Below are 461,373 nucleotides of genomic sequence, written 5' to 3' on the forward strand. Positions count from 1 at the left end.
CTGTGTTGTTGTCGTTAATGCTGACACTCTTGTAATTGGCATCGTAGTAAGTCTCTTCGTCCAGGGCACCTTCACTCTTCGCCACCACACTACTTACTACCGCATCACCGGTAATATTGACCGCCGTGCGCACCATATCCAACAGGCGATCTACGCCGATCACAATGGCAATCCCCTCGAGTGGCAGACCCACCTGCTGCAATACCATACCCAACATAATCAGGCCGACGCCGGGCACCCCAGCAGTACCAATAGACGCCAGAGTTGCTGTCAGGATCACCGTCAGAAAGCCGGTCAGGCCGATCTCAATTCCAAAGAACTGGGCAATAAAGACCGTAGCCACACCCTGCATAATCGCGGTGCCATCCATATTGATAGTCGCACCTAGGGGAACTGTGAATGCAGCAATTTTATTATCCACACCCAGGCGCTTCTCTACCGTCGACAAAGTCACCGGGATAGTGGCAGCAGAGGAAGCGGTACTGAAGGCAAATAACATGGTCGACCACATTTTCTTCAGTAGCTCTAGGGGATTGAGCCCACTCAGCAGCTTCAGAATCACCGAGTAAGTACCCAATGCATGCAGAAGCAGGGCACAGACCACGACCAGGAAATACTTTCCGAGTTGTATCAAGCCTCCTAACCCAAGACCGGCAAAGGTTTTCGCCAGCAACGCAAAAACGCCATAGGGGGCAAAAACCATCAGTACACCGACCATGCGCAAAACAACGGTATTGAGGTCATTAAAGAAAGCGGCAATACGTTGACCCGGCTCCCCGCAACGAGAGATCGCATAGCCCATCAACAGGGCAAAAACGATAATCTGCAGCATATTTCCCTCAGCCATAGCGGCAACAGGGTTGGTCGGGAATATATTGACCAGTACCTCTGAAAGAGGTGGGGACTCCTTCGGCACAAATGTTGAAGCGGCTTCAGCTGCAGCTTCATTAACACCAACTCCAGGCTGGAAGATTAATGCCAGACACAGTGCCAGAGTAATGGCAATGGCCGTTGTCGCCATATAAAGCAGGACGGTTTTACCCGCCAGCGGCCCAATTCGGCTGCCTTCCGATAGGGCACAGGCGCCACTGATCAGCGAGACCAGAACCAAAGGTACCACCATCAACTTTAGTGACGCGATAAAGATACGGCCGATAACATCGAACAGGCCTTCGGTCAGGTAAAGATTAATAGCACTGTTCACGCCAGCACCGAGCAGCTGGGTCTCATTCAAGGAGTTGATTAACCCCCCAACGGTAATGCCCGCAAACATTCCCACTAAAATTTTGGTCGTAAGCCCCATAACAAGCTTCTCTTTATGAATCGTTGTTTTCATTGCAGTGAGCACTATATCCATTGCCGTGCTGGGGAGCAAAAATGCAACAGGGAGAGACCTGTTGCCACCGACCGGGATACAATGGGGCCTTTATCCAGACTGCGGAGTTATCGTTGCACCAATCACCATTTGTGCCCTCTGGCGATTGGCAGAGTTTGCCTCTTGAAACCCAGCAGCAACCACCCAAAAATCTGGTGCCCTGGCTGACCTATTCCGGATCACTCACCGCCGCTCTCAAGCAGCAAAGTGACGGAGACTTTTATGTTCGCGTGCTGTATCAGGGGTGGCAGACACCCCGCCCTGAAGAATGCCTTGTACTGGGGTTACACAATGGCAACCGGGCCCTGATTCGGGAAGTACTGCTCTACGGCTGCGGACAACCCTGGGTGTACGCCCGCAGCGTTTTACCCGAGCGCAGCCTGCAGGGAAAATCTCGCAATCTGCGCAGCCTGGATACTCGCCCGCTGGGGGAGCTGCTGTTTAGTGAACCGGGTATTCGCAGAGGCGAGATCGCCCTAAATTTACTGCAGCAATCCCCTGGCTGCGCCGATCGTGAACTTGGGGATAGAGATTCTGAAGTCTGGGGTCGCCGCTCGGTATTCTGGCTGCGGGATAAGCCCTTACTGGTGTCGGAGGCTTTTCTTCCCAACTTCACACCGACAGGTGACCCCATAGCGCAAGAAACTGCCAAAACTATCGCAACTGAGGATTCACTGTGATCAGCCAACAGATCTCACAACACTGGCCCACAGCGCTGCCCTACTGGCAATTGGCGAGGATGGACAAGCCCATAGGTTCACTGCTGTTACTCTGGCCCACTTGGTGCGCACTATGGCTAGCCGCTGAGGGATGGCCGGGCTTTCACTTGTTTATCGTATTTACACTTGGGGTGATCCTGATGCGAGCGGCTGGCTGTGCAGTCAATGACTTCGCCGATCGCAAAATTGACGCCCATGTAAAACGCACCGCAGAGCGCCCCCTGGCCACCGGCGCACTGACGCCAAAGTCTGCATTGGCGCTTTTCGCCGGGCTCAGCGCTGCCGCCTTCCTACTGGTACTCACCACCAACACACTCACGATTCTCCTCTCGTTTTTAGCTCTGGCCCTGGCATTCGGTTATCCCTTTGCAAAGCGCCACACACACCTACCCCAGATGGTCCTGGGCGCCGCCTTTAGTATGGGAATCCCCATGTCTTTCGCAGCGGTTACAGGAGAAGTACCAGCAGAGGCCTGGTTGCTCTATACCGCCAACCTGGTTTGGACCCTGTGCTATGACACTTTCTATGCGATGGTGGACCGCGATGACGATCTTCAGATCGGCGTTAAATCCACCGCCATTTTGTTTGGGGAAATGGACAAGGTCATCACCGGAACCTTACAACTTTTAGTTCTAATAGCCCTGCTGCTTATTGGATCAAGGTTCTCACTCGGTATTTTTTACTACTTGGCGCTATTGCCGGTTTGCAGTTTATTCGTTTATCAGCAGTGGCTGATTCGGGACAGAGGGCGAGAGGGCTGTTTTCAGGCTTTTATCAACAATAATTGGGTAGGGTTTGCCATTTTCGCCGGCATATCGCTGCATTTTCTGCTGAATTGAAAGATGAGTGGGCCCCAGAAGTGGAGCGTCATATATTTGTCATATAAATCCCGTTTAATCCTCGGCCATAACTGGGGAAACCCTGACAACAGAGCGGGTATGGCAGGCAAATGCACAGTAAAACGATCCTGATTGTCGATGACGAATCCGCAGTGCGCGATATGCTGCGGGTCGCACTGGAAATGGCAGATTACCGCTGCCTTGAGGCGGAAAACGCCCAGGAAGCTCACGCCCTGATTATCGACGAGAAGCCAGACTTAGTGCTGCTCGACTGGATGCTGCCGGATGTTTCCGGGGTAGAGCTGGCAAGGCGCCTCAAGCGCGATGAACTCACCACCTCGTTGCCAATCATCATGCTCACGGCAAAAGGTGAAGAAGACAATAAAATCAAAGGGTTAGAGACCGGGGCCGACGATTACATCACCAAGCCTTTCTCCCCCCGGGAGCTGGTTGCACGCTTAAAGGCCGTACTGCGCCGCGCGGGCCCGGCAACCCCGGAAGAACCGCTCAGTGCCGGCGCACTGATATTGGACCCACTGAGTCACCGGGTCACTATCAAAGGGCAGCCGGTAGATATGGGGCCAACAGAATTTCGCCTGCTTACCTTCTTCCTCTCCCACCAGGAGCGCGCCTATACACGCACCCAACTCCTCGATCATGTATGGGGTGGGAATGTCTATGTAGAGGAGCGCACCGTGGATGTCCATATTCGCCGTCTGCGCAAAGCCCTGGCCATTGATGGCCACGACCGCTATATCCAGACAGTTCGCGGCACCGGGTATCGGTTTTCTGTGCAAACCGCAGAAAAAGTGTGACAATCCTCTCTGGATCGGTACCGATCCCTGCAGAATCAAACCTCCGCACTTAACGGGTGCGGGCCTGGTTCCATGAGGTATTGAATGTGGGCGGAAGAGGCTGTGCCACTGCCGCCATCTATCAGGCAACACGGCAACTCTATGTTGGATCGCAGTATTGGCGAGTTCTCGCGTTTCGTAATTATCGCCCTGGGGTGCACCATTCTCGGTGTCACCTCCGGCAGCTGGTCTCTCGCCCTGATTGCGGGATTGGCCAGCTACCTAATCTCAGTGCTGTGGCAACAGCAACGTTTCAACCGCTGGCTGGCAAACGGCAGACGCGGCCCAGCCCCAACCGCCTTTGGAATTTGGGGCGAAATCTACGACGACTTTTACCGTATGCAGCGGCGCCACCGCCGCGAGAAGCAGAAGCTGCATGTGATGTTGCGCCGGGTACAGGACAGTACCAGCGCACTGCGCGAGGGCATTGTAGCCCTGGAAGACGGCGATAACCTGGCCTGGTGGAACCCTGCTGCCGGTGAACTGCTCGGGTTACAGGCCAGTGACTCCGGCCAGTCATTAGTCAACTTTGTCCGCGACCCTGGCTTTGTCAGCTATATGCACAGTGACAACAACGGGGAACCCCTCACTCTGCCCGCACCTGGCAATGAAGCCCGCATGTTACAGCTGGAAGTCACCCGCTACGGTAAAGATGAGGCATTGGTCATTGTTCGCGACATCACCCGTTTACACAATCTCGAGCAGATGCGTCGGGATTTTGTCGCCAATGTTTCCCATGAGCTGCGCACCCCCTCACGGTAATTGCCGGCTACCTGGAAACACTGCAAAGCAGTGATATGGCACCACCTCCCTGGAGGAAACCCCTGGCTCAAATGGAGGAGCAGACTGGCCGCATGAGTACGCTGGTCAATGACCTGCTGCTATTGGCTCGCTTGGAGACCTCTGAGCGCAAAAGCGGGGATATGGCTGTGGCAGTGCCAGAACTGATTGAGAGGGTGGCCCAGGAAGCGCGCAGCTTCAGTGGCGATCGGCATCATCATATCGAAGTTGATTGCAAAGGGGATTGCTACCTCAATGGAGACCCCGGCGAATTACACAGTGCTTTTGCCAACTTAGTATTAAATGCAGTGAAATACACCCCCGAAGAGGGCGGAATTCAATTGCGCTGGTGGCAGGATGACAAAGGCGGGCACTTTTCCGTAGAGGACAATGGTATCGGTATTGATTCGATCCATATTCCCCGCCTGACTGAGCGCTTCTATCGAGTTGATCCAGGCCGCTCACGGGACAGTGGCGGCACAGGTCTCGGGTTGGCGATCGTTAAGCATGTGTTGCTGCGACACAATGGAGAAATGAGTGTAGAAAGTACGCCCGGGCAGGGCAGTCTCTTCACCCTTCACTTTCCACCAGCAAAGCTGGCTCAAAAGCCAGCACCCAGATTGAGTTCTGAAGCCGCTAATTAAAGCGGCTTTCAATTACTCCAGTTCCTGCAGTTCTACTTCTTTACCGTCTTTGACATAGCTGGCCGTGCCCTCTTTACCCAGAGCGTTTGCTTCCCGGCGCAAAACCAAATGGTGCAACTGCAAATCCCCATCGCGCAGCAGTAGGTGCTCATTGCCCTCATCATCGGTAGGCAGGGCCTTAGCACCAATGAGGGCATCTCGCAGAGCGCGCAGCTTGGGCACATCGCGATAGCGATTCAAGTCATTCGACAAACGGGCTTTCATGCGCTCACTCTCATGCAGTGCCGCCGCTGTCTCTCGGTATTTGGCAAAAAAGAATACCGCTCCAATGGCAAAAGCCACAATTACCACTATTTCAAACCACTCAGGCATAGTTACTCCTTATTATCATTTTTGCGCCAAACCATTAATTGATTATTGGCTGGCAGGTAATTTAGTTCTGCGCGACTGAGCCCCGCACTCTCCGCCACCTGATCGAGCCATTCGAGATCGCGAATCCCCCGCTTGGGATCACGCTCCTTCAACTCGAGATCAAAGTCAGCATTAGAGGGACCGATAAACTCGCCTGCAATCTTCACGGGGCCATAGACAAGCAGCAAGCCTCCGGGCTCCAGAATATCGGCACTGTGCAGAAAGAACTTCTGCACCAGTTCAGCGGACATAATATGCAAGGTGTTTGCGGTGAAAATAGCATCAGCCGAAATCTCAGGCCAAGAATCGCCAACATCGAGCGCCAGCGGTTGCGGCAGGTTGCTACTGGGTATCTCCGCCAGCCAGGACTTTACTGCCTCCAGCTGTTGCGATCGCTCTGAAGTTTGCCATTCAAGATGCGGTAAATGCGGAGCAAAATATACTGCGTGTTGACCAGTACCACTGCCAACCTCAAGCACTTTACGACTTGAAGCCAGCAGGCGAGTCAGTTGCTGGAGAATCGGCTCGCGATTGCGCCCGCAGGAGGGCGCATTGGGCAATTCAGTGCTGCTCACTGCGGCTCATCCCGGGTAAATACCCAATCCCACTCAGTGGACAAACCTAGGTTAAAACCATAACCAGCCACATCAAAACCTTTCAGCTCTTCCGCCTTCTTTACCCTCTGATCAATCGCCCAGCGACTCATCATGCCTCTGGCTTTCTTAGCGAAGAAGCTGATCATCTTATACTGACCATTTTTCAGGTCCTTAAAATGCGGGGTGATCACCTGAGCATCAAGCTGCTTGGTTTTGACTGATTTGAAATATTCATTGGAAGCCAGGTTTACCAACTCGCGACTCTTCACACCCTGCAACTGCGCATTCAATGCTTCGGTAATCTTATCTCCCCAAAATTCATAGAGATTCTTACCCTTGGCATTTTCAAATTTAGTGCCCATCTCGAGGCGATAGGGTTGCATCAAGTCCAACGGGCGCAGCAAACCATAAAGGCCAGAGAGCATACGCAAGTGCTTTTGCGCATAGGCAAAGTCCCGCTTACCCATAGTCTCCGCCTCCAATCCAGTATAAACATCACCTTTAAAGGCGAGCAGGGCGGGGCGGGCGTTGTTATCGGTAAACGGGCGCTTCCAAGTGTGGAAGCGATCGTAATTCAAGACTCCCAACTTGTCTGAAATCTTCATCAGGCTGGAAACCTGCTGCGGGCTCAGTTCGCGCAACTCTTTGATCAGGGCTGCTGACTCTTTCAAAAAGTCCGGCTGGGTGGTTTCCAGTGAGGGAATATCACTTTCATAGTCCAGGGTTTTCGCCGGTGAAATAACTATTAACATCGGGTGCCTTCTCAATTCGCTATCGCCTCAACCACACACTACCAAGCTATTGTGGGTGGCCCAAATATATCGCGGATGTTTACTCCGGCTTTAGGACGTCCTGCCACCAGTTGAGCGGGGTCTGCCCATCTTTGGGGTCATAAACATTGCCGTAATACCAAACGCTATTAGCCCCATCGCAGGCACTGTTGAGGATCTCCTCAATCTTATCGAATCCACAGCTGACATGAATGCTGTAGACCAATACGCGCGGTGCCTCGAGATCCAACTCACCCCCGAGTTTTTCCAGCTGTGGGGTTAACTTATCAGACAGTTCCGTGCTATCACCGCGACAAAAAATACGCACCGCCAAATTGCCCGAGCGCTTTACCAACTCAAATTGCTGGGTGTCTTTATCGACCTTAATGTAATCCCCACTGGCGATTCCTTTTATAAAGACAGGGGATCGCACCAGCTGGCAGCTATCATCCTCGCTCACACGAACCTGTAGCCGTTCCACCACGGGCTCACCTTCGGGGTTGTTGCCCGCAAATAACTCAATGACTTGAAGTGCCGTCATAAACCTCAGTTCCCGTACTGTGTACAATGAGTAACCATTCTAATGACTCAACATTATACAGGGAGGGAGGTAATGATCTCGCGTACCCAGGCGCTTACGGCATGTGTCGCATTTCTGACAACATCCATTCTCGGCGGGTGTGTTGTCAACCCAGTCACCGGTGAGAAACAGGTTTCGCTGATATCTCCGCAGCAGGAGGTTCAACTGGGGCAACAGCACTACGCTGCCAACCAACAACAGCAGGGCGGCCAATACACCATTGATCCGGCCCTGCAAAACTACGTCAGCCAGGTTGGCCAAAAGCTGGCGCGGGTCTCAGACCGTCCCCAGCTACCTTACGAGTTTGTAGTTCTGAACAACTCGGTTCCCAACGCCTGGGCCCTGCCCGGCGGCAAAATCGCTATCAATCGAGGCCTGCTGGTGTTACTCGATGACGAAGCTGAGCTCGCTGCCGTACTGAGCCATGAGATAGTTCACGCTGCTGCACGACATTCCGCAACTGCAATGTCCCAACAACAATTACTAGGCGCAGGCCTGGCAATCGTGGGAGCTGCCACCCAGGACTCTGGCTACTCTGACTTGATTGCCACCGGGACTCAACTGGGGGGCTCCGCCTATATTGCCCGCTACAGTCGCGGCAATGAGTTAGAGTCAGATCAATACGGTATGAAATATATGGCCGCTGCGGGGTATGATCCCCAGGGGGCCGTACGCCTGCAAAGCAAATTTGTTGAACTGTCGGAGGGGCGGCAAGCTGGTGGACTGGAAGCGCTCTTTGCCAGCCATCCCCCTTCACAGTCTCGTGTCAGCGCTAATATCAAGCACAGTCAATCTCTACCCCAAGGGGGAATCACCAACCGGGCCTCTTACCAAAAAGCCATAGCGCAATTAAAGCGCGATGCCGATGCTTACAAGAATTACGACAATGCGGTTGCCGCAGCCAATAATAAAAAGTTTGACTCTGCACTAACGCTGGTAAGAAAAGCTCAAAAACAGCAACCCAAAGAAGCTGCCTTTTTTGCGCTAGAAGGCGATTTACTCAGCCAAAAGAAACAATATAAAAATGCCCGAAAGGCATACGACAGTGCCATTCAAAAGAATCCGGCGCTATTTTCGTATTGGCTAAAACGGGGAGTCACTAATATCCAATTAAAAAATTACAGCTCTGCAGAGGGCGACCTAACCAGATCACTACGCTATCTTGATACAGCTTACGCTCACTACTACCTCGGCCAGACCTATGAGAGACAGGGAAATAAGCAAAGTGCTTACAAGCACTATCAGGAAGCTGCTGGGGCTGGAGGAGAAATTGGCACCATGGCACAAAACCGAATAAAAGCCATCACCAACAAAGGGTAAATAAATTCGATTTATAAATAAAAAGGGCCGTCTCAGACAGCCCTTTTTTAATTTTGCTTATAACTGAAAAATTACGCTAAGTTCGAACTTTTCTACATCAAGTTCAATAAAGGGAGTCAAAAAGCTAAGCACGGTATCATTTTCAAGATCCGGCATTACATCAAGCGTTGAGGTATATCCAGCACGATAGGTATCACTACCAAAGCTGCGAATATTAATATTATCATCTGCCTCCATAGTGCTATAAGCAGCCTCTAAGGCAATATTCCGACTAAAGAAGTGAGTGAAAGCCAGCTTCATATCGTCTTTCTCGTCCAGTTTCATACCAAACGAGGTGCTTTGTGAGAAGAAATAATCTGCACCGATCTGCCAATAATCGTCATCACCTTCATAGTCGGCATAGGAAAGTTCAGTGGTCAAATACCTCCCACCTCCCAGACTTGTGAAATATTTAGAGGAAAAGACAGCCACATCGAATCCATCGTCACTGACAAAATCAAAACCAATATAATCAGTACCGCTCAACGGGTGATTGTATCGAAACTCAACATAAGTCTCTTCATCAGACTCAAAATCAGTATGGGAAAGTTCTAATAAAAAGTTCGGGGTGAATAAATAGCCAAGAGCAACCGTGTTAATATTGCGATCATTAACTTCGGTCAAATCAACACCGAAAATCAAACCATTTTGAGAAAAATACTCTCCGGTCACGGCGTAATTATCGGCATTATTATTATCTACCTCATTGTGGAAAAAGGCAGCCGACACATTGCTTACTTTGTTAATATATTCAAACTCTTTTAGAGGGCCTAGAGTTTCTTTTCCAGAAAAGTAATAAGTAGTTTCAGCCAAAAACTGATTACCATCTAAATCGAACTCACCACCCAAAACATCTAGATCATAATCCAAGCTAGAATAGCCAGCTGTAGTAATTGAATTATATTTCTCAGCGTCAGCTGTTACAGAGAGAAGTAACAGGGGAAGAATAGCGAGACTGAATCTCATTTCCAAAACCTTTCGTTAACATAATGACCTAAATTGGGGTGCGAATTCTAGCAAGAATTTTTTACTGCGCAACAAATACTATTTGTATGAGATAAAAGCAGAATCCACATATAAATGAACTATTCGGTAAATATGCTATTATCACCAAACCTTGATAATTCAATTCACACAACAGGTTCTTTATGCTTCCACTGCTCATATAGTTCTACTGAACTGACAAGCAACCTTTCGCCTGGAGATACCTATCGATGAAAGTTATTCACCCACAGGTTTTTACGAAACATTCGAAGCGACAAGCTTTCATTTAGTAAGCCCGCATAAGAATTAAGCTAAATTTCGGAAGGATTATCTCTCGATAGCGAGAGATCTAAAGAGATTTCAGATTTATTTAGAGTTCGTTAATAAAAAGGAAAATCAGTAAAGTACTCCAACCATTACATAAAAACAGCTGGATACAGAAGAAATCTGGCACCAATGTGCCAAGCAGGATTGAAGCAGTACAGCTAAGTTGCTTTGAGCTTACCCAAGCTATACATACAAAATAAAGGGCTATCAATGATAGCCCTTTATTTAATCTAGCTTACAATTGAACAGTTAAGCCCAACTGATAGATATCAAGGTCACCCTTAACATCATTGTTAGAAAGATAAGCTGCTTCAACAGCAATATTGCGGTTAAAGAAGTGAGTCATACCCAGCTTATAATCTTCTTGTTCGTTATAGTCAAACTCAACAGAAGTGTACTGATTGAAGAAAAACTCAGTACTCAGCGTCCAGAAATCATCATATTCCTTGATGCTATTGTAAGCCAACTCTGCAGTCAGGTACTGCTCTCCACTCAGGTGAACGAAATACTTAGAGGACAAGACGCGATTGTCAGACTCCTCATCCACATAAATATTAAAACCAACATAATCAGTTGAGTTCAACTGGTGGTTATAGCGAGCTTCCACCGAAAATTCATTATCACTATCGTTATCAACATGGTTCAACTTAACCAGAAAATCTGGAGAAAAGAGATATCCGATAGACTGATAATCTAAATTAGACTCCCAAAGGTCATATATACCGGCACCGATAACGACCCCATTGGATGCAAAATATTCACCACTTACCGCGAAAATATCAGAGTCATAACTACCACTGTTAGAGTGCGAGAAGCCAGCAGAAACATTACTCACCTTGTTGATATATTCGAACTCTTTCAAGGGGCCAAGAGTTTCTTTACCACCAAAATAGTAAGTAGTTCCAAGACCAAAATCATCTGCATCAGAGCTAAAATTAAAACCATCCCCCTTATAACCATACTCGGTATTAGAGTATGTAGCATTAGTAAAAGAATTATATTCTTCAGCGCCTGCAGTTGCGGCGACAAGCATCAAGGGAAGAGCAGCAAGCTTGAATCTCATTTGATAAATCCTTCGTTAACGTAGCGATCCAAATTGGGCTGCGGATTGTAGCAAAAGTTTTTTGGTGCGCAACAACAGCAAATTACACGATAAGCAATTAGAGCCAAATTTGCGGTAAAGCGAATATTTTTTTCGATAAAAGAACGTATCAACCAGAAAAAACAAACGCTGTAATTGGCTGTAATGCACCAAACAAATAAATTCCAGCTAAAAAGAATAAAATAAAAAGTTTTATTTTAATATTCGAACATATATTTATTCAGGCTGTGTTCAGGTTGAATTGATTAACATCAATCGCTATTAATATTTACAACCCATTGCGGGTCATAAAACTCCCCTATTAGATTAATTTTTACAAAAGGGGCCACACTGGCAATGATTTCATCAATTTTTTTACTGTGCTCAGCTTGCATAGCATCCCGATCTTTTTTACATCGCCAGCTAGCAATGGCTATCAACACATTGGGGTCATCAATTTTTTGATGAAGCTCTGTGCCCATCGCTCCCGGGGAGCGCTGGATAATCTCAGAAGCGCGCATCCAGGCATCGGCATAATCCTCAGCTTTAAACCCATTTTGTAGTTGAACCTCGAAGATAAATTTCATGCTCTGTATTACCTAACGACTAACAAATAGTTTTCCGTAAAAAAAAGGCCGCACTAGGCGGCCTTTTTAAATTAGCAAATCCCTTTAGGACTTGCGCAGATTTTCCTGGTGCCCGTGCCGGATATCAGCACCCTCCACCAAGTAAACAACCTGTTCACAAATATTCTTCGCATGGTCACCGATCCGCTCCAGTGAGCGCAGGGTCCACAACACATTAATGACCCGGGAAATACTGCGCGGGTCCTCCATCATGTAAGTTACCAGTTCACGTACGGCCGTACGGTAATCCATATCAACCTGCTGGTCCTCAGCAAGAGTTTGCAGAGCCGACTGCACATCGAAACGAGTATAGGCATCCAGGGCGTCATTGAGCATTTTGCGCACAGCATTGGCAATATGACGGATTTCGGTATACCCGCGCGGCGACGTACCTTCATCTGTCAGCGCTATGGCCATCTTGGCAATCTTGCTCGCCTCATCTCCAATTCGCTCCAGGTCGCGGGCAATTCGAATGACAGACAGCACCATACGGAGATCGGATGCCGCCGGTTGGCGCTTGGCTATAATTAGCGTGGCGTGCTCATCCAGGGCCATCTCACTCTTATCGATGACTTCTTCAATACGCAGCACTTCCTCGGCCAACTCACTGTCAGCATTAGCCAGGGCATCAACCGCATCGGCAACCTGGCGAGCGACCATGCCGCCCATTTCCAGCATCTCTGTCTTTAGGCTTTCCAGGTCTTCATTAAATTGGCGTGAGATATGTTGATCGAAATGCATTTCCATAGTTTTCCCTCCGAGCAGGAACCTTAGCCGAAGCGGCCGGTGATATAGGCTTCAGTGAGTTCGTGCTCGGGGTTGGTGAACACCGTTTCAGTATCGTTAACTTCCACCAAATGCCCCAAATGGAAGTAAGCTGTACGCTGACTCACCCGCGCAGCCTGCTGCATCGAGTGAGTAACGATTGCGATAGTGTAGTTCTGGCGCAGCTCATCAATCAGCTCTTCGATTCGCGCCGTCGCAATTGGGTCCAGGGCAGAGCAGGGCTCATCCATCAGGATCACTTCCGGACTCACCGCAATTGCGCGGGCGATACACAGACGCTGCTGCTGACCACCGGACAGACCCGTGCCCGGCTTGTCCAAACGATCTTTAACCTCATTCCACAGACCGGCGCGGCGAAGGCTGTTTTCTACGATCTCATCCAGATCGGCACGGCGGCTGGCAATGCCGTGGATTTTTGGGCCGTAGGCCACATTCTCGTATATGGACTTGGGAAAAGGGTTTGGTTTCTGGAATACCATACCGACGCGGGCGCGCAGGGGTACCACATCCACTTTGGGGCCATAGATGGGGTCACCATCCAGACTTAACTCGCCCTCGACGCGACAACCTTCAATGGTGTCATTCATGCGGTTGAGGCAACGCAAAAACGTCGACTTACCACAGCCGGAAGGGCCGATCATGGCAACCACTTCATTTTTTCCAATATCGAGGCCGACCGAGTGGATCGCCTGGGTTTCACCATAGAAAACATTCACATTGCGCATACGCAACTTGGCGGTGTCACAGAAGGGTTGGCCAACTGTTTCTCTAACATCAGCCCGATCATTCATCATTTGCCTACCCGCAACATCGGATTGCGCCGCATCAGTTTGGCTGGCGGCATCCAGGGTCATGGTACTCATATAATATCCCGCTTTCTGATAATCCGCGCTCTGTTACCAGCGGCGCTCAAGTTTCTTGCGCAGCAATACCGCGCTGGTATTCATCACAATCAACACACTCAGCAACACCATAATGGCTGCGGAGGTGCGCTCGACAAAGGCGCGCTCCGGGCTGTCTGCCCACAGGAAAATCTGCACAGGCAGCACGGTGGCCGGGTCGGTTACCCCAGCAGGTACGTCGACAATAAAAGCGACCATACCAATCATCAATAGGGGCGCCGTCTCACCGAGGGCCTGGGCCATACCGATAATCGCGCCGGTCAACATACCCGGCATCGCCAGGGGCAGCACATGGTGGAAAACCACCTGCATACGTGAAGCCCCCATACCCATTGCCGCCTCGCGAATTGAGGGTGGCACCGCCTTCAAAGCCGCGCGGCTGGAAATAATAATCGTGGGCAAGGTCATCAATGTCAGTACCAAGCCCCCTACCAGGGGTGCCGAACGCGGTAACTCAAAGAAATTAATAAATATCGCCAGGCCCAAAAGACCGAAAACAATAGAAGGCACTGCCGCGAGGTTATTGATATTCACCTCAATCAAATCGGTCCAACGGTTTTTGGGCGCATACTCTTCCAAGTAAATCGCCGCCGCCACACCGATAGGGAATGACAGTGCGAGAGTTACCAACAGGGTAAACAGGGAGCCCATCAAGGCTGCGCGGATGCCCGCCTGCTCTGGTTCACGGGAGTCGCCATTGGTAAAGAAGATGGTATTGAACCGCTTCTTCAGTTCACCGCTGTCCAGCAGCTGTTCAATCCAACCGGCCTTCTGGTCCGAGGTACGACCACGGAATCCCTCTTTGGAGTCCTTCAGGCTTTTGACGAAAGTATCCACATCGTCATCGACTGACAGCCAGACTTTCTCGGATTTACCCAACAGTTCCGGATTCGCAGCTAAGCGATCGCGCAGGGTAAAAGGTGCTCCCGAGGAAACCAGGCTGTAGAGCTCGCGCTTGTCACTGCGACCAGTCACAGTGGGAAAGCGTTCGCGCAGGGATTGGCGAATAACACCGGTGAAGTTTGCCCAGGTCAGACTTTCATCATCGACCTTATCGATGCCCAGAACCTGTTCGTCGTAGTGCACCTCCAGTTGGATAGCTGTCTGTACAAAGGCACCACTGCCTTTGCTGATAATGTCAGTGAACAAAATCAGTACAGCGAGTACACCAAAGGCGATACTGCCAATACCCAACCCACGAAACAGCTTTTCTTTGCGGTGACGGCTGGCGAGGCTTTTTTCTATGCGCTCGCGAACCTGCGCCTGAGTAAGATCAGTCATACTGCTCCCGGTATTTTTTCACTACGTGCAAGGCAATAAAGTTCAGCACCAAAGTGGAGATAAACAACATCAGGCCCAAAGCAAAAGCGGCGAGGGTCTTGGGACTGTCAAATTCCTGGTCGCCAACCAACAGAGTCACTATCTGCACCGTCACAGTCGTGACCGATTCGAGCGGGTTTGCGGTGAGGTTTGCCGCGAGCCCGGCAGCCATCACCACAATCATGGTTTCACCAATTGCGCGGGAAACGGCCAACAATACACCGCCGACGATGCCGGGTAGTGCCGCAGGAATCACAACTTTGCGCACCGTCTCGGACTGGGTGGAACCCAAACCCAGGGCGCCATCGCGCAGGGACTGGGGCACCGCGTTGATCACGTCATCGGACAGAGAGGAAACAAAGGGAATGATCATGATTCCCATCACCAGGCCAGCGGCCAGTGCGCTTTCACTGGAGGCCTGTAGGCCCATAGAGGTGGCCAACTCGCGAATAAATGGAGCAACGGTTAAGGCAGCAAAAAAGCCGTATACCACGGTGGGTACACCGGCGAGAATTTCGAGTACTGGCTTGGCCAGGGAACGCACGCGCTTACTGGCGTACTCCGCCAGATAAATAGCCGCCATCAATCCCACAGGTACCGCCACAAACATGGCGATCGCGGACACCATCAGGGTTCCGGTAAACAGCGGGACAGCACCAAAAGCACCGCTCGATCCCACCTGGTCTGCGCGCAGGGCCATCTGTGGGCTCCAGTGCAATCCAAACAGGAATTCACTCACCGGCACGGACTGGAAGAAGCGCAGGGATTCAAACAATACCGATAACAAAATACCGACAGTGGTTAGAATCGCGGCGCTGGCACAGGCAATCAGCACCGTGCGCAGCACTTTTTCAACTTTTTCGCGAGCGCGCAGCTTGGGAGAAAAGCGCAGCAGTGTGAAAGCGGCAAGGCCGCTGGCCAATACCAAGCTCAGGAAGGCCTGTAAATTATTAGAGCTGGAACGCAACTGACTGAGGTAGTCCGCAGCACTCTGCAATTGTGGGGACTTTTCACCTATCAGGTGGCCCGCCGCGAGATTCTGGATCTGCGCGTAGAGAAGGTTCTGCCCGGAGATGCTCTCCGGCTTATCGGCAATACTATTCATGACCATCGCACGGATGATCGAATCGTCAAACACCAACCAGCCACAGAGTAATATCAGTGCTGGCAAACCACACCAAAGGGCGGTGAGTAATCCGTAGTAACTGGGCAGGGCGGCCAGATTGCGAACGCCGCCAAGACTGCGAGCAGCGTTCACTGCACGGCGAAAGCCAGTGCCGTAGGCCACTAATATCAGGAGCAGCAAAAGTGCGAACAGTGTGGGGGTTTGCATTGAATTACCGTACTAAAAATATCGTCGCTGGCATTATCCAGACTTTATCCCCGCGCTCCATCACAGGGGGGGCGACAATTTGTGAGTCTTCTTATAAAGAACGGCCAAGCCCTTTCGAGCTTGGCCGTCAATTCCCTTTGACAGTACAACTCCAGAATTTTTTTACTTGGCTGCGAGATTACTCAGTGCGTTCAGCTTGCGCACATCAGTAGCAATCTTTTGACGCTCCTCGGTGGGCAGAGGAATCATGCCTTTGTCAGCCAGGTAGCCATCTTCACCCCAGGCGCGCTCATTGGTGAATTCAGCCAGGAATTGCTTAACACCGGGAACCACGTCAGCGTGCTGCTTCTTAACGTAGATAAACAGCGGACGGGAAACCGGGTAGCTCTGGTCAGCGATGGAGTCGAAAGTAGGGGCCTGATCTTCGATCAGGGAGCCCTGTACCTTGTCAGCATTCTGGTCGAGGAAACTAAAGCCGAAGATACCTAGGGCGTTGGGGTTGGCAACCAGCTTGTTCACGATCAGGTTGTCGTTCTCACCGGCTTCAACATAAGCACCGTCTTCGCGAACGTTGTGACAGATCGCTTTATAAGCGCTCTTGTCTGTTTTCTTCATGGCTTTGATCCAGCCAAACTTCTTACAGCCACCTTCCATTGCCAGCTCGGCAAAAGCATCGCGAGTACCGGAAGTGGGGGGCGGACCCAAAACTTCGATTTTGGTGTTGGGCAGAGCTGGGTTTACGTCCTTCCAGGTCTTGTAGGGGTTGGCTACCAGAGTTTCAGAACCGTCTGGGTTAGGTACTTCCTTAGCCAGGGCCAGGAAGATGTCCTTACGAGTCAGCTTAAAGGGAGCTGCTTTCTTAGCATTCGCAAGAACGATGCCGTCGTAACCGATTTGCACTTCAACAACATCAACACCGTTGCTGTTACACATTTCCAATTCGGATTGCTTGATGCGACGGGAGGCACCGGTGATATCCGCAGTGCTTTCTCCAACACCCTGGCAGAACAACTTCATGCCACCACCAGTACCAGTGGACTCAACGACTGGAGTTTTAAACTGGGTTGCGCGGCTAAAACGCTCCGCCACAGTCGTAGTAAACGGGTAAACAGTAGAGGAACCTACAACACTAATGTAATCGCGCGCTGCCATAGCAACCTGTGAAGTTGCCAGGGTCAGGGCTGCCAGAGAAGTCGCCAGAATTTGCTTGTTCATTGTGTAACTCCGATGAGTGTTTTTATTTCACGCGGCGATGCTAGGAACAACGGGTGACGATTCTATGAATAAAAGATTACAAAAAGGTTACAGCTGTATTTTTACCCTGCTGGCATGAGAGCGGGCAAAGGGTTAACCTTCGAGCAACATAAATAACAATAAGATGTAAAGAGAGAAGCCCCCATGCGTTTTCTGCTGTGCAGCGCGCAGGCACTCGAGCGCCTGACCAGTCATACCGGGCAACTGCTGTCCTGGTTCACCTGGGCCATGGTTCTGTTACAAAGCTGTGTTGTGGTGATGCGCCACGGCTTCAATACCGGTTCTATCGCCCTACAGGAATCCGTGATTTACCTGCACGGTGCCGCCTTTATGCTGGGGCTGGCCTATGCGTTGCAGACCGATGCCCATGTGCGAGTGGATGTCTTCTACCGCAGGATGAGCGCCAGGGCCAAAGCCTGGATCAATGCAATTGGCTATCTGATATTCCTCTTACCGCTTTGCGTCTTTCTATTTGTAAGCAGCTGGCACTTTGTACTGAATAGCTGGTCAGTTTTTGAAGACAGTGCGAACGCCGGCGGCCTGCCTGGGGTATTTTTACTGAAGAGCCTGATTCCTCTGTCTGCGGTCACCTTGGCTCTGGCGGGGCTGGCTCAGTTTATTCGCGCGCTGGTGCAATTGATGCTGCCCCAACAACAATCCATTCCAATGTCGTCGTCAAAAGCAGTACTGAAGCAGGTAGAAGGGGCCGAAGTGTGATTGAGCTAATCCCCTTTCTGATGTTTGCAGCCGTCTGCGCTCTGCTTATGTTCGGCTACCCAGTAGCTTTTACCCTCGCGGGTACCGCCCTGCTATCAGCGGGCCTGGGTATTGTGTATGGCGTATTTGATGCTGAGTTGCTGCGCGCCTTCCCCGATCGCCTCTACGGCATTATGCAAAACGGCACTCTGGTTGCCGTTCCGCTATTTGTGCTGATGGGGGTAATACTGGAGCGAGCCAAGATTGCCGAAGATTTGCTGGTTAATCTGAGCAAAGCCTTTATGGGGGCTCCCTCAGGACTCGCCATTTCCGTGGTAGTAGTGGGCGCGCTGCTCGCCGCCAGCACTGGTATTGTCGGTGCAACTGTAGTCACCATGGGGTTGATGTCACTGCCCACCATGCTAAAAAATGGCTACTCCCCCAAACTGGCCACCGGCACTATCTGCGCCACCGGTACCCTCGGGCAAATTATCCCTCCCTCTATTGCCTTGGTTCTACTGGGTGACACCCTCTCCAATGCCTATCAACAGGCACAACTGTCTGCGGGCATTTTCAATCCCAAGCCAGTCAGCGTAGGGGATCTGTTTGTAGGGGCAATTATTCCCGGCTTACTGCTGGTGGCCGCCTATATCATTTATCTATTATTTATCGCCCGTCGCCCCAAACCCACAGAGAGCAGCGAGCCTCCAGAAGTGGATAAGGCCCAGCTGCTTCGCAGTCTTTTGCCCCCGATTGCCTTAATGCTGATTGTGCTCGGATCAATCATCGTTGGCGCTGCCACCCCTACAGAAGCGGCCGCCGTCGGCGCACTGGGGGCGGCGTTACTGGCATCCAGTCGCGGAGCACTAAGCTTTAAGCGCGCCGGGGAAATCGGCCGCAGTACACTTCAGGTCTCGGCAATGGTTTTCGCCATATTGATTGGCGCTTCATTATTTTCTCTGGTATTTCGCGGTTACAACGGTGAAGAATTGGTGACAGGATTTTTCCACAGCTTGCCCGGAGGGGTAATCGGCGCGACCCTGTTGGTGATGCTGGTAATCTTCCTGCTGGGCTTTATCCTCGACTTTATCGAGATCACCTTTGTAGTGGTACCAATTGTGGGGCCGGTACTGCTGGCAATGGGCGTCGATCCAGTGTGGCTCGGCATTATGATTGCCATCAATTTGCAAACCTCTTTCCTAACGCCTCCTTTTGGGTTTGCCCTCTTTTACCTGCGCGGGGTGGCCCCCAGTTCTGTGGCCACATCGGCCATCTATCGCGGGGTAGCACCTTTTATTGCCATTCAACTTTTACTGCTCTGCCTGCTGGCGATTTGGCCGGCCCTGGCCACTTGGTTGCCGGGGGTGGTTCAGCAATAGTGATCTGCGACACGTGGGAGCCGTCCATAGACTGAGAGGCGGCACCAACGGCCAAAAACGCGTCTGCGGTCGACTAAAGGCCGAAATTTATTCTGGTCAATTACTGGCCAAATTGTGCTAGAATGCGCCACCATTCCAGTAGTGGAAACCAATAACTCTAACAATCTGTGAGTACCCGATGTCCGCACTGTCAGCTCTCGATGAAGATCCGCAACCCACAGGCACGCTAACCCTGCAAACCCTGGCTATGCCCCGCGATACCAATCCGCAGGGGGATGTTTTTGCCGGTTGGCTGATGTCGCAGATGGACCTCGCTGGCGCCATTCTCGCGCAAACCATGGCGCGCGGCCGTGTCACAACTGTTGCGGTGGGCAGCATGGTTTTCCTGCGCCCGGTTCCGGTTGGCTCAACAGTCAGCTGCTATGCGGAAGCCATTGAAGAAGGGCGCTCCTCAATTCGTACCATGGTTGAGGTTTGGCTGACACGGGTGGATTCCGGTGAGCAGGTCAAGGTTACCGAGGGTGAGTTTGTATTTGTCGCGATCGACGATGCCGGCCGCACCAGGCCGCTGCCCTGATTGTAGATTTCGAGTTCGCCGGCTGTAGAGCAACACAGCCGGCAATATCATCGGCCCAGTAGTTGGGCGCTAATCTTCCTTTAACTCTCTCGCCTGGTAGTAAGCCTCTTCACTGATCTCGTGGTAGGGCTTCACATCCCGTTCAAATTCCTTAAAGGCTTTGTAAACACGGGCAAACTCCGGGTCCCGCTGCGCCGTCTCCTGCATAATTTCGTTGTTGATCTTCTTCAGGTGAGACAGAACATCCTCCGGCAAGCGCTCCACTTTTACCCCGTGCTCTTCTACCAGCTCCTTGAGGGCCCGGTTATTGCGTGCCGTGTATTCGTCCAGCATATCCTGGTTAGCTTCACGGGCGGCGACTCGCACTATTTCCTGCAAATCAGCAGGCAGTTTTTCGAACGCCTTTTTATTAACGATAAATTCCAGGATAGAGCCCGGCTCATGCCACCCGGGGTAGTAGTAATACTCAGCGACCTGGTGGAAACCAAAAGCGAGATCGTTGTAGGGCCCCACCCATTCGGTAGCATCGATCACTCCAGTCTGGAGGGCGGTGTAGAGTTCTCCACCGGGAATGGTCACCGCAGTGCCGCCTGCGCGGTTTAAAACCTCACCACCCAGGCCGGGAATACGCATCTTTAGGCCCTTTAAATCCTTCACCGACTCAATCGGTTTGTTAAACCAGCCCGCCATCTGCACGCCGGTGGAGCCCCCCGCAAGTGGAATCAGGTTAAAGGGCTCGTAGATCTCTTCCCAGAGTTCGAGACCACCGCCGTGATGCAACCAGCCATTCATTTCCTGGGCATTCAAGCCAAAAGGCACCGCAGTAAAAAACTGGGCTGCAGGCACCTTGCCTTTCCAGTAATAGGCAGCACCGTGTCCCATCTGCGCGGCGCCTTCCGATACAGCACCAAATACGCCCAGGGCAGGTACCAATTCACCGGCACCGTACACTTTGAACCTGAGACGCCCGGCTGACATCGCCTCGACTTTCTTGGCAAAACGCTCCGGCGCACTGCCGAGGCCAGGGAAATTCTTGGGCCAGGTAGTAACTAATTTCCACTCGAACAGCTCTTTATTGCCCTCTGCGGAAAAGTGCTGGGCAGGGCCCATTTCTGCACGGGAAGCTACCAGGGCGGCGAAGGTTATGGCGAGCAGGGCTAAGAGCCCGAGAATGATAGCCGGGTACCAATTGAGTTTTTTCATTGCTACTAATTTATCGTTATTTTTGTATTGTACAAATTATCGGCAGACGCTTTGGTCGCCAACTTAGGTCTTCAGGGGAAGTCCTCTGTGATCTGACCCTGGTATTTTGGATGGATTCCCGCTATAGCTGGAATCCATTCACCACTATCTAACTTTCAATTCTGCATGCCTCTCAGTACCGACATGCTCCGGCACTCAGTATTTAATGCTTAGTGCCAGCTCAAGCCATCACTTAAAGCGGCTGCAACTTGGCCATCGAAAGTATCAGCCTCTTGTCGCCAACATCGTCAAAATTAACCAGCACCCGCATTCGAGGACCCGTTCCCTCAAACTCAATGACAGTTCCTTCACCAAACTTGGCGTGGTCCACTCGCCCGCCCAGGACCAGCGGGGGCAAATCATCAAAGTCTGGCGCCGGGTCGGAAAACTGGCCTACCTTGCCGTAGTCCGCCTGATAGAGAGGACGGGAAATTTCGGTCTTCAGGCGCACTTCTTGCACCAAATTAGGTGGAATTTCGCCGATAAAGCGGGAAGGGCTGTTATAGGTTTCGCTGCCAAACAGACGCCGGTTTTCCGCGTAGGTAATGTATAGCTTGCGCATGGCGCGGGTGATACCCACGTAGCAGAGGCGTCTCTCCTCCTCCATGCGGCCGGGCTCCTGCGCCGACATCTTGTGGGGGAACAGGTTTTCCTCCACACCCGCCATAAATACCAGGGGAAACTCCAAGCCTTTGGCGGAGTGCAGGGTCATCAGCTGGACGGCATCCTCAAACTCATCCGCCTGACCTTCACCCGCATCAAGGGCAGCGCTGTCGAGAAACTGGTTAAGAAGCGGGATTTCCTCCTCTTCTTCCTCTCCCTCGGGCAGGCCTGCACCGGTAAAGCCGCGACAGGCAGTGACCAGTTCCTGCAAGTTCTCCACCCGTGTTTGGCCTTTCTCGCCTTTCTCTTTGCCGTGAAACTCCAACAAATCGCTGTTTTCGATCACATCCTCAGCAATAGCATCCAACTCTTTATCTTCTGCATTCGCTGCCAGCTGGTTAATCAGGTCCAGGAAACTCTGCAGGGCATTGCCGGCGCGAGCAGCCAATACCCGTTGCTGCAACATCAGCTTGGCCGCCTGCCACAGGGAGCAACCCTGCTCCCGGGCATAAGAGCGCACCATCTCTACAGTGCGCGCACCGATGCCACGGGTGGGTGTATTCACCACCCGTTCAAACGCAGTGTCATCATCGCGGTTGGTAATCAGGCGTAAATAAGACAGGGCATTCTTGATTTCCAGGCGCTCGTAGAAGCGCTGGCCGCCATAGATACGGTAGGGAACCTGCTCGCGCAAAAGCCCCTCTTCAAGTACCCGGGATTGGGCATTGGAGCGGTAGAGGATGGCGATGCTGTCGCGGCGATTGCCGTCGCGCACCCAGTCATTGATACGTTCGACAATAAAGCGCGATTCATCCTGTTCGTTGTAGGCCGCGTAGACGGCGATGGGCTCACCCTCTTCACCCTTGGTCCACAACTCCTTACCCAAGCGACCACTGTTATTAGCGATCACCGCATTAGCCGCGTTCAGAATGGTGGAGGTGGATCTGTAGTTCTGCTCCAGTCGCACCGTCTGCACTTCTCGTAAGTCTGTGGAAAAGTGCTGGATATTCTCGATCTTAGCACCGCGCCAACCGTAGATAGACTGGTCATCGTCACCCACGGCGGTGATATGGCACTGCTCACCGGCAAGTAAGCGCAACCAGGCATATTGAATCGTGTTGGTGTCCTGGAACTCATCCACCAGGATATGGGGGAAGCGCCGGCGGTAGTGGGCCAGAATAGCATCGTTATTCAGCCAGAGCTCGTGGGCGCGCAACAGCAGCTCGCCGAAATCCACCAATCCACCGCGCTGACAGGCCTCTTCATAGGCGAAGTAGATTCGCACCATGGTCTGCAACCAGGGATCGGCGCCGGCATTGATATATTGCGGGCGCAGGCCTTCATCTTTCTGCGCGCCAATCCACCACTGGGTTTCACGCGGTGACCACTTTTTATCATCCAGACCCAGATCTGCCTGTACCCGCTTGATTAGGCGAAGCTGGTCGTCGGAATCCAGGATCTGGAAGTTCTGCGGCAACTTGGCTTCTTGCCAGTGAGCCTTGAGCAGGCGGTGAGCCAGGCCGTGGAAGGTGCCCACCCACATGCCAAAAGTGTTCACCCCCAGCAGCTCTTCGATACGGGCGCGCATCTCGCGGGCCGCCTTGTTGGTAAAGGTTACCGCCATAATGGAGTAGGGCGAGGCGCCCTCCACCTGCATCAGCCAGGCGATGCGGTGTACCAACACCCGAGTCTTGCCCGAGCCGGCACCGGCCAGAACCAATTGATTGCCGGGCGCGGCAGCTACTGCTTCGCGCTGGGCGTCGTTGAGGGGGTCTAAAATCTGAGATACGTCCATGGGCGAAGATTGTACCAGAGCTGATGCACAAGACCTGTGTAAATAAACAGGATTTTGTCCCGCCTGACAATGTAATGTGATGTCGCTCGCCAGCAGAGGGCACAGCGGCTAAACTGCGCCATCTGGCATAGAGAAGGAAGTCCTGTGAAACCGGCGGAAGTAACGCAACGAATCAGTGAACAACTGTCATCCATGCGCAAATCAGAGCGCAAGGTGGCGGAGTATATTCTCGCCAACCCCGATGAAATCATTCATATGCGCATCGTCGACCTGGCCACTGAAGCCCAGGTTAGTGAACCGACCGTGGTGCGCTTTTGCCGCGCCGTGGGCTGCTCCGGATTCCAGGAGTTCAAGCTGAACCTGGCGCAGCAGCTGGCTTCCAGCCCCAGCTTCGGCCAGATTGCGGTTACGGAAACGGATACCATTGCCGAGTACAAGCGCAAGGTTTTCGACTCCACGGTGGATACCCTGCTGAAAGTCCGCGATAGAATTGACGACCGTGCCCTCGAGGCCGCTGTCACTGCGATGGCCGCTTCCAAGCGGGTGGAATTCTTCGGTTTTGGTGCCTCCGGTGCCGTCGCCGCCGATGCCCAGCACAAGTTCTTCCGCCTACAGTTGGCCACCGCTGCTCACTCGGACCACCACATCCAGAATATGTCGGCCATGTCCATGCAAGCGGGGGATGTAGTAGTAGCTATCTCCCAGAGCGGTCGCACCAAGGCGTTACTTCGCTCCATGAGCATGGCAAAAGAGCAGGGCGCTCTGGTGGTTGGTTTGGCACCCAGCGGCTCGCCGGTAGCACAGCAAGCCAGCATCCCACTGGAAGTGGATGTGGAAGAGGATATTGAGATCTATACGCCGCTGTCCTCGCGCATCGCCCACCTGGTGGTAATCGATGTTCTCGCTATCGGCGTAGCCCAGCGCAAAGGTCCTCAGCTACAGGAGCACCTGTTGAAACTGAAACAGGGACTGTACACATTGCGGGAAGACAAGCACTAAACTCCCTGATATCCAAAGCGGGCAAGGGACAATGTGCCCGCCCGTTTCTACCAAAGCCATTTCCCGCCAATTGGGCTTTGCCGGGAAGATCCTTCCAGGCTGTACCTGAGCAACATAATGACACCCATCGCTTCTAACCCAGACGAGAAAGCCCCGCGCTGGCTAGTGGTGTGGCTGGCCGCACTCGTTTCTCTGACACCTTTTTCCATCGACAGCTACCTGCCGGCCATTCCGGCGATGGCGGCGGCCCTGGATACAGAAGTCGAGCGGATGCAGTACTCCGTGTCCAGTTTTCTGCTGGGCTTTGCCCTCGGACAACTATTTGGCGGACCATTATCAGATCGCTGGGGACGGCGCCTTGTAGGAACCATCGGCCTCAGTATCTATATAGCCAGCTCCCTGTTAGTCCTGTTTACCGACCATGTAGACCAACTGATTATCCTGCGCTTCTGCCAGGCAGTTGGCGGCGGCTTTGCCACAGTAATATGTGCTGCAATTGTGCGCGACCTACACAGTGGCCGTGAGGCAGCAAAAATTATTTCCCTGATTAGCACCATCATGCTGATTGCACCGCTGATCGCCCCGGTGATCGGCTCTGCACTACTAGCCGTTGGCGGCTGGCAAAGTATTTTCGTCTTTTTGTTACTGTACGCTCTTGCAATGCTCGTTCTAGTACAGCTGCTGCTACCGGAGACTGTCTCCCGCTTTACCCGCGCACGCCGCCAGATGATGCCGCTGAAGTCTCTCGTGGGCAGCTACGGCCAGGTTTTGCGCAATCCCCGCGCTATTGGGTTCCTGATTGCACAGGCCTGTGTCAGCGGTTCGATGTTTATCTACATCACCACCGCGCCCTTTGTGTTTATGGATTACTTCGGTGTTAGCGCGAATCAGTTCCCACTGTTTTTTGGTATCTGCGTGCTCGGGCTAATTTGCATGGTTCAGGTGAATATCCGCTTACTGAACTTTTTTGAGCCGCGCAATATCCTGCTGGCGGGTATTGTGTTGCAGCTATTGGGTTGCGGCCTGCTGCTGCTGGGAACTATGACAGGTGTCAAAGAACTGACCCTGTGGATGATTCCCCTGGTACTGGTGATGAGCTGTATCGGTATTACCGGCCCCAATGCCGCCGCCTGTTATTTGGAGTTCTTCCCCAAAATCAGCGGTAGTGCCAACGCGCTATACGGCGCCGCTCTGTTTATTACCGGGGGGATACTGGGTGGAATGGCGAGCAGCCTGCACACCGGGACCCTGACACCTATTGCAGGGTCTATGGCGGGCTGTGCTTTTGTGGCACTACTCTCTGCACTATTTGTCGCGAAGGTTCGCCAACCGATCGAGTCCGATATCCCTGCGACCCGGCGCTTTACCCCGCGTTAATGGCAGCTCTTTACACCGGCTCTAAACTTTCCTCCTGAAGCGCCCTCTGCACTGCGGGCCTTTCTTCCATTCTCTTTTGGAATGCTTGAAGCCGGGGCCACCGGGGCATATCAAACTGCTGATGTTTCAGCCAGCGAGAGAGAACATACAGGTAGGCATCGGCAACCGTGAAACCGTCTCCCATTAAGTAGTCTTTATCAAGCTGTCCTTCGATATAGTCAAACCAGCGGATAAGCCTAACCCGGGAATCCTCCTGTTCTTCTTCTGTACCATGCCAAAACAGTGGTTTGAATAGCTTGTGGACTTCAGCACTGAGGAAGTTGAGCCATTCGAGAAGCCGGTAATGGGCCAGGGTGCCCACTGGTGGCACCAGTTGCGCGTCGGGCTTTTGCTCCGCCAAAAACTGGACGATTGCCGGACCTTCTGTCAGTACTTCTCCGCCTTCCAGTTGCAGTGCCGGCACGTACCCTTTAGGACTAATCCTTGTAAAGTCGTCGCCGTTTTCCAGCTCGTGGGTTTTTAGATTGACCTTTTGCAGGCCCAGATTGATCCCTGCTTCACAAGCGACAATATGAGGCGATAGAGAGCAAACACCCGGTGCATAAAAAAGCTTCATGGTAATCCTGTTGAGTCATTACCTATATCCAGGCAGTATAGGCCCGGCTAATTTCTCCCCACTGAAGCTCGACTGAAACTGGCTTGAATTCCTCTCTACAACTGTTGCTGAAATCTACTTACCGCGTATCCAATGGTCCAGGCTAAAGCGACCGGCACCGGCACAGGTCAGAATCAGGAAACCACCGGCAATCGTGATATTTTTCATAAAGCTGGTCATTTCTGTTGCATCACCAGGGGACAGGTGTACCAGGAAGGCCGAAGCGAGACAGAACAGGAAAAGGACAAAAGCAGAAATCCGGGTGAATATCCCCAGTAACACCGCGAGTCCTCCCACCAACTCTATAACGATGACCAGGGGCAAAATGAAGCCGGGTATCCCCATGGAAACCATAAAGGCCTCTGTCATTTCGTAGCCGCCAATTTTATTCCAGCCGGCAAATATAAAGATCAGCGACATCAGCACCCGACCGATCAGCTTTGAGGTGTCGCACAACATCGAATGCTTCACTACTACTTCCTCAATTGCGCATTTATGGGTATGGACTATCTACCAGTGTAGACACTGTCGTGAAAATTCATGAGATAGTCGGTAGCTGCCTTTACTCAAGAGGGATAAAAACCACTAGATTGGCGTGACAATCATCCTTTTTATTTTCAATAGTCAGTAGGAATCTACTAATTGGCAGTTAGAAAGTAATGAAGTAATGTTTAAAAAGCTAAAGCATTAATGAATTTTAGTGGGTAGGGGAAGTCGATCCGTTTGAGCGCAAAACTGAAAAATGCAGTTGTGTGGCGCCCTAGAGCCGCTACAATTGCGCGCCCATATAAAAGGGAGTTGGCCGCTTGTGCCTGCGCGGTCCGCCCCGGTGTAATCCTGTTGCCCTAGATCCACTCCAAGGGAAATCGAGCAGCCTCTGCACGACTACAATAACGGCACACTCACCATCATATAAATTGCCACCGGGGCGCTCCCCAAAATGGCATTAAACCATCCGAGAATATTTCAGCGCTGGAGTCCACACACGGCATGGAAGTTTATTACACCTTTTGTTTTCTTGCCGCCGTATCAGTTTTTCTGGGCTTCTTGAACCAATACGTATTGCGCGCCCAAACCACAATCGCTATTACCGCCGGTGCCCTGGCCCTATCACTATTGGTCACCGCCCTGGGCAAGTTGGGGGTGGTGGAGTTGCGCACCTGGGCAGATCAGCTTCTGCCGCTGCTCAACCTTGAGGATATTCTGCTCAAGGGAATGCTCGGGTTTCTGCTTTTTGCCGGCAGTTTGCATATCGATCTGTTGGAGCTGCGCAACCAGAAACTGGAGATCGGTCTTCTCGCCATTGTCGGTACCCTCATTTCCACCTTTGTGGTCGGGGCCCTTCTTTACTGGTTCCTGATGCTGATCAATATGCCGGTGGCTTTTGTTTACTGCCTGTTATTTGGTGCATTGATCTCTCCCACCGACCCTATCGCCGTACTGGCAATTATGAAAAACCTGAAGGCCCCGGAGCAGGTTTCCATTCAGGTGGAAGGTGAGTCCCTGTTCAACGATGGCTTCGGTATCGTGATCTTCGCGGTGATTTACGCACTCGCTTTCGAAGGCGGCCAACCTACGGTACCGGCAGTGGCTGAGCTATTCGCCATCGAGGCACTGGGGGGCATATTGCTGGGACTGATCATTGGTGGCGTTTTCCACTGGGCTATTTGTTGTACCAATGATCACAGCCTGGAATTGATGCTAACCATGGTTATTCCCACCGCCGGTTTTTCCCTGGCCAATGTACTCGGAGTCTCCGGCGCCCTGGCAATGGTGGTGAGTGGCATTATTATTGGCAACTTTACCCGCGAGCGCGGCTTTTCCCGGGTGAGCCAACACGAGTTGGATAATTTCTGGAGCATCACCGAAGATTTCCTCAACGGTTTGCTCTTCCTGCTGGTGGGCCTGTTCCTGATTACTATCGACCTGCGCCCCTCCGACTACCTGCTGATGGCAGTGGGCATTGTCATTGTTCTCACCGCCCGGGTTTTCGCTGTCGGCATCCCCTTCCTGTATTTAAAAAGTCGTCGCAAGTACCACCCCTATACCAACCGGATTTTGATCTGGGGAGGGCTGAAAGGTGGTCTGGCATTGGCGCTGGCGATGTCTATTCCCGCCGGCAGTGCCTTCGTCCAGGGACAGGACCTTCGCTACCTGTGGGTGGTCATGACCTATGGAGTGGTGCTCTTTTCTATCGTCGTACAGGGCTCTACCATAGCGCCATTGATTCGTCGCAGCCGGGAGTTTTCTGAGCCCGAACGCGACGAGCCCCAGCAACCGACAGCCAAATAGCGATAACGATTAAATGGAACACTCCGGCTTCCTTATTGAGGCAGTAATTTTCATGGCTGCTGCAGTGATTGCGGTACCCATTGCCACCCGCCTGGGCCTGGGCTCAGTCCTCGGTTACTTACTCGCCGGTGTGGCCATTGGCCCAAGTGCCCTAGGCCTGGTCGGCGATGCCAGCGATGAAATGCACGTTGCCGAGTTTGGTGTTGCACTCATGCTGTTCCTGATCGGCCTGGAACTGCAGCCGAGGAAGTTGTGGAAAATGCGCGGTGCTATCCTAGGCACCGGTAGTGCCCAACTACTGTTTTCCGCTGCGGCCATCGCTGGGTTGGTTCTCGCCTTTTCCGAGATGGATTGGCGCTCTTCGGTGGCTATCGGGCTGATCCTGGCACTATCCTCAACTGCGATCGTATTGCAATCCCTCAGTGAAAAGGGCCTGTTGAAAAGCCAGGGCGGGCGCGCTGCATTTGCGGTACTTTTGTTCCAGGATATCGCTGTTATTCCCATCCTCGCGCTATTGCCACTGCTGGCAGGTACCGCTGCCAGCCCCCATGAAAGTGGCTTGAGTGGTTGGTATTACGCATCGGCGGTTATCGGCACCATGCTGGCTTTTATTTTCGCCGGACGTTACCTGCTCGGTCCCTTGCTGCGTCTAATGGCAGGCAGCCAAGTTCGCGAACTGTTTACCGTAAGCGCGCTACTGATCGTATTTGCCGCAGCTGCGGTAATGACCTGGCTGGACCTATCGCCGGCACTGGGTACTTTCCTCGCCGGGGTACTGCTGGCCGAGAGCGAGTTCCGCCATGAGCTGGAAGCGGATATACAGCCTTTTAAGGGCCTGCTGTTGGGTCTCTTCTTTATCGCCGTGGGTGCCAGCCTGAATTTCTCCCTGATCGCGGACAACCCGCTGGTGCTAATCGGATTAGCATTGGCGTTGGTGCTGGTAAAATTTACCGTGCTGTTTGCCCTGGCGCGCACCTTGCGAATGTCAAAGGGCGAGGATTGGTTGTTCGCTCTGTCATTGGCGCAAGCCGGTGAATTCGGTTTTGTATTGGTAGCGTTCTCTACCCAGCTTCAGGTCCTGAGTGCGGACATCGGCAATCTGTTAGTAGCTCAAATTGCTCTGACCATGGCCCTGACACCAGTGCTGCTGCTGATCTACGAACAGTTTATCCAGCCGCGGTTTGTCACCGGCCCAGAGGTTCCCGCCAACATAGATACATCACCGCCTGTGGATTCCGGCTCACCGGTAATCATTATTGGCTACGGGCGCTTCGGGCAGATCGCCGGGCGACTTCTAAATGCCTGCGGTTTCAATACCACTTTACTCGAACGCAATGCAGAACAACTGGATCTGGTGCGCCGCTATGGTATCAAGGCTTACTACGGGGATGCCTCGCGAGAGGATCTGCTGCGCGCCGCCGGAGCCCAAAATGCAAAGCTGGTTATCCTGACCTTGAGCGACCAGGCCGCCTGTTTGGAAATTGTGGCCCAGCTGCAAAAACACTTCCCCAATGTGACCATCCTCGCCCGGGCCCGCAACCGTATGCACCAATATGCTTTGATGGAAGCCGGGGTCCGCTATATCTTCCGCGAGACTGTGGACTCGGCCCTGACCATCGGCGAAAAGGCGCTGGAACTATTGGGACTCAGTCCCATACAGGCGCGCCGCGCCGCCTTGAAATTCAAGCAGCACGACCAACGTATGCTGGAGGCACTTTTCCCCTACTGGCGCGATGAGTCCCAGCATATTGCGCAAAGCCGAATCTATCGCGAGCAGCTTTTACAGGCGTTACAACAAGACCGCCGCGATAAGGACCTGCATCTGGATCACTACTGGGAAGAAGCCAAGCCCGAGATGGAAAAACAGTAAGCCGGTTATTGGTCCCAGGGGCTGTCATTAAGCACGACAATGGCAGCCCTGCCCGGACTCAGACTCTCGCTGATATGCCCCTCTCCGTGTAAATCATTGGCTAATAAGATATCTCCGGGAGCAAAGGTATATTGTTCACCGGAGCTGGTTGTGAGCTTCACCCTGCCTTCAAGATAAAGAATAAACTGCGCCTGCGGGGCACAGTGCCAATCAAAACGCTGTCCCTCACTAAACTCCCGGAACTGCACCTGCTTGGCGGGATAGGGGATTGAGTAATTACCCAGGGGCTCGCGCTGGGGACTGTCTATTTTTCTTTTCTGAAAAAGGGAAACCCCATTAACTGAACACAGCTCTACAAACTCCATATCAAGTTTTCACCAATTTAAGCGTGTCTATTACAAGAGAAAATTTATTCTTTGTTAATTAAGCTCGCCTCTACCAGATCAACCTCCAAAACCAATTTGCGGTGGAGTTCATCATCAATCTTCCTGGAGACACGCAATTCCAACAGTTGTTCGCGCTCAGCAGAAAGTGCGGCAAGGTGATAATGACGCTCAACCCTGGAACGCATCCAGATAATATCCTCGCTTTCATCTTCTCCTAGGGTTATGCGCCGCCGATAAATAGCTAAAAGGTGATCCACCGCCTCAAAAGCGAGATCGCGATCTTTTTCACCTCGATCAATATCATGACGCATATTCATCAGCTGATTCACTGCCGCTGTGGCAGCAGATATTCGCGCACCTTTTTCATCACCGATAGCGGCAAAATTGGGGGCTTCGGGTAAACGGCGCAGTAGAACAGGCAATAAAAAACTTGCCAGCAATAAGGAGAGTAAGATAACGCCCATTGCAATAATCAGGGCTAAATCACGACCGGGCAACGGCTTTCCATCTGTCATAGCGAGGGGAAGGGAAAAGGCTCCCGCCAATGTAATCGCCCCTCTTACCCCGGCGATGGTCAACACGCTAACCAATAAAAAATGGGTACCAAAAGATTCTACTTTCTGCCCAAAACGTGAGAGATATAGGGAGACCCATACCCACACAAATCTCAGGAGAAGTAGTACAACAAATATTGCCAGGACATAAAAAATAATTGTTAAGTCACCAGTGTGGCGCGCGCCGGAGAAATCCGCTCCGGTAATTCGAACCAATTGCTCTCCCAACAAAACAAAAATAATACCGTCAAGAACTGCTTGTACTGTTTTCCATACTGCACGGCGGTCCATCCGTGTAGTCGACATTTCCGCGCCGTGTAAGGTGGTATAGTGAGTCGCAATTCCAGCACTGGCAGCCGCCAAAATACCCGATACCTGTAAAGTATGGGCGGCGATATATGCCGCAAAGGGCACTAATAAGCTCACTAGAACTTGTACAGTAGTGTCCTCACCGCCAATTCTGACCAGCAGACGCAAAATATATCCACAGGCAAATGCCGCTCCAGCACCAATAACCACACCGCCGATAGCGACCCAGAAAAAACCAGCCAGTGCGTGGGGAAATGAAAAGGTCCCCGTGAGGGCAGCAATCACTGCAAAACGGAAAATATCCAATCCCGAGGCATCATTAAACAGGGACTCTCCGGCGAGGATATGCTCCAGCCGTGGTGGCATAGAAGTTCCACCGTGGACCACCGATACCGCCACGGGATCGGTCGGTGCCAAAATTGCCGCTACTGCAAAAGCCACCGCCAGTGGCATGACAGGCACCAACCAGGAAATAAAATATCCCATACCCACAACGGTAAAAAGCACCAAGCCAATAGCCAAGGTAACAATGGCACCGATATCACGAAACAGGGCGCCTTTCGGTATTCGCCAACCGGCAATAAACAATAAGGGCGGAACAAACAGCAGGAAAAAAATTTCTGGCTCGAGGGGTATTTCTATTCCCAAAAAGCTACCCAGTATTGCTCCCGCAGCAATTTGCAATAGAGGCAGTGGAATAGGTAAAGGCAACAGGCGCGCAATAACCAGGGTAATGGCCACAACTAACAACAGCACCAGCGCAATAACCAGATAGTGCATTACTCGCTACAGTTCCCTGTGACGCCTTATTGAAATAGATCTCTATCGAGCAACTATTGCTGCTCACTCAATATCAGGAAGTTTATGCTAGAATAGAAAACAGGGAATAAATTCTGAGAAAAAGTGCCGGCGCTTTGCAGCGCTCCAAAAAATTACTCTGCAAATTTGGCAGAGTTTTTGGAGTTTCTTTACTCAAACATATCCGGCTGTTCTTTTGCAATTACATTGTAAAGAGGCTGAAAGCTAAATAATCCCGCCAGTTCAGTTCCCACAACCGCCCGGGTTCGTATTGCCACCTCTGGATCGATCAAAATAGGCTGCCCAGCTGCTTCCGCCAGTAACTGAGCCTGGCAGCTTTTTTCCATAGTGATATACCACCAGGCAGCTTCATCAACGGATTTACCCACCGTCAGTAAGCCGTGATTCTGCAATATCAGTGCTTTGTGGTTACCCAAGGCTTTAGCAAGGGCCGCACCTTCTCCCATTTCCAATACCACGCCGGAAAAAGTATCCAACAAACCGTGGTCCTGATAAAAGGCACAAGCATCCTGGGTAATGGGATCCAGAAGGCGCCCGAGAGTAGACCAACTTTTCCCATAAAGGGAATGAGCGTGCGCAGCGGCTACCACATCCGGGCGGGTTTTATGGATGTGAGAATGAATAGTAAAGGCTGCGCCATTAAGGTAACCATCCCCCTCAACCACCTCTCCTTGATGATTGACCAGCAACAGTTGTGACATCGTCATCTGTTTAAAGGAAACCCCCATGGGGTTGACCCAAAAATGATCGTCATATTCTGGGTCACGGACAGTGATATGACCGGCTACGCCTTCATCAAAACCAAATTTTCCAAACAGCCGAAAAGCCGCCGTCAGCTTCCTCTTACGCTCTTCACGAACTTGTTCTGGCGGCTGGGTTGGCTCGCCAAGCAACATATTGATGTCGCCATTCATAACAGCAGCATCAATACCGGTTTTTGTTTTATTTTTTTCTGTTGTAGCCACCTAGCGGCCCTCTCATCTTTGGAAAATGCCGAGGCATGGTTATAGCATGACTTTTATTTTCTATGCGAGGATTAATAACTTAATAAAATGGTGACTGCTTAATGCGGAAAAATATAAAAGTGACTTTGATGTCTTTTCTATCAGTTTATTTTCGCGCGGTAGAAATATAAGCAAAAATTTACTGCCAAATAATGAAAATTTAGTATCTTGCACTTAGTTTCTTTTACTGAATAATTAGGACTGTTTACTCAAAGTAAATTCCCACCCAGATGTCATAGATATGACTCTGAGTAGGAGAGAGTTTACTCTATCAAAAACCTTCCAGGACTATCTTTCCTTTTGCAGCCTGGGATTCGATAAGCTGATGTGCTTTTAAAAGGTTATTTGCATTTATTTTCCCAAAATTCTGCCCCATAGTGGTTTTAATTAATCCCTGGTCAATTAATTCCGCAAGTTCATTCAACAGAACATGCTGGGCAACCATATCCTCGGTAGAAAACAGCGCGCGAGTAAACATAAACTCCCAGTGCAGGGACAGACTCTTCTGCTTCAGTGCCACAACATCCAAGGAGGTGGGGTCGTCAATCAAACCAAACTTGCCTTGAGGTCTGATACTTTTGATAATTTCCGCCAAGTGCTCTTCGGTATTAGTGAGGCTAACAACATAGTCGACGCCATCGATACCCTCGCGACTTAACTGTTCACTAAGAGACTGCCGATGATTGATCACATGGTGGCTTCCAAGCTCTTCAAGCCAGCTTTTGGTTTCGGGGCGGGAGGCAGTGCCTATCACAGTCAAATTGGTCAGACGACGGGCCAACTGGACCATGATCGAACCCACGCCACCAGCGGCACCAATGATCAGCAGTGACTTGTTGTTTGCCCCTTTACCCACCGCAACTTGCAGGCGGTCAAATAGCATTTCCCAAGCGGTAATCGCAGTGAGAGGCAGCGCCGCCGCCTCGGCACAGCCAACCGTCTTGGGGGCAGTACCAACGATTCTCTCATCCACCAGCTGGTACTGGGCATTGCTGCCCGAACGGGAGATATCGCCCGCATACCAAACCCGATCGCCAACCTTAAAGAGTCCCGCTTCCGGGCCTACCGCCTTCACTATGCCCACAGCATCCCAGCCAAGTACCTTCCACTGACCGGTGTCCGGGCTAGCCCGCTGCCTCACTTTAGTATCTACCGGGTTAACCGAAACGGCCTGTACTTCTACCAGCAGATCCCGGCCGGAGACTTGCGGTATGGGGAGGGTTATATCCTGTAGCGCTTCTTTATCACTGCTTGGCAGAGACTGTTGATAACCGACGGCCTTCATCATCAATTTTATCCTTTTCCAATGGGGTAACGGGTGTGAAGGTATCTTAAAAAGGAATATCCACAGGAAAAACTGCCTTCTCGCAGAAGCTGTTTCAATTATTTTTTTAAATTCCAGTAACTATGGATAACTCTATCCACAGTTATCCACAAAGCTGAACTAGGGCACGGGGAAATGGCTATCTGTGGAAAACTTGAGAAGAAATTTACTCACCAAGGCATTAAATCTTTGCGCTGCTTCCAGAAACAGGAAATGGCTTCCTCCTTCCGCCACATCAAAGATCTCAAGCCTGGAACCCGCAACTTGCTGGTGAATCCACTGCTGGCACTCTATCGGGTGTGGACTGGCACGACCGAAAGCCACTAGCGTCGGCTTATCAATCCTGGGGATAAAATCCCGCCAGTCCTTTGTTATGTTATCCACAAAAAGCTTTGCAGCCCAGCGACGGGGACACTGCAGGTTAACCGCAACCAGCTCATCCCGTTGGGTTTTCCCCATTAAAGGCGTGACCATAGACATAAGAATTTGGCGGGTGGCCTCAGCACCTTTTTTTCCAACCAAGTTATCCACAAACTGGAAGAGGCTCTCCGGGGTCAGTATGCCTCCAGCGGCCAATCGCTCCGCTTCACTCCAGGCGGGATCTGCCAGTAGACAGGGGGGTTCATCAATTAGCACTAGTGCACTGACCCTATCCCCACCAAACATTTCCAGGTAGCTCCATATCACCGAGCAGCCGGCGGAGTGGCCGAGTAAATGAAGGGGTTCCTGTTGCAGACTTGAGATCAGCTCTTGCAAGTCCTTGGCGAGGCGGGAAATTCGATAGCCATGATTGGGCTTGTCAGACTGACCATGACCACGCATATCCAGCGCGATCACACGAAACTGATCGCTGAGCCCAGTGAGCTGATGTTTATACAACACCGCCCCCTGGGACCAGCCGTGTAGCATCAATAATATGGGGCCGCTGCCGGCCTCTAGATAGCGCAGGGTGACGCTATCAGAGGTAGTAAATTCACACAGCTTTACTCGCTTGTGCATAAACCTTTTGCGGCAGGTGAACAGTTATTCAACCGTGACTGATTTAGCCAGGTTTCTGGGTTGATCCACATCAGTACCTTTCAGCAACGCCACATGGTAACTCAATAGCTGCAGCGGCACGGTGTAGAGAATCGGCGCCAGACTCTCTGGGGAATCTGGAACTTCCACCACGGTAATACCTTCTTCACTGGTAAATCCGGCCTTGGGGCTGGCGAAAACAAACAGTTGCCCACCCCGTGCACGCACTTCCTGCAAATTGGATTTGAGTTTTTCCAGCAGCTCATCATTGGGGGCAACGACAACCACGGGCATATCGCCGTCCACCAGTGCCAGGGGGCCATGCTTCAATTCGCCGGCGGGATAGGCCTCCGCGTGGATATAGGAAATTTCCTTCAGCTTTAGAGCGCCCTCCAGAGCAATGGGGAATTCGACACCACGCCCCAAGAAAAGCGCGTGGTTCTTCTCTGCAAAGGCCTTGCTGGTGTTTTTAACCACCTTATCCAGACCGGTAAAACTCTCCATTAGCTCAGGTAACTGGTGCAAGGCGCTGACCAGCTCAGCTTCACGCTCCGCCGACAGGCCGTTGACCTTGGAGAGGGCGATACAGAACAGTTGTAATGCTACCAATTGGGTCGTAAAGGCCTTGGTCGAGGCCACACCAATCTCAGGGCCCGCCTCAGTCATTAGCGATAGCTCAGACTCTCGCACCAATGAGCTGTTGGGCACATTGCAGATGGTCATGGAGGCCAGGTAGCCCAGGTCCTTGCCCTGGCGCAGGGCGGCGAGGGTATCAGCCGTTTCCCCGGATTGGGAAATACTCACAAACAGGGTTCCCGGGCGCACCACTTTCTTGCGGTAGCGCAGTTCACTGGCCACTTCCACCGAGCAGGGAATACCGGCCCAGTCCTCCAGCCAATAGCGGGCTACCATTCCCGCATGGTAACTGGTGCCACAGGCTACTATCTGTACCTGCTGCACCTTGGGCAAAATCTCCTGGGCGCGGGCACCAAGGGCCTGGGCCAACACTGAGCGCTCACCGATACGGCCCGCCAGAGTGGCTGCGACCACCTGGGGCTGCTCGAAAATCTCTTTCTGCATAAAGTGGCGGTAGCGCCCTTTATCGGTAGCTTCATGACCGCCGGTCAACTTGTGCACCGGGCGACTGACTTCCTCTCCCAACTTGTCTCGAACTGCGATGCCACCGCGACGCACTTCCGCCACATCGCCCTCTTCGAGGAATATAAAGCGATCAGTCACCTGGCGCAGGGCCATAGGATCAGAGGCAATAAAGTTCTCTTCAATACCCACTCCAAGGACCAGCGGACTACCAGAGCGGGCACAGGCCAAAACTTCCGGCTCTTCATGACTAACCACCGCGAGGGCGTAGGCACCTTCCAGTATATGCGTGGCTTCAGTCACAGAGTCGACCAGGCTGCGGCCCTCAGAACTTAATGAGTGAATAAGGTGAACCACAACTTCAGTATCGGTTTCAGACTCAAACTCATAACCTTTTCCCTGAAGCTCTGAACGCAATTCCTGATGGTTTTCGATAATGCCGTTGTGAACCAGAGCGATATGGCCTGACAGATGGGGATGGGCATTTTCATCGGAGGGAACACCGTGAGTAGCCCAACGGGTATGGGCAATGCCAATATGGCCCTCGGCGCTTTCCTCACTTAATTTGGCTTCCAAATCTGCGACCTTGCCCAGGCTTTTGCGCAATTGCAGCTGGCCATCTCCACTGCTTAAGCAGACTCCGGCTGAGTCGTAACCGCGATACTCCAAACGGCGCAGCCCTTCCAGAAGAATCCCCGTCACATTGCGCTGTGCCAGCGCACCTACGATTCCGCACATAATTATTTCCTCATTAACCCGGGAGTCTCGCCGCCCATTAACATTTCAGGCTGAGCGCCTCTGCTCCTGTCTTCAGCGGCACAAATGAGCTGGATACCCAGCTGCTCCAGTTTTTGGCCCACGGCGTCCGCCAGGCCATCATCAGTTACCAAGATATCGACCTGCTCCCAGGACAATTCCAGATTGGGAATCCGCTTCCCCACTTTACTGGACTCCGCCAGTACAACCACTTCCCGCGCAACTTCCGCCATTACGCGGGAGAGGCCAATTTGTTCATTAAATGTACAGGTGCCGCGTTGCAAATCGATTCCATCGGCACCAATAAAAGCGCGATCGAAGTCGTATCCTCTCAGTACCTGTTCTGCAACCTGCCCCTGGAAGGCCTCAAAGTGTGGGTCCCAGGTGCCTCCGGTCATCAACAGCGTCGGTTCGTTTTCAAGTTCGCGCAGTGCATTGGCCACATGCAGCGAGTTAGTCATCACCACTAGGCCGCGCTTGCTTTCAAGCTCAGGAATCATTGCCGCCGTGGTGCGACCGTAATCGATCACAATTCGGTGGTGATCCGGTATCAGCTCAGCAGCGGCTCGACCAATGGCCCGCTTACTCCCAGAGGGCCCTTCTTCATTGACCAACTCCCTCGGCACCGGGATAGCACCACCGTGGCGGCGCAGCAACAAGCCGTGATTTTCCATTGCCGTCAGATCCTTTCGAATCGTAACTTCCGAAGTTCCGAACTGCCGCGCCAATTGCTCGACACTGGTCTCTCCTACTTCATTTAGCAAGTGGAGAATACCGTGGCGGCGCTGTTGGGTGTTGCGTTTGGACATAGGCAGATAAGTTTCATTTCGAAACTTAAAGATAGCAAAACGAAACTAAAGTTCCCACAACTTTTATCAATAACCATTACTCAACTGATTAAATACCGGTATAGGACTCACTCAGGCTGTTAGAGGGACAAAGTTTCCAACATTGTCTGAAGAAAGCGCGCCAACTCTCCACCGGTAACGGCCCGGTGATCGGCACTGATAGAGAGAGGGAGTAAGGGGCGAAGTGCCGGCCATCGATTGACCACCACAACTCCCTGGCACACCCTCCCGGCACCGACAATGGCAACAGTGGGCGGCATGACTACTGGGGTGGCATAGCGACCGGCTATGGAGCCGAAGTTGGAGAGAAGTATGCTTGCCCCCTGAAGGTCTCGCTGGGCGATTCCGGTCTCGCGGGCCTGGTGCTTAAAGTCCGCCACCTGCTGGAGCAGATCTTCATCAGTACGCTGGGCGACATCCCTGAGTACCGGCACATAGAGTCCTCGTGGAGAATCCACTGCTAAGCCAATATTGATACTGCCCTGCGGCGCCAGCTTCTCATCCTGATACAGGGCATTGAGGGTAGGTTCCGCCTCACAAGCTTCCTGTACTGCACGAATCAATCTCAGCAGCGCCGGAGCACTACCCCACCAGTTGGAAATATCCGCATCGTCACACAGCGTTATCTGCTTTACCTCATCTCGCGCTCGGCTCATGGACAAACCCATTGCGCGACGTGCAGGCGTCATGACTTCGGACTCAGAATCGAATTGGGGTGCAACGGCTGTAGTTTGTACGGCAGAAGCGCGGGCAGGTGATGGATGCTGCCCCTTCGCCACAGTTTTGGGCTTTGTTCCCGGCCCCACCGCAGTAAGTACCTGGGCTTCCGTTACCAGTGCACCCGCTGGTGATATTGACTGTAAATCTACCCCCAAACGCCTGGCCAGGGCCCGTACTCTCGGGGTGGCCAGGCGCTTTAAGCCCACCTCCGGCCCCCGCTCAGCCCCCAATACACCTTGCCCTTGCTCTATTTTTCCCACCACCGTACCGCTGTCGGCCCGAGGACTAGTCTCTTGTTCCGATTCTTCAGCTTGAGTGGGCGGGCTTTCATCTGCGACTTCTCCCTCGGCCATAAATCCCACCAGGGGATCGCCAACATTCACGGTCTCATCCACTGCCGCAAATAGCTTCTCAATAGTGCCGCCCCAAGGAGCCGGCACTTCCACCAAGGCCTTAGCGGTTTCCACTGTCACCAGAGTTTCATGGGCAGCTATGGTATCTCCCTCTCTGACATGCCACTCCCGCACTACCGCATCGGGCAGACCTTCACCGAGATCCGGAAGGGTAAAAGTCTTCATTGTGGCCCTCCGTTGGCGTAGTCCAGCACTTCCTGTACGGCCGACAAAATACGCGGCACTCCGGGTAGATACTCATCCTCCAGTTGATAGTAGGGCATCACTGTATCGAAACCGGTCACCCTCTGTACCGGTGCCTTTAAAAGATCGAAGGCATACTCATTAATCTGTGCGATCACCTCGGCACCCAGGCCACAGAACCTGGCCGCCTCGTGCACAACGACACAGCGCCCGGTTTTCTCCAGGGAGTCTATTACCGTGTGGATATCCAGGGGTTTCAGGGTGGCCGGGTCGATAACCTCAGCCTCTACCCCTTCCTCTGCGAGCTGCTCTGCGGCTTGCAGGGTCTCTTTGAGGGAAGCGCCCCAAGCGATAAGCGTTATATCGCGGCCCTCCCGCAACACAAAGGCGCGATCCAGTGGCAGAGCCTCGCCAGTGTCGGGCACTTCCTGGCGAACGGCTCGGTAAATACGTTTGGGCTCCAGGAAAATGACCGGGTCCGGGTCTCTAATTGCCGCCAATAGTAAACCGTAAGCCCGTGCAGGAGAGGAGGGCACCACAAGGCGCAGACCTGGAATATGGGCGAACAGGGCCTCGGTGCTCTCGGAGTGATGCTCCGGTGCATGGATTCCACCTCCATAGGGGGCCCGATAGACAATCGGACAGGAGAGGCGGCCGCGAGTGCGATTGCGATAGCGCGAGGCGTGGCTGAGGATCTGATCGAGACCGGGATAGATAAAACCCATAAACTGGAATTCAGCCACCGGTCGCAGGCCCTGCACCGCCATACCGACAGCCATTCCGGCAATCATGGTCTCGGCCAGGGGGGTATCCATCACCCGGTCCCGGCCAAACCTGGCCTGTAACCCCTCGGTTGAGCGAAATACGCCACCGTTCAGACCAACATCTTCACCAAATAGAACCACCATCGGGTCTGCTTGCATCTCGTAAGCCAGAGCCTGGGTGACAGCCTCGACCAAAGTTATCTCAGCCATTAGCTATCTCCCTGCAACTGTTGATACTGCTCCAGAAAAGGCTCCGGCAACTTTGCATAGAGGTGGTCGAATATTGCTGTGGCGGCATCTCTGGGGGTTTCCCGGTAGATGTGGACCGCTCTCTCCAGCTTCTGTGTCAGCTCCCGTTGCATCTCTTCTTCCTGCGCATCATCCCAGGCACCGCAGTTTTCCAGGTAGGATCGCAGGCGCCGCAAAGGCTCTCGGGACCAGGCTTCACTGACATCTTTTTTGGGCTGGTAGCGGCTGGCATCATCGGCGGTGGTGTGGTCACACAGGCGATAGCTAATCGCCTCGATCAGAGCTGGGCCAGCACCACTGCGCGCCCGCTCCACGGCATCACCCACCGCCTCACGAACGGCAATCACATCGTTGCCGTCTACCTGCAAGCCGGGTATGCCGGCGGCAATAGCCTTCTGTGCCAGAGTCTTACAGGCAGTTTGCTCATCTCGCGGTAGGGAAATGGCCCATTGATTGTTGTTGATAACGATCACTAGAGGCAGGTGCCAGTCCCCAGCCAGGTTTATCGCCTCGTAAAAGTCTCCCCGCGAAGTAGATCCATCGCCGCCGGTCGAAACAGCGACGCGCATGGGTTCACCGAAATGCTCATGTTTATATTTCAGGGCAAAGGCTACACCGGCACCGTGCAACATCTGGGTGGCTATAGGCACACTCAAGGGCAAATCTTCGCGGCTATGGCGAAAGTTCTGCCCCCGCTCATCGCCCCCCCAGATTGCGTAGATCTCCTCAATAGTGACGCCCCGCTCCAGAAGAGCGCCTGTCTCCCGGTAATTGGGGCAGTAGATATCCTCTTTGGCCATGGCGGCTGCGAGACCAACACCAATAGCTTCCTGGCCGAGGCTGGAGGGATAGGTGCCAAGTTGACCGGTACGCTGCATTTTTACCGCGCGATCATCCACCATACGAGCCAACGTCATCTGGCGGTAGTAAGCAATCAGGGTATCCGGGGTGGCAAATTCCGGTAGGGCTTGGGTCGTCTGTCCCTGTTCATCCAAATATTGCAGCGAAGCAATATCAAAACTGGCAAGCAGCTGTAATCTGGGCTTGTGCATCGGGCCATTCCTTTTGTTCCCGAAGCGCAAGTTTAATGGATAGGGTGGCTATCAACAGGCGTGGAGAGGGAAGGCCCGCCGGAATTATAGTTTCCGAGGGGCAATCCAATTACGGTAAGGGTTATTTAGCTTTTCTTGGTCGGACGCTGCCAGCCGTTAATATTGCGCTGCTTGCTACGCGCTACCGCCAACTCTTTGCTCCCCACAGCCTGGGTAATGGTGGAGCCAGCACCCACTGTGGCTCCGGCGCCCACAGTTACTGGGGCTACCAGAGCTGTGTTAGAACCTATAAAGGCATTGTCGCCGATCTCGGTCAGGGACTTGTTCACACCGTCGTAATTACAGGTAATGGTGCCAGCACCGATATTGACCGCTTCGCCCACCAGGGCATCACCGACATAAGAGAGATGATTAACCTTACTGCCCTCACCAATTTTGGCTTTTTTGGTTTCGACAAAGTTACCCACCTTGGCACCAGTGGCCAGCTCTGTGCCCGGACGCAAACGTGCAAAGGGACCAATAGTACAAGCCTCACCAATCTCAGCGCCTTCGATAATGGAATTGGCCTCTACCTTGGTGCCATCTGCCAGGCGACAGTTTTTTAGCAGGCAATTAGGTCCAATTTGTACCCCCTTACCCAGTGAAACTGTCCCTTCGAAAATGCAGTTAATATCGATAGAGACATCGGTATCGCACTCCAGGCTGCCGCGAACATCTATACGCATGGGGTCCAATAAAGTCACCCCCGCATTCATAAGACTGGTCGCATGGTTATGCTGCAAAGCGCGCTCCATCTGTGCCTGCTGCGCACGGCTATTTACTCCCGCCACTTCCAGCGGATCACTGGCAATTACTCCCGTTACAGGAATCCCCTCACTGACCGAACGACCGATAATATCGGTCAGGTAGTATTCACCTTGAGCATTGTCACAGGACAACTCCGGTAACCAGCGAGCCAACAGTGCTCCAGGAGTCGCCAAAATGCCGGTATTGACCTCACGGATAGCCAGGGTATCCGCATCGGCATCCTTTTCCTCAACGATCGACTGCACACAGCCGCTGTTATCCCTCACAATACGCCCGTAACCGGCGGGATTGGCCATTTCAACTGACAGCAGGGCAGGTCCGTGATCCGCTGCCGATAGCAGTGATTGCAAACTGCCGGCCCTGACCAGAGGCACATCACCATAGAGCACCAAAACGGTGGCTCCTTCGCGGAAATAGGGCACCGCCTGGGCCACGGCATGCCCGGTACCCAATTGCTGTTCCTGCTCCACAAACCTGACACCACGATCAGCAAAGCGGTCACGTATCAGGTCTGCGCCATGCCCGATTACCACGGTAATCTGTACCTCTCCCAACAACATGGCGGTATCAATTACCCGCTCAAGCATGGGAATACCGCCAATAGGATGCAGCACTTTAGGCAGGTCAGAGTGCATGCGGGTGCCTTTTCCAGCGGCCAAAATCACAACATCGATAGTCATAACGGGTCGATATTCCAATCGTCTACAAAATTTGAGTGCATTGTGGCCACTAGACCCGGTTTACTCAAGCGAACAACAGTTCGCCCCGGGGCCCTGGTATTCAACGCATTAAGATTGCTGCGCCGCTTTGATCCCGGTAATTTACCCCCTGTGAAATCAACCGGTTACTCAACCCAACAAAACAAATATAGCCGCCAAACACAGAATCGGGCGGAGGGATATTTCAATGAACACCACCAAGCAGAACAAGCCGCGCCACCATTTGTTGGCTCTGGCTGTCCTGGCACTGACCCTGCCGATGGGTGCTGCGGCAGAAGCCGAAAGCGCTCTCGAAGCTACCAAAGAAAAGGAAGTAGAAAAGGCGGAAGCCCAATCCTGGGATATCAACAAGCCACCCTACGAATTCAAACCGATCCAGTTGGACACCCGCGAGACCACCTGGAGCAACCTGGATATCAGCCCAGATGGCAAAACCATCCTGTTCGATATGCTCGGCGATATCTACACAGTGCCGGTAGCAGGCGGCGAGGCGGTAGCCCTGACCAATGAAATCGCCTGGAATATGCAGCCGCGCTTCAGCCCGGATGGCAAGACCATCGTGTTTATCAGCGACCGTGACGGCGCCGACAACATCTGGTTGATGGATCGCAATGGCGACAACCTTCGCCAGCTCACGACAGAAAAGGAAAACTTGCTGCACTCGCCCAACTGGAGCCCCGATGGCCAGTACCTGGTAGCGCGTAAAGGCTTTATGTCTGGCCGCAGTATCCCCGCCGGTGAAATCTGGATGTACCACTACGGTGGGGGTGAAGGTCGCCAACTGAAAGAGCGCATCGGTGGCGATATCGCCCAGAAAAATATTGCCGATCCAGCTTTCTCTCCAGATGGACGCTATGTCTATTACTCCATCGATACCACCCCCGGCACCGTGTGGAAGTACAACAAAAACTCCACCCAGGAAATTTTTGCCATCAACCGCTATGACCTCCAGGATGGTGAAGAGGAGACCTTTGTCTCCGGTCCCGGTGGCGCAGTGGCACCTGTACCATCCCCGGATGGCAGTAAACTGGCCTTTATTCGCCGCCAGGACAACCAGACCTCCCTGTTCCTGAAAGATTTGGACACAGGACTGGAAACTCCGGTTTACTCCGGCCTCGAACGCGACCTGCAGGAAATCTTTGGGCCCCATGGCAACTACGTTCAATACGACTGGATGCCCGATGGTGAGTCATTGGTCGTTTGGACTGGCGGTAAATTCCTGCGCATCTCCATCAACGGCGACAGCGTCGCACCGATTGCGGCCCATGTGAAAGTTGAGAAACAGGTAGCGGATGCGGTGCGCTTCCCGGTAGACGTAGCGCCGGAAACCTTCGATGTGAAGATGATTCGCTGGGCGCAGAAATCCCCCAACGGCAAGCAGGTCGCTTTCCAGGCATTGGGCAAGATTTATATTCAGGATGTCGCCAGTGGTGAGCGTCGTCGTCTGACCCGCCAGGACGACCACTTTGAGTTCTATCCCAGCTGGTCCCGCGATGGTCGCGAGATCACCTATGTCTCTTGGGACGACCAAAACCTGGGCCATGTGAGGGTAGTTTCCGCTCGCAACGGTCGCGGTAAAAACATCACCAAGCAGCCGGGCCTGTACGTTGAACCAAGCTTTTCTCCAAGTGGTGACGCTGTGGCCTACCGTCGCTTTACCGGCGGCTATCTGCTCAGCCCCGAGTACTCCCTGGAACCGGGCATTTACCTGGCAGACGCCGACGGCGACTGGCAACGCCGGGTCGTGAAGTCTGGCTATGAGCCTCATTTCGGCGCCAGCGAAGATCGTATCTACTTCTCCGAGTACCAAAACGCTGACGGCGGCAAGCGCGTGCTGAAGAGCACCAACCTGGAAGGCAAGGATGAGCGCGAGCACCTGCACGGCGCTGAGATTACTTCCTTCCGCCTGTCTCCGGACGGCAAGTGGGTTGCCTTCACCCAGGACTTCAAAGCCTTTGTCGCGCCCTTTATGCATACCGGCAAATCCGAGGTTATCGGCCCCGATAGCAAAGCAGTCAAAGTCACCCAGGTATCCAAGCGCGCCGGTGAAAACCTGCATTGGTCTGCCGATAGCGATACTTTGGGCTGGGCACACGGCCCCAAACTGTTCGAGCGTGAACTGAAGGATGCCTTCGAATTTGTCGCCGGCGCTCCGGAGGAACTGCCAGAGCCAGTTTCTGAAGGCATCGACCTGAGCTTTGAACAGTCCTTCGACAATCGCGCAGGTCTCGTTGCCCTCACCGGCGGCAAGGTTGTCACTATGCGCGATGCGGAAAACACCCGTGAAATTATCGACAATGGTGTGGTTCTGTTCCGGGGCAACCGCATTGTCGCCGTGGGACCCGCAGCGGAAGTGGAGATTCCCACGGAAGCGAAGCGTATCGATATCACCGGCAAAACCGTTTTACCGGGGCTTATTGACGCTCATGCCCACGGTGCTCAGGGTCGCGAAGAAATTATCCCGCAGCAGAACTGGAACCTGTTCTCCAGCCTGGCATTTGGAGTGACTACTATTCACGACCCCTCCAATGACAGCAGCGAGATCTTCTCCGCCGCTGAAATGCAAAAGGCCGGCCTGATTACTGGGCCGCGTATTTTCTCCACCGGCACCATCCTCTATGGCGCCAAAGGTCCAGGCTACAAAGCCAAGATCAACTCCCTGGAGGACGCTCAGTTCCACGTGAACCGCCTCAAGGAAATGGGCGCCATCTCGGTGAAGAGCTACAACCAGCCCCGCCGCGACCAGCGCCAGCAAGTGCTGCAGGCAGCCCGCGAAGCCGGCATTATGGTAGTGCCCGAGGGCGGCGGTAAGTACCAGCACAATATGAACATGATTGTGGACGGGCACACCGGTATCGAGCACTCACTGCCGATCGCCAATGTCTACGGCGATGTGGAGCAGCTGTGGAGCCAAACCCAAGTGGGTTATACACCGACCTTCGTCGTGGCCTACGGCGGTCTCTGGGGTGAGGAGTACTGGTATGACCGCACGGAGGTATGGAAGAACGAGCGCCTGACCCGCTTTACCCCCGATTTTATCGTTAACCCCCGCTCTGTCCGTCGCCCCACTGCGCCGGATGCCCACTACAACCACTTTAATGTGGCCCGTCAGGCCAAGCAGCTGCGCGACGAAGGTGTCACCGTACATATCGGCGCCCACGGCCAGCGCGAAGGGCTTGGAGCCCACTGGGAAATGTGGATGATGGAGCAGGGCGGCTTTACTCCCTGGGAAGCCTTCCGCGCCGGTACCATCGATGGTGCCCGCTACCTGGGTATGGACGGTGATATCGGCAGCATTGAGGCTGGTAAGCTGGCTGACCTGATCGTGGTTGACGGCAACCCCTTGGATAACCTGCGCCTGTCAGAGAACATTACCTACACGGTAATTAATGGCCGTGTGTTTGAGGCGGAAACCATGAACGAAGTAGGGGCTGGCGAACGCTTGGCATTCTTCCACGAACGCCTGCCTATCAGTGCTATGCCCGCTCCTACGGCGGAAGCGGTACAGGAGAAGATGGAACGACACCACTGGGTACACTAACCTCAGGCACAAACTGAGATGCAAACAAAAGGCCGGGGACAAACCTCCCCGGCCTTTTTTGTATAAAGCCCTACCTGGTCCGGCGACGTCCTCCCAGCTTATGCCAGAGAATGGCGCGATAGATTGCGACAGGCAGTCTAAAGATTCCCGTAACCAGCCACCAAAATGACTCATAGATGGCAATCGTCTGATCCACTAATGGATGATCCTGGTCGAGCCTTTCTGGATAGTGATCGTGTCGCAATATGCCCCGATGAAACAGAAATCTGCGTAAAGGCCGGCTCAGTCGCCAACTAAAAGACTTGGTTATACGGTTTAAGTTATCGGCGAGAAAGCTCTCCGAGGCTATCTTTTGCTGTGTGAGCAGTTCGAAATAGTGGCTTTTGGACTTATTTTCATTCTGCCAATCAGTATCAAAATCCATCTTTGTTAGCCAATCGCTTTCCCCGAATCCATCTATCTTGCGCAGATCCGATGTGTATTGCGGGATAGTTATCTGATTTTTAATGATGGCCTTGGAAATGCGATATACATCAGCATTCATCCGGTCAGGGTTCTGCAATTCCCGACTAAGCCTTTGCTGAAAGCCGGACCGGAATTTGAAATGGAGAAGATGAGCGCAATTTTTACTGAGAGGAACCGGCGTACATGAGTGGGTTGAACGTAAATATTGAAAACCCGTCCGCCAATAAACCAACGGAATTTTATAAGATTTAACAAAATAATCAGAAATGCCAGATATTTGCGCTCTGGCTTTGGAGCGAATTTCAAAAAAAGGAAAAGCTAATATGCTTTTTTTCTTAAAGTTTTTATAAGATACATAGTTAGGCGTTGATTCCATTAACTCAGAAAGATTTCTTATGTCATATGCATTCCCTTGAAGGTTGTCACTAAAGAAATCTATTAGTGGAGTATATAGAGCAAAAGCTAATTCACTCTGCATAAGTTGAGTCGTAACCTTCAGTGAAGCTTTACCTAAAATTTCAGGTAACCAGAGAAATTCATCAGCATCTACCACAAGAGTCCATTTTCCCTGACAGTAGTCCCGGGCAACTCTGTTAACCCAATCTACACCTGCGTTTGCCTGGGGGTAGCCACAATCAACTTCGTATAGCTGGACATCATTCTGCTTCAGTAGATAGCTTACCGAGTTATCGCTACTTCCCGTATCCACCAGGTGGAAACATGTCACACCTAAAGACCGGTAGTGGTCGAGAAAAGCCGGGAGAATATCCAATTCATCACGGAAGATACAAATAAGGGGGAAGCGTGTTTCACTAGCACTTTCAATGTACTTAACTACTTTCAAACTTTCACCCTAGCGAATTTACGCAGCTTTCGAATCGTTCGCTTTAAAAACCCTGGCTTATATTTTTCCCCTTTATTTTTTTTGGCATCTTTTTGCTGTTTTCTTAGTAGTAGAAGGCTTTTCTCTTCCGAGTCGAGCCCTTCAAGGTAAGGACTTATTTGCCTGAAATCCCCTTCTTCTTGAAGGTGATTTCTGGATTTCATAGAGTTGTCACCGGTGCGATAGTAATATAAAGGATCAGGATAATAGGATACATTTTCCTTTGCTAAAATTAGCTTGCTATAGAATTCAATATCATCCTTACCTGTTCTATATCTCTCTGTATAACCTCCGTGATCTCTAAACTTAGAAGCTTTTATCAGACACGTCGCATCACCGACTATATTTACTTTCGTTGCCCAAGCTCTAGCTGGCCCCATAAAACGAATTTGAGTTCCGAGCTTACCTTCTGGAGTATTAGGTGCCCCCTTGCCGCTGAATCGGATAGAGCTACAAGTCAGGCAATCAATATCTGCAAAAGTTGCCGCGCTTACCAACTTATCTACCATTTCCGGCATCATGACATTGTCATCGTCAAAAAAAGTAGATAATCTCCACTTGCATTTTGTGCTGCAGTATTTCTAGCAGCCCCTACATATCGGTTTTCCTGGTATACAAACTGCCATCCATTCTTCTGATAGTGACTTTCTATAATTTCCAGCGCGTGTAGCGCTTCTTGTGAATGGCTACCATCATCAACCACAATAACTTCTATGTTCTTATAAGTCTGATCTTTAATGCTTTTTAACGCTTGATAGAGAAAGTCTGGACGCTCAAAATGAGTTACGCATATAGAAACCAAGGGATCATGTCTATTGGAAGATCGGGCGTTTTTAATAATTGAATGCTCTTGGCCATGCCATTTATTCCATACATCTAACGACTTCTTAAGCCTCTGGTGTTTTATACCCGGCGCAGGCAGTTTCTTTGCATGTAATTCTAACTTTCTCGCTAAAGCAATATGATTTGGCTTAAAGAGGATTTTTTTTCCATTTTCGTCATCAAGTAACTCTCGAGTACCACCAGTATCAGCAGCAATAAATGGTACTTTAGTTGCAAGGCATTCGTAGACAGAAATCGGGGAATTCTCTAACAAAGCTGGGATCACAGCCAAACGTCCTTCTCCACTCAAATACTCTACAGCCTGTATAGCATTACAATCACTTATAAATGAGACTTCTGTACTCCAATGCTTCTGGTTTTCCTCTATGAATTTTCGCGCATCAAATCGATAAGAGTGTCCTCCCAAAAAAGTAATCGATGGTAATCTAACCCCTCTTTTAGCAAGAGTGTTTAATGCATTCACAAAAAGAATAATCCCCTTACGAGGTTCAAGACGCCCGAAAAACACCCATTCTTTTGTCTCTAAGTTACTATTTTTTATGGCTTCATTATCAGGTAATAGATCGTCCAAAAATACATTTGGCCAATAGTAACTGCGCTCAGGCAGGCGGTATTTATTATTTTTCATCCAGCAGACTAAATGCTGACTCCCACAGATCAGAGTATCTGCCATCTCAGCACTTCTACGCTCCATAAATACCCACCCCAATTGCCGTTCCTCTTTAAGGAATTGTTGATTACCTTCGGCAGACCAGAGTGTTGGGGAAGAACCTTTAACAGCAAAATGTATATCTTGGAATGCAATACCAAGACTCTTGGCAAGTAATGCTATATAACCCATTCCACGCCATTCTGAAACATGGACAATATCAAAGCGATCATTTCTCTTGAGCCACTCATAGGCTGCATAGGGCATTGCCATAGTGCGAGCCATTGTCGTTTTAGCTAGTGCCTGCGGTGCAACACCATGAAATTCAACATTAAGTTTTGCAAAAAAATTTTTTGTGATTTTCATTTTCACAGGATTTTTTGCTAGACCATTAACGAAACAGACGGTGACTTTGTGACCAGATCTCTGTAGAAAAACAGCCAAATGAAAGTAAGCCGTTCCAATGCCACCATTTTTTATTGGACCAAACATATCCTCCGTTAGGATGCATATACGTTTAGGTTTCTGAACAGCTTCAAGGCGTAAATCCTCGTGAAGCTCTTTCATTATTCAAGCCACCTTAGATCGCAACTAGCATTTGTTTAAGATAACGCAATCGACCATTTCGTAAGACAAGTCCATTTTCCTTAACACGTACGGTAATCTCTGAGTTTTCCTGCTTTATTTCAGGTGTTAATGAGAACCGGAATCCATACCAAGCTAGTTTCGGGTTTCGAGTACCGAAACGTTCCACATAACGATTCGCCGTGGCTTCAGCTACAATGTTTCCGTTTACCTCTAAGACAATCACTAAATTTTTAGCTATATTGCTTCTATCCCATGCCCATCCCTCAAGAACCCGTGGATCGAGTGCAAAAAGCTCTCGTGGTGGAATTGACCCCTTAATAGGTGAGCCAGTATATCCCTTAAATATACGTTGCAAGGTAGTACCTGATTTTTGAATCACAGCCTGAAAACTAAACTTGGGTTTAAATTCAGTTTCATTGATTTTTCCCTGCTCATGGATAATTTTTGCAATATCATGTTCAGGCTCATCCTTACCTTCTACTGTATAATCCTTGTCTACAAACTCTCCTACCTCTGCGTGATCTTGCCCATATAAAGTGGTATCTTCGGTATCTATCCCTTGAATGTTTTCAGGTGTGTTATTTTCTGTTTTAGAGAAGAAACTCCAGGTATATTTTTGGTTAAATATCTCCTCAACAGCTACCTCATTAAGTATTGGACTTCCAGAGATAGCTGCAAATACATTTTTAGATAGTTTTATAACCCGTATAAAACGGGTGTAAGTCATTTCTTGATCTTCTAACAGAAACTTAATATTAAATTTTTCACCTTCTTCCCATTTATCTGGAATTGGGAATCTATGTAAAGTAAGTTCATTATCTTGTAGCTCCAAAGAAATTGATTGGGGCTCGCCATTAACAATTAATTGCCTATTTCCCGGACCTTTGGCTACACAGAGCAAATGGGAATTTCTCTCGTCCAAACCAACAACTACCCTCGGATTACGATTTTTCATTTTACGAGGCCGGTCGGCATGTAAAAGCCACACAGGTTCCTCATCCAAACGATTCTTATCCCGATAAAGTGCTGGTCTTAATTTAGCTCCAATAGGCTGAGCTGAAGGAAGAAGGGCTAGTTTACGATAGGCAATATTATCATTTTCAATCAACGACATTGAGCGAAGGTAGACAGAGTTAGCGTTATTTCGAGATTCTTCCAATTCCTCTAAATAGTAATCACTACGAAGATGGCACTCAGGAATAACCATCAATTCAAACCCAAATTCTTTGTTCGCCCTTAAAATATATTCTTGTACCAAACCGTAGCGAATATCATAAGGGAGTATTGACCCCACCTTGCTTGATACCAGTTTTGGGATACAAATAATATTTGTGCCTATTGCATTTCCAAAGCTGATCTCAGAGACGATATCTCCACCTATCGGCATTACCACCTTGTTTTCAGGTAGAGATAAAAAGCTAGTGATTATGAATTCATGATTTATTTGAAGAGTTTTGCGTAACTCACCACAAAATTTTCCACCTAATCGAGAGGATGTACCATCACAGAGAATGCAAGCATCTAGAGTACTTTCAGAAAGACTTTTTGCCAGTGCAATCCCTGCTGGAAATCCAATGAAATCCACCAAACTACAATTGAGACCGGCTTCCAATAGAAAGTTAGAAGCTCTCTCAGCAATATTTTCAAGATAGGGATCAATTAATAAAAATTTGATGGAGTCGGGTCTATCAACTAAAAGTGCCTCAGAAAACTCCATAACACTCTCAGTATCCCGCAATAGAACAACCACTTCTAGGGTCGGTAGCTCCATCTCATTAGAAGCTGTTAAGGTGGGAGAGCCTGTAATCTTGGTGATCGCTTCAGCGCCACTATACTGCTTAAAAAGATCTGCTAAGTAGGCATGAAAACCATACCAAACTTGAAGGTTATAATTGTTATCAAAACTGGAATGCGCAATCTTATGCCCATTCTTCAGTACCTCTTCTAGCCTTTTCGCAAGCTCAAAAGCGTAGGGTGCGATGAGACAACTTTCATGGTCTTCTTTTGCGATAAGTTCTGGAGTTCCCCCTACTCGCGTTGCAATAAAAGGAATATTATTCTCTAGTGTTTCATATACTGCCATGGTGGAGTTTTCAATCAGGGAGGGCATTACCGCTATCATATCCCTGGAACATAAAAACGAGAGAGCTTCCGGCTGGTTATAATCTGTGATGCAATTGACTTCAAAACTCCAGGTAGACGCTTTTCGCTCAATATAGTCCGCAACCTTCTCATTGTTTTGATTAGGTAAGGCTTCACCATATTTACCTAGGAAATTAACTCTGGTAGGACAATTCCCCGCCCGCTCAAGTAAATCCAGAGCGGTACAAAAGAGCTCCAATCCCTTCCGCATTTCCAAACGACCAAAGAAGGTCAATTCGTTAGTGCGAACTACATCACCAGGCTGTCGATTAATGCGTTTATCATCAACGGGAACTTCGGAAAAATCGAGAATATTTGGCTGAACATAAGTTGATGTTGGCAGCTTATAGCCAACATAGCGCATAAAGCAAAGTAGGTGTGCGCTACCACCAATTACCATATCGGCAAATTCAACACATTTCTGCTCAGCAAAACTCGCTGGTAACAGCTCCTTTTTACCAATGGCTGCATTTGATAATGACGATTCCAGAGGTGCGGGGACGATGTCTTTACAATAAATAATGTATCTTTAAACGCCAAACCCAACTTCTTAACCATCAACGCATAAATTAATCCACCTCGCCATTCGGAAGTGTGGATAACATCAAAACGTCTCTGTTCAATTAACCAGCGGTATGCCGCACTATATCGTCGCTGCCAACTCTGTGAGGGGCCGATTATTGTTTCATCCGTGTGCACCAAGTAGTGCAGTGAAACACCAAAATTGGAATATTCCTCAACCCAATACTCAGGTGTTTCATTCTCAACTGTTTCACCTTTTAAGTAGAGCACATGTACTTCGTGCCCATGTGCTGCCAGTCCTTTCGCTAAGTGATAGTAGGTTGAAGCAATCCCTCCATTTCTCACCGGACCTAGGATTTCTTCTGTGGCTATACAAACTCTGAGCTTCTGGTCCGACTCAAAACCTGCATAAGTATTTAAATCAGGGAATGATTCTACTGAAAATTTGTCAATCTGCATTCTGTAGGGCCCTCTGCGAGAGGCTAGGCTTCAGAACATCCTCCTTATTGACAAAGTAATCCCATGTAATTTGAATACCGTCCCTTAATGATGCCTCCGGCCTAAAGCCCAAGTACTGTTTTGCTTTAGTAATATCCGTATAGTTATGGCGCACTTCACCTGCCCTGAAAGGGTGGTTAGCTATTTCAAGATCGTCATGGCAGCCCGAGACATCCCTTAGTAAACTAATTACTTCGTTAATTGACGTCGGCTGGCCGCTACCCAGCTGAAATACCCCATTTTCTCTCTTTTCCAGCGCCCTAATTATTCCCTGGCAGAGATCGCCTACAAAAATAAAGTCTCTAGTCTGATAGCCATCTCCGTAGACATCACAGACCTGACCTTTCAGAATATTTTTAATAAAGGCTGCTATCACACTTCCTTTGTGAAAGGAAAGCGGACCATAAACATTAGAGAATCGTAAAGAGGTTATTGATAATCCATAACTTTGAGAATATGCAGAACAGTAGGCCTCTGCTGCAGCCTTAGACGCACCATAAGCCGATGCGGGATTCACTGGCATTAATTCGTGTACTGGTGGATCAGCTTCTCCAATGATCGCCCCACCTGTAGAAGCATTAATGAGATGTCCAACCTCATACCTTCGCATTGCTTCCAGAAGATTGACAGTCCCCTGTACATTTACTTCAAAATTATAGACAGGGTTATTTATTGAATTAATAACACGTGTATCTGCAGCTAAATGTATAACAGCATCAGCTTGCTTTACAGCTTCATCTACATCCCGTTGATTTCTAACATCTCCTCTAATAAATTGGTGAGGTATTCCGGCTAATGCTGCGGTAGTGCCAGTGACCTCATTATCTAAAACTAAAATTTCGTCATATAAACTCAAATTACTGAGATATTTGACTAAATTTGAACCTATAAATCCACATCCACCAGTAATAAGGATTCGCGTAGACATAGCTAAAGCTACCCACTAGGAAATGGTTTCAGTAACTTCACTAGTTTTTTCCCGATAGGAAATATCGGCAAGTTTATTACCTTTTGTCCAATAAGAAACGCAAGGTATTTTTGTATGATCAGCCCGATCTTGATATTGCATTGTTATATCTGTAATTTCTTCTAGAAGACTATCTTTAATAAGAATCGGCTGCCATCCGAATGAACGAAGTAAATCATTTTTTACATTGAGATCATTTCTCTCTGCCTCCTTCCTCGGGTTTGGCAGATAACTTATTTCACAGTCTGTCAGTGTTTGAACTAATTGTGCAAGATCGGAAAGTGTTTGCGTTTCCGCCATCTGATTGAGAATCAGTGGTCGTTCACCGAGCTCCGGTGGATGTAAAAGTGCCTGCTCAATACATTTGCAAGTATCAGAGATATGGATAAATGCGCGAGTTTGACCACCTGTGCCATGAACAGTCAGTGGGAAACCGACAGTCGCTTGCATTAGAAATCTATTTAGGACTGTGCCGTAGTCCCCGTCATAATCAAAACGATTTATCAGACGCTCATCCAAACTAGAGAGTTCAGTCTGCGTTCCCCAAACAATCCCCTGGTGAAGGTCAGTAATACGAAGCCTGTCATTTTTCGCATAATACTGAAACATCTGCGAATCCATCGTCTTGGTCATATGGTAAATGGAGCCAGGATTAGGCGGATAAACGATAGAGTCTGAAATTTGACGATTATCAATCGTCTCTATTTTTACATCCAAGTAACCTTCAGGTATTGGTATGGGCTCCTCATGGCCGTAACCATACACACCCATTGTACCGAGGTGAACCAAGTGAATATCAAGCTGCGTCTCTACAATCGCATTGAGAATATTATGAGTACCACAAATATTATTAGCGATCGTATAATTTTTAGTAGCACTGCTTTTCATCGAATAGGGCGCAGCGCGCTGCTCACCAAAATGAACTATACTATCTGGCTTTTCCTCCTCTAGGAGATTTACAAGATCGTTAAATTTCTGGGAAACATCCAACTCGACAAAGCGAATAACCTTTCCCGTTAATTCAAACCAGGTATCAATACGCTCTTTCAGTTCTCGAATCGGTGTTAATGATTCTACATTGAGCTCACTATCAATTTTTCTTCTAGAAAAATTGTCAATAATAATAACCTCATGACCTAAATTACTCAGATGTAATGAGGTTGGCCATCCACAAAAGCCATCGCCACCGACTATTATCAGTTTCAAAGAGCCACCTCCACAAGTTTTGCCAACCAGGCCGTTGGCAGATCAATTTATTCAGGATTGAGATGTTATCGTCTGCTGCTTAATTGGATAACGTGAATCTTACAAAATCCAATTTATAACACAGGCTTTCCGGCTTTACCGATTATACGAGTTAGCATCCGCGCCAACTTTTATAGATTGCACCTTGAATAGTTTTCTCAGAGAAAATAAATTTATTATTTGACAGCTCCAACTTTCACATTTATGAATATTTTCATAGCTTAAGAAAATCAGTGCTAGCTGCGAGCATGTACTCAATAATAAGCAATCTTATTATATTTGATTTAAATCGAGCGCAACTGCACCTATTTGCAGCATGCAAGTCAATATCCACGCCAAAAAACCTGGTTACCATTACTTGGAAAATTAAATGTCTACTTTAGAAATCAATCAGCTGGATAACTTTGAACAAGGGAAGCAAGCTGCATTAGCTGGAGAAATAGACCTGGCGAGAGAGTTATTGCGTCCAATTGCCGATCTCAACCCTTTTCATCCGGCTACTTATTTTCTGTGCTATGCCGAATCAAAAAATGGTTCGATTCTAAATTGTGATAAGTATGCGCTGACCTTCATTTCAAGACATCCACACCATGTAGGCATGAGAATAATCTCCGCTATGCTAAATATAGCTAAAGGAGACATAGATCAAGCTGAAAAAGATATAAAAATAGCAATCAAGTGCAACCCAGAACATAAACGAGCGCTGAAAGTTTTTGACCAAGTCAAATTGATACGTATCGAAAATAACGCCAGGGAAGCGATTGAAATTTTAGACACTTCCCGTTCTCACCCTGCATTTTCAAAACTTTCCCGCTCAAAGGCAGCAAAACAACTGAAGAAAATAGAACCTTTAGAAGATTGGGACAATCATGAATTGCAGGCTAAAATCGCATTTTTCCACAACTGCACTAATATACGCCACGCACTGAAGAATTTTGATTCGGATCTCATCACTAGTGCCGTTGAACTCGGCTACTGCTCATGGCCAAGAAAATTACATAAATATGTACAAGGGTGCAATGTTTTAGATGTCGGTTGTGGTTTTGGTGGCTATGCCATGGGCTACCTCTGTGCTGGAGCAAACAGTTATACCGGTGTAGACCCAGCAATGTCTTTAGACTCCAGGAGGGTTCGCAATAAAAGGATAAGAAAGTGGGTTAACGCTCCAATGTCCGGCCAGGACATCATGGATTTGATCCCGGATATTGATCTACGCCAGTGCTCTACCCGCGATCTCGTCGGTATAAAGACCTTTGATACGGTTTGCCTACACAATGTCACTGAGCACCTATTGGAAATTGAGGGTGTATTCGAGGATATTGCGGGGTTGTTAACCAAAGGAGGAAAAATTATATTTCTGCATCACAACTTTTATGGCTGGAGTGGGCACCATATGCCTCCTCATAATCCATCAGTTTTGGATGAAGGGAATCCAGATCATCTTAAGTTTTGTGATTGGAACCATATTAATATTGTTCGCCATTTGCCACATGACCACTATTTACACACACATCTAAATCGCATTCGAATCGATGAATTACGCGCATTAACACGTAAGTATTTTAATATCGAAACCTGGGAACTACAGCCTTCCCATAGTAATGTTTTAGAGCGTTTAACTCCGGAAATAGAGACCAGGGTAAGAGAAGAAATTCCTGATATTACACTGGATGAAATGAAGGCAAATGTTGTTTTTTGTGTAGCTTACGCTAAGTAATCAATTTTTTTCCGGAGCAAAATAATGTACGAAATTGATGATGCGGAAATTGCAAGGGGTTGTTATGTACACCCAGAAATTTCATTTTCTAAAACTGAAGTTCCACAGAGCGTATTTGAGACACCAGGAATGGTTTCGATTGCCGAACGCAAATTACTCTATTCATTGGCGTCAAAAAACTTCCAGCAAAAAGGGTATATTGTTGATGCCGGAAGCTTTATGGGAGCATCTGTGGTTTCTCTCGCACATGGGTTGATGAGTAACTCAGATTTTTCAAACAACAGAAACTCAAATATATTGGATAGTAAACCTATTAGTAGTTATGAATTGGGTTTTCTACCTAAACCTGCAAATGGTTCGGATCGTGTTTGGGAGTGTGACTCACTAACCTATAAGTTTGGTGAATCTTTTGTTCCAATACTAGAAAATAGTATTTCTCCATTTCAATCATTGATTGAACTAAATATCGGTGATTTTAATGAGTTTTCCTGGCCTGATAATCCAATTGAAATTTGTTTTATTGATGTATGTAAAACTCAGGACCTAAATAAACATGTTTCAGCAGAGTTTATGCCAAAGCTTATTGAGGGCGAATCATTTTTCATTAATCAAGATTTTTTCTTTGATCGTTTACCATGGATTAAAGTAACCATGGGATATCTTGAAGATTATTTCGACTGGTATGGGCAAGTATTCTCAAGCTCAATCTATAAGTGTAAAAAACCAATTCCTAAGGAAGTAGCTGAATACGACCCATTCACCGAAGCTAGCCTAAAGGAATGCTTGAAGCTCCACGATAATCATCCTAAAGAACATCTAACAGATGCTCACAAATTAAGAATGTGCTTGTCTCGCTCATATCTTATTGCAATGAAGGGGGATAAAGATGAAGCACTAGATTATCTCAAAGTAGTTGAAAGTGATTATGAGCATATGATGGATGAAAATACTTCTATAGACAGAAATGATCGTTTTCGATTCAACAGAGCTGTTCGGCAAATAAAAAGCGGAATTTTTAGTTAAAAACTAGTATTTGGGATAAATCAAAAAGGTCAGAAATATAGTTTCTGACCTTTTAGTTCAAACAAAATGTATTTATATTTAAGCTGGGCTTATATTCATGTCTTTTTCCAAAGCTGCATCAAGTTCTTGAGCTCGTTGAAATGCTTTACGTTGAGATAAACGATTTACATACTCCTGATACTCTTCACGTCCATCTATAGTTCCAAACTGTAACCCCCACCCCAGCTGTGCACCAATATATACATCTGCTGCTGTAAAACGTTCTCCAACAATATACGGGTTTGATTTTATTGCACTAGATAGCGTATCTAGTGCAAGTTTATAATTACCGTAACCCAACATTTGCTGTTTATCTTTAGCCACATCTTCATCAAAGATATATTTATTCACGATGGCAGACTCCAATGGTCCAGCTGAGTAAAACATCCAGCGGTAATAATTGGCACGCTCTTCGTTATTTATCGGAGACAAACCTGAATCGGAAAATACATCTGCCAAGTAGACACATATTGCTGCTGCTTCAGTTATTATTTTGTTGTCGTGCACTAGTGTTGGAACTTTCCCCATGGGATTCAAAGCAAGATACTCTGGCGATTTCATGTCTTCGCCATATTCAAGTACTTTGGTTTGATAGGGTACTGATATCTCCTCTAGCATCCATCGAACAATACAGCCTCTCGATTGAGGGTTCGTATAAAAGATGATTTCATTTGCCATGTCAATATCTCGAATTTATGTGGATACATAAATTTTAGCTAGGCAAGTATCATTTCTTCGAGAGATTTACATGTCAAGTTACTAAGTAAAAGTACTATCTATTTACTTGGATAGTTCACTCGGCTAATTCAACAGTTATATTCTCTGGCCCCAAGAGAAAAGCTAATTTTTTATCTTGATACTCCAATATTCCGCTTCTTGTACTAATTCCTTGCTTCGATAAATACTCTAAAGCTTCATTCAAATTATCTACCTTTAAACACAGATGGTTATAACCGGGCCTTGCCAAGTCAATTAGTGATGGATTGGTTTTAACCACTGGATTTCGGTAGTGAAGTAGCTGTATCTCAAATTTCGGAGATGACTGCTTTAGTACCATCGTAAAGTGATCTGCTTCTACATTATCCACCTGGAGATACCGTGACGCTTTCTCGCCAGTTAGAAAATTTTTGAGTAGAAGCTCAAAACCCAGCAATTCAAAAAAACTGACACTTTCCTCTAATTTCGTAACAACTACTGTTACGTGATCTGGATGTTTAAACATGGATTGAGAGCCTTCAATCTGGATTTAAGTACAAGTTTAGATGGAATTTATTAAGTTTTTTCCAAATACAAAATATACAAATCAAATTTCTGTATTTTTAAGTAGGTTATTACTCAATATATTAGTTAATTTGTTGTTTTGTATTCCAGTTCTTCTAGAGACAATCGAAATAAATTTGTCACATTATCTTTCAAATGCTAAATATGTAGGTTTGCTTATTATTTTAACGGAGTGAACTGGTGGTCGAATATTTATCCTTAAGCAGCAATATAAAGTCCAATATAGCTAAATTATTTCTATTACTCTCAACCTCTAGCAACTTTGTTTATGCAGAGACAACTATATTTCAAGGTGACATACTTCATTTTACTTCCGACCCGGCGAAGACTAATGATGCTTATGAGTATATTGAGGATGGCGGATTAATTGTCAAAGATGGAATAATTGCCGGGATAATTTCTGAAGAAGAAATTTCGGTAAAAAAAGAGGCGCAGAGATTGTAGATTATCGCGGCAAGTTAATACTTCCCGGCTTTATCGATTCTCATATTCACTATCCACAGACGGGAATGATTGCGGCTCATGGCGAGCAATTATTAGAGTGGCTTAAAGAATACACCTTTCCAACTGAAAGGAAATTTTCCGATAAAGAACATGCAAAGGAGGTTGCAGAGTTCTTTATTAGTCAGTTACTAAAGAATGGCACAACATCAGCACTTGTATTTGGTACCGTTCACCCAGAGTCTGTAGATGCTCTCTTTGAAGTTGCTCAACGGGAGAACATGCGACTAATTGCAGGTAAGGTACTGATGGACCGCAATGCCCCAGAATACCTGCAAGATACACCCGAAAGTGCCTATTCCGATAGCAAGAAGCTGATCGAACGTTGGCATAATAAGGATCGATTGAGCTATGCCATTACTCCAAGATTTGCCCCTACAAGTACTCCTGAGCAGCTTAAGCAGGCAGCTAAGTTACTAGATGAATATCCCGATGTGTATATGCATACCCATGTTTCTGAAAATAAAGATGAAATTAATTGGGTAAAATCATTGTTCCCAGAAGCAAATAGTTATCTTGATGTTTATAACATATATGGATTACATCGCGACCACTCAGTGTTTGCTCATGGTATTTACCTGGATGACCAAGAGATGGAAAGTATGGCTTCAGTAGGTAGCGCTATAGCTTTTTGCCCAACGTCTAATCTGTTTCTAGGGAGTGGATTATTCCCGCTTAATAAAACTGAAGAAATCAATGTTAGTCTGGGCCTGGGAACCGATGTTGGGGCCGGCACCAGTTTCTCGATGTTAGAGACTATGGATGAGGCCTATAAGGTAGTTCAGCTACAGAAGTCGATTGAAGATACCAGTAGTATAAAGACACTCTCTCCACTTAAAGCTTTCTATCTTGCGACCTTAGGATCTGCACAAGCACTGGATATCGATGAAAGAGTTGGAAATTTTGAAAAAGGAAAGGAGGCAGATTTTATTGTTATTGATTTAGAGTCAACTGATTTAATGAAGTTTAGAATGAAGTCTGTAAAGACACTTGAAGAAAAGCTATTTGCTCTTCAGGTTCTTGGTGATGACAGATCTATATACAGCACTTATATAATGGGTGATAAAAAATAGTTTATCTGGAATTTGATATCGCATGACCTATTTTTCGATATTCATCTTGCACTCGATTTAAGTTATCAACCCCAAGGTAGTACTCTTCACCATCGCCAAACATACTTTCCCAAACAAAAGGATAAATAGCGATAACCTTGGGGTTTGCTATCGCAAAATTGTAGGCTTGCTTTGCCTGATTAATTAATTGTGATTCTGAAATGCTACCGAAAGCTCTATTCGATGTTTTAAATGCCCTTGGTATTAAGTAATATTCAACATCTAAATGTGATGTTTTGGCCATTAGCTTTTCTACCAGTTGTCGTTGAAAACTCTCTCCTACATAGTAATTTACAGCAAACAAATTATATTTTTTTGGGATGATTTTTTTGAAGCTTGACTTCCTAACTGTTTCATTCATAAATGTAATTGCTCTTTTTGCTTTAGGAAAGCTTTCTTTTACTAATTGAGCAATCTCTTCAAGATATAGCTTTAGCGTTTGATTAGTTAATTTTGATCGATGGAAGGGTTCATCTAATGGGTCAAACGCTATAATTATATCACTAAATGGTTCTAATCGTTTCTTTGCTAGCTCCCACCGCTCCAAATAATCAGCTCGCTTCCTATAGGTCGGATAACCATCAAAAAATATCGGAGCTATTTGTATCCATACCTTTAGTCCATGGCTCCTTGCAGCCTTCATAATATCTATTTCATTGTAATAGACGTCAACAAAAGTTGTAAATTGCGACACCTCACTGATTTCATCTATGGTCCACCCAGAGTGAAAGAACCCAAATTCTGTTAAATGCTCTGGAACTTTAATGTCATTATATATTAACGAGGGAGTAACAATATTTCCATGTAAGAAAACGTGTCTCGGATGTTTTAAATCTTCAGCTAATGTGGCTTTACTACTGGATTTTATAATACCAATGGCGTAAGAGTTTTCAGGCAAGAAAATTAGAGTAATAAAAAAGGAGATCAATACGCCAGCCACTAAACACTTCATCGTATAAAACTTCTTAAACAAAGAAATAAGTCATTTCTAGTGATTATTGTAGCAACCGCCATTATTAAGTAGTAACTTATTCAATTGTCTAAAATAGATTCATGGCAGTGAAGTTGCCAATTCATACAATTAGGTATCGGCTTTCAAGGCCGATACCTAATTGAGATATTACTGTGATATCATCAAATATTGTTTTGTTTCGACATCAAAAATAGCTACACCACGATTGGGCATCGATATATAGAGAAGATCATTAGCCTGATCCACTGCAGGCGTAAGGGCCATCTGTTCATACTCCTGCTCAAATAAACTCAAGAGCTGGATCCTATTACCCGTTTCTATGTCTACAACCAACAGCTCAACGTTAATTGGATCATCTTCATTAGCTTTATCATTATAATCCTCTACAAAAAGTCGATTATTTTTTCTATCGACCGCAATATGGGTAGGTTCGTTTAGCTCTGGTCCACTACCCACTTCATCGCTGGATACAATTCTCGCTACTTCTGTCTCTAAATCAAACTCTACGATGCCTTTAAAAAGGTCGACAATGTAGACTTTTGAAGATTCGTTATTTATTGTGGTATAAGTAGCTAATGATAAAGATCCAATATCTGGGAATGAAGTAATTGTATTTCGGTCTCCAGACTGTAAATTTACTGAGATTAACGAACTACTAGAGATAGCTAGTATCCTATCTTTCATGGTATCTACAGAGAGTCCACTTAAGCCGTTAAAATCATCTCCTGTGCCCGTACCATCACCAGACACAATAGTTCTATTTCCCGTTAAAGGGTCAATTCTAATTATCGTATCCGATTCAAGCTCTTTAACATAGATATGTCCATCACGGTTATCAATCGCCATATAGCGCAAGTACCCTTGCACTATACCCCCTCCGTTATTGGGCCCGGATATAATTTCTCGATCTCCACTTACTGGATCTATTGCTATTATTTGATGGACTTTATCAAACTCAGAGTTATAGTCTCAAGAATCTGTATAGATATCATTAAGTATAACTGTTTGTTTGCGGAATTCATCATATACTAATTCGGAAGTGGTCGAGAGTAGGGGACCTTTTCCTCTTGTTTTCTTTGATATTAGTGCTCGACTACCATCTCTTTTATTGATTAATAATGTATGCCCAGTTAAAAAAGACGAGTTCACAATTAGCGACTCACCCACGTCGATAATTCCACTTAGTGCAGTGGAAAAAATCAAATTTTCATTATCGGATTCTAATCCTGACGATATTGATTTTCGATCACCACTTACCAAGTTGATCTCAAACACCTTACTATGAATATCAGTGGTATAAGCTAAATTATTAATTAAATCGATACTCAGCCCCGCTAAGCGTATAAAATCATCTCCTGAGCCGATGTTACTTCCCGATATTTCTGTTGCAAGCCATGTGTCTGGATTTAACTCGAGTAATCCGTCATCACTTACTAGAAAAAAGCGCCCATCAACAATTTCAATTCCTCCAATAAAATTCCCTACGGATCTTCCATCTTCATAGGTAATTGAGGATATTTTTTCTCGTTCTCCAGTAGCGGGATCGACCTTAATCAGATAATTTTTGTAGTAGCTTTGAACATAGATATCTCTCGTCCCATAATCTATCGAAATATGGGATCGACGTCCAAAAGAAAGGGATTGATCCTCTGTTGCGGAAATTACCTCTATGGTATTAAATTCACGATCTACTGAGAGTAATTCATCATTTTTGATTAAATAAAAATTACCAGAACCCTGATCAAATTTAGCTCCTTGCACGTCGGATAGTTCAGAATCTACATGACGTTCCTGCATCGTCTCAAGATTTAACTCTCTGGTGGGATTAAAGGTGTAGGCCAAGTTTCTGTCGGAATCGAATGCCAACGGAGTGTAGAGTCTATAACTATAGAAATCGTCATAGCTGTTAACGCCGATTGAGGCTGCATTTGCAGACGTATTTCCATTTACATCAGTAACCTCAACATTTATTGCGGTCGTGCTACCCTCCTCAAGGGTAATTTTTGCCTGCCATGTTTCGAAATCGTTGTCCGACGACGCCTCAATCCCATTAACCCGGACACTTACAACCTTAATATTGTCACTTGCGCTACCGCGTACAGTGAGCTGCTCTTTGTCGCTCCATAGCCCGTTACTCGAAGGAAAGGTTATATTTGCGGTGGGAAATTCATTATCGATTTCCTCCTCAGTTGTTGGAGCATCATCGCTCCCTGAAGATGCCCCACCTCCACATCCGGTCAGTAAACACAGCAGGATAAGTAGTAATAAATAGTTTCTAGATGGGGTTTTCAATGTAATTACCTCTTACACGGGATGGGGTGGGCTGTACTGATGTGCTCGTAAGACGTTTTCAACTATATGGGTAAGGGCGGCTTTAGAAGTGGTATAAAAAAAGCAGCCGAAGCTGCTTTTTTGTCGCCTGGAAACAGGCCTTACGAAGGCAAGAACTGTTTACTTACCGGCCGCCTTACGAATTGCCTGCAGGGTACGCAGGCGCGCTTCGGCTTCGGCCAGCTGGGCTGAGATGCGCGCGTAGTCGACTTCAGACGGTGCCTTGTGCAGGGCGTGTTCCGCTTCTTCGCGGGCCTTCTGCGCGGCGTCTTCATCGATCTCACGTTCGGCTACATCAGCGAGGATAGTCACCATATTAGGTTGTACCTCGGCGTAGCCACCGCTGACGAACAGTACTTCCTCTTCACCACCGGGCTTGATGATGCGCACCGGACCGGCTTTCAGAGCGGTGAGCAACTGGGCGTGACCGTAGGAGAGCCCCAGCTCACCTTCGATACCGCTCACAATCACCATCTCTACCAGCCCGGAGAAGAGAGACTGCTCGGCGCTGACAATGTCACAATGTACTGTCATGGCCATAGTATATGCCTCTCTCGATTAGCCCTTGGCTTTGTTGGCTTTTTCCACAGCTTCGTCGATGGTTCCCACCATGTAGAAGGCCTGTTCCGGCATGTGGTCATATTCACCGTTCAGGATGCCCTGGAAGCCACGGATGGTTTCTTTCAGGGAAACGTATTTACCTGGTGCACCGGTGAAGATTTCCGCAACGTGGAACGGCTGGGACAGGAAGCGCTCGATCTTACGGGCGCGGGCTACGGTCTGCTTGTCTTCTTCAGACAGTTCGTCCATACCCAGGATCGCGATGATATCCTTCAGCTCTTTGTAGCGCTGCAGTACAGACTGTACGCCGCGAGCCACTTCGTAGTGCTCCTGACCAATTACCTGTGGGTCCAGCTGACGAGAGGTGGAGTCCAGCGGGTCAACAGCCGGGTAGATACCTTTAGCGGCGATATCACGGCTCAGTACTACAGTGGAGTCCAAGTGCGCGAAGGTGGTCGCCGGAGACGGGTCAGTCAAGTCATCCGCCGGTACGTATACCGCCTGGATAGAGGTGATAGAGCCAGTCTTGGTGGAGGTAATACGCTCCTGCAGAACGCCCATCTCTTCCGCCAGGGTCGGCTGGTAACCTACCGCAGAAGGCATACGGCCCAGCAGTGCGGATACTTCGGTACCGGCCAGGGTGTAGCGGTAGATGTTGTCGACGAACAGCAGTACGTCTTTGCCTTCATCACGGAATTTCTCCGCCATGGTCAGACCGGTCAGGGCTACACGCAGACGGTTGCCGGGCGGCTCATTCATCTGGCCGTAAACCATCGCCACTTTGGAGTTGGCTTTGTTTTCCAGGTCAACAACGCCGGATTCAGCCATCTCGTAGTAGAAGTCGTTACCTTCACGGGTACGCTCACCAACACCTGCGAACACGGACAGACCGGAGTGCTCGGTAGCGATGTTGTTGATCAGTTCCATCATGTTTACGGTTTTACCTACACCGGCACCACCGAACAGACCAACCTTACCACCCTTGGCGAACGGGCAAACCAGGTCGATTACCTTGATGCCGGTTTCCAGCAGCTCGGTAGAGCTGGACTGCTCTTCGTAGGTCGGTGCAGCGCGGTGGATAGAGGAGCGCTCTTTCTCACCGATAGGGCCACACTCGTCAATCGGGTTGCCGAGCACGTCCATGATGCGACCGAGGGTTTCCAGGCCAACCGGTACAGAAACCGGAGCGCCGGTATTGCGCACGGACAGACCGCGGCTGACACCTTCGGATGAACCCATGGCAATAGCGCGTACCACGCCGTCACCCAACTGCTGCTGCACTTCCATGGTGAGGTTCTTGTCCTCAACCACCAGTGCGTCGTATACATTCGGAACAGAATCGCGTGGGAATTCCACGTCGATGACCGCTCCGATCACTTGCACAATTTGCCCGTTACTCATTTCCGGATCCTCAGCTTTAAATTCTTTCTAGGCTGACCATTACTGGCAGCGGATTAAACCGCCGCCGCACCGCCGACAATTTCGGACAGTTCCTGGGTAATGGCCGCCTGGCGCGCCTTGTTGTAGACAAGCTGCAACTGATCGATCAGCTCACCGGCGTTATCGGTGGCGCTCTTCATCGCGATCATACGCGCTGCCTGTTCACAGGCTTTGTTTTCAACTACTGCCTGGTATACCTGGGACTCGATGTAGCGAGCCAGCAATCCATCCAGCAATTCAACCGGATCCGGCTCGTAGAGGTAGTCCCACTCGTGCATGAGTTTTTCATCTTCGTCCTTCGGCAGCGGCAGCAATTGCTCAACCTGCGGCTTCTGGGACATGGTGTTGATAAACTCATTGGATACCAGGAACAGGCGATCGATATCGCCTTCTGCGTAACGGTCCAGCATTACCTTAACTGAGCCAATCAGCTGGTTGGCCTGGGGCGCATCGCCCAGATCGCGTACCGCTGCGACAACCTTGCTGCCGATGGCATTAAAGAAACTGGCCGCCTTGTTACCTACCGCACAGACTTCGACGTCGACACCCTTCTCGGACCACGCCTGCATCTCGCGAATAGCGGCTTTGAACATATTGACGTTCAAGCCACCACAGAGTCCGCGGTCAGTGGATACCAGGATAAAACCGACCCGCTTGGCCTCGCGCTCTTGCAGGTAAATATGCTGGTACTCGGCCGAAGCGTTGGCGACGTGGCCGATCACTGCGCGTATGCGCTGGGCGTAGGGACGCCCCAGTGCCATGCGATCCTGAGCTCTGCGCATCTTACTGGCTGCAACCATTTCCATTGCGGCAGTAATTTTCTGCGTGCTCTTGATGCTGGCAATTTTTGTGCGTACTTCTTTTCCGCCTGCCATAGTGATTTACCTTGTTCGCTGGAAGTTAGATTCCGAAAGAGCGGACACGCCGCTCTCTCGCGCTCTCCAGGGAGTTCTTACCAGCTGCTAGTAGCGACGAACTTCTCGATAGCGGCTTTGAAAGCTGCGTCGATTTCGTCGTTGTAGTTACCAGTGCTGTTCACTTTCTCCATCAGCTCTGCGTGTTCGCTGTTCATATAAGCGAGCAGGGCGGCTTCGAAATCGAGAACCTTGGCAACTTCTACTTCTTTCAGGTAACCCTTGTCGGCGGCGTAAACGGAAACAGCCATGTCCGCAATAGACAGCGGAGAGTACTGTTTCTGCTTCATCAGCTCGGTTACGCGCTCACCGTGATCCAGCTGGGCTTTGGTAGCTTCGTCCAGGTCAGAGGCAAACTGGGAGAATGCCGCCAGTTCGCGGTACTGAGCCAGAGCGGTACGGATACCACCGGACAGCTTCTTGATCACCTTGGTCTGCGCCGCACCACCTACACGGGATACAGAGATACCCGGGTTGATCGCTGGGCGGATACCGGAGTTGAACAGATCCGTCTCGAGGAAGATCTGGCCGTCGGTAATGGAAATCACATTGGTCGGTACGAACGCGGATACGTCACCGGCCTGGGTTTCGATGATCGGCAGGGCGGTCAGAGAGCCGGTCTTGCCTTTCACTTCACCATTGGTGAACTTCTCTACGTAGTCGGCGTTAACACGCGCGGCGCGCTCCAGCAGACGGGAGTGCAAGTAGAAAACGTCACCGGGGTAGGCTTCACGTCCAGGCGGACGCTTCAGCAACAGGGAGATCTGACGGTAGGCCCAAGCCTGCTTGGTCAGGTCATCGTATACGATCAGGGCGTCTTCACCGCGGTCGCGGAAGTACTCACCCATGGTACAGCCGACGTAGGGAGCCAGGAACTGCATCGCTGCCGGATCGGCGGCGCCAGCGGCTACTACGATGGTGTGATCCATAGCGCCGTGCTCTTCGAGCTTGCGCACTACGTTGGCAATAGAGGACTGCTTCTGGCCCACGGCAACGTAGACACACTTAACGCCGGTGCCTTTCTGGTTGATGATGGCGTCGATCGCCACAGCAGTCTTACCGATCTGACGGTCACCGATGATCAGCTCGCGCTGGCCACGGCCAATCGGGATCATGGTATCAACCGCTTTCAAACCGGTTTGTACAGGCTGGTCAACGGACTGACGAGCAATAACGCCAGGCGCTACTTTTTCTACCGCGTCGGTCAGCTTGTTGTTCAGCGGGCCCTTGCCGTCAATCGGGTTACCCAGCGCGTCTACAACGCGGCCGAGCAGTTCCGGACCAACCGGGGTTTCCAGGATACGGCCGGTGCAACGGCACTTCTGGCCTTCAGCCAGCGCCTTGTAGTCGCCCAGGATTACAGCACCAACGGAGTCGCGCTCCAGGTTCAGCGCCATACCGTAAACGCCGCCTTCGAACTCGATCATCTCGCCGTACATCACATCGGCCAGGCCGTGGATGCGGATGATGCCGTCGGATACGGAAACAATGGTGCCCTCATTTTGGGCTTCAGTGCTCACATCGAGATTTTCGATGCGGCTCTTGATGATTTCACTGATCTCAGAGGGATTCAGTTGCTGCATGCTCTGTTCCTCAAGTCCCCGCCGGCTAACGCCAACGGGGAGAGTAATTTAGGAGTTCATCGCCTCGGCGAGCTTGGCCAGACGGCCGCGTACGGTACCGTCGATGACTGTATCACCGGCGCGGATGATCGCGCCGCCCAGCAGGCTCTCGTCCACCGAGCTGTGCAGATGTATTTCGCGTTCAAACTTCGCGCTGAGCTTTTGGCCCAGTGCTTGCGCCTGTGCATCGCTCAAGGCGTGCGCGGAAACAACTTCCACCTCAAGGGTGGCTTCCGCTTGCGCTTTCAGCTCTTCGAACAGTTCGGAAATTTCCGGCAGCAGCTGCAGGCGGTTGTTTTCCGCCAGCAACCGGATGAAGTTCCTTCCGTGCTCGCCGAGTTCGTCTGAACAGATCGACAGGAATTTATCTGCGCGCTCTTCACTGGTGAGCTGGGGATTATCCAGCAGCTCACGCACTTTTTCGTTCTGGCTGACCGCTGCCGCAGTGCTCAGCGCAGTGCTCCAACCACCTAAGTGGGAGGCTTCCTGCGCATAAGAGAATGCAGCTTTAGCGTAGGGCCGGGCCAGTGTGCTGAGTTCCGCCATTGGGTTCCTCGCTTACAGCTCGGCTGCCAGTTTATCGATCAGGTCGTCGTGCGCCTTAGCGTCGATATTGACCGCGAGAATCTTCTCCGCACCCAGGACAGACAGGTCTGCCACACGGCTGCGCAGTTGCTCTTTAGCGCGATTCACTTCCTGGTCGATCTCAGCTTTGGCCGCAGTTTTCAGGCGATCGCCTTCAGACTGAGCCGCTTGCTTGGCTTCATCGAGAATCTGGTTGGCGCGCTTGTTGGCACCATCAATAATCTCGTTAGCCTGATCTTTGGCTTCCTTCAACTGCTCGGCAGCTTTGCGCTTGGCCAGTTCCAGATCTTTCTGTGCGTGTTCAGCGTCAGCGAGACCATCTGCGATCTTCTGCTCACGCTCTTTCATCACGCCCAAAAGCGGCGGCCAAACAAACTTCCAGCAAAACCAGACGAAAAACAGGAAAGTAATCGACTGGCCGATTAGAGTCAGGTTGATATTCACTCCGACACCTCTTGCTCTTTAAATAGGGTTAAGGGCAATTGGAACGGCGTAATTAAACCAGACCAGGAGCTACGGCGAAGATCAGGTACATAGCGATACCAACACCGATCATCGGAACCGCGTCAAGCAGACCAGCCATCAGGAACATCTTGCCCTGCAGAGCCGGAGCCTGTTCAGGCTGACGAGCGGAACCTTCCAGCAGCTTGCCACCCAGAGTACCGAAACCGATTGCGGTGCCCAGGGCGCCCAGACCGATCAGCAGTGCACTTGCGATGTAAACCAGACCTAATGCTTCCATTGTGTTCTCCAAATCAAAGTTAAAGAGTTGTTGTAAAGGTCGAAAAAAGGGTTAAAAACTTATTGATCGTGCTCGTGCTCATCGTCGCGATGGTGTGCCATCGCCATGTACACGGTGCTCAATACCATAAATACGAACGCCTGCAGCACGATTACCAGTACGTGGAAGATCGCCCAGCCCATGTGCAGGAGGCCCGCACCAATAAAGCCGAGAACGCCAACGCCAAAGACAATTGCGATCAGGATAAAGATCATTTCACCGGCGTAGAGGTTTCCGAACAGACGCAGGCCCAGGGAGATCGGCTTGGCGATCAGGGATACTGCTTCCAGCAGGAAGTTCACCGGGATCAGCAGGATGTCAAAGAACAACTTGCCGGTATGGAAAGGGTGCAGAGTCAGCTCTTTAAGGAAGCCGATGGCACCTTTTTCGCGAATACTGAAGAAAATCATCAGCGCAAACACCGCCAGGGCCATACCCAGAGTGGCGTTCGGGTCGGTGGTTGGGACCACTTTAAAGAAGAGGTGATCGTTGCCGGAGATCTTGGCGGCAGCCATCGGCAGCCAGTCCACCGGTACCAGGTCCATCAGGTTCATCAGGAACACCCACACAAAGATGGTCAGAGCCATCGGGGCAACCATAGTGTTGCGGTGGGGGAAGGTTTCCTTAACCAGCTTGTCGATAAAGTCGGTAACCAGCTCCACAAAGCTCTGGAAGCCTGTGGGCTTGTCCACACTGGCCTTCTTGGCTGCGCGGGCAAACAGGAAGCAAAAAATCAGACCGAGGCCGATAGACCAGCCCAGGGTATCTACGTGCAGGGCCCAAAAGCCCATATCCGCAGCTTCCTGGGAGGAATGCGCCATAGTCCAAGTAGACTCATTCAGCACAGTACCGTCGGCGCGGGTATACCCGGCCGGCAGCTTGCCATAAGTCATGTTTTGCAGGTGGTGTTGGATATACCCCGTCGCGGTTTGAGCTTCGCCTGCCATAGTTCCTCAACAATCGTAAAAGTAAGAATTCTTTTTTCTTATCCACCGGCTAGCGGACCATGCGCGCTACCAAGATCCACTGCACGATTACACAGAGGACGTAGCTGATAAAAAGCGCCGCGGCATTCAGTGGCTTGACGGTGGCAAACACCGCTGCAAAACCTGCCATGGTCAATATAAATTTGCCGGTTTCCGCGCGGTAGAAATTGCCTACCACGCGATGGGCCGCGCGCGCACCGCTATCGCGAAAGGCGCGCCTGCCAAAATATGCTCCGGGCAGTGCACACAGGGCACCGCCGATAAATACGGAGAGCGCAGTCACCGGTTTACCGCTCAAGTGCAGTGCCGCACTGGCCACCGATATCAGCAGAAGCTGTACCGCGGCTATTCGTAATACCGGGGGTTTTGTCATAGACGGGATAAGCCGACTTTTTTTGCGCTGTCCGCCCAAAATTTGGGCGTGCGAATTATGCGGCAACAGCATCGCCGATTCAACCGGCAAATGTCGTCAACTTATTTGATTTTCAGGAGGTTTTGCACGGAATTACTCGCCGCAGTGAGTATTTGCCAACAGTTATTGCGCGCGCCACTAGGACGCGCATTTCCCTGTGGCCTCAGTCCTCGGCGTAACCCAGGTGGGCCAGGATTCCATCCAGCTCTTCCAGAGTGGTGTATTTGAGTACCAGGCGGCCATTGCCTTTATCGTTGTGATCGATAGATACGGGCACTCCGACTTTTTCTGCCAGGCGCTCAGTCAGGCGACGGATATTGGGGTCGAGCTTCGGTTTTTCCGGTGCGGGGGCAGCCGGCTGTTGTAAACGGCGCACCAGCGCCTCTGTCTGGCGCACGGTAAGGCTGCGCTCGACCACTTGGCGCGCAGCAGAGCGCTGGGTGGCACCGGATAGACCGAGCAGGGCTTTGGCGTGCCCCAACTCCAGATCGCCACGCTCCAGGAAAGTCCGTACCTCTTCACTCAGACTCAACAGTCGCAAAAGGTTGGTTACTGCGGTACGGGATTTGCCCACCGCATCGGCCACTTCCTGCTGGGTCAGCTTGAACTCATCCTGTAAACGCTTGAGGGCTACAGCTTCCTCTACCGGATTCAGGTCTTCACGCTGGATATTTTCAATCAGCGCCATAGCGATGGCAGCTTCATCGGAAACGCTGCGCACCAGTGCCGGCACTTTCTCCAGTCCCGCCAATTGGGCCGCGCGCCAGCGCCGTTCACCGGCGATGATTTCATAGCTCTGCTCACCGATACCGCGCACGACGATCGGCTGCATAATGCCCTGGGCGCGTATCGAGTCCGCCAGCTCCTGCAAGGATTCCTGTGGAAAATCCCGGCGTGGCTGGTAGCGGCCGCGCTGCAAAAACTCTATCGGCAACTCCTTCAGCTCACCGTCGACCACGGCGGTTTCGGTTTCAGCTTCACCGGTAGCCTCGGCGATCGCGGTGCTGTTTTTATTGCTGATCAGGTGGGATAAACCCCGGCCCAGTCCTTTGCGTTTGGCGGCCATAGTAATTACCCCTTATACGGCTTCCGCCACAGGGCGGCTTTTCTTATTGGAAGATTGATTGGCGGGATGGCGGCGATTGATTTCGCAAGCCAGTGCCAGATAGGCAATAGCCCCTTTCGAATGGCGGTCGTAATCCAGCGCCGGCTTGCCGAAGCTGGGAGCCTCTGCCAAACGGACATTGCGCGGGATACAGGTTCGATACAGGCGATCGCCGAAAAACTCCTGCAACTGCGCCGACACTTCGCTGGTGAGGCTGTTGCGCGGATCGTACATGGTGCGCAAGATACCCTCGATTTTCAGGTCCGGATTGGCGGCCTGCTGGATCTGGGTGATGGTGTCCACCAGTGCTGACAACCCCTCCAGGGCATAGTATTCACACTGCATGGGAATCAATACGCCGTGAGCTGCACAGAGGGCGTTTACGGTCAGCATATTCAACGATGGCGGACAGTCGATAATCACGTAGTCGTAACGATTACTCACCGCAGCCAGGGCGCGGCGCAGGCGGGATTCGCGGCCCTCCAGATTCAGCAACTCCACCTCTGCCGCAGACAGGTCACCGTTGCCCGGGATCAAATCAAAACCGCTCTCTGTGGATACAATGGCCTGCTCAACGGGTAATTCAGCGGCCAGCACATCGTAACCGGACACCTCAAGGTCACTTTTATCCACACCGCTGCCCATGGTGGCATTGCCCTGGGGGTCCAGATCGATCAGCAATACGCGCCGCTTGTTGGCAACCAAAGATGCGGCCAGGTTGACGCAGGTAGTGGTCTTGCCAACCCCGCCTTTCTGGTTGGCCACAGCAAATATCTTGCTCAAGATTCTTGTCCTTTGTTGTTTCCGGGTGCGTTTGCCCCGACGCCGGCTCGGCTTCGGGCGGCAGCTGTTGTGCCCCACGATAGGGGAGCAGGATTGGGCGGGCGACAAACCCGCCAAACTATCATCTTACTCTGTGCGACAGAGCTGAATCATATGTCGCTCACCGTCGCAGCCGGGCACCGACAACCGGTGCACCTGCTCGACCTTAATGCCTTTTGGCAGAGCGCTCAACTCATCCTCAGGCAGCTTGCCCTTCATGGCATAAAAACGACCCCAGGGTGCCAACATGTGCTCACTGCCATTGACCATATCTTCGATGGAGGCAAAGGCGCGGGACACCACACCGGCAAAAGGCTGTTCTGGCACAAAGGCTTCTACCCGCTCATTGACTACCGTGATATTGGGCAGGGGCAGGGTGCTGGCGACTTGGAACAGGAAGCGGGTCTTCTTGCCATTGCTGTCGAGCAGGGTGATGGCGCGCTCCGGATGCACAATTGCCAGGGGAATCCCTGGCAGGCCGCCACCGCTACCCACATCGATTAAAGAACCTTCGCCACAGAGATTTACCACACTGAGGCTGTCGATAATATGGCGCTCCAGCATCTGCTCCGGGTCGCGTATGGCGGACAGGTTGTAGGCACTGTTCCAGCGGGCGAAAAGCGCCAGGTATTCCAGTAGCTGATCCTGCTGCCGGTCACTGAGTACCACCGACATCTGTGCCGCCGCCTCTAACAGGCGCGGACGAAACTGTTCCATTGAGTGAGAAATGGGTCTATCCCCCAGTAGTCCCGCGAAATTCAAACCCCGCAGGGCCTCGCGGGATACCCTGTGGAAAACCGATTTATACCGCTTTTTTGCGCTTCAGCAGCCCGCGCTTTTTCAACTGGATCAACAGCAGGGATATGGATGCGGGCGTCACGCCCGGTATTCGCGAGGCCCGCGCCAGGGTATCTGGGCGGGTCTCTCCCAGCTTTTGCTTAACCTCATTGGACAGACCAGAAATATCGCTGTAGTCGAAGTCCGCCGGGATCGGGGTATCTTCGTAGGCCTGCAAACGCTCAATTTCCTCGCGCTGGCGATCGATATAACCGGCGTACTTGGCCGAAATTTCCACCTGTTCGGCAACCTGCTCGTCGGTTACCGCTTCCCCTTTGAGGCCCGCCACATCCTGATAGCCCAGTTCCGGACGGCGCAACAGGTCCATCAGGCTATATTCCCGCGCCAATGGCTGCGGCAATTTGGTTTCTACAGAGGCGGCCTGGGGCGTCTTTGGGTGCACCCAGGTATCTTGTAGTCGCTGGGTCTCCCGAGCGATCTCCTCGCGCTTTTCACTGAACGCTGCCCAGCGGGTATCGTCGACCAGGCCCAATTCGCGACCTTTTTCGGTCAGGCGCAGGTCAGCATTGTCCTCACGGAGCAGCAAGCGATATTCCGCGCGGCTGGTAAACATGCGGTAGGGCTCTTTAGTGCCGCTGGTGATCAAATCATCCACAAGCACGCCCAGGTAGGCTTCATCCCGACGCGGGGCCCAGGCTTCGCGCTCCTGGGCCTGTAGGGCGGCATTGGCGCCAGCCAGGAGTCCCTGGGCAGCCGCTTCCTCGTAGCCGGTGGTGCCATTGATCTGGCCGGCAAAGTAGAGCCCCTGGATAAATTTGGTTTGCAGGGACGGCAAAAGGTCGCGCGGGTCGAAGAAATCGTACTCAATTGCATAGCCAGGGCGGGTGATATGCGCCTTTTCAAAGCCTTTGATGGAGTGCACCAGCTCAATCTGTACATCGAAGGGCAGGCTGGTGGAAATACCATTGGGGTACAGCTCGTTGGTGGTCAACCCTTCAGGCTCGATAAACACCTGGTGGCTATCTTTGTCCGCAAAGCGGTGCACCTTGTCCTCGATGGAGGGACAGTAGCGCGGGCCAATCCCTTCAATCACGCCGGAATACATGGGCGAGCGATCGAGCCCCCCTGGATAATTTCATGGGTGCGGGCATTGGTGTGGGTAATCCAGCAGCAGACCTGGCGCGGGTGCTGATCGCGGCTGCCCAAATAGGACATCACCGGTGTGGGGCTATCTCCCCACTGTTCCTCCAGCTCGCTGAAATCTACCGAGCGGGCATCAATACGGGGAGGGGTGCCAGTTTTGAGGCGATCGACGCGGAAAGGCAGTTCGCGCAGACGATCTGCAAGGGCAATCGAGGGCGGGTCTCCAGCGCGGCCGCCGGCGTGGTTATCCAAGCCGATATGTATACGCCCACCGAGGAAAGTCCCGGCGGTCAGTACCACTGTCTTGGCGCGAAAGCGCACCCCCGCATTGGTGACAACGCCCACAACCTGTTCACCTTCGACAATCAGGTCATCCGCCGCTTGTTGGAAGATCTCCAGGTTTTCCTGTGCTTCCAGGATTGAACGGATAGCGGCGCGATACAGGGCTCTATCGGCCTGGGCACGAGTTGCCCTTACTGCGGGGCCTTTGCGGGCATTGAGGACCCGGAACTGAATTCCGCCCAAGTCTGTTGCCGTTGCCATAGCGCCACCGAGGGCATCGACTTCCTTCACGAGATGACTCTTGCCGATACCGCCGATCGCCGGGTTGCAGGACATTTGTCCAAGGGTCTCGATATTGTGGGTCAGCAGCAGAGTGGAAGCTCCCATACGTGCCGCTGCCAGTGAGGCTTCGGTACCTGCGTGGCCTCCGCCGATCACGATCACATCATAGGTCTTAGGGAATTCCATAGTGGCTGCTACTGGTTACAACTGGGGGCGCACATTTTATAGGCAGTAGGTGTGAGTCAGCAATTGGCTACAAGCATATTCCTGCACTCTAGTTGGTAGACGCTTGTAAAGCTGTAAAAACTGAGACTATCCAGTTCCATGCTATTGGGACTCTCTCTCCAATGAAACTTTCTAGAGCTAGCTTTAGAGCAAATTATTTTTTGGCTCTCTTAAGTTTATATAAATGAATATATGTATTTCTTAGAGAGAGGTTTTTGATTTAGTTGTTTTTATTAGTGTCCGGCAAATCATGTATAAGCAAAAAAAAGTCTTATAAATCAAAAGGTTACACTGATGAAAACATGGGCAATAACCCCTTGGCTGAAGGGGGAGCAACCCCGGTAGACGATTGTGGAAAGCCGGGACAACTTTGCGCGCCTCGTGCTGGCGGGAAAGTTATCATCATAGCATTCGTTGCTTACGCAGGTGTTTATCCCCTTTTTTACTCACACCTGGCAATTTCAGGTTTTAGCTTGTGCGTAGAGGGTGATAAGACTTGGGGGTTAATTGTGCGTAAGAGTGAATATTGTATAAGTCTGTGAGTTTTGTTGCTGTATCTATGTGATTTATAGGTGATTGAAGCAAGTGAAAAGATATCCACGGGAAATCCCCGTGGACATGTATAACTCGATCGGCGCCATATCTTATTTTGCAGAGTTTTTTGCCAGATTTTTTCGCGAATCTATTTAATAAGATCGGGAAAAATTGGGGATTTAATTTACCCGCCCTGAAAGTCGGGGTTAAGCCTGTGTAAAAGAAGTGAGAAATATGTTGGGAAGCTGGAAGTAGAGAAGCGGGGGAGGATAAAGTAGCCTCCCCCTTGGGATAACTTGGAAGTTGGGATGGGGCGTTTACTTACCGATACAAAAACTGCCGAAGATCTTGCCGAGTAATTCATCGGCACTGACGGTGCCAGTAATTTCTCCCAGAGCCTGCTGGGCTTGGCGTAAGTCTTCGGCGAGCAGTTCGCCTGCACCGCTAGTGTGAAGTTGCCGCTGGCCCTGATGTATAAAAGCTTGTGCCCGGCCCAGTGCGTCCAGGTGTCGGCGCCTGGCACTGAATGTTCCCTCTCCAGCGCCGCTGAAACCAATACTCTGTTTTAAATGTTCTTTTAACGCATCGAGCCCGGCACCTGTTTTTGCACTGATGGCAATCACTGGCACGCCTTCAGTGTGTGCCTGAAGGCCAGCGCTGTAGTCGGTGAGGTCAATCTTATTCAGTACTAATGTCAGTTTGTTGAGATCTTTTAGCTGACTGGTAAATTCTGGCCAAACTTGTGTGGGGTCCAGGGAGTGGAGCTGCTCTGCATCCATGACAAGAAGTACCCTATCTGCGCCGTGGATTTCCTCCCAGGCGCGTTCGATACCAATTTGCTCGACTCTATCCGGGGCATCCCTTAATCCCGCAGTATCGGCAAACTGGAGGGGCATACCGTCGATATGAATATTTTCGCGCAGGATATCCCGAGTGGTACCGGCGATATCGGTGACAATAGCGGCGTCGTGTCCGGCCAGTGTGTTGAGCAGGCTGGATTTCCCTGCATTGGGGCGTCCTGCGATAGCAACTCGCATTCCTTCGCGCATTATCGCGCCCTGACGCGCCTGGGTTTCCACACCCACCATTTGTGCCTGTAGGGTTTCTATATCAGCTGCCACTTTGCCATCGGCGAGGAAGTCGATTTCCTCTTCGGGGAAATCAATGGCGGCCTCCACGTAGATACGCAGATGGGTAAGGTTTTCCACCAAGTCTTCGATTTTCTCGGAAAACGCGCCCTGCAGTGAACGCATGGCATTACGCGCTGCCTGGGCACTGCCGGCGTCGATTAAATCGGCGATCGCTTCGGCCTGAGTTAAATCCATTTTGTCGTTGAGGAAAGCCCTCTCGGAAAATTCTCCGGGTCGGGCTTGTCGAGCGCCCAACTCGATAGTTGCTTGAAGTAACTGATCGAGAATCACTGGGCCGCCGTGTCCCTGGAGTTCCACCACATCCTCCCCGGTAAAGGAGTTGGGGGCGGGGAAAAAGAGCGCCAATCCCTGATCGATTAACTGCTCTTTGTGGGTAAAGTTCCGGTAGTGGGCAGAACGGGGCTGGAGGGAATTTTCCCCGCAGATTTGTTGGGCAATTTGCAGGGCTCTTGCGCCCGACAGTCGGATAACGCCGATGCCGCCGCGCCCGGGCGCGGTGGCAACAGCGGCAATAGTGTCGCGATTGAGGCTTTCTTGTATCATCGGCTGAGTTTACTCGACAGAACGGAAAAGGGCCGCATTAGCGGCCCTTGTTTATTGTGTTGCTGCAGATCGGTACTGGTTAGTACTTACCGGCATCCACCTGTTTATTGATATACCAGGTTTGCGCAATGGTAATCAGGTTGTTGGCGATCCAGTACAGAACCAGACCCGCTGGGAACCACAGGAAGAACACTGTCATCATTACCGGCATCAGCTGCATGATGCGGGCTTGGGTTGGATCGGTGGGAGCCGGGTTAAGCTTTTGCATAAACCACATAGACAGGCCCATCAGTACCGGCAGGATAAAGTAGGGGTCCTTCGCTGACAGATCGTGAATCCAGAAGATCCAGGGCGCGTGGCGCAGCTCAACGGTTTCGGTGAGCATCCAGTAGAGCGCGATAAATACCGGCATCTGCAACAGGATCGGCAGGCAGCCACCCATCGGATTGATCTTCTCGCGGCGGTAGAGCTTCATGGTCTCTTCCGCCAGCTTTTGCCGGTTATCCTTGTACTGTTCCTGCAGCTTTTTCATCTGCGGCGCAAACTTGCGCATACGCGCCATGGATTTGGTGCCAGCGGCGGACAGAGGCAAAAGCAGCGTCTTGATAAATACGGTGAGCAGGATAATCGCCCAGCCCCAGTTGCTGACAATATGTTCCTGGATAAAGTGCAGAACACCGAACAGCGGTTTGGCGATCCACCAGAGCCAGCCGTAATCGACGGTCAGGTCGAGGCCGGGAGAGATTTCTTCCAGACGGTAGACATCTTTGGGGCCAGCGTAGAAAGAAGCGCTCAGCTCGCCTTGGGTGGCAGCGGGGATTTGCACTTGAGGTGCGGTAAAACCCATGCGGAAGAGGCCGTTGGATAGCTCCTTCAATTCAAAAGTATTGCGCTCGTCCTGGGGGGGATCCAGGCACTGATAAAGTAGTGCTGAACCATAGCTACCCAACCACCTTCGATGGTTTCGCGGGTGGGGCTTTCAGCAATCTCCTCGAAGTCCTGCTTGAAGTAGTTCTTTTCGTTGGTGCGGATGGCAGCGCCGAGGAAAGGCGACATACCGAAACCGGTGTCGGTTGCGGGTTCACTGGCATCGCGCTTAATCTGACCAAACATGGCCGCGGACCAGGGTTTGTCACTGGTGTTATCCACCAGGTAGGCCACTTGGATCAGGTAGTCTCCACGCTTGAAGGTGAAGCGCTTGGTGATATTGGCGCCTTCCTGTTGCAGAGTCAGGTCTACTATCAGGGTATCGTCGCCCTCAACCATCGCATATTCGGTTTTTGCCACCTTGAAAACCGGGCGGCCAGCGGCGCTGTCGGTCCCGTTTTTACCGATAAGACCACTCTGGGCAATATAAGTATGGTTGCGGGTCTGGTTCAACAGGATCAGGGGTTGGTCCGGGGTATCCAACTTCTCTTGCTGTTTGCGCAGCGCCACTTTGACGATATCGCCGCCACGAGGATTGATGAGCAGATCAAAAACGTCGGTGGTGACACTGATCAGCTTGCTCTCAGTACTGCTGCCTTCATTGGATGCGGGCACCTGGGAGCGAAGTTGGGGAACATCACTGTCGCCGGTGCTTGCGGGTGTTTCGGGGGTATTTGGCTGACAGTCTCGCCGCCAGTCTGCACGACGGTTTCGCGGTCGAGTTCAGGAGTGTGTTGCTCTTGAAATGCGTTCCACTGGAAGATAAGTGCCAGGAGAACCGCGAGAATTCCGCCGAGCAGCGTATAGCGTTGCCAATCCATCTTATTACCTAGAGCGTGTTCTTGTGTCTGGTGGGGGGAACCGGGTCCAATCCACCAGGGTGCCAGGGGTGGCATTTTATAAGGCGGCGCAGAGTTAAATAACCCCCTTTTATCGCTCCATGAGTTTCAATGGCCTCTTCAGAGTACCGGGAGCAGGTGGGGTAGAAGCGACATTGGTTGCCTACCCAGGGGCTGGCCAGGTAGCGGTATACATGGATCAGCTTGATCAGTATCCACTTCATGGTCGGGGTTGCGGCTGTCGAGCCCGCTTGGCCAGTTTACGCCAGAGTTTATTCAGTAGTTTCGCCAACTCGGCCTTATCCAGATCTGCGACCCCAGGGCGCGCGAGCACCACGGCATCCAGCGGCGGCAAATCGTATTGCTGCAGACGGAAGGTTTCCCGGGTTATACGCTTGATTTGGTTGCGGTCGGAGGCGTTGCGTACATGCTTTTTAGCAATAACGAGACCGAGACGCGGGTGTTCCAAGGAGTTTGGACGGGCGAGGATCAACAGATGAGGGTGTGCGGCGCGCACCTGGTTTTCATTGAATACCAAGCGATACTGCGCCGCATTGAGCAGGCGCAGCGTCTTGGCAAATCCGAAGCTGCTGCGCACCTGCTGCATAAAGAGATATCTCTAAAAGGGAAGAGATCTTATGCAGACAGTACTTTGCGGCCTTTAGCGCGACGGCGGGCCAGAATCTTACGGCCGTTTTTGGTTGCCATGCGAGCGCGGAAACCGTGAGTGCGCTTGCGCTTCAAGTTGCTTGGTTGAAATGTGCGTTTCATAGTCTTGCTACCTGAGACTTTGTGTTCAAAATTTCTCGGGACCTTTCCCGGCTGCGGCCTGGACTCCGGTCCGGCACAAAGCCGGTGCAGACGGAGCTACGCGCTGCGAAGGCCGCGGATTGTATAGAAAGCCAGCAGCGAAAGCAACGCGCTAATCAGGGAAATTCTTTTTATTGGTGCGCGAGTTTACTGTAATTTTTTACGCCAACTAGACAAGTCGTTGAGTCATCAGGGGTATCTCTGAATGCCCACTGATTGACCCCAAGATACCCACAGCCTCCTGTGGATAACTTTCGAAGGGTTTCCACCTCAATTGTCTAATTGTTGTGCAAATCCTTGATTGTGTGGATCTTTTTGCGCAGTTTTTTCAACAGATGCAGTCTTTCTTGTGGATAACCTAAAGGTGGAAAGGTATACTGCGCCGATCTTATTTGATGGCCCCGGGTGATTCCTAATCCGGCCTTGCCGTCTCTCCTTGGTCTTACCATTTTGGGGTTTTTTGGGGGGTTTCTTGACTGAATCCGTATGGAAGCAGTGCGCGAGCTGTTTACAGGACGAGCTGCCGTCTCAGCAGTTCAATACCTGGATCAGACCGTTGCGCGTCAATCCCGTCAGTGCGGAGGGCGAGTTGCGCCTGATCGCACCGAACCGCTTTGTGCTGGACTGGGTTGGCAATAAATTCCTGAACCGCATTCGCGAGTTGGTGCAACAGTTTGCACCGGGACGCCCTCTGCAAGTGGCGCTCGAGATTACCGCTCGCCGGCCGGCTCGCTTCCAGCGCGGCCATGTAACAAATAATGCCCCTCCGACACCGGTACCGACACCCGCGCCATCGGCGCCAATTCCGCCACCACCTCCAGTCCAGCCGGCAGTAGTACCGCCACAGGTATCTGTACCACCTGTTGCCACTGCGCCACCTCCGGTGACTTCACCGCTGGGGTCTGGGTTTGGTGCCAGCAGGCCGGTGCCTCACCCCGCGATGGCTGAGGAGGTTACTGCCGAGCAAATGACGACAGGCGAACTGGCCCTGACAGATCTGCGACCAACGGCTATGAATGGGATGGCTCGCCCCGTACCGGAGCAGCCGGCCAGGCAGGTTGAGGTGGAGGGGGCCATCAAGCACGGTAGCTCACTCAATCGCAACTTTACTTTCAAATCCTTTGTTGAAGGTAAGTCCAACCAGCTGGGCCTCGCTGCGGCACAACAGATTTCTGACAATCCGGGCGGCGCCTACAATCCCCTCTTTATATATGGGGGCGTGGGTCTGGGGAAAACTCACTTGATGCACGCGGTTGGCAACGCACTGCTGGAGCGCAACCCCAATGCTAAGGTGGTGTATTTGCACTCCGAGCGCTTTGTTGCAGATATGGTGAAAGCGCTACAGCTGAATGCCATCAGCGACTTTAAGCGCTATTACCGGTCTGTTGACGCCCTTTTGATTGATGATATCCAGTTTTTTGCCGGTAAGGAGCGCTCTCAGGAGGAGTTTTTCCATACCTTCAATGCCCTGCTGGAGGGTGGTCAACAGATTATCCTAACCTGTGATCGCTATCCGAAAGAGATCGACGGCTTGGAAGAGCGCTTGAAATCCCGCTTTGGCTGGGGATTAACGGTGGCTGTAGAGCCTCCGGAGCTCGAGACCCGGGTAGCTATTTTGATGAAGAAGGCTGAGCAGGTGGGTGTGGATTTACCTCACGACTCCGCTTTCTTTATTGCGCAGCGTATTCGCTCCAATGTGCGGGAGCTCGAGGGTGCACTGCGCCGCGTAATTGCCAATTCGCAATTTACCGGCCGCGCTATTGACGATGTCCTTGTGCGCGAAGCACTAAAAGACCTGTTGGCCCTACAGGATCGACTGGTCAGTGTGGATAATATCCAGCGGGTTGTCGCTGAATACTACAAAATTAAGGTGGCGGATTTGCTCTCCAAGCGGCGCAGTCGCTCGGTGGCCCGTCCCCGCCAAGTCGCTATGTCCCTGGCCAAGGAGCTGACCAATCACAGCTTGCCGGAGATCGGCGATGCCTTCGGTGGTCGCGACCACACAACAGTACTGCATGCCTGCCGCAAAATACGTGAGTTGCAGGAGTCCGACGCGGATATTCGCGAGGACGTTAAATTGCTGACACGGTCGCTGACCACTTAATCGAATAACTGACAAAACAAGGCGAAACTACCGATGAAATTCAATGTGAGCCGGGACGCCCTTCTGAAGCCGTTACAACTGGTGGCCGGTGTTGTTGAGAAACGCCAAACACTGCCAGTCCTGGCCAATGTGTTGATGCAGTTACAGGGCCAGGAACTCTCCCTGACCGGTACTGACCTGGAAGTGGAAATTGTCGGCCGTCTCGGTGTAGACGGTGTAGAAATGGAAGGTGAGGTGACCGTTCCCGCACGCAAGCTGCTGGATATCTGTCGCTCTCTGCCCGATGGTGCTGAACTAAAGTTTGAGCGCGATGGTGAGCGCCTGATACTGCGCAGTGGCCGCAGCCGTTTTCAGCTGTCGACTCTGCCCGCAGCGGACTTCCCGAACCAGGAAGAGGCCAGTGCACAGACCCGTTTCGATATCTCCCAGCGCGAGATCCGCCGCCTGATAGAAGCCACTAGTTTTGCTATGGCTCAGCAGGATGTGCGCTATTACCTGAATGGTTTGCTGCTTGAATGCCGCCCGCAGCAGCTGCGTGCGGTTGCTACTGATGGCCACCGCTTGGCACTCTGCGATCGCGATGCCCCCGGCCTGGATGTCTCCACGCCTATCCAGGCTATTGTGCCGCGCAAAGGCGTACTCGAGCTGGGTCGTTTGCTTGAGGACAGCGATGCACAGGCACAGGTGGTGCTGGGTAACAACCATATTCGTGTGGTTAGTGGTCAGTTTACTTTCACCTCTAAATTGGTAGACGGAAAATTCCCTGACTATGAGCGCGTGTTGCCGCGAGGCGCGGGCAATGTGGTTTATGCGGATCGCCAGGGATTGCGCCAGGCCTTCTCCCGAGCGGCGATTCTCTCCAACGAGAAATACCGCGGGGTGCGCCTTCAGGTTTCTGAGGGGCTGCTGCAGATTGTTGCCAACAACCCGGAGCAAGAAGAGGCGGAAGAGCAGATGATGGTGGATTACGTAGGTGAGCCAATGGAGATTGGTTTTAACGTTTCCTATCTGCTGGACGTCACTGGTGCTATTCACAGTGACCAGATCCGTATCAGTCTGGCGGATGCCAACAGCAGTGCTCTGCTGCAGCAACCTGAAGAAGGTGATGCTCTGTACGTGATTATGCCTATGCGCCTGTAAGGCAGCCCACCCATTGCTCTTTTTTGAATGGATTGAGGCTACCTCCCCGCTCGGTGGGGTAGCCGATAAACAAACCGATGCCTGTGCATCGCGCTCTTCACTCTGGGGGAGGTGTCTGTGGCGCTGACCCGTCTTCTCTTGTCTAATTTTCGAAATATCTGCTCTGCCGATCTCAAACTGGGTCCTGGCGTTAATGTGTTTTGTGGTGCGAATGGCAGTGGTAAGACTTCACTGCTAGAGGCGGTACATATGCTGGCAACCGGTCGTTCCTTTCGCTCTCGTCAGCATAAGTCAGTTATTCAGCATGATACTGGTGGGCTTACAGTTTTTGCCCAGCTCGATACAGGTTTTAACTTGGGGGTAGAGCGCCTCGCCGATGGCTCGGGCAGAATCAAGGTTAACCAGGCTCCTGCTGAATCCAGCTCACAGCTTGCTAGTTGCCTGCCACTTCAATTGATAAACAGTGAAAGTTTTTCCGCACTTGATGGTGGCCCCGGCGTTCGACGCCGGTTGCTGGATTGGACAGTGTTCCACGTGGAACATTTATTTGCCCAGGAGTGGAAAAATTATCAAATCGCATTGCGGCAGCGAAATGCTCTCCTGCGTCGTGGTAAAATCGATGAGGCCAGCATCGGCGTATGGGAAGAGCAGTTGGCCCTTAGTGGCGAGCGTGTAAACGATCTGCGATTAGCTCAGTTTTCTCAATTGCAGTCTGCCGTTTCACAACTGCTTGGTGAGTTACCACAGAGCCTATTGAGCCGTGTCGATATGAGTTACCGTCGCGGTTGGCGTAAAGAAGTTGACCTGCGTGGCGCTCTATCTGAATCACGGGAATCAGATGTTTCACAGGGGCATACGCGTATTGGTCCCCATAGGGCGGATATTCGTTTTAGCGTAGCCGGTGAGTCGGCTCACAATATCCTATCTCGCGGCCAACAGAAGATGTTGGTGTGTGCAATGCGCACTGCCATGGCGGAGGTAGTCTGTAGGCTGGGGGATATGCCAGTATTCCTGGTAGATGACTTGCCGGCAGAGCTGGATGACAGTAACCAACAGATTTTTGCGCATTGGGTTGGGCGTTGTGCCAGCCAGGTGCTTGTAACCGGAATTGAGGAGGGCACTACAAGTCGCCCCTGGCGGCAACTAGATGCCCCTTGGAATTGCCCGAAAGTGTTCCACGTGGAACATGGGAAGATCAGTGCCGAAGCTTCGGCCGCACAATAAGTTTAATGGAGCGAATAAATGTCAGAGCAGCAAAGCTATGACTCAAGCAGTATCAAGGTATTAAAAGGCCTGGATGCGGTGCGCAAGCGCCCCGGAATGTATATTGGTGATACCGACGATGGCACCGGTCTGCACCACATGGTATTCGAGGTGGTCGACAACTCCATCGATGAAGCGCTGGCCGGCCACTGTGATGAGATCCGTGTAACCATCCACCCGGATGAGTCCATTTCCGTCTCGGACAATGGCCGTGGTATCCCAACAGAGATTCACCCGGAAGAGGGGGTCTCTGCAGCAGAAGTGATTATGACCGTCCTTCACGCGGGTGGTAAATTTGATGACAACACCTACAAGGTCTCCGGCGGTCTGCACGGGGTAGGGGTATCGGTGGTAAATGCTCTGTCCAAGGAGCTGAAGCTGATTATCCGTCGCGGTGACAAGATCCACGAGCAGATCTACCACCACGGTGTGCCCCAGGCACCCCTGGAAGTCGTGGGTGACAGCGATACCACCGGCACCACGGTGCACTTCAAACCCTCAGAGGACACCTTCAGCAATATCGAATTCCATTTCGACGTGCTGGCCAAGCGCCTGCGCGAGCTGTCCTTCTTGAACTCCGGTGTGCGTATTGTCTTGAAGGACGAGCGCAGTGGTAAAGAAGAGGTCTATGAATACGAAGGTGGTTTGAGTGCCTTTGTGGAGTTCCTCAACCAGAACAAAACCCCGATTAACAAGGTTCTGCACTTCCAGAGCCAGCGTGAAGACGGCATTGCAGTAGAGGTGGCATTACAGTGGAACGATAGCTTCCAGGAAAGCATCTTCTGCTACACCAACAATATTCCCCAACGCGACGGCGGTACCCACCTGGCGGGCTTTCGTGCAGCCCTGACCCGTGGCCTGAACAGCTATATCGAGCGGGAAGGCCTGGGCAAGAAAGACAAGGTGAACACCACTGGCGATGACGCCAGGGAAGGTCTCACCGCGATTATCTCTGTGAAGGTCCCGGACCCGAAATTCTCCTCCCAGACCAAGGACAAGCTGGTTTCATCCGAAGTGAAACCCGCAGTAGAGCAGGAGATGGGCCACCACTTCACAGACTACCTGATGGAGAACCCACAGGAAGCCAAATCTGTCGTCACCAAGATGATCGATGCGGCCAAAGCCCGTGAGGCGGCCCGCAAGGCCCGCGAAATGACTCGCCGCAAGGGAGCGCTGGATATTGCCGGCCTGCCCGGAAAACTGGCAGATTGCCAGCAAAAAGACCCGGCACTATCTGAAATTTACCTGGTGGAGGGTGACTCCGCCGGTGGTTCTGCCAAGCAGGGCCGCGATCGCCGCACCCAGGCGATCCTGCCGCTGAAGGGTAAGATCCTCAATGTGGAAAAAGCGCGCTTCGACAAGATGCTCTCAAGTGCCGAAGTGGGTACCCTGATTACCGCACTGGGCTGTGGCATCGGCAAGAGCGAGTTTAACCCGGACAAGCTGCGTTACCACAGTATCATCATCATGACCGATGCTGACGTAGATGGAGCCCATATTCGCACCCTGTTGCTCACCTTCTTCTTCCGTCAGATGCCTGAGCTGATCGAGCGGGGTCACATCTACATCGCCCAGCCGCCGCTGTACAAGATCTCCAAGGGCAAACAGGAACAGTACCTGAAGGATGAGGGCGCTCTAACCCAGTTCCTCACCAACGCCGCCCTGGAAGGCGCCACGCTGTTTGTGAACCCGGACGCCCCAGGGCTTTCTGGTGCCTCCCTGGAGAGCCTGGTAGGCGAATACCGCAGCGTACTGGCGACAATCGACCGCCTGTCGCGTCTGTACCCCGAGGAAGTGCTGCGCAGCATGATCTACCTGCCCAGCTTGTCTCAGGAAGACCTGCAGTCCCAGGAGAAAGTTGCAGCTTGGAGTGAGAAGCTCCAGGAGAAACTCGGTGACGAAGAAAGTGGTGGAACCCGTCGTCACGAAGTGACGGTTCAGGAGAACACCGAGCGCGGCCTATTCCTGCCCCATATCCATATCGTGGCTCACGGTGTTGGCAGTGACTACCTGATTAACCACGAGTTTTTCGATTCCGCTGAGTACGCGTCTATCTGCGCTCTGGGTGAGAAGATGGTGGGTCTGTTGGAAGAGGGTGCCTTTATCCAGCGCGGCGAGAAGCAGCACCCTGTTGGCAGCTTCCCTGAAGTGATGGACTGGCTGATGGGCGAGAGCCGCAGAGGCTACGGTATCCAGCGCTATAAAGGTCTGGGAGAAATGAACCCGGAGCAGCTTTGGGAAACCACCATGGACCCGGAGAGTCGCCGTATGCTGCAGGTAACCGTTGAAGATGCCATTGCCGCGGACCAGATCTTTACAACTCTGATGGGTGATCAGGTAGAGCCACGCCGTGACTTTATCGAGACCAACGCCTTGGCAGTAGAAAACCTCGACGTCTAATTGCCATTTTTCTGAAAATCCCACAGTAATTCCCCAAAAGGGGAATTACTGTGGATATTTTTTCCGCTTAAAAATAACTTGCGACAAATTCGGTCTTTTTTCCCCCTATCAAAAGCGTCACGCCGATTGGGCACCTACCCTTCCTTTAAAGCTTAAAATTACTGACAAACCATTAAAGTAAACAGTAAAATTTTTAGTAAATTCTGGCCAAGCAATAATTTTGTTGTATTTTTAAAAAGAAAAAAATTTTAGGTAACCTTTCTACTTATCTATTTCTACGAAAAAATAAAACTAAACGGACCATAAGGCTTATGGGGAACCTAATCTCTTCTATTCTCGGCGATGCTCGTCGTTTGATAGTTACTAGTGGTGTGATTGCACTGGCTTTATACGGTTGCACAAGCACGCAGAAATTAGTGAATTCCGAATGGTATGAGATCGAAACCGAGCATTTTCGGATCGTTACCAATGACAACCCCAAGCAAGTTGAAAAGCTGGCAATAGACTTGGAACGATTTCGAATTTTCGCAAAACGATACATCAGGTATTCAGCAGATCAACAAAAGTTGACGATATACGCCCTGGATGATCGGCTCAGCTTTAAAGGAGTCAGCGGTAGTGAGTCGTCTAGAACTGTCATTGGACAATTCCATAATACTGCGTATGGGAGTTTTGCATTATTAAACCTAAACGGAAATCGCGTCCTTCCTGACAACCCGGCTCGCCAGACGTTGTTTCATGAATATACGCATTTTTTGACCTACAGCGGAAGCCAGCACCTCTACCCCTACTGGTTTAGTGAAGGTATTGCTGAAGTGTTTTCCACGGTAGATTTTGAGGAAAATAAAAAGTACAGCTTCGGAAAAATACCTGTTGATCGAGCGATTAGTCTTACTCGAGCGAGAGAGTTACCACTGGATAAGCTGCTTTCAGCCACTCCTGGTTCGCTGAATTCAAGGGATACCGAGGCACTTTATGCCAGTGGATGGATGTTAGCTCACTGGATGATTTTCGATAAAGGTAGAAATAAAGCCTTAAATAACTATTTGGAGGCTTTCAACGCCGGCGATGATCCAATTGCGGGCCTACCTGAAGCTCTGGGAATGACTTTTGACGAGCTCAATGAGCAGTATAAGAAATTGCCGAAAAGTCATTTCAATTATTATGAGGGAGAATTTTCCGATAATGGTATCGTTAAGTCCCCCACCGTTAACCTGATGGAAAGTAGTACCGCAGTCGCAGAACTGGCCTACTTTATGGCAATTTCAGAGCAGGGATCCGAAGCACTAGAGAGATATATTGCCTATGCAGATAAAAAGCAGGCTTCTAGCCCATCGTTAAAGTCCGCACTGGCCATTGCCTTGACAGGTGAAGAAAACTATTCCCGCGCTGAGGAAGTCTTGAACTCTATTCCGGCGCAGTACCAGGGAGAAACCTGGTATCTTGAAGCCCAGGCAAAAAATGATTTATCGGCAGCCTTGGCGGAGGAGGGACACCCCAGTCCCAGAAACATGAAACGTATCCGGGATAAATATGTTCAATTGGTAAATGCCAATGGGGAAGTACCGGCGTACTGGCATGAACTGGCGATCACAATGCAAGTTTTGGGGTATCCCCGCCAGAAGTATACGGAAATGTTGGAGCAGGCGTATCTACGCGCACCGAGAGAAACAGGAATTGCTTGGTGGTATGTGCTGGAGCTTTACCTGGACCGAGATAAAGATCTTTTCGCAAAAGTCTCCCAACCGCTATTCATGCAAATTGCAGAAGAGGGCTCGCGGGCACAGTTGCAGTCGATGCTGGATGAGTTGGAGGAGGAAGAGGGATTGGAGTTCGAGCCTGAGATCAGTGGTTTGGGCCAACTAATGTCAACTTACAGGAAGTACTCAGGAAACAAGGCCCTGGCAATGGCTGTGGACTATCGTGGCGCATTTGTGGCCGGTTTTAACGAAGATGGTGGAAGCACCCAAGCTGAGGCGAGTCAAAGTGCTCTTCAGGCCTGTGAGGAACAGCGAAAGCAGTACCAGATAAGGGATCGCTGTGAACTCTACGCGGAAGGTGAAGTATTGGTGAATTCAACTACGAGGATGTAATTATCCAGTGGGCGTTAGGTAAGGCGCAAAGTAGGCTGTAATAGAGCTTGCTTTGCGACAATATTAAGCTTGGTGATGAGAGTGGATGAGCCGATTACCCCATTACCAAGTATCCACTCTGACAATCAGCTCCCAGAAAATTGGGTATTGGTCGGCAAAAATTATGGCCAAAAAGCGTGTAAATCAGTATTGAGTTATCACTAAAGTCACAATACATCCCATCACTTTTAGAATAATATCAGTCGATGCAGTTAAGCCTTGCCTATTAACTTATCATTCAGGCGGCTAAACAACTTCACGATAAATTCCCTAAAAACCTTAAAACGCATAACATTGCGGTGCTCTGGGTTGGAGACTAGCCACAGTTCATGCAGGCTGGATGGAGCTGCCCCAGGGACCCGGATGACTCCTTCAGCACCATCTGCAAGAAAGCAGGGCAGCCTGGCCAGCCCCAGTCCACTCTTAACTGCCTCTAGCTGTATCAAGCCATGATTAATCTGGTGCTGATAAGGCATCTGCGGATAGGGCGTGTCTTTGGCCCAATTCAATGTGGCGTCATCGCCACTCCAGCCGAGCCAGTGGCCATCGTCAGGTACAGATTTCTCGATATACCTCGGAGAACCGTAACAGCAACTGGGTAGGTCGGCGAGCTTGCGAGCAACAAGTCGATCCGAAATATCGACGTCGCCTTTGGGGAGAATACGAAGTGCTATGTCGGCTTGGTGACTTTCCAAATCGAGAACGTGGCTAGTAACCAGTAGCTGTATGTTGATCTCTGGATACGTACGTGAGAAGTCATTTAGGTAGGGGATAATTAAGTGCGATGCGACTACATCCGGCATAGTGATGCGAACTTCCCCGGACAGCTGGTTACTCCCCCTGTAAATGCTTCTGCGCGGCATTTAGATACTGCTCTGCCGATTGGGCGTAGTCGAGCATCGCCTTGCCATCCTCCGTCAGCTGATAGCCTTTGGAGCTGCGATAAAACAGCTTGGCCTGGAGTTTTTCCTCCAGGGCATCAATACGGCGAGAAACTGTGGAATGGCTGACTTTAAAGTCGTCAGCAACGCTGCGAGCGCTCTTACTCCTGGCTACCGCGATAAAGAACTGGATATCTCCCCAATCGATGGACTCTTTATGCAACACATTGTCCTATTTTGCTGTATTCCGTTGCATATAGTGTCCAGTTAATCTGTCTCCCGTCAATAGCACTCCGTAGAGAAACCCAGGAGATCAGAGATGAAAGAAGCCCAAGTAAACCGAGAAATCGCAATTAACCGCCCAATTGATGAGGTCTGGAAAGTCCTCGCCGTTGATTTTGATACAGCTTACGAGTGGATGACGTTAATCCCTCACTCCTTCGCTAAGGAGGGAAAACCTGTTGAAAATGCGAGTGTAGAAGGCCGGGTTTGTGTGCTGACAAATAAGGGACCGTCGGGTCTTGTCGCAGATGAAACTATTACAAGGTTTGATGAGAAAAACTATGAACTGGATGTCTCGGTTGAAACAAAAAATTCGCCACCGGGATTCCCCGTTAAAAAGAGTTTATCTCAATTTAAATTAAGCCCCTCTGTTGGTGGAGGCACAACAGTGAATTTCACTGCAAATATGGAGTTAAATGCTTTAGGAGGCGTGTTGAGTCCTGTGGTGAAGAAGATGACTGGCTCTCAATTTGAGCAAATGCTGAAGGACCTGAAAATTTACATGGAAAAAGGAGGTCATCTTGCAAAAGGGGCAGTTGCCTAGCCTATCGCATGATAAGTAATTTAAAGACTCTTCTGGATTTACGCGGAAGTAAATAGAAGAGTCTCCTTTTTGAAAAAATACAGCGAGTCGAGGCTCGCCTTTTGTAATAGATTTTATTATTCGGTAAATACGCAAAAAGTATTCACTTTATAAACGGCTGGGATAGAAGGCCTTGTTAAAGAAATAGGCGAAGTACGCTAGTCCTCGCCGAGTATTCCACTCTATTTTTCCAACAGCAATCCGCACTCCCGGTGCTCCTCACCTTTAGTTGGATCAAAGTAAATATCGTTATCGGGGAGGTTATTCTCATAAACATACTCTTCCACATCGATTTCCTTGAGGTGGAACATCGGTGCCACTCGAATAGTACCGTGGTTGCCCTGGGTGAAAATATCCAGGTTTTTGCGATGCGAATTCTGATCGTGGCGGATACCGTTTAGCCATACATCCGGTTGCAATTCCTGCATAGCGCGGTTAAACGGCTCCAATTTAACGGTCCTGGAGAAGAAGTCATGTTCAGGGGTATCCAGCTGTGGGATTCCCCCGTATACAGCGTTGTAGTGGGCCGCGGACATCTTCGGTGAGTAGGTGCGCAGGTTCAAATCGAGAGATTTGACCACGTTTTCAATATGGCGATAGGTTTCCGGGGTGTTATAGCCGTGATCCACCCAAATTACCGGGATATCCGGTTTGGCGCGCGTAACCAAGTGAAGAAAAGCTATCGCCAATGGGCGGAAATTAGTAAAAACCACCGGGTTCTGAGCGTGTTCCATGGTGAACTGCATAATTTCGCTTGGCTTGGCGCCAGCGAAACGAAGGTTCATGGACCCCAGATCCGCATCGTGATGAAAGGTGCGTTCTGGAATAGGCTGTAAAGTTTGGCTGGAAGCGTTGCGTCCCATAAAAATTCAGCGCTCAGGAAAATTATGATGGGAGGCATGCTACCCGGTTCAAGAGTCGCGTAGAAACAATAAAAAGAAGTGATTCAATAAGCTTCAGTTATAAGGGAAAGTCTATTCAATGGGCATAGTGCGGCAAATTTTATCTTGCAGATGCCTTGGGGCACTGCATGGAGATTGAATGCTGGCCATACTCCACGTGATAGCTGCGCTCCACCTCCACAAAACCATGCTTTTGTAGAAAGTATCGAGTGCGAAGATTTTCACGAAGTACTTCAGCCTTTAGTGGATAGCGTCGGTCACGAATTGCAGAAATGAGGTTAGTGCCGATTCCACAACCGGTAAATAAAGGACTGACACAGAGGTGGGTGACGGTACCGTCACTAAGAAGCGTGATAAAGGCTTCCGCGACAGCGTTGTTGCGATCGGTATAAACCAGGCATTGAGTGGCGTTACGGCAGTCTTTACGAAATTGAGCTATACGGTCCACCCAAAACTGGCGGGGTATGGAGGGGTGGGAGTTCGCTGATGCATGTAGCCAAAGTTGCTCCAACCTGTCCAGCTCTTTGAGTTTTGCCTTTCTAATCATGGGCACACCCGAAGCGGATACGTGAGCCCAATGCTAGTCAGATCGAAGAGTAGATCCTAGAAAACATCTGCTTATAAGCAAAACCTTAAAGTTGCAGGCACCCCAGCGAAGTTCGTGACGCTAAACAACAAAAATAAGAGTGTAAATAAAGTGTAATGGGAATGTTAAAATACAATCATTCGTATTTATAAAAACAATGACTCAAGGTTACTAATAATCCTTGGAGGGTTCATGAAGCACATTCCATTTACACCCCTGGCCTTTACGATAGCCACTCTTAGTGCTGCGCCGACTTTAGCCGAGCAACAGCTGGAGAGCGTAACAGCAATCGGCGACTCCTCATCTATTTCCAAGTTGCCTGGCTCTGCACACTTGGTTGATGCTGATGAGTTAGCCGAGTTCGAGTTTGTTGATATCAATCGCATGATGCGCTCAGTTCCTGGGGTCTACATTCTTGAAGAAGATGGCTACGGATTGCGTCCGAATATCGGGATTCGCGGTGCCCAAGGGGGACGCTCCGCCAAAATTTCCTTGATGGAAGATGGAGTGTTAGTGGCTCCGGCTCCTTACTCTGCACCAGAAGCTTATTATTTCCCCAGTGCGGGCCGCATGAATGCAATTGAGGTGTTAAAAGGCCCCGGATCTCTGCAATATGGCCCATTCACCGTGGGTGGTGCAGTCAATATGTTGAGCACACCTATTCCCACTGCCAGTGAAGGTATGGTGCAACTAGAGGCCGGAGAATTCGGTGAGACCCGTTTGCATGCTCATTATGGTGCCAGTACAGAAAATACTGGCTGGTTGTTGGAAACACAGCAGCAGTATGCAGATGGATTCAGAGAAATCGATAGTGCCGGCAGCGCAGATATTGCTAAAGAAGACTATCTATTAAAGGGCCGTATCAGTTCCGATAGAGACGCAACTTATCGCCAGCAGTTGGATATCAAGCTTCAGTACTCCGAAGAGGAGTCTGGCATGAGTTATCTGGGCCTAACGGATGCCGACTTTAAGAAAGATCCGAACCGTCGATACGGTATCAGCGCCCTGGATGAAATGCAGAATCGCCACAGCACTATCCAGCTGAACCACAGTATCGAACTGAGTGACAGTTTTGCCCTGCATACCCAGGCTTACTACAACAAGTTTAAACGCGACTGGTTTAAGGTCAGCGAGGGTGACTTGATAGATGCTGTTAATACCGGCGGCAGTGTTGATGGAGTTTTAGACCCTCAAGCGGTTTTGGATGGCACTGAAGATTACACCTTCGGTGTTAAGCACAACAATCGTGAGTACGAGGCCAAGGGCCTGCAGATCAGTGCCGATTGGCGCTTTAATACTGCTTCCGTTAGTCATGAGCTGTCCTTTGGAGTGCGCCAGCATCGAGATGAGGTGGATAGATTCCAGCCTGTGGAAAACTATGAGCAGGTTGATGGCAAATTGGTGTATCTGAGCACAGATATTCCCGATACCGCTGAAGAAAGCAGCAATAACCGTGTTGAAGAAGCGGATGCAACTTCGTTCTTTATCTACGACGATATCCAGCTGAACGATAAGCTGACTCTCACCGCTGTTCTTCGCTACGAGGATATAGAGACCGAGCAGCAGCGTTATAACGACGCTGAGCGTACAGAGAAGGGCAGCTATCGCTCCAATCAGGTGGATGAATGGCTGCCAGGCTTGGGACTTGTTTACCAGGCAAGCGAACAGTGGAGCCTGCTGGCAGGTGTGCACCGTGGCTTCGCCCCTCCCGGCGCAGGTGCAGCCGATGGCCAGGGGCCGGAGTTATCCACAAACTATGAATGGGGTGCTCGCTTCGATAACGGAAGCCTGAATGCTGAATTGATCGCCTTCTACAGTGACTATGAAAATGCTGTGCAAAACTGCTCGGTGGCGGTGAAATGTCCCAATGGTGCCGAGAGTGGTACCTACCAGTTGGGTGAAGCAGAAATCAAAGGGCTGGAAGCTACGCTTGGAAGTGAGTGGGTGCTCACAAACGGTTGGATACTACCGGTGCGGGCAACCTATACCTTTACTGATGCAGAAATCAGTGAAGATAGTGATGGTAATGACCTGCTTGCCGGCGACAACCTCGAATACCTCCCAGAAAATGTCTTTGCGATATCTGCGGGTCTGGATAGCGGCGCTGCTTGGCGTTTGAACCTGACTGCAGCCTATCAGGACGAGATGTGTGTTAATACCCAATGCAACCGGGGAGATACCGACCAATTTGATTATACCGAGTCACTTTGGGTTGTAGATGCTGCTGCGCATTATGATTTCATGGCTGACCTGACCGGTTACCTGAAAGTGGATAATCTGTTGGATGAGCAGGTTATTATTAGTCGCAGTCCAGATGGCGCCCGTGCAAACAGACCCCGCACTGCCACTTTAGGCATGAAGTATGTCTTTTGACCTGAAGTAGGTTCATCGATCTGAGAACAAGGCCCCGGTCATTACCGGGGCCTTGTGGGGTTCATGAGCACCTACTTATTGGTGTTTCCCCCGAGATGTACAAAATGAGCTTTTAGGTAGTTGGTTTCCGGAATTGCTGGATGCATAGGGTGATCAGCCCCTTGACCACCACTGGCCAGAATTGAGGCTGGGCGCCCCAAGCGGTGAGCGGCGCCACGGATACAGTCGAGAAGCTCATCAGATTGCAGATGCATAGAGCAGGAAGCGCTTACTAACAGCCCATCCTTCGCCAACAAACGCATTGCGAGTTCATTGATATGGCGATAGGCCGCCAAGCCGGCTTTATGATCTTTCCTCCGCTTAATAAAAGCGGGTGGGTCGAGCACAATCGCATCAAACCTCTCCCCCTCTGCGACCAACCCTTTGAGGACATCCAGTGCTTTACCCTGGATGGTTTTGAGCTTGTCGGCGAATCCATTGTGATCCGCATTGAGCAAACACCAGTCCAAGGCCTGCTGAGAGGCGTCTACGCACACTACCTCTGCCGCACCATTGGCCAGTGCCTGAATACCCCAACCGCCCGCGTAGGAAAACAGATCTAATACTTTTTTGCCGTTGACCCAGCGATTCAACAGCCTGCGGTTTTCCCGGTGATCGTAAAACCAACCGGTTTTCTGCCCCTGGTGTACCGGGGCCAGAAGTGGAACGCCGTTCTCCTCGAACGGGACCATCTCGGGTACATCTCCAAAGGCCACGTTGTGTACCAGCGGCATATCTTCAACTGCGCGCCCCTGATGATCATTGCGCAGCAGGATGCCTTTGGGGTTAACCATCTCCACCAACTTATCCACAACCGTTTGTTGGTAGCGCTCCATTCCCCAATTGCTGACCTGGACTACTAAATAATCCCCAAACCTATCCACTACCAAGCCCGGAAGCCAGTCAGAGTCACCGTATACCATCCGGTAGCTGGGGTGGGAAAAGTACCGTTGGCGCTGTTCAAATGCAGTTTGTATGCGCTCACAAACAGTATCTGTGGAAAAGTCAGAATTACGGCTGACTATTCGTCCACAAATAAGTTGGCTCGGATTTACAAAGGCTGTGCCGAGCAGCTTGCCCTGGCTATCGTGAACTTGGCACTGACTACCCGCATCAATTCCCTTTAATGGAGAGCGCTTAGTGTCCACCTCATTGCTGTAAATCCATAGGTGGCCACGCTTGAGTCGGCGCTCTGCGCCTCGATTCAGTATTAACTCCACCAAAAGGGGATCTCCGTTGATGTGTACAAATTAGGGGCCAATTGTGCGGACAGCTAAGTGAAGGTCAAGCCTCAAGCTGATGTATGGCTCGTTCGGAGCTTTAAGAACCAATAGTCACCCGAGGGTTACTCATATCCGTCAAAGTTTATACGTCAGTACCGGAGAAAATGACTATCAATTTGGGGTAACAGGGTGTCTAAGATGGTTATAACTGGCAGAATCTGGCGCCTGTAAATCATTCTTATCCCCAGCCGTTGTGGAAAACTGCCGAGATGAATAAGCACCAACAAACACAAAATGGAGCTAGGAAAGTCGCCATGGTGGTCTGCCCGGGTGCAACTAGCCTGGATATCACAGGTCCCCTAGAGGTTTTTGCCTTGGCAAATGATCAGTTGCGCAAACAAGGGCGTTCCAACCAGGATTTCTATGATATTCAGTTGGTGGGACTTGAGTCTGGTCCGGTTACGACTTCGACAGGGGTTAAGGTTTTTATAGACCTCCCGTTTCATGAAGCTGAGGGGATTCATACCCTGTTAGTGAGCGGCATGCCACCGGACTCCTGTCAGCGAGCTTGTGCCAATAGTTCTGTTCTGGAGTGGCTGGCTGAGCAGCAGAAAAAAGTTGCTCGTATTGGTTCAATCTGTAGTGGGGCCTTGATGCTCGCCAACGCAGGCATTCTCAATGGGCGGCGTGCTACGACGCATTGGGCGGATGTTCCTGAGTTGCAGGGATTCTCCCAGGTAGAAGTGGATCCGGATGCCATCTTTGTCCGCGACGGTAATGTTTATACGTCGGCCGGAATTACTGCTGGAATTGATTTGGCTCTATCGATGATTGAGGAGGACCATGGGAGGGGCTTGGCACTCAACCTGGCTCGAATTCTTGTTCTCTACTTAAAGAGAGATGGAGGACAGCAGCAATTTAGTGTGCGATTGGAAAATCAGATAAACAGCGATCGTTTTGCAACTTTAATTGAATGGATGTACCAGAATATTAGGAAACCTTTAACGGTGGAGAGGCTGGCTCAGGAAGCCGCTATGAGCCCACGGAATTTTGCCCGGAGCTTTGTGCGAGAACTTGGTGTAACACCTGCTCGTTTTCTAGAGCAGATAAGAGTGGAACGAGCTTGCCAATTATTTTCCGAACAAAATCAGTCACAGGATAAAGTGGCAAAACTCTGTGGCTTTCAATCCCAAGAGCAATTGAGAAGAGCCTTTAAAAAGCACAAGGGTATTTTGCCGAGTGAATATCGAAAGCGTTTTCACTAAAAATATAATTATTAATTACTTGCAGCCAATTGTTAATATTTAAATTGGAAGATTTATATTTAGCCTAGTTAAAAAGTAAATGATTCTTTAAATCTCTCCCAAACGGCATTTTTAATAATTGTTTATTGAAGGTTAGTTTTCAACTTTAGAGAAAATTTACTGAGTTGGAGGTAAACCTATGAATACCCTAATGGCGCTAGAGTTTATTAGTTTGCGAATAAAATACTTCTTTATGGAAAAATCTAAAAATAAATTTCGATATTGTTCACCGCTTAGGAAACGTGGGAATAGAATAAAACTTGAGACCTAGGGCCGATCTAAAATCGTGTCGGAATTGGTCGTAAATGTGTCTCCTGCGACACTTTTAATTGTGTCAAGCTTGCTTTTAAATCGGGCAACAGACCTAAAGCTTAATTCGGAGGGGGTATGAGACGTAAGCTCATATTGATGAGCGTGGCCACACTTCTGTGTGGTTTTACTTATATGTTGTGGCCAGTTTATCAATTCTATGCCTGGTCACTAAATACAGTGCCGTTAAGTCCATTGGGGTGGCAGGCTCTACCTACAAAGGCGCCGTCCACTCAAGAGCTCTCCGATAGTGGATTGCAGCTTGCCGCAGGGCAATCGCTTAAAGCAATTGAAAATCATCGTGAGAAAATCGGTGCTCCGGCAATTTCTGCGGCAGTATCTGCTTGTGGTGCAGTAGTTTGGGCTGGGGCTGCCGGCTGGGCTGATTTAGAGGAGCAAGTACCTGTTTCTACAGAGACACGCTTTCGTATTGGTAGCACCTCTAAGGCTTTAACAGGAACTGCATTGGCGCGTTTGGTACAGAGGGGGGCTATTGATCTGGATAAACCTATCTCAAATTATCTGGAACCCTTACCAAACCCCGATTGGGCGTCAATGACCCCGCGCCAATTGGCTTCCCATATGTCTGGCTTGCCACATTATAAAAAGAACTCCGATTGGCTGGGGTTGTATCAAACTCTGGCACTGGATGTTCACTACGAGGATATGTATCGGGCTCTGGGAATTTTTGATGCTAGTGAATTACTTTTCGAACCGGGTACCGATTTTTATTACAGTACTTTGGGCACAGTTCTTCTGGGAGCCGTTTTGGCTGGTGCTGAGGACAAACCTTATCTGGAAGTGATGCATGATGAGGTATTTACGCTTAGCGGAATGAACAGCACAGAGGTATCGCCACTGAATGGTGATATAGAACGTAATATTGCTCGTTTCTACAAAAGTAATGGCTTGTCTGGCAGTGCCCTTCGCCTGCGGGAATGGCGTCCAGTGGATTTAAGTCATCGCCTGCCGGGGGAGGCTTTATTTCCACACCCAGTGACTTGGTGAGACTGGGTGCTCAGTTCCTGAAAGCAGACTACTTGTCCCCAGGAGTCCGGGAGATATTTTGGGCGCCACAAAAATTGGCCAATGGTGAAGTGAATGAACAAAACTATGCCTTGGGTTGGCGGGTGACTGAAGTAGAAATCCCTGAGGTAGGATTAACAAAAGTGGCCAATCACGGCGGAGTTAGTCGTGGCAGTCAGAGTTGGTTAATGATATTACCGGAATATCAGCTTTCTGTTGCTGTGAATATCAATCGAAAGACAAAAGATTTTTGGGACTTTGGTCGAGTATCCCTAGACATAGCGAGCGCTTTTATTCACCAGCAGGATGATCTTAAATGTGACTAAAAAACCGGCCAGATTCTGATCGGTTTTAATTCGCTCTTCTTACCACGAATGGCTAGCGGGTGAGTCCTACAGAGTATTTACTATAGTTTGGGTCTGCGAAAGTACTTTTTACCCGCCTTAGTGAGTCAAAGTCCCAGATGACGAGTGTTGGGGCAAAAATCATCCACTCGAGTGAAACCATACTAGCAGCACCGATTATGCCTGAATCGGTGCATCCCTGCGGCACACTATCCAGTAGAGATTAACCAGAAAAACTGGCTCATCGGAAGCCGCGTTACCGTTGGTGCTGACTTTAGGGTAGTCTGGGGCAGGAATGTAAACTGACAGATTCAGGTTATCACTTCCGCTACCGTCACCTACATCCGCATCAAACATGGCGATATATGCGTGCTCCGTTCCTGCATGGATATCAAAGAAAATCACCATCACCATCACCAGTGGCTGTGTTGATTTCACTTTCTGCCAAGCCAGTTAAGTCTACCTGGAAATTACCGTTGTAGCCGACGCCCATATTTAGATTGAGGTTGCCATCGGTGCCGTTGGCAGTTAGTCGAAGTGGAGCAGTCAGCTGAACAGGACGCTATTTATTACAAGTGTTGAAGGTTAGAGATTTATTTATTTAGGTTTTTGGAGAAAATGATTTTCTTAAAAACACTGTTCGGACAACCTTGGGATAATTTGTATACAAAATCTCTAGTCAATACCTATGTACCAACCACCACTAAATGTAATTTATGAGATTGATTATCTACGGTGAGCGAATAAGTATTCGCTAATGATAATTTATACAGAATGATTTAGTATATAAGGGATGAATTTTCATTTTATAGGGATTTTATGAAGGTTTTTATTAAAACAATAGTGCTAATTCAGCTTCTAACGTTAGTTGCTTGTGGCGGTAGCGGTAGCGGTAGCGGTAGTGGTAGTGATAGTAGTGGCGTATCCCCCACACCAACAACTTTAACTGTCACAGGAAAAGTTATTAGTGGAGTTGATGGAGCTTCAGATATTGAGTTGTTGGTGGGAGATGAAAGTTTTTCTACTGAATCAGAAAGCGATGGAACATATACTTTAAAAATTGAATTAGATAATGTAGTAGAAGATGATGTAGCTTATATTATAGCGAAACATTCAAGTGAAGAAAAAATAAAGTTTGTAAGTATTTTAGGTTCTATAGAAGAGTTAAAGCTCGCTGCTGGTGAAGATGAGTTGCTTGAAGCTTTCGAACTCCCAGAAGTAAATCTTTCGAGTTTGTCGACAGCTATCTCAGCGCAAATTACAGGTGGCTCAAACAACGGAATTGAAAATAGAGAGAGTTTATATACCTACTCTAAAAATATTGATACTCCATATGCTATTACAGTGGCATCAATTATTAACCTACTGATTTCTAATCCTTGGGAGCTTGAATCAAAAAATATAAAATTTCCCTCTGAAATCGAAGATACATACTTACTTGCAAGCAATGAATCGGTTATATCTAATTATCATAGTTTAATTAATAGCGATTTGATTGAAAGTACTACAGAAGACATAGTAAACAACGAAGATCTTGTTTTCTCTTCTCCAGGGAAGGGGGAGTTAATTGAAGATATTTATTATTTATCTTCCTCTGATTTCCACGGCGTGAAACTTCTCATAGGTTCTAGTAATGAGGGTAGTTTAAGCCATATTACAGGAGTTAAAAATTTTACCTGGCGGGAGACTTCAAATGGAATAGAGCTTGAGGGAGCAGAATTAATCGACTCAAAGAACGATGAATATGAAATTAAATTAGTACTTAATAAATTAAAGTGGATTTCTAGCAGAAAATCTATCGATTCCATCCTTGTCGAATACACTAAGTACAAAACTAATTTCGAATATAATACAATTACGAAAGATGAAAGTAGTGTACCATTAAATGCAATACGTAATTTTGGCCTTTTATCTGTAAGCAATGCGCTTGAAATAGGTAAAAATTATATTTTCCCATCCCCTTCAATAGAAAATACAACTAATTCACCTTATACCACTAACACTGAATCTCTAGAAATAAATTTTAGTGGAGATTTTGAAAATGGTGGAGTAGTGAACGTTGGTTATCCTCTGCTTTATTTATCGGGTGAAACTTCTACTTTATCCATAGCCGCCAACTGGTATGTTAACGATAGAGAACTAACAATTGAAATGCCGGGTGCGGAAAAACTAACATATGTTTTTTATGAAAAGCCCAGTAAAAATCAGATAGATACTTTCTTTTATACAAGTAAATTTCAGCATGAAATATCGTCCTATTACCCTCCTTTAATTTCAGGTGGAGATTATATGTGGGAGGAAGAGACCACTCCCGCCATATATCAGCGTGATAATTCTATTTACACGTTAAATAGTGATGGAACTGGTGAATTGGACTTAGATGGGTTTAACAGTCCTTTAGTATGGAAAATAACTACTAACGGAGATCTTGTTATAGGTTTTTATTATCTTCCATATGAAATGTCTGATTACAATAAGTGCATACCTGACTCATGGGACATTGGCCCATACGACAAATATGCTTCTTGCCAGCCATGGTTTTGGGAGGAATGGGATTTGAAGGAAATGCAAGAGCAAGGCAAATTTTGGGCACAAAGGATAGTTTATAGTCCTAATAATGGTGAGGTTACACGCCTTAACATTAATACCTATAACTTTACAAAAAAAGAAGAAACCGCCTTATAAAATTGAAAAGTATGCCCCTACTAGTTTTTTTGAGTAGGGGCCTCTGTCCCTGTTAGTCATCTATAGATGAAAAGACCACTAATTATAGACAATAAAATAAATAGGTTATCGGGTATGGATCATTATATTAGTTCCAGAAAATATTTTTTCACCATCCCCGTAAGTCAAAATACCAAGATGCCGAGTGTTGGGGGCAAGATTAATCCACTCCAAAGAAACTACTCCAGTTTCCCCAATCTGTGCTTGAGTTGGCGCATCCACTGCGGTATTTCCGTTGTCCCCGTTCAGATTAAAGTTGAATAAGCTGAAATTGGTGGGGCCGGCGGATGTCGCATAATCGACAACAACGGCTGCATATTGACCGGGAGAGGGGTTAGCCAGGGAAACTGACTCTGCGGAAGTGGCGCTGCCGCTGGTACCGACTTCGGGATAGTTTGGCGCTGGGCCATAAACTTCCAGGTCCAGGTCGTCACTTCCGCTACCATCGCCCACATCGGCATCATACATAGCGATATGCGCAAGCTCCGTTCCTTCAGGTATATTAAAGAAAATTACTTGAACATCGCCATCTTCAACAGTGGTTGTAGTGGCCTCACCCTCCGCCAGGCCAGTGACATTCACCTGGAAATCACCGTTGTAGCCGAAGCCCACATTGAGTTCTAGGTTGCCATCGGTGCCGCTGCCAGTTAATTGCTGTGGTGCAGCTAGAGGAACAGGCCGAATAGCAATTGGGCTGCGCACACTGATCTGGGAGCCTACGGATTGCCAGGTGAGGTCACCAAAGACCCAAGTATTCATTTCGGCGGACTCTGTGGCGGTGAAGGTCACCTCAAACTCAGCACTCTCTCCCTCCCTGAGGCGTAGCACTTTCGGGTTGATATCTACATCGATACCGAGTGGCGCGTTGATGGATGCCCAATACCAACGCTGGCCGGGGGCGACGCTAGTAACCCGGCGTTTGATGGTCTGGCTGCCGAGGAGGTCGGCGACCCCCATAGAAGCGAGGTTCAGGTCGCTGGAATCGCTAGAGTATCCCAGGGACGTCAAAGCATCACAGGTTGTGCTATCGACCATCTCGGGCTGGAGTTCAGCGCCACATAGGAAGGCGAGATAATCATTGAAGCCCGCATCGTAAACCAGACCCGGTTTAAAGGCGTCACGGGGCACTATGGCACCGGCACCAATATCAAATGGTGTTGCATCCGCTAGTCCGTAAGACTTGCGCAGGTCATTGCGTGCACTCGTCATCAATGCGGACTTGGCCATTGCCGGGCTCCAGTGGGGGTTGGCCTGTTTCAGCATGGCCATTACACCGGCGACATGGGGACTGGCCATAGAAGTTCCACTGAGGGCTCCGAATAGTTCTCCTCCGCTTAACACTGGAGAAATCCCCGCGATAATGCCAACCCCCGGGGCACTGATATCCGGCTTGATAATATCCGGAGCTCCGCCGTTCTGGCCGCGAGATGAAAAGTTTGCGACGCGGTCTTCCCTGGGGATCAATTGAGATGGATCGATAACCCCAGAAACTTCGCTACTGGCTGCGAGAGTTTCGCCCTCGTAGTACGAGATCATCATTCCGGGGATACGGGTATCAGGGGCTGACATGGAAATCGGGTTGATGCGATCGTCTGCAGTACCATCGTTGTAAACGACGATAGCCAAGGCTCCGGCATCGGCAGCATTGTTATATTTATCGGTAAAGGAGCAACCCCCACGTCTTACCAGAGCAATACTGCCCTCCAAAGACTCGCTGTTAGTGACTTCGCTACAAGCTTCTAACGGCTCGCTGAGAACAACCTCAGCAGAGACTGCTCCAACCTCTTCCAGACTTACTGTGCCGTTACCCTCGCGTCCTTCGTAAGTGCCGGAAACCGACTCTGGTGAGGATACTTGTAGGGCTAAGCCGAAGCTCTGGTCATCTTCAGAGGCGCCGACTGCGGTTATCCAAGGAACCCCTGAAGGGGTTCCCATGGTCTCTGGGCCTGGTCCGTTATTACCGGCAGATGTGGCGACGAAAACGCCGGCATCGGCGGCAAATAAAAATGCGATGTCATCGGCACCACTAAAGGTGGTACTGGCGCCACCTATCGAGAAGTTAATAACATCCACACCATCGGCAACGGCTTCATCAATAGCCGCCATGGAGTCGGCGGACGAGCAACCACTATCATCGGGGTCTGGAGCATCCCAGCACACTTTATACACCGCGATGCGGGCTCGTGGCGCCATTCCGGTAAGGGTTTTTCCATCCGGGGTAATAACGCCATAGTTACCGGCGGCAGTGGTCGCGGTGTGGGTACCGTGCCCGTCTGCATCCCTGGCTGACAGGAATTCGTAATCTGCCAATTCGTTGTTGGTCAGGAAGGCATCGGAAAATGACTTGGCCTTAATCAGCTTATTGTTACAGGTAAACGCAGCGTCGTTGGGGTTTTGGTCACTGTTACCAAATTCACAACCGTCACCAGTAAAGCTGTCGGGTATTGAACCGTAGGGAACTTGGGGCCCCAGGTTGCCCTGTAACGGTGTAGCTATATCTGCGACACTCTGGTGTTCAGGGTGGATCCCCGTGTCGATAACACCTACAACAATATCCTCACCCGTAATCCCCCAAAGCCATGGACTGGGCATATCTGTGATGCCGAGGAAGTCCGCAGTGGAGTCAGTATGGGGCTTTAGTATTTCATCTTCCCAAACACCTTTAACGTCGGCGCGACCGCGCAGAGCAGCCGCTTCCTTTTCACTCATTACGGCGGCGAAGCCATTAAAAGCGGTGTCGTATTCATGAACAGTGTGTGCGCTGGGAACGGTGGATAGAACTTGTTCCCGCCGCGACCGGAGGAAATTGGAATAGTGTTGGTAGCTACTGCTTTGGGGGTCGATTTTGCCACGCTTGGTCGGTTTGGTGGCCGATAAGCCGGGGATGGTACCGCTATAGGAGGACAGAGGTTCGCTGTCCAGTTGAACAATGTAAACTTTTTTTGGTTTTTCTTGACTGGGGGCGAACTTTTCCGCTGCTGACGCAGAAAATACGATGCTCGATAGCAACACTCCCGCTGTCAGGGCAGAAAAAATTTTTCTTTTCATTGGAATATCCCTTTTGTTATTTTGCGCAGGCGGCAACAAAAGGCCTAAAAGAGCTCGTCTCTCAGGGGCAATACTCCGTTTCCCCAGTAGAACTTCTCAGAGCTTCATTCAAGTCTTACCCATCCATGGCCTAGCACGAATCATTAATACAACAATGGGCTCACCTTCCCGCTAGTTGCTTTTATAGGAATGTGTCGTGCAACTCAATAACTTGGCGTGTAGCTAAACGTGTTGTGTCGAATATAGTGCGTGAAGCTCGGGATATGACGTCTTTTTGATTTTGTGGGGCTACATCTAAGAGTTGACTACTGGGTGAGAAAAAAATTAGAAAAGTGTGCCAGATCTGTGAAAACTGAAGTGGCGGTTAGGCGAGGATCCGGCTGCTCGATTAGGTGCTGCAAAGTCTGATCACCTGCACCAGTTTTTACTAGAACGGGTTTACACCCCTTCTCCAACGCCAGATAAAGGTCTGCCAGCTTGTCTCCGACCAAATAACAGTCGTGCAGGCTGGTATCAAATTCAGCCTCGATGGCATCCAGCAGACCCGCCAGGGGTTTGCGGCAGCGGCAATTATCTTCAGGGCCGTGGGGACAGTAGAAAATAGCGGCGATTTCGCCACCGGCATCTTCCACCTGAGCACGCATTTTGGCGTGCATTTCTTCCAGGTCATCCAGATCAAATTGGCCCAGCGCCAGGCCGCTCTGATTGGTGGCTATCACCAGTTGATGGCCGGCCTGACTGAGCGCTGCCAGCGCTTCAATACTGCCGGGCAGGGGTTGCCATTCGTCGGCGGATTTGACGAATTTATCGGGATTTTCGTTGATCACCCCGTCGCGGCCGAGAATGATAATTGCCATATTCGTATCTCCCTGATTTGCGAGGCGGGGGTTTAACACCCCGCCTCTGCAAGTCATTACTTGGCAGGAACCAGCAGGGAAATATCGGCAACTTCGAGGAACAGTGCGCGCAGCTGGGCTAATAGGGCCAGGCGGTTGTTGCGCAGTTGCTCGTCGTCACTCATTACCATTACATGGTCGAAGAAGCTGTCTACGGTTTCACGCAGGCCAGCCAGACCGGCGAGGCCCTCGGCGAAGAGCGCATCGCTATACAGGGGCTCGACTTCTGTGCGGGCAACCTGTACTGCGGCGAAGAGAGCCTTTTCCGCCTCTTCCTGCAACAGAGCTTCATCAACACTGCTGGGTACAGCACTGTCTAACTTGGCGAGGATATTGGAAACGCGCTTGTTGGCGGCGGCCAAAGCACCGGACTCCGGCAGCTGGCTAAACGCGTTGACCGCGTGCACGCGGTTGTCGATATCCAGCGGGCGCGACAGCTTGCGCGCGGCAACGGACATAAATACTTCGGTGGCGATACCCTGATCTTCGTAACGGGCGCGGAAGCGCTCCAGTACATACTGCAGAGTTTGCTCCACCACCTTGTCATATTCACCCAGGGCGGTGCGCGGGTAGTTGTCGCGGGCCAATTCCAGCAATTCGCGCAGGTCCAGGTCGAGACGCTTCTCTACGAGAATACGGATGATCCCCAGGCTGGCGCGGCGCAGGGCGAAGGGGTCGCGAGAGCCGCTGGGGGGTTGGCCTATGCCGAAGATGCCGACCAAAGTATCCAGGCGATCCGCCAGGGCGATTACAGTGCCGGTGTCGCTGGCGGGCAGCTCGTCACCGGCAAACTTGGGCATATACTGCTCGTACATGGCCTTGGCCACATCCAACGGCTCGCCGTCATTTTCGGCGTAGTAGTAGCCGGCGATGCCCTGCATATCGGCAAACTCGAACACCATCTCGGTAACCAGGTCCGACTTGCACAGGCGGCCGGCGCGCTCGGCCCAGTCGCCGTTGCTTCCGGTTTTCTCAGCGATGGTGCGGGCGAGGGTGGCTACCCGTTCAGTCTTGTCGTAGACGCTACCCAGGTGCTGCTGGAACACGATTTGGCGCAGTTTCTCGCGGCGTGATTCCAGGCTGGTCTTTTTGTCGGTCTCAAAGAAGAAGGCGGCATCCGCCAGGCGCGGACGGATTACGCGCTCATTGCCGTGGATAACCTGAGCGGCATCCTGGCTCTCGATATTGGACACGGTGATAAAGAAAGGCAGCAATTGGCCATCTTCATCTACCACATGGAAATATTTCTGGTGCTCCTTCATGGAGGAGATCAGGGCTTCAGCGGGTACTTCCAGGAAGCGCTCTTCGAAGCGACCGGTGAGGGCTACAGGCCATTCAACCAGTGCAGTCACTTCGTCGAGCAGATCGTCATCGATGACCGCTTCACCATTGACGTTGTTGGCTTCGGCGATCACCTGGGCGCGAATAGCTTCGCGGCGCTCGGCGAAGTCAGCCATTACGTATCCGGGTTCGCGCAGAACCTGTGCATAGTCGTAGGCGGAGTGGATCTCCAGCTCGCGATTGCAGTGGAAGCGATGACCACGGCTGGTGTTACCGGCTTTTAAGCCGAGTACTTCACCGTTGACTACCTTGTTGCCAAACAGCATGACGAGCCAGTGCACCGGGCGCACGAACTCCTCGCGGCGTGCCCCCCAGCGCATACGCTTGGGAATTGGCAGTTGAGCCAATGCTTTCTCGACAATGCCCGCTAACAGGGATTCGGTTTCAGCGCCTTTTTGCTCGCTGATAAAGGCCAGGCGCTCACCTTTGTCGGTCTCTTTGCGTCCCAGCTCTTCAACAGTTACACCGTTGCTGCGGGCGAACCCCTCAGCGGCTTTACTGGGCTTACCCTCTTTATCAAAAGCGGCTTTGACAGCCGGGCCCAGCTTTTCAATTTGTTTGTCTTGCTGCTTATCTGCCAAACCGAATACTGCTACGGCCAGGCGACGGGGGGCTGCGTAGGCTTTAACTTCGCCAAAAGACAACTCGGCGCCTTTGAGGCCCTGGGTAATACCATCGGCGAAAGCGCTCATTAATTTGTGTAACGCCTTGGGCGGCAGCTCTTCGGTGCCCAGCTCTACCAGAAAATCCTGAGCCATTACTGCTTCTCCTCTTGCTCGATGTCTTCCGCCAAAATATCTGCCCGCAGTGCTTTATCTGCCATGGGGAAGCCTAAGGCGCGGCGCGCATCGTAGTAAGCCTGTGCCACGGCGCGGGCCAGGGTTCGTACGCGCAGGATATAGCGCTGGCGCTCAGTCACTGAGATGGCGTGGCGCGCATCCAGAAGGTTGAAGGCGTGGGAGGCCTTCATAACTTGCTCGTAAGCGGGGAGCGGCAGGCCCAGCTCAATCAGGCGTGTGCTCTCGCGCTCGCAGTGATCGAAGGTCGCGAACAGGAACTCCACATCGGCGTGTTCAAAGTTGTAGTGGGACATTTCCACTTCGTTCTGATGGAAAACGTCGCCGTAGGTGACGGGGCTGCCATCCGGGTTGCGGGTCCACACTAAATCGTAGATAGACTCGACACCTTGCAGATACATGGCGATACGCTCAAGACCGTAGGTGATCTCGCCGGTAACTGGGTAGCACTCGAGGCCGCCAACCTGCTGGAAGTAGGTGAACTGGGTAACTTCCATACCATTCAGCCAAACTTCCCAGCCGAGGCCCCAGGCGCCCAGGGTTGGGGATTCCCAGTTGTCCTCAACAAAGCGAATATCGTGGACAGCGGGATCTACGCCCATGGCGCGAAGGCTATCGAGGTACAATTCCTGGATATTGTCCGGGGATGGTTTCATTACTACCTGGTATTGGTAGTAGTGCTGAAGGCGGTTGGGGTTCTCACCGTAGCGGCCATCGGTAGGGCGGCGGCAGGGCTGTACATAGGCCGCATTCCAGTTTTCCGGGCCTATGGCACGGAGGAAGGTCGCTGGATGAAAGGTGCCGGCGCCCACTTCCATATCCAGAGGCTGTAGAATGACGCACCCTTGGCGCGCCCAATAATCCTGCAGGGCAAAAATGAGTCCCTGAAAGGTACTGAGATCGTATTGCTTGGACACCGCTATCTCCGGATCAGTATCTGCTGTGGGCAAAGGGACGCAATTATAGCGGCAGCGGCTCCTGTGCTTAAAGCGCTATAGCCGCTTCGGAGGTGTCAATGTTCATTCTCGAACTAGATAGCCGTCTCAAAATGGCTTTTGTGGATAGGAAGTAATTCAGTGGATATTAAAGGGCGCCTTGCAGTAGGGGCACTGAAAATCATTGGCAAACTGCCGTTGTCTTGGTCGCGACGCCTCGGTTTACTCGTTGGCAAAATTGCTGTGTGGACGCGCTCCGAGGGGCTGCGTCTGAGCCGTATAAACCTGGAGTTGTGCTATCCGGCCATGGACCCAAAGCAGCGCGAACGGCTCGCCAGAGAGAGCGTGATCAGTACTGCAATGACCGGCTTTGAGATGGCGGCCCTATGGAACACCCCCTGGGCCAAAAGTAAGAATGCGATTGTGGGAGTGCGCAACCAGCACTTGCTCGACGGGAGTGAAGAAGGCAGGACCGGCACAATTGTACTGATGCCGCATACGGGCAATTGGGAAATTTTTGGCTTGCATGTAGGCACCCTGGCTCCCTGCACAGTGCTATACCAGCCTCCCAAAATTGAAGCCTTGGACCCGGTTATTCGCAATGGGCGGGAAGTGACCGGTGGCAAGATGGTTCCCACCAACGTACATGGGGTTCGCTCGCTACTTAAGGCTCTCAAAGCCGGTAATTTTGCCCTGATACTTCCCGATCAGGAGCCGGATATGGGCGGTGATTTTGCTCCTTTCTTTGGCCGCCCGGCCCTGACGATGACCCTCGCCCACAACTTGATTCAGCGCACCAACTGCCATGTGGTGTTTGGTTTCGGCAAGCGCGTTGAAGGTGGATTTGAGCTGGTATTTGTTCCTGCGGAAAAGGCCATTTATAGCGATGAGCAGAAAGTTTCCCTGGCGGCGATGAATCGGGGAGTGGAGGCCTGTATTGCCCAGGCACCAGAGCAGTATCAGTGGGAATACAAGCGCTTCAGGAAACAGCCGGAAGGCAAGAGTAAAATTTACCGCAAGAAAAAGTAGGGGCTCTTCATAGAAGCCCCCACATAAAATTATTTAAGTCGCGTGCCGGAAAGCGACCACAACCGGCATGCGTGCCGCGCGCCAGGCTGGGAAGAAGCCGCTGATAAAACCGATCACCAGCGCCAATACGGCGCCCTGCACAAACAGGTCTGGGGACATCTCAAAACTGAACACCACCTGGGTAAAACTGCCTCCCAGAGTTGAGGTGTTGAGACCGTCGAAAAACAGGTAAGCAGCCAGGGAACCCAAAAGCCCGCCGGCAAGGGCTAAAACCATTGCCTCAGCAATAGTGCCGCAGAACGCGGAGAAGTTGCTGAATCCCAACGCGCGCAGCGTGGCGATTTCACGAGCCCGGTCCGCTACCGAGGTATACATGGTGTTGAGAGCTCCGGCCAGTGCGCCTAGCGCCATCACAGAGCTGATGATCCAGCCAAAAGTAGCGATATATTGCAGCTGTTTACCCTGGCTGGCGAAGTACTCCTGTTCGGTTTGCGCTTCCAGGTTTAGGCGGGGCTCGCGTTTGATGGTTTCCTGAATGGGCTTGAGATCGCCGTCATTCTCCAATTGCAAACGGATTGACTGGTAGCTGTTGCCGCGGTTGTAGTGACTTTGGATAATTTTGATATCTGCCCACAGCTCGCTCTCAAATATATTACCCCCTGTGGAAAAGACCCCAACAACTGTCCACAGGTTTTTGCCAAAGCGCACTTCTTTACCGATTTCGAAACCATTAAATTCACGCAATACCCCTTCACCAACAATCATTTCGTTAGTGCCGGGAGTAAACATACGCCCCTCTACCATACGCATGTTATTGCGCATGGCCATGCCGGTTTCATTGAGGCCGCGCAAGGGGATATTGGCTTCGGTGCCGGTGGATTTCTTCAGGCCATCGACAATAACGTAGAGCTCCGGTGATACCAGCGGGCCGTTCGTATCCCTGGCAACACCGGCCGATTCCGCAATCAGGTTGACCTGGTCCTGCAGGATTACAGAGTTGATTTCACTGGCAGACCCCTCTCGCATCAGGATTGCGATCTGGCTGGAGCCGGCCCCACTCATGGTCGCCTCAAATCCCTTGGCCATAGCGAGAAACGCCAGCAGGATTACGACGACAACTGCCGAGGCAAATACCATGGCCAGTGACATCCACAGGCGCCGGCGCAGGCTGCCCAGATTCATCAGGGTTACCGAAACAATTTGAGCAATAAGAGAACCCATAATTTCTTCTCCTTTAAGGTTTCCCCAGTGAAAACCATTGTGTAGTTTCAGTGGGGCACCAGTTTATTGTTGTCGGTTAAATGCAGTTACTATGTTAAGTCGCAGAGCCTGAAAGGCTGGCATCAGCCCGGTAATCAGACCCAACAACAACATAAATAGAATGGCTTGCAGGGCGATATCCCCATCCAAAATCAAGTTGGGCAAAAAGCGGGCAAGGAAGGTTTTTACCCCTTCGACCAGCAGCCAGGCTGCGGCCAGGCCGGAAAGGCCGCCGACAAAGGCAATTAACAGGGACTCCGACAGCACCATTCGGAAAATACGGGTGCTGGAAAAACCCAGGGTTTTTAATACGGCAATTTCCCCGGTACGCTCGCGAATAGCTAGCGCCATAGTGTTGCCAACCACTACCAATATGGTGAAAAAGGCAGTAAACACCACAGAAAAAATAATTAAGCCAATATTTCCGATTTGTTCAATAAAGGCTTTATTAAAGGCTTTCTCGGTACTGGTATCGGTTTCACTCTGCGAGTTGGCAAAATTGTCATCGATAGTTTTTGCGACGTTTTCATTGATGGCGGGATCATCGGTTGTTAGTGCCATCCAGCCAATCCAGTCGCCACCGAAAGTCTGTGTCTCCATAAAATATTTATAATGAAACAATAATTGGCGTGTATCGTACTGTTCCGTATCCCCTTTAAAAATCCCGGAAATTACAAATTCCCAGGTGTAGCCACCTTCTTTGTGCGAAAAAATATTGGAGGATAAAGGAATCCTATCGCCCACTTTCCAGCCGTAAATCTGCGCGAGTTTTTCCCCAACCAAGGCCCCTTGCCGATTGTTAAACCAGGCCTGCTTTTGTTCCTCGGGAATAACAATTTCTTCATAGACTTTTAAATAGGATTCTGGATCTACAGCCATTGAAACGACCTGCCGGCTGGGTTCCTGAAAATAACCGCCAAACCAGTTGAGATGAGTTACATGTTTCACTCCCTCGACGGCTGCAACCTTTTGCACATAGGCAATGGGTAGTGACTGGGTAAAGTTAATTCTATTGAATACCACCAGACGATTATCAGCGGATAATTCCACGCTGGAATTTAATGCGGACTTGAGGCTGGTAACCGCACCGAAAATCAAGAAGGCGATAAAAATAGCAAAGCAAGTAAGGAATAGCCGCAAGGGCTTCCTTGTCATATTTTTAAAAACCAAATAAAAATCACTCATGCCACTATTTCCCTCTGCACAAATTGTCCTTTATCCAGATGCAGGGTGCGCTTGGCGTATCTTGCAGCCGCGGGATCATGGGTAACCATCACGATGGTTTTGCCGTGATCGCGGTTTAACAATTGCAGCATTTCCAGTATTTCATCTGCTGTGGCCCGATCCAGGTCACCGGTGGGCTCATCACACAGAATCAGTTTTGGATCGGAAACGATGGCGCGAGCGATGGCAACACGCTGTTGTTGGCCGCCGGACATTTCACTGGGCATATGTTTTGCCCGATCACTTAATCCCACCAGGGCCAGTGCGGTTTCCACATTGTGGCGGCGTTGAGATTTGGACAGATTTGTCAGCAGTAGCGGCAGCTCTACATTGCGCTGGGCATTGAGCATCGGCATTAAATTGTAAAATTGGAAAATGAAACCAATATTTCTCGCTCGCCAGCGGGTTAGGGCGCCTTCATTGAGGGAGTCAATGCGCTCGATGTCAAACCATATCTCTCCACCGCTGGGTTGATCGACGCCGCCCAACATGTTTAACAGCGTTGTTTTACCGGAGCCCGAAGGCCCCATAATGGCAACGAAATCACCGCGATCAATTTCCATATTCAGGGATTCAAAAATGGAAATGGTCTCTTTGCCCTTGGTAAAACTTTTGCTGACATCCTTCAGCTGAAACAACACTTCCTCTGACATCTCAAATTCCCTCTTATAAATACTGTTGTGTTTTTATTGGTGTTTGCTAGGGAGCTGCGGCCTCGCCTGCGAGGAAGCCCACCTTAACGCCCATATCCGGCAGGATTCGAGCATCTTTGTCGTCGATAGCGATTCGTACCCGGACAGTCGCCTTGGCTCGATCGGCCGTTGGAATGATGGCGATAACGGTAGCTGGAATGTCCCAGTTCGGGTAGGCATCCAGGTTGGCGTTAACTTTCTGTCCCTTGGCGACCCGGCCGATAAAGGCCTCGTTCACATCCACTTCGATTTCGAGTGAATTCATATCCACGATGGTACAGATTCCAGTACGGGTAAAACCTCCGCCGGCAGAGCTGGGGGCAACTATCTCGCCAGGTTGTGCATTTTTTGTAGTGACTACGCCGGCAAAAGGCGCGCGGATAATATGATCTGCCAGGCGTTCGCGCTGCCTCTCAGCTTCAAGAATGGCGACTTGAATATTGGCGCGGGCACTTTTTAAGTCTGCCCGTAACCCCTCTACCGAGGATTCACTTTGGGTGAGCTGCGCTTTGCTGGAATAATTTTTGTCTCGAAGTCCGGCAAAACGCCGATATTGGCGTTCAGCCTCTTTTAACTTCGCGTGAATACTCGCTTCCTTGGCTTGAAGCACTTGAATTTGTGCCTGGGCAAAATCCAGCGCGACCCGCGCTTTGGCATCATCCAAGCGGGCCAGAACCTGCCCCTCCTCGACCTGCATTCCTTCTTCGACATCCACACTACTGATCAGGCCCATTACTTCAGCAGAGACGGTAGCCATGCGCCTTGGTGTGATATAGCCGGAAGCATTGAGAATGGTCTCGTGAAATTTTTCCTCCCTGGGAATTAAGCTGAGAGTTTTGGCTTGAGGTTCGCTACTTTGGGGGAGCACTGGTGTACTGTCTTCTGCAAATAGAGAAGCGCCGGCAAGGCCTATAACTATGCCAGTAACTAGGCCGACAGATGCCGCCAATATAACTTTGCGCGATGGGGAACTGGGTTCGGGCGCTGTTTCCCGATCAATTTTGAGTTGACCGAGCAGCGCACTAGTATCTCTGCTCATACAGCCTGTTTTTATTAGTTACTTCCTGTAAACAGCAACTGTGGCAGAAATTAAAAAATATTGCCACGCGTTAGCGTGGCCATGACATCTTGTGTTGTTAGTGGCGCCAAAAAGCCGGGGTAAGTAGTACTAGCAGGGTAAAAATTTCCAAGCGTCCCATCAGCATCGCCAGGATGAGAAACCATTTGGCGACTTCATTAACCGCACCATAGTGGGCAGCGGCTTCGCCGAGGGCGGGTCCGATATTACTCAGGCAGGAGGCTACTGTCGTGACGGAGGTCACAAAGTCTTCACCGGTGGCGATGACTATAATGGCGAGGATAAAAAAGGATGAAACATAGACCGCAAAGAAGCCCCATACTGCGTCGGTAACTCGATCGGGGACAATTTTGCGGTTGATCTTGATAGGGATAACCGCATTGGGATGTACCAAGCGATTCAGCTCGCGCATGCCGGACTTCATAATCAGCATACCGCGCACCGCCTTAATGCCCCCTGAAGTGGAGCCGGCACAGGCACCGAGAATACCTAACAGCAAGAGGACGTAGGGTAAGAATACTGGCCAGGCTGAGAAATTTTCCGAGGCGAAGCCGGCAGTGGTGCTGATCGAGACCACCTGGAAGAAACCGTGTAGCAGGCTGTTACCGGGGGAGAAGATATTCAATATCCACAGGTAACAGCTGATCAACAGGCCGGCACCGAGAATCAGCATAACGTAGAAGCGGAATTCTGAGTCGCGCCAATAGTGGCTGAGGGTCCTGTTGCGAAATGCGAAGAAATGCAGACCGAAGTTAATGGCAGCAGTAAACATAAACACGATACAAATAATCATGATCGCACGGTTGTGGGCGTAGAACCCCATACTGGCATCGTGGGTGGAGAAGCCTCCATTGGCCACAGTGGAAAACGCATGGCCAACGGCGTCGAATACCGTCATGCCGGCCCACCAGTAGCCGATGCCGCAGAGGATTGTAAGAATCACATAAATAACAATTAGTGCCCGTGCTGTCTCGGCAATACGTGGGGTCAATTTGGTATCTTTTACCGGGCCGGGAATTTCCGCCTTATACAGCTGCATACCACCGATACCCAGCATCGGCAGGATGGCCAGGGCGATAACAATTACGCCGATACCGCCAAACCACTGCAACTGCTGGCGGTAGTAGAGAATGGCAGGAGGCAGTGAGTCCAACCCGGTAATCACCGTGGCGCCGGTGGTTGTTAGCCCTGAGATGGATTCAAAAATAGAGTCGGTGATACTCAAGTCAGGCTGTGGGCTGATAATAAAGGGCAGGGCACCGAAGCTGCCCAGTACCAGCCAGAACAAAGATGTCACTACGAACCCGTCCCGGGTGCGCAGGTCTTCGCGCAAATCGTGCACTGGCAGCCACATGAACAGGCCGGTGATCAGAGTGATGACGAAAGCTGCGACAAATGCGCTATGAGTACCATCTTCATACCAAAGGGATACGCCAATCGGCGGCAGCAGAGTCAGGCTGAACACCGTCAAGAGAATTCCAAAAACTCGCGCAATTACCGCAATTCGCATTGGCGCCTATCAGCCTATCGTTATTTGTTGCAATGTTATCTGGACGGCGGAGACCGTTATCGCCGGAAAACGAAAATATTATTTGCTCAGAAAAAGCCAAAACCAACTTGGAACAGTTGTTCTACATGGCGGGTCTGGCGGCGGTCGATAAGGAAGACAATCACGTGGTCATCGCTCTGCACAATGACATCATCGTGTGCCATCAAAACTTCGCTGCCATTTTCCGTTTCCCGTACTATGGCGCCAATCGAGGCGCCCTCAGGTAAGTCGATATCTTCGATCTTGCGCCCCACCACCTTGGAAGTGCGCTCGTCACCGTGGGCGATAACTTCAATGGCTTCAGCTGCACCTCGACGCAGGGAGTGGACGTTGACCATATCTCCTCGGCGCACATGGGTGAGCAGGCTGCCAATCGTATTTTGCTGCGGTGAAATGGCAATATCGATTTCACCGCCCTGTACCAGGTCCACATAAGCGCGGTTATTGATCAGGGTCATCACTTTGCGTGCGCCCAGACGTTTGGCCAATAGTGACGACATGATATTAGCCTCGTCGTCATTGGTAAGGGCAAGAAAAACATCGGTATCTTCGATGCTCTCTTCCAGCAGCAACTCCTGATCGGAGGCGCTGCCGTGCAGGATAATGGTGTGAGACAGCTCCTCGGATAAAAATACACAGCGCTTGTGGCTCTGCTCAATAATTTTTACCGAATAGCGATTCTCAAGCCGAGTGGCTAGGCGCAAACCAATATTGCCACCGCCGGCGATCACTACTCGTTTATAACCGTGTTCCAGTCGACGCAGTTCGCTCATTACCGCGCGAATATCTGCTCGCGCGGCGATAAAGAACACTTCATCGCCGGCTTCAATCACCGTATCACCCTGGGGAATAATTGGCCGGTTGCGACGATAAATCGCAGCAACCCGGGTATCTACCTTGGGCATATGCTCGCGCAAATAGCGCAGTTGGTGCCCAACAAGAGGCCCGCCCTGAACGGCTAAAACCGTTACCAGCTGTACGCGACCGCCGGCAAAATCTAACACCTGCAAGGCACCGGGATGTTCCATCAGGCGGGAGATATACTCTGAAACCAGTTGCTCCGGGCTGATCAGTACATCGATAGGGATGGCCTGAGTATCGAATAATTCCGGGTATTGCAGGTAGGAAGAGGCCCGTACCCGGGCGATTTTGGTGGGTACGCGAAACAGAGAGTGCGCAATTTGGCAGGCCGCCATATTGGTCTCATCGTTATTGGTGACTGCAACCAGGATATCCGCATCCTCAATCCCGGCTTCCATCAGAATATCCGGGTGAGAGGCGTGGCCCAGTACCACGCCGATATCAATGCGGTCGCGCAGTTCGCGCAGGGTTTTCTCGTCGCTGTCCACCAGGACAATATCATTGCGCTCGGAGGCCAGGGCCTCCGCCAGAGAGCCGCCCACCTGGCCGGCGCCGAGAATGACAATTTTCATATCGGATGAGACTCGCGACTAGCGACGCCGTTATTCAGCTTTGCTCAGCAGAGCGTAGTAGAAACCGTCACCGCCGCCGGTTTGGGGTAGAAGCTGCATACCGGCAACTTGTTTCTCACCCCAGGGCTTATCGTTTAGCAGTTCGGGGGTATTGTCGCTCGCATCCTCAGTCTCCGCAATGAACGCTGCGACGACTTCACTGTTTTCCGCCGGTAGGCTGGAACAGGTGGCGTAAAGCAACTGCCCACCCGGTTTAACCAGGGGCCACAGAGCGCGCAGGATCTTGCCCTGCAAAGCCACTAACTCGGCAATGTCTTCTTCCCGGCGCAATAGTTTGATATCCGGGTTGCGGCGAATTACCCCGGTTGCCGAACAGGGTGCGTCCAGTAGTATCTGGTCGTATTGCTGCCCGTCCCACCACTCATTCGGAGACGTGGCATCGGCACAAATAAGCTCGGCACTCTGCCCGTTGCGCTCGAGGTTTTCCTCGACCCGCACAAGGCGGTCCTCCTCAATATCCAACGCGCTCAGCTGAATGCTGGATTCCTGCTCCAATAAGTGGCAACTCTTGCCTCCAGGTGCCGCACACGCGTCCAACACCCGGGCATTTTCCTGCGGCTGTAACAGCAGCGCCGCTAATTGTGCGGACTCATCCTGAACACTGACCAAGCCCTCGGCAAAGCCCGGTAGCACTGTGACTGAAACCGGCTCAACCAGGGTGATACCGACCGGAGAAATAGTACAGGGCTCGGCGGAGAGGCCGGTTTCGTCGAGCTGTTGTAAATAATCCGCGCGCGAGATCTTGGCGCTGTTTACCCGCAAGGTCATGGGTGGGTTGGCATTGTTGGCGCGGAAGATGTCTGACGCCTTCTCAGGCCAGGCGGCTTTAATCCGCTGCTGTAACCAGGCCGGGTGCATAGAACTGAACTGTGGATTGCCGGACAGTTTGCGCTGAAGCTGCTCACTGTTGCGCAGGGCGTTGCGCAGCACCCCGTTGATCAGCCCGGTCGCTCTGTCCAGACCGAGGCTGCGTGCGGCATTGACGGTTGCAGATATGGCGGCGTGATCGGGTATGCGAGTGTACTCGAGCTGGTAAATGCCCAGCAGGATCAGTGCATTGATCTCAATATCCGAGACTTTTTTACGCAGCAACTTGGCGGCGATCAATTGCAGGCGCGGTGCCGTGCGGGCACTGCCGTAACAGAGCTCCCGCAACAGAGGGCGGTCGCGCTCCTCGACTTTGTCCTCGGCGGCAGGCAGAAGTCTTGCCAACGAGCCACGTTCTTCCAGCAGTGAGGCGATAACTCGGGCGGCCTCGGCGCGTACATCTCTGCTCATAATTATCCCAGTTTGGTACCCGGGGCGAACTGCTCCCGGTAGCCTTTCAAAATTTCTGCTGCGGGAAGCGCTTTTTTACCCGGTAGCTGTATTAATTGGAGGCGCAGGGCCTCGCGGCCGCAGGCCACTAAAATACCTTCGTCGTCACTGGAAAGAATGGTACCGGGCTGATCACTGTGGCAGCCCTGTTCGATGGCTGCGCTATAGATACGCAGGCGCTGCTCGCCCTTCTTATCCCGATAAGTGCTCCAGCACACCGGGAAGGGGTTAAAAGCGCGTATCAATCGATGCAGTTCAGCAGCGGGGCGCTGCCAGTCGATCTGCGCCTCTTCCTTGGTAATTTTGTTGGCGTAGTTAGCCTGGGTATCGTCTTGTACCTGAGGGTTGGCACTGTCACTTTCCAGTAGAGCCAAGGCCTGGAGGAGGGATGGGCCGCCGAGTTCCGCCAGCTTATCGTGCAAACTGCCACCGGTATCGGATTCGGTAATGGCGCAGCGGTTTTCCACCAAAACCGGGCCGGTATCCAGACCCGCCTCCATTTGCATAATGGCGACGCCACTTTCATTGTCGCCTGCTTCCACCGCGCGTTGGATCGGCGCGGCACCGCGCCAGCGTGGCAACAAAGAGGCGTGCACATTGATGCAGCCCAAACGCGGGGTATCCAGCACCACCTGCGGCAGTATCAGGCCGTAGGCCACCACCACCATAATATCCGCTCCAAGGGCAGCGAGCTCCGCCTGGGCCGTCTCGTCGCGCAGGCTCAGGGGTTGGTACACCGGGATATTGTGGGAGAGTGCCAGCTGTTTCACCGGGCTGGCGAGCAATTTCTTACCGCGCCCAGCCGGCCTGTCCGGTTGGGTGTAAACGGCAATGACATTGTGCTCGCTGTCGAGCAGCGCTTGCAGGTGCACAGCGGCAAAGTCCGGTGTGCCGGCAAAAATAATATTCACTGACTTGCTCTCAGGTAATGGGGGTGGGAGAGCTGCCGTAAGGCGGCAGCTCCAGGCTCCTGCGGCTGGCGCAGATCAGGCGCGGCGGCGCTGGGATTTTTCCAGCTTGGAGCGGATGCGGTTGCGCTTCAGTGGCGAGACATAATCCACGAACAGCTTGCCGTCCAAATGATCGACTTCATGTTGGATACAGACCGCCAACAATCCCTCGGCCTCAAGGGCAAAAGGTTCGCCATTGCGGTCCAGGGCTTTAACACGCACTTTGCGCGGGCGCTCCAATGTTTCGTAGAAACCGGGAACTGACAGGCAGCCCTCGTCGTACTGGTGGATCTCCGGGTCCAGCACTTCGATCTCAGGGTTGATAAACCCGAGTGGTTCATTGCCGTCTTCAGAGATATCCACCACTACAATGCGCTCCTGCACATTGACTTGGATGGCGGCGAGGCCGATGCCGGGCGCGGCGTACATGGTTTCAAACATGTCGTCGAGCAATTGGCGGTGGGCGTCGGTCACTTCAGCGACGGGTTTAGCGACCTCGCGCAGGCGCGGGTCGGGAAATTCCAGTATCTCGAGTTTAGCCATAACACCTGTGACAAACTTCTAGTATTCGTTGAACGTGCGCTGATAACATTATGATCGCGCTCAAAATTTACCGAGTGGACCCCTGTTTTTGCTGGCGCTATGCGCCCGGGTCCGGTCTCGCTCCCTTCACGGGAGTGGCCCGGCGCTGAGAATTATAGCGATAAAGAGCATAGGAATGCTTCCATGAAAAAAATTATCCTGGCCGCGATCTCGATGTTAGCGGTTGCCCTTGGTGTCGAAGCACAGGATCAGGTTCGCCTGAACCCCAGTCACCCCGACGCTTATGTGGTGCAAAAGGGCGATACGCTCTGGGATATTTCCAGTCAATTTCTGGTGCAACCCTGGTACTGGCCGGAGATTTGGCAAGTGAACCCACAGGTGGAAAACCCCCACCTGATTTATCCAGGAGATAGCCTGCGCCTTGTTTACATCAATGGCCAGCCACAATTACAACTGCAGCGCGGCCCCCGGGCGTATCAACTATCCCCGGGGATTGATGGTAATCGGTTGTCGCCCTCGATCCGTCGCGAGGCGGTAGAAGACGCGATCTCGGCGATTCCGCTGGATGCGATTAATGCTTTCTTATCCCGTACCCGTATTGTGGAGCCCGGTGCTTTTGAAGGTACTCCTTACATTGTTTCCGGCTCCGATGACCACATTCTGATGGGAGCGGGTGACACCATCTATGCGCGCGGTAATTTTGGTGCTCCACTGCCGTCTTATGGCATTTATCGCCCCGGCCCGGTCTATACAGACCCTGTATCCGGAGAAGTCCTCGGTCGACAAGCCCTCGGTGTAGGTTCTGTCGACTTGCTGCAGTTGGACCCAGACAACAACCCGACCTTTTCCGTTGCGACTATGGGCGTGCGCAGCACTGCCCGTGAGGTTCGCCTTGATGATCGGTTGATGCCGGTGGAGGAGCGCTCAATTGAAGCCCTGTTCCACCCCAGCGCGCCCACTATCGCTATCGATAGCCTGATTGTAGGAGTCGATGAAGGGGTTACTCAAATTGGTAAATTTGATGTCGTAATTCTCAATGTCGGTGATCGGGATGGACTGCTGCCGGGTAATGTCCTGGCGATATACAAAGCGGGTTCAACAGTGCGTGACCGTATTGCTGGTGACGTAGTGAAGCTTCCAGATACCCGTGCCGGTGAGCTGATGGTATTCCGCACCTTTGAAAAAATGAGCCTAGCCCTGGTACTGGACGCCCGTCGTCCGCTGGCAGTGATGGATATGGTGCGCAACCCCTAAGCGATCCCAGAAAATCTCGCGGCTGGTGTTGCTGTTTGCCCTGCCGCACAACCTTCAAAACAGAAAATGGTAAGTCGCATGGATGCATTGACCGCTACTATGGCGTTGCTGCGTCTCGAGGGAATTGGCCCGGCTCGCTACTGGCAATTACTGGAGCACTTTGCCACTGCCGAAGAGGCTCTCCAGCAGTTTCCTCAATCTCTTCTGCAAAAGTTATCACCGCGGGCCCAAAACCAGTGGCGGGAATTTTCCAGCCGATCTGCCGCCAGTGAGCTCGCTGATTGGGTTGAGCTTGAGCGAGCCCGCTGCGCAGATCTGGGCGTGCAGCTGATTTGTCACAGCGATCCCGACTATCCCGCCCTTTTATCGGAGACGTCGCGCCCCCCGCCTGTGCTTTATATCCGTGGTGAAAAAAGCGCTCTAAATCTACCGCAGGTAGCGATGGTGGGTGCCCGTCGGGCCACTGTGGCGGGTCTGGATAATGCCCGGGCCTTTGCCGCGGAATTGGCAGGTTCCGGATTTGCTATCACTTCCGGGCTGGCTCTGGGCGTGGATGCCGCAGCTCACCGGGGGGCGCTGCAGGGAGCGGGCTCCACGATCGCAGTTTTGGGTAGTGGAGTTGACCGCATTTATCCAAAACATAATCGCTCCCTGGCGGAGGATATTCTCTCTGCAGGCGGTGCTCTAATAAGCGAATTGCCTCTTGGCAGCAATGCTGAAGCGAAGAATTTTCCTCGGAGGAACCGGATTATCAGTGGCCTTTCAATGGGGGTATTACTGGTAGAAGCAGCAATGCGCTCAGGTTCTCTGATTACGGCACGTTTGGCGCTGGAGCAGAATCGAGAGGTTTTTGCGATACCAGGTTCTATCCACAATCCAATGGCCAGGGGTTGCCACTACCTGATTAAAGAAGGTGCGACACTGGTTGAAACCAGCGCAGATGTAGCCGGCCAGCTCGGCGGTTTACTGGCAGAGCCCACACCCACTGAACTCCCCCCGGTAAACCACTGCCCGAGCTTCAGCAACATATCATCAGAGCGCTTGCCGGAGGGCCTCGGAGTATCGAGCTATTGTCTCGTGATACCGGGATTGAGGCGGGTGAATTGATGGCTGTATTGATGGAGTTGGAGTTAGAGGGCTTGGTAGAGCAATTCACAGGGTCTTACCAGCTAACAATGAAGGGCAGCCGTTATACAGAAGGGAAAAAACTGGCTAAACCCCCTGCGGAGCCAGTGAGCCTCTAAAGGTCTTGCTCGGAAGTTACGGAAAGAATTAGTAAGAATCCCCTTGTTTGATGGTGTAGCCGCCGATCAATTCGCGCAGTTCTGGGACAGCGCTAATACTCAGTGGATTCCAAAAGTGGAGTCTAATTATGGCGGATAAACCCAAACTCACCACTGATGCCGGCGCTCCGGTTCCCGATAATCAAAATAGCCTTACAGCGGGGCCAGATGGCCCACTATTGATTCAAGATTATCAGCTTATCGAAAAACTGGCGCATCAAAATCGTGAGCGTATACCCGAGCGGGCGGTACATGCCAAAGGTTGGGGCGCCTATGGGGTTTTGAGGGTAACCGGTGATATTTCTAACTACACCTGTGCCCGGGTGCTGCAGCCTGGAGCAGAGACCCCACTGTTGGCTCGATTTTCAACTGTGGCCGGCGAGTTAGGTGCAGCTGATGCGGAACGGGATGTTCGTGGTTTTGCACTGAAGTTTTATACGGAGGAGGGCAATTGGGATTTGGTCGGCAACAATACGCCGGTCTTTTTTGTACGAGACCCCTACAAGTTCCCGGATTTTATCCACACACAAAAACGCCACCCCCGCACTCACTTGCGCTCCCCTACGGCCATGTGGGATTTCTGGTCGCTGAGCCCCGAGAGTCTTCACCAAGTGACCATACTATTCTCCGATCGCGGTTTGCCCATATCCCCGTTGCATATGAATGGTTATGGCTCCCATACCTTCTCACTGTGGAATCACAATGGAGAGCGCTTCTGGGTCAAATTTCATTTTAAGACTCAGCAGGGACATAGGTACTTCACCAATACGGAAGCTGAAGCTGTGATTGGACGCTCCAGGGAGAGTTACCAGGAGGCGATGTACAGCGCGATAGAAAATGGGGAATGCCCGAAGTGGACATTCCAAGTTCAGGTCATGCCCGAGGCAGACCTTGGCAAAACAAGCTACAACCCCTTTGACCTCACCAAGGTTTGGCCCCACGGTGATTACCCTCCCATCGAGGTGGGAACCATGGAGTTGAATCGCAACCCGCAAGACTATTTTGCAGAAATCGAGCAGGCAGCTTTCTCTCCATCCAATATCGTACCGGGTATCAGTTTCTCACCGGATAAGATGTTGCAAGCGCGTATATTTTCTTATGCCGATGCACACCGTCACCGCTTGGGGACTCACTACGAGAGTCTTCCCGTGAATGCTCCCCGCTGCCCGGTCCATAATTATTACCGGGATGGTGAAATGAATAGTACGGGTATCCGAAGCGGCAACCCGGATGCCTTTTATGAGCCCAATAGTTTTTCTGGACCAGAGGAGGACCCAAAAGCGAAAGAACCCCCGTTACCAATATCCGGTGCGGCAGATAGATATGACCACCGCAAAGGCAATGACGATTACAGTCAGGTTCGAGCGCTCTTTGATTTGTTCGACGATGAACAAAAACAGCGCTTATATAACAATATTGCAGAAGCGATGGCGGGTGTACCGGATGAAATAATTCAGCGACAATTGGCTGAGTTCCACAAAGTACATCCCAGCTATGCGTCAGGGGTAAAAATGGCGCTTTGAGGAGCTGTTCGCAGGCCCTGTTTAATATAAATTGCCACAGCCTTTGCTCAAATAGAAAGCTGGGCTGAGCAAGGCGGTTACAACTTGTGCGCAGTTGGGCAATCCGCTAGATTGCAGTGGTTTACCTCGCTCGGCAGTAAAGTAAGTCGAAAGAGAAGCCTTTTGGAGCGATCCTCGTGGATTTTGACTTCGATCTGCCTGTAGGAAAAGTTGCCTGGCGCCTTGGATAAATTCCATCTTCCGTTGCAGCAAGATTGGCAGCGGCCTAAAAATGAAGTAAGACCAGCTTAAAAATGAAGTATTCACCGCTTTCCGTAAAACAGGCTGCCCGCGCCCTGGCAGCGGGTGGTGTTATTGCCCATCCCACTGAATCTGTATGGGGCTTGGCTTGCGACCCCAATAACCTGCTGGCTGTCAGGCGCTTGCTACAACTCAAGCATCGCCCACTTGAGAAGGGTTTGATCCTGGTCTCCGGTGACAGAAGACATTTTGATCCGCTCCTTAGAAACCTTAGTGATCAACAACAGGAGCAGCTGGATTGCAGCTGGCCGGGACCGGTGACATGGCTCGTACCCCATCGGGGCTTAATTCCTGCCTGGGTCTGTGGAGTACATAAATCTGTGGCCCTGCGCTGCACCGATCACCCGTTTACTGCTGCGTTAACACGCGCCTTTGGCGGTGCTATCGTATCCACTTCAGCAAACCCGGCCGGGTCTCAGCCCGCCCGTAATAAGTACCAGGTACTACGCTATTTCGGCCGCGACCTCGACTTTGTCGGCGGCGGCTCGACCGGCGGCCGCAGCGCCCCCAGTGAAATTCGCGATCTGCAAAGCGGCCGTGTGCTGAGGGCGGGTGCCTAACCTCAAACAGAGACGTAGTTTTCGCCTATGAGTGATATCGATACCAAGGAAGTAAAGGCCTATCTACTCGGCCTACAAGACCGTATTTGCAATGCCCTGAGCGAAGAAGACGGTCAGTCATTTCGTGAGGATAACTGGGACAGGCCCGGTGGTGGCGGTGGTCGAACTCGAGTGCTGGAAGAGGGGAATCTGATCGAAAAAGGCGGAGTGAACTTTTCCCATGTTTATGGGGATGGACTCCCGCCTTCGGCCACGGCTAATCGCCCCGAACTGGCCGGTTGTTCTTTTGAAGCAATGGGCGTCTCCTTGGTCATTCACCCGCGCAACCCTTACGTACCCACTAGCCATGCAAACGTGCGTCTATTTGTGGCGAAAAAGCCAGGAGCTGAGCCCATCTGGTGGTTTGGTGGTGGCTATGATTTGACCCCGTATTACGGCTATCACGAGGATGCCGTACATTGGCACCAAACGGCCAAGCAGGCCTGTGAGCCTTTTGGCAGGGAGGTATACCCTCGCTTTAAGCAGTGGTGTGACAAATATTTCTACTTGAAGCATCGGGATGAAGCTCGGGGAGTCGGCGGACTCTTTTTCGATGATTTTAACGAAGGTGGCTACGACAATGCTTTTGCGCTTATGCGCGCTGTTGGCGATAGTTACTTGGAGGCTTATCTACCCATTGTGCAGAAGCGCAAAGAGGCTGCTTACGGTGAGCGCGAGCGTGAATTCCAACTCTACCGCCGTGGGCGCTATGTGGAATTCAACCTGGTCTTTGATCGTGGCACTCTGTTCGGATTGCAAAGTGGTGGGCGTACAGAATCCATTCTGATGTCCTTGCCGTCACTGGTGAGTTGGAAGTATGACTGGCAACCAGAGCCGGGATCTGCGGAAGAGAAGCTATACACTGATTTTCTGCCACACAGAGACTGGGTATAGCCAAGCAATTTGTCACAATGGAGGTTTGTTGTGCACCCATCGCGATTGGAAGGAATCAACTCCCTGTTTCTCGATTACAGGCGGCATTTTGAAACGGGAGATGTTGAGCAGATTGCTGACTTTTATCGTTTCCCACTGCACTACTACCGGGAAGATGGCGTAAAGCTCACCGTAGAACGGGATGAGTTTATCCAGCAGGTGGTTAAGCTCCTCAATGCTTATCGACGCCTTGGTGTCTGTCAGATTCTCGGCACTGTTACCGAGGTGATAGAGCTGAATAATTACAGCACCCTTGCGAGCTTGCGCTGGACCCTGTTACACCCGCAGGGGGAAGAAAAGGCGGTAGAGCTGTACAGCTCACAAACCCGCTATTTAGTCACCGAAGCTGCCGACGGCCTCAAAATTGACGGTTTAATAATTGTCGATGAAAGTGCCAAGATTCGTGAGGCAGCGAGAGAGCGCAAAAGGGCGGAATCATGAGTGACCGCTATGCGGTGGTGGGTAACCCTATAGAGCACTCCCTCTCACCGGAGATACACCGAGCCTTTGTCGCGCAAACAGGCGAGGATATCGATTACAGGAAACTGCTTGCCCCTCTGGATGGCTTTGTTGATTACGCGCGAACATTTTTTGCTGAGGGTGGTTGTGGCCTCAATGTGACGGTGCCCTTCAAGCTGCAAGCATTTGAGATGGCGGATAACTTGACCGAGCGGGCTGCGTCAGTGGGAGCGGTGAACACCTTGGCACTGGCCGAAGGTGGAAAGATTCTCGGCGACAACACCGACGGGACCGGCCTGGTATTTGATATTTGTACCAACTTGGGCTGGGAAATTAAGGATCGGAAAGTTCTCTTACTGGGAGCTGGCGGAGCCGCCCGGGGAGCATTGCTGCCAATCCTTGCGGAAAAACCAGCACATTTACATATTGCCAACCGCACCTCAGAAAAAGCGGTACAGCTTGCGGCAGAATTTTCCCAGTTGGGCGAATTAAGTGGTGGCGGCCTGGAGGAATTGAGAGGCTGCTACGACCTGATTATCAATGCGAGTTCCGCAAGCCTTGGCGGTGTGCTGCCGCCGCTTCCTGAAGGCTGTGTCGCCAGTCATGGTAAAGCTTACGACATGATGTACGCCGCCGAGCCAACGCCTTTTTTACAATGGGCGCGTGGACAGGGCGCAGAGAGTGCTGATGGCCTTGGGATGTTGGTAGAGCAGGCCGCTGAGTCATTTTTACTGTGGCGTGGTGTACGTCCTGAAACAGCGCCGATCATGGCCAAGTTGCGCCGGGCCCTCAATCAGACAACCGATAATTAAAAGAGAGAAAGCGTTGTGCGTGATATTGTGCGAAACCTGTCGATTTGTTTTGCTGTGGGGTGTTTCGGTGGGCTCTGCTATGCCGTGGGGCTATGGGCCATGGGGCGGTATGGCTTCACCCAGTTTCTAGGGGTAGATTTGGCGCCATCCCTGAGCAATGCCTACCTGTACCAGCGCGTAGTTTGGGGTGGAGTTTTCGGGCTGCTGTTTTTGTTGCCTTTGCGCAACGCCTGGTTAATAAGGGGCTTCCTCTTATCCCTGGTGCCGGCAGGGTTGATGCTGTTGTATCTTCTGCCGCAGAGAGGTTATGACTACGGTGCTCTGGTACTGGGACAAATGACGCCCCTGGTTATCGTTCTAGCTTGTGCCATTGGCGGCATAGGTGCATCGGCACTGCTGCGGCTACAGGGTAAATAGTGAGGAGGCCTTGGTTGCCAAGGCCTGCCACATCACTGTTTAAATTCGATCTCAACCAGGCTGCAGCTTTGGGTATATCCCATAGCCCGCTTGATTGTGGGGAAGACCGACGCGGTAGCGACGCTGACCCCCAGCTCGATTCTCTGTCGGTTATCCAGTTGTGCACCTATCCGTTCATTGAGAACAGGATCGATCGTTTTGTAGCTGGCCACGGCTGTTGCAAAATCAAAAATGTCCTGCAAGTTCTCAGGCAGGCCGCTGCCGCCTTGGATACAAGCTTTCACCAAGTGGGGTTCAACACCAGCCTCTAGGGCCATACGCACATTCAGTTGCAGGCACATGCCGCAATCAGCTACTTGCATTGCCGCTATCTTACTCACCCAAAAAACATCAATAGGTAAAAACTCCCTGTGCATGGATAGGGGCTGAAAATTTCTAAATTTTTCAAAGCCTTCAGGAGAGCCCTGAAGAAACTCGCGCAAGTAGTCCATGTCATAGCGGTATTTTTGGGAGAAGGCCTCCATTTCCTGGAGGTATTGCTCTTTCGACATAGTTTGGCTCCTAATCAAGTCGGATTGAGTCACAGACCATCGGCCTACAACGCCAAGTCTTATGTAAAAGCCTGATAGGTAAAAATTAGTTTCTATCGGATATTTCGATAGGTGGGCTGTAAAAGTTACCGTAGAGTCGCCGGGCCTCTCGGGCAAACCATTGCGCAGCTAAGCCTTGTGGCGTCTGCTTGGACCAGAGCAGATCCACACCGAGGCTCCAGGTATTGAGAGAACCGGTTAAGTTGAGCTCAACCAACCTGCCGCTTTTTAAAAAGGGCCGGGCCAGTTCGTAGGGCGCATTGACCCACCCAACCCCCTTACATGCCAGATCCAGGGCCTGTAGCAGAGAATCACTCCGCCAAGTCTGTGCAGAGAGCTGCCAACGGTACCTTTGGGATTCTGGTGCTGTGGTGATCTGTCGGTGCTGGGCCGCTTCATTCAATGAGGATTGTTTTTTCTGGGCAAGGGGATGTTCCGGGCAGGCCAGGCTAAGTACCCGCTGTTGTCCCAGGTTACTGGTATCCAGCGAGCTGGGATAGGAATCCCTTGAGGTGACAAAGGCAAAATCGGCTTCACCCAGTGTCACCTGCTGGACTGCTTCCTCCCCAGTAACACTGCCGAGCTGAAGCTCAGTATGCGGAAAGCGCTCGCTGAAAGTTACCAGCATATCGTTGAGTCGATCTGGCATTACCAGCTCTTCAAATAATATATTGAGCTGGGGCTCCTCTCCCCGCTGGAAGGAAATTGCCGCTTGTTGGAAGCGCTGCAACTGCCCCAACGATTGACGTGCTAATGGTAGTAATGCCAAAGCGGCGGCGGTGGGTTGGGGATATTTCCCTTCGCGGTTAAATAGAGTCAGCCCCAGGTCGAGTTCAAGATTTTGAATCAAGCTGCTTACAGAAGACTGAGCCCGGCCCACTTCGCGAGCAACCGCCGAAAAAGATCCGACTTCACAGGAGCGCACAAAAATATGCAGCTGGTCCATATTCAGGTTAAGCATAGCGGGGAGCCGGCTGTGACTATGGTTGCTGCTTAAGGAGATACTGATCTTTCAGTTTCACGTAGTTTTCAGCGGAATACTTAAAGAAAGCCTTTTCCTTGTCAGACAGGGGGCGCGCCTTTTTGCAGGGGGCGCCTACGTAGAGATAACCACTCTCCAGGGTTTTACCGGGCGGAACCAGTGCTCCGGCTGCCAGTACGACATCGTCCTCAATAATGGCTCCGTCGAGAACAATAGATCCGATACCAATTAAGATCCGGTTGCCGATGGTACAACCGTGCAGGCAGGCTTTATGACCGATAGTGACATCTTCGCCAATGGTCAGCGGCCAACCGTCGGCGTTGAATGGTCCCGCATGGGTGATATGGAGAACAGCCCCATCCTGTACACTGGTTCGCGCGCCGATGCGGATCTTATGCATATCACCGCGCACAACGGCCATGGGCCATACGGAGCAATCATCCCCCAGGGTAACGTCACCAATGACTGCGGATTGCGGATCGATATATACGCTGTCGCCAAGTTCTGGAAACTTCTCGCCGTGGGAATCATCGTGGCTGCGCAGTGGGGACATAAATAAGCTCCTGTACAATGAATCCTCTATCATAGCTTTATCCTAATTCGAGCACAGAGTCTTATATGTCCAATCCACTGTTGAATATCCCGCTGCTGCCGCCTTTTGATAATCTCGAGCCCGAGCAGGTGGAACCCGCCATCGCCGAACTGATTAAAACGTGTGAGCAAACCCTTCAACAGGGATTGGAGACCCCCAGCTGGGATAATACGCTGGTGCCTCTGGAGCAGGCGGAAGACCAGCTAAATCGAGCCTTCTCCCCAGTCAGTCACCTGAATAGCGTTCTAAGTGGCCCCTGGCGGGCGCCCTATGAGGCCGCTTTAGCCAAAGTGACGGCTTACTGGACAAAGCAGGGGCAAAATCGTGAACTTTACGACCTGTACCTCCAATTAATGCAGTCGCCCGAGTTTGTAAACTGGCCACAGGCACGCAAGAAGTCTTTGGAGCTGGGAGTCAGAGACTTTGAACTTGGTGGTGTAGGCCTTGAAGGAGAGGCCCGTGAAAAGTTTGCCGTTAACAGTCAGCGTTTGGCGGAGTTATCCAGCCAATTTGCCAACAATGTCCTCGATGCAACCAATGCCTGGACCTGGCATACAAATGATGAAGCTCAGCTTCAGGGGCTTCCTCAAACTGCTCTTGCCGCTGCACGGAATGCAGCTGAGGCAAAAGGCCTCGATGGGTGGCTGATTACCTTAGAGGGGCCCAGCTTTCTCGCTGTTATGACCCACGCTGAAAATAGATCTCTGCGTCGGGATGTCCATTTGGCTTTTGTTAGTCGCGCATCCGAAGTTGGTCCCCAGGCAGGTGAATACGATAACTCCGAAGTGATGGAGGCAATTCTCGCATTGCGCGCTGAACAGGCCAGTTTACTGGGAATGAACAGCTATGCGGAGTTGTCATTGGCCAGCAAAATGGCTCCAAATACAGAGCGGGTTTTGGAATTTCTACAGGATCTGGCAGAACGAGCCAGGCCAGCTGCCCAACGAGAAATGGCTGAGCTGAAAGCGTTTGCTGCAGACCAACTCAGTATTGAAGAGTTGCAACCATGGGATGTGGCCTGGGCCGCAGAAAAGCTCAAACAGCAGCGATACGCCATCAGCCAAGAGGAATTGAGGCCCTATTTCCCTTACGCCAAAGTCGTTGACGGCCTCTTTACTGTGGTGGATAAATTATTCGGAATCACAGTTGAAGAAGATACCAGCGTTGCTACTTGGCATGCCGACGTGCAGTTCTTTTGGCTGCTGAGAGATGGCGAAAAGATAGCTGGTTTCTATTTGGATGCGTTCGCGCGTGAGAAAAAGCGTGGCGGGGCCTGGATGGATACAGTAAGTAGTCGTCGCCACACGCTCAACGGACTCCAGTTGCCTATAGCTTATCTAGTATGTAATTTCAGTCCGGCTGCAGGTGATATCCCCTCACTTTTAACCCACACGGAAGTAACCACTTTATTCCATGAATTCGGCCATGGCCTCCACCATATGCTGACACAGATTGATGTGGCAGCAGTTTCTGGTATTAATGGTGTTGCTTGGGATGCGGTGGAAATGCCCAGCCAATTTCTGGAAAATTGGTGTTGGCAACCCCAGGCTATTTCCATAATTTCTGCACATTTCGAAACTGGAGAGGCCCTTCCCGAAGCTTTACTGAATAAAATGCTGGCAGCGAAAAATTTCCAATCTGCCATGTTTACAGTACGCCAGTTGGAGTTTGCACTTTTTGATTTTCGCCTCCATGCCAGCGAAGAGGCATTGACCGCCGATAAAGTTCAGGTTTTACTGGATCAGGTACGAGCAGAGATTGCTGTTGTGCCTATCGCCGCAGAAAACCGCTTCCAAAATGCTTTTAGCCATATTTTTGCTGGTGGTTATGCCGCAGGATATTACAGCTATAAATGGGCAGAAGTGCTTTCGGCAGATGCTTTTTCTCTATTTGAGGAAGATGGTATCTTTAATAGAGAGACGGGAAATAAATTTCTGCACAGTATTTTGGAACAGGGTGGTAGCCGTGATGCGTTGGAGCTGTTTGTTCAATTCCGTGGACGAGAGCCGCAAATTGATGCCCTATTGCGTCACTCTGGTATCGAGCAGCAAGAGCTGAATATCAGTCCTGTGTAACGGATAAGTCAGTCATGAAATATTGAGTAGTAGTCATGATGAAGAAAGAAGATTCGGCTGAGTCTGGTAAGATCGTTAAAAAACGCTTTATTGCAGGGGCTGTGTGCCCCCGCTGTAGCGAAATGGATAAAATTATTAACTATCACAAGGATGGGAAAAATTATAGGGAATGTGTTGCCTGTGGGTTTAAGGATGAAATTCGATTGCAGTCAGCGCCAACAGAACTGTCTACTCGTGTTAACCAAGATACAGAGAAAGATATTCACGAGGAGCCAGTGAAACTTATCCAACCCACAAGTAGCCGTAAAAAGTGAAAAAAATATTTTTTATACTGGTGGTTTTTATTACGGTTGCGATCATAGGTCTCTATGGCCTTGATCGCCATCGAAAAAATACAGAACGGCAGAGAGAACAAGTTGCCTATCTACTAACGAGCTGTGTGAATCAGGGGATACTTACGTTATTCCGTTTACAGGCTAATGACTGGAAAGCCCATCCAGATTTTTACATTGAAGAGGAAAATAGGTTGGGAGTGGCTGTAAAAGCTTTACCTGATCAAATCCTTAAAGGAGAATCTTTTGAAAAGTGGAGACATGCAATAAAGATTTGTGACAAGCTCACAAGGAATAGCAATTTGCAACATGTCACTATTTTTCGCCCCCTAGGCGATTTCTCCGAAAAGGAAATCTCCAATATATATACCTTGAAAGATCGCGGTGCTCTGCGGAAGCGGGAAAAGACTATTCACGCACTATATGAATCAGCAGAAGCTGCTGCTCGCTATATGAAAGACCTAAAGCGTGATATCAACACGCAATTAAAAGCCTTTCGTTTTTCAGATGAAGAGCGCGAATTAACTCTTCAAAGAATCAGTTCTCAGGTTTTAGATAATTACCAACAAGGTAATTTTTCCAAAAAGCAGGCAGATACCTATCTGGAAAGGGTATCTCTTTTTTACAAAACCATGGCCGAGAACCCAAAGTCCTACAGTGTCCGAAATGGCAGCCTATATTTTTATAGCCAAGAATTAAAGCAGAAGGTTGAAGACTTATATAATGCTGTCATCCAGGGAGAAGGAGCGTTTTATGGAAATTTTAAGCAAATTTTAGTGCAAAAACAGGTGCGGTCTTCAAGCTATTAAAAATGTGAGCGGGCTTTATTATTTGTTGCTTTGCCCGCTCATTATTTACCAACCTGAGATTATAGCTTTAAATGTGTTTGTAGCATCGTAAGAGATTTACTATTTTGATAGTGAGTAATCCTGACTGAAATAGTTAATTTCTCAATCGCAAAATTTGTCACATTCTGTTATTTATACATTAAAAAATAACTCTAAATATCCTGCCACAGTTTTACTGTAATTTACGTATCCAGGAATTGGTTACAATGTAGTATTGAAAATATACTATGAGTCCTAAAGATCGTGCTCCGATCCACAAAAACAAGCTGAACCATATGCCTGTATTCCCCCAATCCCTTGTAAACCACCAGGCGGGAAAGAAAACCAGTACTGAGGCTATAAACATAGTATTACGCATATCGCGACTTCTCCCAGCACCGATAAAAACACCATCGAGCTGATAGCTCCAAACCGCTAATAAAGGTAGTGCACAGAGCCACCAATATACCTGTTCCGCTTGGTGAATTACTGGTTTGATATCTGTAAATAAAGATAGAATGAAGGGTTTCCCTGAAACTAGAACCAGCGTAATCAGGACAGCGCTTCCCAGGGCCCACAAACCTGCACTGCGAACGGTATTTCTGAATAGAGCCGTTGATCTTTTTGCCATGGATTCCCCAACCAAGGCCTCGGTAGCATGAGCAAAACCATCCAGGGCATAGGAAGTCATCATTAATAACTGTATAAGAATAGCATTTGCAGCAAGTACATTATCACCTTGGGCTGCCCCTTGTGCAGTAAAAAAGTGAGTGTTAGCAAGAGCAAACAGGTTCTTATAAACAAGTCTGTATTTATCTTTAAAAGATTGATCCATGGGGATGAATCGATCCAGGGGAGAAGTTTCTTCTGCCCAATTTCTTTGCGTATATAGGACCAGATACCAACATGAACCCTGGAAAGAAGATAGAGACCCAGTAGAAATGCAAAAATATCAGCGAGTACCGTTGCCGCTGCTGCACCTTTTGCCCCTAGGCCCAGGCCAAGAATAAATAGGAAATCGAGGGCTATGTTCAGTAGATTGGCAGCGAAAAGTATATATAGAGGCGCACGGCTATCTTGTCGACCAATAAAAAAACCCAGAATGGCAAAGTTTGCCAGAGCCAGTGGGGCAGATAACAGACGTATTTGTAGGTAGGCCAGTGCGTGGGGTTGTGCTTCCTGACTGGCATTCATCCACTCAACGATATAGTAGATTAAAGGAGAGGCAACAATAAACAGAATGATTCCCAACCCCATGGCTAATACTAGTGCACGTACTAACCATTGAATCCCAAGATCTGTACTCCGAGCCACCAGTCCGGTAGTACCCATGCGCAGAAACCCAAATGCCCATAAAAGCATCGACATTACGCTAGCCCCGATAGCTACACCGGATAGGTACTCTGCAGATGGGAGGTGACCAAGAATTGCGGTATCTACTATCCCGAGTAAGGGCACTGAAATATTACTCAGTATCATTGGCCAAGCCAGATTCCAGACGCGAGACATGGGTTGGGATTCAAGTTTTGTAGAAGAAGGCATAAGTCATAACAACTAACGGATAGATTGGCTTCTAGCCGAAATCGGAAAAAGAAAAGCTGTGCAGGCGGATTCTACCAATGGTAACAGTACAGAGCTGATAAGATCCTTTTCCTAAATCGGTCTCCAAATACTGCTATTAGCAATTCATTTGGTAACGCTTACAAAATCGAAACGAAATATTTGGCGGAAAAATCATTTTGATTGAGTGTAGATAGTACAGGATTCTGTATTGATCTGCCTGATAATCCTCAAGCTTATTGAAACTAATCTGCCTTGGTTGTGTGAAGCAGTCAGAATTTAGTATTAGAGATTAAAAATCGTTGTCAACCTGTGTAAAAGCAATCAGGGGCACTTGAACCCGAGGATTTATACTTCTCTTGGCAGCATTGTTAATGCTTGATTAGTTGTCATCTTTCACCAAATAAATTGCCATGTCTCTATTTGGTGCGACTTTTTTCTGCTTGTGAAAAAGTATCCTATCAAAGTGGTTAAATTTATTTGTTAATCACCGAATTTTTTCACAAAGCGACAACGTTATTCAAAAATGATCCCGATTGACTTTTTCGTGTCGATGTGTTCCTTTTGTACCTGCAGTAGTTGCGACAAATAAAGAAACTGGTTGTTGGTTGTACCTTTCCGGACGACGGCATCTGGAGTAAAAAATCTTTTACTAAGAATAACAAGTTGCACTGACGGCAGTAACGCGAGGTGGTCTCCTCGCCCAGTGTATGTAGTCTTGTGTTACTACAGTATGTCCACAAATTTTGTGTGGAATTAATCCTGTTAGGCAGTTGATACAGGTAAAATTCGCTTATCCGTGAAGGCCAGTGGCCAAAATAAAAATTACGGGTTTCCCTGAGAGACCCGCAACCACGGAGATCTGTAGGCGATGTTGAAAGGCTTTGATCGGCTGTTCGCCTTGCTGGCTACTTCGCTATCTGCACAAGCGGTGTTAGCGAATGAGCAGGACGTTGAGCGCTGGGGGGTTAATATGCCCCAGGGGGTGACAGAAGTCGCCCAGACCACCTACGAGTTACACATGCTGATCTTTTGGATTTGTGTGGCTATAGGGGCATTGGTGTTCAGCATCATGTTCTACAGCATGTGGCGTCACCGCAAAAGTAAGGGATACCAAGCGGCCCAATTTCATGAGAGCACGGTTGTGGAATTGGTGTGGACTATTATTCCCACCGTCATCCTGATTCTGATGGCGATACCGGCCACCAAAACGCTCTATGATATTTACGATACTGAGGAAGAAGATCTCAATATCGTAATCACCGGTTATCAGTGGAAGTGGAAATATGAATATCGGGGCACTGATGTTTCATTCTTTTCCAGCTTGTCCACTCCCAAAGCTCAAATTGATAACCTCCAGCCTAAGGGTGCTAACTACCTCCTAGAAGTCGATGAGCCCCTGGTTGTTCCTATCAAGAAAAAAATCCGCTTCCTGATTACTGCCAATGATGTGATACATGCGTGGTGGGTCCCAGATCTAGCCGTTAAAAAAGATGCTATCCCCGGTTTTATCAATGATGCCTGGACGCGTATTGAGGAGCCGGGAATATATCGCGGGCAGTGTGCTGAATTGTGCGGAAAAGACCATGGATTTATGCCTATTGTTGTGAAAGCAGTACCACAGGCTGAATACGATGCCTGGTTGAGTTCTCGTGCAGCAGAAGCCATAAAAATGCGTGAACTTACAGCGAAGACATTTACCTTCGAAGAGCTTTTTGCTCAGGGTGAAAAAGTCTATACACGCACATGTGCCGCCTGCCACCAGCCGAACGGGCAGGGAGTACCCGGAGTATTCCCGGCAATTGCTGGCTCAAAAATTGCTACCGGTCCCCTCAATGGCCACTTAGATATCGTTATCGATGGTTCTACGGTAAACCCCGCAATGCAGGCTTTTGGTGAGCAGCTATCAGAAGTGGATCTGGCTGCGGTAATTACTTACCAGCGAAACGCTTTCGGCAATGAGATGGGTGATACCGTCCAACCCGTAGATATCCTCAACTTTAAGAATAAGCAGTAAGCGCCCGGAGGAATTTAAGAATGGCACATGGTCCTCAGCCCGGTATAAAGCGTTGGCTCTATACGACCAACCACAAAGATATAGGCTCTATGTATTTGTGGTTTAGTTTTGCGATGTTCCTGCTCGGCGGATGTATGGCATTGGTTATACGCGCTGAATTATTCGAGCCCGGTTTGCAAATTGTACAGCCGGAATTTTTCAATCAAATGACCACTATGCATGGTCTGATCATGGTATTTGGTGCCGTAATGCCGGCTTTTGTGGGGTTGGCTAATTGGATGATACCAATGATGATTGGTGCGCCAGATATGGCACTGCCAAGAATGAATAACTGGAGTTTTTGGATTTTGCCCTTTGCTTTCGCAATGTTGGCATCGACCTTATTTATGGAAGGGGGAGCGCCTAATTTCGGTTGGACATTTTATGCACCACTTTCAACGGAATATGCGCCACCCAGCGTAACCTTCTTCATTTTTGCCATTCATATTATGGGTGCCTCGTCCATCATGGGTGCGATCAACATTATCGCTACCATTTTGAATATGCGTGCTCCTGGTATGACCTTGATGAAAATGCCGTTGTTTGTATGGACCTGGCTGATCACTGCTTACCTTTTGATTGCTGTAATGCCGGTGTTAGCCGGAGTAGTGACCATGATGTTGATGGACATTCATTTTGGCACAAGTTTCTTCAGTGCAGCCGGTGGCGGTGATCCGGTTCTATTCCAGCATGTGTTCTGGTTCTTCGGACACCCGGAAGTTTACATCATGATTTTGCCGGCCTTTGGCATTATCTCTGCAATTATCCCCACCTTCGCTCGTAAGCCTCTTTTTGGATACAGCTCCATGGTATATGCCACCGCAGCAATTGCATTCCTGAGCTTTATCGTATGGGCGCACCATATGTTTACTGTGGGAATGCCGATTGCAGGTGAACTGTTCTTTATGTACGCCACAATGCTGATCGCTGTACCTACAGGAGTGAAAATCTTTAACTGGGTTTCCACCATGTTCCGGGGATCCATGACATTTGAAACCCCGATGCTTTTTGCAATTGCATTCATCATCCTTTTCGCCATCGGTGGATTCTCTGGTCTGATGCTAGCGATTGCGCCTGCAGACTTCCAATATCACGATACATACTTTGTGGTTGCCCATTTCCACTATGTGCTGGTTCCTGGTGCAATCTTCTCAATTACTGCTGGTGTTTACTATTGGTTGCCCAAATGGACTGGCCATATGTATAGCGAAGTTATGGGCAAGGTACATTTCTGGCTGGCATTTATTGGTCTCAATGTAACTTTCTTCCCAATGCACTTTGTTGGCCTGGCTGGTATGCCACGTCGGATACCTGATTACGCACTGCAATTTGCGGATTTCAATCAAATATCCAGTATCGGTGCCTTCCTGTTTGGCGCCGCACAAATAGTATTTTTGTTTAATGTGGTACGAACTGTAATGGGCGGGAAACAAGCATCCGATCAGGTTTGGGATGATCCTGAGGGACTGGAATGGACGGTTGCTTCCCCGGCCCCATATCACACGTTTAGTACGCCACCGGTTGTACGTTGACCTATGAAAGTTGGAGCAAATGCAAAGGTAACTATCAAGCTGCTGGCCGTGGCGACCAGCATGCTGGTATTTGCAATCTTCATTATGCCGCCTATTTACGATGTCTTCTGTGAAATCACAGGACTTAATGGTAAAACCGGTGGTCGTTATGAAGCTGTGCCAGCTGCGGTTGATAAAAATAGGCTGGTCACGGTGCAATTTGTGGCAAACAATAATGAAAATATGCCATGGGAATTTCGCCCGAGTGTAATGTCTTTGAAAGTACACCCTGGAGAAATTAAAGATACTGTTTTTATTGCAGAAAATAAGACATCTAGGGATATGGTTGGTCAGGCAATTCCCAGTATGGTTCCTTTCAAGGCTGCTGAGTACTTTCATAAAACAGAGTGTTTTTGCTTCAACCAGCAAGAATTAAAAGCGGGAGAGAGTGCAGAATTACCACTACGTTTTATTGTGGATCCAGATCTTCCCGCAAGTGTGAATACTGTAACGCTTTCCTATACGTTGTTTGATGTAACGGAAAGGTTTGCCAATAAAACCGATAAGAATGATATCGACCCCGAGCGAGAGGGATAAAAATTATGGCTAGTGAAAGCAGTTATTACGTGCCCGAACAATCCAGGCTGCCAATTTTTGCGACGATAGGTCTATTCCTAATAGCGTTCGGCGCAGCAAATTGGATTAATGGAGGAAGCTCCTATATTTTCTTCACCGGTGCGTTAGCGATGGCCGCAGTTTTGTGGTTTTGGTTTGCTGCCGTAATCAAGGAGAATATGGCAGGGCTCAATAGTGAACAGTTAAAGAGATCATATGTTTGGGGGATGGGCTGGTTTATATTTTCTGAGGTGATGTTTTTTGCTGCATTCTTTGGAGCACTATATTACATACGCAATTTTACAGTTCCCTGGCTAGGTGGTGAAGGTGATCGTGGAATTTCCAATATGCTTTGGGAGGGATTCGAAAGTAGCTGGCCCCTATATGTGACTCCTGACGCGGCAGCAAACGGAGAAACGGCAAAATTTATGGGGCCTAAAGATGTAATAGACCCATGGCACTTGCCACTATGGAACACCATCATACTTCTCACTTCCAGTGTAACTGTACACTTCGCACATGTTTTCCTGAAAAAGAATCAAAGAAAAAATTTCAATATATTACTGGCAATCACTGTGGCATTGGGTGGGGCGTTTATTTTTTTACAAGGTAAAGAATACTACGAAGCCTATCAACACTTGGGGTTAACACTTGAGTCAGGAATCTATGGTACAACATTCTTTATGCTGACCGGATTTCATGGTGCCCATGTCACACTCGGTACAATTATGTTGTTGATCATGTTGTTAAGGTCTGTGATAGCCAATCATTTTAGACCTGATGATCATTTTGGCTTTGAAGCAGCAAGTTGGTATTGGCATTTTGTCGATGTAGTTTGGGTCGGGCTGTTTATATTTGTATATGTTCTAGGTGCTTAATGTGGGCAAGGCTTTCTATCGTATTAATAGAAAGCCTTTGTTTTCTTAATATTTATCAGCCCAAGGTGCCGTTTTTGCCAAAATGCCACTTTCAAAGCCGTACCAAATGGCAAGAAGTAAGAGTGACGCTAGGAGTATTCTAATACCTAATGCGTAGAGTGTGCGCTTGGATTGAGGTGTTCCCATATCTCTAAGTAGAAAAAAAGTGCACTTGAAAGACTTGCAAGTACGGAAAGGAATAGGACAACAATAACAATCTTTAGCCACATTTTATTATTTTCCATTATTTATGTAGTTGCGCATGATAGTAGATATTCCATCAGCTTCTGCGAAAGATATCAGTTTACCACTGATTCGCAATTGGCCCATCACGATATTTTCTCTGGGTGCATTCATCCTTTTTATCTTTTTAGGATTGTGGCAGCTTGATAGGGCAAAGCAGAAAGTCGAACTTATACAAAAGGTAGAGAGTAGGCTCTCTCTGCAACCGCAGGAAATCTCAAATCTAAGTTCTTATCAAGAGTATGCGTCTGTAACTTTAGTGGGAGTTTTCCAGAAGGAAATATATTTTCTGGATAACAGAACAAGAAACGGTCGTGTTGGCTATGAAGTACTACAAGTATTCTCAACAGAAAGTACTGATTGGCTTATCAATAGAGGTTGGATTCCCTCTACTGGCGACCGAGATAGCTTACCTGAAGTAACAGCTTCACTTGATGTGAAATCACTTCAGGGCTACTTATACCCTATCGATACTGAAACCTCCTCGAGTGTTAGTCTAGACCCGGTTTTTAATAATAGAATTCAACAAATAAATTCAAATTTCATTGAGACTATAGGCTTAGTTAACAATGGATGGTCGATCCGTTTGTTTGCGGATTCAGGTGCAGCTTTAATTACTGATTGGAATTTTTTCAATAGTGGCCCTGAAAAACATCAAGCGTATGCTTTCCAGTGGTTCACGATGGCAATAGCTGTCTGGCTTTTATGGGCTTATTCAGCCACAAATATTATTTTTAGATTACGTCGTAGATTGAGTAGAAGTTTGAAAAAGGAGTTTTAAAATGAAATCAAATAGTCAGCCAGTTTCACCTGAAAGAAATCTGAGCAAAAGGAAGCCAGCGAATAAAATCATTCAAGGACTCTCAGTGCTAGCATCCGTCGTACTCCCAATTACAGCTGCCTATGTCGTTTACTATACGGGCTTAGGCATGCCTAAAGAGACAATTAATCAAGGTGAATTATTGCAGCCCCCATTTGATATCACTGAAATAAAAATCACCTTTCAAGGACAACAGCAATCCCTGGCACAAGAGGGAGAATCAAAATGGCGCTATCTAATATTAAGTGACAGTGATTGTGGTAAAGATTGTGAAGATCTCTTGTATATAAGTAGGCAGGTTCATATTCGGCTGGGGGAAAAAGCTCATAGGGTTGAGAGGCTACTGGTGGTTGGTGATAGTTTGGATGAAAAACGACAAGAACAAATACAAACTGAGCATCCGAAACTAAAAATAGTTAATTTGGATGATGAAAACTTTAAGCAGTTGGTACAGAAAACTGATCATGACGGTGTGACTTCAACCAAGGCATTGCTGGTTGATCAGGAGGGTTATGCAATGATGGCCTATGATCGGCAGCATAGCGGAAACCAATTACTTAAAGATATAAAAAGATTATTGAAGTACTCCTACGAGCAATAAGATTAGTATTCGGAGATTTTCAGTAGTGTCTAAACAAGAAACCCCTAAGAATTGGCGACATATCATTACCTGGGCGGCCTGTATTCTAGCTGTCGTAGTTGTTGTTCTAGGTGCATTTACTAGGTTGGTGGATGCCGGTTTGGGCTGTCCAGACTGGCCTGGTTGTTATGGTCATCTCACCTGGCCGAATGATATAAAAGAAATTAAAACGGCCAATATGATTTTTCCGGACTCTCCGGTAGATGTTAGTAAAACTTGGCCGGAAATGGTTCATCGATACTTTGCAGGAACTTTACTTTTATTCGTTGTATTACTCACTTATCTTGCTTGGAGAGATCGGCAAGCCCCAACCTTTAAGCAAACACATATTCTTTTAATTATTATTATACTGCAAGCTGCTTTTGGGATGTGGACGGTAACCTTGAAGCTTTGGCCGCAGGTAGTTACTGCTCATCTATTAGGTGGAATGGCAACATTATCTATGTTGTGGATTCTCTGTGAAAGGTTGGCTGATAAACCTAGACAATTACATGGGAGGTATTTGCCGGGAATAAGGCGATTACGGCTACTTGCTCTGACTGCAGTTGCAATAGTAATTCTACAGATTGGACTCGGTGGTTGGACCAGCTCTAATTACGCAGCTTTAGCTTGTCCAGATTTTCCAACTTGTCATAACCAATGGTGGCCACAGGCAAACTTTGTAGAAGGCTTTAATATTTTTCAACAAATTGGCCCAAATTATTTAGGTGGTGCATTAGAGAGTGATGCACGTACGGCAATACATCTTGCCCATCGTATTGGAGCACTGATTACAACAGCAATTGTACTCATTCTTTCAGTTTTAGCTTGGAGGTCTGGGTTGAGAGGTTGGTCATTATGGCTTAACGGGGTACTACTTCTTCAAGTCAGCTTGGGAATAGCAAATGTTGTTATGTCTCTACCATTAGGGATTGCTGTGGCACACAATGCTGGTGCAGCTCTTCTACTTCTTAGTCTGCTAACTTTTTGTTACCGAATATACACAATGAATGCTGTCATTATAAATAAACAAGAGGTAGTCGATGTGGAAGTAATAGAGCGGGGAGAAGGTTTAACTACCGTATCCAATCTTAATTAGATATTAAGCGTATATAAATATAAAAATAGGTGCGAATATGGCCATAAATTCCACGGGAATACATCAAATTCAATGGCGGGACTACTATGAGCTTACTAAGCCTCGAGTAGTTATGCTTATGCTGTTAACTTCTGTTATTGGAATGTTTTTAGCTGTTCCAGGAATGGTGCCGCTAGATATTTTAGTATTTGGTAATTTGGGAATTGCATTTTGTGCGGGTAGTGCTGCGGCAGTAAATCATTTAGTTGATCGTCATATTGATACAAAAATGGCTCGTACCAGTAATCGCCCGATTGCGAAAGGACGGGTTGAGCCAACTAAAGCTATTGCTTTTGCTCTTAGCTTGGGCGTGACGGGGATGTTTATCCTATTGGTTTTTGTAAATGCCCTTACCGCTTGGCTAACCTTAATATCTCTTCTCGGATATGCGGTGATTTACACCATGTTTCTGAAACGCGCCACACCACAAAACATTGTTATAGGTGGGCTTGCAGGAGCCGCTCCGCCCTTACTGGGATGGACTGCGGTTACTGGGGAAGTGCATGGGCATGCATTGTTGTTAGTATTGATTATTTTTGCTTGGACTCCTCCACATTTTTGGGCCCTTGCCGTACATAGAAAAGAAGAGTATGCAAAAGCTGATATTCCTATGTTGCCGGTTACGCATGGAATACCCTATACAAACCTAAATATAGTTTTGTATACCTTTATTTTACTGGCCGTTAGCCTATTGCCCTTTGCTACCGCGATGTTTGGGTGGTTATATTTACTGGGTGCTGTTGTACTTGGGTTTGGTTTTGTTTATTGGAGCTTTGTAATGCTCATTGGAAAAAACCCCAATGCTGGTATGGAGACTTTCAAATATTCGATAATTTATTTAATGGCACTATTTTTTATCATGCTATTAGATCATTATTTAATTGAAGTGTGAGGGAAAAGTGGAAAATCAATATTCTGCCATCGATAAACAGAAACGTGGAATTAGAATTACCGTTATTGTTCTTTTAGTATTGATTCTTGCTGTGCTTGCAGGATTCATACATAAGCTCGGACAGCCTCGTATTATTACTGATGAGGAGCTTAGAATTAATGGCGCTGTAAAACTGCAGAGACCAAGAATCATAGAAGATATACAATTATTGTCTGATGACAGTAGAGATTTCTATACCAAAGACTTTCAAGGTAAGTGGACTCTGGTATTTTTTGGGTTTACCCACTGTCCAGATATCTGTCCAACAACTCTATCTACACTTAATAATTTTTATAAAACTTTAGACGAAAGTACCAGAGCATCTACAGACGTAGTACTCGTATCGGTTGACCCAAGCAGGGACAAGCCGGAGCAGTTAGGGCAGTATGTCCGTTATTTTAATTCTGAATTCCGTGGTATTACCGGTGATTTTTTTAAGCTGAAGAAATTTGCCACTCAGCTAAATGTACCTTTTAATAAAGTTTCTCTTGCTGAGGGCGGTTATACTATCGATCATGGGTCTCAAGTTGTATTAATTAATCCTAGAGGGCATTATCACGCTTTTTTTAAGGCACCTTTAGATCCTGCAAAAATGAAGTTGACCTATCGTTCAATACGAGCGACCTTTAATGGATAGTGAAGGAATCGCATGAGCTATTGTTATCAAATAATATATTAATTCTGGGTCAATCGATGCAAAATGAAGTTGCTGCCTTAAGGAGAAGAGGAGATCAGACACCATCTGGTATGGTGAGTCCTTGGGCTGCGCCTATCTTGCTATCACTTTGTATAATTCCTTTTGGCTGGAGTGGGCTTATAGCCCCTTTAATCTGGATTTTCCTGCGAGCAATTGAGTCTACCAGCAGTTGGCCGAGAGCGCTGTCTTTTCTTTCTGTAGCAGTTTTAATGCTGGTATCGGGGTTAAATTTGCTTCCCGGTAGTGAACATATCCAGGTGTTGCCACCCTATACAGATGCAAGTGGTAATCTTATCTATGCCAGCATAAACAGCGGTAAAGCAGTTATTGCTATTGCTTTATTGGCTTTTATGTTGCGCATGAAGCAGACCTTCCGTTTTACGGACTTACCCTATCTTTTATTGGCTATATTTACTCCCGTTGCATTGGGTCTACTCCTATGTACGCCTTCGATAAAATTTACTGGCACTATCGCCGTTGCGGTAATGATAAACTTAGTAATTGTTTGCATTTCTGAAGAGGGGTTCTTCCGGTGGATATTACAGCGGGGTACCGAAGAACTATTAGGGCGCTGGCGCTGGTTATCCGTACCAGTTGTAGCTACGGTGTTTGTGCTTCTACATGGAGGGTGGTCAACAGATATCTCCGCAGTTCTATTATTGATAGTTGCCTCAATCTGTTATGCATTGATTTGGACATTGCGGCAGAATTTTTGGATATGCGTAATGACGCATTGGGGGGTAAATCTTTTGCATATGATCTTGTTGCCTTACCCGTTACCCGGCTAGGCCATATATCAACTGCTTTGGATCATTGTTTTATTGTTACCCCTAAGATTCAGCCAATCTGCAGTTAAAAGAAAGACAACGATTTAATCTTTGTAGATTAACAAATCAAAGTAATGTATTTAAGAAATGTGGTTCTAGATGAGCACCATCTACGGTAAATTTTCTAGATTTATTCATATAAATAGGGAGATTGTCATTTGAAAAATTATTTTTTAGTTGGGACATTATGTGCACTAACTTGCACCCCTGTATTTGCAGATGAAGGTAAAAGTCTGGCCCAAGAGCTGGTTCAAGAGTATTTGATTGTTGATGGACATGTAGATGTTCCCTATCGTCTCGAACAAGGTGAAGAAGATGTTGGACTTAGCACGGATAAGGGAGACTTTGATTACCCTCGAGCTAAAGCAGGTGGACTAAATGCGCCCTTTATGTCTATTTATGTACCTGCAGAAAAGGAGGACCAGGGTGTTGCCAAATCGTATGCAGATACTTTGATTGATAAAGTGGAGGCAATGGTCAAACAGCACCCGGATAAATTTGCAATACCTAAGTCAATAAATGATCTACAAAAGCAAGTCGATGCCGGCTTAATTTCCTTACCTTTGGGTATAGAGAACGGGGCTCCTATTGAGGGGGATCTTGCCAATTTAAAGTATTTCTCTGATAGAGGGGTGAGGTACATTACCTTAGCCCACTCAAAGAGCAATCATATCTCTGATTCCTCGTATGATAAAAACAGGCCCTGGGAAGGCTTGAGTGCATTCGGAAAGCGCTTGGTACGAGAGATGAATCGGATGGGAGTAATGATCGATATTTCCCACGTATCAGATGCAGCTTTTTGGCAAGTTGTTGATTTATCTGCTGTTCCTGTTATCGCTTCACATTCTTCGGCAAGGCATTTTACGCCGGGATTTGAACGAAATATGAATGATGAAATGATAAATGCGTTGGCTGACAATGGCGGCATTATCATGGTGAATTTTGGCTCTACTTTTATTAGTGGTGAATCACTGAATTCATATCGTGAAATAACTGATCAGGTTGAGAAATTTGCTAAAAAAAAGGATTTACCCAAAGATAGTAAGGAAGTTGAGGAGTACTCCGATAAGCTTTCAACTGAGAAGTTCATTTTTGCAGATTTGGAAGATGTTCTTGATCATTTCGACCATATTCGTGATTTAGTGGGAGTGGATCATATAGGCATTGGATCGGATTTTGACGGTGTCGGAGATAGCTTGCCCGTCGGCTTAAAAGACGTCTCTCAATATCCTAATTTGGTTGAAGGCCTGCTGAAGCGTGGGTATAGCAAGCAGGATATTAAAAAAATTCTAGGCGGAAATTTAGTTAGAGTTTGGCAAGCTAATGAAGATTACGCCAAGCGCAATAAAGGATGAGACTCACACTCCTCTAACCATCTGAGGCTGCACTATTCTGTCAATAATGTTAAAACGGGCAAATCCCGTTTGTTTTGTATTATTAATGCAGAAAATACTTTTGGCCGGTTATTTTCGATCTAAGAAAGTACGATTGATAGTGGGTTGGACTGGACTGTCGATTGCCGGTATTTTCTTTTTATGGGGAATTTTAGGATTTCTTTCATTTATTCCCTCAATGCTGGACGTTTTTGGCGTATTGTGGATGCGGATTCCAGCTGGTATTACAGTTTTTGGTTTGCTGATGGCGGCAATTGGATTCTGGGAATTTGATGAAGATTAGAGGATATGGTGCGTGCTCAAAGTATCAGATTTCTTTATCTTACTGGCAGTTTTAATCTCTTTGATATTATCCGCGAGTTTGTGGTTTAGCGGTTATAAGGAGCAAGGAATTTTTACCGCACTTTGGGTTCCCACTATTCTGACACTGGGCATCTATTTCAAAGTGACGGCTTTGCTAGCTCGCAGGAGATAGTTGTGCCTGAAATTTATCTGTTATTGATTGGAGTGGCGGTTTCGCTTTTTGAGTTAATAGGAATTCTACTGGGCATTCGTGAGTTTCGAAAGGCAGGGCAAGAATTGACTAAACAGCGTATTTCTTTGGAGTCGGCAGCAATAAGAGTGCGGAAGAATGGCGTAGAAAAATGATTGTCGTCCTTAACTACTCTTAGTTAGGAATTACAAAGGGGAAGCCTAATGCTTCCCCTTTGTAATTTTTATGGTTTACAAAAAACTTAGAAGCTATAAGTCATCTTGCCGTAGATAAAGCGACCACGGGGATCGTGTTGTGACTGTACATAACCATAGAGGTCTCCGTCGCCATCCCCGATAGCGAAGGGCGGTTCTTCATCGAAGACATTATCCGCACCCAGGCTCAACACCATATTCTCGAAGCCGGTATAACGGGCCTGCATATTCATGGTCAGGAAAGAGTCTACGGTGCGGGAGTTATTGCTGTCATAGTCGAGTGTCCCGTTGAAATCGATATCCGGAGTATCCTCGAACTCACCAATGTAGCTGAGCCCGGCACTAAATCCGAAGGTGTCAAAGGTCCAGTCAGCGGTAGCGTTCCAACGGTGTTGTGGATACTCATATTCACCGGCCAGATCGCGGGTGATAAATGCGTCGCCGCTGGAATTCAGTTCAACACGCTCAAATTCTGCCAGGTAAGAGTAATCCAGGCGCAGGCCAAGCTCTCCGCCCACTAGCTCAAATCCGCTGTAGACAATACTTAGGTCGACGCCCGATACGTCCTGTTCACCAATATTGGTGAAGCTGCTGTCGATAGATTGCAGGGCGCCAAGGGTTTCACCATCAATCGGGGTATCGCGGCGGCACACGGTGCTGTCTTGATCCCAGCAATAGAGACTGTAGATATAGCCGAAGGGGACCTCGTCAATCTTACCTTCCTGGGTGATATTCCAATAATCCAGAGATAGTCGCAGGCCTTCTATGGGCTCGTAAACAGCGCCGATGTTGAAGGATTCTGACTCCTCTGCATCCAGATCCGGGTTGCCGGAGAAGACAATGGTGTAGTCGGTCTTTGCACAGTAGGCATCGTTAACTTCACAGCCATAGGTATCAGCGAAGAATAAGGACTCTTGTGACGGGCCTAAGCCGACCTGCGCCAGGGAAGGCGCGCGGAAACCGGTACCCCAAGAGGTTCGGAAGGATAGCTGGTCGGTTACTGTCCACAGCAGATTTGCCATTGGATTGGTGGTGCTGCCAAAGTCGCTGTAATCATCGTAACGGGCGGCCACAGTCAGATCGAACCTGGCAGGAAGGGGGATAGCAACTTCCACATAAGCTGAGGAGATATCCCGGCTGGCACTGGCGGATACGGATTCGGTACCGAAGATCAAACCGCGCTGGAACTGGTCATCAGGGATATCGGAAGCCTTTTCCTCCCGGTATTCCAGGCCTGCGGCCATAGCGATGGTGCCACTGGCGGTATCGACTAAATCTCCATTGACTGAGAAGTTATAGCTGGTGAGGTCGGACTTACCTTGGCGGACCAGGCTGGTGGTGATGGCATCAATGACCGAGTCCGGATTTTGAACCCCGCCAAACGGATTGTAGTTACCGGCATTAATCTGCTCTTGTAACAGGTCCGTACGCACCCAGCCCTGGGAGCGGTCACCGGTCTGGGTTGTTTCACTGCGGGAGCGCTGCACAGAAGCCTCCCAGTCCCAGTCAGCGACAGAGCCGCGCAGGCCGAAGACACCGCGCAAGTTATCGGTTTCGATATCCCACTGGCGGGCGCCTGCATCCACGGTGCGATAGCGGTAAATATCCACATCTTCGCCGAATGGGTTATTTGGATGATCTGCCAGTACATAGAGACCCGCGTCGCCATCGAGGGGGTGGGTGCACCCTGGGCTACGGAGGTATTGTGCTGAACAGCGACCTCGCTAAAGAACTCCACGCCTTCGGCCAACTGGGTATGGCCAAGCATTAATAGGCCAGTGCGTTCGGCTTCGGGTGTGATCAAAGTCCAGGGGCCGTAATCATAGACACAGACTTCACCGGTATCGCGCTCTTCGGGACAGTTGGGGTCGGAAACAAAGGTACCGCCCACATTGAAGCTACCCGGATAGCCCCTGGAGGAGCGGAAGTCCATACCGCCACGGCTGGATTGGTTAGCGGTATCCAAACCACTGCGTTCGGTGCTGGATAGGCGGCTGTTTTTATGGTGGTCAAAAATAACAGTCAGGTTTGAGTCATCCCCATTGATGCCCCAGACGGCGGACATGGATTGCTCGTCATAGCCATCGGCACCGCCGTAATCTACGGATACCTCAGTACCTTCAAAGTCTCTACGCAATACCAGATTGACTACACCAGCAACGGCATCGGAACCGTAAATTGCGGAGGCGCCATCCTTTAGGACTTCGACCCGCTCAATCGCCGCAAGGGGCACACTGTTGATATCCACAAAGTTGGTAGTAATGCTCTCAGCAAATGCGCTGATAGCCACCCGGCGACCATTTACCAATACTAGAGTGGCGTCGGCACCCATACCGCGCAGGCTCACAGCGGCAGCCCCGTTTGCGGTAGAGTCCTGGTTGTTACCCCGGGTTGAGAAGGTGCCATTACCTGCGGCGGGGTTTTTCTCAAAAAGTTGCTGCAGATTGGTGTAACCGGACTTTTCGATGGCATCGCGATCCATTACCTGGATCGGGGTAGCTGTTTCAAATTCAGCGTTTCGACTAATACGGGAACCCACAACTGCAACTTCTTCCATCGCCTGATCCTCGGCGGCAAAGAGTGTTTGTGGGCTAGTGGCAGCGGTTGCCGCCACTATGGCTGTAGTTAATACCTTGCGACGAAGAGAGAACTTTTCCATATCGTTGTGAGTCCATTTTTTTGTCATTATTGGTGACCGGCCTAATACGGCTGGTCGTCGGGCAACACTAGCAACGACGGAAAATTGACACAATTAGCTAGCGGCTAACCATCTGCTTATTGCGATAAACGGTGACAGGTATCTCACCAATGGGTAGATTTAGGCGACAATGTGCGACAAATAACGAAATAAAATAAGAAATTAGGATGAGATTAACCGGCAGGCCACCTTTAGCTGGCTCGCAGTTGTGAAGTGAGGAAAAACAGTGCTGCGGCCAGAACAATGGAGGGGCCCGCCGGTGTATTCCACAGGATGGAGGCAAGAAGGCCGAGTACTACAGCTAAGCATCCCATCAATGAGGCCAGCACCGCCATACGCTCTGGAGTGTGCGACAGTTTTCGCGCGGTAGCTGCGGGAATAATCAGCAGGGCGGTAATTAACAGAACCCCGACAACTTTCATTGCGATCGCGATCAGTATTGCCAGCATCAACATCAGAGCGATTCGCAATCGCTCGATGGGGACACCTTCTACTGAAGCCAATTCCTCGTGCAGGGTGAAAGCCAGTAACTGTTCCCACAGGAAATAAAGCAGTCCCAGGATTGTGGCGGCGGCAATGGCCATTAGTACCAGATCCTGGCCACTGACTGCGAGTAAATCTCCCAGCAACAGAGATAAGAGGTCCACCTTTATCTTGAAGAAACTGACGGTGACAATCCCCAGTGCCAGCATGGAGTGGGACAATATGCCCAGCAGGGTATCTACGGCGAGCTTTTGGCGTTGCTGTAAATACATCAGTAGCAGTGCCAGTACACAGCAAGTAATGCCGACGGCCACCGTTGGCATAATTTGAAGTACAAAACCCAGCGTCACTCCGAGAAGGGCTGAGTGAGCCAGGGTGTCGCCGAAATAGGCCATACGTCTCCACACGGCGAAGCAGCCCAAAGGACCGCTGACAACAGCGACCATAAGGCCGGCGGCGAGGGCGTACCAGAGAAATTGGCTATGCAGTAATTCGCCGAAATCGACCACTTATTTTTGCTCTTTGTTTTTTGTATTTGTGTGAGTGTGTTGATGATTGCAGCTGCTTGCGGGCGCAATATCTCCACTTAATTTATGTTGGTGGTTATGTTGATGGGTATAGGGGGCGACCTTGTCCCCAAATAATTCCAGATAGGCAGGGTGGCGACTTACTTGCTCCGGATGTCCGTGACAGCAGATATGCTGGTTCAAACAAAGGACCCGGTCGGTTGCAGCCATAACTAAATGAAGGTCGTGGGAAACCAGTAACACACCGCAGCCGAGCTCGTCGCGCAGAGTGGCAATTAACTGGTACAACTCACTTTGACCACCGATATCGACTCCCTGCGTGGGTTCATCCAGGACAAGCAGCTGAGGTTTGCGCGATGCGGCACGGGCGAGTAAGACCCGCTGCATTTCTCCACCGGATAGATTTGCCAGAGAGGCGCCTCTAAGCTGCCCTGCGCCCACCCTGTCCAATGCCGACTGCGCTTGCTCGGGCTTCATGGCCGGTTGGCCAAGCTGCAAGAAGCGTTCAACTGACATGGGCATTGAGCTATCGATATGAAGCCGTTGGGGCATATAGCCAATACGCAACCCAGTTTGTCGCCACACGCGGCCCTGGGTCGGCTGGCTGAGCCCCAGCAGAAGGCGAAGGAGAGTGGTTTTGCCGGCTCCATTAGGGCCTATTAAGGTGACAATCTCCCCCTGGGACAATTCGACTGTAATATCTTTAAGTAACTGCCTGCCGCCCACTTGAAGGGCGATATTGTCAGCTGTGATAAGCGGCTGGGGTGGATTCAGAATTCAATCTCCGCAGGGAAGTCTTTAAGATGTTTGCTTCCATACCTTCTTTACCGGATATGGACAACCAGGCTGGCAGCTTGGCGCTGGTTGTGATTATATCGCAATTTTTCGCCGCCTAATGTCTCTGATGTATCCCTTCAAACGTCTTTTTACAATCTCCACGGTGCTTCTATTCGGGCTCTTTCTCCCGGCTTGTAGCAAACCGGAATCCGACAGTGGTGGAGAGCTGGTCGTCAGCGTGCGCCCTTTAGCCCTGATCGCCCGGGAAATAACCGGTGAGGATATTCCTGTTCGGGTGCTGGTTGAGGGAGCAGATCCTCACCATTATGCCCCTACGGTTTCCGATCGGGCTGCACTTGAGCGCGCCTTACTATTGGTGTGGCTGGGGCCGCAAATGGAGGGGGTGTTGGCAAAACAGGCAGCGCTGTTACCAGCGGGCCGGCAAATGCAGCTGCTGGATATAGAGACCCTTGAATATGAGGGAGCCAGTGCTACCGACCCCCACCTCTGGTTGCGTCCCCGCAATGCGGCAATAGCTGCGGCGCAGATCGCTGAGCGCCTGGCGCAATTACAGCCGCAGCAGGCGGAATTGTTTATGGGGCGTGCACGGCAGTTTTCCAGTTCGATGGCCAACTTGCAGAAAGTACTCGATCGGGCCTTGTACGGGTATCGTGAAGTTCCCATCGTTGTTACGCACGATGCCTATGGTCACTTTTTTGGTTCCGCAGGAGTGAAAACCCATGCCCTGGGCGATGGCAGTGGCGGGGGCTATGGTGCCAAGGCAATGCTGGATTTGTCACAGATTGGCGACGGCTGTCTATTTGGAGATATGCCGGCTAATGAACGAGATCAACAGTTGGCAGAAAATTTGGGGCTGCGTTACGCCGCTTTGGATCTGCTGGGAGATCAGTTGAGTGAAAATGCTGATTACAGGGAATTGATAGAGTCCCTCTTGTCTCAAGCCCGCACTTGCTTGAGTCAGGTTCCCGACCGCAACAAGGATAAATCAGAGGCTCCTTGAGGGCACCAAGTATCCCGCCTACCCAGGGAGGAGGCGGGACCTGGTAGGGTGGCTTCTAGGAACGATTGGTTATTTGCTGTAGTTTCTCTACCCGGGCAGCATCTCTTTCCGCTTGTTTTTGCAGTTTCTCCAGCTGCTGTTTTTGTCTCTCCAGCAAATCATTCTCTCTTTCACGGATAGCCTGCCTGAGTATTAATTCATGGCCTTCTACCTCAGACTGCTGTGAGTGTGTTTCATCAGTCGCCTCGGCTTCAGCGGTATGCTCTCCACTGCAATCCGAGCCGGCACTTGCCGAAATGGCAAAGATACTTGCGGCAAACAACAGGGTGGCGCGCATCACTCCTCTCATCTTTCGAATCCTTCCTTCAACATCGGGTGGCACAGTTTTTTGGAAATAAAAGATCCCTGACTGCCTGGGGGCAGCCTGTGACAATTTGATTTCCGGGGAGTAGCGAACGCATAAGGTCGCTACCGGCAAGACTAGCCAAGCCTGGGGATTTGGTGAGATCGATGCGCCGATAGTTTTAATCGGCGGGGTAAGTCGAGTGGGCTTTTGTGCAGAGGTTGCCTACGGTGTCTGGCGGGAAAGAATCAGTAAGCGGAAAAACAGAGCGAAGGGCGTTATCCTATCGGCCTGCCGCGCGTCCTGAACGCCAAACTAAGCAAGCAAGAATTCATCGTCTATGAGTAAACAAAACACCTCAGCCGCCCCGTTGATTTTGGTGGATGGTTCCTCCTACCTTTATCGCGCTTTTCATGCGCTGCCGCCATTGACCACCAGCCAGGGTAAGCCTACTGGTGCGGTGCGCGGTGTGATTAGTATGCTGCGCCGCCACCTCAAGGAGCATCCAGGCAGTCCTGTAGTGGTTGTTTTTGATGCCAAGGGCAAGACTTTTCGCGATGAGATGTTTGCCGAATACAAATCCCATCGCCCTCCTATGCCGGATGACCTGCGTGAGCAGATTCAGCCCATTCACGACATCATCGACGCTATGGGATTGCCGCGCTTGGTGGTCGACGGTGTTGAAGCTGATGATGTGATCGGCACCCTGGCGCTGGAGGCCCAGAGCCAGGGGCAGCAAGTCATAATCTCCACCGGCGATAAAGACATGGCGCAGCTGGTGCGTCCGGGCGTTACCTTGGTTAACACCATGTCCAATACCGAAATGGACAGCGAGGGCGTGACTAAGAAATTTGGCGTAGGTCCAGAACTGATTATCGATTTTCTCGCCCTGATGGGAGATAAATCAGACAATATCCCCGGAGTTCCTGGTGTGGGCGAGAAAACCGCTCTGGCACTGTTACAGAATCTGGGAGGCTTGGAGACCATTTATTCCGACCTGGATGCCATTGCACCGCTGGGGTTCCGTGGCTCAAAAACCCTCGGCAAAAAGATGGCGGAGCACCGCGAGGCGGCAGAACTCTCCTATAAGCTCGCCACTATCAAAACCGATGTGGAGATGCCTTATCACCCCCAGGAACTGCACAATTCAGAGCCCAATACAGAGGCACTGGTTGAGCTATTCACGCAGAATGAATTTCGCGGCTGGTTAGAAGAGCTAACCAGTGAAGAGGCTGAAGAAGCCATGGCGGAAGCCGTTGAGCGCGATTACGTCATCGTCACAGAAATGTCGGAGTTCGATGCCTGGCTGGAACAACTGAAGGGTTCAGACATCTTTGCCTTCGACACGGAAACCACCAGCCTCAATTATATGCAGGCAAAATTAGTGGGGGTGTCCTTCGCGGTGGAGCCCTATCGTGCAGCCTATGTTCCCCTGGCCCACGACTATATGGGTGCACCAGAGCAACTGCCGTTTGACGAAGTACTGGCCAAACTCAAACCCCTGCTGGAAGATCCACAGCAGAAGAAGGTGGGGCAGAACCTGAAGTACGACAGTCATATCCTGGCCAACTACGATATTGAATTGCGCGGCATCGCACGGGATACCATGTTGGAGTCCTATGTTCTGGACAGCACTGGCAGCCGCCACGATATGGATAGTCTCGCACTCAAGTACCTGGGGGAGAACACGGTTCACTTCGAGGATATTGCCGGTAAAGGCGCGAAACAGCTGACGTTTAACCAGATCGAGCTGGACAAAGCGGGCCCCTATGCGGCTGAAGATGCAGATATCACCCTGCGTCTCCACAATGAGTTGAGTGCGCGTCTTGAGCGAGAGCCAACTCTGGTAAAGGTACTCGATGAAATTGAGATGCCTCTGCTACCAGTTCTGGCCCGTATGGAGCGTAATGGTGCTTATATCGATGCCAAGATGTTGGCGGAGCAGAGTGCTGAACTTGAGCAGCGAATGCGAGAGCTGGAACAGCAGGCTTACGAAGTAGCCGGCGAAGAGTTCAATCTGGGCTCCACCAAGCAGCTGGGGGCGATCCTGTTTGAAAAGCTGCAGATTCCAGTGATCAAGAAGACCCCCAAAGGTGCGCCCTCTACCGCTGAGGCTGTATTGCAGGAATTGGCCCACAACCACGAGCTGCCCGCACTGATAATGCAGTATCGCGGCCTGGCCAAACTGAAGAATACCTACACCGATAAACTGCCAAAAATGATCGACCCGGGTAGCGGTCGTGTACATACCTCTTATCACCAGGCAGTAGCTGCTACCGGGCGCCTATCCTCCAGTGACCCTAACTTGCAGAATATTCCTATTCGTACAGAGGAGGGGCGCCGTATTCGTCGGGCCTTCACCGTTGACCCAAGAATCAATGGTGGCAGTGAGATCATCGCTGCGGACTACTCCCAAATTGAGCTGCGTATTATGGCTCACCTGTCTGGGGACAAAGGTTTGGTGGATGCATTTGCTCAAGGCGCAGATATTCACCGCGCGACGGCGGCAGAAGTCTTTGAAGTGGCTCAGGATGAGGTGACTGATGAGCAGCGCCGGCGGGCCAAAGCGATCAACTTTGGTTTGATTTACGGCATGTCGGCTTTTGGCCTGGCCAAGCAGTTGGATATCCCCCGGGCTGACGCCCAAACTTATATCGACCGTTACTTTGAGCGCTACCCGGGTGTATTGCGCTATATGGAGGATACCCGTGCACAGGCCGCAGAAAAGGGCTATGTGGAAACCCTGTTTGGACGCCGTCTCTATCTGCCGGAAATTAACTCACGCAATGGCATGCAGCGCCAAGCAGCAGAGCGGACCGCAATTAATGCGCCAATGCAGGGTACTGCCGCCGATATTATCAAGCGGGCCATGATCGCTGTAGACAGCTGGCTCAGGGAGAAGAAGCTGGCGACCCGGATGATTATGCAAGTACACGATGAATTGGTTCTTGAAGTACCCAAGGATGAGGTCGAAATTGTGGCCGATGGCATTATTGAATTGATGCAAGGCGCGGCAGAACTCCACGTTCCCCTGATTGTGGATCTGGGACAGGGCCGAGATTGGGATCAGGCGCACTAATTTGACTGAAGAAACCATCTAAGAATTGAGGGTAGGGCGCGCTGCTCGGAATGATTTGGCGCGCTCTTGTTGGTACGGATGAATAAAATGCCAATTTTTGTGTTTTGTTAGGCGTTTTTACAATCTTTTTGAAATTCCGTGGAACTGTTCCGGCGACAGCCCCTCTAAAAAGGCAAGATCGTTGGAATGCGTCATCATCCCCCAAGGAAGTCAGATGTTTGCCCCGGTACTCCCCCAAGTCCGGGGCATTTTTTTGCCTGTCTTTCAGCCCTGACCCTCCCTATCTACCCAAGCCGCAACAACTGCAACACCCGCAGTACTCCAGATCCTAAATTCCACTGTCCATACTTCTATTAAAACGTGGGCAAGGCGCTTAGCGAGTGTGAGGCGCCAGGCAGGGTACTGAGCTTATGAGCCGCATTAAGTTATTCAGTCTCGATGTGGGAGCAGACTTCGCAGGACGTGTCGCCGCGAGTCTCGGTGAACCGGTATCTCGCCATGAAGAGCGTCAATTCGATGATGGCGAACACAAAGTTCGGCCACTGGATGATGTGGAAGGGGCGGATGTTTTTCTGGTCCAATCCCTTTACACCGATACCAGCAGCTGTGTTGACCAGAAACTTATGCGCTGCCTGTTTTTCATTGGGGCGCTTCGCGATGCCGGTGCCGCGAGAGTGACTGCGGTCATCCCCTACCTTTGCTATGCACGAAAAGAGCGGCGAACCAAATTGCGCGACCCCCTGCCGAGTCGCTATCTGGCCAGTTTTCTGGAAGCCGCCGGAGTGGATGTAGTCGTGACTATGGATGTTCACTCCCTGGCGGCCTTTGAGAACGCATTCCGCTGTCGCACCGTTCACCTGGTTTCCAACCCCCTGTTGATTGAAGTGGCGCGAATGCGTCTGTCCGGAGACCCCGGTCCCCTGGTTGTTTTGTCTCCAGATGAAGGAGGGATAAAGCGTGCGGAAAAATTCCGTTTGGCCCTTGGGGATCAGTTGGGGGTACCGGTGGCTAGCGCATTTGTGGAGAAGTATCGCAGCGGTGCTCTGTTGAGTGGGGGAACTTTGATTGGGGAAGTTAAGGATGCCACGGTCATTATCGTCGATGACTTACTTGCTACTGGCCACACAGTTACGCGGGCAGTGGACGCGGTGATAAAAGCGGGAGCGAGGCGGATTTTGGTGTTTTGTGTTCACGGACAATTTAGTCGCGATGCCCATACAGCAATGGCGCGCTTGCCGGTGGAATCAATTGTGGTGACTAATTCTCTTCCTCAGTCGCAGCTGCGAGGAAACTGTGAGTGGGTAGATTGTGCGCCGTTGATTGCAGATTGTATTCGCCGCCTCCACAGCAATGGGCCAGTGGCTGAGTTAACAATTTGATAAAAATCGACCGCCTTTACATAGAAGAACGTATGAGGCGCCAAAACACGTATTTTGTTTACACTTATTTACCAAAGGGGCGGGAACCATCGGGCTTAAGAGCCTATCCAAGTAATCAGTTCATTGTTGCTCCCTAACCCCAAAGCGTTTAGCTTTTTCTACCCCGGATGGTCCCCAACTCCGGGGTTTTTTTATGTCTTTCATAGAGTTCTGCAGTTTCATCCATCGGGATACCTGTCCTTTCCTTTTTGAGCTAAGACCTTAAATCGTTTTATGAGCCGCTCAGCTACTTTAAGTTTTCGTATACGGCGAGCAGGCCCTTAGATTGGCTCTCCCCGAGACTCCCGCAGAGGTTTTTCACAGTTACCTCTAGGTCCCACGACTACATTGCCTGTTATCCACTTCCGGCATAATCGATTTTGGGGGCATGGCGTAGGGCTAACCCAAAGGCTCAAACATGCGCTTGGGAAGAATGAAAGTTCAGCCTAATATCGATGCAGGTAAAGAAATTTTGGGATGAAAAGAACCCTCAGGCGTACCCGTCCCCCTGGGTGCGTCTGACAAGTGCCCCACCCCAAGGGCACTGTCCCCTAGCCGGCAGCCCCCATCTGCCGGCTTTTTTTATTTCATTAAATGACTCCATCACAGAAGAAAACAAAAGTTGCTTGTGAATGCGCTTGAAAATGATAATGGTTCGCATTATCTTTAAGTTAAATCAAATATGGGGGGTTATCGGTGAATTTACGTTACTTGTGTGCCAACCATCGCCAATGGTTGACCGCTGACACGGATCGTGCAGAAAAGGCATGGCTCGATTGGATTGAGCGCGGCAAGCTTTTGCTTGAAGAGTGCAATTACGCCGAAGCAATACCTTATTTGGGATGCGCCTTCGATCTGGCCAGCTTTCTTCTGGAAAAGCAGTGGCCAACTTATGCCATTTCGGCAACGCGTTTTAGTGAAAGCGCTATCTGGTTAATGGCTGCCTACCGGGAGCTGGGTGATGAAAAACTTCGAAACTACATACTTGCCGGCGCCAGCTCAGTACTCGCCCGCGAGTTGGGCGATAGCCATAAGCAAAGGGTTGCGGCGGATTGCATCAGCTCACTCTACCCCGGAGAGACACAGCAGCAGGTACGCGAGTTCTCCACAGCCAGAATATCCGCCTGTATCAATGGCGGAAACAGAGTGCACTGAGGGGAATGAAACGATGAATGCCGATGGCAATTCCCGTCTGTTGACGATTGCCATACACGAAGAAACCCTTGCCGCTCTTCTCGCGCAGAGGTACTTACATGCAGAGGAATTGCATTGTTTAACTCCGGGGGCACGCCGACGGCTGCACCGGGTACTGCTTCGCTCCCTGATCCCCGAACAGAAGCGCAAAGCAGCGGCAACTGGTGTGCCCGGAGTTCACTTTTAGGAATTTTCTCCGGTGTGAGAAAAATTGAAGTGCTTGTGTTGCTCGGGGGCGCTGCCCCCGGGCTCCCAGCTCGTTCAATCGTCGGAGGGTGCGGCTTCCTCTGGGATTTCCAGCCACTCATTGAGCTTGCGCTCGAGTTTGTCCAGGCCTGTTTTTTTGGTCGATGAGAAGATCTGCAGAGTGACCCCGTGATTGAGTCCCTGCTCCTTGAGGGTCTTCTCCACTGCAAAGCGAGTGTTGTTGGCTGGACCGTTCTTCAACTTGTCGGCCTTGGTTAGCAGGATGTGCACTGGGAGCTCGGCCTCTACTGCCCAGGTGAGCATATGTAGATCGAATTCCTTGAGGGGTTGGCGAATGTCCATTAGTAACACGAGTCCACGCAGGCACTCTCGCTTCTCAAGGTAGGTGGCCAGATGGCGCTGCCACTCATCTTTCATACTGCGGGCGACCTTGGCAAAGCCATAGCCAGGCAGATCCACCAGGCGCTGCTGGTCGGAGAGGCGAAAGAAGTTGATCAACTGGGTGCGTCCCGGTGTTTTAGAGGTACGCGCCAACTTGTTGTTTTCCGTGAGCGCATTGATGGCACTGGACTTCCCCGCATTGGAGCGACCGGCAAAGGCCACCTCGGCACCAAAGTCCTCCGGACACTCAGTCAGGGTGGGGGCACTGGTGAGAAATTGTATGGAACGGTAGTTCAGTTTTGGTGGTTGGGCTTTAAATTCTGAATTTGACATCGTATAAGTCTGTTTATTCGGTACACTCGCTTGGCGCGCAAGTATATAATGCCGCCGTTTTCGCGTCGCAGGACTATCGGGGGCGGTGCGAAACGCCATCTCTCAGCGCGCAACGGGACGACGTATGAACAGCATTATCAAGAACACTGCTCTGGCACTCGGTTTAGTTTTCGGCTTGGGCGCCGTGCCCTTGGCGCTGGCTGCGGGTGACGCTGCTGCGGGCAAGGCAAAGGCCGCTCAATGTGCAGCCTGCCACGGTGCAGACGGTAACAGTATTGCTCCGGCTTTTCCAAAGATTGCCGGACTCGGTGAAAAATACCTGTTTAAGCAGTTACAGGATATCAAAAGCAAAACCCGCGATGTGCCGCAAATGATCGGTCAGTTGGACAACTTCAACGATCAGGACCTGCAGGATATCGCCGCTTACTTTGCCTCGCAGCCAATGCAGCTGACCGGATCTGAGGCTATTTCCGTGATGCTAAACAACGGTGAGAACGTCGACGGCCTGATGCTTGGACGTAAAATCTACCGTGGTGGAAATATGGAGACTGGTGTTCCCGCCTGTATGGGATGCCACTCACCTGCTGGACTGGGCAATGCACCGGCGGGTTACCCTCGTCTGGGCGGTCAGTACCCAGAGTACATCGAAGCCCAGCTGAAAGCATTCCGTGCGGGTACCCGCAACAATGACGGTGAAGTTCGCACTATGCGCACCGTGGCCAAGCAACTCTCCGATGCAGAGATCAAGGCGCTGGCCAACTATATCGCAGGCCTGACTGACTAATAGTCACAGGGTTTGAGTACACTGAGGCCGGTCTGCAACCGGCCTTTTTTGTGCCTGCAGTCTGAGCATAAAGCCGCTTTCCATAGACGTACTAGGCAGTTTTTGCAGTGTTCCCTTGCACGAGGGTCCGGGAACTTAAATAATCTGCGTTGTCTATTGTGTCCTCAGTGGCTCGACAGCCCGCCGCTAGATGGCGTTCGCACCACTAAATAAAAGTTGGAGAAGACTTATGAGAGCATTTCTCGCCCCGATCACGATGGTTTTTGCTGTAATGTTCAGCCTCGTTGCCTGCGCCCAGGAAAGTGGCGAGTTTAAAGCGGGCCAGCACTATGAAGTATTGCCGCAGGCTGTACCACAGAAGAGCAACGACAAGATCGAAGTGACTGAGATGTTCTGGTACGGCTGTGCCCACTGTTTCACTTTTGAGCCAACTCTGGAGCGCTGGAAAGAAAAGATGCCCAGCGATGTTGCGCTGCTGAAATTGCCAGCAATTTGGCAGCCGGTTATGGATGTGCACGCTCGCCTTTACTACGTAGCAGATTCCATGGGTGTTCTGGAAAAGATGCACACGCCTATCTTTAACACCATCTACACTCAGCGCCAGATGCTGGCTGTCCGCGAAGGTCGTAACTGGGTGCCTGACTTAAAGGCTATCGAGGCTCTGTTTAACAAGCATGGTGAAGATGGTGCCAAAGCTGCGAAGCTGATGAATTCCTTCGCTATCAACAGCAAAGTTAAGCAAGGCATGGCCAATCAGCGCGCTTACAAAATGACCGGTACCCCGGAAGTAGTTGTTGCGGGCAAATACCGCATCAGTTCCTCTTTCCCCGGATATAAAGGTAAGAGCAATGGCCAGGAGCTGATGCTGCAAGTGGCGGATTACCTGATTGCCAAAGAGCGAGCAGATCGCGGCTAAGCTTTCCGATTGCAGAAACCCCGCCTCGAGCGGGGTTTTTTATTTCTACCCTAAGAAAGGTGCCCCGCAATCTGTCGAGAGGCTACTAACATCGATCAACCTTGCCCGATCCGGAAGCCACTAATGGGATTCAAATGGATTTTACTGTTTACCCTCCTAGCTGGCTTAATCGCACCTGTTTCAGCCCAGGACACTTCAAGCAGCAATACTGTGGCCGCTCAGGCCAGCAATCTTCTCTCCTATATAGCGGTAGACTACGACGATGCTGTAGAGAACGGGCAGCGACTGGACACTCCTCTGTATGAACTACAGAAGCAACAGGTAGAAGAAGTACTGCGCCTGGTCACTCAGCTCCCCGATCGGCCTGGTCGGCAGGGGTTGCAGAAAAGCCTCTCGGACTTGCGTAAGGCGATTGAGAATAAGGATTCCGGCGCAGAGGTGCGCCGTCGAGCCAATGCAATCGCCGACCGCCTTGCTGCTTTGTATCAGCTGCAGCGGTCACCCAGTTACTCTTTGCCCTCGCCGGGTTTTATGATGCCTGTTTATCAGCAGCGGTGTGCCATCTGCCACGGTGTCGACGGTGAGGGTAGTAATGAAGGCCCAGCCCTCAATGATCTCGAGAGAATGGCGGGGTTCAGTCTCTATGATCTTTATAACACCCTGGACCCAGAAACTGACTCTATTCACACAGTCGACATTGATGGAGACTTGACCGGCCTACAGCGCTGGGCATTAGCGGTGACTGTCGCTGCTTTTCCAGTGGCAAATCAGTTGCCACCCTCTTCCGACTTGGCGACCCGTTACCCCGGCTTACTGGGACTGCCGGGAATGGCGACCACTAAACCGGCGGAACTTGATCCAACTCTGCAACAAGCATTGATGTGGTGGCGCGGAAACCCCCACCTTGTACGCACTCTGATCCCCCTCTTATCAGCGCAATTGGCTTGCTGCAGCTGGCGGAGACGGACTATCGAGGAGGAGATATAACAGCGGCATACGGTAAGTTAATGCTGGCTTATCGTGATGGGTATAGGCCGTTACGACAGGAGCTGCTGATTCGTGACAGGGTACTGGTGGAGCAGCTTCAGGTCCAATGGCAGCAATTACGGGGTGGCTTGATTGGTGGTGCCAGTTCTACAGAAGTTATTGCCGCGTTTCAAAATCTGCGGGCGGATCTCAATCTGGCCCACTCCAAGTTGGAGCCACCTGCGATGGGGGAGGAGCGATACCTATGGACTGCCGCTCTGTTTGCTTTGGCAATTGGTTTGGGGGCGCTGCTCTGGTGGGGACTGCGAAGACAAAAGCGAACTAGACTTTAAAAAGTTTTGTCCGCCATTTCCCGGCGCAGTAGTGAGGCCATACCATGTCAAAATTAGTTGCCACTGCCTTCATGTTGTTACTGGCCCTGGATTGCCACGGTTCTGAGCCTCTGGATGCATTTCCAGAGGAGGTTGATGGCAAGTTACGTCACGTTATCAAGCTGCCCAAGGTTGTCGATGAAAGTCGCTTTAGGGTTGAGTTGATACCGGGAAAAAGCCAAGTCGCGGAATGCAACTTGCAAAGCTTTAGCGCCCCATTGCGCAAGGACATACTCCCAGGCTGGGGTTACCCCTTCTATGTCCTGTCCGACTTGACCCCGACCACAGATACGCAAAAGGTCTGTGCCCAAGGCAGTGAATCCCGGCGATTTATCACCGTGCGCGGTGATGGCTTGATGCTGCCTTATAGCAGTAAGTTGCCAATGGTTATATATCTGCCACAGGGCGTGCAGTTAAAGTATCGGGTGTGGAGAGCAGACAAGAATTTTTCCGAAGCAAAATCCAGATAGTTGGACTACCGGTAAAAATGACTTGGCATTCTTTTTGTGAATTTGTCGTAAATTTGAATATTTTTAACGTTTAACCTGCCACCGTTGTAAATTGCGTCTAGCCTTACTTTTCGAGGGATGTGAAAAATAGCGCCGAAGCGTTTTTTCATGCCGATAAGTGAGGCTTTAGCCCCGTAATCGGAAAGGAAAATTGGCGACTTCCCCAGTCGTCTTTTGAATAACCCGCCCCCTGTAATGCACTGGGGCCGATACCGTAGGGCAGCGCATGAAGTTTTTGCGTCTTTTACCAAAGCGGCATTTTATCAAGCCGGTTGTTCCATTTGTCACAGCAATTTTCCTAGCGATACCAATGTGGGCCTCGGCGGAGTCCGCCCAGCAAAAGTGGGCGGGAAATTGGCTGGTTGTGAGTGAAGGCGATGATCAATTAGTGTGGCAACTGCATGCCGATGGCTCCGGATATGCCTATGGATTTAATGCCAAAGGCCTATTGACCCATGGTTTTGCCATTAACTGGCAATTGGATGGTGACCGGGTGCGAGTTAAAACTGGAACCTCGGTGCGCTGTAAGGGCGGGGTTGTATCTGTCGCATTTCGAGATTGGAGCCGTGCCACCCTCCTATTTGCAGTGATTGATGGCCGTCATTGGCTGCAGGCGGGCGGTGGACTTCTGAGCTTTCAGCGTCGGTTGGCTGATTGGCGAACCCCCAAGGCCGGTGCAAGTTGCCCGGATATTGTCAGTCGCTAGCAGCTTAATTCCGTGCGAACGCTATTTAATCCGTGCGTGGAAAAGATGAGTAGTGGGTGGGAATGGATAAAATTCTATCTCTTCCTGCCACTGCTAATTTTTGTCGTAAGTGCAAATGCCAGTGAAGAGAAACGAAAAACACTCAATGAAGGCTGGCATGCAAAATCACGCTACGATGCCAGTCAATGGGTTGGGGCCTGGCTGATTTCCCGCGATGGTGAAGCGCGGCATGTCTGGAGTCTCAAGCCCGATGGCACTGGGAGATCCTACGCTTTTTTAAGGCAAAATGGAGAGATGCAATTCGTATTTGGATACGATATTAATTGGTATTTTGATCCATTTACTCAAATGGCCAATATAAAGACCGGACGCAGAATTATTTGCAAGCGAGGGAAGATTTACCCCTATTTTCTCACTTTAAAATCCTACGAAAGCGACTATGCGGTAAGGGAAAGTTTGCCTGGCAAACAACATGGACAGAAGTGAGTATTGGGCGAAATCGCCTGCATAAATCCTACGTAGTTTTTGTAGCCCCCCTATCCGCATGGCATGATCCAGATAGAGATTCACCCTGCCCCAAATTTCCCCGTGTGCGACTGGAAAAGGATATTGATGCGGTGCTGAAGAGCTGGGAGGTTGAACAGGATTCCTCGGAAGTGGATACAACTCCCGCGCCCAATGAACCCGAATTTGATGGTGAAGAGCTGAGAAATCCGTAACTTCTCACAGTCATTGGGTCAACTTCTCTCAATAAGAAGTAATCCCATTAATATATTTTTAACTTTCCACCAGCTAAAATCCGACTTTTCTAAGCTTCAGGAAAACTCATAAAAAGATTTAGTTATTAAACTGCCAGCTCTGTTAGGAAAATAATTCTAAAAAAATGCGTGATCTTATTTTTTCCAAATTAAAATACTCTGCCGGGTAATAGAGAGCCCACAAAAAGTAGTTTTAGAGTTGGACTATTTTCACCTGAAAACAGGTATTAATCAGAAAGATTGATCCAAAAGCAGTGCGACCGTGTAGAAACCGGTCGTATTAATCAGGTTGGAGAAAACTTCCAGACGGCAAAGAAAGCATGAAAGCTGATCTATCCGTAGTGAGAGCATTGAGAACTTTGTATCCCAAGCTGCACGATGAAATCTATGTGTTTTGTCAGGTTTCAGATAGTCGGTTTACAGATATTTTGTCAGAGAGTTTGTGTTTCTTCCGAGAAGGTGAGGGAATGAGTGTGATACTGCCTCAACGTTCGGCTCGGCAATTAGATATTGCCGCAAGCGCCCCCTTTCGCCAAATCACTTTGCAGATCCTGGCTGGTCTTGATGCGGTGCGGGTTATTCCTGTGGTCGCCCAGGAATTAATGGAGGCTGGAATAGATACCAGCGTGGTATCCACACTACACCGTGACCACATTTTTGTCCCTGATGAGCGCGCGGAATTTGCAGTAAAAATTCTGCGCGGTATTCGAAATCGAGTTCAATATAGCTGATATGTAGCCTGCCAGTGCGTATCAACTATCCCCCCACAGAGCCCCACGGCGAGATTCGCCAACTGTTGCCTAATTTTTTTTATGTTCCCGGAACTATCAAACTAGCGCCGGGGGTCACTATCAATCGCAATATGGGAATCGCTCGCTGGCAGGATCACCTTACCTTGATTAATCCCATCAGATTGCGTCCACAGCAGGAGGAAAAGTTAAAAGATCTTGGGCGTGTGAGTCACGCGATACGGCTCGGCTATCACCATGGACGTGATGATCTCTACTACAGAGACCACTTTGATCTTACCTTTTGGACACAGCGCGGCTCAGATTTTTATCCGCCAAAAGCAGATAAGGTGTTGCGACAGGAGGATGTTTGTCCAATACCGGGGGGCGCTTTATTGTCTTTTCCCAAAGTCAGTTTCCAGAAGCCGTATTGTGGCTCCCGTTTAGTGGCGGACTACTGGTCAGTTGTGATGCCCTGCAGTACTGGCAGTCATGGAATGGATGTACCTGGTTTGGTAAAAACCTGCTGAGGTTTTCTGGTATCCGCCGAGGTATGCAGATTGCTCCCTCCTGGAGAGCAAGGGTGACACCAAGTGATAAAAATCCCAGGCTGTGGTTGAAGTACGACTTCGAACAAATCCTAAGGCAGCCATTTTTGCACTTTCTTGCGGCTCATGGAGATTTTTGTGCGGATAATGCCTACGAGAAAGTAGCTTATGCGGTTGGACAAGCGTTCCCCGGTTTGGGGAAGGCTGCATAGATGAGTTTAGCGAGTACAGTCAGGGCGCAGCTCACTGGGCCTCAGCTTAGATTGCCCTAAATCGTGGTAAGATGGGCAATTGCTCGACGGTCCACAAGCACCTGTAGTGGTGCGATTTCAAATGACCTGTCCGTATCAACAATCACGCTTTGTATTCCTGAGAAGTAGCACTCCCCATGAGAGTTAAAAGTCTATTGGGTGCCCTGGCTATGGCACTATTGGTGGCTTGTACCACCTCCAGCATTAACAGCACTGGCCCCATTGCAGATAGTGATTACATCCGTAGAGATATCAATTTCCTCGCATCAGCGGAACTAGAGGGTCGCGATACCGGTAGCGAGGGTTATCGCCAAGCGGCACAGTATGTGGCTGGCCAATTTAAAAAGATGGGGCTGATTCCAGCAGGGGAGCAAGGTTACTTCCAGGAAGTGCCTTTTCGCAGTGCCAGTTGGGATGGGAGTGATCCTGAATTTGTCTTAGAGGGCCAGAACGATGAAATCGCCATGCAATTTGGCGAGGACTTTCTAGCATCGCCCTCCGCACTGAGTGAGCGCTCGCAGATCAATGCCGAGTTGGTATTTGTCGGTTACGGTATTGAGGCTCCGGATTTTGGCATTAATGACTATCACGGCCTGGATGTACAGGGAAAGATTGTCGTTGTGTTAGCAGGCCGGCCGCAGAGCTTGCCCAGTGAAGTGGGGGCTCACCACTCCTCTCCTCGCACCAAACGCCAGGTTGCCGCAAAACATGGCGCTGTGGGTTTTGTTCGCCTGTATACGCCTGAGCGGGAGAAACGCCGCCCATTTGACTACTATGCGAAGCACCGTTTTGACGACACTTTTGACTGGGTGAAAAAGACTGGTATGCCCGGTAGTGCAATCCCGGGGATGCACCCGGGAGTTATGTTGAGCATCGCCGCAGGCGGCAAGCTGTTTGATGGCACTGAGCGCAGTCTTGAAAGTATTTTTGCCGATATCGAGCAAGGAAAAACTCCAGAAGGCTTCCCCCTTAGTTACCGTGCAAAAATGAGCAGCAGCTCTAACCACAAGCGCGTAACCAGCCCGAATGTAGTGGCCGTTTTACCGGGAAGTGATCCACTCCTGAAAGATGAATATGTTGTTTTTTCCGCACACCTGGATCATGTTGGAAAGAAAGAGGACGGCGAGATTTACTACGGTGCCCAGGATAACGCTGCCGGTATCGCGGTGATGTTGGAAACCGCACGTCTTTTTGTTGAATCTGGGCAAAATCCTCGAAGATCACTGCTGTTCGTTGCTGTTACCGCAGAGGAAAAAGGTTTGCTGGGATCGGATTATTTTGCTGAGTACCCCACGGTGCCACTGGAATCGATCGTAGCCAATATCAACCTTGATATGCCCATGCTGCTCTATCCATTCCGCGATATTATTGCTTTCGGTGCTGAACATTCATCTTTGGGGCGAGTTGCGGAGGAGGCTGCAAACCGTTCCGGGCTTAAACTCAGTCCCGATCCTATGCCGGAGGAAGTTATCTTCGTGCGCAGTGACCACTACAATTTTGTCCGTCGCGGAGTGCCCTCAATCTACTTGATTACCGGAAGGGAGGCAAAAGACCCCAGTGTGGATGGTACTGCTGCACAGATGGCTTTCTTCCGCGAGCGCTACCACAAGCCAGGGGATGCTGCGGACGAGCAGATTAATTATGAGGCGGCTGAGCAATTTACCCAGGTAAATTACCTGATTGCCCGGCAAGTTGCCGATGCCGACAGTCAACCATATTGGTACGAAGGTGATTTCTTTGGGGATTTATTTTCTAGGGATTGAGCGGTTTGAACACCCTGGGAGCAACCCTAACTGAAACCATTGATTGGCTTCAGGATAGTACTATCGCTTGTTCTCCCGCAGTGGCTAGCTCTAAATGTGCCTATTGGGTTTACGACAGAGGTGGCTTGATTGTGTTTAACCGCAAGGCTTAGGTAGGCTCCAGGCTTCGGCTGTCCTGTCCACAATAGGTAATTCTTGTACGGATGGTTCAATTGCTGAGGTCGGTTAATTACAGGAGCTGAGGCCAGCAGCTGCCCCAAATCGACACCAGAACATTTAGCTAATGCTTCTTTGGCGGTCCATTTAGTGAGGAAACAAGCAGCTACTTGCGATGTTGGGAGCGAGTTTAGTTCGGTTATCTCCGCCTTGTGGAAGTATTGCTTAGCCATGGCCAACCAATTCCTTTGGTGGGACTCATTTTCGCAATCAATACCTACTGGAGTTTCCGCTATTGCTACGGCAACAAAGTCATCGGAATGGCTTATGGAAATATGACAAAGGGGTTTTCCTCTAACCATAGCAATTGTCGGTGCTTCAGCCTCAACTGTAATTTCCCAAGGTGAATACTCGTATTGCTCCGCAATTAAAGTGCGCAGTAATATTCGCCCGGCCAGGAACTGGGCTCGGCGTTTAATACTGTGTATTTTCTCCAGCCGTGAGAGCTCAGTGCTTCCCAGCAGGTGAATGGAATCTCCCTGCCAGTTTCCTGACCAGCTATTGAAGGAAGAGCAGGTAAAGTAAGGCATTTGATAACCCCTAAGAATTTGTTCCCTTTGGAAGCGATGGAATCTGGTCGACTTAAAAAACCTTCACTTTAACGGCTGGGGGGCTGTGCAATACAAGTTTCCCATGGCAAATGTGTACCATAGTACGAGAGAATAAGTGGCCGGAAAAGCCCGTGTATTTCACTGTAATCTAAGGCCGCGCATCGACCTATAATTCAGCGCTTTTACTGGCGGCTATTGGTCATTTTGTGTACCATTCCCGCCCTGTCTCTGGTCGCGCAATACCTATTAGCCAACTAAAAATAATGGTGGGAAAGGCCAGCTTCAGCTTTTTGATTTTGGGGGATGGAGCTCTGCTTCAGAATTAATGTTTGGTTATGGAATTTGTTGTCAGTAATTGGCGAGCATGGTGCTCGGGAATATCAGATCAATCGGATTGGCAGGGTTGGCGTAGAGGAGAAAAGCAGCTTGGTGGAAATAGCCAGGCGGATGTGTCTTTTCTTCCTGCAATGCAGCGCCGTCGTTTGAGTCCGCTGGCTAAAGCCGTTTTTAATACCGCTTTTCCGCTATTAGAGCAGGAAGATATTCCTTTACTGCTTTGCTCAGTGCATGGCGAAGCAATGAGGACTTATTCCTTGTTACAAGGCGTTGCAGCAAGTGAAGACCTATCGCCAACTGCATTTGGACTTTCTGTACACAACGCAATTGCAGGACAGTTCTCTATTGCCTGTAAAACCAGGTCTCCAGCACTTGCGTTAGCTGGGGGAGATTTTCCTATGCAGTCGGGTTTTATAGAGGCTGCTGGACTACTCCAAGAGGGTGCTGAGGAATTGCTTTTAGTGTTCTGTGAAGAAACACTACCTGAGATGTACTATCCCAGCGCTGAGAGCTCAACATATATTTGCGCAACGGCTATGCGCTTGGCGAAACATAAATCTAGTGATACAGATATAAAACTATCGTTAACTGCCAGTGAATGTGCTGGAGCTGAGTCAGTATTTGCAGAGCCTGATTACCAGCTTCCGTTGATTAGATCTTTGATTGATCGCGAGGGGCGTATACCTGTTTCAGAGAGATGGGAGCTACAGATCAATGCCAGTTAACTTATTGCCGGCAAAGAAAAAAGACAAGTATTGGCTAAGGTTGGTCGCTACGGCGATAGCATTTAGCCTGTTCGGTATCGGTGGATTGATACTGCGGTTTGTTCTGTTCCCACCATTAAAGGTGATCTATCGGGACACAGAAGTTCGAAAATGCAAGGCTCGTTTGTGTATCCACAACGCTTTTCGATTGTTTATTGGCTTTATGCATATCACGGGAATCTACACCTATCAATTTCGTGATGAACAAAAGTTAGCTAAACCAGGCCAATTGATATTGGCAAATCATCCATCGCTTATTGATGTGGTATTTCTAATATCCCGAATACCGAATGCCAACTGTATTGTAAAAGCCAGTTTATTTAGAAACCCGTTTATGCGCGGCGCAGTAGTGACTGCAGGCTATATACCTAATGATGACCCGGAACAGATTATCGAACTGGCTTCGAAATCACTACAAAAAGGGGAATCAGTAGTTCTCTTTCCAGAGGGAACTCGCTCTGTACCAGGACAACCGTTTAGGTTTCAGCGTGGGGCAGCCTACATGGCGTTACGCTCCGGGGTGACCCCAACTCTGGTAACAATACGGTGTAATCCACCGATGCTGATGAAAAATATTCCTTGGTACAGTATTCCTCTGAGTCGACCACATTTTCAATTCGATGTGAATGAATCAGAGAGTTTTATTCAAGTAAAAGAAAAAGATGAAACACCACAAGTAGCCCGAGAGGTTACTCAAGAATTAAAAGCATTTTTTACCGAGGAGTGTGCTGCGTGAAAGAGTTAGTTGAAGAGCTTAAAGTTCTGATTATTGATGTATTAAATCTGGAAGATATTACTCCAGAAGAAATCGTAGCAGATGAGCCCCTTTTTGGAGAGGGCTTGGGGCTGGATTCTATTGATGCACTAGAGTTAGGTCTTGCTCTGCAAAAAAAATACAACATATCAATAGATGCAGAAAGCGAAGATACAAAATCGCATTTTGCTAATGTGAATAGCCTGGCAAATTTTGTCAGCAGCAGCCGCGCATAATAGAGGTATTTATGTTGAATAGCAGAGAAGAAATTTTACCAAAGTTGACCGAAATTCTGGTTGAGATGTTTGAGGTCGATGAGGCAGATATAACAGAAGAAGCCCACCTCTCTGATGATCTTGATATAGATAGTATTGATGCTGTGGACCTAATTGTTCGCTTGAAAGAAGTAACAGGAAAGAAAATTGCACCTGAAGAGTTCAAAAGTGTAAGAACTGTTGGAGATGTAGTTGGTGCAATTGAAAAGGTAATGGCAGAGAAGTGAGTCGATTCGCGCAGCTAATATTGGTCATTATTCTGACACTGTACCCTATGGCAATTTACTTTGGCATAGAATACTTGTCTTTAAGTAGTATTCTGTTACTGCTGTTGATAGTTGCGGTTTTAAGGGTATTGTTTGGCGGCGCGAATAAGGCGATTGGCACTAAGTTAATGGCTGTGGCCTTGGCTTTTGTTGTTGGGGTTTCCTGGTTAAGGGGCGACTCAAACGGACTTCTTTGGTATCCAGTTCTTTGTAATCTGATTCTATTTTCACTGTTTTTTTACAGTTTGAGTCAACCGCAAACATTAGTAGAACGGCTTGCTCGCCTTACGACTCCAGATTTACCACCTGAAGGTGTCCTATATACACGAAAGGTTACCAAGGCATGGTGTCTATTCTTTTTAATTAATGGAAGCCTCGCACTGGCAAGTGTTTTAAACGGCGATATGAAAGTCTGGACTCTTTACAATGGCCTTGTTTCATATGTGCTAATGGGAATTATGATGGGTGGTGAATGGCTACTGCGTCGTCGCGTCCAAAATAAGGTGTGAGTTAAGGTCGTGGACAAAGTACAGTTTGAACAGGTGTTTGGTTACTCGAATGACCAAGCAGTAGTTAGCTATTCAAGTCGTGGGGAAATTTCATTCGCACAATTTAAGCGTGAATTGGCATTTGTTGAGCGAAAGCTAAAAAAATCCCTAAACGAAGCTGGGATCAAAAAAGCTGCCATTTTCTGTAAAGATAGTTACGAGTTTAGTTTACTTTTTTTGCCGCTATGTCTTGTTGTGAAGTCGTTGTTATTCCGGCAAATAACAAGCGATTTACCCAGCAAAAACTGGGTGAGCAAACCCTATTACTGGGCAGCTGGGAAGACAGCTCGGCATTTAGTATAAATATTCCGGATCAATATAGCGAAGAGCTTTTTGTTCCCAGTTATTTTGATGCTGGTATTCAATTATTCACATCAGGAACCAGTGGTGAACCACAAATCGTTGATAAAACCTTATATCAATTGCTCAATGAGGTTCAGGCCCATAATCTGAAGTGGTCATCCCGGGTGGTTAATACAACTACTTTGGCAACAGTAAGCCACCAGCATATATATGGCTTACTGTTTAAATTACTGTGGCCGCTAGCCAGCGGGCGTCGATTTGTTAGTAAGACTTATGTGGATGTTGTGGGATTACTCCAAGACGCCCAGAAATGGGGGCCTGCCGTGTGGGTTGCAAGCCCTGCACAATTAAGCCGCCGTATTTCTTCCTGGCCATGGGAGTTAGGAAAGTCCTTAGTGGATATCTTTTCTTCTGGGGGGCCTTTACTGGAAGTAGATGCAAAGGCGATTGATCAGTTGTGTGGAATCCAGCCCATAGAGGTCTATGGAAGCACTGAAACCGGGGGGATTGCCTGGCGTAATCAATTGCGTCAGAAAAGTTGGAGTCCACTAAAAGGAGTGAACATTGCAAAAAATAGCGATGGGTTACTCAAAGTCTCTTCTCCGTGGTTACCCAAGGAGTTTATTTGTCAGGACAAAGTACAAATAAGTACAGACGGTATGTTCGAACTTAAGGGGCGGGCTGATCGCATTATTAAGATTGAAGAGAAAAGAATTTCTCTTACACAGGTTGAGTCCCTACTAGTTGGTAGCTCATATATTGTAAAAGCCAATGTACTTGTCCTGGAGCGTAAAAGAAAAGTAGTTGCCGCTGTTGCCACACTTACGGAATCCGGGAAAGAACTATTGCAAAAGAAAGGAAAGGCTTCTCTTGTTCGTAAACTTAGAGAAACCCTGGCCAAGGATCTTGATGGCGTGGCTGTGCCACGTTCTTGGCGTTTTGTTGATGAAATTCCCACTAACTTACAGGGAAAAATAACGAGAGACCTGCTAATGCAACTTTTTGATGAAATTCCGGCAGCAATGGTGCCACAGATTATTAGCAGCGAAATATTAGATAATACTCGTCAAGTTAATTTTACGGTTAATGACGATTTGCCTTGCTTGGATGGTCATTTTGAAGGCTCACCGGTAGTGCCGGGAGTGGTACAGCTGGATTGGGCTATGCATTTTGGCCGCCCACTTGTAAAAGCCGGCAGTACGTCTACCCAAATGGAAGTGATTAAATTTAAGCAGTTAATGATGCCCGGTGATGCTGTCACTTTATCTTTGGAGTTCAGCCAGGAAAAGAACAAATTAAATTATTCTTTTCGAAACACTCAAGATGGCAATATAGAATATAGCAGTGGTAGGTTGTGCTTCAGCCATGTCTAACTTTTGTTTTGTAATACCCGTTTATAATCATGAGGGGGCGATCGCACAGACGCTGGCATCTCTGGATGGCTTTGACCTGCCTTACATTCTGGTAGATGATGGCTGTGATAAACCCTGTAGAATTGAACTACAACGCTTAGAGCAGAGCTATGGTCCCCGGGTTCACTTGGTTGTTCGCCAGGCTAATGGTGGAAAAGGTGCTGCGGTAAAAAGTGGTCTGCGAGCTGCGAAAGAGCTTGGATATAGTCATGGAATTCAAGTCGATGCCGATGGTCAACACAGCCCAGCTGATATACCTCAATTCCTAGAGAAAAGCAGAAAGTGCCCTGATTCACTGATTTGTGGCTATCCGCAATACGATAAATCAGTACCTAAAGTTCGTTTGTGGGGACGCTATCTAACTCATGTATGGATCTGGATTAATACTCTTTCTCTGGAGATTAAGGATTCCATGTGTGGGCTGCGTTGTTATCCCTTATCTCGAACTGTAGATTTGTTAGATAATGAGTATACCGGTGATCGAATGGATTTTGATCCAGAGATCTTAGTACGGTGGTATTGGAGCAAAGGCGGTCTCTGCCAGGTACCTGTTAATGTGAGCTACCCAATAGATGGCGTTTCCCATTTCCGGGGATTTGAGGATAACTTCCTTATATCGGCAATGCACACCCGTCTATTTTTTGGCATGTTGGCCAGAACTCTGCGTATTTCGACAGTAGGGCGAAAAGCGTGAGTAATTTACACTGGTCAAAATACCGGGAACAAGGCTTTTTCCTGGGCATCAAGTTTTTATTCTGGTTGCATCACTGGTTGGGTCCGATTGCCTTTAAAGTTGCGGTATACCCGGTAGTTTTATGCTATTACCTAAAAAATCAGAGTGGCCGCAGTTCGATCCGTGAATACTTGGAATTATTCGCCAAACGCTACCCATCTTGCGGTATAGAACCGAATTGGAAAACCGGATTTAGAATTTTTCTTAATTTTGCTAACAGCGCTAGAGAAAAGCTTGAAGCCTGGTTTGTGGGTATCCCGGATAGTCAGGTAAATTTTCCAAAAAGAGCGGGTCTTCACCAGTTGGCGGCTAGTGGCCAAGGTGGATTAATAATTGGCTCTCATCTCGGGAACCTGGAGGTTTGCAGAGCGCTTGGCAGCCTGACAAAGGTACGGGTAAACGTGTTGGTGCATACAAAGCATGCGGTGAAATTTAATCGCATGATGAAAATGCTCAATCCCCTGAGTCAAGTACGGCTTATCCAGGTGACAGAAGTCACTCCCGCTCTAGCGATGCGACTCTCCGAGGCTGTTGAAGCCGGGGAGCTGGTTGTTATTGTCGGTGATAGAACACCTATTAACTCTATGGGGCGCACCTGCGAGGCAGAATTCCTAGGGCGAAAAGCGCCTTTTCCCCAGGGGCCATATATTCTTGCTGCGCTGCTCAAATGCCCGGTGTACACGCTTTTCTGTCTGCGCAGTACTTCCGGATACGATATTTATATGGAAAAACTCTGCGATCGCGTTGTGATGAAACGCGGTGACAGAGAGGGGCATATTCGCTCTCTTGTCGAGGAGTTTGCACGACGGTTGGAACGCTATTGTCATATAGCACCTTTGCAATGGTATAACTTTTACCCGTTCTGGGATCAGCAAAAATGAATTCAGCAGTACTACAACGAACCCAAATAGTCTTTGATGGTACAGATCTATCTATTGATCAGGTAAACACCATTGCAGCTGGCCGTGGCGATATCTCTCTATCTGATGAAGAGGGCTTTGTCGCAAGGATAAATCGCGGTGCCGAGTTCCTGGATAGCCTTTGGCAGAAGGAAGGTGTGATCTACGGAGTAACCACTGGATATGGTGATTCCTGTACCGAAAGTATTCCAGCAGACCTGGTGGAAGAGTTACCTCATCGGTTATTTACCTTCCATGGTTGTGGAATGGGGGAAGTCTTTACTCTTGAGCAGAGTAGAGCGATTGTTGCTGCCCGGATTGCCAGCCTTGCAAAGGGCAGTTCAGGGGTCCGATATCGGCTGTTGCAGCAATTGGTTTTGTTACTTCAGAAAGACATTATTCCGGTAATTCCCCAAGAGGGTTCTGTGGGAGCCAGTGGCGACTTGACCCCACTGTCTTATGTTGCTGCGGTTTTGTGCGGGGAGCGCAAAGTTTGGTACCGAGGCCACCAGAGAGATACTGCTGAGGTATTCGATGAATTACAGATTGAGCCATTGAAGCTATACCCAAAAGAGGGTTTGGCGATAATGAATGGCACCGCCGCAATGACTGGCTTGGCGTGCTTAGCCTACAAACGGGCAGAGTATCTAGCACAGCTGAGTGCTCGTATTACCGCCATGATGAGCGTTGCGTTGGATGGCAATGCCTATCATTTCGATAGCGCGCTTTTTGCAGTGAAGCCTCACCCCGGTCAAAACCAAATTGCAAAGTGGATTCATGACGATCTCAATGTTGGTGCCGCTCCAAGACAAAATAGCCGATTGCAGGATCGCTATTCACTTCGGTGCGCTCCCCATGTAGTGGGTGTATTACAGGACTCTCTGCCCTGGCTCCAGCAGTTTATTCATAACGAACTAAACAGTGCCAATGATAACCCGATCATCGATGGTGAAAACGAGAGGGTGCTTCATGGTGGGCACTTCTATGGTGGGCATATAGCCTTCGCCATGGATAGCCTGAAGAATGCGGTAGCAAACCTCTCTGACTTACTGGATCGACAAATAGCCCAACTGGTAGACGTTAAGTTCAATAATGGACTCCCGGCAAACCTATCAGGTGTAACCGGGCCTCGAAGATCGATTAACCATGGCTTTAAGGCTGTTCAAATTGGTGTGAGTGCCTGGACTGCTGAAGCACTAAAGCAGACCATGCCCGCAAGCGTTTTTTCCAGATCAACGGAGTGTCATAACCAGGATAAGGTCAGTATGGGCACCATTGCTGCCAGGGACTGTATCAGGGTATTACAGTTAACGGAGCAAACAACCGCAGCGGCACTGATGGTTGCTTGGCAGGGCATTCAGCTTCGAGTTCGTAGTGGAGGAGTGGATTTGGAAAAATTATCTACCGCTCTTAATACCACAATCAGGCAGATAGGAGATGAATTTTCTTTTCTGGAGGAAGATAGAGAGCTTGAACAGCCATTGAGAAAATTCGTTTCGTTAATTCAGCAAAGACATTGGCGCTTATATGAAAACTAATAAACCTATGCGCCCTGAAAAATGGACGGCACAAGTTGAACTACAAATTCCTTTCCACGATGTGGATATGATGGAGATAGCTTGGCATGGGCATTATGCAAAGTACTTTGAAATAGCCCGATGTGCATTGTTTGATCAGTTGGAATATAACTACCAACAGATGAAGGAATCAGGTTTTGCCTGGCCGGTCATAGATTTGCGCGTACGATATGCAAAGCCTTTACGATTTCAGCAGTGGATTGTTGTTCGCGCTGAGGTTTCTGAATATGAAAATCGATTTAAGATCAATTATACGATAACAGATAGAGATACCGGTGTACGCTTAACAAAAGGACATACCGTACAGGTAGCTGTCGAAATAAGCAGTGCCGAAATGCTGTTTGCATCGCCTCCAATTTTGCTGGAAAAATTGGGGGTAAATTAGTGATGACTGCCAAGCGCTTGGTTTTATTTTTTATTTGCTTTCTATTTCCCACAGTAACTTCTGCTTTGACTTCAGAGCAGCAGGCGGTTTTGCGGGAGATAGAGAAAAATATTGTGTCATCTCCACAGATGCTTGGCACTTTTTCCCAGACAAAGAGGCTGCCCCAGTTGCCCAGGCCTCTGGTTTCTTCAGGCGTCCTGGCTATTTCCGAAGAGTTAGGGTTAAGCTGGCGAATAGAGAATCCAATAGAATCCCATCGAATATTTAAACTAGATGATGCTGATTCCGGAAATCGGGTCAATAGCAATATTGTAGGAAATCATGTGGCTGATCCTCTATTAAAGATAATCAGTGGTGATTTTAGCGAGTTGGATCAGACTTTTACGGTGGGACCACAGATCGCAGAAGAGCAATGGCGAATTAACTTAATTCCCAAGCAAGAGGCTTTTAGAAAGGTTATTGAATCGATAGAAGTCGTGGGAGACAAAAAGATTCGGAAAATAGTACTAGCTGAAGCCAACATGGCAATTACTGAAATAGATATTTTTAATTTACATTCAGTTGAAGCTAATAACAGTCAACTACTGAGTGAATTCTCAGAAGATAACCAGAAATAATCTCATGTCACGTCGAGTTGTTATTTGGCTTTCCTTTGTTAGTGTAATTATTGGGATAACTGTATTACGCTATCAATCCAGCTGGCTACAAACAGATATTTTGTTATTAACTGATAATAACTCCGACTCGGTAAGTAGTGCTGGCATCCAGAAAAAAGTCAGTCAGCAATTACAGGGAAGTTTAATTTGGGTTTTAGTTTCTGAAGGAAAAGAATCACATCGTCTGGCCAGGCATACCCAAGAGTTGGCGCAGAAACTAAAGGCCGCAAAATCTTTAGAGTCTGTTGAATATCGTTGGGCCGATTCTGAAAGCTATAAAGAGGAGTGGGAGCTGCTCTTTCCTCTGCGCCAACAGCTACTCAGCCCTGAAGATAGGGCGTTATTAGACGTTACGCCAGAGGAACTTATACAGCGTCAATTGAGTAAATTATACGGGCCTGACGGCGCTGGAATTGATTTGGAGAAAGATACTTTCTCAACTTTTCGCAATTACTTTACCGCAGATATTGGAATTACTCCACAAGTCTTTGATGGAATTCCGGTACATACAGAAGGACATAAAGTTTTTACCCTGCTTTATACGCTGGCCGCACCAGTTGATTTGACTGGAGAGAGCGATATATCACTTCTTTCTTTACAGTCAGAATTAAAGCAATGGGCTCAAAAAAATGGTTATTCGCTGCTGGTAGCTGGAGCCCCCCTGCATACAGAGTATGCTGCTGCTATGGCACAGGATGAAATACGCCTGATTGGCTCCCTTTCGATCCTTGCTATTTGCTGTCTATGTATTGTTGTCTTTCGCTCATTAAAACCTCTACTAGCCTGTACATTCGCAATTCTATGTGGCGTGGCCAGTGGTATATCTGGTGTTATTATTATTTTGGGCCAAATTCATATACTGGCTTTTGTATTTGGTACAACGGTTTCTGGATTGGCGATTGACTACGCATTTCACTTTATTTGTAATAGATTGAGGCTGGGCAAGCCAAAAGATAAGGATATATTACCTGGGCTATTGCTGGGCTTGATATCAAGCTGCTTGGCATTTTTCTCTCTTGCATTAACACCTTTTCCGCTTTTACAACAAATAGGGGTTTTTGTCGGCTGTGGTTTAATAGGGGCTTGGTTGACTGTAATCCTGCTATTCCCAGGCTGGATTAATATTAAGCATAGGCCTTTATCGTTTTCCAGTCAGTTTCCTAAACTCAATATTAGGTACTACCTGTTTCCATTGGTTGGGCTGTTGATTTTTGGATCTGCGGCACTTCAGAAAATTCAATTTAATGATGACCTAAAACTGTTTTACCAGCCTCCAGAATTTCTTACACAAGATGAAATAGATCTAAATTCTTTGATTAAATCCCGGCCAGACTCCCGTTACTTTTTGGTTTTTGGTGAAGATGAACAACAAGTATTAACACGAGAATGGGAACTTAGAAATCAACTGGGCTATTTAGTAGAAAAGGAAATTATTAGTGGTTTTCAGGGGGTAACTAACCGGATACCTCCAAAAGAGGTTCAAGAAGCTGATTGGAAGTTATTGTCGAAGTTTTACAGTGGGGATGCTGTCAGGTCTTTTTATCAGCAATTGGGTTATTCTGAACAAGATATTAACCAGCAGTTAAGTTCTAAAATACAGCCATTCAATACCTTTAATTTCTCTGAATGGTTGCCAGTTGCAGGTCGGCAATATAAAGGATTATGGCTGGGTTGTGAAAATAATCACTGTTATTCTGTGGTACGTATTTATGGCTTAAAAGAAGATTTGTCATCTTTAGAGCTACTGCCTGGAGTAACCTATGTTGATACTACCAGAAGTATCTCTAATGTTATGTCACAACAGCGTGATCTGTTGCTGCAATTACTGCCATTAATATTCATTGTTGTATTTCTGGTAACTGCAACTAAAACAGGAATAAAGCAAGCCTTAAGTATAGTTTCACTTCCATCCAGCGCAGTACTAGGCACCCTGGCGATAGTGATTTTACAGGAATCAGCAATTAATTTATTTCATGTTGCGGCTTTATTACTTGTCTTTGGTATTGGTATAGATTACGCAATATTTAGCCATACAAGCAGAAAGGCAGAGCAGCATTATACCCTGCTGGCGATAGCTATGGCTGGGTTAACAACTTTTTTAGGGTTTGGTTTGTTAGCATTGTCTGGCACACCGGCGATAGCAAATTTTGGGTTAGTCCTGGCTGTGGGCACAGTATTAACTTTGTTGTTGGCATTTTTATTTTTTGTACACGGGGTAAGGGATATTAGCCAATGAAAGAAATTAAGTCTGACGTTGTTATTATTGGTGCCGGTCCTGCCGGAGCTATCGCAGGTGCGTTATTGGCTAAAAAAGGTTGGCAAGTTTCGATAGTTGAGCGGGAAGAATTTCCTCGCTTTTCTATTGGCGAAAGCCTACTGGCTCAATGTATCGAGTATCTTGAAAAAGCAGATATGTTAGAAGCTGTGAAATCAGCGGGCTTTCAATATAAAAATGGTGCTGCTTTTGAGTGGGATGGTGCTCGTACGTCATTTGATTTCCGGGAGAAGTTCTCCCCTGGGCATGGCACCACCTTCCAGGTACAGCGAGCTAAGTTTGATAAAATCCTGGCTGATGAAGCGCAGCGCCAAGGTGTTAAGGTCTATTATCGCCATTCTGTAGTGTCAGTTGATATTTCCGAGAATAACGTAAAGTTAATTGCCGAGAATGACGGCGAAAACCTGGTTTTCCAGGCGCGCTTTGTATTGGATGCCAGTGGCTTTGGCAGAGTTTTACCGCGATTACTTGATCTCGATCGTCCGTCAGAGTTTCCTGTTCGAGAATCCGTATTTACACATGTTGAAGACAATATTGATGATAGCCATTTTGACCGGGATAAAATCTTAATCACTGTGCATCCCAGTGAGCGGGATATTTGGTACTGGTTGATTCCCTTTGCAGATGGAAGAGCTTCTATTGGGGTTGTAGGTGAGAAAGAAAAGATTTCGACCTGGGGGCAGGATCCGGAACAGATATTGAAAGGGGCTATTGCCTCCGCCCCCGAGTTGGCAAAAACTCTGCGCAATGCCAAATTCGATACAGAAATACAACGTATTCGCGGATATTCCAGTGATGTGACCAAACTGGCCGGCCCTGGTTTTGCGCTTTTGGGGAATGCCGGTGAATTTCTAGACCCGGTATTTTCATCCGGTGTTACCATTGCAATGAAATCTTCAGAGTTAGCAGTTGAGTGCCTGCATCGCCAGCTCTCAGGGGAAGCGGTTGATTGGGATGAAGAGTTTATTGAACCCCTGAAGCACGGTGTGGAAGTTTTTAAAACCTATGTCAAAGCTTGGTATGACGGTCGTTTCCAGGATGTAATTTTTTATCAAACCGACCAAAAAGAAATAAAAGGCATGATTTGCTCAATCTTGGCTGGTTATGCATGGGATAAAAAAATCCGTTTGTTGCCGCTGCTGAGCGTCGATTGAATACGCTGGTAGAAATATGTTCCGCCAAGTAATACTGTTTTTGAGCTTTCTTACTCTGGTGGGGTGTATGTCCACAGGGGGAGGAAAGAAGAGCTGCAAAGTTGGCCTTTGGCCCCGTTATTGAGCGAGGGACCGCGCCAGCTCAATCAACATTTACGCATTGTCTATCAAGGCGATGAGTATGAATTGATGGCGGCTACTTTCCACACTATGGAGAGTTTAAAGCTATCTCTTCTCAGCCCTGAAGGGATAAGCCTGCTGGATGTTACATACGATGGTAATGAGGTCAGCACCCATTACCACATGAGTAGAGCAGAGAGAGTGCCACCAGAGAAATTGCTGGCAGATATCCAGTTTGTATACTGGCCAATTGCCCAGCTTCGTGAAGTATTGCCCGTAGGCTGGAATTTGGACGAGGCTATTGTCGAGGGAATTTACACGCGAAAACTCTCACGCAATGGTGAAGTGAATTCAGTGGCTCGCTATAGCAGTAAAGATATTTGGAGGGCCCAAATTGAGCTGGAGCACAAACTACTGGGTTATAGGTTAAGCATTAGGAATTTCTAAGTATGAAAAATTTCTATCTTAATCATATGGGGATCATCTGCACTCTGGGAAATACTGCTGAGGCAGTAGCTAATTCCTTGTTCGGTGATGAGAGTTCTCATATGCAGGTCGATGAAACCTATTTGCCACAATACAGAGGGAATCTGGGTATTGTACAGGGGAAGCTGCCTGATTTACCGAGTTCGTTGCAAGATTACCACTGCCGCAATAACCAGCTGGCTATGGCTGTGCTGACTCAAATTGAAAGTGCAGTCGCTGAACTAATAGAAAAACATGGTGCGGGCCGAATTGGCGTTGTGATGGGAACCTCAACCTCGGGAATAGACTCAGGTGAGGCCTACTTAAGTGGTGAGAAAGAGACCGGATATAATTATCGGCTTCAACAGCAAATGGCTGGTTTAAGTACCTTTGTTGCGAAGTACCTGGGAATCCAAGGCGTTCAGCTCACCGTCTCCACAGCTTGCTCGTCCAGTGCCAATGCTTTTGCCTGTGCCCGGCGCCTTATCTCAACCGGTACTTGTGATGCCGTTGTTGTTGGCGGTGTGGACTCCCTCTGTGGCATGACAGTCCGGGGTTTTCATAGCCTGGGGGCACTTAGTGCCGGCCAGACCAATCCTTTCAGCGTTAATCGGGATGGTATTAACCTCGGTGAAGCTGGAGCAATGTTTGTGCTTAGCAAAGAGCCTGGTCCTGTGGTTCTATCCGGTGTTGCTGCCACGTCTGATGCCCACCATATGTCGGCCCCAGACCCAGAAGGACGTGGTGCGGAAGCCTGTATGCGCGGGGCTCTGGAGAATGCTGGCTTGGATACCGCCGACATTGATTACCTGAATCTTCATGGTACGGGAACGCCACATAACGACTCTATGGAGGCTCTAGCCGTTGAAAGAGTGTTTGGAAGCAAGCTACCGTGTTCTTCCACAAAACCTCTCACCGGGCACACACTCGGTGCTGCAGGCGCTCTTGAAGCGGCTTTTTGTTGGCTTGCCTTACAATATGATCAATTTCCCCGCCATCAGTATGATGGCCACTATGATCCGGAGATAGTGCGACTGAACCTGTATCAAGGCCACGAGGCTCCTGGAAAATTGCGCTATGTAATGAGTAACTCTTTTGCCTTTGGTGGGAGTAATTGCTCGGTAATCTTGGGCAGTCAGAGGTAAAATAGATGCACAAATATACTGCTGAAGAACTGGTTCCACACAGTGGAAATATGTCACTCCTCGATGAAGTGATCTCTGTAGGCGAGGAGCAGCTACAGGCAAAGTTGCGAGTTCGTGATGATGGAATATTTTCCCGCAACGGTCGTGTTCCCGCTTACGTGGGCATTGAATATATGGCCCAATCCATCGCAGCCTTCTCCGGATATCATGCAAAAGAACAGGGTAAAGACGTTCGCCTGGGTTTTTTACTGGGTACTCGCAAGTTCCTGTCAAATATCGAGAGTTATCGCTGCGGGGAAGAATTAACAATTGATGTCCAGCGCATTCTCCAGGCTGAAAATGGCATGGCGACATTTGAGTGTGTGATAACCGGCTCATCTATCGAGCAGAGCGCGCGGCTTAATGTTTATCAGCCGGATAACGTAGAACAGTATTTGAAGGAAAGAAACTAAATGTCAGAGTGGGTTTTAGTTACCGGTTCCAGTCGTGGTATTGGCCGGGCGATTGCACTTCAGTTAGCTGAAGATGGCTACGATATTGTTTTACATTGCCGCAGCCGCCGTGATCAAGCAGAGGAAACAGCAGAAGAGATTGCTAAGTTAGGGCGAAAAAGCAGAATTTTGCAGTTTGATATTGCCGACCGGGAGCAAGCACGGGATGTCTTATTGGAAGATGTCGAGAGTAATGGCTGCTACTACGGCATTGTGTGCAATGCTGGTGTTACTGCTGACAATGCTTTCCCTGCGATGCCTGCAGAAGATTGGGATTCTGTTGTACACACCAATCTGGATGGTTTCTACAATGTTTTACACCCCTTAACCATGCCAATGGTCAGGCGCCGTGCGCCCGGCCGTATTGTCGTGATGACTTCTGTATCCGGCATTGCTGGAAATCGCGGCCAGGTAAATTACTCCGCATCCAAAGCGGGTTTGATCGGTGCGAGTAAGGCATTGGCGTTGGAGTTAGCCAAGCGAAAGATTACCGTGAATTGTGTTGCTCCGGGCCTCATTGACACCGATATGTTGGATGAAGACTTGCCCGTTGAAGAAATTTTAAAAATGGTGCCTGCCCGCAGAATGGGTAAACCAGAAGAAGTGGCGGCAACTGTAGCGTTCCTGATGCACGAACGTGCCGCTTACATCACCCGTCAAGTTATCTCAGTAAATGGTGGTCTCTGCTAATGAAGCGCGTGGTTGTTACAGGAATGGCCGGAATATCCCCTATCGGCCAGGGTTGGGACTCGGTTAGTCAGGCTTTACAGAGCGGTCTTTCAGGCATTTCCTACATGGAAGACTGGGATAAGTATGAGGGGCTTGAAACCCGACTGGGCGCGCCGGTAAAGGACTTCGAAAAACCGGCTCACTACAACCGTAAACGTGTGCGTAGCATGGGGCGCGTTTCATTAATGGCGGTTCGCGCCAGTGAGATTGCGCTTGAGGATGCGGGATTGTTGGATGACCCCATTCTCAAAAGTGGTGCTGTCGGAGTCTCCTATGGCTCGTCAGCAGGCACTCCGTCAGCAGTGGCTGATTTCGGCAATATGTTGATAAATCACCGCACCGACGGCCTCAATGCGACCAGTTATATAAAAATGATGTCCCATACGGCGGCGGTCAATATTGGGGTATTTTTCGGTTTGTGTGGACGGGTTTATACCACAAGTTCCGCTTGTACCTCTGGAAGCCAGGGGATTGGGTATGCCTATGAGGCAATTCGCAATGGTAGCCAAACCATTATGGTGGCCGGTGGTGCAGAGGAGTTGTGTGCAACTGAGGCTGCGGTCTTTGACACCTTATATGCGACTTCAACAAAGAACGACACCCCTGAATTGTCTCCTCGTCCCTTCGACCGCAACCGGGATGGATTAGTTATCGGCGAGGGCGCCGGTACACTTATCTTGGAAGAGTATGAGCACGCGATTGCCCGTGGAGCCAGGATTTATGCAGAGGTCGTAGGGTTTGGAACCAACTCTGATGGCAGCCACGTTACCCAACCTCAATCGGCAACTATGCAGGTGGCATTGCAGCAGGCAATAGCACAGGCTGGGGTAGAGACTAGCGAAATAGGTTATGTCAGTGCGCATGGCACAGCTACGGACCGAGGCGATATTGCGGAAAGCCACGCAACCCGTAATGCATTTGGGCGTGCAGTACCCATAAGTTCTCTTAAGAGCTATACCGGTCATACGTTGGGTGCTTGTGGCGCACTGGAGGCTTGGGCAAGCATTCAGATGATGCGTAATGGTTGGTTCCATCCCACGATTAATTTGGCTGAGATTGATTCTGACTGTGCGGAATTGGATTATATCCAGGGCAGTGGAAAGCACATCGATACTGAGTATGTGATGAGTAATAATTTTGCCTTTGGCGGAATCAATACATCTTTAATATTTAAAAGACGTATTTAATTTTCCTCTTAGAGAGCTTTAATCTAGGGATAGCATATGAAGTGGGTACTGGCTGTAGTTTCGACAATTCTTTTGGCTCAGCCAGTTACTGCTGATGAACTCCTAGTGAGTTTTGGCGGTGGCCCGCAGCCTGAATCAAGTCAGAATAATAAAACCTACGGGATAGATTACTCCTTTAAAACTTTTGAAAAGAGTTACCGTCAGCATATTGATATAGGTGTTAGCTATACAGAGCTAACTACTGATGCCGATGAAAATAAACGTATAAGAGCGTTTTCCATCTATCCTCAATTAAATTTATATCCCAGGCAAAGAAGTTGGGGGCAACCTTATTTCTTTGTTAGAGCGTTGGGTCCTAGCTATATTTCCAGCAACCAATTGGGAAACCGTCGTCAGGATAATAACTTTTCTTTCCAGGCACAGGTTGGATATGCTGCGCGAATTAACTGGAGAGGGAAAGAAGATCTGGTGCTAATGGTTTCCTGGAAACACTTCTCCAACGCCAACCTGTTCAGTGACAATGATGGAATAGATGTTCCGTTTGTTATTAATTTGGGCATGAAAATCTGATTTCCAGTTAAGATAGCTCCCCAGTAGTCACAGCTACTGGGGATATAAAAGCTATCAAATGGACAGTTCTTTTATAATTGCATCATTCAAATTTCTAACCCAGCGATTGTAGTTTCTGTGAATGGTGTAATATTTTTCACTATAGTCAAGCATATCGCTGTCTTTATAGGTGATACTATAACTACTAAGGCTATATATAATATCTGCTTCAGCATGATGCTTGCGAACGTTAATGGTGGCTAATATTTTCCCAGGAGCAACTTGTTGACAAGTCCAGTTTCTCGCGATACACCCTGCAATAATTGATGTTTTAATTGAATCTTGAGTTTGAGCTGACCCGTCAAGACGATCGGGAATTAGTCTACTTTCAATATTCATAACCGGATTACTTGTACAGCCAGAGACTATTAATGCAAAGGCTGCAATAGATATAGATTTAATAATATAATTCATGAAATTTCCTTATTGGGGTGAAGCTAAATTTTATGGTTTCTAGAGATCCACTTAGCTACGTCATTACCAAGGGTGTGAACACAACGTTCGAGAACACTGCAGGAGCTTTTGAATTTATAAAATAAACCTCCACTTGAATTTCTGGTGGTCTTGAGAGTATCTATCAAGTCGCCGTTTTTGTAGAGTTCAGCCTCAATTGAGACTGATTTTTGATGGCTACCTGAAATATATCTTCCGCTATATGCATTGAGAATTGTTAATTTAAGACTGTATCCCTCTGATTGAATATCCAACTCTGGGTCTAGTGAACTGGCAAATCCATGCTTACCAAGAAATTTCTTGGTTGAGCTAGCAAATTGATAACCAAGGTTGTTACACTCATTAACTATATTGGATGCAATTAATCCTTCATCGTGATATTCGGCTTTTTTATTGATGGAAATCAGGCCATCTCCATAAGCGGATAGTGAGAGGCTGAAAACAGCACCAAACAATAAAATTCCTTTAATCTTCATATAATCTCTTTGTAAGTAAGGAGCAGACCACTTAAATAAAAATAGATAAAACTATAAGTTGGGGAGGTCGTCTTAGGTTGCGTAATTTACCAAAATAAGTAGATAGGTAGTAGATCCTGGATTGATGGTAGAGGTGGATAAGAATTCATCATACGCAAAAAGCAGGGTTAGCCCATACGGCTTAAAGACTGAAATGATGTAACTTTACTGATTTCAAGCAAACTAGATAACCCTATGATTTAAATGCAAATTTTCTCAAATAATTAATCTTTTTTTATCCTGCTGAGTCACATAATTCCATCCATCGTTTAATTCCGGCGCTTCTGTATTTTTGTCGATGCAGGACAAAATAGAACTCTCGATGAAAGTCTCTATGTGGTACGGGTAGCTCAATAAGCGATCCGCGCTTTAAAGCATCAGTTAATGAAACACGGGAAAGGCAACTGATTCCCAGCCCCGCTTCTACGGCTCGCTTGATCGCTTCTGTATGTTGTAATTCCAATAGGATATGTAGTTGTGGCAATAGCCCTGCCATGGCTCTCTCAAAAGTCTGTCGCGTTCCAGAGCCCGACTCCCGGGTGATCCAGGTCGCACCGATCAGGTCTTTATCGGCGAGGCGCTTGCGGCTTGCCAGAGGGTGGTTGGGTGCACAGAAAACAACCAGCTCATCATGGCGCCAGGGAATGATTTCCAGATCCGGGTGATTGATCTCTCCTTCAATTAATCCCAGGTCCAATTCAAAATTGAGCACCCTCTCGGCAATCGCTGCGGTATTGGCAACTTCCAGTTGTACTTGAGTACCGGGCTGCTCTTCCATATAACGAGCCATCACGCTGGCTGTCAGGTAGTTGCCAATAGTTAGGGTGGCTCCGATCTTCAGGCTTCCCAGTTCCCGGTGAGTGGCCAGTGTCTGCTCAAGTTCCTGGGCTCGTTCCAGGAGTTCTTCCGCCCTTGGCCACAATTGCCGTCCCAGTTCATTGAGACGCAATCGCTTACCGGTGCGCTCGAACAGGCGCAATTCAAACTGCTGTTCAAACTCTTTCAGCGCTGTGGAGGCTGCGGACTGGGACATACTCAGGCTCTCCGCAGCACGACTGACATTCTCGTGATGGGCACAGGCAAGGAACACCTCTAACTGGCGGAGCGTGTAGCGCAAAGGGATATCTCCAGTTGATCGTTAAAATAGATAAGGAATATCGAAATATCCCACTTTGCCAATAGATCTTCTAGGGCTAAAATTCAACTATCAAGAGACTCGTGGAATAACCGGTTTTAAGTTTATGTCCAAATTGAATATAGAGAAGGTGTTGGAAGTCCATCACTGGAACGACACACTGTTTAGCTTCAAGACCACCCGGGATTCGGGTTTTCGCTTCGAGAACGGACATTTCACGATGATCGGTTTGCAGCAGGACAATGGCCGTCCACTGCTGCGCGCCTACTCTATTGCTAGTGCCAACTACGAAGATGAGTTGGAATTCTTCAGTATCAAGGTTCCCGATGGCCCCCTGACCTCCCGCCTGCAGAAGATTAAGCCGGGCGATGAGATCTACGTGAGCCAAAAACCCACCGGTACTCTGGTGGCGGACCACCTGCTGCCGGGCAAGCGCCTGTGGTTGCTGTCCACGGGTACTGGCTTGGCACCTTTCATGAGCATCATCAAAGATCCCACGGTCTACGAGCGTTTTGACCAGGTAATCCTTACTCACGGTGTTCGCTATGTTTCTGAGCTGGCTTACCAAGAGCAGATCGAGAACGAATTGCCGGAACACGAGTACTTTGGCGAGATGGTACGCGAGCAACTGCTTTACTACCCAACCGTGACCCGTGAGCCCTATCGGAATACTGGCCGCCTGACTGATCTCATGCTGTCCGGAAAGCTTTTCACCGATCTGGGTGTGCCCAAGCCGAGTGTTGAGGAAGATCGCTTTATGCTGTGCGGCAGCCCGGCAATGCTGAAGGATCTCACCAATATCCTCGATGACTGGGGATTCAAGGAGACCCGCGCAGGTGTACCTCACGAGTATGTGATTGAGCGCGCTTTCGTCGAAAAATAAGTTGGTCAGTCCACCCATAAAAAAACCACCCTCGCGGTGGTTTTTTTATGGGTGAAATACAGATTCCCGAAACTATCCTGATCTTGTGAAACCCCTGCCTTCTATTCTGACTTGAGGGGAGCTTGCTGGGAGTGGCTAGATGAAGCTGTTTTCACTGGGTGTATTACTGATTTCCTTTTTCTGGCTGGGTGCCTGTACCCGGGTGCCGGAGGGGGTTGAGCCTGTCCAAAACTTCCAGCTACAGCGATATTTAGGTCACTGGTATGAGATTGCTCGATTGGATCACTCATTCGAGCGCGGCCTGACCCAGGTAACTGCCGACTACAGTCTCAACCATGATGGTTCTGTCGCGGTGATCAATACCGGCTATTCAAAAGCGCGTGATGCCTGGCAAATGGCGGAGGGGAGGGCCGAGTTTGTCGGCCCGAAAAATGTGGGCCATTTGAAAGTCTCTTTTCTTGGCCCCTTTTACTCATCCTATATCGTGATTGCTCTATCGGATGACTACCAATACGCGATGGTATCTGGCTACGATAAATCCTATCTGTGGATATTGTCCCGCACCCCAACCATGCCCAAGGGTGTGTTGGAGCAGTTTTTACAGAAGGCCAAAGCTTTGGGGTATCCCGTCGACCAGATGATATTTCCCAAGCAAGAGGCTAAGCCCGGAAATAAGCCCTCGGTGCAGCCCTCAGGGTCGTGATCTGTTCAAAAACCTGCGTTCCCACCACCAGCTTATACACACTAGTAACAGCAATATAAGGGCCGGCCATTGGCGCCCCAACAAAACCCTGTTTGCCTGATTATTTGCTTCTGGCCCCAAACGTGCGGCAGCCATTAGTTGGGTTTCCCTGGCATTCAGGGACTGCTGCCATAGAGGCCAGTCCTCTTTGGCAAAGATATAGAAGTCTAGTACCGACTCCCCTTCCAATTTAGTCCAAAGCTGGTGCCAACCTGAATTTTGGGGCCAGAAGCTGTAGCACTGACCCTGGGAACTTCTGCTTGCGGCGATTCCTTTGGTAGAGCGGGAGCTATCTTGAAACTCTGATAAGAATGGACTCTGATCAGAAAAAAGTGGGCTGCATAGGGTGATGCGTTCTTGTGTACGCGGTAACTCATTGGAGAGGATTACTGGCTGCTGACTACCCAAATGCTTGAGTTGGTAATCAATAATGGACTTCCACAGGCTGGCGAATTCAGTAGTAAAGCCACTGGTTAGCCAGCGATGGCTGTCACTAAATAGGATAAATCCCAGGTGTTGTGTCTCAGTCGAACGCCCCCAGAAAAGCGGATTTTCTCTGTCACCCAGTAATAAGTCGCTGGAGCTGGGCTGCACGGCTAAAAGGCCTAGATTGCGAAGTGGGGGAATCTCCGAATTGTCCGCTTTTTGGTAGCCAAAGCCGGAATGTAAGTGGGTGGCTTCTTCCTTTTGTAGAGGCATGGATTGGGCAGCAGCGTACTGGAGAAACTCTTCAGAGCTATCGCTAGTGACTAACCACAACAGTGACTTTGTAGTGGCCAGCTCGTTGAGCTGACGCTTTTGCAGAGCGGAAAATTGTGGCCACAAACTGCTGTCGAGTATCACTAAATCGAAGGGACTTTCATTCGTGAATAAATCCGCAGACCCGGTAAGTCGAAGGCCGTTGAGAGTTTCTTTTCTTATGATTTCAGGTGCCAACTGGGTCATCACTTGTGCTGTTACACCGGATTGGCGCAGCCAGCGAGAGAGGGCTGCCGTCTCAAAAGAGGGGCGTGCCAGCCACAGTAACAATTTGGGTTGGAGCGGTTCTCGCACCAGGATGGGTAAAGGATCTGTATGGGTTTCGCCGGCTTCGCTTTCCGTCCGTACTCGGTATAGCTGGGGGCCTGCGAGTTTTGGAGTGGCAGTGAGTTGTGCCTGAATTGCTTCTCCCACTTTCAGCTCAAGACTGTCTTCAATATGGCCGTAGGGATTGAGCAGACTAATTTTTACGTTTTCAGTCAGTGGCTGGTTGTTGTGAACCTTTAATTTTAAAGAATCACCCAGGGTAATTCGCCGCTGCCAGTCGAATTCCCAGCGGCCATCAGATTCCTGGATATTCGATAGCTCCAGGCGCACCGGTGCCAGGTCCCGAAGTTTGTCGCGGCCGAGTGGCTCCCCATTGAGAGAGATATATTCCACACCATTGAGATTTATTGGATGTGAGCTCGCCAGCTGTTTGCTGTCGATAGAGATATTGCGCTCGGCGGGAATGATTGCCGGCGGCTGCCAGAGCATCCAGGCACTCAACCAAATGGTCAGTTGCAGGCCATAGTCGAACGGCTTGGCACCTCGGCGGCGCAATAGTACGAGTGATGCTAAGCAGGCCAACAGGCACAGGCCGGGTATCAAGAAATCAATCACAATGATTTCTCCCCTTGCTGGTGTAGCCAACGGCTGAAATGGCCGTCGGCCTCAGTTTGCAAAGGCAGTGAAGGCGCAGATTCCGGTGCTGGCAGTAGCTGATAGAGCAGCTGATTCAGGGAGTTTGTGCAATCAATGCAATTCGGTTGCTGGTGGCGCTGCTGGTATAAACGCAGCTGTTTGGACAGTTCCAGGCCGAGATCTAATGATTGCTCTGTGGCTAGCTCATTTATCTGCACCAGCAGATCGGTATCGAGTTCGGCGCCAGAGTCTACTTGGGCCATTAGGACGAGCACCTGTGCTCTTTGTTTTTGTTCAAAGGCACTGTCGACAGTTTCTGGCGCTACTTCTTCCCGTTCACCGCTAAGCCGACGGCTTTCGTCTATGGGCGGCGCCTCGAAGCCGACTCTCTGTAAGTAAATACGCGAAGCCTGCTGTACTTCTTTGATAAAGCGCAGAGCCCGGTGCTGATGGGGCAGGGAGGCTTGGGGCTCTATAACCGACAGGTCGCGCCAGGAACTCCACATGGCATTCAGTGCATTGCGCAGTAGCTCCTTGGTTTGGGGATCAAACAGGGTGGCATGCTCAGAGCTGTCATGCTGATGCCCGGCAGAAGCAGCTATGCGCTCTGCCTGTTGGAAATGGGAGTCTCGCTGTGCAAAGGGAGTGGTATTTTCTTCGCCATGTGCCTGGTGCTCACCTTGTTCTGTATGATCGTGGCCATGGCCGTGTTCGGCTTCTTCTTTATCATCGTGCTTCTCGCTATCTGCGCCAGAATGCTCCGCTTCCGAATCCTCTTCGCCGAGAAAGCGGCCGTAGCGCATGCGCAGCAAATTCTGTTCATAGGCTAAACCCTCGGAGCGCTTGCGAAACTCCTGTGGATGCAGCTGCTCTCGCTCGGCTAGCAAGGCCTCGGTGTCAATAATCAGCTGGCGTTGGCTGCGGAAGTACTCCGGTAATATCTTAATCGCCATCCCCTCGCTGTCACTCAGCCCGAAAATCTCTTCTTGCGGCCAGCGCAAGATAAAGTGTTGGCTTTTGGCAACGTTGGCGCTGGGCTCGCGGTTATCCCTGGCCTCCAGATACCAGTAGAGTTCATCTCCCGCTTCCATGGAAAACTGGTGGATGGGCAGGAGGAAATCGTAGCGAGCTGCTTTCTTATCTTCCGAGGAGTTTGTTGATAAAGCAGTGGATTGCAAACTGGTGAGTGCAATACGCTCTTCGCGAAAACGTAAATTTTCCCCGGTGCCGCTGGCGAGGGTGACCAATAAATCTGCAGAGCTCACCTGGTAATCATCATTAATGATTACTTTTACGGGAATACCCTGGGTGCTTCCTTGAATGGTATCGACGCGCAGGCTGGGTGCCTCAAAGGTAAACTCCGGAGCATTGTCTTTTTGCACCCGAATATTATGAATTTCCGGCAATAGCATTTGGCTCTCCGCGAGTTGCACTGAGAGCTGGTAAAAGTCTGCTTTAGCGATTGTGCGTTGTAATTGCCATTTTTTACTGGGTAGATCACCTAGTGGAGAAAAGGCGAAGCACTCAGTTTCGGCCAGCATTTCCAGCCCTTGCACCGGTTGATTCAATTCAAGTAGCCACTCGACCGCAGACTGCTCCGGCACATCGACTTGTAGGGATTGGTTGTTGGCTGTGAGCCCAGTGTAGGCGGGCGGCTGGATATGGGTTGCCGCGCGTGTTATGGCGAGCTTTTCGGCAACGGGAATAGCTGTATTTTGTTGCGTGGTCTCGGTTTTATCCCCAGTGAAGTGAGAATTGCTCAGCACAAATAACAACAGTCCCAGGCAGGCACCGAAGGCATTTGTCAGGGTACTGCGGAGTTTTTTGGACCGAAAGACGACCGGTCGCCACTTTCCAGCAGTTGTTGCAGCTCTGTTTCGATACGCGTGCGCTGTAATTGCTGCAATGGACTTAGGTTGGTTTTCTGTTGGCTAAGCAACTGGCTGCTGTCTTGCAGCTGTGGATATTGTCCATCCAACTGTCGACATAGGCTTTCAGGGCTAGGGCGCCAGCTGCGATCCAATAGAATTGCTACAACAGTAATTCCGAGCCAGGCGAGCAATAGCCACTGTGGCCAGCCGAGTACAAAAATGCCCAAGCCAGCCAGAAGGCTGAGGCCAGTGGCAAGCCAGAGATAGGGCCGCAGGGCTGTCAGTTGCCAGCGCCTGCGCACAGCGTTAAGGGTGGACTCCCGCTTATCCATGGTCGGCCTCCCCGTTACTATCGGTTGCCATGATGACTGCGGGTCGCGATAGGACAATTAGGCGTTCAAAAGCCAGAAGTAACAGTAGGGCGGCTATTAACCAGGGTTGCAGTTGTTCAATACGGCGGTTTTCTACCTCGCTGTCTTCTACAGGAAGGCCTGCCACTACTTTATTGGCAGACCAGTGGCCACGATTTTGGTGTTGCAGAGCCCAGTCTTGCCCAGACCAGTGCTGCCATAAACGTTCAGGTAAATCTGCGCGGCGATAAAAGGCCTCGCTGTACCAGTCACTTTCGTAGCGCAGCCAACTTCCCCGTCCCACTGAGGCCGCTTGAGCTGACTGGCTGTTATCCACAGCAACGAAGTTGAGATTATCGGCAGGGGGGATGCTGTTGTCGGTGATTAACAGGCTGCCATCTGAAACAAATTCCAGCACGGCTTGTGGCAGGGGAGCGGGGCCCGTGTAGATCAACCAATCTGCCTGCTCGGCATTGGGGGTCTCTTCTTGTTCCTGAATATGCACCGGTAGTCCCGGCATATTGCTGTGCCAGTCTTCCAGCACTGGCGCCCACCAGCTGGGCGGTTTGCCCATTAAAGCGATACTCGGTAATACCGGGCTCGGAGCTGTGGATGCTTTGTTGAGGCCGTGCCACTGCCAATGGGGACTGACTCTTAGTGCCTGGTGGGATGCTGGAACTCCGTTGTTTATCAACAGGATATGAGCCCTGCGCAAATCCGCCCGGCGTGATAGTGCTGATAGAGTTTTCCACAGGTCCACATTTTGTGGTGGAGGTGAGGTTACTGAGGGTGTTTCTGGGGATAACCACAGCACTTTATAACCTTCCCCGACAAGCTGTGGCAGTGAATTGTGGATAAATGTATTCGCTTCGCCCGCCCCAATTCTGGGGTCTACCAGTATCACGCCCTCTTGGGGATAAATTTCCCGTTTAATCAGCGGCTGTGCCAATAAACCTGCCAGCAGGGCGACGATTAGCAGGCGCAATAGCAGCAACCACTTGTTATCCACAATAGGGCGGCGCGCGCGACTCTGTGAATATCTTTGTACCCATTGCAGCGCAGCAAAGGAGATCTGCTGTGGATTACTTCGGCGCAGCAAATGAATGGCGATAGGGATAATCAGGGCTGTGAATAGCCATAGCCACTGTGGGGATTGAAATAAGTTATTTATCCACAACATCTCAGCACAACCTGCCGTGCAGTTGAATAAATTGGCGCAGTGACTTTTCCACAGGCTGCTCGATAAGGTCGGTCTGCAGTGAACACTCCTGTGTGGCAAAGCGTGCTTTTAACTCGCTCTGCGCTTGAGCAAAAGCATCCAGGTAAGACTGGCGTTGCCGCTCGGCGTCCACTTCTAAAGTTGCGGGAGTACTGGCGCTTACTTCTGGATTGAGCAGCTTTAGCTCTCCGACAAAAGGAAAAGTCTGTTCTGCCTCAATTAACAATTGCAGTGGCAGGCAGGGGCGGCCGGCGGCATGCAGGCGTGCGGCAAAATCGCCGATCTCATTACCCTGTTGAAAAAAATCACTCAGTAACACCACCTGACAGGGCCGCTCAAAGTATTGCCACAGCGGCGCCAGTTGAGTGTGATCTGGCCAGTGGTCGCTGGCGTCGAGTTGTTGTAGCTGAAGGGCGATTTGGCGCTGGTGGCCCTCGCCCTGGCCTTCGGGCACATAAACCGTCCGGCTGCTGTTAAATGCCAATAGGGAATAGCTGTCTCCTTGGGCGTTGAGCAGCCAGCAGAGGCTGGCAATCCAGCACTTGGCGTAATGCAATTTATTCAGGCTGGGCTCGACAAAGCTTGCCTGGCCCAGGGAGGCGCTGCTATCGAGCACAAAGCACACGTGCATACGGCTCTCCTGCTCGGTCTCGCGCACATAGTAGCGATCACTGCGGGCAAACAGTTTCCAGTCGATATGGCGGATGGAATCACCCGCTTGATAGCCTCGGTATTGATGAAATTCCAGGCCGGTGCCACGGCGCTGGCTGTGTTGCACACCGAGCATCACGCCCTCGGCGATATGCCGCGACAGCCACACCAGATCGCGACAACTGGCCAAGGTTTTGGGGGACAGGTATTCCACGCTGATCAGTCCCTGCCCGGTTCCGGCACCGCCGTCAGTAATTCGTCAATCAGCTGTGGCATCTGCACGCCATCGGCCTGGGCTTGGAAGCTGAGCAGCACCCGGTGGCGCAGCACTGGCAGTAACAGGCTGCGGATATCCTCGCGGGTGACGGCGAGGCGTCGTTGCAAAAGGGCGCGGGCCTTGGCGGCGAGAATCAGAGCCTGCCCCGCGCGGGGGCCGGCGCCCCACTTGATCCACTGTTGCAGGGTATCGCTGCCGCTGGTTTCCATACGGGTAGCGCGCACCAGTGTCGCCACGTAGCGGTACAAATCGTCGCTAACATGAATTTCCCGCACCAGTTGCTGCATTTCGCGCAATTGCTCCGCATCCAGGCTGGGACTGGGTTTGCCCCTGCTGACACCGGTGGTGGAGCGCAGGATTTCAACTTCATCCTTCTCATCGGGATAGTCGATATGAATATTTAACAGGAAGCGGTCCAGCTGAGCTTCCGGCAGCGGATAGGTGCCGGCCTGCTCTATGGGGTTTTGTGTGGCCAGTACGAAATAAGGATCGGGCAATTTCAGTGTTTTACCGCCCACGGTTACTGAGCCTTCCTGCATGGACTCCAATAGGGCTGCCTGGGTTTTCGGCGGTGTGCGGTTAATTTCATCGGCGAGCAGGATATTGGTGAAAACCGGGCCCTGCTGGAATTTAAAAAAGCGCTTGCCGGTGCTGTGATCCTCTTCGAGGATCTCACTGCCGAGAATATCTCCGGGCATTAAATCCGGGGTGAACTGTACCCGCTTAAAATCCAGCGCACTGGCATCGGCGAGGGTTTTTACCAGCAGGGTTTTACCCAGCCCCGGCACCCCTTCGAGTAGGGCGTGGCCGCCGGCCAACAGGCAGATCAACATCTGCTCCACCACAGGTTTCTGGCCGACAATCACCCGTGCAATTTCCTGTTGAAGATTGTCGAGGCTGTGCAGTTGTTCTTCGATACTATTTTCCAGGGTGGTCAGCATAATCAGCTCGTCAGTGCGTAAATAACAATGTTCACCGCAAATTTTGTGTTATCGATGGCGAGCCAGCGTTTGTTGCGGTAGTCGTAGTCCCATTCGCAGCCGAAATCCTTGTTGCTATAGAGCACGGCGATACGGCCGTTAACAACTATGGCTTTCAGGTAGTCGTGTACCAGATCATCACCCCAGCCATTTAATTCAAAGCTGGTTACTGGCAATTCGTCGAATTGGAAGAAGCAGCGGTAGAGGTCGTGATCATCCGGGAGCTTTTGCAGGCAGTCTTCGCCAAACAGCTCGGCCATTTGCGCTTCGAAGGATTTGGCAAAGAGACCGTCGATATCGTGGTTGCAGTCGTCGACAAATACAAAGCCGCCGCGATTGACGTAATCGCGAAAATTCTTTGCCTCTTCCGTGGTGAATTGCACCAGCTTGTGTCCGGCCAGGTAGCAGAAAGGCGCCAGCAGCATTTTCTTATCGGCCAGCGGCACTATGTGCTCTTTGGGGTCGACTCTGAGGTTGGTGTATTCCACCAGCGAATTGAGCACGTTGGAGGGCATGCGCTGATCTACATCCCAGTCACCGGACTCGTACATTAAGCGGGTGAAATAAAAATCGTAGTGCTCCTGCGCACTACCCGGTGCGGTATTTTGTGCGCGTGTGCCCAGCGGCAGCGCTGCGGCGCAGCTACCCAGGATCAGGCGCTGGAGAAAAGCCTTGCGGGTGAGGGACACGGGATAACTCTGTTACTGCGTTGGTTTTTATTGTTGAGAGCAAAGGAAAGAAGGTGCTTCGTTCGAGACTCGCTGTAAATACATCCCTGTACGCTCGTAATCGGCATCCATGCCTCATACGGTCTCGAACGGAGCACCTTCTTTCCTTCTACCCATTTATTTTCAATGCTGGGAACTGACTGGTTTGCTGGCCAGCTCCCGCCTGGATCAATGGCTAGCCCAGCTTGCGCTTGGTGTTAATCACATTGATACCGTCGAAGCGTGCAGTGGAACTACCGTGGGATACCGCACTGGTTTGCATCGGTTGTCCCTTACCGTCAAAGAAGGAACCACCCAGGCGGTAATCATCTTTGTCGCAGACCTGCGAACAGGCATTCCAGAATTCCTGGGTGTTGGACTGGTAGGCGACGTCCTCCACCATGCCGGTAATCTTGCCGTCTTCAATCTCGTAGAACAGCTGTCCACCAAACTGGAAGTTGTAGCGCTGCTGATCGATGGAGAAGGAACCGGCACCCACAATATAAATGCCTTTCTCCACATCCTTGATCATATCGTCGACGCTCAGCTCCTCCTTGCCGGGCAACAGCGAAACGTTGGACATGCGCTGGAATTGCACGCTGGACCAGCTGTCTGCGTAGCAGCAGCCGTGGGATTTCTTTTGCCCCAGCATATGTACCTGATCGCGAGTGGCCTGGTAGTTCACCAGCACACCGTCTTTTACCAGATCCCAGTTGCGGGTCTTCACGCCTTCATCGTCGTAGCCGACGGCGCCGAGAGAGCCGGGCTGTACCTTATCGGCAAACAGGTTGACCTTGTCGCTGCCGTATTGGAATTTGCCGCTGCGCCATTTATCGATAGTGGCGAAAGAGGTTCCGGCAAAGTTGGCCTCGTAGCCGAGCACGCGGTCTAGCTCCAGTGGGTGGCCGACGGATTCATGGATGGTGAGCCAGAGGTGGCTTGGGTCCAACACCAGGTCGTACTTGCCCGGTTTGACCGATTTAGCCGTGAGCTTTTCCTTGGCTTGTTGCGCCGCCAGGCGTGCGTCTTCGGCCATATCGTAGGAATCGCGATAGAGCACCGTCTGTGCTTGGATCTTGTCTTCGGCGCGGCCATCCAGGTATTCAAAGCCGCGTCCTACCGGCTGGCTGAGGCCCTGGCGGGTACGGAAACCGCCGGTTTTCTTGTCCACTGCGGTGACCGAGAAGGGCGCCCACAAACGGTGAACGTCCTGGTCGATATAGGAGCCGTCGGTAGAGGCAAAATACTTTTGTTCATTCACCAGGTACAACATGGAGTTGATATAGCTGGCGCCGGCATCCATAGCGGACTTGTTCACGTCCATTAACAGGTCCACCTTGTCGGCCAGGGGGATCTGCATAGCGTTTTTCTGGATGGGTGTCTGCCAGCTCACCTCGCCGTGGCCTTTTACCGGAGCCAACTGTACGGGCTCCTGCTGGTACTTGGAGTTGGCCTTGGCGGTAGCTACTGCCTGGCGGGTGGCGCGAGCGACGCCATCGGCTGTCAGGTCATTGGTGGCAGCAAAGCCCCAGGTGCCGTTGGCAATAACCCGAATCCCCATGCCGATAGATTCGGTGTTCACCACGTCCTGCACTTTCATCTCGCGGGTGATCACATATTGGTTCAGGTAGCGACCAATACGCACATCGGCATAAGTGGCGCCGAGTTTAGTGGCGGTATTCAGGGCGACATCGGCAAATTCTTTTTTTACCGAGAGATCAATACCGCTTTGCGTCAGTTTGCTCTCGGCGACCAGATTGCCGGACAGCGGCAACATGGAAACACCCAGGCCGGCACCGCTGAGCTGGAGAAATTTTCTTCTTTCCATTTCGTTATCCTCGATGGGTGCTGGCTGTTATACGGCGTCGGAAAGGCTGCTGAAGGTGAAGTCGCGCACTTTCAACGCGGGAATCATGGCGGACATGCCCCACATACCCACTCGCTGGGGTACACCCATATCTTCGATATTGTTGAGCATGATTACCGGGCTCTCGTTGAAGCGGAAGTTCTTCACCGGGTATTTGATCTTGCCGTTTTCGATATAGAAGGTGCCGTCGCGGGTGAGGCCGGTCAGGAGCATGGACTGCGGATCGACCATACGGATATACCAGGTGCGACTTACTAAAATGCCTCGGTGGGTATTTTTGATCAGTTCTTCGGTGGATTTATCACCGCCGACCATAATTAGGTTGTTGGGCTCAGGGACCACTTCGCCTTTGCTTTGCTCGGCCCAGTAGCGACTGCGCGCCAGGTTTTTCACTACCCCATCTTTCACCCATTCGGTGCGTCCCAGCTGCATAAAATCACCGCCGGTCCAGGGTTGAGCCGGCACATCGAGGCTGGTGGGGTCGGAGTAGAAATTTACTCGCTTGTCGAACATCTTCTCGCCGGTACGGTTGCCGCCGCCCTTTTTGCTCATAAAGCTGCGGCCCTCGTCGGCACTGCGCGCATCGAAGCCGCTCATCATGTAACCCACCAGGCCGGACACCGCATTGGGCTCCAGGATCACGGTGTACTTGCCCGGTTCCAGGGCACGGGCTTCCTGGGACAGGACCGCTTTGTCGATGGCGACAGAGGAGGTGCTGCCGGTATTCATTGCACCGAAATCGGTAACGTCACTTTCGGCCCAACCAGAACCCAGGCCATTCTCGGTGCGCATAGTTACAGTGAAATTGGCAGAGGTAGAAGCGTGGTAGCCGAACAAGCCTTTACTGGTGGCGACTGCAGCAAAAGAACGCTGGTCTTCCAGGTAACCTGCGGCAACCACTTTCTTTTCCTTGGCTGCAATAATGGAATCTGCCGCAGCCTTGGCGCGCTGGTCTGGAGTGATATCTGCAGTGGACTTGGCGAAGCCGTCTACGCTGACATATTTCTGCGGTCCCAGCATCGGCATGGCTTCCGGGTTTTCCGGAGATAGCTTGGCCAACTCTTCGGCGCGACGCATCACTTTTTCCAGGGAGGCATCACTGAATTCATTGATAGTGGCCACACCGGATTTCTTGCCGAAACGGGCCTCTACGGCCAGCTCGATATCATTGACGATACCACTGGTGGAAACGCTGTTGCGCGCGTAGCGAATATTGCCGGTTTCGCTGCCGGCCAGCTGCGCGCTGGCTTCATCGGCGCGGCTGTATTTTAAAACCTTGTCGAGAATGCGCTTCGCTTCACTTCTACTCAGAATGGCCATTGCCTTTTCTCCAATTACTTATTCTTGTGCGCCGCTCAGGAAATCTTGCGCTTGGTATTGATTACATTAATTTGGTCAAAACGAGTGGTGGAACAGCCGTGGGAGACCGCACTCACCTGGCTCGGCTGGCCCTTGCCATCGAAGAAGGTTCCACCCAAGCGGTAATCGCTGCTGTCGCATATCGCCGAGCAGGAATTCCAGAATTCCTGGGTATTGGACTGGTAGGCGACGTCCTCAACCTGGCCGACGATCTCGCCGTTTTTGATCTCATAGAAAAGCTGCCCGCCGAATTGGAAGTTGTAGCGCTGCTGGTCGATGGAATAAGAGCCGCGTCCGACGATGTAAATGCCTTTTTCCACATCGCGGATCATGTCTTTGGCTGAGTACTTCTTCTCGCCCGGAGCCAGGGAGACATTGGGCATGCGCTGGAATTGCACGCTGGACCAGCTATCGCCATAGCTGCAGCCGTGGGATTCCTTTTGGTCGATCATATGCACCTGATCGCGGGTAGCCTGGTAGTTCACCAGGATGCCGTCTTTTACCAAGTCCCAACGCTTGGTTTTTACCCCCTCGTCGTCATAGGCGACGGCGCCGAGGGAGCCCGGTTGCACCTTGTCGGCAAACAGGGTGACCTTATCGCTGCCGTACTGGAATTTACCGCTGCGCCACTTATCCAGGGTGGCGAAGGAAGTTCCCGCATAGTTGGCCTCGTAACCCAGCACGCGGTCCAGCTCTAATGGGTGACCCACAGATTCATGGATGGTCAGGCACAGATGCGAGGGTTCCAGTACCAAATCGTACTTGCCCGGATCGATGGACTTGGCTGATAGCTTGGCCTGGGCTTGCTCGGCTGCAAGCACTGCATCCTCGGCCATATCATAGGAAGCTCTATAGAGCGTGGTCTGACCAGGAATCTTGTCTTTGTCGTGACCGGCCAGGTATTCATAGCCTCTTCCCACTGGGTCACTGAGACCGTTGCGAGTCTTGAAAGCACCGCTCTGCTTATCAACAGCGGTCACCTGCATAGGTGCCCATAGGCGATGGACATCCTGGTCAATATAGGAGCCGTCGCTAGAAGCAAAGTACTTTTGCTCATTCACCAAATACAGGGAAGAGCGGATATAGCTGGCCCCAGCTTTGAGTGCCCCATTGTTAACATCCATCAGGAAATCGACTTTTTCACTGATGGGGACCTGCAGGGCATTTTGTTCGATAGGTGTCTGCCAGGAAACCTCGCCCACCCCTTTTACCGGTGCCAAACGCACGGGCTCAGTTTGGTATTTGGCATTGGCCTTAGCTACGGCAACTGCTTGGCGCGCGGCAAGGGCGACGCCATCCGCTGTAAGGTCGTTGGTGGCGGCGAAGCCCCAGGTACCATTGGCGATCACACGAATACCAGCGCCAAGGGATTCTGTGTTGACGATATTCTCCACGTTGGTTTCGCGGGTCATAACATACTGGTTCAGATAGCGGCCGATACGCACATCGGTATAACTGGCCCCGGCTTTGCGCGCGGTATTCAGGACTACATCAGCCAGGTGTCTTTTATGGGAGCTGTGCATGCCCTCATTGAGCAGCTGCTCCGCGCTGACCTGAATGCCCTGTAGAGGCAACAAAATACCACTGGAGCCGACGCCGGCGATCTTGAGGAATTTTCTTCTTTCCATTGGCTACCTTTACCCCACGAGAGCACGAGCACTCTCTGCGGGTACTTATTGTTATTACGACTGACGCTGGAGGCCTTGTGTGCACGGAGGTCAGACTTTGGATACGCACAACTAACAGGACCAACCTAAAGTTGTAAAGTACTCGCTCGGTAAAGTGAAGTTTCGTAGGGATAAGACGTTGTGAGGGTGGAACGGGAATCAGAGGGCAGCATTTCTTCGAACTTTGTCGAAAGTAATGTCCTTAAGCAGGAGACCGTTGCGGTAAACGGGCCTTAGCAGGCTAGCCCCTGATTTTAGATCGCTCTGCGCAATAGTTCGAAGTGCACCATCATCGCCGCGAATCAAGGCAAGGCGGCCACCCTTGGACCTTTTCTCGGGTCCGGTTCTCGGATTCTTAAAAATATCGTACCAACGGCCATTGATACAGATAGCGCTAGCTTTCATAGCAAATCCCATCATATCGCGGTCAACTTTTTGTAGTAATCCTCCGCCCATACCAAAGGTCAGATTTTCAGTGCTTTGATTGTTTTCTTTCATTGCTTGGAGAATTTTCGGGATTACAAAGCGAGTGATACCGTCTCCTTGTATGACGCGAATAAAGGGGGAGTAATCGATACCCTTTTTTATTCTTCTGCGAGCCAAATATCCGCATCAACCTTTCTATTGCTTCTATCACGACTTCTTCTGGGTTGCCGGAGTCAGGCCTTATTACTAATGTGCCGCCACTATGAGTAACTCTATCCTTTAATTTTTTTCCCCAGATATTCTCTATAGCATTCCATAAATCGTAGCTATCGCTGACAACAGCCACAGTTTTTCCTTCCCCAGAAAATTGCTCAAGTATATTACGGTAAGCATCTTCCTCATGCTGTTGTCCCCAAGCGATAATTGTGCTGTGTTCAGCGGCGGGAATGGAAGCTCCAGGTACAGCGGCGTTGTAAAATCTTTTTGCGGCTAATATTCCAGATATCGTATCAGTCCCCTTAAAATTAACTAAGTGAGCCATACCTCCCAGCATCGCTGTTTCGAGACTGCTGGCTCCCCGAGCCCCGAAATCATGTAAACGAAATTCCAGCGTATCCAGATTTTCCGCTGTTTCAAATAAATACTGTGAGATAATTTTCTTTATTTCGCGGCTCTGGGTAGCTACGGTTGATGGATACCAGATGCTCCGTAAAAGTGCAGTTTCAATATAAGTGGTGAGCCAAAAGCAGGAGGGGCAGGTATTAACAACCTGAGCTAAAACATTGGTTACTGGAATAACTTGTCCTTCTTCTATCGCTGTAATTTCAAGGGGCATTAAACCATTGTGGTCGTTTAAAATATGATTCCATCCATCACGGTTAAATGGCAGTCCATGGGGTTTTAAAATATTTTCAGCTTCATTAATTTGATGAAAACTGATGGGGGTGCTTAGGTATTGCTTGATAAACGCCTGCAAGCCAAAGAATACCGTCGACGCAAATTCACCGCCACGACACTCTACATAACTACTAATATGTGATGTTCCTGGGGGGTACTGCAGATAATGACTAGTTTTATAGCTATCGACATTGAGAATAGGATTTCCCAAGCACTCAAAGGATGAATTAGAGCCGGGCGCGTTCATATTTTCAAAACCATAAGTTGGCGTTGATTTTATGTCACTATTTTCCTGCTGTTATAGCGTGTAATTGATTTTTGAATTGTATACCAACCACAATGTTCAGTTTTACAGCGCTAATAGCTGCTACTTAAGCAAAGCATAAAAGCAAGCGACCCACGTTTAAAAACTTGTCATCCACTCATTTTACCTCCTATTGATTGACCTACTCTATTGGTATGTGTACATTTATATGCATGTGAGGCAAAGGAACGTCATGCTCAATGAACTCCAGTAAATTTCGGCGTGTTTACCGGCGGATGACTATGCCTACCATGGTGTCGATCGATCACAGTAGCGCTGTCACACAAAGTAAAAAATGCGTAAATTGGTTGCTGTAGAGAGAGGTTCGGCAGAGCAAAAAAATCTGCCCGGTCATAACTTTCCTGTGTAGAAGCGTTCCTTCCATTAATGACTTATTGTTTGGGAAAAAGTCATCGCAGTTTACTAATTTGAATGATATTGGAATTGCTCGTAGAGAATACGGCATTGATATAATTTAGTATTGATTCCAATCCTATTGCGCTACTTATAAAAACTCTGCTGCAGACTCGTAATACTTTGCGGAAAAATTGTCTTGCCGTCATAGCAGGAAAGCATAAACAGTATCTTTGGTGAGAGATTGGACACTGTTTCGACATCATTTGAAGTTTGTAGCCAATAATAAGGTGGATTTTTCTATTTGGGAGCAGGAGATAAGTTATGAGTGAAGGGTTTATAAAGCGCATATCACGTTTAATCTCTGTGTCCGCCAATGCCGTCGTGGACTCGGTTGAAGCCGCTGCACCAGAGTCAGTGATGGAGCAGGCAATTCGGGAGGTGGATGATGCAATTGCAGATGTGCGAGATCAGCTAGGGAAGGTGGAGGCATCCAAGTATCTAAACAGTAGAGCGTTAAGCGATGAAAATGCTCGTCATAAGCGTTTAGCTGAACAAATTGATATTGCTATAAATGAAGGTCGTGATGATTTGGCTGAAGTCGCCATTGCCAAACAAATGGATATTGAGGCGCAACTTCCAATTTTAGAAAAAGCGATCAATGAAAATGAGATAGAAATAAAGGAACTAGGTTCCTATATTCTTGCCCTGCAAGGTAAGAAACGTGAAATGCGTGAGCAGTTACAAGATTTTATTGCAGTCAATAAAAAGGTAAGTAGTAGAGTTACTGCGGATGAATATGGCAGGGATAGAAAGCCAAAAGCCCAGGTAGAACAAGCTACCGATGCATTTAATCGAGCAGTAGGTAATACAGCTATATCGACATTTGACTCTGGGATAGATGCCAGCAAATTAGCAGAACTTGAGGAGTTCGCGCGAAATAATCGTGTGAAAGAACGTTTAGCCAAGATTAAATCGGGGGCTGATGATATTTTTATTGCAAGACCAAAACCTGATCTTTACCGGTGCGCTGATTTTATTGTTTATGATAGCGCTTCTTGAAGGCATCATGACATTGATTGGTGTTGGTATTTCAGATTTACTGGATAATTTATTACCAGATTTTGATGTTGACGTGCCAGATACAGGGTTGTCTGGGGGGATGACTAAGCTGCTTGGGTGGTTGCGTTTCGGTGAAGTTCCTGCACTTATACTGTTAGTAACTTTTCTGGTTAGCTTTGGAGTGACCGGCCTAGTAGCCCAAATGCTCATAGAGTCTCTTGTTGGATATTTATTGCCAGGCGGTTTACTTGCTGTGGCAGTCTTTTTTCTTGCGCTACCTCAGGTACGTTTTGTTGGCAACATTATGCGGCGCTTTGCTGTGGGTGATGAATCCGAGGCAGTTGAGAGAAATTCCTTTATTGGCCGTGTAGCTATTATTACGATCGGTAAAGCAGAAATCGGTTCACCAGCAGAAGCACGTTTTAGTGATGAATACGGAACTACACATTATGTGATGGTGGAACCGGATGAAAGTGAAACATTTAATCAGGGGGATAAGGTGTTACTGGTTGAAGAGCTGGGAGCACATTTTCGAGTAACACGCCCCAGCAGTATACATCTTATGGAGAATAACTAAATGGAGAATCTAGAAGTGATAGGAAACCTACCGGTTATGGTATTTATTGCCGGGGCTGTATTAGTGGCCTTAATTGTTATTGGAACTATTTTTGCGCGCCTGTATACAAGAGCCTCAAAAGAGCGCTCATTTGTGCGTACTGGTATGGGTGGTCAAAAAGTCATAATGAATGGAGGTGCATTGGTACTACCGGTTCTACATGAAATTATTCCTGTAAACATGAATACTTTGCGCCTGGCGGTTTCCCGTAAAGAGCACCAAGCACTTATTACCAAGGATCGTATGCGTGTTGATGTACTTGCTGAATTTTATCTGCGTGTAAAACCGGATGTAGATGCGATAGCCAATGCTGCACAGACTTTGGGGCTGCGTACTTTAGACCCCGAAGCATTAAAAGAAATGATCGAGGGTAAATTTGTTGATGCGTTACGCTCTGTAGCAGCTGAAATGGAAATGGCTGAATTGCATGAGCAGCGCAGCCAGTTTGTACAAAAAGTTCAGCAGGTAGTTTCCGAAGATCTATTAAAAAATGGATTGGAACTCGAGGCTGTATCTTTGACCGGTTTGGATCAAACCCATAAAGAATTCTTCAATCAGGATAACGTGTTTGATGCTGAGGGCCTCGCCAGCATGACCCGCTCTATTGAGACGCGTCGTAAAGAGGTCAATGATGTCGAGCAAGAAACTATGGTACAGATCGAGAAGAAAAACCTCGAAGCTGAACGCCAAAAGTTAGAAATTGATAAAGAAAAACGTTACGCACACCTGGAGCAGCAGCGCGAGCTGGAAAATCGTGAAGCTGCTCAGAAGGCGGATATTGCCCGTGAACAAGCAGAGCAGGAACGCGCAGCACGCAAGGCTGAAATTGAAGCCCAGCGTGAAGTGAGTCAATCCCAAATTGCTGCGGAACAGGCAACTAAGTTGCTGGAAATCGAGAAAGAGCGTCGCTTGAAAGAACAAGAGATTGAAGGTGAGCGTATTCTTGATGAGCAGCGTATTTCCAAAGAGAAATCAGTGGAAATTGCCAAGCAGGAACGTGCAATTGCTGTTGCAGAAAAGTCCAAAGAGCAATCCCTTGCGGACCAACAGGCCAACGTAGCTCGAGCTGAAGCAGTAAAAGCCGAAGAGCAAGTTCGCACGGCTCAGGATGTTGAAGTTGCAGAGCGTGATAAGCGCATTGAAATTATCGAAGCTCAAAAAGTAGCGGAGCGTCAGGCCACGGGTATTAAGGTAATGGCCGATGCAGAGAAAGCAGCTGCAGAGGATAAGGCTGAAGCATTGCGCTTGCAGGCTGCAGCTGAAGCTGAGGCTATTCGTATTAAAGTTGAAGCTGATCGTGAAAAATATGCGGTGGATGCTGAGGGGCAGCGCCTGATGAATGAAGCTTTCAATAGCCTTAATGAGGCCCAGATCGCACTTAAGAAGGTGCTCAGTCTGCACGAAAATCTTCCCAATATTATCCGTGAAAGCGTTAAGCCGATGGAAAGTATTGAGGGAATGAAAATTATCTCTGTTGAAGGCTTAAATGGTGTTGATGGTAGAGCAAGCAGCGGCATTTTAGATGGCGAGGCTGAATCCAAAGGACAAAGCTTGCCTGAGGCTCTGGTGGGTAGTGCTCTAAAACACCGAGCTATGGCGCCGCTGGTAGACTCGCTCTTAAAAGAAGCTGGAGTTGGCGACCTCAATAAGACTACTGAGATTGATAGTTAAAACAACGTACATTTTTTAAATTATATAGTACAAAATTAACTATTGTTTTTAGAAATAAATGATTCTTATAGCCCGGTTCTAAATAGGTAGATCCGGGTTATTTTTTATTAAGGTACAAAATATGAAGCGCTGTACCAGCTGTAAAGATGGTGTTCTTAAACCAGGATCTATCGAAGAGTTATTTCGTGGATATACTTGTTCTTCCTGTGAGGGTAACTGGATTCTTATTGAAGATTACTTAAGCTGGAAAATACAAAATCCTGAATACAAATTTCCAGAAGATATTAGTAATCTGAATGATGTGGTCGCCGAAGATACTAAACGAGCTATCTTGTGCCCGGTGTCTGGCTCCATAATGCAAAAGATAAAAATTATTGCTAGTAGTGAGCACCGTATTGATTACAGCACTGTTGTCGGTGGAGTTTGGTTAGATAAAGGCGAGTGGGATTTACTAAAAGCTGAAGGACTTGCTGGCTCACTTAACTTTTTAGTTACTCATGAATGGCAGAAAAAGATCAGGGAGAACAAGGCCCAAGAGACTTTTTCTGAAATGTATCGGAGTAAATTTGGCGATGACTTATATGATAAAGCTAAAGAAGTTCGCAAGTGGCTTAATTCAACCGAACAGAAAGCAGATGTTTTGGCCTATTTAAATGCGGAAGATCCTTACTCTGCTGAACGTTAACGCCTAATCAATATGTCCTGTTCCAGGGAGGCTGACTAACGTGGCTTCCCTGAAATATTAGCTCCATTGTACTCTCATGTAAAAACAGATTTATTTTCAATCGATCATATCCGGAAAAATTACAGATTTAATTTGGTTACATTGTTTTTTTGAATTAATGGAATTTAATTGTCTTGATTTGATAACTGGTTAGCTTATTTTTATGGCGTATTTTTGGAGTCGTATAGGAAGCGCAACTGTTCAATGATAACCTCAATTTCGTTGTTTACTTAAAAAAATAATAGAGACATTTAAATTTAAGGTTAGGTATATGGATATCAAAAAATTATTACTGGCAAGTTTACTATTAGTGGGTGCATCTATTTCGTTGCCTGCGCTATCTGCTAATCTTGTGTGTCAGCTCAATGTAAAGTCTGGAGGTCAAGTTTTTGGCAATGGCACCTCTAGCTGCACGGGGATAGACTTTAGTTTTGGAAATTCCACCTCTGGTAAATGGACTATTACGAATATAACCAAGTCTATTGATCGAATAAATTGGATAAAAGGTTGTAGTTCAGGCCTCTCATGCAGTGTGACAGTAAGAGCCTATTCAACAAATCAAGGCCAAGCATATATTCACTATGTTGATGGCAGTATTGAGTATGTGAGTGCTGATATGTGGTATGAAACAGGTCATTAACCTGTGGTATTTGGCGCCGAATTTAATTCGGCGTCAAATATAATATATGTATTGCGGTATGCCTGCTGGACTTAAAGTATAAATGCGCCATATTGAAGTTTAATAATTATCCTCAGTGTCTTCACCCTAATGCTGTTTGTTCCGCATCCTAATGACTCTTAAATTAGGTTGGCAGATTTACTCATCACTGACATATTCTTCTGCTAGTTAATTAAATTATGCATGGCAAAATGGACCATCTTTGGCTTTTATTAAAGCCATGGAATACAAGGACTATTACAAAATACTCGGCCTGGATCGGAGTGCGGATCAGGCACAGATTAAGCGTGCCTATCGAAAATTAGCACGTAAATATCATCCGGATGTCAGCAAAGAGGAGGGCGCCGAAGAACACTTTAAGGAAGTAAATGAGGCCTATGAAGTATTGAAGGACCCAGAGAAGCGAGCTGCTTACGATCAGCTCGGCAGTGGTTTTCAGTCTGGCCAGGATTTCCGACCACCCCCAATTGGGACCAGGGTTTTGAGTTTCACGGTGGTGGATATACCGAAGCTGATCCTGAAGCTTTTAGTGACTTCTTTGAAAGCTTGTTTGGCCGCGGCGGGTTTCGTCAGGCTTATGGGCAAGGGCAGCGCCGCTCTTACAGTGCCCAGGGTGAAAATACCTATGCCCGCATCACAGTAGATCTCGAAGATAGTTATCGTGGCGGTACACGCCAAGTAACCTTAAAGCACTCGGTATTGGGTGCAGATGGGCGACCGCAACTGCGTGAGCGCACTCTTAATATAAAAATTCCCAAGGGGATCACTGAAGGGCAACAGATTCGCTTGGCTGGACAGGGTGAGCCTGGCATTGGAGAAGGTAAGCCTGGTGATCTCTACCTGGAAATTGCTTTCAACTCTCATCCCCTTTTCCATACAGAAGGTAAAACGGTTTACCTGGATTTGCCTTTGGCTCCCTGGGAGATAACGCTTGGAGCCAAGGTTCAGGTACCCACTCCCGATGGTCCCATTAAAGTGACCATTCCAGCAAACAGCACCAATGGTAAAAAACTGCGCCTCAAGGGCCGCGGTATCCCGGCAAAGCAGCCGGGGGATATGTATATAGTGATGCAAACTGTTACGCCGCCAGCCACTACTGATAATGAACGCGAGGCATACCGTCAGTTTGGCGACGCATTCAACTTCAATCCCCGCCAGTCCATGGGAGGATAATTGTGATGCCTAAAAAGGTTGAGCAGCTTAGCGGTGTTCTCCTGGATGAAGAGAGTGAGTTAACTTTGAGTGAACTGTGTCGGGCTTGTGGTGTACCGGCGGAGCGCATTATTGCCTTGGTTGAGGAGGGAATTATTGAGCCGCGTAGCAGGGAAGTGCAGTGGCGCTTTAGCGGAATTTGTGTGCGCCGTGTGCGCCGGGTTTACAGCCTGGAGCGAGATCTGGGGGTAAATCTTGCCGGCGCTGCATTAGCGATAGAGCTGCTGGAAGAAATAGAGCGTCTTCAGGCGCATCTGGCACGGCTGGAGAAAGGTCGAAAACGCTAAGGTTATCTATTGTCTTGATTTTAGATATGGGCCAATCAGCTCGATCTTCTCAATCCAAATAGCTCCGCTATATCCTTCGGGTAGAAAACTGAGCTCTTCCAGTGTGTAAATACCGGGCAAGCCCCGCTTGCCATTTTTATGGTCCACTGCCATCACCAAGCTATTGGCTTTGGCCACTCGTTCAGAGTAGCGATTGGGCCAGCCCCACAAAGCCCATCGCCAGGTATTGGGTGCAACAACAATACTGTTCCGGCAAGACTCGGGAAAGTAGCCACTCCAACCGAACAGTGCATATTGCAAAGCACATTGTTTGGCGCTTGTCTTGCTGAAGGCCAATGCATTTGGCCGCAGCTGCCGTATCCTTTTAATTGGGCGATCGCCGCCGTAGATCATAAGCCGGGAATTAATAGGCAATTGGTGTAGCCGAAGATAGTTATCCAATCGGTCTGCTTCTGTCGGATCATTACTCTTAATATTGATCAGAAACTGCTTGCTGGGAAAGTGCAGTAAGACTTCTTTTAAAGTGGGAAGTAAGCCCACCCCTTGGCCACGAAAGGGAAATGTCTTGCCGCCATCAAAGGTATAGCCGTAACCAATATCCAGCTTCTTTAAGTCCTTTATGGACTGTTCCCGGGTCACACCTGTTCCATCCGTGCGGCAGTCTATGGTCCAGTCGTGAAATACTGCGAAGTCGCCATCAATGGTGGGATGGACGTCGATTTCGACAATGTCCGCGCCATGGGAAAAGGCAGCTTCCATAGAGGGAATCGTGTTTTCCAGGTAGTGGTGTTGCGGGGTATGGATACGGACGGCGGTGCACTCGTCACGGGCTAAATTATCCCGGTTGTAAGTTTGGTAGACACCGCGATGGGCAATCAGGATCGGTTTTCCTTGCTGGGCTGTCGCCAGCCAAGAGGCATTGGGAAGGTAAATTGCACCGAGTCCAAATAGGGCCGTTAGCGCGACGGTTTTGCCAATGGTGCTTCTCTTCATCAAGCTGCTCAGCACTTTTCCTTGGAAAGTACTTGCAGATATTAGTCAGTTTTTGGGAAGAGAAATGGGCGCAGAGGTGGTGAATTACGGTGAATTCAGGCGGTAACTATGGGGTGGTGCGGCACCACCCCAAATATTATCAGAGTGCAGCTTTGGTAATGGTTCCCACTAGGTAGCCGGTATATACGAGGTATGCCATAAGCAGCGCGGAGCCTTCCCAGCGATTGATCCGGCCCTGGCCTTTGAAGCCGTAGGCAAAAATAAACAGGGCGATTGTGAGGCCCAGAACCATCGGCCAGTCCCGGGATAGCACCTCGTGGGGTACGTTGTTCATGGGAGCAATGGTGCCAGCAATGCCAACCACCGCCAGAAGATTGAACATATTGGAGCCGACAACGTTACCGATGGCGATATCGTGCTCACCTTTTCGTGCGGCCACTAAGGTTGCGGCCAGTTCCGGCAGTGAGGTTCCCAGGGCAACAATAGTCAGGCCTATTACCAGGTCACTAACCCCCAAAGATTCAGCAATGGTGACTGCTCCCCATACGAGAATTCGGGAGCTGACAATCAATAGCACCAGTCCCGCTACCAACCAAAATATGGCAGTTCCGAGTGGCATAGGGTTGTCTTCCAGCTCAGTTTCTACTTCTCCCTCAAGCTGGTCACCTTTATTGCGCATGGCAGAAAAGATACTCCAGCCGATCAAGGCGAAGAAACCGAATAACAGAACAATGCCCTCCCAGCGCTCCAAGCGGTCATTCCACAGGAAGGCACCACTGAGCAGGGTGATTGCCAGCAGCAGTGGCAGCTCTTTACGCACAATCTTTGAGTGGACCGAGAGGGGGATCAGTAGGGCACTGAAGCCGAGAATCAGACCGGTATTGGCAATATTGGAGCCATAGGCATTACCCAGGGCCAGGCCTGGGTTGCCGTTTAATGCGGCAATGGCTGAGACCACCATCTCAGGGGCAGAAGTGCCAAAGCCGACGATCACCATACCAATTAATAATGTGGGCATGCCGCAATGTTTGGCCGTGGCGGCAGCTCCATCCACAAAGCGGTCGGCACTCCAGACTAGCACAATAAAGCCGGCAATGATGGCAGCAGCGGCGAGAAGCATAGGGGGTCCTCAATAAATACATTCCTGTCGGGGCTTTTTACCCGACAAACGGGGGCCGATTGTACCGGCTCTGGCAAATACAAAAAGGTATTCAGCTATCTGGATGGGCTGTCAGGGGCAAATTAACGTAAATGTCCCGTCAGTCAGATGGTTTCGCTGCCAGTGTGGGCTACAGTCAATGCATGGCCCGGTAAATCTGCAGGGTGACAATGGGATGGCGCGCCTAATCGCAAAATCCCTGAGCTGGTGGAGATGTCGGGTAAATCTACGCGGGTCGCACAAAGCAATGCGCGGCAGATTCCGCGATATCCATGTCACCGGCCGCTAAGCCGGGTATTTAGGAGGCCTTAATGAGACTCAAAGCTTCAATTGGGATACTGGCCGCAGCGATGGTATTGACCCTATCTGCCTGCGAACAGCGCAAGAAAGATGAAGGTATGGAAGGCGGTAAGGGAATGGGTACCGCTGAAACTGGTTGCTGCCAGCATGCCGAAAATGCCTGTGCCGGAGATGTGAGCAAATCCCAGTGCGACCAGATGACCGGCAAGTTTCACAAGGATCATATGTGTCGTACCGATACCGGAAAATGCACGCGTAAATAAGGTCGGCTGTGCACGGGTGTGGCGCAGCCAATGTGTCGCACCCGGCTCCCGATTACTCTTCCGATCCTGTCCAAGGACCCGTTGCCAGCTGGTTATTCTCCCAGGCGCTAGCTTTGGAGGCTGGTGACTAAAAATACTCTTTTAGTACTCATTTGTTAGCTGATCCAGAGTTTCTTGACATTAGTTACATCTGCAACTAACTTCGTTTGCGCTTTAAATCCACAATCCGCAGCCCGGCTTTGAAGTGCTGCGATGATAAGAAATGGAGGACCGCATGGCCGACTTATTTGAAAACCCGATGGGACTTAACGGCTTCGAATTCGTAGAGTTTACAGCGCCGGAAAAAGGCATCCTTGAAACCGTTTTTACCGCCATGGGCTTTGAGAAAATCGCCCGTCATCGCTCCAAGGCAGTGGAGTTGTGGCGCCAGGGTGATATCAACTTCATCACTAACTACGAGCCCAACAGCCACGCCTATTACTACGCCCAAGAGCACGGTCCCTCCGCTTGTGGCCTTGCCTTCCGCGTAAAAGATGCCAAGTTCGCCTACGAAGAGGCCCTGCGTAAAGGTGCACAGCCTGTTCATGTGAATACTGGCCCGATGGAACTGCACCTGCCGGCAATCAAAGGTATTGGCGGTGCGACCCTGTACATGATTGACCGCTACGAAGATGGTGAGTCCATCTACGATATCGACTTTATCTGGGAAGAGGGCGTAGAGCGCCGCCCCGAAGGTTGTGGTTTCCACACCCTGGATCACCTTACCCACAACGTGTATCGCGGCCGTATGGATTACTGGGCCAAGTATTACGAAGACCTGTTCAACTTCCGCGAGATTCGTTACTTCGATATCAAAGGCGAATACACCGGCCTGCTGTCCAAGGCGATGACTGCACCGGATGGCAAGATCCGTATTCCGCTGAACGAAGAAGCAGCTGGTGGCGGCGGCCAGATCGAAGAGTTCCTGATGAAGTACAACGGCGAAGGTATCCAGCATATCGCCTTTGCTTGTGATGACTTAATTGCCTGTTGGGATCGCCTGAAAGAGCGCGGCATGGAGTTTATGACCCCGCCGCCGGACACCTACTACGAAATGCTGGAAGAGCGCCTGCCTGGGCACGGTGAACCTACTGAAGAATTCCAGAGCCGTGGCATCCTGCTGGATGGCACCACTGAGGGCGGCCAACCACGCCTGCTGCTACAGATTTTCTCCGCTAATATGCTCGGCCCGGTATTCTTTGAGTTTATCCAGCGCAAGGAAGATGAAGGGTTTGGTGAGGGTAACTTTAAGGCCCTGTTCGAATCCATTGAGCGCGACCAGCTCAAGCGTGGCGTCATTAAAGAAAAGGAATAATAACGGAGGCTTCAATGGGCATTAAGCGCATTCACCACGTGGCGTATCGCTGTAGGGACGCCAAGGAGACAGTGGAATTCTACCGCGATCTTCTCGGCATGGACTTCCAGCTGGCCATTGCCGAAAACGAGGTACCCTCAACCGGTGAGCCGGACCCTTACATGCACGTCTTTATGGATGCGGGTATGGGGAATGTGCTTGCCTTCTTCGAAATCCCCAACTCCCCGGAGATGGGGCGCGATGAGAACACACCCAAATGGGTGCAGCATATCGCTTTCGAAGTAGAGTCCATGGAAGAAATGCTTGAGACCAAAGCGCGACTGGAAGCGGCCGGAGTCGACGTACTCGGCCCTACCAATCACACTATCTTCCAGTCGATCTACTTCTTCGACCCCAACGGCCATCGTATCGAGCTGGCCGCCAATACCGCCAAGCCCGGAATGCATAAAGAGCTGAAGCGGGTTGCTGAGGATATGTTGGAAGAGTGGTCACGTACTAAAAAAGCCCCAAGGCACGCCGCCTGGATGCATGGGGAAGAAGAATTTGTGGAAAAAACTGAAGGGGAGGCACAGTGAAGTTAGCCAGCCTTAAATCCGGCCGCGATGGCCAATTGGTTGTTGTTAGCGACGATCTTACCCGTATGGTGCCAGCTGGGGATATTGCCCCCACCATGCAGAGTGCGTTGGACAATTGGGTATCTGTCAGCAGCGAGTTGGAGAAGTTACACGAGCGCCTGCAAAATGGTGAGATTCAAGGGGAAGCCTTTGACCAAACTCTGTGTGCTTCGCCTTTACCGCGCGCATATCACTGGGCCGACGGTAGTGCTTACGTGAATCATGTTGAGCTGGTGCGCAAAGCCCGCGGTGCTGAGGTGCCGGAGAGCTTCTACAGCGATCCGCTCATGTATCAAGGTGGTTCCGATACCTTCCTGGATCCACGCGAGCCGGTAAAGATGCCGCAAAGCAATGGCTTTGGCATCGACTTCGAGGCAGAAATTGCCGTGATCACCGACGATGTTCCTATGGGGGTGTCCGCTGAGGATGCACTGTCCCATATCAAGTTGGTAATGTTGGTCAACGATGTATCCCTGCGCGGATTGATACCTGCGGAACTGGCCAAAGGATTTGGTTTCTACCAGTCCAAACCCTCTAGTGCTTTCTCCCCTGTTTGCGTAACCCCTGAACAGCTGGGTGAAAACTGGAGCGAGGGTAAATTGCATCTGCCACTGGTTTCCCATCTGAATGGTGAGAAGTTTGGCGAGCCCAATGCCGGTGTGGATATGACCTTCCACTTCGGGCAACTGGTCGCCCACGCGGCCAGAACTCGTCCACTTTGCGCAGGCACCATTATTGGCTCTGGAACGGTGTCCAATAAGTTGGATGGCGGCCCCGGTAAGCCTGTAGCAGAAGGTGGTGTTGGTTACAGTTGTATTGCCGAGATTCGCATGATTGAGACCATCCAGAATGGCTCTGCAAGCACGCCATTTATGGACTTTGGAAATACCATTTCCATCGAAATGCTCGATGATCAAGGGCAATCTATCTTTGGACGTATTGAGCAGACTGTAGAGCAGGTTTAACACCGCTTAGCCAAACCTCGACCGGATTTCATCCCCTGGAGTTAACGACCTAGGGACAGAATTTGGTCGAGGCATCTTACCTACCACTTTGCTGTTGAATCATTCCTGCCTAAATTTTTCACAACTAACTTATAGTGCTGTATTGAGTGGCTAAAAGTGTGCTGGCAACGAGACCGGCACAGACGTTGTTGCTTAGTTTTTTATGCAATTTATTGCATAGCTTTTTACTTGCACACCTACTCTAGCAGTTTGCTGTTACAAGCCACCTTTTTAAACTGATGAGTTTTGTAAAAGTGTACTTTCTATAAATTGCTATGCGTCCTATTTGAGATTAAGAATGATAAATATTTATAAGTAAAAATATCTTCTTATCTTTATTTTGTCTTCGCAGTTGGAAACGGATAAATATTGTTTGTTGCCAGATTATTTTCGGCTAATAGATTTCAACAAAGTAGGATTCAGGCAAGATTAACGCTAGATAAAAAAATAGTGCCAGAGTCGATTTAAAAAGCGCTTTTATACTCTGTTGGCCCTGGAACTTTTCTGGTTCAATGCCCGCCCAATTCACAGGCGCTACAAATTTTCAGTTTTTAAAAAAGGATTTGTGCAGCGTTTTTATCTCATAAAATGAGGGATCGAATATGCCTATTTGGGTCGATAAAACCGTTCTCGCTGTAACTGGAACACGCGTAAACCCCGTACAACAATCTGTAGCCAATCATCGGGGTCAACTGACATACAACTTCAGCCAGTGTAAAGATCCGGTAAAAGCACAAATCACTATTCATGAAGATACTTCCGGTGGTGTTTGTGAAGCGCTTTCCGCTTTTTGGATCAAGCATCACTCTGATGGCGGGAGCTTGTGGGATTGGTTAATGCCGGCGGGCGCACTGGATGAACAACACTTATTTCATGTAATGACCCTGCAACAAGCGGGCACTCAGGACAACCAAGACAGAACTACAGAAGCCTGGCTGAGCACACAAAACATCTTCCCCACCAGCCAAAATGTATTTGGTGGCGCTTTCCCGAATGGCCGGGGAGGAAATACTATTCGAGGCATTCACAATCCTCGTAGAGCGCAAGGGCAGAGTGGCGTTTTCTCTCCCAATGCTTTGGCCAGGGAGATTATTTTGGATCAAACTGGCGGTGCTGGTTGCTATAAGAAGATAGGCCTTGATGGCACTTTCGCTGGTCATGCAATGGCTGCCTGGGTTGCGCAGGACATTACTTTCTTTGACCCCAACTTTGGTGAATTCTGGTTTGAATCCAGAAATTCCTTCTTTAATTGGTTTACCCAATCATTTTGGCATAACTCTATGTATTCAGTAGGGCTAAGCGGTGGCTATGAAGTTCGCTCTTACGCTCGCCGCACATAAATTGGCAGTAGCTGTTTTTAGTGGTTAGCAATCCACTACCAATTTTTTCCTCTTAGCCCTCCCCCATGGGCGCTCGGCAGCCGGGTTCACCCGGCTGCCTTTTTTAGTTGTCACCACTTCTACCTATTTCACTTCTTATCATTGACTCATTTTCAAGTCGCAATTATCTGGAGGTAATAAGCTCTATCTCTGGAAAGATAAAACCAATTGTCGCCAACTACAAAAAAACATTTCCATTTAGATAGTTTCCATGTCATAGGTCAATTTTTTGCACCAAAAATAGTACCAGAGTCGAATTAAAGGGCCCGTGTAATCTGACTGGCAAGCGTAGTTGGGTCTGTTCTAACATGGAATTAATAGGAAATAGTCATGATATTTCTACCCATAAAAAATAGTGCCAGAGTCAAATAAATACTTGCGCCTCAATCTATTTCGAGTTGCTATCTATGGCCTGATAAAAGAGTGCCAGAGTCGATTTTAAAAAAAAATGGACATCTATCTGCCCTGTAAATTTTCTGTTTCAATCTAATGCATATACCGGAAAGCACTTCTCAGAAGCAGTTAACTAATCGCTGAATAAGTGTTTCTACATTGTGAATATAGGGGAGATGGACATGCCGATTTGGTTTGATAAAACAGTACTTGCACTTACCGGGACAAGGGTTGGTCCTGTTCAGCGATCTGTGGCCCAGCACGGTGGCACACTTCAATATAATTTCAGTCAATGTTTGGATCCGGTGAAGGCACAGATCACCATACACCAGGATACTGCTGGCGGAGTCTGTGAATCCCTGAGTGCCCACTGGATCAAATTTCACGCAGAGGATGGAAGCCTTTGGAATTGGCTCTTCCCCAATAATACATTGAGTGAGCAGCATCTTTTCCATGTGATGACCTTGCACCAGATTGGTGGAAATGCACCAAACCAGGATCAGGTCTCAGAGACGTGGCTGCAATCTCACAATATTCTGCCTCTTCAGAATAATGGCGGTGTGGGTATTGCTGGGCCAAATGGTCAGCGCCAAATTCACGTGGTCACAGGCCCTCGGTTAGATCGTGGGCAAACTACTATGCGCAACTCTGCAGCGCTTGCTGATGAAATTATTAGGGAGCCGACGAGAAGCGCTGGCTCTTACAAGAAAATCGGTATTTCAGGTAAGGTGGGGGCCCACGCCATGGCAGCTTGGGTTGCGGAAGATGTGTTGTTTTTCGACCCAAATTTTGGAGAATTCTGGTTCCCAACCAAGAACGCATTCCGCAACTGGTTTGTAAACTCTTTCTGGAATACATCTATGTATGCCATTGGTCTGAGTGGGAGCTATGACGTGCGCTGTTATGCGCATGCCACCTGAGTCGCAAGCCAGCTGATTGACCGCTTGGTGGAGGAAATTATACTCCTCCACCCTGCTTGTGGCGGTATGTCTATTCCGCTGAGTCACTATTATCCATCCTTCGTGTATAGTGCTGGTACAAGCTTGCCACGCCTACTCTGTAGGGTAACTAAAAGAGCAAGCTCTGTTGTTCTTTTTAGATACCAACAGCACTACGGAGCCAAGGGTGAAATTCAAGAGATCACTTACCTACTACCTCACGTCCTTAACAGGACCGCTTATTGCCACTAGCCTATTGATGCCCTCAGCCTGGGCAGCAACTGCTACAGAAGAGCTTCAAAGTGTTCTTAACGATCACTGGCAATACACGCTGAGGGAAGACCCGATTACTGCCGGGCGAGTTGGCGTTTCCGATTACAATCGAGAACTGCCCGGGGTAACTGCAGAGGATCGTCAACGTCGTATAGAGGCTGAGCAGGCCTTTATCCGGCGCCTTGAGGCTATCGATCAAAGTAAGTTAAGTGCTTCAGACCGCGTCAATAGTGAGCTTCTCTCTTGGGTTCTTGCCAGCTCAGTTGAGGAAGAGGAACTGTTTCTCGACCGAATTCCCCTAAACACCTTCTCAAGTTTTTACGCAAGTGCGCTTGAGGCAAATAGTGGTTTGGCGATGAGGGATATCGCCGATTACGAGGACTATATTGCCCGTATCGGTGAATTTGGTCGCTATTTCGATGAGAACATTGCCAATATGCGCGAAGGTATTCGCTCTGGCTTTGTGTTGCCCAAAATCGTTGTAGAAGGTATTGCGCCAACGGTACGCGCTCAAGTATATAAAGATCCCAGTAAAAGCAGCTTGTATAAGCCTTTTGCTGAGATGCCGCAAACCATCGCGCCCGATGAGCAGAAGCGTCTGCGAGAGCAGGGTTTAGCTGTGATTAAGCAAGTAGCTATTCCCGCATTTGGACGAGTAGCGGATTTCCTTGAGGGCGACTACCTGAAGGCGGCCACAAAGACTTTGGGTGCTGAACAGATGCCTGGTGGTAGCGACTACTATCGCCACAACATCCGCTACTACGTGACCCTGGATCTGGACCCTGCGGAGATTCATCGCACGGGCCTCGCCGAAGTGAAGAGAATCCGTGCGGAAATGAAAGCCCTGATCAAGGAGTCAGGCTTTAAGGGCAGCTTTACAGAATTCACCCAATTCCTGCGCACAGCCCCCAGTTTTACGCTAAAACGCCGGAACAGCTGCTCAAGGAAACGGCCTATATATCCAAGCGGATTGACTATGTATTGCCGGAGTTCTTTAATTTATTGCCGCGTACTCCCTATGGCGTGGTACCAGTTCCCAGTGAAATAGCACCTAACTACACTACGGCCTCCTATAATCCAGCCGCCATTGGCGGTACTCGCGGTGGTGCCTACTGGTTGAATACTCACGGGCTGGACCAGCGTCCCTTGTATGAGCTACCTGCTCTTACCTTGCATGAAGCAGTACCGGGGCATCATTTACAAAATGCTCTCTCGCAAGAGCTTGAGAATGTACCGGACTTTCGTCGCAACCTTTATCTGAGTGCTTATGGAGAAGGTTGGGCCCTTTATTCAGAGCGACTGGGTAAAGAGATGGGACTGTACACCACTCCCTATGAGCACTTTGGGCGACTCAGCTATGAAATGTGGCGTGCCGCACGCCTTGTAATTGATACTGGCATTCATTCTCAGGGGTGGTCACGACAGCAGGCATTAAACTTTCTTTCCAATAATACATCCCTCTCTCCGGCTAATGTACGTGCAGAAGTAGATCGCTATATATCCTGGCCGGGTCAGGCGCTATCTTACAAGATGGGGGAAATTAAAATTCGACAGCTGCGAGCTCTTGCGGAAAAAGAGCTTGGCGATAAGTTTGATTTGCGATCATTTCACGATGCACTGCTAAGTAATGGTGCTTTGCCTCTTTCGATGCTGGAAGAGCGGATGCAGCGCTTTATTGAAGAGCAGAAGTCTGCCTAAGCCTACCCTGAATCCCATTCACAATCTGCGGGTGGGATTCAATCTTGTCAAGATGTCCTCTGTCGTAAGCAAAACTTTCTTTTAGATAGCTGAAAACACAAGCTCCTTTAGTGGCGTAAAATGCAATATTTTTGTCTCATATTCGGAGTGGAGGTTGTGTAGGCAATAAAGGTCTAATAATCACACAATAAGCATTCTTTTTAGATTAAATACCTGGTTATTCTTTTCTTTACATTTTTACGAGAGGTAAAATGAATATCTTTAAGTGCGTGATTTTTTTAGGCTTGTCACTGATAAGCCTTACGGCTTTTTCCTCAGCGAAAGTAACCGATAATATAACAATTGATTTTGAGAGTGCTGATAGATTAGTTGATATTTTATCTGGAGACAAAGTATCTGATGATCAATTAGATCAGCTAATGAGTTTGCAGGGGATACGAGCAACGATCCATCAAACCTCAAGATTTGACAATAAAGCCAATGCAGAGTCATTTCGGTCTAGTTTGATCGATGTTGTTGAAGGTAATCCAGTTAAAAATGATCCCTTTAGGTTTCAACAGTTAAATGAACGGTTGTCCGAAGTTGAAGATATACTCAAGATAATAAAGCGCAATCCTCAGCAATACTTAAACAGTGTAAAGAGGGGCGTTGGTGATTATTCTCCTAAAGATATTTTCTTTGATACTAATATTTTTATAGTAGTTGGGGGAACTTCTGACGGTTGGGCCCATGATGATAACTTTTATATTGCGCTGCAGTATTTTAAAGGCGATTATGAAGGTTTACTGACACTTTCAACACATGAGTTATATCACGTTGCGCAGTCAAATTTTTATGGGAAGGAAAAAAATCCAGACTCTAATTGTGAGAAAATCTTAAATCAAACCCGCCTGGAGGGGATAGCCTCTATTGTGGGTTCTCCATTAAGTGTTACAGACGGAAAAGAGTACACAGAATGGTTTAAGAAAAAATTTAAAAGAAATTTACAGCGAATAGATAGTAACTTTGTTTTATTTGAAACAGTGCTTTTTCGTGCATGCCGTGACTCAAGTTTAGACTTCAACAAAATCTATCATTTGGGTTTTTCTGCAGTATGGGATAGCCCGTTGTATTTTGTAGGTTTCTATATCGGCAATAGAATCGAAGAGTTAAAGGGTAGGGATTATCTGATTTCACTTTTGCAGGAATCACCTTCAGCTATGTTTAAAGCTTATATCAAGCTTTATAAGGATGAGAAAAATAAAGATTTAATAAAATTTGATAAGCCGATTGAAGACATTATTCTTGCCATATAGCACCTAATCAAAACTCTAAGAATTGGTTCTGGTAAATCTAGGCGCCTTGAGTAGGCGTCTAATTCTTTTGCTGTATACCTTAGCCTTCCCGAAATCATCTAGCTTAAGCAAATCATCGATCAATAAGTTTGAAAAAAGGTGTATAGCTGTCTACTTTAAGTGGTACAGCCTTTATCAGACTTGATTATATTCAAATTAATTTACTTATTGAATTTACATTTAATTCTGCTGCTTTGGGATAATTGAGAGAATTATAAAGAGAGTTTGTATGCCTAACAGTAAAGTTGGGGTGGTGATACCAACATACAATGAAAAAAATAATATTGTTAATACGTTGAACTCTATTGTTCATAATAATACGACTGATGTAAAAATTTACTTATCTGACGATAATTCCTCAGATACCACGGTTGGGTTGGCCGCTGATTTTCTTCAGAAAAATAGAATCCCATATAAAATTATTTTAAACGATGGAAACAATGGGGCAGGCTACTGTAGGAATAGTGCTCTCGATGAAATAGCTGAACCGCTGACTTTATTTTTTGATGCCGATGATCTAATCCTCCCAAATATGTTGGATCGAGCTGTTTCAATGGCTACAAAAGTTAACAGTGATGTATTGTTGATGGCCTATCAGTGTAGATTTCCGGGAAGCACTATTAATCTCGGTATGGCAGGTGATGACAATTTCATTTTCTATAGGGCGATTAGAACCTTTGGTAACAGGACTTTTTCCACTTTTGATCATGATAGCATTCTATGTTTAACACCCTTCCCTTGGAATAGATTGATTAAAACCAGTTATGCAAAAAGGGTTTCCCTTAGATTTTCACAAACGCCTGTACATAATGATGTGTTAGCACATTGGAATTTGCTTACAAATGCTAAAGATATTGCATTATTTGAATCCCCTTTTTGTACTCATAATGTAGATTCCACAGGAAATAGGCTGTCAAATATTTCAGATGCACGGCGTATATCTGTATTACAGGTTTTTGATGAGATTGAAGACTTCTTTAATAAGAATATTAATCTTAGAGATAGATTTTACCACTTGTATGTCAAAAGCAAGTTAGCATTGTTTAACTGGTGCTGGCGTAATCTTGACGAAGAGTATAGGGGGAGCTTTAAATCTCAGTTTACAAGATCTTTTCTATCATTGAGTAATGCGGATTTGAGAATGCTCTTTGACAAAGATCCAGATATTGCTAATTCTGTATTAGATTACCGAACTTCAGTGGTATACGCATGATTTCGATTGTCGTTATTTCAAAGTCTAGCGGTGTCTATCTCAATACCTGTCTACAGAGTATTATTCGACAGCAGTACAAGGGCATAGAGATACTTGTTCTTCATTTTTGCGAAAATGATGAGCGAAGCCGGATTAATAACTTTACAGGTTCAATGCCCAGAATTCGAAGTATTCATATTCCGAGTACTTCACAGATTGATGACCAGCTAATTTTTGAATTTGGAGTAAAAAATACTTTAGGAGAGTATGTTGGATTTATCGATGAGGGAGATTGTTGGTACCCTACATTGATTCCTAAATTACAGGATATAGTCAATAGTGAGAATCCTGATGTAGTATTTTTTAGCCATAATAAACCCCTACAAAAATTCTCAGAATCCATTGATGATAAATCCAGGTTTGTTTTAAAAATAAATTCTATAAATGTCAGGAGGTTTTATCGCAGGGACTTTGTTTGTGGAAATAAACTATTCGAATTTATTTTGGGTTCCTGCGTTAATGGTCACTCTCTACATTGGATAACAACCGTCAAGGCTAAATCAATATTAGTTTTACCAGATATTGGGTCGTATAGTTTAGTCAACATAGATGAAAAGAAAAGTGATCTAATGGTTCAGCGATTGGTGAATCAATACCACTATGTATTTGACTACTTAACAAAAAATGCTAGAGATGCGGATTATAAGAATGATCTTCTGGGATGTTGGTTGCTGTATTTGATAGAATTACGACCGCTTTATGGTGATAAAAAAGTAATTTCTCTATTAACCAAATCAAAATTAGTCGAAAAATATACAAAAAGAGAATTTAATGAAGCTTTGGGCAATCTGAAGTTGGACAGAGATAAGCAGAGTTTGGTGAAAGAGTGGTATTCTGACTGCAATAAGATGGATAAATATTTAAATCTATTTTATAGGTTGCTACCATCAAAGCTATCTAGCTATATACGGAAAAATGGTTTTAGATACTCCATGAGCAGAGGGTTTCAAAATACTTATTATCGACTGCCTGACTGGGTAAAGCCACTGATAAAATTAACCAGGAAACGAGCCAGGAGAAGAGTTTCCAATGATGAATTGCTAGAGAGATTAGAATATCTAATAAAACAGAGCCGGTTTGAGCAGTATATGTCGATAATCAATGAGGATTTTGAGAGCAAGCTATCGAATCAAATCACCGAGATCAAGAAGGAGTTGATGGAGCTTAAAAAGAAGTTCATTAAAGATCTTTTTAGATGCTCCATAAAACAATCCAAAGTCTCAATGTTTAATCTGATTTTTCTGAGTTCCAGCCACCTCCATACCCTTCAGAAGATATAATCTATCCATCCCATAGAGTGGATATATTTTATTAACATTCCACCACACATAAGAACTACCATTCCCCGTAAATAACCAGGATTAATTTTAAATAGAAAATGAGATCCCAGCCAGGCACCTATAACTTGTCCAATCATCATTAAGATTCCCGCAACCCATAAAATTTGACCGGCAAATAAGAATACGATTAAAGATGCGATATTAGTGGAAAAATTGAGAGGTTTTGCATTGGCCGTGGAGGTTAGTAAATCCTGTCCTCTACAGGCAACGCCTGATAAGGCAAAAAATGATCCAGTTCCGGGGCCAAACATACCATCATAGTAACCAATAAATGGGATTACGCCATATTGGTATTTCTTTCTTGAGACCTTGGGTTTAGTACTACTATGAGTAAGGGATGGAGAAACTATAAAATAAATAGCGATAAATAAAAGAACAGCAGGGATAATAAATGACAAAACATCAGTATTAATGAACTGTACTGCTATTGTGCCCATGGCTGCGCCAATAAAGGCAAATAGCATTAGATTTTTAATTCCATCCCAACTGATCTTGTTGTTTTTAAGCATCATGTAGGTAGCAGTTGCAGTACCAATACTGCCTTGTAATTTATTGGTGCCCAAGGCAGCTAGTGGCGGGACGCCACTAAGAATAAGGGCCGGTACAGTTATCAGGCCGCCCCCACCTGCTAGTGTATCAAGTAGGCCCGCAATAACAGCGACGAAAAACAATATAAACAATAACTCTACAGAGAGGCTAGCGAACTCCAAGAAGGTATCTCCTTTCGCTTGGTATTATGGTAGATAGTGAATAGTACCAAAAATAATTTTTTAGTCGGTTTGCACCGGAATTCCAAAATTAATAAATCGATTTTTTTCCATGCCACCACATTAGGAAATTCTCTCCCACTGAATATTGGGGCAGGGAGTGGCGGCTTCTTTTAATCCCCTGTTCCTGTTCCATCTCGGTTACTTTTAACTTGGCGGCTTCAAACCATGCCTCAGGATTATTCACTCCCTGATTGAGGGCTTCACCGTAAAGCGCGGAACTAAACCAGGTGCGCTCGGAATCATCGCTACATCCAAAGGAGCTGCGATCCGCAGCGGCCGAAGTAAAGATGACCCGATTGGGGCTATGTAGGGCTTCTACCCATTGACCGGAAAAGCAGGCTGAAACAACGATCCACTGGTACTGGGCGTTAATATTGTCCAGCAATCGTTGCCCATCTTTCAGTGAGAAATCATTTAGGGGAATCTCCCCCTCGGCAATTTTGAAATCTCCATTTCGAGCACCATGGCTGACCAGGTGTATGAGAAGTAAATCTTCTTTGGGGTCCATTAACTGATCAATTGCATTAAGGCTTTCCTGGATACTGGTGCGGGTAGCCAGGGGAAACCGTATCCGCCGCCGTTACTGAGGCGTAGCATACGTTGGTCAATGCTAAAGGCTTCATCGAGGCGCTCTGCCACCCAGTCCAGCTCCCTGGCAAATACTGGAGAGGTACCGTCACCACCTATCAGTAGGGTGTAAGTATCGCGTACGCCAGGTCTCTGTGAGGGGAGGGCTTCTATAGCATTATGTAAGCGCTCACTCTCACTGTAGAGCCTGGCTTCTGCTTGGGCACCGGGAATATCCGTCTGTGCGCGCCAGGCGTCTTCGCTGGGGTAATAAGTGCCATCGGAGAAATAACCAGGCTCTTCAATTTTGTTACCTTCAGCATCGGCAATAATTCGCATACCTTCACCTTCTGCTTCTCCATAGCGGAAAGTAGCACGGATAATCGTACCGTCGGGCTGTGTGAGTTCACCTTCGCCGGAATAGGAGCCGTATTCGAAATTGCCGGTATAACGATGACCATCGCTATCCGAATAGCTACCTTGTATTAAAAAACCGTTTTCAAAGCTGCCCTGATAAAAGCTGCCATCTTCTGCAGTGAGTTTGCCTTCACCGTGGGGATCAAAGTCTAAAAATTCACCATGATAGCTCCCATCTTCATCCCAATTTAAAGTACCGCTTTGCAGCTCCCCTTCATGGAATTCTCCCGCCCATTCGGTTTCATCACAGTTATAGCGGCCTTTGCCATGGAATTCTCCGTTTAGGAACTCCCCTTCATAGCTACAGCCATCACTTCCAGTTAACTCACCTTCACCTGTCATGCGACCTTCTCGAAAGTCGCCACGATAATGGCTGCCATTGGGCCATTCGAGCTGACCCTGCCCATGAAACAGACCGTTAAGCATCTCGCCTTTGTAAACAGAGCCATCTGGCAAGGCGGTACCACCTGCGAACTGGGTTGGCTCACAGGCGCTGAGTAAGAAAATAAACGGAGTCAAATAGGTGTATCTCATTCCATGATCCAGCGTCCGGCTTTTGGAATCAGACTAACAAAAAAAGATGCCAGAGGGCCTCTATGTTTTATTCAACTGGTCGAATTTAAGACCGTATTTATCTAAAAGTTGGCGTACCCGGTGTGAGTCGTTGTTGGATTTTTTTGAGGTGCGGCTCACTTGAAATAATTTGCGTCCGGCCTCTGCCATCGAATTGGAATCTGCACAAACCTGAATTAGCCCAGCTAGTTTGATTTGCTCGTAGTAATCCATCTGCTCGATGTGGTCACGCCCCAGCAGTGTTTCGATACGGGCAAGGGGTAGCGATGAATCTGTGAGTGGGTTTTGCCATTTAATTCGCAACCTATGGATTTCCTCTTCCACTACCTGAGTCGTGATACGCCCACCGTCGGCGAGGGTACCCATACGCAGGATACTGGCGTTAAGGTCGCGAAAGTTCGCAGACCAGCTGGCCTCGCGGGAGCGCCCAAAACTCAGGTACTTTTCCCGTGCTGCTCTATTAAAGCTGACAAGATGCCCGGATTTCCTGGAGAAAGCCTCCAGCTCAAAATCTATATTGGGTTCCAGGTCTTCAATACGCTCTCGTAGAGAAGGAAGTCGGTAGGTCCACAGATCGATACGGGCGAGCAGGTCCGCACGAAATTTACCTTCTTGGCAGAGCTGTACCAGATCCCGGTTGGTACCGGTGATCAGCTGGAAGTGACTGCTTACTTCCTTATCAGAGCCGAAAGGCATAAAGCGTTTATGCTCAATCGCACGCAATAACATGGCCTGCTCGTCCAGTCCCAACTCACCGATTTCATCGAGAAACAGCAGGCCCTTATCTGCTTCCATTAGCAAGCCTGGACGGTGGGTGGTGGCACCGGTATAGGCGCCTTTACGATGGCCGAACAGGGCGGACATGGCATTTTCGCCGCGCAGGGTGGCGCAGTTAACGGCTACCAGGCCACCTTCCAGCTTGCCCCGCTGCTTGCGTAGTTCAAAGACACGCTGGGCCAGCTGGGATTTACCTGCCCCTGTGGGACCGGTAATTAGTATGGGGGCGTCGGAGCGAATCGATACCTGCTCCAGCTGCTCGATCATCTGGTTAAAAGCGAGATTGTTGGTCTCGATTCCCCCTTCAGATAGGTGGTGCCCTCCTGGTGTTCCCTCTGGAAGCGCGAGGCAATCTGGTCGTATTTGGACAGGTCCAAATCGATGATTTGGTATTCGCCCGGCAAGCTACTGTTCTTTCGCGCCGGGGAAGTTTGCAGCAGACGCCCGGGGAAATACCCCGCCTCTGTTAACAGGTACAAGCAGATCTGAGCTACATGGGTACCGGTGGTGATATGCACCAGGTACTGCTCGTCATCCGGCTTGAAGCTATAGGCGCGGGCGAAATCCAGCAGATTGCTATACACGCTCTCGAAATCCCAAGGGTCATTGAAGTTCACCCGGTGGTGGACCACTTCGGTCTCTGGAGAGACCCGCGCAATATCTTCTGTGACCTGGTCAGCCAGGCTTCTCGAGTGGTTGTCGAAAAGGAGCTCCAGCCTATCGATCAATAGGTCATCGTGCTGGCACATGGAAATGTTTGGGCGCCACTTATCCCAGCGCTTGTCGCCTTTGCCGCGCCGGTCCTTACTGGTACCGAGAATACTGATAGCGATTGTCTTCATGCTATCTAAAATATGATTTAACTATCAAAAAAGATAGATATTTATGAATCCCTTGTCTCAAGAAATCTACTAAAAAACCCTGAGATAGAAAATAAATCGTTAAAAAACAATAAGTTACAAGTATTTTTCAGCTGTTTGCAAAAGTTGGCACCCAATTCGCTATATCAATAACTAAATGAAACACATGAATACCAAGCGCGGTTTCAAAAGGAGTGGAAGATGAAACCAATGCCATATGAAGTAATGCAGGCAGGTGGGGTACCGATTAAGTCCTGGACCCTGGGTGTGCCTTTTGAAGATGAAGCCAAAGCGCAGCTCAAAAATATCTCGCAGATGCCATTCGTCCATAAATGGGTCGCGGCGATGCCTGATGTACATCTGGGCAAAGGCGCCACTATTGGCAGTGTGGTCCCAACTCTGGGGGCAGTAATTCCCGCTGCCGTAGGGGTGGATATTGGCTGCGGCATGATGGCGGTTCGCACCAGCCTGACGGCGGCGCAACTGCCGGACAACCTGGCTGGAGTGCGCAGCGCCATCGAACGCACCGTGCCCCACGGCCGCACTGGCCGGCACCGGGGGAGAGGGCGGGACAAGGGGGCCTGGGAGAATCCACCGGACGATGCACTTGCCGGTTGGGCGCCTCTAGCCGCCCAGTTTGAACTGCTCAAAGAGAGGCATCCGGTATTAAAAAATACTAATAATATCAATCACTTGGGAACACTTGGTACAGGCAATCACTTTATCGAGATGTGCCTGGATGAACAGGGTAGCGTGTGGTTGATGTTGCATAGTGGCTCTCGGGGAGTGGGAAATCGAATAGGTACTTACTTTATTGAGAAAGCCAAGCGGGATATGGAGCGCTGGCATATCCACTTACCGGACAGTGACCTGGCCTATTTCCCGGAAGGTACAGAGCACTTTGATGACTATGTGCAGGCGGTGGAGTGGGCGCAGGAGTTTGCCCGTATCAATCGCGAAGTAATGATGGTGCGAACTATTAGCGCGGTGAAGCAGGCCCTGGGGATGGATTTTGAGGCACGGATGGAAGCGGTGAATTGTCACCACAATTACGTTTCCCGTGAGCATCATTATGGCAAAGATGTGTTGGTGACCCGGAAAGGCGCTGTAAGAGCGCGTGCCGGCGAAATGGGTATTATTCCCGGTAGTATGGGGGCCAAGTCATTTATTGTGCGGGGGCTGGGTAACGAAGAAAGCTTCTGTAGCTGTAGCCATGGGGCCGGACGAGTGATGTCCCGTACCAAGGCCAAAAAGCTGGTCTCCCTGGAAGAGCATCGCGCGGCCACCGCCGATGTGGAGTGCCGAAAAGACGAGGGTGTGATCGATGAAACCCCATCGGCCTACAAACCTATCGAAAAGGTTATGGCAGCACAGAAAGACCTGGTGGAAATCGTCTACACCCTCAAGCAAGTGGTTTGCGTCAAAGGCTGACGCGTTTTAGGCCAGGGATCGGCCGAACTAAAGCAATTGCCAAGCATGCAGGTTGCCGGGCGAATTTGCCGGGTTGCCGCAACCGAGTTTGAGGCCTTTAGCCCGTCAACGGAGCCGGTTCTGAATCCCGGCCCGGCACCACCGCCTATGGCGGCAGGTGTACCCACGGGGTAGAAGTTCAAACGCCTACTTTGTAGCTCATTTGGTAGAGCAGTCGATAACTTATCGATTTGTAGCAGGTTCGATTCCTGCCAAAGTCCCATCGTTATCCAAACGACCTGGAAAGAGGCGAGAGCCTGGGGTTCGACTCCCCATTAAAAATCTACCTGGGGCCCGATAGCCTCTCGATACGGTAAATAGGATTTAGCGATTTACTGCGGAGGCATTCTGGCAACTGTGTCGTTAATCGTGGGTCTGCCCTGTGCGATCCAGCGGCAAGATTTATGATTGTGTCTCCTGGCCAAGGATTTTGGCTGCAGGCTCAGGGGAGCTAAGTTGAGAAAATCGTAATTCCTCTGCCGCTGGGCTCCACTCGGCACAAACGGTTTACCACCTGTCGCTGGACGGGCCCCACCCATTGCGGTAGCGCAGTATGGAAACGGAATAAAAGATAAGAACCATGATATCTCTGTTCAAAATATGGAAGAACGTGGATGTTGCGGATAGCGAGCGAGTGTTGCTATTTCGCCGCAACCGTTTTGAAGGGGTGCTGCCACCTGGCAGCCATCGTATATCCCTATTGTCCGGTGATGTACGGGCAGAAACTTATGATATTACCGATGTGGTATTCGGTGAAATCAAAGCCAAATTTTTGTTAAACACCTATGGTGAGGTCCTTGGTGAATACCTGCAATCCTATGAATTGTCAGACCATCAGGTGGGATTGTTTTACCGGGATAATCACCTGGTCGATATTTTGCCACCGGGTACTTTTCGTGCTGTGTGGAAGGGCGGTGAATCCGTGCGGGTGGAAATCCTGGACATCTCTGAGGAATACGCCATCGATAAAAAAGTCCTGGGCTTACTGGGGCGAGGTGTACGTGCTGGACAAATGCGCACCGCCCTTCAGGCGGTAAGCTACAACGAGATTCCCGATGAGCACGTGGGCCTGTTAATGGTCAACGGTAAGTTGGAAAAGGTGTTACAGCCCGGCTGTTATGGCTACTGGAAATACAACCGCTCTATCGAGGTCAAGGTACTGGACTTGCGGTTGAAAACCATCGAAGTCAGCGGCCAGGAAATCCTGACCAAGGATCGGGTCAGCCTGCGTATCAACTTGACTGGTGCTTACAAAATTGCCGATGCAAAAAAAGTAGCGCTAAAGCTCAGCGATAGTACAGGTTTTATTTATCGCGAATTGCAGCTGCACTTGCGCGAGGCAGTGGGTACTCAAACCCTGGATAGCCTTCTGGCTGATAAGGACAGGTTGAATATTGTGATTGCGACTGGCATCCGCGACAAGCTGGCGAAATATGGTATCGAGCTTACCAGTGTCGGGGTTAAGGATATTATTTTGCCCGGCGATATGAAGATGATCCTTAATCAGGTTGTAGAAGCGCAGAAGGAATCTGAGGCAAATCTGATTAAGCGCAGAGAAGAAACCCAAGCAATGAGATCTCTGCACAATACCGCCAAGCTGATGGATAACAACCCGGTATTGTTGCGCTTGAAAGAACTGGAAGCTTTGGAACGGGTCAGTACCCGCATCGATAAAATTTCCGTATATGGCGGTCTCGATGGGGTGATGAATGAGTTGGTGAAGTTACGTCCTACGGCTTAAAGGCGCCATTCACCAAAAAAGATGTAAATTTTAAGGAATTAAACAGTGATTGAGATAGACGGCGCCCAGGGGGAGGGCGGCGGACAGATTTTGCGGACTTCCCTCACCTTGTCTGTTTGTTTAGGGGTACCGGTTCGAATTAAGAATATTCGAGCAGGTCGTAAAAAACCCGGTTTGTTGCGTCAGCACCTAGCCTGCTTGCGAGCAGCCAAAGCAATTAGCCATGCCGAAGTCAGCGGCGAACAATTGGGTGCTTCGAAAATTACTTTTGCACCGGGAAAAGTGCGTCCCGGTAAATACCACTTTCCTATTGGCTCGGCCGGAAGTACCAGTTTGGTGTTTCAAACCGTGTTGCTACCGCTGTTATTGTCCGATGGTGTCAGTGAGCTGTGTCTTGAAGGCGGCACTCACAATAAAAAGGCTCCTAGCTTTGATTTTATAGCCCAGGCATATTTACCCCTGTTGGCTCGTATGGGCGCTGGTGTGGAGGTGGCTCTGGATGATTATGGTTTCTATCCTGCCGGGGGTGGTTCATGGCGCACACGTATCCAGCCGCTATCGCAGTGGTCAAAACTGGAGCTGACAGAACGGGGTGAACTTCTGAATGCTGAAGCTGTGGCGACCTCGGCCCATATTCCTGCTCATGTGGCCCAGCGGGAGCTGGCGCAGGTACGAAAGAAGTGCGAATGGCGATCGGAGCGTCTGCATCAAAGGCAGGTGAAGTCCCAAGGGCCTGGCAATGTACTCTCCCTGCGTCTGCAGTCCCAGCAAGTGACTGAGGTGTTTGAGGCTATGGGGCAGCAGGGTGTTAGCGCTGAGCGCGTTGCCGATCGCGCGATTCGGCAGATGCAGCGCTATATACACGCTGGCGTACCTGTGGGCGAACATCTGGCCGACCAATTGATACTCCCATTGGTGCTGGGTGCCGGTGGAAGCTTCACTACCCTGAAGCCGAGCCTCCACCTCTTGACCAATATCGAAGTTGTGCGTCAGATAACAGGAGTGGCTATCGATTTGCACCAAGTGGGAGAGGGCCAGTGGCGAGTAGTGGTTGAGAACTGCTAAGAGAAAAGAAAGCCCGATGTTAGGTACAAGGGGCTGGGTTGCCCCAGCCCTGAGATATTGCCAAAGCCGTCGAAAAATTGTTTAAAAACAATAGGTTAGAGTTTTAGTGTTCTCTGTAGATGCAGCGGTAAACCGGAAGGCGATTAAAAGCCCTGTTTTCACACCTTTTGTTCCCCGCACCTGCGGGGTCCTCCTATCTCACTAATAGTTATTTGGTTTGCCAGTCCCATCTTTGAGGTAATCCTGAAGGCTTCCTGGCAAATAGTAATCCCATCCGCTTTTGCACATCTTCCAGCATTTCATCTCCGGTGAGAGACCGATATGGGTAAAGGTGAGGCGGGTACCACCGGGTTCGTTAGCAAATTCAAAGCGAAGAGTACTGCCTTGCCATTCTTGGGGATCATCAACCTGCTCAGAAACCATATTAGACTCTATACACTCAAGTTCGATTAACTTCTGCGGTACCAAAGCTTTGGCGCGAAACACCCAGTAGGACTCGCCACCAAATCCGGTCTTGGCGGTATCGCCCACCGCCAGGAAAGGGCCGCTAGTTGGCGTCCACCATTGGGACATCTTTTCAGCAACTGCCCGGTAAGCTTCTTCCTGAGTGACTGGGCTTAAGAAAGAGGTGGTGTAGTCAGGCATGATTGTATTTCCCTTTTGGTTATTATTGCTGGAGCTAATTTGAATATAACTTTTAGCAGCTGGCACTAATTTCACAAGTTTTTAAAGCCCATTAATTTGTCCGATAAATATGAAAACTTTTACGGTTTTTTTTGTTAGTAGCCGCCATCTTTGATTTATTTAACTTCGCTTAATCAATGTTATTTTCCAAAACAATTTTTTATTCAGAAACCTCTAGGAAATCTTTCTAAAAGCGAGGCATCAATCTGATATACATCAATAAATCGCTGGGTACTCCGCCTGCATAATGCACTCGCACTGGGATAACTGCTGTGATCGGGAATGGTTTCGATCATATTTGTGCAGTTGCCTTCCACCCAAAATATTTTTGCAAAGGAACGGCGAATGAAACAACAGAAATTGTCCACCGTAATCGCGGCCATCATCCTTGGGATTTCCAGCTACCAGACTATCGCAGCAGAGAATGAAAGCGCCACACTCACTGATGCACTGACTTCAGGAGAGGTGGGAGTGAATCTTCGTTACCGGGTAGAAAACGTTGACCAGGACAATATGGACGATGTTGCTATCGCCTCGACCCTGAGAACCCGCCTGAATTGGACCAGTGGCAACTACCGTGGTTTTGATGCGTTTTTTGAAGTGGATGACATTAGTGAAATTGGCAACGACAATTACAATTCCACAGTGAATGGCAATACCGAGCACCCCGTCGTTGTCGACCCCCAGGGCACTGAGGTTAATCAAGCCTATTTAAAGTACAGTGGTTTTAACTCCATGGTGGTTGCCGGTCGACAGAGAATTAACCTGGACGATCAGCGCTTTATCGGTGGCGTGGGTTGGCGTCAGAATGAACAGACATATGACGGCCTGCGTTACCAATTTGGCGGGGAAGGGGAGTTACAGCTGGATTACAGCTATATCTACAATGTAAACCGTATTTTTGGTGAAGACAGTGACTTATCGGACCTGGATGGGGATATTCAACTGTTTCATGCCAGCTATCCATTGGTAGAAGCGCATAAGTTAACTGCCTTCTTCTACAACTTGGATCTGGATAACGCTGAGAGCTTCTCATCCCGTACTTTCGGTGCCGCTTACCGGGGAGATTTTGGCCTGTTTGAAACTCAGCTGAGTTATGCCCGCCAGGAGGATATCGGCAATAATCCCAGTAATTTTGCAGCCGACTATTACCTTGCTGAAGTTGCCGCGCCATTAGGGCCGGTAAAAGGCAAATTGGGTTATGAAGTTCTGGGTTCTGACGACGGTGTGGGTTTTAGCACACCACTGGCTACACTACACAAATTCCAAGGCTACACAGATAAGTTCATTGAAACTCCAGCAGATGGTGTTGAAGATTTATATCTCGGTGCCAGCCTGGCGCTTGCCGGGGGAGATTTGGGGATTACTTACCACAGTTTTGAGGCCAATGAAGGTTCAGCAGATTACGGGACTGAGTGGAATATCAGTTACGGTCACGAGTTTAATGAATATTTCTCAGCGTTGGTAAAGTATGCCGCTTACGATGCAGATGAATATAGTGAGGATACCGATAAGCTCTGGTTGATGCTTACAGCAAAATTCTGATTTTTGTTAATTAACAATTTTCAAGTAGATATAAAAAAGCTGGGCTTGTACATAACGAAGCCCAGCTTTTTCTTGTCTCACCAGTAAACTCTGACTTATAGACGCGTCAGTAAATTTGTAATCTACTTATCCATTGTTAACAGGCCAGAAACCTCACCTTTGGGGTCCAGCTGGGTATGCAAGTTAACAAAGACCTTCCCATCCATTAGCGCCTTGCGATAGGGCTCCTCCACCATCCACTTGCCCATAATATATCCACTGGTGCCTTCAGCACATTTTTTTGCCAGGCCGTGCTTGCCCTTGTCAGTTTTAGTCTCGGGCCAGTCCGGGACCATACCCGGGTGATTGGGCATTCCGCAGATAGTCTGGATAATCGGGCCACTAGGTTTACCCGGCTTGCAAATAGGGGGCTCTTTGCCATCGCCTGTACATTGCATATGGAAGTGCGACATTGCCACCCCGCCCTTTGATAGATCGCTGTAGCCCACCATAAAGTGCAGCATATGTGACTGTTTGTCGTAGGCGCCAATAAAGAAGCCATCGGCATCTTTGGGGGTTTGCGGATTCACCTTCTTGCCGAGCATATTCTCATTAGCGGTGGTTAAGTCAGATTTAAAGATGGTGAACATCTTGTCATTGCCCGCTTTGGACCAGGCTTTCTCACCACCAGCCCCATGCTTGGCAGCTGATGGATCTTTCTCTTTTTTGTTATGGCTATCGGAAATCGTGAATGCAGAATAAGCCAGCAGAAATACTGCCAACATTAAGAAAGTGGCTCTGGGCAATGAACTCAGTTTCATAAACCTCTCCTCTCTATTAAATCGATATAGTCATTGCTTGATGGAATGGTTGGGTGCCAGGCCATCGAGGGGGCTGATATTCACCAATGTCATCGGTGTGAATCACGGGATAGGCTAGCGATAAGTACTTGTAGCATATGGGCTCGCTATTGGCCCTTGGGGGTCAATTTAAGAGTCAGTATTTTTGACGATAGCTACTTGGGTGTCGGAGAAGCTTCAGGATGGGAGAGCGCTTGGATAGGTAATAAGGTCGTTGAAGATAGTTACTACTAGGGTGGAAGGAAAGAATACACCGCACTCGAGACACGCAGTGAATACATCCCTGCAAGCTCCTAATCGGCATCCATGCCTCATAGGGTCCCGAGCGCGGTGTATTCTCTCCTTCTCCCTTTTTAGTAATAAAGATACTGGCGGATTTCGAATGATAGGGGCGGCACTAATGTGTTCGTTCCGAGTGACCTTTCATAAAGGTAGAGAGTTATCACCCCACGTCTTTCCACACCAATTCCCGCTCGCGGGCGTAGAGGGGAATAAAGTTGAAGCGCACTTCGGTGCCCCCTTCGTCGCGGCGGCGGATATTCAGATTGCCATTCAGGTTGCTGGCGCGCTCTTGCATGATCGACATACCGAAGTGATTGCGTTTCTCCGGCGCGTTGCTGATACCGATGCCGTTGTCGAGGATGCGTACATTGAGGGAGTGGTTGTCGGCTTGGGTCAGGCTGATCTGCACCATATCGCCCTGGGAGTGGTACACAGCATTTTGCGAGGCCTCGCGCACCAGTTGTAACAGGTGAATTTCCTCGTGGGGAGTTAGTGGTACTTCGTCCAGATGGTAGTCCAGCAGGACGTTAATCTGCGGGTGCTGCTCCCGGTAAGCGAGGATAGATTGCTCCAGGATACTGCGCAGGCCGCCGGGACCTATTTGCAGTCGGAAGGTGGTGAGCAGTTCGCGCAGCTGGCGGTAAGAGGAATCCAGGCCCTCTTTCAGCTCGGTAATAATCTCCTCTACCTTGGACTTGTCCACCTGCTCACTGCGATTGGCGCGGTTGAGTCGGGTAACCTGAATTTTCAGATAGGACAGGGATTGGGCCAGGGAATCGTGTAGCTCCCGGGCGATGATCGCGCGCTCGTCCAGTAGGGCAACACGGCGCTCCTGAGCCTCTCGCTCATTAATGGCGATGGCCGCAGTGACACTGTCGGCAAAGGTAGCCAAGCGTTGCTGCTGTTCTTCATCAAGGCTCTCACCTCGGGGTAGGGTGCAGGTGAGTACACCGTAATTGCGTTTGTCCACTTCCAGTGGGAATCGGTACACGCGCTGTTGGTCTTCATCAGAGGGGCCGCAGGTGTTTACGCAGATATGGCATTCACTGCCTGTGCACTGGGCATTACCGAGTCCTTGAACCAAATGTTCATAGGGCGCTTCCCCCTCCGGTGTCATCAGACATAGGTCGAGGTTATTCAAGCTGGCGACATTGGCGAACTCTCCCAGCCACTGGCCCAATTCCGCTCCCGAGAGTGGGCCTTCGCTGATCCGCCGAGCCAAGCGGTACTGGAAGTCCAATGCCTCATGGCTCTTCTGTAACTGTGAGGTTTTCAACTCCACGCGATGGGCAAGATCCCGGTGAGTCGCATGAATTTCATCGCTCATATAATTGATGGTGCGTGCTAAAACCCCCAGCTCGTCCTCGCTGTTAATCTCCAGGCGGTTTTGGTTGAAGTCTCCCTGGGCGATGCTCAGGGAGCGATTGGTCAGCTGCTTTAGAGGCTGCTCCACAGAGCGGTGCAATATGCACAGGGAGAGATACACCAGGGTTACAATGGCAAATAGTGACCCCACCTGCACCAAACGCAGCAGGCTTATTTTTTCCTCGGCGATGGTCTGATAATCAAACACCAGTGTGTCCACATCACTGATAAAGGGCTCCAGACGGTTGGCTAACTGCAAGGAGTCCATAGAAGTGCGCCCGGCGGCAATGGACTCCAGCAGTGGGCGGATTTCGCCCTCCCAGCTTTCGATTACCTTGCGGTAATTGCGGGCTGCGGGCAGGTTATCGCTGGCGGTGAAGTCGGAAATGCTGAGTACCCGGGTCAGGCGTGCGGTCACCTCGTCTGCCAACTCAGCTGTGGTTTCGACATCCCCGGAGGGTGCGGTGGCCGCAAGTCGGTAGCTCATAGCCCGCAATGATCCGGCGAGGTTAACGGCGGCGGCATCGTTTTCGGCGGCATCGGAGATAATATAGGACGCCACCATAGAGCTCAGTGCTACCAGCACAGTGAGCAGCATCAGGGTGCCGATGCGGTAGACGATGGACTGTCGAATTCGGTTCAGCATATCGGATTCACTTCGCCCTGGGGCGGTTGTGGATGGCTGATCTCTATTGTGCCGTCCATTGGCGCACAAAGTTGTGGGTACCACTAAAGATCGCCAGTTTTGCACATAATTTAACCTGACGCCTGTTTTTTGCACAGAGGCCCTGTTATTGCTGGGATAGGGCTCCACCATAGCGGCCCCCTGGCGTCGTTTCCCTACCCACTCGGGGGTAGTTCGTCGCTTTTCTACCCCTTTTTGGTCAGGTGATCCTGCCGTCCCTCCCTTTTATATTCCCGGTAAACCGATGCTTTAACCGCATGCCGATGCCCTGGGAGTACCGCATGAGCCATTTCCTGGACCGACTGAAATATCTGAAGAAACAAAAAGAGCCCTTTTCCGGAGGACACGGGGAAAAGACGAATGACGACCGCAGCTGGGAAGATGGCTACCGTCGTCGCTGGCAGTTCGACAAGATTGTGCGCTCCACCCACGGGGTGAACTGTACCGGCTCTTGCAGCTGGAAGATCTACGTCAAAGACGGCCTGGTCACATGGGAAACCCAGCAGACCGACTACCCGCGCACCCGCCCGGACCTGCCCAACCACGAGCCTCGCGGCTGCCCCCGTGGTGCCAGCTACTCCTGGTATATGTACTCAGCTAATCGCCTCAAGTACCCGAAAATCCGCAAACGTCTGGTAAAACTCTGGCGCGAAGCCAAGTTGAGACACAGTGATCCGGTGGAGGCCTGGGCCAGTATTGTCGAAGACCCGGCCAAGGCGCAGTCCTACAAAGAGCGCCGTGGTATGGGCGGCTTTGTGAGGATCAAGTGGGATGAAGTTAACGAGCTGATTGCCGCTTCCAACGTCTACACCACCAAGAAATACGGTCCCGACCGGGTGACCGGCTTCTCGCCGATTCCCGCCATGTCCATGGTCTCCTACGCTGCTGGTGCCCGTTATCTGTCTCTGATCGGCGGCAACTGCCTGAGTTTCTACGACTGGTACTGTGACCTTCCGCCCGCCTCACCGCAGGTTTGGGGTGAGCAAACCGACGTACCCGAGTCCGCCGACTGGTACAACTCCAACTACCTGATCGTATGGGGCTCCAATGTGCCTCAAACCCGTACCCCGGATGCGCATTTCCTCAGTGAAGTACGTTACAAGGGCGCCAAAACCTGTGTGGTCACACCTGACTACTCAGAGTGCTCCAAGTTTGGCGACACCTGGCTGGCACCGCGCCAGGGTACCGATGCGGCTCTGGCGATGGCCTTCGGCCATGTGATCCTGAAAGAATTCCACGTCGACAAGCCCAGCGCCTACTTCACCGAGTATGTGCGGACCACCACCGATATGCCGATGTTGGTGACCCTGGAAGAGCGCGACGGCAAACTGGTACAGGGCCGATTCCTGCGCGCCTCTGACCTGGCGGACAACCTCGGCCAGGATAACAACCCGGAATGGAAAACCATCGGTGTTAATCACGATGGCCAGCTGGTTTCCCCTCAGGGCTCCATGGGTTATCGCTGGGGAGAGCCCTCAGCGAAAGAAGGCCGTGGCAAGTGGAATATTGAGCAGCGCGATGGTCGCAGTGGCGAAGAGTTGGAGCTGAAGCTCAGCCTTAAAGACTGCGCCGATGAAATCGCCCAGGTCGCCTTCCCCTATTTCGGAGGCCAGACCCACGAGCACAATTACTTCCAGCACACCGAACACGATGAAGTAATCGACTACAAGGTGCCGGTGAAGCTTGTTCAAAACAAAGATGGCGAGATTCTAAAAGTAGCCAGCGTCTATGACCTGACCCTGGCGAACTACGGTGTTGAGCACGGTCTCGACGACCCCAACTGTGCTCAGAGCTACGACGAAGACAAGCCCTACACCCCCGCCTGGCAGGAAAAGGTGACCGGTTGTCGTCGTGAGAATGTCATCCAGGTAGCCCGTGAGTTTGCCAACACCGCCGACAAGACCCGTGGACGCTCCATGGTAATTCTGGGGGCGGGTCTCAACCACTGGTACCACATGGATATGAACTACCGCGGGATCATCAATATGCTGATGATGTGCGGTTGTATCGGCCAGAGTGGCGGTGGTTGGGCTCACTATGTGGGACAGGAAAAACTGCGTCCGCAGACCGGCTGGACCCCACTCGCCTTCGGTCTCGACTGGCAGCGTCCACCACGCCATATGAACGGTACCTCCTTCTTCTATAACCACGCCAGCCAATGGCGCTATGAGAAGCTGGAGATGGATGAAGTGGTTTCGCCGCTGGCCGACAAGAGCAAGTGGCAGGCTTCCATCATCGACTACAACAGCCGCGCCGAGCGCATGGGCTGGTTGCCCTCCGCGCCGCAGCTGGGGATCAACCCCCTGCAACTGACTAAAGATGCCGCCGCCGCCGGTATGTCTGCCAAAGACTACACGGTGCAGCAGCTCAAGCGCGGTGCGCTCAAATTCGCCAACCAGGACCCGGATAACCCGCAGAACTTCCCGCGCAATATGTTTATCTGGCGCTCCAACCTGTTCGGCTCCTCTGGTAAGGGCCACGAGTACATGCTGCGTCATCTGCTTGGTACCAAGCACGGTTTGATGGGCAAAGACCTGGGTGAAGAAGGCGGCAAAAAACCAGAAGACGTGGCCTGGCATGACGCCCCCAGCGAGGGCAAAGTGGATCTGCTGGTGACACTGGACTTCCGTATGTCTACCACCTGTCTTTACTCCGACATCGTATTGCCGACGGCCACCTGGTATGAGAAGGACGACCTCAACACCTCAGACATGCACCCCTTTATTCACCCGCTCACCAAGGCGGTGGACCCGGCCTGGGAGGCGCGAAGTGACTGGGAAATTTTCAAAGGCATAGCGAAGGAATTCTCCAACCTGACCGATGGCCACCTGGGGGTGGAAAAGGATCTGGTGACTCTGCCGATCCACCATGATACCCCCGGAGAAATCGCCCAGCCGTTTGGTGTACAGGCTTGGTGGAAAGGCGAGTGCGACCTGATCCCCGGCGTTACCGCGCCGAGCATGATTGAGGTGGAACGCGACTACCCCAACACCTACAACCGCTTTACCTCTATAGGCCCGCTGCTGGAGAAACTCGGCAACGGCGGTAAGGGCATCAGCTGGAACACTGACGAAGAGGTGGACTTCCTCAAGAAGCTAAACCGCACTTGGAAGGACGAAACTGCCCGCGATGGCCGAGCCCGTATCGACAGCGCGGTAGATGCTGCCGAAATGATCCTGTCACTGGCCCCTGAAACCAACGGCCAGGTAGCCGTGAAGGCCTGGGAAGCTCTCGGTGAGATTACCGGTCGCGATCACACCCATCTGGCCAAGCCCAAGGAAGACGAAAAAATTCGCTTCGCCGATATCGTGGCGCAGCCTCGCAAGATTATCTCCTCGCCCACCTGGTCTGGCCTGGAAGATGAGCATGTGAGCTACAACGCCGGCTACACCAATGTGCACGAGTTGATCCCCTGGCGCACCATCACCGGCCGCCAGCAGTTCTACCAGGATCACGAGTGGATGCGTGACTTCGGCGAGAACATGTGTGTGTACAAGCCGCCGATCAACCTGAAAACCGTGCAACCGGTGTTGAACCAGAAGCCCAACGGTAACAAGGAGATCCTGCTGAACTGGATCACCCCGCACCAAAAGTGGGGCATCCACAGCACCTACTCCGATAACCTGCTGATGCTCACCCTGTCCCGTGGTGGACCCATCGTTTGGATGAGTGAGTACGACGCCAAGTTGGCAGGTATTGAAGACAACGACTGGATCGAAATCTTCAACGTCAACGGCGCCATTGCTGCCCGCGCAGTGGTATCTCAACGAGTGCCCGACGGTATGGCCATGATGTATCACGCCCAGGAGCGCATCGTGAATACACCGGGAGCGGAAACTACCGGCACCCGGGGCGGTATCCACAACTCCGTAACCCGCGCGGTGATGAAACCCACCCATATGATCGGTGGCTACGCCCAGCAGTCCTACGGCTTCAACTACTACGGCACTGTGGGCTGTAACCGGGATGAATTTGTGGTGGTCAGGAAAATGAACAAGGTCGATTGGCTGGATGGTGAAGACGTCAAAGAGCCGACGCGAGAGGAGGTGTAGCAATGAAAGTTAGAGCCCAGATAGGCATGGTGCTGAACCTCGATAAATGTATCGGCTGTCACACCTGCTCGGTGACCTGTAAAAATGTGTGGACCTCCCGTGAGGGGGTTGAATACGCCTGGTTCAATAACGTCGAGACCAAACCCGGTGTTGGCTACCCCAAAGAGTGGGAGAACCAGGACAAATGGAACGGCGGCTGGACTCGCAAGAAGAACGGTAAATTGCAGCCGAAGATTGGTGGCAAGCACCGCGTACTAGCCAACCTGTTCGGCAACCCGGATATGCCGGAGATCGACGACTACTACGAGCCGTTCGACTTCGACTACCAGAACCTGCACAAGGCTCCGGAGCAGAAGCACCAACCGGTAGCCCGCCCGCGCTCGCTGATTACTGGCGAGCGCATGGAAAAAATCGAATGGGGCCCCAACTGGGAAGAGATTCTCGGCACCGAATTCGAGAAGCGTAAAAAGGACAAAAACTTCGAGCAGGTGCAGGCCGACATTTACGGTGAATTTGAAAATACCTTCATGATGTACCTGCCGCGCCTGTGCGAACACTGCCTCAACCCGGCCTGTGTTTCTGCGTGCCCCAGCGGTGCCATCTACAAGCGCGAAGAGGACGGCATTGTTCTGATCGATCAGGACAAATGTCGCGGCTGGCGCATGTGCGTATCCGCCTGCCCCTACAAGAAGATCTACTACAACTGGAAAACCGGTAAATCTGAGAAGTGTATCTTCTGTTACCCACGTATCGAGGCGGGTCAGCCAACCATCTGCTCCGAGACCTGTGTAGGCCGTATCCGCTACCTGGGCGTACTGCTCTATGACGCAGACCGCATTGAGGAAGCCGCTTCTGTAGAAGACGAAAAAGCGCTCTACCAGGCCCAGTGCGATATCTTCCTCGACCCCAGCGATCCCAAGGTCCAGGAAGCTGCCCGCGCTGAAGGTATCCCCGAAGCCTGGCTCGAAGCTGCGCAGAAATCTCCGGTGTACAAGATGGCCATCGACTGGCAGATCGCCCTGCCGCTGCACCCGGAATACCGCACCCTGCCCATGGTTTGGTATGTGCCACCCCTGTCTCCGATCCAGAACGCAGTGCAGGCCGGCCAAGTGGAAACCGTTACCGTGGGTCGCGGCGCCGAGATCCCCGATCTCTCCACCCTGCGTATCCCGCTGCAATACCTGGCCAACCTGCTCACCGCCGGCGACGAGAAGCCAGTGGCCCGTGCCCTGGAACGCATGATTGTGATGCGCGCCTATATGCGTGGCATCCATGTGGACGGCATTCAGGAGCGCGAATTGCTGGAAGAGGCTGGCCTGACCGTAGCCCAGGTAGAAGAGATGTATCGCTACATGGCACTGGCCAATTACGAGGATCGCTTCGTGGTGCCCTCAAGCCATAAGGCCTACGCCGAAAACGCCTACGACATGAAGTCCTCCTGTGGTTTCAGCTTCGGCAACGGCTGTAGCACCGGCAACGACAGCACCAATATTTTCGGTGGCAAGCAGCACGCAGTGCGCGAAGTAATACCCGCCAAAGTAGTCGACTAAGGTCGAGCGGAGAATACCGATGAAAGTACTAAACCTGATCGCCCGCCTGCTGGATTACCCGTCCGATGAGCTGGTGGCGCACCTGGATGAGCTGACCAGCTGGTTGGCTGAATCCGAGGATCTGGATGCTCCGTTGCGCGACAAGCTGCTGGCATTTATCTCCCATTACGAGCGTATGGATGCGCTCGATTGGCAGAGCGAATACGACGGTCTGTTCGAGCGCGGCCGCGCTGTATCCCTGCATATCTTCGAGCATATCCACGGCGAATCCCGTGATCGCGGGCAAGCCATGGTAGACCTGACCGCGCGCTATCGCAGCGCCGGCCTTGAGCTGAATGAGCGCGAACTGCCGGATTACCTGCCCACCTACTTAGAGTTCTGTGCCACCCAGGGGGAAGCAGCCTACGGCTGGGTTCACGATATTACCCATGTGATAGCCCTGTTGAGCGCGCGTCTGTCCAAGCGTGAGAGTCCCTATCACCTGCTGATGGATGCGCTCTTGCAGATGGCCGGGGTATATGTCGATCTGACAGCACTCAAGGAAGAAGTCGCCAACGAAGAACGTGACGATACCCCCGAGGCGCTGGACAAGATCTGGGAGGAAGAGGCCGTTAGCTTTAGCGGCGCCAACAATTGCGACCAGTCAATAACGCGGCCCAGCAATGCGCAGCTGCGCGACGGCCAGCCCCTTAACTGGGCCAACGCCGCGCAGAATTCTGCCCAGCCCGCACCACAGGAGTAACAAGATGAACTATCTGAATACGCTGCTCTTCGCCATCTATCCCTTTGTCGCCCTCACGGTATTTCTGGTGGGTAGCCTGATCCGCTACGACCGCGACCAGTACACTTGGCGCACCGGCTCCAGTCAGTTGTTGGAGCGCAAGCAATTGCGCATCGGCAGTTACCTGTTCCATATCGGGGTGATCGCCATTCTCGCGGGCCACTTTGTCGGCCTACTCACACCCAAAGCGGTGTGGCACTTCCTCGGCATTGAAGCTTCCACCAAGCAGATGATGGCAATGGGGATCGGTGGTTTCTTCGGGGTGATCTGTTTTATCGGTCTCACTATTCTGGTTAAGCGCCGCCTCACCAACAAGCGCGTACGCGCCACCACTTCCAAAATGGACTTGGCCATACTGCTGATGCTCTACGCGCAATTGATCCTCGGCCTGATCAGTATTGTGGTATCTGCCGGCCATATGGACGGTGCTGAAATGCTCAAACTGATGGCTTGGGCTCAGTCCATTGTCACGCTAGATGGTGCCGGTGCAGCTGCTGCAATCAGCGGAGTGAACATCATTTACAAGCTGCATATTTTCCTCGGCATGACCCTGTTCCTGCTGTTCCCCTTCAGCCGCCTGGTACACGTATGGAGTGTTCCAGTGCAGTACTTCCGCCGCAATTACCAGGTAGTTCGCGCCAAAGCCGCGCGTTAATCCCTGTAACTATTAAATGGCCCGCCATGAGCGGGCCCAGTGTGGAGTTGAGTCATGAATACATTACTGGCCACTGATGCTGCCGGCGGCGAATTTGAGATGGCCGAGGTAGTGGCCGTTAACGGAACTGAAATCCCCGCCGACCTGATCTACCAAGAGATGCAATACCAGCCTGCCGATTCTCCGCGTCAGGCGATTTACTGCGCCGCACGCGCTCTGGTTATCGGCTGGCTTTTACGAGATCGAGCCGCAGGGCAGGGGCTCTGCGCTGCCGACGAAGACTTGCACAGTGAGGCTTTCGATCGCGCAGTCTCAGATCTATTAAAAGGTGAGCTACAGGTGAACCCGGCAACCGACGCCGAGTGCCGCGCGTACTTCGAAGCCCACCCGTATAAGTTCCGCTCCGATCCCCTCGCAGAAGTACGCCATATCCTGATCCCGGCTGCACCGGATGACTCCGAGGCCTGCGCCAAGGCACGTACCGCAGCCGAGAATATGCTGGAACAGATTCGCGCCGACTCCAATCCGCTGCAATCTTTCGCTCGTTTAGCCCAATCCCACTCAGCCTGCTCCTCCTCCGAGGCCGGCGGTAGCCTCGGCCAGGTCGGGCGCGGTGACACCGTTGCCTCCTTCGAGCGCGCAGTGTTCGAGCAGGGCACCGGTTTGGTAGCGGAACCCGTGGAGACTCCCTACGGCGTGCACCTGATTTATGTGGAGCAATGCGAAGCGGGCCGCCCGCTGGAATACGAATATGTCTCGGAGCGCATCGAGGAATACCTGACCGAAAAACGCCGCCGCCAGATGACCAGCGATTACCTGCAACAAATGGTGCAGGCCGCGCAAATCTCCGGCCTCGATTTATCGGGGGAGGCTCACTGAGGTGGCAGAGATCCGCCAACTGTTCGCACGCAACCGCGCCTGGGCAGAGGATAGGACGGCGCAGGACCCGCAGTTTTTCCAACGCCTGAGCCGCCTACAGGTTCCCAAGTATTTATGGATCGGCTGCTCTGACTCCCGAGTGCCCGCCAACGAGATTGTGGGCATGGCACCGGGGGAGCTGTTCGTACACCGCAATATCGCCAACGTGGTAGTACACACAGACTTTAATTGCCTCTCGGTACTGCAATACGCCGTGGAAGTACTCAAGGTGGAACACGTGGTGGTGTGTGGCCACTATGGTTGCGGCGGAGTACAGGCCGCCATGGGCCACAGCGAATGTGGCCTGGTGGATAATTGGCTGCGCCATATCAAGGATGTCTACGCCCGCCACAGGCAAGAGCTGGAATCCCTCGATAAAGAATCACGCTCAGCGCGCCTTTGTGAATTGAATGTAATGGCACAGGTACAAAATCTGGCCATGACCAAGATAGTCCAACACGCCTGGGACCGAGGCCAACGCCTGAGCCTGCACGGCTGGATCTACGATATTCGCGACGGCCTGATTAGAGATCTGGGAATGCGGATGGACGACCGCGGCCAGGTGCCAGAGATTTATCATGTTTATGGTGAGGTGCAGGAGGAGGGGTGAGTTTATAACTGCTGAGACCATAAGTATAAATAGCGCAGTTGCATTTAAATATTTTTAGAAATGCAGCGTTTGATTCCACTTCGCTTCTGCTAAAGCCGACGGCTATCAGCATCAGCTGGGGCGGAGCGATACCGCCGTATCTTTCCAAACTGCAAAGAGGGTAACCATAAATACCGTTATCCTCAATCACAGGTTCGACTCATGCTTATCTCTATTTCTTCTAACTCCCAATACTGCACTGAGTGCAAGGCACAGCGATTAAATCCCTAATATGATAAATAAATAGCGGTTTATTACTGATATGGCCCTCAAATACCAGAATTACCCAAGCTGCGAAATAAAGCCAATGCACTCAAGATCGCGGGATACTGGCGTAATAAGAGCTAGAGATAGATTTTGGTGAGGAGATAATCCGTTAGCAAAAATTGAAGGCCAAACCCTAGAACGAGCTGAGTAACTTTTAGAAGTACAAAACCAAATTGATCATTTGAACATCAATTTGGATATGTGAGTTATACGCTAAAATCTCTCTTTCTCCTATTCTGCGCTTGCTGCTCCCCGTAGCACTCTGCTTTTCCTAAAACGCTACTTTCTATGCCACTTTATCGCCTGAAGTCTATCTGATTTTCGAACATCGATAGGAGACAAAATATTTATCTTAAAACCTTCGATTACTGAAAACTCAATATTTGAAAAATATTCAAATTTAGTAACAAGAAATTAAGGATAAGCAGACAAAGATAAAGAGTTTTGCGCCCCCAGATTGTGGCTTACTTATTATAAATAAATATATTCGCGAATAAATGAAAATCATTAAGTAATTTATAAATTCATAAAATTAATAAATATTCCCGATATTTATCCTCATGAAAAAAATATAACTAAAACTGGCATCAAATACCATGTTTATCAAAATTTGTATCCCTCCGAACTGACGAAGAAGAGCGTCTTATAGGAGTGGAGATAAGAGGACTTGGAAGTTGAATATTACTGCAGTTTAAGTGGGCCCAATTTTTTGCTTCTCCAGCGATGATTAATGTAGATGCATTACCCGTAAGGGATGAATACTCAGCGTATTCATGCTTCTACCTATTCTAATTACTAAAAATAGGAAATAATGAACATGAAAAAGATCCTTACCGCGCTCGCCCTGGCAATTGTTAGCACCGGCGCAGCCGCTGACACCTGGTCTCCCCAAGGTACCATTGGCCTGGCCAATGTCGGTGATATAAAAGTATCTAAGGGTATAAACCTTACTTGTGGTCTATCCGGTAGTTCTACAACAAATTCAGCAGGTAACGCCTCTGTGGGCAGCTTGTCACTGAATACTGGTTTCCTTTGTGGAGCAGTTAGCTTTACCAATCTGCCCTATACATTGGTAGGTAATGCAGGGAATACCGTTACCCTAAAAGATGTAACTGTTGCAGCTATTACCGGCAATTGTTTTGGTGATATTACCGGTAGTTTTAACCAATCTACCGGAGAAATTACTTTTAATGCCGCGGTACTCCCAAGCGTTGGTATTGGTAGCGACTGCAAAATAACCGGTACTATCTCCACAAATCCCCAGGCATCTTTCGTGCCATAAGTAACCTTTAAAAGGCCAATATCTAAAGTAGAGTAGTCAGAAAGTACTGGCTGCTCTACTTTTTCCCCGTCTGTATATTCATAAAAAACCAAGATATCTGTTTCTAAATATCAATCATTATCTGCAAAAAAATTCTTATCCTCTTTTTTTAATATGCCTGCCATTAGTTGACCCGCTCGCTTTATTAACTCGGCACGTTAATAATGTACCAAATGTACAGCTATATAGTTTTTACCCAACTATTTGTTTATAGATTGTATAAACTTGCATTTTTGGCTCAAAGTTACTTTAGGTCTTAATAAGAAGACAATGCAGAGAGACTAGGCTATTCCCAAAATAAAGTACAATTGGGAGGTGTGTGGCTAGTCCTAGCAAACAATCATCAACCGCCCGCTACACGATTGGTCGATGATTTATATGAGTGAAAAGAAGGTTAGAAATAGAGGTGTTTTCAGGCATAGCCAGTCTGAAAAACCAGTAAGACACTATAGAACCATTAGTGTCTTACTGGAAATATAAAAATTAGAAACGCTTATTTAGACTAAAGCCTATAATACGCGGATCCAGGGTGAATACATTGGTAGTAAGGCCGGAGTCATCACTATTGGTAAAGGCGCTTGTGATAGGCGTATCATCAAAGATATTTTTCACATATAACTGCACTTGCAATTCTGATTCCGGATGAGTAAGGGTCGCTGATGCATTGAAGTTATCCCAGGCTTTTAAGCGGTCATACTCGGTATTATAAACCCGCGCATAACTCTCAGACTGTCGATAGTAATCGGCACGTAAAGCTAATTCCCAATCTGAAAGGGGAATGACATGCTCCACTGCTAAGTTAAACGTTAACTTAGGAGCATTTGGTAGTTCATTGCCACTTAGATCAGCAGAAAAACCGCGCCCGCCATTGGGGGCATCAGTAAGTGGATTATATTCGCCCAGATCGTAACCGAAAAGAGCCAGCATTTGATCCCATCGGAAATTTGGATTTTCAATAGAATCAGAGTAAACGCCCCATTGCTGTGAGCCCGCACATAATGCCCAAAGGGGGACTACACCAAAAAATCCTTCCAAGGCAGTCATAGCAGCTTCTACATATTCTACCGGAGCAATACAGTTGGAAGGTACCTGTAAGCTAGGCCGCAGAACTGTCCAGTCTTCATTTCCCTGGGTGCGGTCCATAACATCTATAGATTCCTCCCCTTCTGCTATGCGGGTTCTCAAGTAACCCACATTCATATTCATCCTGGTGCTCTCTGTCATTTGCCATGCCAGCTCTAACTCCAGTCCCATACTTTCTGCATCAAAGTTTTCATTTAATGCGATACGATCAACAATCTGGGAAACCTGGTAATCGGTATAGTCGTAATAGAAAGCTGTTGCATTTAAGTTTAAACGGCCATCAAGCAAAACATTCTTGGTACCGAACTCAAGGGAATTTACAAATTCAGGTTCAAAAGTATTAGGTAAATCTTGGTATTGAACCCGCGCTGGATCAATCACCGCACGTGGAGGGTTAGAACCGCCTCCTTTATAACCGTGGGCAAAAGAAACGTAGAACATAGTATCATCGCTAAAGGGAGTATCTGCTCGCCAGTCTAGCACTGCCCGCCCGGTATACTCTTGCCAATCCTGAGAAAACTCCTCACCCTCAGGATATCCCATATTGGAATAACCACCTGAGCTGCGACCTGAATAAGTATCACCATCTTCATAATAATTACCAAGTAATAACTGGCTAGGTACAGGATTTGTGGTCTTTTCATCATTGGTATAACGTAGACCAGTGGTAAGTTTTACATCGTCAGTAATTTGCCAATATGCCTCACCAAATACAGCCCAGGAACTAGTTTCTACCAAATTACGGCTAAGAAAATAATTATGACCCATTTCATCAATATTGTTTAACGAATTAGGGTCTACATATATACAGTCATCCCCAGATAAATCTGTGGCGGGGTCAATGCAATTTATCGGAATGATATTGCCATCTTCATCGTATCCCCGACTGTAAACATATTCAGAAATCATGGTGAACATGTTATTAAAAACAAAGTAATCATCCTGGGTTTCAAAATTCAGGTAGTTTGCACCAACGGAGAAATTCCAGGGGCCATCAAAAGCTGTTTGCAAACGGAACTCCTGACTCCACTGTTCATTATCAGAGCGGCTTATATCTACTGCCAAAATACCATCAGAGTCACCGAGTTGTGGGTCGGTGTAAATTCCTCCAGGTGTAGGGCCTAATGCCCAACTATCACCAAGTTCTGCTGAGTCAGTAAAGACCGCGCCAGTTGTAAAACGATTATAGTCCTGAGAGGAGTAGTAATCGTCCTTAGCATAGGTAGACTGAGAATAAAATGTCAGAGTATCAGATAAAGCCCATTCAAAATTCAGTTGTACTAAATCATTTTCTGCACGAAATACTGGGTCAAAACTAGTGGATATTTCACGTAAATCACGTGATTGATCAACCCCACTGTAGGGATTTGGGAGGTTTGTGAGACTACCATCTTGAAAAAGATTTGGGTGGATAAGCATTGTCGGTGCAACTATATAAGCAAGGCCAGCCCCATTGGGTGCACTAAAAGCATCACTACTATATAGCGAGCTAGGCAAACAGCCCTGACTTGTCATTGCTTGAGTAAACTGTGTTGTTTCTGTATCACCGACCATTGCATCACCGGGGTCAGTAGTACAAAGCTGCTTACCGGTGCGGGATCGCTTGTCATCTTCATCAAAGTGTTGCCAAATCAAATTAGCATTAAACTTATCACTGGGAGTCCATTCAAAAATGGCACGCGTGGAGTAGAGATCCCGGTCGTTAACATCATTCTTGGTATAAGTATTGTAATCAAAGCCATCCCGCTTGGTCATGGCTCCAGAAAAGCGGAAAGCCATAGTTTCACCCAGCGGTATATTCAACATACCCTTGGTACGCTTACTATTATAATTGCCCACTTCAACCTCAATCTCTGAGGCGAATTCATCTTCCGGCATGATTGGTAACATATTAACCACACCAGCAGTGGCGTTACGACCATATAATGTGCCCTGAGGGCCACGCAGAACTTCTACCCGCTGTACATCAAAAAATTCCTGCTCAAACAGACGATTCCTGATTAAAGAAGCATTATTAAAACTTACTGCAACGGCAGGATCACTACTGGCAGAAATTGACTGAGTTCCCACTCCTCGAATAGAGAAATTGTATGAGCTAAAGTTTGTTTTGGAGAAGTTAACATTGGGAACGGCTCGCAACAGTTCATTGCCCCCTTCGATCTTTAAAGCATCCATGTTATCCCCAGATAGCGCGGAGACTGCAATAGGCACATCCTGAATGCTTTCCTCAATTTTCTGTGCTGTAACCGTAACTTCTTCAATAGCCGAACCAGAATAGTTACTGGGCTTGTCCCCTTGCCCATCCTGGGCAAATGCTGCCACAGATGCAGTATTTATTACCAAACAGGCAATTGCCACACTGTACCAGGGGGTTGAATAGTCGTTTGGGTTTGCGGCGGGGATTGCTTGAGCAATCAAATTTTTTTGTTTACGAAGGCGCATCATCATACTGAGTTTCTCTCTCTTATGCTCACTATTATTTTTTTTCAAGGCCAAAACTGCCTTCCTTGGGGCCCAACTAGATTGAAGACGTAAAAAAAAGATATTAGGGGGGATAAAAAAGAAGATAGAAGTTTAAAAATTTTACTTTTTCTAAGTAACGCACAAGAATTGGGCGCAATCGAAGTCTGAGCGTTGAAAACCGTGCCTAAATGGTTGGTGGGTATCTATATTAAATAGAACTTTTTCAACAAATAATTACCTTCAGGATCTCATATTTACATTGTAGATATAATGTAAGTCCTCACAGAATGTTGACGTAGAACAGAATTGTATAAAATATGAAAGAAAGAGCTTTTCATAGATATCATAAGGTTAATGTCTAGCTTGATTCAGCTTATTGTCCGTTAAAGAAGCATGGAAATTAAATGTGGTTACTATTTGGTAAACCTATGTCTTACTAGATAAGTATGCTAGTAGTGAGAATGGCCTTGTCTAAAGTAGGTTGAAAATATCAAAAAAATCATAAAACTCTAATATTTAAAAATTTTTAATTTAAATTCTGGCGTTTGTTTTCCCTCTGACAGATATTTTTCCAGGTAAGCTTATTCTATTAAAAGCATGTCATTCTGTTTGGTGAGTCTAGATATATATTCTATAGAACTTGATATATCACTTATCAAATAAATTTCTGTAAAAATTCTATCTATTAAATTTATAGCATTTTTCAGGTATGTGATTTTTATGCTCAGATCTGGTGCATGTCTTCCTTTCTTGATCCATCAGTAGGGTCCTAATCCAGTCTTTTTAGGAGGAACTTATACCGATATTTCTTAGCTCTTAGAGGATCAGCTTGAGTTCAAAATACTTATATAAAATCTTCAATCAACAGAGGCATAACAATGAAATTTATCACCACATTAATTGCTGCGGTAATTTATATATTACAGGCAACTATTCAAGATTATAAAATCAGAGAGCGAGAATATTCCCTTCCACTTTCAACTATGCCAGATAACGTACAGGCACTTGCAGATGAAATGTTTGAAGAAGCAACTAAAGATAAGCAGCTTACTGCAGAGCAAGCTCAACAGATTGAAGCTGGTATTTGGAAGATGTTAGGTGAGGGCGCTGTACTTCAGAGAAATCATGAGCTGAAAAAAACAAGAGAAAAAATATCTTACTTAGGGCAGCTATTGTCTTGGTTTATGAAGGCAAAAGGGCTGACCTATGCACAGATTGAAGAAAAATATAGAAGCGAATTTACTGAATCTGAAAAGGAGCTACATAGAGCAATTGTAGAATCTGCCTCTCGTTCCAATCAGGACCTAGTCGGCAAACTCTGGAAGTCAATCTGCAAAACCTTTTGGGGGCAGGCAAAGCTATAATCAGAAATTTGCCATGTAAATTTACTTAACTGACAATCTTATTAAGTCCCTAAAATATTAGGGGCTTTACCGGTCAAGAACTTTTAATCTGACTAAACTATGGCTCTTATAAAGAGCGACAATACCAGAGAAATTAGATTCTTATTCTATTTGGTAATTGCGAGCCAACATGTTGACCTCTTTCGGTGCGCTGAACGGTACGCACACATGAGCCATGTAATCTGTGCTAATTGCTCCTGAGTCATGCCATGTTGCAACCTTAACTTTCGTACCAGCAATACATTCTACTTTTATCTCAAGTGCTCTGTAGAACTGTATGACATAAAAAATTCAGTGTACTTGAGGGCTATTTAAGAGGTGTTGATGAAGATATCTATAACAATTAGATCTCTCTATCTATGGATAGAGGATACTGGCCTTTTATAAAAAAGAACGTAACCTAAACCGCTAGTGGCTCCAAAAAGGAGGCCTACTGTAAGTACATGCTTTAGGTAAATTAACCAACCCCAAAGCGTTGGATAGCCATTAATTGCTTTGATCACATCTATGCCCATTAAAGTATCTTCAACCTTACCAATGTAACTTCCATCAGGATACGGCCAAGCATTAACTCCAGGGTATAGTGAGCCAACAATTAGGCCTAGACAAATACATTTGAATAGATTTAACCCAAAGTATCTTTCAATGATTAATGCAAGTGGTACATAAATAATCATGTGTGCTAGTGATATAGAGATTGAAAAAATAAAAATAAATGCTGGGCCGGCTGAATTTATTTTAGAAAATCCTAATGTTCCGGCCATTAACAAAAGCACTATCGAAGGAATAAGAATTGCAGCAATTATTGATGGTATATGTCGCACAGGAATTAAATTTTAAATAAAATATAAGCTACTATTTTGTGCTGAAGCTATGTCGTTTATTGGCGCACTATATCCATATAGTATTTTCGTGACAATGGGTCGAATGATATCTATATGCATTAGTGTGACTGTCTTCGCAAAGACCACAGAGAAGCAATTATTACTAATCCACAAAAACCCAAATATATTATTTTACCGCTTAAATCTTCAACATTAACACATTTCCAGTTTTCACATTGACGGACTATAAAAACATTTCTCTGATCAATCCAGAAAATTATACTTGCCGTTATTGCGGAAAATATAACTGGGTAAGATCTTACTTTGGGGATAACTTCTGCCAAGAAGGCCGCAAGCCAAAAAGCGAAGAGTGAGGCTAAATATAACTTTAAGTAGCTCTCACCAGAGAAAATCAAGCTGGCGATTGTACTGAAAAAAGCACATAGCCCGATAAAGAAGCGGAGCCCACTTAATCTAGATAGCCCGCCATCATCTTTGGCGAATTTGTAGCCGTATCTTTTCATAATTTATATAACTTACTTGTAAGTGACTTAATCATAAAATGGTCAGCCACTAAATGCGAAGCTAATCTTAGTTTTATACTTACACCAGCTACCCGACCAGTTGAACTTCCAACTTCTTACAGCTTTTAAAACAGATCGATCAAAAAAATTATCTGGCACTGATTCTACAATGTCGATCTCTTCTAAGCCCCCATCCGGATTAAGCCGAGCGGTTAGAACTACCCAGCTATCTACAGGTTGACGGCTCTCTCGGATTGGATAACTAGGGTCATACCCTTCAATTCGTTGAAGTTGTTGGGGGCAATTGGTAATCTCTTCAGAATAGCTAAATGTAGCGAAAAAAAGCAATATAAATAATGTGGCTATTCTCATAACGTATTGATTCCTTCTTGCCTTATCGGAATGAAACCGTCCTGCTTCAGTATGGCGAAAAGAGTGTACACAATCGGATACAGGAACTCGCTATGCTACCGAACTTCGAAAATATATAGTTTTTTAGGCTCGCCTTCAATTGGGACCCAAACTTCTTTCACGCCCTTAAAATCCAATACTAAATCTGCTTCTTCTAGAATCTTTTGAGCATATAGGGACTCGTCCCAGTAAACTCCACCGCATGCATAGTAATTTGGTGCTTCCTTTTCTGGTATATTTACAGTGAATTCACCACCCTTTGGCCTGTTTATTTCTAATTCATACTCTTTAAATACATTTGCAGAAATGAAATTTTTACCTTCAATATTCATGATCTTCGGTAATAAAATTTCTCTCGGCTCTTGAGAAGCACAGCCGCAAATGGTAAGAAAGATAAGAATCAGGAGTAGATATTTCAATTTTCTTCTTCTTTAGTTTAAGGCTGATGTTAGTAATTGATTAATATCGCCACGTTCAGCTACGGACAGTTTTGGACGCTTTATGCACGATAATGGGAGCGCAGCGACTGGGTAAAAATGCACAAAGTTGGCCTTTGACATACAGCCCATTGTTATGCATTAGAGCCTGCTATATAGATAACTGATGGGGTATATGTTGCCACTGTAAGAACCCAAAAAATCAAAAAATTGGTTTTACTAACCCTATTGGGAGTTTCTACTCGATAGCATGAATACGTGATATACCAGTAGGCCATAGGACAAATCATCATCAAGCCAATCAATATAAACCCTACTGTATTAGAAACATTATCAGCTGACACAATAAAGTTAAAAGGAATGACTAAGAATATCAGCACCGACCACAAGAACGTATGAACAGATAGGCGGTACCAAATACTTAAAATGTATTCAAAACCACAATCTGGGCAGCGCGACTTAGAAAAACTAAAGGGGAATACTTCATCTACATTTTTCGACTTGCACTCAGGGCATTTTATTGCCATTCATTTCTTCCTACTTGATGCATAACTAGCTGTTCAATAGTTCCAGTTTTTTGGAATTTCTATTAATCGCGTTCATTGAAGTCCCACCATGTTACTTTAGTGCCGGCGACAACAACAAACTTTATGTGTTGGGTATCGGATTTATAAAGAAAGCTTGCTTGGCAACTGTTATTAGGATTATCTGTTGGAGTCAGATGTTTTATTGGCCAACCTTTAGATCCAATATGTTTTACAACAAGGGACTTTTGAAACTCGTAATCTGTGCTGCAGGCTATGGGGGGTGAAAAGAGAAACGCCCCCCAGCTGACAAAACTGTAAAGCAACTAACAAATGTTGATATTTTAAGCAGCTTTTTCATTGATACATATGACCTTTTACTTGGCTGCCCCTAGTAAGGAGCAACTATCTCATAAGTTAGCGAAAAGGGCAAAGCAAGCAGGAATGTAAACGGTCAGATATCAGATCAGCATGCTACCTACGAACTAGCGTTTTAAGCTGGATAGCAAACTAGAAATGATATTGTGCTCCAAAAGAGGCTGAGTAGGATGAATCGGCGGGGTCATTTAGAAGCCCTTTTATCATAAATAGTGTAGAAGTATTTTTGCTGAGATTGTGTTATCGATTTATAAACTATAAGTAAATTAACAATTTATTTCTTTGATGATCTTATTCATCTCCCTGTGATCTTAAAAATCATCTCTCCTACTTACTGTGTTATAAATTTTGTATTTCTTCTATTTCTGACCAAATGTTGTCACAGAGGTTTGGCCGATAGGCTGATCGACGAAAGATTTTGTACTCTGCTCGATACATATTAAGAAAATCTTTATCACCTGATCGAAGACAAGCTCTCATATTAGCTAGGCGGTCAGCGGCCTTTACTAGTAAAGCAAGCTCTTCTGATCCCGATACTTTGGCCATTTTTTGATATGTTGAAGATTTTCTTATTTTTCTGGTTTCTCCTGGCTCATCACTGAGTATGCACACACACCTGGATACCAGCTCGCCAAATATATCTTCAATCTCTTTAGCTGTTATATCGGTATCCTCAATTACATCGTGAAGATATGCTACCACTTCAGCCTCTTCACCATACTCGCTAGCGATTTTAGCTACTTCATCAAGGTGAACCGAGTATGGGAAGCTACCATACCGCTGGTCCCCATGTGCCTGAATAGCAAAACTACGTGCTTTATTTCTCATATTCACCTTATCGCTCAATGAATAAAACTGGTTACGTTAAAATCAAATTTATAGAAGATTCTGATGATTCTGTCTTATCTCTTGTAATGTACCCAACCATTAGAAACTTGTGATGGTCTAGAAATAGAGCTGATCTTAAACCGGAGGAATATAGTCTGGCTATGACAAATAGAGTAGCTATCCAAATTCCATAGAAAGTAGTAATGCAAACAACAAATCTATGGGGATCTGGGTTGCTACTCTAAATTACACAGCTATTTATTTTCATCGCTTAGGTCGATAACTTCTATTCTTACACCTTTATCAACCATCTCGGATAAATGGAATTTACCGTTAGGTTGTTTTACTATGGATTTTTCAATATCACCAGATACAAATTCCCATAGCTCAGGGTTCAGTGCATTTGGCTTTGGTTTATAAACTTCCGCAGTGAAACCACGTTTTGGCTCATTTTCACGTAAAATAACGATATCACCCTTGTAATCTGGAGCTGTTATTATCGTTAATGTAGTTGTTTCAATCTTATCGCCGAATCCTTTTTTGTTCCACTCTCGTAAAACAACATCAACTTGAGCTTTGTCTAGTTTAACATCATCCGTTTCCGTGCTGGCACAGGTGAAGGATGACAATGTCATTAAAAATAGTAGTAGGATTTTTATAGGTTTTAGCATAAATATAATTACTTACAGTTGGTGGAAGTAATAGTTAAAAGGTTGTGTGTGTCTGGCGGTACAACGATAATTCCTGAGAGCCAGGGAAACATTTTTAATTGTGTCTTAGTATATAATCCATCGCCAGCTTCTTTTTCCCAGTGTGATTCGTACACAAACTCTTTTGAATAAAGCCATACATGCCTACCGCCACTTGACATTCCCAGACCAAATGGAATATTTGCAAACGTGTTGTAATCTGCGTCTTTTTTCTTTGTTAGATTCAAGTAAGTAGTTACTTTATTTTTACTCGGATTATAGTTAATAAGAGTATTGCTTATAGGCACACGACTGACACTATAAGTACAGCTTTTCTTTACCTGGTTGTAGTAGCTTGCAATATGTTCACCCAGACCATCGCTTGGGTGGTTAATATCAGGATTATAATATACTCCTTTCCAGTTATGAGTATTAATCAAGTATTTTGCTAACTCGGTACCTTTTTCTCCAAGTCCACCCACTCGCTTGCTGGAATTAAGCTTTCCAAGTTTCTCAAAACTATATTTAAGAACCCAAATTGCCATTGTTATACAATCGCTAGAAATATGATTTTTATATTTTGTGGGGTTACCAATTTTAAGCTGGCTACCAACATGATTGCTGTGATCATTCATAATAGAATTAATCTTGTCTACAGCATGCTGTGAAAATGTCTTTGTCATACCTAACTTCCCAGTTGTTATTATTGTGGAATTTCCTTATCGAGAACGATTTGATTAGATGACAATAGCTAATTAGGGTCAAGGAAGTGAAAATAGAGATCCTGTACTGCTGAGTTTGTTATAGTATATTTTAGGCTGATAATATCGCTCTAAAAACGGAGCTACTTCACATATTCTATTTTTGATATTTATCAATCACCGACATAAATCATTAAGAATCAGAAAGTTAGTACGGTGAATAGTAGGTATACACTTGGAAGCCTTTTAACCTTGATGCTACTAACGCAAGAAATAACAAAGCATTACACCGAGTATAAGAAATACAAAAGTGGGGTGTGATAGATAATCTTCGCCCAAAGTTTTCTGTTAAATCATAGCGCGTGATCCATATTTGGAACTACACTTCTGCAAAGTGGACTATCGTACCGGATATACCTGGTATTAAGTGTTGTAGTAAACAGCCCTGCTATCTAAACCTTGTAATATTATCTTGATGGCTTGCTGGATACTTAGATAATTAAATAATCTACGGGTGTTGCGTTGAAGAGGTTTGTTCTGTGATTGCTGGGGCTTTAATACCTTCAGACTCCAATCTTATGCTCAATAATTTCTTTGCTAATGGATGTAAAATTGCTGTATCAATCTCCTTGAGTCTGCGCTTACCTAAACGCTTATCCAGTGTGGCTAGGGACTGAATCAATGGGTTCTCGGAGTTTAGAGCTTCATCAATTTTGAGGGTATGAACGAATTCCCAGCAGGCTTGATAGGCATCTTGCCGAGATAACTCTCCATATTCCATCTCACCATAGGATATTTTCTGCTTTTTACTTACATGCTCAGGCACTTCGGAATCAGTAACCCAGCGATTATCCTTTCGATAGTAATCGCCACTCGCTCTATTCCAAAAGGCCTTTGTACAGAAATTTGCTATGACTTCCTTATCAAGTGTCAACCAGGCATGTCCACATGAACAGTTTCCATAACTGGTACTGTTGATAGAGATACGGCCATCCAGGGATGGGGAAAATTTTTCTTCAACTAGAGATTTCAGCTTGCTCCATTTCATTGGGGGAAATTCCTACTCACATATAAATTCATCAGTTCACGGCTGTTGTGTAATTGATTGTTTCGTTCCAATATAGCAGCTACCACAAATTCAGGGGATGAGAAAACAGCAGATTCTCCGCACCTCCTATTCTAATTATTCGTTTACACCAGAGTGATTAAACAAATTATAAAGATAATACTGTTAGTGCAATGAGCTTTCGAAATAGGTAAAGGCCGACCCAATAGCCACCCCAAGGAGGATAGGTCCGGGAAAAAATCTGAATAGCTGCTTTATTTTACTGGGGGTTCGACCATTACGTAGGTCGCTAATTAATTCATGTTGTGCGTGAAAGGCACATAGATCTGATATCATGGCGACGACCAAAGAGAAAGTGAATCCTTCACTAATGGGTGTATCAATACCAAGAGCAGTTTTGAGAGTAACAATACCGCCTATAAATGCCATAGCGAATGTAGAAATGGACTTAAAAAATCGAACTCCAATTCTTGACTCAAAAGATAATGAGGGCTTTGCTCTATGGGTTTATCATTAATTAATTCTTGTAATTTTGCTCTCATTACTTACAACCGTTAACAGGATTTATTTGCATAATAATATCTTTATCAGTCCAATGGAATGCCAAAATTTACGGCAAGGCCTTTGTAAACAAAAGTGTTAGTATTTCTGCAGAAAAGGTTCGATGGTACCAATTTTGTTAGCTTAGGCCATCTGGAGCTATTTTTATAAAGTAAATTATTACAGGTATAAAACAGATCAAGGTTAAAACCAAGTTTGCGATATTCAGTAATCGCCTTCTCCCAAATATCAGAAATAACAATCCTGCTAATTGAGCAACGGCTGTATAAAGGAAATACAACCCTAGTGTTCTATAAAAATTTGCTAGTTCCAGGGTAATAAGAGCTGGAAATATCGCTACCAGCAAATATGAGATGAACCCACATAGCATCGCGATACTAAGTCTACATACTAAATAATTTGTTCTTCCCATATTAGTTTTTAATTTCACTTCTCGCATCATGAAGTGGGTCCGACATTAAAAAGCTCTATGACAGACTGGGTAGATTTATTTTCTAATAATACATATGTAGTATAAGGTCAAAACCTTTTATTGAAAATTTTACTCTTTCCATGTCTTCTGTATATTTGCCGAGGTTATTTCCATCAAGATCCCAGACATTTTCTTTGGCGAACCACGTATTTAATTCGTGATCATGACATTTGAACTGGCTTTGTGGGACTACCTTACCATTTTTCATGGTCGGACCAAAGTTTCTACATTCTGGGCCCCACCTCCACCACTTTAAGTCTGGCATATCTACCATGCCATCTCTGAGGGGAACGCTGAAAACTATAAATTCCGACTCATAATTTTTATAAATTATATATCTTATGTCTCGCGCCCTCTCGTAATGAACATCCCGAGTAAGTATTTCACCCGGCTCTAGATCAGCTATATCTATACTAGGAGATAGTTCACCAGCATTTGCCGGAGGCTTTAGGGCACTGCCAAACATACCAAGTATAAATCCGACTCCAATTAAAGAGACGGCAAAAAGGCTGAACCAAAGTAATTTCTTACGCTTTTTCATTTGAAGATCACAGAGTATTCAAACTAAGCATATCATATCACTTACTGGCAAATATCAAGAGTTTAAAAGCTGCCTGAATAGTGCGATATTGATTGTCATACTAGATAACAAGTACCAAATATAAGAGGTATTCATGTAGCTAAGCATTTACTGATCTATGGTTGTCCAGTAATGTTTCCATACTTGGAAGATATTTGTATAATCGAGCAATCTATGAGTGTACTAGATTGCTCTCAAATCTGTGTGCTAACTTACTTCTTGAAATTTCAGACCTGTAAAAGAATTCGCCTCATATGCAGTTTTAAATTCTTCAGTTACAAAACTAAAAGTCAGTTTATTTGTATAAGATTTAAATATACAGTGCCCCTCTAATTCTGAGTCAATGAACTTAACAGAATCTTGCCCCATGTGAACTCCTGAGTTCACCACTTCAACAGCATTAGTTGAGTCAACATACTCTTCTGGAATCACATATAGTGTATTAAACATGTGATATGTTTCATCACCAATTAGAAGTGGTAAGAACTCACCAGATGAATTTAGAATATCTTTTAGGGATGAAAATGCTCTAGGGCTTAGAACTATATTTCCTAAAGCCCATGTAGTAATGTCTGGTATAGATTCTTCTTTACCTGTGTAATTATCACTAGCGTAGAAGTGCGCTTTGGGAGCTACCCATTTATCTAGCCTCGGTTTTGCACGAAATCGCTGACTATAGGATGGCATTTTCTCTGCAAGATCTGAGACATCTAGTGTAAGTGAATAATAGTTTTCAAAATCACTATCTACTAAATAACTCATAAATAAGGACTCCATTTTGAAAGTGTATTATCTGTGCAGTACAAGCGTGCAAGAATCAGCCTGATTTTTTTTGACCGAATTCTATACATATCTGATACTTCTAGTTTCACATTATTCTAATAATGATATTTTTGATAATTGGGTCTCATATCGAGCTTACTAAGCTATTAAGTCCCTGGACTCACTTGTCGTGTCCATCGACAATTTAGCCATAGTTAAAACCACCTTACCGAGAAGACTGATGGAATACGACCACGGTAGACGTGTGACTCCCCATGTTTGGGAGCTCTCCCCACTAGACCTTTGCATTCAACAATATGAGAATCGTTGTAAGAACTATCACTATCGTAAGCTGAAAGTGGCGGGTGAAACCGAAGAGCAGCGGAAGGAGCGCTTGGCAGGTCTCAAGGTGGAAATGGAACAATTAAAGCATGAACGCCGAACCATCATGTCAATGGTTTCGGTTCAGAGCCAGCTTCAGCAGTACCGAGATGAGTTTCGGGGTATAGAGGACGATGAAGAGCGTATAGAAGCCTATGAGCAGGAGAGGCACCACCCTACTGAAGTTCTTGAAACAAACCTACGTCTAGTTGGTAGGGCCAAGCCTAGTAAAGAGTACACAGCTCACCATATTGTTGAAGGGAAAGGCAAGCTACCTGCTACCGCCGATGTCCGACTGACACTTTTCATGCACGATGTTAGGATAAATGATCCTGATAACGGTGTGTGGATGCCGCGCTCAAGCGAGCAGAACGGTCATTGGGCAATGCCTAAAGCAACTCCTCATAGTAAGATCCACACGCACAATTATGAACGTTGGGTTTACGGCCAAATCAATAACCTTAATAGTGAATCTGAAATACGCGCTAAGTTGACCATTATTCGTACACACCTGAAGAATGGTACTCAACCGGAGAAGGTGACAGCGCCTTCTGATAAGAATTGGAATGGGCAATGACTTATAGGATCAGTTTTAACCACGAAGACTTTTTGAATCTCAGTATTGACCTCAAGAAGCTAATGTTCACCGTGGGTAAACGAATGGGCGGTATGAAAGCCTTTAAGAATTATCCTTGGGACAATAAGTCTATCAAGGATATTTGGGAGGATCATGGAGGGGCTTTTATCCAGGTAGAAGGTTTAGATCAGAGCGTTAAACCTGATATCACTACTTGGAATGGAGCACACTTGGTGCTCTCATCCAAAGCCCACTCGGTGCTTTCTAAAGAGCTTGCGCCGTACGGGGAGTTCCTGCCTATTACCCTGGATGGTGAGCCCTATGTAATCTTTAACTGCTTGAATGCGGTTTCCGCTGACAAGTCCGTAAGTGAGGCTGATATTCAAGATGATCTTTGGATGGGAATTAAAAACATCGGCTTCACCGATGAAGATGTTGCTTCAAATTTAATTTTCAAGACTCGATTTGACCGCTGTGCGAATCTCTATTGTGGAGACCGCTTCAAGTCTCTTGTAGAAGAGGCTGAGCTGAAAGGGTTGAACTTCTCGGAGAATCTCGTAGCAGCATTCTAACTTGGGTTAAAACGACGTTGCTCTTTTATAGCAATATAACCTAGTGGGGCTAATAAGAAGCCCCACAATATCTTTGGTTACAGGGAGTCTCCTAAATTTGGGAAGTCTTATAATTAACGCTTTATCCTGAAGGTGTTTCTATTAGAATAGAAGAGTGCTAAATAAGTGTTAGTAAATACTAGTTTTTGGAGCTAAAATTTGGCTTCATACTTTTATTAAGTTTTTGTGATTTCAATGTTAAACGAACCATTATCATAATCCAGCCATTGCCCATTTATAAACCTAATTGACCACTCAGGATACTTCTTATCTGTCATAAATGTCAGTAACCAAAGGTCTTTGCTCAAGGATATTTCTAACTCGGGTATTCGGCCAAAGAGTTTAATCGTTTCTATCTTTCTCCCGACTAATAATGCTGGAAGCTGGTTAATTTCAGTCTGATCACTCCAACTCCCCAGTACTATTGATTGCTTGTCTTCTAGTCTCCATGACCATTCGATCATTATTGTTTGTTCACCGGAAGGGTTATTCCCTCGTTTCGGTGGTGTGAGCTCTCCCAATTCTAAAAAGATCGCACTTCCATGCCCTATCCAGGCATGAGATATCTTTGCTTCCTGAAGTTCTGCTAACCTTGCTTTTGCTTGCTGTTCAGATATCGGGATGATTTTCTTCATTTAATTACTTCTATGGTCGATTCGAGAGGATCATGCTTACCCTACAACCAATTCAGTTGAAGCTTGTTACAGAAAGGGAGATTGGGTAGTGAAGCGCCCCATTTATAAGTCTTGTATGCGTTTGGTTTAAACCTTTTTGTATGAATTGCATATTTCGTATACTAATTCAGGCTGAACAGGTGTGTTGGGGTGCCTTAACTTTTTCCAGTCGCTTATGCCAAACACTGGATTATCGTAGTAGCGTGTAGTAACTACCGTTCCAGTATCTTTTTCACAGTTAATCCATAGCTCGTTTATTTGGCCATAAAACCCATTTTGGTCGGGATCATCAAAAGTTACTTTCAACCAGGTGGAAATTTGAGGCCAGTTAATGTTGCTGTGCTGAAAACTTATACTTGCTGTACTGCCTTGATCTGAGCTTTTTATACCTTCCCACTTAATTTCATCTGCTTTTGTCTCAAACAAGTTCAGAATCAATTCCAATATACTGTCTGATTCTAGAGAGTCGGTATAATAGTAATCATGAAATGATACTGTGTAGAATTTACTGCCCAGATGTATTCCTTTGCTATATAGCCTCATTTCATTCTTTACATCTATGCCATCAAGCTCGTAATAAGCATTGCCGTTTTTTTCATAACTCTGCTCTTTTTGAAAGTCAAAAAGATACCCCGGCCTTGAATATTTTCCAGACTTAAGATGCTTAATCTCCTCGTTGCCCCAGGCTATGCTGGATGCAGATTCTGAGGCGGTATAAACCGTGATATAGAGCGCATATTGACCTTCTGGAGATGTGGCGATGATCATACCCTCACTATCCTCATAGCTCCACTTGCCCGGCAGTGAGACGCTCCAGTATTCATGATCAAGGTGTGTTCTTGCTTCTAAACCACTTAATTTTTCTACCGGTATCTTTGTAGCGCAGGCAGATACAAATATTAACGCTAATAACCCGAAGTACTTATACACTTTTACACCCTACCGAAGGTAAATCAGAATACTCAAAAGAAATCGCATCATATCATTTGGTCCACTGATTCCAAAAATCGGAAGCTTTTCTATCCAGAAAAAACTATCTACCAATAGGATCGTCCGGGTTGGAAAAATTACTTATGAGTAGAAAGGGACTTACGTACCGGATATTCATGCCTGAGGTACTTAATGGAAAGGGCATCGCCATTAAAAATATAGGCACAAAAATGATCTTATTGGATTTTATTCAGTTTGTTTTAGTGTCAAAGCTGCGTAAAATCGATAGATATTTATTGGTATTTTGGCCGGAATAGGGTGGCCTTTTGTAGGCCGATGACCAAGGACCAAAGGGATTCGAGAGAATCAAGACATCTAAGAGTTTTCTAAAGAACCATTTTCTCACAGGAGAACGGTAGCGTGACGTAAGAGACCGCAAAAGGCGCTGACCCAGGGTGCAGCAACACCAGGGGCCAGCTAACCAAATTGATAAATGACCTATCAAGATGGCTATATGGATCATACGCTAGAAACCCGCTCGTCTTCAATAAAGTGGAGTACATTCAGCGGCTTGGAGCGATTCCCCAAGCTCTGGAGGCGTTGTGCCTGCCTTTTCTTCTTCTATGCCTACCGTTCCCGCGCACCACCCCGTATTTCCTCACAACGTTACTTTCTCAGCCCTTCCATCAGAGAAGGTTTACCCATGGTTTGAGTATGAGTAGGAAATAAATATGTTGATCTTAAAGCGCCGGACAGGTGAAAACTTAAGGATTGGAGCTAATGTTTCAGTCACCATATTGGAAGTTAAGGGTAATCAGGTGAAGATAGGAATATGTGCTCCTAAATCTCTAGCTGTTCACCGTGAAGAAATATTTATACGTATTCGAAATGAAAGAAGACTAAGCAATGTGAATTGATGAAAATCTGGACGTAATCATGGGGTGTCGGATTCAGATACTAAGAGCCACTCCCCATTTTTGCCAAAAGGGGGAGTGGTTGAAGGTAGAAATGTAGGTTCTTTTTTACGGCTTTCAGATAAAGTCTTCTATAACAATTTGATTGTTAATAAAACTAATATAGGAATTTTTATTATAATTACTGCCTATAAAAAATGACTTTTTTTGTAAAAATAGGCGATGAGAGAATGATAGACCAAAGATACACCTTCTATTTCCATGACTATAAATCTTTGAGTTTGTAACTATAGTTAATGTTTCAATCAAGTAATGCGTTAGAAGTTTGCTGTATTTGATTTTTATGAGCTTTGTAAGCTTTCAATAATAGTTCTGTTTCACTTTCAGATTTATACTGGTTTTTATTAAGATCCAAACCGGATGTCTCAAAAATATCTTGAGTAGCTCTAAATATATTTAGAGACTGCTCCTCATCTAAAAGTAATTTCTTAAATTCTTCGCACTTATTTTCAATTTTTTTACTATTGAAAGGGGGTAAATTATCACCTATTCCAAGCAATCTAAGTATATATAAAAGATGGAATCTTGCTTTTTTATACTGGCTTCTCAAATCACCACTTCTGAAAAATTGCTCAACTCTATAGTAAGCCAATGAGCTAACATAGTAGCTTGCATATTTATGTTCCTCATTAAATATTTTTCCGGAGAAGCGTTTCACGATGGTTCCATAGTATCCAGACACAAGGTGAGGTGAGCTCAGAAACATAGACGCAAAAGCTTTGATTTGTATAGGTATTGAAATTACCTGTGTTTTCTTTATACGAGTGTCGGAGTTATATTGCTGAGACCTTCTTTCATAATACAGAGGAAAAGACTTTGCTTCAGCCTTATAATAGAGCTCAAGCTTTTTCTGGAATATATTTAGTGCTTCTAGCTGTTCTGTTCTAACTTCAGTTTGGTTGTTTGTAGCAAGTGTTATAGCTGTCTTGATATCATCATTTTCAGTAACAACAATTTTAATTGGAACATATACATTCTCGATACCTTCAATATTTTGACAGTCATGAAGTACATGACTTGTCTGGCAACCATTGACTACTTGGTAGTCTCGTATGGTAAACCTATTGCCAGCTGGAGTAAGAGTTGATGCAACAATTGTTACTCCATTGTTGAGAACACAGAAAAGATCAAATTTTCTATCTTCCAATGTACCTCTGATTTTTTTATTAACTGTATTGTTACCCTGGAAATCTCTTACATTGTCATCAAATATACTGTGAATTGTTCTGTTTTCATCTTGTATTAATTTTACGTACTCTTTAAAAGGAAGCATGCCAAGGTATGCTTCCTTTACTCCTTCAATATCTGGAAGGGTAATCCTGCTTTGGAAATTAATAGTAGAAGATAATTTGTTTTTAGTCTCATGGAATAGTCTCTGAATTTCAGATGCACCCAGTGGTTCCACGGTAACTTCTTCGAATATACCTATATTTTCTAATTCAGATCTACCAGAGTTGACAACAGCTTTTAAGTTTTGATCTTCTTGCCATTTTCCTGTGCAAACATAATATAGTTTGCAAATAGGTCGCCTATTAACCATGTATGAAGACATAGAGATTGTGGCTTCCCATACACCTTTCATCTTCTTAATTCTGTCGTTTTGAACTAGTTGGGGGTCGTCACTTAAAAAATCTTTTACACCATGAATAAAACTTCCTATTGCAGAGCCATCAAACGAAGATGTAGTTTTAGCTTGAATAAAGGCTATATCGGCATCTAGATGAGATGTTACTTCAACTACATCTCGTAACTCATCTTCATCGAGAATAATACGACCATTTACAATCATGGCTAGTCCGTCAATGCCGCAATCTCCTCCTGATCCAGAATGAATATCATCTAATTCAAAACTACCTCTAAATAACTTTGAGATAATAGAGAAATTTGAAAAATGTTCGAACCTAATGGATTCACTTGAAGATTCGATTTCATTTTGACTTGAGAAGGTCTCTAAAAGTGATTTAGTAATTTTATCCATAGTTTGCTTCTATATTTTACTAAACCTAACATCCCGTTAGGCTTACATGTAACTTATGGGTGAAAGGTCAACGATGTATGCTCACCTGGATTAACTTTGACAGCTTATTGAAAGTTAATTTTTTTTAGTGTCATGTTCTCATCAATAAATGAGCTTGGTCTAATCATAATTGAATTACTAAGCTCCATATATTCATATATGATTCCAACAAACTCAAATATATTTATCCCTGATGGCAGGGTCCTATTTAAAAAGACAGGACCGCCACTTAAACCACCAAAGTTGTTAGGAATAGAATTATGATGTTCGGAAAGAGTGATATGACAACCTTCTAGGGAAAATTCGCACCTTATATTTCTTTCTGTAACCTCAGACACCTCCATACTTCCTGTGCTTAGGGAGTCAAAAATCAAATGATTAACTTCTGGTCGTTCTCTCCAAACTCCAGGGTAGCCGCCAAATAGTATAAAATCACCTTTCGATACGTTTATTTTAGATAGCTCTTGAATTGGGTAGAATGTGGTGGGGATATTCCCGTTAGATCTGAATTCTTCTTCATCGTAATCATCTAGATTTAATATGCATAAATCTAGTTTTTCATCTTCATCCCTGACTAATCCTTCCAAGTTAATAAGAGCATTTCCAATGTAAAGCTCTAATTCTGGCTCTTCTTCTAGCCTTTGTCTAAAGGCTTCGATAACATGAAAGTTGGTAATTCCGTACTTTACATTTTTATACTCTATAAGTGTAACTGTTCCATTATTCACCTTCACTTCCTTATCTGAAGGTGACCCAAAATAGCAGGCCGTACAGAATTGCAATGAAAACTTTACCAACTCATTGGATAAGTCTTTTTCATCCTCAGTTAACGTAATATTATTCATTTATATATGATAGCGTTTTTAATGGAATTGATATTATATCACTTAATAACAGTCTGAAGAATGAAAGGGGAATTCAGGCAAGAATATTTTATATGATAAGTATATTTGACCAATAATTAGTCTGGTATATATGTTTCAGATGCATTTGCTCTTTGATTTTGATGGCATCATAAAATGTTCAAATATCTTTCTGTATATTAAAAAATAAAATGCTAAATATGATATCAGTTCAACGCGCAGCCAAGTCAAACTACTTTATGAGTAGCTAGTGCTCACATATTAAAAAATAGGCACTATTGTACTAACGGTTGTTATATCAACTACTAGACGAAAACAATGCCGCCACCGCCAATAAAGTAGCCACCCAAATCCCACAAAGAATCTTCCAGAAAAGGGAAGCATCCCCTTTCTCAGTAGGATCTTCACGCAAGTAATCCGGGTTGGGATTGGCGAGGTCGCGCATAAATTCCGTTAGGGTGGAGTATCGTTGTTCCAGGTCGATGCTGCATCCCCGTTCCAGGGCGCGGTCGAACCAGATGGGGACTACCGGATTAAACTGGCTGGCGGTGCGGTAGCGTAGGCGTTCGAAGTCGGCGTGGGAGCGGCAGTTTTCTATTTCCTCGCCGTAGGGCAGTTCGCCGGTAAACATTTCGTACGCAATAGTAGCGAGGGCATAGATATCGCCGCGAATACCGCTGTTGTGCCCGAGGATATAGTGGGGGTCGGAGTAGCTGGCGGTGCCCAGCGCTTCCGGGTGCTCCAGGGGGCGGAAAATCTCGGCACTGCCGGCTACGTAAACTGAGCCGAAGTCGATAATTTTTACCCGCCCGTCGCCGTCGATCATGATATTGGCCGGGCGCAAATCCTGGTGAATGGTTTCCTGATCGTGGAAGGCCTGTAGCCCGGTGGCAATCTCCTTAAGGATGCGAAACGCCTCTGCGGGTTTGGGGAAGCGGTTATTGGTGATCCACTGCTCCAGGGTACTGCCCTGTACATACTCCATCAGGTAATAGAGCGCGGTGCGCGGGCGGGTCTGGCGGTGCAGGCGCACCACCTGGGGGCTGCGAATACGCAGGCCTATCCACTCCTCCTGAATAAAGCGGTCGATATAGTGGATATCGTCCTCGTAATTTACCGAGGGGGTTTTCATTACCAGGATTTCCCCGGTGGCACTGTCGCGCACCAGGTACAGCTGGCTGCGCTGGGAGGAGAACAGCTCCCGTTCCACCTGGTAACCATCCAATACCATGCCCGGTTCCAATTCCGGCGGGAAGGGCAGGCGGGTAAGCTGGCGGCTGTAGTCGTCCAGGGTGGTTTGTGGCAATGCCTTTACCTTTACCACTAATGCGGAGAGGTTATCGTCACTGCCGTTTTCCTCGGCGAGGCGCACCAGGGTTTCCGCTGTTTCCTGTTCGCTTAGTTGGGACTCTGCCAGTAGCTCGCGCAGCAAATCCTGTTTGATAAAGTCGTGCACACCGTCGCTGGTAATCAGCAGCACATCGTCCTTAGCGAGGCTGAGCTGGCCGTAATCCACTTGCAGGCCGGTATCCATTCCCAGCGCACGGGATAGCATCTGCTGGCGGTGGGCCAGGGTGATGTTGTGGTCCCGGGTGAGGCATTTAAGGTTGTCACCGCGCAGGTGATAGATACGGCTGTCGCCGATATGGAAGTAGTGGGCGGTGCGGGATTTAAAAATCAGGGCTGAGAAGGTGCAGAGGAAGCCCTTTTCCTGTTGGGGAAAGTCATGGCTCTTGCGGTATAGCTTGCTGTTAATGGAGGCGAGGATTTTCTGTCCGGCGTGGGCCACAGACCAGGTATCCGGCACCTTGTAGTAGTCCCGCACAAACTGCTCGGTGGCGGTGTGGCTGGCGAGGGCGCCGGCTTCGGCAGAGCTGACGCCGTCTGCCAGTGCGGCGACTGCGCCCAGGTATTCCTGCAAGTGCGGGTTATCTGGCCAGTGATAGATTGCGGCATCTTCGTTCTGCGGTTTGATGCCGGCACTGGTGCAAAGGCCGTGGCTCAATCGCGGTGTCTGGGCTTCGGGGTTTGCCTCGGTTTCTGTTTGCACCCCGGAATTGGTTTCGCTCACAGCTTTCTCCTATCTCGTTTTGTCCCCTCAGACCAACGGCGAAAAACAAAGAAGGGCCATTGGCCCTCCTTTGCGTTTGTTGCTGGATAATTGCTTTCCGATCACTCCACGCTGATCAGCTGCACTGTGCCATCCGGTAGCACTTCGGCGATATTGCCTTTGGGCTCCTCCAGGAACAGGCAGGCGAAGAAGATCACCGCTGCTGCGCCGCAGATAATCAGGAAGAACTGGCTGTAGCTGACATAAGACAGGGCGGTAAGGAAAGTAACCGCACCCACGTTGCCGTAGGCTCCTGCCATACCGGCGATCTGCCCGGTCATGCGGCGCTTCACCAGGGGTACGACGGCGAATACGGCACCCTCACCGGCCTGCACGAAGAAAGAGCAGCACATGGTGGCAACTACCGCAGCGGGAATCCACCAGCCGCCGTTGATCTGGCTCAGCACAAAGTAACCCACTGCCAGGCCGCCGATCAGGAACATCAGGCTGCGGCGGCGTCCCAGTTTGTCAGAGAAGTATCCACCGGTTGGGCGAGCCACCAGGTTCATAAAGGCGAAGCCAGAGGCGAGCAGGCCGGCCTTCACCGGGCTCAATCCTTCAAAGGTTTCCAGGAAGAACAGGGGCAGCATAGAAACCACGGCCAGCTCTGAGCCGAAGGTGACGAAGTAGGCCAGGTCGAGGATGGCTACCTGCTTGAAGTTGTATTTCTCCAGCTCGGGCACACCTTCGCGCAGGTGGTCTTTGTTTACATTCCAGATCATGCGGGTCTGGAAGGCGAACAGTGCTACCAGCAGTCCCCACATTGCGTAAGTGGCATTCTGGCTCAGCAGGGCTACGCCACTGGGAGACAGTTTGTAAGCCAGCGCTGCCAGTGCCAGGTACATGGGCACATTCATCAGCAGGTAGAAGTAGAAATCCCGCTTGCTGGTCACTTCCAAGCCGCCGCTCTTTTTCGGTTTGAAGTAAGTGGAACCTTTAGGAGTGTTGCGGGCAACGCGGTAGTAGATGATGCCGTACAGGCCGGCGATGATGCCGGTGAGGCCCAGGGCATAGCGCCAGCCGTCTTCACCGCCGAACAGCAGGGCGATGGTGGGCAGGGTCATGGCACCGGCAGCAGAACCGAAATTCCCCCAGCCGCCGTAAACACCTTCTGCCAGGCCGACTTGTTTGGCCGGGAACCATTCACCCACCATGCGGATACCAATTACAAAGCCGGCACCCACAAATCCCAGCAAGAAGCGGAACAGGGCCAGGGATTCATAACTGTCTGCGGTGGCGAAGCCCAAACAGATTAAAGATGAGGTCATCAGCAGCCCGCTGTACACCAGGCGCGGCCCCAATTTATCCACCAGCATACCGATAATGATACGGGCGGGGATGGTGAGTGCCACGTTGAGGATTAACAGGGCTTTTACTTGCTGGCTGGTGAGGTCGAACGCTTCCTTGATAAAGACCATCAGCGGAGCGTGGGAGAACCACACCACGAAAGTCAGGAAAAACGCAAACCAAGTAACGTGCAGCGTCTTTATTTTGGGATCGCCCCAATTAAATAAATTGAGGCCGCTGGATTGACTCATGACTATTTTCTCCGGCTTCTCAGAAATTTTTAGAGGTGGATAGGGTCATGACCGATAGTATTTGAGCAGCGCCAGAGGGAAAGTGCGCAAAAGGGGTAAGTGGAAGGGAAATCGATTTGTAGTTGGAAGGGAGTAACCCCTTGGGGTTAGTAGCTCGGAGTGGGTAGGGGCGGTTTTTAGTGCGTTTCTACCCCTGTGGGGGTAGTTGGTGGAAATTGATAATGATTAAAAAGGGTTTTTGGGAGTAATTGTCGCTAGCCGATTTTTTGTGCATCTTGCCAATAGCTTGCCTCTGTAGATTTCTCGCCCCCGCTGTAATTCTGTGATCACTTTTCTGGGGCGGGGGCTCAATGCGGTGAATAACCGGGGTGGCAATTAATTTTCGACAGCCAATATTTTGGAGATGCCTGCCGTGCAATATACACAGCAACTCGCCGGGCGCGCGCTGATATTTGCCTCGGCCATGTTCGCCGCTAACTTCTCTGTTTGGACGCTTTATGCGGTATTGGGGGTAGAGATTCGCGGGCAACTGGATCTGTCTGCAACTGAATACGGGGTTCTACTGGCTGCGCCGATTTTGAGTGGGGCGCTGTTGCGTTTTCCGGTGGGATTACTGGTGGAATATTTTTCTGCGAAAAAGCTGATTTTATTGCAGATGCTGTTGTTGCTGCCTGTGCTCTTTTTGTTGCCCTTTATCGATAGCTACGGGGCTCACTTGCTGGCGGGGCTGTGGCTGGGTATTTCCGGGGTGTCTTTTGTTTTGGGGATTCGCTATATCAGCCCGTGGTTCGAAAGAGGGCGGCAGGGTACTGCGATGGGCATTTTTGGTGCAGGAAATGCCGGAGCCGCAATTACCTTGGCATTGGCTCCTGCCATTCAAAATTGGTTTGGGCGCGAGTGGATAGGGCCGGTTTATGGAGCCGGGATTATCCTGATGATGGTTTTATTCGAATTTTTTGCACCAGAGGAGACCCGCTATATGCGCAGCCGGGGAAAACCGGATCTGCGCAGTCATTTAAAGCCGTTAACGCAAATCCGGGTTTGGCGTTATGGGCTCTACTATTACTTTGTTTTTGGCAGTTTTCTCGCACTTTTATTGTGGTTGCCGAATTACTATCTGTCGGTGTACCAAGTCAGTACGCCGGTGGCAATGGCTCTAACCCTGTTGTTTGTGGCTCTTTCCAGTTCACTGCGCGCTTTGGGGGGTGGTTTGCCGATCGCTACGGTGCGCGCACCGTCAATTGGAGTGTTTTCTGGACCTGCCTGGTGTGCCTTTTCTTCCTCAGTTACCCGCCCACCAGTATGACCATTCACGGGGTGGAACGGGATGTGCATTTAAATATTGAAGTGGGTATTGAATTGTTCACTTTACTGCTACTGGTTATTGGTATCGCCCAGGGATTTGGCCGCGCGTCTGTTTACAAAGCGCTGCACGATAATTTCCCCGCGCATATGGGGAGTGTTGGCGGTACCGTAGCCACTATTGGTGCCCTCGGTGGTTTTACCCTGCCTGTTCTTTTTGGTATCGCTCAGGACTTAGTAGGTATCCACAGTGCGGCCTTTATGCTGCTCTACGGTGTGCTCGCTATTTGTATGTTGGTTATGTATTTGGCGATTCAAAGAGAAAATTATATGCAGCGTTTACAGTACGCACAGCAAAATAATTTCCTGCTTGAGGAAACCAGCGAAACCGAGGCTTTGCCGGATAGGTAGTGCCCACTACCAATAAGGGATTACGCCTGAGTAAAGGCTAGGGAGTAAAGATTAATTAAGCAGGAAAAAATATATGGTTTCAGTCGAGTCTGAAAAATTGTAATTTGTCACTGTTCACTCCGTTGTTGCAAAGGAAAAGCGTCATGACCGTTTCCAAATTCCCAAAAATTCTCGGTGCCTTACTGTTGGGGGCATGCAGCACTGTTGCATTGCAGGCCGCTGCGCAGGAAAGTGAAAATGCCACTCTGGTGGATGCGTTGAAATCCGGTGAAGTCGGATTGAATCTGCGTTACCGCGTAGAGACTGTTGATCAGGATGGTATTGATGATGAAGCAGTTGCATCCACTTTAAGAACCCGCCTTAACTGGCGCAGTGGCAGCTACCGTGGCTTTACCAGCTTCCTGGAAATGGATGATGTTACGGCAGTTGGCAATGACAGCTACAACTCCACCATTAATGGTAAAACTGACTACCCGACTGTAGTTGATCCAGAAGGAACTGAAATTAACCAAGCCTATATTCGCTACAATGGTGACAACTCCATAATTACCGCCGGTCGCCAGCGCATTAACCTGGACGGGCAGCGATTTGTCGGCGGTGTTGGCTGGAGACAAAACGAGCAGACCTACGATGGTGTTCGTTATCAGTATGGCAGTGCCGATAGCTTCCAGCTGGATTACAGCTATGTCTACAACGTTAATCGTATTTTCGGTGAAGACAGTGCTGGTTCCGATATGGGCGGCGATATCCAACTGCTACACGCGATTTATCCAGTAGCTGAAAACCATAAAATCAGCGCTTTTGTTTACAATCTGGATCTGGAAGATCTCACCGATAATGCCAGCCGCACTTATGGGGTAGATTACAAAGGTAAATTTGGTCCGGTAAAAGCTAACCTGAGTTATGCGCACCAGTCAGATATTGGTGACAACCAGTATGACTACAGCGCTAATTATTACCTGGCAGAGCTTGGCGCTGATCTGGGTCCAGTTGCGGCAAAACTCGGTTATGAAGTTTTGGGTTCCGACAATGACGTTGGTTTTAAAACCCCGCTGGCAACCTTGCACAAGTTCCAGGGTTTCACTGATAAATTCCTGGGAACCCCCGCTGACGGTGTCGAAGATCTGTATGTTGGCGGTTCAATGAAAGTGGCCGGTGGCAAGCTGGGTTTGACCTATCACAACTTTGAAGCGGCCGAAGGCTCCGTTAGTTACGGTGATGAGTGGAACCTGAGCTACGGCCACAAAATCACCGACGACATTTCTGCACTCGTTAAGTACGCAACTTATCGTGCTGATGAGTACAGCACTGACACCGACAAGCTTTGGATCATGGTAACCGCTAATTTCTAAGCGGCTGAAAGAACTCCTTAGCGAGGCCCCCGGCTTCGGCCGGGGTTTTCCCCGCACCTTGAACCTGTTTTTATAATTTAAAAATTTTAATCGACTGAAGCTCCACATTTTGATGTCTCCCCGAGGAGCATCAGTTCGAGCACCAAGGGAGTACCACCTTTGCCCCAAGCATAAATTAACCAGCTTGATACACTGACATCAGTTTAAACACCGAGTCCCGCTACCTAAACCGCGTCGTTTTTTATTGACGTTGCAAGGTGTCGGGACCGTGGCCGTACCGGCCACCAGGGTCTAGCGGGAAACTGCGCGGCCTCCCGACATTGGAAAGGCGTTTAATGTTACAAGACAATTTTGGCCGTAGGTTTTACTACCTGCGCCTGTCCGTGACGGACATCTGCAATTACCGCTGCAACTATTGCCTACCCGAGGGCATCGGTTGCGGACGTTCCCTGGAAGGGGAAAATCCTCTCTCAGTCGCTGAGGTGGGCACATTAGTGCGCGCTTTCGCTTCACTGGGTACGGAAAAGGTACGCCTTACCGGCGGAGAGCCCTCCCTGCGCAAAGACCTGGTGCCGCTGCTCGAAGCCGTGCGCGCTAGCGATAAGATTCGCCGCTTAGCCATCACCACCAACGGTTACCGCCTGCCCAGTCAGATTGACGACTGGCACCGCGCGGGCTTGGATCAGGTGAATGTCAGTATCGACAGCCTCGACCCAGCTCAATTCCACCATATCACCGGCCACAATCGCCTGGATAAAGCCTTAGCAGGGTTGGATCGCGCCCTGGCCTTGGGTATCGATACCAAGGTCAACGCAGTGCTGATGCGCCAGTACAACCTGGCCGAGCTGGATAATTTCCTCGCCTGGGTTCGCGAGACTCCGGTGACCCTGCGTTTTATTGAATTGATGCGCACCGGCGATAACCGCGAGTTCTTCGCCAGCAACCATGTCTCCGGTGGCGATATAGAAACCCTGCTGCTGCGGGAAGGCTGGGAGCAGGTGATCCGCACCCGCGATGCCGGTCCGGCGCGGGAGTATTTCCACCCGGATTACGCCGGTCGTATCGGCCTGATTACCCCTTACGGCAAGGACTTCTGTGCAAGCTGCAACCGCCTGCGGGTATCGGCCCAGGGCAAGTTGCACCTGTGCCTGTTCGCCGACCAGGGCTTTGATATGCGCGAAATCATCGCCGATGGTGATAGCGAGGCGCTGGCAGCTCATATCCGCGAGTTGATTGTGGATAAGACCGCAGGCCACCAGTTGCACGAAGGTTTTACCGGCGCTACCCGCAACCTAGCGATGTTGGGGGGCTAGGGTTATGGCCAGGGCTTTTGTTAGTAAATCGACAATCGGCGTGGTGCTGGCCGGTGGCCGCTCCAGCCGGATGGGCCGAGACAAGGCCCTGCTGGCCCACCCCCAACAGGGCAATTTTTTGCAGCATGCAGAGGCATTGTTGAGTGAGCTTCCGCTGGAAAAAGTCGTCACCAGCGGCGCCCGCCCCGGAGCGATTGAAGACCTGGTGCCAGAGCGGGGTCCACTGGGCGGCCTTTATTCGGTAGCCCTGGCAACCGGTGCCAATGCAGCCCTGGTGATTCCGGTCGATATGCCCCTGCTCGGGCGGGAGCACCTCGCAGAGTTATTGGCCGAGGGGCAGGCAAGTGGCCGGCCCTGTTATTTTGAAAACTTCTTTTTTCCCCTGTGGCTGCCTTTAAATGGCGATTGCCTGGATTATTTGCGCCGTGCCGTCGAAGGCAGTGCGCGCAATTCTGTCGGCGCGTTGCTGCGTCACCTGGGGGCTAAATCCATACCCATAAAAAGTGCTGGCGATTGGCATCGCAATATCAATACGCCGGCAGATTATCTCGGCTTGAGTACGCCGGATAAAACTCCAGAAAACAGTTTTTTGAGAGACCACTGATTATGTCCGCACACGCTAGCAAAGAATTTGTACCGCTCAATATCGCGGTACTTACCGTATCCGATACCCGCAACGAGCAGACTGATACCTCTGGCCAGTACCTGGTGGAAGCCCTCAAAACTGCCGGCCATCAGCTCGCAGATAAGCGCATTACCCCGGACGATGTTTACCAGATGCGCGCGGTGGTCTGCTCCTGGATTGCCGATCCGAAAGTGCAGGTGGTATTGGTGACCGGCGGTACCGGTTTTACCGATCGCGACTCCACGCCGGAGGCCCTGAGCCCGCTGTTCGACAAAACCGTCGACGGCTTCGGCGAGCTGTTCCGCCATATTTCCCTGGGGGATATCGGCAGCTCTACCGTGCAGTCCCGCGCGCTCGCCGGCTTGGCTAACCGCACACTGATATGTTGTATGCCCGGTTCCACCGGAGCCTGTCGCACAGCTTGGGAAGGCATATTGCTGGAGCAGCTGGATGCCCGCCACAAGCCCTGTAACTTTATCCCCCATGTGCGCTTTACCAGCGCGCCCTGCGAGAGCCGGGGGTAATTCGTGAGCCAATTAACCCATTTAAACCAGCGCGGCGAAGCCAGCATGGTGGATGTTACCGAGAAGGACATCACCGACCGCAGCGCCCTGGCCGAGAGCAGCATCTGCATGAGTGCAGAGGCTTTTGCACTGCTGAGCCAAGGGGCGCACAAAAAAGGCGACGTGCTCTCTGTAGCTCGCATTGCCGGCATCCAGGCTGCAAAGAAAACCTCGGATTTAATTCCCCTGTGCCATCCACTGGCACTAACCAAGGTCGCGGTGGATTTCGAATTGCAGCCGGAAAAACACAGTGTGCATATCACTGCTTTCTGTCGCCTGGCTGGGCGCACTGGGGTAGAGATGGAAGCGTTAACCGCAGCTTCGGTAGCGGCGCTGACCATTTACGATATGTGCAAAGCTGTGGACCCGGCGATGGAAATCGGCCCGACCCGTCTGCTGCAAAAAACCGGCGGTAAGCGCGGCCACTGGCGCGGCGATGCTGCGGACAAGGCGTAAAAATTTCAGAGGTGTAAAGCGATGGTAAAGGTTCTGTTTTTCGCCCGTCTGCGCCAGCAATTGGGCATGGGCGAGACTACCCTGGAGGACTTTTCCGGCAGTCTCAGCGAGTTGCGCAATACCCTATGTGAACAGCACCCGGATTGGAGCCCGCACCTGCAAAGGGATGATATTCGTATGGCCCTGAACCAGGAGCTGGCAGAAACCGGAGCCCAGGTGAAGGCTGGGGATGAAGTTGCATTTTTCCCGCCGGTTACCGGCGGTTAGTGGTGCCAATATGAAAGCCGTTGATCGTATTGAAGTCTGTGAAACGCCCCTCGACGTAGCGGCTGAATATACTGCGCTGCAAGGCAACAGTGGTGATGGTGCCTGCGCCCTGTTTGTGGGTTCGGTGCGGGACTTCAATGCGGGCAGTGATGTCTGCGGCCTGGCCCTGGAACACTATCCGGGCATGACCGAAAAAAGCCTGCAACAGATTATCAATGATGCCCGCGATCGCTGGTCCCTGGGCCGCGTGACTATCGTCCACCGGGTTGGCCCCATGCAGATCAACGACGAGATTGTTTTTGTCGGCGTTACCAGCCCCCACCGCCAGGCTGCCTTTGCCGCCTGCCAATACATCATGGATCGCCTCAAAACTGAGGCGCCTTTCTGGAAGCGCGAAGCGGTTGCGGATGAGTCCGGTAAGCCTTCAGAGCGCTGGGTCGAAGCCCGGGCCAGTGATGCTGCGGAGATGGAAAAGTGGTCCGCCGGCTGAGCCTGCTGCTATCCGCTTTACTGGTGGCCATCGCGCTACCGGTAAATGCGGATAACTGCACCTTGCGGGTGGCGGTAGCGGCCAGTTTCCGCCCGGCACTGGAGGAGGTACTGCCGGAATTTGAGCGTCGCCATGCCTGTGTGGTGCAAATCAGTAGCGGCAGCTCCGGGGTGCTCTACCAACAAATAGCGCACCGCGCGCCCTTTGATTTATTCCTGTCTGCGGATCGCGAGCGACCTGAACTGTTGGAAAAGCAGGGCGGGGCACTGGGCAACAGTCGTCAGACTTACGCCCTGGGTTTACTGGCCCTCTGGCACCCAAAATCGGAATCGAATATCGAGCAGTTACTGCAAACCTGGCCCGATAAAATTGTATTAGCCGATCCGAAAGTAGCGCCATTCGGCAGTGCCGCACGGCAAGCGCTGCAAAGCCTGGATTTGTGGAAAAAAAACAAACTCAATTAGCCCGAGCGCACAATGCAGGCCAAGCCTACTTAATGTTGGATTCCGGCAATGCGCAGTTGGGCTTTGTCGCCGCCAGCCAGATGCAAGCAGCCGGCCGCGATAACTACTGGTTGCTGCCGCAGCATTTGTATAAACCCATTGAACAGCAGCTGCTGATTCCCACCCAGAGTCGCCGACCTAAAGAGGCACAGTCCCTCGCCGACTATTTGCGTTCAGCGGAAGTGCAGGTGCAACTACAGCACTTGGGTTACGGTGTTTTGCCGACTCAATATCGAAGTAGAGATGGAGGGAGTGGCTTATGAATATCGCCGCTGCCGACTGGCAGGCCCTGTGGCTAACTTTAAAATTGGCCGGCTTAACTACCTTGCTCCTGTTTATTATCGGCGTGCCCCTGGCCTGGAAATTGAGCCAATGGCAGAGCCGCTGGCGCCATTGCATAGAGGTATTAATTACCCTACCGCTGGTACTGCCACCCACGGTGTTGGGTTTTTATTTACTGCTTTTATTTTCCCCTAACTATGCTCCCGGGCAGTGGCTGTCACAACTTTTTGATGGCCCTTTGGTGTTTTCCTTTACCGGCCTGGTATTTGCGTCAGTAATTTATTCCCTACCGTTTATGGTGCAGCCGCTGCTAGCCGCGTTTAATGCCAATGGTCAGCGTTTGACCCAGGCTGCCGCAGCACTGGGTATACCGCCCTGGGCGGCACTATTAAAAGTTCTTTTGCCGGCGAGTCGCGCCGCTATTGTGAGTGCCTGCGCTTTAACGTTTGCCCATACCCTGGGTGAGTTCGGGGTAGTGCTGATGATTGGTGGCTCTATTCCCGGTGAGACCCAGGTGGTTTCTATTGCTCTTTATCAACATGTGGAGGCGATGGAATACGGTGCGGCGCACCGGCTGGCTTTGATGTTGATGGGAATTACTACGGTACTGCTACTCGCTGCCCGTTGGCTGGGGCATAGTTTGGCCCCGCGCGGATCAAACAGCGAGCGCGTTAAACCGGTAATGGGGGTGCTGGGCTAATGGAAATCACCTTACCCCTTTTCGGTACTGCGTCTACCACTTCTGATTCCAGCGGATTGAGTGTTACAGGGCTGGTGACTCCGCTTAACGCTACGACTCCCTGGCAATTAGAGCTGCCTGCCTCTGGAGTTTTTGGCCTTACCGGTCCTTCCGGCAGCGGCAAGAGCACATTACTGGCTGCTTTGGCTGGCCAGCGCCATTGCCGTGGCAATATCACTTTTGCCAATACGGTTTGGCAGCGCGGACGCCGCGCCCTGGCTACCCACAAAAGAACGCTTTCTTTGGGCTTTCAGGATAGCCGCTTGTTTGCCGGCCAGTCGGTGGCGGATAACCTGGCACTGGCCCGCCGTTACAGCCGCAGGCCACTGTCCGAGGAAGAGTGTGGTCGGCTGCTAGAGGCTTTTGGTATTGAACCGCTACTCCATCAGCCGGTGGAGCTATTGTCTGGTGGAGAAGCCCAGCGAGTGGCTGTATTACGCCAGCTTTATAACAACGCGCCGCTGCAATTATTTGATGAGCCGCTTTCAGCGGTTGACCGCGCCCAGGTACTGCGGCGCCTATTGCCGACCCTACGGGATTTCTGGGCTCGATATCCGGCGCTGGTAATCTGGACCAGTCACGACTTTGATGAAATCCAGCTACTGGCCCAGCGCTGTTTATGGATGGATTCTGCCAATTTGTCCGCACCACTTTCTTTACCTGAAATTGCCCAGCGCCTGGATAGCCACGGCGTAGGGGATAGCTGCCGCAGCCGGATTGAAGCGCGAGTGGAATCCCTAAACGATGGTCTGCTGACTTTGGATTTAGGGGGGATTTCTATCTTTGCAGATAGGGTGGCAGGCCATTATCGCAAAGGCGATACCGCAGCTTTTCTGCTGGAAGCTGGAGATATTAGCCTCAGTGTAGAGAAGCCGGGCCTGTCCAGTATCCTCAATTGCTTGCCGGTAACTTTAGTTGCTAAGCAGAACCTTACCGACGGCCGCATTCGTTTACACTTAGCCGCTGCTGATCAGGTGTTCTACGCAGATATTTCCCGTCTCTCCTGCGAGCGCCTAGAACTGCGTGAAGGCACTACCTACTTTGCCCAGTTTAAGGCCGGTAGTCTTGCCGGTTTGTAAGTAGTTCCAAGGCAATTTCTGAAAGTGCATTTCTTCGATCCCTAAAACCCCAGCAATTTTTTTGCTAAGTTTGAACATCAGCTAACTTAGTGGTGCTCCTATGGGCGTTGTGTTGGGAATTTCTCTCTTTAACGAGGGCGATAAGTTTTACCGGGAAAAAGCACAGGTCGAGGGCTTACCTGTAACGAAATCTGTGACCATTGAGGATCTACACCCAGTACTTACTCGCTGCATAGAAGAAGGCGGGCACAACTATCGAGTAAGTCGCCTGGAATCGGGTGAGCTGGAAATTGCCGAGCTACTTGAGGATTGTGAGCCCTACCGGGTCGATGCTTTCCGCTATCAGCTTCGCCGAAAGGGCGACGCTATCGTTATCCACTCTACTTACAAAGACGATGCCTTGTACTTTCATCTGGCTTGCCGCGCAGCCAGTGGGCAGAGGGTTAAGATAGATTTCCACGGCGAGCACCCGTTCTATAACTACGACTCCATAGTGAAATACCAGGGTGGTAACTACCATCTGGCCAATTTCTTCGATCTTCAACATTTGCCCGGTTATATCAAAGAGCATTGCCGGCGATTTATACACTGCCCGGAGTACTGGTCCTTTACCTTCTTTATCCCGTATTTGGGCAAGGTAGAGCTGAATAACCACACTTCCGGTCCAGAACAGCCTCTCTACCACCTCGATTTCTATTGCCCGGAGCGCAAGCTAAAAATCTTCCCGTCGGCGATTGAGAGAGAAGGCTCTTACTATTTTCGCGACGCTATCTCGGCAGAAAAGCTGGTGCAATTGCTAGAAGATATGGCGACAGAACTGCTGCCAGAGCTGCAAGAAGCGGGTGTTATGTCTTGCTTGAGCTGCTTTGAAGCTATCCATCAAGCCTACAGTGAAATTGAGAGCACCATTGAGACGGATGACAGTCTTGCCTCAGTTGCGGAGGATCTTGTTGGGTACCAACAGAGTATCTGCGGCAGACCTGTCCAATACGAAGTCACTGAAAATGCAGATGGGTCTATTACTGTGCAGGCCTACTATTTTCAGCCGCCCATAGGTTACAACTATACGATTAGTGCTGAGGATATCGCAGGGTGCCATATCTATCTGGATAAGCTGCACGATTTAGATTTTTATGAGCAGATGTGTATGGCTATTGCCAGGCATCTATGCCCGACGATGCCAACCGTTGAAGACTTGGATGAAGTGACGATCTACTATCGCAGGGATACCGATAGACAGCTGATTTCCAGCCTGCTTGAAGGTTCGGATATAACGCCGATATTGATTCAGGTGAAATAAAAAAGGGGAGGTTCAACCTCCCCGCAAAAGCGGTTCCCCGCCCGTGAGACCAAATTATGGATTGTAGAATTCACCGTTTTTGCGCAGGTAGAACCAGTAGTTAACTACCAGGCAAACTGCGTAGAAGATAGCAATGCCTGCCAGAGCATACTCCGGAGTGGTGGCTTTGATCTGCTCGCCGAAGACCTTGGGAATATAGAAGGCACCGTAGGCGGCAACTGCTGAAGTCCATCCCAATACCGGGCCTGCCTGCTCTTTCGGGAACACCATGGCGATGGTGCGGAAGGTAGAGCCATTGCCGATACCGGTAGCGGCGAACAGCACCAGGAACAGCAGGAAGAAGGGCAGGAAGAACTCTTCCGGAGTGGCTGAGCCGTAGGCGGCCTTCATGTAGTAAGCCACACCCAGGGCACTACCCACCATGATTGCAGCACAGATTTGGGTAACCAGGGCTCCGCCGATGCGGTCGGAGATCCAACCACCTACCGGGCGAATCAGGGCGCCGATAAACGGACCCATCCAGGCGTACATCAGGGCGCTGGGGCCATTGTTGTTGATGGTATCGTGAGTCATAACCCCGTCCACCATCACGTGGCTGTATCCGAAGATCACCTTGATAGCCAGGGGGAAGGCCGCTGCGAAACCGATAAAGCTGCCGAAGGTCATGGTGTAAATGACACTCATCACCCAGGTGTGCTTGTTGTTGAAGATACGGTACTGACGCTGCAAGCTGGTTTTAATCTCACCGGGCAGCAGCTTCAAGCCGAACACGGTAGCGGCGATTACCAGTACCAGAACGATTTCCTTGGGCACACCCCAGCCTGAACCGTTAGCCGCTTCGGGAAGCAACAGCCACAGACCTGTGATTGCGGTGAAGAGGCCGATTCCCAACATCATGGTCATCTTCAACATCGCGCCGATAGAGCTGCCCACATCCGGGGTGACTTCGTCGGTGCGCAGGTTGTTCATACCGAACCAACCTACAAAGGCCAGTGGAATCAGGAACAGCAGCCATACAAAACCAGCATTTTGAATCCACGCTTCAGAACCGGCTGGTACTTTGCCAATCAGGGAGCCAGAGCTGCTAACCAGGGTCATGGGATCGCCGCCGGCAGCGCCGAAGGCACCGAAGGTCATAAACAGCGGTACCAGGATCTGCATGGTGGTAACACCGAAGTTACCCAAGCCCGCATTCAGGCCAAGCGCCAACCCTTGTTTTTCCTTGGGGAAAAAGAAGCTGATATTGGACATGGAAGAGGCGAAGTTACCACCGCCAATACCTGACAGCAGAGCCAGCAACTGGAATACCCACAATGGGGTCTCAGGATTTTGTAAGGCGATACCTGTGCCTAGGGCAGGTATCATCAATAGGGCCGTGGTAAAGACAATGGTGTTGCGCCCACCGAACAATCGAATAAAGAAACTACTGGGTATTCGAAGGGTAGCGCCGGTGAGGCCGGCAATTGCCATCAGGGTAAACAGATCGGCTTTGGCAATGGGGAAGCCAAGGTTGAGCATTTGAACGGTAATAATGCCCCAGTAGAGCCACACGGCGAAGCCGCACAGCAAACTGGGAATGGATATCCACAAATTCCGGTTTGCGATTTTTTTGCCCTTGGACTGCCAGAACTTGCTGTCCTCTGGGGCCCACTCGTAGATGTCAGACACGGCGGCCACTCCTCCTCGAAATGATTCGTCCGGCCACTATGGGCCGGGGCTTATCCCTGCTCAATTACCAACAGTAAGTAACCCCTTTGCCCCCGCGCGTAATAGCTACCCATTTGGGGGTAAGCGCAGGCACTGAGCCCTGTGTTAAAGTCACTGTTCAGAATTAGTACAACTTACAGCAATGAAGCAGGACACCCCATGACTTCTTCTGCCACGGTAATGATGGTTGATGACCATCCTCTGTTTCGTAAAGGTCTCAAGCAATTGTTTGCTATGGAGCCCAGCCTGGAGTTGGTAGCTGAGGCCAGCAGCGGGGAGGAAGCGCTGGAGCTGGCCAAACAGCACGAGCCGGACCTTATTCTATTGGACCTGAATATGCGCGGTATGGACGGGCTGGATACCCTGCGGGCAATGCGTGCAGCCGATGTAGCCTCTCGCATCGTGATACTCACTGTTTCCGATAACAATGCGGACGTAGTTTCCTGTATTCGTGCCGGTGCCGATGGTTACCTGCTCAAGGATATGGAGCCGGAAGATATTCTCGATCAGGTTATCCAGGCCACACACGGCAAGCTCGCTATCAGCCAGCGCCTTACCGAGATCCTCGCCTCCGCTCTGCGCAAGCCGGACAATTCCGGTGCGGATACCCTGTCGACGCTGACCAGTCGCGAATACCAGATCTTGCAATTGATCGCCGATGGCCTCAGTAACAAGTTAATCGCCCGTGAATTGGATATCAGTGATGCCACTGTCAAGGTTCACGTTAAACACTTATTGAAAAAGTTGGGCATGCGCTCCCGCGTAGAAGCTGCTGTGTGGATGGTTAATCAGAAGCGACCGGAATCCCAAAACCGCAGCCACTAATTTGTCCCAACCGCAAAGGAATGAAGTAAGAGATATTGTCCATGCCCACTATCGACTGCTGTAGCCAACCGGGCCTGATGCCCATCGAAAGCGCCCGCGAAAAACTTCTTGAGGCACTGAGCCCAATCAGTGGCACTGAGACTTTGCCCCTGGCACAAGCCGCCGGTCGAGTATTGGCTGAGGATGTTATCTCCACAGTAAACCTACCGCCATGCGACAACTCCGCAATGGACGGTTACGCCCTGCGCTTTGAAGACCTGGCCAGTGGCTTGCCACTGGAACTGATCGGCAAATCTTTTGCCGGTGCACCATTTGACGGTGTGGTGAACCCCGGCACCTGCGTGCGCATTATGACAGGAGCCGCAGTACCGGCCGGTGCAGATACGGTAGTGATGCAGGAAAATGTCGATGCCCAGGGGGAGTCGATACGAATAAATTGTGAAGTTCGCGCTGGCGACCATGTTCGCCGCTGCGGTGAAGATGTGGCTGAAGGAGCTAGCCTGCTCAAGGTCGGAGAGCGTATCAGCGTTCCACATATTGCCCTGCTCGCTGCTGCCGGTGTGGGCACAGTGACTGTAGTGCGCAAACCGGTAATCGCACTTTTCTCCACCGGCGATGAATTGCGCCAGCCTGGCGAAGCCCTGGGTAAGGGCGATATCTACGATAGCAATCGCATTGCCCTGTTATCCGCCCTGGAACAGCTGGACCTGGACGTTTTGGATTTGGGTATATTGCCCGATAACAAACAGGCTATTACCAATGCCTTGCAGCGCGCTTCCGAAGAGGCCGATGCTATTATCACCTCCGGTGGAGTCTCCGTTGGCGAAGCGGATTACACCCGTGAAGTGTTGGAAGAGCTGGGAGAGATCGGCTTCTGGAAAGTGGCGATGAAGCCCGGCAAACCTTTTGCATTTGGTTTCATACAGGGAACGCCCTTCTTCGGCCTACCCGGCAACCCAGTTTCCGCCCTGGTAACTTTCTATCAGCTGGCCGTCCCCGCCCTGAGTGTGATGAAAGGCGATCAGTGGACTGGCCCGCAGACCTTACAGGCAAAACTGTTAAAACCGTTGAATAAAAAGCCCGGCCGTACCGATTTCCAGCGGGGTGTATATCGCAGTGATGAAAACGGGATGTTGGTAGTAGAACCGGTTGGTACCCAGGGGAGCCATATTCTTTCCGGTCTGGCTGCTGCTAACTGCTTTATCGTTTTGGCGCGAGAGAGTGGCAGTGTAGAGGCTGGGGAGCAGGTGGTGATTGAGCCTTTGAGAGTGCCGTTGGGGTAGGGTTTTTTATAGCTGCTTTCGTATTGGCTATGGGCTCGTATAAGTTATATCCAAATTAATTTGATTGAAGTTAATAAAGGCGGGGAGGGTTTGCTTCGCCCTTTGGGGTGCTGCTCTGCGGCAGCTTTGCTGCCTCCGAGTCGAACCTGAGTTCGAACAAAACCCTGGGAGTTAGCCATATACAAAAAAGCCCGCTTATGCGGGCTTTTTTGTATATGGCCCGCCCGAGAGGATTCGAACCTCTGACCTTCGCCTCCGGAGGGCGACGCTCTATCCAGCTGAGCTACGGGCGGTTTAATTGGCTATCTGTGCCAATGGGAGGCGGATTATACAGAAGCTGGGGGGTGGGTTAAAGGACATTCTGTTGGCTTATATAGTCTTTGGCAGGTGGCGGCGCAGTGCTTATAATGCGCGGCGTAGGAGTTTGCGACGATATTTTGAACGTTTGTGGGCCAACTCACTTCGGTCCTTTTGGGGGAATATGATGAAGCGTATTTTGGGTATTGTGGCGGCATTGGCCGTCAGTGCGGCTACGGCAGTGGCCCAGCAGTCTGTTGATGAAGAAATCGCAGAGCGAATTGCTCCGGCAGGTGAAACCTGCATGAAAGGTGAAGAGTGCGCAGCAGCAGTAGCGGCAGCTCCTGAGGGCGCTAGCGGCGGCGCTGCTCGCAGTGGTCAGGATATCTACAACGCAAGCTGCCAGACCTGTCACGCAATGGGTGTTGCAGGTGCGCCAAAATTTGGTGATGCCGCAGCTTGGGCGCCCCGTATTGCCAAGGGCATGGACACTCTTTATAACAATGCCATTAACGGTATCAATGCCATGCCGGCCAAAGGCCTGTGTATGGACTGTAGCGATGACGAGATCAAAGCTGCTGTGAATTACATGGTGGATAACAGCAAGTAAGCTGTTTCACTATTGGAAAAAGGCCGCTCATTGAGCGGCCTTTTTTGTTTCTCTTCGGTAAAAGTACATTTTCAATCAATTGATTATACGGTTTGGGATTTTAATTAATTCCAGAATTTTTCTTTTGTATTGAGTGTCATGCAAGGGCAAATTACTTTTCTGCCTAAACTGACTATATGTAAAACTTTTTACTGAATATCTTCTAATCAAATACGTAATAAGCCGTAATCAGGCATTACATCCCTCCTACTTTGAAAATTCTGTATTATCCGCGCTTGCTCGAAAAATAGATTTATATGACAACACAAGGATATTGGGCATGAAGTTGGGGAAGCTTCTTTCATTTATCATTATTTCATCTTTTTTGACTGCCTGTGGTGGAGGTGGGGGAAGTGGTGACTCAGACACTAAGACTGAAGTCTCCGACACGACACCTGATGCATTCTCCTTTGTAGATGTTGCTAATGCTAAAACAAATACGCTTGTTGTTTCAGAGGCGATCGTTGTTGAGGGTATTAATAGCGAAACTTCAATTGAAATAGAGGGCGGGGAGTATTCAATTAATAATGGAGGGTTTACGGCTGCAGCAGGAAAAATCTCCCCTGAAGATGAATTTCGGGTTCGTATTTTATCATCGTCTGATTTGAGCGCAGAGACGTCCGCAGAGCTAACAATAGGTGGTGTCAGTGATAGTTTTGAGGTCACTACCCGAGCGGATGAGGTTGCCCCTAGTGCAAAAATTGAATTTCCAAAATTACAAGATACATGGGTATATGAGCCATTATTAATAATTCGTGGAACTGCTACAGATAATCGGGGTATTGAGGCTGTATATGTAAATGGAGTACTTGCGGAAACATCTGATGACTTTCAAAATTGGCAATTACCAGTATCTATCACTGAAAAAAATACAGAATTTTCAGTGACAGTAGTTGATGTTGATGGCAATGAAACAGAGTTGGACTCTCTAGTTGTTAATGCACATCAGGGGAATTCTCAGCGAGCATTTCGTGCTTTATCTATTGATATAAACGGTGGCAATTTATTCGCAGGGCCAAGGCTTACCAAAATAGATAACACTGAATTTGAATTTGAATTGTATCCTAATTTAGATTTGGTGATTACTCACTTGGTATTTGATCCGGAGAGGGGGAGATTATATGGAATGGCTAACGATAATTTAGTTGAATTTTCCCCGCAGACTGGAGAGGTAGTGCAACAGTTTGATGCTGGAGGACCCTCTACATATGCTCTTGATGTTGATCAGCAATCTGGAAAGCTTTACTGGGCAGATGGTCGTATAAACTCGTTTGATCCAAGTACAGGAATTTCAGAAACTGTATCTAGCTTCGACAGAGGTACTGGCCCTGATTTAAACCCTGATGCATTGGTTGTGGTAAGTGATCAGGCAATTTATGCAGTTTCGGGTTCTGACTTAATTCAAGTAAATGAGGATACTGGAAACCGTACGGTGATTGCAGACTTGTACGAGTCTGATGAGAAGATCACGGAGATTATAACGGTTGACTCCGATCCTAGAGAATCAAGATTGTACCTAATAGCTAAGTCAGAACTATCTTCTGAGGGAGCTGAAAATCTATATAGCTTTGATTTATCTCGCCAGGAAATCGAGAAAGTTTTTGACCTAGTAGAAGCAGAAGATGTTTCCGCAGATTTCCTATTTTCTAGCTTGCAAGTTGATCAAGATAATGGTTTTGCATATGTGCTATCCCATAGTTCTAGCCATTTGTATCGTATTGACTTAGAGGAAAAGTCACTTGAGCAAGTGTCTTCTGGATTTCGTGGCCAGGGACCAGCTATTTCGGGTAGTAGTGTTGATAAAAATATTAAATACGATACAAATTTAAACCGCTTGGTTGTTCTTGCCTCTTCGGTTTGGTCTGATTTTGGTGGGAAATTACTTTCTATTGATGTTGATAGTGGAGATCGAGAAATACTTTCTGGGCCGAACACGGGGTCTGGTCCTGAATTTTCTAACTTGAGGGATATATCTATCACAGATGGTGGCAGAATTTTTGTGGCTGATTACGGCGATGATTCGTTCAAAGAAGTTGATGCTACAACTGGGGATAGAAAAATTTTTATTAGTTCAGACGTTGGATGTTGCAATGTAATTGAGTTATCAAATGCGATTGATGTTGATCCTGCAGGCGTAACGGCTGTCGTTATTAATGATATGGATTATTTGCTCAAAGTTGATGTTAATACTGGCACAAAATCTATCTTATCTAGTGAATTTCTGGGTGCAGGTTCTGGTCCTGGTTGGAATGGGCTAGGTGATATTGAAACAGATTTTGAAGCGGGAATTGTTTATGCTTTAGGATACCAAACTGGAGCAATTACAACTTTATATGGAGTTGACTTAAGTACAGGTGATAGGGAAATTCTAACCAGTGAGGATCAGTGGTCAGATGTTCCATCTATCAATCGTATTTTCTTAGATAAAGACACAGAGCGGTTATTGCTTATCCCTAGAGATGAATATTCGGGGTATTTTGAATTTAACTTGAGCACTAAGCAGCTAGTGAAGAAGCCATATGCCGGAACTGATGCATCGATTAGGATATTAGGTTTCGCTAAGTATGAAGACCGTTTGTTTGGAATAACAACTATTCCGAATAGTGTAGTGGAAATCGATGAACAAACGGGCTCAATGGTGATTATTTCCCAATAGTACTTTGAGCCATCGAAATTGAGGCTGCATTTGCAGCCTCAATCAAACATACTCAGCAAAGACCCTAAAGTTTCCTCTCCCTTCGCCTGATTCTGCTCCGGCGTCGCCTTACCAAATCCTTCCAACAACACATCTTCTTCCGGCAATTCGTCAATAAAGCGGCTGGGTGTTGTGTCCTGGGTTTCGCCGAACTGTTTGCGCTTGCCTGCCAAAGTCATGGTGAGGGTGCGCTGGGCGCGAGTGATACCCACGTAGGTGAGGCGGCGCTCCTCTTCGATGTTGTCGTCTTCAATACTGTTGCGGTGGGGAAGTAAGTTCTCTTCCATACCGATCATAAACACGTGGGGGAACTCCAGGCCCTTGGCGGCGTGCAGGGTCATAAGGCTGACCTTATCGGTGGCTTCCTCTTCTTCCTGGCGCTCCAGCATGTCCCGCAGGATCAGTTTGGAGATGGCCTGTTCCAGGCGGATATCCTGCTCCAACTCATCGTCCGTGCCCTCCATAATCTTGTTGAGGCTCTCCAGCAGCCAATACACATTTTCCATGCGCTTCTCGGCCACCTTCTCGCTGCTGGCGTTTTGCGAGAGCCAACCGGCGTAGTCGATATCTTCCAGCATTTCACGCAGGGCACCATTGGCGGTGGTATCGCGACAGTTGCGCTGTACCCCTTCGAGCCACAGGGCGAAGCGATTCAGGCGCTCGTAACCCTGCTCGTTGATATGCTCCTTAAAGCCCAGTTCCGAGCAGGCTTTGAACATGGAAATCTCGCGGCCCTTGGCGTAGTTGCCCAAGGCTTCCAGGCTGCTGGTACCTATTTGGCGACGCGGGGTATTGATAATGCGCAGGAATGCGTTGTCATCATCCGGATTCACCAACAGGCGCAGGTAGGCCATCACATCCTTGATTTCGGCGCGGGCGAAGAAGGAAGTACCGCCGGACATCTGGTAGGGAACCTGGTGCTCCTGCAATTTCATTTCGATCAGGCGCGCTTGGTGGTTGCCGCGATAGAGCACGGCAAAATCCATAAATTTGCAGCCGCGACGGCTCTTTTGTAGGAAAACCTCGTTGGCGACTCGTTCTGCTTCTTCAGTTTCATTAGCCACCTTGAGCACGCGGATCTCCTCACCCAGACCGCGATCGGACCACAATGCTTTGTCGAATTCGTGAGGATTGTGGGCGATCAGGTGGTTGGCCACTTTGAGGATGCGGCTGGTGGAGCGGTAGTTTTGCTCCAGTTTGATCAGGCGAAGGTTGGGGAAGTCGGTCTTCAGCGCACTCATATTTTCCGGGCGCGCGCCGCGCCAGGCGTAGATAGACTGGTCATCGTCTCCCACCACTGTGAGGCCACCGCGCCCGCCCACCAGCAGCTTTACCAGCAGATACTGGGAGTTGTTGGTGTCCTGATATTCGTCCACCAGTAGGTAGCGAATCTTTTTGCGCCAGCGTTGCAGTAACTCTGGATCTTTGTCGAACAGCTGTACCGGCAGCAGGATCAGGTCGTCGAAGTCGACGGCATTGTAGGCCTTGAGGGCTTCACAGTAGCGATCGTAGGCAACCGCGATGGCCTGTTCACCGGGGCTCTGTGCCTGCTCGAGGGCACGGCGCGGGGTGAGCATATCGTTCTTCCAGTTGGAGATCTGGTTTTGTACCCGATCCAACAGGTCTGTATCCAGGTCGCCATCCCTGAGCATCAGCTCCTTGATCAGGGCGCGGGCGTCTTCCGCATCGAAGATGGAGAAGCCGGGCTTAAAGCCGGCGGCGCGGTATTCCTTACGCAGGATATTCAACCCAAGGTTGTGAAAGGTGGATACGGTGAGACCGTGACTTGCCTTGGAGCGCTTGCCATCCGGGCCCGCCAGCAGTTTGCTGACCCGCTCTTTCATCTCCCGTGCCGCCTTGTTGGTGAAGGTGAGGGCGGCGATATTGCGCGCGGCGTAGCCACATTGCTCGATCAGGTAGGCGATCTTGCGGGTAATTACGCTGGTTTTGCCGGAGCCGGCACCGGCCAGTACCAGGCAAGGGCCATCGACATACTTCACGGCTTCGGATTGGCGGGGATTGAGCTGGGTCATAGATGGGGCTGCATCTTCGCGTCGCGGAAAAGCGGGAGATTCTAGCAGTCTTGGCTCGAATCATCCCAGTACCAGTGCGAACCACCGGCCACACGTATACTTTGCCATTGGGATTGGCTATAACTGCGCCTTATTCCCTGCTTGTGTAACCCCATGCAACAACCCATCGCCGGCTACCACCTGGATGAAGAGAATCACTGGGTGGCGGAGCTCGCCTGTGGCCACTTCCAACATGTACGCCACAACCCTCCCTGGACCAACCGGCCCTGGGTGATCACTGAACAAGGGCGCGAGTCCATGCTGGGATTCCAGCTCAATTGCAAGAAATGCGATGAGGGTGCACCGCCCGATACGCTCGAAAAGGTTGTATAGCCATGACAAAACTCTGGGTCGATGCCGACGCCTGCCCGGTTGCCATCAAAGAAATCCTGTTTCGCGCCGCTGAGCGCACAGCCACAGAACTGACACTGGTTGCTAACCAAGCGGTGCGGGTGCCGCCGTCGCGTTATATTCGCTCCGTGCAAGTGACAGCCGGTTTTGATGTGGCGGATAACGAGATTGTACAGCGCTGTGAGGCGGGGGATCTGGTTATTACCAGCGATATCCCCCTGGCGGCAGAGGTGATCGACAAGGGTGCTGAAGCCCTTAACCCCCGTGGGGAGCGCTATACCAAAGCCAATATCCGCGCGCGTCTGAATATGCGGGACTTTATGGATACCCTGCGCTCCAGCGGTGTGCATACCGGCGGACCACCGGCCCTTAGCCAGGCCGACCGCAAAGATTTTGCCGATCAGTTAGATAGATGGCTGGCAAAGAGTCGCAAGTAACTTTAAGGAGAATTGCCGTGGAGAACTTGAGACTGAAGCCAATGGAAGAGTGGCAATTCCCAACATTGATGTCCTGGCTACCTGATAGGGAGCAGTGCCAACAGTGGGGTGGTCCTGATTTCAGGTTTCCCTTCGAGGGGAGGTCCTTCTTGGAGGATTGTCGCTGGCCGGAGTTGCCCAGCTACGCGCTTCAGGATAGCAGCGGTGACGTGCTGGCTTTTGGGCAGTATTACCAACACCTGGGCCGCTGCCACCTAAGTCGCTTAATTGTCTCGCCTAATCATCGCGGAGCCGGATTAGGGCGTTCGCTGGTAGTACAGCTTGCGCAAACAGGAGCCAGAGCCCTGGATGCAATCGAGTGCTCTTTATTTGTCCTGCGTACTAATCTAGCGGCACGGACTCTCTACCAGAAATTGGGCTTTGAGGAAGCGGCTTACCCAGGGCAGCGAAAATGGCTGGATCAGTGCGATTTTATGGTCGCACCGTCTGTAGATTTTCAGCAGAAACAAAATATTGAATAGCGCGAATATTCCATGCCTGAATTAATACAACCTATGACAGAGCGCTTACAGCTGCGCCAGTGGCGAGCGGAAGATAAGCCTGTACTTGCGGAAATGAATGCCGACCCCAGGGTGATGGAGTTCTTCCCCGCATTGCTGACGCGACAGCAGAGCGACGCCGGTGTGGATCGCAGTATTGCGCATATTGAGAAATACGGCTGGGGCTTTTGGGCCTTGGAGCTGAGAGAGACTAAAGAGCTTCTTGGATTTGTCGGCATGAAAAATGTGACCGAAGATTTGCCCTTCACTCCAGCGGTAGAGATTGGCTGGCGCTTGGCCTTTCCCTACTGGGGAAAAGGCTATGCCACGGAAGCCGCACAAGCCTCTTTGGATGTAGCTTTTAATGTCCTGAATCTCAGCGAAGTCGTTTCCTTTACTGCACTGCAAAACCTTCGTTCCCAGCGGGTGATGGAGCGGCTGGGTATGCGGCGGGATTCTCTCGTCTTTGAACATCCACTGGTCCCCAGCGAAAGCCATCTGCAGCGGCACTGCCTTTATCGCTTAAGTGCTGATGATTGGAAAAAATCTTGATGTGATTAGCTTCAGTTAGCTCGGGAACCATTACTTTTTCTTGGGTTCGGAGAGGGGGTGAATATGAGGTTCACCCCCTCTTCAACAATAACCAAGCAAATATAGCCCCACCATTAATTTCAGGTGAGGGCAGGGAGTTCTCGCTATGGGTTGTCTTAAATCGGCCTTTATAACGGCAACTGGTTTTCTGCTAGCGACTTTGCATACCGGCGTGTCCGCCGAACCTTTACTTAAAGTTAGTAAACGCCCTGATGGATCAACGCTTTACTGGTCTTTAGAGCAACCATCGGCTAACGGGAAATATGGCTTGTTTCTGATAGCCCAGGGATCTGGCTGCCTGCCAGCTGTTAAAAATACTACTATCCAACAGGCTAAAGAGTTAGTGGCAGGATATGCTGTTTTATTGGTAGAAAAATATAGTGTAACTCACTCTGACAGCCCGGAAGAGCAATTTAAAGATTGTTCAAAAGAGTATGTAGCTAACCATACCGTTGAGCAGCGTGCGGTAGATGTAGAGCAGATTGTCGACGAACTGCGCGGGGCTGATTGGTGGAATGGCAAGCTGGTCTTGTTCGGCGGTTCCGAGGGTGGTGATCTTGTTGCACGACTGGCGCCGAGGCTAAATCCCGATGCGGCAGTGGTCTTTTCAAGTGGATTGGGGGAATCCTTTGCTCAAGTGCTAAAGAGTTTGGTTCCGCCCCACGTAGCTAAAGAGGTAGATGCCAAACTCGCCTATGCCCGAGCTAACCCAGAAAGCGCGGAAGTCTGGGGTGGAAACTCTATGCGTTGGTGGGCCGATGTCGTCGATCGGGTACCAGTTAACGATTTATTGAACAGCCATGCCCCCGTATTATTGATCCAGGGTACAGAAGATAAATCTGCCCCGGTCAGTTCCGGCCGAGCAGCACAAGATGCCTATGCATCAGCCGGACGTTGTGAGCTGACTTATTGGGAGTACCCCGGTTACGATCACTATATGACGGATAAGGATGGTGTAAATCACCGGGGAGAAGTTTTTGAAAGAATTTCTGGATGGATCAAAAAGACTGCACTAAATGGAGCTCCCGGGTGTATCTCTGATGCCGGTAAAAGTTGAGACTGATCAATGAATATAAGAATCCAATTAGCCGCAATAGTGATGGCCGCTTATTCCAGTTTTTCGGCAGCGGAAAACTATGCTGTCTTACCACAACTGGAAACCTACAAGGTACCAGAATCCTGGCGTCAGCCGGTAGCGCCTCTAAAGATTGCAGGTAACACGTGGCAAATAGGTACCGAGGGAATTACCTCACTGTTATTAAAAGGCAAAGAGGGATCGATTCTAATTGATGGTGGCATGGAGCAGACGGCTGAGCATTTATTGGAGAATATGCGCAGGTTGGGAGTCGCCCCCTCGGATCTCAAGTTAATTTTGCACAGTCAGGCCCATGCAGACCATGTAGGTTCCTTAGCCGAGCTAAAACGCGTAACTGGTGCACAGGTAGTAACCAATGCCGAGTCAGCGGTGTTAATGGCTCGCGGTGGTGCCAATGATATTCATTTTGCCGACGAACTTTTATATCCGCCAATAAAGGCGGATCGTATCCTGCACGATGGCGAGCAAGTGGTTCTAGGGGATTTGCGTCTACGCGTACATTTTATCCCAGGCCATACACCAGGCAGTATGGCCTGGACCTGGGAAGACAAAGTTGATGGTAAAACTAAAGATATAGCTTATGTGGATAGCCTTACAGCGCCCGGTTATCAACTGATTGATAACCGCCGCTATCCCAATATCTTAGAGGACTTCCGCACAAGCTTTGCCCGTGTGCGGGATTTACCTTGTGATTTACTACTTACCCCTCATGCACCTGCCAGCGGTTGGGAGTTTAAAAACAAAGCTATACAGAAAAAATCAGTAAGCTGTCATCAATATGCAGAGAAAGCGAAAGAAAAATTAAGTGAAAAGCTGGAAGCTGAGAAAGATCCAGCTGACTAGATATTTGCGCTACAAAACATGGCTCGGCATATTAATGCCGGGCCAAAAATTGATGCACCTTTGGCACAAGATAGAAATACATTAGTGGGACCAGAATAACGGTCATTATTAGCGCTTTTAAACCAATTGCAATTTGCAATTCCAGTGCCTGCATCCCTAGAAGTAATAGAGTAACAATAGGGTAAACCAATGCCCAGATGCACAGAGCATGTAGTATCGGTTTCTTCATTTGTTCAATTCCTCCATAAATTTAGAAATTGTCTTAAAATATCCGGGCAAGATTTTCTGTAGAAATTTTTTTCCATTCTCAGTAAGTGCTACACATTTTGCCCTGCCATCGCTGGAGTCTGCTTCCATAACGATGAGCTCATCTTCCACCATGCTTTTCAGGGTTCGTGTCATTACCGGGCGAGAAACATCGATACGCTCTGCGATTTCTGAAGCCAGCAAACTATCTCTTTGAGGCTCCCGGTCGATAACGATCATTACCAGGAAGCGCAGCTGGGAGGTTCCGTGTTCAGAAAAATATCCCTCCAGCTCCCGCAATAGCAGACTCGCATCCCGCATCATGGTAAGGGCGCCCTGAACGGCAGCGGGATCTTTTACAGAAAATCGTTTGGAATATCCCTCAACCATCTGTTGTGAGGGAAGTTCTTTGAGAAAAAACATAAGGGTATTAAGCTAACCTCTCCAGCTTATTGATCTCCACAGGCTCTTTTAGCCACTCTTTATAGGCTTCGAATATCGGAGCGATATAGGGCATAGCGTAATGCTTGTCTAAGTCTTCCTGACTGCGCCACTCCTCGTATAAAAACAGGTTTTCCCTATCCTCGTGCACAGAAAACTGCAGGCAGCCCTCTTCCTCCAATGTATTAGCCACTATGGACAGGATGGCCTGTTTGGCTTGCATGAAGAATTCAGCCTTGGGGGAAATCTTGGCAATAATGAATAGATGCTTGTTCATACATAGTGCCTTTATATAGCGATGGTTATCATGATAACTACATGGGTGGTTATGTCAACTGATCGCCATGTCAATAATTGCAATGATTAATGGGAATGAATACAGGCCTATTTTAAGTGGGCTGGGTTTATAAAATACTGAAATCACTAGGGGGAGAAATAGCAAGAAAAATCAAAAATACAGTAAAGCCTCACTGTAGGATGAAGGTTAATTGTTCATGTACATGCAATCGGACGAAAAGTTGTCGACAAGTTGAGTTGCAACAATTTGTCGAATAATGATCGAAGCTTTTACTGGGTGAGGATAAATATGCCTTTATGGATGAATCGAACTGCAAGAGATACTCGCAGAATTATAGAAAGAGTTATCTTAGCAGCAAGAGCTCGGGGTTGTATTAGAGTTGTTGAGTTTTCACAATCCCCTGGAAGTAAAATTCACACTGTACTCACTAAAAGGGGAGTTGGAGATGGTATATGTATAGCACTAGCACTTTATTGGCTTGAGGGGCAAATTAAAAACAGGGGCTATCTAGACCCTATGGTCGGGCAGAATAAGAGAGTTATTGCTGATGCTCTTTCGCCGGCAATAGAATTATTTAATGCCACAAAAGCTGCGAATACTCAGATGAAGGATGCCCATTTGTGGATGAATACTCACGGTTTCGTAGGAAATATGCCCCGTAAAGAATATGTCAATAGACTTAGAAATTGGGTTGGTGATTACTGCTGTCAGGGGCCAGATATAAATCAATTTCGAATAATTTCCACTCGAAGTTTTCATTCGCATACTATGGCCTTGGATCTTGAAAGTTTGATATTTTTTGATCCAAATATTGGGACTTTCCAATTTAATTATCTGGCGCACCTGAGGAATTTTTTAAGCGATGTGATCTTTCCTTATGGGGTTGGGGGACGTGAACAAGGTGCACAATATTTGGGGCGTAAAGTGCTCCATGTTTTGGAAATGGGGTCTTATAGTCGGGATCCTAATTTAAATTACTTCATGAGCTGATATTGAGTATCCACCTCAGTTTACGAATAAAGGTATCGAGACCGGTATAGATTCCTCGGGATGTGTAAGTGTTCATATAGGCAAGTTATGCCGTAGCCGTTTGGCGCCTGTCCAGATTGCGATACGCCAAAGCTTCAGCAATTTGAGTTGTGCTTATACGTTCAGAATTAGCAAGGTCTGCCAAGGTTCGGGCTACTTTAAGGACCCGATGGTAACTACGCGCGGATAGCCCCAGTTTTTCCACCGACTGTCGTAAGAGGTGCTTTTCCTTTTCCCCCAAGGCACAGTGCTTTTCCAGCTCTGCGCCTTTTAACAGGTTATTTGTCTTACCTTGCCGCTGTATTTGTTGCTGGCGTGCGGCACAAACTCTCTCTCTCACGGTATCGGAAGTTTCTCCGGGAGCTGAATCCTGTAATTGCACAGCATTCATAGCGCCCACCTCTACCTGCATGTCGATACGATCTAGCAACGGGCCTGAAAGCTTGTTGCGGTATCGATCTATCTGGTCTGGGGTACAGCGACAGCGGGGCTCGCCTAAATACCCACAAGGGCAGGGGTTCATAGCCCCAACCAGCTGAAAGTGGGCGGGGTAGGTGACTTGGGCTCGGGCGCGGGAGATTCGCACTTCACCATTCTCCAGGGGTTCCCGCAGTATCTCCAGAGCGTGCCTGGGAAATTCGGGCATTTCATCGAGAAAAAGGACTCCCCGGTGCGCGAGGGATATCTCACCGGGCCTTGGGGTGCTGCCACCACCGACCAGCGCTGTTGGTGAGGCGCTGTGGTGCGGGGCCCTGAAAGGGCGCAGGCTCTGGTGAGGTAGGCCTGCGCTGGAGTAAACGCTCGCTACCTCTAGTGACTCTTCAGTTGTCAGCGGGGGCAATATACCCGGCAGGCGGCTGGCCAACATGGTTTTGCCGGTGCCGGGAGGACCGTAAAAAAGCAGATTGTGGCTCCCGGCTGCTGCCACTTCGAGAGCGCGGCGGGCTTTTAGTTGGCCGCGCACATCGGCCAAGTCTGCGCAAAGGTGCTCTTCGGCAATAGGCTCTACAACAGCTTTAGGCATAGATTCACGTCCATGAAGTTCGGCGCAAACCTGCAGCAGGGAGTTGGCAATGCTGACTTCGCCGGTTGCCAGCGCGGCTTCCGCACCGTTCTCGGTAGGCACAACGAGTTTACGGTCTTCATTGGTGCAGGCTACGGCTGCCGGTAAGCTACCACTTACTTCCCGCAAGGCGCCAGTGAGTGCTAGCTCGCCAATAAATTCATAACGTTCCAGAGTTTCGGTGGGAACCTGTCCCGAGGCGCTGAGAATGCCGATGGCGATGGCCAGATCGTAGCGGCCACCTTCCTTGGGTAAGTCGGCGGGGGCGAGGTTGACGGTAATACGGCGCTGGGGGAAGTCGAAATGACTATTGATTAGGGCGCTGCGGACACGGTCGCGGCTCTCCCGCACCGCCGCTTCCGGTAAACCCACAATATGAAAAGCAGGGAGGCCATTTGCCAGGTGGGTTTCTACGGTAACCAGAGGTGCAGAGACCCCGAGCTGAGCTCGGGAGTAGGTGACTGAGAGGCTCACGATTTCATCCTTGAAGTGGCTCCCTGGGCTTAGTCCTTGGCGGCGCTGTCTCTCTGCGCCAGGGCTTGCTCCAGCATTTCGACCTTATCCTCGAGTCGTGCCAGCTTTTCCCGGGTCCGGCGCAGTATCTCCACCTGAGTGTCGAACTCTCGCTGGGAGACCAATGGCAATTTATCCAGTGATACTTCCAGAGCACTGCGCAAGTCACTGGTCACCACGGCGCCCTGTTGTTGTAGCTCTTTCAGCAGCTGTTGCAGTTTATCTGCTGCCACGGGCATTTCCTCGCTAAATAAGATGGATATGAATAGCACGGGATTGTAACCCAGTGCATTTTTTGGAAAAAGCAGCCTAACAGCGCACCGTTCTGAGCGCACCTTAATCTTTACCTCCCCACTTCAGTGCAAAGGAAGAAAGGCAGTTCCATGTTGGTGCAACACTTTGCCTTCGAGTTTCTATTCGTACGAATTTTAATAATTCAGTTACTCCTAACTTATTGATTTTGCTTGTGGTTGCAGTGTTGGCATCAAGTCTGCAAACAATCTGTGCAGGTGTCCCATTAACGATCATTGGGAGTCTGGGAAAGTAGCAGTTCACGAGACGCAAGCGACCCTCTGTCACACCCGACAGTGAAGGACTGATTGCAGGCGGCGCCATAAAAGCACTCGAAAAAACAGCTTCAAAAGCCTTGGAGGATCAAAGTGGAAAATAAAATGTATAAAGTTGCCACTCTCGTCACCGGTGCCGTTCTTGCACTGGGCGCTGCAAATTTATCGATGGCTGCCGAGGGCGGTCCCAGCATTAGTGCCAATGTGGGTCTTGTTTCTGACTATCGATTCCGTGGAATTAGCCAGACTGATGGAGGCCCCGCAGTACAGGGTGGTGTCGATGTTGATTTTGGAAACGGCATTTATATTGGCACCTGGGCATCCCAAGTGGATTTTGATTACGGCTCCGATGAAACCGATTATGAACAGGATTTTTACGGCGGTTATAGCGGAGATATCAATGACAGTGTCAGCTTTGATGTTGGCTACATCTATTACGCCTATCACGGCGGTAATGCCGATGAAGATTATCAGGAAATATACGGCAGCCTGAGTTTTTCAGATTTAACGTTGGGGTTTGCCTATTCCGATGATTATTGGGCGGATACCGGTGAATTTTATTACCCTTATGCGGAATATAGTTTCGCTCTTCCCTCAGATCTTTCTCTCGATCTACATCTGGGATTAAACCTCTTTGAAGAAGAAGGTTTTCTCGATGGATCTGATTCCTATATCGATTACTCCGTTTCCCTCAGTAAAGAATTTGGTGGCTTGAGCCTGAGCGCTTCTTTCGTGGGCACCGATGTTAGCGATAGCGAATGTTACGAGACTGACTGGTGCGAACCTACATTGCTCGCCGGCGCGACTTATACCTGGTAATACAAAAGGGCCTTCGTTAATGCGAGGGCTCGTTTTCTTTAGGGGAATACCATGAAATTAATCACTGCAATCATTAAACCCTTCAAGCTGGATGCTGTGAGAGATGCCCTGCGGGAGTCGGGGGTTAATGGTGTAACGGTCACTGAAGTGAAGGGCTTTGGTCGCCAAAAAGGGCATACGGAATTGTATCGCGGTGCAGAGTATGTGGTGGATTTTCTTCCGAAAACCATGCTGCAAATAGCGGTGGCAGATTCGCAACTGGATGCGGTTATCGAAGCAATTGGTTCCAGCGCGCAGAGTGGCAAGATCGGTGACGGAAAAATATTTGTCGCAGAGCTTGAGCAGGTTGTGCGTATACGTACCGGAGAAACCGGTAATGCAGCAATTTAATTAAAAACCGAAAACATAATTTTAATAAATATCCAGATTTGAACGGAGAGGAATATGGAGAACCAAATTTTTCAATTGCAGTATGCAATTGATACTTTTTACTTTCTGATGTGCGGCGCCTTGGTAATGTGGATGGCCGCCGGCTTTTCCATGCTGGAAGCCGGCTTGGTGCGCTCCAAAAACACCACGGAAATTCTCACCAAGAATGTGGCCCTGTTTGCGATTGCCTGCATTATGTATCTGCTGACTGGCTACGCCATTATGTACGATGGTGGCTGGGCATTGTCCGGTATTGAGGCGTTTAGTCTGGAAGGCGTTCTCAGTGATTCTGCAGAAAATGGTTTTGAGGGTGACTCCGTTTATTCCGGAGCTTCAGACTTTTTCTTCCAGGTGGTCTTTGTAGCTACCGCCATGTCTATTGTTTCTGGTGCGGTTGCCGAGCGTATGAAGCTGTGGAGCTTCCTGGCCTTTGCAGTAGTTTTGACCGGTTTCATCTATCCACTGGAAGGTGCCTGGACCTGGGGCGGCAAAGAGGTTTTCGGCCTGTACAATTTGGGCAATCTCGGTTTCTCTGATTTTGCCGGTTCCGGTATCGTGCATATGGCGGGTGCAGCGGCTGCGCTTGCTGGTGTCTTGCTGCTGGGCGCGCGTAAAGGCAAATACGGCCCCAACGGTCAGGTGTATGCTATTCCCGGTGCTAACTTGCCGTTGGCAACCTTGGGTACCTTTATCCTGTGGATGGGCTGGTTTGGCTTCAACGGCGGCTCGGTGCTGAAACTGGGAGATGCTGCCAGTGCACACTCCGTAGCCATGGTCTTTGTGAATACCAATACCGCTGCTGCCGGTGGTGCTATTGCTGCACTGATCACCGCCCGTATCCTGTTCGGTAAAGCGGATCTGACCATGTTGCTAAATGGTGCCCTGGCCGGTCTGGTGGCAATTACAGCGGAGCCTTCGACCCCGACTGCATTGCAGGCAACCCTCTTCGGTATGATCGCCGGTGTGTTGGTGGTCTTCTCTATCATCACCCTGGATAAGCTGAAAATTGATGATCCGGTGGGCGCTATCTCTGTACACGGCGTTGTCGGCTTGCTCGGTTTGCTATTGGTACCTGTGACTAACAATGATTCCAGTTTCAGCGGGCAATTGATTGGTGCACTGACCATCTTTGGCTGGGTATTCGTCAGTTCATTTGCAGTGTGGTACCTCCTCAAGCTCGTCACTGGTATCCGTGTGAGCGAAGATGAGGAGCAAGAGGGTGTTGACTTGACCGAATGCGGAATGGAAGCTTACCCGGAATTTATGAACAAGTAAGTTAACAGTGTCGGTGCTGCCCCATAGGCGGGGCAGTGGCCTGGGTAAGGTTCTCTCGACGAGGACGAATCAGGGGAAATACTCAAGATGAAATTGATTACGGCTGTAGTAAAGCCCTTCAAATTGGATGATGTACGCACTGCCCTGTCTGAAGTGGGCGTGCAGGGAATGACCGTCACCGAGGTAAAAGGTTTTGGGCGTCAAAAAGGCCATACAGAACTTTATCGTGGCGCCGAATATGTGGTGGACTTCCTACCGAAAGTAAAATTGGAACTCGCTGTTGATGATGAGATGGTGGACTCCGCTGTTGAGGCAATCACCAAGGCGGCGCAAACCGGCAAAATCGGTGACGGCAAAATCTTTATCACGGCTCTCGAAGAAGTCATTCGTATCCGTACCGGTGAAACCGGTAGCGAAGCTGTGTAACCTGTTTGATAACTCTTTCATAACGTAGCGATTGAGTATCATAAGCCCCGCAAGGGGCTTTATACGCACTTCTGATAAGTCCCGCTATCTCGCCTTCGATCTTTGTTATCTATTTTGCTTGAAATACCTGCTACGGGGGCAGGCGCAAAAATCTGCATAACTAACTGAAATATTCCCATTTCATTTCCCAACAAAAAACTCTACAGCCTCCTCCTTGTGTTACTGGCACGGGGGTGGGGAACTGCCTATAAATTAATCGCCGCTATTGACGCGGTAGGGGATCGCCACTGAAAAGTGGTTGTCAGTTTTGTAGATGCCGCGGGAAAGGGGCGGCACAGAGGTACTCCCTCTGTAACAGGAGTAAAGGTTACAGGGTTTTAGCTATGAAAGATGGTTATGAAGATCAGGGTAAGAACTCTCGCAGCAAGGACTCCGAGGAATTTGCAGAAGAACGCAGTATCACCTCTCGCCAGCGCGCCAGAAGCCAGTTAAGTTCCGATGTAGAGGAGTTTCTCGCCGGTGGCGGCGCGATTAGTGAAGTTGATCCAGAAGTTACCGCCGACCCCCGCGCAAACCGCAGCCAAAATACGGCAGCCGCCCTATCTAATCTCTCTGGTCGCTGTTGCTCCTCCAGCAGGAGGAGTGACAGTTGGCCAAACCCCTCTCAGCCTCTCAGAGCTTTTACCGATTGAGCAGTTTCGGTAGCAGGCGCTCCAGGACTTCGCCGATATAGGATAGGAATAAAGTGCCCAGGCTAGACCGGTAGTACTGGGGATCAGCAGAGCCTACCGCTAGGGTGCCAAGTTGATTGCCCAAAGGAACGACGGCAGCTGAAGCGATATATTGCGCTTTTTCCGCAAACAGGAATTCTTTTTCCCGTTGGCGCAAAACACCGCAGATGGGACGGCCGTTACGAATTATTCCGCCAATTGCCGTCTCGGCATCGGAAAATGTGCTGGTCTGAACTTGTCCCAGGCTTTGGCGGGAAGCAGATATTGGCTCGAACAGAGTCAGGCTGGTGAACTCAACATTGAAGTCAGCGGCGAAACTGGCGTAGAGAGCTTCTGTGACTTCACCGATATTTTCAGCTTCCAGCAGTGCAAGGATAAGTCGGCGGCTATTGAAAAATAACTGGTCGTTGTCCCGGGCGTTGTGCAAGAGCTGGTCGAGGCGCTGTCGCATTTCGATATTGCGCTCACGCAGCAAATTCGTTTGGTGGGTCATCAGCGACACGGTCTTGCCATTTTCCCGCGGCAACTTGATGGTTTCTAGCAGTTCCATGCGCTCTTCAAAGAACTCCGGGTTTTGAATCAGGTAGCGAGCTACCTGCCGTGCCAGCAGTTTATCGTCACGCTGGGTTTCCTTGTGAGTGTCGCCGGCAATCTCTTCGGGGGGCTGATTGGCGTCTGTGTGTTCCATTGTGTTTGCTTTTTCTGGCACGGGGATGGGGCATCGGACAACTGATGTGGCGAAGCGTTCTGCTCTCTGAGTTATCCCGTACCCGCTTGTGGCGGGTTTACTGCCAAATACCCGGACAATTGTTTAGAGAATAATCTGCCCGTGAAAAACCGTGGTTGCGGGCCCGGTCATAGTAACTGGCTGGCCGGGTCCGCTCCAGTGAATTGTCAGTGTGCCGCCGGGGAGCTGAATTTGGACTTTGTCATCCACCAGGTTTCGCAGGCGAGCGTATACCATGGCAGCACAGGCGCCTGTGCCACAGGCACGAGTTTCGCCAACCCCGCGCTCAAATACCCTGAGCTGGGCTTCGGTGCGTGTATCCACTTGCAAAAAGCCAGCGTTGACCTTTTGTGGGAACCGCGGGTGGCGTTCAATTAGGGGCCCGAGTCTTTCTACCGGTGCGGAAGCGATATCTTCCACCAGCAGAACCGCGTGGGGGTTGCCCATGGATATAGCACCAATGGTGAAGGTCTCCCCGTCCACTTCCAGGGGATAGGACTCTGCACGGCGATCGGCGGAAAAAGGTACTTTTTGGGGCTCGAGGACCGGTGCTCCCATATCGACACTAACCTGATCCCCGTCCAGCACTCTCAGGTGCAGTAAACCGGCGGCAGTTTCTACTTGGATATTTTTCTTACCGGTAAGGCGGCGTTCACGTACAAAGCGGGCAAAACAGCGGGCGCCATTGCCGCAATTTTCCACTTCGCTGCCATCGGCGTTAAATATGCGATAGCGAAAATCCGCCTCGGGTGTGCGGGGCGGCTCCACCAGCAGTACCTGGTCGCAGCCCACGCCGAGGCAGCGGTCTGCCAGGCGACGAGTTTTTTCCGGGGTCAGTTTAATTTTTTGGCTGACGCCGTCGAGCATCACGAAATCGTTGCCGAGCCCATGCATCTTGCTGAATTTAACGCGCATTCCATTTCTCTGTTCGTACTGATTTTCCGCGGCGTTAGCTGCGGTTTGGGGCCCGGGCTGAAAAATGGACCCCACTGCGATGCAAGTAGCTGATCAGGCTTTTTGGGGACAGTGGTCTCACCGCGAACCAAGTCGGCAAAAGTCTCCCGCTCACGCACCAGGTAAGTTTTGTCGCCATCCACAAGTACTTCAGCAGCGCGACAGCGGCTGTTGTAATTGGAACTCATGGTGAAACCGTAGGCACCGGTCGACAACATGGCTAACAGCTGCCCCTCTCGCAGAGATTGGGAGCGGTTTTTACCCAGGAAGTCGCCCGTTTCGCATACCGGACCGACAATATCCCACAGGGTACTTTCACTCTCGTCCGGTGTCACTGGCACAATATCCTGCCATGCTTGGTAAAGGGCCGGACGCAGGTTGTCATTCATGGCGGCATCGACGATAGCGAAGTTGTGCTCTTCGGTACGCTTCAGGTATTCGACCCGGGTCAGCAGGGCGCCGCCGTTGGCGGCAATGGAGCGGCCGGGTTCGAGAATCAGGGATAAATTGCGTTCGCCGATACGCTTGTGGACCTCCGTCAGGTAATCCCCGACAGGGGGTGGTTCCTCACCCCGATAGCGCACACCGAGGCCTCCGCCCAGATCCAGGTGTTCCAGGGTAATTCCCAGCTCGGCGAGCTGATCGATAAGGACCAGCAGGCGATCGAGTGCATCCAGGAAGGGGGCGACTTCGGTGAGCTGGGAGCCGATATGGCAGTCCACACCGGTAATTTTCAGGTGCTCGGAATCCGCCGCGTGCTGATAAACCTCGATCGCCTTGTCTATGGCGATGCCAAATTTATTTTCTTTGAGACCAGTGGAAATATAGGGGTGGGTTTGGGCATCCACATCGGGATTGACCCTGATGGAAATCGGGGCGGTCTTGCCACACTCTGCGGCCACGCGCTCAAGGCGGTCAATTTCCGCTTCTGATTCAATATTGAAGCAGTGCACTCCAACGTCCAGAGCGCGCCGCATTTCCTCTGAGGTTTTACCCACTCCGGAAAATACGATTCGCGATGGGTCGCCGCCGGCGAGCAGCACTCGCTCAAGTTCCCCGCCGGAAACAATATCAAAGCCCGCCCCCAGCTGTGCCAGCAGTGACAGAATGCCCAGGTTACTGTTGGCTTTTACTGCGTAGCAGATTAATCCGGGGCGATTGCCGAGGGCCTCGGCGTAATCCCGATATTGCCGTTCAAAGTGTGCGCGGCTGTAGACATAAGTGGGGGTGCCGAAATTCTCAGCTATTTGTTCCAGTGAAACCTGCTCAGCCCACAGGCTACCGTCGCGATAACTAAACTCTCTCATATGACCGGTTCTTACTCTTCTAAATCTTCCTCGACATTGGAGTCATCCGCTGTGCCCGATTCGTCGTCGACTTCGATAGTCGGGCCGGTCTCAATGGTGTCATCGATATCAAAATCGGGCCCGTAGCCGTCTTCAGATTCAATTTCATCAACGGTTTCCACCGCTTGCTCTGCTGCAGAGCCGGGCTCGCCGGGTTGTGCTGCACCACTGGTGGGTACTGTCTCCGGCGGGCCACCTGGAATATTGGAGGCGGGCATGGCGGGGTCCTGTGGAAGATAGAGAGGACCTTTTTGGCCACAGCCCAGTAACAGTGCGGTGGCACCGATGGTGATGGTTAATAGAGAGAGTCGTTTTTTGAGCATCGATAACATCCTGAGAGTCGGAGATTCGCAGCGGCAACCGGCAAAAGCCTGATAGTATAGCGGCCCACCTGATTCAACACATTACACGGTAACAGAAGTAACCAAAGATGAGCCAAGCGGAATATGATGCGGCTGTGGAGCAGACTCTAATCGGTATTGAGGATGCACTCGATCACTGTGATTGGGATATTGACTACGAACGCAGTGATGCGGTGCTGACCCTGACCCTGGAAGACAATGGCAGCCAGGTAATTCTCTCGCGCCAGTCTGCCAACCGGGAGTTGTGGGTCGCCGCCAAATCCGGTGGCTACCATCTTTCTTTTGAAAACCCCGGTTGGAAGTGCACCACGACCGGTGAGGACCTGCCGACTTTGCTCGACCGCGTATTGAGCGAGCAGCAAGGCGAACAGGTTTCCCTCGGATTATCCGCTTAAACAGCGCTTAAGTGCGCTGCGAAATCTCTTCCCGTGCGCGTTTACAGGCCGCGCGCACTTGGTTCGGTGCGGTACCGCCAATATGATCGCGAGCCGCAACCGAGCCCTCTAAAGTCAGCACCTCAAATACATCTTCGCCAATTTCTGTTGAGAACTGTTGTAGTTGGGCCAGGCTGAGTTCGGATAAGTCTTTATCCTGTTCAATAGCAAAGGATACGGACTGCCCGACAATTTCGTGAGCATCGCGGAAGGCCACCCCTTTGCGTACCAGATAATCGGCCAGATCCGTCGCGGTGGAGAAGCCCTTGGCCGCAGCTTCCAGCATATTTTCTTTTTTTGCCTTCAGTGCCGGCGCCATATCGGCAAACGCGCGCAGGCAATCCAGTGCGGTATCGGCGGCATCGAATAGTGGCTCTTTATCTTCCTGGTTGTCCTTGTTGTAGGCCAGCGGTTGGCTCTTCATCAGTGTCAGCAGCGCAATCAGGTGGCCGTTAACCCGGCCCGTTTTTCCGCGCACCAGCTCCGGAACATCGGGGTTTTTCTTCTGCGGCATAATTGAGGAGCCGGTGCAGAAGCGATCGGGAAGGTCAATAAAGTCGAACTGGCTGGAAGTCCACAGCACCAGCTCTTCACTGGCCCGGGACAGATGGGTGAGCAGCAGCGCGGCGAAAGCACAGAACTCGATAGCGAAGTCCCGGTCGCTGACTGAGTCGAGGGAGTTTTCTGTGGGGGCATCGAAGCCCAGCAACTCCGCTGTGCGTGCGCGATTGATCGGATAGCTGGTGCCGGCCAGTGCTGCGGCTCCCAACGGTGAGCGGTTAACCCGTTTGCGGCAATCCATCAGGCGCTCGAAATCCCGGCTCAGCATGGCATTCCAGGCCAGTAAGTGGTGGCCAAAGGTCACCGGTTGCGCGCTCTGTAAGTGAGTAAAGCCGGGCATAATGGTATCGGCTTCGCGCTCCGCCAAATCGACCAAGCCATTTTGCAGGCGGGTCAGTTCGGCAGCAATCAGATCGATGCGCCCACGCAGCCACAGGCGGATGTCGGTTGCCACCTGATCGTTGCGCGAGCGGCCGGTATGCAGTTTCTTGCCAGTGGCACCAATGCGTTGGGTCAGGCGCGCTTCGATATTCATATGGACATCTTCGAGCTGCACAGACCAGGGAAATTCTCCCGCTTTTATCTCTTCGGCGATGCCCTTCAGGCCGTCGGCTATCTTGTGATATTCATCAGCACTTAATACCCCCACTTCTGACAACATCTGCGCGTGGGCAAGTGATCCCTGGATGTCTTCCATGGCCATGCGCTGGTCAAAAGTCACCGAGGCGGTAAATCGCTCGACAAAGGCATCGGTGGCTTCACTAAAGCGGCCGCCCCAGAGTTTGGCGGCAGGATTGTTGGCGGACTCGGAGGGGGATTTTTCGTTACTCATGGTTTTCCTGGCTGCAGTGAGATGAAAGGCTGGGGAGCTTGGTGATATCTTGCGCTTGGAACTTTGGGACAATCAAGAATAACAACTGCATGTCATTCCCCTGGCCGTCGGGCATTATAACGCAGAAAATTCGAAAATATCGCACAGGAAATAAGGATTCTGCGCTATCTGGGCAGCTTCCGTTTCTGCCAGACCTCTGCAGTGTCACCTCTCTGGCGGTGCTGGTGTTGATGGGGGAATTGCTGGCATTGGTGCTGGTCCTGGCCCTGGATGGTTTACCGGAATTCAGTTGGCAGCGCCTGGGGCTGATCTCTCTGGTGATCCAATGGGTGATATTGCCCTCGGCCGCGCTACTTTGCCGGCTTCGGCCGAGCCTGGCGAAAATGCCCCACAAACTCGCTGGCGGCTTGAGTTTTATTGCAGTGCTGTCGGTGCTCATATTGGTGATGGCAGTGCAGCGCTCCCTGCGCGCGGTGTTGTTGCAGACCAGCTTTGACAGCTGGGGGTTTGCGGGCGACTGCCTGCTTGGGGCTATTTGTGCGGGGGTGGTATTGCGCTACGCCTATCTTCAGCAGCAACTCTACAACCAGCAGCAGGCGGAGCTCGGTGCCCGAATTGAGGCACTTCAATCGCGGATTCGCCCCCATTTCCTCTTTAACAGTATGAACAGCCTGGCTAGTTTGATCGCTGTTGATCCTGATCGCGCGGAGCGATTGGTAGAGGATTTATGTGCATTATTTCGTGCAAGCCTCGCCGATCCAAAGCTGGTGCCTTTAGCGCAAGAGATTACTCTAGCCCAACGCTATTTGGAGATTGAAGCCCTGCGTCTGGGGGAGCGTTTACGCCAGAGTTGGCAGCTAGACGCGGGCCTGGATAAGGTTCAGCTGCCCAGTATGTTGCTTCAACCCCTATTGGAGAATGCGGTGTTGCACGGTGTGGCACAGTTGCGGGCAGGCGGAGAGATCAGAGTACAACTCTCGCAAGAGGGGGCATGTTCAAAGTTGTTATTGAAAACCCATTGCCACAGGACAGTGCAGTTCCTGCGAAGACAGGTAATGGCATGGCGACAGAGAATATTCGCCAGCGTCTCACTGCATACTACGGCGATCGCTTCAAATTTACCGCCCGTCGGGAGGAGGGCCGGTACCGGGTCATACTACAGCTACCCTTATCTCCCCGGGAAGTGGACCGGCGGGAAATAGAGTCCACCACAAATTCCAAGAAGACTATCGAGGTGATGGAGTGACCCAATTGCGCGTACTGATTGTTGATGATGAGCCTTTGGCTCGTGCCCGTCTGCACCGGCAGTTGGAGAGGATCGATAATTGTATTGCTGTAGGAGAAGCGGCAGATATTGAAGCAGGACTATCACAGATCCGCGAACTCGACCCGGACCTTGTGCTACTGGATATTGAAATGCCCGGTGGTAGCGGCCTGGAATTGGCTCAGCAGTTATCCAGCTTCGTGTGTCCGCCGGCAATAATTTTCTGCACTGCTCACGATGAGTTTGCTTTGCCCGCTTTTGCCACCTCAGCGGTTGGTTATCTATTAAAACCTGTGAATGTCGAACAGCTGCGCGAGGCAGTTTCCAAAGCGCAGCGTCTGAGTAAGCCGCAGCAGCAGTTGTTAACCAAGCAGGATCTGGAGGAGCCCAGTGGCCGCAGCCGCATTAAGGCGATAAGTCGCCTGGGGGTGGAGCTGTTGGATGTAGATTCTATCCGCTGTCTGGTTGCGGACAGCAAGTATGTTGTAGCCCATCACGCCGCTGGAGAGACCATTCTGGATGAGTCTCTAAAAGAGCTTGAGAGTGAGTTTGGACAGCGTTTCGTGCGTATTCACCGCAGCGCGCTGGTGGCTGTGCAATATATTGTTGGGTTGCGCAGGGACGGTACAAATTACCGGGTAGAGCTGGATGGCGTAACAGCAGCGCCGCTGGTGAGCCGGCGCATGCTGCCTTCGGTAAAAGGGTTGATCGCAGAGATGTGTTAGAGCTTAAATGCTTCCGCGGATAAAAACAGCGAGTACGGCTGCCACCATTAATACCGCAAAACTTACCCTGATTATTCGCGCCTGCCTGGGTTTATGAAAAACCGGCCTCAGGCTTCCTCCTAAGCACAACCAGATAAAATCCACCGCAGCGGCTACCAGTAAACAGACCAACCCTGTGGCTAAATAGCTCAGGCCACTCTCTTCAATCGGTAGTAAGAATTGGGAGAATATGGCAAGGAAGGCGGCATAGGCCTTGGGGTTCAATAAGTTAAAAATAAACCCATCCAGCAGCGACGGAGGCTGAGCCGTCGCCGATTCGCCCTGCTCCAGTACCGGGGCCGTGGCAATTTTGATCGCGATATAGCCAATATATAAGGCACCGCAAAGCTGAACCGCCAAGCGCGCTTCTGGCCAGGCAGCCAGCAGTGCGGCGATGCCGGCGGTTGCCCCGACAATGGCGACACTCAGGCCAAGCAGGATGCCGATAAGGAAACCGCTGCTTTTTCTCACTCCAAATGTCGCTCCCGATGCGGCCAGGGCAAGTGGTGCCGGGCCAGGGGAGCCGAGTAATAGAGCGGTTGCTGCAATTAGTGAAAAGAGTGCTTCTAACATATTTTTTGGTCCTACTTCCCGCCTGCAACGTCAATAAATGAACCGGTAGTAAAGGTGGATTCATCACCGAGTAGCCAAGCCACAGCTTTAGCCACTTCCTCTGCTCGTCCCCCACGCTTGAGTGGAATCGCAGACTTTACTCGCTCAATTCTGTCTGCTTCGCCACCATCAGCGTGCATTTCTGTATAAATAAAGCCAGGCCTAACACCATTTACGCGAATCCCTTCATCGGCAACTTCCTGGCTGAGCCCGATGGTCAGCGTATCGACAGCGCCCTTACTCGCTGCATAGTCGATGTACTCGTTAGGTGATCCCGAACGGCTGGCAGCAGAGGAAATATTCACGATGGTTCCTCCAGTGCCCCCATTTTTGATAGACATTCTTTTGATTGCTTCCCGGCAGCAGAGCAGGGTGCCGGTGATGTTGGTACGCAGGATTTCATTGATGCGCTCAGCGTCCATCGTTTCGACGCGCATTTGCGGTTTAATGATTGCCGCGTTGTTAACCAGGCAGCTAATTGGGCCTAGTTGCTCGTAGACCGTATTGAATAGCTGAACAATATCTTTCTCTGAGGAGACATCGGCGTGAACGGCTATTGCTAAAACACCAAAAGATCGAAGTTCGACGATCAGTTCTTCCGCTTGCTGCTTGCGCTGCCGGTAGCTAATGGCAATCTGGTACCCCCTGTGGGCAAGTAATTTGGCTGTCGCGGCACCAATGCCCCGGTTGCCACCAGTGATCAAGGCGACTTTTTAATTCATATTGATTGGTCACTCTTTTAACGGGATATTGCGCAGGAGAATAGAGGATTATTGAAAGGCTATTTTCTTCCAATAAAAATGCTGCAGAAAAGAGCCCGCGAGATCATTCAATCATTGGGCGGGATCAGCTTTTGCATCGCGGAAATATCCGCAGCGGATTATACCGGGGGAAAACCGTTTACAGGCTGGGGACCTTTGATATGTCTGTAAACGGTTTTGATCTGGCTGGATCGGGGGCTAGTAGAGCTGAGGACCACCGTCTCCGTACTCTGAATCATTTTGTAGACTCAACTCGCCAGCGGCACTATTTAAGTACTCGGCATCGGATTCGGATTTGAGCTTAATCATCAGGCGCAAATCATTGGCGGAGTCGGCGTGGGAGAGGGCATCCTCATAGGTAATTTCTCCCCCATCGTAGAGCTCGTAGAGTGCCTGGTCGAAGGTCTGCATTCCCTGCTCACCAGAGCGCTTCATCAACTCCTTGATCTTATCCACTTCGCCTTTGCGGATCAGGTCCGACATCAGCGGGGTATTGATCATGATCTCAAGGCAGGCACGGCGGCCATCGCCATCGGGGGTCGGTACCAGCTGCTGGGCCACCATCGCCTTCAGGTTGAGGGACAGGTCCATAAACAACTGTTTGTGGCGGTCTGCCGGGAAGAAATGAATGATCCGATCGAGGGCCTGGTTAGCATTGTTGGCGTGGAGGGTGCACAGACACAAATGGCCGGTCTCGGCGAAAGCGATGGCGTGGTCCATGGTTTCGCGGGAGCGGACCTCACCGATCAGAATAACATCTGGTGCCTGACGCAGAGTGTTTTTCAGGGCTACATCAAAAGACTCGGTATCCAGGCCCACTTCGCGCTGGGTCACAATACAGCCGCGATGCTGGTGGATAAATTCGATCGGGTCCTCAATGGTGATGATATGGCCCTTGGTGTTCTCATTGCGGTGGCCGATCATGGAGGCGAGGGATGTGGACTTACCGGTACCGGTGGCGCCCACAAAAATAATCAGCCCGCGTTTGGTCATGGCCAGGTCTTTGAGTACGTCGGGTAGTCCGAGTCCATCGATAGTGGGGATTTTGGTTTCGATGCGACGCAGCACCATACCCACCAGATTGCGCTGGAAGAAGGCCGATACCCGGAAACGCCCCACGTTGCGCACTGCAATCGCGAAGTTCAATTCCTTTTGCTCGGCAAACTCGCGCCGCTGTTTCTCGTTCATGGTTCCCACCACCAGCTCGCGCGCTTTCTCTGGCGTGAGCGCGGTGCTGCTACAGGGCACAACTCGGCCGTGCAGTTTGATGGAGGGCGGGACGCCCGCCGTGATAAATAAATCCGAAGCGCCCTTCTCTACAACCAGTTGTAGAAGTCTTTCAATATCCATGGTGATTACCGCGTTTTATCTCGACTTTTCTTCCCCAGATTGGGGGCGGGTTTTGGCCGTTTAGAAGTTCTCCGGCATCTTGGCTTTTTCGCGAGCCACTTCGCGGCTGATGATGCGGCGTGCCACCAGGTCTTCCAGGCATTGGTCCATGGTCTGCATGCCGACGCTGGCTCCGGTCTGGATGGCCGAGTACATCTGCGCGATTTTGTCTTCGCGGATCAGGTTACGGATGGCTGGGGTACCGCGCATAATTTCGTGGGCAGCGACCCGGCCACCGCCGTTTTTCTTCATTAGCGTCTGGGAGATAACGGCCTGCAGGGATTCCGACAGCATTGAACGCACCATGGCTTTCTCCTGCGCCGGGAATACATCCACCACACGGTCAATGGTTTTGGCGGCGGAAGTGGTGTGCAGGGTGCCGAATACCAAGTGACCGGTCTCTGCCGCAGTCAGCGCCAGGCGAATGGTCTCCAGGTCCCGCATCTCACCCACGAGAATGATATCCGGGTCTTCACGCAGTGCAGAGCGCAGCGCTTCGGCAAAGCCGTGGGTATCCCGGTGCACCTCACGCTGGTTCACCAGGCACTTCTTGGATTCGTGCACAAATTCGATCGGGTCCTCGATGGTGAGGATATGCTCGTATTTATTGTCGTTGATGTAGTCCATCATCGCCGCCAGGGTGGTGGACTTACCGGAACCCGTGGGCCCGGTCACCAGTACCAAGCCACGGGGAGTATCTGAGATCTGTTTAAACACCTGACCCATTCCCAGGTCTTCCATAGTGAGAACCTTGGAGGGAATGGTCCGGAATACGGCGCCGGCACCCCGGTTGTGGTTAAAGGCGTTTACACGAAAGCGGGCGACACCGGGGACTTCAAAAGAGAAGTCTGTTTCCAGTAGTTCTTCGTAATCCTTGCGCTGCTTATCGTTCATGATCTCGTAGATCAGGCCGTGTACCTGCTTGTGCTCCATTGAGGGCAGGTTGATACGGCGCACGTCGCCGTCGACACGGATCATCGGCGGCAGGCCCGCCGAGAGGTGTAAGTCCGAGGCGTTTTGCTTGGCGCTAAAGGCGAGGAGTTCAGTGATATCCATACTGCTACCTTATGGTTCTTGTTTGGGCTCAGGTAAAATCGCCGCTCAAATCGGTAAGGGCATCAGTATATGCGCAAAGAGACAATCGTCGAAAACCTGAATGCAGTAGGTGAGCGGATTGTGACATGCTGCAACAACTGCGATCGCAACCCCGCAGAAATTACCTTGTTGGCGGTTTCCAAAACACGACCGGCGGAAGACCTGCGGATTGCTTTTGCTGCTGGCCAGCATCACTTTGGCGAAAATTATTTACAGGAAGCCCTGCAAAAACAGGATGCCCTGTCCGACCTGGATATTCACTGGCATTTTATTGGACCGCTTCAATCGAACAAAAGCCGCGCTGTGGCAGAGCGATTCCAATGGATGCACACGGTGGATCGCTTAAAAATCGCCCAACGTCTGTCGGCACAGCGTCCCAGTAATATGGCACCACTCAATATCTGCTTGCAGGTGAATATCGATGGCGAGCAGAGCAAGTCTGGCATAGCTCCACAGGATTTGGTGGCTCTGGCGCGTGAAGTGATGACATTGCCGGGGCTATGCCTGCGTGGCTTGATGGCGATTCCCGCTGCTCGTGACAATGTATTTGAGCAGGAAAAACCATTTATCCAGTTGGCAGGGTTGCTGCAAAGTCTTCGTGAAGAATTTCCTGAGCAGACCTTCGATACTCTATCCATGGGGATGTCTAAAGATATGGAGGCTGCTATTGCCTGCGGCGCCACTATTGTGCGTATCGGCACAGATATTTTTGGGGCACGAAACTATTCTGCATGACAGAATTAGTACGCAAGTAGATTTTTTGGGATACGGGATGACAAAATCTGGGACTGTAGATGTATTGCTGCTGCTTTTGTCAGTGAGCGCGGTGCTATCTCTGTCTGTAACAAATAGTGTACTGGTGACTTGGGTGGCGCTTGAGTGGTTGGCTTTTATCTGCCTGATTGCATTTGTTTCTCCCAAAATCTCATTGGTTACCGGTTTTTTGAATTCGGCAGTTATTGGGATATTCGGAGATAAAAGCCGCTACTGGCTTTGGATATTGGCGATTGTTCTGAACTTGATCGCGATTGTGGAAACATTTCCTTTTTTGTTTAGTTAATCAGGGGCTCCTTACATAGTTAAGTTCTAAAAAGAAAACGGCCCTAAAGGCCGTTTTCTTTCTCTGGGAACAAATAATTATTGTTCATTCAAGCTGAGCTGCTTTTTTTGATCTTCACTCAGCAGGTGTTGGGCAAAAAAGAGCGCTGTTGCCTGGGTAAAGGCATCACTGTTCTCTTTCTTGCGGTAACCGTGCCCTTCATTGAGTGCGTTCATATACCAGACTCGATTGCCATTCTCGCGAAGTGCAGCCACGATTTGCTCAGCTTCGGTGACAGGTACCCGAGGGTCATTTTGTCCCTGCACTACGAGCATTGGCACCTGGATCTTGTCTACATTGTTGTTGGGGCTGATTTTTTCCAGGAAAGCGCGCATCTGCGGATCCCGCTCATCACCGTATTCGACTCGACGAAGGTCGCGACGATAGCTCTTGGTATTGGTGAGGAAGGTGACAAAGTTAGAGATGCCGACGATATCCACTGCTGCTTTTAAACGATCTGAGTAGTAAACACTACTGGCCAGCACCATATAACCACCGTAGCTGCCGCCAAACACAGCAACGCGTTCCGGATCCAGATCAGGCTGGGTAGCAATCCAATCCAGAAGAGCACCGATATCCCTAACTGAGTCCTCGCGCTTGTAGCCGTTATCCATGGCTAGGTAGCTCTTACCATAACCAGCGGACCCGCGTACATTTGGAGCAATTACAGCAACGCCAAGTTTTTCTAGCCACAGCTGGTATGTGCTGGAAAACATGGGACGGTACTGTCCTTCAGGGCCACCGTGGATTGAAATAACCACAGGTACGGGGCCTTTGGCATTGCGCGGCTTATAGACGAATGCGGGAATTTCACGCGGCTTTCCATCCACCTCGTCGAAAGTGGGATAGTGCACCAGTTCGGGTTCGACAAAGCTTTCGCTGTCGAGACCACCGACTTCACTAAATGTCCATCGGGTAAGGTCACCACTGGATAGCGGGCGGCGGCCAAGGTCCATTACAAAGGAATCGGAGGGAGTTTTAGGCGTGTTTAGGGTTAGGGCCAGCTTATCACCTTCGGGGTTAAATTCTATTCCACCGATAAGACCGATCGGCAGCGAGTCGACCTTGCGGTAGCGGTCATTGCGTGGATCGTATAGATAGAGGGAGGACATACCATTTTCGTTGGCGACAAAAGCGCCGCGGCGACCGTCTTTACTGAGGATAAAGCTACTGATATCCCAGGGGATATCGGAGGTAATTATCTTTTCATCGCCACTCTCCAGGTCTTTGCGGATCAGTTGGGTAAATTCGCGCCCTTTGTCAGAGATGATATAAACCGAGCGACTGTCATAACTGAAACCCGCTGGGAAATTGCGGGAATCAGCCTCTTCATCGCCCGTACCGGCGAGTAGTGAGACTTCGCCGCTGTCGAGATCCAGCAAATGGACATTAGATCGAGTGGAGGAGATATATTGCATGACCAAAATTTGGCTGCCGGATTGTGAGAAATCACTGGGACCCCACCAACTGCCATCCTCAGACTTAAGGATCAAGCGGTCTTCTTTTTTGTCACCGTCGAAAGTGGTTAGCCATATATCATTGGCCCTGCCATCTCGGCGAGTACTCTGGTAAGAGATAGCGGAGCCCTGCTTATTCCAGAGAATACTGCCATTGCGAGACTCACCATCGGTAATCATCTCGCTAGTGCCATTTTCTGTATCAAACAGGAAAATCTGGGCGTATTCATTGCCGCCGGCATCCATGGTGAATGCCAGTTGGCGGTGCTCCGGGCGGGTAGAGATGCCACCTATAGGTTCTTCGAAAAAGGTTAGCTGTCGGCGAGCGCCACCTGCATTCTCTACCTTGTGTAATTGAGAAACTTCGCCGAAGCGGGTACTGACATAGATACCGTTACCGTCAAGGTCCCAGCCCCGGAAGCTAGCTGAGCGTACGTTCTGATAACGATTGAGCTCATTGATGATAGTTTGGGGAATGTTTGGCACATCTTCGAGTACCAATTGGCCGTTGTTTAGCGTACGAGTTTCTACTGCACCAGCGGCACTGGTCGCAGTGATCAGTGTCGCTATAAGCAGTGAACGCCATCCTTTTTGCATACTGTCCTCCGTTAGGAGCCACTTGGTATGGCTCTCTTGTTATTTGAATCTGGCGGCCACATATTAGCGGAGTGCCCCGAACGGGGAAAAGCAACAAAATTTTTGTAACCGCCCAAGGTGATATGAGTGAGTACAGCGATCCCTAAGATGGTTTTTATTGGTGGCGCCGGCAATATGGCGGGGGCAGTGATCGGTGGTTTGGTGGCCTCCGGTTATCCGGCGGACCGGATCACTGCTACAGGCCGTGATCGGGACAAACTTAATGCTTTTGCCGAGAGCCATGGGGTAGCTATTAGTGACGATAATGTTGCCGCTATTGTTGATGCCGATGTAATTGTACTGTCGGTGAAACCGCAAGTTATGCGAGAACTTTGTGAGGGACTGAAACCCCATTTGGTGGATCGCTCGCCCTTGATTATCACTTTTGCTGCGGGAATTCCGCTCGCGGCTTACCACCGTTGGATGGGAATGCACCTCCCTATTGTCAGGGCTATGCCTAATACCCCGGCCCTGGTGCAAACCGGAGTTACCGGTCTTTATGCCGATAGCAAGGTTACGGGCGAACAGAAGGAACTTGCCGGGCGCATCGTCGATGCGGTAGGTATCTCATATTGGGTTGAGGAAGAGCGCGGCATCGATCAGGTGATTGCGGTAGCGGGATCGGCACCGGCTTACTTTTTCCAGTTTATGGAGGCCATGATTGATGCGGCTTCCGCCGGTGGCCTTGCCCGTGCGGATGCGGAGCGCCTTGTGTTGCAAACTGCCCTGGGCGCCGCCAAACTGGCGGTCGCCAGCGATGTTGACGTCGCCCAGTTGAAGCGCAATGTGATGTCACCAGGTGGAACCACTGAGCGTGCTGTTCAACGGTTCGAGAAGGGTGGGTTGCCGCAGTTAGTGGCCGATGCCATGCGCGATTGCGAGGAGCGGGCGACGGAAATGGCAAAGGAATTGGATCGGTAACAGGTTCCGGTCCAATTGGGTAGGTGCAGCGGTGGCTGCTGAAAATCTTTTTGTTTAGGGTTTATCCATGGTCAATACCTTCAGCGATATCGGCGTTTATGTCGTGGGCATACTGGGCATTTTGTTCCTTTTCGCCGTGTTATTGCGTTTCCTATTGCAGTTGGGCCGTGCGGATTTTTACAACCCCATATCTCAGGGCGTTGTGAAGGTTACCAACCCTTTGTTGCTGCCGCTGCGCAAAGTGGTGCCAGGACTTTTTGGCGTCGATATGGCCTCAGTAGTACTGGCGTTGATAGTCGGTTGGGCGATGATTATGGCTTGCGCCATGATCGCAGGTTACGGCCTGGTTAACCCCCTCAGTGCCCTGCTGTGGTCGTTGATCGGCTGTGTCTCCACTGTGATAGCGATGGTGTTTGTCGGCTTATTGGTCTCCATCGTTGCCAGTTGGATTGCGCCGAATAGCGGCCATCCAATTCTAATTTTACTGCACCAACTCCTGGAGCCATTTTGCGGACCTGTGCGACGCTTGATCCCGCCGTTGGGGGTGATTGATATCAGCCCGATATTTGTCTTTATCCTGCTCACTGTGATTAACAGGCTGCTTATTGGTTTTGCCCAAATGGCCAACATGCCGGCTTTCGTGTACAGCCTGTTTTGGCATATCCCCGGCTTTTAACCGGACTCTGATCACCCCAAAATATCCCCTGCACCTTTCAAGCCCCGCCCTCTGGGGCTTGCGCAGTTGTTCGAAGGTTTCTTAAATTGTGACCGGCTGAACATTTCTTCACCTGTGCGCACTAGATCGTATTTGGCGCGGTGTTAGACTCTTATACTATCGACTGACGGCTCTTTCTCTTGTCTTAGTAGGGGCCGGTAGTTCCGGGTCTCAATAACAAGAACACCGTGAAATGGAAGACGCACTTTTACGCCAGCATATTTCTGACTACGACCGTTGGAAAAAGAATCTCGATCGCCAGTTTGCCCACTTCAGCCAATGGCTTGAACAGCACTTCTCTAATTCTGCTGGTGCCTGCCAGGTTGTACAGCAGGCCCGCGCCCTACTTGCAGATGATCAGTTCACCCTGGTTTTAGTTGGGGAGTTTTCACGGGGGAAAACTGAACTGCTCAATGCCCTGTTGTCGCAAACTTACGGACAGCGTCTACTGCCCTCAAGACCGGGGCGCACCACTATGTGTCCCACGGAAATTTTCAGTGATGGCGGCGAGCGCGCCAGTTTGCGGCTGCTTCCGATTGAGACCCTGGCGACGAATACCAGCCTGGAGAGCTTCCGTCGAATTCCGCAAAAGTGGGTAACTCACGAGTTTGATGCCAATGATCCCGAGGCGACCCGAGAGACTTTATTGAAGGTTGCCTCGACCAAGTCAGTAATGCCGGAAGAGGCCGCTCGCTATGGCTTCGATCGGCGCCACTTGGATGGCAAAGGGAATCTAGTTGAGATCCCCGCCTGGCGTTTTGCTTTGATTTGTCTGCCGCACCCATTGCTGGATCAGGGGTTGCGTATTATTGATACCCCGGGACTGAACGCCCTCGGCAATGAGCCGGAGCTCACATTGAGTACACTGCCCGGGGCCCAGGCGGTTGCCTTTCTGCTGGCTGCCGATGCTGGGGTAAGTGGTACCGATATGAGCATGTGGGAGACTCACCTGGCGCCACTGCAAGAGCATCGCGGAACATCCGTGATGGCCCTGCTCAACAAGATGGATGTGCTTTGGGATGATCCGGAGGAGGATGCTGAGCTGCTGTTGCGACGCATGCGCAGCGAAGTGGCCGGTCTCTTGTCTCTGCCTCAGGAAAATGTTGCCGGAGTCTCTGCAAAAATGGCTCTGTTGGGGCGCCAGCAGCGGGATGCGGATTTGGTGCGAAGCAGCCGCTTCGGTGAGTTTGAAAGGATGCTGGTTCAGCGCCTGTTGGAGCACCGGCATAAAATGGCCGAGCACCGCTCACTGCATCAAGCTCTCACCCTGATGGCTGATACCCGCGATCTACTCAAGCGTCGTTTGAATAGTGGCCGGGCAGCGTTGGCTCACCTGCAGCGCAATAGTGGCAACACCTCAGAGCAATTGGCAGAGTTGGAACAGTTGCAGACGACCGTGCGCGAGCAGCATAAGATTTGTCATCAGGAATTGCTGACGCTCAAATCCAGCCAGAGAATGCTTACACGACAAAGCACTTCTCTGTTGGCGCCGATATCCAGACAGCAGTTGCAGGCGCTGATTGACGATACCCTGGCTACTCTCAATCGCCGTTGGACGCCCATGGGCATGGCCAGGGCTATCGATACTTTTATGGAAGGGGTAGACCATCAGATGTCTAACCTCGAGCGGGAAGTGGATCAGGCTAATCGCTTGCTCGACGCTGTATTTGAGCGCTCCAGCTTGAAGAAAGTCGATGATGCTGAGCAGTATTTTACTATCCGCAAATTTCGCTTCGCGTTGCGGGGACTGCATCGCCAGGCCGCTCAGCTGAGGCGATCCCCGCAGCTGTTATTGGCGCGCCGCAGCCGTCTCAGCGAGCGCTTTATTACCACGCTTGCCAGTGAAGTGGGTCGGCTTTACGACGATATGGGTAACAAAGCGGAAAATTGGTTAGAGCAGGCTCTTGAGCCTCTTAAACAGCATGCGCAGTATCAGAAACAATTACTCAATCGCCATTTGATTAAGCTCACCGAGTTGAAACAGAAAACTCGCAGTCGTCGCACGGATCTTCGAACTCTCGAGGATGAGGTTCAGCGCAATGATAAGGCGCTGGTGGCGTTAGAGGATTTACTGCGGCACAACAGCTCTGCACCACAGCCGGTTGCGCCGGCGCCGCGCGCGCACAACGTAACCCCCTTGAAGGCCTCGCATACCACCTGAATTGGGTGCTAATTGATATTGGTTCTGACTGGCATTTGTTATAAGTTGCAGTGATCTTATTCACTGACTGCTTCGGCAATTTGCCAGGCAGCACCTATCAACCTGACAGATACAGTGCCTTGTCAACGGAAAATCCTATCGCTTCTGCGGAAGCCCAAACTGCAACTACCGGTGACCCAGGCTCCGTGGGCCTTGTTGAGCCTAAAAGTCATAACTTTAGTGAACCGCTGGAATTGGCCTGTGGCCGAGTGCTGAAAAATTACACTCTGGTTTATGAGACTTACGGTGAACTCAATAGGGAAAAGACTAACGCAGTTCTGATCTGTCATGCTCTGTCTGGGCATCATCACGCTGCGGGGCGACACAGTATCGATGATAAGCGCCCGGGGTGGTGGGACCACTATATCGGTCCGGGTAAGCCGATAGATACTAATCATTTCTATGTGGTGTCCGTTAATAATCTCGGCGGTTGCCACGGATCTACCGGCCCCGTATCCATCAACCCGGATACCGGCACTACCTGGGGGCCGGATTTTCCATCACTGCGTGTCCGCGACTGGGTCCACAGTCAAGCGCGCCTGGCGGATATGCTAGGTATTCGACAATGGGCGGCGGTTGTTGGCGGCAGTCTCGGTGGAATGCAGGCGATGCGCTGGTCACTGGAATACCCTGAGCGCCTGCGTAATTGTGTGGTGATTGCCTCTGCCATGAAGTTATCTGCACAGAATATCGCGTTTAATGAGACCGCACGCCAAGCGATAACATCCGATCCAGACTTTTGTGATGGGCACTACCTCCAACAGGATAAGTTACCCCGTAGAGGCCTGGCCGTTGCGCGTATGATCGGGCACATCACTTATCTGTCTGACGATGGATTGGGGCGCAAGTTTGGTCGAGAATTGCGCAGTGGCAGCTTTCAACAAGGATCGGATGAAGAAGTGGAGTTTCAGATACAAAGTTATCTGCGCTACCAGGGAGCCAGTTTTTCCACCACCTTCGATCCCAATACTTACATTCTGATGACTCGAGCGCTGGATTTCTTCGACTTAGCTCGGGAATACGGGGATGACCCGGTAGAGGCCTTCTCCCATGCCAAGTGCCGGTTTTTATTGGTGTCATTTACTTCTGATTGGCGCTTTGCGCCGGAGCGCTCGAGGGAAATCGCCGATGCCCTGATGCACGCGGATATTCCAGTCAGCTATGCCGAAGTAGAGTCAGTAATGGGACACGATGCCTTCCTGCTGCCCAATGGTCGTTATGAAGGTGTATTTCGTGCCTATATGCAGAGAGTTGCGGCAGAAATTTCTGAGGAGGTGTACTGATGCGGATAGATTTGGATGTGATCCAGGAATGGATCGCTCCCAACAGCCGGGTTCTCGACCTCGGCTGTGGCGATGGTGCACTGCTCGATCAGCTGGGGAGAAATAAAAATGTGAAAGGCTATGGCCTGGAGATTGATCCCGAGCAAATAGAGCGATGTGTGGCTCGTGGGGTCAATGTTGTCGAGCAAAATCTGAATACAGGGCTGGGAAATTTTGCTGATGGTAGCTTTGATGCTGTGGTGATGACCCAGGCACTGCAAACCTTGAGTCAGCCTCATTTAGTGGTAGAGGAAATGCTCCGGGTTGGGCGGGATTGCATTATTACGTTTCCCAATTTTGGGCAGTGGAAGGCCCGCTGGCACCTCGCATTCTCCGGGCGCATGCCAGTATCCGACTTATTGCCATACGAATGGTATGACACTCCCAATATTCACTTTTGTACTTTTACAGACTTTGAGGTGTTATGCCGAGAAAATGGCTGGGCGATTCTGCATCGGCAAGTGGTTTCTGAGTCCACGGTTGGGCGGGCATTCAAAGACTTTTTACCAAATTTGTTTGGTGAGACAGCCATCTATCATCTAACTCGCTAAACTAAGATTTGCGCCAGCTCTTTTGTGGAGGACTTTGGCGCGATAAATAGATCGAGAGGGGCACTCCTGAGGGGGCCTGACTGGAATTGACCACCAAACCTACCGGGAGAGGTGGCGCCTATAACAACTGGAGGTGGAGCGTGAAACGCATCCTTACCCTGGCTGCTTCTGTGGCCTTGCTATTTTTATCTGTCGGCGCTGCCGCGCAAGAAGCGCGTACGATTAAGAACTACGCTGATTTTGGCGACTATCGAGTAGTCTATTCAGTGTTCAATAGCGATTTTATCCAGCCGGATATCGCCCGTCAGTACCAGTTGGCTCGAGCAAAAGATCGGGCGTATGTAAATGTCTCTGTCGTCAAGAAAGAGGGCGGAACCCATGGCCTCAGCGCTGAGATGTCTGGCACAGCTACCAACCTGATCCAGCAGTCAAGACCACTTAAGTTCAAAGAAATTCGGGAAGGGGATGCTGTTTACTATCTCGCACCCCTGCGCTTTGAGGATGAGGAGACCCTTACCTTTAACGTAGATATCAAGCTGCCCAATGGTAAAAGTGAGACGATCACTTTCCGTCGCAGATTGAACCGATAGACATCTGCCAAGGTTCCGCTGGCTGAGAGCTGGTCGAAACCCCTTCTTTAAGATTCACCGCGGGCCGAGGCCCGCTTTTTGTTTGAAGCAATATGGTAAATAAAATTGTTCTTGCCAGCGGTAATGCCGGCAAACTTCGCGAATTTTCACAGCTGTTCGCCTCATGGGATATACAGGTTCTTCCTCAGTCTGACTTTGGGGTAAGTGACGTTGATGAGACCGGATTGAGCTTTATTGAGAATGCTTTGATTAAGGCCCGCCACGCCAGCCGTATCAGTGGCCTGCCGGCATTAGCCGATGACTCCGGGCTGTCGGTAGATGCATTGAGTGGTGCGCCGGGAATTTACTCTGCACGCTACTCAGGTGCCGGGGCGACTGATGAAAAAAACAATGCGAAGTTATTGGAGGCCATGGTTGATGTTGAATCTAAGCATCGCACTGCCAGTTTCCACTGCGCGCTGGCTTTTGTACGGCAATGGGATGACCCGGTGCCTTTGGTATCTAGTGCAAAGTGGAGCGGGACAATTTTGCGGGAGCCGGCGGGAGAGCAGGGTTTTGGTTATGACCCGCTGTTCTTTGTTGAATCTGAGGGAATGACCTCCGCTGAACTGCCGAGAGACTTGAAGAATCGACTGAGCCACAGGGCCCAGGCTATGTCTCAATTTGAGCTTTTATGGCAGCAAAATATGCAGGGTGCCGACCTTGCCTGATCAGATTGCTGAATTACAGCTGCCACCACTAAGCCTGTATATCCATATCCCTTGGTGTGTGCGCAAATGTCCCTACTGTGATTTCAACTCCCACCAGGCTGATAGAGACCGGGCTAATTCGGACTACGCCCTACCGGAATCCGAGTATGTGGCGCAGTTGCGCCTGGATCTGATCAGCCAGTTGCCCTGGGTGCAGGGGCGAAAATTGCAGTCCATCTTTTTTGGTGGTGGTACGCCGAGCCTGTTCTCCCCCCAAGCAATTGGGCAGATCCTGGAGGCTGCTGAGCAGGTGGTGGGTTTTGCTGAAGGGGTCGAGATAACCCTGGAGGCCAACCCCGGCACTTTTGAACAAGCCAAGTTCACTGGCTATCGATCTGCTGGAGTTAATCGTCTTTCTATTGGAGTGCAAAGCTTCGATTCCAATCAGCTACAACAGTTGGGACGTATTCACAGCGGAGAAGAGGCCGAAGGTGCCCTGGCAATGGCGCGTCGTGCGGGCTTTGACAATATTAACCTCGACCTGATGCACGGATTGCCCAATCAGACCGAGGTGGAAGCCCTTGGCGATTTGCGCCGAGCAATTTCCTTGGCTCCAGAGCATATTTCCTGGTACCAATTAACGATTGAGCCAAATACTGCATTCTACAGTGCGCCACCAGTCACCCCCGGCTCCCAGCTGATAGCCAGTATGCAGGGCAGCGGACGCGAACTACTGGCGTCCGAGGGCTATCGTCGTTACGAGGTGTCGGCTTATAGCAAACCCGAACTTGAATCCCGCCATAATATTAATTATTGGTCATTCGGAGATTATCTGGGGATTGGTGCCGGTGCTCATGGCAAGGTAACCCTAGCTGAAACTGGGCAAATTCTGCGCAGTCGTCGCACACGCACTCCGAGGGACTACTTGTCTATCGCCAGGCAAGATCCCGAGCTGCTGCATAGTGCCTTGTCTGAACCCCATACTGACAGGGTTGAGAATGAGGATTTGCCACTGGAGTTTCTTATGAATGCCCTTCGCCTGGCGGATGGTGTTCCCAGTGATACTTTTACCCGCCACACCGGGCTGCCGATGTCCGAGCTGCAAAAACAATGGCCTACCCTGATGGCAATGGAGCTTGTAGAGCGTCTGGATAAGCGGATTGCTGCCACGGCTTTTGGCTTTGACTACATCGATGAGATTTTGCAGCGCTTCCTGGAGCAGGCGTAAGTCTGTGGCAGGAAAGACTTGAAATCCCATTTTGCGCCCCAATTTTGAGGGCAATGGTGCATCGCAGCTGTATAACCACCGCTGTGACCGTGAGAAGATGCGTTGGCGGTGCCCACGCATCGAGTAACTAAAGAACAGGAATGCAATATGAGCGAGCACTCAATCGTCAACGTATCTGACGCTGAATTCGAAGCAGAAGTTCTCAAAGCTGAAGGCCCGGTGTTGGTAGATTTTTGGGCACAGTGGTGCGGTCCGTGCAAGATGATCGCTCCAGTGCTGGAAGACCTGGCAGGCCACTACGGCGATAAGTTGAAGATCGTAAAAGTAGACGTTGATGCGAATAAAGAGAGCCCGGCCAAATACAATGTCCGTGGTATCCCCACGCTGCTGCTGTTCAAAGGCGGCAATGTCGAAGGCACTAAAGTCGGCGCACTGTCCCGCGCACAGCTGACTGAGTTTATCGACGGTCAGCTGTAAGACTGTCGTTTCCATCCTGCAAAGGGGGTAAATTTCTTTGCAGGATTGGAAACACCCGTTATACTGGCTGTAATTCTGAAATAGTTCAGCGGTCTTGAATTAAATGAGACGAGCTGACAAAACGCCCCTCCACAGGGTCCCTGACCATCCCCGGCGCGTATACTCCTCGAGTTGAACTTGTTCTGATAATGCTCCATAAATTGATTATGGAGAGCAAAAGTTTACTGAGTACTGTGGTCTTGGTAGGAAAAGGTACCTAGGTGTATCGGGTAAATAAACGAGCTAATCTCTAATATCAAACCCCTCCTCAAAATTTCAGGCGTGTCCGCGCCATATGACAACAGAAACATTAATAAGCAATTGGTATGAATCTCTCCGAATTAAAAACCAAACCCATTGAAGAGTTGATTGAAATAGCCAAAGGCATGGGCCTTGAAAACCTGGCCCGTTCGCGCAAGCAGGATATTATTTTCAATATCCTCAAGCGCCACGCCAAAAGCGGTGAAGATATTTATGGCGACGGCGTATTAGAAATCCTTCAAGATGGTTTTGGATTTTTGCGTTCTGCTGACTCCTCTTATCTTGCGGGACCGGATGATATATATGTATCTCCAAGTCAGATTCGCCGATTTAATTTACGTACGGGTGACTCAATTTCCGGAAAGATTCGCCCACCGAAAGAAGGCGAAAGATATTTTGCCTTATTAAAAGTTAACGAAATTAATTTTGACAAACCGGAAAACGCACGTAACAAAATTCTTTTCGAAAACCTCACTCCTCTATTCCCCAACGATCGCCTCACCCTCGAGTGCGGAAACGGCTCCTCCGAAGACCTGATTGGTCGTATTATTGATCTTGTAGCTCCAATCGGGAAAGGCCAGCGCGGCTTGATTGTTGCGCCGCCGAAGGCCGGTAAAACGATTATGTTGCAAAATATGGCACAGGCCATTACGCGCAATAATCCAGAGTGCCATTTGATCGTACTGCTGATTGACGAGCGTCCTGAGGAAGTGACAGAAATGCAGCGCTCCGTGCGCGGTGAAGTTGTTGCCTCTACTTTTGATGAGCCGCCGGCACGTCACGTACAAGTTGCGGAAATGGTAATTGAAAAAGCCAAGCGCCTGGTTGAGCACAAGAAAGATGTGGTTATCTTGCTCGACTCTATCACCCGCCTGGCTCGCGCTTACAACACAACAGTTCCTAGCTCCGGTAAAGTATTAACCGGTGGTGTTGATGCTCACGCCTTAGAGCGCCCGAAGCGCTTCTTTGGGGCAGCGCGAAATATTGAAGAAGGCGGAAGTCTGTCTATTATTGCTACTGCACTTATCGATACCGGCTCGAAAATGGACGAAGTGATTTTCGAGGAATTTAAAGGTACCGGTAATATGGAATTGCAGCTGGATCGCAAAATTGCTGAAAAACGCGTATATCCAGCCATTAATGTGCGCAGATCCGGCACTCGCCGGGAAGAGCTGTTAATGCCTGAGGGCGAGCTGCAGCGAGTGTGGATTTTGCGTAAGCTGTTACACGATATGGAAGATGTTGCATCGACTGAATTCCTAGTGGATAAATTGAAAGATTTCAAGACAAATGACGAATTCTTCCTATCCATGAAACGGAAATAATTTTTGTATATAAAGTAGCGCCTAAAAAGGCGCTCTTTATTTATTAGGAGCAGAATAAGACGATTAATTGCGTCTATTACTGTTGAAAAGGCGAGCCATTAGGCATATAAAGTTCCACATTGTGGCGCTTGATATGGATTTTAGGCAACGCGCCTTACTGAATTGGCCCAGGGGTTTATTTCTCCGCAAAGGGCCAATCTCAAATGGTTAATCTGGTGGAGCTGGTTATCCATTTGTGACTGCACGACAGCCCACACACCTAGTGAGAACCTTTTGTGAATATCTATATTGGAAATCTGGCCTACGCGGTAACCTCTGACGACCTGCACGAAGCTTTTGGTGCATTCGGAGAGATCTCTCGGGCTACTGTTATCACCGACCGTGAGACTGGCCGCTCTAAAGGCTTCGGTTTCGTAGAAATGCCTAACGACGATGAAGCGCGCAAAGCTATCGAAGAGATGAACGACCAACCGCTGTCTGGCCGTAACATCCGCGTTAACGAAGCTAAGCCTCGCGAAGATCGTCCGCGTCGCCCCCGCTTCTAAGCTGTAAAAAGCTTATTATTTCCGCGGCTCGCAGCCTAGGCTTGCGAGCCGCGACTCCCTCCCGCCTCTCTCTTCATTCCAATTGGTGTGTTGTTACCCATCCTGCGCCTTCTGTTTTACACTGCGCTCTGGTTTATAGTCACGCCTTGTTAGCCCATGAAATATAAAGATCTACGCGACTTTATTAAGTTGCTGGAAAAGCGCGGCCTACTAAAACGAATCAAGCACCCTGTTGACCCCATTTTGGAAATGACAGAAATTTCCGATCGCGTATTGCGAGCTGAGGGGCCTGCATTGTTGTTTGAGAACCCGGTAGGCTTTGAGACCCCAGTTCTTGCCAATCTTTTCGGAACACCAGAGCGAGTCGCCCTGGGGATGGGAAGAGAGAGTGTTGCCGAACTGCGTGAAGTGGGAGAACTGCTGGCTTTTCTCAAGGAGCCGCAGCCACCGGAAAATCTCCGCGATGCCTGGGAGAAGTTGCCGGTCTTTAAGCAGGTCCTGAATATGGGGCCAAAAGTCGTAAAGGGTGCAGCTTGCCAACAGGTAGTCCTTGAGAGGGATCAGGTTGATCTGCATCAGCTGCCAATCCAAACCTGCTGGCCGGGAGATGCCGCTCCGCTGGTCACTTGGCCCTTAGTAATTACCCGAGGGCCTGAGAAGAAACGGCAAAACCTGGGCATATACCGGATGCAATTAATCGGAAAGAACCGCCTGATTATGCGTTGGCTCAGTCATCGCGGGGGGGCGCTGGATTATCGGGACTGGTGCAAGAAGCATCCCGGTGAACCCTATCCGGTAGCTGTTGCCCTGGGTGCCGATCCCGCCACAATTCTGGGGGCCGTTACCCCAGTGCCGGATACTTTGTCTGAGTATGCCTTTGCCGGCCTGCTGCGGGGGGATAAGACAGAAGTGACCGATGCCTTACTCAGTGATCTTCAGGTGCCTGCCAGTGCCGAATATGTTCTGGAAGGCTTTATCTATCCCGATGATATGGCTGATGAGGGGCCCTATGGAGACCACACCGGTTACTACAACGAAGTGGATAGCTTCCCTGTATTTACGGTAGAGAAGATTACGCACCGTAAAAACCCCATTTACCACAGCACCTATACCGGGCGTCCACCGGATGAACCTGCGATTTTAGGAGAGGCTTTAAACGAGGTTTTTGTGCCAATCCTACAAAAGCAATTTCCTGAAATTGTCGACTTCTATTTGCCGCCGGAGGGATGCTCTTACCGTCTCGCCGTGGTCACCATGAAGAAGCAGTATGCGGGTCATGCCAAGCGGGTAATGATGGGTGTTTGGTCCTTCCTGCGTCAGTTTATGTACACCAAATTTGTTATTGTCGCTGACGAAGACGTCAATGCCAGGGATTGGAAAGATGTAATCTGGGCGATGACCACACGTATGGACCCGGCGCGGGATACGGTGATGGTAGAAAATACTCCGATTGATTATTTGGATTTTGCTTCACCGGTCTCCGGTTTAGGCTCAAAAATAGGTTTTGATGCGACTAATAAATGGGAAGGTGAAACTAGTCGTGAGTGGGGTGTACCTATTGAGCGCGACCCGAATGTGGTTAAAAAGATTGATGAAATGTGGTCAAAATTGGGCCTCGAATAAGCACGGTGTTATATTCTCAGTACTCCTGTCCGAATAAGCGCCTCTGGTGGCGCTCAGTACAGTGACCGCTTAGCGGTCACTCTTTATTTTTCCTCTTTCTCTACATATATAATTTTATTGCTGGCGTCGCAGCTAGGTATGGGTTCGACCGTGGCTCTGAATTAACTATAAGGAATGCTTTAATGAGGAGAATTTATTTAGTACGCCTGATAGAGATAGTTGTTTTCGTATTTTGGTATTAGTACCAAGTGAACAGGAATAAAATACTGGAAATAACAATATCGAAGAGTTTATATCTGTAGTTAATTGGTATGCAGCCATACCTTGAATAGCCATTGCCAGAATAAAAGTGTGGGGGCTAATCCGAGCGTATTTGTCGCCATTTATTTTTGAATTGGAAATTAAATATAATTAATGTTCTTGATAAACAGAGATATGGATATTAACTCGGCCAATGCGATGAAGCGTATTGCTATTCGTCTCATGAAAATATAAAAAAACAACTGTGGAATGCCCACTCCCGAAATTTCTATTTTGAGGGGGCTTGTTGTGTATTTTTCTAAGGTTGGACAGGAATATGATAGGAAATTTATCAAAACTAGTAGTTCTATTTTTGGGGATAGCAATATTTCAGCCTGTGATTGCCAGCCAGGATAATGATGCAGAGGCAATTTTTGAGAAGATCAAAGGGCTAGCTGGAGAATGGAGAGAGGAAGGGACGGAAAATGACGATTTTGTTATTAGTTTTACTGATACAGCTGGGGGAAGTGTGGTACTGGAAAGTTGGCTCTATAACGGGCACCAACATTCCCTGACGGCCTACCACTTGGATAACGATAATTTAATAGTGACGCACTATTGCCCCCAGGGTAATCAGCCCAGGTTAAGCTGGCAAAAAAATAGTGCTGAAGATATTTTGGCATTCTCTTTCAAGGATGTAACTAATTTTACTTTGGACGGTAAGAGTCGTCTGGATAGCCTTTCTTTTACCTGGTTAGGTAACGGCAAGTTACAGCGGGAAGAGACTTACTTGAAGAACGGGGAGCAGTTACCCTCATCCCTGACCCTGGTACGTAAATAAGCTGCCAAATCGTTATTAACTGATAGTTTAGATGTATTATTTCTCAAAGCTGGAGCGAAATTCGCGCCAGCTTTTTTATTTGTGAACTTTATTGTGGTTTTGGTTTATATAAGTATGATTCGCGACTGAATTTGCATGCTGCTGCCATTATATTGGCATGGGGTGACAATGCAGGCTGTGTCCGGGTTGTGTTTTTGCGTATGACGACATGCTGCATTGAAAACAAGTGGATATCTAATTCCTGGGGTTGGGAAACGGTAGAAGTTGGAAGTGAGTAAATAACTAAAATTAAATGGAGAGGTAACAAATGGAATTAATTATTTTTGTAATTATTATGGTGGCAGTTCTTGTTCTGCCTCTGAAGTTGGCAGCTGCCATGTTGGGGGCGAAAAATACGGGTGTATTTTATTGTCTTTTCGCTTTGCTGTTGGCCCTAATTATTCAAAGAATTGTTGGCGGCATGTTGCCGGGTGTGACGGATAGCGCTGGAATTTTAATGACAATTCCCCTGGCTGCTATTGCCTATATGCTGGTACTTGGTACGGGTTTTTTAAAGGCTATTCTAATTGCACTTTTACAAGGGGTAATTACTTATTTTGCCATGCTACTTTTTGTGGGCTTGCCCTGGGCTGTTTAAGAACGAAATAAATTCTCGTAGAAAGTCTGCAAGCGGCGACTTATTGAATGTTAAATCGCCATTTGCACTATCATTGATTACTAATAGTTTCCTAGCGTACAAGCTATAACTTTCTGAAAAATGGATGCTCTACACATCAGTCTCCGTGCCAATGATGTGTTTCCTGGATAGGGTTTCTATTGGGCAGGCTGTAGGTCCTACTTTCCAATAGGAGCCGCAAGAAATTTACTTAAAACATCAATATAAGTTGGAAAGGCTTCGAACTGGGGTAAATGTCCAACCCCCTCCATCTCAACTAATTCGGCTTTGGGGATTTCTGCTGCTGTACGCTTTCCTAATTGATCGTACCAGCCTAATTTTTCTTGTACAGCTTCAGGCGCGCGGGCGCGGCCAATAGCTGTTCGATCTCGGGTACCTATAATCAGTAGGGTGGGCACCTTGATATTGGCAAACTCATAAAGTACCGGTTGAGTGAATACCATTTCGGAGGTTAGGGCATCCACGGTTGCCATATGAGCCGCATCGGGTCCCAGGGTCCAGCCAGCTTGAATATCCAGTAGCGGGTTATATTCTTCGCGCCACTGCTCAGAAAAGTAGGCTTTACTCATGTAGCGTTTGATAGATTCTGGCGTTTGTTTTTTCTCGCGAGTAATGGCTTTGTCCAAAGGTTCATAGGGAATCCATCGCTTCCAGTCTTCAAGGCCTATAGGGTTTACAAGTGCTAACTTTTTGACTCGCTCCGGGTACATCAGGGTAAACCGGGTAGCCAGCATACCTCCCATAGAGTGCCCAACTACCATAACTTCTCTTATTTTCAATTTATCCAATAAAACTTTGGTATTGTTGCTAAGCCCCTGAAAAGTATATTGGGTAAGCGGTTTACTGGATTTTCCGAAACCGATCTGGTCCGGTGCTATAACCCGGTACCCTAGCTGACTGAGTTGGGAGATAGTCTCCTTCCAATAAGCCGCCGAAAAATTCTTACCGTGTAACAGGAGTACCGTGCCTCTTGCATCTCTACCCTCTGTAGGCGGTACATCCATAAAGGCCATTGCCAGTGGTTGCCCCTGTTGTTCGAAATGAAAGTGATGAACTGGATAGGGATATTCGTAATCAGTTAAGGCTTTATCTTGAGGTGTTACTGAATATTCAGCAGATGCATGGCCGGTAAAAAACACACTGGCGGTAAAAAGTAAGGCAACTATGTAGCGCACAAAGAGGGTCACAGCCATGTCCTTATTGGTAAACGGGAGTTCACTATAGGCGCAATTGGGGAGTGGCTGAAAGGCCCGTCGGCCTTTCAGGGGGATGACTCAGGCGTGTGCGCCTAGTAGGGGAGTGCCCTGGCTGGGCATAGGCAACTGGGGCAAGTCCTTGACTGCTTGTAGCAAACCTTCCTCATAGAGTTTTGCTGCTTTGTCTTTTTCCCCAAGGGATTGAAATAGGCGAGCCAGTTCAGCGGAGGTAGCGGGATCTTGGCGCAACAACAGGCTTTTCTCGAAATACTGCTGCGCTTTGCCCCAAAGTTCATTGCGCATTGAGAGGCGTCCGAGACAGGTTAGCAGTGCGGCACTCTCCCCATACTCTTTCAGCCAACCTTCAGCTGCTGATATTTGTGCCGCAGGGGCGGCCCCCACCAGGCAGCCGTAGAGTTCGGCAAGATTGGGGTCCCAAGCTCGATTGAGTAGCCAGCGCAAATGCTTCTCTGCCTCTGTGTCTTCGCCAATCCGATGCAGTTGCTGTGCGTAGAGACTGCGCAGGGCTTCGTTGCGTTGCCAGCGGCCACTCAGGCTTTGCCAGGTATCGTGTAATTTATCGACATCTTTGCGATTAGCTGCTTCGGTCAGCTGATGTTGATACACCTCGAGTTCGAGCTGGTGTAGCTCTGCTTCGGGCATGTTCGCATGTTTCTCCAATTCGGGCAGTAGTGCGCGAAGACGGCTCCAGTCACCCAGAAGGTAATAAGCCTGCTTGAGAAGTTGTAACAGGGCAGGATGTTTCGGCTCGAGCTGCTTGGCGCGCTCCAGGCTGGCAATACACTGCTCGTAATGTTTATCCAGGAGCTGCATACGAGCTTGGCTTAGGGCTACAGCCAGGCGGGTATCTTCACCACAGGCCTCCGCTTTGGCGAGTAACTCATTGGCCTCCTCACGAAAGCCCAGCTCAAAGGCGCTGCGCGCTGCCGCCAAATAATTGATCAGCGGGGCTTCAGATCGAGGGGCACTCTTCAGCAGCTGACGGCGCGCCCGGGACCAGTTGCCCTCCATAAACTCCACCAAACCGCTGGTCAAGCGCCGACGCGCTACACGCTGGCGACCAAACCTCAGCCGGTCGACACTACCTCGGAATCCGCGAAAGATACTGCGAGCCAGCCAAATGGCAAAGAAGAGGATAATTAGAGCTGCTGCCAGCGAGAAAATTGCGAACCAGAGGTTCATCTCGTAGCCTTTATTCAGCTCACCGCCAATACCGATTACCAGGTAGCCGGGATAATTGTTAATAGCCTCCGGTAGAAAAGCGCCGAGCAGCAGTAGTACCAGAGCGGTGAAGAACAGTTTTTTCACTGGTTCTCCTCCTGTTGCGAGGCAGTTGGTGTGGCGGTGCCGGATGTTTTGTGTAAGCGCTCAATATAATTGCGCAGGGCAAGCTGGGAGGCGCTGAGGTCAGGCATTTCGACCTGGATACGCTGTTTGCTAAGTTCCGTTAGTTGTTGGGCCAGCGCATCGCGCTGCGGACTGGCAGTGCCGTAACTGAGTAGTAGCGACCGCGCACTATCCAGAGCGTCCCTGTAAACCGTGGTATCGCCGCGAAGCAATGCCAGTTGGGCCTGCTCCATATAAAGGCGCAGAGTCTGGCGAAAGCGAGCTTCACTCTGAGGGGACAGCATTACCGGATTGATGTCTCCATCAATGGGGCGTACCGATTCGCGCATAAAGCGGGTGAAGTTGTGCCACTCCCGCTTCCACAGGGGGGCACTCTCCTCAATGCTGGGCTGCTCTTCACTGGTTTGTTCTGCCGAAGCCATATCGAATTGTGGTTGAATATTTGTGCGGATTAGCTGTTCTTCCAAGGCGCTGAGACGGAGGTATAAACCCTGGCGATCGATGTTTTGGACCAGTTTCAGTGAGGTGATATCGCGGGCAAGCTGTTGGCGTACTCCGTATAGATCCGGTAAGTCCACATCGCGCAATATCTCGTCCACGCGGACGACCAGCCCCAGCGCAGCGCGACTATCGTCTTCGAGAAGCAGGCGTTGGTTGGCTAGACGCAACAGGTAATCTGCCTCAGCCAATTGCCAATCGTCGCGGCTTACATTTCCCAGCTGACCCAAACGGTTTCCCTGTGCGGTGACACTGCGCTGCATGGAAGCCAGTTGCTGCTGCAGTTGGGCGATAGTGCGATTTTGTCGCTCCAGTTGATTGCGTAAATTGGTATCGGCCTGCTCCAGCTGACTGAACTCCCCGGAATAATCTGGGGTTTGGGGTTCAGTTGGGGCTGGGGTAGCAGCAGGGGTTTCCGAAGTGGTATTGGAGGTCGGCGCTTGGGTGGTGTTTTCAGCGGCAGCCGGCACTTCCGTTGCAGGGGTAATAGTGGTGGTGCTCTCCGGGACTGCCGTTTTTCCGGGTAGATAGTTGAGGTAAGCGCCAAGGTGTTCGCGCAGCTGAGGAGAGTTAAACCAGGCCAGTGAGGCCACAGCAATCAAAATGAGGATGAACAGTAGCCACCACCACAGCCCATTGGATCTACTGGCCGCAGCACCGCCGCTGGCTTTACCAGTAGAGGCTTTTTCCTCTGAGGCTTTGGCGAAATTACTTTTGCCTTTTACAGGCTTTGTGTTTTCCGGGGGCTCATTGGTCGCGGCTATATTTTGATCTTTTTTATCGGTCATGGGTATGGCGGCGCAGGTGGAAAATGTCGTCAGATTATAACGAGTGGCGCGAGCCTTAATAGCGGGCTAAACGCCGTTTTAAGATTTTTAGCGCAAAGCGGTCGAGAATTCGATTGCAAATCAGCCGAGGGCTTTACGCAGTGTTTCCAGCATAGCGTTATCGCCGGCATTTAGCGCGCTATAGCAATGGGCAAAACCAAGCTCATTTGCCCGAGTGGCAACTCGTATACTCGGGCAGATAAGAGCGGTTTCAAAGAGTGTATTGCGGTTTATCTGGCGGATACAGGTAACCAGGTTATCGAGTGTTTCACCGCTGTGCACACTGATAATATCGGGTTGGAATTTATACTCAGCCAGGGAGGTTGCAGCCTCCGGTGGCAGCACTCTCCGATAGAGTTCGCAATAAGTTACTCGCGCACCCCTATCACTCAAGGTGTCGCCGATAAGAGGGCGGCCACCGGAGCCACGAAAAATAAGGACTCTTTTCCCGTCCAACTGCTGTAACCAGGGTAGGCGCAGCAACTCCTCGGAGTTCATCGTATTGCCACTTTGCTCGCAGGGTATACCGCGCTTCTCCAGGGCGCTTGCGGTTGCCGCGCCGATCGCCAGAAAGCGAGGACCCTGGGGAAACTGTGGCCAATAATCTTCAAGCCAGTCTATGCCGTAGCGCACGGCGTTCTGGGAAACAAAGATCGCGACATCCGTTTGATCGAAATCGAGAATTGAGTTTTTTAAGGCCTGTATGGCAGCTTGATCCTCAATTGGCTCTATGCCGAGCATGGGGATGTTATCTACCTGGGCCCCCAGGCTGCGCAGTAGCGCACACCAGTTATCAGCCTGCTGCGTTGGCCGCGTACTGAGAATACGTTTGCCCTGCAGCAGGTCGGAGGTGAGATCGCTCATGTCAGATAGCGGCGAGGATTTTATCGGCACCATCGGCCAGTAACTGTTCCGCGAGCTCAGTACCCAGTCGCTCTCCCTCAGCGGCAGGGCCGCGACTGTCGGCATGTATCATGGTTTTGCCATCGGGACTGCCAACGAGTCCGCGCAACCACAGGGTGTCACCATCCAGCTCGGCGTAGCAGCCGATAGGCACTTGGCAGCCGCCGTTGAGGCGCTTAACCAGGGCGCGCTCCGCACTGAGTCGGGCTGCGGTTTCCGGACAGTGGAGCGGTTGGATCAAGGCTTCCAGTTCGCTATCGCGGCGCGACTCGATACCCACTGCGCCCTGTCCACCAGCGGGGAGCAGGATGTCTGTTGCCAGGAAGCTGCGGATGCGTTCCGGCATCTCAAGTCGCAGCAGTCCGGCCGCAGCGAGGATGATTGCGTCGTAATCGCCGGCATCCAGCTTGGTCAGTCGGGTATTCACATTGCCCCGTAAAAAGGTGACTTTGATGTCCGGGCGACGGGCAAGTAATTGGCACTGTCGGCGCAAGCTGGAAGTGCCGACTACTGCTCCCTGGGGCAGGTCATCAAGGCTGTCATAAAGATTACTGACAAAGGCATCGCGGGGGTCTTCACGCTCGCAAATAATCGGCAGGTGAAGTCCTTCGGGGAATTCCATGGGGACATCTTTCATCGAGTGAACTGCGATGTCCGCACGGCCTTCGAGCATCGCCACTTCCAGTTCTTTAACGAACAGGCCTTTGCCACCCACTTTGGTTAGTGGGATGTCCAAAACCTGGTCACCCCGGCTGGTCAGGGGCAGTAACTCGATAAGAAGTTCGGGATGCGCCTGTTGCAGGCGGTCTTTGACATAGTTGGCCTGCCACAGAGCCAAAGCACTCTGTCGGGTGGCAATGCGAATACGATCTATAGACATGCGGCTCAATCACTTATTGGTTGAAGCGGCCATTCTAACAGAGTCGCAATGCCGTGAGGTTCTCTGTAGCCGAGGGGCTAGCCCCTGGTGCGCAGCCAGTCTTCGAGAATTATCCGTGCGGCTATTGAGTCCACTGGGTCTTGTGCGTAGTTGCCACGATGTCCGCGTTCGTTGGCCTCTTCCTTGGCGGCTCGGGTGCTTAAACGCTCGTCAATGAGCTCTACCGGTAGTCCATAGCGACCGTGCAGGCGCTGACTGAATTTTCGCGCACGCACGCCAAATTCACTTTCGCTGCCATCCATATTGAGGGGGAGGCCAACCAGTAAAAGGTGGGGCTGCCACTCTTTGATCAGGCCTTCGACGGAGTCCCAATTGGGTTTGCCATCTTTGGCGGGCAGTGGGGCCAGTTCCCGTGCTCCACCGGTAAGGCTCTGGCCGTAAGCTACGCCAATAGAACGGGTTCCAAAGTCAAAAGCTAGCGCTGTGACGGGTTTATTCATAGGGGTCAGTAATTTTTCTGTTAGGCGTGGCCAGCTTGGGAGCCGAGGCCGGAAAGATCGATGCCGTGGCGGGCGGCGGCGCTTTGCCAGCGTTTTTCGACCGGTGTGGCGAATAGGGTTTCGGGCTCTGCCGGCAGTGTCAGCCAGGCGTTTTCTGTCAGCTCCTGCTCCAACTGACCGGGCCCCCAGCCCGCGTAGCCGAGGGCGAGTAGTACATCGTCAGGGCCGCGCCCTGCGGCGAGGGATTCGAGAATGTCCTTGGAGGCAGTCAGGCTGATATCTGAATTGATTTCGGTGGTAGAGTCGAAGTGCATGCCGGTGCCGTGCAGTACAAATCCCTGCTCTGGTGACATAGGGCCGCCCAGTAGAACTGGTTCGTCACCGCGCAAGCTGAGATCCTCCAGAGACAGCTGCTCGAATACCTCGTGCCAGTGCACTTTACTGGGCATATTGATCACTATGCCCATGGCACCGTCGCTATTGTGCTCAACAATCAGTGCGATAGCGTGTTTGAAGCGCGGGTCCTCCATACCGGGCATAGCCAGAAGGAACTGGCCGCGCAGGTTTCCGTGAGTCAGGTCGCTATCGATATTCGAATTAGGCATAGATCAGTAATAAACCGCCAGTTGAAAGCCCATTTTAGCCTCGGCTGGGCAGATCCCCCGCAGAAGTAGTAAGTCCCCCGGTTCTTTCGAATTGCCAGGTACGGATAATTTCTAGTCGATCAACCTCGTTCTTGATCTCTACTGGGAAGGGAGCGAAGGGAGCAGCCAGACGCACAATTTGTTGGGCCGCATCATCGAGAATGCGCTCCCCGGAGGATTGAAGAATAACAACCTTCTCGACGGCTCCGGTGGGAAGCAACCGCACCATCATGCGTAACTCGCCACTAATTTGTTTTTCCAAGGCCTCTTCGGGAAAGTTATCACTGCCAACAGCTTCTATCTTCTGGCGCCATTCATGTAAATAAGCGGCATCGGCTGAGGCTCTGGTAGCTACAGATGTCAATCTGCGTACTCGGGGGCGCTCGGCAATAGTTTGGCGAATTTTATCGAGACGCGCCTCTAGGCTAGCTATTTTAGGGTTGCTCAATGGCAGGTCATTGGGTGCGTCGCCGCGCTTTTCCTCGGATAACTTATCTTCTGCCGAAAGTTCAGGAGCCTGAACCGGGCTCTCACCAACTGTGGTAATTAACAGGCGGCGCTGCTCTGCTGGCCGCGCAGATTGTTGTTGTGGCAAAGGCGTCACGCGATGAATTTGCGTATCGGCAAACTCGGCACGGCGCTTAGTGGATAACTCTTTCCGAGAGTCTGCGGTACCACTGGCTAATTGGTTGTGCTGTGCAAAGTAGTCAGCATCCTCTGGGGCCTGAGCGGAATTTTGCAAAGAAAGTGTGACTTCAAGTGTCGGTGGCGCCTGTGCACCTTTCGGAGCAGCAAAAGCCACTCCGAAAACAATTAGCGCATGTAACGCGGCGGCTAGAAATAATGAGAACACAAAGCGTTCACGCTGCATTGCATGAAACTGTGTCGCGTTGGCAGAGGAATTCATTATCTATTATCAACTACTACTTATTCGGGCGTGCGTTTCACACAGCCTTGTTCTCAGTGGTAAACCGCCCTGAGAGTTATCAAACGCGCAGTTTACCTTTTTTGTGCCAGCAGGTGTGTGATGCCGCTCATTAGTCGCGCGCCTATGTCCGTATTGTAAGCGGCATCAATTTCCCGTACACAAGTGGGACTGGTAACGTTAATTTCTGTTAGGTAGTCACCAATAACGTCCAGCCCGACAAATAACAGACCTTTTTCCTTCAAAGTGGGAGCGACTTGCTCAACGATCCAACGATCTCTATCGGTCAGAGGGCGTGCTTCGCCGCGCCCGCCGGCTGCAAGATTGCCGCGAGTCTCGCCCGCTTCCGGAATTCGCGCCAAGCAATAGGGAATCGCTTCACCGTTAACGACCAGGATACGCTTGTCACCGTCTTTGATTTCGGGGATGTAACGCTGCGCCATAATCTGCTGGCGGCCGTGCTCGGTAAGCATTTCCAGAATTGCTCCCAAGTTGGCGCCGTCCGGTTTGCAATGAAAGATGCCCGCACCGCCCATACCGTCTAGAGGTTTAAAAATGACATCTTGATGAGTTCGGTGAAATTCCCGCAGCTTGGCCATATCGCGACTGACTAGAACCGGTGGGCAGCACTGGGGGAAACTTGTCGCAAAAATTTTCTCATTACAGTCGCGTAGCGCCTGGGGCTTGTTGACTACCGTTGCACCTTCGCGCTCTGCGGCTTCGAGAATATAAGTGGAATAAATATATTCATTATCAAAGGGGGGTCGACACGCATCAGGATTACATCCAGCTCGCCGAGAGGCATTTCTCTGGACTCTTCCAGAGAAAACCAACGATTCTCATCATCAAAAACCTGCATAGGGCAGCCGCGCCCAGTTGCGCGCCCATTCTCCAGGTAAAGATGGCTCTGCTCGAAATAAAATAGCTGGAAACCACAATCTTGTGCGGCTTGTAACAGTGCAAGCGTCGTATCTTTTTTAAAATTGATCTGGGCGATGGGGTCCATCACCACACCGAGGGAATAATTCATACGGGTTTCCAAATCGTTGGGTATTTCTATCCCAGTTATCACTGGTTTTGCTCCCAAATTTGTGGCCGCTACCAGCGTTGTTGGATAGATAAGGTAAGAGCAGCTTTGCGAAGGTGCAACCTTCTTAACGCAATACCTCCAATGAATGTATAAGTGGTGATAATTTGAACTGCGTCGCCTGCAGTGTGTCGACTCAGCTAGATTCGCCTGGGGTTCTGTGATAAAAGTTCGTCTCAGCGTGCGACCTTCGCCAGGCTAGGCGCCCGGACCCCGCAAGCGGTTTGAAAAAAGGGCGCAACTAAAGTTTTCGCGTGCCCGAAAATAAGTAAACAGGGGATTCAAAAAAGACTATGGAGCTTAACTGGGAAAGTCTGACTGTCATGGTGATCGACGACAGTAAGACAATTCGCCGCACTGCGGAGACGTTGCTGCAAAAGGCGGGCTGTACCGTGGTCACCGCGACAGACGGTTTTGATGCGTTAGCAAAAATCGCGGACTCCCGTCCGGATGTCATTTTTGTCGATATTATGATGCCGCGCCTGGATGGCTATCAAACATGTGCGTTAATAAAAAATAACAGCGAATTCCGCTCCACCCCTGTTGTAATGTTGTCGAGTAAGGACGGTTTGTTCGATAAGGCAAAAGGGCGTGTTGTTGGTTGCGATCAATATCTGACCAAACCTTTTAGTAAGAGCGAGCTGCTGGGTGCTATTTCCGCTCATGCCAAGCCGCACCATGCCGCATAAGTGGCCTACAGAAAAAGAAAATATAGATAACGGACTCCATTGTGGGCATTGTGCCCACAAGCTCGGTACCAAAATTTAATTTGAGTACAGATTTTCCGGTTGTTACATACCGGTTGATTTTTGTACCCACACTATCGGTAGTCATAGTGCATCTCGGCACATGCTAGCGAGGATAATCACAACAAAAACCGCCGAGCGCAGTAGTTGTTGCCGAAAAGATGTCATGGGGGAAATGATGGCAAGAGTACTAATAGTTGATGACTCTCCTACAGAAACACATAAGCTGACAACCATTCTTGAAAAAAATGGCCACGCAGTAATCACCGCTCCAAACGGTGAAAGCGGAGTTGAAGTAGCCCGCGCCGAACGCCCCGACCTGATCCTGATGGATATTGTGATGCCGGGTCTCAACGGTTTCCAGGCCACCCGCCAATTGAGCAAAGACAGCAATACCGGTGAAATTCCGATCATTATGGTAACTACCAAAGATCAGGATACAGACCGTGTCTGGGGTATGCGCCAGGGAGCCAGGGCTTACCTGACCAAACCTGTCGATGAGAGCAAATTGCTGGATGCGATCGGGGAGGTGTTGGCCTAATAGCCAGCTGCGAAAAGTGCAGTCACAAACACCTTATTTAGCTCTGGTTGATATTGCACGGCGCGCCAAAGCGCAGGCCACTGGCCTGCCTGGCCGCCGGGAAATCAAACCCTACTGGACCGGTATCGGTTTCTCTCTTCTGGATAACCACTTTGTCGCCTCCATGGATGACGTTGTGGAATTGCTCGAAGTGCCACAGCACACCTTTATTCCGGGCGTTCAGCCTTGGGTAAAAGGCGTCTCTAATGTTCGTGGTCGCCTGCTTCCCCTTATTGATCTCGCAGCTTTTTATGGCGGCTACCTCTCAGGTCCGCGCCAGCAACGTCGTGTTTTGGTGCTCGAGAGGGATAAGACCTACGTGGGGCTTATCGTGGATAAATTGTTTGGGATGCAGCACTTGGCGTTTGAGTATGCCCGTGAGGCACCGACAGATTTGAGTGAACCATTTGCGCCAATGGTGCACGGCCAGTTTGTTTTACAGCAGCATCGTTGGCTCGTTCTCGATATGCGGGCACTGATCAAGGATGCGCGTTTTATGGATGCAGCTTTACGCTGACTAATCCAGTTCTTTCTTTCCGGTAGCCGAGGGTGGTCGACCGGATGGCCCGCAATTAGTGCAGGGATGTACAGCACTGACTGAGGGGTCTTGTCATTAAAGCGTTAAAACTAAAGTGGTATTAAACCGGCCTAATGCAATGGCCCGCTAGGAGTAAATTATGAAACCAGGCTCCCAGAGTTCCTTTTCCGCGCTGCGCAGTAACCCTGCCGCGCTGGTATTAGGTCTACTGGTACTCGCCACGCTGGCGGGGCTTATTGTCAGTATTTATTTGGTACAGACTCGAGACGAGCAGGATAAAGAGTACCTGCAGCAAGTCGCCGAGTTGCGGGCCCTTTCCTATCAGGTAGTTTCCTATGCGCCGGCGGCAACCGCAGGCGATAGTGAGGCCTTTACCGAGCTGGAAAATGTTACCGAAGAAATGGCTAATGCCTGGAACCAGCTTCAGCGAATGGATGACAATAGTCGCCGCGCCCTGGGTGCTCAGCTGTCTGCTTACGATCAGGTTTGGCGCAGCTTGCGCGAGCAGGTCGATACGATTATCGGCAACCAGGAAACCATCGTATTTCTTAACGATATCGCTTCAACGCTGAGTGACTCGCTTCCGGAATTACAGGCTGAGCACAACAATATTGTAGAAATTCTGCTGGCTAACAACGCCCCGGCAAATCAGGTGGAACAGGCCCAGTTGCAGGTTTGGCGTGCGGAGCGTATTGGTCGAAATATCGATAAAATGCTCCAAGGTGGCGATGATGCTGAAGCCGCCGCTGACCAGTTTAATACCGACGCCAGTCTTTTCGGTAAGGTGGTTGACGGTATGAAGAGCGGCGATGTGGTGATGGGGATTTCCCGTATCACCGATGAAGAGGCTCGCCACTCATTGGATGAAATTACTGAGCTGTTCGGCTTTGTAAGCACCTCCGTACGGGATATCTTCGAAGCAACTCCAGCCCTGTTTGCTACCCGCCAGGCCTCTGACGGCATTATCGCGTCATCTCCCCAGCTGATCGAAGCATTGAGTACGCTGAATGACCGAATCGTAAACCTTTCAGATGATCGCCAGCCCAACAACTTGACCATTGCTGCACTGGCTTTGGTCTTCGTTTTGTTGATCTTCGGTATGATGGCGATGGCATTCTCCGGTACCCGCCGAAACCTGAAAAAAGAGGAAGATACCAACGAGCGTAACCAGCACGCGATTATGCAGTTGCTGGACGAGCTGGCCGACCTCGCCGACGGTGACTTGACCACCTCTGCAACGGTAACCGAAGCCTTTACTGGTGCGATTGCCGACTCCATTAACTTTACTATTGACCAGCTGCGTGTGCTGGTATCGCGGATTAATGGTGCTGCACAGGAAGTATCTGGCTTGTCCCAGGAAACCCAGCAGACTGCACTGCACTTGGCCGAGGCCTCTGAGCACCAGGCACAGGAAATTGCCGGAGCTTCTGCCGCGGTTAACGAAATGGCGGTCACCATTGACCAGGTATCTGCCAACGCCTCCGAATCTGCCCAGGTAGCCGAGCGCTCGGTACATATCGCAAGTAATGGCGCCAAGGTGGTACAGAACACCATTAAAGGCATGGATAACATCCGCGAGCAGATTCAGGATACCTCCAAGCGAATTAAGCGCCTGGGTGAATCCTCCCAGGAAATTGGCGATATCGTAAGTTTGATTAACGACATTGCCGACCAGACCAACATTCTTGCATTGAATGCCGCGATCCAGGCGAGCATGGCCGGTGATGCCGGTCGAGGCTTCGCGGTGGTAGCGGATGAGGTACAGCGACTTGCGGAGCGCTCTGCAGCTGCAACCAAGCAGATTGAAGGTCTGGTAAAAGCGATTCAGTCTGATACCAACGAGGCGGTAATCTCCATGGAACAAACCACCAGTGAGGTGGTACGTGGAGCTCGTCTGGCCCAGGATGCGGGTGTTGCACTGGAAGAAATTGAGAATGTATCCAACAACCTGGCATCGTTGATTCAGAACATTTCTAACGCTGCACGTCAGCAGGCTTCGTCTGCAGGCCACATTTCCAACACGATGAACGTGATTCAGGAAATTACCTCGCAGACCTCTGCGGGTACCCAGGCTACCGCCCAGTCCATTGGTAACCTGGCGCAGACCGCGAGTGCACTGCGCGAATCCGTTGCCGGCTTCAAACTTCCGCAAGAGGAAAGTGTTGAAAGCAACAGCGAGCTGTATGACGTGGAGTTGCCGGAAATGGATACAGATACTTTCGCTATTGAAGGTGAAGATACTCATTCATTGGAGTCCCGCGAAGACCGGGCCCTGGCCTAACCCACACAATAATACCCGGCCATTATGAAAGTTGGCCGGGTGCAAAAGGGGCGCACGGAATTGCTTCCGATAAATCCGCGGGTTTTTCTCGCAGAAAACTGTAGCGCTTGAGTACTGAATAAATTATTGGGGACTTGGCGTGAGTCACGACAACCCGAACTTTATGGCCTTGGATTGGCTGATCGGTGAAATTAACGAGACTTTGGCACAAGCGCGCCAATTTCTTGAGACGTTCGCTGTCGAACCCGATGCGGGTGCCTCTCTTCTGCAAAACAGCTTGTCGCTGGTGCACCAGGTGCACGGTAGCTTGCATATGGCACAGCTCAGTGGTGCCGCGATGTTAGCAGAAGAGATGGAGCAACTTATCCAGGCCCTGGCCACTGGTGCGGTTGAAAATACCGACGAGACGCGCGAATTTTTGATGCGCGCATTGCTGGAGTTGCCCCTTTACCTCGAAAAGGTTTCTTTTCAGCGTCGTGACAATGCCGTTCTCTTACTTCCCCTGATGAATGACTTGCGCGCAGTGCGCCGCGAGCGATTGATCAGTGAAGGAGCACTTTTCTCGCCAGAATTGTCTTCATTGGCAACGGTGATTGGAAAGCGCCAGCCCCTCGTCGCCGATAGCGCCCGCTTAAATGACCTGGTCACCAAGTTGCGCAAGATGTATCACGTTGCGGCTGCGGGTCTGATCCGGGATGTAAACAGCGGCGAAAGCCTGGCTTACCTCACCAAGATTATTGAAAAAATGCAGCTGCTCTACAGTGGCAGCTGCCGCCAATCCCTGTGGGAAGTACTGTTCGGTATTTTGGAGGCGCTCGGCGAGCACCGTATTAATGTACAGCCCGCACTGCGCCATTTACTGCGCAAGGTGGATATTGAATTCAGATTGTTGCAGGGGCGTGGCGCAAAGGTATTGGATGCGCGCCTGGATCAGGACTTTCTTCGCAACCTACTTTTTTATGTCTACCTCGCCGGCCCGAATGGGCCGCACTGCGAAAAACTTTACCAGCGCTTCGCACTAGATAAGGCAGTTCCCGGTACGCCTCGCCCGGATACTGAAGACGTATTGGCGATGGGGCCAGAGGCCCTGGGCAGTGCAATTGCTGCAGTGCGCGATGAACTGCAGATGGTGCGTGAAGCACTGGAGCCCAGTACAACTGATACAGAACAACCCTCGCTGTCTGACACTGCCGCAGTGGCCAAGCGTCTCGCGGATACACTCGGTATTTTGGGATTGGAGGCGCAGCGGGTTCGCGCTCGCAGTGTCTACGAAGACCTTCGCGATGCTTCCCGTGGTACTGACGTTGAAGAGTACCTGATGCGTGCCGCCGGGGAATTGGTTCAGCTCGATTCAGCGCTTGCCGCCACCGTCGATCGCAATAAAAAAGTCGATGATGAGCAGCCCATTATGGGCGACGCCACTGACTCTGTATTACGCGAGGCCAGACTCGGTCTGGAAGCGGTAAAAGAAGCGGTCATGGAGTATGTGGCCAGCCACTGGGATATCAGTTACCTGAGCCGTGTGCCACAGCGTTTACAGGAAGTCTGTGGTGGCCTTGAAATGGTGGGTTACCAGCGAGCGGGTGAAATTATCTCCGCTTGCAATCGCTATATTGGCAACTCCCTGATTGAGGCTGGAGAACAGCCCGAATGGACAATGCTGGATACTCTGGCAGATGCCATTACCAGTGTTGAATACTACCTGGAGCGCCGTGCGGAAGGTCTGGCTGATGCAGAAATGCTTTTGGCACTGGCTGAAGATAGCGTAGAAGCATTGGGCGTTTCGCTGAAGATCGCCGACGAGAGTAAGGCCGACGCCAGTCTGGAAGCGTCTCCGATATCAGAACCCGAACTGCCAGATCTTATTGATTACGATTTAATCCCCGATGACGAAGCCGCTGTGGTTTCTGACGAACCTCTGGACTCTCAAGCTGAAAAAGAAGCGGAAGAGTCATCTGCCATAACTTTGCAGCTGCCTGTCGATGAAGCAGATTCTGTTGTGGAGTCCGAGCTGGAAATCGATGGAGAGTCTGTTCCGGAGGAGTCTTGGTTCTCTGATGGGGCTCCTCAGGTTGAAGCTGCTCCAGTACTTGAAGTTGAAACTGGGATAGAGGCTCCTGAAGCTGAGGAAGCGCCTGCTGAGATTGCTGACTTCATTGAAGCTGCACCGATGGTAGAGTCTGCTGAGGTTGAGCCGGTTGCTGCAGTTGCAGAGGTCGCGGATACGACGGAGGAACTCGGTGATGACACTGAGAGCCTGATTGACGATGAAATTATCGAGATCTTCCTGGAAGAAGCCGGGGAAGTTCTTGCGCATATCAGTTGCTACTTCCCGGAGTGGGCTGCCAATTTTGCCAATCAGGATGCCCTGGTAGAGTTTCGTCGGGGCTTCCATACCCTGAAGGGGTCGGGCCGTATGGTCGAGGCCCTGGATATTGGTGAACTGGCCTGGTCTGTGGAGAATATGCTCAACCGGGTTATCGATGGCAGTGTGAAACCCGGGCCTGCCCATGTATACCTGATTGAGCAGGTGTATCAGAAGTTCCCCTCAATGATTGAGGCGTTTAAACACGGACAGAGCGACCCCGATCAGCAGCTTACCCTGCAGTTACAAGCTTGGGCTGAGCAGCTGAGTGCGGGAGAGATGCCCGCTGATCTGGAAGCCCAAAGTGCAGGCGGTGTCGCGGCAGTTGACGTTGTTGAGGACACCGGAGAAGACCTGGCTCAACTCTGGGAAATTTTTGCCCAGGAGGCAGAGACGCACCTCAATGTCGTAGATGAGTATCTGCTGGATATGCAGGCTGCCGCGCCTTTGTATGGTGTTCCGAGCGATCCAATGCACCGGGCACTCCACACACTAAAAGGCTCCGCACATATGGCGGAAGTCAAAGTGGTTGCCGAAATTATGGCGCCACTGGAGCGCTTCGCTAAAGAGCTGCGTATTTATCAGGTGCCTATCGATGCAGATATTTTTGATCTGATCAATGATAGCGCCACCTATGTGCGTGAAGTGCTGGAACAGATTCGCTCTTCCGAGCCTCTCGCAATAGAGAAATCGGAACAGTTCCTTGCTCGCGTTGCTGAATTGCAGGAGCGCTCTGTAGGCCACTTGATTCGCGAGCGCGAGGCGAATGAACCTCGCGCGGTCGATCCCCAGCTTCTCGAAGTCTTGATGGCTGATGGCATGCGGGTGCTACTTGATGCAGACCAAATGCTTACTGAGTGGCGCGTCGACCCGGCAGATAAAAGTCGTGTTGTATTGGTCGCTGACGAACTCAATGTTCTGCAGGAGGCGGCCAGCCGGGCGCAGTTGCCGATCCTGGCCGAGCTCGCTGAGCTGTTGCTGAATGTTTATCGCAAAGTCCTTGCTGGTGACCTTGAGCAGGAGCCCGCACTATGGGCCTCTCTTGAGCAGGGACACAACGAGTTGCTTGATTTAATCGATGCAGTAGCAGCAGCACAAGACCTCCCTGAAGTCAGCGAAGCTGTGGAAGAGGCGCTTCGCTACCTGGCTCAGGGTGAGGAAACCAGTTCATCAGCAGAAGATGACTACGACCTCGATGAACTGGGAATCGATAGCGAAGCACTGGCTATTGCCGAGCCTGAAGAGCAGGCGCCGGAGCCCACGGAAGTAACCGAGCTTCTGGTTTCAGAAACATCCCCTGATGAGTGGATTGAGCCACCTGTATTACAGGTGTCGCACGATGGGGAATCTCTCGATGGTGAAGCTGAGGATTCGGAAATTCCTCAATTGCAGGCCATAGAAGTTGAGGCCGCCGTTGAGGACGTTTCTCAATTTGAAGAACCCTTCTCTGCACCTGATGTTGAACCTGCTGGCGACCTGGCTATCGAGCAACCGGGTAGCGAGGTGTCATCACAGGATTCCGCTCAATCAGTCGATTTACAGAAGTTGTTGGCAGACATTGACCCGGATGTTGTCGATGTCTTTATGGAGGAGGCGGGAGATCTTACCGATGAGCTGGAGGAACTGATCCAGAGTTGGGAAGAGGAGCCGGAAGGCCGCGAGCAAGGTGAGGCCCTGAAGCGTGTATTGCACACCTTTAAAGGTGGTGCACGTATGGCTGGCCTAATGGGGTTGGGTGAAGTAGCTCACCGTTTTGAAACGGTGATCGAAGGCATGCGCGACAACGATCGGCCCTCCGCAGATTTCTTCGCCAATGCCCATGGTATCCACGATCGTCTCGCCGATGGAGTAGAGACAGTTCGCGCCTGGATGGCTGGTGAACAGCTTGATGCTTTTGTACAGCTGGTCAGCACCGATTGGGCGGATCAGAAGCCGGCTAACTCGGCAGCTGCAGAAGCAGTTATTGAATCTGAAGTTTCAGACGAACAACCTCAAGACACTGTTCTCGTAGCGGATGCGGAACAAGGTGATGAAGTCATTGCGGCCGAGAGTACTCAGCCGGATGCTGATGTAGTTGCTACGCAGCTGCCCGAGATCGCTGTAGGTCAGGAAAGCGATAACGTTTTGCCGTTTATCCGCAAGGCCGGTAATGCAGAGCAGGAGGTAGCGGCACCGACCCGGAACCAGCCCCAGGAGATGGTGCGTGTAGCTGCTGAACTTCTGGAGGAGTTGGTAAACCTCGCCGGTGAGACTGCAATTTCCCGTGGTCGTCTTGAAGAGCAGATGAGTGAGTTCGGTCTCGCCCTAGACGAGATGGATGTGACGCTGGTTCGTCTCAACGAACAGCTGCGCCGCCTTGACCGCGAGACCGAGGCTCAGATCCTGTTCCGCCAGGAGCAGTTGGCAGAACAGGACGGCGACTTCGATCCGCTGGAAATGGACCGTTACTCGTCTATTCAGCAGTTATCCCGTTCCCTGCTGGAGTCCACATCTGACTTGATGGAGCTGCGCTCCACTCTGAATAACAAGGCGCGGGATACAGAGACCCTGTTGCTCCAGCAGTCCCGAGTAAATACCGAATTGCAGGAAGGTCTGATGCGCAGCCGCATGGTACCTTTCTCCCGTCTGGTACCGCGCCTGCGTCGCATCGTGCGCCAAGTAAGTGCTGAGCTGGGCAAGCAGGTCGAGTTGGGATTCTCCAACGTTGAAGGCGAGCTGGACCGGTCCATGTTGGAGCGTATGGTTGCGCCACTGGAGCATATGCTGCGCAACGCTGTGGACCACGGCATTGAAATGCCAGAGGAGCGTTTGGCTGCCGGCAAGTCTGAGCGTGGGCGTATCGATGTGGCGCTGAAAAGGGAGGGCAGTGAAGTAGTCCTCACCATCCGCGATGATGGTGCCGGTGTCAATTTGATCCGGGTGCGTGAAAAGGCGGTGGAAAATGGCCTGATGAGGCCGGATGCTGAGCTCTCGAATAATGAGATTCTTCAGTTCATTCTGCAGGCCGGTTTTACCACTGCAGAAAAAGTTACCCAGATATCTGGCCGGGGTGTGGGCATGGACGTTGTATCCGCCGAGCTGAAGCAGATTGGTGGCAGCGTCCATATCAACTCAGAGGCAGGCGCAGGAACAGAATTTGTCGTTCGTCTTCCGTTCACAGTTTCGGTTAACCGCGCTTTGATGGTGCGAATTGGCGATGACCTGTTTGCATTGCCGCTGAATACCATCGAAGGTATTGTGCGCCTCAGCCCATTTGAGTTGGAGCACTACTATCGCTCAGATGATGCGCGTTTCGAATACGCCGGAGAACTCTACCAGGTTAGCTATTTCGGTACTCTGCTGAAGTCTGGTGCTCAACCCAAACTCAGTGTCGATGATATGCAACTGCCCGTTTTGTTGGTGCGCTCTGAAGGGCACGCTATGGCATTACAGGTGGATGCCATTAAGGGCAGCCGCGAGATTGTAGTGAAAAGCCTCGGCCCGCAGTTCTCCGGGGTTCAAGGGGTATCAGGTGCAACGGTAACTGGTGATGGTAGCGTCGTGGTGATTCTCGACGCACACGCCCTGCTGCGTCGCCAGGCCACTCAGTTGGCAAGGCCGGAAGTGCCGCAGCTTCAAATTCAGGAAGAGCCTGAAGTGCAGTCCGAGCAGGAGGCGCGCCAGCAGACCGTTATGGTTGTGGATGACTCGGTTACAGTGCGCAAGGTAACTACGCGCTTTCTGGAGCGAGAGGGCTATCTGGTTAGCACTGCAAAGGATGGTCAGGATGCGGTTATCCAGCTGCAGGATAAGATCCCGGATCTGATCTTGCTGGATATTGAGATGCCGCGTATGGATGGCTTCGAGGTTGCCCGCCATATTCGCTCCAGTAGTCGCCTGCGCGATATTCCTATAGTAATGATTACTTCGCGTACCGGTAATAAGCACCGCGATCACGCTATGTCCCTGGGAGTTAACCACTACCTGGGTAAGCCTTACCAGGAAGATGTACTGCTGGCGGCTATTCGTGAGTACGCGGATGCCGAAGCTGTCGGAAGCTGAGACGGCAAATATCAGGAATAATATAGAGATAGGCAATGAGTGAAGTTGAAGCGCTGCCGGTAGATGTCCCCCAGGAAGTGAGCAGCCTGTTATTGCCCCTTGAGCAGGGGCAGCTGCTGGTGCCGGTGGACAGCCTCTCAGAGGTTGTTGCAATGCAGACGCCGATGGCAGTTCAAGATGTACCCGAGTGGTATTTGGGAGATCTGATCTGGCGGGAACAGCGCCTGCCGGTGGTATCTTTTGAAGTGATGCGTGGTGGTGCCTTGGGAGCAGTTGCAGAAGAGGGGCGTATTGCGGTGCTGAGCACGGGAAATCCCGATGGCGAGCTGCCGTATTTTGCATTGCTCTTGCGCGGCACTCCGCGCCTGGTGCGGGTTACCCCTGAGGAGTTGGCGCTGCGAGAGCAGCCACTAAACCCTGGAGAGTTAATGCATGTGGCGCTTTCTGGTGAGGAGGCGGTTATTCCCGACCTGCAGGGATTAGAGCGGGCCTGCCTGCGCTATCGCAGTGACTGACTTGTTTTGCAATGTATTATCAAAAAAGGGGCCAGAGGCCCCTTTTTTGATTGAGCTGTTCGCTTAGAACAGCTCTTCCGGTAAAGAATCCTCCCGGCCATCCTGGCTGGGCATATCCATATCTTCATCGGTGTAGCGATTGCGATATGGGTTATATACCTCGCGGCCGGGCACCCGGTTGGTCCTGAATATCTCAAACATGCCCCCGTAAGAGGTGCGCAAGCCATTTTGAGGGTTGATGCGTACCGTAACTATGCCATCTGGTTGAGCCAGGTGGCGCTCGGGAAGACCTTCGAGGGCACTGCTCATAAAATCGATCCAGATAGGCAGGGCGGCTGAGCCACCGTATTCATTTTTACCCAGTTCACCATAGGAATCGAAGCCAACCCAGGCACTGGTTGCCAGGTAGGGGCTATAACCCGAGAACCACGCATCCCGTGGACCATTGGTGGTACCGGTCTTTCCGGCAATATCACCGCGCTTCATCGCCAGAGCGCGGCGCCCGGTGCCCTTTTTGATAACATCTTTAAGCATCGAATCCATTATGTATGCCGTCTCTGCGGACATGGCTCGCGGAGCGCGAGGGCGCGCTTGGCTCTTGCTCGGGTCGAGGGGGCCAACGGGCAGTACGTGTAGTTCCGCTGGCTCTTCACCTTGATCGACCCCTTGTCCTTCCAGTTGTAATTCCGCGAGATCGACGGGTTCAGCGGACAGGGTTTCAGAGCCTGTGCCCGGCTCGGGACAGTTATCGCACACAGTGAGAGGCAGTGCCTGATACAGGACTTCGCCATTAACATCCAATACCCGCTCAACCAGGTAGGGCTCCACTCGGTAGCCACCATTGGCGAAGGCGGCATAGCCTCGCACCATCTCCAGGGGCGTGAGAGCGGAGCTACCCAGAGCAATGGTCAGGTTGCGGGCAAGCTTGCTGCGCTCAAACCCAAAGCCTTCGACAAAGCCTAGGGCGTAGTCCAGTCCTAGGGATTGCAGCAACCGGATTGAGACCATATTGCGGGACTTGTACAAAGCCATACGCAGGCGAGTTGGGCCGAGGAAGGTCCCCCCGTCATTTTCAGGCCGCCATACATCTTGCAGGTTGGTTTCCTCAAAGATAATCGGGGCATCATTGATAATGCTGGCCGCTGTATATCCGCGCTCGATCGCCGAGGCGTAAATAAAGGGCTTGAAACTGGAGCCGGGTTGCCGGGCAGCCTGAGTGGCCCGATTGAAGTGGCTCTGGCGGAAGTCGTAACCACCGACAAGGGCGCGGATAGCCCCATCTTCGGGCTCAATAGATACCAGGGCGCCCTGTGCTTCCGGGACCTGGGCTAGAACCCACTCTTCAGTCACCTGGGGTTCAGCAGGCTTGGTATCACCGCTCTCGGGATCCGCAAACGGATCGGCCTGAAGGGGCTCATCTACAGCGGTGGCGATCATCTCGCTACTGGAGTTGCTCTCTTTCTTTTCCTTAACGACCTTGCGTAATCGAATGACATCTCCGGGAGCAAACATTTTTTCAGCGGACTGAAGGCGTGCGCCCCGGGCGCTCTCAGAAATATAGGGCCTGATAGAACTGAGTCCATTGCTCCAAGGCAATTCAATTACGCGCCGATCTCTCAGTTGAACCTGAAGTTTCTTGGGTTCTACCGCAGTGACAACGCCGGGTTCCAGACCGCCGAGAATCGGAATCTCGTTGAGTAAATCGATAAGCTGGTCGCTATCTTGCAGCAATTCCGGTGCAAGACGCTGTTCTGGGCCGCGATAGCCGTGGCGCGCATCATAGGTTTCCAGACCGTGCTGAAGCGCATTGCGAGCCGACTCTTGCAGGCGACTGTCTACCGTTGTTATGACCTGGTAGCCGTCGGTATAAGCGTTGTCGCCAAAGAGGTCTACTGCCTCCTTCCGTGCCATCTCGGCGATATAGGGTGCATCCAGGTCGAGGTCGCGGCTGTGATAGCTGGCTGTTACTGGCGCAGTAATAGATTGGTTATATTGATCCTGATTGATATAGCCAAGGTCGAGCATCCGCATCAGGATCCAGTTGCGGCGTACCAGGGCTCGGGAGGGGTTGGCGAGAGGGTTGAAGGTCGATGGCGCTTTGGGAAGCCCCGCCATCATAGCCCACTGGGCCAGATTGAGGTCCTTGATATCTTTGCCGTAATACACCTGAGCTGCAGCCTGGAAACCGTAGGCGCGGTTTCCGAGGAAGATTTTATTGATGTATAGGGCGAGGATCTCGTCTTTGGTCAGCTCCTGCTCGATTTGCAGCGATAGTAAAATTTCATTGAACTTGCGCACAAAACGCTGTTCCCGGCTGAGAAAGAAGTTGCGCGCCACCTGCATTGTCAGTGTACTACCACCAGACTGGATAGAGCCGGTCTTAATCAGCTGCGAGGCCGCCCGCATCAAACCTTTGATGGAAACACCATTGTGGGAGTAAAAGCTTGCATCTTCGGCGGCGAGAATCGCTTTGATAAAGGGTTCTGGCGTTTGCTCGATCGTGATAGGGTTGCGCCGCTTTTCACCAAACTCACCGATCAGTTTCATATCCCGTGAGTAGACCCTCAGAGGGGTCTGTAAGCGGATATCGCGGAGGCTCTCGACCGAGGGCAACCCCGGTTTGAGGTAGAGATAGATACTGGCCAGGGCCATTGCTGTAGCGGCTACACCGGCAAGGCCGAGCCAAAGCAGTGCGAGCAGACGATTGCGGGCTTTTACGGTCATGAAACTGCTTCTGTGTACTTCATCAAAGTGATTAGGTGAATAATTATACGAATATTGTGCGCTATTACCTATGCAAATGCAGGTTGAAGCGTTAATTTAAAGTGCTATAACATCAAACCCTCATAACCCACGGAAAAGATAAGAAAAAATGGGAATTTTCCCTTTTCTGAGCAAAGGCCCCAAGGCCATGTTGGGACTCGATATTAGCTCTACTGCGGTCAAGTTGCTGGAGCTAAGTCGCAACGGCGACAAATATCGTGTCGAAAGTTACGCCGTGGAACCTCTCCCACCCAATGCTGTAGTTGATAAGAATATCAATGATGTGGGGGCGACGGCTGAGGCTATTCGCAAAGTTGTACGACGTTCCAAGACGCGCTTACGCGAAGCTGCCGTTGCTGTGTCTGGATCAGCGGTGATCACCAAGACCCTCGAAATGCCGGCGGACCTCACTGAGGAAGCATTGGAAGCCCAGATCGCAATCGAGGCTGACCAGTATATTCCCTATCCGCTTGAAGAAGTCAGCCTGGACTTTGAGGTGCAGGGGCCTTCCGAGAAGGGGGAAGGTCAAATGGAGGTCCTGCTTGCAGCTTGCCGCACAGAAAACATTGAACAGCGGATCTCTGCGTTGGGTGAGGCCGAACTGGAACCCGGTGTGGTGGATGTTGAGGCTTACGCAATAGAGCGAACTTACACATTGCTGGAAGATCAGCTCCCTCCTCAAGAGCAACTAGTCGTAGCCGTTATTGATATCGGAGCGACGATGAGTGCCCTGTCAGTTCTTGTGGATGGCAAAACAGTGTATACCCGCGAACAACTCTTTGGGGGGCGTCAGCTCACCGACGAGATACAGCGTCGCTATGGGCTCTCAGTAGAAGAAGCTACTCTGGCGAAACGCCAGGGAGGTAGTGGCTTACCAGATGACTATTTTGCTGAAGTGTTGGAGCCTTTCAGAGACGCGGTAGTTCAACAGGTAACCCGTTCTTTGCAATTCTTTTATTCCTCTACCTCATATAGTGATGTGGACCATATCCTTCTCGGCGGTGGAGTTGCGGCGATGGAAGGAATTGGTGAACTTGTTAGTGAAAAGCTGGGTCGACCGACATTGATTGCTAATCCATTTCACAAAATGAGTGTGTCTTCACGGGTTAATCGCCAGGCTTTGGCAAATGAAGCCCCTTCACTAATGATTGCCACAGGGTTGGCGATGAGGGAGAAGGACTACTGATATGGCAAAGATTAACCTTCTGCCTTGGCGTCAGGAATATCGTGCACAAAAGCAAAAAGAATTTCAGCAAATAATGGTAGTCGTTATTTTTGCTGTGGCTGCCGCCGTTTTTGGCTGGATGAAAACAGTTGATAAGCAAATAATCTATCAAAATGACGGCAATCAAATCCTGAAAAACAGGATAAGTGAGTTGGACATCCAGGTAAAAGAAATTAAAAACCTGAAAAAACGCCGGCAGGAATTGATTGATCGTATGCGGGTGATCCAGGAGTTACAGGGTAACAGGCCGCTTGCTGTGCGTTACTTTGATGAGTTAGTTCAGGCTACGCCTGAAGGTGTGTGGCTCAGCTCTATGGAGCGAGTGGGCAATAAGTTATCCCTGTCAGGTGTGGCAGAATCTAATAATCGGGTTTCTTCTTTTATGCGAAATCTGGATCAATCTGATTGGTACGAGTCTCCAGCTTTAGCAGGGGTTACTGCTAGTCCGCGACATGGCGAACAAGCGAGTGCTTTCGAGTTGACGGTTAATGTCACAGGTAGAAAGCAGGAAGATGACCAAGGCGCTGCAAAAAAATAAGGGACCGCACCATGGCACTGGCAGATACGCTGAAGCAGATCAATGAGCTTGACCTCAATGATATCGATTTTTCCCGTATGGGAATTTGGCCCTTACCTGGGCGCATAGCCCTGCTGGTTGTTATTTCGGCAATCATTGTTGGACTTGGTTATCACTTTTTAATTAGTGATCGATATCAGCAGCTTGAGCTGGCTGAGAGTAAAGAGCAGCAGCTGTTTTCGCAGTTTGAAGTGAAGCAAGAGCAGGCCCACAACCTAGAGGCCTATAGGGCTCAATTAGAGGAAATGAATCAAACTTTTGGTGCATTGCTTAAGCAGCTACCCAAAGACACCGAAGTTCCTGGTTTACTCGAAGATATTGATGAGTATGGACGGGGAAGTGGCTTAACGATAAGTGATATTGACTTGCAACAGGAGCGGGTTGGTGAATTTTACGTAGAGTTACCGATCCAGATATTCGTTAAAGGTGGGTATCATGAATTTGGTGCTTTTGTGAGTGGTATTGCTGGTATGCCCCGAATAGTGACTTTGCATGATTTTAAGATAGTAAATGATAAAGAAGGCGGTTTGCTCAGTATGACAATTAACGCCAAGACCTATCGCTATAAAGATCAAGGTGAAGAGGGATGATTAAGTACCTCTCGGTTGCAGTTGCTCTGCTATCAATTGTCGGGTGTGAATTAAACTCAGATCACAGTGAGTTGCGTAAGCGAATGGCTGAAGTGGAACGTAGGCCGAAAGGTCAAATTGAGCCGATACCGACATTTACTCCTTACAGCCCCTATGTTTATGTTGCCACTGCCCAGCGAAGCCCCTTTACCAAGCCAGTTCTTGAGTCCGAACAGCGTATAGTGGGACGCAGGTTAGATGTTGCTCCAGATTTAACTCGTCAGCGAGAGCTACTGGAGGGCGTTAATATTGATGTGCTATCTATGGTTGGTAGCTTGTCGCGTGATGGACAGATTTGGGCTCTGATAGACGATGGCGCAGGCGGAATTCATCGCATAACTGTTGGCAATTATCTCGGAAAAAATCATGGCCGAGTAGTGAATGCCACTGATGCACAGCTCGATATTTTAGAAATTATACCGGATGGCACCGGAGGCTGGATTGAACGGCCGCGGGCTCTGGCGTTGGAAGAGAGGGACAACGGATAATGAACAATAAACAGTTCGCCTTTTTAATGACTCGATTCCAGCTGATGCTGCTGGGTTTGTTGTTATTTCCAATAGCGTCGAATGCTCAGGTAAGCCAGCTCAATGACATTCAATTTGCTGAGCTGCCTGGTAGTCGGGTTCAGCTTCGTCTTACCTTCAGTGATACACCTCCAGAACCAACGGGTTACACAATAGAGCAACCCGCGCGAATAGTTTTAGATTTTGCTGGAGTAGAAAGTGTGCTTCCGCAAAAGAAATACTCTCTAGGCATTGGAGCCGCGCGGAGTGCTGTCATTGTGTCCAGCGAAGACCGCACACGCCTTATTGTTAATCTAGATGAATTACCAGTGTACTCTAGTGAGCGTCAAGGTAATCAGCTGGTAATGGAGATAGGAGCAGATTCTTCTGAAGGTGAAGCTAGTGTTGCTGCGGCTCCGCAACATGACGCTGGCATGAGCTTGGGCGGTGACAAACAGTTCCGAGCGTCAGGGAGTGTGGCTGTAAATAATGTTGATTTTCGCCGTGGTGAAGAGGGTGAAGGCAAGGTAATAGTCAGTCTCACAGACCCTGCAGTAAATATTGATGTTGAGCGTACAAACGGAAAAATCTATTTGACTTTCCTTGGGGCTGAACTGCCCGAGTCTTTACGCCAAAGGCTGGATGTTACAGATTTCGCGACTCCTGTTAGCTCAATTACTGTAGATTATGATGGGCGCAACACTGTTATTTCAGTTGATCCAAGCGATGTTGAGTACGATTACTTGGCATATCAGGCGGACACCGAATATGTATTAAGTGTTAAGCCGCTCTCTGCTCAAGAAATTCGTGAAAAAGAGAAAGAGTTTCAGTTTGATGGTAAGAAGCTTTCGCTCAATTTTCAGGATATCGAAGTTCGCTCAGTATTGCAGGTAATTGCCGACTTTACCGACCTTAATTTAGTGGCCAGTGATACTGTTGAAGGTCGTATTACACTTCGATTAGATGGTGTACCTTGGGACCAAGCATTAGCCCTTATTCTTAAGGCTAAAGGCTTGGATAAGCGCCAGGAAGGCAGTGTCATTATGGTTGCGCCAGCGGCTGAGATCGCTGAACGAGAGCGCCAGGAGCTTGAAACCCGAAAGCAGTTAGAGGAATTGGCTCCGCTGCGAACGGAATACATTAGTGTCCGCTACGCTGACGCAGGGGAGTTGTTTGAACTCTTCTCTGGGGGACAGAGCGGAGGTGCTGGCCAAGGTGGATTTGCGGGAGGTGGTAGTAGTGGAAACTCAAACACTCCTACAATGCTTTCTGCCCGTGGTAGTGCAATTGTGGATGAACGCACTAATACAATTATCTTGACGGATACTGAAGATAAAATTGTACAGTTTAGAGCATTAATTGAGGCAATTGATATCCCGATCCGGCAAGTGATGATCGAGGCGCGAATTGTAACTGCTACTAGTGACTTCCAGAAAGAACTAGGTGTTCAGTGGGATTATGCTGATCTTACCGAAATTGGTGATGGTACTTATGGCCTAACCTCGGCGAGTAACTGGTTGGAAGAAGACACTTCCCTGGCAGAGCTAAGTACTGAATTTGACCCAATGTTGGTTGATCTTGGAGTCACTAACCCAGCCGGTAGTCTTGCCTATCATATTTTGAAGGATAACTTCTTCCTTGGCTTGGAATTATCCGCCTTAGAGGATAGTGGACTCGCAGAAGTTGTTTCCCAGCCAAAAGTTGTTACCGGCGATAAACAGGAAGCCACGATACAATCTGGTGTCGAGATTCCTTATCAGGAAACCACTTCTTCTGGAGCTGCTTCTATTACCTTCCGAGAGGCGGTATTGGAGTTGAATGTGACCCCTCAAATTACTCCAGACAATAACATTATTATGTCTCTAAATATTGAGCAGAATAGTGTGGGTGAGTATGTAAGTGTGGGTGATGGCCAGGTCCCTTCTATTAATATCAACACCTTGGCGACCAAAGTATTGGTACGCAATGGTGAAACAATTGTTCTAGGTGGTATTTTTGAAGGTACCGCTGTAGAGAGTGAAACCAAGGTTCCCTTACTGGGTGATATTCCTTATATCGGTAACTTGTTCAAACAGACTATACGCACGGACGATAAACGTGAGATCCTGATGTTTATCACACCGCGTATTCTTGAAGATGAGGCTTTCTACTCTAAGTGATCACCCGCTCTATTTTCCTGGTCGGCCCCATGGGGGCCGGCAAGTCTACTATCGGCAGGTTGTTGGCAGCTCAATTGCAGCTGCCTTTTGCCGATACCGACAAAGTGCTGGAAGAGCGCACTGGTGCGGATATTCCCTGGATTTTTGATGTGGAAGGCGAAGCCGGATTTCGCCGTCGTGAGACTGAAATATTGGAAGAGCTCTGCCAGGGTGAGTGCCAGGTTATTGGTACCGGTGGCGGAATAGTTTTGCTCGAGGAGAATCGACGCCAGCTACAAAAATATGGCCATGTAGTTTATTTGCAGGCCAATATCGATCAGCTTCTGGAGCGCACTTCAAAGAATACCAATCGCCCGTTGCTTCGTGTACCCAACCCCCGTCAGCGTATTGCGGAAATTTTGCAGGAACGCGAGCCTCTGTATCGTGAGGTTGCAGATATTATTTGCGACACCAATGACCTCTCCCCCAAGCAAGCATCCCTCCTGGTCGCAGAACACTTAGGCAGCCTGCTGTCCGATTAGTCCCAAGCGTCTGTGCTAAAGTGCGTCTCACTTTTGTTGAGATAAGCACTAGGGGATTGAGAGCAGTATGCAAAGCCTTAACGTAGAACTCGGCGAGCGTAGTTATCCGATAATTATTGGTTCAGGTTTGCTCGGTGACGCGCAATATATCCTCCCTTACATTAAAGGCCGGCAAGTTTGCATTGTTACCAATGAAACTATTGCTCCTCTTTATTTGGCGACATTATTGGAAGGGCTAAAAGGGCTCGATAAAGTGGATGTTGTCGAACTTCCCGATGGTGAAGCTTTCAAGTCACTCGACACAGTAAATCGAATTTTTGATGTGCTGCTGGAAAAGCGTCACAACCGCACTACGACACTAATCGCGTTGGGTGGTGGTGTCGTTGGAGATATGTGCGGTTTTGCTGCAGCCTGTTATCAGCGCGGGGTTAACTTTATCCAGGTACCGACTACCCTGCTGTCTTTGGTTGACTCCTCTGTTGGGGGAAAGACCGGCGTTAACCATCCCCTTGGTAAAAATATGATTGGCGCCTTCCACCAGCCCCGCCTTGTCCTTGCGGATACCGATACCCTTGCCACATTGCCTGCACGTGAATTTTCCGCAGGCCTCGCCGAGGTCATTAAATACGGATTGATCTGTGACAGCCCATTCTTCGAATGGATCGAAGAGAATTTACAAAAGTTATTAACTCGGGAGCCCGATGCACTGGCTTACGCTATTGAGCGCTGCTGCGCCGACAAGGCGAATGTTGTTGCCAGTGATGAGCGCGAGAGTGGTCGTAGGGCGATACTGAATCTTGGCCATACCTTCGGCCACGCCATTGAGGCAGTGCAGGGGTATGGCAGTTGGTTACATGGTGAGGCCGTTGCCGCCGGAATGGTTATGGCGCTGGAGTTATCCAGGTTGCGCGGAGATATCGATGCAGAGCTGGTGGAACGGTTGCGAGCGATGCTAGAGGCGGCTGATTTGCCGCAGCAGGCACCGCAGGGCATGATAACCGATGAATTCCTCCAAGTAATGCAGGTGGATAAGAAGGTGCTGGACGGAAAATTGCGTTTGGTGCTGCTAAAGGCACTGGGAGAAGCAATTATTGTCGATGATACCCCCAGAAAAATGATTATAAATGCACTGAAAAACTGTGGTGCTGAGTGATAACCCTGCTCTTATTGTCTAAATAATAGGACTGAGTACCAGAAAGGTTATCTGCTAGAAGATAAGTTTGGTTTTATTTGATTTGACAGACTAATACACTGCTAAAAGTTGAAAATGTAGTGTTGGACAAGTAATATTGCGCCCCCCGAAAGGAAAGGCGGGGCAAAAAACCGCCAATAACAACAAAAAAGCCCCAGCAGAGGGCTTTTTTTATCTCGGGATCTTTTTCCAAGGGACCGCAGGAGAGCGTAGCGCGAAGCTTAAAGTGACATTCGCCCATAACAGGCACTTCTTTTTTTAAGCGCCGGTGGTCCCCCAATCGATAGCGACGAGGAATTCTATGGGTAGCAGTCTGTATCAGTTGGATGAGTTTAAGGACAACTGCGGTTTTGGTCTGATCGCTCATTTGCACGGTGTGGCAAGTCACAAGTTAGTGCAGACGGCCATTGAATCCCTCACTTGCATGACCCACCGGGGTGGTATTGCCGCCGATGGTAAAACCGGTGATGGTTGCGGTCTTTTGCTGCAAAAGCCGGATGCTTTCCTCCGCGCAGAAGCCAAGACCCTGTTTGGTGCTGAGCTGACAGCAACCTACGCAGTGGGATCAATTATGCTCCCACTAGATCAAGCCGAAGCCGATAAAGCCCGCAAAATTCTCGAAACTGAGTTGCAAGCTCAGGGCCTAAAGACCGTCGGCTGGCGCACCGTACCGACTAACCCGGAATGCCTGGGCCCTATTGCCCGGGATTGCCTGCCACACTTTGAGCAGTTGCTGATCAACAATGCAGACGAGCCCCTCGGCGAGGCGAAATTCAATGCCCGTCTCTATGTGGCCCGTCGCAAAGCCGAGTTGCGCTTAAGTAGTGAAGTCTATATCGCCAGCCTTTCAACCAGTGTTCTCTCCTACAAAGGCCTGATGATTCCGGCTGATCTGCCCAAGTTTTTCCCAGAACTGGCCGACCCGCGCCTGGAAACCGCGATCTGTGTTTTCCACCAGCGCTTCTCTACCAACACCATGCCCCGCTGGCCCCTGGCCCAGCCATTCCGCCTGCTGGCGCACAATGGTGAGATCAACACTATTACCGGCAACCGCAACTGGTCTGTTGCCCGCACCAGTAAATTTGCCACTGAGCTGATTCCAGAGCTGAATGAGCTGGTGCCCCTGGTTAACCGTGAGGGTTCCGACTCCTCCAGCCTGGATAACATGCTGGAGATGCTGCTGGCGGGTGGCATGGAGCTGCACCGGGCCGTGCGCATGCTAGTGCCACCGGCCTGGCAAAATGTTGAAGGAATGGATGCGGACCTGCGCGCCTTTTACGAATATATTTCCATGCATATGGAGCCCTGGGATGGGCCGGCTGGATTGGTGATGACCGATGGCCGCTACGCAGTGTGTACCCTGGACCGCAACGGCTTGCGCCCCTCCCGCTGGGTGATTACCAAGGATGACCTGATCACTGTGGCCTCCGAAGTGGGCGTGTACGACTATGCCCCTGAAGATGTTGTAGCTAAGGGCCGCCTCGGACCGGGGCAGATGCTGTCGGTGGACACCCAAGAGGGCAAGCTCTACCACACCGCTGACATCGATAATATGCTCAAGCGGGCACAGCCCTATAAGCGCTGGCTCAAGGATAAAGCACGCCGTATCCGCTCTACTCTGGTTACTGCGCCGGTGGACAACAACTTCTCCCACCAGCAATTCAAGGTCTACCAAAAGCTGTTCAGTTCCTCCCTGGAAGAGCGCGATAAAGTCGTCCGGCCCATGGCTGAGGCGGGGCAGGAAGCGGTCGGTTCAATGGGCGATGATACGCCGATGGCGGTTTTGTCCCGCTACAACCGCTCGCTCTACGACTACTTCCGCCAGCAGTTTGCCCAGGTAACCAACCCGCCAATTGACCCCCTGCGGGAAACTGTGGTGATGTCCCTGGAAACCTGCCTGGGTCGAGAGAAATCAGTATTTGAGGAAACTCCCGAGCACGCGGACCGGGTAATCCTGTCGTCGCCAGTACTTTCCCATATGAAGTACACGGCACTCTTATCCCTTGATCGCCCGGGCTTCGAAGCGGAGATCTTCGACCTGAACTACGAACCCGCTGAACAGGACCTCAAGTCGGCGATTGAACAGCTCTGCGCCAAAGTTGAGGCCTCAGTGCGGGCGGGGGCTGTGATTGTAGTACTGTCCGATCGCGATATTCGCGAGGGGCACTTGCCAATCGATGCACTGCTGGCGACGGGCGCGGTGCACCACCACCTGGTACATGCGGGCTTGCGCTGTGACTCCAATGTTGTGGTGGATACCGCCAGCGCCCGCGATGCACATCAGTTGGCCTGTTTGGTTGGTGTCGGTGCCACCGCAGTACACCCGTATTTCTCCTACAGCATTATCAATCACCTGATCGATACCGGTGAATTGCTGCTGGATGCCGCTGAGGCGCAGAAAAATTACCGCAACGGCATTATCAAGGGCCTGTTAAAGATCCTGTCCAAGATGGGCATTTCCACCGTTGCCTCTTATCGCGGCGCACTGCTGTTCGAGCTGGTGGGTATTTCCAGGGATGTGGTGGACCTGTGTTTCCCCGGAGCGCCCACTCGCATTGAAGGTGCCGGCTTCCCCGAGCTGCAAGCCGATATGGCGGCCCGCTCTGAAATTGCCTGGAAAGCCCGCAAACCTGTTTCCCCCGGCGGCCTGCACAAGTTTGTCTACGGCCAGGAGTATCACGCTTTTAACCCGGATGTGGTGACTACCCTGCGGCGCGCTGCCAGCACCGGTGACTATGCCGCGTGGCAGGACTACGCGGAGCTGGTTAACCAGCGCCCGGTGGCGACATTGCGGGATATGCTGGACTTCAAGGAGAACATCGAACCGGTAGCTCTGGAAGATGTGGAGCCGGCAGAGCAGATTTTACGTCGCTTTGATACGGCGGCCATGTCCCTGGGGGCCCTGTCCCCCGAAGCCCATGAATCCCTGGCTCAAGCGATGAATCGCCTGGGTGGGCGTTCAAACAGTGGCGAGGGCGGTGAAGATCCTGCCCGTTTTGGCACTGATAAAGTCTCCAAGATTAAGCAAATTGCCTCCGGTCGTTTTGGCGTAACACCGCACTACCTGGTAAATGCCGAGGTATTGCAAATTAAGGTAGCCCAGGGCGCCAAGCCCGGTGAAGGCGGTCAGCTGCCCGGTGGCAAGGTCAACGAACTGATCGCGCGGCTTCGCTATTCGGTGCCCGGTGTGACCCTGATTTCCCCGCCGCCGCATCACGATATCTATTCCATCGAAGACTTGGCGCAGCTGATCTACGACCTCAAACAGGTCAATCCCGATGCCTTGGTCTCGGTAAAACTGGTATCGCGGCCCGGGGTTGGCACCATTGCTGCGGGTGTTGCCAAAGCCTATGCGGATTTGATCACCATCTCCGGCTACGACGGCGGCACAGCAGCCAGCCCAATCACCTCGATTCGCTATGCCGGGTCGCCCTGGGAGCTGGGATTGGCGGAAACCCACCAGACCCTGCGTGCCAATGATCTGCGCGGCAAGGTTCGGGTACAAACTGATGGCGGTCTGAAAACCGGCCTCGATGTGATCAAGGCGGCAATTCTCGGTGCCGAGAGCTTCGGCTTTGGAACGGCACCCATGGTGGCGATCGGCTGTAAGTATCTGCGCATCTGTCACTTGAATAACTGTGCCACCGGTATCGCCACCCAGAAGAAGGACCTGCGTGATGAGCACTATATCGGCACCGCAGAAATGGCGATGAACTTCTTCCGTTTTGTCGCCGAGGAGACCCGCGAGTGGATGGCCAAGCTCGGGGTGCGCAGCCTAGAAGAGTTGGTGGGGCGTGTGGACTTACTGCGCGTGCTGGATGGCGAAACTGACAAGCAGAAAAAGCTGGATCTCGCGCCTCTGTTGCATACGGATGAGCTGTTGGACAGCAAGCCGCAAACCTGTCAGTCCGCGACGAATGATCCCTGGGATAAGGGTGAACTGGCGGAGCGGATGGTGGCGGATATCCTGCCTACCATCGAAGGCTTTAAAGGTGGCGAGTTCAGCTACGACGTGACCAACTGTGACCGATCCCTGGGGGCGCGCCTGTCTGGTGAGATCGCCAAGCGCTACGGTAACCAGGGCATGGTTGAAGCTCCGGTGAAACTGCGCCTCAAAGGGGTCGCCGGCCAGTCATTCGGTGTGTGGAATGCCGGTGGTTTGGATATGTATCTGGATGGCGATGCCAACGACTATGTGGGTAAGGGCATGGCCGGCGGCAAGCTGGTTATACGACCGCCGCAAGGTAGCTCATTCGCCTCCCAGGAAACCAGTATTGTTGGCAATACCTGTCTCTACGGTGCCACTGGCGGCAAGTTATTTGCGGCGGGCTGTGCCGGTGAGCGCTTCGCCGTGCGCAACTCCGGTGCCTTTGCGGTAGTCGAAGGGGCTGGAGATCACTGCTGTGAATATATGACCGGGGGTATGGTCGCGGTTCTCGGGCGCACCGGATTTAACTTCGGCGCCGGTATGACCGGTGGCTTCGCCTATGTCCTGGATATGGAGCGGGATTTCTTTGATCGCTGCAACCATGAGTTGATCGAGCTGCGCCGAATCAGCAGCGAAATTCTCGAGCCACACCAGAGTCACCTGCGCGAAGTTATCGAGGAGTATGCGACGGAGACCCAGAGCGCCTGGGGCGCCGAGTTGTTGGATAACTTCGATGATTACTTGAGCCGTTTCTGGCTGGTTAAACCAAAGGCGGCGAGCCTTGCAGATCTTCTTTCCGACGTGCGCAAGCGCGGCGAATAAAGGCGGGGTGGAGAAACAGTATGAAAGACAGACTGAACAACGACTTCCAGTTTATCGACGTAAGTCGCATCGATCCGCCGAAGAAGGACATCATCACCCGCACCGGCGAGTTTGTTGAAATTTATGAGCCTTTCAGTGAGCGGCAGGTGGCCAGCCAGGCGCACCGCTGCCTGGATTGTGGCAACCCCTATTGCGAATGGAAGTGCCCGGTACACAACTACATCCCCAACTGGTTGAAGCTGATCAGTGAGGGCAATGTTATTGAGGCTGCTGAACTCTGCCACGAAACCAATACTTTGCCGGAGGTCTGTGGTCGGGTTTGTCCCCAGGACCGTCTCTGTGAGGGCGCATGTACCCTCAATGATGGCTTTGGTGCGGTCACCATAGGCAATGCGGAAAAGTACATTACCGATACAGCCTTCGCCCTGGGTTGGCGTCCAGACTTAAGTCATGTTGAGAAAACGGGCAAGCGAGTGGCGGTGATTGGTGCCGGCCCGGCGGGTCTGGGCTGCGCTGATATTTTGGTGCGCAACGGCGTGCAGCCGGTGGTGTTCGACAAGCACCCGGAAATTGGCGGCCTGATTACCTTTGGTATTCCCGAGTTCAAGCTGGAGAAGTCGGTAATGCAGCAGCGCCGGGAAGTGTTTACTGAGATGGGCGTTGAGTTCTGTCTCAATACTGAGGTGGGTAAGGACATCAGTTTTGAGCAGCTGCTCAATGACTACGATGCTGTCTTTATGGGGATGGGCACTTACAACTACATGAGAGGTGGCTTCCCCGGTGAAGATTTGCCCGGTGTTCACGATGCTTTGCCATTCCTGATTGCCAACGTAAATCGCAATATGGGCTGGGAGCGCGATGCTTCCGAATTTGTTTCGGTTGAGGGCAAGCGCGTGGTGGTTCTCGGTGGTGGTGATACCGCCATGGACTGTAACCGCAGCTCGATTCGATTGGGCGCTAAGAGCGTAACCTGTGCCTACCGCCGCGATGAGGAAAATATGCCTGGCTCGCGTCGGGAAGTGGCCAATGCCAAGGAAGAGGGCGTACAGTTCCTGTTCAATCGCCAGCCGGTTGAGATCGTTGGGGATGGCAAGGTGGCCGGGGTTAAAGTGGTCACTACGGAGCTCGGTGAGCCCGATGAAAACGGCCGCCGTCGCCCTCAGGTGGTGCCCGGTTCTGAAGAAATTATCCCGGCGGATATCGTTCTGGTGGCCTTTGGCTTCCGTCCCAGCCCGGCAGAGTGGTTTCCACAGCACAATATTGAAGTTGCCGACTGGGGTGGTGTCGTCGCTCCAGAAAAACAAAAATACAAATTCCAGACCTCCAATGAGAAGGTGTTTGCCGGCGGTGATATGGTGCGCGGCTCCGACCTGGTAGTGACCGCTATCTGGGAAGGGCGCCAGGCCGGTGAAGGTATCCTCGATTACCTGGATATTTAATCGTTTCTGATTTGCAGTGGGGGCACGGTCCCTCACTGCCCAATTATTCCGTGCACATTTGTGCCAGTCCCAATAGGCACCTCGCAATATCTTTGCCACCCTGTGTATAGCGGCCAAGCCCCTGTACAATGCCCGTTTTTTTAGCCCGCTCGGTGTGCCTATGTCTGATACCAAACCGTCCGAATTGAAAAACGACCGCTTTCTTCGCGCCCTTCTGCGCCAGCCAGTGGATCGAACGCCCGTGTGGATGATGCGACAGGCGGGGCGCTACCTGCCGGAATATCGAGCCAGCCGCGCCGAAGCTGGCAGCTTTATGGATCTGTGCCGCAATACTGAGCTGGCCTGTGAGGTAACGCTGCAACCTCTGGAGCGCTACCCGCTGGACGCCGCTATTCTGTTTTCCGACATCCTGACTATTCCCGATGCCATGGGCCTGGGTCTCTATTTCTCTGAAGGAGAGGGCCCCAAGTTCCACAAGCCCCTGCGAACGGCGGCTGATATCGAAGCCCTGGAAGTGGTGAACAGCGAAAAGGATTTGGACTATGTGATGAATGCGGTGTCCACCATTCGCCGCGAGTTGAATGGTCGCGTGCCACTTATCGGCTTCTCCGGCAGCCCCTGGACGTTGGCGACTTATATGGTTGAAGGTGGCTCCAGCAAGGATTTTGCCCGCTGTAAGGAAATGCTCTACAACCGCCCTGAGCTGATGCACCAGTTACTCACGGTGCTGGCCGACTCTGTTACCGATTACCTGAACGCCCAGATTCGCGCTGGTGCCCAGGCCGTACAGATCTTTGATACCTGGGGCGGGGCACTCAGCCACAGTGCTTACCGTGAATTCTCCCTGAAATATATGCAGAGAATTCTCCAGGGGCTGATTAAAGAAGTCGACGGTCGTCGAGTGCCGGCCATCCTGTTCACTAAGGGAGGCGGTCAGTGGTTGGAAGCAATGGCTGATACTGGCGCTGACGCCCTGGGCTTGGATTGGACTACAGACATTGGCAGTGCCCGCGCCCGAGTGGGAGACAAGGTGGCCCTGCAAGGCAACTTGGATCCAGCTGTTCTCTACGCGAGTCCCGAACGAATTCGCACAGAAGTGGCGGCTGTTTTGAAGTCTTTTGGTCAAGGTAGTGGCCACGTTTTCAATTTAGGTCACGGAATTACCCCGAAGGTAGACCCCAAACATGCCGGAGCCATGATTGAAGCTGTGGTAGAACTGTCAGCCCAATATCACGCCTAAACTGGCCACTGATCTCTGAGTCTGTGAATACAGTCTCACTTTGGGCGGGTGAACCTTAATATCTCTCCATGATATAAAGGTGAGCTTGCCCAGAGGACCGAGGATCTTACGCCACGGGGTCTTTCAGGGCAGCGTTTTAGCGTTAACTACAGTTGTCGGCACCTTCCCCAGTGGCAATCGAACAAGCAAAAATTTCTGTCGGTGATTTACAGCGCGGCATGTTTGTCTCCAAGCTCGACAGGCCTTGGACACGCACTCCATTTGCGCTGCAGGGTTTTTATATCCGCGATTTGGAAGAAATTCGGCAGCTACAGAAATACTGCCGGTTTGTTTATGTCGATATACACAAAACTGTCGGCAGTGCCGGAGTTACCCTGCGCCGATTACTCGGGGGCAGCGACACTTCCGCAAAGGGCCGTGCTTCCGGCCGCACAGCGGTCACTATCCCCTGCAAACCTGTCACTGTTTCCCATAAAAAATACCCCCCGCAGCCGGCGCAACGGGAAGCCAGTAATGCGCGCAAGCTCCACGGCCAGATCCTCTATGGTATGAATGAGGTAATGGGGCTTGTCTCCAACAACAGGCCCATACCGGTGCAGCAGGTCAACCAAGTCGTTGAGGATTTAGTAGAAAGTGTGCTGCGCAGTCCCGATGCGTTTGCCTGGCTGGCTCGTGTGCGAGATAAGGATGAGCACACCTACAGTCACTCGGTGCGTGCCAGTATTTGGGCGGTGCTATTCGGCCGCCATATCGGTCTTTCACGCAGTGATTTACTAAAGCTCGGGGTGGCTACTCTGCTGAAGGATGTAGGCAAGCTGGCTATCGACGGGGAAGTGCTGCAGATGAAGCAGCGCGACCCGCGCAGTGAATTGGAGTATCGAAAGTTTGTGCAGCACAGCGTCAAGATGCTGTCGGCAGACCCACAAATAGATCCGAAGGTTATCGAAGTCATTAGTGCCCACTGCGAGCGCCACGATGGTAGTGGTTACCCTGAGGGCTTGCGCGGTGACAGGATTTCAGTGTTGGCGCGCATGTGCGGAATAGTGACTTTCTATGATGAAGCCACTAATCCAAGAGGTTCCAGTGAGCCGGTAGCGCCATCCCGGGCAGTTGCCAAGTTGTATGACCTGAGAGGTATCGCCTACCAGGAACAGTTGGTAGTGGAGTTCATTCAGGCTATTGGCCTCTATCCCACGGGTACTCAGGTGGAGTTGTCCACCGGAGAAGTCGGCGTGGTGGTGGAACAGACCTACGACCGGCGCTTGCGACCAAAGGTAATGATCGTTCTCGATGGGCAAAAACAAACGCTCAGCAGGCCTCGCCTGTGTGACTTGGCTGAAGTTGAGGATCGAGAACAGAAGCTTATCGAGCGTGGCAAGATGAGTGTCGAGGAAAAGATCAGTATCCTCAGGGATATAGAACCCGGAGCTTACCCCCAGGTGGATGCGGCGAATATTCGCGACAATTATTTATTCCGCGGTGGCCGACTGGGGCAGCTGCTGACGCGTCTGACCAAATAAGCGCTCTCTTTCCCGAAGCGGCAGTGAAAACTGCCGCGGTCTCTTATTAATATCAGTCCTTGCCGGATAATAAATTGCCGAAATGCTCACCCATGCGCACGGGCGACTCGGCCTCAAGTTGGTCGAGCCAGCTCACTTGGTCTGCGCCAAATAGCATAATGACGGTAGAGCCCAGCTTAAAGCGTCCCATCTCCTCACCTTTCTCCAAGTGGATGGGTGCCTTATCCAGATAATCTGTGTTGATGACTTTGCGCTGGATAGGAGCGACTTGTCCGGCCCAAACGGTTTCGATACCGGCGACAATCATTGCACCCACCAGGATCATTGCCATAGGGCCCGCTTCCGTATCGAATACGCAGACTAGGCGCTCGTTGCGCGCGAACAGGCGCGGAACGTTTTCTGCAGTTACCGTATTTACAGAGAAGAGTTGTCCGGGCACATAGGTCATGCTGCGCAGGGTGCCGGCCATGGGCATATGCACACGGTGATAATCCTTCGGTGACAGATACACGGTGGCGAAGTGCCCGTCATTAAATTGCGCCGCTACCTTGGGATCACCGCCCACCAGTTCAACCAGGCTGTAGTCGTGACCTTTAGCCTGGAAAATACGGCCGTTATGGATCTGGCCCAGCTGGCTGATGGCGCCGTCGGCAGGGCTGGCGAGGGTGTGTTGCCCTTCAATAATGGGGCGGGCTCCGTCTACCAGCTCGCGGGTAAAGAATTTATTGAAGGTGCGGTAGGCAGTACAGTCGCTCTCTTTGGCCTCCTGCATATCTACACCGTACTTCTCAACAAACCAGCGGGTGAAAGGATCTTTGATCCACTTGAGCTCTGTATTCGCCAACCAGCCGGCAGCGCGGGAGAGTGCATGTTGCGGCGTTAGGTATTGCAGGGCGGCAAAAAGTTTAGGGTTCATAAATCTACGTCTTTTCTCAATGTATCTACTGCTGTACCGGAGTATTGGGCAAATTGCCCCACTCACTCCAGGAGCCTGGATAAGCGCGAATATCCAATCCCAGGGACTTGCCCACTAACCAGGTAAAAGCGGAGCGGTGATGGCTCTGGCAGTGGGTGACAATCTTGTGTGAGCTATCAATTCCCAGTGCAGCGAGGAATTCACGGGCATCCGCACGAATACGCAAGTCTTTTTGCGGATCCATCAATTGGGTCCACTCGCAATTGATTGCTCCAGGGATATGACCGCCCTTCATGGCCAGGACCCGCTCACCGCGATATTCCTGGGGTGAGCGAGCATCCCAAACAAGGAATTCATCATTGCCCAGTTGATCCTGGATTTGCTGGGCGTCCATCGCAGCTGCGTTGTTGACGGTGACTTGAATATCACTCGGCTCAATATCCGGTGCCTCGGTAATGAGAGGAAGGCCGGCGCCTCGCCAGGCCAACATGCCACCATTCAAGTAGCTGTAATTGCGGTGGCCTATCATTTCCAAGGTCCACAAAAAGCGCCCAGCCCAACCGCCGCCTTCGTCGTCACAGGCGACCACATGTTGTTCCGGCTTTAAGCCGATAGCTTGAAAAATCTGGGTCAGCTGTTCGATACCGGGAAGTTTGCCCGGTGCGGGGGCGGTGCCAGCCATCAGCGCCTGGAACGGCAAGTGAACAGCCCCTGGAATATGGCCGTTGAGATAATTGTGGGGTGAGCTGAGGTCTACAATAAGCAGTTCTTCGCGCTCAAGCTGAGTCGCGAGTTCTTCAGCTTCGATGATCAGTTTCAAAACTTGTTCTCCGATTCCAGGCTGTTGCGCAAATGCAGAAAACTATTCATGCGGCGCTCGCTAATTTTTCCATCGGTCAGTGCCTTATGGATAGCGCAACCGGGTTCGCCCTGGTGGCGGCAGTCGCGAAAGCGGCAGTGCCCGATAAATGGTCGGAATTCGACAAAACCTTCCAATAGGGCGGCCTCCTCCATATGCCAGAGTCCAAATTCGCGAATACCGGGGGAGTCTATCAGATCACCCCCACTGGGCAGGTGAAACAGTTCCGCCGCTGTGGTGGTGTGAGTCCCCTTCTGTGTGGCCTCTGACAAGGCACCGGTGCGGGCGCCGGCACTGGGAAGCAGTGCGTTGACCAGGGATGATTTGCCCACCCCGGACTGCCCTACAAAAACGCTACATCCCTGCGCAAGGGTTTCCAGCAGCTCCGGCAGGCCTTCGCCAGTTTTGGTGGATAACCGTAAAACCGGATAGCCGAGCCCCGGGTAGGGGGCGAGTAGCTCCTCCAATGAATCGCGATTGCGCTCATCGATCAGGTCGGTTTTGTTGAGCAGCAGCATAGGTGCTATGCCGGTGGTCTCTGCAGCTACTAGGTAGCGGTCTATGGCATTGGCAAAAGGTTCGGGATAAGGGGCGATAACGATCAATATGCGATCGATATTGGCTGCGACAGTTTTCAGGTCGCCGTAGCGATCGGGTCTTTGCAGCTCGGAATTGCGCGGCAGGCGCGCGCCGATAACACCAATGCCTCCGTCGCTATCTTCACTGGCAGGGTGCCAGGCAACGCGATCGCCGGTCACCAGGGTTTCGATATTGGCGCGCAAATGGCAGCGCTGGCGCAGGCTCGGATCACTCTCGCTCTCTACTAAAACCTGTGTGCCATAGTTGGCGATAACCAGGCCGATCTGTTCCTGCCCCAGTTGCCCCTCTTCCAGGGCCTCTTCGGCAGATTGCTCGCGCTTGCGGGCGCGGGCTTCGCGTTCCTGCTGGATTTTGTTGATACGCCACTGTTGGCGGCGATTTAATTTGCGTTTACTCATGCACTAGCACCTGGAGACTAGCGGCGGATTATAGCTATTGCAGGGTAGTTGCGGTAACTTGCGCGGAAAGTTTGAGGAGACCCGTTGTGGATCAGAACAACCTGATCTGGATTGACCTGGAGATGACAGGCCTGAATCCGGACAAAGAGCGCATTATTGAAATTGCCACAATCGTGACGGATTCACGCCTGGAGATTCTCGCCGAGGGTCCCTCAATGGTCATCCACCAGAGCGATGCCTTGCTAGATGCAATGGATGAATGGAATACCGAACAGCACGGTGGTTCCGGGCTGGTAACGCGGGTTAAAGAGTCCAGTATTTCCGAAAGGGACGCGGAAAGGGAGACCCTGGAGTTCTTGCGACACTGGGTCCCTGAGGGAGCATCTCCCATGTGTGGCAACTCTATCGGCCAGGACCGCCGCTTCCTGGTGAAATATATGCCGGAGTTGGAATCCTATTTCCACTACCGAAACCTGGATGTCAGCTCGGTGAAGGAATTGGCTCGCCGCTGGCGCCCAGAGGTTTTGGACGGGGTTAAAAAACACAGCAGCCATTTGGCGCTCGACGATATCCGCGATTCTATCGAGGAATTACGCCACTACCGCGAGACTTTTTTCCGCCTCTGACGACCACCCCTGATTAGCCAGCGGGCTTGCGTTTGATTTTACGCTTGCGCCTGCGCCCGCTGCGCAACCGCTCCAGCGCCCAATCGATATGCTCCAGAACCAGGGGCGTGGCGTCGGCGCGGGCACTCTCCAGGGTATCGATGACTTCGGGCGTGGCCTCCCCATTGCCTAAGGCAACAGCCAGGTTGCGCAGCCAGCGCTCGTGGCCGATTCGGCGAATCGCCGAACCCTCAGTCTTGCGCAGGAACTCCTCTTCGCTCCAGGTAAACAACTTCAGCAGCTCGCCATTGTCCAGTCCATGTCGTGGATGAAAATCTTTTTCCTTGGTGGGTTTGGCGAATTTATTCCAAGGGCACACTATTTGGCAGTCGTCGCAGCCGTATATCCGGTTGCCGATGGGCTCGCGAAATTCCTCAGGGATTGGGCCTTTGTTTTCAATAGTGAGGTAGGAGATGCAGCGCCGCGCATCCAGGGTGCGGTCATCGATAAAGGCATCGGTGGGGCAAACCCTGAGGCAGGCGACACAGTCGCCACACTGATCATGCTCCTCGCTGATATCTATGGGGAGTGGCAGGTTGGTGTAGATTTCGCCGAGGAAAAAGTAAGAGCCGGCGGTCGAATTCAGTACCAGCGTATTTTTACCAATCCAGCCCAGGCCGGCCTTGGCTGCCAGGGCCTTCTCCATTACCGGGGCGCTGTCGGTAAAAGCCCGACCTTTCGATTCAATGCCCCGCTCGGCGCAATAGGTATCAATTTGCTTTGATAGATTGGCCAGGCGTTTGCGGATCAACTTATGGTAATCGCGGCCATTCGCATAGCGGGATACATAGGCCTTACTCGAATCCTTCAACACTTTAATCGGCTGGGTGTCCGGCGGCAGGTAGTCCAGACGCACGCTGATTACCCGCAGTGTTCCCGGCTCCAATAATTCGGGGCGCCAGCGTTTCTCACCGTGAGCGCCCATCCAGTCCATATCAGCGTGATAGCCCGCATCAATCCAGGCGCGCAGGCGTTCCCCTTCCTCCTCCAGCTGGCAATCGGTAATACCCACTTGTTGGAAGCCCAGTTCTCTGCCCCAAATTTTGATCTGTTGGGCTAAGTCGGCGAGCAGTGATTCGGTCATAGATAAAGCGGCTCGATATTCCCTGCAAGCACAATGCCTGGCCGGGGCGGTATACTTTGCGGTTGGCGCAAACGATGGCGATGTAATTGCCTATTTTGCCACAGATGAATTCTTGACCACATCGCGGGAGCTGCATGGACACGCCTCAACCTCTATACAGTGCCGAGTCGGTACGTGAGCTGGATCGACAGACGATTGCTGCACTGGAAATCCCCTCCATTCAACTGATGAAGCGCGCCGGTCGCGCGGCTTTTTCACATCTACGCAGGCACTGGCCGGAGATCGGCCGCCTCCAGGTTTTCTGCGGTGGTGGGAACAACGGTGGGGATGGCTATGTGATTGCCGCCCTCGCCGCGCAAAAGAAAATCCCGGTCACCGTCTATGCGTGTACCGATCCTCAGCACTTGAGGGGCGATGCCCGGGAGGCCTATGAGTACGCCTGCAGGGAAGGTGTCCAGGTGGTGAACTCTCTCGCAGAACTGGATACGGCGGATGCCAATACACTGATTGTGGATGCATTGCTGGGAACGGGCTTTAGCGGTGAGCTGCGCTCCGGCGTGGCGCATGCGGTTGAGCGAATCCGCAAAAGCCCTGGCCCGGTGTTGGCTGTGGATATCCCCTCCGGTCTGAGTGCCGATACCGGCAGTGCCGGCGAGGCGGTCAGTGCCGATATAACGGTGACTTTTATCGGCCGCAAAATGGGGCTCTACTGCGGTCGCGGCCCGGCGCTCTGCGGAGAGGTAATTTTCGAAGGCTTGGGGGCACCTGAGGCTGCCTACCGAGCAGTTGAGCCTTTGGCTATGCGTTACGAGGCTGATGCCATCCGTCGCCTGCCAGCGCGTGCCGCCGATAGCTTTAAAAACCAGTTTGGCCATATTTTGGTTGTCGGCGGTGATACCGGATTTGGCGGTGCTGCATTGATGGCTGCGCAATCCTCAGCGCGCTGTGGAGCCGGGCTGATTTCCCTGGCGACCCGCCCTGAGCATTTGTCCGCAGCGTTAACTCGCAGTCCAGAAGTGATGGCCCATCCGGTGATTTCCGGGCAGGAGCTGGAACCGCTGCTCGAAGGCCCCAGCGTAATTGCAGTGGGCCCCGGTTTGGGACGCTCCCCCTGGAGTGAGCAGCTGCTGGCGCGAGCCGGCCGAGCTGAGGCGCCCTTGGTCGTAGATGCCGATGCATTGAATATTCTCGCCGAGGGCCGGGTTCTGGCCGGGGTCCGGCGGGATGACTGGGTGTTGACCCCACATGTGGGGGAGGCCGCCCGCCTCCTGGGTTGTGATACCGCCGAGGTGCTCGCCGATCCGCGCGCAGCTGCTATTGCAGTTCAGCAAAAATTCAGTGGCGTGGTGATATTAAAAGGCGCCGGCACCCTGATTGCACATGATGGTGGTGTTGACCTTATCAACAGCGGTAACCCGGGTATGGCTTCCGGTGGTATGGGAGACCTTCTCACCGGTATTGTTGCAGCATTGATTGGCCAGCACTTGCCGCTGGTGGAGGCTGCCCGACTGGCGGTGTGGTTACATGGAGAGGCGGGTAATCGCGCTGCCGAAGAGGGTATGCGGGGATTACTCGCTACGGATTTATTGCCCTGGATTAGACGTTTGGTAGATTGATGGCGAGTGAATTGAAATTACATTTGGCCGATGAAGCAGCCACCGTATCCGGCGGCAGCTCGCTCGGGCAGGCCTGTCTTGCGGCGGGCCTGCAACAGGGGCTGACGCTGTATTTAAATGGCCAGCTGGGCGCGGGAAAGACAACTTTTTGTCGGGGGGTACTGAGGGCCTTTGGGCACGAGGGTGCGGTAAAGAGCCCCACCTACACCTTGGTGGAACCCTACGAACTCGAGGCTCACCGGGTTTACCACTTCGATCTTTATCGTCTGGGTGACCCGGAAGAGTTGGAGTTTATGGGGGTGCGGGATTATTTCTCTGCGCAGAGCTTGAGCCTTGTAGAGTGGCCTGAGCGGGGCGAGGGCATATTGCCCGCTCCAGACTTGGAAGTTGAGTTGGAAGTGCCGGAAAGTGGTCGCCAGCTCAGGTTAATTGCGCACTCGCCCCAGGGGGAGCGCGTAATAGACCTGCTGCAAAAGCTGCTGCGAGCATCCTGAAAACGCCTGAACACAGGGAAATACTGATACCAATAAGCAAAGGGGCTGGGAAGTAATGAGTTTTATGTGGCGGTCTCTGTTCGTTGTCGCGCTGTGGCTGGCAGTTTTCCTGCCAGCTTCTGCGACGCAAGTGGAAGGTGTGCGCGTCTGGCGAGCACCCGACCATACGCGTCTGGTTTTAGATTTGAGCGGCCCGGCAGAGCACAAGTTATTCACCCTCAAGAGTCCCCACCGGGTGGTTGTCGACCTCTCTGATACCGAGTTGAAGGCCGAGCTGGACAAGTTGGACCTGGAGAAGACGCCGATCGCCCGGGTGCGCCACGCCCGTCAGAATAAAAAAGATCTACGGGTTGTATTGGACCTTAAGCAGCAGGCCAATCCGCGCAGCTTTGCTTTGCGGCGCCATGAAAACCTGCCGGATCGATTGGTGATCGATCTTTACGACGAGGTTAAAGGCAGCGAGAAGACGCTGGAGCAGGTCAGTAGTGAACGCAATATCATTGTCGCTATTGATGCAGGGCACGGCGGGGAAGACCCCGGGGCTTCCGGTCCCGGTCGCTTGCGGGAAAAGGATGTGGTGCTGGCGATTGCCAAACAGCTGCACAAAAAGATAAACGGTGAGAAGGGCTTTACCGCCAAACTGGTGCGCACCGGGGATTACTATATTCCTCTGCGGGAACGGGTAAAAATTGGGCGCAATATGCGTGCGGACCTTTTTGTGTCGATCCACGCCGATGCCTTTACCCGTAAAGATGCCCGTGGCGCTGGGGTCTATGCGGTCTCTTCCCGAGGCGCAACCAGTGAAACCGCCCGCTTTTTGGCCGCGCGGGAAAACGAATCCGATCTTATCGGTGGTGCCGGCAGTTTGAGCCTGGGCGATAAGGATGACACCCTTGCCGGCGTATTGCTCGACCTCTCCATGACTGCCACCATGAATGCCAGCCTGGATATCGGCGCCAGTGTGCTGTCACAGATTGGCACCGTCACTCACCTGCATAAAAAACAGGTGGAGCAGGCCAATTTCTCGGTGCTGCGTTCGCCGGATGTGCCTTCAATTTTGGTGGAGACGGGTTTTATTACTAATCCCCAGGAAGCGAAACGCCTGCGCGATCCCAGTTTCCAGCGCAAGCTGGCGCAAAAGCTCAGTGACGGTATAGTGGCGCACTTTAAGAGTCGCCCCCCGGCGGATACCTGGCTCGCCGCCAACCAGAGCGATAAGTCTCGCAACCACGTTATTGCCCGCGGGGAGACCCTTTCGGGTATCGCGGCGCGATATAATATTTCCGTCGCCGCCCTGATGAGAGCGAATGGCATCAAGAACTCCGTGATTCGAGTGGGGCAGATCCTGAGCATTCCTTCCGGCTGAGACCTCAGTGTCGAGCGGTCCTTGCAGCATTAACAGGCCAGATTCATGCACGATAAAATCCAGCAACTCTCTCCCCGCCTTGCCAACCAGATCGCGGCTGGTGAAGTCGTTGAGCGCCCGGCATCAGTAATCAAGGAGTTGCTGGAAAACAGCCTTGATGCGGGCGCTACACGACTTGAGGTCGATGTGGACGGCGGGGGTAGCAAGCGCATGAAAGTGCGCGATAACGGCAAGGGCATAGAGCGGGAAGACCTGCCAATGGCCCTGGCCCGCCATGCGACTTCCAAGATTCACGCTTTGGAGGATCTGGAGGCGGTGGCCACCCTGGGCTTTCGCGGTGAGGCCCTCGCCAGTATTTCCTCGGTGGCGCGTCTGGCATTGACCAGCAGCCGCGATGAAAGCGGCAAGGGGTGGCAGGTAAGTGCGGAGGGCCGCGACATGCAGGCACAGCTCGCGCCCTCGGCTCACCCCCGTGGCACCACGGTGGATGTGCGCGACCTGTTCTTCAATACGCCCGCTCGGCGGAAATTCCTGCGCACAGAAAAAACAGAATTCAATCGCATTGACGAGACGATTAAGCGCTTGGCGCTGTCCCGATTTGATGTCTCTATCAGCCTGCGCCACAACGGCAAGGGTGTGCATAATCTGCGCGCGGGCACCGGGCGGGTGGAAATGGAGCGCCGTGTCGCCCAGGTGTGTGGGCCGGCGTTTATGCAGAATGCGCTGCATATCGACGTGGAGCGCAGCGGCCTGCGCCTGTGGGGGTGGGTTGCGGAGCCCGCATTCTCGCGCTCCCAGGCCGACTTACAATTCTTTTATGTCAATGGCCGGGCTATTCGCGACAAAGTGGTCAGCCACGCGGTGCGCCGGGCGTTCGCCGATGTTTTGTACCACGGTCGACATCCGGCATTTGTACTTTACCTGGAGCTGGACCCGGCTTCCGTCGATGTGAATGTGCACCCGACCAAACACGAAGTGCGTTTTCGCGATAGTCGCCTGGTGCATGACTTCCTGTTTGGCAGTTTGCATCGGGCCCTGGCGGATGTGCGCCCGGGGCAGAAAGAGGAAACAGAAAGCGAGCCGGAGCAGGAACGCCAGGAACAGGTCACGGGTTTGCAGGCCGGTGAATTTGCCGGGCAGCATAAAATGCCACTCAGCAATCGCCCCTCGCCCTCAAATTTGCGCGAGCAGATGAATGCTTACGGCGCTCTGCACCAACCGTATGAGGACTCATCTCCGGCGACACAACAGCTGCAGGATGCCCCTAGCAGCCGGCCAGTGTCTGTGCCCCAAGCGTCTTCCGGGGCGACCATAGGGGCCGGTGCGAGCATTGAAAGCGAATCAGAAGTGCCGCCGCTGGGCTTTGCCCTGGCGCAGTTGCACGGAATCTATATTCTCGCGCAAAACGAGCACGGGATGGTTGTTGTCGATATGCACGCTGCCCATGAGCGCATTGTCTATGAGCAGATGAAAGTGGCTTATGCGGCCGGTGGAATCCAGGCTCAGCCCCTTCTGGTTCCTGTAAGCCTGGCCGTCAGCCAGCGGGAAGCGGACTGCTTCGAGGAGCGCAGCGAGGTGTTTACCGCGCTTGGTTTCGTATTGCAGCGGGCCGGCCCGGAGACTTTGCTGGTGCGCCAGGTACCCACAATGCTACACGGCGCGGAAGTGGAACAGCTGGTGCGCGATGTACTCTCAGACCTGCTCGGCGAAGGCGACAGCGCCCGTATTGGTGAGCGTATCAACGAAGTGCTGGGGACAATGGCTTGTCACGGTTCTGTTCGCGCAAATCGACGCCTGACAATCCCGGAAATGAATGCTCTGTTGCGGGACATGGAACGCACGGAGCGCAGTGGCCAGTGTAACCACGGTCGCCCGACCTGGACCCAGGTTAAACTGGCAGATATGGATAAGTGGTTTATGCGCGGCCAATAGGTACGCGGCAGAAGTGGGTGGTAGTTTGAATAACAGCTTGCCGGGTGATCAGCCCCGTGTAATTTTCTTGATGGGTCCAACGGCCTCCGGCAAAACGGATCTGGCCATGGCGCTCGCCGATCGTTTGCCCGTGGAATTAATCAGTGTTGATTCCGCTCTCGTATATCGAGGCCTTGATATCGGCTCGGCCAAGCCCTCAGTAGAAGAGCTAGCAGCATACCCTCACCGCTTGATCGATATCTGTGACCCGTCTGAGTCCTATTCGGCAGGTCGTTTCCGCAAAGATGCGCTGGAAGCTATGGCAGAAATTAGCGCTGCTGGTAAAGTGCCATTACTGGTTGGCGGAACTATGTTGTATTTCCGTGCTCTGTTGGAAGGCATGGCAAAATTGCCTGAGGCGGACGCAGCGGTGAGAGCAGAAATAGAAGCTCGCGCAGAGCGTGAAGGGTGGCCCGCATTGCATGCAGAGCTGGCCCAGGTGGACCCGCAGTTGGCGGCAGAGCTACATCCCAACCATTCGGTGCGTATCGAAAGGGGGCTGGAAGTTTACCGCCTCACCGGTGTTCCGCTTTCGCAGTTGCGTCGCGAGCAGGAAGCTGGGGGAATACAGGAGCAGTACCAGGTGTGCCAGATGGCCATTATGCCCCGCGATCGCTCCCTGCTTCACCAGCGCATCGAACTGCGTTTTCGCAAGATGCTAGCGGCGGGCTTTATTGATGAAGTCAAGGGTCTGCTGGACCGAGGAGACCTGCACGAGGACTTACCGGCAATTCGCGCGGTGGGATATCGACAAGTTTGGCAACACTTGCAAGGCCAAACCGATTACGATGATATGGTGGCCGCTGGAATTGCGGCGACGAGGCAGCTTGCCAAGCGCCAGTTAACCTGGCTGCGGCGCTGGCCAGACCTGCTAACTTTGTACACTCAGGATGAGCAAGGTGGGGTGCGTGAGAATGACGAAATATTGGCTGAAGCCTTGAAATTTCTCGCTTAAGCATCCATAACGTGGTTGGGCTATTAAACGACAAGCCCGTTCAGTCAGTTTTCACAGAGTCCGGCCTTTTCCGGCTCGCTACTACACTACTTATACGCGTATTCAACCTCAGTCGTTTTTTGATCCGCGCTCTTCGCGGGTGCGATTGCGGCCTGCATACCGCATTCAGCTTTTTGACAAGGAGAAAAAAGATGTCAAAAGGGCACAGCTTACAAGACCCTTACCTCAACGTATTGCGCAAAGAGCGTATTCCGGTTTCTATCTATCTGGTAAACGGCATCAAGCTCCAAGGGCAAATTGAATCCTTCGACCAGTTCGTGGTGTTACTCAAAAATACTGTGAGCCAAATGGTGTATAAGCACGCCATTTCTACGGTTGTTCCGTCGCGTGCAGTGCGCGTACCGCTATTGAATCCCGCAGCCCAGCACGGCGGCGAGGGTAATGGTGAAGGCGGTGAGCGCGAATCCTTTAGCTAAAAGATCCGTATCAATTTCACCTGCCCCCCGTTTTGCCGGGGCGCCAGCAGCTCGGTGAGCCCCTTGCAGGGCTTGCCGGTTGTCACCTCAGTCAGGGCTTATCGCGCCCTTTTCGCAATAGAGAATTCCCATTGTTTTTCGATCGACCGGAATCCGGTGAGCTCGCAGTACTGGTACACCTAGAACTCTCCGCCATCGACAGTCCCGACGACCCTCGTGAATTTGAGGAGTTGGCCCTATCTGCCGGAGCAGATCCTGTCAGTTTTATTTTCGGCCAGCGCGCCACTCCAGACCCAAAGACCTTTGTTGGCCGAGGTAAGTTGGAGGAGATTCGCCAGGTGGTCAAAGATCAGGAAGCCGCCTTGGTTATCTTTGATCACATCCTGTCTCCGAGTCAGGAGCGCAATATTGAGCGCGAATTAAAGTGCCGGGTGCTGGATCGCACAGGACTTATTCTGGATATTTTTGCCCAGCGTGCGCGAACTCACGAGGGTAAGCTTCAGGTGGAATTGGCCCAGCTGCGCCATATGGCAACGCGGCTGGTGCGAGGTTGGACCCACCTGGAGAGGCAAAAGGGTGGTATCGGCTTGCGTGGGCCCGGAGAAACCCAGTTGGAGACAGACCGGCGATTGCTGCGCGCGCGCATAGACTCCATCGAGAAGCGGCTGGAAAAGGTACGCCGCCAGCGGGAGCAGGGGCGCCGCGCGCGTTCCCGGGCAGAAATGGCCACCGTATCTCTGGTTGGCTACACCAATGCGGGCAAGTCGACCCTGTTTAATCGCCTGACCGATGCAGATGTCTATGTCAGGGACCAATTGTTTGCCACCCTCGACCCGACCATGCGCAGGGTTGAATTACCCAATGTTGGCGCCATGGTATTGGCTGATACGGTGGGATTTGTCTCTCACTTGCCGCATAAACTGGTAGAGGCATTCCGGGCAACCCTGGAAGAAGCCGCCAGTGCGACGTTGCTTCTACATGTGGTGGACGCTGCGGCAGATGATCGGTTACACCTGATGGAAGAGGTGCAAACGGTTCTGGAGGAAATTGATGCTTCAGAACTGCCGCAACTGGTGGTTTATAACAAAATTGACCTGCTGGCAGATTTTGAACCGCGTATAGACCGGGATGATCAGGGTGTACCCCGGGCAGTTTGGCTCTCTGCGGTAACAGGCGCGGGTTGTGAACTTTTAATTGAGGCTATTGCCGAGCGCCTGGGCGAGCAAATGGTGCGCGGGCAACTGGTAGTGAAGCCTCATCAGTCCAGACTGCGAGCGCAGCTATTTGAAATTAATGCGGTACAGTCGGAAGTCTATCGCGACAATGGTGACTGCGAATTGCAAATATTATTGCCGCGTAGTGATTTCCAGCGTCTGCTGGCGCCACATATTGCTGGCAATGACGCGCCGGAATGGGTTTTGGAAGAACCCATTGCTGAGTAGTTGTCGTATAAACATTGATTTTAAAATTCAGGTCATATTGCGACCTTTAGTCGAATTTGTTCGGGGTTGGTCTCCGCAGACTGCCCACTTGCCTCAGGCTAGGGCCTGTCGGCAATATTTTGTCGGCAATGGATGCTAGAATCCGCCGAAGTAAAAGATTAAGTGATCATAGTTGGAGTAAGTTAAATGGCCTGGAATGAGCCGGGTGGTAACAATAAAGACCCCTGGGGTGGTGGCGGTAACCGCAATAACGGAGGCCCGCCCGATCTCGATGAACTACTGCGAAAAATTCAGCAGAAACTAGGTGGCCTGTTTGGTGGTGGTGGCAGCGGCAGCCCAAGTGGCGACTCTGTCAAATTTCCCTGGGTACTGGTTATTGGTCTCGCCGTATTGATTTATGGCGGCCTGGGGATTTACCAGGTCAACGCCAACGAACAGGCGGTTGTTTTGCGCCTGGGCAAATACCACTCCACGGAATCTGCTGGCCTGCACTGGAATCCGCCGCTTATCGATAACGTCACCAAGGTCAATATGACTGAGGTGCGTACCGAGCGCACTACCGGTCAGATGCTGACCGAAGACGCCAATATCGTAGAAGTGGTACTCACTGTGCAGTGGCAGGTTGGGGATGCTGAGTCTTTTGTACTGCGTGTTCGCGATCCGGTGAAGAGCTTGCAGGAAGCCACCGACAGCGCCCTTCGTCACGTGGTGGGCTCTCTCACTTTAAACGGTGTGATTTCCCAGAACCGGACCCAAGTATCTGCCGATACGCAGGAACGATTACAGGAATATCTGGACCTGTACCAGACCGGTATACGCATTGATGTGGTTAACCTGACTGATGCTAAGGCGCCGCGCGAAGTGCAGGATGCGTTTGACGATGTAACCAAAGCCCGTGAGGACGAGGTGCGTCTGCAAAATGAAGCTCAGGCTGATGCTAACCAGATAATCCCGGTTGCCCGCGGTCAGGCTCAGCGCATTATCGAAGAGGCCGAGGCATACAAAGCCCGCGTCATCGAGAGTGCCCGAGGTGAAGCTGTGCGCTTTGAGAAACTGCTGGCTGAATATGAGCGTGCCCCGGAAGTTACCCGCGAGCGTCTCTACCTGGATGCGGTACAGGACGTGATGGCCAACACCTCCAAGGTGATGGTGGATGTCGAGGGCGGCAATAACATGATGTACCTGCCACTAGATAAATTGGCACAAGGCGGCGCTGGAGCAGCGCGAGCAGCCCAAAGCCAGGACACCTCGCCTGTAATGATTGAGGAAGTCTATCAGCGTGTTATTGAGCGCCTTCGTCGGGATGACGCCAGCACCCGTCGCAGTCAGACTATTCGCTAGGAGGGGATGATATGAATAACAAAACACTGGGTATCATTGTTGTCATCCTGGTTGGAGTACTGGTACTTTCTTCCAGCGCCTTTGTAGTGAAAGAGACTGAAAAAGCCGTGTTACTGCGCTTTGGTGAGCTGGTGCGCACCTACACCGAGCCGGGTCTCTACTTCAAAATCCCTTTTGCGGAAAGGTTGCGCAAGTTTGATGCGCGTATTCAGACGGTGGATTCCAGCCCCGTTCGTATGCTCAACAGTGAAAACAAATTCATGATGGTTGATTCGTATGCCAAATATCGAATCTCTGATGTGGATAAGTTTTATATCGCCACTCGTGGTGACGATCGCAATGCGGTGCGCCTGCTGTCGGAGCGGATCAATGATCAGCTCCGGAACGAGTTTGGTGTGCGCGATCTGCATGAGGTAGTCAGTGGCGAGCGCGATGAGTTGATGGCGGAGATCACCAAGAACCTGAATAAGGTGGCTCAGGATGACCTGGGAGTGCATGTGATTGATGTGCGCGTCAAGCGGATTGACCTGCCACCGGAAGTCTCCGAGTCTGTGTTCCAGCGTATGCGCGCTGGCCGTGAGCTGGAGGCGCGGGATCATCGCGCCAAGGGTCAGGAGGCCAGTGAGCGTATCAAGGCTAATGCCAATCGCCAAAGAGTGGTGATTGAGTCTGAGGCCTACCGCCAGGCGGAAGAGTTACGCGGTGCGGGTGATGCAGAGGCGGCAGCTATTTACGCTGCGGCCTACAGCAAGAATCCGGAGTTTTACCGCTTTACCCGCAGTCTGCAGGCTTATAAGGAGTCCTTCCGGAGCAAGTCAGATATGCTGCTGGTCGATCCAGATAGCGAATTCTTCCGCTACCTGAAAGACCCGAAAGGAGAGTAGGGCTGAAAATGCTGTGTAGCACTGGGCAACTGGTGCTATAGGCGCCGGGTTAGATTCGATAACCCTACCTTCCTGTTAGCACTTGATGCTAAAATCACGCAAACCGGGCCCAGCCCGGTTTTTTTGTGGGAAGTGCTGCGGCTCGTTTGTGGCAAGCGCTGTGGCACCGCAATTTCTTCGCTGACGAATTCATTTCATCATGACTCAAGCCGATCGCTGGATGTTACCGGATGGCATTGCAGAAATTCTGCCTGCGGATGCCGTGCAATTGGAGACTCTGCGCCGCCAACTACTGGACCTCTACCACTGTTGGGGGTACGAGTTGGTGATACCGCCGATGTTGGAATTCACCGAGTCCCTCCTGATTGGGATGGGCCATGATGTAGATCTGAGCACCTTTAAGGTCACCGACCAGATATCTGGTCGCACTTTGGGTATACGCGCGGATATGACTCCGCAGACTGCCCGGATCGATGCCCACAGCTTTCCCCGCAGAGGCGCTAACCGCCTCTGCTATGCCGGTCAGGTGGTGTACACCAAGCCGCGAACCCCGATGGGTTCGCGAGCGCCGATACAGGTTGGTGCCGAACTGTTTGGTGTGGACAACCTCGGTGCAGACCTCGAGGTGATCTCGCTGATGCTGCAAAGCCTTCAGGTAGCGGGTGTCAGCCAAGTGCACCTGGACCTGGGCCACGTCGCGATTTACCAGAGTCTGGTTGAAGCGGCGGGCCTCAATGACGAGCAGCGCAGCGCCCTGTTGGCAATGTTACAGAGCAAGGCGACTGCTGATCTGTGCGAGTGGGTCGAGGAGAATGTTGGCGACCAGAAGGCTGCCGAGTGGCTGAAGGCACTCCCGGGGCTGGTTGGGGGACGGGAATGCCTGGATAAGGCTCGTGAACTCTTTTCTGGAGCCCCGCAAAATTTGTTGGCGGCAGTCTCCGATTTGAGGCAGGTAGCTGAGGCTCTGAATGAGCGTTATCCAGAGGTGACACTGTTCTTCGATTTGAGTGAAGTACGCGGCTACGACTATGAAACAGGTCTGGTATTCGCCGCCTACACACCGGGCCACGGCCAGGCATTGGCCAACGGTGGACGCTACAACGGTATCGGAGCCGTGTTTGGGCGCGATCGCCCAGCAACAGGCTTCAGTAGTGACCTGGTGGCATTGAGTAATCTGGGCAGCGCCGCCGTTGAAGAGGGCGCTGCGATACTGGCGCCAGATGTCAGAGGCTCCCAGGGCGCTGAACTGTGGAAGGCGATTCACGAGCTGCGGGCTCAAGGCGAAGTGGTCATCACAGCTCTCGCTGGTGGTGCCGATAGTGAACTGGATTCCCGCTGTGACCGCGAGTTGGTTGCTGAGGGTGATTCGTGGGTAGTAAAACCACGAGACTGATTTTTCGGGCGCAGTGGATGTGCCTATTATCGCGCGGGCCTACCCGCAGACATCCATTTATGTGGGGCCCCGGCTCCCGCAGAGAAAAACCTGAGTTTAGAGATTTATACAGATGGGCAAGAACGTAGTAGTACTAGGTACCCAGTGGGGCGATGAGGGCAAGGGCAAGATTGTCGATTTGCTAACCGAGAAGGTCTCGCTAGTAGTGCGTTTCCAGGGTGGTCACAATGCGGGCCACACCCTGGTTATCGATGGCGAAAAAACCGTACTGCACCTGATTCCCTCCGGTATCCTGCGCCCCAGCGTAACCTGCTTGATCGGTAATGGTGTGGTGCTCTCCCCGGAGGCGCTGCTGAAAGAGATGGCTGAGCTGGAAGAGCGCGAAGTTCCTGTGCGCGAGCGCCTGCGTCTTTCCCCGGCGTGTCCGCTGATCTTGCCTGTGCATGTTGCCCTCGACCAGGCCCGTGAAAAAGCACGCGGCGCCAAAGCGATCGGTACTACAGGTCGCGGTATTGGTCCCGCTTACGAAGATAAAGTTGCTCGTCGCGGTCTTCGTCTGGGTGATCTGTGCAACTGGGATAACTTCTGCCACCAGCTGAAAGAGCTGATTGATTACCACAACTTCGCCCTGACTGAATACTACAAAGTTGACCCGGTCAGTTATGAGGACACCGTTGAGCAGGCCAAGATCTGGCGTGAGCAACTGGTGCCGATGATCACCGACGTTGCCGACCACCTGCACAAAGCGCGCGAGAACGGAGAGCATATCCTGTTCGAAGGCGCCCAGGGTTCCCTGCTGGATATTGACCACGGTACCTACCCGTTCGTAACCTCCTCTAATACCACTGCTGGCGGTACCGCTACTGGTTCTGGTTTTGGTCCTCTGTACCTGGATTATGTATTGGGCATTACCAAGGCCTACACCACCCGCGTTGGCGGTGGCCCATTCCCTACCGAGCTGGACTGCGAAGTTGGTCGTCACCTGGGTGAAAAAGGTCACGAGTTTGGCGCTACTACTGGCCGCCAGCGCCGCACCGGTTGGTTTGACGCTGTTGCTGTGCGCCACGCGATCCGAATCAACAGTATTTCTGGCCTGTGCCTGACCAAACTGGATGTTCTCGATGGCCTCAAGGAGGTAAAGGTTTGTGTGGGCTACCGCAACAGCGCTGGTGAAGAAGTCCCAGTACCATTTGATGCGGCAGGTTGGGAAGGTGTCGAGCCGGTTTATGAGTCTATGCCCGGTTGGACAGAGAACACTGTCGGTGTGCGTCGTGAAGCGGATTTGCCGGCCAATGCACGCGCCTATATTGCTCGAATCGAAGAGCTGGTGGGCGCTCCGGTAGACATTGTTTCTACAGGCCCCGATCGCAACGAAACTATTGTTCGCGAATCTTCCGCTTTGTGCGAAATGGGTATTCACAACGCTAGCGTTTAAGCCCTGACCGCCCGGTTGTGAATGTGCAGTCTGGTGATGGCCTTGCTATTTTAAGTGAGGCCTCTGATCATTAGACCTGTTCCAAGTTATTGGTCGTGCACTACACGCAGGCTTATGACCTGAATTTAACCGGGCTAATTTATGTCATCTTCTGTTTCCGTTGCCAGTCGTTACAGTTTTGCTGAAGAGATCGCCAATAGTGTGACACATGGTGTTGGAGCTCTTCTGGCGATTGCCGGTCTGGGTGTATTGACCGGATTTGCTGCCCTGCGCGGGGACGCCTGGCATATTGTCAGCTCCAGCGTTTATGCCTCCACCCTGATACTCTGTTTCCTAGCCTCCACGCTGTACCACGCAGTCAGCCATATCGGCGCCAAAGCGATACTGCGGACCCTGGACCACTCGTCAATCTTTCTATTGATTGCTGGAACCTATACTCCCTTCACCCTGGTTACCCTGAGGGGCCCTTGGGGTTGGTGGCTGTTCGGTATTATTTGGGGGCTCGCGCTGATCGGATTGATTATTCAGTTCACTCCGCTGAAGAAGATTCGAGCTCTGTCTATCACTCTCAGTGCCTTGATGGGATGGGTCGTGGTGGCTGCTATCAAGCCGCTGTCGGATAGCCTAGAAACTGGCGGTTTGTGGCTGTTAGTTCTCGGTGGTCTCTGCTACACCGGCGGAATCGCTTTTTACCTCTGGCGCAGCCTGCGCTTCCACCATGCAATTTGGCATCTCTTTGTGCTGGCGGGCGGTATATTGCACTTCTTTGCGGTGCTGTTTTACGTCATTCCCTAATCTTCCCGTTTTGCGGCGGAGCTCACCCTAAAGGTGAGCAGCACGAACTTTCCTCTCATGTGACTGTCCAGTTTAATAGTGGGTGGGAAGTTCAACGGTTACCAGCCAATCCACCTTTCGGATAAGAGTGGCTCGTTCTACCCTTGAGCGAGCAAAAGTTGTGTCGAAGGTAACTCCATGCCCAAATTGCAATGGTTTCAATATCTGTCTGCCATCCTCGTGATAAGCGCAGTTCTCCTGGCTTCCAATACCCATGCACAAGAGAAAGCCGATCCGGCCTTCGAACAATGGGTAAAGGAGTTCCGCAAAACCGCGATTAAGAGTGGAATCTCTGCGGAGGTTTACGACCAAGCTTTTAAAGGAATCACTTCTCCAGACCAATGGGTTCTGGATCGTGCAGCCTATCAGCCTGAATTCAAAGCGCCGGTGTGGCAATACTTTGATAACCGGGTGCAAAAGAGAGCGATTGAGCGAGGCAAGCGGGAAAAGGAGAAAATGAAGCCCTGGCTGGATAAGATCCAGAAACGCTTTGGGGTGGACCCCAATATCCTGCTGGCGATCTGGTCTGTGGAGTCCAGCTTTGGAGGCATCCTCGGCAACGATAAGGTAATGCGCAGTGTCATTCGCTCCCTGGCAACACTGGCCTATGCGGATCCCCAGCGCAAAAAGTTTGGCCGACAGCAGTTGCTGGCTGCACTAAAAATCTTGCAGGCCGGTGATATTGAGGGCCAGCACCTATTGGGCTCGTGGGCCGGAGCTATGGGGCATACTCAATTTATCCCTACCAGCTACCAAGCCTATGCGGTGGATATCGATGGTGATGGTAAACGGGATATTTGGAATTCTATTCCGGATGCACTCGCTACCGCTGCCAATTTGCTATCCAGTAATGGCTGGCAGCGAGGTAAACCCTGGGGGTATGAGGTCAATATACCCGCTCGTAAAATGCCTGCAGGGAAAATGTCGGTAGCCGAATGGGAGAAGCTCGGTGTCACACGCGCCAATGGGGAGCCCTTTCCCAGCAAGAAAGCCATTGCCGAATTAAAGTTACCAGACGGCCGCAATGGCCCGGCATTTTTAGTGTTCAAGAACTTCTTTGTTCTCAAGCGTTACAACAATTCAGATCGCTATGCGATAGCTATAGGCCTGTTGGCAGACCGGATTGGCGGCGGTGCGCCTTTGGTAAATGATTGGAAGCGCCCATTTACTCCACTGGATAGTGTTCAAGTGGAAGAGTTGCAGAAGTTTCTCAAACAAAAAGGGTTTTACACCGGAGAAATTGATGGCAAGGCAGGTCCGGGTACCCGCAAAGCGGTGAGTGAATTTGAAAAGAGTGCCGGCGTTGAAGTTCAGGGTTACCCGAGCAAGGAAGTCCTGGAGTTGTTGAAGAAACAATAGAGACTCCCTAAAAGTTCTCATCCGGTAGGAGCGTATCCTGGAGTAGCTCCAGATTCTCGACAACACCCTCGGGTTCACGGAAGTAGGCGATGTGATACATCGCCTCGCCTTCCTGGACCAGAGGGATATTCTGTCGCCCAATAATGATTCCATCCTCATTGCAGATCAGTTGGTCCAGTTCCTGGCCGTATGGATCTGCAATGGTCGCCAATAGGTCGCCCCGGTAGACCTGATCCCCGAGTGCCTTAAGATGATTGGCGATGCCGCTATCCCCCGCGCGAAGCCAACCGCTGCGTCGAGCAACAAATGGCTCTATCACATTTGTCTTCCGGGTTTGCGGCAACATCTCCAAGTGCTTCATCATATTGATCACACCTTTAACACCGGCGCGGATACTGAGTTCATCAAAGCGCAGGGCTTCACCAGCTTCATAAAGTAATACTCTTACCCCGAGATCCGCGGCTGCTTGGCGCAGGGATCCATCGCGAATAGAAGCGTTGAGTAGCACGGGAACACCAAAGGCCTTGGCGAGTTTTCGGGTTTGCTCATCGTCCAAGTTAGCGCGAATTTGGGGGAGGTTACTGCGATGTACGGCTCCTGTGTGTAAGTCGATGCCATAGTCGCATTTGGTGACTATTTCCTTGAGGAAGACGTGAGCCATACGTGCGGCGAGAGACCCCTTTGCCGAACCTGGGAATGAGCGGTTTAGGTCGCGCCTGTCAGGTAGATAGCGGGTGTGCTGCAGTACCCCGTAAACATTAACCATTGGAACTGCAACCAGGGTCCCGCGCAATGACTTCAGGCGGCCGCTTTGGATAAGTCGGCTTATTATTTCAATACCGTTGAGTTCGTCACCGTGTATGGCGGCACAAACGAACATCTTGGGACCATCTTTTTTACCGCGCTGCACATAAACTGGGATTGCCATTTCTGTGCTTGTGTAAAGCCGCACAACGGGCAGATCAATATGGCAGGACTCGCCCCTGGCGACATGGACCCCGCCGATCTCAAAATCCGAGCGCTCTTCCATAACACTCATAGGCAAATAGATATACCCATAGTGTATAGGCAGATAAGAGTTGACCCGGGCAGCAAATGTTGATGCAGCTGCCCGAGTACTTCGCTACAGCTGCCCGATTGATTGGGCAGAAGTCGCCAGGTTATGAGAGCGGTCCCCATTTAGCCAGATACCGAGGGCAGGGCTCCAGTAGCCTGAGGGGTGGTACCACAGCCCAGTCTCTACATCCGCGAGCAAGTTAGTTCCCCGCCAGGCACTCGGCCCTTGATTGTGGGGGTCTTTTCCTTTCTCTCCAGCCTCCCCACCTTGTGACCACTGAGCGGCACCTTGGGTATCAAAAATCGCGAGTGGCTTGCCGTCGGGGTTGGAAAGGTAATGCTCGATATTGTCGGCAGTCCATTGGCAGAGAATGGCATTGGTTTGAGGTTGGTGAATCCAATGGCTTAAACCTCGGGACTTGCCGTCAATATTGTGAATTTCCCCCCAGATACCCAGGCTGCTCCAAATAGTGACAACGCGGCGCTGGCGGGTTGATTTTCGGTGGGTACATGTCTTGCTTAACCGCCGACCGAAGGGGTCGTAGCGGAAATAGGTTTTAAATTCCCCGCACTCCGCGTGGCTCATCAGGCCCCAGCCGTCGTACTGGTATTGATAATCCTTGCGGCCTGGTATGTTGCTTTCACTAATAATATTGCCGCGCTTGTCACTTTCTGTTTGAGGTTGAGTCGGACTTTGCTGTGCCCGCAGCGGGTTGGTCATTTGCAGGGGAGGGGATTTATCGAAGTGCCAGGAAAGTGCTTGACCTGACTCCATACCTACCAGGCGCCCAAATAAATATTTGTGATTACTGCGAACCTCCCCTTGAACCTGAAGGATATCTTGGCCTTTGGATTCGGTGCGAACAATGGCTTCACCATTGGCATCGATACCATACAGGGCTCCACAAGGGGCGAATGTATAAGACAAGTCGAGATTGTCGGAGCTGGCACTCTTTAACCAGCCGCGTTTGTCATATTGATACTGAAGGCTGAAATCCCGGATATCGGCGCTGTCGTGATGCTCTGCGGTTACCCGACCGCGGCTGTCGTATTTAAAGCGCACTGAGGAAAGGGCATTATCTGCCTGTACCAGCCTGTTGTGTTGGTCGTAGTGGAACTCACTATTTTGGCCACTGTTATTGCGAATACCGGTTAATACACCGCTGTTGTTATAATTGAAGTACCAGCGAGAGTCATTATCACAATATTCATGCAGGCTGCCGTCTATATTGTAATGCCAACGCCAAGATCGATCCTGTGGTGCCTTGTGGCTGACTAATTGCCCGTAGTGATCATATTCCCAGTAGTAATTCCCTACGGGGCTCTCCAGGCAGGTGAGTTCATCCCTTGGGCTGTAGATTAATTCCCAGTTGTTACCATCAGCGAAATTGATATGGCACGGGCGGCCCGCGTTGTCATAATCACAAAGAATACTCTGTCCACTGTCTCCGTGGATGGCATTGGGCAGGCCGCGTTCAGAGTAGTCCAGACCGTACTGGTGAATACCCAGGTGGGCTTCACGCAATTCACCCGCATTGCCATAACTCCACTCACGCCATACTTCGCCATTCATCTTAAGCGAAGTGATTCGTTGCCAGTGGTCGTACTCAAAGCTCAGGACTTTATCGTCTCTACGAACGGACTGCAGCTGGCCTTGCCCATCCCAGCTGAAGTCCACTTTGCCTCCCTCTGGGTCCTGAATCTGTGTGATCTGCCCCCTATCTGTATAGAGAAACAGCCAAACATGTTTTGCCGGGTCGACAATACGTTCTGGGCGTCCCTTCTCGTTAAACTTGTATTGCCATAGGGTCTCTCCATTGATAACTGCCGCTTGTAAATAGCCGCGATCGTCATAGAGATATCGATTACTAATATTGTGAGAGGTGGATCGGACAAGCCGGCCGAATTCATCGTGACGGAAGAAAAGCCTATGGCCGTTGGCCTGAATTTCTTCACTGAGATTACCGTAGGAATCAAAAAGCCAGCTAAGGCTACGAGATTGCTGCTGTTCAGAAATTCTCTGGCCGAACTTGTTAAAGCGTATATAAATGGGACCGGACAGCTCTGACTCGATCGTGCAGGTATTATGACTTGCGTGCCAGTTAAGACTGGTGATTAATTCATTGGACTGTATTAGCTGGCACCGGTCGTGTGTATCGTAGGTAAATTGATGAATTCCAGATTGGCTATTATTTAACTGTACCAACTGTGTATTGTTATATTGGTATCTTTCTCTTTTAAGGCCGCTACAACTTTCGAGTAGTTGACCATCTTGATAATTGTAGTTGCAGAGGTCGCTTTGACCTTCGGCAGCGTGGCTATTTATTAAATTATGGATATGACCGTTCTGGCAGTTAAATTCAACAACACGACCCCAGGAGCTGACCATTTTCTTAGGCAGGCCCTCCTGATAGTCGATTGTTATGGCGTTACCAAATTGATCCCTGATTTCTACAAGTGGTAGAGCGCTATTTACACCATCAGCGCGAAATATTTTGTGATGCTGATTGAATGTCGTCAATCGATAACTGTGCAGGCTTTGCCTGAATAACATCAACCGCTCAAAGCGGTTGTAGCACCCGTGACCAATGGCGGGTAATTTGAATTTTACAGACCTCCCTTCGGCAGTAACCAGCTTTACAACGTTATCGTGTACAACAAGCTTTTCACTGAGAGAGTGCCGCCAGCCCACACCAATGCCAGTATCCTCATTGAGAGAGGAGCGAAAATATCGTTTCCATTCAAACGGCAGCGGTCCAGGAATAAGTACGTCTGTTCGCTCGAAAGCGACTTCCCCTGTTGCGGTAACGACGTGCCCGTTAATTCGATGGCAACGATCTAAAGCTGGTACCACCTCGTTCTCGGGGTTAATACCAGGGGTATTGGTGAATTGCGTGGGGTTGTCTTCAGCTTCATACAGGAGGGGTAATATTGGTGCTGAATCGATACTAAAGCGATTAGACGTGATACTTGGCAGCTTTGGCCAAAAGCCCTCACTCACTGGAGTGGATGAGATGTTTTTTAAAGTATGTTCGACCTGAGAGAGCCAGCGCACAGCCGATGCAGGGCTCTCATGAGAAAGAGTAATTGTCGGAGGGGTAAGCGTATTGAGTAAGTTAGGTATTAGCTGGGTTAGACGTTCCGGTGTCATATTACAGTATCCGGTAAATCAAATTAGCGGTGTAACTTTCTAATTGTTACGTCAGAAGAACTGGGACGTTCGGTAACACTTTGTTCGTGGGGGAGTATTTGACGCAATGATTGTGAAGAATATTCCAATATTCCTGCAGTAATATTGTCGCGCCCACCTAGGCGATTAGCATCGTCAATAAAACGATATACACACTCTAATGCCGGACGATGAGTGGCCAGTACGCGCTCTATCGCATGATCATCAAGATATTCAGTGAGCCCGTCGCTACATAACAAAAGGAGTGCGTTTTGCGTGAGTTTCCAGCTATTTATATCCGCCTCTACACTGCTGGAAACCCCCAAGGCACGGGTAATATGGTTGCGGACATTGGACTCTTTGGCTTGCTCGGGGGTTAATTGACCTGAATCAATCATCTCCTGTACAACGCTGTGATCTCGTGTAAGGCGCTGCAATCCATAATTGTTCCACAGGTATGCGCGAGAATCGCCAATATGTGCAACGATTAAAAAGTCGCGCCACATGACCGCGGCAACCAAAGTTGTTCCCATATTGGAAAACTGGGGGTTCAGGTTTTTGGTATTGATTAGAGCTGTATTTGCGCTGTTGACTGCGTCGATAAGGGTGGCGCGCAATATAAGCTGTTGCTGTTCAGACGTGCAGGAGAAAAAAGTGTGTTTCAGCAGGTCATCGAGATGGGCTTGAACCGTCTCAGCTGCAATTTTACTGGCGGTGGCGCCACCGGTGTAACCGCCCATCCCGTCGGCTACCACAATATAGGCAAAAGGCTGCTCCGCCGACGCGTACCAGCGAATGCTATCTTCGTTTTCCTCACGAACCTGACCAATGTCAGTGCGCCCGTTGACCGCCAGACTAATTTGATCCATGTCTGGTGCAACTCCCCTTTAATAAAAAGCAATACAATGCGGCGTAATATTATTACAACCGATCACCGAGGCTAATGTTAACTTGCTCGCATACCAAGTTTGAAATACTTTTCACTGATTTGCGATAATAAGAGCCTTACCTCTCTACAGAAAAGGCTTTAAGCCAGCTAAAAAAGGACCCATAGGCAAAATGCCCCGTTTGCCCAGGCTCAATTTGATAAATGTTCCCCAGCATATTGTGCAGGTAGGCCACAACAATCTGCCCTGCTTCTTTGATGAGGAGGATTATCAATATTATTTGATTAGTTTGCGTAACGCGTCAGACCAATATGGCGTTGATGTTCACGCATATGTTTTATTGCCCAATATGATCCAGATCATAGCTACGCCCACGATACCGGATGGGATATCATCTATGATGCAATCCCTTGGGCGTCGCTATGTGCAGTTTGTCAATCACCGTTACAAGCGCTCCGGAACACTATGGCGAGGGCGCTATAAGTCCAGCTTGATTGATTCTGATGCGTATTTGTTGACCTGTTACAGATACGTAGAGTTGCGCCCACTGTATTTGGGATTGTCAGACTCCCTTGAGGATTATGAGTGGTCAAGTTTTAACCATCACGCAAACATTAAGAAAGATAATTTGATCAAGGATCACCGCTTGTATCTATCTCTTGGGAATACAGTGGTGGAGAGAGCGCAATCTTATAGGAAGTTATTTCAGTATAGCTTTGATCGAAAGTTGCTCGACTATATCGCTGAAACGATTAAGTTAGGTCATGTGCTCGGCGGGGATGCGTTTAAAGAGAAAATTGAGCAGATTGTTAACCAAAGAGTACGACCGCTTAAGCGTGGTCGTCCTAAAAAAGCAAATAAAGTCGAAAAAGAACCAAAAGAAACTGCCTAGCTAAAACCTAATGTCGGGTTGAGGGCATTAAAAGGCCATAAGAAGTAGGGTAATTAAGCCCTGTCAGCAGGTGACAAATTGTGAGTAGGCCCAGCATTTCAACGGGATTTCAGATCCTTGGCGATAACAATAAGGAAAAACCAGTTATGGATTTTGGCACTGATAGATTGAAAGTTGCGATCCTGGGTGATTTCAGCGGGAGAGCGAGTCGCCGCCAGTGTGAACCCGAAACGATTTCCAGTCGAAGGGTATACCTGTTGAACCGCGATACCTTTGAGGGCGTTTTTGCTGATCTAGGTGTGAGTTTGCAGTTGCCCGTACTGGATCGCCCTCTGGGATTACCATGCTTTGATGATTTACACCCAGATTACCTTTATAGCCGTTTGCCACTGTTTAAGAAGTTTATTGAGCTGGAGCGCAGGCTGCTCGATCCACGTCAGTTCCAGCAGGCTGCTGAGGAAATTCAACAGTGGAAACCAGAGTTAGCCACTCAGCAGGACTTGGGTCAGCGCGATAGCGAGCAGTCGATATTGGATGAAATCCTGGCTGCAGGTCGAGAGCGTAATGCAAAGGAAGGTCAAAATACTTTCCAGGTTGACCAGCTAATCAAAGATATTGTCGCTCCTTACGTGCAGAAAAGTGAGGACCCTCGCCAGGGTGAATATCTAAATGCCCTGGCTGAAGCTACGTCTGATGCGATGCGTAAACTGATGCATCACAGTGATTTTCGTCAGTTAGAGGCTAGTTGGCTGAGTCTGCAACTTTTGCTGAGACGTGTCGAAGAGCACGGGAACCTGGACTTTTACTTAATAGACGTTAGTAAAGAAGAGCTTCTAGCTGATTTTGCTGAAGCCGAAAGCGACTTGGAAAAGTCGCAGACATTTAAGTTACTGGTTGAGCGTGAAACAGCTTCTGGGAATATGCCCTATAACCTGGTCATAGGGGATTACTTTGTTACTGATGAGGAGCGAGACCTTCACCTGCTGATAGATTTATCCACGATTGCAGAGGCTGCGGGAAGTGCACTTTTATTGGGTGGGGATCCAAAATTAGCAGGCTGTCCAAACTTGTCAGGTTCAGTAGATCCTGATGATTGGTACTATCCGTTGAGCGATCAGTTTGCGGAAAGTTGGCAGGCGGTCCGTGAATACTCTGCTAGTGAGCATGTTGCGTTGGCAGCTCCCAGATTTATGCTGAGACTCCCCTTTGGGAAAAATACTTCTACAACAGAGTATTTTAATTTTGAAGAATTAACCCCAGAGCAGGGTCATGAATATTATCTTTGGGGGAATAGTGTTTATTTATTGGGGTTAGCGGTTTGCCAAGGCTTTTCTCAAACTGGCAAATTACAGCCCCCTTCGTCTGCAAGCTATGAAGACTTACCCCTTCATTTACGCAAGTTACCTAATGGCGAATTATTGACGCCCTGTGCAGAAGCGCTCCTGACAGATAGGGCAGCTGCAAAATTTATGCAGGCTGGTATTAGCACTATGCGTTCAGTGCAAGGGCGGGATCAAGTCATTCTTCCGAGCTTTAGCTCTCTGGGTGGCGGTACCCTCAAAGGCCCTTGGGTGTAAGTGTAGGGATTGGATCTTTACAGGTATACGCAGGCAAAAATCTACCTGAAGACTATGAATAAACCACTATTGTGAGTCAGGAATAAATGGATCTAATTCTATCAGTATTGGCCGACCCTTCTGGCGCCAATATGCTTAAACATACAAAACTGTTCACGAAAGCTGGTGGCAGTTTGGGTCGCTCTGCCGATAATTATTGGGTTTTACCCGATCCAGATCGAGTGGTTTCCTCAAAACACGCACAGATTTCCTTTACCGATAATCAGTTTTTTCTGGTAGATACTAGTACTAATGGAACCTATTACAATGATTCAGAAAATCCGTTAGGAAAGGGAAATCAAGTCCCATTAAAAGAGGGCGACATGATCGTTCTCGGGGAATATAAATTGAAAGTTTCACTGCGACAGCCTAAGGAAGAGGGAGATCTTCCCAAAGGTCTGGGAAGTGCAGATTTTCTCGATACCTCGGATCGAACAACATTCAGCGCGGATGCCATGGCAAAAATGCAAAGCCAGGCAGAAGCGAAAGAATTGGATAGTTGGCTTGAGCCGGGTTCCAGCCCGCAGTCAGATGTGGCTCAAACTGGGGAGTGGGGCTCGATTGGGCTGGGTAATCAGGCTAATACCCCAACTAGCGATAGTCTTCTCACCTCGGAATCGGGCCCTCTGGACCCACTTGCAGCCTTTGGCCAATCTGACCCGTCTGGTCTTGTTGGTGGTATTCCTGAGATGTCACCCGTCGGTGGCTTAGTGGGTTCTACGGGTCAGCAGCAATCCAGTAATCAATGGTCTGATGATGAGTGGTGGAAAGATGGTAGTGACGATGATCATGTGCCAGCTGACCAGCACTCAATGCAAATAAATCCCCAGCCGGTACCGGAACCTGTCGTTGAGACGGTTGCGGTGCCTGAATCTCAAGTGGTATCTCCGCAGCCGCAAGTTCCTATGGGTGGTTTCCAGGGGATTTCACAGCAACCTGTAGCGACTCCGATACCACAACCTCAGGCTATGCAGCCACAGCCACAGCCACAGCCACAGCCACAGCCACAGCCACAGGCAATGCAATCTCAGCCCTTAGGGCAGCCCCAAGGGTTTAATCAGCAGCCAATTTCTCCGCCTGCTCAAGATAACCCCTTTGCAGACTCTTTCGCTGCTATGCAGGGGCAACAAGTTGATGGCGCTCCAGGGTTTGGTTCCGGGCAATCGTCCTCGCAACCGCAACCGCAACCGCAACCGCAACCGCAACCGCAACTACAGCCAAAACCAAATCCACAACCGGATTTGGCTGCCCAAGCTCAGCAGTTTTCGCATTTACAGCAATCCCCAGTTGCTCAGCCCACAGGTTCTTCAGGGGGCAGCATTTTTGCATCTACTCTCGGCCTGAATATGAACCCGGTCCAGTTGCAACAGGCGGACCAGCAAGCAGCTGAAATTGTCCGGGAAACAGTAGCTCGTCTTATTGACCTTTTGCGCGCAAGAAACAGCATAAAGAATGAGCTGCGTGTGCAGCGAACCATGATTCAAACGGAAGCTAATAATCCGCTGAAATTCAGTGCTACGGAACGGGATGCATTGGAAGCCATGTTTGCGGGTACCGGTGCTTTTATGAATCCTGCTGAGGCAGTGAAGGATAGTTTTGATGATTTGTCAGATCATCAAGTTGCGGTTTTGGCTGGAATGAGAGCAGGTTACAACGCCATGCTCAAATTCTTTAGCCCGGAAAATATTGAGCGCAGACTGGGGAATACTTCCGGCGTTTTTGGAAACAAAAATGCAAAAAAATGGGAAGGATTTACTGCAATTTACAGGGAGCTAGTTGGTGATCCGGATAATTGCTATCGCAAGTTGTTTGGTGATGAATTTGCAGTTACTTATGAAAATCAATTATCAGAGTTAAAAAATGCGCGAAGCATTAAAAATTAATAAGTTGACGGAAAAGAGGGAATTGCTTGTGTCGATAAAAAAATTATTTCAGGTCAGTTTAATCGCTGTTTTGGCAGTTGCAGTTGTTGGTTGCCAAACAACGAGGCGGACTCTAAATCTGGATACCAGTCTCGAGTTGGTTGTAGAGACACAGAATGACGTAAACCCAGATGATGATGGCCGAGCTTCTCCCGTTGTTATACGAGTGTTTATGCTCGCGGATGAGCGCCAGTTTGCCCGTGAAGATTTTCTTAACCTTTACGAGAATGCTCAATCCCGCCTCGGCAAGGATTTGATTGATACTGTAATCCTTAAAGAGTTTGCTCCAGGGGAACAGCGTATAGAAGAACTGGCTTTAACGCCGGACGTAAAATATATCGGGCTTCTAGCTGAGTTTGTACAGTATCAGGATGCAGAGGCACTAATGGTGCTGCCAATTACAGACCACAAAAAAAATGAATATGAAGTATCGCTGGCCGATGTACGAATTGGTTCGCCAGATGATATTGCCAAGCGTCGTCGAGCAAAAATGACTACTCGTGGCAGCGAAGATGATAGTGGGGAAACAGTTACAATCTCCAAAGAAGATTATGAAAGAATGAAAAAAACGCTCCCTGATATGCAGCGGTCTCAATAGGGCAGAAATTATTGCCCGGGCAATAAAAATTGCTGCCCTGGAAATATTACGAGAGCTTTTTAAGGAACATTTATGTCGGCAAACAATAAAGTGATCTGGAGCGAGGGCATGTTTTTACGCCCTCAGCATTTTCAACAGCAGGATCGCTATCTCGAACAGCTTGTCGAAGCGCGCACAGCTCCGCTCGGGCCTTATACCTGGGGGATTGTAGAGCTGGCGATCGATAGTGAGCCATTATCGATGGGAAAAATTTCTCTATCGAGAGTGAAAGCTGTTTTTCCCGATGGTACCCCGATACTTGCCCCTGAAAATGAGCATTTGCCGGATGTTCTGGATGTTCCGGTTAATACTCGTGATGAAATAGTCTATTTATGTGTGCCGATGAAGCGCCCAGGTAGTCAGGAGTCGATTCGAGATCAAGAGGACTTCCCGCAGGCACGTTATCAGGCTTCGAACTTTGATGCCCGTAATAGTGCGGCGTCTTCTGGTGAGTCCGCGCGTATCCAAGTCGGAAAGTTAAGAGCTTGTCTCAAATTAGGTAGTGATGATCTGAGTGGCTATGCTGCGGTTGGGGTTGCCCGAATTAAAGAGCGTCAACCAGAAAAGCCGGTAGAGCTTGATTCTGACTATATCCCACCGCTGTTAAATGCGGAGACTTCTGCGGTTATCAATGCATATATTGAAGAAGTAAAAGGATTGCTCGACCATCGAGGCTCGGCTCTGGGTCATCGTTTGAGCGACAGCGGAAGAAGCGGATCTGCAGAAATTGCTGATTATTTGTTGCTGCAGGTTATTAACCGCTTTGAACCCTTATTAAAGCAGATAACGGCTCAGCCCCGATTACATCCGCACAACTTATTTCTTGAATTATTGCAGTTGGCAGGCGAACTTTCGACGTTTACTGCTCCGTCTAAGCGCCCTCCAGAAATTCCAGTGTATGCACATGAAGATCTGCAAGTAAGCTTTGCCGGGCTGTTTTCAGCACTTAGGCAGTCGCTCTCCACAGTACTGGAGCAAACTGCAATTGCTATGGAATTGGTGCAGCGCAAATTTGGGATATATGTTGCGCCGGTTACTGATCCTTCATTATTAAAATCAGCCAGTTTTATTATGGCCGCAAAAGCGGATATGCCTGGCGATCTATTGCGCAGCCGCTTCCCCACGCAGGCAAAAGTTGCCCCTGTCGAGGCGATTAGAGAACTTATCTCAGCGCAGTTACCCGGCTTGACTCTGCGCCCTCTTCCCGTGGCTCCTCGACAAATTCCCTATCACGCAGGGTTCACTTACTTTGAGGTGGAGCGCAGTGGAGAGTTATGGCAGGCCATGACTCGCTCGGGTGGTTTTGCAGTGCATCTGGGCGCAGAGTTCCCTGGATTAACTATGGAACTCTGGGCCATAAGGAATAATTAATATGAGTAATGACAGCTTTACTCCTCCACGGGCCCCTAATGCTGGGGATAGAACGGTTTTGATACCGACACCCGGTGCCGCAGCGGCACCGGCAGCAGCTCAGGCTCAGCCACAATTCTTTGCCAGCCAAGATGCCCCGGTCGAGGCTCAGGTCCGCAACAGTCTTAATCCATTGGTGTCTGCGGCTTCAAAATTGTTAGGCGTAATTATCAAATTGCGCACAACGATGAACCACGCCAACGTACCAGATCTGCACAAGCGACTTACTACGGAAATCCAAAGCTTCGAGCGTGAGGCAAAGCAGCTGGCTTTAACACCTGAATCAGTGCTAACAGCCCGTTACTTGCTATGTACTGTCGTGGACGAGGTTGTTTTGACCACGCCTTGGGGTACAGCTAGCGGTTGGAGCCAGCACTCTCTACTTAGCCTATTTCACAAAGAGACTTTTGGAGGGGAGAAGTGTTTTGTCATTTTGCAGCGCATGCTGGAAACTCCCGCAAGTCATTTGGAACTCCTTGAGCTTTTTTATCTGTGTTTGAGCTTGGGCTTTCAGGGTAAGTATCGGCTCGTACAGCGTGGACACGAACAAATAGAACAGATTCGTGATGAGCTCTACAGAACAATTGAACAGCATAAGCAGCCAATGGACCGAGATCTTTCGCCGCGTTGGCAAGGATGCGTAGAGCGAAAATCCCGGCTGATTCACTATATACCCCTCTGGGTGATTATGAGTGTTGTCCTGGGATTGTTACTTGCAACTTATAGTGGTTATCGCTGGTGGCTCTATGAAACGACGACACCGGTCGCAGACCAGATTTTAGATTTGTCCAAAAGTGATGATGAGTCTCCGCAAGGAGAAGGGTAACACTCGGGCTGATATTGATCCTGGGTATGGTCGATACCCTGGAAGACGGAGCAATTCATGAAACGCTTGCGTAACTTTTTTACCAATAAGTGGGTGTTGGGGCTCATAGGGCTCTCAGCTCTTTCCCTCCTCATTTGGTTTGCGGCTGATTACATTAAGTTTGGTAGTGATAATGCCACGCTTTCTCACTCTGTCCGACTAACTATTATTGTTTTTATTTTTGCTATTTGGCTTGTGTGGAATATCAGCCAATGGTTGGTAGAGAGACGCCAAAACCAGGCTTTAATAAAAGGCATTGAGGAATCACAAGAAGCCGATTCTACAGATCCAGACGAAGAACGCTCGCTGGAAGAGTTGAATGCTCTTTCTGGTCGCTTCCGTGAAGCGATGGGTGTATTACGTAGTGCTCGGTTTAAATCTGACAAGGGACAAGTTTCCCTTTATCAGCTTCCCTGGTACATCATTATTGGGCCTCCCGGTTGTGGTAAAACAACAGCCCTGGTGAACTCCGGGTTGGAATTTCCTCTGGCGCAGAGTCATGGGAAGGAAGCCCTGGGTGGGGTAGGGGGCACCCGTAACTGTGATTGGTGGTTTACCAATGATGCAGTTTTAATTGATACCGCAGGGCGTTATACGACTCAGGACAGTCACCGGGTTTACGATAATAGCGCTTGGAAAGCTTTTCTGAGCTTATTGAAAAGATACCGCCGCCGCCGCCCGATCAATGGTGCTCTGGTTGCAATTAGCTTGCAAGATTTAATGGTGCAAACTGAAGAGCAGCGCCAACACCAGGCAAAAATTATCCGCCAGCGTGTAAATGAACTGCAACAAGAGTTGGGTATTCGCTTCCCGATTTATCTCACTTTCACAAAATGTGACTTAGTTGCAGGGTTTACAGAGTTTTTCGACAACCTCTCTCAAGCTGAGCGTGAGCAAGTTTGGGGAATGAGTTTTCCCCGTGAAGCTAACGCCACTGTAGGGGCCCCTCTCGATAATTTCAAAGCAGAATTTGAGCAGCTGATAGAGCGTTTGAACCAACGCGTATTGTGGCGTGTTCATCAGGAGAGGAATGTAGAGAAGCGGGCGTTGTTGCAAGGTTTTCCTGCCCGAATGGAAAGCCTTACAGATATTTTGACAGATTTTGTAAAGCAGACTTTCGGTCCAAATCGTTACGAAACCGTCCCTATGGTCAGAGGGGTCTACTTTACTAGTGGCACTCAGGAGGGCAGTCCTGTTGACCGTATGATGTCCTCCGTAACTGCTGATTTTGGACTAGAGCGTAGCGTCGGGCCAAAATTCCAGGGTGTTGGTAAGAGCTTTTTCTTGCATCGACTATTGAAGGATGTCGTTTTCCCCGAGGCTGAATTAGTAGGCGTTAATCGCCGGATTGAGTCAGCTAACCTTTGGTTACGCCGGGGAGTTTTTGCTACTTTGGCGGGAGGCTTTGTCGGAGCTATTTTCTTATGGAGTGGCAGTCTCGCACAGAATAAATTATCCATGGGAGAGGTTAGCGATAATCTCAGCGCGTACCAAGGTGCAGAGAGTGAGCTGAAAGGTAAAAATATTACGCCCATCAGTGCCTTAAATTTGTTAGAGCCTTTGAAGCGGGCTAGTGCGGTCTACGATCGTGAGGAACATCCGTGGATTGGCAATTTGGGACTTTATGACACCAGAATTGATACCGCGGCAAATGATCTCTATCGCCATAAATTAGAAACTATTTATCTTCCCGCTTTACTTCGTGATATAGAGAGTGACTTAAGTCGTCTCGGAAGTAATGATCCCGCTTTGGTAAGTACTCTCAAAACCTATTTGATGTTTTTTAATCCAGATAAAATGGATTTGAAAACCATAGAGGCTTACTACACTGCTCGCTGGGAGCGTCAGCTACCCGGTGAAGCTGGGAGGCAGGAAGAACTGCGCTACCACCTGGATCAACTATTTATTCAGCCTCTACCCAATTCAATTGAAGAGAATGAGAGGGTGGTAGCTCGCGCGCGACAACAACTGCGTCGTATCCCTGTGCCTCAGCGGTTATTTGCTCAACTACAAAATAGTGACTTCGGATTGACCCCTGTAGATCTCTATCAAGAAATTGGTGGAGACACTCAGCAAATTTTTGGCATGGGAGCCAATAATCCAAACTTCACGATTCCCTTCCTCTATACAAAGGCGGGTTATAAAGAACTGGACTTTGGAGCGGACTCTCAGCTGATGACAAATATGGCTGAAGAGCGCTGGATTTATGGAGGAGATCTGAGCGGTGAGGACTTTACCGAAGCCGACCGTGAAAAGCTTGGTGAGGAAGTAAAACGAATCTATCTTGGGGAGTACTTACAGCGTTGGCAGGGCTTCCTTGGCGGGTTCAAAATACAGAGGTTTGGTAGCACTTCACAGGCTTTGGATGTGTTGTCAAAGTTGTCTGATCCTATTTACTCACCCCTGCTTGCGATTACCGAGATCACTTCAGATAACACTCGTCTGACCCTTCGACCTGAGGTTCCAGTCGATGCTTCTGGGGTACCGCTACCTGTATCCAGTACTACTCGAAAGTTGGGACAAGCCGCACTGGGTAGTGCAACCAGTGCCTTGCAGGATCATTACAAGCCAAACATTGTTGATGTTAGGTTTGAGGAGGTCCAGCGAATCACTCAGAGTGAGAAGGGGCGGCCAGCGCGTATCCAAGAATACCTGGATACTATTAATAAAATTCAGGAATACCTCACTGAGATCGACAGCGCTCCCGATTCGAATCAAGCGGCCTTTGGACGTGCCAAAGCGCGTTTTGCCGGCGGTAGCGATGCGATTAAACAGTTAAGGGTTAAGGCTGCCAATGCGCCAGCACCTTTTGACCAGTGGCTGACAGATATTGCTGATAGCGCTTGGGGGCTGGTAATGGCCAAGACTAAGGCGCATATCAACCGTGTCTGGCGTGAAGAGGTGTATCAAAGCTATAGCAATAGCCTGGCAAACCGGTACCCACTGCGTAGCGACCGTGACCAGGAAGTGCCGGTGATGGAGTTTAACCAGTACTTCAAGCCAGGTGGTATTGAGGAGAAATTTGTCAATCAGTATCTGAAGCCATTTGTGGATACCAGAAACTGGAAAATCAAATACGTTGAAGGGCAGGGTATTAGCCTTTCAAGGGAAGCCCTTTCCCAGTTGCGTCGAGCTGAACGTATTCGAAAAACTTTCTTCAGTGCCGGCGAAGGAGCTTCTTACTCTTTCCGTATTGAGCCCACGAAACTGGATTCCAGTGTTCGTTTGTTTGAACTTGAACTTGGAGAGCAACGAGTTCCTTACTCCCATGGCCCTAAAACCACTAAAAAGCTGACTTGGCGTGGTGGTGAAAGTAATCGCGTCCGCATTATCTTTGAAGATCTGAATGAGACTGTTCATCGCAAGCATTTTGAAGGGGACTGGGCATGGTACAGGCTGTTAGCGAGCTCAGATTTGGAAGCCGGGCGAAGTAACGCAGAACACTTTGTTACTTTCTCTGAGGAAGGGCGAAAGGCTCAATTTAAATTGATTGCATCTAATGTAAACAATCCGTTCGACCGCAGTTTACTGCGCGGATATCGATGCCCTGAGACCCTGTAGACGGAGTAGATGATTTGCAAAATACAGTTGGTATTTTTGGTAAGTTGCCGGGTCACGGGGACTTTGTTCAGCGGCAGCTGCCAGGTAGTTTTGTCACTGTATGGGATGGCTGGTTACAACGAGCGGTATTTGGATCTCGTGAACTCGTTGGTCAAGAGTGGTTGGACTACTACTTGACCAGTCCTGTTTGGAGGTTTGTCCACAGCAAAGGCATCATTGATGCCAATGCGTGGGCCGGAATTTTAGTACCTAGTGTGGATAGTGTTGGGCGCTATTTTCCGTTGACATTTGCTGCTCCGCTATCCCCGGTAGTGGATGCATTTGCTTTTATGTCTGATGCTAAGAGCTGGTTCCAGAGCTTGTCTGAATTAGCAATTACATCGCTGCAAAATATGCTACATGCAGACCAGTTATGTGAGGCATTTAGTGCCCCCCTGACAGGGCGGGCATTATCTCTCTGCCTCCAGCACAGGGAGACTTTGTCGTCTCCACAGGCCAATCGAATACTCTGGAAAGAGGTTTTGCAGGTCTATTAGGGCAGATGAGCAAAAGTAGCTACTCCGCATATAGTCTGTGGTGGAGTGAGGGGTCTCAACACTTGGCCCCGACAACCTTGCTGTGCCCATCATTGCCAAGCCCTGAGCTCTATAGCTCAATGCTTGGTGTGCAGTTACAGAAGAATATAAGTTAGGATTGAGGGCACAGCGTGAGACAGCTGGTTATCTTGGATAAGAAGAAGCATCGCAATTGCAAATTAATCAAAAGTGATCTTTCCCACAGTAAGAATTCGCATATTTGCCCAATCTTATTGCCTGAATTCATACCGGTGGCGCGTGCCTGTCCTATTATATTTGCTCGATCAAAAGAGACGGGAAAGCTTGAGAGCTGTGCATTACTTGGCGTAACACCTGGAGAAAACCTTTTTTGGCAAGAGGGACAATGGCAGGGTGATTATATTCCCGCATCTATTCGCTCTTATCCCTTCTATTTAAAATATAAAGAAGGTGACTCTTCCAATGCATTTGTTTGCGTTGAATCGTCTCTATTATCTGAAGACGGAAATAGTTCTTTAGGTGTTAGGTTGTTTGAAGAGAATGGGAATCCAAGTGGTCACTTATTGGAAGCGCAGCGCCGCTTAGAGGATATCCATCTTAAAAAGACGCAGGTTTGGAAGTTTGTCGGTATTTTGCAGCGGAATAATTTGCTGGTAGAAAAAGAAATAAATATAGACTTGCCAGGTGATGTTAAGCATAAATTAACAGGTGTTTATTGTATTTCAGAGAAGAGATTGGGAGAGCTTGATTCTGCAGCTTTCCTGGAATTGCGTGAATCAGGTTGTTTACCTTTTATTTATGCACATCTTTTCTCCTTGCAGAAGTCGACAGCTTTAAGTGCGCTGCATAAAAAATTTCATGCGAAAATTCTTCACTGATATTAAGAGTGGATTTTTGCTTTTTACCTATGGATTTGTTGATCAGAACGTTAATTTAAGAAAACCTATAAAGTTTGATTGAATTTAGATAATTGTATTAGAGGTTCTGGTTGTAAAGTGAGTATCAGAGCAGGAAGCTAAGGTTACTGATATGTCTTACAGAATAATTTTTACTGGGGAGATAAGAGGTTCTGTAGAGCGGCGCTATGCAATTGCTGCATTGGGGCGTGAATTTGGTTTGGGCTTTAGTCAAATAAAAGGACTGCTGACTGGGGCAAAATCTCAAATCAAGGCTACGGAAGATAGAAGGGAAGCCTGCCAGCTAATGAAAAAGTTCTGGGAAGCGGGATGGCATACTCAGCTCTGCTTGGGTGATCAATTAATACACTGTACTGAAAAGTCTAGTAATTGTGGTGACCCTCCGTTACCTCCCGCTCTAGAATTTTTGGAAAGTACTGATGGCACAGTTTCTATTGGTATTCCAGCCGGTTGGCAAGGGTTTGACAATCTGAATAGGGAAGCTGTGATTCAGGCCGGAAGTTCAGAGTTAAGTCGCTATTTGATTGTACTAAAGCAAGATCGATCTCTGCTTCCCCACGATTTGTCGATTGAGCATTTCGGTAAAGCACAAATACAGCAGTGTCTGACTAGAGTGGAAAATGGCGTTATTATATCCGGGCCTGAACCACTGATAAGCAACAGTCAAAATGGCCATATTTATGAGATGTCTGCTGAGGTTGTAAAAACACCAGTTCGCTATTTGGTCACTTTCTTTCAGAGCCCGGATAGTTTCTATTCTGTGTTTTTGTGGTCATCTCTTGAGAACTTTGAAAAGAGTAGGTCTGAGTTTTTGCATATTTTTGCCACATTTAAACTTGTGACTAGTATGGGGAGTTGCGATTCAACAGCAGTTCCTATGTAATGGCTTGGAATAAGAAGCCAAAATCTAACAAAAATAAATAGCGTAAAATTGTCAACTGAACATGTTTTTTAAAGTAATAGGTACCAAGCGCATTATTTGCCTTGATTAGATATCTACAACGTGTACTCTTCTCAGAATTCTGATTAAAGGATTTGATTCGGTATAAGGGCCTTTTTTGATGGCATTCCCAAACACGATAAATATCGATGAATTAGTTGCTCCAATCTCAGAGGATAATCCCGTAGGGGAAGATATCCGAGAAGATCGTTCGCCAACTTCTGATTATTACTCGATCAAAGATGCTCGCAACAGTGCAAGAGCTGCTGAACGCTCCGCAATGTTCGATGATGCAGACACAGACCTACTTGCACCTTGGAGGGATGTAGCAAAAGCTGCAGAAAATATCCTAGGGAAAAAGAGTAAGGACTTGGAGGTTGCCAGCTGGTATACCGAGGCCTTGATTCGCTTACATGGCTTTATTGGCTTGAGAGATGGCCTGCAGGTGATCGACTCGTTAGTAGAGCAATATTGGGAAGGTCTGTATCCCTTACCAGACGAAGACGGCCTTGAGACAAAAGTAGCACCCCTGACAGGTTTGAATGGTGATGGTGGTGATGGCACCTTGCTAATGCCTATTCGCAGTGCCGGTATTACTCCCGAAGGGGATTATGGGGACTATTCATTCTTCCAATTCCAACAGGCTCGGGATGCTGACAGAATTGCAGATGACGATGCCAAGGCTGCTCGAATAGAAACACTGGGTTACAACCTTGAGCAGATTGATCAATGTGTAAACAGTGCGAGTGGTGAATGGGCTCAAAACCTCGTCCAGACAATCGAGGCAGCGCTGGGGCACTTTAAGACCATAAATGATAGCCTGCGACAAAGCTGCGGCCATGATGCCCCCCATCCACGAATATTTCATCTCTATTGGATGAGGTGTTGCGGACAAGCCGTTTTATTTATAAGACGCACTTGGAGTCTATGGAGCAGACTCAAGAAGATGTGGCGCCTGAATCATCAGAAGTGCCTGCTGGGGAAGTTCAAGCTGGAAATGCAGCTGCAGCAGCGGTTACTTCTGTGGCTGCCTCTGCTGTAGCTGTCCCTACCGGTCCGGTAGTGTCCAGAGAAGATGCCTTAAAATTGCTTGAGCAGGCGGCAAAGTATTTTCGTACCTATGAGCCGCATACGCCGCTGGCGCCCGGCCTGGAGAGGCTGATAGGCTGGGGACGAATGACCGTTTCACAATTGATGTCTGAATTGCTACCTGATGATCAGTCGAAGGCGCTTTACTCCCAGTTGACGGGAGTTCGTCTCGATGGCACGGATACACAAAAATATATAACCCCACCAGTGACTACAAGTGGCACGTCATCAGCTCCTGCGGTTGCCGCAGATACACCTACTGAAAGTGTATCCGCGCCAGTCTCTGATGAAGGTTGGGGTGAGCAACCGCAAGAAGAAGCCAGCACTGGTTGGTAATTAACTGAGAACAGCAGTCCCTAAAGTCGGAAAGGAGACCTTAGATGTCTGAAAGCATCCACAACAAACTTAAGCGCGTGCGTAAGCCGCGTGTACATATCACTTACGATGTTGAAACTAACGGAGCCGAAGTCAAAAAGGAGCTTCCTTTTGTGGCGGGTGTTATGGGTGATTACTCTGGTGATAATGCCGAGAATCGCAAGGCACTGAAAGATCGTAAGTTTATCCAAATTGACCGCGATAACTTCAACGACGTAATGGGTAAAGTAAACCCAAAGTTGAACTTGCAGGTGGAAAACACCCTGACTGGTGACGGTAGCAAGATGGCTGTTGATCTGGACTTCAACAACATGGACGCCTTCTCGCCGGAGCAGATTGTTGAGCAGGTTGAGCCACTAAAGCAATTGCTTGAAGCCCGTAGCAAGCTGCGTGATCTGCTGAGTAAAGCTGATCGTTCTGAGGAGCTTGAAAAAGTACTTGAGGATATTCTCAAGAGCACAGAAAACGTCAGCGCTATCTCTGACCAGTTGGGCTTGAATGAGGATAAAGGAGAGGACTCAGAATGAGCACTGAAGTAGAAAATGTTGCAGGAAGTGAAGCTGAAGAGCAATCGGCGAGTCTCCTAGATCAGGCGATTGCGGCAACTAAACAAACTGAGCCTCAAGAAGCACAAGACTTGCTTGCGAATTTGACAGAGCAAGTAATGAAAGGGACGGTCACCTGGGATCGCAACCTGACCCAGACCATCAAGAAAGCTGTTAGCGCGATTGATAAGGCCATGTCCCAGCAGCTGTCTGCGATTTTGCATGACGAGAAATTCCAGAAGCTGGAAGGATCATGGCGTGGTCTGAATCACCTGGTCATGAACTCGGAAACTGGCGCTACCATGAAAATCCGCATGCTCAATCTGAGCAAGCGCGAGCTCTTCCGCGACCTGGATAAGGCAGTTGAGTTCGACCAGAGCCAGACCTTCAAAAAAATCTATGAAGAAGAGTTTGGTACTGCGGGTGGTGAGCCATACGGCGTAATGATCGGGGATTTCGAGTTCACCAGCCACCCTGAGGATATCGAGCTTCTGAGCAAGATGTCTAATGTTGCTGCGGCTGGCTTCTGTCCGTTTGTTGCAGCTGCCGGTGCCGGCATGTTTGGTTTTGATGACTACACGGAACTTTCCAAGCCGAGAGATCTGGGTGGTATTTTTGAATCCGCCGAGTACATCAAGTGGCGCAGTTTCCGTGACAGTGACGACTCCCGTTTTGTCACCTTGGTAATGCCGCGTACCCTGGCCCGTACCCCTTATGGTGCTAACACCAAGCCGATTGAAGCTTTTGACTTTGAAGAGTTTGAAGTGGATGAAGACGGCGTTTCCCGTCCAGCAGAGCACGATCAATACTGCTGGATGAATGCTTCTTATGTTATGGGCACCACCATGACTCAAGCATTCGCTGAGAACTCCTGGTGTACTGCAATTCGCGGTGCTGAGGGTGGTGGTAAAGTAGAAGGATTGCCATCTCACGTGTTCAAGAGTGACGATGGGGATCTCGATCAGAAATGCCCCACAGAGATTGGTATTACCGATCGCCGTGAAGCGGAGTTAAGCGCTCAAGGCTTCTTGCCTCTGTGTCACTACAAGAATACGGATTACTCGGTATTCTTTGGTGCTCAAAGTGCGCAAAAGGCGAAGGCATACGATGACCCTGACGCCACTGCTAACGCAGCTATTTCTGCTCGCTTGCCTTATTTGATGGCGACCTCTCGTATTGCACATTACCTCAAGGTAATGGCTCGCGATAAAGTGGGTTCCTTTATGGAAGCTGGTGATTGTGAGCGCTGGTTGAACAAGTGGATCTCCCAGTACACTAACTCCAACCCCGACGCGAGCCCTGAAATGAAAGCGAAGTACCCGCTTTCTGAGGCGCGAGTAGAAGTAAAAGAGATTCCGGGTCAGCCTGGATGTTACAGTGCGATTGCCTATCTGAGACCCTGGTTACAGATGGAAGAATTGACGACGTCCTTGCGTATGGTGGCAAATATCCCATCTGCGGGATAAGGCTCCGGGCCCGCCTCTAGGGGCGGGTTCTCTCTTCACATGGCCTTGTTCAAGGCCTGCGTTTTACCATTATTTATTCAAATAATAATTCTTGTTGGAGTATACCGGTGCCCCGTGCAGCACATGACCAAATATCGGAAGATCAATCAGATGTTCTACCGGAGAAATTGGCGAGAGGGCAGCAGAGAGAGCTACATAAATTTCTGCAGGAACCGGATGATCTTTTTGCATTTGAATATTGGCTCACAGAATTATCCCCCTGTACAAATAGGGATAATTATTCCGTTCGCCATTATCTGAGTCGAATTATCGCCGAGTTGGACGAACTAATCTGTGACCAGCTGAATTGTATAATTCATCACCAGAAGTTTCAGAGACTTGAAGCGAGCTGGCGGGGGATATCCTTATTGGTGTTTGATACACCCCACGCTGAAAATATTAAAATCAAACTCTTGGATGCCAGCTGGAAAGACCTCGCGAAGGATATAGAGCGGGCCCCGGATTTTGACCAATCTGGGCTGTTTCATCTTATATATAATGAAGAGTTTGGTACTCCAGGCGGCGAGCCATTTGGTTTGTTACTTGGAGATTACTATGTATCCCATCGGCCGCTGCCTGACCACCCTTATGATGATGTATTTACTTTGCAGGGCATCGCGCATACTGCAGCCGCAGCCTTTGCCCCGTTTGTTTGTGCATCAGCACCGCAACTTTTTGGTGTAGACAACTTTTCGGATCTAGCAAAGCCTATCAATTTTTCAGAAGTGTTCCGTCAAAAAGAATACATTCGGTGGAATGGCCTTCGGGATCTGGAAGACAGCCGATTTATCGCTTTGACACTTCCTCAAGTTTTGATGAGAGAACCTTATAATCAGGAATTTTCATCCTATCGTGGTTTGAGGTTTCAGGAGCAGGTACGGGCATCCCATAACCAGAATTATTTATGGGGGAATGCCTGCTTTGCATTGGGTGCCGTACTGTTAAGAGAGTTTAGTGAAGTTGGCTGGTTTTCACATATTAGAGGGGTTGCACGTGACCATCTGGGCGGAGGGCTGGTAACCCAGCTTCCAATGGTGCCTTATAGGCCAGATAGTACTCCTGGCATGATCCGAATGGCCACTTCAATTTTGGTAACTGATTTTGCTGAGCGGGATTTAAGTGACTTAGGGTATGTATGCTTGAGTCATTGTTACGATACTCCTTACAGCGCCTTTAATAGTGTTCCATCACTTCAAAGGCCGAAGCAATACACATCTAAAGCAGCCACGGCTAATGCGCGTATTAGCTCTATGTTACAACAAATACTTTGCGCATCCCGATTTGCTCATTATATCAAGGTAATGATAAGGGATAAGGTGGGTGCCTATATGAATGCTGCAGATTGCGAACGGCAGTTGCAGCATTGGTTGGATGAATACACAACGGGAAGGGATGACCTTTCCTGGGAAATGCAGGCTCGATACCCTCTACGGGAGTCCCGGGTGCAAGTAACGGATGAACCAGGCAAGGCGGGTAGCTATCAAAGTGTGATTCATCTCAAGAGTCATTACACCGTTGACCATCTTGTATCCGAGCTAAAACTTACAACCGCATTGGCAACAATCGGCGTCGGAGCTACCTAATTAATATGGTTAGAGAGAAGCGATTATTGGCCCCGGTATTGGATCGATTATTACAATCATCTAGTAAATTGGATGTACATCAATCCCATCAAGTGTTGAGGCAGTTGCGTGAAGGGGTGCGTCGTGATTTGGAATACTTGTTCAATACAAGATTTAAATGTATTTCCGCACCTTCAACTCATGAAAGTTTAGAGCAGTCAAATATTAACTACGGGTTACCAGACCTATCAACAGTCAATCTTTCCTCTGCCGCTAGCCGAAAACAGTTTTGTCGAGATATTGAAAAAACAATTTTAAATTTTGAGCCCAGAATACGTTCGGTAAAAGTAACCACCCAAGACAAAGTGGATGTCGAAGATCCTAGTATACGCTTTCGTGTTGAAGCTGTATTACATGTAAATCCAGCGTCGGAAGTTATTGTATTTGATTCGGCACTCAACCCAGTTACCCAGCTGGTGGATGTCTCTGAGATTATGTGATGAGTGAAAAATTAATAGATCTCTACGAGCGAGAGCTCGCATTCATTCAGCAAACTTCTGCTGAATTTGCAAAGATGCACCCAGCTGCCGCATCCCGACTTCAGCTGGATGCAGACACAGTTGATGATCCTTTAGTAGGGCGACTGTTGTCCGGCTTCGCTTACATGAATGCTCGGGTGCAGCAAAAGCTGAGTGATGATTTTCCGGAGTTAACGGATGCAATGCTGGAAACTCTGTATCCTCATTATCTTCGTCCAATTCCTTCTTGTGCCATTGTTCAGTTTGAACCGGAAAAGGATTTGGATGCGATAACCCGGGTAGAAACGAAGACGTTACTCGAAAGTGACAGCTTTCAAGGGCAAACCTGCCGCTTTACAACTTGTTATCCAGCAGAAATTTGCCCATTTCAGGCGGTGAGTGCCACCCTGATGCCAAGGCCATTTATCGCTCCGGGCTGTAATGACATTCAGGGCGCTAATGCAGTTTTAAAATTATCCCTTAAAACTTTTAGCCCAAGCATAAAATTTTCTGAGCTAAACCCTGAGAGTCTCCGCTTTTTCCTTCGTGGCCAACCATCTCATATCTATAGTTTATATGACTTGCTACTAAGTAAGTGTGTAAGGTTGGTTGTTGCCAATGGGGAGAGTGATCCAAAGCCAACTTTTCTCTCTCCGGATGAAATATGTCAAGTGGGGCTAAGTCCAGATGAGGGTTTATTGCCATATCCTGATACCGCATTCGTAGGATATCGACTCCTAACTGAATATTTTGCTTTTCCAGAAAAGTTCCTTTTCTTGGATATGTTGAACATTGGTGAGGCGTTAAACGAGAGCTTTGACGACACGTTAAATCTGTATTTTTATTTATCCGAAACTCATGAGGAGTTGGAAAAACAGATTTCTCCAAGCATGTTTGCTTTGGGCTGTGCTCCGGTTGTTAATTTATTTAAACAAAGTGCAGATCCTATTCCACTTAATCACTCGCAGTATAGTTACCATGTGGTCCCTGATGCCCGCAGGAGTGATGGCTTAGAAATATACTCAGTGGATGAAGTTGCAGCAACTAATGGTGATGGAGAGACAACCAGTTACCGGCCTTTCTATGGAATTCGACACAGTCAACATCATGCTGATCAATCTGCATTTTGGTTTAGTCGTCGCAGAGATGTGATCGAAGGAGAGCATCGGAATGAACAAGCATCTGAGATTGATATAAGCTTAGTCGATCTGGACTTTAATCCGCATAGAATTAGTGATCAGACATTAGATATTAAGTTAACCTGCTGTAATCGAAATCTAGCCAAAAAATTACCTAGTGGTAGCGCCCAGCCTTATTTAGAGGTTGTTGACGGTGATTTGCCAGTTAGCCGAATTAGTTGTGTGGTTTCCCCAACGGCAACTATACGACCGCCTCGACGAGAGCGAGGGTATTGGAGGTTAATTTCTCACCTTAACTTAAATCATCTTTCTCTATCAGGTGCAGAGGGATGTAATGCGTTAAAAGAAATTTTTAGGCTTTATGACTTCCGTGACTCTGCTAGTACGCGTAATTTAATCGAGTCATTGTTAAAGCTTAATACTAAACCGGTTACTGCTCCGATTCAGATTGATCAAAGTGTAGTTTTATGTCGCGGCACAGAAGTTGAGATTGAACTTGATTCCATGATGTTAACAGGAACAAGTCCATTGTTATTTGCTAGCATCATAGAGCGTTTCCTGGGCTTATACTGTTCAATTAATTCATTTACAAAACTGATTGCCACTATGAGTGGTCGAGATGGGGAGTTGAAGCGATGGCCACCTCGCGCCGGCGAAAAAGCTTTACTGTAATTGAGCGTTTACGCCGAGAGCCTTATAACTTTGATTTTTTTCAAGCGGTAAGGCTGGTAGAGCGTGCAGTACATCTGGCAGGTACAGGTTTCAGTAAAGAACCTATAGCTAGCGCTGCCCCTCCGACTAAAGAGCTGATTCGGTTTAGTGCTCAATCTGGGTTGTCTTTTGTCAGCTCGGATGTTTTACGTCTAGAGAAGAAAAGCGTTGAACATGAAGAGCCCGATGAAAATGAGACTCATCAGTGGCATATGGAGGTGGGTTTTACAGGGTTAATCGGTAGTCAGGGGGTGATGCCCTATTACCTGACAGAGTTAGTGCAGAGGGAGCTTAGGGAGAACAATACGGCGCTGCGTGATTTTCTGGATATGTTTAATCACCGAAGTATTTCCCTTTTTTATCAAGCTTGGCATAAATACCAGTTGCCTGTGAATTATGAGCGGCAACGCCTGCAGAATTCTCGAGAGCCAGACAAGTTTACCCAGGCTCTTGCGTCCCTTGCAGGGCTTGGTACAAATGAAATGCGCTATCGAATGCCGATACCGGATGAAGCACTAGTTGGAATGGGAGGACACCTTTCCAGTGGACGTTGTTCCGCTACCGCTTTATCCAGCATGATCAAGCATTATTTTGATTTAACGGTAAGTATTGAACAATTCCAGGGACAGTGGGATGAGTTACCGGATGATATCTTGTGCCGACTGCCCAGTGCTCAGGTGCCGAAGGGTATTAATAATTGCTTGGGAGTAAATACCATTCTGGGTACGCACTGCTTCCAAGCCCAGAATAAATTTCAGGTAATTATTGAGTCAATGCCTTATGAGCAATTTATGACTATTGCTCCGGGTACGAAAAAGTTGGAATCGCTTAAGGAGTTTATTCGCTTTAGTGCTGGTATCGAATTGGATTTTGAGTTGTCGGTGACACTTTCAACCAGCCAGGTGGCACCTATCCAGCTAAATAGAAAAGCTGAGAATGAACCTTTACTGGGATGGAATACTCACATGGCTAGTGAACAAGATGGTGAAAGGTTAGTACAAATAACCTTAAGTGCAGACAATATTTCACCTGATGAAGCTTTACCTGCTGCATAAGTAAAATTAACAACATTATTATTTAGGAAAGGATATTCAACGTGATCAATATCGATTTGAAGCGATTGGTTGATACCATGACTCCGCATATGCGTGACTCACTAGAGGGCGCTGCTGGGCTTTGTCTGTCACAGAACCAGTACAATGTTGAATTAGAGCATTGGTTACTGAAACTTTTGGATCAGTCTGATACTGACCTTTACCATCTGTTGGAAAAACACGACTGTAATCCAGCAAATTTTGCCAAGCAGCTGGCTACAGCGATTGCTGGATTTCGGGCCGGCAGCAGCCGTCCACCAGCCCTGTCCCCAACTATCGTAGAAGCAGCGAAGAATGCTTGGATGCTGGCTTCTATTGATTATGGACATAGAGCAATCAGTTCCGGACACTTTTTGGCTGCGCTTTTACTGGAAGAAACTTCTCGTCGCCAGATTTTAGAATCCTGCCCAGAACTGAAAGAGATAGCTCCAGAATCGATTCGCGAAACCGCTCGTGCAATGTTTGGACAAAGTGGAGAGTCTAGCCATATTAGCGCTACGGCGGATATGGATGATGGCGCAGCTGCAGTTGCTGCAGCTGCTTCTAAAGCTCCAGCTTTGGACAAATATACAATCAACCTAACTGAAAGAGCGAAGAAGGGAGAGATTGACCCTGTACTTGGTCGTGATGAGGAAATACGCCAATGTATCGATATCTTAACTCGCCGGCGTCAAAATAATCCGATCCTGACTGGTGAAGCAGGTGTTGGTAAAACTGCCGTCGTTGAAGGCTTTGCTCTTCGAATAGCTAGTGGTGATGTACCTGAGCCATTGCGCGGTGTAGCCGTACGCACGCTTGACTTGGGACTTCTTCAGGCTGGCGCCAGTGTAAAAGGTGAGTTTGAAAACCGCTTGAAGTCTGTAATTTCAGAAGTGCGAGCATCTGCAACGCCAATTATTCTATTTATTGATGAAGCGCACACCATGATTGGCGCGGGCGGTAAAGAGGGGCAGGGGGATGCGGCTAATCTCCTGAAACCTGCACTGGCTCGTGGTGAATTGCGTACTTTAGCTGCCACAACCTGGGCGGAATATAAGAAGTATTTTGAACGTGATCCTGCTTTGACCCGTAGATTCCAGGTAGTAAAAGTGGAAGAGCCTGATGAGAGCAACGCGATTGATATGATGCGTGGTATCGCAACCTCGCTGGAGGAGCACCATAAAGTACGCATTCTGGATGAAGCTATCATAGCTTCGGTCAAGTTATCTCATCGTTATATTCCCGGGCGCCAATTGCCAGATAAGTCTGTTAGCTTACTGGATACGGCCTGCGCGCGCGTCGCTCTTAGCCAGTCTGCTACTCCTGGGGCGATTGAAGATGCTCGTATCAATATTGATCGCACTAATACTACCCTGGCTAAACTTGAGCGTGAAAACGCAGCAATGGGTGAGCATGAGGAGCAACTGGCAGAGCTAAAAGAGTTTAAAGCTTCCGAAGAAAAGCGTTTGGAAGTGCTCGAACAGCAATTACTTAAAGAAAATGAACTAATCGGACAGATTCAACAACTCCGCGATCAGATCGATGTAGAGTTTATGAAGGCCCAAGGTGGTGAAGGTGAAGATACACCCGACGAGGCCTTATTAGCCGACTATCAGCAACAGCTCAAAACATTAACTGCGGACTTGGAGGTTATCCAGGGGGATACCCCGTTAATGCAGCCAGCTGTTGATGAACAGGCTATTGCCGCAGTAGTTGCCAACTGGACTGGAATTCCTGTCGGCAAGATGGTTAGCGATGAAATTATTGCTGTGAAAACTTTGTCAGAGCGCCTGAATAAACGTGTTATTGGTCAGCCCCATGCTATCGAGGCTGTAGCTCAGGCAATTCGCACTTCTCGAGCAGGCTTGACAGACCCGCGTAAACCGGTGGGTGTGTTTATGTTCTGTGGTACTAGCGGTGTAGGTAAAACAGAGACTGCCCTTGCCTTGGCTGATGAGCTGTTTGGTGGTGAGCAAAATATCACGACCATCAATATGGCTGAATTCAAGGAAGAGCATAAAGTATCTATGCTGTTGGGCTCTCCTCCCGGCTATGTAGGCTACGGAGAGGGCGGTGTTCTTACCGAAGCTGCACGCCGTAAGCCTTATTCGGTAATCTTATTGGATGAGATGGAAAAAGCTCACCCAGGTGTACAAGATGTTTTCTATAACCTGTTTGACAAGGGGACCATTAAAGACGGTGAAGGAAGGGATATCGACTTCAAGAACACCGTAATAATTATGACCTCCAATGCAGGGGAGGATGCAATTAGAGCTATCTTCAGTCAGGTAGAAGAAAAGCCTGAGCCAGACGTATTGATGGATAATATCCGCCCACATCTGCTACAAAAATTCAAGCCTGCTTTCCTCGGTCGAGCAAATGTGATTGCTTATTACCCTCTCGATGATGAGAATCTGGTAGAGATTTGCAGAATCAATATGCGTAAGATTGAAAAGCGCGTTCACGAGCATTACGGAGCTTCCTTTAGCTATGACGAGGATGTTTTGATTAACATCGTTGCTCGTTGTCACGAAGCTGATACAGGTGCTCGTAATATTGAAGTTATTCTGAACAAAACATTATTGCCGGAGTTGGCTAGTGAATGTTTGGATAAAATGGCGCGCGGTGAAGAGGTTAAAGCAATTAAAGTATCCGCAACGGAAGAAGGGGACTTTAGTTACACTGTAGAATAGAGAATTGTATATAAGCCCGGCAGTGATATTAATAAAAAATCATTGCTGGGCTTGGTACCACTAATAACCATATAGATACAACTGGTTTTAAGAAATAATTACTGGTTTGGTCTTCCTGCCCTCATTACTAAGTCAGAAACAGCGCGGTGCATACGTAGAAATACCATACGAATAAAGGAAACCGTGATATCCGTACCTTCGACAATAGCCAATCCGATCAGTTGTGCCAGCCTACGGATAAGTCGCAAAATCCAAAAAGAGATATCTTTACTAATCTGATATGCTTTGTGCAGGAATATCGCAAGTCTGTCGAGAAGTGTAAAAGTCGTGCCACCGGCAACCACCAAAGAAATTCCTGCAAGGTGAGTGATTTTCTTAAGCACCCAGAGCAGTGCCTCTCCAGCGATCCATGCTGTATTCATGGTAAGGGAAAGTACACCGTCAGATCTTAACCATGCCTCGACGCTCTTTTCTAAATTTCCTTTAGGTTTTTGTAATTTAACGGTATCCCAATCTAAGCTGGTTCCATTAGGGGATACAGATTTAACATAGGTTTGACTGCTATGGCTTATTTTTGGGTTAAGACTCGGTGTAGGTAGCTCAAAGTCTCCAGTTCCACCATTCGGGACATGAATAAATGGCCACGTAGGTACCATAGGAACAGGATCTGCACGATGATATACGCGATAAATATTTTCAGATTTAAGTTTACGTTTACAGCTGTTAGCGAAGTGATCAAGCCCAACTCTTGGGCTGCCAAACGTATATAGTTTTATAGATTTTCCCGTGTTTGAGGAAAGCCAATCAGCAGCAAGCGTGGCTAACGCCCCACCAAGGCTGTGGCCAAGGCAGTGAATAGTATGAACATCATTGGGTAGGTTTTGCGCAAACTGTTCAAGTTGAGGTAGTAGAGACTCAAAAGTATAATAAAAACCTTGATGTACTGCTCCGCCAGTATGAAATCGCTTAACTCCAGCATTTAGGTCTGTTAACACATCATATAGGCTATCAGTTCCCAAAATACTAAAAAAAGCGCTACCTTTGTGTTGCCCTTTCCCTAAAGTTGCTATTCCTCTTGTGTCTGTACTTTTTAGGAAAATAAGAGCACCGGCTTCCGCATCTACTTTGTCTGTGATTTTTTCGTCAATATCAAAGTCATCTTTATACATTTCATAAAATATTTTCCTTGTCCTACTTTCTTTTACTAAGTAAGTGTCCGCAGCAAGTTTAGCGGTATATTTAGGACTTAGCATAATTGATCTTTCCTTTTATTTTAGTGTTAATTAAATTGGCATGATGTTAATAAGGCTGAATCAAATATTTCTTCTAACCTGGTTTCATCTGTTAGCTCACATGTGAGGTTAAGCGGCTTTCCCATTTCGGAGTTCTCACCCGGGCTTCTTTTAGCGTAAACCCAAACTTCATAGTTTTTATTTTCGTAACTAACATCGATGGCCTGGGAGACTACAAACTCAACTGGTAATACCTGTGTTAAAGAGTTTGAAAATTTAGCTGGGAGGACTGCGATTCCGTCTTCATCAGATGTAAATGTATCGATCCATTCCTTTTGCCATTGTATTGAGCGTGTGATCTTAGCCCCTGATACAGGCTCGCCATTTAGTGTTAACTTGATTTTCATTTCTGAAAATGTACAAGCTTTAAAGGGGTTGAATGAAGCCATAGCGTTAGTCCCTCCAGGTGATATGGCAATTAATAAAAAAGATATTAAAAATAATTTAAATTTATGTTTCTTTTGCATGGTAAAAACCCTCTGGCCATTTTGGCTAAAGTGATTATTTTCTGGTTGGTTGTAATCTTTACTTATATTTCGGTCCTAGGCTAAGTTCTTTAATAAAGAGTCATCGAAAATATATTGTTAATGAAAATTTATTGTGTGAAATATTTTAATTAGTGATCCGTAGGTTATATAAACATATTGTTTATATTTGATTGGTAATTCTGTGCTATTTTTAGCTGAATAAAGTTGTTTAATATTTCCGGTTCTTAGGTAGGTTTTCCTAAGCCTATGCAAGACATGCGTTAATGTACGAGTAACGATTTTTGGATTTAAAATAATTGTGCTAGATAGCTAGCTTTACCATTGCGGCCGGCTAAATATCCTAATAAAAGAGGGCGTCACTTTTAGTACACAGAAATATTGTCTTGTGTACTAGGGCCTATATTTTAAGCCGTTATCTTTATTCAGCAGATATGGTGTGGCAGAGAGATGCCCACTCGATAAGAATGGACTTGTGTGAGTACTCTTAAGCATAGATATGGGATGATCTTAATTGGACAACACCAGTTTCCAATTTTATCTATGCCGACACACCGTACTTAGTTAGTACGCGGGATGGACCTATTTTATCCACCTATCAATACTGTAGGGCAACCAATAACTATTTTTCCACCATGCCCTGTGGTGTCTCCCATTCTTGCTGCAGGTTTCTTTTGCAGCATTACCGTTGTACTTCCCATGGCGACCGTATCGGGCGGTCCAACACAGGTACAAGTGCTACCAACGGTTGCTGAGGGCATCCCACCGATGATAACGGTGGGTGCTCCTGGGCTTACTACTGGGCCACCCACATGAGGTACTGTGCCGGTGACCATTGGGCATACGTGCATATCACCAATACGGGAAGCTGGCTTACCCATAGTTTATCCCTCAACCCTACCGTTTCCGCCTCGTGCTAGATCGAGACCTTGCTCCATATAGCGCATGAACCTTTTGTTTGGATCGACTGGGTCAGATAGCACGGCAGCAAGGGTAACACTGCCTGCGACTGCATGAGCATAAAGGTGTTCTGGCGGCTCTACTACCGGCTCACCTTCGGCTGCTAAGCTGCCATGACACCAACTCGCTGCAGTAGCCGCCCAGCTCGCTGGAGTTTTATGTTTTGTTTTATCGCCGAATAGTTTGCAGCGTAAGCGGGCTTCTTCACTGGGCTTTTTGGCCCAAGTCTCTGCTGCATTAAGCGCATTCACATTGTCATCGTCAGTTTGAGGGCCTTGGATATCTCGGGCCGCGAGGCAAGCCCACCACACGGCTTCCCGCTTTGGTAGGCCATGAGCAAGCAACTTGATCGCGTCTGGAAATAGGCCTGCTTCCACAAGGCGGTTTATGCTGACTTCTGGTGCTGTATCCGGTACCAGATGATCTTCTGCCTCGTCACTAACTTCAAAATTCTTAAGTAGCTCATCTGCGGTGAGAGCTTCTACTTTAATGAGGTCTGTCATTGGAATATCCCCATCAGTTAATCATGGTTACGCCGCCTTTCAGGGTCAGCATCCCGCCACCTTTAACTTCTGCAGTAGCGTCGCCCTTACAGGAAAGCATTGTTCCTTTGATGGTGATACCAGCTGGAGTCAGTTTAATACTGCTACCGCCGACTTTTAATTCAATGGATGCTTTGGAGGAAATCTTAATTGCACCCATTGCATCAGTAGTTTGAGAACCTTTACTGACCTTGAGTGTGTGATTTCCTGACCCGATAGTTACAACTTGATTGCCTTTACTGACATTGAGTTTCTGATCACCTTTTGAGATGGTGACAACTTCACTGCCATCGGTAACCGTAATAGTCCGGTCTTGCTTAACCTCAAGGGTCTGTTTGTTCTCTATCTTACCTGTTTGGTCATTATGGACGACAAAGTTATGGTCTTTGCCGGCTTCCATATAAAGCTCTTCGCTTCCGCCTTTGTCATCAAATCGAAGTTCGTTAAAGGCGCTACCTTCATACTCAGTTTTCCAGCCGCTTTGAGTCGCAGTGTAGTTGGGACCAGGATTATCACCGTTATATACGGCTCCAGTTATCAGTGGTCTATCTGGATCACCATTAATATAAGTAACAATAACTTCTTGATTGACTCTGGGGACAAAGTTGGCGCCCCAGTTTTTTCCGGCAAATGACTGCATCACCCGTACCCAACAGCTGTTCTGCTGTGAATTCCATGGGAACTTGACTTTGATTTGGGTGTAGGGGTCTTGTGAACTATCAGAAGTGGTGGCCTTAACTTCAAGAACGCGTGCGACTTGCGGAGAGTGTACCTTCTTCGCAAAAATATTTGGCTCAGGTCTTGGAGTTACTGATGATGGAATGCAACTGAAAGTATTGTGGAAATGTGTTTCCGCACTATTGCCGTCTGTAGCAGAGATATGTACGGAAGTAATTAGGTACTTCCCTTTTTCTGACGATAATGTGTGGTCAAAATTAAAGCGGCCGCCAGCTGTGAATGAGGGGCAGTCACTGCGCCCATGGCTCACATCAAATAAAGCTTCTTGTGCTTCCATTGAGCGCTCGGCTAGCGCCTTATGGTAGCTATCTGTAAATTTGTGCTTATTTTCACCGTCAGCCTGAAAATGATTTAGCCCATAAAGGCCGCGCATGTAATTGCTGACATCATTTAGTTGGCTGGTGGTTTTAACTTGCTGCTTATTATCTTTTGTTGCGGTGAACTCACAATAATCTTTCAGTTCAAAGCCGCCACCATGATAATTGAAATTTCGCTGCCAGCTACTTACGGTATTTTTTGTCGGATGACTACCGCTCCCATCGTACTCTATCTGTTCGCTTTCGCAGTCATAGAAATCCTGGCTATCATCACAAAGTACAAGTTCGTGTTGCCCATTTGAGTGCTTGAAGTAATAGGAGATACCCTCTTCAGCCATAAGGCGATTGATGAATTCAAAATCACTTTCATCAAACTGCACACAATATTCACGAGTTATATATTCAGCATTTAATTTAACGCTTAGTTTTACAACTTTGCTGTACTCGCCCAAAACTTCTTCAAGAATCTGTTTAGCAGATTTCTTTTCAAAAATTCTGTTGGAACCCCCGAGGCTGGTAAACCAAAGGCCTGGTTGAATCGTGGCGCTATAACTTCGTACTCCCTCAGCATTTACATCGCGCAGAGACAGTTGAGTAACGTAACCATTGATATAGCGAGGAGTTTCTGAGTGGTGTACAGAAACGGTAACAGCCTTGCCGACGATATCTTTCTGGCTTATTGCATGGTCATCGGACAGGAGCTGAAGTTCATAGCGGAAGAGTTTGGATATGTGCTCTTCGCCTTGCAGGCTGGTAGCGATTACCGCATCCGTGCCGAGCGGGCTGTCGACTTTAATCAGTCTTCTATCTTGATTTAATGTAGTCATGGGCAGCCCCTACTATCCCTACGGTGCCTTGGAGAATAGTACTAGTTATTATACATTCAGTTATTTAGCTGAAAACTCAATAAGCGCTCAGCTAAATAACTGCTAAATAATGGTCTGCAGAATTTCCTGCAGACCATTGTATATGCAGATCAGGTTCTGCTGGCTTACAGCGGCTTGGCTGTTTCCAGGTCGTATCCAACACGCATATTTTTGGGGTTCTTGTTGGTCTTGTCTGCGTGGTTGAGGTCCGCTTCGATTTTAGCGTAGCTCAGGGATACAGACTCAGCCGGAGCGCCACCAGCGGAAGCACCGATGCTGTAGGAGGAAATCAGGGTGTTTTCCAGTTTGTAAACAGCGTACTTCTCTACAGAGTTAGCACCGGTTTGTACTACGTGGATCTCAACGGTAACACCTTCGTCACCGGTTACAGAAGATTTGAACAGACCGCCGGAAGCAGCGTCGATGCGCTTGGTGAAGCTTACTTCGCTCAGGCTTGGGCGAGAAGCTTCGCGGTTTGACATGGCGCCAGCTTCCATGGTAATGCCGCGGCCAACACCGAAGTTGAAGCTGTCAATTTCGATCCAGTCCTCGTAGCCGGAAGCAGTAACATTGCCTTTGATGGCTTTGTTGTTGTAGTTCATGTAGATAGCCATGGGATGTCCCTCATTAGTTGGCGTGTGATGTTGGTGGTTAATCCCTTACCACCGCGATTCGCAGTAGTTCAGGTGGTCGTCGCGGTGGCAACTGTGATGATTTAAACAAAGAGAAAGCTAAAAACAAACTAATTTTCGAGTTATTTAATCGACTCTGGCACTAATTTCGAGAGGCGATTTTATGCCGTTACGATTTATGCCTGTTTGCTCAAATTGACTCTGACACTAATTTAATATTGCTAAAAACTAACAAATCTCTAACGGGGATAAATAAGTGGTTTGAGTCATGGATATTGATTGACAGTCAAATATCTATTTGAAAGCATTTACTGGTATTTTTTTGATAAGCTTGCTTTGTAATAATATGTAATTCAGCCTTATATCGGAGCGATACTCAGTGTTTTCGGGGGCTGGATCAAGATAATAGTTTGATGGCGTGTTAAGGCAAATTTATTTGAATATTGATTCATTGTTGCCACATAGGCTGTTCGATATACTTCGCACCCTACTTTATTGCCTTGCCCATTAGATCAATAACAAAGTTTTTGCAGATTTGGATGTGTCGTAATGGTTTCCCATGGAGGCGGAATTGAACGATAAGACGCGTATTGTTCGGCCGAGTGACACTCCGCCGGGCTCAGGCCAATCAACCAGCGGGCTGACAGAAGATGGTGATATCACCGTTGTTGTGCAGCAGGATAAGACTGGAGCAAATGATCACCCCCCGGTTAAAGGTGCCCAACCGGTAATCCCTTCGGCTGCTGCCAGCTTTAGCTCAGATGCTACTGTCTTTGCGCCTTCCCCTAATCCTAATCGGATGGGAAGTGGGGCTGGGACCAATGAAGTTTTGGGTGGGGTTTCTGCCGATTCGGCAGTAATACCTGAACCCTTTGAAGCTTCTGGCTCAAATGCAGTGACCAAAACTGTAATCAAAGGCCGATTTGAGCTTGACAAACTCCTGGGTGTTGGGGGAATGGGGGCAGTTTACAAAGCCCTTGACCGCCGTAAATTAGAAGCCAGTGACAGCGAGCCCTATGTTGCTATCAAGCTGCTTAATGATGATTTCCAAAAGCACCCCGATGCTTTTATTTCTCTCCAGCGGGAAGCGCGCAAGTCACAAACGCTTGCTCACCCTAATATCGTAACGGTTTACGATTTTGACCGCGATGGAGATCGCGTATTTATGACAATGGAGTTCCTTGAGGGTGCTCCATTGGACAAGTTGTTGCGCGATCATGCCGATGTTGGGTTGGAGCCCGAGCGTGCCCGCTCGGTATTTTGGGATATCTCCCAAGCCCTGATATATGCCCACTCCCATAAAATTGTTCACTCGGACTTTAAGCCAGGCAATATTTTTGTCACCAATAAGAAAGGTGCAAAAGTATTTGACTTCGGTATTGCCCGAGCTGTTTCTGAAGGGGGAATCGCAAATAAAGCTGGCGAAACGACAGTATTTGACGCGGGCACTCTCGGAGCCTTGACTCCGGCGTATGCGAGCCTTGAGATGCTCAAGGGAGCTGAACCGGCACCGAGTGATGATGTATTTGCGTTGGGTTGTGTTGCCTACGAACTATTCTGCGGGCGCCACCCTTATGACAAAACGCCTGCCGATAAAGCCATGGAGCAGGGCCTACGCCCCAAGCGGATCAAAGGGCTTAATCGCAGGCAGTGGCGCGCACTTGAGTCAGCGCTAGAGCTAAAGCGCGAAAACCGCACTAGTACCGTAGAGAAGTTTGTACAGGCGTTCTTTGTTAGCCATGCCTGGAAGTGGGTACTAGGCGGTGCGTTTGTCATGTTGTTGGGCGGTGCTGTAGTGGGTTATGGCCATCTGCAGCAGCAAAATGCCGTAGAGCAAGAGCGAGTCAGAATCGAGCTCGAGCGCAAGCACGAACAGGAGCTATTGGCCAGGCGTATTGCTGATAAGAAAGAGGCTATCACCCGGTTGATTGGCCTGAGTATTTTGACTCCAGCCTGGGAGCGAGATCTTCAACTGGAGTTGGAGGAGTACTCTGAGCTGAACCCTGCGGATAAAGAGTTCCTGGATTCCTCCCGTCGCCAGGTATCAGAACTTTTCCTGGCTGCTGCAACCGGTCAGTTAAACCTGGGTAACCTCGATCAGGCCGATGTCATGCTGGCGGGGGTTGCCAACTGGTATGGTGAATCTAAAGAAGCTGAGGCTATCAAAACTCAACTGGCGAATGATAGAGAGAATCTGCGCGCTCGCCTTGAAGCGGAGCGGATCGCTGAAGAGCGCGAAGCCGAGCGTATTCGCCTGGCGGAAGAGCGGGCAGAGCGTCGCCGCCTGGCTGCGCAAAAGCAGCAGCAGATTGATGCTGTGCTCGATGATATGGAAGTAGCACTCACCTGCAGCTTCTCCATGAGTGCCACTGCAATAGGTTCACAGTTGTCCAGCCTGGCAAAGCTGGATAGTGCAAAAGCCTTGAAGATCCGCCCAGTGGTGGGCGAAGAGCTGGTAAATTGCGCATCTAATCTTGGCACTAAGGATCCGATACAGACGGAAGCCCTGGTTGATCAATTCAGGGCTCTACTGCCCGCATACCAACCATTGAAAGACTTTAAGCTGGATTTTTGTGGGCACCTGGTTCCTGGCAGCGGCCGACGTGGTGATCGCTACACCTGTCGTGACCGTCTTGCGGATGGCAGCAAGGGGCCGGCAATGGTGGTGATTAAAGGTTTGAGTGGCAGGCCACTGGCTGTGGGTAAATATGAGGTGAGCAGTACTGAGTTGGCTCAATTCTGCCGCATTGCTGGTCAGTGCGGAGAGCAGACTCCAGAAGCAACGGACTTGCCGGTAAATAACTTATCCCTGGCAACTGCAGAGGCTTATTTAAGTTGGCTCAGTGATGAGACCGGCTACCGCTACCGCCTACCTTCTGAGCAGGAGTGGTTTGCTGCTGCAAGTGCCAGGGGGAAGACGAAGTAGCGGATCGAAACTGTCATTTGAAGTATGGCGGTATTGAAAAAGGTGCTGAGTTAGTACCTGCCCGAGCTGGCTCCTCTAACGGATTTGGGTTACTTAATGCTGTAGGTAATGTCCAGGAGTGGGGATTAGGCACAGAGGGCGAGTTGCTCGCTTTGGGAGGTAGCCGCATTGATCCAATGAGCCGTTGTCTGGCAACAACCAAGAAGCTTCATAATGGCCAGCCCGATGAGTTTACCGGTTTCCGTGTCGTTAGAGATGTTAACTAGATTAAACAATTACCAGCGAATATCGATACGATAGTTGAGTTGGTTAGATTAAAGATTAAGAGATTAAAACTGGGGGAAATATGCTTGGGCTAGGAAAAAGTAAGTTGGCATTATTTATAGGTGCTGGCTTTCTTGTATCGCAAGTGCCGGCTTTTGCCCAGGAAGATGGATCTAATTTTCGCAACCGAGTGCGGGAAGCCTTTAATCAGGATACGTCTACTATTAATGAAGTGGATGTAACCCAAGACTTTCTCCAGCGTACTTATGAAGCTGAAGACCCCAACTTAAATACAGAAATTCCTGAAATCTCCCAGAGAAATCAGGGGCCGCGGATTACTGTAAAAGAATTTAAGTTTCATCGTTTAGAAGAATATCCCGAATTTGGTATTTCCCGAGAAACCGTAGAGGAAATGGCAGAGGAACTTCGGGCTAAATTCATGAAAGAGGATCAAATCCTCGCTAGCGGTTATACCGTAGACAACCTGGAAGAGCTTGCAATATTACTGGGCAATATGAATGCTCAATTTAATCCTGGTGGCTTGGGGCCCGCTGAGCTTAAGAAGCTGGTAAGTGTAATTGAAAAACAAAATAAAGAGAGGGGCTTAAGTTATGGCGATCTCGAAGAGATTGCTGCTGAACTGACAAGCTTCTATCGTCGCCAAGGGCTGTTTTTAGCCCAAGTGCAAATTCCCGCTCAAGATGTGGAAAATGGAGTGGTCACTCTTACAGTACAAGAGGGGCTTCTCGGGCAGGTTGTTGCCGAAGATAACGAAGAATACACAGACGAAAAACTGGCAGAACCCTTTGAAGACCAGCGTGGCCATCTGGTAAATCATGAGAATATCGAGGAAGGATTATATTTACTTAATGACCTGCCAGGCTTAAACGTTACCGGGTATTTCAGTGCGGGTGACAACCCTGGTGAAACCAAGCTTAATTTAAAAGTACGTGAAACGGATTCCTGGCGCGCTTCATTTAGGGCCGATAATCACGGTTCTCTCTATACCGGTAGCGAAAGAGTTTATGCGACTGTTGACTGGCTGAATCCCCTTGGAATCGGTGATGCTTTAACATTGGGTTATTTGAAATCCAACCCTGAATCAGATGAGGATTATGGTTCTGATCTCGGGCAGTTCAGATACAGCTTCCCTCTGTTTGGCCCCCGCACCCGGTTGGAAATATCAGCAGATCACAATGAATTTAGTCTTTTCAATGAAGAAGATGATAGTGACTTAGTTAATCGGCTGGAAATATCAGGTGTGAACAAAACTTATGCACTGTCTTTAGATCATAAGTTTCGACGCTCAAGGGATTTCAACCTCACCGGATCCTTCGGCCTGACAGAAAAAAAATCAGACCTGGATGGCGTTATCGAGTTTACCAATGACCACGTTTATGGCGGGGAAGTTGGTATTTATATGGATAGCCTTTCTAATGGCTTCCTTTCAATGCTGAATATAGTAAGTGCTACCGCACAGTATGGTGAGCATCAAAATGCGGTTGAACCGGGTAGGGGAGATGACTTCAATAAGCTGGCCATTAACACCAGTTCTCTGATCTTCCTGCCTATGCCTTTTACCGATGACCACTCAAGGCTGATAGTAAAAGGAAGAGCTCAATATAGTGAGAGCAGCCTGCCTGGATTTGAGCAATTGTCACTGGGTGGAGCCAATGGTGTGCGTGCTTTTTCTGCAAGAGATTTTTCTGCAGATATGGGCGCAGTTGTTTCCGCAGAGTGGTATGTAAACTTCCCTGAATTTATGAACCCCATCCTGTTTAATCAGCGTTTAAATGACATTTTCCAAGTAGCACTGATTGCCGATGTTGGATATGGCTATGTGAATAACTATGAGGATACCGTGGAGGACGACTGGGCTCGATTCTCCGGTGGCGGAATGCTGTTTAAGATGAATTGGAGTGACAGTTTCTCGAGTAAAGTCTCTGTTGCTTGGCCAATTATGTCTAGCTCCTCGATAGTAAATACTGGAGTTGGTGAAGACGAGCCCACCGTCTACGCTGACTTTTCGATTTTTTATAACTGAATAATTACTGTTTCCTGAATACTTAAAAGTAGCAAGGTTCCTCTTCGCAAGGTGCTGGTATGAAAGCCAAAAACAAAAAGCTTGAGTTAAGAAAATTAGCAAGTGCCATTAAGGTGTCAAGTTTTGCCTATGCCGGCCTGTTTGCAGGGCTGATTAGTCCCATGGTTCATGCTGGACCTGAAGGCGGAGTGGTAACCGGCGGTAGCGGCACTATTGATGTTGACGGGGCTACAACCACAGTCGACCAGGTAACAGACCTGTTATCAATCGACTGGGATTCTTTTAATTTAAGTGAAGAAGAGCTGGTCCAATTCCTGCAGCCAGACTCGTCTTCTATCGTGCTTAACCGAATCCTGGACCAGGATGTCACTACCATCCAAGGTGCGATAGAGGCCAATGGCCACGTTATCCTGGTGAACCCGCGAGGAGTTCTTTTTACTGAGACAGCCACGGTTAATGTCGGCGCCATAACCGCGTCCGGGCTCGATATGAGTCCAGAAGACTTTATGAATGGTGATTTTGCCTTTAAAGGCGAGTCGGGTTCTTCAGGGGTTGTTGTTAACCGAGGTGTGATTAATGCATCCAGCGCGGTTCTGGTAGGTAAACAGGTTACAAATGCCTCTACCGGCTTGATCAGCGCTGAACTCGTCAGCCTGGCAGCAGCCGATGAAGCCTTATTAACTTTTGATGCCGATGGAATGATTGGCGTTAAGGTCACGAAAGAGGTTATGGAGAATGACCTCGGCCTAGATAGTGCTGTGCTAAATGAAGGGGCCATCGAAGGCGCTCAGGTTTTAATGGAAGCCAGCGTTTCCGGTGACCTGTTTACTGCTGCAGTAAATAATGAAGGCACAGTAACTGCACGCGGTATTGATACCAGCGGGGGCAAAATCCGCCTGTTTGGCTCGGGTTCCGGAGTTGTGAATAGCGGAACTTTGGATGCATCCGGCAGTGCCGGTGGTGAGGTTGTCCTGGAGGGCGATTTTGCCGAGCACAGCGGAGATATTTCAGTAGCAGCTGACTCTGGCAGTGGCGGTTACGTTGCTGTTTTGGGTGATGAAGTTGTTGTCAGCGGGGATATCGATGCCCGCGGCACTTCCTCCGGTGGCGAAGTCCTTATTGGCGGCGACTACCAAGGGAATAACGAAGATGTTCGCAATGCCGAAACCACCACAGTTGCGGCGGAATCTATAATCGATGCCAGTGGTGTCGGAGATTCTGATGGCGGTACTGTTATTGTTTGGGCCGATGACACCACCAATTTTGGCGGTACGATTTTCGCCGAGTCAGGGGAAGATGGTGGTGATGGTGGCCTGGTAGAAACCTCCGGCAAGATTTACCTGAATCTGGATGAGGATAATATGGTTGTCTCCACCCTGAGTCACGGGGATGGAGAGACAGGCCTCTGGCTGTTGGACCCGGGGTGGATGGAAATTTCTGATACTTGTAGTGGTAGCAATTGTGTTTCAACAGGGACCCTTGAATCTGCTCTGAGCACTAGCGACATAACTATCCAAGTGACGGATGCAGGTTCTGGGTCATACAATGGAGATGATTCTCTGGAGCCGGAGTCTGGTGATGACTTTTCGAATGGCATCAGTGTTGCCAGTGACATTATCTGGTCTGAAAACACTCTTTTCTTACAGTCCTATGCCGATGTTTCAATCGCTGATGGCGTAATAATTTCCTCCGGCTCGGGAAGTCTGGATATTGAGGCTGGCGGATCATTTACTAATGCTGGAAGCATCGCCGTTAGTGGATTTAACCTCGCTGTAGGTTTCGGAACAGGATCTGATACTACTAATACACTGGGGGATATTACGGCTGACACAGCGGCTATCACCGGTGGAACTGGCACAGATATTTTTATATTGTCAGATAATGATGATGCAATAACTATCGATGGCGATAATGAATTTACACTTGCCACCACTCCTTCTGGTGCCACAGATCCCAGTGCCACAATTGAGTTCACGGATATTGAGGAAGTCGATTTAGGTGAAGGTGACAATAGTATTGCGGCCATTAGTAATACGACGACGATCCTTAGCGGAGTTGATAACGAAGCCAAAATCAGTGCAATTGACTTCAGTAATATCAGTAGCGTGACAGGCGGTAGTCTGGAAGGTTCTGATAGTGCCGATACCTTGGAAGTGATCGGTGGCACCAGTGTAACCGCTAACGGTATTAGCTTTAGTGATTTATCCAGTACTACCATTGATACAAAAGATGGTGAGGATACTGTCACCGGAGCAGATGATGAGGACTGGACCTTAACCGGCAATAATTACGAAGCTGAAAATTACGGCATCACTTTTACCAATATAGAGAATATTAATGTAAGTGGTGATGCCGATCTTTTAGGTACCACTAGTGCAGAGAGTTTCAAACTACTTTCTAGTGGTGATGTCGACGTTAATGGCATGATCTTTTCTGGCATGAACCGGGTCCTTGGTGATGGTGGGGGCAACACTATAACCGGAGGTGATAGCCTGGATGCCAGTGAATATACTGATGGTTTGACACTTACTGATGCGATCGGAAAAGTTGAAACTGATTCGCTGATTTTCAAAAATATTGCTACCGCGAGTGCTGTTAAATTAACCGGGCACAGCGACACTGACACCTTCACAATTACTGGCTCAGGAGCTTTAGATCACACTCAGTCGGGTATCAGTTTTAGTGGGGTGAGCACGGTAATCGCGGACTCCGGTGAAGATACCGTAGCCGTGATTGATAGTGTGTCTCTAACCGGTACTGATTACGAAGCAACTTCTTCTGATATTAATTTCAGTGAAATTGAAATTATCAATTATGCCAGCAGTGACGGCGGCAACTTTAGCCTTGCAGGTTCCGCAGCTGATGATAATTTTACGGTAGTTTCGGGTACCGAACTTACCGCCAATGGCATTAGTGTTACAGGGTTTAGCAGCACTATTGATGCCGGAGGTAGCGACGATACGGATAGCGTCACTGGTGCCGATGGTGAAGATTGGACCTTAACCGGCAACAACAACGAAGCTGAAAATTACGGTATTACTTTTAGCAACGTAGAAGAGCTTACAGCCGTTAATGCGAACCTGGTTGGTACGTCCAGTGATGATTCTTTTGAGTTGTTGTCCGATGCGGATGTCAAAGTCTATGAGATGACTTTCTCCGGCATGTCTGCTGTTAAAGGCAGTGGCGGCACTGACAGCCTGGATGCCAGCGCTTACGGCGATGGCCTGGCCCTGACAGGAATCGATAATCAGGTGACCGCTGAATCTGGCAACCTGACCTTCGATGATATTACCAGCGCAGTAACCTCCACTTTAACTGGTACCAGCAGTGCGGATAGCTTCACGGTTAATGGTGATAACGAAGTTACCAGTTATGAGATTGCTTTCACCGGTGTTAGTACGGTCGATGCAGGTAACGGTGCAGATAGCGTTACCGGTGCCAGCGGCGCAGATTGGACCCTGACCGGAACTAACGAAGAAGCGACCAGCAGCAGTATTACGTTTAGTGAGATCGAGGCGATCACTGTAGTGAGTGGCGACTTGGTCGGTACAACCGGTGACGATGACTTCGTACTGCAAGCCGATGCAGATGTTGAAGTCTATGACATGACCATTTCCGGAATGTCTGCAGTCGATGGCAATGGCGGAGATGACAGCTTGGATGCCAGCGCCTACGGCGATAGCCTGGCCCTGACAGGTACTGACAACCAAGTGACGGCTGAATCCGGTACTTTGACGTTTGACGGTATTGTGAGCGCGGTAACCTCGGCGCTGACCGGTAGTAGCGGTGCGGATAGCTTTGTTGTGAATGGTGACAATGCTGTAACCAGCTATGACATCGCCTTTACCAGTGTGAGCACTGTCGACGGTGACGGCGATAGTGACAGTGTTACCGGTGCTAATGGCGAAGACTGGACCCTGACCGGCACGGATTACCAAGCCACCGCCAGCGGTATGACCTTTAACCGTGTTGAGGCTCTGACTGCCACCAACGCCGACTTGATCGGCACAACAGGTAATGATGCCTTTGTACTGCAATCTGACGCAGACGTTGCCATCTACAACATGACCGTCTCCGGCATGTCTGTTGTTGAAGGCAACGGCGGCACTGACAGCCTGGATGCCAGCGCTTACAGCGATGGCCTGGCCCTGACAGGAACCGATAATCAGGTGACCGCTGAATCTGGCAGCCTGACCTTCAACGATATTACCAGTGCCATAACCTCCGTTCTAACCGGTACCAGCAGTGCGGATAGCTTCACGGTGAATGGTGATAACGCAGTTACCAGTTATGAGATTGCCTTCACCGGTGTGAATACAGTGGATGCAGGTTCTGGCGGTGGCAGTGTTGCTGCACAGAGTGTTGTGACCTTGACCGGTACGGATAACGAAGCCACAACCAACTCAATCGCCTTCAGTAATATCGATAGCGTGACCGGCGGCAGTCTGGAAGGCTCTGATAATACAGACACCTTTGTGGTAACCAGCAGCACCAGTGTGACTGCCAACAGCATCAGCTTCAGCGGCTTTTCCGGTGATATCGACGCTAAAGGTGGTACAGATAGCGTCACTGGTGCCGATGGAGAAGACTGGACCTTAACCGGCACTAATTACGAAGCCACGAACAATGGCATCACTTTTAGCAATGTAGAACTCCTAACCGCAGTTAATGCAAATTTGATCGGCACGACTGGTGCGGACGCCTTTGTACTGGAGTCTGACGCCGATGTTGCCATCTACAACATGACCATTTCCGGCATGTCAGCGGTTGAAGGTAATGGCGGCACTGACAGCTTGGATGCCAGCGCTTACAGCGATGGTTTGGCCCTAACGGGAACCGACAATCAGGTGACCGCTGAAACCGGCAACCTGACCTTCAATGATATTGCCAGCGCAGTAGCCTCCACTTTAACTGGTACCAGCGGCGCGGATAGCTTCACGGTTAATGGTGATAACGAAGTTACCAGTTATGACATTGCCTTCACCGGTGTTAGTACGGTCGATGGCGGTAACGGCACCGACAGCGTAGCGGCTCTTAGTGTTGTCACCCTCACTGGCGTAGATAACCAAGCCTCAACGAACTCGATTTTGTTTAGCAATATCGATAGTGTCAGTGGGGGCAGTCTGCAAGCTTCCTCCGGTAATGACTCGTTTGAAGTTACCGGTGCCAATGCACTGACAGCAAATGAAATCGCATTTAACAGCATCAGCAGCGTGGATGCGTTGGGCGGTGACGACAGCGTTACCGGTGCCGATGGAGAAGACTGGACCTTAACCGGCACTAATTACGAAGCCACGAACAATGGCATCACTTTTAGCAATGTAGAATTCCTAACCGCAGTTAATGCAGATTTGATCGGCACGACTGGTGCAGACGCCTTTGTACTGGAGTCTGATGCCGATGTTGCCATCTACAACATGACCATCTCCGGCATGTCAGCGGTCGAAGGCAACGGTGGTACTGACAGCCTGGATGCCAGTGCTTACAGTGCCGGCCTGGCCCTGACGGGAACCGATAATCAGGTGACCGCTGAATCTGGCAGCCTGACCTTCAACGATATTACCAGCGCCTTAACCTCTGTTCTTACCGGTACCAGCAGTGCGGATAGCTTTACCGTTAATGGTGATAACGAAGTTACCAGTTATGAGATTGCCTTCACCGGTGTGAATACAGTGGATGCAGGTTCTGGCGGTGGCAGTGTTGCTGCACAGAGTGTTGTGACCTTGACCGGTACGGATAACGAAGCCACAACCAACTCAATCGCCTTCAGTAATATCGATACCGTGACCGGCGGCAGTCTGGAAGGCTCTGATAATACAGACACCTTTGTGGTAACCAGCAGCACCAGTGTGACTGCCAACAGCATCAGCTTCAGCGGCTTTTCCGGTGATATCGACGCTAAAGGTGGTACGGATAGCGTTACTGGTGCCGATGGTGAAGATTGGGCTTTAACCGGCACTAATTACGAAGCCACGAATAATGGCATCACTTTTAGTAATGTAGAAACCCTAGCGGCGGTCAATGCAGATCTGATCGGCACGAGTGGTAACGATGCCTTTGTACTGGAGTCTGACGCAGACGTTGCCATCTACAACATGACCATCTCCGGCATGTCAGCGGTCGAAGGCAACGGTGGTACTGACAGCCTGGATGCCAGCGCTTACAGTGCTGGCCTGGCCCTGACGGGAACCGATAATCAGGTGATCGCTGAATCTGGCAGCCTGACCTTCAACGATATTACCAGCGCCATAACCTCCGTTCTTACCGGTACCAGCAGTGCGGATAGCTTCACGGTGAATGGTGATAACGAAGTTACCAGTTATGAGATTGCTTTCACCGGTGTTAGTACGGTCGATGCAGGTAGCGGTGCAGATAGCGTTACCGGTGCCAGCGGCGCAGATTGGACCCTGACTGGAACTAGCGAAGAAGCGACCAGCAGCAGTATTACGTTTAGTGAGATCGAGGCGATCACCGTAGTGAGTGGCGACTTGGTCGGTACAACCGGTGACGATGACTTCGTACTGCAAGCCGATGCAGATGTTGAAGTCTATGACATGACCATTTCCGGAATGTCTGCAGTCGATGGCAATGGCGGAGATGACAGCTTGGATGCCAGCGCCTACGGCGATGGCCTGGCCCTGACAGGTACTGACAACCAAGTGACGGCTGAATCCGGTACTTTGACGTTTGACGGTATTGTGAGCGCGGTAACCTCGGCGCTGACCGGTAGTAGCGGTGCGGATAGCTTTGTTGTGAATGGTGACAATGCTGTAACCAGCTATGACATCGCCTTTACCAATGTGAACACTGTCGACGGTGACGGCGATAGTGACAGTGTTACCGGTGCCAATGGCGAAGACTGGACCCTGACCGGCACAGATTACCAAGCCACCGCCAGCGGTATGACCTTTAGCAGCGTTGAGGCTCTGACTGCCACCAACGCCGACTTGATTGGCACAACGGGTAACGATGCCTTTGTACTGCAATCTGACGCAGACGTTGCCATCTACAACATGACCGTCTCCGGCATGTCTGCTGTTGAAGGCAACGGCGGCACTGACAGCCTGGATGCCAGCGCTTACAGCGATGGCCTGGCCCTGACAGGAAGCGATAATCAGGTGACCGCTGAATCTGGCAACCTGACCTTCAACGATATTACCAGCGCCATAACCTCCGTTCTTACCGGTACCAGCAGTGCGGATAGCTTCACGGTTAATGGTGATAATGAAGTTACCAGTTATGACATTGCCTTCACCGGTGTTAGTACGGTCGATGGCGGTAACGGCACCGACAGCGTAACGGCCCTTAGTGTTGTCACGCTCACCGGCGTAGATAACCAAGCCTCAACGAACTCAATTCTGTTTAGCAATATCGACAGTGTCAGTGGGGGCAGTCTGCAAGCTTCCTCCGGTAATGACTCGTTTGAAGTTACCGGTGCCAATGCACTGACAGCAAATGAAATCGCATTTAACAGCATCAGCAGCGTGGATGCGTTGGGCGGTGACGACAGCGTTACCGGTGCCGATGGAGAAGACTGGACCTTAACCGGCACTAATTACGAAGCCACGAACAATGGCATCACTTTTAGCAATGTAGAATTCCTAACCGCAGTTAATGCAGATTTGATCGGCACGACTGGTGCAGACGCCTTTGTACTGGAGTCTGATGCCGATGTTGCCATCTACAACATGACCATCTCCGGCATGTCAGCGGTCGAAGGCAACGGTGGTACTGACAGCCTGGATGCCAGTGCTTACAGTGCCGGCCTGGCCCTGACGGGAACCGATAATCAGGTGACCGCTGAATCTGGCAGCCTGACCTTCAACGATATTACCAGCGCCTTAACCTCTGTTCTTACCGGTACCAGCAGTGCGGATAGCTTTACCGTTAATGGTGATAACGAAGTTACCAGTTATGAGATTGCCTTCACCGGTGTGAATACAGTGGATGCAGGTTCTGGCGGTGGCAGTGTTGCTGCACAGAGTGTTGTGACCTTGACCGGTACGGATAACGAAGCCACAACCAACTCAATCGCCTTCAGTAATATCGATACCGTGACCGGCGGCAGTCTGGAAGGCTCTGATAATACAGACACCTTTGTGGTAACCAGCAGCACCAGTGTGACTGCCAACAGCATCAGCTTCAGCGGCTTTTCCGGTGATATCGACGCTAAAGGTGGTACGGATAGCGTTACTGGTGCCGATGGTGAAGATTGGGCTTTAACCGGCACTAATTACGAAGCCACGAATAATGGCATCACTTTTAGTAATGTAGAAACCCTAGCGGCGGTCAATGCAGATCTGATCGGCACGAGTGGTAACGATGCCTTTGTACTGGAGTCTGACGCAGACGTTGCCATCTACAACATGACCATTTCCGGCATGTCTGCTGTTGAAGGCAACGGCGGCACTGACAGCCTGGATGCCAGTGCTTACAGTGCTGGCCTGGCCCTGACAGGAACCGATAATCAGGTGACCGCTGAATCCGGCAGCCTGACCTTCAACGATATTACCAGCGCCATAACCTCCGTTCTTACCGGTACCAGCAGTGCGGATAGCTTCACGGTGAATGGTGATAACGCAGTTACCAGTTATGACATTGCCTTCACCGGTGTTAGTACGGTCGATGGCGGTAACGGCACCGACAGCGTAACGGCCCTTAGTGTTGTCACGCTCACCGGCGTAGATAACCAAGCCTCAACGAACTCAATTCTGTTTAGCAATATCGATAACGTCAGTGGGGGCAGCCTGCAAGCTTCCTCCGGCAATGACTCGTTTGAAGTTACCGGTGCCAATGCACTGACAGCGAATGAAATCGCATTTAGCAGTATCAGCAGCGTGGATGCGCGGGGCGGTGACGACAGCGTTACCGGTGCAGATGGAGAAGACTGGACCTTAACCGGCACTAATTACGAAGCCACGAACAATGGCATCACTTTTAGCAATGTAGAATTCCTAACCGCAGTTAATGCAGATTTGATCGGCACGACCGGTGCAGACGCCTTTGTACTGGAGTCTGATGCTGATGTTGCCATCTACAACATGACCATCTCCGGCATGTCAGCGGTCGAAGGCAACGGTGGTACTGACAGCTTGGATGCCAGTGCTTACAGTGCTGGCCTGGCCCTGACAGGAACCGATAATCAGGTGACCGCTGAATCCGGCAGCCTGACCTTCAACGATATTACCAGCGCCATAACCTCCGTTCTAACCGGTACCAGCAGTGCGGATAGCTTTACCGTTGATGGTGATAACGAAGTTACCAGTTATGAGATTGCTTTCACCGGTGTTAGTACGGTCGATGCAGGTAACGGTGCAGATAGCGTTACCGGTGCCAGCGGCGCAGATTGGACCCTGACTGGAACTAGCGAAGAAGCGACCAGCAGCAGTATTACGTTTAGTGAGATCGAGGCGATCACCGTAGTGAGTGGCGACTTGGTCGGTACAACCGGTGACGATGACTTCGTACTGCAAGCCGATGCAGATGTTGAAGTCTATGACATGACCATTTCCGGAATGTCTGCAGTCGATGGCAATGGCGGAGATGACAGCTTGGATGCCAGCGCCTACGGCGATGGCCTGGCCCTGACAGGTACTGACAACCAAGTGACGGCTGAATCCGGTACTTTGACGTTTGACGGTATTGTGAGCGCGGTAACCTCGGCGCTGACCGGTAGTAGCGGTGCGGATAGCTTTGTTGTGAATGGTGACAATGCTGTAACCAGCTATGACATCGCCTTTACCAATGTGAACACTGTCGACGGTGACGGCGATAGTGACAGTGTTACCGGTGCCAATGGCGAAGACTGGACCCTGACCGGCACAGATTACCAAGCCACCGCCAGCGGTATGACCTTTAGCAGCGTTGAGGCTCTGACTGCCACCAACGCCGACTTGATTGGCACAACAGGTAATGATGCCTTTGTACTGCAATCTGACGCAGACGTTGCCATCTACAACATGACCATTTCCGGCATGTCAGCGGTCGAAGGTAATGGCGGCACTGACAGCCTGGATGCCAGCGCTTACAGCGATGGCCTGGCCCTGACAGGAACCGATAATCAGGTGACCGCTGAATCTGGCAGCCTGACCTTCAACGATATTACCAGCGCCATAACCTCCGTTCTAACCGGTACCAGCAGTGCGGATAGCTTCACGGTGAATGGTGATAACGCAGTTACCAGTTATGAAATTGCCTTCACCGGTGTTAGTACGGTCGATGGCGGTAACGGCACCGACAGCGTAACGGCCCTTAGTGTTGTCACGCTCACCGGCGTAGATAACCAAGCCTCAACGAACTCAATTCTGTTTAGCAATATCGATAACGTCAGTGGGGGCAGCCTGCAAGCTTCCTCCGGCAATGACTCGTTTGAAGTTACCGGTGCCAATGCACTGACAGCGAATGAAATCGCATTTAGCAGTATCAGCAGCGTGGATGCGCGGGGCGGTGACGACAGCGTTACCGGTGCCGATGGAGAAGACTGGACCTTAACCGGCACTAATTACGAAGCCACGAACAATGGCATCACTTTTAGCAATGTAGAATTCCTAACCGCAGTTAATGCAGATTTGATCGGCACGACCGGTGCAGACGCCTTTGTACTAGAGTCTGATGCTGATGTTGCCATCTACAACATGACCATCTCCGGCATGTCAGCGGTCGAAGGCAACGGTGGTACTGACAGCCTGGATGCCAGTGCTTACAGTGCTGGTTTGGCCCTGACGGGAACCGATAATCAGGTGACCGCTGAATCCGGCAGCCTGACCTTCAACGATATTACCAGCGCCATAACCTCCGTTCTTACCGGTACCAGCAGTGCGGATAGCTTCACGGTAAATGGTGATAACGAAGTTACCAGTTATGAGATTGCTTTTACCGGTGTTAGTACGGTCGATGCAGGTAACGGTGCAGATAGCGTTACCGGTGCCAGCGGCGCAGATTGGACCCTGACTGGAACTAGCGAAGAAGCGACCAGCAGCAGTATTACGTTTAGTGAGATCGAGGCGATCACCGTAGTGAGTGGCGACTTGGTCGGTACAACCGGTGACGATGACTTCGTACTGCAAGCCGATGCAGATGTTGAAGTCTATGACATGACCATTTCCGGAATGTCTGCAGTCGATGGCAATGGCGGAGATGACAGCTTGGATGCCAGCGCCTACGGCGATGGCCTGGCCCTGACAGGTACTGACAACCAAGTGACGGCTGAATCCGGTACTTTGACGTTTGACGGTATTGTGAGCGCGGTAACCTCCACGCTGACCGGTAGTAGCGGTGCGGATAGCTTTGTTGTGAATGGTGACAACGCCGTAACCAGCTATGACATCGCCTTTACCAGTGTGAGTACTGTCGACGGTGACGGGGATAGTGACAGTGTTACCGGTGCCAATGGCGAAGACTGGACCCTGACCGGCACGGATTACCAAGCCACCGCTAGCGGTATGACCTTTAACCGTGTTGAGGCTCTGACTGCCACCAACGCCGACTTGATCGGCACAACGGGTAATGATGCCTTTGTACTGCAATCTGATGCCGATGTTGCCATCTACAACATGACCATTTCCGGCATGTCAGCTGTTGAAGGTAATGGCGGCACTGACAGCCTGGATGTCAGCGCTTACAGCGATGGCTTGGCCCTAACGGGAACCGACAATCAGGTGACCGCTGAAACCGGCAACCTGACCTTCAATGATATTGCCAGCGCAGTAGCCTCCACTTTAACTGGTACCAGCAGTGCGGATAGCTTCACGGTGAATGGTGATAACGCAGTTACCAGTTATGAAATTGCCTTCACCGGTGTTAGCACAGTTGATGCTGGAAATAGCACTGATAGCGTAACTGGCGCAGATGGTGCTAGCTGGACCCTGACCGGTACAGATAATGAGGCAACTAATAGCAGTATTACTTTCAATAATGTAGATGTCATTGCTGCTATCAATGCAGACCTTTTAGGTAGCACCGGCGCAGATGAATTTGTATTGCAGTCTGATGCCGATATTGAAGTCTATAGCATGACGATTTCCGGTATGTCGTCGGTGCACGGCAATGGCGGTACTGACAGCCTGGACGCCAGCGCTTACAGCGATGGCCTGGCCCTAACGGGGACAGATAACCAAGTAACGGCCGAATCCGGCAGTCTGACATTTAATGATATTGCCAGCGCAATAACCTCCACTTTAACTGGTACCAGTGGTGCGGACAGCTTTACCGTCGATGGTGATAACGAAGTTACCAGTTATGACATTGCCTTCACCGGCGTTAGTACGGTCGATGCGGGTAATGGCACTGACAGCGTAACGGCTATTGATGTTGTTACCCTCACCGGCATAGATAACCAAGCCTCAACCAGCTCAATTCTGTTCAGCAATATCGACAGCGCGAGTGGAGGTCGCCTTCGAGCCTCTACCGGTGATGACTCGTTTGAAGTTACCGGTGCCAATGAGCTGACTGCGAATGAAATTGAATTTAGCAGAATCAGCAGTGTGGATGGGCGAGGTGGTGATGACAGTGTTACTGGAGCCGATGGTGAAGACTGGACCTTAACCGGCAATGATTACGAAGCCACCAACAACGGCATTACTTTTAGCAGTGTAGAAATCCTAACGGCGGTCAATGCAGACCTGGTCGGCACGAGCGGTAACGATGCCTTTGTGCTGCAATCTGACGCCGATGTTGCTATCTACAACATGACCATCTCTGGCATGTCTGCTGTTGAAGGCAACGGCGGCACTGACAGCCTGGATGCCAGTGCTTACAGTGCTGGCCTGGCCCTGACGGGAACCGATAATCAGGTGACCGCTGAATCCGGCAATCTGACCTTCAACGATATTACCAGCGCCATAACCTCCGTTCTAACCGGTACCAGCAGTGCGGATAGCTTTACCGTTGATGGTGATAACGAAGTTACCAGTTATGAGATTGCTTTCACCGGTGTTAGTACGGTCGATGCAGGTGATGATGCAGACAGTGTTATTGGTGCTGACGGAGAAGACTGGACTCTGACTGGCGCGGATTATGAAGCGACAGGCAGCGGTATTACATTCAGTAGTGTGGAGGCTCTAACTGCTACCAATGCAGGTTTGATCGGGACGAGCGGTGCCGACGCCTTTATTCTGCAATCTGATGCCGATGTTGAAATCTACAGTATGACCATATCCGGCATGTCTTCTGTTGATGGCAATGGCGGTACTGACAGCCTGGATGCCAGCGCCTACAGCGATGGCTTGGCTCTAACAGGTACAAATAATCAAGTCTCTGTAGAGTCTGGCACCCTGACCTTTGATGGCATCAGTAGTGCTGTTACTTCAGCATTAACAGGCACCAGCAGTGCTGATAGCTTTGTAGTGAATGGAGACAATGCGCTCTCCAGCTACAGCATAGCCTTCACTGGGGTTAGCACTGTCGATGCAGCTAATGGCACAGATGACATTACCGGTGCAAGCGGTTCTGACTGGACTCTAACCGGTAATAACAATGAAGTAATTGGCAGCGGAATCACCTTTAGTGATGCAGAAACTCTTGTCACCGTAAGTGCGAATCTGGTGGGTACTACCGGTGACGATGATTTTGTTTTGCAGTCTGATGCAGATGTTGAAGTTTATGGCATGACGGTTTCCGGCATGTCTGCTGTGGAGGGCAATGGTGGTGATGACAGCTTGGATGCCAGCGCTTATAGCGATGGACTAACCCTAACGGGTACCAGCAAACAGGTAACCGCAGAGTCTGGGGCTCTTACCTTCGATGGTATTGTCAGCGCCGTTACTGCAACGCTTACTGCCACTAGTGGCTCAGATAGCTTTACGGTAGATGGCGCTAATGCCGCCACCGTTTATGACATCGCCTTTACGGGCCTGAGCACCATCGATGCGGGAGAGGGGGCAGACAGTGTTACTGGTGCAAGTGGTGCTGATTGGACTTTAACTGGCAATGATTATGAGGCCACTAACAGCAGTATTACTTTCAGCAGTGTAGAAACTATTACTGCTGTAAATGCCGACCTCGTGGGCACGGCTAATGCTGACGCCTTTGTGTTGCAGTCCGCTGGCGATATCGAAGTTTACGGTATGACCGTTTCCGGTATGTCTGCCGTGGACGGCAGCGGGGGTGATGACAGCTTGGATGCCAGTGCCTATAGCGATGGGCTGGCACTGACAGGCAGCGACGGCCAGGTAACCGCCGGCTCTCTGCTCTTTAGCGGTCTTGCGAGTGCTGTAACATCATCGCTAACCGGTACCAGTGGTGCCGATAGCTTCACGGTGGATGGCGATAATGCTGTCTCTAGCTACGATATTGCCTTTACCGGTGTAAGCACCTTAGATGCAGATGGCGGCACAGACAGTGTGACAGGCGCAGATGGTGCCGACTGGACCTTGAGCGGCACCGACAATCAGGCTGCGAGCAGTGGAATCACCTTTAGCAATGTAGACAGTCTGGCTATTGTGAATGCGGACTTGGTCGGTACGACAAGTGCAGATGCCTTCGTGTTGCAGTCCGGTGGTGATATCGAAGTTTACGATATGACTTTCTCTGGCATGTCCGCAGTTGACGGTAATGGCGGCGGGGATAGTTTAGACGCCAGCTCCTACAGTGATGGATTGACACTCACAGGTGCCTCTAATCAAGTAGCGGCAGGCTCCCTGACTTTTGATGGCATTGTAAGCGCGGTAACTTCGATACTGACCGGTACGAGCGGTGCAGATAGTATTACTGTGGATGGTGACAATGCCGTCACCAGTTACGACATTGCTTTTACCGGAGTAAGCACCATTGATGCCGGTACTGGTACCGACAGTGTTACCGGTGCTGATGGTGAAGATTGGACTCTAACGGGCTCGGATAACCAGGCCACTGGCAGCGGTATCACCTTTAGCAATGTGGATAGCCTCACCACCGTGAATGCAGATCTGATCGGCACTACAGGTGCTGATGACTTTGTTCTGCAATCAGATGCCGATGTTGAAGCTTATGGCATAACAGTTTCTGGCATGTCTTCGGTCGAGGGCAATGGCGGTAATGACAGCCTGGATGCCAGTGCTTACAGTGATGGCTTAGCCCTGACAGGAACAGATAACCAGGTTACCGCAGAATCTGGTGCCCTGATATTCAATAGTATCTTCAGTGCAGTGAGCTCAACGTTAACTGCAACTAGTGGTTCGGATAATTTCACCGTAGATAGCGATAACGCCACTACCATCTATGACATCGCCTTCACTGGCGTGAGCAGCATTGATGCAGCTGGTGGTACAGATACTGTGACAGGAGCTGATGGTGCCGATTGGACCCTGACCGGTAATGATTATGAGGCAACGAATAGTGGAATTACTTTTAGCAGCGTAGATACACTTATTGCTACCAATGCCGACCTGCTGGGAAGCAGCGGTGCTGATGCCTTTGCTCTGCAATCGACTGGAGACATTGACGTCTACAGTATGACGGTCTCAGGTATGTCGGCAGTCTATGGCCAGGGTGGTAATGATAGCCTGGATGCCAGCGCTTATAGTGATGGCCTGACGCTCACTGGCACTGACAATCAAGTAACGGCGGGTAGCCTGACTTTTGATGGCATCGTCAGTGCTGTAACTTCGGCGTTAACAGGCACTAGTGGAGCGGATAGCTTTACTGTAGACGGGGATAATGCAGCGACCAGCTACGATATCGCCTTTACCGGATTGAGCACTATTAATGCTCTAGATGGTAACGATACTGCTACCGGTGCAGATGGTGCTGATTGGAGCCTGACGGGAGCTGACAACGAGGCTGTTAACAGCAGTATCACTTTTAGCAATATCGAGAACCTTACTGCCGTAAATGCCGATTTGGTTGCTACAACTGGCGATGACGCATTTGTGCTGCAGTCTGATGCAGATGTGGAAGTTTACGGTATGACCGTATCCGGCATGTCTGCAGTCGATGGTAATGGCGGTGACGACAGCTTGGATGCCAGTGCCTACAGCGATGGGCTTTCTTTAACTGGTACTGATAATCAAGTCGATGCCGGCTCACTGTCTTTCTATAGCATTTCCAGTGCGGCCACTTCTATCCTGACAAACACCCATGATTCTGCTCAGTTCGAATTGCAGGGTGACCAGGCATTAGCAACGGCAGGTATCAGTTTTACTGGCCTTGAAGAAGTGAATACTTCGGGCAGTAATGACACCTTGGTGGCTACAGACAGTGACGATAACTTTACCCTCAACTCCGATGGCGATATCAGCGTTGCAGGCATCGACTTCAGTGGGCTGGAAACTGTGGATGGCGCAGGTGGTAGCGACACGGTTAGTGCAGATGGAGCTACCTGGACCTCCACCAGCTCCGGTAACTCCCTTGTTGAAGGCAGTGTGGAGGCTGAAGTTAATGGCCTGACCGTCTACTTTGATAACCTCGAACTCGTAGAGGGGGCGGGAAGTTATACTGGCCAGGATATCGATGGTGAATATGAGTTTAGTGCTCTGGATACCATGACGATTGGCGGAGTCACCTTTGCCGACCTGGATAGTGTTGTTGCGGGTTCTGGCACAGATACCGTTTATGGTGCAGATATTGATGCTGTCTGGGATATCAATGACTCTGAACACACTGTTTCCAGTGGTGGAGCATCACTCACGATTACTGGTATCGAGTCTATTACTGCCGGTTCAGGTGCTGATGAGTTTAATTTAAATGGTGGTGAGCTCGCAGGGATTGATACTGGAGCTGGCAGCGATACCGTCACCTTCTCTGGCACTGTGATTGACAGTATTTCCCTTGGTGCTGGCAATGATTTCTTGACGGTAGAAACTGATATTGGCCAGGACGTAGAGCTTGCTGGTGGTGGCGGATCTGATGATTTCCAATACAACTTGTCCGGTGCGACCTGGGAGCTTTATAGCAGTGGCAATCAGGTAGGTAACTTCAGTTTTGCTGGTTTCGAATACCTGGACAACACCTCTGACAGTATTACCGTCCTGACCGATCTGGCATTTGATTTTGAAGATGGTGGAAGTAGATCTGAAAGCTTCAATAAAAATGGTGCCGGGCTCCAGTTCAGCGATATGCGGCTGGGCTACGATGGCGAGGGCGATATTTATGTTACCAGCAGCTCAACAGATACTATCGGTGGCAGCCTGACCGCTGATCGTGCCGAACTGGTTGTTGGTGGCGATGTAGATATTGAGACAGATGTGAGTGTCCTGGCTGTTGCCACCTCGGGTGCGGATATCAATATCAGTGTGCAGGCTGCAGGGGATCTCGTTATCGATGAGATCGATGCAGGGCGGGGCACAGTTTCCCTGGCCAGCTCCAGCTTTGGCACCCTGACTGCTGAAACTTATGGAGATACCCATATCACAGCATCCGCTGTGACCTTGGGAACGGAAACTGAGTTGTGGACCATCATTGGTGAGGCGACTAACCCTCTCCGCATGGATGTCACCAATACAGTGGATATCTATTCCGTCAGTTACTATGAGCCTGACTTTATTGGCCAGATCCCGACGGTTACCAGCACTGGTGACGAGCTGCAGTCAGTTGCCGGTGCCCAGGCATCCCAGGGCCTCAAGTCAGCAGTTCAAAATGCAGTAGAAGACTTCAGTCATGTAGACCCCGCGATCTTTAGCGCTGTGAAGCCCTACAGTAGTGGCGTCGATGCAGTGAACTCCCCTGAGATGCGTCTCAGGTCTGGGGAATTGAGCCCGGCTGTAGCTTCAGCTGCTGAGGAGGTTGAAGCTGCACCTAAGTTTGACGCTGAACTCGAACTGGGCACCAGCGATGCGCCCAGCGACATTACTGTAGATCTTGGGGAGTTTAATGGAGGTAGTGCAGGACACTAAAGTAAACTCCCTTTGCAAAAAAGCCGGTCTTTAGGGGCCGGCTTTTTTTATGTCCGGAATTTTTTTGGCTGGGTTTTAGAAGGAAAGAGTTAAAAGCGAGGGCTGGAAAATTAAATCACCCAAACGAAAAAGGCCGACTCTTGCGAGTCAGCCTTTTTGGAATTGGTGCCCAGGAGAGGACTTGAACCTCCACGACCGTAAGGTCACTAGCACCTGAAGCTAGCGCGTCTACCAATTCCGCCACCTGGGCAAATCAACGTGTGCTCCGTTGAGGACGCGAACTATAGAGATCTGCCCCCCTGTGTCAACGGCTGCGTTGCGCTTTTTTCATCATTTTTTTCTTAGGTCGGGAAAATTGGCGAAATCGCTTATAATGCGTGCAATAGCGGCGAATTATTGACCAGGAATCCATCATCAGCGCCGCCTTTCTTTATGGCCGGATAATCTCCGGAGGTTGCCAAACTTGGCAACTGCCCAACAACGGATGCTGTTTTGACTCAAAAAAATACCTCAGACCCCTTCAATATTGACCCTCATGCCCAGCGCGAGGCGGAGAAATATGAAAAGCCCGTGCCCAGTCGGGAGTACTTGTTACAAGTTCTTGAGAATCAGGCGGAACCTGTGCCCTGGGAAGCGGTGGCCGATTTACTGGAAATAGCCGATGAGGATCGTCGCGAAGGGGTAAGGCGCCGTTTGATCGCCATGTCCCGGGATGGGCAGATTGCCAGCAACCGCGCCGGTGATTTTGGTGTACTGGATAAAATGAGCCTGATACGCGGCCGGGTTATGGGGCACCGGGATGGCTTTGGTTTTGTTATCCCCAGTGATGGTGGCACCGATCTATTTTTATCCCATCGACAGATGCGTAAAGTCTTTGATGGTGACGAGGTATTAGTGCGGGAAACCCCGGAGGTTTTCGCGGTAAACGCGAGGGCGCTGTTGTCAGGGTGATCAAGCACAATACCGAGCAGCTGGCCGGGCGTTTGTACCGGGAAAACGGCATTTGTTTTGTGCGCCCGGATAATCCGCGTATTAACCTGGATATTATGGTGGCCTCTGAGGATACCGCCGGAGCTGATCACGGCCAGTATGTTGTAGTAAAAATAGTTACCCAACCGGGCCGGGATAAAGTGCCGCAAGGTAAGGTCAGCGAAATTCTCGGTGATCACCTTGCACCGGGTATGGAGATCGATGTTGCTATTCGCAACTACGGAATTCCCCACACCTGGCCCAGTGCACTGACGGCCGAGGTCAATGAAATCGCCGATGAAGTGCTTGAGGATCACAAAAAATCCCGGGTGGATCTTCGTCAGCTGCCGCTGGTTACTATTGATGGTGAAGACGCGCGGGATTTTGATGATGCGGTCTACTGCGAACTTTTACCCGATGGCAATTGGAAATTGCTGGTAGCCATTGCCGACGTTTCCCACTATGTACGCCCGGGCAGTGCGTTGGATGAGGAAGCGCACGGCCGTGGAAACTCGGTTTATTTTCCGGATTTTGTTGTACCCATGCTGCCGGAGAAATTGTCCAACGGCCTTTGCTCCCTAAACCCCGATGTCGATCGGCTGTGTATGGTGTGCGAAATGCACATCAACCGAAGCGGTGAAATTCAGGATTACCGTTTCTTTGAGGCGGTTATGCGCAGCCACGCGCGCCTGACTTACACCCAGGTAGGGCAAATACTCGATGAGCGGGATAACCGCGACAGTGGTGCCCGCAAGCAATTTGCGACCCTGACTCCGCACCTGGATAACCTGCACGATCTTTACCTGGCGTTGCGCGAAGCGCGGGAGCGCCGGGGTGCTATTGACTTTGAGACGACTGAGACCCGGATAATATTTGACGCCCAGCGAAAAATTGAGCGAATTATTCCGGTGGTGCGCAACGATGCTCACAAGCTGATCGAAGAGTGTATGCTCGCGGCCAATGTCTGCGCGGCGAGTCTGATGGAGCTATCGGAACTACCCGCACTCTACCGGGTACACGATGCGCCCAAAGAGGAAAAACTCAGTAATTTGCGCGAGTACCTGGGTGAATTGGGATTGCGCCTTCCCGGTGGTGGTGAGCCCCAGCCCAAAGACTTCCAGGACCTGATGGAGCAGATTGAGGGCCGTGCAGATGCGCATATTATTCAGGTGATGCTGCTGCGCTCTATGAACCAAGCGGTTTACCAGCCGGAGAATCGCGGACACTTCGGTTTGGATTACCCGGCCTATGCCCATTTCACCTCCCCGATTCGCCGCTATCCGGATTTGCTCCTGCACCGGGCGCTGCGCTGGTTGATACGCAACGGCAGCGCCAACCAAGCTGCGGTGGCAAAAAAAGTTTACTCGGTGCCCGGCGCCAAACCGATTGCTCGCGAGCAGATTTTGCCCTACGACATGCCGGCCATGTTGCAACTTGGGGAGCAGTGTTCCCTGACCGAGCGGCGCGCCGACGATGCGACCCGGGATGTGCTCAGCTGGCTTAAATGTGAATACCTGCAGGATCATGTGGGCGAAACCTATTCCGGCGTTATCAGTGCGGTCACAGGCTTTGGATTATTTGTGGAGTTGGATGATCTCTACGTGGAGGGACTGATTCATGTCACCGCCCTACCCAAAGACTATTATCGCTTTGAGCAGGCGCACCAGCGTCTTATCGGGGAGCGTAGTGGCAAACGTTACCATTTGGGCGACTCTGTCACCGTGCAGGTTGCACGGGTAGATCTCGAAGAGCGCAAGGTGGATTTCACCTTGAATGAACTGGTCCCACGCGCTAAGCGTGAGTCGAAGAAAAAGAAAGAGAGTACGCGGGTGAGTGCCCGCGCTATGGAAATGGCAGTAGAACATCAATTAGAACGCGAGCGCCGGGGCCGCGATAAAAAAGAAAAGCCCAGCAATACCAGTACTAACCCCTGGGCCAAGCATACCGAGACCACAGCCAAGCCCTCGCCTTTCCGCAAGCGCAAGGTGGGCTCAGATGAGGCTGTGCCAGTAGAGGCCAGCGTTGAAGCCCCTGTAGTAAAACCGGAAAAAGAGCCGCTCAATAGGCGAGGTGAAGGCGGGCAAAGTGATGATGCCCAGCCCAAACGCAAGATTAAAAAGCGCACCCCGACACGCAAGGGTGGAAAGCGGCCTGCAGTGGCGGCCCGTAAAGCCGCGCAAAAGGCTGAAAACGCCAAAACCCGTTCGGGTAAATTAAAAAAGAAGAAAAAGGTTTCTTCTAGCAGTAAAAAGAAAAAGTGATCGAGGAATAAATTGAGTCAGGAAGTTATCTATGGTCTGCACGCAGTGCAGGCCCTTCTAAAAGGTTCTCCGCAGAATGTATCGGAGCTGATGTTACTGCGTGGCCGCAAGGATCAGCGCCTGCAAAAAATAATCCAGCAGGCGGAAAAAAATGATATTGCCGTGCGCTTTATTGACCGGAGAGCGCTGGATGAAAAGGTTGAGGATGGTGCTAACCACCAGGGTGTTGTTGCCATCTGTTCTGGCAAAACAAAGGTACACGATGAAAAATTCCTGTTCGACCTGCTAAAACAACTGGATCAGCGCGGGGAAGTGCCTTTCTTATTGGTGCTGGATGGCGTGACGGACCCCCACAATCTGGGAGCCTGCCTGCGCTCGGCAGAGGCTGCTGGAGTCCATGCAGTGATTGCACCAAAAGACAAATCTGCCGGACTGACGCCAACAGCTCGCAAAGTGGCCTGTGGTGCAGCTGAAGTATTGCCCTTTGTTACCGTGACTAACCTGGCTCGCGCATTACAGCAGCTGCAGCAGGCGGGAGTGTGGATATATGGCGCAGCCGGTGAGGCCACACAGGATGTATACCAAAGCCAATTAACTGGCCCCCTGGCGCTGGTTATGGGGGCCGAGGGCAGCGGCTTGCGGCGCCTGACTAGGGAACACTGCGATCATTTGATCAAAATTCCTATGGCGGGAGAGGTAAGCAGCTTAAATGTTTCTGTTGCCACGGGTGTTTGCCTGTTTGAGGCTGTGCGTCAGCGCAACGGCTAAGGGGCCTGTATGACCTGTACTGGCTGGGGAGAATTTATCTCTGGGCGTACAGGTCGGTGCTTATAATATCCATAACGTTATTTCCAGATAGCCTCTGGTGATCTATCGATAAATTCCCCTAATTCTTCCTGTCACTAAATCGAATTGCAAAAAGCAAGGTTTTTGCAACGTTGCTGCGATAATAGCTTCCGCTATATTTTTAATCTGCAGTAATAATATGGTTTTAGTGTGGATCATCGGGTTTTGGTTTATTCTCATATTCGATGGCTTTGTTTAATCAAAGCAACCATAAAGCCAGTCGCAGTTAACTTGTTGCCGTTAAAGTGCGGTAAATCATTGGGCCTAAAGCCCACTTGATCTGCTGGCGCGAATGATCATTTAAGTTTTATCGATCTTGTAAGGTAACCGTTCTTTTGCAGTTTTTAGAACGGTGAGAATTTAAATATAAGTAATTGGAAATGTTGCAATTGCTGATGACGAAAATCCCTAGCAGAGCTATAAATTCAAAAGTGGATTTAAGGGTGTCTGCTGATTGAAAAGATAAGTATAGCTTCACCGAGTTTTAGGTCTGGCTCTTTTTAATTAGTACTCATGTATCTAAATCTTTTGTTCGTTTTTATTTAAATAATATTAGGTCTTATTCATTAGTGAATCGTATTTTAATACCTTTATAGATTTGGAGTCGGCTGAAATATTTGTAATTTGAAGGCCATTTGAATTGCTATATGGCACTTGGCTTTTTATTATGTCGGCTTTACTGGAGGGGGTTTATATGAACGGAGTTACGGGCCAATATCAATCTTGGCATTTGCACATTTTGCACATTTTACGTTTCGGGTTATTCACACTCACTATTGGCCTGCTCAGTGCTTGTGGCGGAGGGGGTAGCAGTAGTAATAACAGCAACAGTGATGGCGATGGGAGCGGTGATGGCAGTGGTAGTGGTGGGACAGATACCGTAACGCTGGAAAGTGTAGGGCTGGAACAAGATAGCACCAATGAATACCAGTATTTCCTAACGGCCTATTACAGTGATGACTCTTCTGTTGATGTTACTGAGGAAGCGGACTGGTCTGTGAGCGACGATAGCCTGGCAACGGTTGAGGCAGGGCTGCTTACTCCTTTGCATAGTGGTTCATTCACTTTGAGTGCCTCTTATGAGGGGGTTGATGCGCAGGTTGATGTTGAGTTGGCTCCAATGCTGCAGGGGCTGCAGTTGGATAGGGATGCCTCTAATTTTGATCAATACTACCTCACGGCTAACTATGATGATGACACCTCAGTGGATGTTACCGAAGAGGCCGAGTGGTCGATCAGTGATACCAGTTTGGCAACCGTAGAGGCGGGTCTTATCACCGCCCTGGAGAGTGGCTCGGCGACGCTAACCGCCACCTTTGATGGTGAAACGGCGGATATGGACATTGAGCACCTTGTCTATGTGCGTGAAATTTTTTCCTCTTTACATGCATTTGCCGCATTAAAAAATAATGGCTCCGTTGTATCCTGGCCTGATGAGTACGATTCATCAGATATTAGTTTTAGTGAGGTAAGTGCCAGCTTAGCCAGTGATGTGGTAGAAATTTTCCCTGCAAATGATGCTTTTGCAGCATTAAAGTCTGATGGTTCGGTTATTACCTGGGGAGTCTACGATGAGGGTGGTGATAGTAGCTCCGTGAGCGCGAGCCTGGCGGATAATGTCGTTAAGATTTATCCAGGCTCACAGGCGTTTTCTGCATTGAAGTCTGATGGATCCATTGTAACTTGGGGGAACGATTTATATGGGGGGATAGCAGTGCGGTTAGTGCCCAGTTAGCCAGTGAAGTAGAGGAAGTTTATACATCTGGATATGCTTTTGCTGCGCGAAAAACAGATGGCTCTGTTGTGACATGGGGGCACGTTAATGGAGGTGGAGATAGTAGTGCGGTGAGCGCAGAAATCTCCAGTGATGTGGTCACAGTTTTTACAACATCGGCTGCTTTTGCTGCACTAAAATCAGATGGCTCTGTTGTGACCTGGGGATTTGATAATTGGGGTGGGGATAGTAGTGCGGTGAGCGCGGAAATCTCCAGTGATGTGGAGACTATTTTTCCATCAAGATATGTTTTTGCTGCACTTAAATCAGATGGCTCTGTAGTGACCTGGGGATTCGAAGATAACGGTGGCGATAGCAGTGCAGTGAGCTCGGAAATCTCCAGCGATGTTGTGGAGGTCTTTGGGAATCGCGAAGCTTTAGCGGCCGTGAAATCTGATGGCTCAGTCGTCACTTGGGGCGATGCCAATAATGGTGGTGATAGTAGCGATGTGAGTGACCAGCTTACAGGGGGGTCGATACCATCTCTGCGAGCGGTTTTGCCTTTGCCGCTGTTAAATCCGATGGTTCTGTTGTCACTTGGGGGGCGAGTAGCTGGGGTGGCGATAGTAGCGCAGTCAGTTCTGAGCTGACTGAAAATGTGGAGTCAATCGTTTCGAATGGTTATGATTTCGCCGCAATAAAGGCTGATGGGTCGGTAGTGACTTGGGGTTTTCATGATAATGATAGTGAAAAAAACAGCAGTAGCGCCAGTGATCAACTGACGAGTGGCGTGTTAACGATAGTAACAAGCGGTAAGGCCTTCTCGGCGATAAAAGACGATAAGTCCGTAGTGACTTGGGGTGATAGTTCTTTCGGCGCTGATAGCAGTGATATAGATTTTAATTAGATAGAAATGATACTGCGGAAAATGCAGGCTATTTACTCATTTTTGAAGGTAATATCACTGATATGACCTGGTGGATATTACAGGGTAGATAAGCCTTGAGCCGACAATCAAAGCAAGTCTTGGTTGTCGGCTCTTAACTTAATAAATACGTGGATTTTCTAATGCTCACCTTTTGTATTAGGTGGACTCCAGCACTATTACTTTACAATTTAACGCCCAAGTAATTGTTTTATGTTTCTTTATTGGGTATCCAGTATTAGCTATTTAAGCAATAGTGGTTTTCCTGAGCCCTACTGAAGTTTTTATTTAAATTTCATGTTGGGTTTTTCTTATCTCAATATTTTTTCTGGTCTATGCTTGTTTTTTTTATAAGAGTCACTCAAAAGGTTTGCCCGTGGGGCTCCCGTAGATGGCAATAAATCGAACATCGATATGCCCCGGCTATATTGCCTTTCTCTACGCCTCTTTAATAAAGGCAGAGTTCAGTGTGCCGTAGTCCAACGCCTTACTAAACAAATTATTGTCACTTTTAACCTCTGCCAGCTGTTTTAGTGATTCGTTTAAATGGCCGTAGACTGACTGGAATAAAGCTGGTCCGGTACTAAAACGCTTTATGCCTGCAGCAAAAAAATCCGATATAGGGGCCATACCCGGAAGCAGCATAATATTGATTGGCAGGTCGATACCCGCTGCCAAACTCCTTGCCTCCTCAACTGAAGAGAGCCCAGGCACAAAGCCGCAGTCAGCACCGGCACTCTTATAAAGCTCTAATCTCTCTATGCACATATTTACCGCCTTATCGCCGTTGGCGAGTGCATTGAGATAAACATCGGTACGGGCATTAATAAAAAGCGGGCGGCCGTTAAGTGCTTGGCGAATAGCGTTGATTTTTTCGCCGAGAGATTCGGGGGTGTCGTTACCATCTTCAATATTGATGCCTGTAACTCCCAGCGCAACCATTTTACAGGCCAGCTCAGCTACCTGTTTGGGGTTTTGGGAATATCCATCTTCAATATCCACGCTCAGAGGTAAAGAGGTCATCCGGGCAATCCGTGCGATAGCATTTAGGTGTTCCTCAACTGGCAGGGCACCGCCATCGGCATAACCCAACGACCAGGCGACGGCGGCACTGCTGGTACCTACTGCTTGGGCGCCTGTGTTTTGGCAGATTAAAGCGCTGGCAGCATCCCAGGCATTTGGCAGGATCAGTGGGGCGTCAGTTTGGTGCAACTTGGTGAAGGTATTGAATGGGCTGTTGTTCATCGGGATAACCTACTTGAGCGATGTCGTTTGAGTGGTGAATTTACCGCTCAAGAGATTGATTCACTGGCCACAAACGGAACTGAACCGTGAAAACCGGAAAGACAATTAAGATTGTTGGCTGCGATGTGTGAGGGAGGTGGAGCGGACAGGTTCTATTAATACATGGCTAAGAAAGCTATGAATTGCTTTCTTGGCCACGCAGGAAAAAGAAAAAAGGAAAATCAGTTGAGAGCGGGATCTTTATGTAGCCACTGCTGTACCGCCTCCACTACGGGGGCGGGATTCTTGATCCAGCTGAGGTGAGGGTTGCCTTTGGGATAAGTGGGTTTCATCTCCCGGGTTTCGCCGCCGACAATTGCCGCTAATTTACGGGCGGCCTGAATAGGAGCGAAGGGGTCGCCGTCCAGCGCAATATGCAGAGTGGGCTGGCTTGTTTTTTCCATTTGCCCAAAGCGATCCTCTGGAGCAAAGCGGCCACTAAATATGGATCGGGCCCAGTCTTTCATCAGTCTGCGCGCTTCGCGCCAGCCGAATCCCATGCGCGCACCGGGGAAATAACCCAGCAGGCTTGAGGTCACACTGGCAATTGAGGCGAAGAGCAGGATGGCGTACTTGTGCAGGCCACTCCAGCTGCGGTGGTCCACATGGCCGGAGGCGATGCTGACAACCTTGGCGTTACCAGTGAGGCCGGCGCGGGCTGCTAGGGTGCTGGTTTGACCGCCGATACTGTGGCCGAGAATCAGCGCTGGCCCCTGGGGGAATTGCTGTTCCAGCAGTTGGATTAACTGTGGGATAAACGAAAACACCAGATCGTTGTAGCCGTAGTCGGCATTTCGGTGGGGGCGCGGCAGGCTCTCCCCAGTGCCGGGCAATTCGCTGATGGCGGTGCTGTAACCGAGCCTTTGCAGCTCTTCCAGAAGCAGGCGGTAGCGGTTGGCCGGTACGCCCATCGCGGGAAGCACCAATACCAGGGGGCCTTCGCCGTTGTGTACTGTGGTTACTGGTACCTGGAAGGCGCCAAATTCTAATTGATGGGTTTGTTGGGGCATGGTACTTCTCCCTTTAACAGTCCGGCATCATAGGCGAAGCCAGCTTGCCAAACCCATGACCAGACCGCGCAGTGCTGTGTCCCAATCCGCCAAATCCCAGAAACAAGGCGAGTGGCAGGGTAGTCATTTTGATCAGCTTGCAACCGGGCAGGCGAAGGCACGGGGCCTGATGTAACTGGTTGACTTGCAACCGGGTTAGCGAAGGCATTGGGCTGAAGTAATTGATCAACTTGCAACCAATCCCACAACTGCCTAGAATACGCCGCCCGCAATGGGCCCGGTTTATCCGTACCCGTTGTACTCCTTGCCTCATC

General features: G+C 49.8%; 403 protein-coding genes, 3 tRNA genes, 5 pseudogenes and 1 riboswitch (1 of these 412 cut by a window edge). Of the genes and pseudogenes, 236 read left to right on the plus strand and 175 right to left on the minus strand.

Annotated features, from left to right (window positions below):
• Window positions 1-1,303, minus strand: the 5' portion of a protein-coding gene (locus tag QT397_02840; GenBank protein WNZ58607.1) for a dicarboxylate/amino acid:cation symporter. The gene continues 14 nt to the left of window position 1, outside the view; only the first 1,303 of its 1,317 coding nucleotides appear in the window; it begins with the start codon at window positions 1,301-1,303; its stop codon lies off the left edge, out of view.
• 74 nt (window positions 1,304-1,377) lie between these two features.
• On the opposite strand from QT397_02840, the gene QT397_02845 reads away from it, so the two are divergent.
• The 5 genes from QT397_02845 to QT397_02865 all read left to right on the plus strand — a co-directional run bounded on the left by QT397_02845 (window position 1,378) and on the right by QT397_02865 (window position 5,211).
• Entirely contained in the window at window positions 1,378-2,055 is a 678-nt protein-coding gene (locus QT397_02845; GenBank protein ID WNZ56319.1) for a chorismate lyase, read from the plus strand.
• Window positions 2,052-2,933, plus strand: a complete 882-nt coding sequence (gene ubiA, locus QT397_02850; protein ID WNZ56320.1) for a 4-hydroxybenzoate octaprenyltransferase — start codon at window positions 2,052-2,054, stop codon at window positions 2,931-2,933. The genes QT397_02845 and ubiA overlap by 4 nt, the downstream gene beginning before the upstream one ends.
• Window positions 2,934-3,043: 110 nt before the next feature.
• Window positions 3,044-3,748: a phosphate regulon transcriptional regulator PhoB gene (gene phoB / locus QT397_02855; protein ID WNZ56321.1), complete on the plus strand. Its 705-nt coding sequence runs from the start codon at window positions 3,044-3,046 to the stop codon at window positions 3,746-3,748.
• Between the two features lie 84 nt (window positions 3,749-3,832).
• On the plus strand, window positions 3,833-4,549 hold the full coding sequence (locus QT397_02860) for a phosphate regulon sensor protein PhoR (protein ID WNZ56322.1): 717 nt from the start codon (window positions 3,833-3,835) through the stop codon (window positions 4,547-4,549).
• A 35-nt stretch (window positions 4,550-4,584) separates the two neighbouring features.
• Window positions 4,585-5,211, plus strand: a complete 627-nt coding sequence (locus QT397_02865) for an ATP-binding protein (protein ID WNZ56323.1) — start codon at window positions 4,585-4,587, stop codon at window positions 5,209-5,211.
• A 12-nt stretch (window positions 5,212-5,223) separates the two neighbouring features.
• Here the strand turns inward: QT397_02865 and QT397_02870 are convergent, their stop codons facing one another.
• The 4 genes from QT397_02870 to QT397_02885 all read right to left on the minus strand — a co-directional run bounded on the left by QT397_02870 (window position 5,224) and on the right by QT397_02885 (window position 7,529).
• Window positions 5,224-5,583 (minus strand): hypothetical protein, encoded by a 360-nt coding sequence (locus tag QT397_02870; GenBank protein ID WNZ56324.1) that lies wholly within the window; start codon window positions 5,581-5,583, stop codon window positions 5,224-5,226.
• A 2-nt stretch (window positions 5,584-5,585) separates the two neighbouring features.
• Complete coding sequence (locus tag QT397_02875) at window positions 5,586-6,197, minus strand: DUF938 domain-containing protein (GenBank protein ID WNZ56325.1); 612 nt, start codon at window positions 6,195-6,197, stop codon at window positions 5,586-5,588.
• Window positions 6,194-6,970: a peroxide stress protein YaaA gene (yaaA, locus tag QT397_02880; protein ID WNZ56326.1), complete on the minus strand. Its 777-nt coding sequence runs from the start codon at window positions 6,968-6,970 to the stop codon at window positions 6,194-6,196. The genes QT397_02875 and yaaA overlap by 4 nt, the downstream gene beginning before the upstream one ends.
• A gap of 79 nt (window positions 6,971-7,049) precedes the next feature.
• Window positions 7,050-7,529: a DUF4265 domain-containing protein gene (locus QT397_02885; protein ID WNZ56327.1), complete on the minus strand. Its 480-nt coding sequence runs from the start codon at window positions 7,527-7,529 to the stop codon at window positions 7,050-7,052.
• Window positions 7,530-7,601: 72 nt separating this feature from the next.
• On the opposite strand from QT397_02885, the gene QT397_02890 reads away from it, so the two are divergent.
• The gene (locus tag QT397_02890; GenBank protein ID WNZ56328.1) at window positions 7,602-8,888 is read left to right on the plus strand and encodes a M48 family metalloprotease; all 1,287 of its coding nucleotides are present in this window, start codon (window positions 7,602-7,604) and stop codon (window positions 8,886-8,888) included.
• Between the two features lie 57 nt (window positions 8,889-8,945).
• On the opposite strand, the gene QT397_02895 is transcribed toward QT397_02890, so the two are convergent.
• The 8 genes from QT397_02895 to QT397_02930 form a co-directional block, all read right to left on the minus strand.
• Complete coding sequence (locus QT397_02895; GenBank protein WNZ56329.1) at window positions 8,946-9,893, minus strand: putative porin; 948 nt, start codon at window positions 9,891-9,893, stop codon at window positions 8,946-8,948.
• A 580-nt stretch (window positions 9,894-10,473) separates the two neighbouring features.
• On the minus strand, window positions 10,474-11,301 hold the full coding sequence (locus QT397_02900; GenBank protein ID WNZ56330.1) for a putative porin: 828 nt from the start codon (window positions 11,299-11,301) through the stop codon (window positions 10,474-10,476).
• A 290-nt stretch (window positions 11,302-11,591) separates the two neighbouring features.
• Window positions 11,592-11,906 carry an antibiotic biosynthesis monooxygenase gene (locus QT397_02905; protein ID WNZ56331.1) on the minus strand — a complete coding sequence of 105 codons (315 nt, stop codon included), beginning with the start codon at window positions 11,904-11,906 and terminating at the stop codon, window positions 11,592-11,594.
• An 84-nt stretch (window positions 11,907-11,990) separates the two neighbouring features.
• On the minus strand, window positions 11,991-12,692 hold the full coding sequence (gene phoU, locus QT397_02910; GenBank protein WNZ56332.1) for a phosphate signaling complex protein PhoU: 702 nt from the start codon (window positions 12,690-12,692) through the stop codon (window positions 11,991-11,993).
• 23 nt (window positions 12,693-12,715) lie between these two features.
• The gene (gene pstB, locus QT397_02915) at window positions 12,716-13,525 is read right to left on the minus strand and encodes a phosphate ABC transporter ATP-binding protein PstB (GenBank protein WNZ58608.1); all 810 of its coding nucleotides are present in this window, start codon (window positions 13,523-13,525) and stop codon (window positions 12,716-12,718) included.
• Between the two features lie 102 nt (window positions 13,526-13,627).
• Window positions 13,628-14,914, minus strand: coding sequence for a phosphate ABC transporter permease PstA (gene pstA, locus QT397_02920; GenBank protein WNZ56333.1), 1,287 nt, complete (start codon window positions 14,912-14,914; stop codon window positions 13,628-13,630).
• Window positions 14,907-16,286: a phosphate ABC transporter permease subunit PstC gene (gene pstC, locus QT397_02925; protein WNZ56334.1), complete on the minus strand. Its 1,380-nt coding sequence runs from the start codon at window positions 16,284-16,286 to the stop codon at window positions 14,907-14,909. Before pstC ends, pstA begins: the two co-directional genes overlap by 8 nt.
• A gap of 162 nt (window positions 16,287-16,448) precedes the next feature.
• Window positions 16,449-17,501: a PstS family phosphate ABC transporter substrate-binding protein gene (locus QT397_02930; protein ID WNZ56335.1), complete on the minus strand. Its 1,053-nt coding sequence runs from the start codon at window positions 17,499-17,501 to the stop codon at window positions 16,449-16,451.
• A gap of 183 nt (window positions 17,502-17,684) precedes the next feature.
• Here QT397_02930 and QT397_02935 point away from each other — a divergent pair, with 183 nt between their 5' ends.
• The 3 genes from QT397_02935 to QT397_02945 all read left to right on the plus strand — a co-directional run bounded on the left by QT397_02935 (window position 17,685) and on the right by QT397_02945 (window position 20,192).
• A complete protein-coding gene (locus tag QT397_02935; GenBank protein WNZ56336.1) occupies window positions 17,685-18,257 on the plus strand; it encodes a TRAP transporter small permease subunit in 573 nt (190 codons plus the stop codon).
• Window positions 18,254-19,615, plus strand: a complete 1,362-nt coding sequence (locus tag QT397_02940) for a TRAP transporter large permease subunit (GenBank protein ID WNZ56337.1) — start codon at window positions 18,254-18,256, stop codon at window positions 19,613-19,615. Before QT397_02935 ends, QT397_02940 begins: the two co-directional genes overlap by 4 nt.
• 187 nt (window positions 19,616-19,802) lie before the next feature.
• Window positions 19,803-20,192 carry an acyl-CoA thioesterase gene (locus tag QT397_02945; protein WNZ58609.1) on the plus strand — a complete coding sequence of 130 codons (390 nt, stop codon included), beginning with the start codon at window positions 19,803-19,805 and terminating at the stop codon, window positions 20,190-20,192.
• 69 nt (window positions 20,193-20,261) lie between these two features.
• On the opposite strand, the gene QT397_02950 is transcribed toward QT397_02945, so the two are convergent.
• Window positions 20,262-21,395 (minus strand): TRAP transporter substrate-binding protein, encoded by a 1,134-nt coding sequence (locus tag QT397_02950; GenBank protein ID WNZ56338.1) that lies wholly within the window; start codon window positions 21,393-21,395, stop codon window positions 20,262-20,264.
• 232 nt (window positions 21,396-21,627) lie between these two features.
• A complete protein-coding gene (gene uvrD, locus QT397_02955; protein WNZ56339.1) occupies window positions 21,628-23,832 on the minus strand; it encodes a DNA helicase II in 2,205 nt (734 codons plus the stop codon).
• Between the two features lie 144 nt (window positions 23,833-23,976).
• Between uvrD and hexR the strand changes: the two genes are divergently transcribed.
• On the plus strand, window positions 23,977-24,831 hold the full coding sequence (hexR, locus tag QT397_02960; GenBank protein WNZ56340.1) for a transcriptional regulator HexR: 855 nt from the start codon (window positions 23,977-23,979) through the stop codon (window positions 24,829-24,831).
• A gap of 117 nt (window positions 24,832-24,948) precedes the next feature.
• The gene (locus QT397_02965; GenBank protein ID WNZ56341.1) at window positions 24,949-26,208 is read left to right on the plus strand and encodes a multidrug effflux MFS transporter; all 1,260 of its coding nucleotides are present in this window, start codon (window positions 24,949-24,951) and stop codon (window positions 26,206-26,208) included.
• 10 nt (window positions 26,209-26,218) lie between these two features.
• Here QT397_02965 and gstA read toward each other — a convergent pair whose 3' ends face one another.
• Both gstA and QT397_02975 read right to left on the minus strand, forming a co-directional pair.
• Window positions 26,219-26,824, minus strand: coding sequence for a glutathione transferase GstA (gene gstA / locus QT397_02970; GenBank protein WNZ56342.1), 606 nt, complete (start codon window positions 26,822-26,824; stop codon window positions 26,219-26,221).
• Between the two features lie 114 nt (window positions 26,825-26,938).
• Window positions 26,939-27,334 carry a DoxX family protein gene (locus QT397_02975; GenBank protein ID WNZ56343.1) on the minus strand — a complete coding sequence of 132 codons (396 nt, stop codon included), beginning with the start codon at window positions 27,332-27,334 and terminating at the stop codon, window positions 26,939-26,941.
• Window positions 27,335-27,853: 519 nt separating this feature from the next.
• Between QT397_02975 and QT397_02980 the strand changes: the two genes are divergently transcribed.
• The gene (locus QT397_02980; GenBank protein ID WNZ56344.1) at window positions 27,854-29,155 is read left to right on the plus strand and encodes a sodium:proton antiporter; all 1,302 of its coding nucleotides are present in this window, start codon (window positions 27,854-27,856) and stop codon (window positions 29,153-29,155) included.
• 13 nt (window positions 29,156-29,168) lie between these two features.
• Window positions 29,169-31,025, plus strand: a complete 1,857-nt coding sequence (locus QT397_02985) for a monovalent cation:proton antiporter-2 (CPA2) family protein (protein WNZ56345.1) — start codon at window positions 29,169-29,171, stop codon at window positions 31,023-31,025.
• Window positions 31,026-31,030: 5 nt separating this feature from the next.
• Here the strand turns inward: QT397_02985 and QT397_02990 are convergent, their stop codons facing one another.
• The 11 genes from QT397_02990 to glmU all read right to left on the minus strand — a co-directional run bounded on the left by QT397_02990 (window position 31,031) and on the right by glmU (window position 44,008).
• Entirely contained in the window at window positions 31,031-31,390 is a 360-nt protein-coding gene (locus tag QT397_02990) for an AraC family ligand binding domain-containing protein (protein WNZ56346.1), read from the minus strand.
• 44 nt (window positions 31,391-31,434) lie between these two features.
• Window positions 31,435-33,054 carry a Na+/H+ antiporter gene (locus tag QT397_02995; GenBank protein WNZ56347.1) on the minus strand — a complete coding sequence of 540 codons (1,620 nt, stop codon included), beginning with the start codon at window positions 33,052-33,054 and terminating at the stop codon, window positions 31,435-31,437.
• A gap of 188 nt (window positions 33,055-33,242) precedes the next feature.
• Window positions 33,243-34,058: a class II aldolase/adducin family protein gene (locus tag QT397_03000; protein ID WNZ56348.1), complete on the minus strand. Its 816-nt coding sequence runs from the start codon at window positions 34,056-34,058 to the stop codon at window positions 33,243-33,245.
• A 310-nt stretch (window positions 34,059-34,368) separates the two neighbouring features.
• On the minus strand, window positions 34,369-35,382 hold the full coding sequence (locus QT397_03005) for a zinc-binding alcohol dehydrogenase family protein (GenBank protein ID WNZ58610.1): 1,014 nt from the start codon (window positions 35,380-35,382) through the stop codon (window positions 34,369-34,371).
• 159 nt (window positions 35,383-35,541) lie between these two features.
• Window positions 35,542-36,420 (minus strand): alpha/beta hydrolase, encoded by an 879-nt coding sequence (locus QT397_03010; GenBank protein ID WNZ56349.1) that lies wholly within the window; start codon window positions 36,418-36,420, stop codon window positions 35,542-35,544.
• A gap of 24 nt (window positions 36,421-36,444) precedes the next feature.
• The gene (glmS, locus tag QT397_03015; GenBank protein WNZ56350.1) at window positions 36,445-38,274 is read right to left on the minus strand and encodes a glutamine--fructose-6-phosphate transaminase (isomerizing); all 1,830 of its coding nucleotides are present in this window, start codon (window positions 38,272-38,274) and stop codon (window positions 36,445-36,447) included.
• 2 nt (window positions 38,275-38,276) lie between these two features.
• On the minus strand, window positions 38,277-39,101 hold the full coding sequence (locus QT397_03020; GenBank protein WNZ56351.1) for a DeoR family transcriptional regulator: 825 nt from the start codon (window positions 39,099-39,101) through the stop codon (window positions 38,277-38,279).
• Between the two features lie 119 nt (window positions 39,102-39,220).
• Window positions 39,221-40,438: a dihydrolipoamide acetyltransferase family protein gene (locus QT397_03025; protein WNZ56352.1), complete on the minus strand. Its 1,218-nt coding sequence runs from the start codon at window positions 40,436-40,438 to the stop codon at window positions 39,221-39,223.
• Window positions 40,435-41,430 (minus strand): alpha-ketoacid dehydrogenase subunit beta, encoded by a 996-nt coding sequence (locus QT397_03030; GenBank protein ID WNZ56353.1) that lies wholly within the window; start codon window positions 41,428-41,430, stop codon window positions 40,435-40,437. The genes QT397_03025 and QT397_03030 overlap by 4 nt, the downstream gene beginning before the upstream one ends.
• Window positions 41,430-42,521: a pyruvate dehydrogenase (acetyl-transferring) E1 component subunit alpha gene (gene pdhA, locus QT397_03035; GenBank protein ID WNZ56354.1), complete on the minus strand. Its 1,092-nt coding sequence runs from the start codon at window positions 42,519-42,521 to the stop codon at window positions 41,430-41,432. The genes QT397_03030 and pdhA overlap by 1 nt, the downstream gene beginning before the upstream one ends.
• 125 nt (window positions 42,522-42,646) lie before the next feature.
• Entirely contained in the window at window positions 42,647-44,008 is a 1,362-nt protein-coding gene (gene glmU / locus QT397_03040) for a bifunctional UDP-N-acetylglucosamine diphosphorylase/glucosamine-1-phosphate N-acetyltransferase GlmU (protein ID WNZ56355.1), read from the minus strand.
• A gap of 226 nt (window positions 44,009-44,234) precedes the next feature.
• Between glmU and QT397_03045 the strand changes: the two genes are divergently transcribed.
• Window positions 44,235-47,588 (plus strand): amidohydrolase family protein, encoded by a 3,354-nt coding sequence (locus QT397_03045; GenBank protein WNZ56356.1) that lies wholly within the window; start codon window positions 44,235-44,237, stop codon window positions 47,586-47,588.
• A gap of 70 nt (window positions 47,589-47,658) precedes the next feature.
• On the opposite strand, the gene QT397_03050 is transcribed toward QT397_03045, so the two are convergent.
• Genes QT397_03050 through QT397_03080 form a run of 7 tightly spaced genes read right to left on the minus strand, consistent with a single transcriptional unit; the run spans window position 47,659 to window position 56,351 of the window.
• The gene (locus QT397_03050; GenBank protein ID WNZ56357.1) at window positions 47,659-48,897 is read right to left on the minus strand and encodes a glycosyltransferase family 2 protein; all 1,239 of its coding nucleotides are present in this window, start codon (window positions 48,895-48,897) and stop codon (window positions 47,659-47,661) included.
• A complete protein-coding gene (locus QT397_03055; protein ID WNZ56358.1) occupies window positions 48,894-49,457 on the minus strand; it encodes a hypothetical protein in 564 nt (187 codons plus the stop codon). The genes QT397_03050 and QT397_03055 overlap by 4 nt, the downstream gene beginning before the upstream one ends.
• Window positions 49,454-50,995 (minus strand): glycosyltransferase, encoded by a 1,542-nt coding sequence (locus tag QT397_03060; protein WNZ56359.1) that lies wholly within the window; start codon window positions 50,993-50,995, stop codon window positions 49,454-49,456. The genes QT397_03055 and QT397_03060 overlap by 4 nt, the downstream gene beginning before the upstream one ends.
• Before the next feature lie 13 nt (window positions 50,996-51,008).
• Complete coding sequence (locus tag QT397_03065) at window positions 51,009-53,558, minus strand: glycosyltransferase (GenBank protein ID WNZ56360.1); 2,550 nt, start codon at window positions 53,556-53,558, stop codon at window positions 51,009-51,011.
• Complete coding sequence (locus tag QT397_03070) at window positions 53,552-54,139, minus strand: glycosyltransferase (GenBank protein ID WNZ56361.1); 588 nt, start codon at window positions 54,137-54,139, stop codon at window positions 53,552-53,554. Before QT397_03070 ends, QT397_03065 begins: the two co-directional genes overlap by 7 nt.
• On the minus strand, window positions 54,129-55,106 hold the full coding sequence (locus QT397_03075) for an NAD-dependent epimerase/dehydratase family protein (GenBank protein ID WNZ56362.1): 978 nt from the start codon (window positions 55,104-55,106) through the stop codon (window positions 54,129-54,131). Before QT397_03075 ends, QT397_03070 begins: the two co-directional genes overlap by 11 nt.
• Window positions 55,107-55,121: 15 nt before the next feature.
• A complete protein-coding gene (locus tag QT397_03080) occupies window positions 55,122-56,351 on the minus strand; it encodes an NAD-dependent epimerase/dehydratase family protein (GenBank protein ID WNZ56363.1) in 1,230 nt (409 codons plus the stop codon).
• A gap of 409 nt (window positions 56,352-56,760) precedes the next feature.
• Here QT397_03080 and QT397_03085 point away from each other — a divergent pair, with 409 nt between their 5' ends.
• Window positions 56,761-58,107, plus strand: a complete 1,347-nt coding sequence (locus QT397_03085) for a class I SAM-dependent methyltransferase (protein WNZ56364.1) — start codon at window positions 56,761-56,763, stop codon at window positions 58,105-58,107.
• Between the two features lie 24 nt (window positions 58,108-58,131).
• A complete protein-coding gene (locus QT397_03090; GenBank protein ID WNZ56365.1) occupies window positions 58,132-59,130 on the plus strand; it encodes a hypothetical protein in 999 nt (332 codons plus the stop codon).
• A gap of 78 nt (window positions 59,131-59,208) precedes the next feature.
• Here the strand turns inward: QT397_03090 and QT397_03095 are convergent, their stop codons facing one another.
• Window positions 59,209-59,847 (minus strand): glutathione S-transferase family protein, encoded by a 639-nt coding sequence (locus tag QT397_03095; GenBank protein WNZ56366.1) that lies wholly within the window; start codon window positions 59,845-59,847, stop codon window positions 59,209-59,211.
• A gap of 115 nt (window positions 59,848-59,962) precedes the next feature.
• The gene (locus QT397_03100) at window positions 59,963-60,391 is read right to left on the minus strand and encodes a VOC family protein (protein ID WNZ56367.1); all 429 of its coding nucleotides are present in this window, start codon (window positions 60,389-60,391) and stop codon (window positions 59,963-59,965) included.
• A 239-nt stretch (window positions 60,392-60,630) separates the two neighbouring features.
• On the opposite strand from QT397_03100, the gene QT397_03105 reads away from it, so the two are divergent.
• Complete coding sequence (locus QT397_03105) at window positions 60,631-60,894, plus strand: hypothetical protein (GenBank protein WNZ56368.1); 264 nt, start codon at window positions 60,631-60,633, stop codon at window positions 60,892-60,894.
• Window positions 60,895-60,926: 32 nt separating this feature from the next.
• The gene (gene guaD / locus QT397_03110; protein ID WNZ58611.1) at window positions 60,927-62,024 is read left to right on the plus strand and encodes a guanine deaminase; all 1,098 of its coding nucleotides are present in this window, start codon (window positions 60,927-60,929) and stop codon (window positions 62,022-62,024) included.
• Between the two features lies 1 nt (window position 62,025).
• Here guaD and QT397_03115 read toward each other — a convergent pair whose 3' ends face one another.
• The 23 genes and pseudogenes from QT397_03115 to rpmH form a co-directional block, all read right to left on the minus strand.
• On the minus strand, window positions 62,026-63,003 hold the full coding sequence (locus QT397_03115) for a hypothetical protein (protein ID WNZ56369.1): 978 nt from the start codon (window positions 63,001-63,003) through the stop codon (window positions 62,026-62,028).
• Window positions 63,004-63,183: 180 nt separating this feature from the next.
• Complete coding sequence (locus QT397_03120; GenBank protein WNZ56370.1) at window positions 63,184-63,882, minus strand: hypothetical protein; 699 nt, start codon at window positions 63,880-63,882, stop codon at window positions 63,184-63,186.
• Between the two features lie 123 nt (window positions 63,883-64,005).
• A complete protein-coding gene (locus QT397_03125) occupies window positions 64,006-65,328 on the minus strand; it encodes a hypothetical protein (GenBank protein WNZ56371.1) in 1,323 nt (440 codons plus the stop codon).
• Window positions 65,329-65,487: 159 nt separating this feature from the next.
• Entirely contained in the window at window positions 65,488-65,907 is a 420-nt protein-coding gene (locus tag QT397_03130) for a F0F1 ATP synthase subunit epsilon (protein WNZ56372.1), read from the minus strand.
• Between the two features lie 18 nt (window positions 65,908-65,925).
• On the minus strand, window positions 65,926-67,329 hold the full coding sequence (gene atpD, locus QT397_03135) for a F0F1 ATP synthase subunit beta (GenBank protein WNZ56373.1): 1,404 nt from the start codon (window positions 67,327-67,329) through the stop codon (window positions 65,926-65,928).
• 53 nt (window positions 67,330-67,382) lie between these two features.
• Window positions 67,383-68,243 carry a F0F1 ATP synthase subunit gamma gene (atpG, locus tag QT397_03140; protein ID WNZ56374.1) on the minus strand — a complete coding sequence of 287 codons (861 nt, stop codon included), beginning with the start codon at window positions 68,241-68,243 and terminating at the stop codon, window positions 67,383-67,385.
• A 77-nt stretch (window positions 68,244-68,320) separates the two neighbouring features.
• Window positions 68,321-69,865 carry a F0F1 ATP synthase subunit alpha gene (gene atpA / locus QT397_03145; GenBank protein ID WNZ56375.1) on the minus strand — a complete coding sequence of 515 codons (1,545 nt, stop codon included), beginning with the start codon at window positions 69,863-69,865 and terminating at the stop codon, window positions 68,321-68,323.
• A gap of 48 nt (window positions 69,866-69,913) precedes the next feature.
• Entirely contained in the window at window positions 69,914-70,450 is a 537-nt protein-coding gene (locus QT397_03150; GenBank protein ID WNZ56376.1) for a F0F1 ATP synthase subunit delta, read from the minus strand.
• Window positions 70,451-70,462: 12 nt separating this feature from the next.
• Window positions 70,463-70,933: a F0F1 ATP synthase subunit B gene (locus tag QT397_03155; GenBank protein WNZ56377.1), complete on the minus strand. Its 471-nt coding sequence runs from the start codon at window positions 70,931-70,933 to the stop codon at window positions 70,463-70,465.
• A gap of 52 nt (window positions 70,934-70,985) precedes the next feature.
• The gene (atpE, locus tag QT397_03160; protein ID WNZ56378.1) at window positions 70,986-71,231 is read right to left on the minus strand and encodes a F0F1 ATP synthase subunit C; all 246 of its coding nucleotides are present in this window, start codon (window positions 71,229-71,231) and stop codon (window positions 70,986-70,988) included.
• A gap of 59 nt (window positions 71,232-71,290) precedes the next feature.
• Window positions 71,291-72,217 (minus strand): F0F1 ATP synthase subunit A, encoded by a 927-nt coding sequence (atpB, locus tag QT397_03165; GenBank protein ID WNZ56379.1) that lies wholly within the window; start codon window positions 72,215-72,217, stop codon window positions 71,291-71,293.
• Window positions 72,218-72,266: 49 nt separating this feature from the next.
• Window positions 72,267-72,629, minus strand: a complete 363-nt coding sequence (locus tag QT397_03170) for an ATP synthase subunit I (protein ID WNZ56380.1) — start codon at window positions 72,627-72,629, stop codon at window positions 72,267-72,269.
• A 202-nt stretch (window positions 72,630-72,831) separates the two neighbouring features.
• The gene (locus QT397_03175; protein WNZ56381.1) at window positions 72,832-73,734 is read right to left on the minus strand and encodes a ParB/RepB/Spo0J family partition protein; all 903 of its coding nucleotides are present in this window, start codon (window positions 73,732-73,734) and stop codon (window positions 72,832-72,834) included.
• 12 nt (window positions 73,735-73,746) lie between these two features.
• Window positions 73,747-74,556: a ParA family protein gene (locus QT397_03180; GenBank protein WNZ56382.1), complete on the minus strand. Its 810-nt coding sequence runs from the start codon at window positions 74,554-74,556 to the stop codon at window positions 73,747-73,749.
• 126 nt (window positions 74,557-74,682) lie between these two features.
• Window positions 74,683-75,312, minus strand: a complete 630-nt coding sequence (gene rsmG, locus QT397_03185; protein ID WNZ56383.1) for a 16S rRNA (guanine(527)-N(7))-methyltransferase RsmG — start codon at window positions 75,310-75,312, stop codon at window positions 74,683-74,685.
• An 85-nt stretch (window positions 75,313-75,397) separates the two neighbouring features.
• Window positions 75,398-77,286 (minus strand): annotated as a pseudogene (gene mnmG / locus QT397_03190) (tRNA uridine-5-carboxymethylaminomethyl(34) synthesis enzyme MnmG).
• Window positions 77,287-78,176: 890 nt separating this feature from the next.
• Window positions 78,177-79,553, minus strand: a complete 1,377-nt coding sequence (gene mnmE, locus QT397_03195; GenBank protein WNZ56384.1) for a tRNA uridine-5-carboxymethylaminomethyl(34) synthesis GTPase MnmE — start codon at window positions 79,551-79,553, stop codon at window positions 78,177-78,179.
• A 79-nt stretch (window positions 79,554-79,632) separates the two neighbouring features.
• On the minus strand, window positions 79,633-80,502 hold the full coding sequence (gene yidC / locus QT397_03200) for a membrane protein insertase YidC (GenBank protein WNZ56385.1): 870 nt from the start codon (window positions 80,500-80,502) through the stop codon (window positions 79,633-79,635).
• Window positions 80,427-81,095 carry a membrane protein insertase YidC gene (gene yidC, locus QT397_03205; protein WNZ56386.1) on the minus strand — a complete coding sequence of 223 codons (669 nt, stop codon included), beginning with the start codon at window positions 81,093-81,095 and terminating at the stop codon, window positions 80,427-80,429. Before yidC (QT397_03205) ends, yidC (QT397_03200) begins: the two co-directional genes overlap by 76 nt.
• A complete protein-coding gene (locus QT397_03210; GenBank protein WNZ58617.1) occupies window positions 81,053-81,376 on the minus strand; it encodes a hypothetical protein in 324 nt (107 codons plus the stop codon). The genes yidC (QT397_03205) and QT397_03210 overlap by 43 nt, the downstream gene beginning before the upstream one ends.
• Window positions 81,310-81,543 carry a membrane protein insertion efficiency factor YidD gene (yidD, locus tag QT397_03215; GenBank protein ID WNZ56387.1) on the minus strand — a complete coding sequence of 78 codons (234 nt, stop codon included), beginning with the start codon at window positions 81,541-81,543 and terminating at the stop codon, window positions 81,310-81,312. Before yidD ends, QT397_03210 begins: the two co-directional genes overlap by 67 nt.
• The gene (gene rnpA / locus QT397_03220) at window positions 81,540-81,926 is read right to left on the minus strand and encodes a ribonuclease P protein component (protein ID WNZ56388.1); all 387 of its coding nucleotides are present in this window, start codon (window positions 81,924-81,926) and stop codon (window positions 81,540-81,542) included. The genes yidD and rnpA overlap by 4 nt, the downstream gene beginning before the upstream one ends.
• A 29-nt stretch (window positions 81,927-81,955) precedes the next feature.
• Complete coding sequence (gene rpmH / locus QT397_03225; GenBank protein ID WNZ56389.1) at window positions 81,956-82,090, minus strand: 50S ribosomal protein L34; 135 nt, start codon at window positions 82,088-82,090, stop codon at window positions 81,956-81,958.
• A gap of 511 nt (window positions 82,091-82,601) precedes the next feature.
• Between rpmH and dnaA the strand changes: the two genes are divergently transcribed.
• The 5 genes from dnaA to QT397_03250 all read left to right on the plus strand — a co-directional run bounded on the left by dnaA (window position 82,602) and on the right by QT397_03250 (window position 91,129).
• A complete protein-coding gene (dnaA, locus tag QT397_03230; GenBank protein WNZ56390.1) occupies window positions 82,602-84,233 on the plus strand; it encodes a chromosomal replication initiator protein DnaA in 1,632 nt (543 codons plus the stop codon).
• A 33-nt stretch (window positions 84,234-84,266) separates the two neighbouring features.
• A complete protein-coding gene (gene dnaN, locus QT397_03235; GenBank protein ID WNZ56391.1) occupies window positions 84,267-85,373 on the plus strand; it encodes a DNA polymerase III subunit beta in 1,107 nt (368 codons plus the stop codon).
• A gap of 117 nt (window positions 85,374-85,490) precedes the next feature.
• On the plus strand, window positions 85,491-86,597 hold the full coding sequence (recF, locus tag QT397_03240) for a DNA replication/repair protein RecF (GenBank protein ID WNZ56392.1): 1,107 nt from the start codon (window positions 85,491-85,493) through the stop codon (window positions 86,595-86,597).
• 18 nt (window positions 86,598-86,615) lie between these two features.
• Window positions 86,616-89,036, plus strand: coding sequence for a DNA topoisomerase (ATP-hydrolyzing) subunit B (gene gyrB / locus QT397_03245; protein ID WNZ56393.1), 2,421 nt, complete (start codon window positions 86,616-86,618; stop codon window positions 89,034-89,036).
• 311 nt (window positions 89,037-89,347) lie between these two features.
• Window positions 89,348-91,129 (plus strand): hypothetical protein, encoded by a 1,782-nt coding sequence (locus QT397_03250; protein ID WNZ56394.1) that lies wholly within the window; start codon window positions 89,348-89,350, stop codon window positions 91,127-91,129.
• Window positions 91,130-91,380: 251 nt separating this feature from the next.
• On the opposite strand, the gene QT397_03255 is transcribed toward QT397_03250, so the two are convergent.
• Together QT397_03255 and QT397_03260 are read right to left on the minus strand one after the other, a co-directional pair.
• On the minus strand, window positions 91,381-92,031 hold the full coding sequence (locus tag QT397_03255) for a LysR substrate-binding domain-containing protein (GenBank protein ID WNZ56395.1): 651 nt from the start codon (window positions 92,029-92,031) through the stop codon (window positions 91,381-91,383).
• A complete protein-coding gene (locus QT397_03260) occupies window positions 92,000-92,272 on the minus strand; it encodes a LysR family transcriptional regulator (GenBank protein WNZ56396.1) in 273 nt (90 codons plus the stop codon). Before QT397_03260 ends, QT397_03255 begins: the two co-directional genes overlap by 32 nt.
• 96 nt (window positions 92,273-92,368) lie before the next feature.
• Here QT397_03260 and QT397_03265 point away from each other — a divergent pair, with 96 nt between their 5' ends.
• Window positions 92,369-92,875 carry an SRPBCC family protein gene (locus QT397_03265; protein ID WNZ56397.1) on the plus strand — a complete coding sequence of 169 codons (507 nt, stop codon included), beginning with the start codon at window positions 92,369-92,371 and terminating at the stop codon, window positions 92,873-92,875.
• 221 nt (window positions 92,876-93,096) lie between these two features.
• On the opposite strand, the gene QT397_03270 is transcribed toward QT397_03265, so the two are convergent.
• Both QT397_03270 and QT397_03275 read right to left on the minus strand, forming a co-directional pair.
• Window positions 93,097-93,777, minus strand: a complete 681-nt coding sequence (locus QT397_03270; protein ID WNZ56398.1) for a phosphoadenosine phosphosulfate reductase family protein — start codon at window positions 93,775-93,777, stop codon at window positions 93,097-93,099.
• A gap of 139 nt (window positions 93,778-93,916) precedes the next feature.
• Entirely contained in the window at window positions 93,917-94,363 is a 447-nt protein-coding gene (locus tag QT397_03275) for a GNAT family N-acetyltransferase (protein WNZ56399.1), read from the minus strand.
• Between the two features lie 231 nt (window positions 94,364-94,594).
• Between QT397_03275 and QT397_03280 the strand changes: the two genes are divergently transcribed.
• Window positions 94,595-96,775, plus strand: a complete 2,181-nt coding sequence (locus tag QT397_03280) for a TonB-dependent receptor (GenBank protein WNZ56400.1) — start codon at window positions 94,595-94,597, stop codon at window positions 96,773-96,775.
• A 71-nt stretch (window positions 96,776-96,846) separates the two neighbouring features.
• Here the strand turns inward: QT397_03280 and QT397_03285 are convergent, their stop codons facing one another.
• On the minus strand, window positions 96,847-98,037 hold the full coding sequence (locus tag QT397_03285; GenBank protein ID WNZ56401.1) for a class I SAM-dependent rRNA methyltransferase: 1,191 nt from the start codon (window positions 98,035-98,037) through the stop codon (window positions 96,847-96,849).
• A gap of 269 nt (window positions 98,038-98,306) precedes the next feature.
• Between QT397_03285 and QT397_03290 the strand changes: the two genes are divergently transcribed.
• The 3 genes from QT397_03290 (at window position 98,307) to QT397_03300 (ending at window position 101,002) form a co-directional block, all read left to right on the plus strand.
• On the plus strand, window positions 98,307-99,302 hold the full coding sequence (locus QT397_03290; GenBank protein WNZ56402.1) for a GlxA family transcriptional regulator: 996 nt from the start codon (window positions 98,307-98,309) through the stop codon (window positions 99,300-99,302).
• 426 nt (window positions 99,303-99,728) lie between these two features.
• Complete coding sequence (locus tag QT397_03295) at window positions 99,729-100,658, plus strand: serine hydrolase domain-containing protein (protein ID WNZ56403.1); 930 nt, start codon at window positions 99,729-99,731, stop codon at window positions 100,656-100,658.
• Window positions 100,589-101,002, plus strand: coding sequence for a serine hydrolase domain-containing protein (locus QT397_03300; protein WNZ56404.1), 414 nt, complete (start codon window positions 100,589-100,591; stop codon window positions 101,000-101,002). The genes QT397_03295 and QT397_03300 overlap by 70 nt, the downstream gene beginning before the upstream one ends.
• Window positions 101,003-101,197: 195 nt before the next feature.
• Here the strand turns inward: QT397_03300 and QT397_03305 are convergent, their stop codons facing one another.
• A complete protein-coding gene (locus tag QT397_03305) occupies window positions 101,198-101,458 on the minus strand; it encodes a hypothetical protein (GenBank protein WNZ56405.1) in 261 nt (86 codons plus the stop codon).
• Window positions 101,459-101,839: 381 nt separating this feature from the next.
• On the opposite strand from QT397_03305, the gene QT397_03310 reads away from it, so the two are divergent.
• A complete protein-coding gene (locus QT397_03310) occupies window positions 101,840-103,705 on the plus strand; it encodes a hypothetical protein (GenBank protein WNZ56406.1) in 1,866 nt (621 codons plus the stop codon).
• A gap of 105 nt (window positions 103,706-103,810) precedes the next feature.
• On the opposite strand, the gene QT397_03315 is transcribed toward QT397_03310, so the two are convergent.
• The 4 genes from QT397_03315 to glyQ all read right to left on the minus strand — a co-directional run bounded on the left by QT397_03315 (window position 103,811) and on the right by glyQ (window position 110,743).
• On the minus strand, window positions 103,811-106,792 hold the full coding sequence (locus QT397_03315) for a S8 family serine peptidase (GenBank protein WNZ56407.1): 2,982 nt from the start codon (window positions 106,790-106,792) through the stop codon (window positions 103,811-103,813).
• Window positions 106,793-107,097: 305 nt separating this feature from the next.
• Window positions 107,098-107,649 carry a D-glycero-beta-D-manno-heptose 1,7-bisphosphate 7-phosphatase gene (gmhB, locus tag QT397_03320; GenBank protein WNZ56408.1) on the minus strand — a complete coding sequence of 184 codons (552 nt, stop codon included), beginning with the start codon at window positions 107,647-107,649 and terminating at the stop codon, window positions 107,098-107,100.
• Window positions 107,650-107,705: 56 nt separating this feature from the next.
• Window positions 107,706-109,787: a glycine--tRNA ligase subunit beta gene (gene glyS, locus QT397_03325; GenBank protein WNZ56409.1), complete on the minus strand. Its 2,082-nt coding sequence runs from the start codon at window positions 109,785-109,787 to the stop codon at window positions 107,706-107,708.
• A complete protein-coding gene (glyQ, locus tag QT397_03330; GenBank protein WNZ56410.1) occupies window positions 109,787-110,743 on the minus strand; it encodes a glycine--tRNA ligase subunit alpha in 957 nt (318 codons plus the stop codon). Before glyQ ends, glyS begins: the two co-directional genes overlap by 1 nt.
• A 159-nt stretch (window positions 110,744-110,902) precedes the next feature.
• Between glyQ and QT397_03335 the strand changes: the two genes are divergently transcribed.
• Window positions 110,903-111,790, plus strand: a complete 888-nt coding sequence (locus QT397_03335; protein ID WNZ56411.1) for a lysophospholipid acyltransferase family protein — start codon at window positions 110,903-110,905, stop codon at window positions 111,788-111,790.
• Window positions 111,791-111,823: 33 nt separating this feature from the next.
• On the opposite strand, the gene QT397_03340 is transcribed toward QT397_03335, so the two are convergent.
• From QT397_03340 to def, 9 genes are all read right to left on the minus strand, one after another.
• Window positions 111,824-113,011, minus strand: a complete 1,188-nt coding sequence (locus tag QT397_03340; protein WNZ56412.1) for an FtsX-like permease family protein — start codon at window positions 113,009-113,011, stop codon at window positions 111,824-111,826.
• Window positions 113,012-113,074: 63 nt separating this feature from the next.
• Entirely contained in the window at window positions 113,075-114,235 is a 1,161-nt protein-coding gene (locus tag QT397_03345; GenBank protein WNZ56413.1) for an FtsX-like permease family protein, read from the minus strand.
• A complete protein-coding gene (locus QT397_03350; protein WNZ56414.1) occupies window positions 114,232-114,927 on the minus strand; it encodes an ABC transporter ATP-binding protein in 696 nt (231 codons plus the stop codon). The genes QT397_03345 and QT397_03350 overlap by 4 nt, the downstream gene beginning before the upstream one ends.
• 46 nt (window positions 114,928-114,973) lie before the next feature.
• A complete protein-coding gene (locus tag QT397_03355) occupies window positions 114,974-116,005 on the minus strand; it encodes an efflux RND transporter periplasmic adaptor subunit (protein ID WNZ56415.1) in 1,032 nt (343 codons plus the stop codon).
• 97 nt (window positions 116,006-116,102) lie between these two features.
• Window positions 116,103-117,554 (minus strand): TrkH family potassium uptake protein, encoded by a 1,452-nt coding sequence (locus tag QT397_03360; protein ID WNZ56416.1) that lies wholly within the window; start codon window positions 117,552-117,554, stop codon window positions 116,103-116,105.
• Between the two features lie 86 nt (window positions 117,555-117,640).
• Window positions 117,641-119,026, minus strand: a complete 1,386-nt coding sequence (trkA, locus tag QT397_03365; protein ID WNZ56417.1) for a Trk system potassium transporter TrkA — start codon at window positions 119,024-119,026, stop codon at window positions 117,641-117,643.
• A 30-nt stretch (window positions 119,027-119,056) separates the two neighbouring features.
• The gene (gene rsmB, locus QT397_03370) at window positions 119,057-120,364 is read right to left on the minus strand and encodes a 16S rRNA (cytosine(967)-C(5))-methyltransferase RsmB (protein ID WNZ56418.1); all 1,308 of its coding nucleotides are present in this window, start codon (window positions 120,362-120,364) and stop codon (window positions 119,057-119,059) included.
• 2 nt (window positions 120,365-120,366) lie between these two features.
• A complete protein-coding gene (gene fmt, locus QT397_03375) occupies window positions 120,367-121,314 on the minus strand; it encodes a methionyl-tRNA formyltransferase (GenBank protein WNZ56419.1) in 948 nt (315 codons plus the stop codon).
• Window positions 121,315-121,389: 75 nt separating this feature from the next.
• Entirely contained in the window at window positions 121,390-121,896 is a 507-nt protein-coding gene (gene def, locus QT397_03380; protein ID WNZ56420.1) for a peptide deformylase, read from the minus strand.
• A 183-nt stretch (window positions 121,897-122,079) separates the two neighbouring features.
• Here def and QT397_03385 point away from each other — a divergent pair, with 183 nt between their 5' ends.
• The 9 genes from QT397_03385 to QT397_03425 all read left to right on the plus strand — a co-directional run bounded on the left by QT397_03385 (window position 122,080) and on the right by QT397_03425 (window position 129,476).
• Window positions 122,080-123,150, plus strand: coding sequence for a LysM domain-containing protein (locus QT397_03385; GenBank protein ID WNZ56421.1), 1,071 nt, complete (start codon window positions 122,080-122,082; stop codon window positions 123,148-123,150).
• A gap of 78 nt (window positions 123,151-123,228) precedes the next feature.
• Window positions 123,229-124,257, plus strand: a complete 1,029-nt coding sequence (gene dprA, locus QT397_03390) for a DNA-processing protein DprA (protein ID WNZ56422.1) — start codon at window positions 123,229-123,231, stop codon at window positions 124,255-124,257.
• A complete protein-coding gene (locus QT397_03395; GenBank protein WNZ58612.1) occupies window positions 124,182-124,394 on the plus strand; it encodes a hypothetical protein in 213 nt (70 codons plus the stop codon). The genes dprA and QT397_03395 overlap by 76 nt, the downstream gene beginning before the upstream one ends.
• Window positions 124,395-124,522: 128 nt before the next feature.
• Window positions 124,523-125,956 carry a catalase gene (locus QT397_03400; GenBank protein WNZ56423.1) on the plus strand — a complete coding sequence of 478 codons (1,434 nt, stop codon included), beginning with the start codon at window positions 124,523-124,525 and terminating at the stop codon, window positions 125,954-125,956.
• 293 nt (window positions 125,957-126,249) lie between these two features.
• A complete protein-coding gene (locus QT397_03405; protein WNZ56424.1) occupies window positions 126,250-126,816 on the plus strand; it encodes an L-threonylcarbamoyladenylate synthase in 567 nt (188 codons plus the stop codon).
• Window positions 126,817-126,843: 27 nt separating this feature from the next.
• Entirely contained in the window at window positions 126,844-127,749 is a 906-nt protein-coding gene (gene hemF / locus QT397_03410) for an oxygen-dependent coproporphyrinogen oxidase (protein ID WNZ56425.1), read from the plus strand.
• A 30-nt stretch (window positions 127,750-127,779) separates the two neighbouring features.
• On the plus strand, window positions 127,780-128,229 hold the full coding sequence (locus QT397_03415; protein ID WNZ56426.1) for a hypothetical protein: 450 nt from the start codon (window positions 127,780-127,782) through the stop codon (window positions 128,227-128,229).
• Entirely contained in the window at window positions 128,226-129,059 is an 834-nt protein-coding gene (aroE, locus tag QT397_03420) for a shikimate dehydrogenase (GenBank protein WNZ56427.1), read from the plus strand. Before QT397_03415 ends, aroE begins: the two co-directional genes overlap by 4 nt.
• Before the next feature lie 15 nt (window positions 129,060-129,074).
• Window positions 129,075-129,476, plus strand: coding sequence for a hypothetical protein (locus tag QT397_03425; GenBank protein WNZ56428.1), 402 nt, complete (start codon window positions 129,075-129,077; stop codon window positions 129,474-129,476).
• A 32-nt stretch (window positions 129,477-129,508) separates the two neighbouring features.
• On the opposite strand, the gene QT397_03430 is transcribed toward QT397_03425, so the two are convergent.
• The 3 genes from QT397_03430 to QT397_03440 all read right to left on the minus strand — a co-directional run bounded on the left by QT397_03430 (window position 129,509) and on the right by QT397_03440 (window position 131,601).
• Window positions 129,509-130,027: a hypothetical protein gene (locus tag QT397_03430; GenBank protein WNZ56429.1), complete on the minus strand. Its 519-nt coding sequence runs from the start codon at window positions 130,025-130,027 to the stop codon at window positions 129,509-129,511.
• A gap of 85 nt (window positions 130,028-130,112) precedes the next feature.
• Complete coding sequence (locus tag QT397_03435; GenBank protein WNZ56430.1) at window positions 130,113-131,027, minus strand: LysR family transcriptional regulator; 915 nt, start codon at window positions 131,025-131,027, stop codon at window positions 130,113-130,115.
• A gap of 19 nt (window positions 131,028-131,046) precedes the next feature.
• Window positions 131,047-131,601 carry a gamma carbonic anhydrase family protein gene (locus QT397_03440; GenBank protein WNZ56431.1) on the minus strand — a complete coding sequence of 185 codons (555 nt, stop codon included), beginning with the start codon at window positions 131,599-131,601 and terminating at the stop codon, window positions 131,047-131,049.
• Between the two features lie 65 nt (window positions 131,602-131,666).
• On the opposite strand from QT397_03440, the gene QT397_03445 reads away from it, so the two are divergent.
• Genes QT397_03445 through QT397_03455 form a run of 3 tightly spaced genes read left to right on the plus strand, consistent with a single transcriptional unit; the run spans window position 131,667 to window position 134,856 of the window.
• Entirely contained in the window at window positions 131,667-133,715 is a 2,049-nt protein-coding gene (locus QT397_03445) for a M3 family metallopeptidase (protein ID WNZ56432.1), read from the plus strand.
• 35 nt (window positions 133,716-133,750) lie between these two features.
• Window positions 133,751-134,029: a YheV family putative zinc ribbon protein gene (locus tag QT397_03450; GenBank protein WNZ56433.1), complete on the plus strand. Its 279-nt coding sequence runs from the start codon at window positions 133,751-133,753 to the stop codon at window positions 134,027-134,029.
• Window positions 134,026-134,856 (plus strand): hypothetical protein, encoded by an 831-nt coding sequence (locus QT397_03455; GenBank protein ID WNZ56434.1) that lies wholly within the window; start codon window positions 134,026-134,028, stop codon window positions 134,854-134,856. The genes QT397_03450 and QT397_03455 overlap by 4 nt, the downstream gene beginning before the upstream one ends.
• A 211-nt stretch (window positions 134,857-135,067) precedes the next feature.
• Here the strand turns inward: QT397_03455 and QT397_03460 are convergent, their stop codons facing one another.
• Complete coding sequence (locus QT397_03460) at window positions 135,068-135,568, minus strand: MATE family efflux transporter (GenBank protein ID WNZ56435.1); 501 nt, start codon at window positions 135,566-135,568, stop codon at window positions 135,068-135,070.
• Window positions 135,568-136,353: an MATE family efflux transporter gene (locus tag QT397_03465; GenBank protein ID WNZ56436.1), complete on the minus strand. Its 786-nt coding sequence runs from the start codon at window positions 136,351-136,353 to the stop codon at window positions 135,568-135,570. The genes QT397_03460 and QT397_03465 overlap by 1 nt, the downstream gene beginning before the upstream one ends.
• Before the next feature lie 952 nt (window positions 136,354-137,305).
• Here QT397_03465 and coxB point away from each other — a divergent pair.
• From coxB to QT397_03485, 4 genes are read left to right on the plus strand one after another with little or no spacing between them, the layout of a single operon-like run.
• A complete protein-coding gene (gene coxB / locus QT397_03470; GenBank protein WNZ56437.1) occupies window positions 137,306-138,451 on the plus strand; it encodes a cytochrome c oxidase subunit II in 1,146 nt (381 codons plus the stop codon).
• A gap of 20 nt (window positions 138,452-138,471) precedes the next feature.
• Complete coding sequence (gene ctaD / locus QT397_03475; protein ID WNZ56438.1) at window positions 138,472-140,022, plus strand: cytochrome c oxidase subunit I; 1,551 nt, start codon at window positions 138,472-138,474, stop codon at window positions 140,020-140,022.
• A 3-nt stretch (window positions 140,023-140,025) separates the two neighbouring features.
• Window positions 140,026-140,598, plus strand: a complete 573-nt coding sequence (locus QT397_03480; protein WNZ56439.1) for a cytochrome c oxidase assembly protein — start codon at window positions 140,026-140,028, stop codon at window positions 140,596-140,598.
• Between the two features lie 5 nt (window positions 140,599-140,603).
• Window positions 140,604-141,494 (plus strand): cytochrome c oxidase subunit 3, encoded by an 891-nt coding sequence (locus QT397_03485; protein WNZ56440.1) that lies wholly within the window; start codon window positions 140,604-140,606, stop codon window positions 141,492-141,494.
• 45 nt (window positions 141,495-141,539) lie between these two features.
• On the opposite strand, the gene QT397_03490 is transcribed toward QT397_03485, so the two are convergent.
• The gene (locus tag QT397_03490; GenBank protein ID WNZ56441.1) at window positions 141,540-141,680 is read right to left on the minus strand and encodes a hypothetical protein; all 141 of its coding nucleotides are present in this window, start codon (window positions 141,678-141,680) and stop codon (window positions 141,540-141,542) included.
• A 115-nt stretch (window positions 141,681-141,795) separates the two neighbouring features.
• Here QT397_03490 and QT397_03495 point away from each other — a divergent pair, with 115 nt between their 5' ends.
• The 9 genes from QT397_03495 (at window position 141,796) to QT397_03535 (ending at window position 148,850) form a co-directional block, all read left to right on the plus strand.
• On the plus strand, window positions 141,796-142,557 hold the full coding sequence (locus tag QT397_03495) for an SURF1 family protein (protein ID WNZ56442.1): 762 nt from the start codon (window positions 141,796-141,798) through the stop codon (window positions 142,555-142,557).
• Window position 142,558: 1 nt separating this feature from the next.
• On the plus strand, window positions 142,559-143,197 hold the full coding sequence (locus QT397_03500; protein WNZ56443.1) for a hypothetical protein: 639 nt from the start codon (window positions 142,559-142,561) through the stop codon (window positions 143,195-143,197).
• Between the two features lie 25 nt (window positions 143,198-143,222).
• Entirely contained in the window at window positions 143,223-144,314 is a 1,092-nt protein-coding gene (locus QT397_03505) for a COX15/CtaA family protein (GenBank protein WNZ56444.1), read from the plus strand.
• 37 nt (window positions 144,315-144,351) lie between these two features.
• Window positions 144,352-145,245 carry a heme o synthase gene (gene cyoE / locus QT397_03510; GenBank protein ID WNZ56445.1) on the plus strand — a complete coding sequence of 298 codons (894 nt, stop codon included), beginning with the start codon at window positions 144,352-144,354 and terminating at the stop codon, window positions 145,243-145,245.
• 7 nt (window positions 145,246-145,252) lie between these two features.
• A complete protein-coding gene (locus tag QT397_03515; GenBank protein WNZ56446.1) occupies window positions 145,253-145,921 on the plus strand; it encodes an SCO family protein in 669 nt (222 codons plus the stop codon).
• 56 nt (window positions 145,922-145,977) lie between these two features.
• Window positions 145,978-146,769 carry a CPBP family intramembrane metalloprotease gene (locus QT397_03520; protein WNZ56447.1) on the plus strand — a complete coding sequence of 264 codons (792 nt, stop codon included), beginning with the start codon at window positions 145,978-145,980 and terminating at the stop codon, window positions 146,767-146,769.
• Between the two features lie 197 nt (window positions 146,770-146,966).
• Complete coding sequence (locus QT397_03525; GenBank protein ID WNZ56448.1) at window positions 146,967-148,163, plus strand: dipeptidase; 1,197 nt, start codon at window positions 146,967-146,969, stop codon at window positions 148,161-148,163.
• 85 nt (window positions 148,164-148,248) lie between these two features.
• A complete protein-coding gene (locus tag QT397_03530) occupies window positions 148,249-148,485 on the plus strand; it encodes a hypothetical protein (GenBank protein ID WNZ56449.1) in 237 nt (78 codons plus the stop codon).
• Window positions 148,486-148,679: 194 nt separating this feature from the next.
• Window positions 148,680-148,850, plus strand: coding sequence for a hypothetical protein (locus tag QT397_03535; GenBank protein WNZ56450.1), 171 nt, complete (start codon window positions 148,680-148,682; stop codon window positions 148,848-148,850).
• Between the two features lie 86 nt (window positions 148,851-148,936).
• Here the strand turns inward: QT397_03535 and QT397_03540 are convergent, their stop codons facing one another.
• From QT397_03540 to znuC, 4 genes and pseudogenes are all read right to left on the minus strand, one after another.
• Window positions 148,937-150,499, minus strand: coding sequence for a TonB-dependent receptor (locus tag QT397_03540; protein WNZ56451.1), 1,563 nt, complete (start codon window positions 150,497-150,499; stop codon window positions 148,937-148,939).
• 599 nt (window positions 150,500-151,098) lie between these two features.
• Window positions 151,099-151,371: pseudogene (locus QT397_03545) on the minus strand (TonB-dependent receptor plug domain-containing protein).
• Between the two features lie 407 nt (window positions 151,372-151,778).
• Window positions 151,779-152,579, minus strand: coding sequence for an iron chelate uptake ABC transporter family permease subunit (locus QT397_03550; GenBank protein ID WNZ56452.1), 801 nt, complete (start codon window positions 152,577-152,579; stop codon window positions 151,779-151,781).
• On the minus strand, window positions 152,580-153,371 hold the full coding sequence (gene znuC, locus QT397_03555) for a zinc ABC transporter ATP-binding protein ZnuC (GenBank protein ID WNZ58613.1): 792 nt from the start codon (window positions 153,369-153,371) through the stop codon (window positions 152,580-152,582).
• A 121-nt stretch (window positions 153,372-153,492) separates the two neighbouring features.
• Here znuC and QT397_03560 point away from each other — a divergent pair, with 121 nt between their 5' ends.
• Complete coding sequence (locus QT397_03560) at window positions 153,493-154,395, plus strand: zinc ABC transporter substrate-binding protein (protein ID WNZ56453.1); 903 nt, start codon at window positions 153,493-153,495, stop codon at window positions 154,393-154,395.
• A 55-nt stretch (window positions 154,396-154,450) separates the two neighbouring features.
• On the opposite strand, the gene QT397_03565 is transcribed toward QT397_03560, so the two are convergent.
• Window positions 154,451-154,744, minus strand: coding sequence for a hypothetical protein (locus QT397_03565; GenBank protein WNZ56454.1), 294 nt, complete (start codon window positions 154,742-154,744; stop codon window positions 154,451-154,453).
• 334 nt (window positions 154,745-155,078) lie between these two features.
• Here QT397_03565 and polA point away from each other — a divergent pair, with 334 nt between their 5' ends.
• From polA to QT397_03585, 4 genes are all read left to right on the plus strand, one after another.
• Entirely contained in the window at window positions 155,079-157,817 is a 2,739-nt protein-coding gene (polA, locus tag QT397_03570) for a DNA polymerase I (GenBank protein WNZ56455.1), read from the plus strand.
• Window positions 157,818-158,227: 410 nt separating this feature from the next.
• Window positions 158,228-159,196, plus strand: coding sequence for a ribose-phosphate pyrophosphokinase (locus QT397_03575; protein WNZ56456.1), 969 nt, complete (start codon window positions 158,228-158,230; stop codon window positions 159,194-159,196).
• A 735-nt stretch (window positions 159,197-159,931) separates the two neighbouring features.
• Complete coding sequence (locus tag QT397_03580; GenBank protein WNZ56457.1) at window positions 159,932-160,390, plus strand: hypothetical protein; 459 nt, start codon at window positions 159,932-159,934, stop codon at window positions 160,388-160,390.
• Window positions 160,391-160,403: 13 nt separating this feature from the next.
• Entirely contained in the window at window positions 160,404-160,616 is a 213-nt protein-coding gene (locus QT397_03585; GenBank protein WNZ56458.1) for a hypothetical protein, read from the plus strand.
• Between the two features lie 74 nt (window positions 160,617-160,690).
• Here the strand turns inward: QT397_03585 and yihA are convergent, their stop codons facing one another.
• Complete coding sequence (gene yihA, locus QT397_03590) at window positions 160,691-161,350, minus strand: ribosome biogenesis GTP-binding protein YihA/YsxC (GenBank protein ID WNZ56459.1); 660 nt, start codon at window positions 161,348-161,350, stop codon at window positions 160,691-160,693.
• 124 nt (window positions 161,351-161,474) lie between these two features.
• Here yihA and QT397_03595 point away from each other — a divergent pair, with 124 nt between their 5' ends.
• From QT397_03595 to QT397_03650, 12 genes are all read left to right on the plus strand, one after another.
• Window positions 161,475-162,134 (plus strand): c-type cytochrome, encoded by a 660-nt coding sequence (locus tag QT397_03595; protein ID WNZ56460.1) that lies wholly within the window; start codon window positions 161,475-161,477, stop codon window positions 162,132-162,134.
• Window positions 162,135-162,363: 229 nt separating this feature from the next.
• Complete coding sequence (locus tag QT397_03600; protein WNZ56461.1) at window positions 162,364-163,050, plus strand: thiol:disulfide interchange protein DsbA/DsbL; 687 nt, start codon at window positions 162,364-162,366, stop codon at window positions 163,048-163,050.
• Window positions 163,051-163,173: 123 nt separating this feature from the next.
• The gene (locus QT397_03605; protein ID WNZ56462.1) at window positions 163,174-164,037 is read left to right on the plus strand and encodes a hypothetical protein; all 864 of its coding nucleotides are present in this window, start codon (window positions 163,174-163,176) and stop codon (window positions 164,035-164,037) included.
• A gap of 20 nt (window positions 164,038-164,057) precedes the next feature.
• Window positions 164,058-164,369 (plus strand): hypothetical protein, encoded by a 312-nt coding sequence (locus QT397_03610; protein ID WNZ56463.1) that lies wholly within the window; start codon window positions 164,058-164,060, stop codon window positions 164,367-164,369.
• A gap of 44 nt (window positions 164,370-164,413) precedes the next feature.
• Entirely contained in the window at window positions 164,414-164,878 is a 465-nt protein-coding gene (locus QT397_03615) for an ecotin family protein (protein WNZ56464.1), read from the plus strand.
• Window positions 164,879-165,143: 265 nt separating this feature from the next.
• On the plus strand, window positions 165,144-165,623 hold the full coding sequence (locus tag QT397_03620) for a hypothetical protein (GenBank protein ID WNZ56465.1): 480 nt from the start codon (window positions 165,144-165,146) through the stop codon (window positions 165,621-165,623).
• Between the two features lie 45 nt (window positions 165,624-165,668).
• Window positions 165,669-166,109: a hypothetical protein gene (locus QT397_03625; protein WNZ56466.1), complete on the plus strand. Its 441-nt coding sequence runs from the start codon at window positions 165,669-165,671 to the stop codon at window positions 166,107-166,109.
• The gene (locus QT397_03630; GenBank protein WNZ56467.1) at window positions 166,106-166,342 is read left to right on the plus strand and encodes a hypothetical protein; all 237 of its coding nucleotides are present in this window, start codon (window positions 166,106-166,108) and stop codon (window positions 166,340-166,342) included. Before QT397_03625 ends, QT397_03630 begins: the two co-directional genes overlap by 4 nt.
• A gap of 359 nt (window positions 166,343-166,701) precedes the next feature.
• Window positions 166,702-167,112, plus strand: a complete 411-nt coding sequence (locus tag QT397_03635) for an ACT domain-containing protein (protein ID WNZ56468.1) — start codon at window positions 166,702-166,704, stop codon at window positions 167,110-167,112.
• Window positions 167,113-167,126: 14 nt separating this feature from the next.
• Complete coding sequence (locus tag QT397_03640) at window positions 167,127-167,639, plus strand: hypothetical protein (GenBank protein ID WNZ56469.1); 513 nt, start codon at window positions 167,127-167,129, stop codon at window positions 167,637-167,639.
• 53 nt (window positions 167,640-167,692) lie between these two features.
• Window positions 167,693-167,869: a hypothetical protein gene (locus tag QT397_03645; GenBank protein ID WNZ56470.1), complete on the plus strand. Its 177-nt coding sequence runs from the start codon at window positions 167,693-167,695 to the stop codon at window positions 167,867-167,869.
• A gap of 176 nt (window positions 167,870-168,045) precedes the next feature.
• Window positions 168,046-169,671, plus strand: coding sequence for a M28 family metallopeptidase (locus tag QT397_03650; GenBank protein ID WNZ56471.1), 1,626 nt, complete (start codon window positions 168,046-168,048; stop codon window positions 169,669-169,671).
• A gap of 26 nt (window positions 169,672-169,697) precedes the next feature.
• On the opposite strand, the gene QT397_03655 is transcribed toward QT397_03650, so the two are convergent.
• Complete coding sequence (locus QT397_03655) at window positions 169,698-170,417, minus strand: 4'-phosphopantetheinyl transferase superfamily protein (protein WNZ56472.1); 720 nt, start codon at window positions 170,415-170,417, stop codon at window positions 169,698-169,700.
• A 356-nt stretch (window positions 170,418-170,773) separates the two neighbouring features.
• Between QT397_03655 and QT397_03660 the strand changes: the two genes are divergently transcribed.
• From QT397_03660 to QT397_03755, 20 genes are all read left to right on the plus strand, one after another.
• On the plus strand, window positions 170,774-171,499 hold the full coding sequence (locus QT397_03660) for a beta-ketoacyl synthase chain length factor (protein WNZ56473.1): 726 nt from the start codon (window positions 170,774-170,776) through the stop codon (window positions 171,497-171,499).
• Window positions 171,489-172,274 (plus strand): lysophospholipid acyltransferase family protein, encoded by a 786-nt coding sequence (locus QT397_03665; protein WNZ56474.1) that lies wholly within the window; start codon window positions 171,489-171,491, stop codon window positions 172,272-172,274. The genes QT397_03660 and QT397_03665 overlap by 11 nt, the downstream gene beginning before the upstream one ends.
• On the plus strand, window positions 172,271-172,528 hold the full coding sequence (locus tag QT397_03670) for a phosphopantetheine-binding protein (protein ID WNZ56475.1): 258 nt from the start codon (window positions 172,271-172,273) through the stop codon (window positions 172,526-172,528). The genes QT397_03665 and QT397_03670 overlap by 4 nt, the downstream gene beginning before the upstream one ends.
• Window positions 172,529-172,539: 11 nt before the next feature.
• Window positions 172,540-172,794, plus strand: a complete 255-nt coding sequence (locus tag QT397_03675; GenBank protein WNZ56476.1) for an acyl carrier protein — start codon at window positions 172,540-172,542, stop codon at window positions 172,792-172,794.
• Between the two features lie 20 nt (window positions 172,795-172,814).
• Entirely contained in the window at window positions 172,815-173,342 is a 528-nt protein-coding gene (locus QT397_03680; protein ID WNZ56477.1) for a hypothetical protein, read from the plus strand.
• Between the two features lie 9 nt (window positions 173,343-173,351).
• Window positions 173,352-173,684 (plus strand): hypothetical protein, encoded by a 333-nt coding sequence (locus tag QT397_03685; GenBank protein ID WNZ58618.1) that lies wholly within the window; start codon window positions 173,352-173,354, stop codon window positions 173,682-173,684.
• Window positions 173,567-175,057, plus strand: a complete 1,491-nt coding sequence (locus QT397_03690; GenBank protein WNZ56478.1) for an AMP-binding protein — start codon at window positions 173,567-173,569, stop codon at window positions 175,055-175,057. Before QT397_03685 ends, QT397_03690 begins: the two co-directional genes overlap by 118 nt.
• A complete protein-coding gene (locus QT397_03695) occupies window positions 175,050-175,790 on the plus strand; it encodes a glycosyltransferase family 2 protein (GenBank protein WNZ56479.1) in 741 nt (246 codons plus the stop codon). The genes QT397_03690 and QT397_03695 overlap by 8 nt, the downstream gene beginning before the upstream one ends.
• Window positions 175,787-176,710 (plus strand): hypothetical protein, encoded by a 924-nt coding sequence (locus QT397_03700; GenBank protein WNZ56480.1) that lies wholly within the window; start codon window positions 175,787-175,789, stop codon window positions 176,708-176,710. The genes QT397_03695 and QT397_03700 overlap by 4 nt, the downstream gene beginning before the upstream one ends.
• Window positions 176,707-178,266 (plus strand): aromatic amino acid ammonia-lyase, encoded by a 1,560-nt coding sequence (locus tag QT397_03705; GenBank protein WNZ56481.1) that lies wholly within the window; start codon window positions 176,707-176,709, stop codon window positions 178,264-178,266. The genes QT397_03700 and QT397_03705 overlap by 4 nt, the downstream gene beginning before the upstream one ends.
• Entirely contained in the window at window positions 178,256-178,690 is a 435-nt protein-coding gene (locus tag QT397_03710) for a thioesterase family protein (GenBank protein ID WNZ56482.1), read from the plus strand. Before QT397_03705 ends, QT397_03710 begins: the two co-directional genes overlap by 11 nt.
• Before the next feature lie 17 nt (window positions 178,691-178,707).
• Complete coding sequence (locus tag QT397_03715) at window positions 178,708-179,307, plus strand: outer membrane lipoprotein carrier protein LolA (protein ID WNZ56483.1); 600 nt, start codon at window positions 178,708-178,710, stop codon at window positions 179,305-179,307.
• 4 nt (window positions 179,308-179,311) lie between these two features.
• Window positions 179,312-181,582 carry a hypothetical protein gene (locus tag QT397_03720; GenBank protein ID WNZ56484.1) on the plus strand — a complete coding sequence of 757 codons (2,271 nt, stop codon included), beginning with the start codon at window positions 179,312-179,314 and terminating at the stop codon, window positions 181,580-181,582.
• Window positions 181,579-182,775: an NAD(P)/FAD-dependent oxidoreductase gene (locus QT397_03725; GenBank protein ID WNZ56485.1), complete on the plus strand. Its 1,197-nt coding sequence runs from the start codon at window positions 181,579-181,581 to the stop codon at window positions 182,773-182,775. Before QT397_03720 ends, QT397_03725 begins: the two co-directional genes overlap by 4 nt.
• Window positions 182,776-182,895: 120 nt before the next feature.
• The gene (locus QT397_03730) at window positions 182,896-183,342 is read left to right on the plus strand and encodes a DUF3261 domain-containing protein (protein ID WNZ56486.1); all 447 of its coding nucleotides are present in this window, start codon (window positions 182,896-182,898) and stop codon (window positions 183,340-183,342) included.
• A gap of 2 nt (window positions 183,343-183,344) precedes the next feature.
• On the plus strand, window positions 183,345-184,505 hold the full coding sequence (locus QT397_03735; protein WNZ56487.1) for a beta-ketoacyl-ACP synthase: 1,161 nt from the start codon (window positions 183,345-183,347) through the stop codon (window positions 184,503-184,505).
• Window positions 184,506-184,510: 5 nt separating this feature from the next.
• The gene (locus QT397_03740) at window positions 184,511-184,957 is read left to right on the plus strand and encodes a hotdog family protein (GenBank protein WNZ56488.1); all 447 of its coding nucleotides are present in this window, start codon (window positions 184,511-184,513) and stop codon (window positions 184,955-184,957) included.
• Window positions 184,958-185,686 (plus strand): 3-oxoacyl-ACP reductase FabG, encoded by a 729-nt coding sequence (gene fabG / locus QT397_03745; GenBank protein ID WNZ56489.1) that lies wholly within the window; start codon window positions 184,958-184,960, stop codon window positions 185,684-185,686. It begins immediately after the preceding gene.
• A complete protein-coding gene (locus QT397_03750; GenBank protein WNZ56490.1) occupies window positions 185,686-186,912 on the plus strand; it encodes a beta-ketoacyl-ACP synthase in 1,227 nt (408 codons plus the stop codon). The genes fabG and QT397_03750 overlap by 1 nt, the downstream gene beginning before the upstream one ends.
• 36 nt (window positions 186,913-186,948) lie before the next feature.
• Entirely contained in the window at window positions 186,949-187,482 is a 534-nt protein-coding gene (locus QT397_03755) for an acyloxyacyl hydrolase (protein WNZ56491.1), read from the plus strand.
• Between the two features lie 54 nt (window positions 187,483-187,536).
• On the opposite strand, the gene QT397_03760 is transcribed toward QT397_03755, so the two are convergent.
• The 3 genes from QT397_03760 to QT397_03770 form a co-directional block, all read right to left on the minus strand.
• Complete coding sequence (locus tag QT397_03760; GenBank protein ID WNZ56492.1) at window positions 187,537-187,935, minus strand: hypothetical protein; 399 nt, start codon at window positions 187,933-187,935, stop codon at window positions 187,537-187,539.
• A gap of 23 nt (window positions 187,936-187,958) precedes the next feature.
• The gene (locus tag QT397_03765) at window positions 187,959-188,450 is read right to left on the minus strand and encodes a hypothetical protein (GenBank protein ID WNZ56493.1); all 492 of its coding nucleotides are present in this window, start codon (window positions 188,448-188,450) and stop codon (window positions 187,959-187,961) included.
• Window positions 188,451-188,724: 274 nt separating this feature from the next.
• A complete protein-coding gene (locus QT397_03770; protein WNZ56494.1) occupies window positions 188,725-189,606 on the minus strand; it encodes a LysR family transcriptional regulator in 882 nt (293 codons plus the stop codon).
• 124 nt (window positions 189,607-189,730) lie between these two features.
• On the opposite strand from QT397_03770, the gene QT397_03775 reads away from it, so the two are divergent.
• Together QT397_03775 and QT397_03780 are read left to right on the plus strand one after the other, a co-directional pair.
• On the plus strand, window positions 189,731-190,507 hold the full coding sequence (locus tag QT397_03775; protein ID WNZ56495.1) for a ferredoxin--NADP reductase: 777 nt from the start codon (window positions 189,731-189,733) through the stop codon (window positions 190,505-190,507).
• A 139-nt stretch (window positions 190,508-190,646) separates the two neighbouring features.
• The gene (locus tag QT397_03780) at window positions 190,647-191,210 is read left to right on the plus strand and encodes a lipocalin family protein (protein ID WNZ56496.1); all 564 of its coding nucleotides are present in this window, start codon (window positions 190,647-190,649) and stop codon (window positions 191,208-191,210) included.
• Here the strand turns inward: QT397_03780 and QT397_03785 are convergent.
• The 12 genes from QT397_03785 to QT397_03840 all read right to left on the minus strand — a co-directional run bounded on the left by QT397_03785 (window position 191,199) and on the right by QT397_03840 (window position 205,429).
• Window positions 191,199-192,890: a hypothetical protein gene (locus QT397_03785; GenBank protein ID WNZ56497.1), complete on the minus strand. Its 1,692-nt coding sequence runs from the start codon at window positions 192,888-192,890 to the stop codon at window positions 191,199-191,201. The genes QT397_03780 and QT397_03785 overlap by 12 nt on opposite strands.
• The gene (locus tag QT397_03790; protein ID WNZ56498.1) at window positions 192,887-194,677 is read right to left on the minus strand and encodes a hypothetical protein; all 1,791 of its coding nucleotides are present in this window, start codon (window positions 194,675-194,677) and stop codon (window positions 192,887-192,889) included. The genes QT397_03785 and QT397_03790 overlap by 4 nt, the downstream gene beginning before the upstream one ends.
• A gap of 38 nt (window positions 194,678-194,715) precedes the next feature.
• Complete coding sequence (locus QT397_03795) at window positions 194,716-195,114, minus strand: hypothetical protein (GenBank protein ID WNZ56499.1); 399 nt, start codon at window positions 195,112-195,114, stop codon at window positions 194,716-194,718.
• The gene (locus tag QT397_03800; protein WNZ56500.1) at window positions 195,107-196,312 is read right to left on the minus strand and encodes a BatA domain-containing protein; all 1,206 of its coding nucleotides are present in this window, start codon (window positions 196,310-196,312) and stop codon (window positions 195,107-195,109) included. The genes QT397_03795 and QT397_03800 overlap by 8 nt, the downstream gene beginning before the upstream one ends.
• A 1-nt stretch (window position 196,313) precedes the next feature.
• Window positions 196,314-197,216, minus strand: a complete 903-nt coding sequence (locus QT397_03805; protein WNZ56501.1) for a DUF58 domain-containing protein — start codon at window positions 197,214-197,216, stop codon at window positions 196,314-196,316.
• 5 nt (window positions 197,217-197,221) lie between these two features.
• The gene (locus QT397_03810) at window positions 197,222-198,220 is read right to left on the minus strand and encodes a MoxR family ATPase (GenBank protein ID WNZ56502.1); all 999 of its coding nucleotides are present in this window, start codon (window positions 198,218-198,220) and stop codon (window positions 197,222-197,224) included.
• Between the two features lie 2 nt (window positions 198,221-198,222).
• Window positions 198,223-198,948 (minus strand): DUF4159 domain-containing protein, encoded by a 726-nt coding sequence (locus QT397_03815; protein WNZ56503.1) that lies wholly within the window; start codon window positions 198,946-198,948, stop codon window positions 198,223-198,225.
• 214 nt (window positions 198,949-199,162) lie between these two features.
• Entirely contained in the window at window positions 199,163-200,794 is a 1,632-nt protein-coding gene (locus QT397_03820) for a TldD/PmbA family protein (GenBank protein ID WNZ56504.1), read from the minus strand.
• 27 nt (window positions 200,795-200,821) lie between these two features.
• Window positions 200,822-202,153 (minus strand): TldD/PmbA family protein, encoded by a 1,332-nt coding sequence (locus tag QT397_03825; GenBank protein ID WNZ56505.1) that lies wholly within the window; start codon window positions 202,151-202,153, stop codon window positions 200,822-200,824.
• A 35-nt stretch (window positions 202,154-202,188) separates the two neighbouring features.
• Window positions 202,189-203,820 (minus strand): TldD/PmbA family protein, encoded by a 1,632-nt coding sequence (locus QT397_03830; GenBank protein WNZ56506.1) that lies wholly within the window; start codon window positions 203,818-203,820, stop codon window positions 202,189-202,191.
• A 198-nt stretch (window positions 203,821-204,018) separates the two neighbouring features.
• On the minus strand, window positions 204,019-204,447 hold the full coding sequence (locus tag QT397_03835; protein WNZ58614.1) for a hypothetical protein: 429 nt from the start codon (window positions 204,445-204,447) through the stop codon (window positions 204,019-204,021).
• The gene (locus QT397_03840; GenBank protein WNZ56507.1) at window positions 204,332-205,429 is read right to left on the minus strand and encodes a nicotinate phosphoribosyltransferase; all 1,098 of its coding nucleotides are present in this window, start codon (window positions 205,427-205,429) and stop codon (window positions 204,332-204,334) included. The genes QT397_03835 and QT397_03840 overlap by 116 nt, the downstream gene beginning before the upstream one ends.
• A gap of 735 nt (window positions 205,430-206,164) precedes the next feature.
• On the opposite strand from QT397_03840, the gene QT397_03845 reads away from it, so the two are divergent.
• The 8 genes from QT397_03845 to QT397_03880 all read left to right on the plus strand — a co-directional run bounded on the left by QT397_03845 (window position 206,165) and on the right by QT397_03880 (window position 212,091).
• A complete protein-coding gene (locus tag QT397_03845; protein WNZ56508.1) occupies window positions 206,165-206,902 on the plus strand; it encodes a PspA/IM30 family protein in 738 nt (245 codons plus the stop codon).
• Complete coding sequence (locus QT397_03850) at window positions 206,838-207,479, plus strand: YqiJ family protein (GenBank protein ID WNZ56509.1); 642 nt, start codon at window positions 206,838-206,840, stop codon at window positions 207,477-207,479. The genes QT397_03845 and QT397_03850 overlap by 65 nt, the downstream gene beginning before the upstream one ends.
• Entirely contained in the window at window positions 207,480-209,189 is a 1,710-nt protein-coding gene (locus QT397_03855) for a flotillin domain-containing protein (GenBank protein WNZ56510.1), read from the plus strand.
• A gap of 121 nt (window positions 209,190-209,310) precedes the next feature.
• Complete coding sequence (locus tag QT397_03860) at window positions 209,311-209,874, plus strand: hypothetical protein (GenBank protein ID WNZ56511.1); 564 nt, start codon at window positions 209,311-209,313, stop codon at window positions 209,872-209,874.
• 310 nt (window positions 209,875-210,184) lie between these two features.
• Window positions 210,185-210,553, plus strand: a complete 369-nt coding sequence (locus tag QT397_03865) for a hypothetical protein (GenBank protein ID WNZ56512.1) — start codon at window positions 210,185-210,187, stop codon at window positions 210,551-210,553.
• A 241-nt stretch (window positions 210,554-210,794) separates the two neighbouring features.
• Window positions 210,795-211,235: a DnaJ domain-containing protein gene (locus QT397_03870; protein WNZ56513.1), complete on the plus strand. Its 441-nt coding sequence runs from the start codon at window positions 210,795-210,797 to the stop codon at window positions 211,233-211,235.
• A complete protein-coding gene (locus tag QT397_03875; GenBank protein WNZ56514.1) occupies window positions 211,139-211,765 on the plus strand; it encodes a DnaJ C-terminal domain-containing protein in 627 nt (208 codons plus the stop codon). Before QT397_03870 ends, QT397_03875 begins: the two co-directional genes overlap by 97 nt.
• A gap of 5 nt (window positions 211,766-211,770) precedes the next feature.
• Window positions 211,771-212,091 (plus strand): chaperone modulator CbpM, encoded by a 321-nt coding sequence (locus QT397_03880; protein WNZ58615.1) that lies wholly within the window; start codon window positions 211,771-211,773, stop codon window positions 212,089-212,091.
• A 6-nt stretch (window positions 212,092-212,097) separates the two neighbouring features.
• Here QT397_03880 and QT397_03885 read toward each other — a convergent pair whose 3' ends face one another.
• Window positions 212,098-213,084 carry a glycerophosphodiester phosphodiesterase family protein gene (locus tag QT397_03885; protein ID WNZ56515.1) on the minus strand — a complete coding sequence of 329 codons (987 nt, stop codon included), beginning with the start codon at window positions 213,082-213,084 and terminating at the stop codon, window positions 212,098-212,100.
• A gap of 139 nt (window positions 213,085-213,223) precedes the next feature.
• Window positions 213,224-214,204: a calcium/sodium antiporter gene (locus QT397_03890; protein ID WNZ56516.1), complete on the minus strand. Its 981-nt coding sequence runs from the start codon at window positions 214,202-214,204 to the stop codon at window positions 213,224-213,226.
• 350 nt (window positions 214,205-214,554) lie between these two features.
• Here QT397_03890 and QT397_03895 point away from each other — a divergent pair, with 350 nt between their 5' ends.
• The 10 genes and pseudogenes from QT397_03895 (at window position 214,555) to QT397_03940 (ending at window position 226,325) form a co-directional block, all read left to right on the plus strand.
• Complete coding sequence (locus QT397_03895) at window positions 214,555-214,806, plus strand: hypothetical protein (GenBank protein WNZ56517.1); 252 nt, start codon at window positions 214,555-214,557, stop codon at window positions 214,804-214,806.
• A 274-nt stretch (window positions 214,807-215,080) separates the two neighbouring features.
• Complete coding sequence (gene hppD, locus QT397_03900) at window positions 215,081-216,160, plus strand: 4-hydroxyphenylpyruvate dioxygenase (GenBank protein WNZ56518.1); 1,080 nt, start codon at window positions 215,081-215,083, stop codon at window positions 216,158-216,160.
• A 14-nt stretch (window positions 216,161-216,174) separates the two neighbouring features.
• Window positions 216,175-216,735 carry a VOC family protein gene (locus tag QT397_03905; GenBank protein ID WNZ56519.1) on the plus strand — a complete coding sequence of 187 codons (561 nt, stop codon included), beginning with the start codon at window positions 216,175-216,177 and terminating at the stop codon, window positions 216,733-216,735.
• On the plus strand, window positions 216,732-217,739 hold the full coding sequence (locus tag QT397_03910) for a fumarylacetoacetate hydrolase family protein (GenBank protein WNZ56520.1): 1,008 nt from the start codon (window positions 216,732-216,734) through the stop codon (window positions 217,737-217,739). The genes QT397_03905 and QT397_03910 overlap by 4 nt, the downstream gene beginning before the upstream one ends.
• A 641-nt stretch (window positions 217,740-218,380) precedes the next feature.
• Window positions 218,381-219,118 carry a YopT-type cysteine protease domain-containing protein gene (locus tag QT397_03915; protein WNZ56521.1) on the plus strand — a complete coding sequence of 246 codons (738 nt, stop codon included), beginning with the start codon at window positions 218,381-218,383 and terminating at the stop codon, window positions 219,116-219,118.
• A 614-nt stretch (window positions 219,119-219,732) separates the two neighbouring features.
• On the plus strand, window positions 219,733-220,470 hold the full coding sequence (locus QT397_03920; GenBank protein ID WNZ56522.1) for a YopT-type cysteine protease domain-containing protein: 738 nt from the start codon (window positions 219,733-219,735) through the stop codon (window positions 220,468-220,470).
• A gap of 277 nt (window positions 220,471-220,747) precedes the next feature.
• Window positions 220,748-222,459, plus strand: a pseudogene (locus tag QT397_03925) (DUF885 domain-containing protein).
• 251 nt (window positions 222,460-222,710) lie between these two features.
• Window positions 222,711-223,754 (plus strand): hypothetical protein, encoded by a 1,044-nt coding sequence (locus tag QT397_03930; protein WNZ56523.1) that lies wholly within the window; start codon window positions 222,711-222,713, stop codon window positions 223,752-223,754.
• A gap of 268 nt (window positions 223,755-224,022) precedes the next feature.
• A complete protein-coding gene (locus QT397_03935) occupies window positions 224,023-225,006 on the plus strand; it encodes a glycosyltransferase family A protein (protein WNZ56524.1) in 984 nt (327 codons plus the stop codon).
• A complete protein-coding gene (locus QT397_03940) occupies window positions 225,003-226,325 on the plus strand; it encodes a glycosyltransferase (protein WNZ56525.1) in 1,323 nt (440 codons plus the stop codon). The genes QT397_03935 and QT397_03940 overlap by 4 nt, the downstream gene beginning before the upstream one ends.
• Here the strand turns inward: QT397_03940 and QT397_03945 are convergent.
• The 5 genes from QT397_03945 to QT397_03965 all read right to left on the minus strand — a co-directional run bounded on the left by QT397_03945 (window position 226,313) and on the right by QT397_03965 (window position 230,331).
• Window positions 226,313-227,095, minus strand: a complete 783-nt coding sequence (locus tag QT397_03945; GenBank protein WNZ56526.1) for a TSUP family transporter — start codon at window positions 227,093-227,095, stop codon at window positions 226,313-226,315. The two genes, QT397_03940 and QT397_03945, sit on opposite strands and share 13 nt — an antisense overlap.
• Window positions 227,096-227,183: 88 nt before the next feature.
• Window positions 227,184-227,663, minus strand: a complete 480-nt coding sequence (locus QT397_03950; GenBank protein WNZ56527.1) for a C13 family peptidase — start codon at window positions 227,661-227,663, stop codon at window positions 227,184-227,186.
• Window positions 227,663-228,673, minus strand: a complete 1,011-nt coding sequence (locus QT397_03955) for a hypothetical protein (protein WNZ56528.1) — start codon at window positions 228,671-228,673, stop codon at window positions 227,663-227,665. Before QT397_03955 ends, QT397_03950 begins: the two co-directional genes overlap by 1 nt.
• A 60-nt stretch (window positions 228,674-228,733) precedes the next feature.
• Complete coding sequence (locus QT397_03960; GenBank protein ID WNZ56529.1) at window positions 228,734-229,756, minus strand: sigma 54-interacting transcriptional regulator; 1,023 nt, start codon at window positions 229,754-229,756, stop codon at window positions 228,734-228,736.
• Window positions 229,753-230,331, minus strand: coding sequence for an RNA repair transcriptional activator RtcR family protein (locus QT397_03965; GenBank protein ID WNZ56530.1), 579 nt, complete (start codon window positions 230,329-230,331; stop codon window positions 229,753-229,755). The genes QT397_03960 and QT397_03965 overlap by 4 nt, the downstream gene beginning before the upstream one ends.
• A gap of 219 nt (window positions 230,332-230,550) precedes the next feature.
• Between QT397_03965 and QT397_03970 the strand changes: the two genes are divergently transcribed.
• The 4 genes from QT397_03970 to rtcA all read left to right on the plus strand — a co-directional run bounded on the left by QT397_03970 (window position 230,551) and on the right by rtcA (window position 234,625).
• Window positions 230,551-231,780 carry an RtcB family protein gene (locus tag QT397_03970; protein ID WNZ56531.1) on the plus strand — a complete coding sequence of 410 codons (1,230 nt, stop codon included), beginning with the start codon at window positions 230,551-230,553 and terminating at the stop codon, window positions 231,778-231,780.
• Between the two features lie 188 nt (window positions 231,781-231,968).
• Window positions 231,969-232,040: transfer RNA gene (locus tag QT397_03975), tRNA-Ser, on the plus strand.
• 359 nt (window positions 232,041-232,399) lie between these two features.
• Window positions 232,400-233,560 carry a slipin family protein gene (locus QT397_03980; GenBank protein WNZ56532.1) on the plus strand — a complete coding sequence of 387 codons (1,161 nt, stop codon included), beginning with the start codon at window positions 232,400-232,402 and terminating at the stop codon, window positions 233,558-233,560.
• A 45-nt stretch (window positions 233,561-233,605) separates the two neighbouring features.
• Window positions 233,606-234,625, plus strand: a complete 1,020-nt coding sequence (gene rtcA / locus QT397_03985; protein ID WNZ56533.1) for an RNA 3'-terminal phosphate cyclase — start codon at window positions 233,606-233,608, stop codon at window positions 234,623-234,625.
• A 201-nt stretch (window positions 234,626-234,826) separates the two neighbouring features.
• On the opposite strand, the gene QT397_03990 is transcribed toward rtcA, so the two are convergent.
• A complete protein-coding gene (locus QT397_03990; GenBank protein ID WNZ56534.1) occupies window positions 234,827-235,270 on the minus strand; it encodes an SRPBCC domain-containing protein in 444 nt (147 codons plus the stop codon).
• 384 nt (window positions 235,271-235,654) lie between these two features.
• Here QT397_03990 and QT397_03995 point away from each other — a divergent pair, with 384 nt between their 5' ends.
• Window positions 235,655-236,854 carry an alginate export family protein gene (locus tag QT397_03995; protein ID WNZ56535.1) on the plus strand — a complete coding sequence of 400 codons (1,200 nt, stop codon included), beginning with the start codon at window positions 235,655-235,657 and terminating at the stop codon, window positions 236,852-236,854.
• 122 nt (window positions 236,855-236,976) lie between these two features.
• Here the strand turns inward: QT397_03995 and QT397_04000 are convergent, their stop codons facing one another.
• Both QT397_04000 and QT397_04005 read right to left on the minus strand, forming a co-directional pair.
• On the minus strand, window positions 236,977-237,654 hold the full coding sequence (locus QT397_04000; GenBank protein ID WNZ56536.1) for a CHRD domain-containing protein: 678 nt from the start codon (window positions 237,652-237,654) through the stop codon (window positions 236,977-236,979).
• A 481-nt stretch (window positions 237,655-238,135) separates the two neighbouring features.
• Window positions 238,136-239,986, minus strand: a complete 1,851-nt coding sequence (locus QT397_04005) for a histidine kinase (GenBank protein ID WNZ56537.1) — start codon at window positions 239,984-239,986, stop codon at window positions 238,136-238,138.
• 320 nt (window positions 239,987-240,306) lie between these two features.
• On the opposite strand from QT397_04005, the gene QT397_04010 reads away from it, so the two are divergent.
• The 7 genes from QT397_04010 (at window position 240,307) to QT397_04040 (ending at window position 250,179) form a co-directional block, all read left to right on the plus strand.
• Window positions 240,307-244,077, plus strand: coding sequence for a nitrate reductase subunit alpha (locus QT397_04010; GenBank protein ID WNZ56538.1), 3,771 nt, complete (start codon window positions 240,307-240,309; stop codon window positions 244,075-244,077).
• A 2-nt stretch (window positions 244,078-244,079) separates the two neighbouring features.
• A complete protein-coding gene (gene narH / locus QT397_04015) occupies window positions 244,080-245,627 on the plus strand; it encodes a nitrate reductase subunit beta (protein WNZ56539.1) in 1,548 nt (515 codons plus the stop codon).
• A 19-nt stretch (window positions 245,628-245,646) separates the two neighbouring features.
• Window positions 245,647-246,369 carry a nitrate reductase molybdenum cofactor assembly chaperone gene (narJ, locus tag QT397_04020; GenBank protein WNZ56540.1) on the plus strand — a complete coding sequence of 241 codons (723 nt, stop codon included), beginning with the start codon at window positions 245,647-245,649 and terminating at the stop codon, window positions 246,367-246,369.
• A 4-nt stretch (window positions 246,370-246,373) separates the two neighbouring features.
• A complete protein-coding gene (gene narI, locus QT397_04025) occupies window positions 246,374-247,063 on the plus strand; it encodes a respiratory nitrate reductase subunit gamma (GenBank protein ID WNZ56541.1) in 690 nt (229 codons plus the stop codon).
• A 54-nt stretch (window positions 247,064-247,117) separates the two neighbouring features.
• Window positions 247,118-247,942 carry a peptidylprolyl isomerase gene (locus QT397_04030; GenBank protein ID WNZ56542.1) on the plus strand — a complete coding sequence of 275 codons (825 nt, stop codon included), beginning with the start codon at window positions 247,118-247,120 and terminating at the stop codon, window positions 247,940-247,942.
• A 1-nt stretch (window position 247,943) separates the two neighbouring features.
• A complete protein-coding gene (gene can / locus QT397_04035) occupies window positions 247,944-248,591 on the plus strand; it encodes a carbonate dehydratase (protein WNZ56543.1) in 648 nt (215 codons plus the stop codon).
• A gap of 1,123 nt (window positions 248,592-249,714) precedes the next feature.
• Window positions 249,715-250,179, plus strand: a complete 465-nt coding sequence (locus QT397_04040; GenBank protein WNZ56544.1) for a hypothetical protein — start codon at window positions 249,715-249,717, stop codon at window positions 250,177-250,179.
• A 522-nt stretch (window positions 250,180-250,701) separates the two neighbouring features.
• Here QT397_04040 and QT397_04045 read toward each other — a convergent pair.
• A complete protein-coding gene (locus QT397_04045) occupies window positions 250,702-253,797 on the minus strand; it encodes a TonB-dependent receptor (protein WNZ56545.1) in 3,096 nt (1,031 codons plus the stop codon).
• Between the two features lie 845 nt (window positions 253,798-254,642).
• Here QT397_04045 and QT397_04050 point away from each other — a divergent pair.
• The gene (locus tag QT397_04050; protein ID WNZ56546.1) at window positions 254,643-255,128 is read left to right on the plus strand and encodes a hypothetical protein; all 486 of its coding nucleotides are present in this window, start codon (window positions 254,643-254,645) and stop codon (window positions 255,126-255,128) included.
• Window positions 255,129-255,520: 392 nt separating this feature from the next.
• On the opposite strand, the gene QT397_04055 is transcribed toward QT397_04050, so the two are convergent.
• The 8 genes from QT397_04055 to QT397_04090 form a co-directional block, all read right to left on the minus strand.
• Window positions 255,521-255,931: a hypothetical protein gene (locus tag QT397_04055; GenBank protein WNZ56547.1), complete on the minus strand. Its 411-nt coding sequence runs from the start codon at window positions 255,929-255,931 to the stop codon at window positions 255,521-255,523.
• Window positions 255,932-256,982: 1,051 nt separating this feature from the next.
• Window positions 256,983-257,345, minus strand: coding sequence for a hypothetical protein (locus tag QT397_04060; GenBank protein ID WNZ56548.1), 363 nt, complete (start codon window positions 257,343-257,345; stop codon window positions 256,983-256,985).
• A gap of 1,259 nt (window positions 257,346-258,604) precedes the next feature.
• Window positions 258,605-259,093, minus strand: coding sequence for an HD domain-containing protein (locus QT397_04065; GenBank protein ID WNZ56549.1), 489 nt, complete (start codon window positions 259,091-259,093; stop codon window positions 258,605-258,607).
• Between the two features lie 254 nt (window positions 259,094-259,347).
• Window positions 259,348-259,764 carry a hypothetical protein gene (locus QT397_04070; GenBank protein ID WNZ56550.1) on the minus strand — a complete coding sequence of 139 codons (417 nt, stop codon included), beginning with the start codon at window positions 259,762-259,764 and terminating at the stop codon, window positions 259,348-259,350.
• Window positions 259,765-259,772: 8 nt separating this feature from the next.
• Window positions 259,773-260,465, minus strand: coding sequence for a hypothetical protein (locus QT397_04075; GenBank protein WNZ56551.1), 693 nt, complete (start codon window positions 260,463-260,465; stop codon window positions 259,773-259,775).
• Between the two features lie 526 nt (window positions 260,466-260,991).
• Window positions 260,992-261,531, minus strand: coding sequence for a hypothetical protein (locus QT397_04080; protein WNZ56552.1), 540 nt, complete (start codon window positions 261,529-261,531; stop codon window positions 260,992-260,994).
• A 1,073-nt stretch (window positions 261,532-262,604) separates the two neighbouring features.
• Window positions 262,605-263,123, minus strand: a complete 519-nt coding sequence (locus QT397_04085) for a hypothetical protein (protein WNZ56553.1) — start codon at window positions 263,121-263,123, stop codon at window positions 262,605-262,607.
• A gap of 246 nt (window positions 263,124-263,369) precedes the next feature.
• Window positions 263,370-263,924 (minus strand): hypothetical protein, encoded by a 555-nt coding sequence (locus QT397_04090; protein ID WNZ56554.1) that lies wholly within the window; start codon window positions 263,922-263,924, stop codon window positions 263,370-263,372.
• A gap of 190 nt (window positions 263,925-264,114) precedes the next feature.
• Between QT397_04090 and QT397_04095 the strand changes: the two genes are divergently transcribed.
• On the plus strand, window positions 264,115-264,882 hold the full coding sequence (locus QT397_04095) for an AHH domain-containing protein (protein WNZ56555.1): 768 nt from the start codon (window positions 264,115-264,117) through the stop codon (window positions 264,880-264,882).
• Window positions 264,879-265,454 (plus strand): hypothetical protein, encoded by a 576-nt coding sequence (locus QT397_04100; GenBank protein ID WNZ56556.1) that lies wholly within the window; start codon window positions 264,879-264,881, stop codon window positions 265,452-265,454. Before QT397_04095 ends, QT397_04100 begins: the two co-directional genes overlap by 4 nt.
• A gap of 215 nt (window positions 265,455-265,669) precedes the next feature.
• On the opposite strand, the gene QT397_04105 is transcribed toward QT397_04100, so the two are convergent.
• Both QT397_04105 and QT397_04110 read right to left on the minus strand, forming a co-directional pair.
• Complete coding sequence (locus QT397_04105; GenBank protein ID WNZ56557.1) at window positions 265,670-266,128, minus strand: hypothetical protein; 459 nt, start codon at window positions 266,126-266,128, stop codon at window positions 265,670-265,672.
• Window positions 266,129-266,254: 126 nt separating this feature from the next.
• Window positions 266,255-267,097, minus strand: a complete 843-nt coding sequence (locus QT397_04110) for a hypothetical protein (GenBank protein WNZ56558.1) — start codon at window positions 267,095-267,097, stop codon at window positions 266,255-266,257.
• A gap of 731 nt (window positions 267,098-267,828) precedes the next feature.
• Between QT397_04110 and csrA the strand changes: the two genes are divergently transcribed.
• Window positions 267,829-268,014, plus strand: a complete 186-nt coding sequence (csrA, locus tag QT397_04115; protein ID WNZ56559.1) for a carbon storage regulator CsrA — start codon at window positions 267,829-267,831, stop codon at window positions 268,012-268,014.
• Between the two features lie 298 nt (window positions 268,015-268,312).
• Here csrA and QT397_04120 read toward each other — a convergent pair whose 3' ends face one another.
• The 4 genes from QT397_04120 to QT397_04135 all read right to left on the minus strand — a co-directional run bounded on the left by QT397_04120 (window position 268,313) and on the right by QT397_04135 (window position 274,599).
• Entirely contained in the window at window positions 268,313-270,049 is a 1,737-nt protein-coding gene (locus QT397_04120) for an AIPR family protein (GenBank protein WNZ56560.1), read from the minus strand.
• A 104-nt stretch (window positions 270,050-270,153) separates the two neighbouring features.
• Window positions 270,154-270,933: a hypothetical protein gene (locus tag QT397_04125; protein WNZ56561.1), complete on the minus strand. Its 780-nt coding sequence runs from the start codon at window positions 270,931-270,933 to the stop codon at window positions 270,154-270,156.
• 316 nt (window positions 270,934-271,249) lie between these two features.
• Window positions 271,250-273,022, minus strand: a complete 1,773-nt coding sequence (locus tag QT397_04130) for a bifunctional protein-serine/threonine kinase/phosphatase (protein ID WNZ56562.1) — start codon at window positions 273,020-273,022, stop codon at window positions 271,250-271,252.
• Window positions 273,023-273,123: 101 nt separating this feature from the next.
• The gene (locus QT397_04135; protein WNZ56563.1) at window positions 273,124-274,599 is read right to left on the minus strand and encodes a NarK family nitrate/nitrite MFS transporter; all 1,476 of its coding nucleotides are present in this window, start codon (window positions 274,597-274,599) and stop codon (window positions 273,124-273,126) included.
• Between the two features lie 412 nt (window positions 274,600-275,011).
• On the opposite strand from QT397_04135, the gene QT397_04140 reads away from it, so the two are divergent.
• The 14 genes from QT397_04140 (at window position 275,012) to QT397_04205 (ending at window position 285,281) form a co-directional block, all read left to right on the plus strand.
• Window positions 275,012-275,905, plus strand: coding sequence for an MFS transporter (locus QT397_04140; GenBank protein ID WNZ56564.1), 894 nt, complete (start codon window positions 275,012-275,014; stop codon window positions 275,903-275,905).
• A gap of 23 nt (window positions 275,906-275,928) precedes the next feature.
• Window positions 275,929-276,312, plus strand: a complete 384-nt coding sequence (locus QT397_04145) for a hypothetical protein (GenBank protein WNZ56565.1) — start codon at window positions 275,929-275,931, stop codon at window positions 276,310-276,312.
• Window positions 276,313-276,455: 143 nt separating this feature from the next.
• Entirely contained in the window at window positions 276,456-277,664 is a 1,209-nt protein-coding gene (locus QT397_04150) for a porin (GenBank protein WNZ56566.1), read from the plus strand.
• A 196-nt stretch (window positions 277,665-277,860) separates the two neighbouring features.
• Window positions 277,861-278,011, plus strand: a riboswitch (molybdenum cofactor riboswitch).
• Entirely contained in the window at window positions 278,000-278,977 is a 978-nt protein-coding gene (moaA, locus tag QT397_04155) for a GTP 3',8-cyclase MoaA (GenBank protein ID WNZ56567.1), read from the plus strand. Its footprint overlaps the riboswitch before it by 12 nt.
• Window positions 278,978-278,981: 4 nt before the next feature.
• Complete coding sequence (locus QT397_04160) at window positions 278,982-279,581, plus strand: molybdenum cofactor guanylyltransferase (GenBank protein ID WNZ56568.1); 600 nt, start codon at window positions 278,982-278,984, stop codon at window positions 279,579-279,581.
• Window positions 279,582-279,583: 2 nt separating this feature from the next.
• Window positions 279,584-280,126 (plus strand): molybdenum cofactor biosynthesis protein B, encoded by a 543-nt coding sequence (gene moaB / locus QT397_04165; GenBank protein ID WNZ56569.1) that lies wholly within the window; start codon window positions 279,584-279,586, stop codon window positions 280,124-280,126.
• A 3-nt stretch (window positions 280,127-280,129) separates the two neighbouring features.
• Entirely contained in the window at window positions 280,130-280,621 is a 492-nt protein-coding gene (gene moaC / locus QT397_04170) for a cyclic pyranopterin monophosphate synthase MoaC (protein ID WNZ56570.1), read from the plus strand.
• Between the two features lie 21 nt (window positions 280,622-280,642).
• Entirely contained in the window at window positions 280,643-280,888 is a 246-nt protein-coding gene (moaD, locus tag QT397_04175) for a molybdopterin converting factor subunit 1 (protein WNZ56571.1), read from the plus strand.
• 10 nt (window positions 280,889-280,898) lie between these two features.
• Window positions 280,899-281,378: a molybdopterin synthase catalytic subunit MoaE gene (moaE, locus tag QT397_04180; GenBank protein WNZ58491.1), complete on the plus strand. Its 480-nt coding sequence runs from the start codon at window positions 280,899-280,901 to the stop codon at window positions 281,376-281,378.
• Window positions 281,363-281,842, plus strand: a complete 480-nt coding sequence (gene modA / locus QT397_04185) for a molybdate ABC transporter substrate-binding protein (GenBank protein WNZ56572.1) — start codon at window positions 281,363-281,365, stop codon at window positions 281,840-281,842. Before moaE ends, modA begins: the two co-directional genes overlap by 16 nt.
• Entirely contained in the window at window positions 281,818-282,144 is a 327-nt protein-coding gene (locus tag QT397_04190) for a substrate-binding domain-containing protein (GenBank protein WNZ56573.1), read from the plus strand. Before modA ends, QT397_04190 begins: the two co-directional genes overlap by 25 nt.
• Window positions 282,141-282,863 carry a molybdate ABC transporter permease subunit gene (gene modB, locus QT397_04195; protein ID WNZ56574.1) on the plus strand — a complete coding sequence of 241 codons (723 nt, stop codon included), beginning with the start codon at window positions 282,141-282,143 and terminating at the stop codon, window positions 282,861-282,863. The genes QT397_04190 and modB overlap by 4 nt, the downstream gene beginning before the upstream one ends.
• Window positions 282,863-283,981, plus strand: coding sequence for an ATP-binding cassette domain-containing protein (locus QT397_04200; GenBank protein ID WNZ56575.1), 1,119 nt, complete (start codon window positions 282,863-282,865; stop codon window positions 283,979-283,981). Before modB ends, QT397_04200 begins: the two co-directional genes overlap by 1 nt.
• 100 nt (window positions 283,982-284,081) lie before the next feature.
• Window positions 284,082-285,281, plus strand: coding sequence for a hypothetical protein (locus QT397_04205; protein ID WNZ56576.1), 1,200 nt, complete (start codon window positions 284,082-284,084; stop codon window positions 285,279-285,281).
• Window positions 285,282-285,335: 54 nt separating this feature from the next.
• Here QT397_04205 and QT397_04210 read toward each other — a convergent pair whose 3' ends face one another.
• Complete coding sequence (locus QT397_04210; protein ID WNZ56577.1) at window positions 285,336-286,949, minus strand: MFS transporter; 1,614 nt, start codon at window positions 286,947-286,949, stop codon at window positions 285,336-285,338.
• A gap of 198 nt (window positions 286,950-287,147) precedes the next feature.
• Here QT397_04210 and narL point away from each other — a divergent pair, with 198 nt between their 5' ends.
• Both narL and moeA read left to right on the plus strand, forming a co-directional pair.
• Window positions 287,148-287,813, plus strand: a complete 666-nt coding sequence (gene narL, locus QT397_04215; protein ID WNZ56578.1) for a two-component system response regulator NarL — start codon at window positions 287,148-287,150, stop codon at window positions 287,811-287,813.
• A gap of 41 nt (window positions 287,814-287,854) precedes the next feature.
• Window positions 287,855-289,096: a molybdopterin molybdotransferase MoeA gene (gene moeA, locus QT397_04220; protein ID WNZ56579.1), complete on the plus strand. Its 1,242-nt coding sequence runs from the start codon at window positions 287,855-287,857 to the stop codon at window positions 289,094-289,096.
• Window positions 289,097-289,312: 216 nt separating this feature from the next.
• Here moeA and QT397_04225 read toward each other — a convergent pair.
• Window positions 289,313-289,389 (minus strand) — tRNA-Arg (locus QT397_04225).
• Window positions 289,390-289,580: 191 nt separating this feature from the next.
• Between QT397_04225 and QT397_04230 the strand changes: the two genes are divergently transcribed.
• Window positions 289,581-290,003, plus strand: a complete 423-nt coding sequence (locus tag QT397_04230; protein WNZ58492.1) for a cytochrome c5 family protein — start codon at window positions 289,581-289,583, stop codon at window positions 290,001-290,003.
• Window positions 290,004-290,322: 319 nt separating this feature from the next.
• Window positions 290,323-292,698 (plus strand): hypothetical protein, encoded by a 2,376-nt coding sequence (locus tag QT397_04235; GenBank protein WNZ56580.1) that lies wholly within the window; start codon window positions 290,323-290,325, stop codon window positions 292,696-292,698.
• Between the two features lie 38 nt (window positions 292,699-292,736).
• Here the strand turns inward: QT397_04235 and rep are convergent, their stop codons facing one another.
• The gene (gene rep / locus QT397_04240; GenBank protein ID WNZ56581.1) at window positions 292,737-294,770 is read right to left on the minus strand and encodes a DNA helicase Rep; all 2,034 of its coding nucleotides are present in this window, start codon (window positions 294,768-294,770) and stop codon (window positions 292,737-292,739) included.
• Between the two features lie 153 nt (window positions 294,771-294,923).
• Between rep and QT397_04245 the strand changes: the two genes are divergently transcribed.
• The 6 genes from QT397_04245 (at window position 294,924) to bla (ending at window position 298,666) form a co-directional block, all read left to right on the plus strand.
• Window positions 294,924-295,142, plus strand: coding sequence for a DUF3565 domain-containing protein (locus tag QT397_04245; GenBank protein WNZ56582.1), 219 nt, complete (start codon window positions 294,924-294,926; stop codon window positions 295,140-295,142).
• Between the two features lie 2 nt (window positions 295,143-295,144).
• Complete coding sequence (locus QT397_04250) at window positions 295,145-295,597, plus strand: YaiI/YqxD family protein (GenBank protein WNZ56583.1); 453 nt, start codon at window positions 295,145-295,147, stop codon at window positions 295,595-295,597.
• 17 nt (window positions 295,598-295,614) lie between these two features.
• Complete coding sequence (locus QT397_04255; protein ID WNZ56584.1) at window positions 295,615-296,118, plus strand: GNAT family N-acetyltransferase; 504 nt, start codon at window positions 295,615-295,617, stop codon at window positions 296,116-296,118.
• 12 nt (window positions 296,119-296,130) lie between these two features.
• Window positions 296,131-296,688 carry a GNAT family N-acetyltransferase gene (locus QT397_04260; GenBank protein WNZ56585.1) on the plus strand — a complete coding sequence of 186 codons (558 nt, stop codon included), beginning with the start codon at window positions 296,131-296,133 and terminating at the stop codon, window positions 296,686-296,688.
• A gap of 145 nt (window positions 296,689-296,833) precedes the next feature.
• Window positions 296,834-297,784 (plus strand): hypothetical protein, encoded by a 951-nt coding sequence (locus QT397_04265; GenBank protein ID WNZ56586.1) that lies wholly within the window; start codon window positions 296,834-296,836, stop codon window positions 297,782-297,784.
• 9 nt (window positions 297,785-297,793) lie between these two features.
• Window positions 297,794-298,666 carry a subclass B3 metallo-beta-lactamase gene (gene bla / locus QT397_04270; protein ID WNZ56587.1) on the plus strand — a complete coding sequence of 291 codons (873 nt, stop codon included), beginning with the start codon at window positions 297,794-297,796 and terminating at the stop codon, window positions 298,664-298,666.
• A gap of 225 nt (window positions 298,667-298,891) precedes the next feature.
• On the opposite strand, the gene QT397_04275 is transcribed toward bla, so the two are convergent.
• Both QT397_04275 and QT397_04280 read right to left on the minus strand, forming a co-directional pair.
• Window positions 298,892-299,335, minus strand: a complete 444-nt coding sequence (locus QT397_04275; protein ID WNZ56588.1) for a MarR family transcriptional regulator — start codon at window positions 299,333-299,335, stop codon at window positions 298,892-298,894.
• 7 nt (window positions 299,336-299,342) lie between these two features.
• Window positions 299,343-299,630, minus strand: coding sequence for a putative quinol monooxygenase (locus QT397_04280; GenBank protein WNZ56589.1), 288 nt, complete (start codon window positions 299,628-299,630; stop codon window positions 299,343-299,345).
• A 309-nt stretch (window positions 299,631-299,939) separates the two neighbouring features.
• Between QT397_04280 and QT397_04285 the strand changes: the two genes are divergently transcribed.
• The gene (locus tag QT397_04285) at window positions 299,940-300,641 is read left to right on the plus strand and encodes a YopT-type cysteine protease domain-containing protein (protein ID WNZ56590.1); all 702 of its coding nucleotides are present in this window, start codon (window positions 299,940-299,942) and stop codon (window positions 300,639-300,641) included.
• A gap of 85 nt (window positions 300,642-300,726) precedes the next feature.
• Here QT397_04285 and QT397_04290 read toward each other — a convergent pair whose 3' ends face one another.
• A complete protein-coding gene (locus tag QT397_04290; protein WNZ56591.1) occupies window positions 300,727-302,217 on the minus strand; it encodes a YifB family Mg chelatase-like AAA ATPase in 1,491 nt (496 codons plus the stop codon).
• A 29-nt stretch (window positions 302,218-302,246) separates the two neighbouring features.
• On the minus strand, window positions 302,247-302,489 hold the full coding sequence (locus tag QT397_04295; protein WNZ56592.1) for an accessory factor UbiK family protein: 243 nt from the start codon (window positions 302,487-302,489) through the stop codon (window positions 302,247-302,249).
• A 426-nt stretch (window positions 302,490-302,915) separates the two neighbouring features.
• Here QT397_04295 and QT397_04300 point away from each other — a divergent pair, with 426 nt between their 5' ends.
• The 5 genes from QT397_04300 (at window position 302,916) to QT397_04320 (ending at window position 306,463) form a co-directional block, all read left to right on the plus strand.
• Entirely contained in the window at window positions 302,916-303,641 is a 726-nt protein-coding gene (locus QT397_04300) for a TorF family putative porin (protein ID WNZ56593.1), read from the plus strand.
• A 51-nt stretch (window positions 303,642-303,692) separates the two neighbouring features.
• The gene (locus tag QT397_04305) at window positions 303,693-304,031 is read left to right on the plus strand and encodes a P-II family nitrogen regulator (protein ID WNZ56594.1); all 339 of its coding nucleotides are present in this window, start codon (window positions 303,693-303,695) and stop codon (window positions 304,029-304,031) included.
• Window positions 304,032-304,085: 54 nt separating this feature from the next.
• Complete coding sequence (locus QT397_04310) at window positions 304,086-305,345, plus strand: ammonium transporter (GenBank protein WNZ56595.1); 1,260 nt, start codon at window positions 304,086-304,088, stop codon at window positions 305,343-305,345.
• 87 nt (window positions 305,346-305,432) lie between these two features.
• Window positions 305,433-305,771, plus strand: coding sequence for a P-II family nitrogen regulator (locus QT397_04315; protein ID WNZ56596.1), 339 nt, complete (start codon window positions 305,433-305,435; stop codon window positions 305,769-305,771).
• A gap of 383 nt (window positions 305,772-306,154) precedes the next feature.
• Entirely contained in the window at window positions 306,155-306,463 is a 309-nt protein-coding gene (locus tag QT397_04320; GenBank protein WNZ56597.1) for a hypothetical protein, read from the plus strand.
• On the opposite strand, the gene QT397_04325 is transcribed toward QT397_04320, so the two are convergent.
• The 4 genes from QT397_04325 to QT397_04340 all read right to left on the minus strand — a co-directional run bounded on the left by QT397_04325 (window position 306,453) and on the right by QT397_04340 (window position 309,852).
• Window positions 306,453-307,190 (minus strand): DUF484 family protein, encoded by a 738-nt coding sequence (locus QT397_04325; GenBank protein WNZ56598.1) that lies wholly within the window; start codon window positions 307,188-307,190, stop codon window positions 306,453-306,455. The two genes, QT397_04320 and QT397_04325, sit on opposite strands and share 11 nt — an antisense overlap.
• A gap of 123 nt (window positions 307,191-307,313) precedes the next feature.
• The gene (gene dapF / locus QT397_04330) at window positions 307,314-308,144 is read right to left on the minus strand and encodes a diaminopimelate epimerase (GenBank protein ID WNZ56599.1); all 831 of its coding nucleotides are present in this window, start codon (window positions 308,142-308,144) and stop codon (window positions 307,314-307,316) included.
• On the minus strand, window positions 308,096-309,490 hold the full coding sequence (gene lysA / locus QT397_04335) for a diaminopimelate decarboxylase (GenBank protein WNZ56600.1): 1,395 nt from the start codon (window positions 309,488-309,490) through the stop codon (window positions 308,096-308,098). The genes dapF and lysA overlap by 49 nt, the downstream gene beginning before the upstream one ends.
• Window positions 309,491-309,501: 11 nt before the next feature.
• Entirely contained in the window at window positions 309,502-309,852 is a 351-nt protein-coding gene (locus QT397_04340; GenBank protein ID WNZ56601.1) for a lipoprotein, read from the minus strand.
• Between the two features lie 107 nt (window positions 309,853-309,959).
• On the opposite strand from QT397_04340, the gene cyaY reads away from it, so the two are divergent.
• Complete coding sequence (gene cyaY / locus QT397_04345) at window positions 309,960-310,286, plus strand: iron donor protein CyaY (protein ID WNZ56602.1); 327 nt, start codon at window positions 309,960-309,962, stop codon at window positions 310,284-310,286.
• Between the two features lie 7 nt (window positions 310,287-310,293).
• Here the strand turns inward: cyaY and argH are convergent, their stop codons facing one another.
• Complete coding sequence (gene argH, locus QT397_04350; protein WNZ56603.1) at window positions 310,294-311,718, minus strand: argininosuccinate lyase; 1,425 nt, start codon at window positions 311,716-311,718, stop codon at window positions 310,294-310,296.
• 89 nt (window positions 311,719-311,807) lie between these two features.
• Between argH and QT397_04355 the strand changes: the two genes are divergently transcribed.
• Together QT397_04355 and QT397_04360 are read left to right on the plus strand one after the other, a co-directional pair.
• Window positions 311,808-312,920 (plus strand): histidine kinase, encoded by a 1,113-nt coding sequence (locus QT397_04355; GenBank protein ID WNZ56604.1) that lies wholly within the window; start codon window positions 311,808-311,810, stop codon window positions 312,918-312,920.
• A gap of 40 nt (window positions 312,921-312,960) precedes the next feature.
• Window positions 312,961-313,707 (plus strand): LytTR family DNA-binding domain-containing protein, encoded by a 747-nt coding sequence (locus tag QT397_04360; GenBank protein ID WNZ56605.1) that lies wholly within the window; start codon window positions 312,961-312,963, stop codon window positions 313,705-313,707.
• 3 nt (window positions 313,708-313,710) lie between these two features.
• Here QT397_04360 and QT397_04365 read toward each other — a convergent pair whose 3' ends face one another.
• The 4 genes from QT397_04365 to QT397_04380 all read right to left on the minus strand — a co-directional run bounded on the left by QT397_04365 (window position 313,711) and on the right by QT397_04380 (window position 317,564).
• Window positions 313,711-314,319: a LysE family translocator gene (locus QT397_04365; GenBank protein WNZ56606.1), complete on the minus strand. Its 609-nt coding sequence runs from the start codon at window positions 314,317-314,319 to the stop codon at window positions 313,711-313,713.
• An 11-nt stretch (window positions 314,320-314,330) separates the two neighbouring features.
• Window positions 314,331-315,062: an SDR family oxidoreductase gene (locus tag QT397_04370; GenBank protein WNZ56607.1), complete on the minus strand. Its 732-nt coding sequence runs from the start codon at window positions 315,060-315,062 to the stop codon at window positions 314,331-314,333.
• Between the two features lie 255 nt (window positions 315,063-315,317).
• Window positions 315,318-316,469: a PilT/PilU family type 4a pilus ATPase gene (locus QT397_04375; GenBank protein WNZ56608.1), complete on the minus strand. Its 1,152-nt coding sequence runs from the start codon at window positions 316,467-316,469 to the stop codon at window positions 315,318-315,320.
• Window positions 316,470-316,529: 60 nt separating this feature from the next.
• Window positions 316,530-317,564 carry a type IV pilus twitching motility protein PilT gene (locus QT397_04380; protein WNZ56609.1) on the minus strand — a complete coding sequence of 345 codons (1,035 nt, stop codon included), beginning with the start codon at window positions 317,562-317,564 and terminating at the stop codon, window positions 316,530-316,532.
• Between the two features lie 69 nt (window positions 317,565-317,633).
• Here QT397_04380 and QT397_04385 point away from each other — a divergent pair, with 69 nt between their 5' ends.
• Both QT397_04385 and QT397_04390 read left to right on the plus strand, forming a co-directional pair.
• Complete coding sequence (locus QT397_04385; protein WNZ56610.1) at window positions 317,634-318,338, plus strand: YggS family pyridoxal phosphate-dependent enzyme; 705 nt, start codon at window positions 317,634-317,636, stop codon at window positions 318,336-318,338.
• A 25-nt stretch (window positions 318,339-318,363) separates the two neighbouring features.
• On the plus strand, window positions 318,364-318,663 hold the full coding sequence (locus QT397_04390; GenBank protein WNZ56611.1) for a hypothetical protein: 300 nt from the start codon (window positions 318,364-318,366) through the stop codon (window positions 318,661-318,663).
• A 77-nt stretch (window positions 318,664-318,740) separates the two neighbouring features.
• Here QT397_04390 and QT397_04395 read toward each other — a convergent pair whose 3' ends face one another.
• Window positions 318,741-320,756 (minus strand): S9 family peptidase, encoded by a 2,016-nt coding sequence (locus QT397_04395; protein ID WNZ56612.1) that lies wholly within the window; start codon window positions 320,754-320,756, stop codon window positions 318,741-318,743.
• A 126-nt stretch (window positions 320,757-320,882) separates the two neighbouring features.
• On the opposite strand from QT397_04395, the gene proC reads away from it, so the two are divergent.
• The 14 genes from proC to QT397_04465 all read left to right on the plus strand — a co-directional run bounded on the left by proC (window position 320,883) and on the right by QT397_04465 (window position 334,999).
• The gene (proC, locus tag QT397_04400) at window positions 320,883-321,716 is read left to right on the plus strand and encodes a pyrroline-5-carboxylate reductase (GenBank protein WNZ56613.1); all 834 of its coding nucleotides are present in this window, start codon (window positions 320,883-320,885) and stop codon (window positions 321,714-321,716) included.
• A gap of 67 nt (window positions 321,717-321,783) precedes the next feature.
• Window positions 321,784-322,392, plus strand: a complete 609-nt coding sequence (locus QT397_04405; protein ID WNZ56614.1) for a YggT family protein — start codon at window positions 321,784-321,786, stop codon at window positions 322,390-322,392.
• Between the two features lie 232 nt (window positions 322,393-322,624).
• On the plus strand, window positions 322,625-324,592 hold the full coding sequence (locus tag QT397_04410; GenBank protein WNZ56615.1) for a dynamin family protein: 1,968 nt from the start codon (window positions 322,625-322,627) through the stop codon (window positions 324,590-324,592).
• Window positions 324,593-324,729: 137 nt separating this feature from the next.
• Complete coding sequence (locus tag QT397_04415; protein WNZ58493.1) at window positions 324,730-325,914, plus strand: homoserine O-acetyltransferase; 1,185 nt, start codon at window positions 324,730-324,732, stop codon at window positions 325,912-325,914.
• Entirely contained in the window at window positions 325,914-326,504 is a 591-nt protein-coding gene (gene metW, locus QT397_04420) for a methionine biosynthesis protein MetW (GenBank protein ID WNZ56616.1), read from the plus strand. The genes QT397_04415 and metW overlap by 1 nt, the downstream gene beginning before the upstream one ends.
• 140 nt (window positions 326,505-326,644) lie before the next feature.
• Window positions 326,645-327,094 carry a DUF4426 domain-containing protein gene (locus QT397_04425; protein WNZ56617.1) on the plus strand — a complete coding sequence of 150 codons (450 nt, stop codon included), beginning with the start codon at window positions 326,645-326,647 and terminating at the stop codon, window positions 327,092-327,094.
• Between the two features lie 92 nt (window positions 327,095-327,186).
• A complete protein-coding gene (gene rdgB, locus QT397_04430) occupies window positions 327,187-327,804 on the plus strand; it encodes an RdgB/HAM1 family non-canonical purine NTP pyrophosphatase (protein ID WNZ56618.1) in 618 nt (205 codons plus the stop codon).
• Window positions 327,797-329,011, plus strand: a complete 1,215-nt coding sequence (hemW, locus tag QT397_04435) for a radical SAM family heme chaperone HemW (GenBank protein ID WNZ56619.1) — start codon at window positions 327,797-327,799, stop codon at window positions 329,009-329,011. The genes rdgB and hemW overlap by 8 nt, the downstream gene beginning before the upstream one ends.
• Before the next feature lie 147 nt (window positions 329,012-329,158).
• On the plus strand, window positions 329,159-329,488 hold the full coding sequence (trxA, locus tag QT397_04440) for a thioredoxin TrxA (GenBank protein WNZ56620.1): 330 nt from the start codon (window positions 329,159-329,161) through the stop codon (window positions 329,486-329,488).
• A gap of 365 nt (window positions 329,489-329,853) precedes the next feature.
• Entirely contained in the window at window positions 329,854-331,113 is a 1,260-nt protein-coding gene (gene rho, locus QT397_04445) for a transcription termination factor Rho (protein ID WNZ56621.1), read from the plus strand.
• A 275-nt stretch (window positions 331,114-331,388) separates the two neighbouring features.
• Window positions 331,389-331,658 carry an RNA-binding protein gene (locus QT397_04450; GenBank protein ID WNZ56622.1) on the plus strand — a complete coding sequence of 90 codons (270 nt, stop codon included), beginning with the start codon at window positions 331,389-331,391 and terminating at the stop codon, window positions 331,656-331,658.
• Window positions 331,659-331,814: 156 nt separating this feature from the next.
• A complete protein-coding gene (ubiD, locus tag QT397_04455) occupies window positions 331,815-333,281 on the plus strand; it encodes a 4-hydroxy-3-polyprenylbenzoate decarboxylase (protein WNZ56623.1) in 1,467 nt (488 codons plus the stop codon).
• A gap of 577 nt (window positions 333,282-333,858) precedes the next feature.
• A complete protein-coding gene (locus tag QT397_04460; GenBank protein WNZ56624.1) occupies window positions 333,859-334,362 on the plus strand; it encodes a hypothetical protein in 504 nt (167 codons plus the stop codon).
• Between the two features lie 307 nt (window positions 334,363-334,669).
• On the plus strand, window positions 334,670-334,999 hold the full coding sequence (locus QT397_04465; protein ID WNZ56625.1) for a hypothetical protein: 330 nt from the start codon (window positions 334,670-334,672) through the stop codon (window positions 334,997-334,999).
• Between the two features lie 197 nt (window positions 335,000-335,196).
• Here the strand turns inward: QT397_04465 and QT397_04470 are convergent, their stop codons facing one another.
• The 9 genes and pseudogenes from QT397_04470 to gshB form a co-directional block, all read right to left on the minus strand.
• Window positions 335,197-336,225: an alpha/beta hydrolase gene (locus QT397_04470; GenBank protein WNZ56626.1), complete on the minus strand. Its 1,029-nt coding sequence runs from the start codon at window positions 336,223-336,225 to the stop codon at window positions 335,197-335,199.
• Window positions 336,226-336,312: 87 nt separating this feature from the next.
• Window positions 336,313-337,563: a heme biosynthesis HemY N-terminal domain-containing protein gene (locus tag QT397_04475; protein ID WNZ56627.1), complete on the minus strand. Its 1,251-nt coding sequence runs from the start codon at window positions 337,561-337,563 to the stop codon at window positions 336,313-336,315.
• The gene (locus QT397_04480; GenBank protein WNZ56628.1) at window positions 337,560-338,888 is read right to left on the minus strand and encodes a uroporphyrinogen-III C-methyltransferase; all 1,329 of its coding nucleotides are present in this window, start codon (window positions 338,886-338,888) and stop codon (window positions 337,560-337,562) included. The genes QT397_04475 and QT397_04480 overlap by 4 nt, the downstream gene beginning before the upstream one ends.
• A 120-nt stretch (window positions 338,889-339,008) precedes the next feature.
• Window positions 339,009-339,791 (minus strand): uroporphyrinogen-III synthase, encoded by a 783-nt coding sequence (locus QT397_04485; protein ID WNZ56629.1) that lies wholly within the window; start codon window positions 339,789-339,791, stop codon window positions 339,009-339,011.
• A 1-nt stretch (window position 339,792) separates the two neighbouring features.
• Window positions 339,793-340,710, minus strand: coding sequence for a hydroxymethylbilane synthase (gene hemC / locus QT397_04490; GenBank protein WNZ56630.1), 918 nt, complete (start codon window positions 340,708-340,710; stop codon window positions 339,793-339,795).
• A 77-nt stretch (window positions 340,711-340,787) separates the two neighbouring features.
• Window positions 340,788-341,210: a Holliday junction resolvase RuvX gene (ruvX, locus tag QT397_04495; protein ID WNZ56631.1), complete on the minus strand. Its 423-nt coding sequence runs from the start codon at window positions 341,208-341,210 to the stop codon at window positions 340,788-340,790.
• 20 nt (window positions 341,211-341,230) lie between these two features.
• Window positions 341,231-341,815: a YqgE/AlgH family protein gene (locus tag QT397_04500; protein WNZ56632.1), complete on the minus strand. Its 585-nt coding sequence runs from the start codon at window positions 341,813-341,815 to the stop codon at window positions 341,231-341,233.
• Between the two features lie 34 nt (window positions 341,816-341,849).
• Window positions 341,850-342,761 carry a TonB family protein gene (locus QT397_04505; protein ID WNZ56633.1) on the minus strand — a complete coding sequence of 304 codons (912 nt, stop codon included), beginning with the start codon at window positions 342,759-342,761 and terminating at the stop codon, window positions 341,850-341,852.
• Between the two features lie 92 nt (window positions 342,762-342,853).
• A pseudogene (gene gshB, locus QT397_04510) lies at window positions 342,854-343,809 on the minus strand (glutathione synthase).
• A gap of 350 nt (window positions 343,810-344,159) precedes the next feature.
• On the opposite strand from gshB, the gene pilG reads away from it, so the two are divergent.
• The 6 genes from pilG to QT397_04540 all read left to right on the plus strand — a co-directional run bounded on the left by pilG (window position 344,160) and on the right by QT397_04540 (window position 354,932).
• Entirely contained in the window at window positions 344,160-344,555 is a 396-nt protein-coding gene (gene pilG, locus QT397_04515) for a twitching motility response regulator PilG (protein WNZ56634.1), read from the plus strand.
• A gap of 235 nt (window positions 344,556-344,790) precedes the next feature.
• A complete protein-coding gene (pilH, locus tag QT397_04520; protein WNZ58494.1) occupies window positions 344,791-345,153 on the plus strand; it encodes a twitching motility response regulator PilH in 363 nt (120 codons plus the stop codon).
• Window positions 345,154-345,169: 16 nt separating this feature from the next.
• Window positions 345,170-345,709 carry a chemotaxis protein CheW gene (locus QT397_04525; protein WNZ56635.1) on the plus strand — a complete coding sequence of 180 codons (540 nt, stop codon included), beginning with the start codon at window positions 345,170-345,172 and terminating at the stop codon, window positions 345,707-345,709.
• 160 nt (window positions 345,710-345,869) lie between these two features.
• The gene (locus QT397_04530) at window positions 345,870-348,011 is read left to right on the plus strand and encodes a methyl-accepting chemotaxis protein (protein ID WNZ56636.1); all 2,142 of its coding nucleotides are present in this window, start codon (window positions 345,870-345,872) and stop codon (window positions 348,009-348,011) included.
• A 139-nt stretch (window positions 348,012-348,150) separates the two neighbouring features.
• Entirely contained in the window at window positions 348,151-354,417 is a 6,267-nt protein-coding gene (locus QT397_04535) for an Hpt domain-containing protein (GenBank protein ID WNZ56637.1), read from the plus strand.
• Window positions 354,418-354,452: 35 nt separating this feature from the next.
• On the plus strand, window positions 354,453-354,932 hold the full coding sequence (locus tag QT397_04540) for a chemotaxis protein CheW (protein ID WNZ56638.1): 480 nt from the start codon (window positions 354,453-354,455) through the stop codon (window positions 354,930-354,932).
• Between the two features lie 63 nt (window positions 354,933-354,995).
• On the opposite strand, the gene QT397_04545 is transcribed toward QT397_04540, so the two are convergent.
• Entirely contained in the window at window positions 354,996-357,656 is a 2,661-nt protein-coding gene (locus tag QT397_04545) for a penicillin-binding protein 1A (GenBank protein ID WNZ56639.1), read from the minus strand.
• Between the two features lie 148 nt (window positions 357,657-357,804).
• Here QT397_04545 and QT397_04550 point away from each other — a divergent pair, with 148 nt between their 5' ends.
• The 11 genes from QT397_04550 to QT397_04600 all read left to right on the plus strand — a co-directional run bounded on the left by QT397_04550 (window position 357,805) and on the right by QT397_04600 (window position 373,453).
• The gene (locus QT397_04550; GenBank protein ID WNZ56640.1) at window positions 357,805-358,881 is read left to right on the plus strand and encodes a pilus assembly protein PilM; all 1,077 of its coding nucleotides are present in this window, start codon (window positions 357,805-357,807) and stop codon (window positions 358,879-358,881) included.
• Window position 358,882: 1 nt separating this feature from the next.
• Complete coding sequence (locus QT397_04555; GenBank protein ID WNZ56641.1) at window positions 358,883-359,458, plus strand: PilN domain-containing protein; 576 nt, start codon at window positions 358,883-358,885, stop codon at window positions 359,456-359,458.
• 11 nt (window positions 359,459-359,469) lie between these two features.
• Window positions 359,470-360,087 (plus strand): type 4a pilus biogenesis protein PilO, encoded by a 618-nt coding sequence (pilO, locus tag QT397_04560; GenBank protein ID WNZ56642.1) that lies wholly within the window; start codon window positions 359,470-359,472, stop codon window positions 360,085-360,087.
• Window positions 360,084-360,614: a pilus assembly protein PilP gene (locus tag QT397_04565; protein WNZ56643.1), complete on the plus strand. Its 531-nt coding sequence runs from the start codon at window positions 360,084-360,086 to the stop codon at window positions 360,612-360,614. Before pilO ends, QT397_04565 begins: the two co-directional genes overlap by 4 nt.
• On the plus strand, window positions 360,614-362,791 hold the full coding sequence (gene pilQ / locus QT397_04570) for a type IV pilus secretin PilQ (protein WNZ56644.1): 2,178 nt from the start codon (window positions 360,614-360,616) through the stop codon (window positions 362,789-362,791). Before QT397_04565 ends, pilQ begins: the two co-directional genes overlap by 1 nt.
• A complete protein-coding gene (gene aroK / locus QT397_04575; protein WNZ58495.1) occupies window positions 362,791-363,312 on the plus strand; it encodes a shikimate kinase AroK in 522 nt (173 codons plus the stop codon). The genes pilQ and aroK overlap by 1 nt, the downstream gene beginning before the upstream one ends.
• A gap of 67 nt (window positions 363,313-363,379) precedes the next feature.
• Window positions 363,380-364,465 carry a 3-dehydroquinate synthase gene (gene aroB / locus QT397_04580; protein WNZ56645.1) on the plus strand — a complete coding sequence of 362 codons (1,086 nt, stop codon included), beginning with the start codon at window positions 363,380-363,382 and terminating at the stop codon, window positions 364,463-364,465.
• Between the two features lie 340 nt (window positions 364,466-364,805).
• The gene (gltB, locus tag QT397_04585; protein WNZ56646.1) at window positions 364,806-369,254 is read left to right on the plus strand and encodes a glutamate synthase large subunit; all 4,449 of its coding nucleotides are present in this window, start codon (window positions 364,806-364,808) and stop codon (window positions 369,252-369,254) included.
• A 20-nt stretch (window positions 369,255-369,274) separates the two neighbouring features.
• Window positions 369,275-370,693, plus strand: coding sequence for an FAD-dependent oxidoreductase (locus tag QT397_04590; GenBank protein ID WNZ56647.1), 1,419 nt, complete (start codon window positions 369,275-369,277; stop codon window positions 370,691-370,693).
• A gap of 160 nt (window positions 370,694-370,853) precedes the next feature.
• A complete protein-coding gene (hemE, locus tag QT397_04595) occupies window positions 370,854-371,933 on the plus strand; it encodes a uroporphyrinogen decarboxylase (protein WNZ56648.1) in 1,080 nt (359 codons plus the stop codon).
• A 170-nt stretch (window positions 371,934-372,103) separates the two neighbouring features.
• A complete protein-coding gene (locus tag QT397_04600) occupies window positions 372,104-373,453 on the plus strand; it encodes a DUF3391 domain-containing protein (GenBank protein WNZ56649.1) in 1,350 nt (449 codons plus the stop codon).
• Between the two features lie 52 nt (window positions 373,454-373,505).
• Here the strand turns inward: QT397_04600 and asd are convergent, their stop codons facing one another.
• The 3 genes from asd to rsgA are packed head-to-tail and all read right to left on the minus strand — an operon-like array spanning window position 373,506 to window position 376,226.
• On the minus strand, window positions 373,506-374,369 hold the full coding sequence (gene asd, locus QT397_04605) for an archaetidylserine decarboxylase (protein WNZ56650.1): 864 nt from the start codon (window positions 374,367-374,369) through the stop codon (window positions 373,506-373,508).
• A gap of 25 nt (window positions 374,370-374,394) precedes the next feature.
• Window positions 374,395-375,189, minus strand: a complete 795-nt coding sequence (locus QT397_04610) for a rhodanese-like domain-containing protein (protein ID WNZ56651.1) — start codon at window positions 375,187-375,189, stop codon at window positions 374,395-374,397.
• Complete coding sequence (gene rsgA / locus QT397_04615) at window positions 375,186-376,226, minus strand: small ribosomal subunit biogenesis GTPase RsgA (protein ID WNZ56652.1); 1,041 nt, start codon at window positions 376,224-376,226, stop codon at window positions 375,186-375,188. Before rsgA ends, QT397_04610 begins: the two co-directional genes overlap by 4 nt.
• A gap of 86 nt (window positions 376,227-376,312) precedes the next feature.
• Here rsgA and orn point away from each other — a divergent pair, with 86 nt between their 5' ends.
• On the plus strand, window positions 376,313-376,852 hold the full coding sequence (orn, locus tag QT397_04620; GenBank protein ID WNZ56653.1) for an oligoribonuclease: 540 nt from the start codon (window positions 376,313-376,315) through the stop codon (window positions 376,850-376,852).
• A 13-nt stretch (window positions 376,853-376,865) separates the two neighbouring features.
• On the opposite strand, the gene queG is transcribed toward orn, so the two are convergent.
• A complete protein-coding gene (gene queG, locus QT397_04625) occupies window positions 376,866-377,975 on the minus strand; it encodes a tRNA epoxyqueuosine(34) reductase QueG (GenBank protein WNZ56654.1) in 1,110 nt (369 codons plus the stop codon).
• Window positions 377,976-378,109: 134 nt separating this feature from the next.
• Here queG and QT397_04630 point away from each other — a divergent pair, with 134 nt between their 5' ends.
• The 13 genes from QT397_04630 to QT397_04690 all read left to right on the plus strand — a co-directional run bounded on the left by QT397_04630 (window position 378,110) and on the right by QT397_04690 (window position 393,541).
• Window positions 378,110-379,591: an NAD(P)H-hydrate dehydratase gene (locus tag QT397_04630; protein WNZ56655.1), complete on the plus strand. Its 1,482-nt coding sequence runs from the start codon at window positions 378,110-378,112 to the stop codon at window positions 379,589-379,591.
• The gene (gene tsaE / locus QT397_04635) at window positions 379,591-380,085 is read left to right on the plus strand and encodes a tRNA (adenosine(37)-N6)-threonylcarbamoyltransferase complex ATPase subunit type 1 TsaE (protein ID WNZ56656.1); all 495 of its coding nucleotides are present in this window, start codon (window positions 379,591-379,593) and stop codon (window positions 380,083-380,085) included. Before QT397_04630 ends, tsaE begins: the two co-directional genes overlap by 1 nt.
• A gap of 55 nt (window positions 380,086-380,140) precedes the next feature.
• Window positions 380,141-381,451 (plus strand): N-acetylmuramoyl-L-alanine amidase, encoded by a 1,311-nt coding sequence (locus QT397_04640; protein ID WNZ56657.1) that lies wholly within the window; start codon window positions 380,141-380,143, stop codon window positions 381,449-381,451.
• Window positions 381,452-381,496: 45 nt separating this feature from the next.
• The gene (gene mutL / locus QT397_04645) at window positions 381,497-383,383 is read left to right on the plus strand and encodes a DNA mismatch repair endonuclease MutL (GenBank protein ID WNZ56658.1); all 1,887 of its coding nucleotides are present in this window, start codon (window positions 381,497-381,499) and stop codon (window positions 383,381-383,383) included.
• 70 nt (window positions 383,384-383,453) lie between these two features.
• Complete coding sequence (miaA, locus tag QT397_04650; GenBank protein WNZ58496.1) at window positions 383,454-384,377, plus strand: tRNA (adenosine(37)-N6)-dimethylallyltransferase MiaA; 924 nt, start codon at window positions 383,454-383,456, stop codon at window positions 384,375-384,377.
• A 191-nt stretch (window positions 384,378-384,568) separates the two neighbouring features.
• Entirely contained in the window at window positions 384,569-384,853 is a 285-nt protein-coding gene (hfq, locus tag QT397_04655; protein WNZ56659.1) for an RNA chaperone Hfq, read from the plus strand.
• Window positions 384,854-384,984: 131 nt separating this feature from the next.
• Entirely contained in the window at window positions 384,985-386,295 is a 1,311-nt protein-coding gene (hflX, locus tag QT397_04660) for a GTPase HflX (protein WNZ56660.1), read from the plus strand.
• 186 nt (window positions 386,296-386,481) lie between these two features.
• Window positions 386,482-387,636 carry an FtsH protease activity modulator HflK gene (gene hflK, locus QT397_04665; protein ID WNZ56661.1) on the plus strand — a complete coding sequence of 385 codons (1,155 nt, stop codon included), beginning with the start codon at window positions 386,482-386,484 and terminating at the stop codon, window positions 387,634-387,636.
• An 11-nt stretch (window positions 387,637-387,647) separates the two neighbouring features.
• Window positions 387,648-388,520 carry a protease modulator HflC gene (gene hflC, locus QT397_04670; GenBank protein ID WNZ56662.1) on the plus strand — a complete coding sequence of 291 codons (873 nt, stop codon included), beginning with the start codon at window positions 387,648-387,650 and terminating at the stop codon, window positions 388,518-388,520.
• Between the two features lie 199 nt (window positions 388,521-388,719).
• A complete protein-coding gene (locus QT397_04675; GenBank protein WNZ56663.1) occupies window positions 388,720-389,913 on the plus strand; it encodes an ATP phosphoribosyltransferase regulatory subunit in 1,194 nt (397 codons plus the stop codon).
• Between the two features lie 112 nt (window positions 389,914-390,025).
• Entirely contained in the window at window positions 390,026-391,348 is a 1,323-nt protein-coding gene (locus tag QT397_04680; protein WNZ56664.1) for an adenylosuccinate synthase, read from the plus strand.
• Window positions 391,349-391,489: 141 nt separating this feature from the next.
• Window positions 391,490-392,143 carry a hemolysin III family protein gene (locus tag QT397_04685; protein ID WNZ56665.1) on the plus strand — a complete coding sequence of 218 codons (654 nt, stop codon included), beginning with the start codon at window positions 391,490-391,492 and terminating at the stop codon, window positions 392,141-392,143.
• A gap of 177 nt (window positions 392,144-392,320) precedes the next feature.
• Window positions 392,321-393,541 (plus strand): lytic murein transglycosylase, encoded by a 1,221-nt coding sequence (locus tag QT397_04690; protein ID WNZ56666.1) that lies wholly within the window; start codon window positions 392,321-392,323, stop codon window positions 393,539-393,541.
• Between the two features lie 7 nt (window positions 393,542-393,548).
• On the opposite strand, the gene QT397_04695 is transcribed toward QT397_04690, so the two are convergent.
• The 3 genes from QT397_04695 to QT397_04705 form a co-directional block, all read right to left on the minus strand.
• On the minus strand, window positions 393,549-394,571 hold the full coding sequence (locus QT397_04695; GenBank protein WNZ58497.1) for a succinylglutamate desuccinylase/aspartoacylase family protein: 1,023 nt from the start codon (window positions 394,569-394,571) through the stop codon (window positions 393,549-393,551).
• Window positions 394,572-394,664: 93 nt separating this feature from the next.
• Entirely contained in the window at window positions 394,665-397,748 is a 3,084-nt protein-coding gene (locus QT397_04700) for a DUF6531 domain-containing protein (GenBank protein WNZ56667.1), read from the minus strand.
• Window positions 397,749-397,771: 23 nt separating this feature from the next.
• A complete protein-coding gene (locus QT397_04705) occupies window positions 397,772-398,635 on the minus strand; it encodes a Stp1/IreP family PP2C-type Ser/Thr phosphatase (protein WNZ56668.1) in 864 nt (287 codons plus the stop codon).
• A gap of 190 nt (window positions 398,636-398,825) precedes the next feature.
• On the opposite strand from QT397_04705, the gene QT397_04710 reads away from it, so the two are divergent.
• The 19 genes from QT397_04710 to tssH all read left to right on the plus strand — a co-directional run bounded on the left by QT397_04710 (window position 398,826) and on the right by tssH (window position 423,177).
• Window positions 398,826-399,545, plus strand: coding sequence for a transposase (locus QT397_04710; protein WNZ56669.1), 720 nt, complete (start codon window positions 398,826-398,828; stop codon window positions 399,543-399,545).
• Between the two features lie 80 nt (window positions 399,546-399,625).
• The gene (locus tag QT397_04715; GenBank protein ID WNZ56670.1) at window positions 399,626-401,122 is read left to right on the plus strand and encodes a type VI secretion system contractile sheath large subunit; all 1,497 of its coding nucleotides are present in this window, start codon (window positions 399,626-399,628) and stop codon (window positions 401,120-401,122) included.
• A gap of 86 nt (window positions 401,123-401,208) precedes the next feature.
• Window positions 401,209-403,044: a type VI secretion system-associated FHA domain protein TagH gene (tagH, locus tag QT397_04720; GenBank protein ID WNZ56671.1), complete on the plus strand. Its 1,836-nt coding sequence runs from the start codon at window positions 401,209-401,211 to the stop codon at window positions 403,042-403,044.
• Window positions 403,022-403,681 carry a type VI secretion system lipoprotein TssJ gene (gene tssJ / locus QT397_04725; GenBank protein ID WNZ56672.1) on the plus strand — a complete coding sequence of 220 codons (660 nt, stop codon included), beginning with the start codon at window positions 403,022-403,024 and terminating at the stop codon, window positions 403,679-403,681. Before tagH ends, tssJ begins: the two co-directional genes overlap by 23 nt.
• 72 nt (window positions 403,682-403,753) lie before the next feature.
• A complete protein-coding gene (tssK, locus tag QT397_04730) occupies window positions 403,754-405,091 on the plus strand; it encodes a type VI secretion system baseplate subunit TssK (protein WNZ56673.1) in 1,338 nt (445 codons plus the stop codon).
• Between the two features lies 1 nt (window position 405,092).
• Window positions 405,093-405,956: a type IVB secretion system protein IcmH/DotU gene (gene icmH, locus QT397_04735; protein WNZ56674.1), complete on the plus strand. Its 864-nt coding sequence runs from the start codon at window positions 405,093-405,095 to the stop codon at window positions 405,954-405,956.
• Between the two features lie 57 nt (window positions 405,957-406,013).
• Entirely contained in the window at window positions 406,014-409,556 is a 3,543-nt protein-coding gene (gene tssM / locus QT397_04740) for a type VI secretion system membrane subunit TssM (GenBank protein WNZ56675.1), read from the plus strand.
• Window positions 409,557-409,570: 14 nt separating this feature from the next.
• Window positions 409,571-410,092, plus strand: a complete 522-nt coding sequence (gene tagF, locus QT397_04745; protein WNZ56676.1) for a type VI secretion system-associated protein TagF — start codon at window positions 409,571-409,573, stop codon at window positions 410,090-410,092.
• A gap of 188 nt (window positions 410,093-410,280) precedes the next feature.
• Window positions 410,281-410,988 (plus strand): SapC family protein, encoded by a 708-nt coding sequence (locus QT397_04750; GenBank protein WNZ56677.1) that lies wholly within the window; start codon window positions 410,281-410,283, stop codon window positions 410,986-410,988.
• Window positions 410,989-411,208: 220 nt separating this feature from the next.
• Entirely contained in the window at window positions 411,209-411,910 is a 702-nt protein-coding gene (locus QT397_04755) for a hypothetical protein (protein ID WNZ56678.1), read from the plus strand.
• Between the two features lie 178 nt (window positions 411,911-412,088).
• Window positions 412,089-413,009, plus strand: a complete 921-nt coding sequence (tssA, locus tag QT397_04760) for a type VI secretion system protein TssA (GenBank protein WNZ56679.1) — start codon at window positions 412,089-412,091, stop codon at window positions 413,007-413,009.
• Complete coding sequence (locus QT397_04765) at window positions 412,991-413,392, plus strand: hypothetical protein (GenBank protein ID WNZ56680.1); 402 nt, start codon at window positions 412,991-412,993, stop codon at window positions 413,390-413,392. The genes tssA and QT397_04765 overlap by 19 nt, the downstream gene beginning before the upstream one ends.
• Window positions 413,393-413,436: 44 nt before the next feature.
• The gene (tssB, locus tag QT397_04770; GenBank protein ID WNZ56681.1) at window positions 413,437-413,958 is read left to right on the plus strand and encodes a type VI secretion system contractile sheath small subunit; all 522 of its coding nucleotides are present in this window, start codon (window positions 413,437-413,439) and stop codon (window positions 413,956-413,958) included.
• Complete coding sequence (gene tssC / locus QT397_04775) at window positions 413,955-415,442, plus strand: type VI secretion system contractile sheath large subunit (protein ID WNZ56682.1); 1,488 nt, start codon at window positions 413,955-413,957, stop codon at window positions 415,440-415,442. Before tssB ends, tssC (QT397_04775) begins: the two co-directional genes overlap by 4 nt.
• 107 nt (window positions 415,443-415,549) lie before the next feature.
• Window positions 415,550-417,064, plus strand: coding sequence for a type VI secretion system contractile sheath large subunit (tssC, locus tag QT397_04780; GenBank protein WNZ56683.1), 1,515 nt, complete (start codon window positions 415,550-415,552; stop codon window positions 417,062-417,064).
• Window positions 417,065-417,090: 26 nt separating this feature from the next.
• The gene (tssE, locus tag QT397_04785) at window positions 417,091-417,543 is read left to right on the plus strand and encodes a type VI secretion system baseplate subunit TssE (protein ID WNZ56684.1); all 453 of its coding nucleotides are present in this window, start codon (window positions 417,091-417,093) and stop codon (window positions 417,541-417,543) included.
• Complete coding sequence (gene tssF, locus QT397_04790) at window positions 417,543-419,372, plus strand: type VI secretion system baseplate subunit TssF (protein WNZ56685.1); 1,830 nt, start codon at window positions 417,543-417,545, stop codon at window positions 419,370-419,372. Before tssE ends, tssF begins: the two co-directional genes overlap by 1 nt.
• On the plus strand, window positions 419,336-420,466 hold the full coding sequence (gene tssG / locus QT397_04795) for a type VI secretion system baseplate subunit TssG (GenBank protein WNZ56686.1): 1,131 nt from the start codon (window positions 419,336-419,338) through the stop codon (window positions 420,464-420,466). The genes tssF and tssG overlap by 37 nt, the downstream gene beginning before the upstream one ends.
• Window positions 420,467-420,507: 41 nt before the next feature.
• Window positions 420,508-423,177 (plus strand): type VI secretion system ATPase TssH, encoded by a 2,670-nt coding sequence (gene tssH, locus QT397_04800; protein ID WNZ56687.1) that lies wholly within the window; start codon window positions 420,508-420,510, stop codon window positions 423,175-423,177.
• 98 nt (window positions 423,178-423,275) lie between these two features.
• On the opposite strand, the gene QT397_04805 is transcribed toward tssH, so the two are convergent.
• The 6 genes from QT397_04805 to QT397_04830 form a co-directional block, all read right to left on the minus strand.
• Complete coding sequence (locus tag QT397_04805; protein ID WNZ56688.1) at window positions 423,276-424,430, minus strand: lipase family protein; 1,155 nt, start codon at window positions 424,428-424,430, stop codon at window positions 423,276-423,278.
• 26 nt (window positions 424,431-424,456) lie between these two features.
• The gene (locus QT397_04810) at window positions 424,457-424,936 is read right to left on the minus strand and encodes a hypothetical protein (protein ID WNZ56689.1); all 480 of its coding nucleotides are present in this window, start codon (window positions 424,934-424,936) and stop codon (window positions 424,457-424,459) included.
• A gap of 605 nt (window positions 424,937-425,541) precedes the next feature.
• A complete protein-coding gene (locus tag QT397_04815; GenBank protein WNZ56690.1) occupies window positions 425,542-425,835 on the minus strand; it encodes a PAAR domain-containing protein in 294 nt (97 codons plus the stop codon).
• A gap of 3 nt (window positions 425,836-425,838) precedes the next feature.
• Window positions 425,839-426,417, minus strand: a complete 579-nt coding sequence (locus QT397_04820) for a hypothetical protein (GenBank protein WNZ56691.1) — start codon at window positions 426,415-426,417, stop codon at window positions 425,839-425,841.
• Window positions 426,418-426,430: 13 nt separating this feature from the next.
• Window positions 426,431-428,338, minus strand: a complete 1,908-nt coding sequence (tssI, locus tag QT397_04825) for a type VI secretion system tip protein TssI/VgrG (GenBank protein WNZ56692.1) — start codon at window positions 428,336-428,338, stop codon at window positions 426,431-426,433.
• A 164-nt stretch (window positions 428,339-428,502) separates the two neighbouring features.
• The gene (locus QT397_04830; protein WNZ56693.1) at window positions 428,503-428,991 is read right to left on the minus strand and encodes a type VI secretion system tube protein Hcp; all 489 of its coding nucleotides are present in this window, start codon (window positions 428,989-428,991) and stop codon (window positions 428,503-428,505) included.
• 589 nt (window positions 428,992-429,580) lie between these two features.
• Between QT397_04830 and QT397_04835 the strand changes: the two genes are divergently transcribed.
• The 4 genes from QT397_04835 to QT397_04850 all read left to right on the plus strand — a co-directional run bounded on the left by QT397_04835 (window position 429,581) and on the right by QT397_04850 (window position 452,050).
• Window positions 429,581-431,935: a bifunctional serine/threonine-protein kinase/formylglycine-generating enzyme family protein gene (locus tag QT397_04835; protein WNZ56694.1), complete on the plus strand. Its 2,355-nt coding sequence runs from the start codon at window positions 429,581-429,583 to the stop codon at window positions 431,933-431,935.
• Window positions 431,936-431,952: 17 nt separating this feature from the next.
• Window positions 431,953-432,201 carry a hypothetical protein gene (locus QT397_04840; protein ID WNZ56695.1) on the plus strand — a complete coding sequence of 83 codons (249 nt, stop codon included), beginning with the start codon at window positions 431,953-431,955 and terminating at the stop codon, window positions 432,199-432,201.
• 104 nt (window positions 432,202-432,305) lie between these two features.
• Entirely contained in the window at window positions 432,306-434,243 is a 1,938-nt protein-coding gene (locus QT397_04845) for a ShlB/FhaC/HecB family hemolysin secretion/activation protein (GenBank protein ID WNZ56696.1), read from the plus strand.
• Between the two features lie 59 nt (window positions 434,244-434,302).
• Complete coding sequence (locus tag QT397_04850) at window positions 434,303-452,050, plus strand: filamentous hemagglutinin N-terminal domain-containing protein (GenBank protein WNZ56697.1); 17,748 nt, start codon at window positions 434,303-434,305, stop codon at window positions 452,048-452,050.
• Between the two features lie 163 nt (window positions 452,051-452,213).
• On the opposite strand, the gene QT397_04855 is transcribed toward QT397_04850, so the two are convergent.
• A tRNA-Leu gene (locus tag QT397_04855) sits at window positions 452,214-452,300 on the minus strand.
• 242 nt (window positions 452,301-452,542) lie between these two features.
• Between QT397_04855 and rnr the strand changes: the two are divergent.
• The 5 genes and pseudogenes from rnr to QT397_04880 all read left to right on the plus strand — a co-directional run bounded on the left by rnr (window position 452,543) and on the right by QT397_04880 (window position 458,747).
• Window positions 452,543-455,280: pseudogene (rnr, locus tag QT397_04860) on the plus strand (ribonuclease R).
• A 12-nt stretch (window positions 455,281-455,292) separates the two neighbouring features.
• Window positions 455,293-456,048: a 23S rRNA (guanosine(2251)-2'-O)-methyltransferase RlmB gene (gene rlmB, locus QT397_04865; GenBank protein WNZ56698.1), complete on the plus strand. Its 756-nt coding sequence runs from the start codon at window positions 455,293-455,295 to the stop codon at window positions 456,046-456,048.
• Window positions 456,049-456,820: 772 nt separating this feature from the next.
• The gene (locus tag QT397_04870) at window positions 456,821-457,861 is read left to right on the plus strand and encodes an Ig-like domain-containing protein (GenBank protein ID WNZ56699.1); all 1,041 of its coding nucleotides are present in this window, start codon (window positions 456,821-456,823) and stop codon (window positions 457,859-457,861) included.
• Entirely contained in the window at window positions 457,810-458,490 is a 681-nt protein-coding gene (locus QT397_04875) for a hypothetical protein (protein ID WNZ56700.1), read from the plus strand. The genes QT397_04870 and QT397_04875 overlap by 52 nt, the downstream gene beginning before the upstream one ends.
• An 8-nt stretch (window positions 458,491-458,498) precedes the next feature.
• Window positions 458,499-458,747: a hypothetical protein gene (locus tag QT397_04880; GenBank protein ID WNZ56701.1), complete on the plus strand. Its 249-nt coding sequence runs from the start codon at window positions 458,499-458,501 to the stop codon at window positions 458,745-458,747.
• 456 nt (window positions 458,748-459,203) lie between these two features.
• Here QT397_04880 and QT397_04885 read toward each other — a convergent pair whose 3' ends face one another.
• Complete coding sequence (locus tag QT397_04885; protein WNZ56702.1) at window positions 459,204-460,010, minus strand: isocitrate lyase/phosphoenolpyruvate mutase family protein; 807 nt, start codon at window positions 460,008-460,010, stop codon at window positions 459,204-459,206.
• 221 nt (window positions 460,011-460,231) lie between these two features.
• Window positions 460,232-461,059, minus strand: a complete 828-nt coding sequence (locus QT397_04890) for an alpha/beta hydrolase (GenBank protein WNZ56703.1) — start codon at window positions 461,057-461,059, stop codon at window positions 460,232-460,234.
• Between the last annotated feature and the right edge of the window lie 314 nt (window positions 461,060-461,373).

Origin of the sequence: Microbulbifer sp. MKSA007, assembly GCA_032615215.1 — a bacterium.
Classification (GTDB): Bacteria; Pseudomonadota; Gammaproteobacteria; order Pseudomonadales; family Cellvibrionaceae; genus Microbulbifer.

Coding starts and splice junctions, on each gene's coding strand:
- QT397_02845 (WNZ56319.1), top strand. CDS start 1,378: ATGCAACAGGGAGAGACCTGTTGCCACCGACCGGGATACAATGGGGCC.
- phoB (WNZ56321.1), top strand. CDS start 3,044: ATGCACAGTAAAACGATCCTGATTGTCGATGACGAATCCGCAGTGCGC.
- QT397_02860 (WNZ56322.1), top strand. CDS start 3,833: ATGTGGGCGGAAGAGGCTGTGCCACTGCCGCCATCTATCAGGCAACAC.
- QT397_02865 (WNZ56323.1), top strand. CDS start 4,585: ATGGCACCACCTCCCTGGAGGAAACCCCTGGCTCAAATGGAGGAGCAG.
- QT397_02870 (WNZ56324.1), bottom strand. CDS start 5,583: ATGCCTGAGTGGTTTGAAATAGTGGTAATTGTGGCTTTTGCCATTGGA.
- yaaA (WNZ56326.1), bottom strand. CDS start 6,970: ATGTTAATAGTTATTTCACCGGCGAAAACCCTGGACTATGAAAGTGAT.
- QT397_02885 (WNZ56327.1), bottom strand. CDS start 7,529: ATGACGGCACTTCAAGTCATTGAGTTATTTGCGGGCAACAACCCCGAA.
- QT397_02890 (WNZ56328.1), top strand. CDS start 7,602: ATGATCTCGCGTACCCAGGCGCTTACGGCATGTGTCGCATTTCTGACA.
- QT397_02895 (WNZ56329.1), bottom strand. CDS start 9,893: ATGAGATTCAGTCTCGCTATTCTTCCCCTGTTACTTCTCTCTGTAACA.
- QT397_02900 (WNZ56330.1), bottom strand. CDS start 11,301: ATGAGATTCAAGCTTGCTGCTCTTCCCTTGATGCTTGTCGCCGCAACT.
- QT397_02905 (WNZ56331.1), bottom strand. CDS start 11,906: ATGAAATTTATCTTCGAGGTTCAACTACAAAATGGGTTTAAAGCTGAG.
- phoU (WNZ56332.1), bottom strand. CDS start 12,692: ATGGAAATGCATTTCGATCAACATATCTCACGCCAATTTAATGAAGAC.
- pstB (WNZ58608.1), bottom strand. CDS start 13,525: ATGATGAATGATCGGGCTGATGTTAGAGAAACAGTTGGCCAACCCTTC.
- pstA (WNZ56333.1), bottom strand. CDS start 14,914: ATGACTGATCTTACTCAGGCGCAGGTTCGCGAGCGCATAGAAAAAAGC.
- pstC (WNZ56334.1), bottom strand. CDS start 16,286: ATGCAAACCCCCACACTGTTCGCACTTTTGCTGCTCCTGATATTAGTG.
- QT397_02930 (WNZ56335.1), bottom strand. CDS start 17,501: ATGAACAAGCAAATTCTGGCGACTTCTCTGGCAGCCCTGACCCTGGCA.
- QT397_02935 (WNZ56336.1), top strand. CDS start 17,685: ATGCGTTTTCTGCTGTGCAGCGCGCAGGCACTCGAGCGCCTGACCAGT.
- QT397_02950 (WNZ56338.1), bottom strand. CDS start 21,395: ATGAAAAAACTCAATTGGTACCCGGCTATCATTCTCGGGCTCTTAGCC.
- uvrD (WNZ56339.1), bottom strand. CDS start 23,832: ATGGACGTATCTCAGATTTTAGACCCCCTCAACGACGCCCAGCGCGAA.
- QT397_02965 (WNZ56341.1), top strand. CDS start 24,949: ATGACACCCATCGCTTCTAACCCAGACGAGAAAGCCCCGCGCTGGCTA.
- gstA (WNZ56342.1), bottom strand. CDS start 26,824: ATGAAGCTTTTTTATGCACCGGGTGTTTGCTCTCTATCGCCTCATATT.
- QT397_02980 (WNZ56344.1), top strand. CDS start 27,854: ATGGAAGTTTATTACACCTTTTGTTTTCTTGCCGCCGTATCAGTTTTT.
- QT397_02985 (WNZ56345.1), top strand. CDS start 29,169: ATGGAACACTCCGGCTTCCTTATTGAGGCAGTAATTTTCATGGCTGCT.
- QT397_02990 (WNZ56346.1), bottom strand. CDS start 31,390: ATGGAGTTTGTAGAGCTGTGTTCAGTTAATGGGGTTTCCCTTTTTCAG.
- QT397_02995 (WNZ56347.1), bottom strand. CDS start 33,054: ATGCACTATCTGGTTATTGCGCTGGTGCTGTTGTTAGTTGTGGCCATT.
- QT397_03005 (WNZ58610.1), bottom strand. CDS start 35,382: ATGAAGGCCGTCGGTTATCAACAGTCTCTGCCAAGCAGTGATAAAGAA.
- QT397_03010 (WNZ56349.1), bottom strand. CDS start 36,420: ATGCACAAGCGAGTAAAGCTGTGTGAATTTACTACCTCTGATAGCGTC.
- glmS (WNZ56350.1), bottom strand. CDS start 38,274: ATGTGCGGAATCGTAGGTGCGCTGGCACAGCGCAATGTGACGGGGATT.
- QT397_03020 (WNZ56351.1), bottom strand. CDS start 39,101: ATGTCCAAACGCAACACCCAACAGCGCCGCCACGGTATTCTCCACTTG.
- QT397_03025 (WNZ56352.1), bottom strand. CDS start 40,438: ATGAAGACTTTTACCCTTCCGGATCTCGGTGAAGGTCTGCCCGATGCG.
- QT397_03030 (WNZ56353.1), bottom strand. CDS start 41,430: ATGGCTGAGATAACTTTGGTCGAGGCTGTCACCCAGGCTCTGGCTTAC.
- pdhA (WNZ56354.1), bottom strand. CDS start 42,521: ATGCACAAGCCCAGATTACAGCTGCTTGCCAGTTTTGATATTGCTTCG.
- glmU (WNZ56355.1), bottom strand. CDS start 44,008: ATGACTATCGATGTTGTGATTTTGGCCGCTGGAAAAGGCACCCGCATG.
- QT397_03045 (WNZ56356.1), top strand. CDS start 44,235: ATGAACACCACCAAGCAGAACAAGCCGCGCCACCATTTGTTGGCTCTG.
- QT397_03055 (WNZ56358.1), bottom strand. CDS start 49,457: ATGATGCCGGAAATGGTAGATAAGTTGGTAAGCGCGGCAACTTTTGCA.
- QT397_03060 (WNZ56359.1), bottom strand. CDS start 50,995: ATGAAAGAGCTTCACGAGGATTTACGCCTTGAAGCTGTTCAGAAACCT.
- QT397_03065 (WNZ56360.1), bottom strand. CDS start 53,558: ATGGTAATTGGTGGTAGCGCACACCTACTTTGCTTTATGCGCTATGTT.
- QT397_03070 (WNZ56361.1), bottom strand. CDS start 54,139: ATGCAGATTGACAAATTTTCAGTAGAATCATTCCCTGATTTAAATACT.
- QT397_03075 (WNZ56362.1), bottom strand. CDS start 55,106: ATGTCTACGCGAATCCTTATTACTGGTGGATGTGGATTTATAGGTTCA.
- QT397_03085 (WNZ56364.1), top strand. CDS start 56,761: ATGTCTACTTTAGAAATCAATCAGCTGGATAACTTTGAACAAGGGAAG.
- QT397_03090 (WNZ56365.1), top strand. CDS start 58,132: ATGTACGAAATTGATGATGCGGAAATTGCAAGGGGTTGTTATGTACAC.
- QT397_03095 (WNZ56366.1), bottom strand. CDS start 59,847: ATGGCAAATGAAATCATCTTTTATACGAACCCTCAATCGAGAGGCTGT.
- QT397_03100 (WNZ56367.1), bottom strand. CDS start 60,391: ATGTTTAAACATCCAGATCACGTAACAGTAGTTGTTACGAAATTAGAG.
- QT397_03120 (WNZ56370.1), bottom strand. CDS start 63,882: ATGGCGATTGATAACCGTGATGGACATATCTATGTTAAAGAGCTTGAA.
- QT397_03130 (WNZ56372.1), bottom strand. CDS start 65,907: ATGGCCATGACAGTACATTGTGACATTGTCAGCGCCGAGCAGTCTCTC.
- atpD (WNZ56373.1), bottom strand. CDS start 67,329: ATGAGTAACGGGCAAATTGTGCAAGTGATCGGAGCGGTCATCGACGTG.
- atpG (WNZ56374.1), bottom strand. CDS start 68,243: ATGGCAGGCGGAAAAGAAGTACGCACAAAAATTGCCAGCATCAAGAGC.
- atpA (WNZ56375.1), bottom strand. CDS start 69,865: ATGCAGCAACTGAATCCCTCTGAGATCAGTGAAATCATCAAGAGCCGC.
- QT397_03150 (WNZ56376.1), bottom strand. CDS start 70,450: ATGGCGGAACTCAGCACACTGGCCCGGCCCTACGCTAAAGCTGCATTC.
- atpE (WNZ56378.1), bottom strand. CDS start 71,231: ATGGAAGCATTAGGTCTGGTTTACATCGCAAGTGCACTGCTGATCGGT.
- atpB (WNZ56379.1), bottom strand. CDS start 72,217: ATGGCAGGCGAAGCTCAAACCGCGACGGGGTATATCCAACACCACCTG.
- QT397_03170 (WNZ56380.1), bottom strand. CDS start 72,629: ATGACAAAACCCCCGGTATTACGAATAGCCGCGGTACAGCTTCTGCTG.
- QT397_03175 (WNZ56381.1), bottom strand. CDS start 73,734: ATGGCCGCCAAACGCAAAGGACTGGGCCGGGGTTTATCCCACCTGATC.
- rsmG (WNZ56383.1), bottom strand. CDS start 75,312: ATGGAACAGTTTCGTCCGCGCCTGTTAGAGGCGGCGGCACAGATGTCG.
- mnmE (WNZ56384.1), bottom strand. CDS start 79,553: ATGATACAAGAAAGCCTCAATCGCGACACTATTGCCGCTGTTGCCACC.
- QT397_03210 (WNZ58617.1), bottom strand. CDS start 81,376: ATGCCACCCCTGGCACCCTGGTGGATTGGACCCGGTTCCCCCCACCAG.
- yidD (WNZ56387.1), bottom strand. CDS start 81,543: ATGAAGTGGATACTGATCAAGCTGATCCATGTATACCGCTACCTGGCC.
- rnpA (WNZ56388.1), bottom strand. CDS start 81,926: ATGCAGCAGGTGCGCAGCAGCTTCGGATTTGCCAAGACGCTGCGCCTG.
- rpmH (WNZ56389.1), bottom strand. CDS start 82,090: ATGAAACGCACATTTCAACCAAGCAACTTGAAGCGCAAGCGCACTCAC.
- dnaN (WNZ56391.1), top strand. CDS start 84,267: ATGAAATTCAATGTGAGCCGGGACGCCCTTCTGAAGCCGTTACAACTG.
- gyrB (WNZ56393.1), top strand. CDS start 86,616: ATGTCAGAGCAGCAAAGCTATGACTCAAGCAGTATCAAGGTATTAAAA.
- QT397_03250 (WNZ56394.1), top strand. CDS start 89,348: ATGGGGAACCTAATCTCTTCTATTCTCGGCGATGCTCGTCGTTTGATA.
- QT397_03255 (WNZ56395.1), bottom strand. CDS start 92,031: ATGCCGCGCAGAAGCATTTACAGGGGGAGTAACCAGCTGTCCGGGGAA.
- QT397_03265 (WNZ56397.1), top strand. CDS start 92,369: ATGAAAGAAGCCCAAGTAAACCGAGAAATCGCAATTAACCGCCCAATT.
- QT397_03270 (WNZ56398.1), bottom strand. CDS start 93,777: ATGGGACGCAACGCTTCCAGCCAAACTTTACAGCCTATTCCAGAACGC.
- QT397_03275 (WNZ56399.1), bottom strand. CDS start 94,363: ATGATTAGAAAGGCAAAACTCAAAGAGCTGGACAGGTTGGAGCAACTT.
- QT397_03280 (WNZ56400.1), top strand. CDS start 94,595: ATGAAGCACATTCCATTTACACCCCTGGCCTTTACGATAGCCACTCTT.
- QT397_03290 (WNZ56402.1), top strand. CDS start 98,307: ATGAATAAGCACCAACAAACACAAAATGGAGCTAGGAAAGTCGCCATG.
- QT397_03295 (WNZ56403.1), top strand. CDS start 99,729: ATGAGACGTAAGCTCATATTGATGAGCGTGGCCACACTTCTGTGTGGT.
- QT397_03300 (WNZ56404.1), top strand. CDS start 100,589: ATGGCGTCCAGTGGATTTAAGTCATCGCCTGCCGGGGGAGGCTTTATT.
- QT397_03310 (WNZ56406.1), top strand. CDS start 101,840: ATGAAGGTTTTTATTAAAACAATAGTGCTAATTCAGCTTCTAACGTTA.
- QT397_03315 (WNZ56407.1), bottom strand. CDS start 106,792: ATGAAAAGAAAAATTTTTTCTGCCCTGACAGCGGGAGTGTTGCTATCG.
- gmhB (WNZ56408.1), bottom strand. CDS start 107,649: ATGGCAATTATCATTCTCGGCCGCGACGGGGTGATCAACGAAAATCCC.
- glyS (WNZ56409.1), bottom strand. CDS start 109,787: ATGGCTCAGGATTTTCTGGTAGAGCTGGGCACCGAAGAGCTGCCGCCC.
- QT397_03340 (WNZ56412.1), bottom strand. CDS start 113,011: ATGGGTTCTCTTATTGCTCAAATTGTTTCGGTAACCCTGATGAATCTG.
- QT397_03345 (WNZ56413.1), bottom strand. CDS start 114,235: ATGAGTGATTTTTATTTGGTTTTTAAAAATATGACAAGGAAGCCCTTG.
- QT397_03350 (WNZ56414.1), bottom strand. CDS start 114,927: ATGTCAGAGGAAGTGTTGTTTCAGCTGAAGGATGTCAGCAAAAGTTTT.
- QT397_03355 (WNZ56415.1), bottom strand. CDS start 116,005: ATGAGCAGAGATACTAGTGCGCTGCTCGGTCAACTCAAAATTGATCGG.
- QT397_03360 (WNZ56416.1), bottom strand. CDS start 117,554: ATGCGAATTGCGGTAATTGCGCGAGTTTTTGGAATTCTCTTGACGGTG.
- trkA (WNZ56417.1), bottom strand. CDS start 119,026: ATGAAAATTGTCATTCTCGGCGCCGGCCAGGTGGGCGGCTCTCTGGCG.
- rsmB (WNZ56418.1), bottom strand. CDS start 120,364: ATGAGCAGAGATGTACGCGCCGAGGCCGCCCGAGTTATCGCCTCACTG.
- def (WNZ56420.1), bottom strand. CDS start 121,896: ATGGCTAAACTCGAGATACTGGAATTTCCCGACCCGCGCCTGCGCGAG.
- QT397_03385 (WNZ56421.1), top strand. CDS start 122,080: ATGAAAAAAATTATCCTGGCCGCGATCTCGATGTTAGCGGTTGCCCTT.
- dprA (WNZ56422.1), top strand. CDS start 123,229: ATGGATGCATTGACCGCTACTATGGCGTTGCTGCGTCTCGAGGGAATT.
- QT397_03400 (WNZ56423.1), top strand. CDS start 124,523: ATGGCGGATAAACCCAAACTCACCACTGATGCCGGCGCTCCGGTTCCC.
- QT397_03405 (WNZ56424.1), top strand. CDS start 126,250: ATGAAGTATTCACCGCTTTCCGTAAAACAGGCTGCCCGCGCCCTGGCA.
- hemF (WNZ56425.1), top strand. CDS start 126,844: ATGAGTGATATCGATACCAAGGAAGTAAAGGCCTATCTACTCGGCCTA.
- aroE (WNZ56427.1), top strand. CDS start 128,226: ATGAGTGACCGCTATGCGGTGGTGGGTAACCCTATAGAGCACTCCCTC.
- QT397_03430 (WNZ56429.1), bottom strand. CDS start 130,027: ATGTCGAAAGAGCAATACCTCCAGGAAATGGAGGCCTTCTCCCAAAAA.
- QT397_03435 (WNZ56430.1), bottom strand. CDS start 131,027: ATGCTTAACCTGAATATGGACCAGCTGCATATTTTTGTGCGCTCCTGT.
- QT397_03440 (WNZ56431.1), bottom strand. CDS start 131,601: ATGTCCCCACTGCGCAGCCACGATGATTCCCACGGCGAGAAGTTTCCA.
- QT397_03445 (WNZ56432.1), top strand. CDS start 131,667: ATGTCCAATCCACTGTTGAATATCCCGCTGCTGCCGCCTTTTGATAAT.
- QT397_03450 (WNZ56433.1), top strand. CDS start 133,751: ATGATGAAGAAAGAAGATTCGGCTGAGTCTGGTAAGATCGTTAAAAAA.
- QT397_03460 (WNZ56435.1), bottom strand. CDS start 135,568: ATGATGACTTCCTATGCCCTGGATGGTTTTGCTCATGCTACCGAGGCC.
- QT397_03465 (WNZ56436.1), bottom strand. CDS start 136,353: ATGATACTGAGTAATATTTCAGTGCCCTTACTCGGGATAGTAGATACC.
- coxB (WNZ56437.1), top strand. CDS start 137,306: ATGTTGAAAGGCTTTGATCGGCTGTTCGCCTTGCTGGCTACTTCGCTA.
- ctaD (WNZ56438.1), top strand. CDS start 138,472: ATGGCACATGGTCCTCAGCCCGGTATAAAGCGTTGGCTCTATACGACC.
- QT397_03480 (WNZ56439.1), top strand. CDS start 140,026: ATGAAAGTTGGAGCAAATGCAAAGGTAACTATCAAGCTGCTGGCCGTG.
- QT397_03485 (WNZ56440.1), top strand. CDS start 140,604: ATGGCTAGTGAAAGCAGTTATTACGTGCCCGAACAATCCAGGCTGCCA.
- QT397_03490 (WNZ56441.1), bottom strand. CDS start 141,680: ATGGGAACACCTCAATCCAAGCGCACACTCTACGCATTAGGTATTAGA.
- QT397_03495 (WNZ56442.1), top strand. CDS start 141,796: ATGATAGTAGATATTCCATCAGCTTCTGCGAAAGATATCAGTTTACCA.
- QT397_03500 (WNZ56443.1), top strand. CDS start 142,559: ATGAAATCAAATAGTCAGCCAGTTTCACCTGAAAGAAATCTGAGCAAA.
- cyoE (WNZ56445.1), top strand. CDS start 144,352: ATGGCCATAAATTCCACGGGAATACATCAAATTCAATGGCGGGACTAC.
- QT397_03520 (WNZ56447.1), top strand. CDS start 145,978: ATGCAAAATGAAGTTGCTGCCTTAAGGAGAAGAGGAGATCAGACACCA.
- QT397_03530 (WNZ56449.1), top strand. CDS start 148,249: ATGCAGAAAATACTTTTGGCCGGTTATTTTCGATCTAAGAAAGTACGA.
- QT397_03560 (WNZ56453.1), top strand. CDS start 153,493: ATGTCTCTGATGTATCCCTTCAAACGTCTTTTTACAATCTCCACGGTG.
- QT397_03565 (WNZ56454.1), bottom strand. CDS start 154,744: ATGAGAGGAGTGATGCGCGCCACCCTGTTGTTTGCCGCAAGTATCTTT.
- polA (WNZ56455.1), top strand. CDS start 155,079: ATGAGTAAACAAAACACCTCAGCCGCCCCGTTGATTTTGGTGGATGGT.
- QT397_03575 (WNZ56456.1), top strand. CDS start 158,228: ATGAGCCGCATTAAGTTATTCAGTCTCGATGTGGGAGCAGACTTCGCA.
- QT397_03585 (WNZ56458.1), top strand. CDS start 160,404: ATGAATGCCGATGGCAATTCCCGTCTGTTGACGATTGCCATACACGAA.
- yihA (WNZ56459.1), bottom strand. CDS start 161,350: ATGTCAAATTCAGAATTTAAAGCCCAACCACCAAAACTGAACTACCGT.
- QT397_03595 (WNZ56460.1), top strand. CDS start 161,475: ATGAACAGCATTATCAAGAACACTGCTCTGGCACTCGGTTTAGTTTTC.
- QT397_03600 (WNZ56461.1), top strand. CDS start 162,364: ATGAGAGCATTTCTCGCCCCGATCACGATGGTTTTTGCTGTAATGTTC.
- QT397_03605 (WNZ56462.1), top strand. CDS start 163,174: ATGGGATTCAAATGGATTTTACTGTTTACCCTCCTAGCTGGCTTAATC.
- QT397_03610 (WNZ56463.1), top strand. CDS start 164,058: ATGCTGGCTTATCGTGATGGGTATAGGCCGTTACGACAGGAGCTGCTG.
- QT397_03615 (WNZ56464.1), top strand. CDS start 164,414: ATGTCAAAATTAGTTGCCACTGCCTTCATGTTGTTACTGGCCCTGGAT.
- QT397_03620 (WNZ56465.1), top strand. CDS start 165,144: ATGAAGTTTTTGCGTCTTTTACCAAAGCGGCATTTTATCAAGCCGGTT.
- QT397_03625 (WNZ56466.1), top strand. CDS start 165,669: ATGAGTAGTGGGTGGGAATGGATAAAATTCTATCTCTTCCTGCCACTG.
- QT397_03635 (WNZ56468.1), top strand. CDS start 166,702: ATGAAAGCTGATCTATCCGTAGTGAGAGCATTGAGAACTTTGTATCCC.
- QT397_03650 (WNZ56471.1), top strand. CDS start 168,046: ATGAGAGTTAAAAGTCTATTGGGTGCCCTGGCTATGGCACTATTGGTG.
- QT397_03655 (WNZ56472.1), bottom strand. CDS start 170,417: ATGCCTTACTTTACCTGCTCTTCCTTCAATAGCTGGTCAGGAAACTGG.
- QT397_03660 (WNZ56473.1), top strand. CDS start 170,774: ATGGAATTTGTTGTCAGTAATTGGCGAGCATGGTGCTCGGGAATATCA.
- QT397_03665 (WNZ56474.1), top strand. CDS start 171,489: ATGCCAGTTAACTTATTGCCGGCAAAGAAAAAAGACAAGTATTGGCTA.
- QT397_03675 (WNZ56476.1), top strand. CDS start 172,540: ATGTTGAATAGCAGAGAAGAAATTTTACCAAAGTTGACCGAAATTCTG.
- QT397_03690 (WNZ56478.1), top strand. CDS start 173,567: ATGTCTTGTTGTGAAGTCGTTGTTATTCCGGCAAATAACAAGCGATTT.
- QT397_03695 (WNZ56479.1), top strand. CDS start 175,050: ATGTCTAACTTTTGTTTTGTAATACCCGTTTATAATCATGAGGGGGCG.
- QT397_03705 (WNZ56481.1), top strand. CDS start 176,707: ATGAATTCAGCAGTACTACAACGAACCCAAATAGTCTTTGATGGTACA.
- QT397_03710 (WNZ56482.1), top strand. CDS start 178,256: ATGAAAACTAATAAACCTATGCGCCCTGAAAAATGGACGGCACAAGTT.
- QT397_03720 (WNZ56484.1), top strand. CDS start 179,312: ATGTCACGTCGAGTTGTTATTTGGCTTTCCTTTGTTAGTGTAATTATT.
- QT397_03725 (WNZ56485.1), top strand. CDS start 181,579: ATGAAAGAAATTAAGTCTGACGTTGTTATTATTGGTGCCGGTCCTGCC.
- QT397_03735 (WNZ56487.1), top strand. CDS start 183,345: ATGAAAAATTTCTATCTTAATCATATGGGGATCATCTGCACTCTGGGA.
- QT397_03740 (WNZ56488.1), top strand. CDS start 184,511: ATGCACAAATATACTGCTGAAGAACTGGTTCCACACAGTGGAAATATG.
- fabG (WNZ56489.1), top strand. CDS start 184,958: ATGTCAGAGTGGGTTTTAGTTACCGGTTCCAGTCGTGGTATTGGCCGG.
- QT397_03750 (WNZ56490.1), top strand. CDS start 185,686: ATGAAGCGCGTGGTTGTTACAGGAATGGCCGGAATATCCCCTATCGGC.
- QT397_03755 (WNZ56491.1), top strand. CDS start 186,949: ATGAAGTGGGTACTGGCTGTAGTTTCGACAATTCTTTTGGCTCAGCCA.
- QT397_03760 (WNZ56492.1), bottom strand. CDS start 187,935: ATGAATTATATTATTAAATCTATATCTATTGCAGCCTTTGCATTAATA.
- QT397_03765 (WNZ56493.1), bottom strand. CDS start 188,450: ATGAAGATTAAAGGAATTTTATTGTTTGGTGCTGTTTTCAGCCTCTCA.
- QT397_03775 (WNZ56495.1), top strand. CDS start 189,731: ATGTCCAAATTGAATATAGAGAAGGTGTTGGAAGTCCATCACTGGAAC.
- QT397_03780 (WNZ56496.1), top strand. CDS start 190,647: ATGAAGCTGTTTTCACTGGGTGTATTACTGATTTCCTTTTTCTGGCTG.
- QT397_03795 (WNZ56499.1), bottom strand. CDS start 195,114: ATGGATAAGCGGGAGTCCACCCTTAACGCTGTGCGCAGGCGCTGGCAA.
- QT397_03800 (WNZ56500.1), bottom strand. CDS start 196,312: ATGTTGTGGATAAATAACTTATTTCAATCCCCACAGTGGCTATGGCTA.
- QT397_03810 (WNZ56502.1), bottom strand. CDS start 198,220: ATGCTGACCACCCTGGAAAATAGTATCGAAGAACAACTGCACAGCCTC.
- QT397_03820 (WNZ56504.1), bottom strand. CDS start 200,794: ATGGAAAGAAGAAAATTTCTCCAGCTCAGCGGTGCCGGCCTGGGTGTT.
- QT397_03825 (WNZ56505.1), bottom strand. CDS start 202,153: ATGGCCATTCTGAGTAGAAGTGAAGCGAAGCGCATTCTCGACAAGGTT.
- QT397_03830 (WNZ56506.1), bottom strand. CDS start 203,820: ATGGAAAGAAGAAAATTCCTCAAGATCGCCGGCGTCGGCTCCAGTGGT.
- QT397_03840 (WNZ56507.1), bottom strand. CDS start 205,429: ATGAACGCGCCCGGCTCTAATTCATCCTTTGAGTGCTTGGGAAATCCT.
- QT397_03845 (WNZ56508.1), top strand. CDS start 206,165: ATGAGTGAAGGGTTTATAAAGCGCATATCACGTTTAATCTCTGTGTCC.
- QT397_03855 (WNZ56510.1), top strand. CDS start 207,480: ATGGAGAATCTAGAAGTGATAGGAAACCTACCGGTTATGGTATTTATT.
- QT397_03860 (WNZ56511.1), top strand. CDS start 209,311: ATGAAGCGCTGTACCAGCTGTAAAGATGGTGTTCTTAAACCAGGATCT.
- QT397_03865 (WNZ56512.1), top strand. CDS start 210,185: ATGGATATCAAAAAATTATTACTGGCAAGTTTACTATTAGTGGGTGCA.
- QT397_03880 (WNZ58615.1), top strand. CDS start 211,771: ATGCCTAAAAAGGTTGAGCAGCTTAGCGGTGTTCTCCTGGATGAAGAG.
- QT397_03885 (WNZ56515.1), bottom strand. CDS start 213,084: ATGAAGAGAAGCACCATTGGCAAAACCGTCGCGCTAACGGCCCTATTT.
- QT397_03890 (WNZ56516.1), bottom strand. CDS start 214,204: ATGCTTCTCGCCGCTGCTGCCATCATTGCCGGCTTTATTGTGCTAGTC.
- QT397_03895 (WNZ56517.1), top strand. CDS start 214,555: ATGAGACTCAAAGCTTCAATTGGGATACTGGCCGCAGCGATGGTATTG.
- hppD (WNZ56518.1), top strand. CDS start 215,081: ATGGCCGACTTATTTGAAAACCCGATGGGACTTAACGGCTTCGAATTC.
- QT397_03905 (WNZ56519.1), top strand. CDS start 216,175: ATGGGCATTAAGCGCATTCACCACGTGGCGTATCGCTGTAGGGACGCC.
- QT397_03915 (WNZ56521.1), top strand. CDS start 218,381: ATGCCTATTTGGGTCGATAAAACCGTTCTCGCTGTAACTGGAACACGC.
- QT397_03920 (WNZ56522.1), top strand. CDS start 219,733: ATGCCGATTTGGTTTGATAAAACAGTACTTGCACTTACCGGGACAAGG.
- QT397_03930 (WNZ56523.1), top strand. CDS start 222,711: ATGAATATCTTTAAGTGCGTGATTTTTTTAGGCTTGTCACTGATAAGC.
- QT397_03935 (WNZ56524.1), top strand. CDS start 224,023: ATGCCTAACAGTAAAGTTGGGGTGGTGATACCAACATACAATGAAAAA.
- QT397_03940 (WNZ56525.1), top strand. CDS start 225,003: ATGATTTCGATTGTCGTTATTTCAAAGTCTAGCGGTGTCTATCTCAAT.
- QT397_03950 (WNZ56527.1), bottom strand. CDS start 227,663: ATGGACCCCAAAGAAGATTTACTTCTCATACACCTGGTCAGCCATGGT.
- QT397_03955 (WNZ56528.1), bottom strand. CDS start 228,673: ATGAGATACACCTATTTGACTCCGTTTATTTTCTTACTCAGCGCCTGT.
- QT397_03960 (WNZ56529.1), bottom strand. CDS start 229,756: ATGATCGAGCAGCTGGAGCAGGTATCGATTCGCTCCGACGCCCCCATA.
- QT397_03965 (WNZ56530.1), bottom strand. CDS start 230,331: ATGAAGACAATCGCTATCAGTATTCTCGGTACCAGTAAGGACCGGCGC.
- QT397_03970 (WNZ56531.1), top strand. CDS start 230,551: ATGAAACCAATGCCATATGAAGTAATGCAGGCAGGTGGGGTACCGATT.
- QT397_03980 (WNZ56532.1), top strand. CDS start 232,400: ATGATATCTCTGTTCAAAATATGGAAGAACGTGGATGTTGCGGATAGC.
- QT397_03990 (WNZ56534.1), bottom strand. CDS start 235,270: ATGCCTGACTACACCACCTCTTTCTTAAGCCCAGTCACTCAGGAAGAA.
- QT397_03995 (WNZ56535.1), top strand. CDS start 235,655: ATGAAACAACAGAAATTGTCCACCGTAATCGCGGCCATCATCCTTGGG.
- QT397_04000 (WNZ56536.1), bottom strand. CDS start 237,654: ATGAAACTGAGTTCATTGCCCAGAGCCACTTTCTTAATGTTGGCAGTA.
- QT397_04005 (WNZ56537.1), bottom strand. CDS start 239,986: ATGCTGAACCGAATTCGACAGTCCATCGTCTACCGCATCGGCACCCTG.
- QT397_04010 (WNZ56538.1), top strand. CDS start 240,307: ATGAGCCATTTCCTGGACCGACTGAAATATCTGAAGAAACAAAAAGAG.
- narH (WNZ56539.1), top strand. CDS start 244,080: ATGAAAGTTAGAGCCCAGATAGGCATGGTGCTGAACCTCGATAAATGT.
- narJ (WNZ56540.1), top strand. CDS start 245,647: ATGAAAGTACTAAACCTGATCGCCCGCCTGCTGGATTACCCGTCCGAT.
- narI (WNZ56541.1), top strand. CDS start 246,374: ATGAACTATCTGAATACGCTGCTCTTCGCCATCTATCCCTTTGTCGCC.
- QT397_04030 (WNZ56542.1), top strand. CDS start 247,118: ATGAATACATTACTGGCCACTGATGCTGCCGGCGGCGAATTTGAGATG.
- QT397_04040 (WNZ56544.1), top strand. CDS start 249,715: ATGAAAAAGATCCTTACCGCGCTCGCCCTGGCAATTGTTAGCACCGGC.
- QT397_04050 (WNZ56546.1), top strand. CDS start 254,643: ATGAAATTTATCACCACATTAATTGCTGCGGTAATTTATATATTACAG.
- QT397_04055 (WNZ56547.1), bottom strand. CDS start 255,931: ATGGCCGGAACATTAGGATTTTCTAAAATAAATTCAGCCGGCCCAGCA.
- QT397_04065 (WNZ56549.1), bottom strand. CDS start 259,093: ATGAGAAATAAAGCACGTAGTTTTGCTATTCAGGCACATGGGGACCAG.
- QT397_04070 (WNZ56550.1), bottom strand. CDS start 259,764: ATGCTAAAACCTATAAAAATCCTACTACTATTTTTAATGACATTGTCA.
- QT397_04075 (WNZ56551.1), bottom strand. CDS start 260,465: ATGACAAAGACATTTTCACAGCATGCTGTAGACAAGATTAATTCTATT.
- QT397_04080 (WNZ56552.1), bottom strand. CDS start 261,531: ATGAAATGGAGCAAGCTGAAATCTCTAGTTGAAGAAAAATTTTCCCCA.
- QT397_04085 (WNZ56553.1), bottom strand. CDS start 263,123: ATGAAAAAGCGTAAGAAATTACTTTGGTTCAGCCTTTTTGCCGTCTCT.
- QT397_04090 (WNZ56554.1), bottom strand. CDS start 263,924: ATGAGTTATTTAGTAGATAGTGATTTTGAAAACTATTATTCACTTACA.
- QT397_04100 (WNZ56556.1), top strand. CDS start 264,879: ATGACTTATAGGATCAGTTTTAACCACGAAGACTTTTTGAATCTCAGT.
- QT397_04105 (WNZ56557.1), bottom strand. CDS start 266,128: ATGAAGAAAATCATCCCGATATCTGAACAGCAAGCAAAAGCAAGGTTA.
- csrA (WNZ56559.1), top strand. CDS start 267,829: ATGTTGATCTTAAAGCGCCGGACAGGTGAAAACTTAAGGATTGGAGCT.
- QT397_04120 (WNZ56560.1), bottom strand. CDS start 270,049: ATGGATAAAATTACTAAATCACTTTTAGAGACCTTCTCAAGTCAAAAT.
- QT397_04125 (WNZ56561.1), bottom strand. CDS start 270,933: ATGAATAATATTACGTTAACTGAGGATGAAAAAGACTTATCCAATGAG.
- QT397_04135 (WNZ56563.1), bottom strand. CDS start 274,599: ATGAGTCAATCCAGCGGCCTCAATTTATTTAATTGGGGCGATCCCAAA.
- QT397_04150 (WNZ56566.1), top strand. CDS start 276,456: ATGACCGTTTCCAAATTCCCAAAAATTCTCGGTGCCTTACTGTTGGGG.
- moaA (WNZ56567.1), top strand. CDS start 278,000: ATGTTACAAGACAATTTTGGCCGTAGGTTTTACTACCTGCGCCTGTCC.
- QT397_04160 (WNZ56568.1), top strand. CDS start 278,982: ATGGCCAGGGCTTTTGTTAGTAAATCGACAATCGGCGTGGTGCTGGCC.
- moaB (WNZ56569.1), top strand. CDS start 279,584: ATGTCCGCACACGCTAGCAAAGAATTTGTACCGCTCAATATCGCGGTA.
- moaD (WNZ56571.1), top strand. CDS start 280,643: ATGGTAAAGGTTCTGTTTTTCGCCCGTCTGCGCCAGCAATTGGGCATG.
- moaE (WNZ58491.1), top strand. CDS start 280,899: ATGAAAGCCGTTGATCGTATTGAAGTCTGTGAAACGCCCCTCGACGTA.
- modB (WNZ56574.1), top strand. CDS start 282,141: ATGAATATCGCCGCTGCCGACTGGCAGGCCCTGTGGCTAACTTTAAAA.
- QT397_04200 (WNZ56575.1), top strand. CDS start 282,863: ATGGAAATCACCTTACCCCTTTTCGGTACTGCGTCTACCACTTCTGAT.
- QT397_04205 (WNZ56576.1), top strand. CDS start 284,082: ATGGGCGTTGTGTTGGGAATTTCTCTCTTTAACGAGGGCGATAAGTTT.
- narL (WNZ56578.1), top strand. CDS start 287,148: ATGACTTCTTCTGCCACGGTAATGATGGTTGATGACCATCCTCTGTTT.
- moeA (WNZ56579.1), top strand. CDS start 287,855: ATGCCCACTATCGACTGCTGTAGCCAACCGGGCCTGATGCCCATCGAA.
- QT397_04230 (WNZ58492.1), top strand. CDS start 289,581: ATGAAGCGTATTTTGGGTATTGTGGCGGCATTGGCCGTCAGTGCGGCT.
- QT397_04235 (WNZ56580.1), top strand. CDS start 290,323: ATGAAGTTGGGGAAGCTTCTTTCATTTATCATTATTTCATCTTTTTTG.
- rep (WNZ56581.1), bottom strand. CDS start 294,770: ATGACCCAGCTCAATCCCCGCCAATCCGAAGCCGTGAAGTATGTCGAT.
- QT397_04245 (WNZ56582.1), top strand. CDS start 294,924: ATGCAACAACCCATCGCCGGCTACCACCTGGATGAAGAGAATCACTGG.
- QT397_04250 (WNZ56583.1), top strand. CDS start 295,145: ATGACAAAACTCTGGGTCGATGCCGACGCCTGCCCGGTTGCCATCAAA.
- QT397_04260 (WNZ56585.1), top strand. CDS start 296,131: ATGCCTGAATTAATACAACCTATGACAGAGCGCTTACAGCTGCGCCAG.
- QT397_04265 (WNZ56586.1), top strand. CDS start 296,834: ATGGGTTGTCTTAAATCGGCCTTTATAACGGCAACTGGTTTTCTGCTA.
- bla (WNZ56587.1), top strand. CDS start 297,794: ATGAATATAAGAATCCAATTAGCCGCAATAGTGATGGCCGCTTATTCC.
- QT397_04275 (WNZ56588.1), bottom strand. CDS start 299,335: ATGTTTTTTCTCAAAGAACTTCCCTCACAACAGATGGTTGAGGGATAT.
- QT397_04280 (WNZ56589.1), bottom strand. CDS start 299,630: ATGAACAAGCATCTATTCATTATTGCCAAGATTTCCCCCAAGGCTGAA.
- QT397_04285 (WNZ56590.1), top strand. CDS start 299,940: ATGCCTTTATGGATGAATCGAACTGCAAGAGATACTCGCAGAATTATA.
- QT397_04305 (WNZ56594.1), top strand. CDS start 303,693: ATGAAATTAATCACTGCAATCATTAAACCCTTCAAGCTGGATGCTGTG.
- QT397_04310 (WNZ56595.1), top strand. CDS start 304,086: ATGGAGAACCAAATTTTTCAATTGCAGTATGCAATTGATACTTTTTAC.
- QT397_04315 (WNZ56596.1), top strand. CDS start 305,433: ATGAAATTGATTACGGCTGTAGTAAAGCCCTTCAAATTGGATGATGTA.
- QT397_04320 (WNZ56597.1), top strand. CDS start 306,155: ATGAAAGATGGTTATGAAGATCAGGGTAAGAACTCTCGCAGCAAGGAC.
- QT397_04325 (WNZ56598.1), bottom strand. CDS start 307,190: ATGGAACACACAGACGCCAATCAGCCCCCCGAAGAGATTGCCGGCGAC.
- dapF (WNZ56599.1), bottom strand. CDS start 308,144: ATGCGCGTTAAATTCAGCAAGATGCATGGGCTCGGCAACGATTTCGTG.
- lysA (WNZ56600.1), bottom strand. CDS start 309,490: ATGAGAGAGTTTAGTTATCGCGACGGTAGCCTGTGGGCTGAGCAGGTT.
- QT397_04340 (WNZ56601.1), bottom strand. CDS start 309,852: ATGCTCAAAAAACGACTCTCTCTATTAACCATCACCATCGGTGCCACC.
- cyaY (WNZ56602.1), top strand. CDS start 309,960: ATGAGCCAAGCGGAATATGATGCGGCTGTGGAGCAGACTCTAATCGGT.
- argH (WNZ56603.1), bottom strand. CDS start 311,718: ATGAGTAACGAAAAATCCCCCTCCGAGTCCGCCAACAATCCTGCCGCC.
- QT397_04355 (WNZ56604.1), top strand. CDS start 311,808: ATGTCATTCCCCTGGCCGTCGGGCATTATAACGCAGAAAATTCGAAAA.
- QT397_04365 (WNZ56606.1), bottom strand. CDS start 314,319: ATGTTAGAAGCACTCTTTTCACTAATTGCAGCAACCGCTCTATTACTC.
- QT397_04375 (WNZ56608.1), bottom strand. CDS start 316,469: ATGGATATTGAAAGACTTCTACAACTGGTTGTAGAGAAGGGCGCTTCG.
- QT397_04380 (WNZ56609.1), bottom strand. CDS start 317,564: ATGGATATCACTGAACTCCTCGCCTTTAGCGCCAAGCAAAACGCCTCG.
- QT397_04385 (WNZ56610.1), top strand. CDS start 317,634: ATGCGCAAAGAGACAATCGTCGAAAACCTGAATGCAGTAGGTGAGCGG.
- QT397_04395 (WNZ56612.1), bottom strand. CDS start 320,756: ATGCAAAAAGGATGGCGTTCACTGCTTATAGCGACACTGATCACTGCG.
- QT397_04405 (WNZ56614.1), top strand. CDS start 321,784: ATGGTCAATACCTTCAGCGATATCGGCGTTTATGTCGTGGGCATACTG.
- QT397_04410 (WNZ56615.1), top strand. CDS start 322,625: ATGGAAGACGCACTTTTACGCCAGCATATTTCTGACTACGACCGTTGG.
- metW (WNZ56616.1), top strand. CDS start 325,914: ATGCGGATAGATTTGGATGTGATCCAGGAATGGATCGCTCCCAACAGC.
- rdgB (WNZ56618.1), top strand. CDS start 327,187: ATGGTAAATAAAATTGTTCTTGCCAGCGGTAATGCCGGCAAACTTCGC.
- trxA (WNZ56620.1), top strand. CDS start 329,159: ATGAGCGAGCACTCAATCGTCAACGTATCTGACGCTGAATTCGAAGCA.
- rho (WNZ56621.1), top strand. CDS start 329,854: ATGAATCTCTCCGAATTAAAAACCAAACCCATTGAAGAGTTGATTGAA.
- ubiD (WNZ56623.1), top strand. CDS start 331,815: ATGAAATATAAAGATCTACGCGACTTTATTAAGTTGCTGGAAAAGCGC.
- QT397_04460 (WNZ56624.1), top strand. CDS start 333,859: ATGATAGGAAATTTATCAAAACTAGTAGTTCTATTTTTGGGGATAGCA.
- QT397_04465 (WNZ56625.1), top strand. CDS start 334,670: ATGGAATTAATTATTTTTGTAATTATTATGGTGGCAGTTCTTGTTCTG.
- QT397_04480 (WNZ56628.1), bottom strand. CDS start 338,888: ATGACCGATAAAAAAGATCAAAATATAGCCGCGACCAATGAGCCCCCG.
- QT397_04485 (WNZ56629.1), bottom strand. CDS start 339,791: ATGAGCGATCTCACCTCCGACCTGCTGCAGGGCAAACGTATTCTCAGT.
- hemC (WNZ56630.1), bottom strand. CDS start 340,710: ATGTCTATAGATCGTATTCGCATTGCCACCCGACAGAGTGCTTTGGCT.
- ruvX (WNZ56631.1), bottom strand. CDS start 341,210: ATGAATAAACCCGTCACAGCGCTAGCTTTTGACTTTGGAACCCGTTCT.
- QT397_04500 (WNZ56632.1), bottom strand. CDS start 341,815: ATGCCTAATTCGAATATCGATAGCGACCTGACTCACGGAAACCTGCGC.
- QT397_04505 (WNZ56633.1), bottom strand. CDS start 342,761: ATGAATTCCTCTGCCAACGCGACACAGTTTCATGCAATGCAGCGTGAA.
- pilG (WNZ56634.1), top strand. CDS start 344,160: ATGGAGCTTAACTGGGAAAGTCTGACTGTCATGGTGATCGACGACAGT.
- pilH (WNZ58494.1), top strand. CDS start 344,791: ATGGCAAGAGTACTAATAGTTGATGACTCTCCTACAGAAACACATAAG.
- QT397_04530 (WNZ56636.1), top strand. CDS start 345,870: ATGAAACCAGGCTCCCAGAGTTCCTTTTCCGCGCTGCGCAGTAACCCT.
- QT397_04540 (WNZ56638.1), top strand. CDS start 354,453: ATGAGTGAAGTTGAAGCGCTGCCGGTAGATGTCCCCCAGGAAGTGAGC.
- QT397_04545 (WNZ56639.1), bottom strand. CDS start 357,656: ATGACCGTAAAAGCCCGCAATCGTCTGCTCGCACTGCTTTGGCTCGGC.
- QT397_04550 (WNZ56640.1), top strand. CDS start 357,805: ATGGGAATTTTCCCTTTTCTGAGCAAAGGCCCCAAGGCCATGTTGGGA.
- QT397_04555 (WNZ56641.1), top strand. CDS start 358,883: ATGGCAAAGATTAACCTTCTGCCTTGGCGTCAGGAATATCGTGCACAA.
- pilO (WNZ56642.1), top strand. CDS start 359,470: ATGGCACTGGCAGATACGCTGAAGCAGATCAATGAGCTTGACCTCAAT.
- QT397_04565 (WNZ56643.1), top strand. CDS start 360,084: ATGATTAAGTACCTCTCGGTTGCAGTTGCTCTGCTATCAATTGTCGGG.
- pilQ (WNZ56644.1), top strand. CDS start 360,614: ATGAACAATAAACAGTTCGCCTTTTTAATGACTCGATTCCAGCTGATG.
- aroB (WNZ56645.1), top strand. CDS start 363,380: ATGCAAAGCCTTAACGTAGAACTCGGCGAGCGTAGTTATCCGATAATT.
- gltB (WNZ56646.1), top strand. CDS start 364,806: ATGGGTAGCAGTCTGTATCAGTTGGATGAGTTTAAGGACAACTGCGGT.
- QT397_04590 (WNZ56647.1), top strand. CDS start 369,275: ATGAAAGACAGACTGAACAACGACTTCCAGTTTATCGACGTAAGTCGC.
- hemE (WNZ56648.1), top strand. CDS start 370,854: ATGTCTGATACCAAACCGTCCGAATTGAAAAACGACCGCTTTCTTCGC.
- asd (WNZ56650.1), bottom strand. CDS start 374,369: ATGAACCCTAAACTTTTTGCCGCCCTGCAATACCTAACGCCGCAACAT.
- rsgA (WNZ56652.1), bottom strand. CDS start 376,226: ATGAGTAAACGCAAATTAAATCGCCGCCAACAGTGGCGTATCAACAAA.
- queG (WNZ56654.1), bottom strand. CDS start 377,975: ATGACCGAATCACTGCTCGCCGACTTAGCCCAACAGATCAAAATTTGG.
- QT397_04630 (WNZ56655.1), top strand. CDS start 378,110: ATGGACACGCCTCAACCTCTATACAGTGCCGAGTCGGTACGTGAGCTG.
- tsaE (WNZ56656.1), top strand. CDS start 379,591: ATGGCGAGTGAATTGAAATTACATTTGGCCGATGAAGCAGCCACCGTA.
- QT397_04640 (WNZ56657.1), top strand. CDS start 380,141: ATGAGTTTTATGTGGCGGTCTCTGTTCGTTGTCGCGCTGTGGCTGGCA.
- mutL (WNZ56658.1), top strand. CDS start 381,497: ATGCACGATAAAATCCAGCAACTCTCTCCCCGCCTTGCCAACCAGATC.
- miaA (WNZ58496.1), top strand. CDS start 383,454: ATGGGTCCAACGGCCTCCGGCAAAACGGATCTGGCCATGGCGCTCGCC.
- hfq (WNZ56659.1), top strand. CDS start 384,569: ATGTCAAAAGGGCACAGCTTACAAGACCCTTACCTCAACGTATTGCGC.
- hflK (WNZ56661.1), top strand. CDS start 386,482: ATGGCCTGGAATGAGCCGGGTGGTAACAATAAAGACCCCTGGGGTGGT.
- hflC (WNZ56662.1), top strand. CDS start 387,648: ATGAATAACAAAACACTGGGTATCATTGTTGTCATCCTGGTTGGAGTA.
- QT397_04675 (WNZ56663.1), top strand. CDS start 388,720: ATGACTCAAGCCGATCGCTGGATGTTACCGGATGGCATTGCAGAAATT.
- QT397_04680 (WNZ56664.1), top strand. CDS start 390,026: ATGGGCAAGAACGTAGTAGTACTAGGTACCCAGTGGGGCGATGAGGGC.
- QT397_04685 (WNZ56665.1), top strand. CDS start 391,490: ATGTCATCTTCTGTTTCCGTTGCCAGTCGTTACAGTTTTGCTGAAGAG.
- QT397_04690 (WNZ56666.1), top strand. CDS start 392,321: ATGCCCAAATTGCAATGGTTTCAATATCTGTCTGCCATCCTCGTGATA.
- QT397_04695 (WNZ58497.1), bottom strand. CDS start 394,571: ATGGAAGAGCGCTCGGATTTTGAGATCGGCGGGGTCCATGTCGCCAGG.
- QT397_04700 (WNZ56667.1), bottom strand. CDS start 397,748: ATGACACCGGAACGTCTAACCCAGCTAATACCTAACTTACTCAATACG.
- QT397_04705 (WNZ56668.1), bottom strand. CDS start 398,635: ATGGATCAAATTAGTCTGGCGGTCAACGGGCGCACTGACATTGGTCAG.
- QT397_04710 (WNZ56669.1), top strand. CDS start 398,826: ATGCCCCGTTTGCCCAGGCTCAATTTGATAAATGTTCCCCAGCATATT.
- tagH (WNZ56671.1), top strand. CDS start 401,209: ATGGATCTAATTCTATCAGTATTGGCCGACCCTTCTGGCGCCAATATG.
- tssJ (WNZ56672.1), top strand. CDS start 403,022: ATGCGCGAAGCATTAAAAATTAATAAGTTGACGGAAAAGAGGGAATTG.
- tssK (WNZ56673.1), top strand. CDS start 403,754: ATGTCGGCAAACAATAAAGTGATCTGGAGCGAGGGCATGTTTTTACGC.
- icmH (WNZ56674.1), top strand. CDS start 405,093: ATGAGTAATGACAGCTTTACTCCTCCACGGGCCCCTAATGCTGGGGAT.
- tssM (WNZ56675.1), top strand. CDS start 406,014: ATGAAACGCTTGCGTAACTTTTTTACCAATAAGTGGGTGTTGGGGCTC.
- tssA (WNZ56679.1), top strand. CDS start 412,089: ATGGCATTCCCAAACACGATAAATATCGATGAATTAGTTGCTCCAATC.
- tssB (WNZ56681.1), top strand. CDS start 413,437: ATGTCTGAAAGCATCCACAACAAACTTAAGCGCGTGCGTAAGCCGCGT.
- tssC (WNZ56682.1), top strand. CDS start 413,955: ATGAGCACTGAAGTAGAAAATGTTGCAGGAAGTGAAGCTGAAGAGCAA.
- tssF (WNZ56685.1), top strand. CDS start 417,543: ATGAGTGAAAAATTAATAGATCTCTACGAGCGAGAGCTCGCATTCATT.
- tssG (WNZ56686.1), top strand. CDS start 419,336: ATGGCCACCTCGCGCCGGCGAAAAAGCTTTACTGTAATTGAGCGTTTA.
- QT397_04805 (WNZ56688.1), bottom strand. CDS start 424,430: ATGCTAAGTCCTAAATATACCGCTAAACTTGCTGCGGACACTTACTTA.
- QT397_04810 (WNZ56689.1), bottom strand. CDS start 424,936: ATGCAAAAGAAACATAAATTTAAATTATTTTTAATATCTTTTTTATTA.
- QT397_04815 (WNZ56690.1), bottom strand. CDS start 425,835: ATGGGTAAGCCAGCTTCCCGTATTGGTGATATGCACGTATGCCCAATG.
- QT397_04820 (WNZ56691.1), bottom strand. CDS start 426,417: ATGACAGACCTCATTAAAGTAGAAGCTCTCACCGCAGATGAGCTACTT.
- tssI (WNZ56692.1), bottom strand. CDS start 428,338: ATGACTACATTAAATCAAGATAGAAGACTGATTAAAGTCGACAGCCCG.
- QT397_04830 (WNZ56693.1), bottom strand. CDS start 428,991: ATGGCTATCTACATGAACTACAACAACAAAGCCATCAAAGGCAATGTT.
- QT397_04850 (WNZ56697.1), top strand. CDS start 434,303: ATGAAAGCCAAAAACAAAAAGCTTGAGTTAAGAAAATTAGCAAGTGCC.
- QT397_04870 (WNZ56699.1), top strand. CDS start 456,821: ATGAACGGAGTTACGGGCCAATATCAATCTTGGCATTTGCACATTTTG.
- QT397_04885 (WNZ56702.1), bottom strand. CDS start 460,010: ATGAACAACAGCCCATTCAATACCTTCACCAAGTTGCACCAAACTGAC.
- QT397_04890 (WNZ56703.1), bottom strand. CDS start 461,059: ATGCCCCAACAAACCCATCAATTAGAATTTGGCGCCTTCCAGGTACCA.